Source organism: Mycolicibacterium novocastrense (assembly GCF_001570485.1).
Classification (GTDB): Bacteria; Actinomycetota; Actinomycetes; order Mycobacteriales; family Mycobacteriaceae; genus Mycobacterium; species Mycobacterium novocastrense.
The window spans coordinates 1-328,227 of sequence record NZ_BCTA01000093.1; the positions used below are offsets into that span (position 1 = coordinate 1).

The 328,227-nt window shown below is 67.9% G+C and carries 321 protein-coding genes, 1 tRNA gene, 2 pseudogenes and 2 riboswitches; of the genes and pseudogenes, 123 read left to right on the forward strand and 201 right to left on the reverse strand.

What is annotated here, in order from left to right; translation table 11 throughout:
* Window positions 1-9 precede the first annotated feature (9 nt).
* Window positions 10-780: a tyrosine-type recombinase/integrase gene (locus RMCN_RS26880; RefSeq protein ID WP_234787817.1), complete on the forward strand. Its 771-nt coding sequence runs from the start codon at window positions 10-12 to the stop codon at window positions 778-780.
* 149 nt (window positions 781-929) lie between these two features.
* Here RMCN_RS26880 and RMCN_RS26885 read toward each other — a convergent pair.
* The 3 genes from RMCN_RS26885 to RMCN_RS26895 all read right to left on the reverse strand — a co-directional run bounded on the left by RMCN_RS26885 (window position 930) and on the right by RMCN_RS26895 (window position 5,340).
* Window positions 930-1,006 (reverse strand) — tRNA-Met (locus RMCN_RS26885).
* Window positions 1,007-1,228: 222 nt separating this feature from the next.
* Window positions 1,229-4,240, reverse strand: a complete 3,012-nt coding sequence (locus RMCN_RS26890; RefSeq protein WP_067395782.1) for a UPF0182 family protein — start codon at window positions 4,238-4,240, stop codon at window positions 1,229-1,231.
* 77 nt (window positions 4,241-4,317) lie between these two features.
* A complete protein-coding gene (locus tag RMCN_RS26895) occupies window positions 4,318-5,340 on the reverse strand; it encodes a YlbL family protein (protein ID WP_064412484.1) in 1,023 nt (340 codons plus the stop codon).
* 174 nt (window positions 5,341-5,514) lie between these two features.
* Between RMCN_RS26895 and RMCN_RS26900 the strand changes: the two genes are divergently transcribed.
* The 3 genes from RMCN_RS26900 to RMCN_RS26910 all read left to right on the forward strand — a co-directional run bounded on the left by RMCN_RS26900 (window position 5,515) and on the right by RMCN_RS26910 (window position 9,170).
* On the forward strand, window positions 5,515-6,891 hold the full coding sequence (locus RMCN_RS26900) for a zinc-dependent metalloprotease (RefSeq protein ID WP_064412483.1): 1,377 nt from the start codon (window positions 5,515-5,517) through the stop codon (window positions 6,889-6,891).
* Between the two features lie 65 nt (window positions 6,892-6,956).
* Window positions 6,957-7,787 carry a cyclodehydratase gene (locus RMCN_RS26905; RefSeq protein WP_067395783.1) on the forward strand — a complete coding sequence of 277 codons (831 nt, stop codon included), beginning with the start codon at window positions 6,957-6,959 and terminating at the stop codon, window positions 7,785-7,787.
* Between the two features lie 42 nt (window positions 7,788-7,829).
* A complete protein-coding gene (locus tag RMCN_RS26910; RefSeq protein WP_067395785.1) occupies window positions 7,830-9,170 on the forward strand; it encodes a macrolide-binding ATPase MABP-1 in 1,341 nt (446 codons plus the stop codon).
* Window positions 9,171-9,303: 133 nt separating this feature from the next.
* Here the strand turns inward: RMCN_RS26910 and RMCN_RS26915 are convergent, their stop codons facing one another.
* The 3 genes from RMCN_RS26915 to RMCN_RS26925 all read right to left on the reverse strand — a co-directional run bounded on the left by RMCN_RS26915 (window position 9,304) and on the right by RMCN_RS26925 (window position 12,223).
* Entirely contained in the window at window positions 9,304-9,585 is a 282-nt protein-coding gene (locus RMCN_RS26915) for a WhiB family transcriptional regulator (RefSeq protein ID WP_064412480.1), read from the reverse strand.
* Between the two features lie 139 nt (window positions 9,586-9,724).
* Entirely contained in the window at window positions 9,725-9,913 is a 189-nt protein-coding gene (locus RMCN_RS26920; RefSeq protein ID WP_064345891.1) for a hypothetical protein, read from the reverse strand.
* Between the two features lie 141 nt (window positions 9,914-10,054).
* On the reverse strand, window positions 10,055-12,223 hold the full coding sequence (locus RMCN_RS26925; protein ID WP_201028969.1) for an ATP-dependent DNA helicase UvrD2: 2,169 nt from the start codon (window positions 12,221-12,223) through the stop codon (window positions 10,055-10,057).
* 74 nt (window positions 12,224-12,297) lie between these two features.
* On the opposite strand from RMCN_RS26925, the gene RMCN_RS26930 reads away from it, so the two are divergent.
* Window positions 12,298-12,549, forward strand: coding sequence for a mycoredoxin (locus RMCN_RS26930; protein WP_064345890.1), 252 nt, complete (start codon window positions 12,298-12,300; stop codon window positions 12,547-12,549).
* 7 nt (window positions 12,550-12,556) lie between these two features.
* Here RMCN_RS26930 and nudC read toward each other — a convergent pair whose 3' ends face one another.
* Window positions 12,557-13,483 (reverse strand): NAD(+) diphosphatase, encoded by a 927-nt coding sequence (gene nudC, locus RMCN_RS26935; RefSeq protein WP_067396279.1) that lies wholly within the window; start codon window positions 13,481-13,483, stop codon window positions 12,557-12,559.
* 10 nt (window positions 13,484-13,493) lie between these two features.
* Window positions 13,494-14,570, reverse strand: a complete 1,077-nt coding sequence (locus RMCN_RS26940) for a potassium channel family protein (RefSeq protein ID WP_064345889.1) — start codon at window positions 14,568-14,570, stop codon at window positions 13,494-13,496.
* A gap of 48 nt (window positions 14,571-14,618) precedes the next feature.
* Here RMCN_RS26940 and RMCN_RS26945 point away from each other — a divergent pair, with 48 nt between their 5' ends.
* Window positions 14,619-15,014 carry a DoxX family protein gene (locus tag RMCN_RS26945; protein ID WP_067395787.1) on the forward strand — a complete coding sequence of 132 codons (396 nt, stop codon included), beginning with the start codon at window positions 14,619-14,621 and terminating at the stop codon, window positions 15,012-15,014.
* On the opposite strand, the gene RMCN_RS26950 is transcribed toward RMCN_RS26945, so the two are convergent.
* Together RMCN_RS26950 and RMCN_RS26955 are read right to left on the reverse strand one after the other, a co-directional pair.
* A complete protein-coding gene (locus tag RMCN_RS26950; RefSeq protein WP_084377790.1) occupies window positions 15,011-18,334 on the reverse strand; it encodes an ATP-dependent helicase in 3,324 nt (1,107 codons plus the stop codon). The genes RMCN_RS26945 and RMCN_RS26950 overlap by 4 nt on opposite strands.
* Complete coding sequence (locus tag RMCN_RS26955; RefSeq protein WP_067395793.1) at window positions 18,271-21,390, reverse strand: ATP-dependent helicase; 3,120 nt, start codon at window positions 21,388-21,390, stop codon at window positions 18,271-18,273. Before RMCN_RS26955 ends, RMCN_RS26950 begins: the two co-directional genes overlap by 64 nt.
* A gap of 6 nt (window positions 21,391-21,396) precedes the next feature.
* Here RMCN_RS26955 and RMCN_RS26960 point away from each other — a divergent pair, with 6 nt between their 5' ends.
* On the forward strand, window positions 21,397-22,227 hold the full coding sequence (locus tag RMCN_RS26960; protein ID WP_067396282.1) for an alpha/beta fold hydrolase: 831 nt from the start codon (window positions 21,397-21,399) through the stop codon (window positions 22,225-22,227).
* Window positions 22,228-22,229: 2 nt separating this feature from the next.
* Window positions 22,230-22,526 (forward strand): MGMT family protein, encoded by a 297-nt coding sequence (locus RMCN_RS26965; RefSeq protein WP_067395795.1) that lies wholly within the window; start codon window positions 22,230-22,232, stop codon window positions 22,524-22,526.
* 71 nt (window positions 22,527-22,597) lie between these two features.
* On the opposite strand, the gene RMCN_RS26970 is transcribed toward RMCN_RS26965, so the two are convergent.
* From RMCN_RS26970 to RMCN_RS26980, 3 genes are all read right to left on the reverse strand, one after another.
* A complete protein-coding gene (locus RMCN_RS26970) occupies window positions 22,598-23,452 on the reverse strand; it encodes a TIGR02569 family protein (protein ID WP_064412520.1) in 855 nt (284 codons plus the stop codon).
* 36 nt (window positions 23,453-23,488) lie between these two features.
* Window positions 23,489-24,667 carry an adenylyltransferase/sulfurtransferase MoeZ gene (gene moeZ / locus RMCN_RS26975; protein WP_067395797.1) on the reverse strand — a complete coding sequence of 393 codons (1,179 nt, stop codon included), beginning with the start codon at window positions 24,665-24,667 and terminating at the stop codon, window positions 23,489-23,491.
* Between the two features lie 192 nt (window positions 24,668-24,859).
* On the reverse strand, window positions 24,860-25,681 hold the full coding sequence (locus RMCN_RS26980; RefSeq protein WP_409366077.1) for a DUF3152 domain-containing protein: 822 nt from the start codon (window positions 25,679-25,681) through the stop codon (window positions 24,860-24,862).
* Between the two features lie 391 nt (window positions 25,682-26,072).
* On the opposite strand from RMCN_RS26980, the gene RMCN_RS26985 reads away from it, so the two are divergent.
* Window positions 26,073-26,735 (forward strand): HTH-type transcriptional activator FasR, encoded by a 663-nt coding sequence (locus RMCN_RS26985; protein WP_067396285.1) that lies wholly within the window; start codon window positions 26,073-26,075, stop codon window positions 26,733-26,735.
* On the opposite strand, the gene RMCN_RS26990 is transcribed toward RMCN_RS26985, so the two are convergent.
* The gene (locus tag RMCN_RS26990; RefSeq protein ID WP_064345881.1) at window positions 26,722-26,967 is read right to left on the reverse strand and encodes a DUF3107 domain-containing protein; all 246 of its coding nucleotides are present in this window, start codon (window positions 26,965-26,967) and stop codon (window positions 26,722-26,724) included. The genes RMCN_RS26985 and RMCN_RS26990 overlap by 14 nt on opposite strands.
* 234 nt (window positions 26,968-27,201) lie before the next feature.
* Between RMCN_RS26990 and RMCN_RS26995 the strand changes: the two genes are divergently transcribed.
* Window positions 27,202-27,948: a hypothetical protein gene (locus RMCN_RS26995; protein WP_067395802.1), complete on the forward strand. Its 747-nt coding sequence runs from the start codon at window positions 27,202-27,204 to the stop codon at window positions 27,946-27,948.
* A 14-nt stretch (window positions 27,949-27,962) separates the two neighbouring features.
* Here the strand turns inward: RMCN_RS26995 and RMCN_RS27000 are convergent, their stop codons facing one another.
* Window positions 27,963-28,658 carry a ferritin-like fold-containing protein gene (locus tag RMCN_RS27000; RefSeq protein WP_064412472.1) on the reverse strand — a complete coding sequence of 232 codons (696 nt, stop codon included), beginning with the start codon at window positions 28,656-28,658 and terminating at the stop codon, window positions 27,963-27,965.
* Window positions 28,659-28,912: 254 nt separating this feature from the next.
* Between RMCN_RS27000 and RMCN_RS27005 the strand changes: the two genes are divergently transcribed.
* Entirely contained in the window at window positions 28,913-30,379 is a 1,467-nt protein-coding gene (locus RMCN_RS27005; RefSeq protein WP_067395806.1) for a DEAD/DEAH box helicase, read from the forward strand.
* 18 nt (window positions 30,380-30,397) lie between these two features.
* Complete coding sequence (locus RMCN_RS27010) at window positions 30,398-31,612, forward strand: Rv3212 family protein (protein ID WP_067395809.1); 1,215 nt, start codon at window positions 30,398-30,400, stop codon at window positions 31,610-31,612.
* Window positions 31,613-31,691: 79 nt separating this feature from the next.
* Here RMCN_RS27010 and RMCN_RS27015 read toward each other — a convergent pair whose 3' ends face one another.
* Window positions 31,692-32,546, reverse strand: coding sequence for a ParA family protein (locus tag RMCN_RS27015; protein WP_067395811.1), 855 nt, complete (start codon window positions 32,544-32,546; stop codon window positions 31,692-31,694).
* 6 nt (window positions 32,547-32,552) lie between these two features.
* Between RMCN_RS27015 and RMCN_RS27020 the strand changes: the two genes are divergently transcribed.
* The 3 genes from RMCN_RS27020 to RMCN_RS27030 are packed head-to-tail and all read left to right on the forward strand — an operon-like array spanning window position 32,553 to window position 34,782.
* A complete protein-coding gene (locus RMCN_RS27020; protein ID WP_276018982.1) occupies window positions 32,553-33,209 on the forward strand; it encodes an acid phosphatase in 657 nt (218 codons plus the stop codon).
* Complete coding sequence (locus tag RMCN_RS27025; RefSeq protein ID WP_067395814.1) at window positions 33,206-34,300, forward strand: isochorismate synthase; 1,095 nt, start codon at window positions 33,206-33,208, stop codon at window positions 34,298-34,300. Before RMCN_RS27020 ends, RMCN_RS27025 begins: the two co-directional genes overlap by 4 nt.
* A complete protein-coding gene (locus tag RMCN_RS27030) occupies window positions 34,297-34,782 on the forward strand; it encodes a GNAT family N-acetyltransferase (protein ID WP_067395817.1) in 486 nt (161 codons plus the stop codon). Before RMCN_RS27025 ends, RMCN_RS27030 begins: the two co-directional genes overlap by 4 nt.
* Here RMCN_RS27030 and RMCN_RS27035 read toward each other — a convergent pair.
* Entirely contained in the window at window positions 34,731-35,159 is a 429-nt protein-coding gene (locus RMCN_RS27035) for a hypothetical protein (RefSeq protein ID WP_067395819.1), read from the reverse strand. The two genes, RMCN_RS27030 and RMCN_RS27035, sit on opposite strands and share 52 nt — an antisense overlap.
* 51 nt (window positions 35,160-35,210) lie before the next feature.
* On the opposite strand from RMCN_RS27035, the gene RMCN_RS27040 reads away from it, so the two are divergent.
* The gene (locus tag RMCN_RS27040; protein WP_067395822.1) at window positions 35,211-36,176 is read left to right on the forward strand and encodes a diacylglycerol/lipid kinase family protein; all 966 of its coding nucleotides are present in this window, start codon (window positions 35,211-35,213) and stop codon (window positions 36,174-36,176) included.
* Window positions 36,177-36,424: 248 nt separating this feature from the next.
* Window positions 36,425-36,679: a transcriptional regulator WhiB1 gene (gene whiB1 / locus RMCN_RS27045; protein WP_014208822.1), complete on the forward strand. Its 255-nt coding sequence runs from the start codon at window positions 36,425-36,427 to the stop codon at window positions 36,677-36,679.
* Between the two features lie 116 nt (window positions 36,680-36,795).
* Here whiB1 and RMCN_RS27050 read toward each other — a convergent pair whose 3' ends face one another.
* Both RMCN_RS27050 and RMCN_RS27055 read right to left on the reverse strand, forming a co-directional pair.
* Window positions 36,796-38,283, reverse strand: a complete 1,488-nt coding sequence (locus RMCN_RS27050; protein WP_067395825.1) for a two-component system sensor histidine kinase PdtaS — start codon at window positions 38,281-38,283, stop codon at window positions 36,796-36,798.
* Window positions 38,284-38,320: 37 nt separating this feature from the next.
* A complete protein-coding gene (locus RMCN_RS27055; RefSeq protein WP_043414713.1) occupies window positions 38,321-38,536 on the reverse strand; it encodes a biotin/lipoyl-binding carrier protein in 216 nt (71 codons plus the stop codon).
* A gap of 154 nt (window positions 38,537-38,690) precedes the next feature.
* Between RMCN_RS27055 and RMCN_RS32165 the strand changes: the two genes are divergently transcribed.
* Complete coding sequence (locus RMCN_RS32165; protein WP_090355725.1) at window positions 38,691-38,783, forward strand: 50S ribosomal protein bL37; 93 nt, start codon at window positions 38,691-38,693, stop codon at window positions 38,781-38,783.
* Window positions 38,784-38,807: 24 nt separating this feature from the next.
* Here the strand turns inward: RMCN_RS32165 and rsrA are convergent, their stop codons facing one another.
* Window positions 38,808-39,113 carry a mycothiol system anti-sigma-R factor gene (rsrA, locus tag RMCN_RS27065; RefSeq protein WP_064412463.1) on the reverse strand — a complete coding sequence of 102 codons (306 nt, stop codon included), beginning with the start codon at window positions 39,111-39,113 and terminating at the stop codon, window positions 38,808-38,810.
* Window positions 39,110-39,760 (reverse strand): sigma-70 family RNA polymerase sigma factor, encoded by a 651-nt coding sequence (locus RMCN_RS27070; RefSeq protein WP_174523695.1) that lies wholly within the window; start codon window positions 39,758-39,760, stop codon window positions 39,110-39,112. Before RMCN_RS27070 ends, rsrA begins: the two co-directional genes overlap by 4 nt.
* Before the next feature lie 319 nt (window positions 39,761-40,079).
* On the opposite strand from RMCN_RS27070, the gene RMCN_RS27075 reads away from it, so the two are divergent.
* Entirely contained in the window at window positions 40,080-40,928 is an 849-nt protein-coding gene (locus tag RMCN_RS27075; RefSeq protein ID WP_067395831.1) for an SDR family oxidoreductase, read from the forward strand.
* On the opposite strand, the gene RMCN_RS27080 is transcribed toward RMCN_RS27075, so the two are convergent.
* From RMCN_RS27080 to RMCN_RS27115, 8 genes are all read right to left on the reverse strand, one after another.
* Complete coding sequence (locus RMCN_RS27080; RefSeq protein WP_067395834.1) at window positions 40,929-41,678, reverse strand: YqjF family protein; 750 nt, start codon at window positions 41,676-41,678, stop codon at window positions 40,929-40,931.
* 32 nt (window positions 41,679-41,710) lie between these two features.
* The gene (locus tag RMCN_RS27085) at window positions 41,711-41,959 is read right to left on the reverse strand and encodes a hypothetical protein (RefSeq protein WP_064412459.1); all 249 of its coding nucleotides are present in this window, start codon (window positions 41,957-41,959) and stop codon (window positions 41,711-41,713) included.
* Complete coding sequence (locus RMCN_RS27090) at window positions 41,956-42,819, reverse strand: oxygenase MpaB family protein (protein WP_064412458.1); 864 nt, start codon at window positions 42,817-42,819, stop codon at window positions 41,956-41,958. Before RMCN_RS27090 ends, RMCN_RS27085 begins: the two co-directional genes overlap by 4 nt.
* A complete protein-coding gene (locus tag RMCN_RS27095; RefSeq protein WP_082680674.1) occupies window positions 42,816-43,025 on the reverse strand; it encodes a hypothetical protein in 210 nt (69 codons plus the stop codon). The genes RMCN_RS27090 and RMCN_RS27095 overlap by 4 nt, the downstream gene beginning before the upstream one ends.
* 117 nt (window positions 43,026-43,142) lie before the next feature.
* The gene (locus RMCN_RS27100) at window positions 43,143-43,970 is read right to left on the reverse strand and encodes an enoyl-CoA hydratase/isomerase family protein (protein ID WP_064412456.1); all 828 of its coding nucleotides are present in this window, start codon (window positions 43,968-43,970) and stop codon (window positions 43,143-43,145) included.
* Complete coding sequence (locus tag RMCN_RS27105; protein ID WP_067395839.1) at window positions 43,967-44,560, reverse strand: TetR/AcrR family transcriptional regulator; 594 nt, start codon at window positions 44,558-44,560, stop codon at window positions 43,967-43,969. Before RMCN_RS27105 ends, RMCN_RS27100 begins: the two co-directional genes overlap by 4 nt.
* 41 nt (window positions 44,561-44,601) lie before the next feature.
* The gene (locus RMCN_RS27110; RefSeq protein WP_067395842.1) at window positions 44,602-46,134 is read right to left on the reverse strand and encodes a DUF7782 domain-containing protein; all 1,533 of its coding nucleotides are present in this window, start codon (window positions 46,132-46,134) and stop codon (window positions 44,602-44,604) included.
* Window positions 46,131-46,892: an SOS response-associated peptidase gene (locus tag RMCN_RS27115; protein WP_201028973.1), complete on the reverse strand. Its 762-nt coding sequence runs from the start codon at window positions 46,890-46,892 to the stop codon at window positions 46,131-46,133. The genes RMCN_RS27110 and RMCN_RS27115 overlap by 4 nt, the downstream gene beginning before the upstream one ends.
* 44 nt (window positions 46,893-46,936) lie before the next feature.
* Between RMCN_RS27115 and aroA the strand changes: the two genes are divergently transcribed.
* A complete protein-coding gene (gene aroA / locus RMCN_RS27120; RefSeq protein ID WP_067395845.1) occupies window positions 46,937-48,256 on the forward strand; it encodes a 3-phosphoshikimate 1-carboxyvinyltransferase in 1,320 nt (439 codons plus the stop codon).
* Complete coding sequence (gene rsgA, locus RMCN_RS27125; RefSeq protein ID WP_067395848.1) at window positions 48,253-49,242, forward strand: ribosome small subunit-dependent GTPase A; 990 nt, start codon at window positions 48,253-48,255, stop codon at window positions 49,240-49,242. Before aroA ends, rsgA begins: the two co-directional genes overlap by 4 nt.
* A 278-nt stretch (window positions 49,243-49,520) precedes the next feature.
* On the opposite strand, the gene RMCN_RS27130 is transcribed toward rsgA, so the two are convergent.
* The 5 genes from RMCN_RS27130 to RMCN_RS27150 form a co-directional block, all read right to left on the reverse strand.
* Window positions 49,521-50,774, reverse strand: coding sequence for a fatty acid desaturase family protein (locus tag RMCN_RS27130; RefSeq protein ID WP_067395850.1), 1,254 nt, complete (start codon window positions 50,772-50,774; stop codon window positions 49,521-49,523).
* A gap of 69 nt (window positions 50,775-50,843) precedes the next feature.
* Complete coding sequence (locus tag RMCN_RS27135; protein ID WP_067395853.1) at window positions 50,844-51,977, reverse strand: ferredoxin reductase; 1,134 nt, start codon at window positions 51,975-51,977, stop codon at window positions 50,844-50,846.
* Window positions 51,978-52,038: 61 nt separating this feature from the next.
* On the reverse strand, window positions 52,039-52,536 hold the full coding sequence (locus RMCN_RS27140; RefSeq protein WP_067395855.1) for a DUF6912 family protein: 498 nt from the start codon (window positions 52,534-52,536) through the stop codon (window positions 52,039-52,041).
* A 9-nt stretch (window positions 52,537-52,545) separates the two neighbouring features.
* Window positions 52,546-54,300 carry a BCCT family transporter gene (locus RMCN_RS27145; RefSeq protein ID WP_067395857.1) on the reverse strand — a complete coding sequence of 585 codons (1,755 nt, stop codon included), beginning with the start codon at window positions 54,298-54,300 and terminating at the stop codon, window positions 52,546-52,548.
* A gap of 61 nt (window positions 54,301-54,361) precedes the next feature.
* Window positions 54,362-55,771, reverse strand: a complete 1,410-nt coding sequence (locus tag RMCN_RS27150) for a WS/DGAT/MGAT family O-acyltransferase (protein ID WP_067395861.1) — start codon at window positions 55,769-55,771, stop codon at window positions 54,362-54,364.
* A gap of 200 nt (window positions 55,772-55,971) precedes the next feature.
* Here RMCN_RS27150 and RMCN_RS27155 point away from each other — a divergent pair, with 200 nt between their 5' ends.
* Complete coding sequence (locus RMCN_RS27155) at window positions 55,972-56,481, forward strand: Rv3235 family protein (protein WP_064412445.1); 510 nt, start codon at window positions 55,972-55,974, stop codon at window positions 56,479-56,481.
* Window positions 56,482-56,498: 17 nt separating this feature from the next.
* On the forward strand, window positions 56,499-56,969 hold the full coding sequence (locus RMCN_RS27160) for an SRPBCC family protein (RefSeq protein WP_067396287.1): 471 nt from the start codon (window positions 56,499-56,501) through the stop codon (window positions 56,967-56,969).
* An 8-nt stretch (window positions 56,970-56,977) separates the two neighbouring features.
* Here RMCN_RS27160 and secA read toward each other — a convergent pair whose 3' ends face one another.
* The 3 genes from secA to RMCN_RS27175 form a co-directional block, all read right to left on the reverse strand.
* On the reverse strand, window positions 56,978-59,800 hold the full coding sequence (gene secA / locus RMCN_RS27165) for a preprotein translocase subunit SecA (RefSeq protein ID WP_067395863.1): 2,823 nt from the start codon (window positions 59,798-59,800) through the stop codon (window positions 56,978-56,980).
* A 161-nt stretch (window positions 59,801-59,961) separates the two neighbouring features.
* The gene (gene hpf / locus RMCN_RS27170; RefSeq protein WP_067395865.1) at window positions 59,962-60,627 is read right to left on the reverse strand and encodes a ribosome hibernation-promoting factor, HPF/YfiA family; all 666 of its coding nucleotides are present in this window, start codon (window positions 60,625-60,627) and stop codon (window positions 59,962-59,964) included.
* 297 nt (window positions 60,628-60,924) lie between these two features.
* Complete coding sequence (locus RMCN_RS27175; RefSeq protein WP_067395868.1) at window positions 60,925-61,554, reverse strand: ComF family protein; 630 nt, start codon at window positions 61,552-61,554, stop codon at window positions 60,925-60,927.
* A 50-nt stretch (window positions 61,555-61,604) separates the two neighbouring features.
* Here RMCN_RS27175 and RMCN_RS27180 point away from each other — a divergent pair, with 50 nt between their 5' ends.
* A complete protein-coding gene (locus RMCN_RS27180; protein ID WP_067395870.1) occupies window positions 61,605-62,912 on the forward strand; it encodes a DUF2252 domain-containing protein in 1,308 nt (435 codons plus the stop codon).
* 6 nt (window positions 62,913-62,918) lie between these two features.
* Here RMCN_RS27180 and RMCN_RS27185 read toward each other — a convergent pair whose 3' ends face one another.
* The 8 genes from RMCN_RS27185 to RMCN_RS27220 all read right to left on the reverse strand — a co-directional run bounded on the left by RMCN_RS27185 (window position 62,919) and on the right by RMCN_RS27220 (window position 70,956).
* Window positions 62,919-63,335, reverse strand: a complete 417-nt coding sequence (locus tag RMCN_RS27185) for a QcrA and Rieske domain-containing protein (protein WP_067395873.1) — start codon at window positions 63,333-63,335, stop codon at window positions 62,919-62,921.
* Between the two features lie 14 nt (window positions 63,336-63,349).
* Complete coding sequence (locus RMCN_RS27190; RefSeq protein WP_409366078.1) at window positions 63,350-63,895, reverse strand: DUF6529 family protein; 546 nt, start codon at window positions 63,893-63,895, stop codon at window positions 63,350-63,352.
* A gap of 16 nt (window positions 63,896-63,911) precedes the next feature.
* On the reverse strand, window positions 63,912-64,556 hold the full coding sequence (locus tag RMCN_RS27195; RefSeq protein WP_067396290.1) for a hypothetical protein: 645 nt from the start codon (window positions 64,554-64,556) through the stop codon (window positions 63,912-63,914).
* Between the two features lie 156 nt (window positions 64,557-64,712).
* The gene (lpqB, locus tag RMCN_RS27200; RefSeq protein ID WP_064412438.1) at window positions 64,713-66,470 is read right to left on the reverse strand and encodes an MtrAB system accessory lipoprotein LpqB; all 1,758 of its coding nucleotides are present in this window, start codon (window positions 66,468-66,470) and stop codon (window positions 64,713-64,715) included.
* On the reverse strand, window positions 66,467-68,113 hold the full coding sequence (gene mtrB / locus RMCN_RS27205; protein WP_064412437.1) for an MtrAB system histidine kinase MtrB: 1,647 nt from the start codon (window positions 68,111-68,113) through the stop codon (window positions 66,467-66,469). Before mtrB ends, lpqB begins: the two co-directional genes overlap by 4 nt.
* A 73-nt stretch (window positions 68,114-68,186) precedes the next feature.
* Window positions 68,187-68,873 (reverse strand): two-component system response regulator MtrA, encoded by a 687-nt coding sequence (gene mtrA, locus RMCN_RS27210; RefSeq protein ID WP_064345844.1) that lies wholly within the window; start codon window positions 68,871-68,873, stop codon window positions 68,187-68,189.
* 79 nt (window positions 68,874-68,952) lie between these two features.
* Window positions 68,953-69,585, reverse strand: coding sequence for a dTMP kinase (locus RMCN_RS27215; RefSeq protein ID WP_067395878.1), 633 nt, complete (start codon window positions 69,583-69,585; stop codon window positions 68,953-68,955).
* 39 nt (window positions 69,586-69,624) lie between these two features.
* Complete coding sequence (locus RMCN_RS27220; RefSeq protein ID WP_409366076.1) at window positions 69,625-70,956, reverse strand: DUF2254 domain-containing protein; 1,332 nt, start codon at window positions 70,954-70,956, stop codon at window positions 69,625-69,627.
* A gap of 310 nt (window positions 70,957-71,266) precedes the next feature.
* On the opposite strand from RMCN_RS27220, the gene RMCN_RS31695 reads away from it, so the two are divergent.
* Both RMCN_RS31695 and RMCN_RS31700 read left to right on the forward strand, forming a co-directional pair.
* Window positions 71,267-71,587, forward strand: a complete 321-nt coding sequence (locus tag RMCN_RS31695; protein WP_234787810.1) for a DUF421 domain-containing protein — start codon at window positions 71,267-71,269, stop codon at window positions 71,585-71,587.
* Window positions 71,588-71,681: 94 nt separating this feature from the next.
* The gene (locus tag RMCN_RS31700; RefSeq protein ID WP_234787818.1) at window positions 71,682-71,786 is read left to right on the forward strand and encodes a hypothetical protein; all 105 of its coding nucleotides are present in this window, start codon (window positions 71,682-71,684) and stop codon (window positions 71,784-71,786) included.
* 5 nt (window positions 71,787-71,791) lie between these two features.
* Here the strand turns inward: RMCN_RS31700 and wrbA are convergent, their stop codons facing one another.
* Together wrbA and RMCN_RS27235 are read right to left on the reverse strand one after the other, a co-directional pair.
* Window positions 71,792-72,394, reverse strand: a complete 603-nt coding sequence (gene wrbA, locus RMCN_RS27230) for an NAD(P)H:quinone oxidoreductase (RefSeq protein WP_067395880.1) — start codon at window positions 72,392-72,394, stop codon at window positions 71,792-71,794.
* Window positions 72,395-72,468: 74 nt separating this feature from the next.
* The gene (locus RMCN_RS27235) at window positions 72,469-72,882 is read right to left on the reverse strand and encodes a MarR family winged helix-turn-helix transcriptional regulator (protein ID WP_201028978.1); all 414 of its coding nucleotides are present in this window, start codon (window positions 72,880-72,882) and stop codon (window positions 72,469-72,471) included.
* 206 nt (window positions 72,883-73,088) lie between these two features.
* Between RMCN_RS27235 and RMCN_RS27240 the strand changes: the two genes are divergently transcribed.
* The 3 genes from RMCN_RS27240 to ftsH all read left to right on the forward strand — a co-directional run bounded on the left by RMCN_RS27240 (window position 73,089) and on the right by ftsH (window position 76,626).
* Window positions 73,089-73,841 (forward strand): SPW repeat domain-containing protein, encoded by a 753-nt coding sequence (locus RMCN_RS27240; protein WP_084377792.1) that lies wholly within the window; start codon window positions 73,089-73,091, stop codon window positions 73,839-73,841.
* 114 nt (window positions 73,842-73,955) lie between these two features.
* Window positions 73,956-74,582 (forward strand): trimeric intracellular cation channel family protein, encoded by a 627-nt coding sequence (locus RMCN_RS27245; protein WP_067395883.1) that lies wholly within the window; start codon window positions 73,956-73,958, stop codon window positions 74,580-74,582.
* 61 nt (window positions 74,583-74,643) lie between these two features.
* Window positions 74,644-76,626, forward strand: coding sequence for an ATP-dependent zinc metalloprotease FtsH (gene ftsH, locus RMCN_RS27250; protein WP_067395886.1), 1,983 nt, complete (start codon window positions 74,644-74,646; stop codon window positions 76,624-76,626).
* A gap of 18 nt (window positions 76,627-76,644) precedes the next feature.
* Here ftsH and RMCN_RS27255 read toward each other — a convergent pair whose 3' ends face one another.
* From RMCN_RS27255 to RMCN_RS27290, 8 genes are all read right to left on the reverse strand, one after another.
* Window positions 76,645-76,977, reverse strand: coding sequence for a cation:proton antiporter (locus RMCN_RS27255; RefSeq protein ID WP_067395888.1), 333 nt, complete (start codon window positions 76,975-76,977; stop codon window positions 76,645-76,647).
* Window positions 76,974-77,243 carry a monovalent cation/H+ antiporter complex subunit F gene (locus RMCN_RS27260; RefSeq protein ID WP_067396297.1) on the reverse strand — a complete coding sequence of 90 codons (270 nt, stop codon included), beginning with the start codon at window positions 77,241-77,243 and terminating at the stop codon, window positions 76,974-76,976. The genes RMCN_RS27255 and RMCN_RS27260 overlap by 4 nt, the downstream gene beginning before the upstream one ends.
* Before the next feature lie 5 nt (window positions 77,244-77,248).
* Complete coding sequence (locus RMCN_RS27265; protein WP_201028981.1) at window positions 77,249-77,737, reverse strand: Na+/H+ antiporter subunit E; 489 nt, start codon at window positions 77,735-77,737, stop codon at window positions 77,249-77,251.
* Between the two features lie 8 nt (window positions 77,738-77,745).
* A complete protein-coding gene (locus RMCN_RS27270) occupies window positions 77,746-79,143 on the reverse strand; it encodes a complex I subunit 5 family protein (protein WP_067395896.1) in 1,398 nt (465 codons plus the stop codon).
* 7 nt (window positions 79,144-79,150) lie between these two features.
* Window positions 79,151-79,537, reverse strand: a complete 387-nt coding sequence (locus RMCN_RS27275; RefSeq protein ID WP_064412426.1) for a sodium:proton antiporter — start codon at window positions 79,535-79,537, stop codon at window positions 79,151-79,153.
* Entirely contained in the window at window positions 79,534-80,010 is a 477-nt protein-coding gene (locus tag RMCN_RS27280; protein WP_201028982.1) for an MnhB domain-containing protein, read from the reverse strand. Before RMCN_RS27280 ends, RMCN_RS27275 begins: the two co-directional genes overlap by 4 nt.
* Window positions 80,007-82,313, reverse strand: a complete 2,307-nt coding sequence (gene mbhE / locus RMCN_RS27285) for a hydrogen gas-evolving membrane-bound hydrogenase subunit E (protein WP_067395899.1) — start codon at window positions 82,311-82,313, stop codon at window positions 80,007-80,009. Before mbhE ends, RMCN_RS27280 begins: the two co-directional genes overlap by 4 nt.
* 372 nt (window positions 82,314-82,685) lie before the next feature.
* On the reverse strand, window positions 82,686-84,119 hold the full coding sequence (locus RMCN_RS27290; protein WP_308206355.1) for an amidohydrolase: 1,434 nt from the start codon (window positions 84,117-84,119) through the stop codon (window positions 82,686-82,688).
* Between the two features lie 222 nt (window positions 84,120-84,341).
* Between RMCN_RS27290 and RMCN_RS27295 the strand changes: the two genes are divergently transcribed.
* Window positions 84,342-85,466: a glucose 1-dehydrogenase gene (locus tag RMCN_RS27295; protein WP_234787811.1), complete on the forward strand. Its 1,125-nt coding sequence runs from the start codon at window positions 84,342-84,344 to the stop codon at window positions 85,464-85,466.
* A 3-nt stretch (window positions 85,467-85,469) separates the two neighbouring features.
* A complete protein-coding gene (locus tag RMCN_RS27300) occupies window positions 85,470-87,269 on the forward strand; it encodes a glycoside hydrolase family 15 protein (protein WP_064412423.1) in 1,800 nt (599 codons plus the stop codon).
* Window positions 87,270-87,314: 45 nt separating this feature from the next.
* Here the strand turns inward: RMCN_RS27300 and RMCN_RS27305 are convergent, their stop codons facing one another.
* From RMCN_RS27305 to RMCN_RS27315, 3 genes are read right to left on the reverse strand one after another with little or no spacing between them, the layout of a single operon-like run.
* Window positions 87,315-88,631 (reverse strand): lipase family protein, encoded by a 1,317-nt coding sequence (locus RMCN_RS27305; RefSeq protein ID WP_457920659.1) that lies wholly within the window; start codon window positions 88,629-88,631, stop codon window positions 87,315-87,317.
* 22 nt (window positions 88,632-88,653) lie between these two features.
* Window positions 88,654-89,541 carry an LLM class flavin-dependent oxidoreductase gene (locus tag RMCN_RS27310; RefSeq protein ID WP_067395901.1) on the reverse strand — a complete coding sequence of 296 codons (888 nt, stop codon included), beginning with the start codon at window positions 89,539-89,541 and terminating at the stop codon, window positions 88,654-88,656.
* On the reverse strand, window positions 89,538-90,506 hold the full coding sequence (locus RMCN_RS27315; RefSeq protein WP_067395904.1) for a ring-cleaving dioxygenase: 969 nt from the start codon (window positions 90,504-90,506) through the stop codon (window positions 89,538-89,540). The genes RMCN_RS27310 and RMCN_RS27315 overlap by 4 nt, the downstream gene beginning before the upstream one ends.
* A gap of 145 nt (window positions 90,507-90,651) precedes the next feature.
* On the opposite strand from RMCN_RS27315, the gene RMCN_RS27320 reads away from it, so the two are divergent.
* Entirely contained in the window at window positions 90,652-91,338 is a 687-nt protein-coding gene (locus tag RMCN_RS27320) for a DUF899 domain-containing protein (RefSeq protein ID WP_067395906.1), read from the forward strand.
* Window positions 91,339-91,452: 114 nt separating this feature from the next.
* Window positions 91,453-91,797 (forward strand): heme-binding protein, encoded by a 345-nt coding sequence (locus tag RMCN_RS27325; protein WP_067395909.1) that lies wholly within the window; start codon window positions 91,453-91,455, stop codon window positions 91,795-91,797.
* Window positions 91,798-91,885: 88 nt separating this feature from the next.
* Here RMCN_RS27325 and ahcY read toward each other — a convergent pair whose 3' ends face one another.
* From ahcY to RMCN_RS27355, 6 genes are all read right to left on the reverse strand, one after another.
* Window positions 91,886-93,343: an adenosylhomocysteinase gene (ahcY, locus tag RMCN_RS27330; protein ID WP_067395911.1), complete on the reverse strand. Its 1,458-nt coding sequence runs from the start codon at window positions 93,341-93,343 to the stop codon at window positions 91,886-91,888.
* A gap of 147 nt (window positions 93,344-93,490) precedes the next feature.
* Window positions 93,491-94,087: a TetR/AcrR family transcriptional regulator gene (locus RMCN_RS27335; RefSeq protein WP_165604491.1), complete on the reverse strand. Its 597-nt coding sequence runs from the start codon at window positions 94,085-94,087 to the stop codon at window positions 93,491-93,493.
* A gap of 143 nt (window positions 94,088-94,230) precedes the next feature.
* Window positions 94,231-94,416: a rubredoxin gene (locus RMCN_RS27340; protein ID WP_064412415.1), complete on the reverse strand. Its 186-nt coding sequence runs from the start codon at window positions 94,414-94,416 to the stop codon at window positions 94,231-94,233.
* A 17-nt stretch (window positions 94,417-94,433) separates the two neighbouring features.
* Window positions 94,434-94,595: a rubredoxin gene (locus RMCN_RS27345; RefSeq protein ID WP_064412414.1), complete on the reverse strand. Its 162-nt coding sequence runs from the start codon at window positions 94,593-94,595 to the stop codon at window positions 94,434-94,436.
* Entirely contained in the window at window positions 94,592-95,800 is a 1,209-nt protein-coding gene (locus tag RMCN_RS27350; protein WP_067396304.1) for an alkane 1-monooxygenase, read from the reverse strand. Before RMCN_RS27350 ends, RMCN_RS27345 begins: the two co-directional genes overlap by 4 nt.
* Before the next feature lie 193 nt (window positions 95,801-95,993).
* Window positions 95,994-97,460, reverse strand: coding sequence for an amino acid permease (locus RMCN_RS27355; protein WP_067395916.1), 1,467 nt, complete (start codon window positions 97,458-97,460; stop codon window positions 95,994-95,996).
* Window positions 97,461-97,515: 55 nt separating this feature from the next.
* Here RMCN_RS27355 and RMCN_RS27360 point away from each other — a divergent pair, with 55 nt between their 5' ends.
* Window positions 97,516-98,886: an FAD-dependent oxidoreductase gene (locus RMCN_RS27360; RefSeq protein ID WP_067395918.1), complete on the forward strand. Its 1,371-nt coding sequence runs from the start codon at window positions 97,516-97,518 to the stop codon at window positions 98,884-98,886.
* A gap of 43 nt (window positions 98,887-98,929) precedes the next feature.
* Window positions 98,930-99,880 carry a DUF808 domain-containing protein gene (locus tag RMCN_RS27365; protein ID WP_067395921.1) on the forward strand — a complete coding sequence of 317 codons (951 nt, stop codon included), beginning with the start codon at window positions 98,930-98,932 and terminating at the stop codon, window positions 99,878-99,880.
* 4 nt (window positions 99,881-99,884) lie between these two features.
* On the opposite strand, the gene manA is transcribed toward RMCN_RS27365, so the two are convergent.
* The 4 genes from manA to RMCN_RS27385 form a co-directional block, all read right to left on the reverse strand.
* Window positions 99,885-101,111 (reverse strand): mannose-6-phosphate isomerase, class I, encoded by a 1,227-nt coding sequence (gene manA / locus RMCN_RS27370; RefSeq protein WP_067395923.1) that lies wholly within the window; start codon window positions 101,109-101,111, stop codon window positions 99,885-99,887.
* A gap of 4 nt (window positions 101,112-101,115) precedes the next feature.
* Window positions 101,116-102,225: a TobH protein gene (locus tag RMCN_RS27375; RefSeq protein WP_067395926.1), complete on the reverse strand. Its 1,110-nt coding sequence runs from the start codon at window positions 102,223-102,225 to the stop codon at window positions 101,116-101,118.
* Entirely contained in the window at window positions 102,222-103,619 is a 1,398-nt protein-coding gene (locus RMCN_RS27380) for a phosphomannomutase/phosphoglucomutase (protein WP_067395930.1), read from the reverse strand. Before RMCN_RS27380 ends, RMCN_RS27375 begins: the two co-directional genes overlap by 4 nt.
* 67 nt (window positions 103,620-103,686) lie before the next feature.
* A complete protein-coding gene (locus tag RMCN_RS27385) occupies window positions 103,687-104,118 on the reverse strand; it encodes a DUF3499 domain-containing protein (protein WP_064412407.1) in 432 nt (143 codons plus the stop codon).
* A gap of 157 nt (window positions 104,119-104,275) precedes the next feature.
* Here RMCN_RS27385 and RMCN_RS27390 point away from each other — a divergent pair, with 157 nt between their 5' ends.
* Window positions 104,276-104,698 (forward strand): metallopeptidase family protein, encoded by a 423-nt coding sequence (locus RMCN_RS27390; protein ID WP_064412512.1) that lies wholly within the window; start codon window positions 104,276-104,278, stop codon window positions 104,696-104,698.
* A 9-nt stretch (window positions 104,699-104,707) separates the two neighbouring features.
* Here RMCN_RS27390 and RMCN_RS27395 read toward each other — a convergent pair whose 3' ends face one another.
* Window positions 104,708-104,977, reverse strand: coding sequence for a WhiB family transcriptional regulator (locus RMCN_RS27395; protein ID WP_174523700.1), 270 nt, complete (start codon window positions 104,975-104,977; stop codon window positions 104,708-104,710).
* Window positions 104,978-105,415: 438 nt separating this feature from the next.
* Between RMCN_RS27395 and cofD the strand changes: the two genes are divergently transcribed.
* From cofD to RMCN_RS27410, 3 genes are read left to right on the forward strand one after another with little or no spacing between them, the layout of a single operon-like run.
* Window positions 105,416-106,435: a 2-phospho-L-lactate transferase gene (gene cofD / locus RMCN_RS27400; protein ID WP_064412405.1), complete on the forward strand. Its 1,020-nt coding sequence runs from the start codon at window positions 105,416-105,418 to the stop codon at window positions 106,433-106,435.
* Window positions 106,432-107,781, forward strand: a complete 1,350-nt coding sequence (locus RMCN_RS27405; RefSeq protein WP_067395933.1) for a coenzyme F420-0:L-glutamate ligase — start codon at window positions 106,432-106,434, stop codon at window positions 107,779-107,781. The genes cofD and RMCN_RS27405 overlap by 4 nt, the downstream gene beginning before the upstream one ends.
* Window positions 107,778-108,314, forward strand: a complete 537-nt coding sequence (locus RMCN_RS27410; RefSeq protein ID WP_067395936.1) for an NUDIX hydrolase — start codon at window positions 107,778-107,780, stop codon at window positions 108,312-108,314. The genes RMCN_RS27405 and RMCN_RS27410 overlap by 4 nt, the downstream gene beginning before the upstream one ends.
* A gap of 56 nt (window positions 108,315-108,370) precedes the next feature.
* Here the strand turns inward: RMCN_RS27410 and manB are convergent, their stop codons facing one another.
* The 3 genes from manB to rfbD are packed head-to-tail and all read right to left on the reverse strand — an operon-like array spanning window position 108,371 to window position 111,240.
* Entirely contained in the window at window positions 108,371-109,447 is a 1,077-nt protein-coding gene (manB, locus tag RMCN_RS27415; protein WP_064412402.1) for a mannose-1-phosphate guanylyltransferase ManB, read from the reverse strand.
* A complete protein-coding gene (locus tag RMCN_RS27420; RefSeq protein WP_064412401.1) occupies window positions 109,447-110,331 on the reverse strand; it encodes a glycosyltransferase family 2 protein in 885 nt (294 codons plus the stop codon). The genes manB and RMCN_RS27420 overlap by 1 nt, the downstream gene beginning before the upstream one ends.
* Before the next feature lie 18 nt (window positions 110,332-110,349).
* Window positions 110,350-111,240: a dTDP-4-dehydrorhamnose reductase gene (gene rfbD, locus RMCN_RS27425; RefSeq protein ID WP_067395938.1), complete on the reverse strand. Its 891-nt coding sequence runs from the start codon at window positions 111,238-111,240 to the stop codon at window positions 110,350-110,352.
* A 67-nt stretch (window positions 111,241-111,307) separates the two neighbouring features.
* Here rfbD and RMCN_RS27430 point away from each other — a divergent pair, with 67 nt between their 5' ends.
* The 3 genes from RMCN_RS27430 to RMCN_RS27440 all read left to right on the forward strand — a co-directional run bounded on the left by RMCN_RS27430 (window position 111,308) and on the right by RMCN_RS27440 (window position 115,014).
* Window positions 111,308-112,774 carry an LCP family protein gene (locus tag RMCN_RS27430; RefSeq protein ID WP_064412400.1) on the forward strand — a complete coding sequence of 489 codons (1,467 nt, stop codon included), beginning with the start codon at window positions 111,308-111,310 and terminating at the stop codon, window positions 112,772-112,774.
* Window positions 112,762-113,514 (forward strand): TIGR03089 family protein, encoded by a 753-nt coding sequence (locus RMCN_RS27435; RefSeq protein WP_067395941.1) that lies wholly within the window; start codon window positions 112,762-112,764, stop codon window positions 113,512-113,514. Before RMCN_RS27430 ends, RMCN_RS27435 begins: the two co-directional genes overlap by 13 nt.
* Window positions 113,515-113,580: 66 nt before the next feature.
* Window positions 113,581-115,014, forward strand: a complete 1,434-nt coding sequence (locus tag RMCN_RS27440; protein ID WP_067395943.1) for a multicopper oxidase family protein — start codon at window positions 113,581-113,583, stop codon at window positions 115,012-115,014.
* Between the two features lie 21 nt (window positions 115,015-115,035).
* On the opposite strand, the gene RMCN_RS27445 is transcribed toward RMCN_RS27440, so the two are convergent.
* Genes RMCN_RS27445 through RMCN_RS27455 form a run of 3 tightly spaced genes read right to left on the reverse strand, consistent with a single transcriptional unit; the run spans window position 115,036 to window position 117,977 of the window.
* Window positions 115,036-116,199 (reverse strand): acyl-CoA dehydrogenase, encoded by a 1,164-nt coding sequence (locus tag RMCN_RS27445; protein WP_067395945.1) that lies wholly within the window; start codon window positions 116,197-116,199, stop codon window positions 115,036-115,038.
* Between the two features lie 52 nt (window positions 116,200-116,251).
* On the reverse strand, window positions 116,252-116,764 hold the full coding sequence (purE, locus tag RMCN_RS27450) for a 5-(carboxyamino)imidazole ribonucleotide mutase (RefSeq protein WP_064412396.1): 513 nt from the start codon (window positions 116,762-116,764) through the stop codon (window positions 116,252-116,254).
* Window positions 116,757-117,977, reverse strand: coding sequence for a 5-(carboxyamino)imidazole ribonucleotide synthase (locus RMCN_RS27455; RefSeq protein ID WP_263987633.1), 1,221 nt, complete (start codon window positions 117,975-117,977; stop codon window positions 116,757-116,759). The genes purE and RMCN_RS27455 overlap by 8 nt, the downstream gene beginning before the upstream one ends.
* Before the next feature lie 103 nt (window positions 117,978-118,080).
* Between RMCN_RS27455 and RMCN_RS27460 the strand changes: the two genes are divergently transcribed.
* The gene (locus tag RMCN_RS27460) at window positions 118,081-118,758 is read left to right on the forward strand and encodes a GtrA family protein (protein ID WP_067395948.1); all 678 of its coding nucleotides are present in this window, start codon (window positions 118,081-118,083) and stop codon (window positions 118,756-118,758) included.
* Here the strand turns inward: RMCN_RS27460 and RMCN_RS27465 are convergent.
* Window positions 118,713-119,231 carry a PH domain-containing protein gene (locus RMCN_RS27465; protein WP_064412394.1) on the reverse strand — a complete coding sequence of 173 codons (519 nt, stop codon included), beginning with the start codon at window positions 119,229-119,231 and terminating at the stop codon, window positions 118,713-118,715. The genes RMCN_RS27460 and RMCN_RS27465 overlap by 46 nt on opposite strands.
* A gap of 20 nt (window positions 119,232-119,251) precedes the next feature.
* A complete protein-coding gene (locus RMCN_RS27470; protein ID WP_067395950.1) occupies window positions 119,252-120,058 on the reverse strand; it encodes a biotin--[acetyl-CoA-carboxylase] ligase in 807 nt (268 codons plus the stop codon).
* A gap of 142 nt (window positions 120,059-120,200) precedes the next feature.
* On the opposite strand from RMCN_RS27470, the gene RMCN_RS27475 reads away from it, so the two are divergent.
* The 7 genes from RMCN_RS27475 (at window position 120,201) to RMCN_RS27505 (ending at window position 126,563) form a co-directional block, all read left to right on the forward strand.
* Window positions 120,201-121,841 (forward strand): acyl-CoA carboxylase subunit beta, encoded by a 1,641-nt coding sequence (locus tag RMCN_RS27475; RefSeq protein ID WP_064412392.1) that lies wholly within the window; start codon window positions 120,201-120,203, stop codon window positions 121,839-121,841.
* 119 nt (window positions 121,842-121,960) lie between these two features.
* Complete coding sequence (locus tag RMCN_RS27480) at window positions 121,961-122,200, forward strand: acyl-CoA carboxylase epsilon subunit (RefSeq protein ID WP_234787812.1); 240 nt, start codon at window positions 121,961-121,963, stop codon at window positions 122,198-122,200.
* Complete coding sequence (locus RMCN_RS27485; RefSeq protein WP_067395953.1) at window positions 122,197-122,838, forward strand: Maf family protein; 642 nt, start codon at window positions 122,197-122,199, stop codon at window positions 122,836-122,838. The genes RMCN_RS27480 and RMCN_RS27485 overlap by 4 nt, the downstream gene beginning before the upstream one ends.
* Window positions 122,839-122,875: 37 nt before the next feature.
* Window positions 122,876-123,772: a sulfurtransferase gene (locus RMCN_RS27490; protein ID WP_067395955.1), complete on the forward strand. Its 897-nt coding sequence runs from the start codon at window positions 122,876-122,878 to the stop codon at window positions 123,770-123,772.
* Window positions 123,769-124,182 carry a SufE family protein gene (locus RMCN_RS27495; RefSeq protein WP_064412388.1) on the forward strand — a complete coding sequence of 138 codons (414 nt, stop codon included), beginning with the start codon at window positions 123,769-123,771 and terminating at the stop codon, window positions 124,180-124,182. Before RMCN_RS27490 ends, RMCN_RS27495 begins: the two co-directional genes overlap by 4 nt.
* Before the next feature lie 201 nt (window positions 124,183-124,383).
* Window positions 124,384-126,183: an acetyl-CoA carboxylase biotin carboxylase subunit gene (locus RMCN_RS27500; RefSeq protein WP_067395958.1), complete on the forward strand. Its 1,800-nt coding sequence runs from the start codon at window positions 124,384-124,386 to the stop codon at window positions 126,181-126,183.
* Between the two features lie 50 nt (window positions 126,184-126,233).
* Window positions 126,234-126,563, forward strand: a complete 330-nt coding sequence (locus tag RMCN_RS27505; RefSeq protein WP_067395961.1) for a GNAT family N-acetyltransferase — start codon at window positions 126,234-126,236, stop codon at window positions 126,561-126,563.
* A 2-nt stretch (window positions 126,564-126,565) separates the two neighbouring features.
* On the opposite strand, the gene RMCN_RS27510 is transcribed toward RMCN_RS27505, so the two are convergent.
* Window positions 126,566-127,102, reverse strand: a complete 537-nt coding sequence (locus RMCN_RS27510) for a nucleotidyltransferase family protein (RefSeq protein WP_067395963.1) — start codon at window positions 127,100-127,102, stop codon at window positions 126,566-126,568.
* A 282-nt stretch (window positions 127,103-127,384) separates the two neighbouring features.
* Here RMCN_RS27510 and RMCN_RS27515 point away from each other — a divergent pair, with 282 nt between their 5' ends.
* On the forward strand, window positions 127,385-127,822 hold the full coding sequence (locus RMCN_RS27515; protein WP_064412509.1) for an STAS domain-containing protein: 438 nt from the start codon (window positions 127,385-127,387) through the stop codon (window positions 127,820-127,822).
* On the opposite strand, the gene RMCN_RS27520 is transcribed toward RMCN_RS27515, so the two are convergent.
* Window positions 127,793-128,581, reverse strand: a complete 789-nt coding sequence (locus tag RMCN_RS27520) for an RNA polymerase sigma factor SigF (RefSeq protein ID WP_064394784.1) — start codon at window positions 128,579-128,581, stop codon at window positions 127,793-127,795. The two genes, RMCN_RS27515 and RMCN_RS27520, sit on opposite strands and share 30 nt — an antisense overlap.
* Window positions 128,578-129,021, reverse strand: a complete 444-nt coding sequence (locus RMCN_RS27525) for an ATP-binding protein (protein WP_067395966.1) — start codon at window positions 129,019-129,021, stop codon at window positions 128,578-128,580. The genes RMCN_RS27520 and RMCN_RS27525 overlap by 4 nt, the downstream gene beginning before the upstream one ends.
* Before the next feature lie 265 nt (window positions 129,022-129,286).
* On the opposite strand from RMCN_RS27525, the gene RMCN_RS27530 reads away from it, so the two are divergent.
* Complete coding sequence (locus RMCN_RS27530) at window positions 129,287-130,306, forward strand: DNA topoisomerase IB (protein ID WP_064412383.1); 1,020 nt, start codon at window positions 129,287-129,289, stop codon at window positions 130,304-130,306.
* Here the strand turns inward: RMCN_RS27530 and RMCN_RS27535 are convergent.
* The 9 genes from RMCN_RS27535 to RMCN_RS27575 are packed head-to-tail and all read right to left on the reverse strand — an operon-like array spanning window position 130,300 to window position 140,292.
* Window positions 130,300-131,598: a UDP-glucose dehydrogenase family protein gene (locus RMCN_RS27535; RefSeq protein ID WP_067395968.1), complete on the reverse strand. Its 1,299-nt coding sequence runs from the start codon at window positions 131,596-131,598 to the stop codon at window positions 130,300-130,302. The genes RMCN_RS27530 and RMCN_RS27535 overlap by 7 nt on opposite strands.
* Window positions 131,595-132,536, reverse strand: a complete 942-nt coding sequence (locus RMCN_RS27540) for a glycosyltransferase family 9 protein (protein WP_067395971.1) — start codon at window positions 132,534-132,536, stop codon at window positions 131,595-131,597. The genes RMCN_RS27535 and RMCN_RS27540 overlap by 4 nt, the downstream gene beginning before the upstream one ends.
* On the reverse strand, window positions 132,527-133,213 hold the full coding sequence (locus RMCN_RS27545) for an SDR family oxidoreductase (RefSeq protein ID WP_067395972.1): 687 nt from the start codon (window positions 133,211-133,213) through the stop codon (window positions 132,527-132,529). Before RMCN_RS27545 ends, RMCN_RS27540 begins: the two co-directional genes overlap by 10 nt.
* Window positions 133,214-133,230: 17 nt before the next feature.
* A complete protein-coding gene (locus RMCN_RS27550; protein WP_067395974.1) occupies window positions 133,231-134,586 on the reverse strand; it encodes a PfkB family carbohydrate kinase in 1,356 nt (451 codons plus the stop codon).
* Window positions 134,579-135,148, reverse strand: a complete 570-nt coding sequence (locus RMCN_RS27555) for a D-sedoheptulose-7-phosphate isomerase (RefSeq protein WP_067396313.1) — start codon at window positions 135,146-135,148, stop codon at window positions 134,579-134,581. Before RMCN_RS27555 ends, RMCN_RS27550 begins: the two co-directional genes overlap by 8 nt.
* A gap of 5 nt (window positions 135,149-135,153) precedes the next feature.
* Window positions 135,154-136,173 carry a glycosyltransferase family 9 protein gene (locus RMCN_RS27560; protein WP_067395976.1) on the reverse strand — a complete coding sequence of 340 codons (1,020 nt, stop codon included), beginning with the start codon at window positions 136,171-136,173 and terminating at the stop codon, window positions 135,154-135,156.
* The gene (locus RMCN_RS27565) at window positions 136,170-137,663 is read right to left on the reverse strand and encodes an HAD-IIIA family hydrolase (protein WP_067395977.1); all 1,494 of its coding nucleotides are present in this window, start codon (window positions 137,661-137,663) and stop codon (window positions 136,170-136,172) included. Before RMCN_RS27565 ends, RMCN_RS27560 begins: the two co-directional genes overlap by 4 nt.
* Window positions 137,660-139,315, reverse strand: a complete 1,656-nt coding sequence (locus RMCN_RS27570; RefSeq protein WP_067395979.1) for a carbamoyltransferase family protein — start codon at window positions 139,313-139,315, stop codon at window positions 137,660-137,662. The genes RMCN_RS27565 and RMCN_RS27570 overlap by 4 nt, the downstream gene beginning before the upstream one ends.
* An 8-nt stretch (window positions 139,316-139,323) precedes the next feature.
* Window positions 139,324-140,292, reverse strand: coding sequence for a UDP-glucuronic acid decarboxylase family protein (locus RMCN_RS27575; protein ID WP_067395982.1), 969 nt, complete (start codon window positions 140,290-140,292; stop codon window positions 139,324-139,326).
* Between the two features lie 37 nt (window positions 140,293-140,329).
* Between RMCN_RS27575 and RMCN_RS27580 the strand changes: the two genes are divergently transcribed.
* Window positions 140,330-141,214, forward strand: coding sequence for a glycosyltransferase family 2 protein (locus RMCN_RS27580; RefSeq protein ID WP_067395985.1), 885 nt, complete (start codon window positions 140,330-140,332; stop codon window positions 141,212-141,214).
* Between the two features lie 5 nt (window positions 141,215-141,219).
* Here RMCN_RS27580 and RMCN_RS27585 read toward each other — a convergent pair whose 3' ends face one another.
* A complete protein-coding gene (locus tag RMCN_RS27585; protein ID WP_067395987.1) occupies window positions 141,220-142,446 on the reverse strand; it encodes a glycosyltransferase in 1,227 nt (408 codons plus the stop codon).
* Between the two features lie 20 nt (window positions 142,447-142,466).
* Window positions 142,467-143,441, reverse strand: coding sequence for a glycosyltransferase (locus tag RMCN_RS27590; RefSeq protein WP_067395990.1), 975 nt, complete (start codon window positions 143,439-143,441; stop codon window positions 142,467-142,469).
* 164 nt (window positions 143,442-143,605) lie between these two features.
* On the opposite strand from RMCN_RS27590, the gene RMCN_RS27595 reads away from it, so the two are divergent.
* Together RMCN_RS27595 and mbp1 are read left to right on the forward strand one after the other, a co-directional pair.
* Window positions 143,606-143,809, forward strand: coding sequence for a hypothetical protein (locus RMCN_RS27595; RefSeq protein WP_067395993.1), 204 nt, complete (start codon window positions 143,606-143,608; stop codon window positions 143,807-143,809).
* Between the two features lie 105 nt (window positions 143,810-143,914).
* A complete protein-coding gene (gene mbp1 / locus RMCN_RS27600) occupies window positions 143,915-144,151 on the forward strand; it encodes a microaggregate-binding protein 1 (RefSeq protein WP_064400879.1) in 237 nt (78 codons plus the stop codon).
* Between the two features lie 56 nt (window positions 144,152-144,207).
* On the opposite strand, the gene usfY is transcribed toward mbp1, so the two are convergent.
* The 4 genes from usfY to RMCN_RS27620 form a co-directional block, all read right to left on the reverse strand.
* Window positions 144,208-144,516, reverse strand: coding sequence for a protein UsfY (usfY, locus tag RMCN_RS27605; RefSeq protein ID WP_064412370.1), 309 nt, complete (start codon window positions 144,514-144,516; stop codon window positions 144,208-144,210).
* Between the two features lie 89 nt (window positions 144,517-144,605).
* Window positions 144,606-145,238 (reverse strand): flavodoxin family protein, encoded by a 633-nt coding sequence (locus RMCN_RS27610; RefSeq protein ID WP_067395995.1) that lies wholly within the window; start codon window positions 145,236-145,238, stop codon window positions 144,606-144,608.
* The gene (locus tag RMCN_RS27615; protein WP_067395997.1) at window positions 145,235-145,606 is read right to left on the reverse strand and encodes a hypothetical protein; all 372 of its coding nucleotides are present in this window, start codon (window positions 145,604-145,606) and stop codon (window positions 145,235-145,237) included. Before RMCN_RS27615 ends, RMCN_RS27610 begins: the two co-directional genes overlap by 4 nt.
* Window positions 145,607-145,691: 85 nt before the next feature.
* Window positions 145,692-146,372, reverse strand: a complete 681-nt coding sequence (locus tag RMCN_RS27620) for a PAS and ANTAR domain-containing protein (protein ID WP_067396000.1) — start codon at window positions 146,370-146,372, stop codon at window positions 145,692-145,694.
* Between the two features lie 92 nt (window positions 146,373-146,464).
* On the opposite strand from RMCN_RS27620, the gene RMCN_RS27625 reads away from it, so the two are divergent.
* Together RMCN_RS27625 and RMCN_RS27630 are read left to right on the forward strand one after the other, a co-directional pair.
* Window positions 146,465-147,046 carry a restriction endonuclease gene (locus RMCN_RS27625; RefSeq protein ID WP_067396002.1) on the forward strand — a complete coding sequence of 194 codons (582 nt, stop codon included), beginning with the start codon at window positions 146,465-146,467 and terminating at the stop codon, window positions 147,044-147,046.
* A 144-nt stretch (window positions 147,047-147,190) separates the two neighbouring features.
* The gene (locus RMCN_RS27630; protein WP_067396004.1) at window positions 147,191-148,063 is read left to right on the forward strand and encodes a type IV toxin-antitoxin system AbiEi family antitoxin; all 873 of its coding nucleotides are present in this window, start codon (window positions 147,191-147,193) and stop codon (window positions 148,061-148,063) included.
* 69 nt (window positions 148,064-148,132) lie between these two features.
* Here the strand turns inward: RMCN_RS27630 and RMCN_RS27635 are convergent, their stop codons facing one another.
* Window positions 148,133-148,972, reverse strand: coding sequence for an SDR family oxidoreductase (locus tag RMCN_RS27635; RefSeq protein ID WP_067396007.1), 840 nt, complete (start codon window positions 148,970-148,972; stop codon window positions 148,133-148,135).
* Between the two features lie 105 nt (window positions 148,973-149,077).
* Between RMCN_RS27635 and RMCN_RS27640 the strand changes: the two genes are divergently transcribed.
* The 3 genes from RMCN_RS27640 to nei2 all read left to right on the forward strand — a co-directional run bounded on the left by RMCN_RS27640 (window position 149,078) and on the right by nei2 (window position 155,138).
* The gene (locus RMCN_RS27640) at window positions 149,078-149,728 is read left to right on the forward strand and encodes a TetR/AcrR family transcriptional regulator (RefSeq protein WP_067396315.1); all 651 of its coding nucleotides are present in this window, start codon (window positions 149,078-149,080) and stop codon (window positions 149,726-149,728) included.
* 94 nt (window positions 149,729-149,822) lie between these two features.
* Window positions 149,823-154,361 carry an ATP-dependent helicase gene (locus RMCN_RS27645; protein WP_067396009.1) on the forward strand — a complete coding sequence of 1,513 codons (4,539 nt, stop codon included), beginning with the start codon at window positions 149,823-149,825 and terminating at the stop codon, window positions 154,359-154,361.
* Window positions 154,362-154,364: 3 nt separating this feature from the next.
* Window positions 154,365-155,138, forward strand: coding sequence for an endonuclease VIII Nei2 (nei2, locus tag RMCN_RS27650; RefSeq protein ID WP_067396012.1), 774 nt, complete (start codon window positions 154,365-154,367; stop codon window positions 155,136-155,138).
* Between the two features lie 88 nt (window positions 155,139-155,226).
* Here nei2 and RMCN_RS27655 read toward each other — a convergent pair whose 3' ends face one another.
* The gene (locus RMCN_RS27655) at window positions 155,227-156,333 is read right to left on the reverse strand and encodes a fatty acid desaturase family protein (protein ID WP_067396017.1); all 1,107 of its coding nucleotides are present in this window, start codon (window positions 156,331-156,333) and stop codon (window positions 155,227-155,229) included.
* Between the two features lie 18 nt (window positions 156,334-156,351).
* Entirely contained in the window at window positions 156,352-157,419 is a 1,068-nt protein-coding gene (locus RMCN_RS27660) for a ferredoxin reductase (protein ID WP_067396020.1), read from the reverse strand.
* Window positions 157,420-157,488: 69 nt separating this feature from the next.
* Between RMCN_RS27660 and RMCN_RS27665 the strand changes: the two genes are divergently transcribed.
* Window positions 157,489-158,175 carry a TetR family transcriptional regulator gene (locus RMCN_RS27665; protein ID WP_064412360.1) on the forward strand — a complete coding sequence of 229 codons (687 nt, stop codon included), beginning with the start codon at window positions 157,489-157,491 and terminating at the stop codon, window positions 158,173-158,175.
* Between the two features lie 26 nt (window positions 158,176-158,201).
* Window positions 158,202-158,990 (forward strand): enoyl-CoA hydratase/isomerase family protein, encoded by a 789-nt coding sequence (locus tag RMCN_RS27670; protein ID WP_067396022.1) that lies wholly within the window; start codon window positions 158,202-158,204, stop codon window positions 158,988-158,990.
* On the opposite strand, the gene RMCN_RS27675 is transcribed toward RMCN_RS27670, so the two are convergent.
* Window positions 158,956-159,726, reverse strand: a complete 771-nt coding sequence (locus RMCN_RS27675) for an SDR family NAD(P)-dependent oxidoreductase (RefSeq protein WP_067396025.1) — start codon at window positions 159,724-159,726, stop codon at window positions 158,956-158,958. The two genes, RMCN_RS27670 and RMCN_RS27675, sit on opposite strands and share 35 nt — an antisense overlap.
* Before the next feature lie 29 nt (window positions 159,727-159,755).
* Window positions 159,756-160,088 (reverse strand): RNA-binding protein, encoded by a 333-nt coding sequence (locus tag RMCN_RS30920; protein ID WP_131808617.1) that lies wholly within the window; start codon window positions 160,086-160,088, stop codon window positions 159,756-159,758.
* A 659-nt stretch (window positions 160,089-160,747) separates the two neighbouring features.
* On the opposite strand from RMCN_RS30920, the gene RMCN_RS27685 reads away from it, so the two are divergent.
* Window positions 160,748-162,664: a glycoside hydrolase family 2 protein gene (locus RMCN_RS27685; RefSeq protein WP_067396318.1), complete on the forward strand. Its 1,917-nt coding sequence runs from the start codon at window positions 160,748-160,750 to the stop codon at window positions 162,662-162,664.
* Window position 162,665: 1 nt separating this feature from the next.
* Here RMCN_RS27685 and RMCN_RS27690 read toward each other — a convergent pair whose 3' ends face one another.
* The 3 genes from RMCN_RS27690 to RMCN_RS27700 are packed head-to-tail and all read right to left on the reverse strand — an operon-like array spanning window position 162,666 to window position 166,744.
* Entirely contained in the window at window positions 162,666-163,523 is an 858-nt protein-coding gene (locus tag RMCN_RS27690; protein WP_064415703.1) for a pseudouridine synthase, read from the reverse strand.
* A 10-nt stretch (window positions 163,524-163,533) separates the two neighbouring features.
* Window positions 163,534-165,273 (reverse strand): glycerol-3-phosphate dehydrogenase, encoded by a 1,740-nt coding sequence (glpD, locus tag RMCN_RS27695; RefSeq protein WP_067396027.1) that lies wholly within the window; start codon window positions 165,271-165,273, stop codon window positions 163,534-163,536.
* A gap of 55 nt (window positions 165,274-165,328) precedes the next feature.
* Window positions 165,329-166,744, reverse strand: coding sequence for an NAD(P)H-quinone dehydrogenase (locus RMCN_RS27700; protein ID WP_064415701.1), 1,416 nt, complete (start codon window positions 166,742-166,744; stop codon window positions 165,329-165,331).
* Between the two features lie 65 nt (window positions 166,745-166,809).
* On the opposite strand from RMCN_RS27700, the gene RMCN_RS27705 reads away from it, so the two are divergent.
* Entirely contained in the window at window positions 166,810-167,283 is a 474-nt protein-coding gene (locus RMCN_RS27705) for a gamma-glutamylcyclotransferase family protein (RefSeq protein ID WP_064345760.1), read from the forward strand.
* Between the two features lie 67 nt (window positions 167,284-167,350).
* Here RMCN_RS27705 and RMCN_RS27710 read toward each other — a convergent pair whose 3' ends face one another.
* The 3 genes from RMCN_RS27710 to RMCN_RS27720 form a co-directional block, all read right to left on the reverse strand.
* Window positions 167,351-168,238, reverse strand: a complete 888-nt coding sequence (locus RMCN_RS27710) for a type IV toxin-antitoxin system AbiEi family antitoxin (protein ID WP_067396031.1) — start codon at window positions 168,236-168,238, stop codon at window positions 167,351-167,353.
* A gap of 153 nt (window positions 168,239-168,391) precedes the next feature.
* Window positions 168,392-169,564, reverse strand: a complete 1,173-nt coding sequence (locus RMCN_RS27715) for an amidohydrolase (RefSeq protein WP_067396033.1) — start codon at window positions 169,562-169,564, stop codon at window positions 168,392-168,394.
* Window positions 169,561-170,742 (reverse strand): M20 family metallopeptidase, encoded by a 1,182-nt coding sequence (locus tag RMCN_RS27720; RefSeq protein WP_067396036.1) that lies wholly within the window; start codon window positions 170,740-170,742, stop codon window positions 169,561-169,563. Before RMCN_RS27720 ends, RMCN_RS27715 begins: the two co-directional genes overlap by 4 nt.
* A 70-nt stretch (window positions 170,743-170,812) precedes the next feature.
* On the opposite strand from RMCN_RS27720, the gene RMCN_RS27725 reads away from it, so the two are divergent.
* Together RMCN_RS27725 and RMCN_RS27730 are read left to right on the forward strand one after the other, a co-directional pair.
* Complete coding sequence (locus tag RMCN_RS27725; RefSeq protein ID WP_067396040.1) at window positions 170,813-171,607, forward strand: purine-nucleoside phosphorylase; 795 nt, start codon at window positions 170,813-170,815, stop codon at window positions 171,605-171,607.
* A 49-nt stretch (window positions 171,608-171,656) separates the two neighbouring features.
* The gene (locus RMCN_RS27730) at window positions 171,657-173,285 is read left to right on the forward strand and encodes a phospho-sugar mutase (protein ID WP_067396044.1); all 1,629 of its coding nucleotides are present in this window, start codon (window positions 171,657-171,659) and stop codon (window positions 173,283-173,285) included.
* Here the strand turns inward: RMCN_RS27730 and upp are convergent.
* A complete protein-coding gene (gene upp / locus RMCN_RS27735; protein WP_067396047.1) occupies window positions 173,282-173,905 on the reverse strand; it encodes a uracil phosphoribosyltransferase in 624 nt (207 codons plus the stop codon). The genes RMCN_RS27730 and upp overlap by 4 nt on opposite strands.
* Window positions 173,906-173,955: 50 nt before the next feature.
* Between upp and RMCN_RS27740 the strand changes: the two genes are divergently transcribed.
* From RMCN_RS27740 to satS, 3 genes are read left to right on the forward strand one after another with little or no spacing between them, the layout of a single operon-like run.
* The gene (locus RMCN_RS27740; protein ID WP_067396049.1) at window positions 173,956-174,246 is read left to right on the forward strand and encodes a type VII secretion target; all 291 of its coding nucleotides are present in this window, start codon (window positions 173,956-173,958) and stop codon (window positions 174,244-174,246) included.
* Between the two features lie 3 nt (window positions 174,247-174,249).
* Window positions 174,250-175,341, forward strand: coding sequence for a C40 family peptidase (locus RMCN_RS27745; RefSeq protein WP_067396052.1), 1,092 nt, complete (start codon window positions 174,250-174,252; stop codon window positions 175,339-175,341).
* Between the two features lie 49 nt (window positions 175,342-175,390).
* A complete protein-coding gene (gene satS, locus RMCN_RS27750) occupies window positions 175,391-176,656 on the forward strand; it encodes a protein export chaperone SatS (RefSeq protein WP_067396056.1) in 1,266 nt (421 codons plus the stop codon).
* A 94-nt stretch (window positions 176,657-176,750) separates the two neighbouring features.
* Here the strand turns inward: satS and RMCN_RS27755 are convergent, their stop codons facing one another.
* The 3 genes from RMCN_RS27755 to RMCN_RS27765 are packed head-to-tail and all read right to left on the reverse strand — an operon-like array spanning window position 176,751 to window position 179,580.
* Window positions 176,751-177,839, reverse strand: a complete 1,089-nt coding sequence (locus RMCN_RS27755) for an adenosine deaminase (protein WP_067396060.1) — start codon at window positions 177,837-177,839, stop codon at window positions 176,751-176,753.
* 14 nt (window positions 177,840-177,853) lie between these two features.
* A complete protein-coding gene (locus tag RMCN_RS27760) occupies window positions 177,854-179,161 on the reverse strand; it encodes a thymidine phosphorylase (protein WP_067396063.1) in 1,308 nt (435 codons plus the stop codon).
* The gene (locus tag RMCN_RS27765; protein ID WP_067396067.1) at window positions 179,158-179,580 is read right to left on the reverse strand and encodes a cytidine deaminase; all 423 of its coding nucleotides are present in this window, start codon (window positions 179,578-179,580) and stop codon (window positions 179,158-179,160) included. Before RMCN_RS27765 ends, RMCN_RS27760 begins: the two co-directional genes overlap by 4 nt.
* Before the next feature lie 259 nt (window positions 179,581-179,839).
* On the opposite strand from RMCN_RS27765, the gene sdhC reads away from it, so the two are divergent.
* The 5 genes from sdhC (at window position 179,840) to RMCN_RS27790 (ending at window position 184,297) form a co-directional block, all read left to right on the forward strand.
* Entirely contained in the window at window positions 179,840-180,262 is a 423-nt protein-coding gene (gene sdhC, locus RMCN_RS27770) for a succinate dehydrogenase, cytochrome b556 subunit (RefSeq protein WP_084377806.1), read from the forward strand.
* On the forward strand, window positions 180,259-180,750 hold the full coding sequence (locus RMCN_RS27775; RefSeq protein ID WP_174523737.1) for a succinate dehydrogenase hydrophobic membrane anchor subunit: 492 nt from the start codon (window positions 180,259-180,261) through the stop codon (window positions 180,748-180,750). Before sdhC ends, RMCN_RS27775 begins: the two co-directional genes overlap by 4 nt.
* A 13-nt stretch (window positions 180,751-180,763) precedes the next feature.
* Entirely contained in the window at window positions 180,764-182,518 is a 1,755-nt protein-coding gene (sdhA, locus tag RMCN_RS27780) for a succinate dehydrogenase flavoprotein subunit (protein WP_067396074.1), read from the forward strand.
* Window positions 182,519-182,522: 4 nt separating this feature from the next.
* Entirely contained in the window at window positions 182,523-183,323 is an 801-nt protein-coding gene (locus tag RMCN_RS27785; RefSeq protein WP_064413367.1) for a succinate dehydrogenase iron-sulfur subunit, read from the forward strand.
* 143 nt (window positions 183,324-183,466) lie between these two features.
* Entirely contained in the window at window positions 183,467-184,297 is an 831-nt protein-coding gene (locus tag RMCN_RS27790; RefSeq protein ID WP_067396321.1) for an alpha/beta hydrolase, read from the forward strand.
* Window positions 184,298-184,378: 81 nt separating this feature from the next.
* Here RMCN_RS27790 and RMCN_RS27795 read toward each other — a convergent pair whose 3' ends face one another.
* On the reverse strand, window positions 184,379-187,591 hold the full coding sequence (locus tag RMCN_RS27795) for an ATP-binding protein (RefSeq protein ID WP_234787813.1): 3,213 nt from the start codon (window positions 187,589-187,591) through the stop codon (window positions 184,379-184,381).
* Window positions 187,592-187,638: 47 nt separating this feature from the next.
* Between RMCN_RS27795 and RMCN_RS27800 the strand changes: the two are divergent.
* Window positions 187,639-188,283 (forward strand): annotated as a pseudogene (locus RMCN_RS27800) (carboxymuconolactone decarboxylase family protein); the annotation flags it as partial.
* On the opposite strand, the gene RMCN_RS27805 reads toward RMCN_RS27800, so the two are convergent.
* Window positions 188,252-189,160 carry a sigma-70 family RNA polymerase sigma factor gene (locus RMCN_RS27805; protein ID WP_067396078.1) on the reverse strand — a complete coding sequence of 303 codons (909 nt, stop codon included), beginning with the start codon at window positions 189,158-189,160 and terminating at the stop codon, window positions 188,252-188,254. The pseudogene RMCN_RS27800 and the gene RMCN_RS27805 overlap by 32 nt on opposite strands.
* Window positions 189,161-189,266: 106 nt before the next feature.
* Here RMCN_RS27805 and RMCN_RS30925 point away from each other — a divergent pair, with 106 nt between their 5' ends.
* The 3 genes from RMCN_RS30925 to RMCN_RS27810 are packed head-to-tail and all read left to right on the forward strand — an operon-like array spanning window position 189,267 to window position 190,917.
* A complete protein-coding gene (locus tag RMCN_RS30925; RefSeq protein WP_131808618.1) occupies window positions 189,267-189,788 on the forward strand; it encodes a hypothetical protein in 522 nt (173 codons plus the stop codon).
* Window positions 189,785-190,084, forward strand: coding sequence for a hypothetical protein (locus RMCN_RS31705; protein ID WP_067396084.1), 300 nt, complete (start codon window positions 189,785-189,787; stop codon window positions 190,082-190,084). Before RMCN_RS30925 ends, RMCN_RS31705 begins: the two co-directional genes overlap by 4 nt.
* The gene (locus RMCN_RS27810; RefSeq protein ID WP_234787814.1) at window positions 190,081-190,917 is read left to right on the forward strand and encodes a PrsW family intramembrane metalloprotease; all 837 of its coding nucleotides are present in this window, start codon (window positions 190,081-190,083) and stop codon (window positions 190,915-190,917) included. The genes RMCN_RS31705 and RMCN_RS27810 overlap by 4 nt, the downstream gene beginning before the upstream one ends.
* On the opposite strand, the gene RMCN_RS27815 is transcribed toward RMCN_RS27810, so the two are convergent.
* Window positions 190,914-192,410, reverse strand: a complete 1,497-nt coding sequence (locus RMCN_RS27815) for a gamma-aminobutyraldehyde dehydrogenase (protein WP_067396325.1) — start codon at window positions 192,408-192,410, stop codon at window positions 190,914-190,916. The genes RMCN_RS27810 and RMCN_RS27815 overlap by 4 nt on opposite strands.
* A gap of 110 nt (window positions 192,411-192,520) precedes the next feature.
* Between RMCN_RS27815 and RMCN_RS27820 the strand changes: the two genes are divergently transcribed.
* The 4 genes from RMCN_RS27820 to RMCN_RS27835 all read left to right on the forward strand — a co-directional run bounded on the left by RMCN_RS27820 (window position 192,521) and on the right by RMCN_RS27835 (window position 196,757).
* Window positions 192,521-193,042 carry an Lrp/AsnC family transcriptional regulator gene (locus RMCN_RS27820; RefSeq protein ID WP_064345726.1) on the forward strand — a complete coding sequence of 174 codons (522 nt, stop codon included), beginning with the start codon at window positions 192,521-192,523 and terminating at the stop codon, window positions 193,040-193,042.
* A complete protein-coding gene (locus tag RMCN_RS27825; RefSeq protein WP_067396086.1) occupies window positions 193,039-194,409 on the forward strand; it encodes an aspartate aminotransferase family protein in 1,371 nt (456 codons plus the stop codon). The genes RMCN_RS27820 and RMCN_RS27825 overlap by 4 nt, the downstream gene beginning before the upstream one ends.
* Window positions 194,410-194,429: 20 nt before the next feature.
* On the forward strand, window positions 194,430-195,452 hold the full coding sequence (locus tag RMCN_RS27830; protein ID WP_067396327.1) for an SMP-30/gluconolactonase/LRE family protein: 1,023 nt from the start codon (window positions 194,430-194,432) through the stop codon (window positions 195,450-195,452).
* 81 nt (window positions 195,453-195,533) lie between these two features.
* Window positions 195,534-196,757, forward strand: coding sequence for a D-alanyl-D-alanine carboxypeptidase family protein (locus tag RMCN_RS27835; RefSeq protein WP_067396089.1), 1,224 nt, complete (start codon window positions 195,534-195,536; stop codon window positions 196,755-196,757).
* Here RMCN_RS27835 and RMCN_RS27840 read toward each other — a convergent pair.
* Window positions 196,754-197,704 (reverse strand): NAD(P)H-dependent flavin oxidoreductase, encoded by a 951-nt coding sequence (locus tag RMCN_RS27840; RefSeq protein ID WP_067396091.1) that lies wholly within the window; start codon window positions 197,702-197,704, stop codon window positions 196,754-196,756. The two genes, RMCN_RS27835 and RMCN_RS27840, sit on opposite strands and share 4 nt — an antisense overlap.
* 25 nt (window positions 197,705-197,729) lie before the next feature.
* A riboswitch (guanidine-III (ykkC-III) riboswitch) is annotated at window positions 197,730-197,797 on the forward strand.
* Between the two features lie 14 nt (window positions 197,798-197,811).
* Between RMCN_RS27840 and RMCN_RS27845 the strand changes: the two genes are divergently transcribed.
* The gene (locus tag RMCN_RS27845) at window positions 197,812-198,135 is read left to right on the forward strand and encodes a DMT family transporter (protein ID WP_064413359.1); all 324 of its coding nucleotides are present in this window, start codon (window positions 197,812-197,814) and stop codon (window positions 198,133-198,135) included.
* Here RMCN_RS27845 and yhjD read toward each other — a convergent pair.
* The 3 genes from yhjD to RMCN_RS27860 are packed head-to-tail and all read right to left on the reverse strand — an operon-like array spanning window position 198,129 to window position 201,019.
* Window positions 198,129-199,175, reverse strand: coding sequence for an inner membrane protein YhjD (yhjD, locus tag RMCN_RS27850; protein ID WP_067396094.1), 1,047 nt, complete (start codon window positions 199,173-199,175; stop codon window positions 198,129-198,131). The two genes, RMCN_RS27845 and yhjD, sit on opposite strands and share 7 nt — an antisense overlap.
* Before the next feature lie 15 nt (window positions 199,176-199,190).
* Window positions 199,191-200,207 (reverse strand): tryptophan--tRNA ligase, encoded by a 1,017-nt coding sequence (gene trpS, locus RMCN_RS27855; RefSeq protein ID WP_067396098.1) that lies wholly within the window; start codon window positions 200,205-200,207, stop codon window positions 199,191-199,193.
* Window positions 200,204-201,019, reverse strand: coding sequence for an exodeoxyribonuclease III (locus RMCN_RS27860; protein WP_067396330.1), 816 nt, complete (start codon window positions 201,017-201,019; stop codon window positions 200,204-200,206). The genes trpS and RMCN_RS27860 overlap by 4 nt, the downstream gene beginning before the upstream one ends.
* A gap of 69 nt (window positions 201,020-201,088) precedes the next feature.
* Here RMCN_RS27860 and RMCN_RS27865 point away from each other — a divergent pair, with 69 nt between their 5' ends.
* Window positions 201,089-201,931: an epoxide hydrolase EphH gene (locus RMCN_RS27865; protein ID WP_064413356.1), complete on the forward strand. Its 843-nt coding sequence runs from the start codon at window positions 201,089-201,091 to the stop codon at window positions 201,929-201,931.
* Here RMCN_RS27865 and RMCN_RS27870 read toward each other — a convergent pair.
* Window positions 201,928-204,183 carry an NADP-dependent isocitrate dehydrogenase gene (locus tag RMCN_RS27870; protein ID WP_067396101.1) on the reverse strand — a complete coding sequence of 752 codons (2,256 nt, stop codon included), beginning with the start codon at window positions 204,181-204,183 and terminating at the stop codon, window positions 201,928-201,930. The genes RMCN_RS27865 and RMCN_RS27870 overlap by 4 nt on opposite strands.
* A 187-nt stretch (window positions 204,184-204,370) precedes the next feature.
* Window positions 204,371-204,493: riboswitch (SAM riboswitch) on the forward strand.
* A gap of 102 nt (window positions 204,494-204,595) precedes the next feature.
* Here RMCN_RS27870 and RMCN_RS27875 point away from each other — a divergent pair.
* Genes RMCN_RS27875 through RMCN_RS27885 form a run of 3 tightly spaced genes read left to right on the forward strand, consistent with a single transcriptional unit; the run spans window position 204,596 to window position 207,806 of the window.
* A complete protein-coding gene (locus RMCN_RS27875) occupies window positions 204,596-205,945 on the forward strand; it encodes a bifunctional o-acetylhomoserine/o-acetylserine sulfhydrylase (protein ID WP_067396104.1) in 1,350 nt (449 codons plus the stop codon).
* Window positions 205,945-207,078, forward strand: a complete 1,134-nt coding sequence (gene metX, locus RMCN_RS27880; protein WP_067396106.1) for a homoserine O-acetyltransferase MetX — start codon at window positions 205,945-205,947, stop codon at window positions 207,076-207,078. Before RMCN_RS27875 ends, metX begins: the two co-directional genes overlap by 1 nt.
* Entirely contained in the window at window positions 207,075-207,806 is a 732-nt protein-coding gene (locus tag RMCN_RS27885) for a class I SAM-dependent methyltransferase (RefSeq protein ID WP_064413352.1), read from the forward strand. Before metX ends, RMCN_RS27885 begins: the two co-directional genes overlap by 4 nt.
* Window positions 207,807-207,891: 85 nt before the next feature.
* Here RMCN_RS27885 and RMCN_RS27890 read toward each other — a convergent pair whose 3' ends face one another.
* Together RMCN_RS27890 and RMCN_RS27895 are read right to left on the reverse strand one after the other, a co-directional pair.
* Window positions 207,892-208,185 carry a DUF3017 domain-containing protein gene (locus RMCN_RS27890; RefSeq protein ID WP_064345713.1) on the reverse strand — a complete coding sequence of 98 codons (294 nt, stop codon included), beginning with the start codon at window positions 208,183-208,185 and terminating at the stop codon, window positions 207,892-207,894.
* Entirely contained in the window at window positions 208,182-209,066 is an 885-nt protein-coding gene (locus tag RMCN_RS27895; protein WP_064345712.1) for a bifunctional methylenetetrahydrofolate dehydrogenase/methenyltetrahydrofolate cyclohydrolase, read from the reverse strand. The genes RMCN_RS27890 and RMCN_RS27895 overlap by 4 nt, the downstream gene beginning before the upstream one ends.
* Before the next feature lie 28 nt (window positions 209,067-209,094).
* Between RMCN_RS27895 and RMCN_RS27900 the strand changes: the two genes are divergently transcribed.
* Window positions 209,095-210,318 (forward strand): NADH:flavin oxidoreductase, encoded by a 1,224-nt coding sequence (locus RMCN_RS27900; protein ID WP_067396110.1) that lies wholly within the window; start codon window positions 209,095-209,097, stop codon window positions 210,316-210,318.
* Here RMCN_RS27900 and RMCN_RS27905 read toward each other — a convergent pair.
* The gene (locus tag RMCN_RS27905; protein ID WP_131808619.1) at window positions 210,285-210,701 is read right to left on the reverse strand and encodes a hypothetical protein; all 417 of its coding nucleotides are present in this window, start codon (window positions 210,699-210,701) and stop codon (window positions 210,285-210,287) included. The genes RMCN_RS27900 and RMCN_RS27905 overlap by 34 nt on opposite strands.
* Window positions 210,702-210,816: 115 nt before the next feature.
* Here RMCN_RS27905 and RMCN_RS27910 point away from each other — a divergent pair, with 115 nt between their 5' ends.
* Window positions 210,817-213,426 (forward strand): FHA domain-containing protein, encoded by a 2,610-nt coding sequence (locus RMCN_RS27910; protein ID WP_064413349.1) that lies wholly within the window; start codon window positions 210,817-210,819, stop codon window positions 213,424-213,426.
* 10 nt (window positions 213,427-213,436) lie between these two features.
* Here the strand turns inward: RMCN_RS27910 and RMCN_RS27915 are convergent, their stop codons facing one another.
* From RMCN_RS27915 to RMCN_RS27950, 8 genes are all read right to left on the reverse strand, one after another.
* Window positions 213,437-214,660, reverse strand: a complete 1,224-nt coding sequence (locus tag RMCN_RS27915; protein WP_067396118.1) for a globin domain-containing protein — start codon at window positions 214,658-214,660, stop codon at window positions 213,437-213,439.
* Window positions 214,657-215,142, reverse strand: a complete 486-nt coding sequence (locus tag RMCN_RS27920) for an RrF2 family transcriptional regulator (RefSeq protein ID WP_064413347.1) — start codon at window positions 215,140-215,142, stop codon at window positions 214,657-214,659. The genes RMCN_RS27915 and RMCN_RS27920 overlap by 4 nt, the downstream gene beginning before the upstream one ends.
* 100 nt (window positions 215,143-215,242) lie before the next feature.
* Complete coding sequence (locus tag RMCN_RS27925; protein ID WP_067396119.1) at window positions 215,243-215,806, reverse strand: pentapeptide repeat-containing protein; 564 nt, start codon at window positions 215,804-215,806, stop codon at window positions 215,243-215,245.
* A 4-nt stretch (window positions 215,807-215,810) separates the two neighbouring features.
* Complete coding sequence (locus tag RMCN_RS27930; protein WP_067396122.1) at window positions 215,811-216,377, reverse strand: GTP-binding protein; 567 nt, start codon at window positions 216,375-216,377, stop codon at window positions 215,811-215,813.
* A complete protein-coding gene (locus RMCN_RS27935; RefSeq protein ID WP_067396126.1) occupies window positions 216,358-216,729 on the reverse strand; it encodes a DUF742 domain-containing protein in 372 nt (123 codons plus the stop codon). Before RMCN_RS27935 ends, RMCN_RS27930 begins: the two co-directional genes overlap by 20 nt.
* A 7-nt stretch (window positions 216,730-216,736) precedes the next feature.
* Window positions 216,737-217,156 (reverse strand): roadblock/LC7 domain-containing protein, encoded by a 420-nt coding sequence (locus RMCN_RS27940; protein ID WP_064345702.1) that lies wholly within the window; start codon window positions 217,154-217,156, stop codon window positions 216,737-216,739.
* Window positions 217,153-219,696 carry a HAMP domain-containing sensor histidine kinase gene (locus RMCN_RS27945; protein ID WP_067396128.1) on the reverse strand — a complete coding sequence of 848 codons (2,544 nt, stop codon included), beginning with the start codon at window positions 219,694-219,696 and terminating at the stop codon, window positions 217,153-217,155. The genes RMCN_RS27940 and RMCN_RS27945 overlap by 4 nt, the downstream gene beginning before the upstream one ends.
* Before the next feature lie 224 nt (window positions 219,697-219,920).
* Entirely contained in the window at window positions 219,921-220,526 is a 606-nt protein-coding gene (locus tag RMCN_RS27950) for a class I SAM-dependent methyltransferase (RefSeq protein ID WP_064413343.1), read from the reverse strand.
* A gap of 50 nt (window positions 220,527-220,576) precedes the next feature.
* Here RMCN_RS27950 and RMCN_RS27955 point away from each other — a divergent pair, with 50 nt between their 5' ends.
* Window positions 220,577-221,041, forward strand: coding sequence for a tRNA (cytidine(34)-2'-O)-methyltransferase (locus RMCN_RS27955; RefSeq protein WP_067396130.1), 465 nt, complete (start codon window positions 220,577-220,579; stop codon window positions 221,039-221,041).
* Here the strand turns inward: RMCN_RS27955 and RMCN_RS27960 are convergent, their stop codons facing one another.
* Window positions 221,042-221,689 (reverse strand): nitroreductase family protein, encoded by a 648-nt coding sequence (locus RMCN_RS27960; protein ID WP_064413341.1) that lies wholly within the window; start codon window positions 221,687-221,689, stop codon window positions 221,042-221,044.
* A 22-nt stretch (window positions 221,690-221,711) separates the two neighbouring features.
* On the opposite strand from RMCN_RS27960, the gene RMCN_RS27965 reads away from it, so the two are divergent.
* Window positions 221,712-222,128, forward strand: coding sequence for a TIGR03667 family PPOX class F420-dependent oxidoreductase (locus RMCN_RS27965; RefSeq protein ID WP_067396132.1), 417 nt, complete (start codon window positions 221,712-221,714; stop codon window positions 222,126-222,128).
* On the opposite strand, the gene RMCN_RS27970 is transcribed toward RMCN_RS27965, so the two are convergent.
* Window positions 222,125-223,273, reverse strand: a complete 1,149-nt coding sequence (locus RMCN_RS27970) for a YbfB/YjiJ family MFS transporter (protein WP_067396134.1) — start codon at window positions 223,271-223,273, stop codon at window positions 222,125-222,127. The genes RMCN_RS27965 and RMCN_RS27970 overlap by 4 nt on opposite strands.
* Window positions 223,274-223,290: 17 nt before the next feature.
* Complete coding sequence (locus RMCN_RS27975; protein WP_067396136.1) at window positions 223,291-226,584, reverse strand: error-prone DNA polymerase; 3,294 nt, start codon at window positions 226,582-226,584, stop codon at window positions 223,291-223,293.
* A 155-nt stretch (window positions 226,585-226,739) separates the two neighbouring features.
* On the opposite strand from RMCN_RS27975, the gene RMCN_RS27980 reads away from it, so the two are divergent.
* Window positions 226,740-228,224 carry an HNH endonuclease signature motif containing protein gene (locus RMCN_RS27980; RefSeq protein WP_067396140.1) on the forward strand — a complete coding sequence of 495 codons (1,485 nt, stop codon included), beginning with the start codon at window positions 226,740-226,742 and terminating at the stop codon, window positions 228,222-228,224.
* Here RMCN_RS27980 and RMCN_RS27985 read toward each other — a convergent pair.
* The 3 genes from RMCN_RS27985 to RMCN_RS27995 are packed head-to-tail and all read right to left on the reverse strand — an operon-like array spanning window position 228,221 to window position 231,360.
* Window positions 228,221-229,537, reverse strand: coding sequence for an adenylate/guanylate cyclase domain-containing protein (locus RMCN_RS27985; RefSeq protein WP_067396142.1), 1,317 nt, complete (start codon window positions 229,535-229,537; stop codon window positions 228,221-228,223). The two genes, RMCN_RS27980 and RMCN_RS27985, sit on opposite strands and share 4 nt — an antisense overlap.
* A gap of 11 nt (window positions 229,538-229,548) precedes the next feature.
* Window positions 229,549-230,433: a universal stress protein gene (locus tag RMCN_RS27990; protein ID WP_067396144.1), complete on the reverse strand. Its 885-nt coding sequence runs from the start codon at window positions 230,431-230,433 to the stop codon at window positions 229,549-229,551.
* A 57-nt stretch (window positions 230,434-230,490) separates the two neighbouring features.
* On the reverse strand, window positions 230,491-231,360 hold the full coding sequence (locus tag RMCN_RS27995) for a MaoC family dehydratase (RefSeq protein WP_067396333.1): 870 nt from the start codon (window positions 231,358-231,360) through the stop codon (window positions 230,491-230,493).
* 55 nt (window positions 231,361-231,415) lie between these two features.
* Between RMCN_RS27995 and RMCN_RS28000 the strand changes: the two genes are divergently transcribed.
* Together RMCN_RS28000 and RMCN_RS28005 are read left to right on the forward strand one after the other, a co-directional pair.
* The gene (locus tag RMCN_RS28000; RefSeq protein WP_067396147.1) at window positions 231,416-233,410 is read left to right on the forward strand and encodes an SDR family oxidoreductase; all 1,995 of its coding nucleotides are present in this window, start codon (window positions 231,416-231,418) and stop codon (window positions 233,408-233,410) included.
* 24 nt (window positions 233,411-233,434) lie between these two features.
* The gene (locus RMCN_RS28005) at window positions 233,435-234,475 is read left to right on the forward strand and encodes a nucleoside hydrolase (protein ID WP_110765955.1); all 1,041 of its coding nucleotides are present in this window, start codon (window positions 233,435-233,437) and stop codon (window positions 234,473-234,475) included.
* Here RMCN_RS28005 and RMCN_RS28010 read toward each other — a convergent pair.
* Genes RMCN_RS28010 through RMCN_RS28020 form a run of 3 tightly spaced genes read right to left on the reverse strand, consistent with a single transcriptional unit; the run spans window position 234,472 to window position 237,005 of the window.
* Window positions 234,472-234,699, reverse strand: a complete 228-nt coding sequence (locus RMCN_RS28010; protein ID WP_066849790.1) for a DUF6480 family protein — start codon at window positions 234,697-234,699, stop codon at window positions 234,472-234,474. The genes RMCN_RS28005 and RMCN_RS28010 overlap by 4 nt on opposite strands.
* A gap of 29 nt (window positions 234,700-234,728) precedes the next feature.
* Complete coding sequence (locus RMCN_RS28015) at window positions 234,729-236,294, reverse strand: DNA polymerase Y family protein (protein WP_067396338.1); 1,566 nt, start codon at window positions 236,292-236,294, stop codon at window positions 234,729-234,731.
* Between the two features lie 27 nt (window positions 236,295-236,321).
* Window positions 236,322-237,005, reverse strand: a complete 684-nt coding sequence (locus tag RMCN_RS28020; protein WP_067396149.1) for a DnaE2-dependent mutagenesis accessory factor ImuA' — start codon at window positions 237,003-237,005, stop codon at window positions 236,322-236,324.
* A 176-nt stretch (window positions 237,006-237,181) separates the two neighbouring features.
* Here RMCN_RS28020 and RMCN_RS28025 point away from each other — a divergent pair, with 176 nt between their 5' ends.
* From RMCN_RS28025 to RMCN_RS28045, 5 genes are read left to right on the forward strand one after another with little or no spacing between them, the layout of a single operon-like run.
* Window positions 237,182-238,171, forward strand: a complete 990-nt coding sequence (locus tag RMCN_RS28025; RefSeq protein WP_165604489.1) for an alpha/beta hydrolase — start codon at window positions 237,182-237,184, stop codon at window positions 238,169-238,171.
* Window positions 238,172-238,175: 4 nt separating this feature from the next.
* Window positions 238,176-239,000, forward strand: coding sequence for an SDR family NAD(P)-dependent oxidoreductase (locus tag RMCN_RS28030; protein WP_067396151.1), 825 nt, complete (start codon window positions 238,176-238,178; stop codon window positions 238,998-239,000).
* 9 nt (window positions 239,001-239,009) lie between these two features.
* On the forward strand, window positions 239,010-239,930 hold the full coding sequence (locus RMCN_RS28035) for a hypothetical protein (protein WP_064425225.1): 921 nt from the start codon (window positions 239,010-239,012) through the stop codon (window positions 239,928-239,930).
* The gene (locus RMCN_RS28040; protein ID WP_067396155.1) at window positions 239,914-241,428 is read left to right on the forward strand and encodes a flavin-containing monooxygenase; all 1,515 of its coding nucleotides are present in this window, start codon (window positions 239,914-239,916) and stop codon (window positions 241,426-241,428) included. The genes RMCN_RS28035 and RMCN_RS28040 overlap by 17 nt, the downstream gene beginning before the upstream one ends.
* 34 nt (window positions 241,429-241,462) lie before the next feature.
* Window positions 241,463-242,341 (forward strand): MerR family transcriptional regulator, encoded by an 879-nt coding sequence (locus RMCN_RS28045; RefSeq protein ID WP_234787815.1) that lies wholly within the window; start codon window positions 241,463-241,465, stop codon window positions 242,339-242,341.
* Here RMCN_RS28045 and guaA read toward each other — a convergent pair whose 3' ends face one another.
* The 3 genes from guaA to RMCN_RS31715 are packed head-to-tail and all read right to left on the reverse strand — an operon-like array spanning window position 242,342 to window position 244,657.
* A complete protein-coding gene (guaA, locus tag RMCN_RS28050) occupies window positions 242,342-243,901 on the reverse strand; it encodes a glutamine-hydrolyzing GMP synthase (protein ID WP_067396161.1) in 1,560 nt (519 codons plus the stop codon).
* 28 nt (window positions 243,902-243,929) lie between these two features.
* Window positions 243,930-244,337 carry a DUF2752 domain-containing protein gene (locus RMCN_RS31710; RefSeq protein ID WP_067396344.1) on the reverse strand — a complete coding sequence of 136 codons (408 nt, stop codon included), beginning with the start codon at window positions 244,335-244,337 and terminating at the stop codon, window positions 243,930-243,932.
* The gene (locus RMCN_RS31715) at window positions 244,337-244,657 is read right to left on the reverse strand and encodes a CD225/dispanin family protein (protein WP_067396164.1); all 321 of its coding nucleotides are present in this window, start codon (window positions 244,655-244,657) and stop codon (window positions 244,337-244,339) included. The genes RMCN_RS31710 and RMCN_RS31715 overlap by 1 nt, the downstream gene beginning before the upstream one ends.
* 149 nt (window positions 244,658-244,806) lie before the next feature.
* Between RMCN_RS31715 and RMCN_RS28060 the strand changes: the two genes are divergently transcribed.
* Window positions 244,807-245,574, forward strand: coding sequence for a beta-phosphoglucomutase family hydrolase (locus tag RMCN_RS28060; protein WP_067396168.1), 768 nt, complete (start codon window positions 244,807-244,809; stop codon window positions 245,572-245,574).
* On the forward strand, window positions 245,571-247,928 hold the full coding sequence (locus RMCN_RS28065; RefSeq protein ID WP_067396170.1) for a glycoside hydrolase family 65 protein: 2,358 nt from the start codon (window positions 245,571-245,573) through the stop codon (window positions 247,926-247,928). Before RMCN_RS28060 ends, RMCN_RS28065 begins: the two co-directional genes overlap by 4 nt.
* Window positions 247,929-247,937: 9 nt before the next feature.
* On the opposite strand, the gene phoU is transcribed toward RMCN_RS28065, so the two are convergent.
* From phoU to guaB, 5 genes are read right to left on the reverse strand one after another with little or no spacing between them, the layout of a single operon-like run.
* Window positions 247,938-248,597 carry a phosphate signaling complex protein PhoU gene (gene phoU / locus RMCN_RS28070; RefSeq protein ID WP_064413319.1) on the reverse strand — a complete coding sequence of 220 codons (660 nt, stop codon included), beginning with the start codon at window positions 248,595-248,597 and terminating at the stop codon, window positions 247,938-247,940.
* A gap of 29 nt (window positions 248,598-248,626) precedes the next feature.
* Window positions 248,627-250,363 (reverse strand): GMC oxidoreductase, encoded by a 1,737-nt coding sequence (locus tag RMCN_RS28075; RefSeq protein ID WP_067396173.1) that lies wholly within the window; start codon window positions 250,361-250,363, stop codon window positions 248,627-248,629.
* Window positions 250,364-250,404: 41 nt separating this feature from the next.
* Window positions 250,405-250,611 (reverse strand): zinc-ribbon domain-containing protein, encoded by a 207-nt coding sequence (locus tag RMCN_RS28080; protein ID WP_067396174.1) that lies wholly within the window; start codon window positions 250,609-250,611, stop codon window positions 250,405-250,407.
* Window positions 250,612-250,635: 24 nt separating this feature from the next.
* A complete protein-coding gene (locus RMCN_RS28085) occupies window positions 250,636-251,763 on the reverse strand; it encodes a GuaB3 family IMP dehydrogenase-related protein (protein WP_201028996.1) in 1,128 nt (375 codons plus the stop codon).
* Window positions 251,764-251,819: 56 nt separating this feature from the next.
* Entirely contained in the window at window positions 251,820-253,373 is a 1,554-nt protein-coding gene (guaB, locus tag RMCN_RS28090; RefSeq protein WP_064346000.1) for an IMP dehydrogenase, read from the reverse strand.
* A gap of 177 nt (window positions 253,374-253,550) precedes the next feature.
* Between guaB and RMCN_RS28095 the strand changes: the two genes are divergently transcribed.
* Window positions 253,551-253,955, forward strand: a complete 405-nt coding sequence (locus RMCN_RS28095) for a DUF5319 domain-containing protein (RefSeq protein ID WP_064345682.1) — start codon at window positions 253,551-253,553, stop codon at window positions 253,953-253,955.
* Here RMCN_RS28095 and RMCN_RS28100 read toward each other — a convergent pair whose 3' ends face one another.
* The 3 genes from RMCN_RS28100 to RMCN_RS28110 all read right to left on the reverse strand — a co-directional run bounded on the left by RMCN_RS28100 (window position 253,956) and on the right by RMCN_RS28110 (window position 256,528).
* Window positions 253,956-255,086 (reverse strand): anti-sigma-D factor RsdA, encoded by a 1,131-nt coding sequence (locus RMCN_RS28100; RefSeq protein WP_067396184.1) that lies wholly within the window; start codon window positions 255,084-255,086, stop codon window positions 253,956-253,958. It abuts the gene before it with no gap.
* Window positions 255,079-255,657 carry a sigma-70 family RNA polymerase sigma factor gene (locus RMCN_RS28105; RefSeq protein WP_064413314.1) on the reverse strand — a complete coding sequence of 193 codons (579 nt, stop codon included), beginning with the start codon at window positions 255,655-255,657 and terminating at the stop codon, window positions 255,079-255,081. Before RMCN_RS28105 ends, RMCN_RS28100 begins: the two co-directional genes overlap by 8 nt.
* 88 nt (window positions 255,658-255,745) lie before the next feature.
* On the reverse strand, window positions 255,746-256,528 hold the full coding sequence (locus tag RMCN_RS28110) for a hypothetical protein (RefSeq protein ID WP_064413313.1): 783 nt from the start codon (window positions 256,526-256,528) through the stop codon (window positions 255,746-255,748).
* 368 nt (window positions 256,529-256,896) lie between these two features.
* Here RMCN_RS28110 and RMCN_RS28115 point away from each other — a divergent pair, with 368 nt between their 5' ends.
* Window positions 256,897-257,187 carry a WhiB family transcriptional regulator gene (locus tag RMCN_RS28115; RefSeq protein WP_064400598.1) on the forward strand — a complete coding sequence of 97 codons (291 nt, stop codon included), beginning with the start codon at window positions 256,897-256,899 and terminating at the stop codon, window positions 257,185-257,187.
* 13 nt (window positions 257,188-257,200) lie between these two features.
* Here the strand turns inward: RMCN_RS28115 and RMCN_RS28120 are convergent, their stop codons facing one another.
* Entirely contained in the window at window positions 257,201-258,256 is a 1,056-nt protein-coding gene (locus RMCN_RS28120) for a 3-deoxy-7-phosphoheptulonate synthase (protein ID WP_064413312.1), read from the reverse strand.
* 231 nt (window positions 258,257-258,487) lie between these two features.
* A complete protein-coding gene (locus RMCN_RS28125; RefSeq protein ID WP_064413311.1) occupies window positions 258,488-258,811 on the reverse strand; it encodes an Rv1352/Rv1906c domain-containing protein in 324 nt (107 codons plus the stop codon).
* Between the two features lie 231 nt (window positions 258,812-259,042).
* On the opposite strand from RMCN_RS28125, the gene RMCN_RS32170 reads away from it, so the two are divergent.
* A complete protein-coding gene (locus tag RMCN_RS32170; RefSeq protein ID WP_067396188.1) occupies window positions 259,043-259,246 on the forward strand; it encodes a hypothetical protein in 204 nt (67 codons plus the stop codon).
* Window positions 259,247-259,250: 4 nt separating this feature from the next.
* On the opposite strand, the gene nagA is transcribed toward RMCN_RS32170, so the two are convergent.
* The 15 genes and pseudogenes from nagA to glmS all read right to left on the reverse strand — a co-directional run bounded on the left by nagA (window position 259,251) and on the right by glmS (window position 276,229).
* On the reverse strand, window positions 259,251-260,393 hold the full coding sequence (nagA, locus tag RMCN_RS28135; RefSeq protein ID WP_067396191.1) for an N-acetylglucosamine-6-phosphate deacetylase: 1,143 nt from the start codon (window positions 260,391-260,393) through the stop codon (window positions 259,251-259,253).
* Between the two features lie 43 nt (window positions 260,394-260,436).
* Complete coding sequence (locus tag RMCN_RS28140; RefSeq protein ID WP_067396347.1) at window positions 260,437-261,837, reverse strand: sugar porter family MFS transporter; 1,401 nt, start codon at window positions 261,835-261,837, stop codon at window positions 260,437-260,439.
* Between the two features lie 100 nt (window positions 261,838-261,937).
* A pseudogene (locus RMCN_RS28145) lies at window positions 261,938-263,456 on the reverse strand (adenylate/guanylate cyclase domain-containing protein).
* 53 nt (window positions 263,457-263,509) lie between these two features.
* Window positions 263,510-265,138, reverse strand: a complete 1,629-nt coding sequence (gene groL, locus RMCN_RS28150; protein ID WP_067396194.1) for a chaperonin GroEL — start codon at window positions 265,136-265,138, stop codon at window positions 263,510-263,512.
* Between the two features lie 93 nt (window positions 265,139-265,231).
* Window positions 265,232-265,534, reverse strand: a complete 303-nt coding sequence (groES, locus tag RMCN_RS28155; RefSeq protein ID WP_046754122.1) for a co-chaperone GroES — start codon at window positions 265,532-265,534, stop codon at window positions 265,232-265,234.
* Window positions 265,535-265,715: 181 nt separating this feature from the next.
* Window positions 265,716-266,741: a tRNA (adenosine(37)-N6)-threonylcarbamoyltransferase complex transferase subunit TsaD gene (gene tsaD / locus RMCN_RS28160; protein WP_067396197.1), complete on the reverse strand. Its 1,026-nt coding sequence runs from the start codon at window positions 266,739-266,741 to the stop codon at window positions 265,716-265,718.
* Window positions 266,738-267,190: a ribosomal protein S18-alanine N-acetyltransferase gene (rimI, locus tag RMCN_RS28165; protein ID WP_067396200.1), complete on the reverse strand. Its 453-nt coding sequence runs from the start codon at window positions 267,188-267,190 to the stop codon at window positions 266,738-266,740. Before rimI ends, tsaD begins: the two co-directional genes overlap by 4 nt.
* On the reverse strand, window positions 267,187-267,804 hold the full coding sequence (tsaB, locus tag RMCN_RS28170; protein ID WP_067396203.1) for a tRNA (adenosine(37)-N6)-threonylcarbamoyltransferase complex dimerization subunit type 1 TsaB: 618 nt from the start codon (window positions 267,802-267,804) through the stop codon (window positions 267,187-267,189). The genes rimI and tsaB overlap by 4 nt, the downstream gene beginning before the upstream one ends.
* Window positions 267,801-268,268, reverse strand: a complete 468-nt coding sequence (tsaE, locus tag RMCN_RS28175; RefSeq protein ID WP_064413304.1) for a tRNA (adenosine(37)-N6)-threonylcarbamoyltransferase complex ATPase subunit type 1 TsaE — start codon at window positions 268,266-268,268, stop codon at window positions 267,801-267,803. Before tsaE ends, tsaB begins: the two co-directional genes overlap by 4 nt.
* Window positions 268,261-269,382 carry an alpha/beta fold hydrolase gene (locus tag RMCN_RS28180; protein ID WP_110765956.1) on the reverse strand — a complete coding sequence of 374 codons (1,122 nt, stop codon included), beginning with the start codon at window positions 269,380-269,382 and terminating at the stop codon, window positions 268,261-268,263. Before RMCN_RS28180 ends, tsaE begins: the two co-directional genes overlap by 8 nt.
* Window positions 269,382-270,569, reverse strand: a complete 1,188-nt coding sequence (gene alr / locus RMCN_RS28185; protein WP_409366080.1) for an alanine racemase — start codon at window positions 270,567-270,569, stop codon at window positions 269,382-269,384. Before alr ends, RMCN_RS28180 begins: the two co-directional genes overlap by 1 nt.
* A gap of 30 nt (window positions 270,570-270,599) precedes the next feature.
* Window positions 270,600-271,982: a glutamate decarboxylase gene (locus tag RMCN_RS28190; protein ID WP_067396209.1), complete on the reverse strand. Its 1,383-nt coding sequence runs from the start codon at window positions 271,980-271,982 to the stop codon at window positions 270,600-270,602.
* A 27-nt stretch (window positions 271,983-272,009) separates the two neighbouring features.
* A complete protein-coding gene (locus RMCN_RS28195; RefSeq protein WP_067396212.1) occupies window positions 272,010-273,431 on the reverse strand; it encodes an NAD(P)H-hydrate dehydratase in 1,422 nt (473 codons plus the stop codon).
* Between the two features lie 36 nt (window positions 273,432-273,467).
* Complete coding sequence (locus tag RMCN_RS28200; RefSeq protein ID WP_067396216.1) at window positions 273,468-274,361, reverse strand: alpha/beta fold hydrolase; 894 nt, start codon at window positions 274,359-274,361, stop codon at window positions 273,468-273,470.
* A complete protein-coding gene (gene glmS, locus RMCN_RS28205; protein WP_067396219.1) occupies window positions 274,361-276,229 on the reverse strand; it encodes a glutamine--fructose-6-phosphate transaminase (isomerizing) in 1,869 nt (622 codons plus the stop codon). The genes RMCN_RS28200 and glmS overlap by 1 nt, the downstream gene beginning before the upstream one ends.
* Before the next feature lie 55 nt (window positions 276,230-276,284).
* Between glmS and RMCN_RS28210 the strand changes: the two genes are divergently transcribed.
* The 4 genes from RMCN_RS28210 (at window position 276,285) to RMCN_RS28225 (ending at window position 280,092) form a co-directional block, all read left to right on the forward strand.
* Complete coding sequence (locus tag RMCN_RS28210) at window positions 276,285-277,130, forward strand: dienelactone hydrolase family protein (protein WP_067396222.1); 846 nt, start codon at window positions 276,285-276,287, stop codon at window positions 277,128-277,130.
* A 37-nt stretch (window positions 277,131-277,167) separates the two neighbouring features.
* Window positions 277,168-278,220 carry an LLM class F420-dependent oxidoreductase gene (locus RMCN_RS28215; protein WP_067396225.1) on the forward strand — a complete coding sequence of 351 codons (1,053 nt, stop codon included), beginning with the start codon at window positions 277,168-277,170 and terminating at the stop codon, window positions 278,218-278,220.
* Window positions 278,221-278,420: 200 nt separating this feature from the next.
* Window positions 278,421-279,707, forward strand: a complete 1,287-nt coding sequence (locus RMCN_RS28220) for a DEAD/DEAH box helicase (protein WP_067396228.1) — start codon at window positions 278,421-278,423, stop codon at window positions 279,705-279,707.
* Between the two features lie 175 nt (window positions 279,708-279,882).
* Window positions 279,883-280,092 (forward strand): hypothetical protein, encoded by a 210-nt coding sequence (locus RMCN_RS28225; protein ID WP_064413294.1) that lies wholly within the window; start codon window positions 279,883-279,885, stop codon window positions 280,090-280,092.
* A gap of 7 nt (window positions 280,093-280,099) precedes the next feature.
* On the opposite strand, the gene RMCN_RS28230 is transcribed toward RMCN_RS28225, so the two are convergent.
* From RMCN_RS28230 to rplM, 6 genes are all read right to left on the reverse strand, one after another.
* Window positions 280,100-281,491, reverse strand: a complete 1,392-nt coding sequence (locus RMCN_RS28230) for a hypothetical protein (protein WP_067396231.1) — start codon at window positions 281,489-281,491, stop codon at window positions 280,100-280,102.
* Window position 281,492: 1 nt separating this feature from the next.
* A complete protein-coding gene (locus RMCN_RS28235; protein WP_067396234.1) occupies window positions 281,493-281,789 on the reverse strand; it encodes a DUF7162 family protein in 297 nt (98 codons plus the stop codon).
* 40 nt (window positions 281,790-281,829) lie between these two features.
* Entirely contained in the window at window positions 281,830-283,167 is a 1,338-nt protein-coding gene (gene glmM, locus RMCN_RS28240) for a phosphoglucosamine mutase (protein ID WP_067396237.1), read from the reverse strand.
* A gap of 133 nt (window positions 283,168-283,300) precedes the next feature.
* Window positions 283,301-283,717, reverse strand: coding sequence for a hypothetical protein (locus tag RMCN_RS28245; RefSeq protein ID WP_067396240.1), 417 nt, complete (start codon window positions 283,715-283,717; stop codon window positions 283,301-283,303).
* A 236-nt stretch (window positions 283,718-283,953) separates the two neighbouring features.
* Window positions 283,954-284,433 carry a 30S ribosomal protein S9 gene (gene rpsI / locus RMCN_RS28250; protein ID WP_084377816.1) on the reverse strand — a complete coding sequence of 160 codons (480 nt, stop codon included), beginning with the start codon at window positions 284,431-284,433 and terminating at the stop codon, window positions 283,954-283,956.
* Window positions 284,430-284,873 carry a 50S ribosomal protein L13 gene (rplM, locus tag RMCN_RS28255; RefSeq protein WP_064400572.1) on the reverse strand — a complete coding sequence of 148 codons (444 nt, stop codon included), beginning with the start codon at window positions 284,871-284,873 and terminating at the stop codon, window positions 284,430-284,432. Before rplM ends, rpsI begins: the two co-directional genes overlap by 4 nt.
* A gap of 307 nt (window positions 284,874-285,180) precedes the next feature.
* Between rplM and RMCN_RS28260 the strand changes: the two genes are divergently transcribed.
* Entirely contained in the window at window positions 285,181-285,372 is a 192-nt protein-coding gene (locus RMCN_RS28260; protein ID WP_064345995.1) for an excalibur calcium-binding domain-containing protein, read from the forward strand.
* A gap of 105 nt (window positions 285,373-285,477) precedes the next feature.
* Here RMCN_RS28260 and RMCN_RS28265 read toward each other — a convergent pair whose 3' ends face one another.
* From RMCN_RS28265 to eccCa, 4 genes are all read right to left on the reverse strand, one after another.
* Window positions 285,478-285,774 (reverse strand): WXG100 family type VII secretion target, encoded by a 297-nt coding sequence (locus RMCN_RS28265; RefSeq protein WP_067396243.1) that lies wholly within the window; start codon window positions 285,772-285,774, stop codon window positions 285,478-285,480.
* A 10-nt stretch (window positions 285,775-285,784) separates the two neighbouring features.
* Complete coding sequence (locus RMCN_RS28270; protein ID WP_064345654.1) at window positions 285,785-286,108, reverse strand: WXG100 family type VII secretion target; 324 nt, start codon at window positions 286,106-286,108, stop codon at window positions 285,785-285,787.
* 67 nt (window positions 286,109-286,175) lie between these two features.
* Window positions 286,176-287,306 (reverse strand): type VII secretion-associated protein, encoded by a 1,131-nt coding sequence (locus RMCN_RS28275; RefSeq protein ID WP_067396246.1) that lies wholly within the window; start codon window positions 287,304-287,306, stop codon window positions 286,176-286,178.
* The gene (gene eccCa / locus RMCN_RS28280; protein WP_067396350.1) at window positions 287,303-291,010 is read right to left on the reverse strand and encodes a type VII secretion protein EccCa; all 3,708 of its coding nucleotides are present in this window, start codon (window positions 291,008-291,010) and stop codon (window positions 287,303-287,305) included. The genes RMCN_RS28275 and eccCa overlap by 4 nt, the downstream gene beginning before the upstream one ends.
* Before the next feature lie 116 nt (window positions 291,011-291,126).
* On the opposite strand from eccCa, the gene eccD reads away from it, so the two are divergent.
* Together eccD and mycP are read left to right on the forward strand one after the other, a co-directional pair.
* Window positions 291,127-292,470 carry a type VII secretion integral membrane protein EccD gene (gene eccD / locus RMCN_RS28285; protein ID WP_084377818.1) on the forward strand — a complete coding sequence of 448 codons (1,344 nt, stop codon included), beginning with the start codon at window positions 291,127-291,129 and terminating at the stop codon, window positions 292,468-292,470.
* Complete coding sequence (gene mycP, locus RMCN_RS28290; RefSeq protein WP_082680778.1) at window positions 292,467-293,819, forward strand: type VII secretion-associated serine protease mycosin; 1,353 nt, start codon at window positions 292,467-292,469, stop codon at window positions 293,817-293,819. Before eccD ends, mycP begins: the two co-directional genes overlap by 4 nt.
* On the opposite strand, the gene eccB is transcribed toward mycP, so the two are convergent.
* Window positions 293,787-295,178 carry a type VII secretion protein EccB gene (gene eccB, locus RMCN_RS28295; protein ID WP_067396252.1) on the reverse strand — a complete coding sequence of 464 codons (1,392 nt, stop codon included), beginning with the start codon at window positions 295,176-295,178 and terminating at the stop codon, window positions 293,787-293,789. The genes mycP and eccB overlap by 33 nt on opposite strands.
* Before the next feature lie 44 nt (window positions 295,179-295,222).
* Window positions 295,223-295,780: a CGNR zinc finger domain-containing protein gene (locus RMCN_RS28300; RefSeq protein ID WP_064413284.1), complete on the reverse strand. Its 558-nt coding sequence runs from the start codon at window positions 295,778-295,780 to the stop codon at window positions 295,223-295,225.
* Window positions 295,781-295,857: 77 nt separating this feature from the next.
* Here RMCN_RS28300 and RMCN_RS28305 point away from each other — a divergent pair, with 77 nt between their 5' ends.
* The 4 genes from RMCN_RS28305 to RMCN_RS28320 all read left to right on the forward strand — a co-directional run bounded on the left by RMCN_RS28305 (window position 295,858) and on the right by RMCN_RS28320 (window position 299,111).
* Window positions 295,858-296,874 carry an EamA family transporter gene (locus RMCN_RS28305; protein WP_064413283.1) on the forward strand — a complete coding sequence of 339 codons (1,017 nt, stop codon included), beginning with the start codon at window positions 295,858-295,860 and terminating at the stop codon, window positions 296,872-296,874.
* Between the two features lie 39 nt (window positions 296,875-296,913).
* Entirely contained in the window at window positions 296,914-297,666 is a 753-nt protein-coding gene (locus RMCN_RS28310) for a cutinase family protein (protein WP_067396353.1), read from the forward strand.
* Between the two features lie 26 nt (window positions 297,667-297,692).
* Window positions 297,693-298,352, forward strand: a complete 660-nt coding sequence (locus RMCN_RS28315) for a cutinase family protein (protein WP_064413282.1) — start codon at window positions 297,693-297,695, stop codon at window positions 298,350-298,352.
* A gap of 63 nt (window positions 298,353-298,415) precedes the next feature.
* Window positions 298,416-299,111 (forward strand): cutinase family protein, encoded by a 696-nt coding sequence (locus tag RMCN_RS28320; RefSeq protein ID WP_064413281.1) that lies wholly within the window; start codon window positions 298,416-298,418, stop codon window positions 299,109-299,111.
* On the opposite strand, the gene truA is transcribed toward RMCN_RS28320, so the two are convergent.
* The 9 genes from truA to RMCN_RS28365 all read right to left on the reverse strand — a co-directional run bounded on the left by truA (window position 299,108) and on the right by RMCN_RS28365 (window position 305,193).
* Window positions 299,108-299,977 (reverse strand): tRNA pseudouridine(38-40) synthase TruA, encoded by an 870-nt coding sequence (gene truA, locus RMCN_RS28325; protein ID WP_067396256.1) that lies wholly within the window; start codon window positions 299,975-299,977, stop codon window positions 299,108-299,110. The two genes, RMCN_RS28320 and truA, sit on opposite strands and share 4 nt — an antisense overlap.
* Before the next feature lie 7 nt (window positions 299,978-299,984).
* Window positions 299,985-300,581, reverse strand: a complete 597-nt coding sequence (gene rplQ / locus RMCN_RS28330; RefSeq protein WP_064413279.1) for a 50S ribosomal protein L17 — start codon at window positions 300,579-300,581, stop codon at window positions 299,985-299,987.
* Between the two features lie 63 nt (window positions 300,582-300,644).
* The gene (locus RMCN_RS28335) at window positions 300,645-301,697 is read right to left on the reverse strand and encodes a DNA-directed RNA polymerase subunit alpha (protein ID WP_064399044.1); all 1,053 of its coding nucleotides are present in this window, start codon (window positions 301,695-301,697) and stop codon (window positions 300,645-300,647) included.
* A gap of 75 nt (window positions 301,698-301,772) precedes the next feature.
* Window positions 301,773-302,378, reverse strand: a complete 606-nt coding sequence (gene rpsD / locus RMCN_RS28340) for a 30S ribosomal protein S4 (protein WP_064413278.1) — start codon at window positions 302,376-302,378, stop codon at window positions 301,773-301,775.
* Between the two features lie 21 nt (window positions 302,379-302,399).
* Entirely contained in the window at window positions 302,400-302,816 is a 417-nt protein-coding gene (gene rpsK, locus RMCN_RS28345) for a 30S ribosomal protein S11 (protein WP_064345641.1), read from the reverse strand.
* 6 nt (window positions 302,817-302,822) lie between these two features.
* Window positions 302,823-303,197, reverse strand: a complete 375-nt coding sequence (gene rpsM, locus RMCN_RS28350) for a 30S ribosomal protein S13 (protein ID WP_064345640.1) — start codon at window positions 303,195-303,197, stop codon at window positions 302,823-302,825.
* Between the two features lie 145 nt (window positions 303,198-303,342).
* The gene (gene rpmJ, locus RMCN_RS28355) at window positions 303,343-303,456 is read right to left on the reverse strand and encodes a 50S ribosomal protein L36 (RefSeq protein WP_003879483.1); all 114 of its coding nucleotides are present in this window, start codon (window positions 303,454-303,456) and stop codon (window positions 303,343-303,345) included.
* Between the two features lie 38 nt (window positions 303,457-303,494).
* Complete coding sequence (gene infA, locus RMCN_RS28360) at window positions 303,495-303,716, reverse strand: translation initiation factor IF-1 (RefSeq protein ID WP_003418601.1); 222 nt, start codon at window positions 303,714-303,716, stop codon at window positions 303,495-303,497.
* 247 nt (window positions 303,717-303,963) lie between these two features.
* Window positions 303,964-305,193: an alpha/beta hydrolase family protein gene (locus tag RMCN_RS28365; RefSeq protein ID WP_407937592.1), complete on the reverse strand. Its 1,230-nt coding sequence runs from the start codon at window positions 305,191-305,193 to the stop codon at window positions 303,964-303,966.
* Between the two features lie 320 nt (window positions 305,194-305,513).
* On the opposite strand from RMCN_RS28365, the gene RMCN_RS28370 reads away from it, so the two are divergent.
* From RMCN_RS28370 to RMCN_RS28390, 5 genes are read left to right on the forward strand one after another with little or no spacing between them, the layout of a single operon-like run.
* A complete protein-coding gene (locus RMCN_RS28370) occupies window positions 305,514-306,230 on the forward strand; it encodes a hypothetical protein (RefSeq protein WP_234787816.1) in 717 nt (238 codons plus the stop codon).
* On the forward strand, window positions 306,202-307,869 hold the full coding sequence (locus RMCN_RS28375) for an NAD(P)/FAD-dependent oxidoreductase (protein WP_067396259.1): 1,668 nt from the start codon (window positions 306,202-306,204) through the stop codon (window positions 307,867-307,869). Before RMCN_RS28370 ends, RMCN_RS28375 begins: the two co-directional genes overlap by 29 nt.
* On the forward strand, window positions 307,869-309,362 hold the full coding sequence (locus tag RMCN_RS28380; RefSeq protein WP_064413276.1) for an ATP-binding protein: 1,494 nt from the start codon (window positions 307,869-307,871) through the stop codon (window positions 309,360-309,362). Before RMCN_RS28375 ends, RMCN_RS28380 begins: the two co-directional genes overlap by 1 nt.
* 39 nt (window positions 309,363-309,401) lie before the next feature.
* Window positions 309,402-310,247 carry an LLM class F420-dependent oxidoreductase gene (locus RMCN_RS28385; RefSeq protein WP_064413275.1) on the forward strand — a complete coding sequence of 282 codons (846 nt, stop codon included), beginning with the start codon at window positions 309,402-309,404 and terminating at the stop codon, window positions 310,245-310,247.
* Between the two features lie 22 nt (window positions 310,248-310,269).
* Window positions 310,270-311,112, forward strand: coding sequence for an LLM class F420-dependent oxidoreductase (locus tag RMCN_RS28390; protein ID WP_064413274.1), 843 nt, complete (start codon window positions 310,270-310,272; stop codon window positions 311,110-311,112).
* 12 nt (window positions 311,113-311,124) lie between these two features.
* Here the strand turns inward: RMCN_RS28390 and RMCN_RS28395 are convergent, their stop codons facing one another.
* The 11 genes from RMCN_RS28395 to RMCN_RS28445 all read right to left on the reverse strand — a co-directional run bounded on the left by RMCN_RS28395 (window position 311,125) and on the right by RMCN_RS28445 (window position 322,423).
* Window positions 311,125-312,486 (reverse strand): MCE family protein, encoded by a 1,362-nt coding sequence (locus RMCN_RS28395; protein WP_064413273.1) that lies wholly within the window; start codon window positions 312,484-312,486, stop codon window positions 311,125-311,127.
* A 1-nt stretch (window position 312,487) separates the two neighbouring features.
* Window positions 312,488-313,645 (reverse strand): virulence factor Mce family protein, encoded by a 1,158-nt coding sequence (locus RMCN_RS28400; RefSeq protein ID WP_064413272.1) that lies wholly within the window; start codon window positions 313,643-313,645, stop codon window positions 312,488-312,490.
* On the reverse strand, window positions 313,642-314,958 hold the full coding sequence (locus tag RMCN_RS28405) for an MCE family protein (RefSeq protein WP_064413385.1): 1,317 nt from the start codon (window positions 314,956-314,958) through the stop codon (window positions 313,642-313,644). Before RMCN_RS28405 ends, RMCN_RS28400 begins: the two co-directional genes overlap by 4 nt.
* Window positions 314,958-316,322, reverse strand: coding sequence for a virulence factor Mce family protein (locus RMCN_RS28410; RefSeq protein ID WP_201028985.1), 1,365 nt, complete (start codon window positions 316,320-316,322; stop codon window positions 314,958-314,960). The genes RMCN_RS28405 and RMCN_RS28410 overlap by 1 nt, the downstream gene beginning before the upstream one ends.
* A complete protein-coding gene (locus tag RMCN_RS28415; RefSeq protein WP_201028987.1) occupies window positions 316,307-317,332 on the reverse strand; it encodes a virulence factor Mce family protein in 1,026 nt (341 codons plus the stop codon). The genes RMCN_RS28410 and RMCN_RS28415 overlap by 16 nt, the downstream gene beginning before the upstream one ends.
* A gap of 51 nt (window positions 317,333-317,383) precedes the next feature.
* Entirely contained in the window at window positions 317,384-318,760 is a 1,377-nt protein-coding gene (locus RMCN_RS28420) for an MCE family protein (protein WP_064416770.1), read from the reverse strand.
* Window positions 318,761-318,764: 4 nt separating this feature from the next.
* The gene (locus RMCN_RS28425; RefSeq protein WP_064416708.1) at window positions 318,765-319,619 is read right to left on the reverse strand and encodes an ABC transporter permease; all 855 of its coding nucleotides are present in this window, start codon (window positions 319,617-319,619) and stop codon (window positions 318,765-318,767) included.
* A 4-nt stretch (window positions 319,620-319,623) separates the two neighbouring features.
* The gene (locus RMCN_RS28430) at window positions 319,624-320,397 is read right to left on the reverse strand and encodes an MlaE family ABC transporter permease (protein ID WP_064415600.1); all 774 of its coding nucleotides are present in this window, start codon (window positions 320,395-320,397) and stop codon (window positions 319,624-319,626) included.
* Between the two features lie 189 nt (window positions 320,398-320,586).
* Complete coding sequence (locus RMCN_RS28435) at window positions 320,587-320,781, reverse strand: ferredoxin (protein WP_064415565.1); 195 nt, start codon at window positions 320,779-320,781, stop codon at window positions 320,587-320,589.
* The gene (locus tag RMCN_RS28440) at window positions 320,778-321,191 is read right to left on the reverse strand and encodes a nuclear transport factor 2 family protein (protein ID WP_067396262.1); all 414 of its coding nucleotides are present in this window, start codon (window positions 321,189-321,191) and stop codon (window positions 320,778-320,780) included. The genes RMCN_RS28435 and RMCN_RS28440 overlap by 4 nt, the downstream gene beginning before the upstream one ends.
* Window positions 321,188-322,423, reverse strand: coding sequence for a cytochrome P450 (locus RMCN_RS28445; RefSeq protein WP_067396358.1), 1,236 nt, complete (start codon window positions 322,421-322,423; stop codon window positions 321,188-321,190). The genes RMCN_RS28440 and RMCN_RS28445 overlap by 4 nt, the downstream gene beginning before the upstream one ends.
* 125 nt (window positions 322,424-322,548) lie before the next feature.
* Here RMCN_RS28445 and RMCN_RS28450 point away from each other — a divergent pair, with 125 nt between their 5' ends.
* The 3 genes from RMCN_RS28450 to RMCN_RS28460 all read left to right on the forward strand — a co-directional run bounded on the left by RMCN_RS28450 (window position 322,549) and on the right by RMCN_RS28460 (window position 325,592).
* Window positions 322,549-323,730: a LuxR C-terminal-related transcriptional regulator gene (locus tag RMCN_RS28450; RefSeq protein WP_064415598.1), complete on the forward strand. Its 1,182-nt coding sequence runs from the start codon at window positions 322,549-322,551 to the stop codon at window positions 323,728-323,730.
* A 201-nt stretch (window positions 323,731-323,931) separates the two neighbouring features.
* Window positions 323,932-324,324, forward strand: a complete 393-nt coding sequence (locus RMCN_RS28455; RefSeq protein ID WP_064415563.1) for a limonene-1,2-epoxide hydrolase family protein — start codon at window positions 323,932-323,934, stop codon at window positions 324,322-324,324.
* Window positions 324,325-324,398: 74 nt separating this feature from the next.
* Window positions 324,399-325,592, forward strand: a complete 1,194-nt coding sequence (locus tag RMCN_RS28460) for a TetR/AcrR family transcriptional regulator (protein WP_067396265.1) — start codon at window positions 324,399-324,401, stop codon at window positions 325,590-325,592.
* 144 nt (window positions 325,593-325,736) lie between these two features.
* Here RMCN_RS28460 and RMCN_RS28465 read toward each other — a convergent pair whose 3' ends face one another.
* The 3 genes from RMCN_RS28465 to RMCN_RS28475 are packed head-to-tail and all read right to left on the reverse strand — an operon-like array spanning window position 325,737 to window position 328,134.
* The gene (locus RMCN_RS28465; protein WP_067396268.1) at window positions 325,737-326,507 is read right to left on the reverse strand and encodes a glucose 1-dehydrogenase; all 771 of its coding nucleotides are present in this window, start codon (window positions 326,505-326,507) and stop codon (window positions 325,737-325,739) included.
* Window positions 326,508-326,542: 35 nt separating this feature from the next.
* The gene (locus RMCN_RS28470; protein ID WP_067396270.1) at window positions 326,543-327,625 is read right to left on the reverse strand and encodes a 3,4-dihydroxy-2-butanone-4-phosphate synthase; all 1,083 of its coding nucleotides are present in this window, start codon (window positions 327,623-327,625) and stop codon (window positions 326,543-326,545) included.
* Window positions 327,622-328,134 (reverse strand): flavin reductase family protein, encoded by a 513-nt coding sequence (locus RMCN_RS28475; protein WP_067396273.1) that lies wholly within the window; start codon window positions 328,132-328,134, stop codon window positions 327,622-327,624. The genes RMCN_RS28470 and RMCN_RS28475 overlap by 4 nt, the downstream gene beginning before the upstream one ends.
* Window positions 328,135-328,227: the final 93 nt, after the last annotated feature.

The window sequence follows — 328,227 nt, forward strand, 5'->3', positions numbered from 1 at the left end:
TTCGATGCCATGTCGTCGTTGATTCTTCCTGCCCGAACACTCGGGCAACAGAGTCCCACAACGACTGGACCACCACGAGGGGCTCACCTCACTGCGGCTAATGTAAGGCCGCCCAAACGCTCCCGTGCGCGGCGAACCGTATGGAGCCCCGAGCACATACGGACGTTTCTGCAGACGGCAAGTCACGACCGCTTCGCTGCGCTTTTCCTACTTGAGCTCACCACTGGCATACGACGCGGCCAGATCTGCGGCCTCAGGTGGCACGACGTCGACCTGGACGCGCACGAGATCACTGTGCATGACAATCGGGTCGTGGTTGGCGGCCACGCGCGCGACAAAGCCGGCGGCAAGACGCACAATGCCGATCAAACGATCGCGATAGATCGGACTACTGCTGCGGCACTTCAAAAGTGGCGACAGTTGCAGGACGAAGAACGGGCGTTCTTCGGGAGCGACTACCACCCCGGAAATTACGTATTTACCTTCCAGGATGGTCGACCGCCGCACCCCGATTCTATCCGTCAACGGTTCGATCGCTTGGCGGCCGCCGCCGGCCTGGAGAGAATTACCTTCCACGACTTGCGGCATTCCTACGCGACGGCCGCGTTAAAGGCCGGCGTCAGCCCAAAGACTGTGAGCGAGCGTATCGGGCACGCCGACGTCGGATTCTTCTTGCAGACGTATGCCCACGTACTCAAGAACGACGACAGAGAGGCTGCTGAACAGGCAGCGATGTTCCTGATCGGGGATGGCTACTGGGCGTCAATGGGAGTGGACTAAGGACACCTCGATGCGGGAAGTCGCGGACTGACTCCGCGGACGCTCATCATCAGCCGACCAGCATTTAGTCAGGAGCACTGACGTTCACAATTTCGTTCACAGATCAATTGAAAACGGCCCTCGGAGGGTTCTCCGAGGGCCGTTTTACCTGGTAGCGGGGACAGGATTCGAACCTGCGACCTCTGGGTTATGAGCCCAGCGAGCTACCGAGCTGCTCCACCCCGCGTCGGGTGAACGCCACGTTACCGAAGGCTCTCGCACAGTTCCAAATCGGGCGGTCACCAATGGTGGTGAGACCCGTCACGCCTGCGGTCACGTGGCCGTCCGCCGCCGCGTGAGCGACCGCAAATGCACGCACAGTGGCGGCGTGTCGCCGTGCAAACACGGTCGCTCGGCGCAGTGGGGCCCAGCTCCGCGGCAGTGGGGGCTTAGCTCGCGGCATTGGGCCTCAGCTCGCGGACTGGTACTTCTCCATCGCGTCGTCGAGGCGTTGCAGCGCCTCGCCGTACTCTGCGAAGTTACCGCCCTGCTGGGCCTGACGCAGCCCGTCGAGCGCCGCGTTGACCTCTTGCAGCGCAGCGGCTTTCGGCCCCGACAGCTGCACCGGCCCACCCGGCGGCACCGCTGCGGGCGGCGGCGACGCCGGCGCCCGGCCCTGCTGGTTGGCCGGCGTGCGGGCCGGCGGCTCACCGTCGGCCGGCGGCTGCGCAGCGGGCTGCTGTCCGCCGGTGCCCGCGATCGGCGCGGGGCCGGTGGCGGTGGCGTCGGCGCCGGGTCCGAACAACTCGGTGAGCGCATCGCGCACCGTCGGGCCGTAACCGACCTTGTCGTTGTACATCATCGCCACACGGATCAGGCGCGGGTACGACGACGCGGCATCGCTGGCCCCGGGCGAGGCGTACACCGGTGCGACATAGAGCAATCCGCCCTCGGCGACCGGCAACGTCAGCAGGTTGCCCCACCGGATGCGGTTCTGGTTGTCGCGCCCGATCACACCGAGGTCCTGGGACACCGCGGTATCGGTGCTGATCGCGTTGAACGCCAGCTTGGGACCGTTGACCTGACCCGGAATGGTCAACACGGTGATCTCGCCGTAGGTCTCGGGGTCGGAACTGGCGCTCATGAACGCGGCGAGGAAGTCGCGCCGGAACCGGTTCATCGCACTGGTCAACTGGAACGACGCCGCACGGTCGTTTTCCGCGAGGTCTTTGGCCACGATGTAATACGGCGGCTGATAGCTGCTCGCGGTCGGGTTGGGATCCAACGGGACGTCCCAGAAGTCCGACGTCGAGAAGAACGTCACCGGATCGTCGACGTGATACTTGGCCAGCAGCGCGCGCTGCACCTTGAACAGGTCTTCGGGATAGCGCAGGTGCTGCTGCAGTTCCTCGGAGATCTCGCTCTTGGGCTTGACCGTGCCCGGGAACACCTTCATCCACGCCTGCAGCACCGGATCCTGTTCGTCCTGCGCGTACAGCGACACCGTGCCGTCGTAGGCGTCGACGGTGGCCTTGACCGAGTTGCGGATGTAGGACACCTGCTTGTCGGGCTGCAGCCGGTTCAGCGCAACCTCATTGGAGTCCACGGTGGCCGAGGACAACGTGGTCAACTCCGAGTACGGATAGTTGTCCAGCGTGGTGTAGCCGTCGACGATCCAGACGATCCGCTCGTTGACGATCGCCGGGTAGACGGTGGTGTCGGTGGTCAGCCACGGCGCCACCGCCTCGACCCGCTTGGCCGGGTCGCGGTTGAACAGCAGCTTGCTGTTCTCTCCGATGACGTTGGAGAACAAGAAGTTTCGCTCGGCGAACTTTGCGGCGAAGACGCTGCGCGTCAGCCAGTTGCCGATCGGAACGCCGCCCTCACCGGTGTAGGTGTAGTTGCGGGTCTCGACGTTGTTCTCGTAGTCGTATTCGCGCGGGGCACCGTTTTCGCCGACGATGGCGTAGTCGGCCGGGGTGTTGGCGATGACTGGGCCGTAGTAGATGCGGGGCTGGGCCAGCGGGGCGGGCCCTGGCGAGATCACCTCACCGTTCGCGCCGACCACGCTGGACAGGAACTCCGGGTATCCGCCGTTCTGGTTGGGGTCGTTGGCCACCCCGCGCACGGTATTGGCCGGCGAGGCGATGAACCCGTTGCCGTGGGTGTAGACCGAGTGGCGGTTGATCCAGTCGCGCTGGTTGTCGATCAGCCGGTCGGGATTGAGTTCGCGCGCGGCGACGACATAGTCGCGCAAGTTGCCGTCGTCATCCCGGTACCGGTCCATGTTGAGCTGGTCGGGGAAGTAGTAGAAGTTCTTGCCCTGCTGGAACTGGGTGAATGCCGGGCTGACGATGTTGGGGTCGAGCACGCGGATGTTCGAGGTGGTGGCGCGGTCGGCGGCCACCTGGGCTGCGGTCGCCGCGGCGTTACCCGGATAGTCGCGATAGCTCACCACGTCGTCGGTGAGCCCGTAGGCCTGTCTGGTCGCGGTGATGCTTCGGCTGATGTATTCGCTTTCCTTCTGCGCCGCATTGGGTTTGACGCTGAACTGCTCGACGACCAGCGGCCAGCCCGCGCCGACCACCAGCGACGAGAGCAGCAACAGCACCACGCCGATCGCCGGGATCCGCAGGTCGCGCAGCACGATCGCCGAGAACACCGCGGCCGCGCAGATCACGGCGATCGCCATCAGGATCAGCTTGGCGGGCAGCACCGCGTTGATGTCGGTGTAGCCCGCGCCGGTGAACGGCTTGCCGCCGCGGGTGTGGCTCAGCAGTTCGTAACGGTCCAGCCAGTACGCGATCGCCTTGAGCAGCATCAGGATGCCGACCAGGGTGATCAGCTGGATGCGCGCCGCTCGGCTCAACGCACCGGCGCGCCCGGACAGCCGGATCCCGCCGAACAGGTAGTGGCCCAACAGGTTTCCGATGAAGGCCAGGAACGTCGCGACGAACAGGTAGTTCAGGACGAGCCGGTAGAACGGCAGGTCGAAAGCGTAGAAGCCCAGATCCTTGCCGAACTGCGGGTCGGTGATCCCGAAGCTGTTGCCGTGCAGGAACAACTGGACAGTCTCCCACTGCCCGAGCGCGAACAGCCCGACGAACAAGCCGATGAGCGCAGGGACCCCGAAGCCGACGAGGCGCAGCCGCGCCATCACCGCGGTGCGGTAGGCCGCGACCGGGTCGTTGGGCCCGTTGGTCGGCACGAACACCGGCCGGGTCCGGTAGGCCAGCGCCAACCCCGCGAACAGGATCGAACCGATCAGCAGCGACACGACCAGAAACAGCAGGATCTGGGTGAACAGCACCGTGGTGAAGACCGAGCGGTAGCCGAGTTCGCCGAACCACAGCCAGTCGACGTAGGTGTCGATCAGCCGCGGCCCGATCAACAACAGGAGCACGATCACGGCTCCCAGCGCGATGAGGATTCGGCTACGTCGTGTCAGCTTCGGCATTCGTGCCGCGGGCCGCATACCCACTCGTTGACTCCAGTTTCATTCGGCTACGTCGTGCTCGACGTGGCCCCAACTCTACGCAACGGTTTTTCGCCGGTGACCTAACAATGGGGGCGTTCGCCACCGGCGGACAAGGTCTTCAACGCGTCGACGGCCTGCGGCAGGGTTTCGACCCTGACCAGTTCCATACCGTCCTGCGGCGCCGTCTTGGCTTCTTCGCAGTTGTCGGCGGGCACCAGGAAGATGGTGGCGCCCTCCTCGCGCGCGCTCAGCATCTTGTGGGTGATGCCGCCGATCGAGCCGACCTCACCGTCGCCGCTGATGGTGCCGCTGCCCGCGACGAACTTCCCGCCGTTGAGGTCGCCGGTGGTCAGCTTGTCGACCACGGCCAGCGAGAACATCAGCCCCGCGGACGGCCCGCCGATTTTCTCGAGGTTGAACTCGATCGAGAACGGCGCCCACGGCGCGTCGAGTACGCCGATGCCGAGGAAACCCTGGTCGCGGTCGGGGTGCTTGCCCAGCGTGATGGTGGCGACGCCCGACGGTGCGTCCTTGCGCCGGTAGTCCAACTTCACGGTGTCCCCCGGTTTGGTGTCCTTCAAGAGGGCCTGGAACTCCTCGAGTTTGGTGACCGGCGTGCCGTTGACGGCGTCGATCGCGTCACCCTCGCGCAGCTTTCCCGCCGACGGGCCCGGGTCGTTGACGTTTTCCACCGTCACCGCCATCGGGAACTCCAGGAAATGCAGCGCGGCGTACTCGGCGCTGCGTTCGGAGTTGCGGAAATCGGTGGTGTTGGCCTCGTCGACCTCTTCGCGGGTCTTGTCCGGCGGGTAAACGAGGTCGCGCGGGACCAGCTGCTCGCGGCCCGACAGCCACAGCACCATCGCCTCGCCCAGCCTGAGCTGGTCGCGTTGCGACACCGTCGTCATGTTCAGGTGTCCCGACGTCGGGTAAACGTCGGTGCCCTCGATCTCGACGACCGGCTTACCGTCGAACTCGCCGAGCGTGTTGAACGTCGGGCCCGGGCCCAGGGAGACGAAGGGCACCGTCACCGCCGACACCAGCACGCCGAACACCAGAATCGGCACGAGCGCGACGAGCAACGTCAAAGTCCGCCTGTTCACGCCGCCCAATCTAAAGGTTGCCCCGCGGGCGACCGCGCCCACGACGTCGCTCGCCGGGCGGTCACACCGGCTCGAGCGCTGCCGTCGCGCAGAAAAAGGCGGTCCAGGGTCGGTTCGCTGTCAGCGTGAGACGCCCACCCACGAGACCCCATCCTGGTGAGTACCGTTGAGGGCATGGCTGACGTGCCTTTCGGCTTCTCCGCCGGCGACGACCCCGAGCGCGACAAGCGCAAGAAGGATCCCGACTCCGGATCCGGGGGCCCCGGCGACCCGTTCGGCATGGGCTTTCAGGGCGGCTCCGAGTTCGACATGTCCCAGCTGGGGCAGATCTTTTCCAAGCTCGGCGAGATGTTCAGCGGCGCCGGCAGCGCGATGGCCGGCGGGAAACAGTCGGGGCCGGTGAACTACGACCTGGCCCGCCAGTTGGCGTCGAGCCAGATCGGTTTCGTCGCACCCGTGCCGGAGAAGACGGCTGAGGCGATCGACGGCGCCGTGCGCCTGGCCGAGACGTGGCTCGACGGCGTGACAGCACTGCCCGCGGGAACCAGCAAGGCGGTCGCCTGGACGCCCACGGACTGGATCGACAACACCCTCGAGACGTGGAAGCGGCTGTGCGACCCGGTCGCCGAACAGATCTCGACGGTGTGGGTGTCGGCGCTCCCGGAGGAGGCGCGCACCATGGCCGGTCCACTGCTGTCGATGATGACGCAGATGGGCGGCATGGCGTTCGGCTCGCAGCTCGGCCAGGCGCTGGGCAAACTGTCGCGAGAAGTGTTGACCTCCACCGACATCGGGCTGCCGTTGGGCCCCAAGGGCGTGGCCGCGCTGATGCCCGAGGCGGTCGAGTCGCTGTCGGAGGGCCTCGAGCAACCGCGTAGCGAGATCCTGACCTTCCTGGCCGCCCGGGAGGCCGCTCACCACCGCCTGTTCAGTCACGTGCCGTGGCTTTCGAGCCAGCTGCTCAACGCGGTCGAGGCGTTCGCCCGCGGCATGAAAATCGACATGAGCGGCATCGAGGAACTGGCTTCCGGCCTCAACCCCGCCGCGCTGACCGACCCGGCCCAGATGGAGCAGCTGCTCAACCAGGGCATCTTCGAGCCGAAGGCGACGCCGGAGCAGACCGCGGCGCTCGAGCGGCTGGAAACACTGCTCGCGCTGATCGAGGGTTGGGTGCAGACCGTCGTCTCCGACGCGCTCGGCGACCGAATCCCCGGCACCTCGGCGCTGGCGGAGATGTTGCGCAGGCGCCGCGCCACCGGCGGACCGGCCGAGCAGACGTTCGCCACGCTGGTCGGACTCGAACTGCGTCCGCGCAAGATGCGCGAGGCCGCGGCGCTGTGGGAACGGTTGACCGAGGCCGTGGGCTCCGACCGCCGCGACGCGGTGTGGCAGCACCCCGACCTGCTGCCCAGCGCCAAGGACCTCGACGAACCGGCCGGCTTCATCGACCGGATGATCGGCGGCGACACCAGCGGCATGGACAGTGCCATCGAGGAGGCGATCGCCGATCTCGAGAAGGACATCCAGAAGCCGGACGACGACGACCGGTAACGCTTCAGCCGGCGCCCCTGTGGATAACTGCGGGTGACCGGCGCGCGGCGTGGCACGCTCGATCGATGACGCGCTATGCGTTGAGCGCCGCGACGCCGGTGCTGATGCGACCGGACGGGGCGGTGCAGGTGGGCTGGGACCCGCGGCGCGCGGTCGTAATCCGTCCGCCGGCGGGGCTTTCGGCGGCGACGCTGGCCGACATGCTGCGTCGCCTGCAGACCGGCGCACGACTGGCCGACCTCGCGGCGCTCGCCCCCGACGGCGCGCCCGTCGAGAACCTGCTGACGTCCCTGGTCGACGCCGGGGTGGTCACGACGGCCCCGCGACGGCGTGGCCGGTCGGCTGCGGTGCGCATCCACGGGCGCGGGCCGCTGTCGGATCTGCTCGCCTCGGCGCTGCGCTGTTCGGGTGCGCGCCTGACCCACAGCACCCGTACCGACACCGGTGCGCCGTCGGAGCCGACCGACCTCGTGGTTCTCGCCGACTACCTGGTGGCCGACCCGCGTATGGTCCGCGAGCTGCATGCCGTCGGCGTCGCCCACCTGCCGGTGCGCGTGCGCGACGGTGTCGGCCTGGTCGGGCCGCTGGTCCTGCCGGGGGTGACGAGCTGTTTGGCGTGCGCGGACCTGCACCGCAGCGACCGGGACGCGGCGTGGCCGGCACTTGCGGCGCAACTGCGCCACACCGTGGGCAGCGCAGACCGGGCCACGGTGCTGGCCACCGCGGCGCTGGCCCTCAACCAGGTCGACCGGGTCCTTGGCGCGGTGCGTGGCGACGCCGACGTCGACGGCTCCCCCGAACCGCCGCCGACGCTGGACACCACGTTGGAGTTCGACGTCAACGTGGGCTCGGTGGTGGCGCGGCGATGGTCGCGGCATCCGCGCTGCGCATGTTGACATCGGGCGTTGGCAAGTCGTTGCGCTGCGTTCAGCCGCGTCGTGGATGATGGTCTGGTGAGTGAGATCAAGCGGGGCCGGGCTGCGCGCAACGCCAAGCTGGCGAGCTTGCCAGTCGGGATGGCCGGCCGGGCAGCCTTGGGCTTCGGCAAACGGTTGACCGGACGGTCGAAAGACGAGGTCAACGCCGAACTGATGGACAAGGCCGCTCAGCAGCTCTTCACCGTGCTCGGTGAGCTCAAGGGCGGCGCGATGAAGGTCGGCCAGGCGCTGTCGGTGATGGAAGCCGCGATCCCCGAGCAATACGGCAAGCCGTACCGCGAGGCGCTGACCAAGCTTCAGCGGGAGGCCCCGCCGCTGCCCGCGGACAAGGTGCACCGGGTTCTCAACGCCCAATTGGGTACGAAGTGGCGGGAGCGGTTCGCGTCGTTCGACGACAAGCCCGTGGCGTCGGCCAGCATCGGCCAGGTCCACAAGGCGGTGTGGTCGGACGGCCGCGAGGTCGCGGTCAAGATCCAGTACCCCGGCGCCGACGAGGCGCTGCGCGCCGACCTCAAGACGATGCAGCGCATGGTGGGCGTGCTCAAACAACTGTCCCCCGGCGCCGACGTCGACAGTGTGGTCAAGGAACTCATCGAGCGCACCGAGATGGAACTCGACTACCGGCTGGAGGCCGACAACCAGCGCGCGTTCGCCAAGGCCTACGACGGCCATCCGCGCTTCGTGGTTCCCCGCATCGTGGCCAGCGCGCCCAAGGTGGTGATCCAGGAGTGGATCGAGGGCGTGCCGATGTCGGTGATCATCCGAGAGGGCACTCAGGAACAACGAGACCTGATGGGCACCAGGCTTTTCGAGCTGACCTACGACGCGCCTCGCCGGCTCGAGATGATGCACGGTGACACCCATCCGGGCAACTTCATGCTGCTGCCCGGCGACAAGATGGGTGTCATCGACTTCGGCGCGGTCGCCCCGATGCCCGGCGGTATCCCGATCGAGATCGGTTTGGCGACGCGGTATGCGCTCGACGACGACTACGACAACCTGCTCACCACGATGCAGAACATCGGCTTCATCCAAAAGGGCGAGCAGGTGTCCAAGCGCGAAATGGACGACATGATGCGCCAGTACGTCGAACCGCTCGAGGTCGAGGTCTTCCACTACAACCGCAAGTGGTTGCAGCGGATCACCACCGCGAACATGCGGCCCGAGCGCGCCGCCGGTCAGATCAAGGCCGCCCGGCAGATGGACATTCCGGCCAAGCTCGCCATTCCGATGCGGGTGATCGCGTCCAACGTCGCGATCGCGTGCCAACTCGATGCGCATGTTCCGGCCAGAAGGCTTGCCACCGAGCTGATTCCGGGCTTCGCCGACGAAGCCGCCTGACGCCCCGCCTCCCCGTGCGCGTCGGATGCGCCCACCCCGCCCCTCGGTACGGATCGTGAATCTGACGACGCGTTTCGTGGGTTGAGCGTCGCCAGATTCACAATCGAGCGCGCGCAGGTCGCCCCGTGTGCGTCTACGCGGCTGCCGGGTTCCCGATGCCGTTCTTGCGTGGCCGGCCCCGCGGGCGCTTGCGCGCGATGACGGTGCCCCGCTCGAGGATCTCGCCGCCCCAAACACCCCACGGCTCTTGCCGTTCCAGCGCTGCGGCCAGGCACTCACGCCGGATCGGGCACTGCACGCACAGCGCCTTGGCGCGTTCGAGTTCGACGGGATTCTCGGCGAACCACATATCGGGATCGCCCCTGTGACACGGCACCGCCAGCTTCGTCTTCTCTCGGCATGTCCCGAGTGACATGTCCAGTCCTTCCCTGGTCGTGAGTTTGAAATCTCTTCCCTGTGGATCCGGGACCAGGGCTTTGGAGTGGTGTCCAAAAGACCGAGGCCACGGATCCGACTGCGGGTCCGTGGCCTTTTCGGCGAAATCGTGGGCTTACCTAGGTGGTGCCCCGATCGACGGACGACACAGTCGCGGCGGCGCGGCGCTTGCGCTGCGGGGTGATGGCAGCGGCGGCACCGGCGGCGTGCGCGGCGGCGAACGCGGGATGCGCCGCGGCGGCGGCGACATGGAGGGTCCGCGTCATACCAGCAACGGCTACGCCGGTGAATGCGTAGTTGCTACCCATGATGTCGGTCCCTCCTTTCGCGCAAAAAGACACCCAAACGGTGTGATGTTGAGGCTAAGCGTAACAGCGGCGGCTGACAATTGATTTTTGACCAGCGGGTTTGGCGCGATCTTTACGACGTTTGGCCGTGAGGTCGCCGGCCTAGCGGCTTCGGCTCTTGACCATGGCGAGCACATCGGCGCCGTACTGCTCGAGCTTGCGCGCCCCGATGCCCGGGATCGCGACCAGTGCGGCGTCGTCGGTGGGCAGGGTCTCGGCGATCGCGATCAGCGTGTTGTCGGTGAACACCACATACGCCGGCACGCTCATCTCCTTGGAGGTGCGCAACCGCCAGTCCTTGAGGTCGGCCAGCAGCTGCTCGTCGATGTCGGACGGGCAGGTTTCGCAGCGGCGCAACATGATTGCCGCCGGTGCGGTCAGCGCGCTGTTGCACACGCGGCAGCGGGGGGTCGCGCCGCGGGGACGGCGGGGCTTGGTCGGTGTGTCGCTGGTGTTCGACGACTGCGGCGCGATGCCGTTGAGGAACCGCGACGGTTTGCGGCTCTGCCGTCCGCCCGGAGCGCGGGCGAGCGCCCAGCTGAGCGCCAAATGCACACGCGCCCTGGTGATTCCGACGTAGAGCAACCGCCGTTCCTCTTCGACCGCCTCGCTGTCGGGACCGTGCGCCAGCGCGTGGGAGATGGGCAGCGTGCCGTCGGCGAGGCCGACCAGGAACACCGCGTCCCACTCCAGCCCCTTCGCCGCGTGCAGTGAGGCCAGCGTGACGCCCTGCACGACCGGAGGGTGGCGCGCGTCGGCGCGCTGGCGCAGTTCGACGAGCAGTGCGCGCAGATCGAGGGTGGGACGGATGGCGACTTCCTCGTCGACGAGTTCGGCCAGCGACGTCAGCGCTTCCCACCGTTCCCTGGCCTTGGTGCCCGGCGGCGGCTCAGCGGTCAGCCCGAGTGGCTCCAGCACCGCGCGCACCACCTCGGGCAGTCCCCCGCAAGCGGGAGGTGCCCCCACGCCGTCGGCGTCCGGTTCGGCACTGCGTTCGGCCGCGCGCTGCAACGCCACCAGCGCCTGGCGGATCTCCTGGCGGCTGAAGAAACCCTCGCCGCCGCGCACCTGGAACGGGACGCCGGCTTCGGTGAGCGCCTCCTCGTAGACCTCCGACTGGGCGTTGATGCGGTAGAGCACCGCGATCTCGGCCGGTTCGGTGCCGGATTCGAGAAGCCGTTTGATGTTCTTGGCCACCGCCTTGGCCTCGGCGACCTCGTCGGGGTACTCGGCGAACCGGGGCGCGGGGCCGGGATCGCGCTGCCCGACCAGATGCAGCTTGCTGCCCGCCATCCGGCCGCGCGCACCGGCGATGACCCGGTTGGCCAGCGACACCACCTGCGGGGTCGAGCGGTAGTCGCGTTCCAGGCGGACCACCGCCGCGTCGGGGAAGCGCCGGGAGAAGTCGAGCAAATAGCGGGGGGTGGCTCCGGTGAAGGAGTAGATGGTCTGGTTGGCGTCGCCGACGACGGTGAGGTCGTCGCGCTCCCCGAGCCAGGCGTCGAGCACGCGCTGTTGCAGGGGCGTCACGTCCTGGTATTCGTCGACGACGAAGCAGCGGTAGCGATCCCGGAACTCCTGCCCCACCGCGGCGTCGTTCTCGATCGCCGCGGCGGTGTGCAGCAGCAGATCGTCGAAGTCGAGCAGTGTGGTGCCGTCACTGCGGGCCTTGAGCGCCTCGTAGCCGGTGTAGACGGCCGCGACCTTCGCCGCGTCGAAGGGGATGTCGCGGCCGACCTGTGCGACCGCCGCCGGATAGTCCTCGGGACTGATCAGCGACGCCTTGGCCCACTCGATCTCGCCCGCGAGGTCGCGCACGTCGTCGGTGCTGGTCGACAGGCGGGCCCGGTTGGCGGCCTGGGCCACCACCGCGAATTTGGTGTCGAGAAGTTCCCACGTGGTGTTGCCGACGACGCGGGGCCAGAAGTACGACAGCTGGCGACGCGCGGCGGCGTGAAACGTCATCGCCTGCACCGAACCGGTGCCGACTCCGCCGAACGCCGCGTCGAGCGCACGCAACCGGGCGCGCATCTCACCGGCCGCGCGCTGGGTGAAGGTGACCGCGAGGACCTGCCCGGGCGCGACGTGGCCGGCCGCGACCAGGTGCGCGATCCGGCGGGTGATCGTGCGGGTCTTACCGGTGCCCGCGCCGGCGAGCACGCACACCGGCCCGCGCGGGGCGAGCACCGCCTCGCGCTGCTCGTCGTCGAGGTCGTCGACGGCGTCCGGGCGGCTGCCCACCGAAGCGACCTCTACCGACATGCGGTCCATCTTGGCAGGGGCCGGTGACAAATGACCGGTACGGCGTCCGGCATGTTCGGTCCATCCGATACGTTGAACGCCTTATGAGCGCAGCACAGACTCCCGTGATCATGTACACCACCACCTGGTGTGGCTACTGCGTGCGTCTGAAGAAGGCGCTGCAGGCCGAGGGCATCGAGTTCACCGAGGTCGACATCGAGAAGGATGCCGCGGCCGCGGAGTTCGTCGCCACGGCCAACGGGGGCAACCAGACCGTGCCGACGCTGAAGCTGCCCGACGGTTCGACGTTGACGAATCCGACCGCGCGCGAGGTCAAGGCCAAGCTGGCGGGTTAGTCCGGGGTTAGTCCAGCGCGGCCCAGGACTCGATGATCTCGCGCGCGATCGAGATCGAACCGGGCAGCAGCAGCCGTGACGGCGAGTCGCTGCTCCAGTCGCCGTGGGCGAGGGCCTCGCGGATCTCGGCCCGGGTGAACCAGGCGGCCTCGGCGATCTCGCCGTCGTTGAACGAGAACTGCTGATCGGGATCGCCGATCGCGTGGAAGCCCACCATCAGCGACCGCGGGAACGGCCAGGGCTGGCTGCCCAGGTAGGTGACGTCGGTGACGGTCAGCCCGATCTCCTCGGCGATCTCGCGCACGACGCAACTCTCGAAGGACTCACCGGCCTCGACGAAACCGGCCAGGATCGAGAACAGCCGCTCCGGCCAGACCGTTTGACGGGCCAGCACGGCGCGGTCGTGTCCGTCGTGTACGAGGCAGATGACCGCGGGGTCGATGCGGGGATACTCCTCGTGGCCGTTGAGGGGGTTGACCCTCGCCCACCCGCCCTTGACGGGCTTGGTCGGTGCACCGTCGAGCGGGCTGAACCGGGCACTGTCGTGCCAGTTGAGCAGCGCGGTCGCGGTCGCGACGAGTTGCGCGCTGACGTCGTCGAACACCTGACCGGCCCGGCGCAGGTCGAGCACCTCGGTCTCGGTGTGCGGGTCCTCCGGCCCCTCGAGGGCAGCGCGGATCGCCCACACATGCCGACCGTCGTTGAGCCTGCCCAGGAAGACGGCGTTCTCCGGCGGGCGGTCGCCCAGCTTGGCCGCGTCGCCGAGCACCACGCTGCCCTCGGCGATCAACACCTGGTGGCGGCGGTCGACGCGCAACACCAGCGCGTCGGGCCATCCGGCCAGAGCGGCGTCGATGTCGGTGCGCAGGGCATCGGCGCGGTCGGCGCCGACGCGGGACAGCAGCGGCACGTTGCGGAGGCGAAACGGGGTCATCGTTCGGTTGTCACTCGGCATCCGCATTGCGGATGTAGAGCAGCCGATCGCCGGACTCGACCGTGTCGACCTCCGGTGAGTCGACGCGCAGCAGCTCCCCTCCACGGACCACGCCGAGGACGATGTCGTGTAGGTGGCGCGGGGATCCGCCCACCTCCTTGGGCGTCACCTCCCGTTCGGCGATCGCGAAGCCGGCGTCGGGAGTGAGTAGGTCTTCCATGATCTGCACGACGCTGGGGGTCTGGGTGGCGATGCCGAGCAGTCGGCCCGCGGTCTCGGAGGACACCACGGTCGAGTCGGCGCCCGACTGCCGCAGCAGGTGCTGGTTGTCGGACTCGCGGGCCGCGGCGATGATCTTGGCGTTGGGCGCGAGCTCGCGCGCGGTCAATGTGACGAGCACGGCGCTGGCGTCGTCGTCGGTGGCGACGATGATCGACTTCGCGTGCTGGGCGCTGGCCAGGCGCAGGATGTCGGCCTTGGTGGCGTCGCCGTGGACGGTGACCAGCCCGGCGCTGCGGGCGCGTTCGAGCGCGCCGGCGTTTTCGTCGACGACGACGATGTCGGCGGGGGCGACCTCGTCGCCGACCATCGCGGCGACCGCCGTCCTGCCCTTGGTGCCGTAGCCGATGACGACGGTGTGGTTGCGCACTCTGCTCCTCCATCGCTGGATCTTCAATGCCGCGCGCGACTGGCTGGTCAGCGTCTCGACTGTGGTGCCGATGAGGACGATCAGGAAGGCAACGCGCAGCGGGGTGACCACCAGGACGTTGATCAACCGGGCTTCGGGCGTGAACGGGGTGATGTCGCCGTAGCCGGTGGTCGACAGCGAGACCGTCGCGTAGTACAGGCAGTCCAGAAACGACAGCTGGTTGTCCTGCACGTCGCGGTAGCCGTCGCGGTCCAGGTACACGATGAACACGGCCGCCATCAGCGCCAGCGTCGCGTAGATAACACGGCGGATGATCCGTTGGGTCGGGCTGACGAATGGTTCGGGGATCCGCAGGATGTCGACGAGCCGCGAGTCGGGCTGTGTGGTCAGGTCCTGTTCGATCGCGGCGAGCCGGCGCCGCAGCCTACCTTTTGCCACGAGGACCCGTTACCGGTCCCGCAGGGGTGTGCACGCCACAATGTAATCATGACCTCTCCCCCGCCCGAACTGCAGCAAGTGGCCGGCCCGTCGCGCGCCTACCGGATGGCGGCCGGGCTGCTGGGTATCGGGACGCTGCACTTCGTGGCGCCCAAGCCGTTCGACGGCATCATTCCCGCCGAGCTGCCCGGCAGTCCGCGGTTCTACACCTACGCCTCGGGTGTCGCCGAGCTCGGGGTGGCGGGGCTGCTGTTGGCTCCGAAAACGCGACGTTTGGGCGCGTTGGCCGCGGTGGCGCTGTTTGTCGCGGTGTTCCCCGGCAACGTCAACATGGTGCGGTTGTGGTGGGACAAGCCGTGGCCGATGCGGGCGGTCGCGATCGCCCGCCTGCCGCTGCAGATTCCGATGATCGTCGAGGCCGTGAAGGTGTACCGCGAGTCTTAGGCCGCCTCCAGCAGGTCGGCGAGTTCGTCGACGTCGGGCAGCGACTCGGGGATGACGGTGACGCCGCTGCGCACGTAGTGAAACGCCGCCCGCACCGACTCGACGGGACATCCGTGCAGCGCGGCCCACGCCACCCGGTACACCGCGAGCTGAATCGCATTGTGCTGCAGGGCTTCCGCAGTACTCGGAGGCTCGCCGGTCTTCCAATCGACCACGGTGGCTCCGCCGTCGTCGTCGGCGAACACGGCGTCGATGCGTCCCCGGATCACCCGCCCGCCGATCACCATGTCGAACGGCACCTCGACGTCGATCGGGGTGCGCGCGGCCCACGGCGACACCGCGAACGCCGCCTGCAACTCGGCGAGTTCCTCGGCCACCGCGGTGTGATGGTCGACCGCACCGGGCAGATCGTCCAGGTCGAACAAGCGCTCGGCGTGATAGAAGCGCTGCACCCAGTCGTGAAACGCCGTGCCCAGCAACGCATGTGGATCCGGACGAGTCGGCAGCCTGCGGCGCAGCCGCTGCGAGACGGCTTCGGGGTCCTTGCCGAGCTCGACCAGGGTGCTGACCGATACCTGAAGAAGCAGCGGTGGCGCCGACGATTCGACCTTCCGGGTGCGTTCGGCGATGAGCGCGTCGACGTCGGCCTCCCAGCCTTCTCCGGACTCGACGGGTTCGTCGTCGCGGGCGCCCGACATCGCCGCGGCCACAAGCGTTGCCCCGCGCGCCACATCGCCGCGACGCGCACCAGCAGGATCGGCGGGCCAGACGGCTTCGACCACCTTGTCCCGCAGCGGGTTCGGTTCACCATCGGGTGGAGCGGGTGCCCACTGTTCGATCACGCCGCAGGGCTCGCCCTCTTCGGCGGACTTGTCGATGATGCCTTTGAGCTCACAGAGGAACTCCGATGGCCCGCGGGCCTTGCTTTCCGATGCTCCCCAGTGGTGGCCCGACAAGAACAGGGTGTCCTCGGCGCGGGTGAGCGCCACGTAGAGCAGGCGGCGTTCCTCGTCGATGCGGCGCTGTTCGAGGTTTCTCTTGTGCTCGCCGATCACGTCGGACAACCGCTTGCGGTCGTTGACGTCGCTGGTGTCGAGCACCGGGACACCGTGCTCGGAGAGCGTGGCCCGGTCGCCGCGCAACAGCGGAGGGAGGTCCCCCGCGTCGGTCAGCCAGGTGCGGGTGGTACCGGTCGAGGGGAAGACGCGACCGCTGAGGTGCGGAACGGCGACCACCTGCCATTCGAGTCCCTTTGCCGCGTGGATGGTCATGATCTGCACCCGGTCGGCCGCGACGGACCCCACGGCGGGAGCCAGGCCGTTCTCCACCTCTTCGGCGGCGTCGAGGTAGGCCAGCAGGCTGGTGACACCGGCGCCCGGGCGGCCGGCGAAATCGGCCACCACATCGGCGAACGCGTCGAGATGTTCGGTGCCCGACCAGCCCGCCGAGACGGGGCGGCGCGCGCGCACCTCGGTGTCGATGCCGAGCACGCGTCGCACCTCGGCGACAAGCTCGGGAAGCGGGTGTGACAGATGTGCCCGTAATGCGGTCAGCTCGCGGCCCAGTGCGACGATCCGCGCATATCCCGTCGGCGAATATGCTTCGGGCGCACCGGGGTCGGTCACCGCTTCGGCGATGCACGCGGTGTCGGCGTCGGGGGCCACCTGGGCGGCGATGCGTTCGGCGGTCCCGGCGGGGGCGTCGGCTCGCCCGCTGTCATCGAGCTGAACGGCGCGCCGCCACAGCGCGGTGATATCGCGGCCGCTCAGTCGCCAGCGTGGCCCCGTGAGGACCCGCATGGCCGCGCTGCCCGCGCTCGGGTCGGCCATCATCCGCAACATCGCCACCACGTCGGCGACCTCGGGTACGCCGAGAAGGCCGGCCAGCCCGACGACTTCGACCGGCACACCGCGGGCCGTGAGCGCTTCGGCCATCGGCGCGGCGTCGGCGTTACGGCGCACCAGCACCGCCGTCGTCGGCGCCGGCGCCCCGTCTTCGCGCGACCGCTCATAGATGTCGGCGATATGGCCGGCGAGCCAGTCACGTTCGGCGGCAACGTCATTCAGCAGGGCACAACGGATGGTGCCCGGCGGGGCGTCCGGCCTGGGCAGCAGTGAACGCACCGCCACCGAACGACGCCGCGCCTGTGCCGACACGGCGTTGGCCAGATACAGCGTGCGAGGCGGATTGCGCCAGCTCGTGCGCAGCTCCAAGGTGGGCGCCGGGGTGCCGTCCGAACGGGGAAAGTCGGTGGCAAAGCGCGGCAGGTTGGTGGCCGACGCACCGCGCCACCCGTAGATCGACTGGATGGGATCGCCCACCGCGGTCAGCGCGAGGTCGTCGTCGGCTCCACCGCCGAACAACGACGACAAGGCGACCCGCTGCGCATGCCCGGTGTCCTGGTATTCGTCGAGCAACACCACCCGGTACCGCTGGCGCAGTTGCTCACCGACATGCGGGAAGTTCTCGGCGAGCCGGGCGGCCGAGGCCATCTGCATGCCGAAGTCCATCACTTTCTCGGCCCGCATCCGCTGATGAACGGCGTCGATCAGCGGGACCAGCTCGGTGCGCTCGGTCTGGGTGGCCAGCAGCCGCAGCAGCCACTGGCTGGGGCCGCGGTCGCGTTGGTAGGGGCCGGCGGGCAGCGTGTGCACCAACCGCTCGAGCTCGACATGCGTGTCGCGCAACTGGTCGGTGTCGACGAGGTGCTCGGCGAGTTGACCCGCCAGCCGAAGCACCATCGAGGTGACCGCCGCCGGCGTCTTCTCGGTGTGCAGTTCGGGGTGCTCGCACACGACACGGAAGGCCAACTGCCACAGCTCGGTTTCGCTCAGCAGCCGGGTCTCGGCCTCGACGGGCAGCAGCAGGCCGTACTCGCGCAGTAGGTTGCCGGCGAATGCGTGATACGTGCTGACGGTCGGTGGCTCGTCGATGGTGGCGCCGCCGTCGTGGGGGTATCTCCCGCCGGGGAGGGAGAGGCCGGCGCCCTCGAGTCGGGCGAGGCGGGTGCGGACCCGGCGCAGCAGCTGTCCGGCTGCCTTGCGGGTGAAGGTGAGGCCGAGAACCTCACCGGGGCGGGCGAACCCGTTGGCGACCAGCCACACCACCCGCGCGGCCATCGTCTCGGTCTTGCCGGCACCGGCGCCGGCGATGACCACGAGCGGTCCGGGCGGGGCCGCGATCACGGCGGCCTGCTCCTCGGTCGGCGCGAAAAGGCCGAGGGCCGCGGCGAGTTCGTGCGGGCTGTAGCGCGGGGTCATGGCTGTCCTCCAGTCGCGGCCTGGGCGGGACACATGGCCCGCACCGGGCAGTGTCCGCATCCGTCATTGATCCGCGCGACGAACTCCGGACCCTGGGTGGCTGCCGCCGCCGCGCGCACGGTGTCACGCCACTGGTCGTGCTTCTCGGGTGTCAGCGCGTCCTGTGTGCGCTCGGTCGGACCCGATGCGCAGGTTTTGCCGAGGTAGACCAATCGGCCGCCCCCCGGTGAGTCTCCTTGCGCGAGCAGACCTTCCGCGATGGCCAGCTGATACATCGCCAGCTGGGCGTGGTTTTGCGCATCGTCCTTGGTGACCGGGCTCTTGCCGGTTTTGAGGTCGACCACGACCAGCCGCCCCTCGCTGTCGCGTTCGAGGCGGTCGACACGTCCGCGTACGCGTACGTCGGGCCCGTGTTCGCCGCCGTCGACCACGACACCGTCGACACCGATCTCGCTGCCCACCTCGGTGAGCTGGCCGCGGGTCTGCGCACGCCACCGCTCAAACGTCGCCAACATCTCCCGGTGCCGGCCGAGTTCGTTGTCGGCATACCAGCGCGACTCGAACGGCAGTTTGGGCCAGATCTTCTCGAGCTCGTTGATCATCTGGCTCTCGGTGCGCCCCGGGTCGGCGACGAGCCCATGCACCAGCGTGCCGACCGCCGAGCGCACGTCGCGACCGTCGGCGCCGCCGTGCCGCTCGAGCAGCCAGCGCAACGGACAGTCGGTCAGCATCTGCAGCGTCGACGGCGACAGCGTCACGGTGTGTCCGTCGCCGTTCCACAGCGGGTCCTCACTGGACAGCGGAGTCATCGACTGCCACTGCGTCGGGTCGGCTCCGGGCACGCCTGCCGCCGCCAGTCGCGCCAACAGCGTTGCCGCACATGCCCTTACTGTGTCGTCGACCGCGCCGTCGGACGCGCATACCACCGCGCGCAGCCGTCCGACCAGCGCCGCGGGCGCCAGCACGCGCGGTGCGCTGACCGGCTCGGTCATGTCGGAGCCGTCGTCTTGGGAGCGCGTGCTCAACTCGTAGCAGAACGCCGACGGGAGCAGCGACTCGTCGCCGCTGCTGTCGACCGCCGTCACCAGCAGGCGGCTGCGGGCACGCCCCATCGCGGCGATCAGCAACCGGCGTTCCTCGGCCAACAGCGGCGCCCGGGTCGACACGCTTTCTGCGTCCTGGGTGACGCCGTCGAGCAGGTCGACGAGCTGCTGGGTTGCCAATACGCCGCCACGCGGAACGGTGTTGGGCCACAGTCCTTCCTGCACGCCGGCGATGACGACGAACTCCCACTCGCGGCCCATCGCGGCGTGGGCGCTGAGCACGGCGACCGCGTCGGCGTCGGCGCGCTCGTCGCGGGCGGGTGACCCGAGACTCGCGACGTGGTCGATCAACCCGCGCAGCGTCGCGCCCGCGGTGCGGTTCACGTACTGCTCGGCGACGTCGAAGAGCGCGGTGACCGCGTCGAGGTCCCGGTCGGCCTGCGCACCGGATACGCCGCCGCGTTCGCTCGCGGCCAGCCAACGTCGTTGCAGCCCGGAACGCTGCCAAGCCTGCCACAGCGTGTAGCGCGGATCGCCCCCCGTCTCGACAGTGCGACGGGCGGCCGCCAGCACCTTGCGCACGCGGTCCAGAGGCCGGCCAAGGCTCTCCGGCAGACCGTCGACGCCGTGCTCCAACGCCTCGACCAGCAGATCGCCGAAACCGCGCGGGGGTTGCGAGCCGTCGATGCGTCGTAGCGCGCGCCGCAGTTGGCGCAGCGACACCGGATCGACGCGACCGATCGGTCCCGTCACCAACGACGCCGCCTGCTCGGCGTCGAGACCGTGCGATGTCGCCGCCAGCACGGTGAGAAGGGCCCGCACGCCCGGCTGGTCGCCGAGCGGCGTCGCAGGCGATGGGGTATCCACCGGGACACCGGCCGCGGCCAGCGTGCGCGCCAACGCCGCGCCCAGGCGGGGCACCGAACGCACGATGACAGCCATCTGCGACCACGGGACGCCGTCGACGAGGTGCGCCCGTCGCAGCGCGTCGGTGATCATCGCCGACTCCGCATGCGGCGAGGCGGCGATACGCACGGCCACGGTGCCGTCGGGGCCGGGCGCACCGGTCAGCACGCGCCCCTGCTCGGCGCCGGGCAGTCGTCGGGCCACCTCGGTGATGGCTCCGGCGATCGCCGGTGCGCAGCGGTGTGACTCGGTCAGCGCGATCGCCGGCTCGTCGCCGCGCAGCAGCGCCGGGTCGGCACCGCGGTAGCCGAAGACCGCCTGATTGGGATCACCTGCGAACACCGTGGTTTCGGCGCCCTGAGCCAGCACCCGAACCAGGAGCGCGGCCTGCGGGTCGAGTTGCTGTGCGTCGTCGACAAGGAGGATCTTGATGCGTCCACGTTCGGCGGCCAGCAGCTCACCGTCGGTGGCCAACGCCTCCAGCGCCGCTCCCACCAGTTCGGCCGCGCCCAGTGCCGGGATGGTGGCCTGTGGTGCCGCCATTCCGACGGCTGAACGCAACAGCATGATCTGCTCGTAGGCCTGGGCGAACTGGCCGGCCGCCAGCCACTCCGTCCTGCCCGAACGCCGCCCGATGCGTTGCAGTTCAAGGGGATCGACACCGCGTTCGGCGCACCGGGCCAGCAGGTCTCGCAGCTCGTTGGCGAAGCCGACCGTGCTCAACGCCGGGCGCAGATGGTGCGGCCATGCGGTCGCCGCGCGGTCGCCGTCCTCGACGTCGCCGGCGAGCAGTTCGCGGATGATGCCATCCTGTTCGGCGCTGGTGATCAACCGCGGCGGCGGATCGCCGTTGCGCTGCGCGGCCAGCCGCAGAACCGCGAACGCATACGAGTGCACGGTGCGCACCAGCGGTTCGCGCACGACTGCGCGGGTGCCGGCCTGCAAGAGCGTCGAGGTGATGCGGGCCCGCGCCTGCGCGCCGAGGCGGGCCGAACCGGTCAGCAGCAGAACCGATTCCGGATCCATGCCGGCGGCGATGTGGGCGACCGCGGTCTGGATCAGCAGCGAACTCTTGCCGGTGCCGGGCGCTCCGATCACACGGAAAGCGCCGCGCGTGCCGGGATCGGTGAGCGCGCTCGGCGTGAGGTCGGTGTGCGGTGCGGACATGTGGGCATGACACCACGGGGGTCCGACAAATGGCCGTCACCCGAGGCTGGCAGCATCACAGCCGTGACCGAACCCCTGCACGTTCACCGCTACGGGCCGGCCGGGCCCGCACAGGTGTTGGCGATCCACGGCCTGACCGGACACGGCCAGCGGTGGCAGACGCTGGCGACCCGCCACCTGCCCGAGTACGCGATCGTCGCACCGGACCTCATCGGGCACGGCCGCTCGTCGTGGGCGGCACCGTGGTCCATCGACTCGAACGTCGCGGCGCTGGCCGGGCTGCTCGAGCGTCCCGCGGTGGTGGTCGCACACTCCTTCGGCGGCGCGGTGGCGCTGAATCTGGCTGCCGCCCGGCCAGACCTGGTGTCGCGGATGGTCCTGCTGGACCCGGCCGTCGGCCTGGATGGCGAGTGGATGCGCCAGATCGCCGACGACATGTTCGCCTCCCCCGATTACACCGACCGCGCCGAGGCGCGCGCCGAGAAGGCCAACGGGTCGTGGGGTGAGGTCGAGTCGGCCGAATTGGATCGCGAGCTCGACGAGCATCTGATCGATCTGCCGTCCGGGCGGGTCGGCTGGCGGATCAGCATCCCGGCGATGATGGCGTACTGGAGCGAGCTTGCCCGCCCGGTAACTTTGCCTCCCAAGGGGATTCCCACGACGCTGGTGCGGGCCGCCCGCACCAGGCCGCCGTATGCGACCGACGACATCGTCACCACGCTCGCGCAGCGACTCGGGGCGGACTTCGCGCTTTTGGAGTGGGACTGCGACCACATGGTCGCCCAGGCCAGGCCCGCCGAGACCGCGGCGCTGATCCGCGAGCACCTCGAGTCCTAGCGATGGCGACCGTCACCGACGAGCAGGTGGAGGCCGTGCGCGCGCTGGTCGCCTCGATCCCGCCGGGGCGGGTGTCGACGTACGGCGACATCGCCGATGCCGCGGGGCTTTCCAGTCCCCGCATCGTCGGCTGGATCATGCGCACCGACTCGTCGGACCTGCCGTGGCACCGGGTGATCACGGCGTCGGGGAAACCGGCTGCGCACCTGGCGACGCGCCAGTTGGAGCTGCTTCGCGCCGAAGGGGTTCTCGCGCACGACGGTCGGATCCGGCTCGCCGAGGTGCGACACCGGTTCTAGCGCCGCGAGTGTGGGGTTGATGCACATCTGAGCGCCGAAAATGTGCGGGTAACCCACGTTCGCGCCACAGGCTAGAGCACGAGGCGGACCAGCGCCGCCGTGCGCGCGAGACCGGGGAACGCGGCCGCCGTCGACCGCGGATGTAGCGCGTGCACGGCGATGCGGAACATCAACGCGCGCAACAACATCTGCGACCACTCGGGCAGCGGACTCCAGCGTTCGATCAACCCGTCGTCGGCCTCGCCCCAGGACAGCGCGTCGACCACGACGACACCGGCGGCCCATGACGCCGGCCGCCAGTACGGGATGATGTCGGTGATCCCGGGCGCGGCGGTGCCCGCGAAAAGCACGGTGCCGTACAGGTCGCCGTGGACCAGTTGGCTCGGGCTCTTGGTCGGCTTGCGCAGGGTGGCAAGCTGATTGAGCAACTCGATCGAGCGCTGCCCGTCGGCCGACCCCGGGGACACCTTGGCGCCCGGCGGCAACGAGTGCAGCGGCCGTTCCTCCCAGGCGGCGCGGTCGGCCGCGATGAACACGTCGACATCGGCCCACGGCGCCACCGGTGGCTGCGTCAGGAATCTCGGGCGTTCGAGTTTGGCCGTCGCCTCGTGCAGTCGCACCGCGGCCGAGACCACCTCGTCGTGGCGGGGTTCGGGAGTTCCGGCGACGAAGGTGTCCGCCCGCCACCCGGCGACCACATAGCGCCCATCGGTCGACCGCACCGGGCGCGCCAGGCGCACCCCGTCGACGAACAACGTCTCGCGGACCTTGGCCGACCATGCCGCACGCGCGTGGTCGGCGACCATCGACACCACCACTTCCCCGCAGCGCCAGCCGCCCTCCCAGCCCGGCCCGAGCGCAACGGGCTGCACACCGGACAGGCCGAACGCGGCCAGCACATGATCCGGTGGCCGTTCGACAGTCACCACCTCAGCGTAAGCGGAGTTTCGGCAAACCAGCCGTTAGTACATGACCATGTCGGGTTCGAGTTGTTTACCCCACGCGACGATTCCGCCCTGCACATGCATCGCGTCGGAGAATCCGGCGTTCTTCGCGATCGCCAACACCTCTGCAGAGCGCACACCGGTCTTGCAGTAGAACACCGGTGTCCGGTCGGTCGGCAACTTGGCCAGCGCCTCGCCGGATTCGAAGGCGCCCTTGGGGATCAGCTCGGCGCCCTGGATCCGGTTGATGTCCCACTCGACCTGTTCGCGTACGTCGATCAGGGCCAACGGTTTGCCCGAATCGAGCAACTCCTTGAGCTCGCGGGGGGTGAGGGTCGAGTCGGCCGCGGCCTCGGCGGCGGCGTCGGACACCACGCCGCAGAACTCCTCGTAGTCGATCAGCTCGGTGATCTTCGGGGTCGACGGGTCCTTGCGGATCTTGATCGTGCGGTACGTCATATCGAGTGCGTCGTAGACCATCAGCCGGCCCAGCAGCGTTTCGCCGATGCCCGTTATCAGCTTGATGGCCTCGGTGCCCATCACCGATGCCACCGACGCGCACAGGATCCCGAGCACACCGCCCTCCGCGCACGACGGCACCATTCCCGGTGGCGGCGGTTCGGGGTACAGGTCGCGGTAGTTCAGCCCCAACCCGTCGGGCGCGTCCTCCCAGAACACCGAGATCTGGCCCTCGAAGCGGAAGATCGACCCCCACACGTAGGGCTTGTGGGCCAGCACGGCCGCGTCGTTGACGAGGTAGCGCGTCGCGAAGTTGTCGGTGCCGTCCAGGATCAGGTCGTACTGCTCGAACAGCTCGACCGCATTGTCGGGTTCGAGCCGGAACTGGTGCAGGTTGACCGTCACCAGCGGATTGATGTCGAGAATCGAGTCACGCGCGCTCTCGGCCTTCGACCGGCCGATGTCGGACTGGCCGTGGATGATCTGGCGCTGCAGGTTGGACTCGTCGACCACGTCGAACTCGACGATCCCGATCGTCCCCACGCCTGCGGCGGCCAGGTACAGCAGCGTGGGGGAACCCAGCCCGCCGGCGCCGATGACCAGCACGCGGGCGTTCTTCAGCCGCTTCTGCCCATCCAGGCCGAGGTCGGGAATGATGAGGTGACGGCTGTAGCGCGCCACTTCCTCGCGGGTGAGTTCGGCCGCCGGTTCTACCAGCGGCGGCAACGGTGTCGACACCGTGTTTCTCCTTGATCGACCTGATTCAACGTCTATGACCATCACAGCAGTTACGACATTCAACAGCAACGAGCGACGATCGCTTCCCGCAGGCGCGGTGGTCGGTCAGCGTGTACGAGCGACCGCTCTGGTACGTCCAGGCACGGCGTGTTGCCGCACAAACACGGCCGCTCGCGGAATTGAGGAAGGCACTCAGGCGATCGGGTACGGCCAGGGGTTGGGCTTGCAGGTGTGGTTGTCGGGCTGCACCGATTGCGGGTCGAAGCGCGCGGCGTCGTTGTTGTTGGTCGAAAACGTCTGCTGCATCATGACCGGCGCCAGTTGGTCGTTGCCCCCGCACGGCTCGTGCCGTTGGTAGCCGATCGCGTGGCCGACCTCATGGTTGATCAGGTACTGCCGGTACGACCCGACGTCGCCTTGGAACGGCACCGCACCACGCACCCAGCGCGCCTCGTTGATGAACACGCGCGGCTGCCCGTCGCGGTAGGCCGGGTTGTAGCAGGACGCCTCCAACTGGATGTCGTAGCCGCAGCCCTCGCGCACGGTCATCGGCGTGCTCAGCGACACCCGGAAGTCCGGTTCGATTCCCGACGTCCCGTCGATACGGGTGAAGGCGAACTGCGGGTTGTGCGTCCAGCTCTTGGGGTTGGCCAGCGTTTCGGTGACCATGCGGGCGAACGCCTCGTCGCCGCCGAACGTCGTGGTGTCGATGCCGTCCTCGACCTCGACGGTGTAGGTGAACACTTTCGCGGTGCCCTGGCCGACCTGTGAGGTGGCCCCCGGCACGACGTGCCACGTCTTGGCGCCGGCCTCGGTGAACGGTCCGCCCTGGGGCAGGATTCCGGTCGGCAGGTTCGCGTCGAACTGCGTCAACCCCTTGGGCGGCGCACCGATGATCGCCGTGCTGGCCACGCCGATGGTCGGTGGGCCCTGCACCGGGCCCTCGGCCTGTTTCGGTGCCGGCGCGCCGGTGCCGGTGATGGTCTGGTAGACGACGACCCCGGTCAACACCATGAGGACGGGCAACGCGTAGGCCCGCCAGCCGTAGGTGGACACGAAGCGACCGAGCCACGACTGCTTGCGGAAGCCGCGGTGCTCGTCGCGATTGGACCTCACCCGCCCCGAGTTCTCCGCGAGGGGATCGCGCTGGGCACGCAACGGCTCGCGCCATTCGTTGCGCAGCGCGGGGACGCGAACACCCCCGCCGTGTTCGGGACCCATCTGTCCTCCTCGCGTACGGGAGTCATAGGTCACCGCAACAGGATGACACAGGCCGACGGCCTCTTACTTTCGGCGCGCCATCGACCGCCCCGAGCGCTGTGATCCGCGCCTCACCTGCATGCTTTATCAACGGTAGTAATGTCATTGCGATAACCGGTGCCCGATGACGCAGATGAAGGATGTGATGAACGATCTCGCCAACACCGCCGCGAAGAGACGCGCGCAGCCTGGCGGCGAAGTGTTGAATCGGCGCGGCGGCAGACTGCCGCGCGACGAGCGCCGAGGGCAGCTACTGGTCGCTGCCAGCGAGGTTTTCGTCGACCGCGGCTACCACGCGGCGGGCATGGACGAGATCGCCGAGCGCGCTGGAGTCAGCAAACCCGTTCTCTACCAACATTTCTCGTCCAAGTTGGAGCTTTACCTGGCGGTGCTGGCCAAGCATGTGGAGAACCTCGTCTCCGGTGTGCGTCAGGCGCTGCGCACGACAACCGACAACCGGCAGCGGTTGCGCGCCGCGGTCCAGGCGTTCTTCGACTTCATCGAGCACGACGGCCAGGGTTACCGCTTGATCTTCGAAAACGACTACGTCAACGAACCGCAGGTCGCCGCGCAGGTCAAGGTCGCCACCGAGGCGTGCACCGACGCGGTGTTCGACCTGATCAGCCGCGACTCCGGACTGGAAGCGCACCGCGCCAGGATGATCGCGGTCGGCTTGGTCGCCATCAGCGTCGACTCCGCGCGCTACTGGCTCAACAACGACCGTCCGATCTCCAAGGACGACGCGGTCGAGGGCACGGTCCAGTTCGCTTGGGGCGGACTGTCACACGTGCCGCTTACCCGGTCTTAGACCCGATCCCGACCCCGAAGCCGACGCGCCGGACATCGGCAGCGCCGATCTCCACGTAGGCGATCTTCGACGTCTGCACGAGGAAGCGTCGGCCCTTCTCGTCGGTCAGAGCCAGCACACCCGAATCCTTGGCCAGCGCATCGGTGAACAACTGCTCCACCTCGCTGGGTGTCTGCGCGCTGTTGAAGCTCAGCTCGCGCGGGCTGTCCGTGACACCGATCTTGACCTCCACGCCGTGGGCCCCTTTCGTCTTTGCGAAGAACTTGAGCCAAGGCTAGTGGACGACCCGCCGGTCGCATCGCGCCGGTGAGTTCGCGGTCAGCGAAGGGCCGAGACCAACGGCGACCGAACCGAGTCCGGACCGTAACCAACACACCAGTCGCCGAACCTCTTCTGTCACTTCTGCCTCGATAGCATCAGGCGCGGCAACAACTTCTACGCTCGAGACGACCCCGGGAAAACCCACATGAACAGGTCTTACACCGCGCAGTCACCGTATTCGCTGGCCCCCACGGAGCGGATTCCCAGCTACTCCGACTACCCGGAGCCGCCCGCCGAAGACTTCGACTACGAGTACCCCGGTTCTGCTGAGTTCGACGACTACGACGACTACGAGCAGCAATACGACGAGGAGAGCATCGACCGGCGCTGGATGTGGGTCGCCGGTATCGCCGGGGTGATCCTGTTCATCGCGATCGGCACCACCGGCATCATCCTCGGCGGCGGCGACAGCGGCTCGGTTTCGGCCACCGCGACGTCGGACGCGCCGGCGCCGTCGAGCGCCCCCGCCACCACCGCGCCGCGCGCGGGCACGGCCGCCCCCGTCGTTCCCTCGCTGCCGCCGGAAACCGTCACGACGATCACACCGAGCGCCGAGACGACGCCCCCGCCCGCCCCGAGCACGACAGCGCAGGCAGCCGTTCCACCGCCCGCGCCGCCGTCACCGCGCACCGTCACCTACCGGGTGACCGGTAACCGCCAGCTGCTCGACCTGGTGACCGTCATCTACACCGACGGCCAGGGCGCGCTGCGCACCGACGTCAACGTCGCGCTGCCCTGGGTCAAGCAGGTGGTGCTCGACCCCGGCGTGGAGTTGAAATCGGTCACCGCCACCAGCGTCGCCGGTCAGCTGAACTGCAGCATCCTCGACGCCGCGGGCACGTTGATCGCCGCGCAGAACAACAACTCGATGATCGCCACCTGCACCCAGTAGGTCAGGCGGCCGCGTCAGGCGAGGCCCAGTTCCTCCATCCGGGAGGCGTGCGTCCGCTGCAGCCGGTCGAAGAACTCGGTCATCTGGGTGAGCCCTTCGCCGCTGGCCAGCACCAGGTCGACGAGTTCGTCGTGATCGGCCATGACGAACTGCGCCTGGGTGATGGCCTCACCGAGAAGCCGCCGCGACCACAGCGCGAGCCGGTGGCGCTGCCTGTCGCTGGCTGTCACCGCCGCGCGCACCTCGGCGACGACGAACTGGGAGTGGCCGGTCTCTGACAGCACCGCGCGCACGACGTCGGCGACCTCATCGGGCAGGGTGTGCGCGATCTCGAGGTAGAAGTCGGCAGCCAGTGCGTCGCCGACATAGGTTTTGACCAGTGCCTCGAGCCAGGTGCTCGGGGTGGTCAGCCGGTGGTAATTCTCAAGGGCCGACGCATATTTCGTCATCGCGGGCACGACGTCGACCCCGCGGCGCTCGAGCGCGTCGCGCAGCACCTCGTAGTGGTTCATCTCGGCGGCGGCCATGATCGCCATGTTGATGCGCCCGCGAAGGTTCGGGGCCATGCGCGCTTCGTCGGTGAGGCGGTAGAACGCCGCCACCTCGCCATAGGCCAGCAGCGCGAAAAGTTCGTTGACGCCGGGATGGTCGGCCGACGCACCCGATCTCGCCGAGTCGGTTTGCCCGGGTGCCGGAGGCGTCGTGTTCATGGGCCCAACAATAAACGGCCACGGCGGGTCGCCCGTCGGGCGAGCACCACCAGGTATGATGGGTCCGGGCGGTGGCAGTTTCACGGCTTACGCAAGGCATTTGCAAAGCTTGCCGCGACCCAAAGAAATGTGCGTGCACGCAGTCGGTCCGCCTACCTCAGTGCAGGGCCTTGGTCTTCACAGGCCATCTCTTGTCGAACTCGTGCGCGCGTGGAAGCCATGAGGACGACAATTGAAAGGCCTCGTTTTCGCGTATGACGCATCTCAACCCCACATTTGCTGAACTGGGAGTTCGCGACGAAATCGTCCGCGCCCTCGCCGAGGACGGCAAACAGCATCCATTCGCAATCCAAGAGCTGACCATGCCGATGGCATTGGCCGGCGACGATTTGATCGGCCAGGCCCGTACCGGTATGGGCAAAACGCTGGCGTTCGGTGTGCCCCTGCTCCAGCGGATCACCACCGACCCCGACCGCCCCCTGACGGGCGTCCCACGGGCCTTGGTGGTCGTGCCCACCCGCGAACTGTGCCTGCAGGTGTACGGCGACCTGGCGGCCGCCGCGAAGTACCTCACCGTCGGTGACCGCAAGCTGTCGGTCACGTCGATCTACGGCGGTCGGCCCTACGAGGGGCAGATCGAGGCGCTCGAGAAGGGTGTCGACGTGGTCGTCGGCACGCCGGGGCGACTGCTCGACCTGGCCCAGCAGGGGCACCTGAAGCTGGGCGGACTGTCCATGCTGGTGCTCGACGAGGCCGACGAGATGCTCGACCTGGGCTTTTTGCCCGACATCGAGCGGATCCTGCGCCAGATCCCCGACAGCAGGCAGTCGATGCTGTTCTCGGCGACGATGCCGGACCCGATCATCACGTTGGCCCGTACCTTCATGAACCAGCCGACGCACATCCGGGCCGAGGCCCCGCATTCGGCGGCCACCCACGACACCACCGAGCAGTTCGCGTACCGCGCGCATGCCCTGGACAAGGTGGAAATGGTCGCCCGCATCCTGCAGGCCGAGGGTCGCGGCGCGACGATGATCTTCACCCGCACCAAGCGCACCGCGCAGAAGGTCTCCGACGAACTCGCCGAGCGCGGGTTCAAGGTCGGCGCCGTGCACGGTGACCTCGGGCAGGGCGCACGAGAGAAGGCGCTCAAGGCGTTCCGCACCGGCGAGATCGACGTGCTGGTCGCCACCGACGTCGCCGCGCGCGGCATCGACATCGACGACGTCACCCACGTCATCAACTACCAGATTCCCGAGGACGAGCAGGCCTACGTGCACCGCATCGGTCGCACCGGGCGGGCCGGGAAGACCGGTGTCGCGGTGACCCTCGTCGACTGGGACGAACTGGCACGCTGGACGATGATCGACAAGGCGCTGAACCTCGGCTGCCCCGATCCCGCCGAGACGTATTCCAGCTCGCCGCACCTCTACTCCGAGCTGGGCATCCCCGCCGATGCCACCGGCACCGTCGGCGAGCCCGTGAAGGTGCAGAGCAGCAAGCGGGCCCCCGCCGAGAAGTCGGCCGACCGCCCCGCTCGCAGCCGCAACCGCACGCGTCGGCGCACCCGCGGCGGCAAGCCGGTCACCGGGCATCCGGAGGCGTCCGCGACGTCGTCAGATCAAGACTCGGGCGACACGGGCGAGGGCTCCGGCGATACGCCGCCGGCCAAGCGCAGGCGTCGCCGTCGCCCCCGCAAGGCCGCGGCCGGCACCGGCTAGCCCCGCACCTCCCGCGCGATGGTCAAACCCGAACGCCGCACCCGCACCGATGTGATGGTGGCGCTGGCGATTGGCGCCGTCGTCGTGGTGACGGCCGCGTTGGTGTGGTGGACCAGCGACGCGCGGGCGACGATCAGCAGGCCCGCCGCCGACCCGGTGCCGGCCCTGACCCCGGCCAAGGCGGTTCCGCAGTCGCTGCGGCAGGTGTGGAGCGCACCCAGCGCAGCCACCACTTTGCCGCTGGTCGTCGGCGGTGCGGCGGTGACCGGCGACGGCCGGACCGTACAGGGGCGTGACCCGGCGACGGGGACCACGCTGTGGAGTTATGAACGTGACCTCGACCTGTGCGGGGTCAGCTACGTCTACCAGTACGCGGTCGCCGTCTACCCCGACACTCGCGGATGCGGTCAGGTCAGCACCATCGACGCCAAGACCGGCATGCGCGGTCCGGCGCGCTCGTCCTACGCCGATCCCTCGGTGCATTTGTCGTCGGACGGCACCGCGGTGCTCTCGGCCGGTGAGAACCGGCTGGAGTTGTGGCGTTCCGACATGGTCCGGATGCTCAGCTACGGCGCCCTGGACGCCCGCATCAAGCCGGATGTGCCCTCGCTGCCGCTGTGCCGGTTGGTGTCGGCGCAGGCGAGTTCGAGCGCGGTGTCAGTGCTCGAGGCCTGCCCGCGGCAGCCCGAACTGCGGCTGACCCTGCTGCGACCCTCCGATGAGGAGGACACCCCGGAGTTGAGGTACGTCCCGCAACCGGGCGTCGCGACGGATTCGGGCGCGCGGGTGGTGGCCGTCGCCGACACGATGACCGCGGTCTACGTGCCCACGCCCAAGCCTGTGGTCAACATCGTCGACGAGACGGGCGCGACGATCGCCAGCACCGGGGTGGCAAGTCCGCCGTCGCCGCAGGCCACGATGTCGCGGGCGGGTGACCTGATCACCTGGTGGACCGGTGACAGCGTAATGGTGTTCTCCGCCAGCGGGTTTGACTACCGCTACACCGTCACACCCGAGGGCCGGAACAAGCCGCTGGGGCCGGGGACGATCATGGCGGGGCGGTTGCTGGTCCCGGTCACCGACGGCTACGACGTGTTCGACCCCGCGACGGGGCGGGGCGAACGCCACATCCCCTTGACGCGGCCGCCGAGCGCCGCGCCGGTGGTGCCCGCGGTGGCCGGCTCGATGGTGCTCGAGCAGCGCGGCGACGAGTTGGTGGCGCTCGGCGGCTGAGCCGCCAATCCAACGTGGGCAGCTGACGTTATCTGGGTGTTCTAACAGTCGCTCACCGACTGTTTGAGCACCGAAATCCCTAGATCTCGGGGGCGAAAGTGGGCATCGGCTTGCCGTTCTTCCAGTGCTTGAGCAGCGCCTTGGCCAGATCGCGGTAGGCGCCTGCGCCCTTGTTCTTGCGGCTGGCCAGCACCGACGCGCCCGAGGCGCTGGCCTCGGCGAACCGGACGGTGCGCGGGATCGGCGGCGCCAGCACCGCCAGGTCGTAGCGGTCGGCGACGTCGAGCAGCACATCGCGGCTGTGGGTCGTGCGCGAGTCGTACAACGTCGGCAACGCGCCCAGCAGCTTGAGGTCGGGGTTCGTGATCGCCTGGACATCGGCGATGGTGCGCAGGAACTGCCCGACACCGCGGTGCGCCAACGTCTCGCACTGCAGCGGCACGATCACCTCGTCGGCAGCGGTCAGCCCGTTGAGCGTGAGCACGCCGAGCGACGGCGGACAGTCCACGATCACCACGTCGTAGTCGGCCCTGCCCGCTGACGACGACGCCGCACCGCCGGATGTCGCCGGCGTTCCGACGCCGAGCTTGCCGAGCGCTCTCTTGAGCGCGTACTCACGCCCGGCACGCATCAACAGCATTGCCTCGGCGCCCGCCAGGTCGATGTTGGCGGGCAGCAGTGTCATTCCCTCGGGCGTCTCCAGCAGGGCGGCGTCGGGTTCGACCTCGCCGAGCAGCACCTCGTGGATCGACACCGCCAACTTGTCCGGGTCATGGCCCAGGGAGAACGTCAACGACCCCTGCGGGTCGAGGTCCACCAGCAGGACCCGCTTACCCGACTCCTGGATCGCCGCACCCAACGACGCCACCGTCGTCGTCTTGGCTACCCCACCCTTTTGATTGGCGACCGCAAGTACTCGCGTCACGGTGCCCATCGTTGCATGGCTCGGCACGCCGCGACCGACCGTGCGGCAGAATCAGTGAGCGTGGCCCTTCTGGAGCACCGCCTGATCCTGCTTCGTCACGGCGAGACGGAGTGGTCGAAGAGCGGTCGGCACACCAGCCACACCGACCTCGAACTGACCGCGACCGGCGTGCAACGCGCCAAGATGGCCGCCGAAGCGCTGGCCGAACTCGAACTGGACAACCCGCTGGTGGTGTGCAGCCCACTGCGGCGCGCGGTGCAGACCGCCGAATTGGCCGGACTGACCATCGACGACGTGTCGCCGCTTCTGCGGGAGTGGGATTACGGCCGCTACGAGGGGCTGACGACGCCCGAGATCCGCGAGACGGTGCCCGACTGGCTGATCTGGACGCACGGCGCCGATGGCGGCGAGAGCGTTCAGACCATCGCGCAGCGCGCCGACAGCGCCCTGGAGTTGGCATTGACCCACATGGCGTCGCGCGATGTCGTGTTCGTGGGTCATGCGCACTTCTCCCGCTCGATGATCGCGCGGTGGGTCGAACTGCCGGTGTCGAACGGGATCCGGTTCGCGATGGCGCCCGCGTCCCTGGCCGTCCTCGGCTTCGAGCATGCGATGCGTCAGATCATCGCCCAGGGGCTCACCGGCCATCAGGATCCGTGTAAACCACGGTGACTCGCGAACCCTCCTTCGTCCTGGCCTCCCGCGGCGCCGTCGTCGCGGAGGGAGTGCACACCGCGTTTCCGAAGGTTGCCGACGCCCGGGCCGCGCTGGCATCGCACAGCGCCCCGATCATCGTGGGGGCGTTGCCTTTTGACATGACCAAGCCGGCGGCGCTGATCCGACCGCAGAGCATCCAGTTCCTCGATGCGCTGCCGGACTGGCCGCTGCGTCCGATGCCCGGGGTGCAGATCGCCGAGGCGTTGCCGGATCCCGATGAGCACCGTGCGCGGGTCGCCACCGCCGTCGACCGGCTCACCAGCCCGTCGAGCGGACTGCACAAGGTGGTGCTCGCAAGAGCCCTTCGGCTGGCCGCCGACGGACCGCTGGACGCGCGCACCGTCCTGCACCGGCTCGTCAGCGCCGATCCCGCGGCCAACGGGTACCTCGCCGACCTGACCGCCGCGGGCGGGGGCTACTCGGGGAGCGTGCTGGTGGGCGCGAGCCCGGAGCTGCTGGTGGCCCGCCGCGGCGAGCAGGTGGTGTGCGCACCGTTCGCGGGCTCGGCGCCCCGCTCCCCCGACCCCGAGACCGACGAGGCGAACGGTGCCGCGCTGGCCGCGTCGGCGAAGAACCTCCGCGAGCACCAGTTCGTGGTCGATACGATTCGCGACGCCCTCGACCCGCTGTGCGCCGAGCTCGAGGTGGCCGCCGAACCGGGGCTCCGCAAGACCGACTCGGTGTGGCACCTGGCCACCCGGATCACCGGTAAGCTCCGCGAAAGATCCACCACTGCATTGGATTTGGCCATCGCACTGCACCCGACGCCGGCGGTCGGCGGGGTGCCCACCGCGGATGCGGCCGATTTGATCGCCGAACTCGAAGGCGACCGCGGCTTCTATGCCGGCGCCGTCGGCTGGTGCGACCAACGCGGCGACGGCCGATGGGTGGTGTCGATCCGCTGCGCTCAGCTGTCGGCGGACCGGCGTACGGCCGAGGCGTATTCGGGCGGCGGCATCGTCGCCGAATCGGATCCCAACGACGAAGTCGCCGAGACCACAACGAAATTCACGACGATCCTCACCGCCCTGGGCGTCACGACGTGAGCGAGCTGATCCGCAGGGTGCGCCCGGGCGACGAACGCGAACTGACCGCGATGGTCCACGAACTCGCGGAGTTCGAACACGCCGCGCACGAGTGCACCGTCACCGAAGACCAGATGCGCCAGGCGCTTTTCGCCGAGCCGGCAGTCGTTTTCGGCCACATCGTCGAGGTCGACGGGCAGGCCGCCGCCTGCGCGCTGTGGTTCATCAACTTCTCTACGTGGGACGGTGTCGGCGGGATCTACCTCGAAGACCTGTACGTGCGCCCGCAGTTTCGCAGACGTGGGCTGGCCCGAAAGTTGTTGGCCACCTTGGCCCGCGAGTGTTCGACGCACGGTTACACCCGACTGTCGTGGGCTGTCCTGGACTGGAATGTCAACGCGATCGCGCTCTACGACGCCGTCGGCGGCAAGCCGCAGACAGAATGGATCACCTATCGGGTCTCGGGTCCCGAATTATCGGCGCTGGCCGCGGAGTCGCCGTGAGCCCCGACCCATTCCAGGGTCGAGGGACTGAACAGCAGGATCAGCGTCACCACCGCCACCACGCCGATCGGCGCGGCGTACCACCACTGATGCGAACCGACTCCCATGTAGTAGACGACCGGTAGCAGCAGCAGTTGGGCGAACACGGCGATGCCGCGCCCCCACCGTCTGCCCGTCCATAGCGCCCACGCCGCGGCCAGCACACCCGCACCCATGATCGCGAACCACAGCGCGGTGCCGTACTTGTTCAGCCCGGACTCCTCGGCTCGGCCGAACCCGCTCACCACGTAGACCAGTGCCGCGACCACGGCGGCCGCACCCTCCAGGGCGACGAGGACAGCGGCTTGGCGCACCGTCGTCGGAGATGGAACGATCACGCCCTCGAGCGTAGAGGGGTGCGCAGAACCCGTTCAGTAGGCTCGGACCCCGTGCGCGCCGTGCTGATCGTGAACCCGAATGCGACGTCGACGACCCCGGCCGGCCGTGATCTGTTGGCCCATGCGCTGGAGAGCCGGGTGAAACTGACCGTCGTGCACACCGATCACCGCGGACATGCCATCGAGATCGCCCGCGACGCGGCGCGCGACGGCGTCGACGTGCTGATCGTGCACGGCGGCGACGGCACGGTGAACGAAGTGGTCAACGGCATTCTCGAGGTCGGCGGGCCCGGCGCCGCCGCGCCTGCGGTCGGCGTGGTGCCCGGGGGCTCGGCCAACGTGTTCGCACGGGCCCTCGGCATCAGCCCCGACCCCATCGAGGCGACCAATCAGCTGATCGACCTGCTGTCGGAGTACCGCCGCCGCAAGACGTGGCGCCGCATCGGGTTGATGGACTGCGGTGAGCGCTGGGGCGTGTTCACCGCCGGCATGGGCGTGGACGGCGACGTGGTAGCGGCGGTCGAGGCGCAGCGCGCCAAGGGACGCGCGGTGACGGCATCGCGCTACGTGCGCGTCGCCATCCGCGAGGTGCTGGCGAGCACCCGCAAGGAACCGTCGCTGACGGTGCATCTGCCCGACCGCGAACCGGTCGGCGGCGTCCACTTCGCGTTCGTGTCCAACGCCAGCCCCTGGACGTACGCCAACGCCAGGCCGGTGTGGACCAATCCGATGACGACGTTCGAGACGGGACTCGGACTTTTCGCCACGACCAGCATGAACGTGTGGGCAAACCTGATGCTGGTGCGGCGGATGCTGTCGAAGAAGGCCCGCATCCAGGCCAAGCATCTGGTCCGCGACGACGACCTGCCGTGGCTGCAGGTGACCAGCGAGGCGCCGGTCGCTTGCCAGATCGACGGCGACTACGTCGGATTACGTGATTCGATGATGTTCACCGCGGTTCCCGACGCGCTCGGCGTGTTGGCGCCCGCACCTGTAGAGGTCTCTGACCTGCGATGACAGCCTAACGGCGTAGAATTTCGGGCGCAGTTGGATCGAGTCTAGTACAGACGAGTGGGTGGCGTGCGAAGCCACCCGGCTAGTGACATTGCGCACTTGTTAACTCGCGAGTATTGACATCTGTCCAGCCTGTGAAAGCATCGAAGCAACGTTGCAGAAACATTCAATGTGCACGCGTTAAACAGCCGAAGAATATGCCGTGCGCCGTGCTGCGCACAGGTGACGTATCTGACGAGGAGTTTGATCTAATGGATTGGCGCCACAAGGCGGTCTGTCGCGATGAGGATCCGGAACTGTTCTTCCCGGTGGGGAACAGTGGCCCGGCGCTCGCTCAGATCGCTGACGCGAAGCTCGTCTGCAACCGCTGCCCGGTCACCACTGAGTGCCTGACCTGGGCTTTGGAGTCCGGACAGGATGCCGGTGTCTGGGGCGGTATGAGCGAGGACGAGCGTCGCGCACTCAAGCGTCGCAATGCTCGCACCAAGGCTCGCAGCGGAGTCTGAGCCCGACCCGAACCAAACATTTACGGCCCCGACATACGTCGGGGCCGTATCTTTGTGCAAATGCAATAGCGGCCGATTTGCGACGCGAATAGCCGATTTGCGAATTGCGAAGATTGCTACTGCGCGAGTCGGCGTTGCCGGCCCAGCGGCACCCGCAGCACCACATCAGTTCCGCCGGCCTGTCCCTCACGCATGCCCAGCGACCCGTCCAGTTCGGCCGACACCAGCGTCCGCACGATCTGCAGACCGAGCCGGTCGGACTTCTCCAGGCTGAACCCGTCGGGCAGTCCCCGGCCGTCGTCGTGAACGACCACATCCAGCCACCGGGCCGAGCGCTCGGCCCGGATTGTGACACTGCCCTCGCGCACGCCGGGGTCGAAGGCGTGCTCGATGGCGTTCTGCACCAGCTCGGTGATCACCATGATCAGCGCGGTGGCGCGGTCGGCGTCGAGCACACCGAGATCGCCCACACGATAGATGCGGATCGGGCTGTCAACGGCGGCGACATCGTTCATCATCGGCAGGATCCGGTCGACGACCTCGTCGAGGTTGACCTCCTCGTCCACCGACATCGACAGCGCATCGTGGACCAACGCGATCGATGACACCCGCCGCACCGATTCCATCAGCGCCTCGCGGCCTTCGTCGTTGTTGGTGCGCCGGGCCTGCAGGCGCAGCAGAGCCGCGACGGTCTGCAGGTTGTTCTTCACGCGATGGTGGATCTCGCGGATCGTGGCGTCCTTCGACAGCAGGGCGCGGTCGCGGCGCTTGACCTCGGTGACGTCGCGGATCAGCACCGCTGCCCCCACCGGTTTGCCGTGCACGACCAGCGGCAGCGTGCGCATCAGCACGGCCGCACCGCCCGCGTCGACCTCCATGCGCATACTCGATCCGCCGGCCAGCGAGTCGCGCACGTGGTTGGCCAGTTCCTGCGCCTCGAACGGGTCACCGATGAGCGGGCGCGTGACGGTGACCAGGTTGTGCCCGCCGAGCTCGGCGGCCAGGCCCATCCGGTGATAGGCCGAGATCGCGTTTGGGCTCGCGAAGGTGACCACCCCGGCCTCGTCGAGCCGGATGAACCCGTCGCCGACGCGCGGGCTCGAGCGCGACATCGCGATGTCCCCGACGTTCGGGAAGGTGCCCTCCGAGAGCATGTGCAACAGATCGCCGGCGCAATCGAGGTAGGCGGACTCCAGCGGGCTGGCCTTCCTGGACTCCAACGCGGTCTGGTGCGTCAGCACCGCGACCACCTCGTCCTTGTAGCGCACCGGAACCGCTTCCACGTTGAGTCCTGGCGAAACCTGTTGACCCGCACCGTCTCCCACGACGATTTCACCGGCCGTGAACGCCGTGGTGACGAGTGGCATCGCGTCGGCGTCGGCCAGCGTGGCGACCGCGTCGGCCAGCAGCACCGTCGGCGCGGTGTTCGGCCGCACCTGCGCCACGCAGACCAGGGCGCCGTCGTCGCGGCGTACCCACATCAGGTAGTCGGCGAAGGACAGGTCGGCGAGCAGCTGCCATTCGCCGACCACCGCGTGCAGATGGTCGACCGCGTTGCCGGGCAGCACGGTGTGCTCGGCGAGCAGATCACCGAGAGTGGACATCGGGGGCTACTTGCGGCGGCGGTTCACAACGCGCGGATCAGCTGATCACCGCGATGAGGTCGCCGGCCTGGATCACGTCGCCAACAGAGACGCTGACCTTGCTCACGGTGCCCGCCACCTCGGCCAGCACCGGAATCTCCATCTTCATCGACTCCAGCAGCACCAGGGTGTCCCCCTCGCCGATCTGATCGCCCTCGCTCACCACGACCTCGAGCACACTGGCCACGATCTCAGCGCGAACGTCCTCGGCCATCATCACCCCATTACTCTTCGCTGCTGTATGCGTTTCGGCCTACATCGAACCACACGACCGGCTTGTCAGCGCTGTCGCCGGGCCATGAGACAATGGTTCGAACGCGCCCGCCGAGTACGGGCCGAACAATCCCCAGAGCATTCGGAGGTACATCATGGCCAAGCGTGGCCGTAAGAAGCGTGACCGCAAGCACACCAAAGCCAACCACGGTAAGCGGCCCAACGCCGGTTCGAAGTCGGTGCGCTAACGCGCCCGGGCGTGATCCCCGGCGCTAACCGCGCCGGATGATGGTGGTGCGGCTGATCTCGATGCGCAGCCGCTCACGCAGGCTCTCCGGCGCTCTCTCGCCGCCGCACTTCTTCGCGATCAGCTGCTTGACCCGCTCCTCGACGCCGTAGTGGCGCAGGCATGCGGGGCACTCCTCCAGGTGATGGCGCAACTTGTCGCGCGTTTCGGGCGTGCATTCCCCGTCGAGCAGCGTCCACACCTCGGCGATCACCGCAGCGCATTCGGGATGCTCGGGGTCGATGGGACCGACGGGGGCCTGCCATCGCTCTTCGTCAGAGAACGAGCTCACGACGAGACCTCCTCGGGCGTGTCCATCTGCTGGCCCCGGATGAACCCGCGGTCGCGGGCCACACCGGCCAGCAGCTCGCGCAGCTGGCGCCTGCCCCGGTGCAGCCGGGACATCACCGTGCCTATCGGTGTGTCCATGATCTCGGCGATCTCCTTGTATGGGAAGCCCTCGACGTCGGCGTAGTAGACCGCCATCCGAAAGTCCTCGGGCAGCGCCTGCAGCGCTTCCTTGATTTCGTTGTCCGGCAGCGACTCGAGAGCCTCGACCTCGGCCGAGCGCAGTCCGGTCGAGGAATGCTCGGCGTTGGCCGCGAGCTGCCAGTCGGTGATCTCCTCGGTGGGGTACTCCGCCGGCTGACGCTGCTTCTTGCGGTAGCTGTTGATGTAGGTGTTGGTGAGGATGCGGTACAGCCAGGCCTTGAGGTTGGTGCCCTCCCGGAATGACCGGAAGCCGGCGTACGCCTTGACCATGGTTTCCTGCAACAGGTCCTCGGCGTCGGCGGGGTTGCGCGTCATCCGCAGCGCGCCGCCGTACAGCTGGTCGAGCAGCGGAATCGCGTCACGCTCGAAGCGCGCGGTGAGTTCGGCGTCGGTCTCCTGCGGTTCAGGAGCCGCCGCCGAATCTGTTGACCCGTCGGAGTCGGTCATGGTGGGGAACACCGTCCCTTCTGTCGCGGTGCCAGCGTACAAACCCGGTAGATCGACCGGCAGCACTGGAAAGTCCGTAGCCAGCGTTGGCACCTGACCCCCTTCGCTCATCCTAGAGGTTGAGACCGACAAGTTTTTTGGCCGCGAACTTCCGTCACATAGCGGCCACCGTCAATAACAGCAGCATCGGGCCCGATTGTTCCCGAATCCCGACGTGAGAGCGCCGCTTGCGCCCGTCTGCCGCGAAATGGCCTTCCAGCAGGAAAAGTTCGAGTGCGGACCTGTCGGAATGCCATTTCGCGGCGGTTAGGGTGAGGCCATGTCGCTCAACGGGAAGACCATGTTCATCTCCGGTGCGAGCCGCGGCATCGGCCTGGCGATCGCCAAGCGCGCCGCGGCCGACGGCGCCAACATCGCGTTGATCGCGAAGACTGCCGAACCCCATCCCAAGCTGCCCGGCACGGTGTACACCGCCGCCAAGGAGCTGGAGGGTGCCGGCGGTCAGGCGCTGCCGATCGTCGGCGATGTCCGCGACGGCGACTCGGTGGAGTCGGCGGTCGCCAAGACCGTCGAACAGTTCGGCGGCATCGACATCTGCGTCAACAACGCCTCGGCGATCAACCTCGGCTCGATCGAGGAGGTCCCGCTGAAGCGGTTCGACCTGATGAACGGCATCCAGGTCCGCGGTACGTATGCGGTGTCACAGGCCTGCATCCCGCACATGAAGGGCCGCGACAATCCGCACATCCTGACGCTGTCGCCGCCGATCCGGATGGAGTCGCAATGGCTCAAGCCGACTGCGTACATGATGGCGAAGTTCGGTATGACGTTGTGCGCGTTGGGAATCGCCGAGGAGATGCGAGCCGCTGGCATCGCGTCGAACACGCTGTGGCCCCGCACGATGGTGGCGACCGCGGCCGTGCAGAACCTGTTGGGCGGTGACGAGGCGATGGGGCGCGCGCGGAAGCCCGACGTCTACGCCGACGCGGCGTACGTGATCCTCAACAAGCCCGCCCGCGAGTACACCGGGCAGACCCTGCTGTGCGAGGACGTCCTTCTGGAGTCCGGGGTGAACGACCTGTCGGTGTACGACTGCGTGCCCGGTGCCGAATTGGGCGTCGACCTGTGGGTGGACACCCCCAACCCGCCGGGATACGCGGGCCCCTGATCAGGCGACGACGCATGGGCGGCCGAACCGGGCCTGGACGCCCGTGGTGAACAGCGCCCGCAGCATCGGGCCCGCGGGGGTGACGCCGGCGGCGGTGACGAGATCGTCGCGCAGGTAAGTGATCTCGGCGGCGCACAGCGGCCACGGGTCGTGTTCGTTGGGCACCCACCAGGTGCGGCCGGCCTTGCGGGTGTGCGCACCCCAGCGCGCGGTCAGCCACACCTCCAGCGGTGTCGGCGTCACTTCGTCGCCGACCCGCACGCTGACCACGCTGCGCAATCCGCGGTGCGGCCACCGCCGCTCGCTGGTGTAGGTGATGATGTCCGCCGACCTGTCGATACGCATCTTCGCCCAGGTGTAGGGAATGCCGAGGGTCAGGCGCAGGGTGGGCACGACCGCCAACCGCGCGGTCTCCAACGAACGGAACACCACGCCGTGACGGCCGGACTCGTCGATCGAGTACAGCCGGACGTTCGTCTCGGCGAAGGTGCCGAGGTACGGCAGCGGAATCACCCGCCCGATCGTCGTGTCACGCATCTGAAAGGGCACCAGGCCGACATAGGTGAAGCCGTCGCTGAAGACATCGGGGCGGGTGCCCGCCGGGTACAGCGACGTGACCGCATCGGGTCGCACCGGCCAGTGCACGAAAGTGAGGTCGCACCAACGTTGTTCGGAGAAGACCGGCCGCGGCACCGCTTCGGGCACGACGGGATATCCCGCGAGTGCGTCATCGTCCGGCCAGCCCCTCATCGGCTCATCGTGACATCGCCCTCAACGATGCGTCAGGGAACGCAGAGTTCGATGCCCAACAGGTTCGCCGGCCAGAACACCGCCGTCACCATGAACGCGCCGATGTCGGACCCGGCCGGAATCCGCGTGCGCAGCGCGGCGTCGATCAGCTGCACCTGCTCGGCGTCGAAGAAGGCCCATATCAGCCCGATCACCAGGTACGGGATCGACAGCCACATGCCGGCCTCGATCATCGCCTCGACGCTGACCCGGCGACTGAGCAGGCGGCGCAACCCCGTCATACCAGCGCCTTGCGCGTACGGACCCGGCGGCGCACGTCGGCGAGCAGCACGTAGCTGCCGCCCTGGCGCAGGAACACCGGCATGAACCTGTTGACGAAAGCGACTGTGAGGAAGAGCCATTCGAACAGGAACTGGTGAAACCCGCTCCACCGCAGGCCCATCTGCTCACGGAACACCGGAGCGAGGAATCCGGCTGTCAGAAACTTCAGCAACGGCCGGAACGGCAGGCCCAGTAGCGGGTTGATCATGCGCAGATTGAGCATGTGCATCAGGTGGTCACGGACCCGGTCGTCGATCTTGACCCGCTCGCACGCGGTTCGCCAGTAGTCGTCGAACTCGGCGCGCGTCGGCGGCCACTGATCTTCGGTGACCTGCAGGGTGGTGCCCAGTGGCCATGCGGAGCGGTAGAACTGCTCGGCCTGCTGTGGTGTCATCTCACCGCGCAGTAGCTGATAGGTGTCCTCCAGCCCGACGAAAAGGCAAGCCGCCACCCACATCTGCAGGTCGCGATCGAAGGCGTTGTACCGCACGGGGCTCTCGGCGGTCGACTTGACGTGGCGGTGCGCGGTGTTGACCGCCTCCCGGAAGGCCGCGCGGTCATCGGGAGTCCCCAGCACCGAGACGGCGAGGTACTGGAACGTCGTGCGCGCCCGCTTCCACGGGTGTTTGAGCAGGTTCCCCGAATCGACCTTGCTTTCGGCGACGCCGTAACCGACCTCCGGCCAGGACAGCTGCATGACGACGTTGGCGGCGCCGCCGGCGAACGCCCAGAAGTCCATCGCGTCCCCGGCGGTCACGTCGGCCTCGGGGTCCCATCGGGCGGTGCGTCGTCGAACGGAGATGCGGTAGCGGTCGGTCATCCGACACACACCGCCGAGAAGACCAGCGCCGGCCAGAACGCGACCGAACCGACCACCTGGATCAGCCAGGTCAGCCCACTGCCGTCCAGCCTGTCCAGGCGCAAGGCGGTCCAGCCGATGCCGACGACGACGTAGGGCGCGGCGAGGATGAGCCCGGTGCCGATCCATTCAGCGAGGGTCATCTCGAAGCTCAGAAGCTTCCTCACCGCACTGACCACACTCGACCCCCTCACTCGACCTACCCGCACTATGTTAATGCCCATTCCGAGCTGATCAGGCAAATGCGGTGAAACCGAGCATAGGCCGTGGATACCGAGGCAGCCTCAGGAGAGCATCGAACGCACGCTGTCGGCGAACGCCGCGGTGGTGAAGCACGCGGGCTCGGCGAACTCCTCCAAGGTGAGGGCATCGGACCAGTCGGCGTCGGCGGCCGCCCGCAGCAACGGCTTGCTCATCGCGACGGCGTGCGGCGGGAGCGCGGCAATGCGCGAACACCACTCGTCGGCGACCTCGAGCAGACGGTCGTGTTCGACGACCTCCTGCACCAGGCCGAGCCGCAGCGCTTCGCGGGCGTCGATGTGTTCGCCGCGCAGGTAGTAGGCGAGCGCACCCTGGTAACCCAGGCGCCGGGTCAGGGCCCAACTGGTGCCGACCTCGGGAATCAGCCCCAGGTTGGCGAAGGCGGGCACCACGACGGCACGTTCGCTGGCGATCACGAGGTCGCAGGTCAGCGCCCAGGCCAGCCCGACGCCGGCCGCTGCTCCGTTGAGCGCGGCGACGAAGATCGTGTCGGATCCGGCGATCAGCCGCGCGATGCCGCCGAACTCACGGCGAATCCAGCGCCAGATATCGGCCGCGCCCTCCGGTGCGCCGAGTTGGTCGATCGCGGCGTCCATCATGCGTAGGTCGCCGCCGGCGCTGAAGCCGGGGTCCGCGCCGGTGAGCACCACCGAACGGATATCCGGGTCGGCATCGAGGTCGGTCAGCGCCCGTCGCAGTTGGCGCACCAACGGCGCGGACAGCACGTTGAGCCGTCGCGGCTCGTCGAGCGTGACGACGGCCCTGTCCCCTCGGTGCTCGACGCGCACCCGAGGCGGCGCGTCGGCCTCGTCGCCGCTGGCCACCATGGTCCGGTACAGCGAATCGGTCATGACGGATCCTCCTCGATGTCGTTGGTGCGCAACGCCTTCCACGCAGCGTCGGCAAAGGTCTCGATTGTTTGCGGTGGTATCCGCCTGGCCGCCCCGGCGATCCAGTATCGGCTGTACTCCTGGGCGGGGCCGAGCCACAACGCTGCGGTCACCCCGACCCGCATCGGCTGCAGCGCGCCGTAACCGTGATGCGGACGCCACCAGTCGCGGATGGTCGCGAAAAAGGTCTCGTTGTGTGATCGCAGTTCTGCACTGTCGAGCCTGGGGCCGAGCAGTAGGCCGGCCTCGTTGCGATGCGTCGAAACCCACCGCAGGTGATAGGCGACACCGCCGCGGATGCCGCCCTCGGCGGTGTCGTGTGCGCGCAGCATCGTGAGGAACCCGGCCTGGTACTCGGCGAGCACCTCGGCGAAGACGGCGGTGGCGAGCGAAAGCTTGTCGGGGAAATGGTGATACAGCGCGCCGACACTCACCTCGGCTTCACGGCGAACCTCGTCGAGGGTGGCCGAGAGAGCGCCGTCGGCCGCGAACCGGCGGCGCGCGACGGCGAGCAACCGGCTCCGCGCATCGGGGCGCGTACGCGAGGGCACGAGGATTACTCTAATCGAACCGAGGAATCCTCTGTCAAGGGTCAGTGGGCCTGGAAGAGGATGCCCCGCCCCACCGCCTCCCGCACGACCGGCAGCGCGGCCCCCGCCAGGGCGTCGGCGTCGACACCGTGAACGGTTGCGAGCAGGTCGATCAGCGTTCCCAGCGGCACCTCGCCCCGGCATCCGGCCAACAGCGCTCGGCCGATCTCGTCGACGCCGATGACCGCACCGGGCCCACCGGGGCGACGCACGGCCGCACCGACGATCTGCCAACCGTCGGGCCCCGGCAGCGACTGCTCCTCGAGGAAGACCGGCGCCGTCGACAGCCTCGCGGCAAGCAACTGCTCGTCGGTGGTGTCGTGCAGGTACTCCCGGCGCGCGAAGAACGCGTCGACCTCATCGCCGGTGAGGGCCTCGTCCGCGCCGGTGATCTCCTCGAGGACATGCTCAGGCGCGCGGCGCTCACCGGATCGTGGTGCGCGCAAGGCGATCACACCCATGCCGATGCCGGTGATGCCCTCATCGGCGAACCAGTCGAGCCACTGCCCTCCGCGGCGCGCCGCCCGCTCCGGGTCCTCCCCGGCGTCGGCGGTCCACAACGACACATAGCTGACCGGGTCGGCGAGTTCACGCTGCACCACCCACGCGTGCAACCCGGTGCCCGCCAACCAACTTCGCACCCGGTCGCGCCAGTCGTCCCGACGAACGATCCAGTTGGCCATGATCAGCGCCGTACCCCCGGGCTCCAGATGAGCACCAATGTGCTCGATGAGGTTGTGACACAAGGCGTCCCCGGCGACTCCCGAGTCGCGGTAGAGGTAGTCGCGGTAACCCTGCCCCACCACGAACGGCGGATTGGAGACGACGAGGTCAAAGCGCTCCCCGGCGACCGGCTCAAACAGGCTGCCGCGCCGCAGATCCCAGGACATGTCGTTGAGGCGCGCAGTCACCGCCGCCAGTGCGAGTGCCCGGTCGTTGGTGTCGGTGGCCACGATGTGCGCGCAGTGCCCGTTGAGGTGGAGCGCCTGCACTCCGCAGCCTGTACCGAGGTCGAGCGCGCGGGCGACCGGCTTGCGCACGACCGCGCGGGCCAGCGAGACCGACGCACCGCCGATGCCCAGGACGTGGTCCCGGCGCACGGGCCCCGAACGCATCGAGGCGTCCAGGTCGGAGACGACGAAGAAGTCGTTGGCGCCGTCGCTGTGGGGTCGCAGGTCCAGGGCGGCGCGCACGGTGCCCTCGGCCGCCCATTCCAGAACGCCGTTGGCCACCAACTCGTCGATGTCGACGGATGCGAGCGCGAGGGCGACGTGCTCGGCGGGTTCGGCCGAGCCCAGCAGGAACAGACGCACCAGTACCGCCAGGCGTCGCTGCTGTGCTGTCCCGCTGCGCAGCACGCGGTCGGTGGCCCGCAGCGCCGGCCACCACACTCCCCTGGCGAACGCGGCATCAGCGTCGTGACCGAGCAGAGCGGCCACCCCGTCGATGCTGTAACCCGCGCTGCGCAGGTCGGCGGCCAGCGCGTCGATGACGGCGACGGAGTGCAGCGGCCCGGACGAATCCGGCTGCGTCAAAGCAGGGTGCCTTGTCCGGCCGAGGGTTCGACGGGCTCGATCAACTCCGGGCCGTTGTTACGGACGCTGTTCACCAGCCGGGACACCTCGCGGATCTCGATGCGGTCGAGGTCTCCGTGGCCGCGCAACAGCCCCTCGTCGATCGGCGCGTCGGGGTCCAACCAGCGGTCCCAGTCGCGCTCGCTGACGGTCAGCGGCATCCGGTCGTGGATCTCGGCCAGCGGACCAGCGGCGTCGGTGGTGATGATCGTGCAGCTGAGCAGCGGGTTGGCGTCCTTGGGCGCGTCTTTCGGCCGCCACGTCGACCACAACCCCGCCATGAACAGCGGCTCACCGTCGCCCGCGTACATGAAGAAGGGCGTCTTGGCGCCTCGCTCGCCCTGCCACTCATACCAGCCGTCCATCGGCACCAGGCAGCGCTTGTTCTTGGCCGAGTTACGGAAGGCCGGCGACGTGGTCAGCTTGTCCGAGCGCGCGTTGATCAGCAACGGCCCCTTGGTCTCGGGGCTGCCGTCCTCTTTGGCCTTCACCCACGGCGGCACCAGGCCCCAGCGCATCGACCGCAGCCGCCGGGTGGCTTCGTCGTCGGGTTCGCTGTGGCGCTTGACCACGGTGCTGACGGTCGTGGTCGGGGCGACGTTGTAATTCGGCGCCGACGCATCCTTACCGCCGGCAGAGGCCGCCGTCGTCTCGTCGATCGCCTTGATCTTCTCGGCCAGTAGCGCCGGGTCCGTGGTCACCGCGAAACGTCCACACATGAATCCCATGGTGGCACGGCGAGCCGACAGGGGAAGATGGAGCAGTGAGCGCGTCCGGACACCACCAAGGCAAGGCCTGGCCTGCACCGTCGACGACAACTCCAGTGCATGCCACCGTCACCGTGCCCGGCTCGAAATCGCAGACGAACCGGGCGCTGCTGCTGGCGGCGCTGGCCACGGCCAACGGCGATTCCACGATCAGCGGGGCGTTGCGCAGCCGCGACACCGACCTGATGATCGGGGCGCTGACCGCGCTCGGCGTGACGGTCGAGGGTCACGCCGACGAACTGTCCGTCAGCGGCCGGATCGCACCGAGCGACGGGGCGCGCATCGACTGCGGACTGGCCGGCACGGTGTTGCGGTTCGTGCCGCCGGTGGCCGCCCTGGGCACGGCCACGGTCGTGTTCGACGGTGATGAACAGGCCCGCGCCCGCCCCATCGCGCCCCTACTGGACGCGTTGCGCGGCCTCGGGGTCGACATCGACGGCGAGGGCCTCCCCTTCTCGGTGCGGGGCACCGGATCGGTCACCGGCGGAACGGTGGAGATCGATGCCTCGGCGTCGTCCCAGTTCGTTTCGGGCCTGCTGCTGTCGGGGGCGGGCTTCCGCGACGGGCTGACCGTCGTGCACACCGGCGGCTCGGTGCCCTCCGCACCGCATGTGGCGATGACGGTCGCGATGCTGCGCGACGCCGGAGTCGACGTCGACGACAGCCGCGACAACCGATGGCGGGTGTCTCCGGGGCCGGTGGCTGCCCGGCATTGGGACATCGAGCCCGACCTGTCCAACGCGGTGCCGTTCCTGGCGGCGGCGGTGGTCAGCGGGGGCAGCGTGCGGTTGATGGGCTGGCCGCGGGTGAGCACGCAACCGGCCGACACGATCGTGTCGATCTTGACGAAGCTGGGATCCGTTGTGCAACACGGTGATACATACCTCGAAGTGGGTGGCGCCCAAGTGTACGGCGGTATCGACGTCGATCTGCACGAGGTCGGTGAGCTCACACCCGCCGTCGCTGCGCTGGCCGCCCTGGCCTCCCCCGGCTCGGTGTCGAAGCTGTCGGGCATCGCACATCTGCGTGGACACGAGACGGACCGGCTCGCGGCACTGTCGGCGGAGATCAACGGTCTCGGCGGTCAGTGCGAGGAGACCGAGGACGGACTGGTGATCACCGCCCGACCGCTGCACGGCGGGCTGTGGCGGTCGTATGCCGACCACCGGATGGCCACCGCGGGCGCGATCGTGGGGCTTCGGGTGCCGGACGTCGCGGTCGAGGACATCGACACCACCGCCAAGACGTTGCCCGGTTTCCCGCAGTTGTGGGCCGACATGCTCGCGGGGCAGACGGCGGAGGTCGACCCCGCTTGAGCCGACGCGAGTACGACGAGTCCGATGTCCGGGTGCGGCCCGGCCGAGGCTCGCGGCCGCGGACCAAGATTCGTCCTGAGCACGCCGACGCGCAAGAAGCGATGGTGGTGACGGTCGACCGTGGGCGGTGGGGGTGCGCGCTCGGCGGGGACCCCGGCCGCCGCGTGGTCGCGATGCGCGCCCGTGAGCTGGGCCGCACCCCGATCGTCGTCGGCGACGAGGTCGGCATCGTCGGTGATCTCTCGGGCCGGCCCGACACGCTGGCCCGCATCGTGCGCCGCGGCGATCGACGAACCGTGTTGCGCCGCACCGCCGATGACACCGACCCGACGGAGCGTGTGGTGGTCGCCAATGCCGATCAGCTGTTGATCGTCGTCGCGCTGGCCGATCCGCCGCCGCGCACAGGGTTGGTCGAGCGCGCGCTGATCGCGGCCTACGCCGGTGGGCTGCAGCCGATCCTGTGCCTGACCAAGACGGATCTCGCGCCGCCGCAACCGTTTGCGGCGCAGTTCGCCGATCTCGATCTGACGATCACCACCGCCGGCCGCGACGATCCGCTCGACGCCGTGGCCTCGATGCTGGCGGGACGGGTCACCGTTCTGCTCGGCCATTCGGGGGTCGGGAAGTCGACGTTGGTGAATCGTCTTGTCCCCCAGGCTGAACGGGCCACCGGCGAGGTGACCGATGTTGGGAAGGGCAGACATACGTCGACCCAGTCGGTGGCGCTGCCGCTGGAACTGGGCGGGTGGGTGATCGATACGCCCGGTATCCGGTCGTTCGGATTGGCGCACATCGAACCCGACGATGTGCTGCTGGCCTTTTCGGATCTGGCCGAGGCGATCAAGGACTGCCCCCGCGGATGCGGGCACATGGGTCCGCCCGCCGACCCGGAGTGCGCGCTGGACACATTGAGCGGCGCCGCAGTGGACCGCGTCGCCGCGGCGCGCAGACTGCTGGCCGCGCTGCACGAGTCGGCGGCCTACTGATCACTCTCCGCGCGAGCGTGCGCGTCTACACACGACACGCCGACGATAATCGACACTTTACGCACTCTCGCACTCGACGACAGTGCGCAAAGCAAGTCGCTCCGGCTCACGCCACAACCGAACATGCCACTCTCAGAGGCTTCCGATCGGGCTTCCGAGTCGGCCGCCCGAGTCGGCCTTACCCGCGGGCGCACGTTCACCGCGCCGCGAGCGTGCACAAACTCACGAAAATCAGCGGTGTGTCGTGTGCAGACGCGCACGCTCGCGCCAAATGGAAGTTAGGCCGCGCGCTGAATCCGGGCCTGCTCGCGGTTGGCGCGCTTCTCGAGACGACGTGCGCGCACGGCCGCGATCGACGACTTGAGACCACGCCGCTGGGCCGGCTCCAGTTCGGCGAACATCCGCTCGCTGCGCGTCTCCGGCGCATCGTCGGCGGTGTCGCGCAGATACTTGTCCGGCAGCGACAGCTTGGCGATGGTCCGCCACGTCTTGCCGTACTGCACCAGGAACGAACCGGTCGTGTAGGGCAGGTCGTATTTGTCGCACACCTGCCGCACCCGCACCGAGATCTCGTGCAGCCGGTTACTCGGAAGGTCCGGGTACAGATGGTGCTCGATCTGGTGGCACAGGTTGCCGCTCATGAACCGCAGCACCGGACCATTCTCGAAGTTGGCGCTTCCGAGCATCTGGCGCAGATACCACTGGCCCTTGCTCTCACCGGCCATGTCGGTCTTGGTGAATTTCTCTGCGCCGTCAGGGAAGTGGCCGCAGAAGATGACCGCATTCGACCAGACATTGCGGATCACGTTCGCTACCGCATTGGCCGTCAGCGTCGACCGGAATGTCGCTGCGGGCGACAGCGAGGTCAATGCGGGGTAGGCGACGTAGTCCTTGACCACCTGCGCGCCCGCCTTGGCGGCGAACTCCCGCGCCCGGGTCTTGCTTTCGTCGCGATTGTCCCTGCCCTTGAAGATCTTGCCCAGCTCCACGTGCTGCAGACCGACGCCCCACTCGAAGCCGAGCGCGAGAATCGTGTTGTAGAGCAGGTTTCCGAGGTTGAACGGCTTCCACTTCGTGTCCCGGGTGACCCGCAACAGCCCGTAGCCCACGTCGTCGTCCATGCCCAGGATGTTGGTGTACTTGTGATGCATGAAGTTGTGGGTGAAGCGCCAGTGCTTGGACGAGCCACTCATGTCCCACTCCCACGTCGAGGAGTGAATCTCGGGATCGTTCATCCAATCCCACTGGCCGTGCATGACGTTGTGGCCGATCTCCATGTTCTCGATGATCTTGGCCACGCCCAGGGTGACGGTTCCGGCCCACCAAGCCGAGCGGCGTGAACTCGCGGCCAGCATCAGGCGGCCAGCGACCTCCAGCGCACGCTGGGCCGCGATGGTGCGACGGATATAGCGCGCATCGCGCTCACCGCGGGAGTCTTCGATGTCCTGCCGGATCGCGTCCAGTTCCACAGCCAGACTCTCGATATCCGCATCAGTCAGATGCGCGAATTCGGGAACGTCGGTTATTGCCATCGTCAAGCCTCCTCTCGTGCGCCTACGCTACCGTAACCTACGTACCCGTAGGTTACCAGCCAGTAAACCTCAGACATCGAGCACACAATCGCCCGATGCGGCAGACACACACGTCTGCACCCGGCTGCCCGGCTCGTGCTCGACACCGGTGCGCAGGTCGCGGACGTGTCCCTCGACGAGGCCCACCACACATGACTGGCAGATACCCATCCGGCAGCCGAACGGCATCTGCACACCGACCTGCTCCCCGGCCTCCATCAGCGGCGTCGCGGCGTCCACCGTGGCCGTCTTGCCGCTGCGCGCGAACTCGACGGTGCCGCCCTGCCCGTGCACGGCCGCCTTGGACACCGCGAAGCGCTCGAGGTGCAGGCGTTCAGCGAGCCCGGCGGCCGACCAACAGCGCTGGGCGGCATCGAGCATGCCCTCGGGACCACACGCCCAGGTCTGTCGTTCACGCCAGTCGGGGACCTCGTCGTCGAGACGCGACAGGTCCAGTCGGCCCTGGCTGCGCGTCGCGCGGGTCCGCAGTCGGTAACCGTCGTGCGCACGGGTCAGGTCGGCGAGTTCCGAAGCGAACATGACATCGGATTGCGTTGGCGCAGAATGCAAGTGGACGATATCGGTGATCTGGTCACGCCGAGCCAGCGTCCGCAGCATCGACATCACCGGCGTGACACCGGAGCCGCCGGTGAGGAACAGCACCTTGGGCGGGGCCGGGTCGGGCATCACGAAGTTGCCCTGCGGCGCGGCCAGCCGCACGATCGTGCCCGGCGCCAGTCCGTCCACCAGATGCGTCGACAAGAACCCTTCGGGCATGGCCTTGACAGTGATGGTGATGGTTCGGGCGGTGCGCGACGGTGCCGAGGTCAGGGAATAGGACCGCCAGCGCCAGCGACCGTCGATCTGCACGCCGATCCCGATGTACTGGCCGGGCTGGTAATCGAACGAGAAACCCCATCCCGGCTTGATCACCAGCGTCGCGGAGTCCTCGGTCTCGCGCCGGACGCCGAGCACCCGGCCGCGCAGCTCGCGCGCCGACCACAACGGGTTGGCAAGTTTGAGGTAGTCGTCGGGCAGCAGCGGCGTGGTGATTCGCCCCACGATCGTGCGTAGCGCATGTAAGCCCGGATTCTTGGTCCCGGCGACCGTCGGCCGCACCGTGTCGACGACGTTGGCCGACACCTTGATGGAGTTCTTGGCCATGAACCTACGGTACCGTAACCTACGCTTCCGTATCCAGCCGAGATGACGGCCGATGCGCGGATCAGAGCAGTTCGAGCAGGAACGGCAGTTCCTGCGGCGCGTACCAGGCCAGGTCGTGGTCCTGGGCATCCCCGACGACGAAGTCGGCATCCTCGTCGCCGAGATCCGCCTCGTCGACGGCCTCGATCGCCGCCAACACCGCGGACTCGGCGTCGGCATTGTCGACATACGCGGCGATGACGTCCTCGAAGGCGACCGGACCGGCCAGCCGCACCACCGCGTCGTCGAGATCGGGCCGCGGCGTCACGCCGTCGACCTCGGCCTCCACCACCACGCGCCGCGGCGGCAGCTCCCCCACTCCGTCACCGGCGAGCAGTCGCAGCGATGCCAGCGCGGCCTCCCGGCGCGCGACCTCGGCGAGTTCTTCGTCGTCGCCCTCGGCGTAGGACTCACGCAGGGCCGGCGTCAGCGCGAACGCCGTACCGCTGCGGGCATGCAGCAACCGCTCGGCCACGAGCTGCTGCAGCATGGTCAGGGTCGCGGGGATGTAGACGCGCACCAGGCGAGATTAGTCGTCAGGCGACTTTTCGCTCGCCGGATCCTTTTCCACCGAGATGACGAAGTCGTCACCGTGCTCGGTGACGCCCTGGATGACCGCGGTGTCGACGGCCTCCCTCGCGTATTGCCTGCGGACCATCAGCGGGTCGCGGCGCAGGTCCTTGACCAGCCCCACCGCCATGCCGACCATCACGACCACGAACGGCAGCGCCGCGATGATGGTGATGGTCTGCAACCCGGTCAGGGCGTCCTCCCCGCCGACCAGCAGCATCACCGCGGCCACGGCGCCGGTGGCCACACCCCAGAAGATCACGGTGGCTCTACCGGGTCTGATCGTGCCGCGCTCGGACAGCGATCCCATCACCACCGACGCCGCATCCGCGCCGGAGACGAAGAAGATCGCCACCAGCAGCATCACCAGCACACTGGCGATCGCCGCGATCGGATACTGGTCGAGCAAGCCGAACAGCTGGGCCTCGATGCTGCCTTCACCGGCGAGGTCGGTGCCCTCCTCCTGCACACGGATCGCCGAACCGCCGAACACCGCGAACCACACCAGCGACACCAGGCTGGGCACCAGCAACACGCCGGTGACGAACTGACGGATGGTGCGGCCCCGTGAGATCCGCGCGATGAACATGCCGACGAACGGCGTCCACGACACCCACCACGCCCAGTAGAAGATCGTCCACGACTGCAACCACTCGTTGACGTCGGCGCCTTCGGCGCCGGTGCGCGCGGACATCATCGCAAAGTCGGCCATGTAGCTGCCCAGCGATGTCGGCAACAGGTTGAGTATGAAAACCGTTGGCCCGACGACGAATACGAAGCAGGCGAGCACCATCGCCAGCACCATGTTGATGTTGGACAACCACTGGATGCCGCGCGCAACCCCGGAGACCGCTGACAGCACGAACGCCATCGTCAGCACCGTGATGATGACGATGAGGACGGTGTTGCCGGTTTCTCCGATACCGCCGACGATCTGCAGACCGCTGCGGATCTGCAGCGCACCCAACCCGAGTGAGGCGGCCGAGCCGAACAGCGTGGCGAAGATCGCCAGCATGTCGATGACCTTGCCCCACGGCCCGTTGGCGTGCGCGCCCAGCAGCGGTTCGAACGCCGCGCTGATCAGCTGCAGCCGACCCTTGCGGTAGACGCCGTAGGCGATCGCCAGCCCGACCACCGCGTAGATCGCCCACGGGTGCAGCGACCAGTGGAACAGCGTGGTGGCCATCGCGGTCTGCACGGCCTCCGGATTGCCTGGCTCGCCGGTGCCCGGTGGCGGTGTCGCGAAGTGCGAAAGCGGTTCGGCGACCCCGAAGAACATCAGCCCGATGCCCATGCCGGCGCTGAACATCATCGCGACCCACGACACCCCGTGGAACTCGGGTTCCTCGTCGTCGCGACCCAGCGGGATTGCGCCGAAGCGGCCGATGGCGAGCCACAGAATGAAGACCACGAAACCGGAGGCCGTCAACACGAACAGCCACCCGGTGTTGTCCATCACCCACGTCAGCGCACTGCCCGACGCCGATGCCAGCGATTCGGTGCTGACGAAGCCCCACACCAAAAACGCGATGGCGATGACGGCGGTGACCCCGAAGACGATCCAATCCACCCCGCGCGACCGGGTGATGGCGTCATCTCCTGGCGGCAGATCCAGCGCCGGGTGGGGCACGACGGAATCGGTCGGCGATTCGAGCGCGCGCCGCGTCGCGGTCCTGGAGTTTCCTGGCGTCTCGTTCTCTGCGCTCGTCGTCATGGTGACCCAATTCGACCCCGCCGGCGGCGAGAGAGTCAATCCCGCAAACGCACGGTCGGTGTTAGTGGGCCGCCTCTAGCAGTTCTTCCAGCGATTCGCGCAGCAGACTCGGCAAAACATCGACGTCGCTCATGGCGTCGCGGTCGGCATTGATGCCGAAGTAGACCATGCCGTTGTAGGACGTCACCCCCAGCGCCAGCACCTGGTTGCTCAACAGCGGCGGCACCGCGTAGGTCTCCAGCAGTTTGGTGCCCGCGATGTACATCTGATGCTGCGCGCCCGGCACGTTGGTGATCAGCAGGTTGAACTGGCGCGCCGAGAACGTGGTGGCCACCCGGATGCCCATGGCGTGCAGGGTCGGCGGAGCGAATCCCGACAGGGTCACGATGGTTCTCGCGTCGACCAGGCTCGAGGCGGTGGATGCCGACTCGGTGGCGTGCGCGATCTGCGAGAGCCGCACCACCGGGTTGCCCTCCCCGACGGGAAGGTCGACGAGGAACGGCGTCACCTCGCTGATGGCCTGGCCCGGGCCAGTCGCGTCGAGTTCGGCATCCGGATACACCGACATGGGCGCCATCGCCCGCACCCGCGCCGTGGATGTCACCGGTTCACCGCGCGACATCAGCCAATTACGCAACGCACCGGCCACCACGGCCAGCACCACGTCGTTGACGTCGCAGTCGTAGCGGGCGCGCACGGTGCGGAAGTCCTCGAGTTGCCCGCAGGCGACCGTGAATCGCCGGTTGCGCGACACGGTGGTGTTCAGCGGACTGTTCGGCGCGGTGCCGCGCGCCACGGTGCGGGCCACTTCGAGGGCCCGCCGGCCCATGTCGACCAACTGGCCCGCGTTGGTCGCGACGTCGACGACGGCGGAGCGGACCGCACCGATCTGCTCGGCCGGCCGCATGATCCACTCGCCGAGCGCACCGAGCAGCAACTGTCGATCGCTGGGCTCGCGCAACGGAATCCAGATGTCCTCGCCGAACTCGGGCGGCTTCTGGGTGCGGTCGGCGATGACGTGGCCGATCTCGAGGGCCGTCATTCCGTTCACCAGCGCCTGGTGGGATTTCGTATAGATCGCCAGGCGATTCTTGGCCAGGCCTTCGATCAGGTACATCTCCCACAGCGGCCGCGACCGGTCCAGTGGCCGCGAACCCAGCCGTGCGATGAGTTCGTGCAACTGGGCGTCGCTGCCCGGAGACGGCAGTGCGGAGCGACGGATGTGATAGGTGATGTCGAAGTCGCGGTCGTCCACCCACACCGGGCGCGCCAGGCCCAGCGTCACCTCACGAACCTTCTGCCGGTAGCGGGGTATCTGCGGCAGCCGCTGTTCGACGGTGGCCAGCAGGGCTTCGTAGCTCAGGCCGCCGCGGGGTTTGCGAAGGATCGACAGCGAACCCACGTACATCGGCGTCGACGTGTTCTCCAGGTGGTAGAACGACGCGTCCGCCGTCGACAACCGGGTGACCATCGCGACGTCGTCCCTCCCCTGTACTGCCGCGGCGCGACCGCGTGCGTCGAAGTCCCCGCCACGCTATAGGCAAACCCTGCGGATGCGCATCACGGGCGCCTATCGCTGTCTGTGGGCCACCGCGGGCCGTGCGATCATGGTGGTGTCTGCCACTCTCCAGCAGACGGGTCCTGTCTCGTCGAGTAGCTGGAGAACGCGTTGTGACATCATTTTGCACCCCTGCCGAGGCTGCGCTGGTGGCGCCCGTCATCGACTGTGAACCACCACCTCTCGGTGCCGTCGCCTGTCCACCACCGTCGCCGAAAGCGTTGCGGCGCCGAACATCCGGCAGGCCAGGCACCGGACCGGGCAAGCGGCATCCGCAACGGCCGGTGCCGATCCCCGCGGAGCCGGCCCCGCCGCGCGCCGCGGTCGTATTCGCCGATGCGGCGTTACGCCGCGTGCTCGAGGTGATCGACCGGCGTCGTCCGGTGGCGCAGTTGCGCCCGCTGTTGGCGCCGGGGCCGATCGAAACCGTGCTCGCGATGACCCGGCATCCGCAGTCGACCGTCGCCACCCTGCGCCGGGTGAGGGTGCGCGTCACCGATGACGAGGGTCCGGCCGCGGAGGTATTCGGCACTTACAGTCGCGGACAGCGCATCCGCGCGATCGCGGCGCGCATCGCGTTCGACGGACGACGCTGGCGGGTGGTCGCGCTGCAGATCGGGTGAGCGCTAGCCTGCTCGGCGTGCAGGGAAACTCGATCAGCGTGCAGCGTGTCATCAAGGCGTCCCCGGCCGCGATCTTCGCGTTGCTCGCCGACGCCGGCAGGCACCCGGCATTCGACGGCTCGGGCACTGTCGCTCACACCCCCGGCGAGAAGTCCCAACCTCTTTCCGCCGGTGCGACATTCGGCATGGCGATGCGCGGAAAGCCAGAGTCGCTGTTCGTTCCGTACCGGACCACCAACACCGTCGTCGAATTCGAACCCGACCGCCGCATCGCGTGGAAGACGACGATGGGCCCCCTCGGGCTGATCGGCGGGCGCATCTGGCGCTACGAACTCGAACCGAACCCCGAGGGCACGCTGGTGCGCGAAACCTGGGACATATCCGAGGACCGGCAACGCCTGCTGCTCAAAAGGGGCGGGACACCCAAACAGGCCGAGGACGGGATGCGGGCCACGCTGGGCCGGATCGCCGCCCTCGTCGAGACCTGACACCAGAGCTAACGCCTGCGCATCGCCTTCTGCTCGCGGGCCTGCTGGCGCGCGGCTTCTCGCCGCTGCTTGCGGGTGCCGCCGCTGGGCGCCGCAGGACGTGGCGCACCGCTGCCGTTGCCGGACCGCTGCACCTCGGCCGAGCCGTCCTCCGACGGCCCGGTGTAGGTCAGCGGACGCGACTCGTCGTCGATTCCCTTGGCGCGCAGGCCGGTTCCGGTGGGCCGTTCCTTGGTCGCCACACCACCCTGTGCCTGCGCGGCGGCGGCCTCGGCGAACTCGGTGAGACCCGACGGTGTGGCGATCGGTGCGACGGCGGGCTGCGGCGCGGGTTCGACCGCGACGTTGAACAGGAACCCGACCGACTCCTCCTTGAGTCCCTCGAGCATGCCGATGAACATGTCGTAGCCCTCGCGCTGGTACTCGACGAGCGGATCGCGCTGTGCCATCGCGCGCAGGCCGATGCCCTCCTTGAGGTAGTCCATCTCGTAGAGATGTTCGCGCCACTTGCGGTCGAGCACGTTGAGCAGCACGTTGCGTTCGAGCTGGCGCATCGCGCCCTCGCCCGCGATCTCCTCGATCTGCTTCTCCCGCTCGGCGTAGGCGCGGTCGGCGTCGGCGATCAACGCCTCGAGCAGCTCCTCGCGGGTCAACTCGCCGGGCTCACCGATGGCGTCGGAGTCGATCAGGTCGTGGTGGTCGATGCCGACGGGGTAGAGCTGCCGCAGCGCGGTCCAGAGCTGTTCGAGATCCCAGTCCTCGGAGTAGCCTTCGGCGGTGGCGCCGTCGACGTAGGCGGTGATCACGTCGACGAGCATGTTGCGGGCCTGTTCGGCGAGGTTCTCGCCCTCCAGGATGCGCCTGCGCTCCTCGTAGATGACCACGCGCTGCTTGTTCATCACCTCGTCGTACTTGAGGACGTTCTTGCGGACCTCGAAGTTCTGCTGCTCCACCTGCGTCTGCGCGCTCTTGATGGCGCGGGTGACCATCTTGGCCTCGATCGGCACGTCGTCGGGCAGGTTGAGCCGGGTCAGCAGCGCCTCCAGGGTGGCGCCGTTGAACCGTCGCATCAGCTCGTCGCCCAGCGACAGGTAGAACCGGGATTCGCCGGGGTCACCCTGACGCCCGGAGCGGCCGCGCAGCTGGTTGTCGATACGGCGGGATTCGTGCCGTTCGGTGCCCAGCACGTACAGGCCGCCCGCGGCGATCACGTCTTCGGCCTCGCGCGCGCACTCGGCCTTGACCGCGGACAGCGTCTCGTGCCAGGCCTTCTCGTACTCCTCGGGCGTCTCCACCGGGTCCAGGCCACGTTCGCGCAACCGCTTGTCGGTGAGGAAGTCGGGGTTCCCGCCGAGCACGATGTCGGTACCGCGGCCCGCCATGTTCGTCGCGACGGTGATCGCGCCCAGCCGGCCGGCCTCGGCGATGATCGAGGCCTCCTGCTCGTGGTACTTCGCGTTGAGCACGTTGTGCGGGATACGGCGCTTGGTGAACTGGCGCGACAGGTATTCCGAACGCTCCACGCTGGTGGTGCCGATCAGGACGGGCTGGCCCTTTTCGTAGCGCTCGGCGACGTCGTCGACGACCGCGATGTACTTGGCCTCTTCGGTCTTGTAGATCAGGTCGGACTGATCGGCGCGGATCATCGGCTTGTTGGTCGGGATGGGCACCACGCCGAGCTTGTAGATCTCGTGCAGCTCGGCCGCCTCGGTCTGCGCGGTGCCGGTCATGCCGGCCAGCTTGTCGTAGAGGCGGAAGTAGTTCTGCAGCGTGATCGTGGCCAGCGTCTGGTTCTCGGCCTTGATCTCGACGCGCTCCTTGGCCTCGATGGCCTGGTGCATGCCCTCGTTGTAGCGACGGCCCACCAGCACGCGGCCGGTGAACTCGTCGACGATGAGCACGTCACCGTCGCGCACGATGTAGTCCTTGTCGCGCTGGAACAGCTCCTTGGCCTTCAGCGCGTTGTTCAGGTAGCTGACCAGCGGCGAGTTGGCCGCCTCGTAGAGGTTGTCGATGCCCAGCTGATCCTCGACGAACTCGACGCCGAGTTCGTGCACGCCGACGGTGCGCTTGCGGATGTCGACCTCGTAGTGGACGTCTTTCTCCATCAGCGGCACGATCCGCGCGAACTCGGTGTACCACTGCGACGCGCCGTCGGCGGGGCCGGAGATGATCAGCGGGGTGCGGGCCTCGTCGATGAGGATGGAGTCGACCTCGTCGACGATCGCGAAGTTGTGCCCGCGCTGGACCAGGTCGGCCAGGGAGTGCGCCATGTTGTCGCGCAGGTAGTCGAAGCCGAACTCGTTGTTGGTGCCGTACGTGATGTCGGCGGCGTAGGCGGTGCGGCGCTGGTCCGGGGTCATCTGCGCGAGGATCACGTCGACCTCCAGGCCGAGAAACCGGTGCACACGGCCCATCCACTCGGCGTCGCGCCTGGCCAGGTAGTCGTTCACGGTGACGATGTGCACGCCCTTGCCGGACAGCGCGTTGAGGTAGGCCGGGAGCACACCGGTCAGCGTCTTGCCTTCACCGGTCTTCATCTCCGCGACGTTGCCGAAGTGCAGCGCCGCGCCGCCCATCAACTGCACCTTGAACGGCTTCTGGTCCAGCACCCGCCAGGCCGCCTCGCGCGCGACGGCGAACGCCTCGGGCAGCAGGTCATCGAGGCTTTCGCCGCCCTCCACGCGCTTCTTGAACTCGTCGGTCTTGGCCCGCAGTTCAGCGTCGGTCAGCTTCTCGACATCGCCTGCCAGGGAGTCGACGTAGTCGGCCACCCCCTTGAGGCGTTTGACCATCCGGCCCTCGCCGAGACGCAGCAACTTTTGCAGCACGCTAGTTCCCCTATGGGTTTGGAAGTCTTGAGCTCAACCCATGGTAGGCGACATGCGCCCCGACCCGGCCCCGCTACGTCAGGCCAGGCGAAATAGTGGTCGGCCCGGCTCAGGCGAGCCGAATCAAGCCCCGGCTCAGGCGAGCCGAATCAAGCCCCGGCTCAGGCGAGCCGAATCAAACCGTAGTCGTAGGCGTGCCTGCGGTAGACCACGGAGGGCAGGTCGCTCTCCTTGTCGTGGAAGAGGAAGAAGTCGTGGCCGACCAGTTCCATCTGCGACAGCGCGTCGTCGACGGTCATCGGCGTGGCCGGATGCTCCTTGATCCGCACGATGCGTCCGGGCTCGTGCTCGTCGAGCGTGGCGCCGTCGTGTTCGGTCGGGCTCGTGGTCAGCGGCTCGGGCGGTGCGGTGACCGCGGTGGCCTTGGCGACCGAGACCGGGGTCTTGTCGCCGTAGTGGATCTTGCGCCGGTCGCGCGCGCGGCGCAGGCGTTCGGCGAGCTTGTCCACCGCGGATTCCATCGCGCCGTAGAAGCTGTCGGCACAGGCTTCGGCGCGGACCACCGGGCCGCGTCCGCGTGCGGTGATCTCCACGTGTTGACAGTTCTTGCGTTGACGGCGGTTGCGCTCGTGGTCGAGCTCGACGTCGAACAGATAGATCGTGCGGTCGAATCGTTCCAGGCGTGACAGTTTCTCTGCGACGTACTTGCGGAAGTGGTCGGGGATCTCGACGTTGCGGCCGGTGACCGCGACTTCGGCGCGCGGTCGGGGTTCGGGCGTTTCGTCCTCGATCACCATCGTTCGGGAGTCCAGGGATTGGCTTGACATGCTTGGCAACTCGTTTCTTCGGCGTCCGCACGCGTCAGCGTGCCCGGTTGTCGTGGATCCGCACCGACGGGGCTTGCATGTCTCGCCGCTCGCCGGTGCAAGGTGTCGTCTACTCACCTCCTACCGCGTCGGCGATGCTGGCGCTTCGAATCTTCAGCGCCGGCCGTGAGTCATTCACGGGTGTTGAAGCCGACGGTAGCCGCGTTCACCCGGTAGTGCCAGTGAATCCGGGTACCTGTTTCCAGTTCTTCACCTCGCTCTGATATGTGGGCCTGACACCTGGGCTCACGGCGACGGTCACGCGTTTGCCACAACCAGCACGGCCGCCACGCGCGCCCCAGTGGAGTGCAGCACGCGAACCGACTCGGCGGCTGTGGCGCCGGTGGTGACGATGTCGTCGACGACGAGCACTTCGCCCGCGACGGGCCGCACGAGTCGGAGCCGGCCGCCAATGTTGCGCTGCCGGTCGGCGCTGGACAGCCCGACCGAATCCGCCACGAACGCGCGTGTGCGCAGTGCCGGCACGACGGCCACCGCCGGGAGGCCGGCCGCGGCGGTACGGGCCATCCGGGTCACCGGGTCACCGCCGCGCCGCCGGGCCGACCACCGCCGGGTCGGTGCCGGGACGACCGTCAGCGGGGTGTCCACCAGGCCCCAGGTGAGCAGATGCAGCAGGCCGGCCCGCAGCGCGCCGGCGAGCGGCCCCAGCAGATCGGCTCGGCCGTGTTCTTTGACCGCGATGACGGCGGCCCGCCGCGGTCCCGCGTAACGGCCCAGGGAGTACACCGGCACGCCGGGGTCAACGCGCGGCGAGACGATGTGCGGGTCGTCGGCCCTGACCGTCAGCGTCGTCGCGCACGCCGCGCACCACCGCGTCGACGGCGCGCCGCAACCGCCGCACTGCAGCGGGAGAACGAGATCGAGCACGCCGACAGTGTGGCGGTGATCGGTGACACCGGGACGGGTACTCGGTGTCCATGCAGGACCAACGGGAGTCGTTGATCGTCGATTGCCTGGTGAGTGCGTTCGCCGATCTGATGAAGGCCGATCCGGATGCGTTCCGGACGAAGTTCCGCAAGATGGCGGCCGAACCCTTCGCGTTCTTCCGCGGCAGCGCCTGCGTCTTCTACGGCGACGTCGCCGCGCGTGAGGACCGTTGGGTCGACGAGCGCACCAGCCGGGTGTGGATCCAAGGCGATCTGCACACCGAGAACTTCGGCACCTACATGGACGGTGCCGGCCAGCTGATCTTCGACGTCAACGACTTCGACGAGGCCTACATCGGGCACTTCACCTGGGACCTGCAGCGGTTCGCCGCCAGCGTCGCGCTGATGTGCTGGCAGAAGGCTCTGTCGGATCACGAAATCAGCAGGCTCATCGACACTTTCACGCGCGCCTACGTCGATCAGGTGCGCTGGTTCCTCCACGCCGACGATGACGCGAGCTTTTCGTTGAATCTCGACACGGCACGCGGCGCCGTGCTGTCCGCCTTGCAGAGCGCACGCTTGTCGACGCGGGCCGAGATGTTGGACCGTCTCACCACGGTCGACGATTGGGACAGACGCTTCCGGGACGCCGCGGGCGTGAGACGACTCGAGGACTCCGAACGCGACAAAGTCGAGGCCGCCTTCGCCAAATATCTTGAGACCATTCCGAAAACCAAACGGTTCCAGGGGATCACCTACGACATCAAGGATGTGATCGGCAAGACGGGGCACGGCATCGGCAGCGCAGGTCTGCCGACCTACACCGTGCTGATCGAGGGTTTCAACCAGGCGCTGGACAACGACGCCGTGCTCTCGATGAAGCAGGGCAATATCGCCGCGCCCAGCCGCGTCGTCGACGATGGGACTCTGAGTCGGCATTTCAAGCACCACGGCCACCGAACCGCGGTGTCTCAACGCGCACTGCAGGCGCACGCCGATCCGCTGCTCGGCTACACCGACATCGACGATGTCGGGTTCGTCGTCAGCGAGATATCCCCGTATGCGGCCGATCTCGACTGGAGCGAGTTGACCGAACCGGACGAGTTGGCCGAGGTGATCGAACAGTTGGGCCGGGCCGTGGCAAAGGTGCACTGCGTCGGGGATGCCGACAGTGACCAGAAGGTGGTCGAGTTCCAGACGGAGGAGGCGATCGACGCGGTCATCGGTGACCATGTCGACGAGTTCTCGGCCGATCTCGTGAGGTTCGGGCTCGAGTACGCCGGCATCGTGCGCGACGATCACCGCCATTTCGTTGAAGCGTTTCGCGAAGGCCGCATTCCCGGCGTCACGTCGACCTGACGTGTGTCAGCTCAGGATGATCAAATCGTCTTGCAATTGAACAGGTTTCGACTCCAAAGAACGAGTTGCCGGTCCGTTGGCCACCGTGCCGTCGAGGTTGAACCTGCTGCCGTGGCAGGGACAGTTGATGGTGCCGCCCGCCACGTCGCGCACCGTGCACCCGGCGTGAGTGCAGGTGGCAGAAAATCCCTTGAAATCCCCTGCCGTCGGTTGCGTCAGCACCGTCTGCTCGACGATCACACCTCCGCCGACCGGAACGTCGGCGACCTTTGCGAGGACCGCAGCCGGTGCCGCCACACCACCGGTCGTCGTCACGGCCGGCTCCTCGGCAGCCTGGGGATCCTTGCCATACGTGCTGCAGGCGGCCAACGCGCCGGTCGCGATACCGAGCCCGGCGCCCACCAGAAACTGTTTGCGTTGCATGGCAATTCCTTTCCTCAGAATCTCAGTCCGCTGGTCTGGAAGAACCACAGCGCCGAGGTGAGCCAGACATACACCAGCCCGAAGAACACCAGTCCCCCCGCGATGGGAAGCACCCAGCTGCGGAGCCCACCGCGCGTCAACAGGATCATCTTGGTGACGAAGACCCCGTAAAAGAAGCAGCCGAACAGCGAATGGAACAGCACCCGGCTATCCGTGTCGGCGAAGCCCAGAGCGTAGAGGCAGTGCACGGCCACCGGCACGGTCGCCAGCACCGCCAACCGCCCCGACCATACGTGGGCCGCGGCGATCCACGCCGGTGCACGCCCCCCGGGTGTCAGCCGGTACATCACGAATGCCGAGAACAACTGGAACAGCGCCAACAGAACTGCAAGGGTGCCCAGCCACGACTTCACCGCCGTGCCACTGGAGAAGCCGGCCACGTTGATCGAAAAAAACTGCGGCTCATGGACTCTGCCGAACACTCCGAGCGCCACGGCGACCATTGCGCCCAGACCGACAGCGATCAGCATCCCCGCCGTCCCGGTGTTGCGGGTGGCCATCACCTCAGAAGCAGAATCAGACATCGCCGCCGCCCACGCGAACGGCCCTGACCCGCTGCCCGTCGATGACCGCAGTCTGGTCGGTGGCCAGAACCGGTGCGGGACCGAGGGATCCGTCGCTGCGGCGCAGCACTCCGGTGACATCACCGTCCGCGTCGACGATCCAGCTGCTCCGCACACCCTCCCGCTCGTAGCGGTAGAGACCGGCGGGCGCCTCGGTGGCCGGCGCGGTGAACACCCAGTTCTTTTCGCCGATGGTCAGCGACCCCACCATCGCATTGCCTTCGAGGTGGCCGTCGAGAACGCCGGCCTTGTCCTTGCTCGTCAGGTTCACCACACCGTCTGCGGCGTCACCCCTCAGCCACATCTCCACCGAGTTGCCGTCACAGGCATACGCGATCGCCTGGTCGCCGTCGACCGAGATCTCCAACGTGATCTCGCCGGTCGCCGTCGGCACGGTTCCGAGGTAGTCGGCCCTGGCCGGGAAGCCCGGCGCGGGCGGTTGCGGCGCGCTCGCCGGCGGCGGAGCGCTCGACGTGGCGACCGCTTCGGCCGCCGGGGCGGCCGCGGGCGCTGGTTCCTGAGACACGTTGCCGAGCCACAGCGCGGCCGCCAGCGCGGCGACCGCGCCCAACGTGATCAACGGACCGCGAGTCCTCATCTTCACTCCTTGGCTGTAGCAAACGCCTGCGGGCGTCGTTCTGTCAGCACAACGGGCGATAGCGGAGGTCGGTTCACATCGATTTCTCGCGAACGCAACACCAGGGTCGTGATGAGGGTGGTGTTGCAACCCTGGTGTTGCGTTCGCGAGCCGGCTCTAGCCCGGCAACACGGGTTCGGCGCCCGGCACCAGCAGCGGGCGCACCTCGGCCCACGCCGGGTCGTCCTCGGCCACCGAGCCGGACAGTTGCACGACCCCGCGGGCATCGGCCACGTACACCGTCGACGGGTTGGCCGCCACGGTGGTGACCGGCATCAGCAGGTTGCGGCTCGGTCCGTCGGAGTTGACGCCGTCGAGGTTGACGTAGGAGACCGGATGCTGCGGATCGGTGCGGCTGACCACGATGTCGTCGCCGGTGCGCCATGACAGCGACACCACGGTGTTGCCAAGGCCGTATCCCAGCCGCCGCGGGTAGGTCAGCGCATAGCCGCCGCCGGGGGTCTGCTCGACGCCGGCCAGGACCACCCGGCCATCGATGACCATCGCCGCGCGCGTACCGTCACGCGACAACTGCAATTCGGTGATCACGCCGGGAAACCTGCTCGACACCAGCGTGGAGTCGATCGGTATACGGGCCGGCTGGCCCGACGCGTCCTGGATGACACGCACGACGTTGTTGCCGTCGATCACTACCCAAACGGCGTTGTCGAGCGACCAACTCGGCCGCGACAGGCTTCGCGCATCCAACACCTGCGACGCCGCGCCGCCGAGCGCGCCCACCCACATCGACGACGCCATGTCCGGTGCGCCCGGGCGCACCGTGACGATCGACGCCACCTCCTGCCCCGTGCGGGACACCGCCGCCGACGTCTGGTTCGGCATCTGCCCGAACTGTCCGGGAACCCGCGGCGCCCGCAGGCCGTCGAGCGCGACGAGCGAACCGTCCACCAACGCGTGCAGGCCCGCCGCCACTCCCGAGGCCGCGCCCGGGTCGGTGGCCGCCACGTCGGAGGTCTCCCAACCGTCGGCGAACCGGTCGTCGAGGGCGGCGCCGTCGGCGTTGATCACGTACGGCCCATTGACCCCCGCGCGTGACAGCGTCCAGATCAGTTGTGCCGCAAGCAGTTGCCTGCTGTGCGGATCGGTGGTCGACAGGTTGTCCACATCGATTCTGGCTCCGCCATAACCCCGGCCGACGCCCATCTTGCCGCCGTCGGCGCGCGTCACCGGGCCCCGCAGTTTCAGCGGCGGTTCGAGGAGATTGCGGACGGTCTTGGCCATCTCCGGTCGCGGTCCGGCGATCAGCTTGCTCACCAGTTCGGTGGCCAACTGGTCGGGATCGGACACCGCGACATAGCGCGGATCGGGCACCACTGTGCTGCCGGTGGGGTCGACGAAATACAGGGTGTTGCGCCGATAGGTGGCCTGAAACTGTTGCCAGTCGAGGAAGACCCCGTTGGGCAGCTTGTCGATGCGCCAACCGTCGGCGGTCTTGATCAGTTCGATCGGCCCCGGGTCCGGTAGCGCGCCGTCCCCCGTCTCGAACACACCCATGTCCGACAGCGACCCGAGGATGTCGGCGCGCATGGTCACCGACACCCGGTCGGGGCCGCGCGTCTCGACGAACACCACGTTGTCGATCAGCAACGCGCTGCCCGCATCATCCCAAGCCTGGGAAGCGGACTCGGTGAGGAACTGGCGTGCGGCCAGATGCCGGTTGGCGGGATCGGCGGTGGCCTTGAGGAATTCGCGCAGCAACACGTCCGGGTCCATGCCCGGCGTCGGCTTGGGCAGGCTGGGCGGGGCGGGCCGGTCGACGGTTCCGATGGCTTGCGGCGAGGACGAACTCGGCACACCCGCGCAGCCGGTGAGAACCAACGCCAGCGCACTCAGGACGGCCAGCAGGATTCTCACACGGACTCCTGCGCGGGTTCGCGGTCGCGGCTGCGCGGCGGCACATCGTCGGGCCCAACAGGTTTCAGCGGCAACGGGCTGGTGGTCACCTTGTGCCCGCGCACGAGCGGCAGCGTGAGCCGGAAGCAGGCGCCCTTACCCGGCTCCCCCCACGCCTCCAGCCTGCCCTGGTGCAGGCGGGCGTCCTCGATGCTGATCGCCAAACCGAGACCGGTGCCGCCGGAACGACGCACCCGCGAGGGATCCGACCGCCAGAACCGGCTGAACACCAGTTTCTCCTCACCGGGCCGCAGCCCGACCCCGTGGTCCCGGACGGTGACCGCGACGGTGTCGTCGTCGGCGGCCATCCGGATGCGGACGGGTTTGTGCTCGGCGTGGTCGATGGCGTTGGCGATCAGGTTGCGCAGGATCCGCTCCACGCGCCGCGGATCGACCTCGGCGATGACCTCCTCGGTCGGCATGTCGACAACCAGTTCGACCTCGGCGTCGGCCGCGAGGTGCCCGACGTTGTCCAATGCGCTTTGCACCGTCGACCGCAGATCCAGCGACTCGACCGACAGTTCGGCGACACCGGCGTCGTGCCGGGAGATCTCCAACAGATCGTTGAGCAACGTCTCGAACCGGTCGAGCTCGCTGACCATCAACTCGGTGGACCGGCGCAGCGCGGGATCGAGATCCTCGCTGTGGTCGTAGATCAGGTCGGCGGCCATGCGCACCGTCGTCAGCGGGGTGCGCAGTTCGTGGCTGACGTCGGAGGTGAACCGGCGCTGCAGGTTGCCGAACTCCTCGAGCTGGGTGATCTGGCGGTGCAGGCTCTCGGCCATGTCGTTGAACGAGACGGCCAGGCGGGCCATGTCGTCCTCGCCGCGCACCGGCATGCGTTCGGTGAGGTGGCCTTCGGCGAACCGCTCGGCGATGCGCGACGCGGACCGCACCGGCAGCACGATCTGGCGCGCCACCAGCAAGGCGATCGCGGCGAGCAGACCGAGCAGCACCACGCCGCCGGTGGCCATCGTCCCGCGCACCAACGCGATCGTGGACTCCTCGTTAGTGAGCGGGAAGATCAGATAGAGCTCGAGGTTCGTCACAGACGACGACGTCGGACTGCCCACGATCAGCGCGGGCCCGGAGAAGCCGTCGGTGTGCACGGTCGCGTACTGATAGCTGACCTGGCCGGCCTTGACGAACTCCCGCAGCGTGTTGGGCACCTGCTGGACCGGGCCGGCCGCGGTCGCCGCGCGGGGTCCGTCGCCCGGCACCACCAGAACCGCGTCGTAGGTTCCCGCGAGGCCCGGTTCGGCATCGGCGCTGCGATCGATCAGCGTGTTGCGCGCCAGCTGCAGGCTGCTGTCCAGCGAGCGGGTCTCCTCGCCGCCGACGATTCCGCTGACGGTGGTGCGTGCGCGATCGATCTGCTCGGTCGCCGCGCGTACCTTGACCTCGAGGATGCGGTCGGTGATCTGGCTGGTCAGAACGAACCCGAGCACCAGGATCACGGCCAGCGACAGGCCCAACGTCAACGAGACGACGCGCAGCTGCAACGAGCGCCGCCACGCGAGGCTCAACGCCCGCCCCAGCGCTCCCAGCCCGCGCACCAGCGGCGCCGAGCGCCGATGGATGCGTCGTCTGGAGCTGAAGATCACGGCGCCCGCCGAGCGGTCAACACGGCGACCGTCAAACGGTCGGAATCACGACCACGGCCGAGAGCCGTGCATGTCACGGCGGTCCGGCCTTGTACCCCACTCCTCGAACCGTGAGCACCACCTGCGGGTTCTCGGGATCCTTCTCGACCTTGGCCCGCAACCGTTGGACATGCACGTTCACCAAACGGGTGTCCGCGGGGTGGCGATAACCCCACACCTGTTCGAGCAGCACATCACGAGTAAACACCTGCCGCGGTTTGCGCGCCAACGCCACCAACAGGTCGAACTCCAGAGGGGTCAGGGAGATCTGTTCGCCCTGACGGGTGACCTTGTGCGCGGGCACGTCGATGTCGACGTCGCCGATCGAGAGCATCTCGGCAGGCTCGTCCTCGTTGCGCCGCAGGCGGGCCCGCACCCGCGCGACGAGCTCCTTGGGTTTGAACGGTTTCATCACGTAGTCGTCGGCGCCGGACTCCAGGCCCAGTACGACGTCGACCGTGTCGGTCTTGGCGGTCAGCATGACGATCGGCACGCCGGAGTCCGCGCGGAGCACCCGGCACACGTCGATGCCGTTCATCCCGGGCAGCATCAGGTCGAGCAGGACCAGATCGGGCCGCAGCTCGCGGACCGCGGTCAGCGCTTGGGTGCCGTCACCGATGACCGCGGTGTCGAAGCCTTCGCCCCGCAGCACGATGGTGAGCATCTCGGCGAGCGACGGGTCATCGTCGACAACCAGAATCCTTTGCCTCATGGAGACCATGGTGTCACCGAATTGCGATAAACCCCGGCTACCACACGGCGCGTTTCGCGCTTTGACCGGCGAATCGTGCCGAACGGGGCTACTGAGCGCCCAGTTCGGCGGCGAGTGCGGCCGGATCGACGTCGGGTCCGGCGACCTTCCAGCGTCCGCACCACTGCGATGCGGCCAGTGCGGCGTAGACGTCGGAGGTGCGTTGCTGCAGGCCGCCGTCGCGTTCGTAGGCGTCTTTGGCTCGGTCGACCTCGGTGTTGGCGCGCCGCTCGGCGCGCTGGGCCGCCAGTTCGATCGGGACGGCCAGCAGCACCTGGGCGTCCGGCCGCGGTAGCGCCAGGCGCTCATACTCCAGCGCCCGCACCCACTCGACGACCTCGCCGTCGGCGCCCTGATGAAGGCGCGCGGCGCTGTAGGCGGCGTTCGACGCGACGTAGCGGTCCAGGATGACGACGTCGTAGGCGCCCTGCAGACGTTCGATCTCGGCTCGGGCGCGGGCACGGTCGAGCGCGAACAGCACCGCCATCGCGTACACGGAATCGGCGAGGTCGCCGTGGGATCCGTGCAGCGCCTCGGCGGCCAGGTCGGCCTCCACCGATTGGCCGTAACGCGGAAAGGCCAGGCTCGTCACCGTCCTGCCGTCGGCTTCGAACGCGGTTCGCAGACCGTTGGTCAGCGTGCGCTTACCGGCTCCGTCGACCCCCTCGATGACCATCAGCACGGCTGTGAGACTAGCGATGTCCGATCGCCGGCCGCGGCATCAGACGTCGTGTTCGGCCGGATCGGTGTTCCGCGAGATCGCCTCCAGACGTTCCAGATCGGCCGGGTGAAGGCCGGGTTGCTCCGCCATGGCGTCCATCAACAGTCGGATCTGGCGATCCAGCGCGGGTATCAACTCCCCGCGGCCCTCGCTGCGAGCGTGCTCGATGAGCATGCGGAGCACGCGCAGCACGGTGGCCACCACGTTGGGCTGGCCGACCGAGCTCTGGCGGATCTGGTCGAAGGCGTGCGCGACGTACTCCTCGTGCGACAGATCCCAGGGGCGAACGAGGATCCTGTCGTCGGGGCCGCACACCGACTGCGGCGGCATGTCCGCCGTCAGCAGTTTGCGCATGAGGCTGCCGAGTCGCAGCACCACGTCGGCCGCGGTGGTCGGGTCGTTGATGGCGGGGCTGAGCGCACGCAGCGCGATGTCGACCAGTTGGCGGATCCCGAAGTCGACGTCCTGCTGCATGGTGCGGATGTCGGCCACTTCCACCGTCGACATCAGCCTGCGCTCGACGCGTTCGGCGTCGGGGGGAACCGGCCACAACGTCATGAGCACTTCCCCGCGGTGGATGTAGGCGCCGGTCCGGGTTTCCAGCCGCACCACGGTCGCCGGCGGCACCGCCGCCAGGATGTACCTGCTGGCCGACTGGGTGACCCAGCCGTCGCTGCCGGCGTGGACCGTCAGATGGTGTTCGGAGTCCGGTGTCGGCGGGTGCGGGGCCGCGGTCTCCATGCGCGTCTGCCGTTCCTGTTCCTCGATGACCTCGTCGGCCTCGGCGGCGATGGTCCGCACCACCTCACCCACCTGCAAGCCATAGGCCAATCGGTTGAGGTAGGCGATGATCAGCAACACCGTCGCCACCGCCAGCACGATCGCCGCCGTCATCGAGACCCGTGGCGCATTGGACATCGGGTCCCCGCTGATATGGCGCAACGTCAACACGCAGAACACGAAGGTGGCCACCAGCAGACCGATCACCAGCTGGCTGAGCCGGTCGCGGATGAACGACCGCATCACCCGCGGCGAGAACTGGCTGCTGGCCAGCTGCAAGCTGACCACCGTCAAAGAGAACACCACCCCCGCGGTGGTGATGGTGGCGCCCGCGACGGTGCTCAGCAGCCAGATCGCCGCGTTGCTGTTCATCTCGACCGTCAGCGGCAGTGAGGTGTCGACGCCGACGATGTCATCGAGGTAGGCCGTCCCCTCCGCGACCGCGATGCCGCCCAACAGGACCAGCGCGGGCAGCGCGAAGAGACTTTCACGAAAGTGGTAGAGCGCGGTGGAGATCGGCAGTGCCGAACGCGGAGCGGGACGACGCATCATCCCGATGCTTCCGAGTGACGTTGCGCTGCAACCGGTTCCCGGTTGTCGGCGACGGTGGTTTCGTCCGGCACGGCTAGCTCCGGTGCCCGATGAAGCGGTCGACCAGACGCAATGTGTTCACGTCCGGCTGTTGAGGTGAGGAACTGCTCGGGGTCACCATGAATCCTCCCGGGGTCAAACGCAGTGTTTCACCGGATACCCGGCAGCGGCGGTGGGTACCACGTTTTCGATCATGCTCGGAAGTGTCGACGACCAGGCTGCGGGTAGTCCTCGAAAGCCAGGCCGAAACCGAACGCGAAGGGGATCCGTGATGTCTGACTGGCAGTCGTTTTTCGTTCCCGCCGTCCCCTTGCTCGACGGTGTCCTGCGCGGCACCGTCACCTTTCTCGCGCTGCTCGTCCTGATGCGGATCGTCGGCCAGCGCGAGTCCGGGGGCCTTGGCATCACCGACGTGCTGATCATCGTGCTGGTCGCCGAAGCCGCAGCGCCGGCGCTGTACACAGACGAGACGACGCTCATCGACAGTTCGTCGTCATCGTCACGATCCTGTTCTGGAGCGTGGCGGTCGACGCCATCGCGTACCGGTTTCCGTTGTTCGCCCGCGTCGTCAAGGCGCATCCCAAACCACTGATCCGTGACGGGAAGCTGAACCGCCATACCATGCGTCGCGAGTTCATGAGGCGCGACGAATCGAGTCGCAGCTGCGACTGCATGGGATTTCCGACATCGAAGGCGTACAGCGGGCTTATCTCGAACCCAACGGAATGATCAGCGTGCTGCGGCGGGACGGCGCCGAGAACGGACCCGTCGAAAAGCCCGAGGCGCTCTGATTCCTCTACCGGTCCGCCAGGCGGTCGGCGACGGCGATCACCCGTTGGGTCATGTGCTCGAGTGCGGCGTTGACGGCATCGTTGACGGCAGACTTGTTGTCCGGTCCGGTGATGTGGCTGACGCCGTACGGGTTTCCATCGGCGAACTTGAGCTCGTTGGTGTACCCGGGCGGGACGATGATCCCGCCGAAGTGCATCAGCGTCACGTAGAGGTTGATCAACGTGGTCTCCTGGCCACCGTGCGCGGTCTGCGACGACGTGAAACCGGCGTAGGCCTTGTCGGCGAGCTTGCCCTGTGCCCACAGCCCACCCAGCGTGTCGATGAAGGTGCGGAAAGGCGCTGCGGGAGAACCGAATCGGGTCGGTGAGCCGAAAATCACCGCGTCGGCCCACACGATATCGTCCGCCGTCGCCGACGGAAGGTCCTTGGTGTCTTCGTAGTTGGCCGACCAGGCGGGGTTGTCCGCGAACGACTGGGGATCGCGGGTTTCGGCGACGGGACGGAACCGGACCTCGGCGCCGGCCTTCTCCCCGGCCTCGGCAACGGTGCGCGCCATCGCGGTGCCGTGCCCCGTCGCCGAGTAGTAGATCACTGACAGTTTCACCATGATTGGCTCCTTCCGATCGATGTGTGATTGATGAGGGTTCCTCTTTCACCGCCGTCTAATCCACGGTGCTGCGCTCACGGCGCCGACGCAGTCGCTCGCGGGATCTCGCTCGACGATGTGAGGTCTCGGGCGAACCGGGCCAAAAGCGTGGCGAGGTCCCGCCGGTCGCCTTCGGGCCAGTGCGCGAATGCGCGCGCGACGACATCGGTGCCCGCGACGTCCATGCGTTGACAGGTCCGGCGCCCCTTGGCGGTCGCGGTGAGCAGTGCGGCCCGTTGGTCGGCGGGATCCGGGCGCCGGCGGATCAGATCACGCTGTTCGAGCCTGCGAACCTGCAACGACATCGTGGACTTGTCGACGCCCTGCCAATGAGCGAGGTCGGAGATCCGCACCGGACCGCTGGAGACGATCGCGCGCAACAGATCCACGTCGATCGGCGAGAAATCCTGTCCGGCCCGTCCGAGCAGCATCTCGGGCCTCGTGGCCAAGAGTTACACGGTGCAGGTCGACGCCCCTTACTTCGATGAGGCCGTTCGCATCGCCGACGGGGTCTGATCCCCTCGACGACCGTTTGTGCCGAACCGCCGGGGGTAGCCCTTCCGCGGCGGCACCCCCTGACCTCGAAGCGATCTACAGGAGAAAGGACACCGAATATGACCCGATATGTCCTCGAGGCCACCGGTTGGGTGGTCACGTGAGCAAACCACAGACCTTGATCAGCGCCGTGGCCCTGGCGACGGGCGTGGGTGCGGTGATCGCCTCCCTGGTGGTCACCGACACCGACGTCGGCGCCGGCCTGACATTCGGCTTCGGGGCGTTCATCGCGTTCTTCGCCCTGTTGTCGCTACTGGTGCGCAACCGGGCGCCCGACTACTTCGGACTTCTGGTGGTGGGCGTGATGATGTTCCTGCTGCCGTTCCTCGGCGAGGCGTTCGTCAGCGACCGCGGCGCCGCGTGGACCGCCTGGATCGCGGGCTTCGTCGCGATGGTGCTCGGCGGCGTGGGTTGGCTGCGCTCGACACCACCGGCCGGTCTCGTCGCCCCTGGAGCGCACCCGGCAGGTCCCGGTGGGCGCCGCCGCTTCTCCGGCTGGATCGGCAGGCTCGCCCTGGTCGTCGGTCTTGGGACCGCGGTACTGGCCGCGACGGTCGTACGCTCCTCCACCGTCGGCATCATCGTCGTCATCGGCATGAGCGGCATGGCGGCGGTGATCGGGTTGTGGTCGCTGCTGGCCGTCGACCCGACGCGCGACTATCTGACGCTTGCCGTCGTGGGATTCGCGCTCTTCCTCTCGCCGTGGGCGGTCAAGTTCTCCAGAGAGTCCGCGGGCTGGACGGCTTGGCTGTCCGGTGCACTGCTGACCGCGCTCGGTGTCGCCGGCTACCTCACCGGTGAGTCGTCCGATGCCGCCGCCCCTGCAAGCCGCAACATCACCGAGGCCCGTTGACCGACGCCTCTGCCGCCAGCCCGGCCGGGGACCGCGTCATCAGCGGCCTGCCCGGCCGGCACCGCGTGATCAGCGTCCTGCGATACCGGCGCGGGCTCGGGTATACACCAAGCAATGTCGACCGAAACGCCTCTGCTGCTGGTGCTCGACCTCATCGGCACGTTCGCGTTCGCCCTCAACGGTGCGCTGGTCGCGCTGCGCGCAACGCGTCTGGACATCTTCGGCGTTGTGACGGTCGGCATGCTCACCGGTCTGGGCGGTGGCGTCATCCGCGACATCCTTCTGGATTCGCTTCCGCCGGCGACGTTCGTCGACTGGCGCTACCTGGCCGTGGCAGCGGGCGGCGGCGCGATCGCGTTCGCGCTCAGCCCCGCCCTCGAGCGGTTCACCATGCCCATTACCGTCGCCGATGCCGTGGGGTTGAGCGTGTTCGCGGTGCTCGCCGCGTACAAGGCGCTGAACCTGGAGTTCGGAGTGCTGCAGGCGGTCATCGTCGGCACCATCACCGCCGTGGGCGGCGGGACCATCCGCGATATGGCCATCGGGCAGGTACCCACGGTGTTCCGCAGCGAGCTCTATGCGATTCCGGCGATGATCGGCGCAGCCACTGCTGCGCTCCTCTACGGCCTGGGCGTCCAGAACATCGCGGCGACCCTGGGCGCCGCGGCCGTGTGCTTCGTGATCCGCATGCTCGGGGTGCGGTTCGATCTCAACGCCCCCCGGCCCCCCTGGCAACGTTGAGGCCGCCGCGAAGGAGCCATGCCCCTTATCGACGGCGGGCGATCCGGCTAGCTTGGATACGGTGACAGAGTCAGGGCGCGCGAACGGAACGCGCAGACGCGAATCGTCCGCGGCATCGAAGCCGTCGAAGAACGAGGACCCCAAACCGTGGCGCACGGAGGGGCTACCCAACCAGAACGAGCACGACGGCGCGAACCGTCCGCGGCCGCGCTGGTGGATCGTGCTGATGTACCTGGGTCTCGGTTATCTGGCGGTATTCGGGATGCTGTCATTCCAGGACTCGCTGGGCGGTCCGGTCACGGTGCCGTACACGGAGTTCACCACACAAGTGGAGCAACGCAACGTCGCCGAGGTCTTCTCCCAGGGCGAGTCCATCCAGGGCACCCTGCGTGAGGCGAAACCCATTCCGGGCCAGGATGACTCGACGAAGACCTACGAGCAGTTCACCACCGAACGTCCGACGTACGCCCAGGACGACTTGCTCACCCAGTTGGAGCAGGGCGGCGCCACGGTATCGGCGGAACCGCTGAGCACCGACCGCGGGATCTTCTGGAATCTGCTGCTGTCCTTCGCCCCGATCCTGCTGCTGTTCGGGTTCTGGTTCTGGCTGTTCAGACGCGCCCAGAAGATGGGACCCGGCGGCGGCGGACTGTTCGGCGTGAACTCGCGCAAGCGTGAGCCCGTCGACCCGGAAACGGTCCGGGCCACCTTCGATGACGTCGCAGGCATCGACGAGGTCAAGGCCGAGATCAACGAGATCGTCGACTATCTGCGCCATCCGGAGAAGTACCGCAAGCTCGGCGCCAAGGTGCCCAAAGGGGTGCTGCTGACCGGCCCACCGGGCACCGGTAAGACGCTGCTTGCGCGGGCGACCGCCGGCGAGGCGAACGTCCCGTTCTTCTCCGCCAGTGGCGCCGAGTTCATCGAGATGATCGTCGGCGTCGGCGCCTCCCGGGTGCGGGAACTGTTCGAGGAGGCCCGCAAGGTCGCCCCGTCGATCATCTTCATCGACGAGATCGACACCATCGGCCGGTCGCGCGGCGGCGGCGCCACCGTGGGTGGGCACGATGAACGCGAGCAGACGCTCAACCAGATCCTCACTGAGATGGACGGTTTCAGCGGATCCGAGGGAGTGGTGGTGCTCGCCGCGACGAACCGCCCCGATGTCCTGGATCCGGCGCTGCTGCGGCCGGGGCGGTTCGACCGCACGGTCACCGTCAACCCGCCCGACCGCAAGGGCCGCGTCGCCATTCTGCGGGTGCACACCCGCTCGGTGCCGCTCGCCGACGACGTCGACCTGGACAAGGTGGCCGCCGCGACACCCGGCATGACCGGCGCGGACCTGGCCAACCTCGTCAACGAGGCGGCGTTGGCGGCCGCCCGCGACGGGCTGACCCACGTGACGGACCGCTACCTGTCCGACGCCCTGGAGAAGGTGCAACTCGGGACCGCCCGCAACGTGGTGGTCTCCGAGGAGGAACGTCGTCGAACGGCCTATCACGAGGCCGGACACGCGTTGCTCGGCATGCTCCAACCGGGTGCCGACCCGGTGCGCAAGGTGTCGATCATTCCGCGTGGTCACGCGCTGGGCGTCACCTGGTCCACCCCCGAGGAGGACCGCTACGGATACACCGCCGACTATCTGCGCGGGCGCATCATCGGCGCCCTGGGCGGGATGGCCGCAGAAGAGGAGATCTTCGGGGTGGTGACCACGGGTTCTGAAAGCGACCTCGAGACGGCCACCACGGTCGCCCGCAGCATGGTCGGAAGATGGGGCATGTCCGAGCGGATCGGCCCGGTGTCGGTGCTGCCCAGGGAAGGCGACCCGCGGATGGGTGGCGTCTCGGACTCGATGCTCGGCGCCGTCGACCAGGAAATCCGTCGTCTCATCGACGAGTGCTACGTCGAGGCCCGGCGGTTATTGCGCGACAATCGGCGACGGCTCGAGGGCATCGTCGCGGAGTTGCTTGCCCACGAGACCCTCGACGAGAGCCAGGTGTACGAAGCCGCCGGCATCTCCAGGGCGGCCACCGCAACGGTGTGACCACTCACCCGCGGGCGATCAGACGTCGCGCTCGCCGTCCGGTTCGTCGCGTGGCTTGCGTGCGGGTTGGCTGCGACGGTCGGCGGAGCGGGCGATGGCGTGACCGGCGGCCGGCGAGGAAGCCACCATGAAGGCGATGGCCAGAAACGCGAACGCGATGATCGCGGCGTTCTCGGTGGCGATCGAGGACGCCAGCACCGCGATCACTCCGGGACCGGTGGCCAGGCCCTGAGCGTGCAACTGGCTCAAGGTGTCCGGTATGCGCAGCAATCCGTAGACACTGACCGTCAGCAGCACCAGTCCCGCGCACAGCAGCGCCGCACCGACGATGTCGAGCACCAGTGAGATCACTCGAACGGCCCTCCGAATCCGAGGTAGCGGGCGGTCGCGACGGTCGCGACGAACGCGAGCAACGCGAGCGCCACCGCCGCGTTCAGGTAGTAGGGCACGTCGCGCAGATAGCTGACCAACGCCAGCAGCGCCACCAGGAGCACCGCCAGCAGGTCCAGTGCGATGACGCGCTGGAGCACATCGCGCGCTCGCAGCAGTAACAGTCCTCCCGCCACGGTCAGCAGGGTGGTCCAGATCAGGGCGACGACGAGCAGCGCGGTGGGCATGGCGATCACGGAAAGACGCGGCGCTGCGCGCGCTCGTAGGAAACGGTCTGCTCGCGACGGATGGCGTCGGGGTCGCGGGCGTCCAGGACGTGCAACACCAGCGTGCCCTTCTCGTCGTCGACGTCGACGACGACGGTGTCCGGCGACAGCCCGACGCGTATCGCCCAGGCCGTCGCCGACGCCGGTGAGCCGGGACGGATCGCCATCGTCACCTGACCGGGCGCCATCGGCCGCAGGCCCAGACAGTGCCGCGACACCGTCCAGCTCGCGCGGCACATGTCTAGCACCGTGACGCCGATCAGCGCGGGTATTCCGGCCATCCGGCGCCACGGCGTCGTGCCGGCCGGCCGGTCCGGCTGCCAGCCCTGCTTGCGCATGGCGCTGCCCGCCAGCACGATCAGGGTCGCGAGCAGCGCCCCGATGAGAATGTCGGCGGGCTCGACGCTGCTGAGCACCATCAGGTAGACGGCGGTCAGCAAGACGATCCGGACCATCGCGGCAATCATGTGGACCTCCCGGTGAGGACTTCGGCGGCGGTGTTGCTGAGGATCAGTAACGGCTCGGGCCACAAGCCTGCGACCACGACGAGAAGAGCGAAGGCGGCCACCAGCGTGCGGGCCGAAACAGGGCTCACCGCAACGGGTTCGGCGGGCGTGAGATCGGTGCGCCAGAACCGCCGCTGGTAGCTGGGGAACATGTAGACCAACGACAGCACGCTGCCGATGAGGAGCAGTACGACCAGGGCCGCGCTGTCGGCGGCGATCGCGGTGCGGAACAACTCGAGCTTGCCGACGAATCCGAGCGCCGGTGGCACGCCGGCGACACTGAACGCTCCGATCGCGAACGCGGCGGCCACCATCGGCCCCCGCAGTCCGTCGGCCAGAAACAGCAGTCCCTTGTTCAGCGCGTTGACCACGCTGTAGAGGACGGCCGCGGCGAGCCCGATCGGACCGCCCACGCCGAGCGCGACGAGGACGTAGCCGACCTGTCCGATCGCCGAGTAGGCCAGCGTCTCGCCGATGTCACCGCGCGACACCGACACCACGCCGCCGTAGAGGATGGACGCGACACCGAGCACCACGATTGCGGTCGCCGCGAATCGCACTTCCTCGCTGAAGATTCCGGCGCCGAAGCGCAGCAGACCGTAGCCGCCGATGTTGGCGACCGCGCCGCTGAGGATGGCGGCCACGGCGGGCCGGGTTCCCGCGTACACCGTCGGCAGCCAGAAATGGAACGGGAAGAGCCCGAGTTTGACGCTGAACGCGACGAAGTAGCCGACCGCGACCAGCAGTGTCGCGTTGGCACCGGCGCCGTGGATGCGCTCGGCGACGTCGGCCATCGCCAACGCGCCGGTGATGCGGTAGGTGCCCGCGACCGCGATCAGGAACAGGAACGACCCCAGCAGGTTCACCGAGGCGAAGATCAGCGCCGCGCGCAGCTGGCGGGCGCCGCCGCCGTAGGTGGCCAGCGCGTAGGACGCCATCATCGAGATCTCGAAGAAGACATAGAAATTGAACACGTCGCCGGTGAAGAACAGCCCCGTCAGGCCCGCCGCCAGCAGCACCACCAAGCCGGGAAAGGTGCGGTTCTGCACGCCGACGATGGCTTCGTTGCAGGCCGCGACGAGCAGCACGACGACCGAGATCAGCGCGAACGTGGCCCCGAGCGCGTCGGCGTTCAGCACGATGCCCACTCCGGCCGGCCAGCCGCCGGTCGTCAGCTGCCGTGCGCCGTTGGTCACCACCTGCACGGTGAGGACCGCAAGGACGGCCAATGTCGCCGCCAGTGCGGCCACCGCCGACCAGGCGACCCAGCGGCGCCGACCGTCCGACGCGACGAGGACCGCGCCCGTCGCCCACGGGATGAGCAGGGCCAGCGACAGCGACAGCGAGACCGGCATCAGCGCATCACGTCATCTCACTGCTGTCGCGTCGGCGGTCGCGCTCGAGCACCTCGTCGTGCGCGATCTCCTGGGCGGCCAGTTCGTCGTGATGCGCTGTGCGTGAGGCGATGACCGCGCGGTGCACCAGGGCGAGCAGCAACGCCAGGGTCGCCAACCCGATGACCAGCGCGGTCAGCACCAGCGCCTGGGGCACCGGATCGCTGACCGGTGCGCCGGGCGGGGGGTCGATCGGAGCCCGCCCGCGTGACAGCCCGGCGCCGATGAGCGTCACCACGGCGGACTGCGAGACGAGCGCGACGCCGACGACGATGCGGATCAGGTCACGTTGTAGGAGAAGGTAAGCGCCGCAACCGAAAAGCATGGCCGCGGCGACGGCGAACGCCAGGGTCACGACTCCTTCTCCCTTCCGTCGTCGGCGGTATCGGCGGCGTGGGCATCGGGTTCGGCCATCTGATGCAGCAATACCGTCATCACGCCGACGACGAGAAGGAAGATGCCGAGGTCGAAGATCAGCGGAGTGAACAATTCCAACGATCCGAAGGTGGTGACGCGTTCACCGGGACCGGGTTCATGGCTGAACAACGGCGCGTTGAACAGCATCGGGAAGAACCCGACGGCCAGCGACAACAGCAGCCCGCCGACTGCACAGTGCGGTGAGTAGCGGAGCGGGGGCAACAGGCGCTCGGCGTCGGTGGCCCCGAAAGCCACGTAGCACAAGGCGATTGCGAGCGCGACCACCATGCCGGCGGCGAAGCCGTCGCCGACGTCGGTGTAACCCTTGACGATCAGAGCGGCCGCCACCATGATGCTGGGCCCGAGCAGAAGCCGCGCCACCACCCGCAAGACCACGCTCGTCCGCTTCACCAGAGTCTGCCTCTCCGCAGCAGAGTCGCCACCCCGACGACGGCGACCAGCAGCACGGTAATCTCCCCGAGCGTGTCCAGGCCGCGGAAATCGGTGATGATCACGGTGACGACGTCCTCGCCGTGTGCGCTCGGCGTGCGCCGGATGTACTCCTCGGCCACCCCGGACATTTGCGTCGGCGCGGACAGGAATCCCCAGATGCTGACGAACGCAGCGATTCCCGCGACCCCACCGGCAATCACGTTGCGCCACTGGCGAATCCGCTCCGCACGCTTCGGCGGCGCCGGATCGATTGGGCCGCTGGACGGGACCCGTTTGGGCAGCCGGTTGAACGCGGCGATGAAGACCAGCGTGATCATCGTCTCGACCAGCACCGCCACCAGCGCGATGTCGGGCGCCGCGACCAGGGCATAGACGGCGGCCAGCGCGAAGCCGACCACCGACAGCGCCAGCACCATCCCGACCCGCGTGCCGATCCGGGCGGTCGCCAGGGTGGCGATGGCGACCAGCCCCAGCAGCGGCAGGATCAACCAGTCGCTTCCGCGCACCGCGCCCACCGCGTACTCGCCGGCCGTCGGCGTCACCGCGAACGCCAACGCGGTCAGCACGCCCGCGGGCACGAGCACGGCTGCGACGCTGCTGCGCAGGTCGCGAACCTCCATGTCGTGGATGGCAGCAGAGATACGCCCCAGCGCGCGAAGGCTTCTGGTGTAGATGCGCAGCGACCCCGCGCGCTCACCCGCCCGGGCCAGAGCCCGCGCCAGGCGGTCGCGCACTCGCGGCGTGGCGATCAGCACCGCCGCCAGCGCCCATACGCTCAGCGCCATCAGGTTCGCCGGACGCGCGTCGAGATGGTAGGCCGGCGACAGGTGCACCGGGGCGGCGTTGGTGACCGAGCCGGCGTCCGCGGCCAGTCCGCTGGCCAGCTGCGGCGCCAGCCCTCCGGCCACGCTGACCGCCGCAAGAACGACGACGGGTGCGGTGAGGGCGACAGACACCGCCCGCGGCTGCGCCCGCGTGGGGCCCAGGAACAGCATCATCCAGAAGCGGCCGATGTAGGTCAGCGTCAGTACCGCGGCAAGGACGGCGAGCGCGGTCGGCACCGCTCCGGCCGCACCGGCCGCGTCGAAAAACAGTTCGTCTTTGAAGAACCCGGCCGTCAGGGGCAGCCCCGCCAGGCTGGCGGCCGCGATACCGGCCGCGGCGGCGAGCACCGGTTGGCGCCGGCCCAGCCCGCCGAGCCGGGACAGTCGGTCCTCCCCCGTCGCCATCGTCACCGCGCCCGCGGTCATGAACAGGGCGCTCTTGGCCACACCGTGCGCCAGTACGTAGAACGCGGCCGCGCCCGCCGCGGCCCCGCCGCCGATGCCGTAGAGCATCACGACGTAGCCGTACTGCGAGATCGTCGAGTAGGCCAGCACCTGCTTGAGAACATCCTGGCCCAGCGCGAGCACCCCTCCGACGACGATGGATGCCACGCCGACGACGAGCAGGCCGGTGAGCACGGCGTCGCTGCGGGCCAACAGCGGATGCACCCGGCCGAGCACGAGCACGCCCGCCGCCACCATCGCCGCCGAATGCAGATAGGCCGAGACCGGCGTCGGGGCCGCCATCGCCTTGGGCAACCAGAAGTGCAGCGGCACCTGCGCGCTCTTGGCCAGAACCGCCACCGCGAGCAGCGCCGCGGCGACGGTGGTCGTCGTCCCGGGCTCGACCCGCTCGAGCAACACCGGAATCGAGAAGGTCCCGTGAGTCGCGTACAACAGCACCGCGGCGATCAGCATCGCCACGGCGCTGGCGACCGTGATCACCAGCGCCATCAGCGCCGCTCGACGCGCCTTCTGTTCGCTCCGGTCGAACCCGATCAGAAAGTACGAGCAGATCGCGGTGATGTCGAAGAAGACGAACAGCAGCACGAGATCCTGCGCGGTGGCCAACCCGACCATCGACACCGCGAACAGCACCATCCACGGCCAGAACCGCCACCGCTCCCGCGCCGGCCGGTCTTCGTGCGCCAGGTGCAGTGACAGGTACCCGGTCCCGTACCAGAACACGAGCGCACCGATGCCGCAGGCCAGCATCGAGTACAGGGCGGCAAGACCGTCGAACGAGAAGCTCAGGTGCAGGTCCAGCGACGGTACCCATGGCACCGTGAACTCGCCGCCACCGTTGAGCCACATCCACAGACACAGCACGAACCCGATCAGTGCGAGCGCGGCCGAAGCCCAACCCTGCCAGTCGGCGGGCAACTTCGACGGGCTCGTCGCGGCGCCGGTTACCCCGCTGCTCGAGGCTTTGGCCACGAGGTGCTCCTCGCAGACAGACGGATGAATCTGGCGACACACCGCTTGCACCGCCTGATCCCCAATACCCGCCCCAGACGGGATTATGCCGTCGGCTCGAGCCTGGCCCCCACTTACCGAATCGGACCGCGGATACACCCGGACAAACCAGTAACGGCAATCACCGCTCTAGCGACCTCACGATCGCGTTACGGGCAGTTGGCCTTGGCGACAGCCTCCGAGCCGATCGGCGCGCGCGCCGCGATCGGCGACTCGTACGCCTTGGATCCCGCGAAAGTCAGAGAGCCGCCCAAGGGTTGGCGACCACGCGTTCGCTTCCTCAGGCCCGGGATGATCACCAGCGCCGCCGTGGTGGGCGAGCTATCCAGTGCCTCACCCGAGGTATGCCAGAGTCGCAGCGATCGCGGCTTCGGTTCCGGTGCGCAGGGTCGGCTGAATCGCAGGCGCGAATTCTGGGTTGTGGTTCGCCACGACGTGCTGGCCCGGGAGGAACCCGCCATTGCTCCAGTACGTGTAGGGCACGCCGAAGGCATCGGGGATACGGCTGAAGTCCTCAGATGCGGTGGCCGGCTCCAGTTCATGCACCCTGTCGGGCCCGAAGGCCTGTGTGAAGGCCTGTGTCACAGCGTCTGTCACCTGTGGGTCGTTCACGGTGCGCGGGAACGTGGCAATCGTCTCGAAGGTGGGTTCCTTCGGCGAGCCGGAGGCTTCGCACTCCGCTCGCACGATCCTGTCGATGGAACCCAGGATCGTGTCCCGCACCGCGGGGTCGTAGGTGCGCACATTGAGCAGGAGCTCGGCCCGGTCGGCGATGACGTTCGGGGAGTCACCGATCCGAACCGACCCGACGGTGACCACACCGAAGTCACCGGGCGCGATCTCTCGGGAGACGATGCCCTGCAGCCGCATCACGATGGCCGAGGCCAGCACCGCGGGGTCGACACCCAGATGCGGCATCGAGCCGTGAGAACCCTGCCCGAAGACGGTCACCTTGAGGCTGTCGCCGGCAGACAGCACCGGGCCGGTCCGGGTGGCGACATGGCCGGCTTGGGGCGCCGTCAGGACGTGCTGGCCCAAGCACACGTCGGGTTTGACGTCGGCGAGCTTGTCGACAAGCCCGTCGTCGACCATCGCCTGCGCGCCTTTGCCGGTCTCCTCGCCGGGTTGGAACAACGCCAGATAGGTGCCCGACCACGCGTTCCTGTTCTTGGCCAGCAGTGCAGCGGCACCCAGTGCGGATGCCACATGGGCGTCGTGGCCGCAGGCATGCATCTTTCCCGGTTCCGTGGAGGCGTACTCCAAGCCGGTCGCCTCCGTCACCGGGAGGGCATCCATGTCTGCGCGGAAGAGAACACTGCGGCCTTCGCCGTTGCGGATGACGCCGACGACCCCGCCGCCGATCTGCAGGATCTCCTCGACACCGACCTCCTGGAGCTTGTCGGTCACCTTGCCCGCGGTGCGCGCTTCTTCGCCCCACACGTCGGGGTGGCGGTGGAGGTCCTTGTAGAACTCCTCCTGCCACACCTGCACTTCATCGATTCCATTCATGACGTTTCCCAGTTCGGCCGGAGAGACTGAGGGATTCACCGAGGGCGCGGGCGCCTCGGAGGTGCCGGCACCCTGATCCGACCCGTCGCGCGACCCGCAGGCGGCCAGCAGCGCCGCCGCTGTGAGGACGCCGGCCGCGCCGATCACCTGACGCCGCGACACAGACCGCGCTGCCGCCGGATCTGTCTTCTTCGGCGAGTCGGATATCAGCGCATGACCGCACCCGCACATATGCGCAGCGAAAAACTCGTCGGTCATAGACATCGTCGTCACTTCCCTCGACTACACGTCGTGAGCATCGCTGCGGGCATCGCGTTGGGCGGCTGAAGGAGCGGACGGCTTGGCGTTGTCACAGTTCTCCTCGGTGTGCAGATGGGTGCGCTGAGATGTCTGCGACGCGGATACCCGCCCGAGTGCAGCTCAACCTGGTGCGTGGAATCGCCTCGTCCTTCGCCTCAGTAGCCGGCGCAACCGTGCCGCATGACTAAACCGATTCAAATCGGTTATCCGGAAGTTGATGACCACCAGAGCCTGCTCATGCGCGCGTTGACCGTCATTCCGGGTAAGCCCGGATCCGTCGCGGTGTCCGACGTACCCGACCCCTCGCCGCAGGCGGACGAGCTACTGGTCGAAGGCATCGCCCTCGGAATCTGCGGCACCGACAAGGAGATCGTCGCCGGCGAATACGGCTCGGCCCCTTCGGGGTTCGACCAGCTGATTCTGGGCCATGAATCGCTCGGTCGCGTCAAGCAGACTCCCGACGACAGCCGGTTCACCGTCGGCGACCTCGTCGTCGGTGTGGTACGCCGACCCGATCCCGTGCCCTGCGGTGCCTGTGCGCGCGGCGAGTTCGACATGTGCCGCAACGGCCGCTACACCGAGCGGGGCATCAAAGGATTACCGGGGTACGGCAGTCAACTGTGGTGTGTGTCAATCGATTACGCCGTCCGTCTCACACCGTCGCTGGAGCGAGTCGGAATGCTGCTGGAACCGACGTCAGTGTTGGCCAAGGCGTGGGAACAAATCGACCGCATCGGAAACCGGTCATGGTTCGATCCGCAGAAAGTGTTGGTCACCGGCGCGGGACCGATCGGGTTGCTCGCCGCGCTGATCGGTGTGCAGCGCGGCCTACAGACACACGTACTTGACCAGGTAACCGAGGGTGTCAAGCCGGACCTGGTCAAGGATCTGGGTGCCACCTATCACACCGACGACATCGACACCGTCGCCGGCAAGCTGCAGCCCGACGTCGTCATCGAGGCCACGGGCGCCAAATCTCTGGTGTTCGGGGCGCTGGCCAACACCGCGGGTTACGGCATCACCTGCCTGACCGGGGTGTCACCCGAGGGACGCCATCTCACGGTGGATGCCGGCGCGATCAACCGCGAGATCGTGTTGGAGAACGACGCGGTGGTCGGGTCGGTCAACGCCAATCTGCGGCACTACCAATCGGCAGCTGAGGCGTTGGAGCGCGCCGACAGCGCGTGGTTGGAGCGGCTGATCACGCGCCGGGTTCCCTTGGAGCAGGCGACCGAGGCGTTCGACGACTCAGGCGATGTCGAAGGCGACGTCAAGGTGGTCATCGACCTCGATGGGCCGGCCTAGCCGATGGCCCTGATCGAGGACTACGCGCTGTTGGGCGACCTGCAGACCGCGGCCCTGGTCGGTCGCGACGGGGCGATCGACTGGCTGTGCCTGCCCCGGTTCGACTCGCCGGCATGTTTCGCCGCGCTACTCGGCGGCGAAGAGGCCGGGCTGTGGCGTCTTGGCCCGGCGGCCGGCGGTCCGGCCACCCGTCGCCGTTACCGTGGCGATTCCCTCGTACTGGAAAGTGAGTGGGACACGCCCGACGGAACGGTTCGGGTGCTGGACTGCATGCCGCCGCGCGGTGGGGCCGCCGACGTGGTGCGCGTCGTGGAAGGCGTGAGCGGCCGGGTCCCGATGCGGATGACGTTGAGACTGCGGTTCGATTACGGCCATATCGTGCCGTGGGTTCGGCGCGAGGATGGGGTCCTTGCCGCTGTCGCCGGCCCCGACGCGGTCTGGCTGCATACTCCGGTCGCATACCGCGGTGAAGATCTCACCACCGTCGCCGAGTTCGAAGTGGCTGCCGGACAACGGCTCCCGTTCGTATTGGTGTACACCGAATCACACCTGCCGCGGCCCGAGCCGGTCGATCCCGAACGTGCCCTGGTCGACACCGAGCGGTTCTGGAGCGACTGGATCTCGCGGTGTCGCTACCGGGGCCGCTGGGAAGAGGAGGTGCGACGGTCTCTGGTGCTGTTGAAGGCGTTGACGTACGCGCCGACGGGCGGCATCGCCGCGGCCGCGACCACATCGCTGCCCGAGCAGCTGGGTGGCGAAAGAAACTGGGACTACCGCTATTGCTGGCTGCGCGACGCGACGTTCACCCTGCAGGCGTTGCTCGGTACCGGTTTCGTCGCAGAAGCCCGGGCGTGGCGGGAATGGCTGATTCGCGCGGTCGCCGGCGACCCGGCCGAGCTGCGGATCATGTACGGGCTCGACGGCAGCCGTCGGCTGCCCGAGTACGAATTACCGTGGCTTCCCGGTTACGAGGGTTCGGCGCCGGTACGCATCGGCAACGACGCGGCCGGTCAGTTCCAGCTCGACGTGTGGGGTGAGGTGCTCGACAGCATGCATCTGGCCCGCGTCGCGGGTCTGGAACGGACCGACACGACGTGGGGTGTGCAGCGTGCGTTGCTCGACTACCTCGAAGGCAACTGGGACGAACCTGACAACAGCTTGTGGGAGATGCGCGGGCCGCGGCGCCACTTCGTCCACTCGAAGGTGATGGCGTGGGCCGGAGTCGACCGCGCCGTGCATTCGATCGAGAAGCAGAACCTGGAGGGTCCCGTCGACAAGTGGCGCGAACTGCGTGAGCGTATCCATTCCGACGTCTGCACCAATGGCTATGACGCGCAACGTAATACCTTCACCCAGTACTACGGTTCCAAAGGCTTGGATGCGGCGCTTCTGCTCATTCCCCGGGTCGGGTTTCTGCCGTGGTCCGACCCCCGCGTGCGCGGTACCGTCGACGCGGTGCGAGAGGAATTGAGCGTCGACGGATTCCTGCTTCGCTACAACACCGAGATGGGCGTCGACGGGCTTCCGGGCGAGGAAGGTGCGTTCCTGATGTGCAGCTTCTGGCTCGTGGACGCCCTGCACGGCACCGGTCGCAGCGAGGAGGCGACGTCGTTGTTCACCCGTCTGTTGGGTCTTCGCAACGATGTCGGAATGCTCAGTGAGGAATACGATCCCTACGCCGGCCGGCATCTCGGCAACACCCCTCAGGCGTTCAGTCTGGTCGGACTCATCAATTCGGCGCGAGACCTTTCAGGCATTCGCACCGAAACCGACGCGCTGCGATCCGAACAAGATCTCCGGTGAGCGGGCCCCTTGGCGGTCGACGCATCGGGCGCCGGGGTGGCGCCTCTAGAACCGTCCGCAGTTCGGCGCTGTGGGCACACCCTTGAATCGGTCGGCGATCCACTGCATGGCGGGTTCGCCGTCGACCAGCATGGGCAGGCCGTGGTTGACCATCGCCTTGTTGAGGAACGGTGGCTGCTCGTTGGTGCGCGCCTCGACGTCTGCGCCCTGTGCGCACCAGTCGCGACCCATCTGCATCGCCGGCGCCCACGGGACCAGCGGGTCGTATCGGTTGGCGTTGATGAGTACGGGCGCATTGGGTTTCATGCGGCCCAGCTTCTGTTCCTCGAACAGCGACTTGAACGGCTCCTGCTCGACGAGTTCGAAGATGTCCTGATTGAAGTACGGCTGAAGGTGCCGGAACATGAACTTCGTCAGCGTCTCTGCGACGCACTGGGCCTGTACCTTGAACAGCATGTCGGCGCCGCGCGGTGTCAGCGTCGCCCGGATCGCCGCCTCGTGTTCGGGGTAGGCCCTCATCACCCCGTTCAGCGCGTAACCCACTGCCCCGATCAGCATGCTGCCGTCGATGAACGGGAACAGCGCTTTCAGGTCGGCGGGCGGCGCCCCGGCGTAGGAGCCGACCACGTCGAGTTCGGGGGCGTACGACTCGGCCATCTCCGCGGCGGACGCCGCCGCGCCCCCGCCCTGTGAATAACCCCAGAACGCCAGCGGGCCGTCGGGGGTCAGCGAGGTACCGGGCAGGTTCTTGGCGGCGCGGGCCGCGTCGAGCATCGCGTGGCCCTGCGACACCCGATTCGCGTAGGTGTGCAGGCCCGGGGTACCCAGACCCTCGTAATCGGTCATGACGATCGCGAAACCGCGCGCGACCATCGTCGCGACGAACAACTCCTCGTAGTTGAACGCGAGGTCGAGGTACGGCGACCAGTGGATGCCCTGGTTGAACTGCCGCGACGGCGCGCACTGGTCGCCCTGGCCCTGGGTGCCCGGGCCGTAGACGATCAGCGGCCGCGGCCCGCCGAACGGCCACGGCGCATGCGGTTCGAAGTAGGTACCGGTGACGACGTTCGGGTTACCACGAGCGTCGTTGCTGCGGTACATGATTCGCGTGCCGTCGGCCATGATCATGCCGAGTTCGCCGGACGGTTCGAGCACCAGGCGCGACGGCTCCGTGCGGACCAGGTCGCCGGGCTTGCCCGGCGGCAACGGATCCGGCGGCGTGTAGAACGCCTGGTACTCGTCCTCGTTGAAGTAGGGATGGTGATCGTCGATGGTCGGGTCGTCGGCCGCCGCGGGCACCGGGGTGCCCCACACCAATGCGAACACGAACGCGATGACCAACCCGCGCACGCCGCGACCCACGCGCCGACCCTAACAAGAACCACTACCGCTCGGCGGCAACTAGCTGCCGTACCGCCGGGGCGACCTCCGCGGCGTAACGTTCGGTGGTGGCGGTGTCGTCGGAGGCCAGTACGAAGCCGCTGACGCCGAAGGCCAGCGCGACGTCGGTGAGCTCCTCGGCCCACTGCCGCGGAGGCCCCTGCAGAAAGCCCGATCCGGTGAAGCTGCCACCGATGTTGAGCAGCCGGCGGATCGCGCGCGGTTCGCGTCCGGCGGCCGCCGCCGCATCGTCGATGTGGCGGTTCAGCGCCGCGAGGTCGGCGACGCCGCCGGGAAGGTACTGCAGCGAAGGCAGCCACCCGTCGGCTTCGCGGCCGACCAGCCGCAGCATCCGCGGACGGTAGGCACCCAACCAGATGCCGACATCGTGCGCCGGTGCGGGTCCGCGTTTGGCGCCGCGCACGCGGTAGTGCGCGCCGTCAACGGTCAGCACACCGGTCGCGTCGACGTCCCACATACCGCGGATGATCGCGATGGCCTCCTCCAGCGCCGCCACCGACTCCCCCGCGCCGCGGCGCGGCCCACCCATCGCGGCCACCCCGTCCCAGAACGCGCCCGCACCCAGGCCCAGCTCGACTCGACCGCCGGTGAGCAGATCGAGGCTGGCCACCGAACGGGCCAGCACCGCCGGCGGGCGCAGCGGCAGGTTGATCACGTTGGCGCTGAGCCGGATTCGTTCGGTTTGCGCGGCGACGTAGGACAGCAACGTCCAGGTGTCGTGAAACCTCGCCACGTAGGGGTGGTCCTGGTAGGTGACCAGGTCCAGGCCCGCCCGCTCGGCAACGACGGCCTGGTCGACGGCCTGTCGGGCGGGGCTGTTGTTCGGAGTGACGAACGTGCCGAAGATCAGGTCGTGCCCGTAGTCGGTCATGGCATGACCCGCATGTCCGGGTCGCGCAGTTGCGGCAGTGCGGCCTCGATCGCGGCGCGGTCCGGCTCCAGCCACGGCGGCAGCTTCAGCGCCCGCCCCAGTTCCATCAGCGGTTCGTCGACGGTGAATCCCGGAGTATCGGTGGCCAATTCGAACAGCACGCCGCCGGGTTCGCGAAAGTAGATGGACTGGAAGTAGTTGCGGTCCAGGATCGGTGTGACGTTGAGACCGTTGCCCAGCAGGAGTTCGCGCCAGCGCTGCTGGTCGGTGTCGTCGGGAACCCGCCAGGCGATGTGGTGCACGGTGCCGGCGGCGACGAGTCCTCGTGGCGCCTCCGGTGAGCACACCACATCGAGCCGCGAGCTCGCGCCGCCGTCGCCGGTGCGGAACCGGAACCGGTTGCCCGACTCGTCGACACAGCGGAATCCCATTGTGTCGGTGAGTAGTTCGGCGGTGCTTTCAAAACCGGCCTCGGTCAGCGTGACCGAATGCAGCCCGCGGATCGCGTGCTCAGCAGCGACAGACCCCAGTTCTGACACCGGTTCGTCGGCGGCCTCGGGGTGGGCGGCCAGTTCCAGGCACAACCCGTCGGGGTCGCGCACCGTCATGGCGTCCTCCCCGTTGCGGGTGCCCGGCTCACCGACCGCGACATCCAAGGCCGTCAGCCGGTTCCGCCACCAGCCCAGTGACGCCTGCGGCACCGACAGCGACACTGTGGTGGCCTGCCCGGTGCCGTGCCGCCCGGGCGGGAGGCCGGGCCATGGAAAGAAGGTGATCAGCGTTCCGGGTCGGCCGGACTCGTCGCCGAAGTACAGGTGGTAGCCGTCGGGGGCGTCGAAGTTGACCGTCTTCTTCACCAGCCGCAGGCCCAGCACCTCGCGGTAGAAGTCGACGTTGCGCTGCGGGTTCGCGGCGATCGCCGTGACGTGGTGCAGGCCCGCCGATGATTCGGGTCTGGTCGTCATGGTCTCTCCCTGGGCAGCATTGGGCTGTGACGGCAATGGATACCCACCGCGCCAACGAGTACGCCCCGGCGGGTCGAGCGATGAGTTCACGCGCCGGCGCAAGTCTGCCTAGCCGAATGCAAACGTGACGAGGAGGTGGTTGGGAATGACGACTCATGCGGTCGGAACGCGTGACCAGTGGCGAGCGGCCTACGAGCGACAGTTGGCCAACGAGAAGGAGCTCACCCGAAGGGCCACCGAGCTGGCACAGCAGCGGCAGGCACTGCCGTGGGTGCGGGTCGACAAACCCTACGAGTTCGACACCACGGCGGGACGTCGCACGCTCGCCGAACTGTTCGACGGCCGATCACAGCTGATCGTGCGGCATTTCATGCACGGTCCGAAGACACCGGAGGGCTGTCCCGGCTGCACCTTCGAAACCGACAATCTCGTCGGCGCGGTCCCGCACCTGGCGCGACGCGACGTCACGTTCATTCTCTCGTCGCGTTCGCCGCTACCGGTTCTGAGCGCCTACAAGCAGCGGATGGGCTGGGAGGTGGAGTGGGTGTCCTCCGGCGACAGCGATTTCGACGCCGACTTCTTCGGCTACATGCACGTTCCGACGCCGCGCCGCGACTTCGGGTCGGGCAGCGGCAGCATGCTCGACGTCATGGAGCTGATGGCACTGAGCTGTTTCGCCTTGGAAGACGGCGTCGTCTACCACACCTACTCGACCTACGATCGCGGCACCGAAGCGCTCAACGCCACCTGGCAGCTGTTGGACCGGGCGCCCAAGGGCCGCGGCGAGGACTTCTCCGACTGGCCGCGCAAGCGCGACGAGTATCCGGCGTAGCCGCGCCGCTGGAGGGTTCCTGACCGGCTCCTGTGAACCTGCTTGGGACGCAGAGCATCAACGGTCGGCCGGTTTCACACTGGCACTCACACCCTGACCGAAGGAGTCCGTCCGATGTCCGGAACCCGTAGGGCATACCCGCTCTCGTTGGCCGTCGTCGCCGGCGCCGCGCTGCTCGGCTTGTCCCCGTTGGCCAGCGCCGAACCGGCGAACTGCACCAGCGCCGACCTCGAAGGCGTCCGCGCCGGGGTCGACGCGTCAACGTCGGCCTACTTGTTCACCCACCCTGATCTCAACGGCTTCATGAGCACGCTGCGAGGCATGTCGCGTGAGGGCGTCGCCGAGCAGGTGAAGGGATACATGGCCAGCCATCCGCAGGAGAGCGCCGAGATGGCGGGTATCCGGCAGCCGCTCATGGATCTGAAGAACCACTGCGGAGGCGTGGACCCGACACCCTGAACCCTGCAGCACAACGCCGCCGCGGCCGGTACACGCGGCAACGAAAAGTCCCCGGCACGCGGATGTGCCGGGGACCTCCGGGCGACGATCAGTAGCGGTAGTGCTCGGGCTTGTACGGGCCCTCCACATCGACACCGATGTACTCGGCCTGCTCCTTGGTGAGCTTGGTCAGCTGACCGCCGAGTGCCTCGACGTGGATGCGCGCGACCTTCTCGTCGAGATGCTTGGCCAACCGGTACACCGCGTTGTCGTACTCGTCGTTCTTGGTCCACAGTTCGATCTGGGCGATGACCTGGTTCGAGAAGCTGTTGCTCATCACGAACGACGGGTGTCCCGTCGCGTTGCCCAGGTTGAGCAGCCGGCCCTCGGACAGCAACACGATCGACTTGCCGTCGTCGAAGACCCACTGGTCGACCTGCGGCTTGATGTTGAGCTTCTTGGCCCCCGAGCGCTCCAGGGCGGCGATGTCGATCTCGTTGTCGAAGTGGCCGATGTTGCCCAGGATGGCCTGGTCCTTCATCGCGCGCATGTGCTCGAGGGTGATGATGTCCTTGTTGCCCGTGGCCGTGATGACGATGTCGGCCTGGCCGATCCCGTCCTCGACGGTCACCACGTCGAACCCGTCCATCAGCGCCTGCAGCGCGTTGATCGGGTCGATCTCGGTGACGGCCACGCGCGCGCCCTGGCCGGCCAGCGACTCCGCGCAGCCCTTGCCGACGTCGCCGTAGCCGCAGATCAGTACCTTCTTGCCGCCGATCAGCACGTCCGTGCCGCGGTTGATGCCGTCGATCAGCGAGTGGCGGGTGCCGTACTTGTTGTCGAACTTGCTCTTGGTGACCGAGTCGTTGACGTTGATCGCCGGGAACGGCAGCTCACCCGAGGCCTCGAACTGGTACAGGCGCAGCACGCCGGTCGTGGTCTCCTCGGTGACACCTTTGACCGACTCGGCGATCTTGGTCCACTTGTTCTTGTCGGTCTCGAAGCGCTCCCGCAGGACACTGAGGAAGACCTTCCACTCCGCCGGGTCGTCGTCCTCGGCGGGCGGGACCACGCCCTGCTTCTCGTACTGCGCGCCGCGCAGCACCATCATCGTGGCGTCGCCGCCGTCGTCGAGGATCATGTTCGCCGGCTCGCCCTCCCAGGTGAGCATCTGCTCGGCGGCCCACCAGTACTCCTCGAGCGTCTCGCCCTTCCACGCGAACACCGGGGTGCCCTTCGGCTCCTCCGGGGTGCCGTGCGGGCCGACGACCACGGCCGCGGCGGCGTGATCCTGGGTGGAGAAGATGTTGCAGGAAGCCCATCGAACGTCAGCGCCCAGCGCCGTCAGCGTCTCGATCAGCACCGCCGTCTGCACGGTCATGTGCAGCGAGCCCGAGATCCGCGCGCCCTTGAGCGGCTGCACGTCGTGGTACTCCTCGCGCAACGCCATCAAACCGGGCATCTCGTGCTCGGCCAGGCGGATCTCCTTGCGGCCGAAGTCGGCCAGAGACAGGTCGGCGACCTTGTAGTCGATCCCGTTGCGGGAGTCGGCCTTCAGCTCAGTCATATAGAGCCCCTTTTCCTTCGTCATTGCCTATGAGCATTGCCTATGAGCGCACAGATGTGCGCACGGCGACATCTGAGTAGACATCCATAGCCTGCGGGCTCGCGGGACAGGCGCTGTGCGGTGGAACCAGCCGTGGCGCTCTGACAGCTAAGGAATATCGATAACACCGTAGCGTTCGGCGAAGGGCGTCATCAATCGGGCCAGGTCACGCGCCACGTCGTGCCCTCGACCGGGCGATGCGCTGGGGTCGGCTTCCGGCGGCATCGAGACGTAGCTCATCGCGAGCCGGACGATGGCCCTGGCCAGCACTCCGGCGTCCTCTTCACTGGTCTTGACCCAGCTGTCGACGAACGTTTGCGTCAACCGCCGGCTGCAGTGGGTGATGATCGGGCCGCTGTCGGTGGTGATGAGCTGCAGGAGATCGGGCTTGGCCTCGCCGGTCAGCAACGAGATCACCAGCGGGTCGGCTGCGGATTCGGCGAAGAAGTCACGGAAGCCCTGGCTGAACGCGGCGAAGACGTCGCCGACGTTGCCCTCGATGGCGTAGTCGATCTGGTCGACGAGGCGGTCGGCCAGGCGCATGGCATAGGCCTGCGCCAGCCCTTGGCGCGACCCGAACTCGTTGTAGATGGTCTGCCGGCTGATGCCGGCCGCCTTGGCGACGTCGGCGAGGGTGATCGCCGACCAGTCACGGGTGAGCAGGAGCTCGCGCATCCCGTCCAGGATGGAATCGCGAAGCAGCATCCTCGACGCTTCGGCGTACGGGATGCGCTGCGCGGTCCGGCGCGGGCTGTTCACACGCGCGACCTTAGTCTTTCTTTCCCGTCGCTTCGCTCGCCCACGCGCGACCTTAGCCTTTCCCGTCGCTTCGCTCGCCCAGAGCGTCGTCACGGACGGGCGACCTCGACCATCTCGAAGTCGGACTTGGCCGCCCCGCAGTCCGGGCAACTCCAGTCGTCGGGAATGTCGTCCCACCGGGTGCCCGGGGCGATCCCGTCCTCGGGCCAGCCCTTCTCCTCGTCGTACTCGAATCCGCACTGCACGCAGACGAACAGTTTGTACGGCTCGTTCATGTCATCACCTTTCTCACTCAGACGGTCTCGAAGTCGACCTTCTCGCGCACCGCGCAGTCGGGGCAGCTCCAGTCGTCGGGAATCTCACTCCACCGCGTGCCGGCCGGAAAGCCTTCCCGCGGAGCGCCTTTCGCTTCGTCGTAGACGTAGTCGCAGCCCGGGCAGCGGTGGGCGGTCATGCGGGCACACCGTGGCGGGCCAACACCTTGTCGCGCACGCGCGGGTGCAGGTTCACCCGGGTGATGTCGCCGTCGTAGTGCGCGAGCACCCGGTGATCCATCACCTTGCGCCACAGCGGCGGGAAGTACGTCAACGCGATCATCGACGCATAGCCGCTCGGCAGGTTCGGCGCCCCCTCCATGCTGCGCAGCGTCTGGTAGCGCCGGGTCGGGTTGGCGTGGTGATCGCTGTGGCGCTGCAGGTGATACAGGAACAGGTTGGTCACGATGTGGTCGGAGTTCCAGCTGTGCACCGGCGCGCAGCGCTCGTAGCGGCCGCTGTCGAGTTTCTGGCGCAGCAGCCCATAGTGCTCGAGGTAGTTCACGGTCTCGAGCAGCGTGAAACCGAACACCGCCGAGATGACGATGTAGGGAATCAACGCCCAACCGAACACCGCGATCAACGCGCCGTAGAACACCACCGACATCGCCCACGCGTTGAGCACGTCGTTGGACCAGTGGAACTTACTCTTTCCCGCCCGCTCGAGCCGTTTGGCCTCCAGCTCCCACGCCGACTTCAGCGAGCCGATCACGCTGCGCGGCAGGAACTCCCAGAACGTCTCACCGAAGCGGGCCGATGCCGGGTCCTCGGGGGTGGCGACGCGCACGTGGTGGCCTCGGTTGTGCTCGATGTAGAAGTGGCCGTAGCAGGTCTGCGCCAGCGTGATCTTGGCCAGCCACCTCTCGAGCGAGTCCTTCTTGTGTCCCATCTCGTGGGCGGTGTTGATGCCGACTCCGCCCAGCAGGCCGACCGACAGCGCCAGGCCGATCTTGGCCGGCCAGCCCAGTCCGCCGTCGAAGCCGAGCCAACTGAGGTCCGACGCGGTGAACAGATAGGCGCCGACGATCACGCTGGCGTACTGGAACGGGATGTATGCGTAGGTGCAATAGCGGTAATACTTGTCGTTCTCCAACCGCTCCATCACCTCGTCGGGCGGATTCTGCCCGTCCGGCCCGAACTTGAGGTCCAGCGCCGGCAACAGGACGTACAGCAGGATCGGCCCGATCCAGAACGGCACCTGCGCGGCGGCATGCCAACCCCACTGGTTGAACGCCCACACCAGCGGCAGCATCACGAATAGCGCGGTCGGGGCGATCAAGCCCATCAACCACAGGTAGCGCTTCTTGTCACGCCACTGAGCGGTGTCCGGTTCTTGCGTCTGCATGGCCATTGCCAAGCCTCCTGAAGTGAGTGCCATCACGTCCGAGGTTGACTATAAAGGCATATTTGTCGTCTGTCTAGACATAAAGTCGTAGTTTGTAAACCACCCGGGGCGTGAGTGCGCAGCCGTGTACGGTCTCGAGCGCGAAATAGGTACAAGGCTGCATGTTCGGCAGCGATGGCAAACTCCAGATGGGCTACGCCGAGATCTCCTGGCGTTCGCGGCGGCCGAGCACCGAGTGACGGCGGCCGTACAGGAAGTAGACGGCGACGCCGATCGCCATCCAGACCAGGAAGCGGATCCACGTCAGCGCGGTGAGATTCAGCATCAACCACACGCAGGCGACGATCGAGGCGATCGGCAACCACGGCACGCCCGGCACCCGGAAGCCGCGTTTCAAGTCGGGGCGGGACCGGCGAAGCACGATCACGCCCGCGGAAACCAGCACGAACGCGAACAACGTCCCGATGTTGACCATCTCCTCGAGCCTGCCGATCGGGAACACCGACGCCGTGATGGCCACCAGCACGCCGACGATCAGCGTGATGCGCACCGGCGTGCCGTGGCGTCCGGTCCTGGCCAGCCCACGAGGAATCAACCCGTCGCGCGACATCGCGAAGAACACCCGCGTCTGGCCGAGCACCAGCACGATCACCACTGTCGTCAGGCCTGCGAGTGCACCGATCGAGATCACCTTCGCTGCCCAGTCGATCCCGTTGGCGCTGAACGCCGTTGCGAGGTTGGCCTTCTCCCCCGCCGCACGCAGTTCGGTGTAGTGCACCATGCCGGTCAGCACCAGAGCCACCGCGACGTAGAGCACCGTCACGATCCCGAGCGAGGCCAGGATGCCGCGGGAGACGTCACGCTGCGGGTTCTTGGTCTCCTCCGCGGTGGTGGCCACGACGTCGAACCCGATGAACGCGAAGAACACGATGGAGGCCCCGGCCAGCAGGCCATACCACCCGTAGTTGCTGCCCTCGGCGCCGGTGATCAGCGAGAGCAGCGACTGGTCGGTCCCCCGGCCGCCTTCGCCGGGTTCGGCCGGCGGCACGAAGGGCGAGTAGTTGGCCGCCTTGATGTAGAACGCGCCGACGGCGACCACGAGCAGCACCACCGCCACCTTGACCACGGTGATCGCCAGGCTGACTCCGGCGGAGAGCTTCGTCCCCAGCGCCAGGATGGTGGTGACGAACGCGATGATCAGCAGTGCGCCCCAATCCAGTTGCACCCAACCGAAATCCGCGGTCCCGCCGCCGAACTCGAACACCTCGCCGAGGTAGCTCGACCAACCCTTTGCGACCACCGCCGACGCGACCGCGAACTCGAGGATCAGGTCCCATCCGATGATCCAGGCGACGAACTCTCCGAACGTCGCATAGGAGAACGTGTAGGCGCTGCCCGCAACCGGCACCGTCGAGGCGAACTCCGCGTAGCACAGTGCGGCCAGCCCGCAGGCGATCGCGGCGAGGACGAAGGAGATCGAGATCGCTGGGCCGGTGATGTTGCCGGCGGTCGAGGCGGTGATGGTGAAGATGCCCGCGCCGATCACGACGGACACCCCGAACACGGTGAGGTCCCACCAGTTCAGGTCCTTGCGTAACCGGGTGTCGGGTTCATCGGTGTCGGCGATGGACTGCTCCACCGACTTCGTCCGCCGAGCCATCGCAGGTCCTCCTGGTTGGGTCCGTTCGGGCAATCTACCGAGTACCGTGCACCCAATGGGGCGGAGTTATAAACACGTGGCCGTCGTCGGGGGGAGTCTCGCGGGCATGTGCGCGGCCCGGGTGCTCTCTGACGTCAGCGATCAGATCACCATCTACGAACGCGACGATCTGCCCGACGATCCCGCCAACCGGGCGGCCGTGCCGCAGGGCCGCCACGTCCACCTGCTGATGGCCCGTGGCGCCGAAGAGTTCGAAAGCCACTTCCCCGGCCTGCTCGCGGACATGGTCGCCGACGGTGTCCCGATTCTCGAAAACCGGCCCGACTGCATCCACTTCGGTGCGGCCGGACATGTGCTCGGCACGGCACACCGGCTGCGCGACGAGTTCACCGCCTACGTGCCCAGCAGGCCGCAACTCGAATGGCAGATCCGCAAGCGGGTGAAGGGCATCGACAACGTCGACTTCGTGCACGTCGGCGTCACCGAACCTCTCTACGACGCCGCGCAAGAGCGCGTGACCGGCGTGCTGCTCGATTCGGGTCAGATCGTCGACGCCGATCTGGTGGTGGACGCCGCCGGCCGGGGTACCCGCCTGCCCGCGTGGCTCGAGAAGTGGGGTTACGCGCGTCCGGACGAAGAAACGGTCGACGTCGGTATCTCGTATGCCAGCCACCAGTTTGACGTCCCCGACGGCCTGCTGGCCGAGAAGGTCGTCGTCGCCGGCGCTTCGCGAGAACAACCCCTCGGCATCGGCATGTTGTTCTACGAGGACGGCAACTGGAACGTCACGGCCTTCGGGGTGGGCAAGGTGCCGCCGCCGCAGACCGTCGAGCAGATCCTCGACCTGGCCGATGACATCCTGCCCCCGCACGTCTCGGCCGCGTTGCGGCAGGCCACACCGCTGGGCGAAATGGCATTCCACCGCTATCCGACGAGTCGGTGGCGCCGCTACGACACCCTGGAGCGCTTCCCCGCAGGCATCATCCCGTTCGGGGACGCCGTCGTCAGCTTCAACCCGACGTTCGGCCAGGGTATGACCATGACGGCGATCCAGGCCGGCAACCTGCGCTCGGTGCTGGCATCCGGCGACCCGGACATTGCCGGTGCTCTGGCGAAGGCGACGGCCAAGACGACGTGGCCGGTGTGGGTGATGACGGCCATCGGCGACCTGACGCTGCACAACGCGACCGGCGATGCCAAGTGGTGGTACAAGCCCGTCGGCGGCCTGTTCGACCAGTTCCTCGGCGCCGCGGAGACCGATCCCGTTCTCGCCGAGTGGTTTCTGCGCCGGTTCAGTCTGCTCGACAGCCTCTACATGGTGCCCTCGCCTCGGCTGGTGGGCCGCACCATCCGGCACAACCTGCGGTTGTGGCTGGCCGAGAAGCGGGCGGCCAAACATCCGGCCGCGGTGCCTCAATCGGCGTGAACCGGGCGCGAGCGGGTAATTTCTTGACCATGACGAGGACGCGATGAGCGCAGGACTGTTCGGGCTTCTCGACGACGTCGCGGTGCTGGCGCGCATGGCCGCCGCATCGGTCGACGACATCGGGGCGGCGGCGGGCCGGGCGACCGCCAAGGCCGCGGGCGTCGTCGTCGACGACACCGCCGTGACGCCGCAGTACGTTCACGGGCTGGCCGCAGAGCGCGAACTGCCGATCATCAAGCGCATCGCGATCGGCTCACTGCGCAACAAGCTGCTGTTCATCCTGCCCGCTGCACTACTGCTCAGCCAGTTCCTTCCGTGGCTGCTGACACCGCTGCTGATGCTCGGCGCGACATATCTGTGCTACGAGGGCGCCGAGAAAGTGTGGGGCCGCATTCGGGGCCACGACCACCACTCCGCGCCCGTCGCGACGGTGGGCGAGGACGCCGAGAAGTTCATGGTGACCGGCGCCATCCGCACCGATTTCATCCTGTCGGCGGAGATCATGGTGATCGCGCTGAACGAGGTGGCCGATCAGTCGTTCTGGCCGCGGTTGATCATCCTGGTCGTCGTCGCGATCGTGATCACGATCGCGGTGTACGGCGTCGTGGCAGGCATCGTGAAGATGGACGACATCGGACTGCGCCTCGCGCAGCGCAGTTCGAAGCTCGCGCAGAAGATCGGCCGCGGCCTGGTGGCCGGGATGCCGAAACTTCTTGCCGCACTTTCGGTCATCGGCACCGTGGCGATGCTGTGGGTCGGCGGTCACATCCTGCTGGTCGGAACCGACGAACTGGGCTGGCATCTGCCCTACAGCCTCGTGCACCACCTCGAGGAGATCGTCCACCACGCCGTCGGCGGGGTCGGCGGCGTACTGGCGTGGCTGGTCAACACGGCCGCGTCGGCGGTCATCGGCCTGGTGGTCGGCGCGGTCGTCGTCGCGGTGATGCATGTGTTGCCGTTCGGCCGGGGCGCCAAGGAGAAGACGGCCCACTGAGTCGCTAGATGCCGACCGTGGCGCGGAACAACTTCGTCGGCTCCGTGGCCGCCAGCCTAATCGGCCCCTCGTCGGCGGGCACCCACGCCGCAGATCCCCGGTTCAGCGTGACGGTGCCGCCCTTGGCGTGCACCACCGTCGAACCCTCGGCGCACAGCAGCAGCTGCGGACCGTCGTGGCGCGTGGGTGCGTCGATCTCATAACCGACCCGGTCGGCGTCGATGTCCAGCACCGACAGCGAAAACTCCTGTGCCGGTGTGCGGTACACCCATTCGATACTGTCTTCGACTTTCTCGGGACGGACCACCACGTCCTCGGCGGGCGTGAAGTCGAGCACCCGCAACAACTCCGGGACATCGACGTGCTTGGGTGTCAGCCCCCCACGTAACACGTTGTCGGAGTTGGCCATCACCTCGACACCGACACCGCTGAGATAGGTGTGCAGATTTCCCGCAGGCAGATAGATGCCCTCGCCGGGGCTCAGGGTGATGCGGTTCAGAAGCAGGGACGCCAGCACACCCGCGTCGCCGGGATAGCGCTCGCCGAGTTCGAGCACGGTCTTGGCCTCGGCCGCGAACTCGCCTCTGCCCGAACACACGTAGTGGATGGCCCCGTCGATCACCGCGGGCACCAAGACATCGAGATCGGGTTGCGGCGCGGTGATCCAGGTCGTGAACAGCGCGCGCAGTCCGTCGCCGTCCGGTTGGCCGGAGAGCAGGTTGACGAACGGGTCCAGATCGCCGACCTCCAGCGCACGCATCAACTCGATGGTCCGCCGGACCGGCCGGAAACCGGCGAGCGCCTCGAATGGCCGCACGGCGACGATCAATTCGGGCTTGTGGCTGGGGTCGCGGTAGTTGCGGTCGGGGGCCGAGACGGGGATGCCGAGCCTGTTCTCCCGTTCGTAGCCCTCGACGGCCTGCTCGGCGCTGGGGTGCGCCTGCAGCGACAACGGCTCGTCGGCGGCCAGCACCTTGACCAGAAACGGCAGCGCCTCGCCGAAGCGTGCGCAGACCGCCGCGCCCAACTGCCCCTCGGGATCGTCGCGCAGCGCATCCAGCAGCGAAAGCTCTCCGGCTCCCGTCTCCAGCATGGCCGGATCACCGGGATGGGCTCCGAACCACAGCTCGGCCTCGGGATGCGCTGTGGGACTGGGCCTTCCAGTGAACTCGGCAATGTCTGTGCGGGAACCCCAGGCATAGGTCCGCACCGCTCCCCGTAGCAAGTGCACTTGGCTAACCTCGAACTAACTTCAGGTAGACGGCGGTCATCTCCAAGCGGACGGCGAGCATGGCCAACTGTTGTTCCATGCTGCCCGCCGCCGTCGACGCGTCCGGCACCGCTGCCGCCTCCGGCAGTTCGGGCACGTCCTGGGCGCTGAGCACATCGACGTCGTCCAGATCCCCTGCCCGCGCAGCGACGAACGGCTGCTCCGCGTCGGTGGTGAGCACGAATGTCCGCATACGCCGGGGAAGCGGGCCGTCGATCTGTTCGTCGTGGAACATCGACCGCTCCCGGTCGGCCGCCGACGTGCCACCCATGCCACCGCGCAGCACCACCAGCGCATCGGCGAAGCCGGCCGCGGCGACGACTCGGTGGGCGATGCGCAGCAGGATGGCCGCACAGTGGCGCGCCACCGCCAGCGTCGCCGCGCTGTCGCCGGCCAGCACCACTTCGCGGTCCGACATCCGTTCGGCCAGTGTCTTGGCCGGGTTGGTGAACAGCTCTCGGTTCGCGCTGTTGCGCAGCGCCTCGGCGTCGAGTTCGTCGGCCAGTGCGTCCAGATCGACGTGCATCGTCGGATCGACGACGTCGAGTGTGGCCAGCCCGGCGGCGAGGTAGCGCACGAACCCGAACTCGTCGGGTACCCACACCCTGGGCGGCAACACCGCCGCGCGCCCGGCCGCGACGTCGCGTAGCGGCCCTTCAAACGGCGCAACCACCACCACTCGCGCGCCGCGACGCACGCCGGTGGCGGCCGCGTTCACCAGAGCGGGATCGCCGGGGTCGTCGCCCGCGACGACCAAGACGTCCAGCGGACCGATCCACGGCGGAACCTCGGAGGCCACGACGATGGGCGCGGCCACCGATCCGCCCCATGCCGACGCGAGCAGCGCTCCGGCAGTCTCCGCATTGCCGCGACCGGCGACCCAGATCAACGTGCGCGGTGTCCCGTCGCTGCGCAGCGATTCGAGTTCGCCCTCCGCGAGCGCGGCGGCGGTGGAACGCACCTGGGCGCCGGCCATCGACGCCGCGCGCAGCAGGCCGTCGCGGTCGGCCCCGAGCAGGGCGTCGACGTCGTCGAGGTCGATGGTCGCGGCCGAGGAAGACGGTCCGGTGCTCACGTGACCACCTCGGAGTCGGAAGGGACCCGCCCACGAACGGTTTCGGAGACCTGTCCGACGATCTGGTCGACCTCGTCGGTGGTGCGGGCTTCGACGTTGAGCCGCAGCAGCGGTTCGGTATTGGACATCCGCAGGTTGAACCAGGCGCCCTCACCGAGATCGACGGTCACACCGTCGAGGTGGTCGATCGAGTGGATTCGGTCGCCGAACGCCTTGAGCACCTCGTCCACACACCGCTCGGCCTCGGTGACGGTGAAGTTGATCTCGCCGGACGCCTCGTAGCGCTGATAGTCGGCCATCATCTCCGACAGCGGCCGGTGTTGTTCGCCGAGCGCGGCCAACACGTGCAGGGCGGCCAGCATGCCGGAGTCGGCACCCCAGAAGTCGCGGAAGTAGTAGTGCGCCGAGTGCTCGCCGCCGAAGATCGCACCGGTCTCGGCCATCAGCGCCTTGATATAGGAGTGCCCGACGCGGCTGCGGACCGGCGTACCGCCCCGCTCGGTCACCAGTTCGGGCACCGCCCGCGAGGTGATCAGGTTGTGAATAACCGTGGCGCCGATCTCCCTGCCGAGTTCCCGCGCGGCGACCAACGCGGTCACCGCTGACGGCGAGACCGGATGCCCCTTCTCGTCGACCACGAAACACCGGTCGGCGTCGCCGTCGAACGCCAGGCCGATGTCGGCACCGGTTTGCAGGACGAAAGCCTGCAGATCGGTCAGGTTGGCCGGATCCAGCGGATTGGCTTCGTGATTGGGGAAGGTGCCGTCGAGTTCGAAGTACAGCGGCGCCAGTGTGATCCCCGAGATCGGACCCAACACCGCGGGCGTGGTGTGGCCGGCCATGCCGTTGCCCGCGTCGACGGCGACCTTGAGCGGTCGCATATCGGCCAGGCTCACCAGCGAGCGCAGAAACTCGCCGTAGTCGGCCAACACGTCGCGGTCGCCGACCGTGCCGCGCGCACCGTCGTAGCCGGGAACACCGTCGATCACCTCGTCGGCGATGGTCCCCAGCCCGGTGTCCTTGCCCACCGGTTTGGCGCCGGCACGACAGAGCTTGATGCCGTTGTAGGCGGCCGGGTTGTGGCTGGCGGTGAACATCGCGCCGGGGCAGTCCAGAAGTCCCGACGCGAAGTACAGCTGGTCGGTCGAGGCGAGTCCGATCCGCACCACATCGAGGCCCTGGGCGGTCACGCCGTCGGCGAACGCGTCCGCCAGTGCGGGTGAGCTGGCGCGCATGTCGTAGCCGATGACCATTTGCGACGCGTTGTCCCGCACGAGACGGGCGAAGGCGCCGCCGACGTCGGCGACGAACGGCTCGTCGAGCTCGGTACCGACCAGGCCGCGCACGTCATAGGCCTTGATGACGCGATGAACCGCCGCGGCGGGCCGGGACATTAGGACTCCTTGTGACACGGACTACTACTGGCGCCAGCCTAACGGTCCGGCCAGACGGGCACGTCGTCTAGTCGGTGGGGTCCGGCAGCACCCGCAGATGGCCTCGGCGACGGCCGTTGGACTCGGGCCGCCGCGCGGGCGGTGCCATCAGCGAGCCTCCGGGCGCGCCGGTGACGGGGTCGGAGAATCCCGTGTTGAAGCCCGGCGCCATCCGGTTGAGCGGCGGAGCGACGTCACGCCCCTCCCGGACCGCATCCGCGAGCGCGACGAGATCGTCGTCGTCGGGATGTGAGGGCAGTGGGCCGGCGTGGCGCACCAGTTCCCAGCCGCGGGGCGCGGTGACGCGGCCGGCGTGCACGACGCACAGGTCCCATGAGTGCGGTTCGGCCACCGTCGCGAGGGGGCCGACGACCGCCGTGGAGTCGGCGTAGACGAATGTCAGCGTCGCGACCGCATAGTGCGGACACCCGGGCCGGCAGCAGCGACGGGGAACGTTCACAGCGGAAGGCTATCGTGGCCGCACCCCGCACGCCGCCGGACACGCGCAGCCTGCCGACGGCCGATCTCGAACCGTTACGATCCAGTTCATCGCGCACGAAAGGAGCACCCAAGCGGTGGCCAAGCGTGGACACATGCGCGCGCGCCGGGGCCGCGAGATGCGCGGGCCGTTACTCCCCCCGACGGTGCCGGGCTGGCGCAGTCGCGCCGAGAAGTTCGACATGGCGGTGCTGGAGGCATACGAGCCGATCGAGCGGCGTTGGCAGGACCGGTTGGCGCAACTCGACGTGGCGGTCGACGAGATACCACGGATCGCACCCAAGGATCCCGAGAGTGTGCAGTGGCCGCCGGAGGTGATCGCCGACGGGCCGATCGCACTGGCCCGGCTGATCCCGGCGGGCGTGGACGTCAGGGGGAACGCCACACGCGCACGAATTGTCCTGTTTCGCAAGCCAATCGAGCGGCGGGCCAAGGATTCCGTCGAACTCGAGGAGCTGCTACATGAAATCCTGGTGGCTCAGGTCGCCACATATCTGGGCGTCGAGCCTTCCGTCATCGACCCGACGATCGACGACGATTGAGCGCGCGGCTCAGATGATTCCGCGCTTGAGGCGGCGACGCTCGCGCTCGGACAGGCCGCCCCAGATCCCGAAGCGCTCATCGTGCGCCAGGGCGTACTCCAGGCAGGCGTCGCGCACTTCGCAGCCCTGGCAGATGCGCTTGGCCTCGCGCGTCGAGCCGCCCTTCTCCGGAAAGAACGCCTCGGGGTCGGTTTGGGCGCACAGCGCCTTCTCCTGCCAGAGTTCGTCCTCCGGTGTCAGTGCCGGCGCCACATCGATCGGATCGGGCACCAAACTCAACTGGGGACGCCGCGGCGTCTCGAGCGGTGCCGGTTCCGAATGGGCGTGCGGCGCGCTGTCTACTGAGCCGAAGACTCGGCTGTCGAACCGAACCAGACGATCGAAATCGCCGTACTCAAAAGACATCTTCCGCCTCCTCACCTGGTCTCGTTGATCCCCTATAAGTGGCCCACCGGAACGTGGAACACTTCCAATTCGAACAAGTGATCGAATCTCGGTCTGCGGCACCGGAACCGGATGGCCTACCGGGAAATGACACTGCTGTGATTACACACGCGTCAGTCGCCCTGGTCAAGCTCTAGAACAGGAATTCATACCATTCCGTGATCGAAATACGGCGAGTCGTGACCTCGGCGTGTCCATCACACTCCCGTCCGCCGGGGCCGGCCCCACTCCTGCCCGTACCGGATTCGCTCGGACGGCCTACCCTCGGTCGATGTGAAGGTCACCGTACTGGTCGGCGGCGTCGGGGGCGCCCGCTTCCTGCTCGGCGTGCAACACCTGTTGGGGCTGGGGCAATTTCGTGGCACCGAAGGTACTGCTGGGACTGATGATACTGCTGAGCACCAACTTACTGCAGTGGTCAATGTGGGCGACGACGCATGGATGTTCGGCGTGCGGATCTGCCCGGATCTCGACACCTGCATGTACACCCTCGGCGGCGGCATCGATCCCGAACGCGGCTGGGGACACCGCAATGAAACCTGGCATGCCAAGGAGGAACTCGCGGCCTACGGCGTCCAACCCGACTGGTTCGGACTCGGCGACCGGGATCTGGCGACACATCTCGTGCGCAGCCAGATGTTGCGCGCGGGTTATCCGCTCTCGCAGGTGACCGAGGCGTTGTGCTCGAGGTGGGCGCCCGGGGCCCGGCTGCTGCCGGCCAGTGACGACCGCAGCGAAACACACGTCGTGATCACCGATCCCGGGCCGGGCCAGTATGCCGGCGAGAAGCGCGCCATCCACTTTCAGGAGTGGTGGGTGCGGTACCGCGCGAAAGTACCAACGCACAGCTTCGCTTTCGTCGGCGCGGAGAAGGCCACCGCCGGACCGGGCGTCGCCGAGGCCATCGAATCGGCCGACGTCGTCCTCATCGCGCCCTCGAACCCGGTGGTGAGCATCGGGGCGATCCTCGCCGTACCCGGTATCCGCGGCGCACTGCGATCGACACCGGCGCCGGTCGTCGGCTACTCCCCGATCATCGGCGGAAAGCCGTTGCGGGGCATGGCCGATGAATGCCTGTCGGTGATCGGCGTGCCGAGTACGTCACAAGCCGTCGGCAGGCACTACGGTGCGCGCTCCGGTGTCGGGATCCTCGACGGCTGGCTGGTGCACGAGGGGGACGGCGCACAGATCGACGGTGTCGAAGTCCGCGCGGTGCCGCTGCTCATGACCGATCCCGAGGTGACCGGCGAGATGGTCCGCGCCGGAATGGATTTGGCAGGCATCAAGCCATGAGCGGCGAGCATGGCTCCGCGGCCGCCGTGGAACTCCTGCCCGTTCACGGCCTACCCGAGTTCCGGCCCGGCGACGACCTCGCCGCGGCGATCGCCACGGCCGCACCGTGGCTGCGTGACGACGACATCGTCGTGGTCACGAGCAAGGTGATGTCGAAGTGCGAGGGCCGCATCGTCGATGCGCCGATCGACCCCGACGAACGCGACGTGCTGCGGCGCAGGCTCATCGACGCCGAGGCGGTTCGCGTGCTGGCGCGCAAGGGCCGCACGCTGATCACCGAGAACGCGATCGGCCTGGTCCAGGCCGCCGCGGGCGTCGACGGCTCCAACGTCGACTCCGCTGAACTCGCGCTGTTGCCAACCGATCCCGATGCCAGCGCCGCCGCACTGGCCTCGGGTCTGCGCGAGCGGCTCGGCGTGACGGTCGGCGTCGTCGTCACCGACACCATGGGCCGGGCGTGGCGCAACGGACAGACCGACGTCGCGATCGGCGCGGCGGGCGTGACCGTGCTGCACGGTTACGGCGGTTCGGTCGACCGGCACGGCAACGAACTGATCGTCACCGAGATCGCGGTCGCCGACGAGATCGCCGCGGCCGCGGATCTGGTGAAAGGCAAGCTGACCGACATCCCGGTCGCGGTGGTGCGCGGGCTGCGGTTGCCTGACGACGGTTCCACTGCGCGCCGGCTGGTACGGGCGGGCGAGGAGGACCTGTTCTGGCTCGGCACCGAGGAGGCCATCGCGCTCGGCAGGAGCCAGGCACAGCTGCTGCGCCGGTCGGTGCGCCGCTTCACGGCCGAGCCCGTGGACCCCGCGATCGTGGAATCGGCTGTCGCCGAGGCCCTCACCGCGCCGGCACCGCACCACACCCGACCGGTGCGGTTCGTGTGGTTACAGGACCCCGCCCGACGGTCGGTGCTGCTGGATCGGATGAAAGACAAATGGCGCGCCGACCTGTCCGCCGACGGGCGTCCCGCGGACGCCGTCGAACGTCGCGTCGAGCGCGGCCGAATCCTCTACGACGCGCCGGAAGTGGTCATCCCGTTCCTGGTGCCCGACGGTGCGCACAGCTACCCGGACGCCGACCGTACGGCCGCAGAGCACACGATGTTCACCGTCGCGGTCGGCGCGGCGGTGCAGGCGCTGCTGGTGGCGTTGGCCGTGCGGGGCGTCGGCAGCTGCTGGATCGGGTCGACGATCTTCGCCCCCGACATCGTCCGCGAGGAACTCGACCTGCCCGACGACTGGGAACCGTTGGGCGCGATCGCGATCGGCTACTCGCAGGACGGGACGCCGTCCGGTCCGCGGTCTCCCGTGCCGACCGACGGACTGCTGGTTCGCAAGTGAGCCTGCACGCTTCGGCGGTCGAGATCCTGACCCGTTGGCACGCACCGGATCCCGCACAGGACACCCTGCGGCACGCGGTGTTGGCGTTCCTGGCGGCCCGACCCGACGGTTGCCTGCGCCAATGCGCCCCCGGCCACGTCACCGGGTCGGCGCTCGTGCTCGACCACACCGGCACGCGCGCGCTGCTGACGCTGCACCCCCGATTCGGGCGATGGCTGCAACTCGGCGGGCATTGCGAGCCGACCGATTCCGATGTCGTGGCGGCCGCGCTGCGAGAAGCCACCGAGGAGTCCGGCATCGGGAATCTCACGATCGACCCGACCATGGCCGCGCTGCACGTGCACCCCGTCACGTGTTCGCTCGGGGTGCCGACCCGTCACCTCGACATGCAGTTCGTCGTGCGCGCCCCCGCCGGTGCTGAAATCGCGGTGAGCGACGAGTCTCTGGATCTGCGGTGGTGGCCGCTGGACGCGCTGCCCGAGGATTGCGATTTCGGCCTCACGCAGTTGGCGGCGGCCGCCCGTCATCGGTGATTTCGGTGTCCAAACGCTCGCTCAGCGACTGTGCGAGCACCGAAAACCACTCCGACTTATACGTCGGTGGAGAACCGTATTCCGCCGTCGGGAATCGTCACCCCCGGCCACACGCGGGCACCGCGAAGGAGTTCGCAGCGGGCACCGATGTCGGCGCCGTCGCCGATCACGCCGTCACGGATCAGCGCGCGCGGGCCGATTCGGGCACCGAACCCGACGATCGAGCGTTCGATCACCGCACCGGCGCCCACCCGCGCGCCGTCGAAGATGACCGCGCCGTCCAACCGTGCGCCACCGGCGATCTCGGCGCCGCGACCGACCACCGCGCCACCGATCAACAACGCCCCGGGAGCGACGCTGGCGCCGTCGTGCACCAGCTTTTCACCACGGTGCCCGCCCAGCGCGGGTGACGGCGCGATACCACGCACCAGATCCGCCGACCCCCGTACGAAATCCTCCGGTGTGCCCATGTCGCGCCAGTACGTGGAGTCGACGTAGCCGCACACCCGAAGCCCGTCGGAGAGCAGGCCCGGAAACACCTCGCGTTCGACCGAAAGCGCCCGGCCCTTGGGTATGCGCTCGATCACCTCGCGCTTGAACACATAGCAGCCCGCGTTGATCTGATCGGTCGGCGGGTCCTGCGTCTTCTCGAGGAAGGCGGTGACCATGCCGTCGGAATCGGTTGGCACACAACCGAATGCCCGCGGATCACCGACACGCACCAGGTGCAGCGTCACGTCGGCGGCGTTGCTCTCATGTGAGTCCAGCAGCGCGCGAAGGTCGGCCCCGGACAACACGTCGCCGTTGAACACCAGCGCGGTGTCGTGGCGTAACTTTCCGGTGACGTTCGCGATGCCGCCGCCGGTGCCCAGTGGTTCGGTCTCGACGACGTATTCGATCTGCAGACCGAACTTGGAGCCGTCGCCGAACTCGGATTCGAACACCGCCGCCTTGTACGACGTGCCCAGCACGACGTGTTCGATACCGGCCTCGGCGATGCGCGACAGCAGGTGTGTCAGGAACGGCAGGCCGGCGGTCGGCAGCATCGGCTTGGGCGCGGACAGCGTCAGCGGTCGCAGCCGGGTGCCCAGACCGCCGACGAGGATGACGGCGTCGACGTGTGCGGGGTTCACTAGCGCCGTCCTTTCGCCCGTTTGCGTCGTGAGTTGCGGACCACCAGGCCCGCACGCGCGGCGAGCGAGCTTCGGATCGTCCACCGCAGCGGACCCTGCCACCACCTGGGGTATCGATCCGCGAGGAAAGTGTAGGTGCTGGTGTGATGGGCGGCCAAGTTGCGCGCGGGGTCCTTGCCGGTCGCGTGACCCTTGTCGTGCAAAACCTCGGCGGCCGGGACGTACACGTTCTGCCAACCCGCCCGCGACAGCCGATCACCCAGGTCGACGTCCTCCATGTACATGAAATAGCGCTCGTCGAAGCCCGAGATCTCCTCGAACGCCGACCGGCGCAGCAACAGACACGATCCCGACAGCCAGCCGACCGCGCGTTCGCTGGGCTCCCGGCGCTCCTGACGGTATTCGGCGGTCCACGGATTGGACTTCCAGAACGGCCCCACGACGGCGTGCATGCCGCCGCGCACCAGGCTGGGCTGGTGCCGGGCCGACGGGTACACCGAACCGTCCGGATCGCGGATCAGCGGGCCGAGCGATCCGGCACGCGGCCAGCGTGCGGCGGCCTCCAACAGGATGTCGATGGAGTGTGGGCCCCACTGCACGTCGGGGTTGGCCACGATGAAGAAGTCGTTGTTGTCCGAGTCCTTCAGATACTCGGCGACCGCGCGGTTCACCGCGCTGCCGTACCCGAGATTGCCGCCGGTGGGCAGCAATCGGGCGTTGGGATAGCGCGCGAGCGCCTCTTCGGGTGCGCCGTCGGTGGAGCCGTTGTCGGCCATCACGACTGTCACCGGCCGGTCGGTGGCGTGCGACAGCGACGCCAAGAACCGGTTGAGGTGCGGACCCGGTGAGTACGTCACCGTGACGACGACCAACTCGTCACTCATGTGGCACCGGTTCCGAACTCACGGCGTCGAGGGTATCGGGCCGCCACGCCCGTACCGCGACAGCGCATCGGCCAACGCCTCGCGCCACGGCCGCAGCGGCGCCAGGCCCGCCTCGGCGGACCGTCGGCCCGACAGCGCCGTATACGCCGGGCGCCGCGCGGGCCGCGGCTTGTCGGCGCTGGCGACGGGCCGTACCCGCTCGGGGTCGGCGCCGACGGCCTCGAAGACCGCCCGCGCCTGGTCGTAGCGGCTGGCCTCACCGACGTTGGCGGCGTGCAGCACCGGTGCACGGATTGCGCCGTCGGCGATCTCCAGCAGCGCCGAGGCGAGATCACCGGCGTAGGTCGGAGACGCCATCTGGTCGGCCGCCGCCTCGACCGGGTCCTCACCGGCGGCCTTGCGGCGCATGGCCGCGGCGAAGTCGGTTCCGTCGGCGCCTTCGTACACCCACGATGTCCGCACGACGTGGGCGCTGGGTAGGGCGGCCAACACGGCCCGTTCCCCGGCGAGTTTGGTGCGGCCGTAGACGTTCACCGGCCCCGTCTCGTCGTCGATCTCATACGGGTGGCGCGCTGTGCCGGAGAACACGTAGTCGGTCGAGATGTGGACCAGGCGGGCTCCGACCGAGTTGCATGCCCGCGCGAGATGAGCCGGCCCGTCCGCGTTGACCGCGTGCGCGCGGTCCGGTTCGGCCTGCGCCGCGTCCACATCGGTGACCGCGGCGCAGTTGATCACCACATCTCCGGGCTCGATGACACGCTGGGCGGCCGCCGGGTCGGTGATGTCGAGCTCCGACGACGTCAGCGCCAGTACCTCGCGGCCCTGCTGACGAGCTTGACCTGCAAGAACCCGACCGACCATGCCGCCCGCGCCGGGTATGACGATCCTGCCCGGTCCGCGAGAAGTCATGGTCACGAGTCTGGCACGCCGAGGCGCGCTACCCGCTTAGCGCCCATCTCGCCAGTAGCCTGGGCTGATGCCCGGTCGAATGCTCCGTGTCATCGCCGTGTCCGCGGCCTTGGCGATCGTGGTCGGTACCGGAGTCGCGTGGGGCAAGATCCGCTCGTTCGAATCCGGCATCAACCACATCTCGTCGATCGCGCTCGGAGAGGGCGGCGAAGACGGCGCGATCGACATCCTGCTCGTCGGTATGGACAGCCGCACCGACGCGCACGGCAATCCGCTGTCCCAGGAGGAACTGGCGACGCTGCGGGCGGGCGACGACGAAGCCACCAACACCGACACGATCATCCTGATCCGCGTCCCCAACAACGGGAAGTCCGCCACCGCCATCTCGATCCCCCGCGACTCCTATGTCGAGGCACCGGGTATCGGCAAGATGAAGATCAACGGCGTGTACGGCTCGGAACACCTCGAGAAGATGACCGAGCTCGTCGAGCAGAAGGGCATGGACCCGGCCGAAGCCGAACCGCAGGCGACCGAAGCCGGGCGCGAGGCCCTGATCAAGACCGTGGCCAACCTCACCGGCGTCACCGTCGACCATTACGCCGAGGTGGGCCTGCTGGGCTTCGCGCTGATCACCGATGCCCTCGGCGGCGTCAACGTGTGCTTGAAAGAGCCTGTGTACGAACCGCTCTCGGGAGCCGACTTCCCTGCGGGCTGGCAGAAGCTGAACGGCCCGCAGGCGTTGAGCTTCGTCCGGCAGCGCCACGATCTGCCGCGCGGCGACCTCGACCGGGTGACGCGCCAGCAGGCGGTGATGGCTTCCCTTGCGCACGAGGTGATCTCCGGCAAGACGCTGTCGAGTCCGGCCACCTTGAACCGGCTGCAGGACGCGGTGCAGCGCTCCGTCGTGCTCTCCGACGGTTGGGACGTCATGCAATTCGCCGACCATCTGCAGAAGCTGGCCGCCGGAAACGTCGCGTTCGCCACCATTCCGGTGCTGCAGGAGAACGGCTGGAGCGACGACGGGATGCAAAGCGTCGTGCGGGTCGACGCCACCGAGGTCAAGAGTTGGGTCGAGGGCCTGCTGCACGAGCAGGACGAGGGCAAGACCGAGGAGATCGCCTACTCGCCCGACAAGACCACCGTGGAGGTCGTCAACGCCACCGAGGTCAACGGTCTGGCCGCCGCGGTGTCGCAGGTGCTGGCCAACAAGGGGTTCACCCCCGGCGCGACGGGCAACCACGAAGGCGACCCGGTGGCCAGCAGCCAGGTGCGCGCCAACAAGACCGATGACCTTGGCGCACAGGCCGTCTCGAAGGATCTGGGCGGATTGGCGATCGTCGAGGACCCGTCGGTGGGCCCGGGGCACGTGCGCGTCGTGCTGGCCGACGACTACACCGGCCCGGGTTCCGGTCTGGACGGCAGCAGCGTTCCGACGCTCACGACCGATTCCGTTGCCGTCGGTTCGACCCAGACCGCCCCGCCCCCGTCGCCGATCCTGACCGCCGGATCCGACGATCCGGAATGCGTCAACTAACGTCGAGCAGCGTGACGACAGTCAGCGGGGCAATCCTCGACCCGCTCATGGCCTCCGACCCCGCCGGCCCCCGCATCACCTACTACGACGACGCGAGCGGCGAACGCATCGAGCTGTCCACCGCCACGCTTGCCAACTGGGCGGCCAAGACGGCCAACCTGTTACGCGACGAGTTGGGCGCAGGCCCGTCGTCTCGCATCGCGGTCTTGCTGCCCGCGCACTGGCAGAGCGCCGCCGTGTACTTCGGGATCTGGTGGATCGGCGCCGAGGTGGTGCTCGGGGACGCATCCGCGGATTCGGCCGATGTCGCGCTGTGCACCGCGGACCGGTTGACCGAGGCGGACGAGGCTGTCGGGATGGGTAGCGGAACGGGTGAGGTTGCGGTGCTGTCGTTGGATCCGTTCGGCAAGCCCGCCGCCGATCTGCCGGTCGGCGTCACCGACTACGCCACCGCCGTACGGGTACACGGCGACCAGATCTCACCGGAGCGCATGCCCGGCCCGGCGCTCAACGGCCGCGGCGTCGACGAGGTCCTCGCCGCGGCCCGCCAATCCGCGGCGGCACAGGGTCTCACCGCATCGGACCGCGTGCTGTCCAGCGCCGGATGGGACACCGCCGACGAACTCGTCGACCATATGCTGGCGGTCTTCGCCGTCGGCGCCTCGCTCGTGCAGGTGGCCCATCCCGACGCCACGCTGGCCGACCGCCGGCGGACAACCGAGAAGGTCACCAAGGGTTGAGCAGCCAGCCCGGCGAAATCACGCTTTCGCTGCCGTAGAGGCCCTCCCGGTGCCACGCTGGACGGCGTGATCGACCGGCGCGAATTCTTCGTGCTGTCGGCGGGCGCAACGGCCGCCGTCGTGAGCGGCTGCTCGTCGCGGACACCCGAACCGGCTTCGGCCGATCAAGCCACCGGCCCGGCATTCGACATCACGTTCACGCCCGCGGAGGCGGACGTCGACCTGGGCGGGGTCACCGTGCGCACCTGGGCGTACCGCGACCAGGTGCCCGGCCCGCAGATCCGCATCCGCAAAGGCGACAGAATGCGCGCACAGCTGAACAACGGGCTGCCCGCCCCGACCACCATCCACTGGCACGGCCTGGCCATCCCCAATGCCATGGACGGCGTGCCTGTGCTGACGCAGCCCGCCGTGCCCGCGGGCCAGTCGTTCACCTACGACTTCGTCGTGCCCGACGCCGGGACGTACTGGTATCACTCCCATGAGGGCACCCAACTCGACCGCGGGCTGTACGGCCCCCTGATCATCGAGGACCCCGCCGACGGCGCCGACTACGACGACGAACTGGTCGTGGTGCTCGACGATTGGGTCGACGGCACCGGGCGCACCCCCGACCAGGTCCTGGCGGACCTGAACAACGCGGGCATGCCGGCAATGCCGAACCTGCCGGACGCCGGCATCACCCCGGCCAGGCCGCTCGGCGACGACGGCGGCGACGTCACCTACCCTTACTACCTCATCAACGGGCGCGTGAGCGCCGATCCGCAGGTCGTCGATCACCGTGGCGGACAACGCATCCGGCTGCGGATCATCAACGCCGGCTCGGACACCGCGTTCCAGGTCGGCGTGCCCGGGCACCCGCTGCGGGTGATCGCGACCGACGGGTTCCCGGTCGAGTCCACGCAGACCGATTCGGTCATCCTCGGGATGGGCGAACGGGCCGACGCGATCGTCACCCTGCAGACGTCGGCCCCAATCATCGCCGCGGCGTACCGCAAGGACGGCTACGCGCGACTCGACATGCGCGTCGACAACAAGGCCGCCGCCGGCAACATCGACGACTACGTCGCAGCGCTGCGGACCCGACCCCCGCTCGACACCGCGACGCTTGCGGCCACACCCGAGGTGAACCTGCCAGAGCGCACCGACCAACAGGTCATCGACATGCGGTTGGCCGGTCCGGTCAACGGCTACACCTGGACGATCAACGGACGCCGCTACGACCCGCCCCGCGACGGATACCCGGTCACGCGCGGCCAACGTGTTCGCATCCGCTATGTGAACTCATCGAAGATGTTTCACCCCATGCACTTACACGGGCACACGTTCCAGGTGATGGGAACCGAAGGTCCACGGGCTCGCAAGGACACGGTTCTGGTCGCGCCGCTGCGCACCGTCGACATCGACTTCGACACCGACAACCCGGGGCGCTGGATCACCCACTGCCACAACACGTATCACCTCGAGGCCGGGATGGCCACGTTCATCGAGTACGCCTGAGCTAGCAGGCGAGCCCGGCGACTACTTCAGCAGCGCGCGCGACATCACCACGCGCTGAATCTGGTTGGTGCCCTCGTAGATCTGGGTGATCTTGGCGTCGCGCATGAACCGCTCGACGGGGAAGTCGGTGGTGTAGCCGTAGCCGCCGAACAACTGCACGGCGTTGGTGGTCACCTCCATCGCGACGTCGGACGCGAAACACTTCGACGCCGAGGAGATGAATCCGAGATCGGGCTCGCCGCGTTCGGCGCGAGCGGCCGCGGAGTACACCGTCAGCCGGGCGGCCTCGATCTTCATCGCCATGTCGGCGAGCATGAACTGCACGGCCTGGAAGTCGCCGATCGGCTTGCCGAACTGCTTGCGCTCCTTGACATATGCGATGGACGCGTCGAGTGCGCCCTGCGCGATGCCGACCGCCTGCGCCCCGATCGTCGGGCGGGTGTGGTCCAAGGTCGCCAGCGCGGTCTTGAACCCGGTGCCCTCGTCGCCGATGATTCGGTCGGCCGGAATCCGGCAGTCCTCGAAGTACAACTCGGTGGTGGGCGATCCCTTGATGCCCATCTTCTTCTCCTTGGCGCCGACGGAGAAGCCGGGATCGTCCTTGTGCACCACGAACGCCGAGATGCCGTTGGCCTTCTTGTCCGGATCGGTCACCGCCATCACCGTGTACCACGTCGACTGGCCGCCGTTGGAGATCCAGCACTTGGCGCCGTTGAGCACCCACTCGTCGCCCTCGCGGCGGGCCCTGGTGCGCATCGAAGCGGCGTCGCTGCCCGCCTCGCGCTCCGACAACGCGTACGACGCAACGGCTTCACCGGCGGCGATCGACGGCAGCACCTGCTTCTTGAGTTCCTCGCTGCCGCGCAGCAGCAGCCCCATGGTGCCCAGCTTGTTGCAGATCGGGATCAGCGACGACGACGCGCACACCCGCGCGACCTCTTCGATCACGATGCACGCCGCGATCGAGTCGCCGCCCTGACCGCCGTACTCCTCGGGGATGTGGATGGCGGCCATGCCCGAAGCGGTCAGCGCCTCGAGAGCCTCACTGGTGTAGCGCGCCTTCTCGTCGACGTCGGCCGCGTGCGGGGCGATCTCCTTCTCGCAGAGGTCGCGCAGCACCGCACGCAGTTCGTTGTGCTCGTCGGAGAGCCGAAAGAGGTCGAATGACGGGTTGCCGATGGCCATGAAAACTCCTTGCTACTCGCCGGTAACCCTACTCTCGCGGGTCCCGGTCGACCTATTCACCGAGGAGGCGGTCGCGCAGCGCCGCGTCCTTCTGCAGCACCGTGTCGTGCAGGTCGGCCTGGAACTGTAGGACCCGCTTGCGCAGGCCCGCGTCCGCCGACCCCAGGATCCGCACCGCCAGCAAGCCCGCGTTGCGCGCGCCGCCGATCGACACCGTGGCCACCGGCACCCCGGCGGGCATCTGCACGATCGACAGCAGCGAGTCCAGGCCGTCGAGCTTGGCCAGCGGCACCGGAACGCCGATGACGGGCAGCGGGGTCGCCGACGCCACCATGCCGGGCAGATGGGCCGCCCCGCCGGCCCCGGCGATGATTACTTCGATGCCGCGGTCCGCGGCGCTCTGGGCGTACTCGAGCATGCGGACCGGTGTGCGGTGCGCGGAGACGACGCCGACCTCGAAGGGCACTTCGAACTCGGCCAGCGCGTGGGCGGCGTCCTCCATCACCGACCAGTCGCTGTCGCTGCCCATGATCAGGCCGACCCGCGGCGCAGGAGCACTACTCATGTGGGTCCCATCCGTCCGTCCATTCCGCGTGCGATAACCAGTGTGCCGCCCTGCCCGCGCGTTCGCGCACATCGGCGACGAACGCGTCGTCGTCAAGAGAACCGGTGGCCGCGCCCAGGACGTTGACGTGACCGATCTTTCGCCCGGGGCGCTCGCCCTTGCCGTACAGATGCACCTTCGCGTCGGGCATCCTCGCGAACAGGTGGTGCAGCCGTTCGTCCATCGTCATCGTCGGTGTCTGTTGTGCGCCAAGCACATTGGCCATCACCGTGACTGGGACGATTTGCGCGGTGTCGCCCAGCGGATAGTCGAGCACCGCGCGCAGGTGCTGTTCGAACTGGCTGGTGTGCGCGCCGTCCATGGTCCAGTGACCGGAGTTGTGCGGACGCATCGCGAGCTCGTTGACCAGCAGGGCGCCGTCGACGGTTTCGAACAACTCGACGGCCAGCACCCCGACGACCCCGAGTTCGGAGGCCAGCCGCAATCCCAATTGACCGGCCGTGCAGCGCAATTCGTCATCAAGGCCCGGCGCCGGTGCGATCACCTCGACGCAGATGCCGTCGCGCTGCACGGTTTCCACCACCGGCCACGCCGCGCCCTGCCCGAACGGGGAACGCGCCACCAGCGCCGCCAGTTCGCGCCGCATCGCGACCCTCTCCTCGACCATCACGTCCGCCCCGCTGTCCAGGTAGCGCTGCGCGGCCTCACGCGCCTCGGCGACGTCGCCGGCCAGCGTGACCCCGCGGCCGTCGTAACCGCCGCGCACGGTCTTGACGACGACGGGACCGCCGATGCGTGCGGCGAACGCGTCGACGTCGGACAGGTCGTCGACCGCAGCGAACCGCGGTACCGGCGCGCCGAGCGCCTCCAGCCTGCGGCGCATCACCAGCTTGTCCTGGGCGTGGATCAGCGCCGACGGTGGCGGAGCCACGTTCACACCGTCGGCCAGCAGCTTCTCCAGGAGTTCGGCGGGCACGTGCTCGTGGTCGAAGGTCAGCGCGTCGGCGCCGGAGGCGACACGGCGCAGCGCGTCGAGATCGGTGTGTGTGCCCAACACCACATCCGGGCTGACCTGAGCGGCCGGGTCGCCGGCGTCGACGGCGAGGACACGCAGCGTCTGACCGAGCGCGATCGCGGCCTGATGGGTCATCCTGGCCAGCTGACCACCGCCGACCATGGCCACCACAGGCGGTCCGTTGGGGTTCTGTGACACGTCCTCATGGTGTCATGACCACGCGGTGGGCCTGGTCCCCGTGTATCGGCTGGGACCTGCATGAGTACACGTAGAGTGCGGTATTTCCGTACACTGCCCTGTTGTGTCCTTTACCGATGCGACGATCGCGCGGCTGCCCGGTCCGGTACGGCCGTACTTCGAGCGGCATCACGAACTGATCAAGTTCGCGATCGTCGGCGCGACGACGTTCATCATCGACACGTCGGTCTTTTACACGCTCAAGCTCACCGTTCTCGAGCCCAAGCCGGTGACGGCCAAGATCATCGCCGGCATCGTCGCGGTGATCGCGTCCTACATCCTGAACCGCGAATGGAGCTTCCGGGACCGCGGTGGACGGGAGCGTCATCACGAGGCGCTGCTGTTCTTCGGCGTCAGCGGGGTCGGCGTGCTGCTGAGCATGGCCCCGCTGTGGATCTCCAGCTACGTGTTGATGCTGCGGGTGCCCGAAGTCAGCCTGACGGTGGAGAACATCGCCGACTTCATCTCTGCCTACATCATCGGCAACCTGCTGCAGATGGCGTTCCGGTTCTGGGCGTTTCGGCGCTGGGTGTTTCCCGACGAGTTCGGCCGCAATCCGGACCGGGCGATGGAGTCGCTCACCGCGGGTGGGCTCGCCGAACTCCTCGAGGACCATCACGAGGGCGTCGCCGCCGAGCACGCCGAAGGGAACGTCACCCCGCTGCGCCGCCCCGGCCGCCGCACCGGCCGCGCCGCTCAGCTGGGCGACTCCTCCGAGCCCAGGGTGTCGAAGACCTCGTGATACAGCAGCGAGTGGACCCGTTCCACTCGCGGGATGTCGTGAAACTCGAGCGGGTCCTGCGCCGCTGACTCGATGATCAACGTGCCGGTCCGCAGCATGCGGTCCAGCAGCCCGTGCCGAAACTCGACGCTGTTGATTCGCGCCAGCGGGATGTCGATACCCGAGCGGGTCAGCACCCCGTGCCGGAACATCACCCGCCGGTCGGTGATCACGAAGTGCGTCGTCCACCAATTCAGGAACGGCCAGATCGTCAGCCACCCGACGACCACCAGCCAGATCGCACCGATCACGATCAGCACGACGTTGCGGGCCGTCTGATCCCAATCCATCGTGTTGACGTATCCGGCGCCGAACGCGGCCAGCGCCGTCACCAGCAGCAACACCAGGACCGGCCCGATGAGCCGTTTCCAATGCGGATGGCGGTGAAGCACCACCTGCTCGTCGGAGGCGAGCACATTGTCGGGGTAACCCATGCGATGACCTTAAAGCGAAATCACTGGTCGGGCCGGAGATGGACGATGTCGCCTGCGGAGACCGTCACCGACCGGCCGTCGGCCTCGATGACCAGCCGGCCCTGCTCGTCGACGTCTCGCGCCACGCCGACGACCTCCTGATCCCCGGGCAGCACGGCACGGACCCGCTGCCCCAGCGTGAGGCTGCGGGCGCGGTAATCGGCGGCAAGGCCGGCGTCGGCGCCTGCGGCACGGGCCCAGGATTCGACGCGGTTGCCCAGTTCGTGCAGGAGCCGGACGAGCAGACGTTGCCGGTCGGGCGCCGGGACGCCGAGGTCCACCAGCGATGTAACCCCCTCGACGCCGATGTCCTCGCCGCGCAGCGAGACGTTGAGCCCGACGCCGATCACGACGGCCTGTTGACCGCCGGCGACCTCGGCCAGGATCCCCGCCAGCTTGCCGCCTCCGGCGAGGACGTCGTTGGGCCACTTCAGGCCCGCGGTCACACCCGTGTCGGCCACCGCGTCGACGACGGCGACCCCGGTCGCCAGCGGCAGCCACCCCCACGCGGAGCTGGGCACCCCGGTCGCGTCGAGGCCCACCGACACCGTGATCTGCGCGTACGGCACCGCCGACCAGCTGCGGCCCCGGCGGCCACGGCCCGCGGTCTGGTTCTCGGCGATCAGCACGGCGCCGGCGATGGGCTCGCCGCGCCCGGCGGCCGCGATCAGGTCGGCGTTGGTCGAGCCGGTCTCGGCCACCACGTCGATCCGCCGCCACACGCGCGAACCGGCGAACACCTGCTCCCGCAACGCCTCGACATCAAGGGGAGCCCGGTGCGCGGTCATCGGAATCGGACTCCCATCTTCGGACTCGTTCGGCCCTCACTACTACCACCGACGGCTGCGCGCGCGGTGCGCAAGGCAGCTTAAGGGGACCTTAAGGACGCGCCGTCGGTCGCGCACCGGGCGTTCGTTAGCATCGACCACCATGACCTCCGTTCAGAAGCCGTCGGTCGAGCCGTCAGGCGAACACGAGATCGACATCCACACCACCGCGGGCAAGCTGGCCGATCTGCGCAGGCGCACCGAGGAGACCTTGCACCCGGTCGGCGAGGAAGCTGTCGAGAAGACACACGCCAAAGGCAAGCTCACCGCTCGCGAACGCATCCTGGCGTTGCTCGACGAGGGGTCCTTCGTCGAACTGGACGCGCTGGCCCGTCACCGCAGCACCAACTTCGGGATGGAGGCCAACCGCCCGCTCGGTGACGGCGTGGTGACCGGTTACGGCACCATCGACGGCCGCGAGGTGTGCATCTTCAGCCAGGACGCGACGGTCTTCGGCGGCAGCCTCGGCGAGGTGTACGGCGAGAAGATCGTCAAGGTCCAGGAACTCGCGATCAAGACCGGCAGGCCGTTGATCGGCATCAACGACGGTGCGGGCGCGCGCATCCAAGAGGGCGTCGTCTCACTTGGCTTGTACAGCAACATCTTCCACAACAACATCCTGGCCTCCGGCGTGATCCCGCAGATCTCGCTGATCATGGGCGCCGCGGCGGGCGGCCATGTGTACTCCCCCGCGCTGACCGACTTCGTGATCATGGTCGACCAGACCAGCCAGATGTTCATCACCGGACCCGACGTCATCAAGACCGTCACCGGTGAAGAGGTCACGATGGAGGAACTCGGCGGCGCGCACACCCACATGGCGAAGTCGGGGCTGGCGCACTATGTGGCCTCCGGCGAGCAGGACGCGTTCGACTATGTGCGCGAACTGCTTTCGTACCTGCCGAGCAACAACTACGCCGATCCGCCGCGCTACCCGGAGGCGGTGCCCGAGGGGCCGATCGAGGACAACCTCACCGACGAGGACATCGAGCTGGACACCCTGATTCCGGACTCCCCGAACCAGCCCTACGACATGCACGAGGTCATCACCCGCATCCTCGACGAGGACGAGTTCCTCGAGGTGCAGGCCGGCTACGCGCAGAACATCATCGTCGGGTTCGGCCGCATCGAGGGCCGCCCGGTCGGAATCGTGGCCAACCAGCCGACCCAGTTCGCCGGCTGCCTGGACATCAACGCCTCGGAGAAGGCCGCGCGGTTCATCCGGACCTGTGACTGCTTCAACGTCCCGATCGTGATGCTGGTCGACGTGCCGGGCTTCCTGCCGGGCACCGGCCAGGAGTACAACGGCATCATCCGGCGCGGCGCCAAGCTGCTCTACGCCTACGGCGAGGCCACCGTCGCCAAGATCACCGTGATCACCCGCAAGGCCTACGGCGGCGCCTACTGCGTCATGGGGTCCAAGGAGATGGGCGCCGACGTGAACGTCGCCTGGCCGACCGCGCAGATCGCGGTGATGGGCGCCTCGGGCGCCGTGGGCTTCGTGTACCGCAGCAAGCTCAAGGAAGCGGCCAAGAACGGGGAGGACGTCGACTCGTTGCGCCTGGAGCTGCAGCAGGAGTACGAGGACACGCTGGTCAACCCGTACATCGCGGCCGAACGCGGTTACGTCGACGCGGTCATCCCGCCGTCGCACACGCGCGGCTACGTCGCGAACGCATTGAGGCTGCTGGAACGCAAGATCACGCAGATTCCGCCCAAGAAGCACGGGAACATTCCACTGTGAGCGGTGCGAACGATTCAGCCACTGTGAGCGGTGCGAACAATTCAGCCACTGTGAGCGGGGCGAACAATCCAACTCCTGTGAGCGGGGATTCAGCGAACACGAGCGACGTGGAGGCCGACGTGACGGACAGCGGCGCGCAGCAGGATCACGAGGCGCACATCCAGGTCGTCAGGGGTGAGCCCAGCACCGACGAGCTCGCAGCGCTGATCGCGGTGCTCGCCGCCGCGTCGAGCGCGCCGTCCGAACCGCGCGAGCAGGAAGAGAACCTCTGGGGTCATCCGGTGGACCGGCTGCGGTACACGCCGTTCAGCTGGCAGCGGGTGACGCTCGTGGAACGGGCACACATGCGCCGTCGATGACGCGCGTCGTCCTCGCCTCGGCATCGTCCGGACGCCGAAAGGTGTTGCGGCAGGCCGGAATCGATCCTCTGATCGTGGTGTCCGGTGTCGACGAGGACGCAGTCGTCGCCGGGCTTGACGACGCGGCGACACCCGCGCAGGTGACGGTCGCCCTCGCCACGGCCAAGGCCGACGCGGTGGTCGCCGAACTCGATCCGACGGTCGGTGCCGACTGCGTCGTGATCGGCTGCGATTCCATGCTGTTCCGCGACGGGACGTTGGCCGGCAAGCCCGCGACGGCGGAGGCAGCGCTTGCCGGCTGGCAGCAGATGGCCGGCTCGTCCGGTCAGCTCCACACGGGGCACTGCGTGATCCGCTTGCAGCACAACAGGGTTGTGTGCCGGCTCGCCGAGGCGGAGTTCACCACCGTGCACTTCGCGTCGCCGTCGAGGGCCGATCTGGAGGCCTACGTCGCCAGCGGGGAGCCGACGGCGGTGGCGGGAGGGTTCACCCTCGACGGTCTGGGCGGCTGGTTCATCGACGGCGTGGTTGGTGACCCGTCGTCGGTGATCGGCATCGGGCTGCCCCTGGTCCGTGGCATGTTCGAGCGCGCCGGGCTGTCGTTGGCGGACCTGTGGCGCGATAACCCCCTCACCTGATCCCACGCGGCACGCCCGCCTCGGTAGGCTCGGGTTTGTGCCTCTGCCTGCCGATCCAGACCCCGCCCTGCAGTCATACGCCCATCCCGAGCGCCTGGTCACCGCCGACTGGTTGTCGGCGAACCTGGGCCGGCCGGGACTGGCCATCGTGGAGTCCGACGAGGACGTGCTGCTCTACGACACCGGTCACATACCGGGTGCGGTCAAGATCGACTGGCACACCGACCTGAACGATCCCCACGTGCGCGACTACATCACCGGCAAACAGTTCGCCGACCTGATGAACCGCAAGGGCATCTCCCGCGACGACACGGTGGTGATCTACGGCGACAAGAGCAACTGGTGGGCGGCATACGCGCTCTGGGTGTTCACGCTGTTCGGCCACCCCGACGTCCGGCTGCTCAACGGCGGTCGCGACCTGTGGATCTCCGACGGCCGCGAGACCACGCTCGACGTGCCGAACAAGACAAGCACCGGCTACCCCGTCGTCGAGCGCGACGACGCGCCGATCCGCGCGTTCAAGGAGGACGTGCTCGGCGCGCTCGGGAAAGCGCCCCTGATCGACGTCCGCTCGCCGCAGGAGTACACCGGGGAACGCACCCATATGCCCGACTATCCCGAGGAGGGCGCGCTGCGGGGCGGCCACATACCCACCGCACGTTCGATTCCGTGGGCCAAGGCGGCCGACGACAGCGGCCGGTTCCGCAGCCGTGCCGAACTCGAGGAGCTGTACGGCTTCCTGACTCCGGACGACGAGACGATCGTCTACTGCCGCATCGGTGAGCGTTCGAGCCACACCTGGTTCGTGCTGACCCATCTGCTGGGCCTGCCCGGCGTCCGCAACTACGACGGTTCGTGGACCGAATGGGGCAACGCGGTCCGGGTGCCCGTCACCGCCGGGTCCGAACCAGGGGATGTGCCGGGCTCCTCATGAGTGCAATGCCGGCCGCGCTGGCGGAGGTGGTGTCGGACTTCAAAGAGGTGCAGGGACAGGACAAGCTGCAACTGCTTCTGGAGTTCGCCAACGAGCTGCCTGCGCTGCCCGCCGACCTCGAAGAGGCCGCGATGGAACCGGTGCCCGAATGCCAGTCGCCGTTGTTCCTCCACGTCGACGCCGACAACCGCGAGCATGTCCGGCTGTACTTCAGCGCGCCCGCCGAAGCGCCGACGACACGGGGGTTCGCCGCGATCCTGGCTGCGGGTCTGGACGACCACTCCGCCGACGAGATCCTGGCCGTGCCCGACGACTTCTACTCCGAGTTGGGGCTCGCCGCTTTGATCAGCCCGCTGCGGCTGCGCGGGATGTCGGCGATGCTGGCCCGCATCAAGAAGCGGCTGCGCTGACGCCCACTGCCGAGCGATCACCGGTGTACAGAATGCGGGGCCGAGAACGTACCTGGGTGAGCGCCCGCGGATCCGTGGCAGCAGCTGCCGTTTATTACTCGCGGGTATAGGGACCGGCTCGCCGAGACCTCAGCAGGGCCGCATAAACTCCGTCCGTTAGATTCTTAAAGACGTTTCTTAGACATGCCACCAGGAGGCGCAGTGCCCAGTCACGCCAGCTCGAAGATCTCCAAGGTGCTGGTCGCCAACCGCGGGGAGATCGCGGTCCGGGTGATCAGGGCCGCCAAGGACGCCGGGCTGCAGAGCGTGGCGGTGTACGCCGAACCCGACGCCGACGCCCCACATGTACGGCTCGCCGACGAGGCCTTCGCCCTGGGCGGGCAGACCTCGGCCGAGTCGTACCTGGTGTTCGAGAAGCTGCTCGACGCCGCCGAGAAGTCCGGAGCCAACGCGATTCACCCGGGCTACGGGTTCCTCTCCGAGAACGCCGACTTCGCGCAGGCGGTCCTCGACGCCGGCTTGATCTGGATCGGCCCCAGCCCGCAGTCGATCCGCGACCTCGGTGACAAGGTGACCGCCCGCCACATCGCCGCGCGCGCCAAGGCGCCGCTGGTGCCCGGCACCCCGGAACCGGTGAAGGACGCCGACGAGGTCGTCGCGTTCGCCAAGGAGTACGGCGTGCCGATCGCGATCAAGGCCGCGTTCGGCGGCGGTGGCCGCGGGATGAAGGTGGCCCGCACGATCGAGGAGATCCCCGAGCTCTACGAGTCGGCGGTCCGCGAGGCCGTCGCGGCGTTCGGCCGCGGTGAGTGCTTCGTCGAGCGCTACCTGGACAAGCCGCGCCACGTCGAAGCGCAGGTCATCGCCGACCAGCACGGCAACGTCGTGGTCGCGGGCACCCGCGACTGCTCGCTGCAGCGCCGCTTCCAGAAGCTGGTCGAGGAGGCGCCTGCACCGTTTTTGACCGATGCTCAGCGCAAGGAGATCCACGAGTCGGCCAAGCGCATCTGCAAGGAGGCCGGCTACTACGGCGCCGGCACCGTCGAGTACCTCGTCGGCCAGGACGGGCTGATCAGCTTCCTCGAGGTCAACACCCGCCTGCAGGTCGAGCATCCGGTGACCGAGGAGACCTCGGGCATCGACCTGGTGCGCCAACAGTTCCGCATCGCCAACGGCGAGCCGCTCGACATCACCGAGGATCCGACGCCTCGCGGCCACTCCATCGAGTTCCGCATCAACGGTGAGGACGCCGGTCGCGGCTTCCTGCCCGCTCCCGGCCCGGTCACCAAGTTCGTGCCCCCGACCGGCCCCGGTGTGCGGCTGGATTCCGGCGTGGAGAGCGGTTCGGTGATCGGCGGTCAGTTCGACTCGATGCTGGCCAAGCTGATCGTCACCGGCGCCAACCGCCAAGAGGCCCTCGAGCGGTCCCGGCGCGCGCTCGACGAATTCACCGTCGAGGGCCTGGCCACGGTCATCCCGTTCCACCGGGCGGTCGTGTCGGACCCCGCCTTCATCGGCGACGACTCAGGCTTCACCGTGCACACCCGCTGGATCGAGACCGAGTGGGACAACACGATCGAGCCGTTCACCGGCGGCGATCCGATCGAGGAAGAGGACACCGTGCCGCGGCAGACCGTGGTCGTCGAGGTCGGCGGCCGCCGCCTGGAGGTGTCCCTGCCCGGGGATCTAGCGCTCGGCGGTGGCGGCGCTGCCGCACCGGGGGGCAATGTCGTCCGGAAGAAGCCCAAGGCCCGCAAGCGCGGCGGCGGCGGCGGGGCGGCCGCCTCCGGTGACGCCGTGACCGCACCGATGCAGGGCACCGTGGTCAAGGTCGCCGTCGAGGAGGGCCAGGAAGTCTCCGCCGGTGACCTCGTCGTGGTGCTCGAGGCGATGAAGATGGAGAACCCGGTGACCGCGCACAAGGACGGCACGATCACCGGCCTGGCGGTCGAGCCCGGCGCGGCGATCACCCAGGGCACCGTCCTCGCCGAGATCAAGTGAATTCGGTGCGCAATCGATCGCGCAGCGAGCGTTAGCGCACCGAAATCGCCATGGAGCCCGTCGAGATCAACGCCGGCGCATGGTATCTGCGCGCGCCGCGCGATGACGAGCTGATCGACGACGGCCCCGCGCTCGCTGAGATGGGCGAGACCGATTCCGGCTACATCGCTCGCTGTCGCGCGCAGTGGGCCTCCGACACGGCATACACCTGGGCGGTGTGCGAACCGACGACCGGCGAGATGCTGGGCGAGATCAGGCTCGACCCGCGGGCCGCGCTCCTGCGTACGCGATGCCGCCAGGGGTACGCCGACGCGGCCACCATCGCCGAGCATTCCGTACGCCGCTTCGCGACGGCGATGCTGGGTCTCACGATCCGCTGATGTCAGCTCACGTCGATGTCGCGACCCGTCGCCAGATCCGCACAATCCACCGCGACGACGTCGTCGCGGGCCGCCAGGAACGAGCGTGCGCCCTCGTCCCCATGGACCTCTTCGAGCAGCGCCGCCCAGTGCCTGCGCGCGATCACCACCGGGTGGCCCGGCGATCGCCCGTAGCGGGCCCGCGCGAGACCCGACTCGGCGGTCATCGCCGCGGTGACCACCCGGCGCACCACGTCGGCTCCGACATCGGGCGTGTCGACGGTGTGCAGCACGGCGTAGTCGGCCTCGACCGCCGAGAGCCCGGCCCGCAGCGATGCCGACATACCGTCCGCCCAGGCCTCGGCGAACACGGCGCGCGCAGGCCGCGGGACCTCGACCACCGCCGCACCCAACACCACCACCACGTCGCCACATCCACCGTCACTCAATGCATCCACCGCTGCTCTGAGCCACTCACCTTGAGCAGCAAGCACTTTCGGCATCCCGTAACGGGTACCCGCACCTGCGGCCAGTAGCACACCGGCGACCTTCGGCGTCATCGCACCGGCCCGCGATGTGGCTGGAGTTTCGGCAAATTTGTCATAAATTCGGTGGTCTCGGCCGCCGTGACCAGCGGTTACGACGGTGGTCTTGATAGCGATTGTGCATGATCGTTGAGCAGCGTAGGGTTCAGTTCAGGTTGAGTTGACAGCCGAGCTGAACGTCATCGACGTGCAAGGGTAGAGAACTCCCGCCTCTGCTGCGAAGGCTTTGAATACGCAGGGCCCCAAATTTTGACGTGAGCCACAGTACGAATGACACATTCACTGATGGAGTCACACATGTCCAATCCTGATTTGACTGTCGCTGTTGAAGCGCAATCCGACGACAGCCGCGAATGCCACACCGCGCACTTCGCCACCCGGCGGGTGCACCCCGCCACCGCGATCGTCTCCGCCCACGGTGAGATCGACGCCGCGAACTCCCAGGAGTTCGTCGACTACGCGCTGCGCCACGCCACCGAGCTCGAGCGCATCGTGGTCGACCTGTCGGGGGTCGAATTCTTCGGCACCGCAGGGTTCTCCGCGCTGCACACGCTCAACGTGCGCACCGCGGGCGAGAAGATCGAGTGGGCGCTGTTGCCCAGCGCATCGGTCAGCCGCTTGTTGCGCATCTGCGATCCGGATGCCGCACTACCCGTCTGCGACAGCATCGAGACAGCGCTCGCGGATGGCAAGAACACCAAGCCGCTACTGCAACTGGTCCCGGAGTCGAGTTAGCGACTTCGCGAGCAGACGCGACACGTGCATCTGTGAGATGCCAACGCGCTCAGCGATTTGCGTCTGAGTGAGGGATTCGAAGAAGCGTAGCAACAACACGGTTCGTTCGCGCTCCGGCAGCGCGGCCAGCAAGGGCCGCAACGCTTCCCGGTTCTCGATCTGGTCGAGACCCAGGTCGACGTCGCCGAGCGTGTCGGCGATCGCGGGGGCGTCCTCGGTTCCGCTACCACCGCTGTCGATCGACAGTGTGTTGTAGGAGCTTCCGGCCACCAGGCCCTCGACGACCTCGTCGCGGTCCATGCCCAGCTCCGCCGCGAGCTCCGATGCCGTGGGGGCGCGGCCGAGCCGCTGCGACAACTCCGCGGTGGCGGCGCCGAGTCGCAGATGCAGTTCCTTGAGTCGCCGCGGCACCTTCACCGACCAGCTGTTGTCACGGAAGTGCCGTCGGACCTCCCCCATGATGGTGGGCACCGCGAACGAGACAAAATCCGAGCCGGCCTCGACGTCGAAGCGGATCACCGCATTGACCAACCCGACGCGGGCCACCTGGACGAGATCTTCGCGTGGCTCGCCGCGCCCGTCGAAGCGGCGCGCGATGTGGTCGGCCAGGGGCAGGCAGCGCTCGACGATGCGGTCGCGCTGCCGCTGGAACTTCGGCGAGTCCTCCGGCACGTTCTTCAGCTCGCGGAACATGTCGGCGACATCCGCGTACTCAGAGTTCGAACGCGACGACGAACCCTGTGACGTCGACGGCGTCACTGCAGCGTCGCTCGTCTCGTCGTCATGGAGATCCCGAACACCTGGGCGTTCTCGGGTCCCTGTCCGTTCTCGAAGGTCGTCACTTCGTCGGTCAGTGAACTCAGCACGTGCCAGCTGAAGCTGCCGGGCGCCAGGATGTCGGAACTCTTACACGTGGTGGACGCATCGATGACGACGGCGTCGTCGCGCGGGTCGATGACGAGCAGCAGCACGGAGTCGGGTACGGCGGACCGGATCAGCCTCGTGCAGGCCTCGTCGACCGCAAGACGCAGGTCGGCGACGGCGTCGAAGTCCAGATCCTCGAAGGTCGCCACCGCGGCGACCAGGGTGCGCAGCACCGCAAGATTCTCGAGTTCGGCGGCGACCCGGAGTTCCACCGACCGCGCGCCGTGCCCGTGCCCATTGTTCTTGTTGGCCCTGGTGTTGGCAGTGTCGGCCATTTGACCTCCCGGCAATGTCGAAGCGAGATTACCCCAGGCCGGATCCCACCTAACCACGAGTACTCCGGTGACCCGCGAATGACGACGTGTGCCGCACGCCGACGCGGGTATTTACCCGGTCATGGAGATGTTCCCACCCAGCGCGCAACGGCTCGGGCCGACCAAACAGCGAACACGACTGTGACGAGCGGCATTTTGACGGCGCGACAAAGTAAGACTTCTCCATGGTGGGGGTTCAATACCCCCCTGCGCTCGGGACCCAAACATGCGACTTCGCCGTAGCGTCGTCAGCGGCCCCGGCCTACGCCGGTTGCGCCGCGGCCGCGGATTCTCCTACCAGCATCCCGACGGCAGCCCGGTCACCGACGAGAAGACCCTGCAGCGCATCCAGGAGCTCGTCATCCCGCCGGCATGGAAGAAGGTGTGGATCTGCCCGTATCCGAACGGGCACATCCAGGCGGTCGGTACCGACGCCGCCGGCCGGCGCCAGTACCTGTACCACCAGAGGTGGCAGGAGGAGCGTAACGAGGAGAAGTTCGACCGGGTGCTGGAGATGTCGGCTGCGTTGCCCGAGATGCGCAGGCGCATCGCTGCGGACATGCGTGGCCGCGGCCTGAACCGCGACCGGGTGCTGGCGTTGGCGCTGCACCTGGCCGATCTCGGCTATTTCCGCTCCGGCTCGGAGCAGTACGCCGAGGAGAACAACTCGTACGGCATCGCGACGCTGCGCTGCGAGCATGTGATATTGCAGCGCAACGCGATCGAGTTCGACTTCCCCGCCAAGAGCGGGGTGCGCCGGACACTGCTGATCGACGATCCCGAAGCGGTCCGCTCGGTCCGCGCTCTGTTGCGCCGCCCCGACCGCACCGAGCGGTTGCTGGTGTGCCGCAACGGTTCGGGTTGGATCGACATCCACGCCGACGACCTGAACACGCGGTTCAAGGAACTCGTCGGGGACCGGTACACGGTCAAGGACCTGCGCACCTGGCACGGCACGGTGCTGGCGGCGGCCGCCTTCGTCGACGCCGACCCGCCGGTGAACAAGACCGTCATCAAACGGGTCGAGTCCGCGGTGATGAAGGAGGTCGCCGAGGAACTCGGCAACACACCTGCGGTGGCGCGAGGCTCCTACGTCGACCCGCGCGTCGTGGTGGGCTACGAGTCCGAGCTGACCATCGCCTCAGCCGCGCGGCGTGCCGCGAAGATGAAGACCGTCGCCGAACGCCAAGAGGTGCTCGACCGCGCCACGGCACGCCTCATCCGCAAGGTGGCCAAAGGTCAGTAGCCCGACGGTGTTCCGTTGCCCAGATAGGTCAACCCGAGGTCGGTGAGCAGTGCTGCATCGAGCAGGTTGCGGGTGTCCACGACGACGGCTGTCGGCGCGTGCTCGGCGATCAGACCCCAGTCGAGTTCGCGGAACTCCGGCCACTCGGTGAGCACGACGATCGCGTCGGCATCTTTTGCGGCCAGATATGGATCGTCGACGGCGACGATCGACGAGGCCCGCAACCGCGACCAGTCCATCGCCGAGAGCCTGGGGTCGTATCCCGTGACTTGCGCACCGGTCCGGCCCAGGTCAGCGCAGATCGTCAGCGCCGGTGAATCGCGCAGATCACTGGTGCCCGCCTTGAACGTCAGGCCCAGGGCGGTGATGCGGGCCCGGCCGAGCGGAGTGACCATGGACCGGCCCAGCGTCGACGCGATTCGCGCGGATTGCGTGGCGTTTGTCACACGAGCCGATTCGATCTCCGGCAGATCGAGGCCGGCCGTCCGGCCGGTGTGCAGGATGGCCGCGGTGTCCTTCGGCAGGCACGATCCGCCCCACCCCGGCCCGGGCTGCAGGAAGTGCGGGCCGATGCGCACGTCGGCGCCCATGCAGCGGGTGACGTCGGTGATGTCGGCGCCCATCCGGGCGCACAGCTGGGCCAGCGAGTTGGCGTAGGAGATCTTCACCGCGAGAAAGGCATTGCTGGCGTACTTGGCCAATTCCGCGCTCTCCGGGCTCATCCGGAAGGTCTGCGCGTGGTTTCCGTACACGCGCGAGATCAGGTCGGCGGCGTCGGGGTCGTCGGCGCCGATGACGATGCGGTCCGGGTTGCGGAAGTCGTAGATGGCGTGGCTCTCGCGGAGGAACTCGGGATTGGAGACCGCGCGAATGCCGGCGTGCCGCACCCGCTGTCCGATCCGCCGGGTGGTGCCGACCGGAACCGTCGACTTGAGTACCAGCACCGAACCCGGTCGCAGCACGGCGGCGAGCCGCTCGACCGCCGCGTCGACCGCCGACAGGTCGGCCGAGCCGTCCGATCCGCTCGGCGTCGGCACACAGATGAACACCACGTCGCAATCGGCCAAATCGGGATAGGCGACGCTGAATTCGAGCTTTGCGGTGTCCAGGCCGTGACGAAGCAGCTCGGCCAGGCCCGGCTCGTCCAGCAGGGGGACCCCGCTGCGGAGCTGTTCGACCCGCCGGGTGTCGACGTCGACGCACACCGTGTCATGACCGCGTTCGGCCAGGCACACCGCTGTCGTCAGGCCGACGTAGCCCGCACCGATCACCCCGGCTCGAATGGTGTTCATGCACAGTCCTTCAACAGGTTCTCGGTGGCGTCGAGCACGCGTCCGACCGTGATCAGCAGCAAGCCTCTATGCGGTCGGTCCGCGTGCGGGTCGCCCTTGTCGCCGGCCCACACCGCGATGTGCGGACCCGTTCCCCTGGGACCCCACCGGTTCGGTGGGGTCGGACCGAACAGCAGCACCGAGGGAGTGCCGGTCGCGGTCGCGATGTGTCCGACGCCGGTGTCACCACAGATCAGCAAGCGGCAGTCGTGGATCAGCGCGACGAGTTCGAGCAGTCCGAGAGTGCCTGCGAGCACGCTGGATCGGGGTAGCCCCGCGGCGTCGGCCACCGACCGGGCAAGGTCGACTTCACTGTCGTCGCCGGTGACGACGACGTCGTGACCGCGGCTTCGCAGTGCCGCGGCGACCTGTGCGAAACGCTCCGGCGGCCATCGCCGCGCTGCGTATGCGGCGCCCGGATGGATCACCACCGCCGAGGAACGGTCCGGATAGGCGTCCGGCCGCGGAATCGCCAGATCCTGTGGATCACAGGTGATCCCGGCCCATTCGAGTAGCGCGCACCAGCGGTCGACCTCGTGCACTTCGGCCCGCCACGGCGGACCCTCGACCTCGGGATACGCGGGATGCCGGTGGCTGATCAGGCTTCGGGGCCGCACGGCGAGCAGGTCGGCGATGCTTTCGGGGCCGCTGCCGTGCAGGTTCACCGCGACAGCGGGTGGTTCGCTTCGGCCACGGAGCCGGCCGAGACCGGGGGTCGGGTCGAGCTCATCGACCGCACCGGAGAGCATCACCAGGTCGCGGTACCGTCCGGGCGCGGCGAGCACGATGTGGGCGTCCGGGTGCGCCCGCCCCAGCCCACGCAACGCCGGAATCCCGGTGAGCAGATCGCCGAGGCCCAGCGCGCGCAGGACCACGATGGTCTCCTGGCTCACGGCCACGAAGACTCCGTCGACGCGCAGACCACCAGCTCACGAACCTCGCAGCCCGCCGGCTGGGACAGGGCGAACACGACGGTGTCGGCGACGTGTTCTGGCTGGTTGAGCTTGGCGTCCGGCGGCGGCTTGTACTGCTCGTCGCGGCTGTCGAAGAACGCCGTGTGCATACCGCCGGGGATCAGCGTCGTGACTCCCACCTCCCCCGCCAGTTCGGCCGCCAACGCGCGGGAGAATCCGATGACCCCGAATTTGGAGGCGCAGTAAGCGGTCGCGTCGCTGACGGCCTTGATCCCCAATGTCGATGCGCACGTGACGATCCGGCCGCCCGTGTTCTTCAGGTAGGGCAATGCCGAGCGGATCACCGCCGCGGTGCCCAGCAGGTTGACGTGGATGACGCGTTCCCAGTCCTTGACCGCGACATCGGCGAGCTTGCCGCACATGTCGGTGCCTCCGGCGGTGAACACGCCGTGGATCTGACCGTCGACCTGCTCGGCCAGCTCGCGCACCGCGGCGTCGACCGCCTCGGTGTCGGCGAGGTCGGCCCGCGCGAAGGCGACGCCCGGTTTCGGGTCGTTGCGGTCGATCACCAGCGGCGTACCGCCCTGGCGCGCAACGGCTTCCACGGTAGCCGCGCCGAGTCCAGATGCACCGCCGGTGATGATGATGTTGCCAAGAGCCATTGACGTTTCCTTTCGGTTCACGACCGCGCCGCGGCGATCAGATTTGACGATGAGTAGCCGGCGACGGTTGGCAACAGCACCACTTCACCGCCGTGGCGGCGGACCACGTCGGCCTCGGGAAGGTCGGCCTCGGTGTAGTCACCGCCCTTGACCCAGACGTCGGGTCGCAGTTGCTCGAGCGCCGCTTCGGGTGACAGTTCGTCGAAGACCACCACGGCGTCGACACACGCCAGCGCGCCCAGCACCCGCGCCCTGTCCTGATCCGCCACGACGGGCCGGCGCGGCCCCTTCAGCGCGCGCACCGAGGTGTCGGAGTTCAGCAGCACCACCAACGCGTCACCGAGATCGCGGGCCTGGCGCAGCAGTCGAACATGGCCGGTGTGCAGGAGGTCGAAGCAACCACCGGTGGCGACCAGCCTGCCGCCGCGCCGGCGCAGGCGGTCCCGGACCTCGACGATGCCGCCGGTGATGGCGGTCGATGTTGCGGCCGAATGTGTTCCACCGACTGCGGCCGCGCTCGAAACACCGACGGCACCGCCCGCGGCGACGAACCTGCTGGCGGCGTTGACGGCGTCGGCAACGGCATGGTGAACGTCCTTGCCCGCCGCGAGCGCCATGGTGGCCGCGATCGCGAACCTGTCCCCCGCGCCGCAGGTGTCGCCGTGGTCGGCCCGCGCGGCCGCATCCCGCACCGGGTGGTGCTCGCTACCGGTGTCGCTGGCCACGAGTGCGCCCTTCGAACCCAGGGTCACGCACACCGCTCGTGCCGCCCATTGTTCGCGCAGCGACTCCGCCGAGCGCCCCGCCGCCTCGTCCTGATTCGGCGTGACCAGCCAGCAGCCCGGGACGGGTTCGCTCCCGCGGGGATGCGGGTCCCAGACCGTCGGCACCCGCTGCACGGCCGAGGTGATGAGATTTCGGATCTCACCGTGCGCGGTGATGCCGCGTCCGTAGTCGGCCACGCAGACCGCGGCGGCCCGCCCGACCGCCTCGGCCGCCGAGGCGGGCACCGCGTCGTTCGCGGCCGATCCGTCGCCGTGGTCCAGCCGCAGCATCGATTGCCCGGCGGCACGAATCCTGGTCTTGCACGGCGTGTTACCGGCCATCGGTAATCCGATGATCCGCACGCCGGCGTCGGCCAGTAGTTCGGTCAGCGCCTGGCCTTCTGTGTCGTCGCCGATCGCGGTCACCAGCACCACATCGCAGCCCGTCCGCGCGGCGAGCATAGCAGCCAGTCCCGCGCCGCCCGGGCGTCGCCAGATCCGTTCGGTGTCGACGACCGGGACGGGCGCCTCGGGGCTCAGTCGCGTGGCCGTGCCCTCGATGTCGACGTCGAGCATCGAATCGCCGATGATGACCAAGGTCTCATTCATGTGACGCCCCCAGCAGCACCTCGTCGACGGCGATGCACAGCGCATGCACGAGCAGCAGGTGGACCTCCTGGACTGTCGCGGTGGTCGGCGCTTCGACGCAGACGGCGTCGTCGCACATCGCGGCAAGGGGATTGGGGTCCGGCCCGGTGAACGCCCATGTGGTGAGGCCGGTTTCGTGGGCCGCCTTGACGGCGGCGAGCACATTCGGGCTCGTGCCGCTGGTCGACAGCGAGAACAGTACGTCGCCGGGCCTGCCGTGCGCCCGCACTCCTCTGGCGAATATCTCGTCGATCCCGTAGTCGTTGCCGATCGCGGTGAGGGCCGAGGTGTCGGCGTGTAACGAGATGGCGGACATGGGCATTCGCTCGTCGCGGAAGCGGCCGACCAGTTCAGCGGTCAGATGCTGCGCCTCGGCCGCGCTGCCGCCGTTGCCGCAGGCGAGGAGCCGGCCGCCGGTGGTGAGGACATCGGCGAGCCGCCGCCCCCACGCGGCCAGCTTGGGCGCCTGGGGCGCGAGGTGATCGGCCGCGTATGACAGCGCGGAGAAGTGAGTTTGGATCATCGGGATCATTGCCGTCCTCCAATTCGGTTGACCGCCTCGAGCAGTTCGTCGTCGCCGATGCCGTCCAGGCACGGGTGCCCGGGCACGGGGCAGACGCGGGCCCGGGTGAGCCGGCACGGGGCCTGCTGGTCCCCGAGCCGAATGACACTGGCTCCGTACGGGCTCCATTGCGAAGCGGGTACGACGGGAGCGAACAGCGAGACCACCGGTGTGCCGACCGCCGCCGCCAGGTGGGCGGGTCCGGTGTTGGGTGCGATCACCACCCGCGCCGCGACGTAAACCGCCGCCAAGGTGTCCAGGGTGGTGCGTCCTCCGAGGTCGATGGCCGACTCCCCGGCCACCGCCGTGGTGAGTTCGCGTTCGACGGGGTCGCCGGTGACAACCACTCGATGTCCGGCGGCGACGAGCGCCTCGACCATGCCGGCACTGCGCTGGGCGGTCGGTCGGCGCGCGGGCACGGCGGCTCCGGGATGGAAGACGACAAACGGTGCGTCGCCGAGTGATTCGGCGACATCCGCGGGCAGCGGCGGTGGTTGCCGCACCCGCAGCGTGCCGTCGTCGCCCTCGGGCAGCTCACAACCGGCCGCCCTGGCCAGCGACAACGCGCGCTCGGGTTCGGGTATGCCGTCGGCGACGTGGTGCCGCAGGTCGAGCAGTGTTCCGGGATAGTCCTCGCTGATCGCCCCCACCCACGGCACCGAAGCCATCCGGCAGATCAATGCCAGCGGCAGCGGGGACTGATGGAAAGACGTGAAGATGTAGACCCGCTCGGGAGCGACATCGCGCAACTGTTTGACCAACGCCTCGACGTGTCCTGCGGTCAGTTCGGGTGAGTCGAAGTCCACCCACGGCGCCTGCCACTCGATGGCCTCGTCGACGCCGGGCAGCAACTCGGCGGCCGCCCGCCCGCGCGGGCCCGCGAGAAAGGTGACCGCATCGTGGGTTTGCGCGACGGCGCGCACCGCGGGACCGGTGATCAACACGTCCCCGGCGCTGTCCAACCGCGCAACCACCGCCCGGCTCATCGGCAGTCCCTGAGCACCATGGACACCGCTGCATCGAGGCTCGGTGCGACGCGCGCCTTGATGAGGGCCTCGCTGATCTCGTGGCGCAGCGTGCGGTCGGTGGGCACGAGTATCGCGTCGGCGCCCGCGGCCAGCGCGGCCTCGACGTCTGCACCGGTGTCGCCGATCATCACGCACCGCGAGGGGTGAACACCCAGCGCGGCGGCGGCATCCTCGACCATGCCGGACGCGGGTTTACGGCAGCGGCATTCGTCGTCGGCGTCGTGCACGCACAGGTGCCACGAGTCGAACGGACCCAGCGCCGAGTCGACCTCGGCGTTGACGGATTCGAGTTGTCGCGTGGTGATCAATCCCTTGGCCACCCCGGACTGGTTGCTCACAATAGCCAGCAGTAACCCGTTGCGACGCAGGCGATCCAACGCGTCGTGCGCGCCCGGCAGCGGGCGAACACCCGCCGGATCGTTGAGATAGGGCCCGTCCGCGATGATCGTGTCGTCGCGGTCGAGCAATACCGCCAGCGGCGGGTCGGGCCGGGCCGTGCGGAACGTCCACTCCCCGGCCAACCGGTGCCACACCGCAACCGGTGGGATCAGCGCGCTGGTGAGCGCCATCCGACCGGCCTCACTGCGTGTCCGCGGGCCGCACCGGAACCGGCGGAGCGCGAACTCCCCCGTCAGCAGCGCCCAGGCCGTGGCGGCGGTGCGCGCGAGGCGCCACCGGCCCGCCACCGCGCTCACCACCGCGAGTAGGGCCGCGGCCGTGGTCACCGAGTGCGCCGGGAACCGGCCCCGGCCCTCACCGATCGCCGAGCGCCACCGCCTACCGAACTTGCGGCGAAGCAGGGCGTTGTCCCGGTTGCCGGTCTGGGCACGCACGCTGCTCATCAGCGTGGCGTTCGCGACGGGATGGGTGCACCGGCGGGCCCCGCGCACAATGCCGTTACCGGCCCGGGTGATTCGCAGCGCGATGTCAGAATCCTCGCGGTAGGCCCGTGGGAATCGTTCGTCGAAGCCGCCGATGTCGACGAGGACATCGCGCCGAAACGCCATATCGGCGGTGATCCATTTGGCTTCGGCGAGCCGCTGGGTGCGCTGTTCGTCGTCGGTGGCCTTGCGCCCGCCCACTCGCGGCACCTCGATCACCGCTTGTGAGCCGGCGGCCGACTCCACTTCTGCCTTGGCCAGGTCCTCGGTCAGCGCGGCGAACCAATCAGGTTGCGGGACAACGTCGTCGTCGAGAAAGCAGACCCAGTCGGTTCGGGTCGCACGCCAGCCCTTGTTGCGAGCGGCCGCCGGTCCTCGTCCCCCGCTGCGCAGCACCGTGATTGGAAGACGTGAGTCCACCTCCAGGGGCGGAGCGGGCTGGGACCGGTCGTCGACGACGATCACCGCCGCCGGTGCCGGCCCGGCGGACCCGTCGAGTTCTGCGAGCAGGCGGTGCAGCGACGGCCGCCCGACCGTCGGCACCACGACCGCGAACGACGGCGTCATGTTTGACGCCTCACGATGAACGGACCGATCGCCAACACGTCTATCGGTGCGCTGCCGAAACATTCGAGCGCGTCGCGCGGGCTGTCGACCATGGGCCGCCCGGCGGTGTTGAAGCTGGTGTTGACGATGACCGGGACCCCGGTGCGGGCGGCGAACCTGCTGATCGTGTCGTGCAGCAGCGGTTGGCCGCGGTCCACGGTCTGAATGCGCGCGGTGCCGTCGACGTGGGTGACCGCGGGAATCCGGTCACGCCACTCGGCGGCGACCTCATGCACGAACAGCATGTACGGACTCGGAATCGGTCCGCCGGCGAAGATCTCGGCGGCCCGTTCGGCGAGCACCATCGGGGCGACGGGCCGGAACTGCTCGCGCCCCTTCACGGTGTTGAGTCGCTCCAGGTTCTCGATGCGGCGGGGGTCGGCCAGCAGTGACCGCTGGCCGAGCGCGCGCGGCCCGAATTCGGCGCGGCCCTGAAACCAGCCGACGAGTTTGTTGTCGGCCAACGCGTCTCCGACCGCGACGGCCAGATCCGCGGGCCTCTCATGGGGCACCGCCGCCTCGGTCAGCGCCGCGGCGATCTCGTCCTCGGAGAATCCGCGACCCAACGCCGCCGAGGGCATCGGCGCGATCGGTTCACCGGCGTCTCCCGCCAGAGCCAGTGCCGCACCGAGCGCGGTTCCGGAGTCCCCCGCGGCCGGTTGCACCCACACATTCGAAAACCCCCCGCGGGAGAAGATCTTCGAGTTCGCCACGCAGTTGAGGGCGACTCCACCTGCAAGACAGAGGCTTTCGTGGTCGGTGCGGTCGCGAAGCCAGCCGACGAGGTCGAGCAGCACTTCCTCGACGACCGTCTGGACGCTGCACGCGAGGTCGGCGTGCTCGGGTTCGGGCCGGTCCAGCGCATGCCCCTTCCCGGCGCCGGGTGCGCGGGCGGGTGTGATCGAGTTCCAGTCCACCGGTTCGGTGCGGAAGCCCCCGTCGGCGCATGCGTAGACCGCTTCGCGGAATCTCTCGGCGAACCGCGGTGTCCCGTAAGACGCCATCGCCATCACCTTGTACTCGTCGCTGGAGCGCTTGAATCCGAGGTGCTCGGTGAGGCTTTCGTAGAGCAGACCCAGCGAGTGTGGAAGCGACTGAGTCGCGAGCACGTCGAGCTTGTGGTCGCGATAGCTGCCGGCCAGCATCGAGGACCGCTCGCCGCGGCCGTCCACGACCAGAACCGCGCAGTCGGGGTGGGGGGAGGCCAGCGCGGTGGATGCGGCGTGCGCGACGTGATGGCGGACGTGCCGCACGACGCCCGGGTCGAGACCGGGCAGGGCGGCCTGGAGGAAACGGGGGGCCCGGTCGGCGTAGAGCGTGCGCAGGTACTCCCAGTCCCGGTCCAGGCCTGCGAGCCCGTCGGTGGACTCGTCCATCAGGCGCGGGTCGTAGGAGTACCCGACCAGGTCCAGGTCGGATGGTTTCAGCCCCGCCTGTTCGAGACACCAACGTGCCGATTCCACCGGCAACTCCCACGTCGAGAACGGCACGGCCTGTTTGCCGTGCTTGCGGCGGGTGAACCGCTCCTCCTCGGCGGCCGCGACGATCTGACCGTCCACCACGAGCGCGGCAGCCGGATCGTGGAACACCGCGTTGATCCCGAGAATGCGCATGACTTCCCTCAACTCCCCTGCAGTGCAACGGTTGCCGATTGCCGGCGGAACCAGTCGACGGTCATCGACAGGCCATCGGTGTAGCTGACTCGCGGATGCCACCCCAGCAACTCGCGGGCCAGCGAGATGTCGGGGCACCGGCGTTGCGGGTCGTCCTGCGGCATCGGGCGGAACTCGATCGGTGAGTCGCTTCCGGTCAGATCCCGGATGAGCTCGGCGATGCGCAGCACCGTCAGTTCATCGGGATTGCCGACGTTGACGGGCCCGGTGCAATCGGATTCGCCCAGGGCGATCAGCGCCGCGACGGTGTCGCCGACGAAACACAACGACCGGGTCTGGGTGCCCGTTCCGTTGACCGTGATCGGCTCACCCGCCAATGCCTGGTGGCAGAAGGTCGGCACAACGCGGCCGTCGTCGGGCCGCATGCGTGGTCCGTACGTGTTGAAGATCCGCGCCACGGCGATATCGACAGAGCGCTCGCGCCGATAGGCGAACGTCAACGCCTCGGCGAACCGCTTCGATTCGTCGTACACGCTGCGCGGGCCGATCGGATTGACGTTGCCCCAATATGATTCGCGCTGCGGATGTTCCAGGGGATCGCCGTAGACCTCGCTGGTGGAGGCCAGCACCAGCCGTGCACCGCACCGCTGCGCGAACTCGAGCATGTGCGAGGTGCCGAGTGCCCCGGTGCGAAGCGTCTGGATCGGCAGCTGTAGATAGTCCACCGGTGAGGCCGGCGATGCGAGGTGAAAGACGGTGTCGATTGCCGACGGCAGATCGGGCAGCGGCCGGCTGATGTCGTGCGCGACGAACCGGTATCCGGGTCGGTCCACGAACAGATCGGCGGCGGTCGGCGCGCTGGTGGACAGATCGTCGAGGCAGGTCACTTCCACACCGCTGTCGAGCAATCGCTCGCACAGGTGCCCGCCGAGAAACCCTCCGCCGCCGGTGACCAGCGCGCGTTTGATGTCATGCATCGTTTGCCTTCCCGATCCGCGGGTAGCCGTCAGGGTCATGCAGGGCCCAGCCTCCACCGACGTCTCGTTCGTGATAGCCAGCCAGAATCGCGCCAAGGAGTTGGCTGCCGTGGTGGCCAGGCTGCTCGACACCACGCCGTGCCCGATCGTCGTGGTGGACAACGCCTCCACCGACGACACCGCGACGCTCATCAACGGCATGGCGGCACGGTCGGCCGGCCGCGTCGAGCTCGTCGAGCTTCAGACCAACCTCGGTGCGGTCGGCCGCAACGTCGGGGTGGCGGTGTGCCGCACGCCGTATGTGGCGTTCTGCGATGACGACTCCTGGTGGACGCCCGAATCCCCGGCGATCGGTGCGGAGGCATTCGAACGGCACCCGTCGGTGGGACTGCTTGCCGCGCGCACGATCGTCTGGCCGCAGCGCCGGGAGGATTCGTTCTGCGCTCTGCTCGCCGACAGTGCGCTCGGCCGACGGCCGGAGCTGCCGGGCCCGTCGATCCTCGGCTTCATGAGTTGCGCGGCCATGGTGCGCAAGCGGGCGTTCGAACAGGCGGGTGGCTTCAGCGACATCCTGCACTTCCGCGGGGAAGAGCAACTGCTGGCGCTCGATATGGCCGCGGCGGGCTGGGACCTCTGCTACTACCCTGAACTGCTGGCCATTCACCAGCCGTCCTCGGTGCGCGCCACGTCCGCTGCCCAGGCCGCCAGGGTATTGCGCAACGATGTGCTCACCACCTGGCTGCGACGCCCGATTCGCCATTGCCTCACTGCAAGTGGGCGCCTGGCAGTGGCGGCGCTGCGCGACCGCGACCATGCCAGGGTTGCGGTCGAGGCCGTGGCGCGGATACCCGCAGTGGTCGCCCAGCGCCGACCGCTGCCGCGCGAGATCGAGGAAGCGGTGACCTTGCTGGAGTCGGGCTGAGCCGGTCATCCGGACGACAGGCTCGTCGCCGGCTCCGGTTGCGCGACCCGCAGGGGCACCAACCGGTCGTAGATTCGCTGGCTGTCTGCGGCGACCCGATCCCACGAGTAGCGGGCCCGCGCGCGGTCCCGCCCGGCGGCACCCATGCTCTGCCTCAGGAAGTCGTCACGAAGCAGACCCTTCACCGCCTTGGCCACCTCATCGGGCCGCTGGGGCTTGACCAGGTGTCCGGTCACGTCGTGGACGACGGTGTCGAGCATTCCGCCGACCGCCGACGCCACCACGGGCACGCCGCACGCCATCGCCTCGAGCGGCACTATGCCGAACGGTTCGTACCACGGGGTGCACGCCACCACGTCGGCAGACCGAAGAACGGCCGGCATCTCCGTGCGGGACACCGACCCGTACAGCTTCACACGGTCGGAGACGCCCAATTCGGTTGCCAGAGAAAGCAGCCGACGCGCCTCGGGATCCGACCCGAGTTGCGACCGGTCGGGTCCGCCGACAATCACCAGCTCGGTATCGGGCAGGTGGGGCAACGCGCGCACGACGACGTCGAAACCCTTGCGGGGCACGAACCGACCGACGCTGACGATGCGGTGTCTCTCGGATCGCGGCGCCACGGGTCCCTCCGGGTGGAACAGGTCGAGATCCACCCCACACGGCACCACGGAGATCCGGTTGCGGGACCGACCCATTCGCATCAGCTCGAACACCTCGTCGGTACAGGTGGCCGCGACCCAGGTAGCGGAACGCGCCACCGTCGCCTCCAGTCGCAATCGATCCGGCGGGCTGGTGCCCTGCGCCCCCTGGTGGCGCCGCTTCACCACACCCAATGCGTGAAAGGTCTGGACCGCAGGCAGGTTGAGGTGGCGCGCGGCCAATTGTGTTGCGATACCGGACATCCAGAAGTGGGCATGGGCGACATCGGGTCGGTCCGCCGCCCATTCGGTGTCGAGGAACTGAGCGAAGGGACCCATGTACGAAAGAAGTTCGTCCTTGGGCATCGGCTCGGCCGGGCCGGCCGCGACGTGCACCACGGTGTAGCCCTCGGGTGTGATCACGCGGTCGGGCAGGTCCCGGTTGTCCCTTCTGGTGTAGACGGTCACCTGATGACCGCGTCTGGCCAGTGCGGCCGACAGCTGCGCGACGTGTACGTTCTGCCCACCGGCGTCGACGCCGCCGAGCGCGGCAAGCGGGCTGGCGTGCTCAGACACCATTGCGATCCGCATCGGCGCCCTCCTTCCGGTTGTCATCGACAGCACTCGTCGATGAGGTCGTCCCACTGCGTGAGGAACCGATCGATTCCGAACTGCGCCTTGGCGAAATCCCGCGCCGCCTTACCGGCCGCGGCGGCGGCCGCCCCGTCCGCGACGAACGACGACAGGGCGCGCGAAAGTGTGTCCATGTCCGCGCTCACCACGCCGGCCTCGGGCGGCACCACCAGGGGCGCCATCGTCGAGGCGACGGCGACCACCGGCATCCCGATGAACATCGCCTCGATCAGCGACAGACCCAGCGAGGTCCATCGGGCGGTGTGCAGGAACACGCGGCGGCGGGCCACCTCGGGCAGCAAGGCCGCGGCGGGCACGTCGCCCCGCCCGCAGACCCGCGGGCTCGTGATGCACTCGGAGAGCACGTCGGTGTCGATGCCCCACACGTCGATCGGCACCGTTTCGGAGAACGCGGTCAGCAAATCCGCGCCTACCGTGCGCCAGCGCCGGCACGGTTCGTTGATCATCGTCGCGGCGGCCGCGACGTCACCCGTGTAGAGCAGGCCGGGATCGACGATGCCGTGCGTGATGACGCGCGTGGGCGCGACGCCGTTGTTCCACATGAGCCGGTTGAAGTCGGTCACGTGCACGATCGGGATGTCACTACGGTCGGCAACCGGGTGAACGCTGTCGACCGCGAACGGCCGCGGCGCGTTGTGCTCCACGTAGACGGCGGGAACGTCTCGGCCCGGTTGCCGCCCCAGCCATCGGCTGGTCAGTTCGATCTCTTCGGGCCGCTGCAACACCACCAGGTCGATGTGCTCGTCATATACTTTGTCGAACGAAACCTCTTGGGCACGTGGCCAATTCCGACCACAGCGTCCTCGGCCGTCGGCGTCCCTCGCGGGATTCACAGGCAACACACAGCGATGCCGACCCGCGACGAAGGACTCGGTCCATGACCCGTGCACATGCCAGAGCAGCACCGAACGCGAATTCGAGACGACCGACATGAGGGCCGCCTACCCGAGCACTTCTCAGGCAAAACGGTTCTCCGAACGACTCTTCGCATAGCGGACAAGTACCGATTCGTATTGCGGACTCCCCACTTCGCGCAACGGATCTGGCGTGACGTCGCCCCCGTTTCGCCCTGCAGCTCCGGGGTACCCGGTAGGGCGTGTCAGAGCGCGAAGGATGGCCCGACGAGGTCCCCGTGGCCGACGCGGTGGAACAGCAGCGCGCCGCCAGCGAACCGGTTCTCGACGAGGAGGCCTCCGTCGATTCGGAACCGAATCCGCCTCTGGAGGCGTCGCCCGCCGACTGGCAGGAGCAGCTGGAGGCGGTGGAGATCGATCCCGAGGACGACGCGGCGACACAGTGAGCCCGGTCGGGCGAGCGTTTAGTCGTTCAGGCCCTCGGGAACCCGACACCTGCGCGGGGAAGTTCCTCGTGATTGGACTGAACCACTGCAATGCGGAAGGTGAGCATGACCGAGAAGAACAGTGGCCCTGAAGAAGGCATCAAGGGCGTCGTCGAAGACGTGAAGGGCAAGGCCAAGGAAACCGTCGGCACCGTCACCGGCCGTGACGACATGGTTCGCGAGGGCAAGGCCCAGCAGGACAAGGCCGACGCCCAGCAGGACGCCGCCAAGAAGGAAGCCGAGGCGGAATCCGCACGCGCCGGCGCCGAGGCCGCCGAGAAGCGCCAGGAAAACGAGCAGTAATTCGATTCACATCAGAAAAGCCCAGCCGATTCGGCTGGGCTTTTCTCTTCGGTGCGTCAACTACTCGGTTTTTGCCGTTGTGCGTCGGGATGTTCTGCGTACCAACGCTCTTCGATCTTGCGCACCCGCAGATGCTCGACGAGCAGCCAGCCGCCGCCGATGATGAACAGCGCAGCGGAGCCGCAGCCGAGGCCGATGCCCACCCCGTGGTGGCCGGCGCCGTGAGCCGCCAGCGCAGAGACGAACAGCACCAGGGCCACGCCGATGAGGATCAGCCCCGGCATGTTCTTGGTGTCCTTCATCGACTCCCCGGCATGTGGACGGGTCGTTCTCGCGTGGTCGACGGGATCCTTCGGGCTCTTCATCGGTACTCCTCTCTCGGCATACCTCCACCCGGACATGGGCTACTGACAACGCTAGAACTACCCGACCATCCAGGGACAGAAACCGGCCGTCACTGGTACGGCGGGTACTGGTCGGCCCGCAGGGCTCTGGCCAGATGAGCGGCGTTGCTGGCCAACGCGGCAGTCGTCGACGCGACGGGCTCGGGCACCTCGTCGAGGTCTTTGTAGTCCGTGCTCTGCATCGCTTCGCCGGTCCAGTAGGTGCCGCCCTGGGCCGGAATGGTGTAGCCGATGTCGTTGAGGCCTTGGAAGCAGTCGGCGATCACTTTGTGCGCGCCGTCCTCGTTGCCGACGACGCCGACGACCGCGACCTTGCCGACCATGGTCGGCCGGCCCGCGTCGTCGGTGTTCGACAGTTCCGCATCGAGCCGTTCCAGCACGCGCTGCGTCACGCTGGCCGGGTGCCCCAGCCAGATCGGGGTGGACAACACCAGGATGTCGGCGCGCAGCAGCTTCTCGCGGATGCGGGGCCATTCGTCGCCGTCGCCCATGTCAGCCTCGACACCCGGTGCGATCGCGTAGTCGACGCAGCGCACCACCTCGGTTTCGACACCCGCAGCGCGCAGGTTCTCGCAGATGTGATCGGCCATCAACGCGCTGCTCGACTCGGCGGGGCTGGGCTTGAGGCTGCACACCAACGCCACGGCGGTCAACGGTCGATCAGCGTCTGCGGGCGCACTCATCCGCCGAATACCGCGAAACCGGTGAGTGCGGGCATGCTCGTCATCAGCACCAGCAGCATCGACGTCAGCAGGAACCATCCCGCGCCTTGCCATGCCGACGACATTTCACCCCTGCGCCAGTTCAGATGGGCGCGGAAGAACGCCCGCAGTCCGCCGGCGAACAGGACGGCGGGCGCCGCGAGCGCCAGAAGCGTTCGCTGGGGCGTGCCGCAAGCCAGGCTGTCGGCCGTCGCGCCCTGGCACGTACTCACCCACACCATGGCGCCGATCAGGAAGATCGCGCCGGTGGCGCCGATTCCGAAGGCGAACCGTGCCGCGTCGCGGATGCCGGTGTCGACTTGTCTCAGCTCGCTGGGACTGTGGTACACGCCGAGAGACTCCCGAATTTGCTACCGAATCAGCGGAGTGGGTTTGACGCAGCGCAGGGTTCCCGGTGGAAACGTCCGATAAACCTCAATCTCGGACGCGATGGTGTGCGGTGAGCAGCAACCTGTCGTAGGTGGAGCGCGGTGGCAACTCCTCGTCATAGGTGAGCCCGAGAAAATCCCTGGCGATTTGCTCGGCGAAGATCCGCAGCTTGGTGTTGGTCTCCTGCGAACGCCAGCGGAGCAACTCGAACGCTGAATCGGCCGAGATCCGGTAGATGAGCATCAGCATGCCCTTGGCCTGCTCGATCGGACCGCGCGCCTCCGCCATCTCGGTGACCGCGGCGCTGAACGCCCGGTCGCGCCGCTCCAATGTGGACGGGGTGACGTCGACATAGAACCCGTGGGTGCCCACCACCTGATCGCTGTCGTTGAAGAGTTGATCGCCGACCACGACGACGTGGTGCACCTCGCCGTCGGTGTCGATGATCCGGTGGCGGGTGGAGAACGCGCCCGACGTCCGGCGGATCTCATCCAACGTCGCCGCCACCTGGCGGTAGTCGTCTGGATGTTTGTGTGACAAAACGAGTTCGGTGGTCGGCTCCGTCGTACCCGGCTCGTAGCCGTGCATCCGTTCGACTTGTGGCGACCACTCCCAGCGTTCGTCGGCGAAGTAGAAGCGGAACCAGCCGACCCGGTGGGGGTCGCCGCCCGCGAGGGCCTGCTCGACAGGTGTCTGCCCGTCGGCGTCGGGCAACTCGTCAGTCATGATCGCGGGCCGAATCCGGTGATCGCACAAGTGTATTCCAGCACGTTCGTCGGTTCGTTGATCGGACAAGCAACGGATCGGTCGGCGCGGGGATGTCGGGATCACGTCTTACGATCCGTCGGGTGACCGTAAAGCTGTACCTCGCTGCGGCCGGGGCGGTGGGGGTTGGGGCGTGGCTGCTCGGGGCCGCCCCGCAGTGGAGCCTTGCGCTCGGACTCGTCGCGCCGCTGGTACTCGCGGCGCTCCCCCGCTTCCTCGCCGGCACCCTCGTCGGTGTCAGCACTCCCGGTGCCCGCGAGGACGTCACCGCCGCGATGTCGGGGTCGGAGTTCGAGGATCACGTGGCGCGGGTGGCCCGGTCCTGCGGGGCGCCGGTGATCATGACCGCGATCACGGGAGACTGGGGAGTCGACATCATCGTCGGCAAACGACCGGACCGTCTTGCCATCCAGTGCAAACGCCAGTCGCGCCCCGTCGGCGCGAGCGCCGTGCAGGAAGTGGTGGCGGGTGCGCCGATGCAGGACTGCACCAAGACGATGGTCGTCACGAACCACGAATTCACCGCCGCCGCACGCAAACTCGCCGAGCTTCACGGATGCGAGCTGGTCGGTGGGGCCGACCTTCCCCGGTTGCGGTCGACGATCCGGCGCCTGCTCGAGCCGTCGGCGCCCTGACCGCCCGAATTGCCTCGAACGTGCCGTTTCATCCGCGACACGCCGCGCAAAGCGTATGAGATCGCACAGTCGCGGGGGTGAACCTGTGGATAACGTGGGCTCTCACCCCGAAAGATGTCATGGCGGGGCGCGACCGTTGCGGCCATGGAAGATCTCGACTGGCCGTTTCGAGCAAGCGAGGCGCTCGACGCGGGACTACTGACGTTTCGCGAGCTGCGGCGATTTCACGCCGGCATCTATCCCGGCGTGTGGGCGCCGCGGGGCGTCGAGTTGTCGGCCGTCGACCGGGCCAGGGCCGCCTGGCTGTGGTCACGCCGACAAGGTGTACTGGCAGGCCTATCGGCGTCGGCGTTGCTCGGCGCGAAATGGGTCGAGCCTGACGCCGCCGCCGAACTCGTGCTGTCGAATCGGCGATCGCCGCCAAGAATCACCGTCCACAGCGACACACTGTTGCCCGAGGAGATCGTGACGCGCCACCAGATGCCCGTGACGACGCCGGAGCGCAGCGCGTTCGACCTCGGCCGCCGGCTCCCGCTCGAGGAAGGCGTTCAACGCATCGACGCGCTGATGAATGCGACGGACATCAAGCCCGCCGACATCGACGAGGTGGCGCAGCGGCATCCCGGCGTGCGCGGCTTGCGGCAGCTACGCCAGACACTGGAACTCGTCGACGGCGGCGCGGAGTCGCCGTACGAATCACTGACCCGACTACTGCTGGTGCAGGCCGGATTTCCGCGTCCGGAAACCCAGATACGGGTGCTCGACCGGTCAGGGCGTGTGGTCGCACGCATCGATCTGGGATGGTCGCAGTATCGCGTCGGCGTGGATTTCGAAGGCGCACACCACTGGACTGACCCGCGACAACGTACCGCCGATGCCGAACGCTATTGGTTGCTGCCGCGGCTCGGCTGGAACGACATCAGGCTGACCAGCGGCATGTTGCACAACCAGCCGCGCGTATTTCTCGAGCGAGTCGGCGAGGCACTAATCGCCCGCGGCTGCCCGAAAACATGGTGAACGTGCGGTTTCATCCGCCAAATCGGCGTGTCGCGGATGAAACCGCACGATCGGCGGCCAAGCGCCCCGCTAGAGAATCGGCCTGCCGCCGGTCACCGCGATCCGCGCACCCGTCACGTAGCTCGCCTCGTCGGACGCCAGCATCACGTAGACCGGCGCCAACTCGACCGGTTGACCGGCACGGCCCAACGGCGTGTTCTCGCCGAACTGCTTGACCTTCTCCGGCGGCATCGTCGACGGGATCAACGGTGTCCAGATCGGGCCCGGCGCGACGCTGTTGGCGCGAATACCCTTCTCGCCCAACATCTCCGCCAAGCTGGCGGAGAAGTTGGCGATCGCGGCCTTGGTGGCCGCGTACGGCGCCAGCTTCGGGTTGGGCATGTCGGAGTTCACCGAGGAACTGCCGATGATCGACGCACCGGCGCCCATGTGCGGCAGCGCGGCCTTCACGAGGTAGAAGTACGCCCCGACGTTGAGCCGGAACGTGTAATCCCACTCCTCGTCGCTGATCTCGTCGAGGGTGTCGTGTGTCATCTGGTAGGCGGCGTTGTTGACGAGCACATCGATCCCGCCGAATTCCTGCACGGCGCGGTCCACGACGGCGCGGCAGTGCGCCGGGTCGGAGAGATCGCCGGGCATCAACACACATTTGCGCCCGGCGTCCTCGACATACTTCTGGACCTCCTTGGCGTCGCCGTCCTCGTTCAAGTAGGCGATCAGCACGTCGGCACCCTCGCGCGCGTAGGCGATCGCGACCGCGCGGCCGATTCCGCTATCGCCTCCGGTGATGACCGCGCGCTTACCGGTCAGCCGGCCCGACCCCTGATAACTCGTCTCGCCGCAGTCGGGGGTCGGGGTCATCTCGCTCTGCACACCGGGCGGGGACTGCTGCTGTTCTGGAAAACTCATCGATGGCCTCTCGTGGGATGTCTGTTCTTGCGCGGGGTTACCCCGCAGCCGTCCGAATACTCCGGACGATCCGCTGTTTGACATGTGTTCACTACGATGAAGCTCATGGCCGAGTCCCGACGGCGGCTCTCCCCCGCCGACCGACGCAGCGAACTGCTGACGCTCGGTGCCGAGGTGTTCGGTCAGCGGCCCTACGACGAGGTTCGCATCGACGAGATCGCCGAGCGGGCCGGAGTGTCCCGGGCGTTGATGTACCACTACTTCCCGGACAAGCGGGCGTTCTTCGCCGCGGTGATCCGCGCCGAGGGTGAGCGGCTGTTCGAGGCCACCAACGTGCCACCGCGACCCGGGCAGAGCCTCTTCGACCAGGTGCGTGAGGGGGTGCTCGCCTACCTGCGCTACGACGACGAGCACCCACACGGCGCGTGGGCCGCCTACGTGGGATCGGGCCGCTCCGATCCCGTGCTGCGCGGCATCGAGGACACCGACAACGACCGTCAAGCCAGCCGCATTCTCGGCCGCATCCACGCCGCCGTCGGCGACGACCTGGACGACAAGGTGGAGCGCGACCTGCGCATCACCGTCTACGGCTGGCTGGCCTTCACCTTCGAGATGTGCAGGCAACGGCTGATGGACCCGTCCATCGAGGCCGGTCCCGTGGCCGACGCGTGCGCACACGCCCTGTTCGACGCCGTCGGACGCGTCCCCGGTATCCCTTCTCCCCTGCGCGAAGCGGTGTCACCGAATCGCCGCTGACCTGTGATTTCGGCGCGCCAAGCATCGCTGGGCGATAGCTGAGGCACCGCAACCGCCGAGGACTTGTCGGTGGTGGGGTGCACCATGGACGTCGATGAGCACATCCCCCCTCGCCCGGTTCAGCGACCTGACCCGGGAGTGGTTCACCGGCACGTTCGCCGAGCCGACGCCCGCCCAGGCCCAAGCCTGGTCGGCGATCGCCGATGGGGACAACACGCTCGTCATCGCACCCACCGGATCCGGTAAGACGCTCGCGGCGTTCCTGTGGGCAATCGACCAGTTGGCCTCCGTCCCCGCCGAACCACGAGCCGGCACCAAAGTGCTGTACGTCTCGCCGCTGAAGGCGCTCGCCGTCGACGTGGAGCGCAACCTGCGCACCCCGCTCACCGGTATCGCCCGCATGGCCGAACGGCGCGGTGTGCCCGCCCCGCAGATCAGCGTCGGGGTGCGCTCCGGCGACACCTCCCCCGCGCAGCGGCGCGAACTGATCGCCCGACCGCCCGACATTCTGATCACCACGCCCGAATCGTTGTTCCTGATGTTGACCTCGGCGGCGCGCGACACGCTGGCCGACGTCCGGACCGTCATCGTCGACGAGGTGCACGCCGTCGCGGCCACCAAACGCGGCGCCCACCTCGCGCTGTCGCTCGAGCGGTTGGATCAACTTCTCGACGCGCCCGCGCAGCGGATCGGCTTGTCGGCCACCGTCCGTCCCCCCGAGGAGGTGGCGCGGTTCCTGTCCGGTCAGGCCCGCACCACGATCGTGGCCCCACCGGCCGCCAAGACATTCGACCTGTCCGTCCAGGTGCCGGTGCCGGATATGGCCAACCTCGAGAACAACACCATCTGGCCCGACGTCGAAGAGAAGATCGTCGACCTGATCGAGGGTCACAATTCGTCGATCGTGTTCGCCAACTCGCGCCGCCTCGCCGAACGACTCACGTCGCGGCTCAACGAGATCCACGCTGAGCGCACCGGCCAGGAGCTCGAGACGGGACCCAACACCGGAGTCGCAGGCGGCTCACCCGCCCACATCATGGGCAGCGGGCAGGCGTCGGGCGCGCCCACATTGCTGGCCCGCGCGCATCACGGCTCGGTCAGCAAGGAACAGCGCGCGCTCGTCGAGGACGACCTCAAGAGCGGCCGGCTCAAGGCCGTCGTCGCGACCTCGAGTCTGGAGCTCGGGATCGACATGGGCGCAGTCGATCTGGTGATCCAGGTGGAGGCCCCGCCCTCGGTGGCCAGCGGGCTGCAGCGCATCGGCCGCGCCGGCCACCAGGTCGGCGAGATCTCCCAGGGTGTGTTGTTCCCCAAGCACCGCACCGACCTGATCGGCTGCGCGGTGACGGTCAAGCGGATGCTCTCCGGTGAGATCGAGACCATGCGGGTGCCGACCAACCCGCTCGACGTGCTGGCCCAGCACACGGTCGCCGCGTGTGCGCTCGAACCGCTCGACGCCGACCGCTGGTTCGACGCGGTGCGGCGCAGCGCCCCGTTCGCGACCCTGCCGCGCAGCGCGTTCGAGGCGACGCTGGATCTGCTGTCGGGTAAGTATCCGTCGACCGAGTTCGCCGAGCTGCGGCCCCGCCTGGTGTACGACCGCGACACCGGCACGATGACGGCTCGGCCCGGAGCGCAGCGGCTGGCGGTCACCAGCGGCGGCGCGATCCCTGACCGCGGCCTGTTCACGGTCTATCTGGCCACTGATTCCGAAAAGCCTTCCCGCGTTGGGGAACTCGACGAGGAGATGGTGTACGAGTCGCGGCCGGGCGACGTCATCTCCCTAGGCGCGACGAGCTGGCGGATCACGGAGATCACCCATGACCGGGTCCTGGTGATCCCGGCGCCCGGTCAGCCGGCGCGACTTCCGTTCTGGCGCGGCGACGGCGTCGGCCGCCCGGCCGAACTGGGCGCCGCGGTCGGGGCGTACACCGGCGAACTGGCCCGCCTCGGTCGCGACGAGTTCGATCAGCGCTGCCGGTCAATGGGTTTCGACCAGTTCGCCACCGACAACCTGTGGCAGCTGATCGACGACCAGCGCCAGGCGACCGGCGTCGTGCCCTCGGACACCACATTCGTCGTCGAACGGTTCCGCGACGAACTCGGCGACTGGCGCGTCATCCTGCACTCCCCCTACGGCTTGCGCGTGCACGGGCCACTCGCGCTGGCGGTGTCACGACGGCTGCGGGAGCGGTACGGCATCGACGAGAAGCCCACCGCCTCCGACGACGGCATCATCGTGCGCTTACCCGACACCGAGGACGCCCCCCCGGGTGCCGACCTGTTTGTGTTCGACGCCGACGAGATCGAGCCGATCGTCACCGCCGAGGTGGGCGGTTCGGCGTTGTTCGCCTCCCGTTTCCGTGAGTGTGCGGCCCGCGCATTGCTGCTGCCGCGCCGCCATCCGGGCAAGCGCTCCCCGCTGTGGCATCAGCGCCAGCGCGCCGCGCAATTGCTTGACGTCGCGCGCAAGTACCCCGACTTCCCGATCGTGTTGGAGGCCGTGCGGGAATGCCTGCAGGACGTCTACGACGTGCCCGCGTTGACCGAGCTGATGCACCGGGTCGCCCAACGCCGGCTGCGCATCGTCGAGGTGGAGACCACCACGCCGTCGCCGTTCGCCGCGTCGCTGCTGTTCGGCTATGTCGGCGCATTCATGTACGAGGGCGACAGCCCCCTGGCCGAACGCCGCGCCGCCGCACTGTCTTTGGACAGTGTGCTGCTCGCCGAGCTGTTGGGCCGTGTCGAGCTGCGCGAGCTGCTCGACCCGCAGGTGATCACGAGTACGACCCGACAGCTGCAGCATCTGAGCGACGACCGCAAGGCACGCGACGCCGAGGGCATCGCCGACCTGCTGCGGCTGCTGGGCCCGCTGACCGAGGCCGAGATCGCCGACCGCGCCACGACGTCCGACATCGGCGGCTGGCTCGACGGCTTGCGCGCCGCCAAACGGGCGTTGACCGTGTCCTTCGCCGACGAGACCTGGTGGATCGCCATCGAGGACATCGGCCTGTTGCGCGACGGCGTCGGTGTGGCCGTACCGGTCGGGGTGCCGACGGCGTTCACCGAATCGGTCGACGACCCGCTGGGTGAGCTGCTGGGCCGCTACGCGCGCACGCGAGGCCCGTTCACCACACACGACGCGGCGGCCCGGTTCGGTCTGGGTCTGCGCGTCACCGCCGACGTGCTGGGCCGGATGGCCATCGACGGCAAGCTGATTCGCGGTGAGTTCACCGATCTGCCGGTCGCCGACCCGACCGCCGCCGAGCAGTGGTGTGACTCCGATGTGCTCAAGATTCTGCGGCGCCGGTCGCTGGCGGCGCTGCGGGCGCAGATCGAGCCGGTCAGCACGGCGGCCTACGGGCGTTTCCTGCCGGCGTGGCAGTCGGTCGGCTCGGCGCACAACAGCGGCGTCGACGGACTCGCCACCGTGATCGATCAGCTTGCCGGCGTGCCGATTTCGGCTTCGGCCGTCGAGCCGCTGGTGTTCGGTCAGCGCGTCCGCGACTATCAGCCGGCGATGCTCGACGAACTGCTGGCCTCCGGTGAGGTCACGTGGTCGGGGGCCGGCCAGATCGGTGGCGGCGACGGGTGGATCGCCTTCCACTCCGCGGAGTCGGCGCCGCTGACGTTGAGCGCCCCCACCGAGATCGAGTTCACCGACAGCCACCGGGCGATCCTCGAAACGCTCGATCGCGGCGGCGCGTTCTTTTTCCGTCAGCTCACCGACAATCCGAACGAAGACCACAAGAATGCGCTGTGGGATCTGATCTGGGCGGGCTGGGTCACCGGCGACACGTTCGCGCCGGTGCGCGCGAAGTTGATGGGTACCCGCGGGGCATCGGGACGCCGGAGCGCCCCCGCGCACCGGCAGCGGCGACGGGCGCCGCGGTTGAGCAGCTACAGCGTCGCGCACGCCCAGACCCGTAACGCCGATCCCACGGTGGCGGGCCGGTGGTCGGCGCTGCCGGCCGCAGAACCGGAATCGACTGTGCGCGCACACTTTCAAGCCGAACTGCTGCTCGGGCGCCACGGGGTGCTGACCAAGGGTGCCGTTGGCGCCGAAGGCGTGCCGGGCGGCTTCGCCATGCTCTACAAGGTGCTGACGGCGTTCGAGGACGCCGGCCGGTGCCAGCGCGGCTATTTCGTTGAGTCACTCGGCGGCGCCCAGTTCGCCGTCGCGTCCACGGTGGACCGCCTGCGCTCCTATTTGGACAGCGTCGACTCTGACCACCGCGACTACCACGCGATCGTCCTCGCGGCCGCCGATCCGGCCAACCCCTACGGCGCCGCACTCCCGTGGCCGACAAAGCGATCCGATGACGACTCCACGCACCGCCCGGGCCGCAAGGCCGGTGCACTGGTCGCGATGGTCGACGGCGAACTGGTGTGGTTCCTCGAACGCGGCGGGCGGTCACTGCTGAGCTTCACCGGCGACACCGACGCGCATATCGCCGCCGCTGCTGCCCTGGCCGATCTGGTCAGCAACGGCCGGGCCGGATCGTTCCTCGTCGAGAAGGTCAACGGTGTTCCCGTGCTCGAACCGGGCGCCGAGGGTGAGCGCGCTGCGGTCCACGATGCGCTGCTCGGCGCCGGGTTCGCCCGGACGCCGCGCGGCCTGCGGTTGCGCTGACGCATGCCCGAAGGCGACACGGTCTACCGCACCGCCACCAAACTGCGCGAGGCACTGGCGGGCAAGCAGCTCACGCGCTGCGACGTGCGGGTGCCCAAGTTCGCGACGGTCGACCTGACGGGTTGTGTCGTCGACGAGGTGATCAGCCGCGGTAAGCATCTGTTCATCCGCGCCGGTGACGCCAGCATCCACTCCCATCTGAAGATGGAGGGCGCCTGGCTGATCGGCGGGCAGATTCGGCGGGTGCCCGAGTACAAGATCCGGATCCTGTTGTACACCAGCGACTCCCGCGCCGCCGGTGTCGACCTCGGCGTGCTGGAGATTCTGCCACGCGATCGCGATATGGAAGCCGTCGCCCACCTCGGCCCTGACCTGCTCGGCGACGACTGGGACCCGGCCGTCGCCAGGGCCAACCTCGTCGAGGATCCGCAGCGACCACTGGCCGAGGCGCTACTGGACCAGCGGGTGATGGCGGGCGTCGGCAACGTTTACGCCAACGAGCTCTGCTTCGTCACCGGCTACCTGCCCACCACTCCGGTCGGCAGGGTCAAGGACCCGCTGCGAATGGTGCAACGAGCCCGAGACATGCTGTGGCTGAACAGGTCCCGCGTCAACCGGACCACGACCGGCGACACCCGCGGCGGCCGCGACCTGTGGGTCTACGGCCGGCGTGGCCGACCGTGCCGCCGGTGCGGCACGCCCATCGAGTCGGACTCCCCGCGCCCCGGTAACCCGGGCGAACGCGTCTCCTACTGGTGTCCGGTCTGCCAGACCTGACCCGCGCCGAAGCGCGCCGAGACTGCGGTTTGTGACGGATTTCGGCCGATTCTCGTCAGATACCGCAGTCTCGCCGCGCCCGGGGTCGCTACGGCAGCGCCAACCGGACGATCTTGCGCACCACCGTCGCGAACTGCCGCGGCAGCGACCCCGCGTTGTACGGGATCCCGTAGCGGGTGCAGATGTCCTTGACCTCTTCGGAGATCTCGGCCAGGCGGTGCGCCGGGATGTCGGGGAACAGATGGTGCTCGATCTGGAACGACAGGTTTCCGCTCAGAATGTGGAACAGCCTTCCGCCAGTCAGGTTCGCCGAGCCCAGCACCTGCCGGAAGTACCACTGGCCCCGCGTTTCGGCCTTGGTCTCCTCCACGGAGAACTCCTGCACGTCGTCGGGGAAGTGACCGCAGAAGATGATCATGTACGCCCACACGTTGCGCATCAGGTTCGCGGTCAGGTTCCCCGCGAGCACCCACGGCGCGAACGGCCCGGCCAGCAGCGGGAACGCGACGTAATCCTTGAGTGCCTGGCGTTTGGTCTTGCGCCAGATGCCCTCGAGGATTTCGCGCTTGTCCGCGATCGTGATCTCCCCGGCGCGGATGCGCTCAGTCTCGAGTTCGTGCAGCGCGACGCCGTACTGGAACAGCACCATCAGAAGGAAGGCATAGACGGGGTTGCCGAGGAAGTACGGGGTCCACTTCTGGTCCTTGCTCATTCGCAGGATGCCGTAACCGACGTCGCGGTCCATGCCGACGATGTTGGTGTAGGTGTGGTGCATGTAGTTGTGCGAGTGGCGCCACTGCTCGCCCGGGCACGCGGTGTCCCATTCGAAACCCCGGCTGGAGATGTTCGGGTCGCCCATCCAGTCGTATTGACCGTGCATGACGTTGTGGCCGATCTCCATGTTGTCGAGGATCTTCGACAGTCCCAGCAGCGCGGTGCCCGCCAGCCAGAACGGCGGGAACACCCCGCCGAACAGCAGGGCCCGCCCGCCGATCTCGAAAGCGCGCTGGGTCTTGATGATTCGACGGATGTAGGTGGCGTCGCGCTCGCCGAGGTCGGCGATCACGCGCTCCTTGAGTGCGTCGAGTTCGCGGCCGAACGCCTCGGCCTGCTCGGCGGTCAAACTGATCTTCTTGCCCGCCACCGTCTTTTCCAGGGGGGGCGGTTTCGAAGTGATGTCGGTGATGACGGTCATGTCGAACTCCTTTCGGTTCTACAGCGCGAGGTCGACGTCGCCGACGGGGGCCGAGACGCAGATCTGCACGTCTTCCTCCTCCGCGGCGGACATCGCGCCGGTGACCATGTTCTTCACCACGCCGCGCGTCTTGCGGCGGGTGCAGCTGTGGCAGATGCCCATTCGGCATCCGCTTTCGGGGGCCAGGCCCGCGTCTTCGGCCTGCTCCAACAGCGGTCGACCGTCGTCGGTCACCGCCACCCCGCTGTCGGCGAACGTGATCGTGCCGCCGGAAGGTTCGGCGGGCACGGTGTACGTCGGGGGGACAAAGCTTTCCGAGCGCACGTTCGTGCAGTGCTCACGCACGGCGGAGGCCAGTTCGGGCGGCCCGCAGACGAACACCGCGTCCGGGTCTGGCATTGCCGCCTCCAGATGCGCGGGGCCGAAGCGACCGGTCAGGTCGGAGCCGGCCGCCGACCGCGTGTAGCCGTGCAGCACCCGCACGCCCGTCATCGCGTCGAGCTCGGCGCGGTAGCAGGCCTCCTCGGCGGAGCGGGCGTAGTGGATGAACGCGGTCTCGCCGCGGAACCCGCGGGCGCGCAGCGTGCGCAGCATCGACATCACCGGGGTGATGCCGCTACCGCCGGACACGAACAGGATGCGTCGCGGAGGGTCGTCGGGAACCACGAAGTCGCCGCCGACCGAGTCCAGACCCACCACCATGCCGGGGCGGGCGTGGTCGCACAGGTAGCCGGAGACCAGGCCCCCGTCGTGGCGGCCCACCGTCAGCTCGAGGTAGCGGTCCCCCTCGGCGCTGGCCGGCGAGTACGGCCGGGTGCGACGGCGACCGTCGATCTCGACCGTGAGGTTGACGTGCTGCCCGGCGCGGAAACCGGTGAACGCCTGATTCGGCTCCAGGGTGAGGGTGACGCTGCGCGGGGTCTGCCGCCGCACCGCGACGACTTCGGCTCGAGCGTCGCCCCGCGTCCAGGTGGGCGCGACGAGCTCGGTGTATCGGTCCACCCCGTGGGGCCCGGTGAGCAGGTCGATCAGCGGCGACCCGAGCACCCTTTCCCGCAGGCCACGGGTCAAAGTTTGAGTGAACATATGTACACCGTGCAGGGGTGTGCAGCACCTCGTCAACCCATTCACCCAGGTTGTGGTAGGTTTCACACAGTGAACAGTCGTACGCCTGGCTCACGGTCGAGCCGGTCGGGACGGTCACGTTCGCGCGAGCACCCGCGGGCGACCATGTCCCGCGAGGAGCGCAAGGAGGCCACCCGGCAGGCGATCGTCGCGGCCGCCCTCAAACTGCTCGAGGAGCGCAGTTTCTCCGCGCTGAGCCTGCGCGAGGTCACGCGAGAAGCCGGCATCGTGCCCGCGGCGTTCTACCGGCATTTCGAGTCGATGGAAGCCCTCGGCCTCGTCCTCATCGACGAGTCGTTCCGCAGCCTGCGCGACATGCTGCGCGGGGCCCGCGCGGGCAGGCTCGACCCCAAGCGGGTCATCGAGTCCAGCGTCGACATCCTCATCGACGGCGTGAACGAACGCCGCGAACACTGGCGCTTCATCGGCCGCGAACGAAACAGCGGCGTCACTGTTCTGCGCTACGCCATCCGCACCGAGATCCGGCTTATCACCTCCGAGCTCGCGATCGACCTGGCCCGCTTCCCGAACCTCAACACGTGGAGCAGCGAGGATCTCAACATCCTGGCGAGCCTGTTCGTCAACGCGATGATCGTGATCGCCGAAGCCATCGAGGACGCCCACGACCAGGCCGCCCTCAACGAGATCAAACGGGTGGCCGTCAAACAGCTGCGGATGATCGCGGTCGGAGTCGCGGGATGGCGCAGCACCGTGTGAAACCGGGTGCGGGTTAGCGTGTGCGCATGCCGCACCTCGAAGTTGCCTACCCCCGGCCCGACATCGCCGTGCTCACGCTGAACCGGCCCGAGAAGCTCAACGCGCTGTCCTACGAACTCGTCGAGGACCTCCACGCGACGCTGGAGCAGATCGGTGCCAACAACGACTGCCGCGTCGTCGTGCTCACCGGCGCCGGACGCGGCTTCTGCTCGGGGCTCGACCTGACCGATCCGAATCCGCAGAAGACAGGCCAGGGCACGGAATTTCCGCGTTCGGGTATGCGCTGGCAGGAGCGCATCGCCGACCTGACCGCCCGCATCCACCGGCTGCGCCAACCCGTGATCGCCGCGGTCAACGGGGTCGCGTACGGCGGCGGAATGGGCATCGCGCTGGCCTGCGACATCCGGATCGCCTCGGAGTCGGCACGCTTTTGCACCCAGTTCATCAAGCTGGGTCTCGGCGGCTGCGACATCGGGGTCAGCTATACGCTTCCCCGGATCATCGGCGCCGGTCCCGCATTCGATCTGATCCTCACGGCACGGGCGGTCGACGCGCCGGAGGCCTTACGGCTCGGGCTGGTGTCGCGGGTGTCGACAGACGAAGCGGTCGTCTTCGATGCCATGGCGATCGCCGAGACGCTCTGCGGCTACGGCAAGTTCGGCCTCGAGTCGACGAAGCAGGTGCTGTGGGCCAATCTCGAGGCGTCGAGCCTGGAAGCGGCCCTGCACCTGGAGAACCGCAGCCAGATCCTGGCCTCGACCAGCGGCGAGATGCGCGAAGCTAGCGAGGCGTTCCGCCGCCGTCCACGATCATGACCGTACCGGTGATGTAGCTGCCGGCATCCGACGCCAAGAGCAGAGCGGTGCCGACCATTTCGTCGGGTGATGCGAGCCGTTTGAGGAACGTGCTGCGCGCCATCCCGTCGACGACCTCCTGCGGGTTGTTGCGCATCATGTCGGTGTCCACCGGCCCGGGAGCGATCGCGTTCACCCGGATGCCCGAGGGAGCGAACTCGGCGGCCATCGACCGGGTGAACGACATCAGCGCGGCCTTGTTGGCGGAGTAGATCGAGGTCAACGCCGAGAAGTTGAACGCACCGACCGAAACCATGTTGATCACACTGGCTTTCGCGCTGGCTTTGAGATGAGGCAGGGCCGCCTGTACCAGGAACACCGGCCCGCGCAGGTTGACCTCGAAAGACTTCGTCAGGGCGTCGGGCGTCATCTCACCCAGCGGTTGCGCCAGGGCATTGGCGGCGTTGTTGACCACCACGTCGATCCCGCCGTACTCGTCGACGGTGCGCTGCACCAGCGCCTCGAGGGCGTCGACCTCACCCAAATGGGTGGGCACGCCGATTGCCTGGCCCCCCAGGCCGCGCAGATGCTGCACGGCCTGTTCGCAGGCCTCGGGTTTGCGGCTGGCCACCACGACGCGCGCGCCGGCCAGGACGAAGCCCTCGGCCAGCGCAAGGCCGATGCCCCTGGTGCCGCCCGTGACGATCACGGTGCGGCCGGTCATATCGAAGAGACGGTCGAACGAAGCGCGGTCCACGGCCGTCAGTCAAGCAGATGGACCAGGTCTCAGATGCAACCGCTCACGCTCACCCGACGCCCGACGTTGACGCACGCGCTGACGTTCGGCGCCGGCGGCGGCGGAACGTACACCGGCGGGGGCGGCGGGGGTGGAGGCGGAGGCGGCGCATCCGAGGGCGGTGGTGGCGGTGGCGGAGGTGGTGGTGGCGGTGGAGGTGGCGGCAACTCGTTGAGATACGAGAGCGGGTCGGCACACCCGGTCACGTCGACGAACCTGCCGCCGACCGAACCGCAGAGCGTCGCCTCGGCGCTCGGCGGGTTCACGGTCACCAATCCCCCGGCGAACAAGGCCGCAGCAGCGCACAGCACTACCTTGCGCACATCTCCTCCCTCCGGCGACGTACCGAGCGCCGTCGCCCGACCCGATTGTGGCAGTGACGCACGCGTCAGGGGGCCGAATGCGCGATCGGCGAGTCGCCGTAACGAACCCCGTAACGAACCCCTCAGCGTCTTCGATGTCCACTGCGATGCCCGAACCATTCCTTCCTGTATGGTGGCCGCATCCGGCGCCAACAGGATCCTCAGCCGTACCTCTAGTTCCTCTACCCACCGTTTGCTCAAGCGCGGCTTCTCCGCTGGGCGCAGCGCGATGACGGCGGTGTCCGAGAACGCCGTTCACGACCGCGCGTATCCGCGACGGCTATGGCGACGGCAACCGGGCAATGCTAAGCTGGACGAGCGTACAGAATTTGCACATACGCTGCGGCACAACAGCTCTCGCGCATCCACGCGTCCTTGATCGACTTCTTGGTCAATGCGCCGATGCCTGAAACAACGCATTCGTTCCGCATGCCGATGCAAAGCATAGGGAAACACCTGATTCCTCGCGACCTACCGCTGGCTAGGTTTGCCATGGCGTCCGGTGCGCCGCACCCGAACCGCATTTCGTCGATGGTTTCCAGCAGGGGGGACTAGCAGTCGTGGCCGTGAACACCGAGCTGTCGAACAACCGGCACCGTGTGCGCAAGATACTCAGCCGGATGACGGCCCTACCCCTCGCCCTGGCGGCGGGCTTCGCGATCTGTGCGGCCCCGGCGAACGCGGCCGAGGCGTGGCAGCGGGAGAGCCCGCCGCTGTCGACGCCGTGGACGCATCTCGTGGGGCCCAACAACGCCCTGCCGGAGTATCCCCGTCCGCAGATGACGCGGGCGCGGTGGCTGAACCTGAACGGGGTGTGGGCCTACACGGGCCGTTCGCAGGACACCGCGGTGACGACGCCGCCGTTCGCCAAGGAGTTCGACGAGAAGATCCTGGTCCCCTACCCCACGGAGTCGGCGCTGTCGGGGATCAAGCGTCATGACGACCAGATGTGGTACCGCAAGAATTTTCAGCTGCCCGGCACCTGGCGCGGACAGCGGGTGCTGCTGCACTTCGGCGCGGTCGATCAGACCGCGACGGTGTGGGTCAACAACAAACGCGTCGCCCACCACGAGGGCGGTTTCACCGCGTTCAGCGCGGATATCACCGATGCGCTGCGCTGGACGGGCACCCAGGAGATCGTCGTGCGCGCCGAGGACCGCAACGAAGCCGCACCGTTCGCCGTCGGCAAGCAACGCAACGATCCCGGGGGTCTCTTCTACACCGGTGCGTCCGGTATCTGGCAGACCGTGTGGATGGAACCCGTGCGCGCCGCACACGTCGAGAAGCTCGACGTCACGGCGGATTTGACGGGTTTCACCGTCACCACGCGCTCCACCGGGACAACCGACGAACGTGCCGAGGTGATCGTGTCGGCGCCCGACGGTCCGACGCTGGCCCGCAACCACGGGGAACCGGGCAAGCCGGTGCGTGTGCGGGTTCCCGACCCGCGCCTGTGGACACCGGACGACCCGTACCTCTACGACCTGACGGTGCGGCTGGTCACGCCCGAGGGCAAGGTCGTCGACGAGGTTGCCAGCTACGGCGGTCTGCGCACCATCAGCACGGTCACCGACCCGCAGGGCCGGCCGCGAATCGCGTTGAACGACAAGATCACGTTCCTGCACGGCCCGCTGGACCAGGGTTACTGGCCCGACGGCATCTTCACCGCTCCCACCGACGATGCGCTGAAGTTCGACCTGGAACGAACCAAGGCGCTCGGCATGAACTTCGTGCGCAAGCACGCCAAGGTCGAACCGGCGCGCTGGTATTACTGGGCGGACAAGCTCGGGTTGATGGTGTGGCAGGACATGCCGTCGCTGGATGTGTCCCTCGACATTCCGGTCGGCCCGGCGCCGGACCCGTCGCCGCAGGCGAAGGCCAACTTCGAACGCGAACTCGTCGAGATGATCGACCAGTTGCGAAGCGTCACTTCGATCGTCGGCTGGGTTCCGTTCAACGAGGGGTGGGGCGAGTTCGACACCGCGCGGATCGCGGGAGTGGCCAAGGCCGCCGACCCGACCCGGATGGTGAACGCCAACAGCGGGGTCAACTGCTGCAAGTCCAGGCCGGACAGCAGGGCCGGCGACGTCTACGACGACCACACCTACGTCGGTCCGGGCCGCCCGGTCCTTCACGACAATCCGGCGACCCCGCGCGACGAGCGAACGATGCTCGGCAACCGTCCGATTCCGCTCGAACACCGGGTGGTGGTGAACGGCGAGTACGGCGGGCTCGGGTTGATACCCCACGGCAACCGCTGGCCGGGCAGACCGCAGGCCTACGAAATGACCGACAGCCGAGCACGATTGACCGAACGCTACGTCCAGGTGAGCCGCGCGCTGGAAGACGAGGTCCGAAAGGGCGGCCTGTCCGGGGCGATCTACACCCAGACCACCGACGTCGAAAACGAGGTCAACGGGTACATGACGTACGACCGCTGGCTGGTCAAGATGTCGCTGCGAACGGTCGCCGAACGCAACCGCGCCGTGATCGCCGCGGGCGCCAAGGTGAACGAGCCGGTGGAGCAGCGTCGCTGAGTCACAGGCAACGGGTGCTCATGAAGGCGCGTCGACGTCTGCTGAGCGGGTCGGTGAACTCGAGGCGTTGCGCCAGCAGCTGCAGCGGCCGCGAGAAGTCGTCGGGTGCAACGTCGGTCACCGCCGGGTACAGCGGGTCGTTGACGATGGGCAGGCCCAGCGATGCCATGTGCACCCGCAGCTGATGCGTGCGCCCCGTATGCGGCGTCAGCCGGTACAGCCCGTCACCGTGGTGCTCGACCACAGTCTCGGCGTTCGGCTCGCCCGGCTCGTCGACCGCCTGTAGTTGCCCGCGCCGCTTGACAATTCGACTCCACACCACCCGCGGAAACCGCAGTGTCGGATCAAGCCCAGCCCGCGCCAGATACGTCTTGCGCACCTCGCCGCGCGCGAACATGGTCTGGTACGCGCCGCGCAACTCGCGGCGGGTCGTGAACAACAGCACGCCTGCGGTCAGCCGGTCCAACCGATGTGCGGGTGACAACTCCGGCAGGTCCAGTTCGCGGCGCAGCCGCACCAGCGCCGTCTGCGCGACGTGGCGGCCGCGCGGCATCGTCGCCAGGAAGTGCGGTTTGTCGACCACCACGATGTCGTCGTCGCGGTGCAGCACAGGAATGTCGAACGGCACCGCAACCTCGTCGCGCAGTTCGCGGTACAGGTACACGAACGCGCCGGGCGGCAGCACGGTCCCCGCGGTCACGACGTCGCCGTCGGCGGTCACCACCTCGCCCGCAAGCACTTTGGCCGCGGCCGCCTCGCCGAACCGGTCCGCCAGCTCGACCAGCACCGCACCGCCACGCAGCCGCACCCGCGCCGGGCCCAGCCCGTCGCGAACGGGCAGCGGCGCCGGGCGCCTCAAGGCCGGCACCTCAAGTGAGGGGGACGGGTTCGAGGATCTCGGCGCGTGCTTCGGGCGCTGCCGCCCGCAATGCGTCGGCCGACTCGTCATCGGGTTCCTGCTGCGAGCGGATCTCCGCGTCCACCCGGGCCAGATAGGTCTTGACCTCGCGGTCGACGTCCTCGTCGCTCCAACCCAGAACCGGCGCAACCACTTCGGCGACCTCACGCGCGCAGTCCACCCCGCGGTGCGGATACTCGATCGAGATCCTCATCCGCCGGGCCAGGATGTCCTCCAGATGCAACGCACCTTCGGCGGCCGCAGCGTAGAAGGCCTCGACCTTCAGGTAGACGGGCGCCTCGGTGATGGGGGTCAGCAGTTCGGGATCACCCTCGGCCATCTGCAGCACCTCGCCGATCAGCGAGCCGTACCGGTCCAGCAGGTGGCGCACCCGGTACGGATGCAGGTCGTAATGCTTTCCGACGCTTTGAGTCTGGTTGATCAGCGCGAAGTAGCCGTCGGCGCCCATCAGGGGAACCTTCTCGGTGATCGACCGCGCCACCCGCGCCGGGATGTACTCGGCGGCAGCGTCGATGGCGTCCTCGGCCATCACCCGGTAGGTCGTGTACTTGCCCCCCGCGATGGCGACCAGTCCCGGAGCGGGCACCGCGACGGCATGCTCACGCGACAGCTTCGAGGTCTCCTCGCTCTCGCCGGCCAGCAGCGGTCGCAGCCCGGCGTATACGCCGTCGATGTCGTCGTGGGTCAGCGGCGTCGCCAACACCGTGTTGACGGTTTCGAGCAGGTAGTCGATGTCGACCTTGGTGGCCGCCGGGTGCGCAAGGTCCAGATTCCAGTCGGTGTCGGTGGTCCCGATGATCCAGTGCGTGCCCCACGGAATCACGAACAGCACCGACTTCTCGGTGCGCAGGATGATCGCCACCTCGCTGACGATCCGATCGCGCGGCACCACGATGTGCACACCCTTGGACGCGCGCACCCGAAAGCGCCCGCGCTGCTTGGACAACGCCTGGATCTCGTCGGTCCAGACACCGGTGGCGTTCACGACGACGTGCCCGTGCACCTCGGTCACTGCGCCGTTCTCGGAGTCGCGGACCTCGACCCCGGTGACGCGGTCGCCTTCCCGGAGCAACGCGACCACCTGCGTCGACGTGCGCACCACGGCGCCGTAGTGCGCGGCCGTGCGGGCCACGGTCATCGTGTGGCGCGCGTCGTCGACCACGGTGTCGTAATAGCGGATGCCGCCGATCAATGACGACCGCTTGAGTCCCGGCGCCAGCCGCAACGCTGAAGACTTGGTCAGATGCTTCTGCGCCGGGACCGATTTCGCGCCGCCGAGCCGGTCGTAGAGGAAGATGCCCGCGGCGATGTACGGACGCTCCCACCACCGATTGGTCAGCGGAAACAGAAACGGCAACGGCTTGACCAGATGCGGCGCCAACGTCGTCAGCGACAGCTCGCGTTCGTGCAACGCCTCGCGCACCAACCCGAACTCCAACTGCTCGAGATAGCGCAGCCCGCCGTGGAACATCTTCGACGACCGGCTCGATGTGCCCGAGGCGAAGTCGCGCGCCTCCACGAGCGCGACCTTCAGACCCCGCGTGGCCGCATCCAGTGCCGCGCCCGCGCCGACGACTCCCCCGCCGATCACGACGACGTCGAACTGCTCGCTGCCGAGCCGTTCCCAGGCCTCGGCCCGCTGCTGGGGACCCAGAAGCGTCTGCCCGTTCGCCGGGATCGGGTCGGTCACCGGAACGGCTCCTCGTTACTCGTCGGTACGTGCGCGCATCCCAGGCTACGTGGAACTAGTCCAGATCGTCGTGCGCCATCAGGCGGCGGCCCGCTTCGGTGATCGAACCCGACAGCGACGGGTAGACCGAGAACGTCTGCGCCAGATCCTCGACGTCGTTGCCGTTCTGCACGGCCAGCGCGATCGGCATGATCAGCTCCGACGCGATCGGGGCGACCACCACACCGCCGATCACCACTCCCGTCGCCGGGCGGCAGAAGATCTTGACGAAACCGCGCCGCAGGCTCGACATCTTGGCGCGGGCGTTGGTGTGGAGCGGCAGCGTGATCGTTCGCGCGGCCACCGACCCGTCGTCGATCTTGGACTGCGGCACCCCCACCGCGGCGATCTCGGGCCGGGTGAACACCGCCGCGGCGACCGTCCGCAACCGGATCGGTTCGAGCCCCTCGCCCAGCACGTGGTACATCGCGATGCGGCCCTGCATGGCGGCCACCGAGGCCAGCAGCATCAGGCCGGTGCAGTCACCGGCGGCGTAAATGCCGGGCACCCCGGTGCGCGACACCCGGTCGACCTTCAGATAGTCGCCCTGACCGAGTTCGATGCCGACCCGTTCGAGGCCCAAGCCGCTGGTGTTGGGCACCGACCCGACCGTCATCAGCGCGTGGCTGCCCTCCACGGTGCGGCCGTCGGTCATCGTGACCAGCACGCCGGAGCCGTTACGCGTGACCGACTTGGCACGCGCGTTCTTGACCAAGGTCACCCCGCGGTCGCTCAGCGCGTCCTCGAGCACCGCGGCGGCGTCGGAGTCCTCGTGCGGCAGGATCTGGTCGCGGCTGGCCACCACCGTCACCTTGACCCCGAGTTCGGTGTAGGCGTTGACGAACTCCGCGCCGGTGACACCGGAGCCGACGACGACGAGGTGCTCGGGCAGGTCTTCGAGGTCGTAGAGCTGGCGCCAGTTGAGGATGCGTTCGCCGTCGGGTTCGGCGCCGGACAGCACGCGGGGGCTGGCGCCGGTCGCGATCAGCACGACGTCGGCCCTGATCGTGCTGACGGCGCCGTCGGGCTCGGTCACCTTGACCGTGTGCGTGGCCATCCCGGGCATGTCGTCGACGAGTTCACCGCGGCCGGCGATCAACGTGACGCCGTCGTTGCGCAGCCGTTCGGCGATGTCGGCCGACTGCGCGGCGGCCAGCCTCTTGACCCGCTGGTTGATCTTGGACAGCGAGATCTCGGCGTCGGAGAACTCCAGCGCATAGCCGAGATCGGGCGCGCGACGCAGTTCGGTGCGCACACCCGTAGACGCGATGAACGTCTTGGACGGGACGCAGTCCCACAGCACGCAGGCCCCGCCGATGCCGTCGGAGTCGACGACGGTGACCTCGGCAACCTCGGGTCCACGGGCCGCGGCGACCAGTGCCGCCTCATAGCCGGCGGGCCCGCCGCCGATGATCACGATGCGGGTTGCCACGCCCCCAACCTAACGAAGCGGGAGGTCGATCGCCCACGCGGCGCGCGAACGCTTAGTCTTTCTGGGTGCCGCTCTACGCCGCCTACGGATCGAACATGCATCCGGAGCAGATGTTGCAGCGCGCACCTCATTCTCCGATGGCGGGAACGGGCTGGCTGTACGGCTGGCGTCTGACGTTCGGCGGGGAGGACATCGGCTGGGAGGGTGCGCTGGCCACCGTCGTCGAGGATCCGACGTCGAAGGTCTTCGTCGTGCTCTACGACATGACCAAGGACGACGAGGCCAACCTGGATCGCTGGGAGGGCTCGGAACTCGGTTTCCACAAGAAGATCCGCTGCCGGGTGCACCGTATCTCGTCGGACACCGACTTCGAGCCCGTGCTCGCCTGGCTGTACGTGGTCGACGCGTGGGAGGGCGGCCTGCCGTCGGCGCGCTATCTCGGGGTGATGGCCGACGCCGCCGAAATCGCGGGTGCGCCAGCCGAGTACGTGCACCATCTGCGCACCCGACCCGCACTCAACATCGGACCGGGCTCCTAGCTCTCTTGCCGCGAGCGACCGTGTCTGTCCGCCGACACGCCGTATCTCGCGGACAATTTGCGGTCGCTCACGCCGCGCGAGCGCGACGAAGCTGTCGGTCGATGCGGTCGACGAACTGCCACTGCCGATGACGGACGTCGTCGTAGACGATCGCAATCACCGTCCAGCCGACATCCAGCAGTGCGGCTGTACGCCTGCGGTCACGCCGCATGGCCTCGGGGTCGCTGTGCCAGTCGACGCCGTCGTACTCGACGGCCACGTGCACGTCGGGCCACGCGAAGTCCAGGCGACGCACCTCCCCGTTTCCGTCGACGACCGCATACTGCAACTCCGGTATCGGCAGGCCACCGTCGATCATCGCCAGCCGGGCTTCGCTCTCCATCGGCGATTCCGAGCGGGCGTCGGCCAGGGCGATCAACTCCCGCACGGCGACGATTCCGCGCCGTCCGGCCTGGGCGACGGCGGCACGCCACAACTCGGTCCGATTGCACGAGCCGCTTCGGAGCGCGGCATCCAAGGTGGCCAGCGCCCTGGGCCGGCGTTGCGAGCGGGCCACCTCTACGGCGGTCCAGGCCGGCGCGGTGGCTGGCCTGCCATTGACGACGGTCAGCGGCGCGCCCTCACGACGGTGTACCACCAGCCCGTCGGTTGACCGCAACCGTGAACCCAGTGGGCTCAGCACATGGAGATCGGTCGGCTCCGCCGTATCGAAGCCGTACATCGCCGCCGCGGTGTGCAGACACGCAGCGACCGGCCGTCCGCAGCGCAAGTCCAGTCCCCGCAACCGCAGGATGTCGTCGGGTTCCTCCAAGCAGTAGACGCCCGGCCAGAGTCGTTGCAGTGGGCCGGTTTTGAGCGCCGCCTCGAAGCCCCGTCTCGTCATGTGTTGCAGAATCTGGCCGCTGGTCGCCAGTCCTGCCTGGGCGCTGAAGAGTCGCAACAACTCTGGGTTCACACGCCGATCGTCGACGACCGAGGAGCACCGGCCGCGGGTGTCGCACGCGAATGTGGATGAAGTGCGGCTTGGGGACGATCAATGGGCGCGAGCGACCGTCGACTGCCCGGTCACCGCGGCGTGTTGCGGGGCAAACACGGTCGCTCGCGGCAGTTAGAACGCGGCGGCCTGGTCGATGATGTTGACTAGGACCCGCACTCCGACCGCGAGCGCCCGCTCGTCGAGGTCGAACGTCGGCTGATGCAAATCCAACTGGGGGCCCCGACCCGTCCACACGCCCAACCGGGCCATGGCGCCGGGCACCTCCTCCAGGTACCACGAGAAGTCCTCGCCACCACCGGACTGCCGGGTGTCGGCCAGCACGTCGGAGCCGATCGCTTCGATCGCGTGGGTGAGGATGCGTGTCGAGATCTCCTCGTTGACCACCGGCGGCACACCGCGACGGTACTGCACCGTGTATTCGATGTGCAGCGGCGCCAATAGCGACGAAATGATCTCCCGCACAATCGTTTCGAGTGTTTCCCAGGTGTCGCGGCTCGCGGTCCGGATGGTGCCCGCCAACGTCCCGGTCTGCGGGATCGCGTTCGCTGCGACGCCCGCGTTCACCGCGCCCCACACCATCACGGTGCTGTTGCGCGGGTCGATGCGACGCGACAGCACGCCCGGCACCCCCGTGATCAACGTGCCGAGCCCGTAGACGAGGTCACCGGTGAGATGGGGCCGCGAGGTGTGACCGCCGGGCGAATGCAGCGTCACCTCCAGCTGATCGGCGGCCGACGTGATGGGCCCGGGCCGCATCGCCACCTTCCCGACCGCCAACCGCGGGTCGCAGTGCAGCGCGAAGATCCGCGAGACCCCCGACAGTGCGCCGGCAGCGATCGCGTCGATCGCGCCGCCTGGCATCAGCTCCTCGGCGGCCTGAAAGATCAGCCGCACCCCGACGGGAAGTTCCGGCACCGACGCCAACGCCAGCGCGGCGCCCAGCAGGATCGCGGTGTGCGCATCATGCCCGCAGGCGTGTGAGACGCCCGGCACCAACGACGCGTACGGCGCGCCGGTGCGGTCGGCCATCGGCAATGCGTCCATATCGGCGCGCAGCGCGATCCGCGGCCCGTGCTCGGGCCCGAAGTCGCACGTCAGGCCGGTGCCGCCGGGCAGCACCTTCGGGTTCAGGCCCGCGTCGGCCAGCCGCGATGCGACGAACTGCGTGGTGGCGAACTCCTGTCGCCCCAGCTCCGGATGCATGTGAATGTGGCGACGCCACTTGACGAGGTCATCGAAGTGGGCCGACAGCCACCGGGCGGCGGCGTGGGGCAGCACGCTCATGACGCCCGCCTCGTCTGCAGTTCCAGCACCCGGTCGCGTTCGCCGGGAGTCTCTGCCAACCGCACCACCGTGCGGGCCAGCATCACCGCGCCCTCGACCACCGCTCTGTCGGCGCTCGGGCTCGCGGCGGCCTCGGCGAACGCGGGTTGGTGGACCGACGCCCCGCCCGCGTCGATGCCGACGATCGGATGGATCCCGGGCATCACCTGCGTGACATTGCCCATGTCGGTGCTGCCCAGCGGCAACGCCGCCTCCAGTTCGGGAGCGACCGGCTCGCGGCCCATCCGCTGCATCTCCGCGCGGAACGTCTCGGCCAGCCAGGTGTCCGGGGTCAGTTCGTGGTAGCTGGGTTCGGTCTCGGTGACGTCGTGCCCGCAACCGGTGGCCACTGCCCCGGCCAAGAAGCAGTCCGCCATCCGCTGTTCGAGTTCGCGCAGCGAGGCCGCGTCGTTGGCCCGCATCGTGTACTGCATCTCGGCGCGTGCCGGGATGACGTTGGTGGCCTGGCCGCCGTCGGTGACGATGCCGTGCGCCATCTGGCCCGGCGCCATCTGTTGGCGCAGCAGCCCGATCGCCACCTGCGCGACGGTGATCGCGTCGACGGCGTTGATGCCGAGGTACGGCGCGACGGCGGCGTGGGCTTCCCTGCCCTCGTACCGGACGGCGACCTGCGACAACGCCAACGATCGCGCGGCCGCGATGTCGAGCGGGCCGGGATGCAGCATCACCGAGGCGGTGATGTCGTCGAACGTGCCCGCGTTCAGCAGCAGCACCTTCCCGCCGCCGGCCTCCTCGGCAGGCGTACCGAGAAGCACCACCGTCAATCCCAGTCGGTCGGCCACCTCCGCCAGGGCCAAGGCGGTGCCGACGGCCGACGCAGCGATGATGTTGTGTCCACAGGCGTGCCCGATACCGGGCAGCGCGTCGTACTCGGCGCAGATGCCCACGACCAGCGGCCCGCTTCCGTATTCGGCCCGAAACGCCGTCTCGAGCCCCGCGGGCGCCTGCGTGACGTCGAATCCGTACTCGGCGACCAACGCCTGCGTCTTGGCGCAGCTGCGGTGTTCGGCGAACGCGAGTTCGGGCTCGGCGTGGATGGAATGCGAAAGTTCGACCAGATCGTCACGGCGTCGGCGGACGGCGTCCTCAACGGCGTCCGACGCGGTGAGTGCTGGCATCTTGGCAGTATCTCACTGCGCCATCTCATCGGGGCCGGGCGTCGGGGTCCGACAGATAAGCTCGCCCACTGTGACCGATGTCCAGGCGGTGGCCGCCGAGGCGGCCGAAGCGCTCGCCGAGCGCACCGGCGTCGAGCGCCACGACGTCGCCGTCGTGCTCGGTTCGGGCTGGGCGCCGGCGGTGCAACGGCTGGGTGATCCGGTCGCCGTGGTTCCGGTCGCGGAGTTGCCGGGTTTCACGCCACCGACCGCCGAAGGGCACGGCGGCCAGGTGTTGTCGATGCGCATCGCCGAGCATCGTGTGCTGGTCTTCGTGGGCCGCATCCATCCCTACGAGGGGCACGACCTGCGTCATGTCGTGCATCCGGTCCGCGCCGCCTGCGCCTGCGGTGTGCACACGGTCGTGTTGACCAACGCCGCGGGTGGGCTGCGCGAGGACTTCACCGTCGGACAGCCCGTGCTGATCAGCGACCACCTCAACCTGACCGGCCGGTCACCGCTGGTGGGTGCGCAGTTCGTCAACATGGTCGACGCGTACTCACCGCGCCTGCGTGAGCTCGCCCGCGAGATCGACCCGACGCTCGTCGACGGCGTCTACGCCGGCCTGCCGGGGCCGCAGTACGAGACGCCCGCCGAGATCCGGATGCTGCGCACGGTGGGCGCCGACCTCGTCGGCATGTCGACCGTGCACGAGACCATCGCCGCCCGCGCGGCCGGCGCCCGGGTACTGGGGATTTCGCTGGTGACCAACCTCGCGGCGGGCATGACGGGTCAGCCGCTGAACCACGAAGAGGTGCTGGAGGCCGGACGTCAGTCCGCGACGCGGATGGGCACCCTGCTCGCCGCGGTCATCGCCCGGCTGTGAGGTCGAAGTCGCCGGAATATGCGGCCGAGAAACTGGGCACACTAACCGCATGACTGCGTCGCCGGCCACAAGTACTGCGCAGGAGTGGATCTCTCACGACCCCGATCCCAAGACCGCCGCCGAGCTCTCGGAGTGTTCCGAGGAAGAACTCGAGCAGCTGTTCGCACACCCCTTGACGTTCGGCACCGCAGGCCTGCGCGGGCCGTTACGCGCCGGCCCCGGCGGGATGAACCTCGCCGTGGTGCTGCGGGCCTCCTGGGCGGTGGCCAAGGTGCTCAAGGATCGAGGACTGGGCGGGCAGGACGTGATCGTCGGCCGTGACGCCCGGCACGGATCCGACGACTTCGCGCTGGCCGCCGCTGAAGTGCTTGCCGCACAGGGCTTTCCCGTGACCTTGTTCCTCACCGCCGTACCCACGCCCACCCTCGCGTTCGCCGTACGCCATCGCCCCGCGGCGGCCGGCATCCAGATCACCGCCTCGCACAACCCGCCGTCCGACAACGGCTTCAAGGTGTTCTTCGGAGGCGGCTTCCCGATCAACTCGCCCACCGATCACGAGATCGAGGCGGCCATGACCGAGGCGCCGCACGCCGACGAGATCCCCCGGCAGGAGGTCAGCCCCGGTGGCGTCGACGAAATCCAGCGCTACGTCGAACGCGCCGCCACTCTCCGGCACACCCACGGCGCGGTCCGGATTGCGTTCACTCCTCTGCACGGTGTGGGCGGGGAGTTCGCGCTCGACGCGTTCGTGCGCGCCGGCCTTCCCGATGTGCACGTCGTCGACGAGCAGTTCGCGCCCGACCCCGACTTCCCCACCGTCTCCACGGCCAACCCCGAGGAACCCAAGGCGGTCGAAGCCGTCCTGAGACTGGCCGCCGACGTCGACGCCGACGTCGCAATCGCACTGGATCCCGACGCCGACCGATGTGCGGTCGGCGTTCCCACGCCCGACGGGTGGCGCATGCTGTCCGGCGATGAAACAGGTTGGCTGCTCGGCGATTTCATCCTCTCGCAGATAGAGCCGGGACCGGTGATGGAGACGACTGTCGTGGCCAGCACCCTGGTGTCGTCGCGCATGCTCTCGGCGATCGCGCGTGAGCACGGAGCGCGGCACGTCGAGACACCCACCGGCTTCAAGTGGTTGTCACGCGCCGACGTCGACCTACCCGGCTGCACGCTGGTGTACGCCTACGAGGAGGCGATCGGGCACTGCGTCGATCCGTCTGCGGTCCGCGACAAGGACGGCATCAGCGCGGCGGTGTTGATCTGCGATCTGATCGTCGCGCTGCGCGACCGCGGGCACACACTGCTCGATGCGCTCGACGACCTGGCCCGCCGCCATGGTGTGCACACCACGACCGCGGTGTCGCGACTCGTCGAGGACGCTCACGAGGCCGCCGCGGTGATGAAACGCCTGCGGGAGACACCACCCGAACGCCTCGCCGGCTACGAGGTGACCGTCACCGATCTGCTGCCCGACGAGGGCACCGACGCAGTGGTCATGACCGGAGGCGACGACGACGTCTCGGTGCGCATGGTCGTGCGACCCTCCGGCACCGAGCCGAAGGTGAAGTCCTACATCGAGGTTCGCTGTAGCGAGGTCAACGATCTGGCGGCCGCCCGGGAGCGGGCACAGCGCGTGCAGGACGAGCTACGCGAGGTCGCCGGGCGCCTTTAACGCGGGCCGAATTGGCGGTCCCCGGCGTCGCCGAGGCCCGGCACGATGTAAGCGATGTCGTTGAGGCATTCGTCGATGGTCGCGGTGACCAGCCGGATGTTCGGTGCCGCCTTCTCAAGTGCGGCAAGGCCTTCGGGGGCCACAACGACGCAGACCGCCGTGATGTCAACGGCACCCCGGGAATACAGCAGTTCGACGGTGTGCACCATCGAACCGCCCGTCGCCAGCATCGGGTCGAGCACGATCACCGGCTGCGTGCTCAAGTCCGCAGGCAGCGACTCCAGATACGGTGTCGGCTGGTGCGTTTCCTCGTTGCGTGCGACGCCGACGAAGCCCACGCGCGCCTCGGGTATCAACGCGTGTGCCTGGTCCACCATCCCGAGGCCGGCGCGTAACACCGGTACGAGCAACGGCGGGTTGGCCAGCCGGCAGCCGGTCGTCTCGGTGAGCGGGGTGCGCACGGGCACGGTATCGACCGCGGCGTCGCGGGTGGCCTCGTACACCAGCATCAGCGTCAGATCGCGAAGTGCCGCCCGGAAGGCGGCGTTGTCGGTGTTCTCGTCGCGCAGAGTGGTCAGTCGTGCGGCCGCCAGCGGGTGATCGACCACGCGCACATCCATGGGGCGACCATAGCGGGAACCGAGGGTCGCTGCGCCGCGTCCTACTCCATATGCACGCTGACACCGACGCGGTCCGGGCGCTGGCCACGACCACCGCCGCCCATGCCGACGAACTGGCCTCGATCGCTTCGAAGCTGGCCGCGGTCACCACATCCGCGGCCGCGTTCGGTCCCGTCGGCCGGCCGTTCCTCGCGGCGCTGGCCGACGCCATCCAGGGCGAGGCCCGCGGGGTGGCCGCGCTGGGCGATGATGCCTCGGCGAGCGGTGACGCCGCTTACCGGACGGCGCTCGCCTACGACGACGCCGACGAACGCGCGGGCGCACGGGTGTTCGGCCTGTAGCCGATGCCGAGTGGGTTGATCGCCGGGCTGACGGCGCCGCTGCGGGAGGTCCAGTCGCTGGTCGGGTCAGGTTCGGCGGCCGAGCTCGCGACCGCCCTGCGCGATGCGCACCATGCGCTGCGCGAGGTGTCGGCGTCGGTGGGCCAGGCGTGGGGCCGCGCGGCGCAGCACTGGGCAGGCGCGGGTGCCGACGCAGCTGCGGGCGTGTTCACCGCGGCCGTCACGCGGACCGATGAGCTCGCGGAGCGGGTGGGGCGGCTCGGTGCGGCGGCTGAGACGGCAGACGCCGCGGTGGCGCGCGCTCGGGAGCGGCTGAGCGACATCGTGGACACCTTCGAGGCGCGGGCGGCAGCGCTCGAGCCGTTCCTCGACTCGCCGGGGGTGACGGAGGAGTTGGTCGCCGAGGCGCGGCGTTCACTCGCGGAGGCCGTCGCGGTGGTCGACGAGTTGCGCGCCGAACTGGACGGGCACGCCGACGGCTTTCCCACCGCACCGTCGGCGCCGGTGACCGGGCCGGCGCCGACCTCGCCCGCGGGGTTCAGTGCCCCCGGATTCGGCGGCGGAGGTGTGCCGGCCGGCGGAGCGGGTTCCGGTGCGAGTGGACTGGCATCCGGTGCGAGCACGGGCGGTCTCGGCTCGCTCGTGCGCGACATCGCCGAGTGGTCGCGCCCCGAGCCGCCTGATGCCGCGAGGTTCGGCGACGGCGTGGCGGTGCGGCTGCCGGACGGCAGCACGGCAACCGCACCGAACGCGGTGGCCGCGAGCGCCGTTCGGTATGCCCTGACCCAGCTGGGAGTGCCGTACGACTGGGGCGGCACCACGCCGGGTGTCGGCCTCGACTGCAGCGGGCTCACCCAGTGGGCCTATTCGGAAGCCGGATTGACCCTCCCGCGGCTGGCCCAGGAACAGGACGTCGGCGCCCCCGTGGGGGCCGGCGACCTGCGGCCGGGCGACCTCGCGATATGGGACGGTCACGTGGCGATGGTCGTCGGGAACGGCCAGATGATCGAGGCCGGCGACCCGGTGCAACTCTCGCCGATCCGCACGACCAACGCCGGGCAAGGTTTCCAGGGGTTCTGGCGCCCGACGGCGTGAGGGCACTGTGCCAGCTTCGCCGGCAGTTCCGATCGTTAGGCTGTCCGCCATGGCTGCTGACATCGTGCCGATCCGGCTCGGCTTGACCAAGGGCGACCTGTACACGTTATGGGCTCCACGCTGGCGTGACGGCGGCGACGAGTGGGAGGCCTTCCTCGGCAAGGACGAGGATCTGTACGGGTTCGAGTCGGTGGCCGACCTGGTCGCGTTCGTCAGGACCGACAAGGACAACGACCTGGTCGATCACCCCGCATGGGCCAAGCTCACCGAGGCCAACGCCCACCGCCTTGACCCGGCCGAAGAGCATCAGTACGACGTCATCGGCGTGCCCGAGATCGTCGCCGAGAAGGTCAACGAGGATGCGGTTCGACAACTGCACCGCACACTGGTGGTCGTCTCATCGCTCGGCTCGGTGTGTGAACTGCCCGTCGTCACAAGGTTTTTCAACGGCAACCCGGTGCTAGGCACGCTCGGCGGCGGGATCGACGCCTTCTCCGGCCGAAGCGGACGTAAGAAGTGGGGCGAGATCGAGGCGGTCATCGGCCGGGCCTGGGACAACGTCGTCGACGCGCTCGACGAGGTGATCACGACGCCCGACGTCGACAGCTCCGCCTCGCAGAAGGCGGAAGCCGAACTGGCCGAGCCTGCGCCGGAACCCGAAGACGACGAGCTGGTCGATGAGGTGTCCGAGGCCGACGACACCGAGGATGCCGAGGAGGACTCCGACGCGCTGACCACTCAGGCGCAGAGCCAGGTGCTCGGCAGCGACGAGGACTTCTGGCTCAAGGTCGGCATCGACCCGGTCCGGTTGATGACGAGCGCGGGCACCTACTACACGCTGCGCTGCTACCTCGACGACCAGCCGGTCTTCCTCGGCCGCAACGGGCGCATCAGCGTGTTCGGCTCCGAGCGGGCGCTGGCACGTTATCTGGCCGACGAACACGATCACGACCTGTCGGGCCTGGCCACCTACGACGACATCCGCACGGCGGCCACCGACGGCTCGCTGCAGGTGGAGATCACCGACGACAACGTCTACGTGTTGACCGGCATCGTCGACGACCTCGCCGACGGGCCCGACGCGCTCGACCGCGACCAGTTGGAGCTCGCCGTCGAACTGCTCCGCGATGTCGGTGACTACTCCGAAGACACGACCGTCGATCAGGCCCTCGATCCCGACCAACCGCTCGGCAGGCTGATCGCCCACGTCCTGGAACCCGACACCGTCCGCGCACCGAGCCCGCCGTACGCCAAGGCCGTCGAGCAGTGGGAGGCGTTGGAGGCGTTCGTCGAGTCCCGACTCCGCCCCGAATAGGGGCACGCCTTCGCCGCGAGCGACCGCAAACTGTCACGCGCACGCGGCGTGTCGGGGGACAGACGCGGTCGCTCGCGCGGAAAAAGAAGGAGACTCAGCCGATCAGGACGGCGTAGCGCGGCTTGATCACGTCGTCGATGATGGACAGGCGCTCGTCGAAGGAGATGAACGCCGACTTCATCGCGTTGATCGTGAACCGCTGCAGATCGCTCCAGCCGTAGCCGAAGGTCTCGACCAGCCGCAGCATCTCCTGGCTCATCGTCGTGTCGCTCATCAGCCGGTTGTCGGTGTTGACGGTGACGCGGAAGCGCAGCCGGGCCAGCAGGTCGAACGGATGCTCGGCGATGCTGGCCACGGCCCCGGTCTGCACATTCGACGAGGGGCACATTTCGAACGGGATTCGCTTGTCGCGCAACAGCGCCGCAAGCCGGCCCAGCTGCGCGGTGCCGTCGGGCGCGACGGTGATGTCGTCGGCGATCCGCACGCCGTGGCCGAGGCGGTCGGCACCGCAGTATGCGATCGCCTCGTGGATCGACGGCAGACCGAACGCCTCCCCCGCGTGAATCGTGAAGCGCGCGTTGTTCCCTCGCATGTACTCGAACGCGTCGAGGTGGCGTGTGGGCGGGTGGCCGGCTTCTGCGCCCGCGATGTCGAAACCGACCACGCCCTTGTCGCGGCACCGGATCGCCAGTTCGGCGATCTCCAGAGAGCGTGCCGCGTGCCGCATCGCGGTCACCAGACAGCGCACGGTGATGGTCCGCCCTTCGGCGCTGGCCGCCTTCTCACCGTCGGCGAATCCGGCCATCACCGCGTCGACGACGGCGTCCAGCGACAGTCCGCCGTCGATGTGCAGTTCGGGCGCGAAGCGGATCTCGGCGTAGACCACGTTGTCGGCGGCCAGGTCCTCGACGCACTCGTAGGCCACCCGGTGCAGGGCCTCGGGTGTCTGCATGACGCCGACGGTGTGGGCGAACGGCTCCAGATAGCGCACCAGCGAACCGCTGTGCGCGGCGGTGCGGAAGAACGTCGCCAGCTCGTCGACATCGGAGGCCGGAAGGTCGTCGTATCCGGTCGCCTCGGCCAGCTCGAGGACGGTCGCCGGGCGCAGCCCGCCGTCCAGGTGGTCGTGCAGCAGCGCCTTGGGCGCTTGTCTGATCGAGTCCAGCGTCAGCGGCGTCGTCATCTCGCTCTCCGGTTCTAGTCTCCGCTCGTGATTCGGTCGATGATCAGTGGACGCGGCGGCGGTGCGGCGTCGCCGACGGCCCAGTTGCCGTCCAGTTCGGCGATCGCCCGCTCGAAACGGTCGGGGGTCTCGGTGTAGAGCGTGAACAGCGGCTCCCCGGCGCTCACAGCTTCACCCACCCGCCGGTGGATGTACATCCCGGCGCCCGGCTGGACCCGCTCACCAGGAGCGGAGCGGCCCGCTCCGAGCCGCCACACCGCCAGACCCACCGCCATCGCGTCGATGCTCTCCATCCTGCCATCGCGCGGCGCCGTGATGGTCTCGGCGTGGGGGCCGACGGGCAAGTCCCCTGCCAGATCACCGCCCTGCGCGGCGACGAGTTCGCGGAACCGGTCCATCGCCGAGCCGTCCTGAAGGGTCTGGGCCGGGTCCACACCGTCGAGGCCCGCGGCGTCCAGCATCTCGGCGGCCAGCGTCAGCGTGAGCTCCACCACGTCCGGCGGGCCGCCGCCAGCGAGCACCTCCAGCGATTCGGCCACCTCCACCGCATTGCCCACGGCGCGGCCCAGCGGCGTGGACATGTCGGTCAGCACCGCCCGGCTGGCCACGCCGTGCGCGGTACCCAGTTCGACCATCGTGCGGGCCAGTTCCCGCGATTCGTCCTCCGTCTTCAGAAACGCGCCCGAACCGACCTTGGTGTCGAGTACCAGGGCATCAACGCCCTCGGCGATCTTCTTGCTCATCACCGAGCTCGCGATCAGCGGCAGCGACTCCGTGGTCGCCGTGATGTCGCGCAGCGCGTAGATCTTCCGGTCGGCGGGAGCCAGCTCACCCGCGGCGAATATCGCAGCGCCTAAGTCGCAAAGCTGTTGACGGATATGATGTTTCGAGATCTCTGCGGTGAACCCCGCAATGGACTCGAGCTTGTCGAGCGTGCCGCCGGTGTGGCCGAGTCCGCGGCCGGCGGCCTGCGGCACCGCGCCGCCGCAGGCCATCACCACGGGCACCAGCGGGATGGTGATCTTGTCCCCCACACCACCGGTGGAGTGCTTGTCCACCAACGCCAGAGGCTTACCGCCCCGGCGAAGATCGCTGAAGTCCAGCCGCTCGCCGGAGTCGACCATGGCCGCCGTCCAACGGGCGATCTCGGCCGGCGACATACCGCGCAGGAAAATCGCCATCAGCAACGCCGACATCTGCTCGTCGGCCACGTGGCCGTGGGTGTAGGCGTCGACCACCCAGTCGATCGCCGCGTCCGAGAGTGCCCCGCCGTCGCGCTTGGTCCGGATCACCGACGGTGCATCAAATGTGAACTGCGTCACGGAGTTTCCCCGCCTCCCGACCGGCCACGCCGGGCGAGGTCCTGCGGCCCGAACGCGTCGGGCAACAGATCGGCCAGCGGCCGCGGTCCGCTCGGATGGTCGATCACCATCTCGGGCCCGCCGTGTTCGAGTAGCACCTGACGGCACCGGCCGCACGGCATGAGCAACTCTCCGGCCGCGTCGACGCACGACAGCGCGATCAGGCGTCCACCGCCGCTCGAATGCAGGTCGCAGACCACCGCGCACTCCGCGCAGAGACCAAGACCATATGAGACATTTTCCACATTGCAACCAGTCACCACACGCCCGTCGTCGACCAGGGCGGCCGCGCCCACCGCGAAGCCCGAATATGGGGCGTAAGCGTTCTCAGATACTTCTGTTGCCTTGCGGCGCAACGCTTTCCAGTTGATCTCCGACATCGTCCCACCCTCGCCCGGCCGGTTCTGAATGCATTCCGATGCCGCCTCCGCGGAGCCGGAAACCGGAATAGGCAACCCTAACTTCGGCGTTTTTCAAGACATCGACGGCTAAACCGTAGTTCGTTTAGCAGTACAACTGGGTTTAGAGTCGCCCCGAGGTTTGGGTGAAGTGCGCGAACCGGAACCGACCGCCAGGAAGGAACCTGCCGCCCGGTGCAGCTCCGAAGCCCAATCGTCCACCGAAGGCGTTGGAGGCCAGATGAGTACTGCGACACCCGAGAGCCCAGCTGCTCCACGATCGCAACCGTCGCGCAGACGGACCCTCTACCGCGGCGATCCCGGGATGTGGTCATGGGTCCTGCACCGCATCACCGGTGCGACGATCTTCTTCTTCTTGTTCGTCCACGTGCTCGACACGGCGCTGGTGCGGGTCAGCCCGCAGGCCTATAACGAGGTCATCGAGACCTACAAGACTCCGCTGATCGGGCTGATGGAGATCGGGCTGGTCGTCGCCGTGCTCTACCACGCACTCAACGGCGTTCGGGTGATTCTCATCGACTTCTGGCAGCACGGCGCGCGCTATCAGCGGGTGATGCTCTGGGTCGTGGTCGGCGTCTTCCTGGCGATCTTCATCCCGTCGCTGGGCGTCATCGGCATGCACATGGCGGAGCGTTTCCTGTGAGCGCGCCAGCGGGCGGGCCGTCGGGAGCCTGGACGCCGCACCACCGCGAGGGCCGTATCGCCCCGGTGATGCAGAAAGAGCACGACAGGCCGGCCGGCCTGGACCACCCGCGAGCACCACGGCGCCCGCGCGGCATCCCCTACTTCGAGAAGTACGCATGGCTGTTCATGCGGTTCTCGGGCGTCGCGCTGGTCTTTTTGGCGCTCGGCCACCTTTTCGTGATGTTGATGTGGGAGGACGGGGTCTACCGCATCGACTTCAACTACGTCGCCCAGCGCTGGGCGTCGCCGTTCTGGCAGATCTGGGACATGGCGCTGCTGTGGTTGGCCCAGCTGCACGGAGCCAACGGCCTGCGGACCATCATCGGTGACTACGCGCGCAAGAACACCACGAAATTCTGGCTGAACTCGCTGTTGCTGCTGGCGACGGGATTCACGCTGGTGCTGGGCAGCTACGTGCTGGTGACCTTCGACGCGAACATCTCATGAGGGTGAGCTTCACATGATTCAGGAACATCGCTACGACGTCGTGATCGTCGGTGCGGGCGGCGCCGGGATGCGCGCAGCAGTGGAGGCGGGCCCGCGGGCCCGCACCGCGGTGCTGACGAAGCTGTACCCGACGCGCAGCCACACCGGCGCGGCGCAGGGCGGTATGTGTGCCGCGCTGGCCAACGTCGAAGAGGACAACTGGGAGTGGCACACCTTCGACACGGTCAAGGGCGGCGACTACCTCGCCGACCAGGACGCGGTCGAGATCATGTGCAGGGAAGCCATCGACGCGGTGCTGGACCTCGAGAAGATGGGGATGCCGTTCAACCGCACCCCCGAGGGCCGCATCGACCAGCGCCGCTTCGGCGGGCACACCCGCGACCATGGCAAGGCTCCGGTCCGCCGGGCCTGTTACGCCGCCGACCGCACCGGCCACATGATCCTGCAGACGCTGTATCAGAACTGCGTCAAGCACGACGTCGAGTTCTTCAACGAGTTCTACGCGCTCGACATCGCGATCACCGAAACGCAGTCCGGCCCGGTGGCCACCGGCGTCATCGCCTATGAGCTGGCCACCGGCGACATCCACGTCTTCCACGCCAAGGCCATCGTGTTCGCCACCGGCGGGTCGGGCCGGATGTACAAGACGACTTCCAATGCGCACACGCTGACCGGGGACGGCCTCGGCATCGTTTTCCGCAAGGGACTTCCACTGGAGGACATGGAGTTTCACCAGTTCCATCCGACCGGTCTGGCCGGCCTCGGCATCCTGATCTCCGAGGCGGTGCGCGGCGAGGGTGGCCGGTTGTTGAACGGTGACGGCGAGCGCTTCATGGAGCGCTACGCGCCGACGATCGTCGACCTGGCACCGCGCGACATCGTCGCCAGGTCGATGGTGCTCGAGGTGCTCGAGGGCCGTGGCGCGGGGCCCAACAAGGACTACGTCTACATCGACGTGCGCCACCTCGGCGAGGACGTGCTCGAGGCCAAGCTGCCCGACATCACCGAATTCGCCCGCACCTACCTGGGCGTCGACCCGGTCAAGGAGCTGGTGCCGGTCTACCCGACGTGTCACTACGTGATGGGCGGCATCCCGACCAACGTCAACGGCCAGGTGCTGCGCGACAACACGACCATCGTCCCCGGGCTGTACGCCGCGGGTGAATGCGCGTGCGTGTCCGTCCACGGCGCCAACCGGCTGGGTACCAACTCGCTGCTGGACATCAACGTGTTCGGCCGTCGCGCGGGCATCGCCGCGGCCAACTACGCACTGGGACATGACCATGTCCCCCTTCCGCAGAATCCGGCGGGCATGGTGGTCGACTGGGTCGGCGACATTCTCTCCGAGCACGGCAACGAGCGCGTCGCCGACATCCGCGGGGCTCTGCAGCAGTCGATGGACAACAATGCGGCGGTGTTCCGCACCGAGGAGACACTCAAACAGGCGCTCACCGACATCCACGCGCTCAAGGAGCGGTACTCGCGAATCACGGTGCACGACAAGGGCAAGCGCTACAACAGCGATCTGCTCGAGGCGATCGAGCTCGGCTTCCTGCTCGAGCTCGCCGAGGTCACCGTCGTTGGGGCGTTGAACCGCAAGGAGTCTCGCGGCGGCCACGCCCGCGAGGACTACCCCAACCGCGACGACACGAACTACATGCGCCACACCATGGCCTACAAGGAGGGCGCGGACCTTCTGTCCGACATCCGGCTGGACTACAAGCCCGTGGTCCAGACGCGCTATGAGCCGATGGAACGGAAGTACTGATCAAATGACCCTAGCGCCTGACGTAAAAGGCCCGGCCACCAAAGACCCCGAGCTGCCGCCCGTGCCCGAGGGCGCGGTGATGGTGACGCTGAAGATCGCGCGGTTCAATCCGGAGGACCCCGACGCCTACGCCGATTCGGGCGGCTGGCAGAGCTTCCGGGTTCCGTGCCTGCCCACCGACCGGCTACTGAACCTGCTGCACTACGTGAAGTGGTACCTGGACGGCACGCTGACGTTCCGTCGGTCGTGCGCGCACGGGGTGTGCGGCTCGGATGCGATGCGGATCAACGGCGTCAACCGGTTGGCCTGCAAGGTGCTGATGCGCGACATGCTGCCGAAGAACCCGAAAAAGCAGCTCACCATCACCATCGAGCCGATCCGCGGGCTACCCGTCGAGAAGGACCTCGTCGTGGACATGGAGCCGTTCTTCGACGCCTACCGCGCGATCAAGCCGTACCTGGTCACCAGCGGCAATCCGCCTACGCGCGAACGGATTCAGAGCCAGACCGACCGGGCCCGCTACGACGACACCACCAAGTGCATCCTGTGCGCCTGCTGCACGACGAGCTGCCCGATCTACTGGAGCGAGGGGTCGTACTTCGGTCCCGCAGCGATCGTCAACGCGCACCGGTTCATCTTCGACAGCCGCGACGAAGCCGCCGCCGAGCGGCTCGACATCCTCAACGAGGTCGACGGGGTGTGGCGCTGCCGCACGACGTTCAACTGCACCGAGTCCTGCCCGCGCGGCATCCAGGTCACCCAGGCCATCCAGGAGGTCAAGCGCGCGCTGATGTTCGCGCGCTGATAGCGAACCGAAGAGCTCCTTTCGCCGTTGTATCCACTACAACCCCCGAGAGGAGCGCAGTGTCGATACTGTCCTGGCAGCCCGTCGCCGACGGCGTGGCGCGCCTGTTCGCCCGAACCTTCAACACCGAACCGAAGCCGGGCGTGCGATTCGGAGACATCGAGGGCGATACGAGCACCGACGTCGTCGCGACCCGGCACGGACCCACCGCGGTGACGATCTACCGGCCACCGCCCTCGGCAACACCGGGCCCCGGCGTCTACGTCAACATCCACGGCGGTGGTTTCGTCGCCGGCCATCCGGAGCAGGACGACCCGTGGTGTCGCTACCTGGCCGCGCACGCCGGGGTGGTCGTCGTCAACACCGACTATGTACTCGCACCCGGCCACCGGTTCCCCACCGCGGCGCAACAATTGCTCGACGTGGTGCGGTGGGCGGCCGCCGAGGAACGAGACTGGGATGGCAGCCGGTTGTGCGTCGGCGGACAGAGCGCCGGCGGCAACCTGTCGGCCGCGGTCAGCCGGATGGCCCTCGAAGAAGGGGGCCCGGCGATCGCGCTGCAGGTGCTGCACTATGCGCCGCTGGACCTGGTGACACCGGCTGCGGAGAAGCGCTCTCCGCTGGGTCGTGACGCCATGCTCAAACCGTGGATGGCTGAGGTCTTCGACACGGCCTACATTCCGCGGCGCGAGGACCGCACTCACCGGTTCGCCTCGCCGGCGTGGGGGTCCAACGCCGACGACCTCGCCGGGATCGCCCCCGCGGTCGTCATCACCACCGAGTTCGACATCCTCCGCGACGAAGGCGTCCGGTACGCGGCCAAGCTGGACGCCGCGGGCGCGCTGGTGCGCCATCACGATGTCGTCGGCGTCGACCACGGCTACAACGTCCGAAGCGACAACACCGACGTGACGCGGCGCATGTACGACGTGCTCGTGGACCACGTGCGCAACGCGACCGCTCCGCGGACCTGACCGCGAATCGGAACGCACAGAAACCCGTATCGCACCCCTCCCCGCCATCCAGGAGTTCAAGCGCGCGTTGATGTTCGCGCGCTAGGAGCGAGGCATCGCGTCGGCCAGCTGGATGTGTCCCCGGAAGCCGAATTCGACCGCCAGGGCGCGATAGCGCTCGACGAGGTCGCGAAAGCCGCTGTCGTCGCCTTGCGCGCGGGCCAGTCGGGCACGCATGCGCAGCAGCTGGATCTCGTTGACAACCACGCCGGGTTCGGTGGCCATGTCCGCGAACCGGTCGATGTGCTCGGCCGCCTCCCGGATGTCATCGGGTCCGCCGCGCCGAAGCAGCGACTCCACCAGAACCGCGAAGGCCTCTACAGAGAAGAGCTTCTCTTCGTTTCGCACTAGCGTGTTGACAATCGATCTCAGGTCCTCGATGGCGTCGTCGAGGTCGCCTGAAGCGGCGGCGATCTCGGCGATGCGCACTCTGGCGCCGACCGCGGGCGAGAAAATGGAACTGCCCTCGTACAGGTCGCACGACTCGCGGAGAGCCTCCAATCCGCGTCGCCGCTCGGCTTCCGTCGGCTGCGAAGTGAGAACCAGTCCCAGGGCCGAACAAGCGGTGGCCAGCGCGAGAACGTCGCCGATCTCCCGTCCCTTCCGGACCGCTTCCTCCGTGTCCGCAAGGACGCGATCGTCGGCAACGATGGCCTTTGTGTGCATGCCGAACGAGTAGCCGATTCCGATAATGAACACCAGGAGTGTCCCGACCGGGTGAACTTCACGTTCCAGCGTGGCACTTCGGCGTGCGCTCTGCAACCAATCAGGTTCGCCAAGAACACATTTGGCGACCGAACCCCAGATCAACGCCGTCGCCAGCGCCGAGCTGACCTGCTCGCCGCTCATGTCCGCGCCTGTGTAACCCTCGAGCAGTCCGGCCGCCCAATCCGCGATGTGATGCGCCTCTCGCACCTCCCCGGCGAGTATCTTCGCCATCACGCCCGCATGGATGTACGCGAGCGCCCTCACCGCACCCTCGCATCTCTGAAGCAATTCGAATTGCTCGGACGCCAGCGTGGAAGCTTCGCGGTGGCGATGCTGGAAACTCAGCAAAGCGATCTGGCCGTACATGCCGATCGCCAGCGACAGGTAGTCACCGCAACCCTCACACAGTTCCCTGAGTTCTTCGAAGCCGGTGTCGGCCAGGCCACCGCCGACTCGCCAGGTCGACATGCACAGCATCGTCTTCGGCACGATGCGCAGGGCCGTGCGGTTCGGGTCGCCCTCGGGCAACGCGTCGGCGGCTTTCGCGGCGCGCTCCCAACCCGCCCGCGCGCCTCGGATGTCGCGCTGTACCGACCAGGAGGCCGCCCGCAGGTGCCAGTTGTACGCCGCCGCCAGATCGCCTGCCGCTTCCAGGTGTTCGGCGATCAATGCCGCGTTCTCACCCGCCGGGCTACCCTCTTCGATTGCGGCCGCCAGGCGCCGATGCAGTTCGGCGCGTTCGGATTTCAGCTGCGACTCGAGTGCCACCGTGCGGATCAGCGGATTGCGGAAGACGAACTCAGGCCGACTACCGAACCTGATCTGCTCGATGAGCTGCGCATCGAGCAGATCCTCCACGGCGGGTTCGACCCCGAGCGCACTCACGAGATCCAAACCGAATTCCGCGCCGACGACCGCCCCGGCGCAGAGCGTGCGCTTCGCTTTCGAGTCCAGACGGTCGATGCGCGCCGCGATCGTCGTCTGCAGAGTCGCGGGCACGCTCACACCGGCGTCGTCTGCCGCGTTGCGAAACCGCCCGGGCTCGCCGTCGAGCACGCCGCGCTCGGCGAGTTCGCGCACCATCTCCTCGGCGAACAGCGGATTGCCCGCTGCCCGTTCGCGAATCGTTTCGCGCAGCTCCCCGACCGAATCGGCGGCGCCGAGCAGTGCGTCGACGATCGCGCACACGTCCGCGTCGCGAAGCGGCGCCAGCGCGATGGTGTGCCCGCCCCGGATCCGCGTCAAAATCCCTTGGTACTCGGGTCGATACGTGATCACCGTCAAAAGGTGCGTCTGAGGGACCACCGTCAGGAAGTCCGCCAGCATCGACTCGCTGACCTCGTCCATCCAATGCACATCCTCGATGACGTACACCGCAGGAATCTTGCGAGCGAGGCAGTAGGTGTTGACCATCGCGGTCAACCGCCGCCGCCTGGCCTCCGGGGTGATGGTCGCCGACGCGGCATGGGGCTCGCCGATGCCCAACAGATCCTCGAACAGCAGCACGTCCTCGGCGTCGACATCGGGGAGGGCAGCGCGGAGCCGGGCACGCGCGGAGGCACCGTCGAGACGCTCCACGCCGGTAGCCGTCCGGAGTAACGCGGCCAGCGCATGGAACGGGACCTGCTTGGTGTGCGACTCGCAGAAGGAGCGGACCACCTCGATGCCCCGCCGATCGGCCAGCGCCGCGACCTCGCGCGCGAGCCGGCTTTTGCCGATACCCGGCGGTCCGACCAACCCGACCACGGCGCCGTGGCCGTCGATCGCGCCCTCCAGCAGCCCCGCGGCAGCCGCCAGCTCCCACCGTCGGCCGACCAACGGCGATTCGTCGCGCCGATCGGGGCGGTGGAGCCTACTGATGCTGATCAGTCGGTGAGCCGCAACCGGTTCCTCGGCGCCCTTGATCCGTACCCGCTCGGGCTCACCGAGGACGGCCACACCGTCGACCAGCCGCGCCGTCGACTCGCTGAGCATCACCGCACCGGGCGCGGCGACCGCCTCCATGCGTTGCGCGATGCCGACCTGCTCGCCGATCGCGGTGTAACCGAATGCACCGGAACCCATGTCGCCGGTGATGACCCGGCCGGAGTTCAGCCCGACGCGCAACCGGAGCTCGACACCGTCGCGTCGTGCGACGTCGGCCGCGAGGCGCTCGGCCTCCTCCTGCAGCCCCAGGGCCGCCAGGCAGGCGCTCGCGGCGTGGTCCTCCAACGCTACGGGCGCGCCGAACACCGCCATCAGCCCGTCGCCGGTGAACTTGTCCACGGTGCCGTCGTAACGCCGGATGACCGCGGCGCAGCGTTCGACGAGGTCGGTGATGATCTCGCGCAACCGTTCGGCACCGAGCGCCGCCGCGATGTCCATGGACCGCACCACGTCGGCGAACAACACGGTCACGTGCTTGTACTCGGCGGATCGGGCGGATTGCACGACCGCGGCGCCACACTCACTGCAGAACTTGGCGGTCGCCGCCAGCGGCGCTTCGCAGCCGGCGCAATGAAGATCCGCGGCGGTCGCTGTGCCGCCCGGACCCCGCCCTGCGTCCACCTGGACATCGTGTCACCAGCGCGGACGCCATGTCGCACATTCGGCTGTCACACATCGGCGGGCTGTCTCGTCTAACCGGTATGACCGAGAACGCACAGAAAACGCGGATCGAACCCCTGCCCCCGCAGCGCGCGACGCTGCTGACCAAGCTCCTGTACCGGGTGGCCAAGCGCCGGTTCGGCGAGGTCCCCGAGCCCTTCGCCGTGGCGGCGCATCACCCCCGGTTGATGATCGCCAACGTCGTGCACGAAGGCATGCTGCAGTCGGGGTCGAAGAAGCTACCCAAGAGCGTCCGCGAGCTGGCGGTGTTCTGGGCCGCCCGGACGGTCGGATGCTCGTGGTGCGTCGACTTCGGCGCGATGCTGCAACGCCTCGACGGCCTCGATGTCGACCGCCTCAAGCACATCGACGAGTACGCGACATCGCCGCTGTTCTCCGAGGACGAACGCGCCGCGATCGCCTACGCCGACGCGATGACCGGCGATCCGCACACCATCACCGACGAACAGGTCGACGACCTTCGCCGACGGTTCGGCGACGACGGTGTCATCGAGTTGACGTATCAGATCGGTCTCGAGAACATGCGGGCACGGATGTACTCGGCGCTGGGCATCACCGAGCAGGGCTTCGGCTCCGGCGACGCGTGCCGGGTTCCGTGGGCTACCGACGAGCCCTCAGCGGCGAACCGGTGAACTTGTCCGGGTTGGCGATATCCCATATCGCGCAGACCTTGCCGTCGCGCACGGTCATCGCGGTGAACCGCGGCGTCATCTCCGGATAGCCGTCGCGGGCCGGCGATCCCGGTGTCCAGCTGCCGAACTGGCCGTTGATCAGCGCAGGCACACCCGCCTCGAGCCAGGACGGTCCATAGCGGCGGGCCAGCCCGAACAGGAACCGAGCCACTTTCTCCGGTCCGCGGATGACGCGCGGCGCGGTCGGCGCTCTGCGGTTCGAGTCCCCGGTGAAGGTGACATCGGGATGAAGCAGTGCCACAACGGCTTCCATGTCACCGTCGGCGAGCGCCGCCATCAGCGCACCCGCCACCTCGTTGTGGGCGTCATCGGGTACTGGCGGCGGAGCGTCCGCGACGGCACGCCGGGCCCGCGAGGCCAGCTTCCGCGCCGCCGCCTCGCTGACACCGAGCACGTCGGCGACCTCGCCGAACGGCACCGAGAAGCCGTCGTGCAGCACGAACGCCACCCGCTGATCCGGGTTGAGCCGTTCGAGCACCACCATGGCGGCGAACCGGGCGTCCTCGCCGGCGACCACCGACGCCAACGGGTCATCGCCGTCCAGCGCAGTGACGACCGGCTCCGGAAGCCATTCCCCGACATAGGTTTCGCGCCGATGCGCCGCCGAACGAAGCCGGTCCAGGCCCAACCGGCTGACCACCGTCGTCAGCCATGCCCGCAGGTCCTTGATCGACTCGTGGTGGGCGCCGTTCCAGCGCAACCAGGCATCCTGCACGATGTCCTCGGCGTCGGCCACCGTGCCCGTGAGCCGGTAGGCGACGGACAACAGGTGCGGCCGCAGCTCCTCGAACTCGTCGACCCGCGCGCTGGCGGTCATTCGGTCAGCCTAGTGCGCCAACACTTCCAGCGTGGCGTGCCCGCCGCGGTGCATGTCGCTTGCTAGGTTCGACCCCGTCATAGCCGGACTTATCGAGGGGACGCCGTTGATCGAGATGCGGGCAGCGCTGCTGCTGGCGACGGGACTGATTGCGGTACCGGGGATCCCGATGGCCGCCGCGGCAATGGTCGAAGACGACGCCTGGCAGCCGAGTTCCGAAACGACGGTGCTGACCAGCGAGGACGGCAACGAGATCTCCGTCGCCGGCCCTGCGGGCTGGGATGCCCGCGAATTCGGCAACGGGGTCGGCTACCGCTCCGGTGACGAGCTGGTCATCGTGCAGGTCTTCGACCGTGGAGGCCGAGACGTCGACGCGGTTGCGCGGCGGCTCATGCGGGCCGACCGCATCACCGGTTCCAGCGCCGCGATGACAGGCGAAATCGTCACGACCGCCGACGGCACCCTCACCGGTGTGGGATGTGAGCTCGTCGCGGATGACCGGCTGGGCGAATGCGCCTTCCTGGCCGACGACGACGTGATCGTGTGGGTTCAGACCCTGGGGACGGCCGACCAGCCCGCACCGCCGCTGGACCTCGTGGTGGCACCGATCGGAAGGGAACTGCCGTGAGCGACCAGACGGTGCCGCAACGGCGTCCTGTGGTGTACCGACCCGAGTCCGCGGTGTTCTGGGTGTTCGTGGTGGCGCTGATTCTCGGAACGCTCGCGCTGCTCGACGATTCCGGCCCGGTCATCCGCGCGACGCTCGACGCCAACATCGCCCTGTCGTGGCTATGGCTGCTGTTCATCGCGTTCATGGTGTGGCTGATCTTCCGGTTCGACCCGTTTCGTAGTGGGCGGCGTTATCCGCAGGCCCTCGTGGCGGTTTCGCACTGGGCGGCACCGCAGCGGTGGCGATGGCGATGAGCGGCAACGGTGGACTCGGCCAATTGTGGAGCATGGTGCTGACGCCGGAGACGTTCACCGACTGGGAGGCCGCGCTCACCGCACCCATCATCGAGGAAGCGTCCAAGGCGTTGTGCGCGGCGGTGGTGCTGGTGCTGGGTGCCCATGTGTTGAACCGCATTTCGCATGCGCTGATGGTCGGGATGTTCGTCGGTTTCGGTTTCGACCTGATGGAGGACCTGTCGTACGCGGCGAACAGCGCGCTCCAGGACCTCGACTCGGATATGGCCGGTGCGGGTGGAAACCTCGTCGTGCGGTTCTTCACCGCCGTGCCGGCGCACTGGACCTATACGGCGCTGACATCGGTGGGCGTGCTGCTGTTGCTGCCGTCGTTCCGCGACCGCGAGCGATGGTCGACCGGGCGGCGGCTGGCCATCGCGTGCGGACTGCTTCTGAGCGGCCCGCTGCTGCACTTCACCTGGAACGCACCGGGTCCGGTGGCGGCGATGCCGCTCAAGATGCTCGGCAGCCTGGCGTTCTTTCTCGTCGTCGCGGCCTTGTTGCTACGTGACGAGCGGCGCTGGGTGATCGCCCGCATCGAGGCCGGCCGTGCCAGCGGCGAACTCGCCACCATCGGCGAAGACGTTCTGGATTCGCTGCCGACGCGACGCCGCCGCCGCGCCCTGCGCAAGTCGGCCAAACGGTCCGGCGGCCGCGCCGCGGCCAAAGCGGTCAAGGCCCAGCAGCGCGCCGCCCTCGACCGTATCCAGCGCTACGGCGAGACTACGGTTTCTGACGAATTCGGCTCGGATTCCGTCAGAAACAGCACTCTCGGCGCAGCGCGAAACGGTTAGCGCTTGCCGAAAACCGTGCGGTGCCACTCTTTTTCGGCAACCCCGGTGATGTCACTCATCACGTGCTTGACGGTGAGGTACTCCTCGAGCGAGTAATCGCTCATGTCCTTGCCGAACCCGGAGGCCCCGACGCCGCCGTGCGGCATCTCGCTGATGATCGGGATGTGGTCGTTGATCCACACGCAGCCGGCCTTGATCTGCCGCGACGCCCGTTGCGCGCGGTAGACGTCGCGGGTCCACGCTGAGGCGGCCAAGCCATACGCGGTGTCGTTGGCCTGCCGCAGCGCGTCGTCGTCGTCAGTGAACGAGCGCACCGTGAGGACCGGTCCGAAGATCTCGTCGCGATACACCTCGGACCGCTCATCGACGTCAGCGATCACGGTCGGTAGATAGAACGAACCCGGCCGGTCGGGGGCCGACCCGCCGCAGACGATCCGTCCGCCCTGTCCCGGCGCCCGCTCGACCATGCCGGCCACCTTCGCCCGGTGCGCCATTGAGATCAGCGGTCCGAGGTCGGTGTCCGGGTCCTGTGGGTCGCCGACGACGACCTTGGAGAACACCTCGGCGACGCCCGCGACGAAATCGTCGTAGAGCTCGCGCGCGACGATCGCCCGCGTCGCCGCCGTGCAGTCCTGACCGGTGTTGATCAGCGCGCCGGCCGCAGCGCCCTGGACGGCGGCGTCGAGATCTGCGTCGTCGAACACCACGAACGGCGCCTTGCCGCCGAGCTCGAGCTGCACCCGGTGGCCGTGCACCGCCGCCGCCGCCATCACCTTGCGGCCCACGGGCGTCGACCCGGTGAAGGTCACGACGTCGACGTCGCGGTGGCCGGCCAGCGCCGTGCCGACCTCGCCGCCGAGTCCTGTGACCACATTGAAGACGCCGTCCGGCAGGCCCGCCTCCTTGGCGAGGCGCGCGAGCGTCAACGTGGTCAACGGTGTCAACTCACACGGTTTGATCACCACCGAACAGCCGGCGGCCAACGCGGGCAATACTTTCCACACCGCCATCTGCAACGGATAGTTCCACGGCGTGATGGTGGCGACCACACCGACCGCCTCACGCCGGATGCTCGACGTGTGATCCGCGGAATACTCGGCGCTCGCCTTGCCTTCCAGGTGGCGCGCCGCGCCGGCGAAGAAATCGATGTTGTCGACGCTGCCGGGGACGTCGAATTCGGCGGCCAGCCGCACCGGCTTACCGGTCTGGCTGACCTCCTCGGCGACCAATGCCTCCGCGCTCTCGCCCGCCAGGTGCGCCAGCTTGAACAGGACAGCCGAGCGGTCCGCTGGCGTGGCGGTGGACCATTCGGTCAACGCCGCGCGGGCCGAGGCCACCGCGGTGTTCACGTCGGCGGGCGTGCCCAACGCGTATTCGGCGACGGCCTGCCCCGTCGCGGGGTCGGTGACCCGGTGGGCGGGTCCGCCGGTCGCCACCGCGGCGCCGTCGATCCAGCTGCCCGCCACACTGGCGGAAACGGATGTCGCAGTCATGGCCATACGCTAACGGACCCCTACGCTTTCCCATAGCCGAGCCGGGTCCGAACGAGTGATTTCATGGCTGTGGTTGCCTCTGACGACGAATTCCGTGCACAATCACTGGCATGCCTACTCCGGGTGCGACGCACGGCCTCGGCCCCGTTTCGTTCCGACTCAACCAGTCCCGTCCCGGCGCCGCGTTTCCCCTCGACGACTTGAGCAAGCAGATCATCGAGAAGCTGCAGCAGGACGGCCGCCGCTCGTATGCGGGCATCGGCAAGTCGGTCGGGTTGTCCGAGGCCGCCGTCCGGCAGCGGGTGCAACGCATGGTCGACGCCGGTGTCATGCAGATCGTCGCCGTCACCGATCCCATGCAACTGGGTTTCGCCCGCCAGGCGATGATCGGGATCCGCTGCACCGGCGACACCACCAAGGTGGCCGAAAAGCTGGCCGCCATCGAGTCCGTCGACTACGTGGTGCTCACCGCCGGATCCTTCGACGCCATCGTCGAGGTGGTCTGCGAGGACGACGACGACCTGCTCGACCTGCTCAACACCCAGATCCGAGCGCTGCCGGGAGTGATCTCCACCGAGACACTCGTTTACCTGAAACTCGTCAAGCAGCAATACAATTGGGGCACTCGATGACTTCAACCCTTTCGGCCGACCTCGGCGCGAAAGCCAACCGTCACCTGTGGGGTCACTTCGCCCGGCACGGCGCCGGCATCACTCCGCCGATCATCACACGCGGTGAGGGTGTCACGATCTGGGACAGCAACGGCAAGAGCTACATCGACGGGCTGTCAGGGCTTTTCGTGGTCCAGGTCGGGCACGGCCGCCAGGAATTGGCCGAGGCCGCCGCCAAACAGGCCGAGCAGTTGGCATTCTTCCCGCTGTGGTCTTACGCCACGCCGACCGCGATCGAACTCGCCGAACGCGTCGCCGGTTACGCACCCGGTGATCTGAACCGGGTGTTCTTCACCACCGGTGGCGGCGAAGCCGTCGAGTCGGCGTGGAAGCTGGCCAAGAACTATTTCAAGCTGACCGGCAAACCCGGTAAGCACAAGGTGGTTTCGCGTTCCATCGCCTATCACGGCACACCGCAGGGGGCGCTGGCGATCACCGGGTTGCCGGTGTTCAAGGCGCCGTTCGAGCCGCTGACACCGGGCGGCTTCCGGGTGCCCAACACGAACTTCTACCGCGCCCCCGCGCCGTACCAGGGCGACGAGAAGGCGTTCGGACAGTACTGCGCCGACCGTATCGCCGAAGCCATCGAATTCGAGGGCCCCGACACCGTCGCGGCCGTCTTCCTCGAACCGGTGCAGAACGCGGGCGGCTGCTTCCCGCCGCCGCCAGGGTATTTCGAGCGGGTCCGGGAGATCTGCGACGAGTACGACGTGCTGCTGGTGTCCGACGAGGTCATCTGCGCATACGGCCGGATCGGGTCGATGTTCGCCTGTGACGACTTCGGCTACGTCCCCGACATCATCACCTGCGCAAAGGGTTTGACGTCCGGCTACTCGCCGATCGGTGCGATGGTCGCCAGCGACCGGTTGTTCGAGCCGTTCAACGACGGCAAGACCATGTTCGCGCACGGCTACACCTTCGGCGGGCATCCGGTGTCGTCGGCGGTGGCGCTGGCCAATCTCGACATCTTCGAACGCGAGGGGCTCAACGACCACGTCAAGGAGAACGCACCGAGATTCCGGGCCACCCTCGAGCAGTTGTACGACCTGCCGATCGTCGGCGACGTTCGCGGCGAGGGCTACTTCTACGGCATCGAACTGGTCAAGGACAAAGCCACCAAGGAGACCTTCAACGATGAGGAGTCCGAGCGGATGCTGCGCGGGTTCCTGACCCCCGCACTCTTCGAGGCCGGCCTGTACTGCCGCGCTGATGATCGCGGCGATCCGGTCGTCCAGTTGGCCCCGCCTCTGATCAGCGGCCAGAAGGAATTCGACGCGATCTACCAGATCATGCGCGACGTGCTCGCCGAAGCCGGCCGCCGCATCTGAGTTTGCGCGAGACTGGCGGCGTGTCCACCGAGCCGAAGTCCACGAAGCCGCCGATCGATCCCGTCCGCTGGCAGCCGCCGCCCGTCGATCCGCTTCCAGATCTGCCGTCGGCCGACCTGACCGTCGTCAAAGTGCCCGGCAACGCGCCCGAGGACGTGGTGGTCGACGCCGAGGGTGCCATCTGGGCAGGCCTCGACGACGGCCGCATCGTTCGCATCGCGCCCGGTGGTGGCGACCCGGTCGTCGTCGCCACCACCGAGGGCCGGCCGCTGGGCCTGCACGTCGCGCATGACGGCCGCATCCTGGTCTGCACCAGCCCCGGCGGCCTGCTGGCACTCGATCCATCAAGCGGTACGGTGCAGACGCTCGTGGCTGAAGTCGACGACCGGCGGCTGATGTTCTGCTCGAACGTCACCCAATCACCGGATGACACAATCTATTTCACCGAGTCGACGAGCGCGTTCGACTACGCCCACTTCAAGGGCGCGGTGATGGAGGCGCGCCCGCGCGGCAGCCTGTTCCGCCGCGACGCCGACGGCACCGTGCTCACCGCGGTGGCGGGGCTGTATTTCGCCAACGGTGTCACCCCGACCGCCGACGGGTCGGCGTTGGTGTTCGCCGAGACGATGGGGCGCCGGCTGTCGAAGTTCTGGCTCACCGGCGAGCGCGCCGGGTCGGTGACCCCGCTTCGGGAGAACCTGCCCGGCCATCCCGACAACCTGTCCACCGGCGCCGACGGCCGCATCTGGTGTGCGATGGTCTCACCGCTCAACACCGCCGCCGAATGGCTCGCACCGCGCTGGCCCGCCCTGCGCAAGTTGTTGTGGAAGCTGCCCGACAACCTGCAACCCCAGATCAAGCCCGAGGTGTGGGCGGTGGCGTTCGATCCCGACACCGGTGACGTCGTCGCGGGCATCCGCTGCGAGCATCCGCACTTCGGCATGGTGACCGGTCTGGTCGAATCCGATGGCCGGCTGTGGATGGGCAGCATCGGGTTCCCCGCCGTCGCGCACGTCGACGTCGCGTCGCTGTCGATCCGCTAAGTCACAAATGAAACTCAAGTAACACCAGTCACAGCGCGCCTACGCGCGATCCGCCCTTTCGCGGCTTAATGTGCGGTCACGATGGCGAAGTTTCGAAATCCGCTGCACCGCGCCGCCGTACTGGCCACGGCCTTGTTCGTGGCCGCGGGACCGGCCGTGGCAAGCGCGCAGCCGCCGGCCGCCCCCGAGGCGAGCGCATGCCCGTACCGCGAGGTGACGCCGCCCGCGGTCGACGCATCCGAGGTGCCCAAACCGGGTCAGGCACCGCCCGCGCCGCTGCCGGTGCCGGCCACGCCGATGGGTGGCGAGAAGCTCTCCGGCTGCGGAGTCATCACCGCGCCGGGCACCCCGCCACTGCCCAACGACATCTCGGCCGAGGCGTGGCTGGTGGCCGACCTCGACTCCGGCGACGTCATCGCCGCCAAGGATCCGCACGGCAGGCACCGGCCCGCCAGCATCGTCAAGGTGCTGACCGCCATGGCGGCGATCAAGGAGCTGCCGCTGCACAAGGTCGTTCCCGGCACCGCCGAAGACGCCGCCCAGGAGGGCACCAAGGTCGGGGTCGGCGAGGGCGGCCACTATTCGATCAACGACCTGCTGCACGGGCTGCTGATGTACTCGGGCAACGACGCCGCGTTCGCACTGGCCCGCCAGATGGGCGGCTGGGACGCCACGCTGCACAAACTCAACGACCTGGCCCGCAAGCTGGGCGGCCTCGACACCCGGGTCGCCACGCCGTCCGGGCTCGACGGTCCCGGCATGAGCACCTCGGCCTACGACATGGCGCTGTTCTACCGGTATGCCTGGCGCAACCCGGTTTTCAGCGACATCGTGTTGACCCGCGCATTCGACTTCCCCGGCCGCGGCGATGTCGGCTACCCCATCGAGAACGACAACAAGCTCCTGCTCAACTACCCCGGCGCGATGGGCGGTAAGACCGGCTATACCGACGACGCCGGCCAGACGTTCGTCGGCGCGGCCGACCGCGACGGCCGCCGACTGGTCGCCGTGCTCCTCAAAGGCACCCGCCAGCCGATCGCACCCTGGGAACAGGCCGCGCATCTGCTCGACTACGGCTTCGCCACGGCGCCGGGCACCAGCGTCGGCACACTGATCGAGCCCGACCCGTCGTTGCTCGGAACCAAGCCGGGCGCCGACGGCACCAACCCCGCGGTCAACGCCGCCCCGATGATGTCGGACATCGACGCGATGCCGGTGCGGGTCGGGGTCGCGGTGGTCGGCAGCGTGATCGTGTTCTCGTTGATCATGGGCGCGCGGTCGCTGAACCGGCGCCCGCAGCACTAACCCCAGCGGCGCAACAGCGACTCGGCCTCGGTGCAGAGCCGTTCGACCACGTCGGCCGCGGAGCGCGTTTCGCGGACCATACCGACGCCCTGGCCGGCGTTGACGGGCGCCACCGAGTAGTCCTCGGCGGCTGCGGCAGCGGCCAGGACGGCGCGCGAATCGGCATCGATGAGGTCCTCGCGCCCGTCGAAGCGGTCGACGAACTGGTTGCGTAGCACCCGCTCGGGAAACGTTGTCGGCCAAGGGTAGTCGAGAGCAATGTCGAAGACGCGCGTCGTCACAGTATCCTCGCCCGATGCGCGCAGCAGGTGCTCGCGGGCGCCATCGGACGTCGTCGCTTCGGTGCAGGTTGTGAACGCCGTACCCAGCCAGGCGCCCGAGGCTCCAGCGGCCAGCACCGCCGCAAGCCCGCGGCCCGTGCCGATACCGCCGGCGGCCAGCACGGGCACCGTCACCGCGTCGAGCACCTCCGCGAGCAACGGCAGGGTGCCGATGCGCGCCTCGCCGTGCCCGCCGCCCTCCGCCCCGCGCGCGACGATCACGTCGACGCCCGCGTCGGCCGCCCGCCGCGCACCGGTCACATCGGCGACCTGGGCGGCCACCGACACGCCGGCGTCGTGGGCCCGCTGAACCCAGGACCATTCGTCGCCGAAGCTGACGGCCAGCAGCGCGGGCTTCGCGGCGAGCGCCACCTCCAACAGTTCCGGCTCTGCCGCCGTCACCCAGTGCACGAGCCCGATACCGAACGGACGCCCGAGCCCCGACACGTGCGGCAGTTCGGCCGCCAACTTCGCGGCGGTGGCCGAACTTCCCATCCCGACCATGCCGAGGCCGCCCGCCCGGGATACCGCGGCGGCCAGGACCCCGCCCGCGGTGCCGCCCATCGGCGCGTTGACGATCGGCACCTCGAGGCCGATGCGGCGGGACCACGGCGTCGCAAGGGGCACGGATGCGACGTTACCGCTTTGTTACGGTGGGGCTGTCAGCAGTCGACACCGGACGAGCGGCGCCGTACCCGGACAGCGACAAGACGGCGTTTCGGAGGTGTTGTTTCATGCCCTGGGTCATCCTCATAGCTTCGGGTGCGTTCGAAGCCGTGTGGGCGGTCGCCCTGAGCAAGTCGGAAGGTTTCACCCGCCCGGTTCCGATCACCGTTTTCGTTGTGGCACTGATCATCTCGATGGGCGGCTTGGGTATCGCCCTGCGAGATCTACCCGTCGGCACCGGGTATGCGGTGTGGGTGGGCGTGGGCGCCGCGCTCACCGTCGCCTATGCGCTGGCCACCGGCGAGGAGAGCGCGTCACCGATCAAGGTGGCACTGCTGCTCGGCATCATCGGCTGCGTGGTCGGCCTGCAGCTGGTCAGCCAGAATCAATGACGCCGTCGGAGCTTCGAAATCCCTAGCGCGCCAAGCGCTCCCGCCGCCGCCGCGGTCAGCACACCGCCAACCCCGACACCCTCGTGCACCTGCACCCGGGGGGCGATCTGCACGAGCCCGGGCGGCGGGAGCGGTGCGGCCTCCATGTTCTCGATCGACGTGGCCGCCCACGCCGTGGCGAAGAGGATGAGCCGAGCGGTGATGTAGGCGAACACCATCAGGCCGAGAACCGGGCCGAACGTCGCCCCGGCCGGGCCGGTCACCACCGAGCGCAGGTAGATCGACGCCACCTGTTTGAAGACCTCGAACGCGACCGCCGCGAGCAGCCCGGCCCGCATCGCCGAGTGAAAGCTGATCGATTCGCGGGGCAGCCGCGCGATGATCCAGGTGAACAGCAGCCAGCTGATCAACACCGAGAACGCCAGCGAGATCACCCGCAGCAGGATGCTCATGCCCGGGACATCGCCCAGCCCAACCCATTCGACGGCCTTGCGGGCCACTCCAGAGCTGCTCACCACGGTCAGCGCGATGGTGGCCGCGATCGCCAGAAACAGGCCGGCGATGGCCGTCAAATCCGACAACTTCGTGCGCACGAAGCCGGGGGTTTCGCGTCGCATCAGGCCCCACATCTGGCTCAGCGCCTCGCGCAGGTTGGCCATCCAGCCCAGCCCGGCCCATGCCGCGGTGGCCAGCCCGATGATCCCGACCGAGGTGCGGGACTCGATCGCGGAGTCCATCAGTTCGACGAGCTGCGTGGCGACGTCGCCGGATACCGACGCCCGGATCCGGTCCTGAATGTCGGCGAGCAGTTCGGGTTGGCTGACCAGGATGAAACCCCCGATCGCGAATCCGACCATCAACAGCGGGAACATCGCGAAGACCGTGAAGTACGTGATGCCCGCCGCGTAGAAGTCGCCCTTGCTGTCGTTGTAGCGCTCCTGCGCCCGCATGACGTGGTCGAACCATTCGTGCCGCGCGCGCAGCCGGTCGACGAACCCCTTCTTCTCGTCGGGCGCTTCCGGCTCACCCGGAGGTTTCACAACAGCCTCCCCACGTCAGCCCCCCGGCCGCAGAAACCCCAACCGGTCGTATACCCGGCGCAGTGTCGTCGCAGACACGTCGCGGGCCCGTTCGGCGCCCACCGCCAGAATCGATTCCAACTCGGCGGGATCGGCGAGCAGTTCGTCGACCCGTTCCTTGATGGGTGTCACGAACTCGACGACGGCCTCCGCGGTGTCCGCCTTGAGGTCGCCGTATCCGCGACCCGCGTAACCCTCGACGAGCTTGTCGATGTCGGAGCCGGTGACCGCCGACTGGATGGTCAGCAGGTTCGAGACGCCGGGTTTGGCGTCGGGGTCGTATCGCACCTCGCGGTCGCTGTCGGTGACGGCCGAGCGGATCTTTTTGGCCGACGCCTTCGGATCGTCGAGCAGGCCGATCAGGCCGGCCTCGGTGCCCGCGGATTTGCTCATCTTCGACGTCGGGTCCTGCAGGTCGTAGATCTTGGCCGTCGCCTTCGGGATCATCGGCTCGGGGATGACGAAGGTGTCAGGGAAGCGCGAGTTGACCCGTTGCGCCACATCGCGTGCCAACTCCAGGTGTTGGCGTTGGTCCTCCCCGACCGGGACGAGCTCGGTGTCGTACAGCAGCACATCGGCGGCCATCAGCACCGGATAGGTGAACAAGCCCACGGTGGTGGCTTCGCTGCCTTCCTTCTGCGACTTGTCCTTGAACTGCGTCATCCGCGACGCCTGCCCGAAACCGGTGAAACAGCCGAGCACCCAGGCCAATTCGGCGTGCGCCGGAACGTGGCTCTGCACGAAGATCGTGCTGCGGCCCGGGTCGATACCCAGCGCCAGGTACTGCGCTGCGGTGACCAGCGTGCGCCGCCGCAGCCGTTCGGGGTCCTGCGGGATCGTGATCGCATGCAGGTCCACCACACAGAAGAACGCGTCGTGGTCGTCTTGAAGCCCGACCCACTGCTGGATCGCTCCCAGCGCGTTGCCGAGATGCAGCGAGTCGGAGGTCGGTTGGACACCGGAGAAGACGACGGGATTGCGCGAACTGCTCATGATCGTCCGATCATTTCACGCGAGCCGTATTCGACGGTCACCGGCGCGTGGTCCGACCAGCGCAACGCATACGCCTCGGCGCGCTCCACGCGGGCGGCAACGGCCCGTTCCGCCAGGGCTTTCGTGGCCAACTGGTAGTCGATGCGCCAGCCGGCGTCGTTGTCGAAGGCGCGGCCCCGCCACGACCACCACGCGTACGGACCCGGCTGGTCGGGGTGCAACTCGCGGACCACGTCGACCCAACCCGAGGCGAGCAGGTCGGTGAGCCACTGCCGCTCGCCGGGCAGGAACCCGGACTTCTTGAGGTTGCCCTTCCAGTTCTTGATGTCGTTCTCGGTGTGGGCGATGTTCCAGTCGCCGCACACGACGGCCTCGGAGTCGACCAGCTTCGCCATCCGCGCCGCGAGCTCGGCCATGAACCGTTCCTTCTCGAGCTGGCGGTCGGTCTCCGCCTCGCCGGTCTGGACGTAGACGCTCGCGACCGTCACCCCTGCGGTGTCGACCTCCAGATAGCGACCGTGCGCGCCGAACTCGTCGGACTCGAGCAGCCGGGACGCCGAGATCGGGTGGCGCGACAGCACGGCCACGCCGCTGCGGCCCTTGATGTGCGGTTCGGCCGAGGCGAGGCGCCAACCGTCGGCCAGGGCGGGCGCCAACGCGGCCGCGAGCTGGGCATCGTCGGCGCGGGTTTCCTGCAGGCAGATCACATCGGCGGTGGTCGATGCCAGCCACGGCAGCAGGCCTCGGTTCTGCGCAGAACGCTCTTTGACCGCGGCGCGGATGCCGTTGACGTTGATGGTGCTGACGATCAGCGAGGTCACAGCGGCAGACCATACCGACGCACTTGCGGTACCGGCGGTATCGCCTTTACTGTCGGGCGGATGGCTAGAAACTTGCCGCGCGACCCGCTCCACGTCGGCTCAGGTGAGCCCATCGTGTTGCTACACCCGTTCATGATGTCGCAGAACGTGTGGAAAAAAGTCGCCCCGCTCATCGCCGACACCGGCCGTTACGAGGTACTGGCCCCGACGATGCCCGGGCACAACGGCGGGGTGAAGGGGCACCGTTTCCTGGACACCAAAGAGCTCGCCGACGACGTCGAACGCCGAATGGACGCGCTGGGCTGGGATACCGCGCACATCGTCGGCAATTCGCTGGGCGGCTGGGTGGCCTTCGAGTTGGAGCGCCGCGGCCGGGCCCGCACGCTGACCGGGATCGCACCGGCGGGCGGATGGCGCAAGTTCACCCCCGCCAAGTTCGAGATCGTCGGCAAGTTCCTGGCCGGCTTCCCGGTGTGGGTGTTCACGCTGGTGTTCCGGCAACGTGTCCTGAAGCTTCCCTTCACGCGCTGGCTGGCGCACTTCCCGATCAGCGCCACGCCGGACCGATTGTCCGACGACGACCTCCTCGACATCATCGACGACGTCACCCACTGCCCGGCCTACTACCAGCTGCTGGTGAAGTCGCTGCTGACCCCGGGGCTGATGGAACTGGCCGAGAGCGCCTGCCCCACCCACCTGGTGATCTGCGAGAAGGACCGGGTGCTGCCGCATCCGCGGTTCACCCGGCACTTCACCGCGCAGCTGCCGTCGAGTACGCAGGTCACGCACCTCGACGACGTCGGCCACATCCCGATGTACGAGGCGCCGCAGCGCGTGGCCGATCTGATCGTCGAGTTCGTCGACCGCCACGCCGCCCCGCCGCGGGAGGCGCTCGGCGGTTAGAGCTGGGTCACCGGCTCGCTCGTCGCGCCCTCCAGCACCGAGTTCAACGTCTTACTGGGCCGCATCACCGCGGTGGTCTTCTCCGGGTCCGGGTAGTAGTACCCGCCGATGTCGACCGAGTCGCCCTGCACCTCGATGAGCTCGTTGACGATCGCATCTTCGTTGTGGGCCAACGACTTCGCGAGGTCGGCGAAGTGGTCGGCGAGCTCCTTGTCGTCGGTCTGCTCGGCGAGCTCCTGCGCCCAGTACATCGCGAGATAGAACTGGCTGCCCCGGTTGTCGAGCTCGCCGGTCTTGCGTGACGGGCTCTTGTTGTTGTCCAACAGCTTTCCGATGGCCGAGTCCAGCGTCTTGCCCAGCAGAACGGCCCGCTTGTTGTCGGTCTTGCGCCCGATGTCCTCGAAACAGGCTCCCAGAGCAAGGAACTCGCCGAGCGAATCCCAGCGCAGGTGGTTCTCCTCGACCAGCTGGTGGACGTGCTTGGGCGCCGAACCACCCGCACCGGTCTCGTACATGCCGCCTCCGGCCATCAGCGGCACGATCGACAGCATCTTTGCGCTGGTGCCCAGCTCCAGGATCGGGAAGAGGTCGGTCAGGTAGTCGCGCAGGATGTTCCCGGTCACGGCGATGGTGTCCTGGCCGCGGATCAACCGTTCCAGCGTGTACCGCATGGCCCACACCTGCGGCATGATCTGGATGTGTAGGCCCTCGGTGTCGTGCTCCTTGAGGTACTCCTTGACCTTCTTGCGCAGCTCCACCTCGTGCGGACGCTCGGTGTCGAGCCAGAACAGCGCGGTCATGTCCGAGGCCCGCGCCCGCGTCACGGCGAGCTTCACCCAGTCGCGGATCGCGGCGTCCTTGACCACCGGCATGCGCCAGATGTCGCCGGTCTCGACGTTCTGGGTCATCAGCACCTCGCCGGTGTCGACGTCGACGATGTCCGCGACGCCGTCCTCGGGGATCTCGAACGTCTTGTCGTGGCTGCCGTACTCCTCGGCCTTCTGCGCCATCAGCCCCACATTGGGCACGGTGCCGATGGTCGTCGGATCGAACTGGCCGTGGGTCTTACAGAAGTTGACCATCTCCTGATAGATCCGGCTGAACGTGGACTCGGGGTTCACCGCCTTGGTGTCCTTGGTGCGCCCGTCGGCGCCGTACATCTTGCCGCCGAGCCGGATCATGGCCGGCATCGACGCGTCGACGATCACGTCGCTGGGCGAGTGGAAGTTCGTGATGCCGCGGGCCGAATCCACCATCGCCAGTTCCGGCCGGTGCTCGTGCACGGCGTGGATGTCCTGGACGATCTCCTCGCGCTGGGAGGCCGGCAGCGCCTGAATCTTGTCGTACAGGTCGGACATGCCGTTGTTGACGTTCACGCCGAGTTCGTCGAGCACCTTCTGATGCTTGGCGAACGCATCCTTGTAGAACACCTTCACCGCGTGCCCGAACACGATCGGGTGCGACACCTTCATCATCGTGGCCTTGACGTGCAGCGAGAACATCACGCCGGTCTTGTAGGCGTCCTCGATCTGTTCTTCGAAGAACTCGCAGAGCGCCTTGCGGCTCATGAACATGCTGTCGATGATGTCGCCCTCGTCGAGGGCCACCTCCGGCTTGAGCACCAGGGTTTCACCGCTCTTGGTGGTGAGCACCATTTTGACCTTGCGGTCCTTGTCGAGCGTCATCGACTTCTCGCCGTGGTAGAAGTCGCCCGTCTTCATGGTCGCCACATGCGTGCGCGACGCCATCGACCACTCACCCATGCTGTGCGGATGCTTGCGCGCGTACTCCTTGACCGCCTTGGGGGCGCGCCGGTCCGAGTTACCCTGGCGCAGAACGGGATTGACCGCGCTGCCGAGAATCTTGGCGTAGCGATCCTTGATCGCTTTTTCTTCGTCGTTCTTCGGTTCACCCGGGTAGTCGGGCAGGTCGTAACCCTTGGCCTTGAGCTCCTTGATCGCGGCCAGCAGCTGCGGCACCGAGGCGCTGATATTGGGCAGCTTGATGATGTTGGTGTCCGGTTTCTCGGTGAGCTCACCCAGCCGCGCCAGGTTGTCGGGGACACGCTGCTCATCGGTGAGGCGGTCGGAGAACTCCGCGAGAATGCGTGCGGCCACCGAGATGTCACTGGTCTCGACGTTGATGCCCGCCGGTTCGGTGAAGGTCCGAATGATCGGCAGGAACGCGTAGGTCGCCAGCAGCGGCGCCTCGTCGGTCAGCGTGTAGATGATGGTCGGCTGCTCGGCAGTCATGGTGGGGTTCTCCCGGCTCGCTAATCGGTCAGGCCTCGGTCAGTCGACTACCAGTATTGCGCCGTACCCGACCCTCTGTGTGAGCCAGGGGGTCCGGCGGGAGGACTGTGATCGGCTACTGACGGGTAGCCGGCCGACGGCATCCCTCGCTGGCACGACGCGGCTGACGTGCGATAAGCTTCTCAGCGGTCATGAGTGCCAGCGACAAGCCCCGGCTTGCTGGTCGGCAACCCTCCAACCGCGGTGGGGTGCCCCGGGTGATGACCAGGTTGAGTACCCGCTGACAAGCGGTTACCGGCAAGCGCGGGTCCGTTGTGACGGGCCCCCAGAGAAGACAGCGGAGGTCCGGCGTGCGCAGTTACCGCTGAGTGCGTGAAATGCCCCTTTACGGCCCCTCACAACAGGAGAAGCTATGAGCACCGAACACGACGACCCGAGCGCTCGCTGGACCTTCGAAACCAAACAGGTCCACGCCGGACAGAGCCCCGACAGCGCGACCAACGCCCGCGCCCTGCCCATCTACCAGACCACGTCGTACACGTTCGACAGCACGGATCACGCCGCCGCGCTGTTCGGCCTCGCCGAGCCCGGCAACATCTACACGCGGATCATGAACCCGACGACCGACGTCGTCGAACAGCGCATCGCCGCGCTCGAAGGCGGCGTCGCCGCGCTGTTCCTGGCGTCCGGACAGGCCGCATCGACGTTCGCGATCCTGAACCTGGCCGACACCGGCGACCACATCGTGTCCAGCCCCCGGCTCTATGGCGGCACCTACAACCTGTTCCACTACTCGCTTCCGAAGCTCGGTATCGAGGTCAGCTTCGTGGACGATCCCGACGACCTCGACTCCTGGCGGTCCGCGGTGCGCCCGAACACCAAGGCCTTCTTCGCCGAGACGATCTCCAACCCGAAGATCGACGTGCTCGACATCCCCAACGTCGCCGCGGCCGCCCACGACGCCGGAGTTCCGCTGATCGTCGACAACACGATCGCCACGCCGTATCTGATCCAACCGTTGAGCCACGGCGCCGACATCGTCGTGCACTCGGCCACCAAGTACCTCGGCGGCCACGGCAACGCGATCGCGGGCGTGATCGTCGACGGCGGCGCGTTCGACTGGACCAACGGGAAGTTCCCCGGCTTCACCGAACCCGACCCCAGCTACCACGGCGTGGTGTTCGCGGAGCTGGGCCCGCCGGCCTATGCCCTCAAGGCGCGCGTGCAGCTGCTGCGCGACCTCGGTTCGGCGGCGTCGCCGTTCAACGCGTTCCTGGTGGCCCAGGGACTGGAGACGTTGAGCCTGCGCGTCGAGCGGCACGTCGAGAACGCACAGAAGGTCGCCGAGTATCTGGCGGGACACCAGGACGTCATCTCGGTCAACTACGCCGGGTTGCCGTCGTCTCCGTGGCACGAGCTCGGAAAGAAGCTGGCGCCCAAGGGGACCGGTGCCGTGCTCGCGTTCGAGCTGGCCGGTGGGGTCGACGCCGGAAAGGCGTTCGTCAACGCGCTGACCCTGCACAGCCATGTCGCCAACATCGGCGACGTGCGGTCGCTGGTGATCCATCCGGCGTCCACCACACATGCGCAGCTGGCGCCGGAGGAGCAGTTGGCCACCGGCGTCACACCCGGGCTGGTGCGCCTTGCCGTCGGCATCGAGGGCATCGACGACATCCTGGCCGATCTGGAGCAGGGCTTCGCGGCCGCCAAGCCGCTGCGCTCCGCAGGCAAGTCCGATCCGAACACCACGGCGGCGTTCTGATGACCCTCTCCGACCTGGAAGTCGAGGTGCCACTCCTGAATCTGCCCGCGGAAGGCGAGATCGGCGTGGTCGACATCGGCCCGCTGACGCTGGAGAACGGCGCGGTCATCGACGACGTGTCGATCGCCGTGCAGCGCTGGGGTGAGCTGTCGCCCGAGCGCGACAACGTCGTCGTGGTGCTGCACGCGCTGACCGGCGACTCCCACATCACCGGTCCCGCGGGACCCGACCATCCGACCCCCGGTTGGTGGGACGGCGTGGCCGGTCCCGGCGGACCCATCGACACCGACCGTTGGTGCGCGGTGGCGACCAACGTGCTCGGCGGGTGCCGCGGCTCGACCGGCCCGAGCTCACCACACCCCGACGGCAAGCCGTGGGGCTCGCGTTTCCCGGTCGTCTCCGTGCGCGATCAGGTGCGCGCCGACATCGCCGCGCTGGAGGCGTTCGGCATCACCGAGGTCGCCGCGGTCATGGGCGGCTCGCTGGGTGGCGCCCGCGCGCTGGAGTGGATGGTCGGCCATCCGGACCGGGTGCGCGCGGGGCTGGTGCTGGCCGTCGGCGCGCGTGCCACCGCGGACCAGATCGGCACCCAGAGTTCTCAGGTCGCCGCGATCAAGGCCGACCCGAACTGGCAGAACGGCGACTACTACGGCACGGGCCTGTCCCCCGATCTCGGCATGGAGATCGCCCGGCGGTTCGCCCATCTGACCTACCGCGGGGAACTCGAGCTCGACACGCGGTTCGCCAACGATCCGCAGGACGACGAGGACCCCGGCGTCGGCGGCCGCTACGCCGTGCAGAGCTATCTGGAGCATCAGGGCCGAAAGCTGGTGTCGCGGTTCGATGCCGGCACGTATGTGGCCCTGACCGAGGCGCTGTCCGGCCACGACGTCGGACGCGGACGCGGGGGTGTCGAGGCCGCGCTGCGCGGCTGTCCGGTGCCCGCGGTGGTCGGCGGCATCACCTCCGACCGGCTCTACCCGCTTCGGCTGCAGGAGGAGCTGGCCGAATTGCTGCCGGGCTGCGCCGGTCTCGATGTCGTGGAGTCGATCTACGGGCATGACGGCTTCCTGGTGGAGAGCGACGCGGTCTACAAGCTGATCCGGCGGGCGTTGGAGCTGGCAGCGCGGTGAGCCGACCGGAACAGGACCGCTCGCTGTCCTTCGGCGCCGAAGCCGCGGCCTACGAACGCGGTCGGCCGTCGTATCCGCCCGAGGCGATCGACTGGCTGCTGCCGTCGGCCGCCGCCAAGGTGCTCGACCTCGGGGCGGGCACGGGCAAACTGACCACGCGCCTGGTGGAGCGCGGCCTCGACGTCGTCGCCGTCGATCCGATTCCCGAAATGCTTGAGCTGCTGAGCCGTTCGCTTCCCGAGACGCCCGCTCTGCTCGGCACCGCCGAGGAGATCCCGCTGCCCGACGACAGCGTGGACGCCGTGCTGGTGGCCCAGGCCTGGCACTGGTTCGATCCCGACATCGCGGTCAAGGAGGTGGCGCGCGTGCTGCGCCCCGGCGGCCGGCTGGGCCTGGTGTGGAACACTCGCGACGAGCGGCTCGGCTGGGTCAAAGACCTCGGCCGCATCATCGGCCACGAGCACGATCCGTTCAGCAACACCGTGTCGCTGCCCGAGCCGTTCACCGGCGTCGAACGTCATCAGGTGGAGTGGACGAGTTACCTGACGCCCCAAGCGCTCATCGACCTCGTCGCGTCGCGCAGCTACTGCATCACCTCACCGGAGCAGGTGCGCACCAGGACGCTGGACCGCGTGCGCGAGCTGCTGGCGACCCATCCGGCGCTGGCCAACGCCACCGGGCTGGCGCTGCCGTACGTCACGGTGTGCATCCGGGCCACGCTGGCCTGACCGCCGCGCCGAACGTGGGTTACCCGCACGCCCTTTTCGAAAAAGCGTGCATCAAGCCCACACTCGGCGACTGAAGACTGAAGTGCTAGCTGGTGCCCAGCGGGTCGATGGTCCACGCGATGTAGAGCATCGTCGCGCTGACGGTCGCGGTGGTGACGAAATCGACGCCCCGGCTGCGCACCGCCAGCAGCCCCGCGCGGTCGTCGCTCAACAGCAGCCGCAGCGCGGCCGCCACCCCGACCCCGATCGCCATCACCAGCGCGCCGCGTCGCCAATAGCCCGCGACCACCAGGACGAACGCGGCGGCGAAGATCAGCCCGACCGACCAGAACGGCCATTGACCGGTGAAGACCTTGCGCGCGAACTCCTTTGGCGTCACGTCGCGGCCAGTACCTCCGCGCGCTCGACCACGTTCGTCAGCAGGAACGCCCGCGTCAGCGGGCCCACGCCACCCGGATTGGGCGAGACGTGCCCGGCGACGTCCCAGACGTCGGGGTGGACGTCACCGACGAGCTTGCCGTTCTCGTCGCGGCTGACCCCGACGTCGACGACCGCCGCGCCGGGCCGCACCATCTCGGCGGTCACCATGTGCGGCATCCCCGCCGCGGCGATGATGATGTCGGCCTCTCGCGCCAACTCCGGCAGATGACGAGTCGCGGTGTGGCACAACGTCACCGTCGCGTTCTCCGAACGACGGGTCAGCAGCAGCCCCAGCGGGCGCCCGACCGTCACACCGCGGCCGATGACGACGACATGCGCGCCGGCGATCTCCACCTCGTAGCGCCGCAGCAGGTGCACGATCCCGCGCGGGGTGCACGGCAGCGGGGCGGGTTCGTTGAGAACCAGCCGCCCGAGGTTGGTCGGATGCAGACCGTCGGCGTCCTTACCCGGATCGACGCGCTCCAGCGCGGCGTTCTCGTTGAGGTGCTTGGGCAGCGGCAACTGCACGATGTAGCCGGTGCACTCGGGGTTGGCGTTGAGCTCGTCGATCGTCTCGTCGAGCGTGGCCTGGTCGATGTCGGCGGGCAGGTCGCGGCGGATCGAGTTGATGCCGACCTTCGCGCAGTCGGAGTGCTTGCCGCGCACGTAGGCATGAGAGCCGGGGTCGTCGCCGACGAGCACGGTCCCCAGCCCCGGCGTGCGCCCCGCCACCGCGGCCGAGCCGCGAAGACGGCCCTGTGTCAGCGCCGCGACGCGTTCGGTGAGGTCGACGAAGATCTCGTCGCGCGTGGCCTTGCCGTCCAGTGTGATCGCACCCACGGGTCACAGTCTGGCATGCTCCTTGTCTATGAACACTGCGCCCAATGTGTTCACCCCGGCCAAGCTCGGCCCGGTGACGCTGCGCAACCGGATCATCAAGGCGGCGACGTTCGAGGCGTCGACGCCGAACGCGCTCGTCACCGACGATCTGATCAACTACCACCGGCTGCCCGCCGCCGGCGGAGTCGGGATGACGACGGTCGCCTACTGCGCGGTCGCCCCCGGCGGGCGCACCGACGGCTGGCAAATCTGGATGCGCCCGGAGGCGGTGCCGGGACTCAAGCGGCTGACGGATGCGATTCACGCCGAGGGCGCCGCGATCAGCGCGCAGATCGGCCACGCCGGACCGGTGGCGAACGCGCGGACCAACAAGGCCAAGGCGCTGGCGCCGATCCGGTTCTTCAACCCGCTGTCGATGCGGTTCGCCAAGAAGGCCACCCGTGAAGACATCCGCGAGGTCACCGAGGCGCACGCCAACGCCGCGCGCCTGGCCATCGAATCCGGTTTCGACGCCGTCGAAATCCACCTCGGCCACAACTATCTCGCCAGCTCGTTCCTGTCCCCGCTGCTCAACCGCCGCACCGACGAGTTCGGCGGCTCGCTGGAGAACCGCGCGAAGGTGGCCCGCGGCGTCGTCATGGCGGTGCGGCGCGCGGTGGAAAAGGAAGGCACCCCGATCGCGGTCACCGCGAAGCTGACCATGACCGACGGTGTGCGCGGCGGCATTCCGATCGAGGAGTCGCTGCAGACCGCGAAATGGCTCGAAGAGGACGGCGGCCTGGACGCCATCGAACTCACCGCCGGCAGTTCGCTGGTCAACCCGATGTACCTGTTCCACGGCGACGCGCCGATCAAGGAGTTCGCCGGCGCGTTCAAGCCGCCGATCCGGTGGGGTATCCGGATGACCGGCAAGAAATTCCTACGCGAGTACCCCTACCGCGAGGCGTTTCTGCTACGGCACGCCCAGAAGTTCCGCGCCGAGCTCAAGATCCCGCTGATCCTGTTGGGCGGCATCACCAACCGCGAGTCGATGGACCTCGCGATGGCCGAAGGCTTCGAGTTCGTCGCGATGGGGCGTGCGCTGCTGGCCGAACCGGACCTGATCAACCGCATCCAGGCCGACAGTTCGGTGCGCTCGATCTGCGATCACTGCAACAAGTGCATGCCGACGATCTACAGCCACACCCACTGCGTGCTGACCGGGGCGCCGGACAACTATCAGCCGTCGACGGCGGGCCGCGGCTCGACGTAGGCGACCATCGGTTCGGTCACCAACACGCGGTCGTCGGCGGTCACGACGAGTTCCTTGGCCGAGAACGTGTACGTGGCGCCCTCGTTCTCGACGGTGAAGACGCCGTCACTGTTTGCGACCGCGGGCGCGGTCAGCACCAGACCGTCGCTCATCCGCACCCCGCGGTACTCGTAGTTGCCGCCCCGTTCGCAGATCGCGACGAGCGCGAACTGAGTGCGGCCCAAAGCCGCTGGCTGCCATGGCGCCTCGCACCGGGCCTTGGAGTCGACGAACCCGCGGGCGTCGATCGCGATGGCGCTCTGCGCATCGACCGTCGGCGCCAGGAACGCCGCAACGACACAAAGCCCGCCAATGCCGACGACCAGGAACGGCGCCCGAGACACCATGACCTATGGTGACCACGTTTCGTCGCCATCTGCGAGCGACTCGCCGGACGACCGGCAAACTTTCACGGTCGGACCACCGTGCCCTCCGTGCCTACCGTTAGAGTTGGCGTCGATGAGCCGACCCGCCCCGCCCGCGCTGACCGTTCGGTACGACGGATCGACCCGAACCTTCGCGGCGGGGAACGACGTCGTCATCGGCCGCGATCTCCGCGCCGACGTTCGCATTGCCCACCCCCTGATCTCCCGTGCGCATCTGGTGGTGCGCTTCGATCAGGGCCGCTGGGTCGCGATCGACAACGGCAGCCTCAACGGGATGTTCGTCAACAACCGCAGGGTTCCCGCGGTCGACATCCACGACGGGCAGACCGTCAACATCGGCAATCCGGACGGTCCACGCCTGACTTTCGAGATCGGGCGCCACCAGGGCGCGGTGGGCCGCACACCGACCGTGGCGGTACCGATCGCCAACCAGCGGCCGACGGGCAACTACCCGTCGGGTCCGCCCTCGGGTCCGCACACCGCGCGGCCGTACGGGCCGCCGCCGGGGCAATCGCGTCCACAACCGACCTACCCGAGCGCGCCTGCGCCACCCCGGTATCCCAGCACGCCGCAGCCCGCGGCCTATACGACCCCGCAGCAGCCGGTGCGCCAGCCGATATCGTCACCGGCGCTCGAGTCGGCGACGATGATGGGGCCGACGGCGGCTCCGCGCTCCAGCGAGGGCAACCTCGCCACGAGCATGCTCAAGATCCTGCGACCGGGGAGCAGACCCGCCGACAACGCTCCCGGCGCGGTCAAGATCGGTCGAGCCACCGACAACGACATCGTCGTACCCGACGTGCTGGCGTCGCGCCACCACGCCACGCTGGTGCCGACACCTGCCGGTACCGAGATCGTCGACAACCGCAGCATCAACGGCACGTTCGTCAACGGTGCGCGGGTGGACTCGGCGCTGCTTCGCGACGGCGACAGGGTCACGATCGGCAACATCGACCTCGTCTTCTCCGGCGGGACGCTGGTCCGCGGCACCGAGACCGAGGCCGCGACCCGCACCGGCGGGCTGGAGGTGCACGGCGTCACGTGGACCATCGAGAACAACAAGACCCTGCTGGACAACATCTCGATCGCCGCGCGGCCGGGGACACTGACCGCCGTCATCGGCCCGTCGGGCGCCGGTAAGTCGACGTTCGCGCGGTTGGTCGCCGGCTACACCCATCCGACGACGGGCACGGTGACCTTCGAGGGACACAACGTGCACGCCGAATACGCGTCGCTGCGCTCCCGGATCGGGATGGTTCCGCAGGACGACGTCGTCCATGGTCAGTTGACCGTGCGTCAGGCGCTGATGTACGCCGCGGAACTGCGTCTGCCGCCCGACACCACGAAGGCCGACCGGGAACAGGTCGTCATGCAGGTGCTCGAGGAACTCGAGATGACCAAGCATCTGGAGACCCGCGTCGACAAGCTCTCCGGCGGCCAGCGCAAACGCGCCTCGGTGGCACTGGAACTGTTGACCGGCCCGTCGCTGCTGATCCTCGACGAGCCGACCTCGGGCCTGGATCCCGCACTGGACCGCCAGGTCATGACGATGCTGCGGCAACTGGCCGACGCCGGGCGTGTCGTGCTGGTGGTCACGCACTCGCTGACCTATCTCGACGTCTGCGATCAGGTGCTGCTGCTGGCGCCGGGCGGAAAGACCGCGTTCTACGGCCCGCCCAGCCAGATCGGTCCGTCGATGGGCACGACCAACTGGGCCGACATCTTCAGCTCGGTGGCCAGCGACCCCGAAGCGGCCAACGAGCGGTTCCGTTCCCAGCACGGGCCGCCGCCACCGCCACCGCCGACCGAACAGCCGTCCGATCTGGGCAGCCCGACGAGTACGAGCGTGCGGCGGCAGTTCTCGACGATCGCGCGCCGTCAGGTGCGGTTGGTGATCTCCGACCGCGGTTACTTCGCGTTCCTGATGCTGCTGCCGTTCATCATGGGCGTGCTGTCGCTGTCGGTTCCCGGCGACGTCGGGTTCGGGGTGCCGGTGCCCGCTATGCAGGGCGGCCCGGCACCCAACGAGCCGGGCCAGATCCTGGTCATGCTCAACGTCGGCGCCATCTTCATGGGCACCGCGCTGACCATCCGGGCGCTGATCGGTGAGCGGGCGATCTTCCGCCGCGAGCAGGCCGTCGGATTGTCCACGACCGCATACCTTTTGGCGAAGGTGTTCGTGTTCACGCTGTTCGCGATCGTGCAGTCGGCGATCGTGACGGCGATCGCGATCATCGGCAAGGGCTGGGGTCCGGGCGCCGTGGACAGCGGTGCGCTGATCGGTAACCGCAGTATCGAATTGTTCGTCGACATCGCGGTGACGACGGTGGCCGCGGCGATGGTGGGCCTGGCGCTGTCGGCGTTGGCCAGGTCCAACGAGCAGATCATGCCGCTGCTGGTGGTGGCGATCATGTCGCAGCTGGTGTTCTCGGGCGGCATGATCCCGGTGACGGACCGCATCGTGCTCGATCAGATGTCGTGGTTCACGCCTGCCCGTTGGGGTTTCGCGGCTTCGGCCTCGACGATCGACCTGATCCGGCTGGTGCCCGGCCCGTTGACGCCCAACGACCGCCACTGGGAACACAGCGCTGGCACATGGCTGTTCGACATGGCCATGCTGGCACTGATCTGCATCGGCTACACGGCGTTCGTGCGCTGGCGGATCCGGCTGAGCAGCAGCTAGCGCAAGCCGCTCACGACAGCAGCCAGTCGTTGGGCGAGAACAGCTCGCTGTGCACTCGCGCCGCGGTCACGCCCCGCGCCAACAATTGGGTGCGCACCGCCTGCACGAATCCGTTGTTGCCGCACAGATAGACCTCCGCGGTCGGGGGCAACTCGATGCCATCGAGCGTGAGCAGCCCCGGATGCACGCCGGTCTGCCCACCGGTCAGGCCGTCCTCGTACCAGACGTCCAGCGAGCCGTTCGTCAGCTGGGCCATCAGTTCGTGCTGTCGCTCCCGCAGCGGGTGGCTGCCGTCGCTGCGGTCGGCGTGCAACACCTGCACTAAAGTGTTGGGCGCCTCGGCCGCGAGGTACTCGAGGATGCCGACCATCGGAGTGATGCCGATTCCGGCCGAGATGAGCACCAGTGGTTGGTCGCCGGTGGGGGCGGGCAGATCACCGAACGGCACGGTGACGTCGAGGATGTCGCCGACGCAGACGTTCGCCGCGATCCAGGTGGAGACCTCACCGGCGGGCTGATCGCCGTTCGCGCCGACCGGCCTGACCGCGAACGTCAGCTCCTCTCCCGGCGCATTGACGAGGCTGTACTGGCGCAGTTGACGCGCACCGTCGGGCAGCGTGACACCGACCGAAACGTACTGTCCGGGACGGAATTCCGGGAACTTTCCGCCGTCCGGGCGGATTGTCAGCAGCACCGCGCCCGACGGGTCGTCGACCCGGGAGACGACACGGGCGCGTCGGTAGACGTCACCGTCGGCGACTTCCACCTCCGAGTAGAGCTCGTGCTCGATCTCGATCAAGGTCTGCGCCATGATCCAGTAGACCCGATCCCAGGCGGCGGCCACCTCCTCGGTCACCGTGTCGGCGCCCAGGACCGCGACGATCGCGGCGAAGAGGTGCTCGTGCACGATCGGGTACTGCTCTGCGGTGATGCCCAGTGACGCGTGCTTGTGCCCGATGCGGGACAGCAGTTCGGCCGGGTGCGGAAGCTCCGGGTCGACGAGGTGGGCGGCGAAGGTCGCGATGGACGCCGCCAGGGCCCGCTGCTGGGCACCCTGGGCCTGATTGCCGCGGTTGAACAAATTGCGCAACAGTTCGGGGTGGTTGGCGAACAGACCGCGGTAGAACTCGGTGGTGATCTCGTCGATGTGCGCACCGATCAGAGGGAGCGTGGCCGACACGATCTCGGCGTGCTGCGGGTCGAGGTCGGCGGCTGCGGGGGCAAAGGCGGTCATCGGGGGGCCCTTTCGGCGGGTTGGGTTGGAGGTTGCGAGTCGACGCCTCTGAGCGGCGGCCCGTGAATCAGGAGAAGCCCTGCGTCCCTTGTCAAGTCGGCGATGGTGTGGCGGTCGAGCTCGCGGTAGAACGCTTCCTTGGCGTCGGCGAGCGCGCGGCGCAACCGGCATGCCGACACCAGCGGACACGGATGGGTGCCGTCGCAATCGATGACCTCCCGGTCACCCTCGAGGCGACGGATCAACCAGCCCAGTGACGCCTCGCGCCCGGCCGCGGTCAGGGTCAGTCCGCCGACCCTGCCGCGCTGAGTGCTCACCACACCGAGTTCGGCCAACCGGGCGACCGCCTTGGCGACGTGGTTCTCCGAGGCGTGCGCACCGACTGCGATGGAGCGTGTGGTGACCCGTCGCTCCTCTGCTTCGCCGGCGGCGAGCAGCATCATCGTCCGAAGACCGAGGTCGGTGAACCGGGTGAGCTGCATACGACAGAACGTAGTAATTCGGTATCGCAGATGCGAGTTTTCCCGATGTGGGCTTAAACACCACATACGCTGCGGTTTTTTGATCAGGCGATTCCTGAGCTCATTCCCCGTGAATGTTCAGTCCGTGCGCGGCGGCGAAGGCCAGAGCCTGATCGACGTCGATCCTCACGCCGGTGAGGCTGGCGGTGGTCCACAGTGACGCGTCGGTCCGGGCGCCGCGGAGGTCGGCCCTGTCCAGTCGCAGGTTCTGCACCCGCGCCCCGCTCAGATCCGCGCCGCGCAACACCGCCTTCCGTAGGTCGGCGTCGACCAGGCCTGCTTCGCGCAACCGGCACCCGGTCAGATCGACACCGCGAAGATCGCATCCGCCGAGGACGGCCAGCGTCAGGTCGACGTCCACCAGTGTGATCGGCCGCAGGCGGCTCCCGGTGAATACCGATCCGAGCATGCTGCACTGCCGGAATATGCTGTGGTGCAGGGTCGCCCGCTCGAACCTGCAGTTCCGGAACGCCGAACCGGCATGCTCGGATTCGGTGAGGTCGACGCCGCGGAAATCGCACTCGTCGAAGACGACGCGTTCGGTGCGCAGCCTGCTGAGGTCGTCATCGCGAAAGTCGCGACCACTGTATTGCTCGTCGCACCACAGTCTTTCGTCGGGACGCACTCGGTCAACCAGGCAGGCTCGCCAGGGCGTACTCGGTGATCGCGATCAACGCCGCCTTGGCCGACTGCCGGTCACGCGCATCGACCGTGATCACCGGAACGTGCTCGCCCAGCGCCAACGCCTTGCGCACCGCGGCTACGGGATGGCTTGGTGCGCCGTCGAATTGATTGATCGCGACGAGGAAGGGCAGGTTGCGCGCCTCGAAGAAATCGACCGCGGCGAAGCTGTCCTGCAGACGCCGCACGTCGACGAGGACGATGGCGCCGATCGCGCCGCGGACGAGGTCGTCCCACATGAACCAGAACCGCCGCTGCCCGGGGGTGCCGAACAGGTACAACACCAGGTCGTCGGCCAGGGTGATGCGACCGAAGTCCATGGCTACTGTCGTGGTGTTCTTCTGCGGGGTGGCTTCCAGACCGTCGACACCCGCCGATGCGGTGGTCACCAGAGCCTCCGTCCGCAGCGGCATGATCTCGGAGACCGCGCCGACGAACGTCGTCTTCCCGGCGCCGAAGCCACCGGAGATGACAATCTTCGTGGAGGCGGTCTCCTCAAAGTGCCTTGAGGCCACGCAGTGTCCTTCCTATCAGCTCACGTCTTTCGTCGACGTCGGCCGACTCGCCCAGGGTGCTGCCGACCGCCACATAACCCTGCGTCACGAGATCCCCGATGAGCACCCGCGCCACGCCGAGCGGCAACGATAACTTCACCGCGATCTCGGCAACCGACGGGTGCTCGACGCACATCGCCACGATCTGCCCGCGCACGTCGTTACCCGGCCAGCGCGGCGGCTTGGCCGCGTCGACCGTCTCGATCGGTGCTTCCAGCGGTAGCGAGACGCGGGAGTCTGTGCGTCCCGCGGTCAGGATGTAGGGCCGGACCAGGCTCGGCTCGGCCGTAACGTCGCCCTCCCACTGGTCCATCGGCGGCTCACGAATGCTGGGGTGCGCGCCGTCGCGCGGACTGCACGACGGTGCCCACCCGCTCGACCAATACCGCCATCTCGTAACCGATCTGGCCGATGTCGCAGTTGCGCGCGGCCAGGGTGGCCAGGTTCGAGCCGTCACCGACCCGCATCAGGAGCAGGTAGCCGTTCTCCATCTCGACGACCGACTGCAGCACGTGGCCCCCGTCGAAGAGTTGCGCCGCACCCGTGGACAGGCTCGCCAGTCCGGAGGCCACCGCCGCGAGTTGGTCGGCCCGCTCGGTCGGGATGTGCTCGCTGGCCGCCATCAACAGCCCGTCGGCCGAGACCAGCACCGCGTGGGTCACCCCCGACACTTCGCGCGCGAATTTGGAGACCAGCCAGTCCAGCGAGTCGCGCTGCGTCGAACGAGCCGGATAAGTCATTCGGTATCGGTCCCTCTGGTCTCTCGTGCGTGCGAGCGCCCGGCGTGCACCCCGCCGAAGTGGCTGCTGATGCTGGCGCGAACGGCTTCCGGATCGCGTTGCGAGGCTCCCGGTGGCGCGTCGAACTCAGCCGCCGATGCTACCTCGCCGGTCTGCGCGGCACCCGGCACGAGGCGGGCACCCGGCGTGCGCACCGGAAGACCTTCGTCGGTGACGTCGGTGACGGGGGCCTCGTCGGCGGCGGCCGCGACCGACCAGCCGTGGTCCCACACCGACTCCCAGTTCAGGTCCTCGCTGTTGGCGAGTTCGGTCGGGTCGACCAGCCACTCCGACAGCATGCTCTGGTAAATCGAGTCGTCAGCATCGGCATCGGCCGTCTGCGCCGTCTGCGTCCGCGCCGCAAAGAAACTCGACGTGTCCGTCGGCCGGCCGGCCGGTTCCGGCTCTTGGTCCTCCTCCGCCGGCGGGGTCGGCACGGCCGAGATTCCGCTGGCGCCGGGATCGCGCTGCGGCAGCACCGACGTGTCGCGGTACTCGGGTTCGGCGTGATCCTCGTCGAGCGCCAGCGCCGTCGCGATCCCCGCATGGGCGTCGGCGGGTGTGGCGTACTCGGGCGCGCTGAACTGGTGCGGCTCGCCCGGTCGCCTCAACAACTCCGCCGGCACGTACACGCCCGCTGTCGTGCCCGAATCGGGTTCGCCGCCGATGGTGGACCGCAGCCGAACCACGAGCCCGTGTTGCGTGGCCAGCCGACCGACCACGAACAACCCCATGTGCCGCGCGGTGTACGGGTCGACCTGTCCGCCCGATTGCAAGCGGGTGTTGGCCACCCGCAGATCCGACTCGGTCATCCCGAGCCCGATGTCGCTCACCTCGATGACCAGTCCGCCGTTGGCGGTGTGTACGGCCGACACCCGAACCTGCGAGACCGGCGGCGAGTAGCGCAGCGCGTTGTCGAGCAGTTCGGCCAATAGATGCACCAGATCGCCGGCGACCGCGCCGACGACCTCACTGTCGGGCACGGTCGCGGTGACGACCCGGGTGTAGTCCTCGACCTCGGAGGCCGCGGCGTTGATCACCGCGGCGACCGGCACCGGCTCGGCCTGCTCACGGGGCACTCTCGCGCCGGACAGCACCAGCAGGTTGGCACCGTTACGTCGCATCCGGGCGGCCAGGTGGTCCAGCCGGAACAAGCTCTCCAGCCGTTCGGGGTCCTCTTCGTTGCGCTCCAGCCGGTCGATCAATGCCAGTTGCTGGTCGACCAGCGAGCGGCTGCGCCGCGAGAGCGTTTCGAACATGTCGGAGATCTGCAACTGCAACCGGGACTGTTCGGCGGCGAGGAATACCGCCTGCTCGTGCAGCTCGTCGACGGCATGCGCGACCTGGCCGACCTCCTCGGTCGTGTGCACCGGGATCGGCGTGATCTGCGGGGCGTCACCGCCGGCACGCACCCGTTCGATCTCCGCGCCGAGGTCTTCGTGGGCGACCTTGAGTGCACCGTCACGCAGCCGCCGCAGCGGTCGCACGAGCGTGCGCGCCACCAGGACCACGATGATCAGCGCGAGCAGCATCGACACACCGACGATGACCGCATCGCGGATCAGGGTGCTGCGCTGGGCATCGGCTCGATCCCGCACCGCCGATGTGACGGCCTCGCTGGTTCGGTCGATGATCTGGCGGGCGATCTGGTCGGTCGCGGCCACCGACCCCAGCAGTTCGGGGTTGTTGACCAGCGGCACCGCCGGGTCGGTCATCAGCGCCATCCGCTTGACGAACTCGGCCTGCAGCTTCTTGGCGTCGGGCGATCCGACACCGAGCACCTGGTTCATGCCGAACAGCGTCGACGGCTCGGTGCCGGCAAGTGCGATGACCGCTGTCCGCAACTCGGGCTCGGGTAGTTCCGCGCCGCGGGTCAGGGCGAGCGTCTGCATCGTCATCTGGCCGCGCGCCCCGATCGCCCGGGCCAGACCAACCGTCTGCGCGCGGATGCGTTCGTCGTCGACGCGGACGGATCCGGTCACCGCATCCTCGGCGGGCAACAGCAGCAGCGCGTACGCCTGGATGCCCTCGCGTAACCCGATGCTGTTCGAGGTGACCCTGTCCATCAAGGCCTGACCGTCGTTGATCATCGTGGTGATGCCCTGGCGGACGTCCGGGGCCACGTCGGTGGCCTCCATCCGCAGCTCGAGCTCACGACGGCTGGTGTCGAAGCGGCTCAGCGCAGTCTGCATGTCACCCTCGGTCGAGGTGGCCAGCATCGCCGCTTCCAACGACTCCATGTAGCCCTCGATCGCCGGCACCATTTCGGCGCGATCGGCGGCGCGGCGCAGATCGGCTTCGGCGGTCACGTCGCCGTAGATGCGTAAGCCGCCGAACGTCGCGGCCACGATCAACGGCACCACGACGATCGCGAGCACTTTCCAGCGGACCGGCCAATTGGACAGGACCCACCGCGACGGCCGTTTGACCGGCGGCTGCGGTTCGCGTTCGAAGTCGATCAGCGTGCCGTCGGACTGCTTGAGTTGGGAGAACACGCTCATCGGCATACGTCCGTTCGGATACTTCCCACTGATCTTCTACTGATATGCCCACCCGGCGGGCGCGTTCCGGCCCTGGCAATTGGACGAGTATGCCAGCGATATGCGGCCGAATCCACCATTCTTACTGAACAGACAGAGTTCATTACCGCAGGTGAAAGGCGGTGTGAGGATACCGAGCAAATACCGGGACCCGATCGTGATACGGCCCCGGCTGCAGCAGCCGCCTACGCCGGGCGCAGGATCGCGACGAGGAAGTCGGAGTCGTCGGTGAACGGCCGCAGGTCCCACGTGGACAACAGCAGATCGGGCGCGAGACCAGCGTTCGAGGCGTCGTCGAAGAAGTCGGCGAACGCGTAGTCGCGGCCGGCGCCGAAGCCGATCACCGCCCGCCCGTCGTCCTTCAGATGAGCGCGCAGCCGGGTGAGCACCTCGCCCCTGGTGCTCGGCGCCAGGAAGGTCATGACGTTGCCCGCCGACACGATGACGTCGAACTTCTCGGTGATACCCCGCGCGGGCAGGTCGAGTTCGGCGAGGTCGCCGACGAGCCACTGGGGGCCGGGATGGTCCTGTTCGGCCGCCCCGATCAACGCGGGGTCGACGTCGACGCCGACGACGCGGTGACCGGCGGCCGCCAGGTAGCCACCCAGCCGGCCGGGTCCGCAGCCCGCATCAAGGATGTGGGCGCCGCGGGGAACCATCGCGTCGACCAGGCGCGCCTCGCCCACCAGATCGTCACCGGCTCGCGCCATCGCGCGGAATCGTTCGATATACCAGTGGGAATGGCCGGGGTCGGCCGCCACCTTCTGCATCCAGAGGCTTTCCGCGACCATGCGAGCATTATCCCAACGCCCCGAAGCGCGCTGCCACCGAGAGGTCGTCGTTGTTCAATCTCTTGTTTTTCTCGCCGCGGATCGCGCCCAATACGGGCAACGCGATCCGGATGGTGGCGGCCACCGGCTGCGAACTGCACCTGGTGGAACCGATGGGCTTCGACCTGTCCGAGCCGAAGTTGCGGCGGGCCGGCCTGGACTACCACGACCTGGCGTCGGTGACCGTCCACCAAGATCTGCCCACGGCGTGGGCCGCGATGGCGTCCGAGCGGGTCTACGCGTTCACCGCGCACGCGTCGACGTCGTTCACCGATATCGAGTACCGGCCGGGTGACGTGCTGATGTTCGGTCCAGAACCGACCGGCCTCGACGAGGCGACGCTGGCCGACCCGCACATCACCGCGCAGGTACGGATCCCGATGCTGGCCGGAAGGCGCTCACTGAACCTGTCGAACGCGGCCGCGGTCGCGGTGTACGAGGCGTGGCGGCAGCACGGGTTCAGCGGCGCGACCTGATCACCAGGAGTTGAAGTGGGCGACTTGCTCGACGGGTAGCCGCTTGGCCGGGCGGAAGTCGGTGCCTTTGGTGTAGGCGATCGGGAACAACCCGCCCTGGCTGTACTGGTCGTGCGGAATGCCAAGGATGTCGGCGGCCTGCTTCTCGCCCTCACCCAGCAGGTGCAGCGTGGTCCACGCCGAACCGAGACCGCGCGAGCGCAACGCCAGCATGTAGCTCCACGCCGCGGGCAGCAACGACCCCCAGAAGCTGGCGCTGACGGCGCCGGGGACGCCGTCGACCCGCCCCTCGAGGCACGGAATCAACAGCCAGGGCGCCTTTTCCATGTTCTCGGCGAGGTACTCGGCCGACGACACCACGGCCTGGCGCCGCTCGCCTCGGCTGTCCCCCTCGGCGTACTCGGGTTCAGGCATGGTGCGGTACAGCTTCCAGCTGGTGCGATAGATGTCGGCGAGCGCCTTCTTCTTCTCGGCGTCGTCAACGAACATCCACTGCCAGGCCTGCGCGTTCGACCCCGTCGGTGCCTGTATCGCGATCTCCAGACACTCCAGCAGCACCTCACGGGGCACCGGCTTGTCGAAATCGAGCCGCTTGCGCACCGAACGGGTGGTGGTCAGGACTTCGTCGACGGACAGGTTCAAAGTCATTTTTCGAGACTACATTCGCACCATGGCAGTCAATTTCACCCAGGAGGTAGCCGACAGGCTTTCGTCGGACAAGCACGGCTGGTTGACCACCGTGGCCAAGTCGGGACAGCCCGTGCCGCGCTTGGTGTGGTTCTACTTCGACGGCACCGACGTGCTCGTCTATACCGAACCGAACGCCGCCAAGGTCAGGCATATCAGAGCGCATCCGCGGGTCAGCCTCAACCTGGACTCCGATGGAAACGGCAGCGGGATCATCGCCGTCGGCGGAACCGCGAGCGTCGACGCCGAGGACGCGAATCCGCTGGAGGACGAGCGGTATCGCGCCAAGTACGGCGAGTTCGCGGCAAGCCTCGGTTTCAGCGACGAGTTTCTCGCCGCCTACAACATGCGGCTGAAGATCAGCGTCGACAAGGTCTGGACCACGCCGACCGAGGGTTAGGGCTGGGTCGCCGCCGGCACCGTCGCGGTCCGAATCGGCCGCACCGCAAGCGCACACAGGCCGACCGCGGCGATCGCACCGAACGCGGTCCGTCCACCGGCCAGGTCGATGAGCGCACCGGCCGCCGGCGCGCCCAGGGCTTGACCGGCCGCGAGCGTGAAGAACGACAGCCCGACACCCGTGGAGGTGCTGTCGGGGTACAGCCGTGCGCCCCACAGCAACGCCAGTCCCGTCAACGCGATGTACGACCCGCCGAACAGCGTGGCGGCCACGATCATCACGACAAGGCTGGACGGGGCGACCGCCAGCAGCGCCGTCGCGGAGGCCATCGTGACGGTCGCGGCCACCCAGGCCCACTGCAATCCGATCCGCTGCACCGCATCACCTGCGAGCGCCCCGGCGATACCCGCTGCGCCGATGACGAGCCACAGCAACAACGAGCGGGTGGCGCCGGCCCCGCCGACCGTGGTGATCAGGTCGCGGCCGAACGTCCACACCGCGACGCTGCCGACGCCCGTCAGCAGGGATGCCAGCAACAAGCCGAAAGTGCCTGGGCGCCATAGGCGATCAACCCGTTTCGCGGCGCGCCGCGTTGAGGCGGGGACGGCATGGAACACCCAGAGCGTCACCGCCGCCGACACCAGCGCGTACACCACCCACGCGGCGCGCCAGTGGCTCAACAACAGCAGCGCGATCGGTGCCGACAGCAGCACACCGATTCCCGTGCCGCCGTTGACCACGGTTTGGGCGCGGTCGGCCGTGCTCGGTGGCACGTGCTGGGCGACGGCGGCGGCCAGTGGAGGTGAGACGATGCCGGTGCTACAGCCCGCGACCAGCACACCCACCGCGAGCACCCACGCCGAGGGCGCCAGCGCGATGAGGGAGATCCCCAGTGTGGCAACGACTCCGGCGGCAACCGCGACTCGTCGCGGGCCGATGCGGTCGGTCAGCAACAGGCTGGCGGTGATCGCCGCGCAGTAACCGATGTAGCTGCCGGCGCCGATCACGCCGGTGATGGTGGGGCTCAGACGAAAGGTTTCGCCGAACACCGGGCCGAACAGGCCGTAGGAGAACCGCCCGAAGCCGTAGCAGCAGGCGATGAGTGCGGTACCCGCACCGACGAGAAAATAGACGGGTCGCCGCACTGCTCAACCGTAGCGGGCTAGCGGAAGTCGCGAGATTTGGAGCCGATCGCCAAGGTGAGCTTGCCCATCCGCTCGGCGACGACGGTGACGGCGCCGGTGGCGTTCTGCACCTGACCGCGGATCAGCAGTGCCGGAGCCGTCTGCGCCAGCTTGCGGTACCGCGCCCACACCCCGCGCGAACAGATGACGTTGACCATTCCGGTCTCGTCCTCGAGGTTGAGGAAGGTCGCCCCCTGCGCGGTCGCCGGCCGCTGTCGGTGCGTCACCGCCCCGGCCACCAACACCCTCGAGCCGTCGGGCACGTCCAGTAGCTTGTCGGCCGGGATGACACCGAGGTCGTCGAGATCTCCACGGAGGAACTGCGTCGGATAGCTGTCGGGAGACACACCGGTCGCCCACACGTCGGCGGCGGCCAGCTCGAGTTCGGTCATCCCCGGCAGTGAGGGAACGTGCGACGAGGCGCCCACACCCGGCAGTCGGTCGGGCCGTTGGCTGGCGGCCGCACCGGCCGCCCACAACCCTTCGCGCCGGGTGATGCCGAAGCAGCCCAGCGCTCCCGCGGTGGCCAGCGCCTCGGTCTGCGGCACCGACAGCTGCACCCGCTGCGTCAGATCCAACAGGGAATCGAACGCGCCGTTGGTCTTTCGCTCCTCGACGAGCTGCTCGGCCAGTTCGTCGCCGATGTGCCGGACCGCCCCCAGCCCCAACCGCACCTCGGTGCCCGCGTTCTCCAGGGTCGCGTGCGCCAGGCTGGCGTTGACGTCCGGCCCGTGCACGGTGACACCGTGCCGGCGGGCATCGGCCACCAGCGTCTGCGGGGAGTAGAAGCCCATCGGCTGGGCCCGCAGCAACGCGGCGCAGAACGCGGCGGGATGGTGCAATTTGAACCACGAGGAGTAGAACACCAGCGACGCGAAGCTCAGCGAATGACTCTCGGGGAAACCGAAATTCGCGAAAGCCTCGAGCTTCTCGTAGATGCGGTCGGCGACTTCGCCGGTGATGCCGTGACGCTGGCGCATACCGTCGTAGAACCTGCTCCGCAGCCGGCGCATCCGTTCGGTCGACCGTTTGGATCCCATCGCGCGGCGCAGCTGGTCGGCTTCGGCGGCGGAGAAACCGGCGCAGTCCACCGCGAGCTGCATGAGCTGTTCCTGGAACAGCGGCACCCCCAGCGTCTTGTGCAACGCGGGCTCCATCGACGGGTGGTCGTAGGTGACGGGTTCTTCCCCGTTGCGTCGCTTGATGTAGGGATGCACCGACCCGCCCTGGATGGGGCCGGGCCGGATCAGCGCCACCTCGACGACCAGGTCGTAGAACACGCGGGGTTTGAGCCGCGGCAAGGTCGCCATCTGGGCGCGCGACTCCACCTGGAACACCCCGACGGAGTCCGCTTTCTGCAGCATCTCGTACACGGCGGGCTCGGACAGGTCCAGTTTCGCCAGGTCGACGTCGATGCCCTTGTGCTCGCGCACCAGGTCGATGCAGTAGTGCAGCGCCGAGAGCATGCCGAGGCCGAGCATGTCGAACTTCACCAAACCGATTGCCGCGCAATCGTCTTTGTCCCACTGCAATACGCTGCGGTTCTCCATCCGGGCCCATTCGACCGGGCACACGTCGGCGATGGGCCGATCGCAGATGACCATGCCGCCGGAGTGGATGCCCATGTGCCGGGGCAGGTTGGAGATCTGCTTGGCCAGGTCGACAACCTGCTCGGGAATGTCCTCGGTGTGTGGCGCGTCGGCGAGGTTGCCCCACTGACCGAGTTGTTTGCTCCAGGCGTCTTGCTGGCCTTGTGAGAAGCCGAGCGCGCGGGCCATATCGCGCACCGCGCTGCGGCCGCGGTAGGTGATGACGTTGGCGACCTGCGCGGCGTAGTCGCGGCCGTAGCGGTCGTAGACGTACTGAATGGCCTTCTCCCGCAGGTCCGATTCGATGTCGATGTCGATGTCGGGTGGGCCGTCGCGCGCCGGGGACAGAAACCGTTCGAACAGCAACTCGTTGGCGACCGGGTCGACGTTGGTGACACCGAGCGCGTAGCAGACCGCCGAATTGGCCGCCGATCCCCTGCCCTGGGCCAGGATGCCGTTCTCCTTACAGAAGCGGGTGATGTCGTGGACCACCAGGAAGTACCCGGGGAAGGTCAGCTGTTCAATGACTTTCAGCTCATGTTCGATCTGAGCGTATGCCCGCGGTGCCCGCTGCGGTGGGCCGTACCTGTTTCGGGCCCCCGCCATGACCAGGTGGCGCAGCCAACTGTCCTCGGTGTGGCCCTCGGGGACGTCGAACGGCGGCAACTGGGGTGCGATCAGGGCGAGCCCGAATGCGCACTGCTCACCGAGCTCGGCCGCGGCGGTCACGACCTCGGGTCGGTCGGCGAACAGTCGCGCCATCTCCGCACCCGACCGCAGATGTGAACCACCCAGCGGCGCAAGGTAACCGGCGGCCTCGTCCATCGAGTGGCGGGCGCGGATCGCCCCCATCGCCATGGCCAGCCGACCCCGCGAGGGTTCGGCGAAATGGGCGGCGGTGGTCGCGACCACGCTCAGACCGAACCGGGGCGCCAGCTCAGCAAGGATGGCGTTGCGTTCGTCGTCGCAGGGGTGCCCGTGGTGAGTGAGTTCGACGCTGACCCGGTCGCGGCCGAAGCGGTCGACCAGGTCGGCGAGCGCACAGCTCGCCGCCTCGGGGCCTTTGGAAAGCGCCTGCCGGACATGGCCTTTGCGGCAACCGGTGAGGATGTGCCAGTGTCCGCCCGCGGCCTCGGTCAACGCGTCGTAGTCGTAGTGCAGCTTGCCCTTCTCGCCGCCGGCGAGGTGCGCCTTGGCGAGTTCGCGCGACAGCCGCCGGTAGCCCTCGGGGCCGCGCGCAAGCACCAGTAGGTGCGGGCCGGGCGGGTCGGGGTCTTCGGTCCGGTTGCCCCCGCCCAGCGACAGTTCGGCGCCGAACACCGTCGACATGTCCAGTTCCTTGGCGGCCTCGGCGAAGCGCACCACCCCGTAGAGGCCGTCGTGGTCGGTCAGCGCGATCGCCCGCAGGTCGAGGCGGGCCGCCTCCTCGACCAGTTCCTCCGGTGTGCTGGCGCCGTCGAGGAAGCTGTACGCCGAATGCGCGTGCAGTTCGGCGTACGGGACCGAGGACCTGGGCCGCTGGAGGTCGAGCGGTTGGTACTCGCCGCGCTTGCTCGACCAGGCGGGGCTGTCGCCGCCGTCGCCGATCTGCTCGTCGATGGGCCAAGCGCCGGCGCGGCGCGGTTTCCCGTTGAGCACGCGCTCCATTTCCACCCAGCTCGGCGGCCCGGTATGCCAGCCCATGCCTGCAGTCTATCGAATATGTGTTCGATAGCCAGATTGGCGGTGTTAGGCGACAAAATTCCTGGTTATCCCCAAGGCGAGGTTCATCCACAGCCGGTGCGACGGAGTGCGCCAGCGGCCGATACGCGTCTGTCCGCGGTACTAAATTCGCTTGTATGTTCGATCAGTTGGTACAGGCGGCCGACGGGGCGCGCGGCGCTGGGGCGGCCGGCGCGTGGGCGCGCATCGAGAACGCCGCCTGCGCGCGACGGCTCTCGGCGGCGGCCGATGTCTTGGATCGGATGTACGCCGCCGACGGTTCGGCCGAGCGCGACCAATGGATCCTCGACAACTACGCCGCGGTCGCCGCCGAGATCGCCCCCGCCCAGCAGGTGTCGCTGGGAATCGCGGCGTCCCAGTTGGAGATCGCGATCGCCCTGCGCGACCGGTTACCTCGAACGAACGCGGTGTTCCTGACCGGTGCAATCACCTACCGCACTGTCGCTGCCATCGTGTTCCGCACCCACCTGATCCAGGATGGCGACGCGCTGGCCGGCGTCGATTCCGCTATCGCCGCGCACGTCCAGGGATGGACCGCGCTGTCATTGAACAAGTTGCACAGCGCGATCGACTACTGGGTCGACCGCTTCGACCCCGCTGCTGTGCGCCGCGCCGAGAACAGTTCGCGCAGCCGCTATATCGAGATCAAGGACAGCGGAGACGGCTCCGGTGTCGCCCATATCGAAGCTACGGTGTTCGCCCACCACGGCGAGTTCATCGACCAAAGACTTGACGCCTTGGCCGCCACGGTGTGCGAAAACGACCCTCGCACCCACGAGCAGCGTCGGGCGGACGCCGCCGCTGCCGCGTTCGACGGCGCCCAGTCACTGCCGTGCGAGTGCGGATCAGACGAGTGCCCCGCCGCGGGCATCCCCGCCGACGATGTGATGGTGCACGTAGTGGCCAGCGAGGACACGCTCGACGATGCAACCCCCGCCGAATTGGACGGCGACAAGCCCGTTGAGCCGATCGAGGCCGGCGATTCCACGCTCGGTGGCCCGGCCGCGGCGGGGCCGGGCTATGTGATCGGTCGCGGAGTGGTGCCGGCACCGATCGTGGCCGCCAAGCTCGCCGTCGCCAAGCGTCGACCCGTGAGGCATCCCGGGGACGCGCCTCCGGAGAAGCGGCGTACTCCCTCGGCGGCGCTGGCGTGGTTCATTCGCTGCCGCGATCTGTCGTGCCGCTTCCCGAATTGCGACAAGCCCGCCACTCAGTGCGACCTCGACCACACGGTCCCCTACCCACGAGGCGCCACGCAGGCATCAAACCTCAAGTGTCTGTGTCGAACTCACCATCTCTGCAAGACGTTTCTTGGTTGGCGTGATCGACAACATCCGGACGGCACCGTGGATTGGCTCTCACCGACCGGGCAGAAGTACACGACCCATCCGGGTAGCAGGCTGCTGTTCCCGTCGCTGTGCCGACCGACAGCGCCCGCGGTCATCGATCCGAGCGTCGATCTTCTCGATGACGCGGTTCGATGCTTGAAGATGCCGCGGCGCAGGCGAACCCGCGAACAGAACCGCGCGGCGGCCATCGAAGCCGAGCGTCAACGCAACCAGCCCTACGCCGACGAGCGCAATAAGCCACCGCCCTTCTAATCGGTGACGGCGAGCAGGCGCCAATCGCCTGGCACACCCTTCAATTGGTGTGTCCCACGGTCCGCGAACTCGAGCCCTGAGCCAATCACCAGGTCGCGCAGAGTACTTGACACCAGCACGTCGTTGGGCCCGGCCAGGGCGGCGACGCGTGCACCGATATGCACGGCAATCCCGCCGATGTCATTACCACGCATCTCGCACTCGCCGGTGTGCAAGCCCGCGCGCACTTCGACGTCAAGTGCCTGCACGGCGTCGCGGATCGCCATGGCGCAGCGGATCGCTCGCTGCGGACCGTCGAACATCGCGACAAATCCATCGCCTGTGGTGTTCACCTCGCGACCGCGAAAACGCGCCAACTGCGCACGGATGACGGCATCGTGCGCATCAAGCAGGGCGCGCCAGTCGCGGTCACCCATCTCCGAGGCGCGGCGCGTCGAGTCCACGATGTCGGTGAACAACACCGTCGCCAGCACGCGATCGTCCACCATCTCGGGCTGATGTCCGGTGAGGAACTGCGCAATCTCCTCGAAGGAATCTCGCCAGGGTTCGACGATGTGCAGTAGATTGCGTCCGGGTAGCTCGGCATACTTGGCACCTGGAATGCAATCCGCGATGTACTTGCCCCAATCCCGCGGTATGACAGCGTCATCCAGGTGTTGGATGACGAGGGTGGGTACCCGGATCGCCGGTAGCAGTGCACGCACGTCCATTTCGGACATGAACCGCATCATCGAGGCGGCGGTGCTTGGGCTGGCCGACAGGCGTTCCACGCGAGCCCAGCTTGCCCGGACCTCTTCGTTCCACGGCATGTCCGGGTTCAAGAAGTGCTGCGACTCTCCGGTGCCCCACTTGCCGACCATTGCGGCTAGGACCTCCTCGGGAGTGGGTCCACCAACGCGCGCAGCGTTCGGATCGGCATAGCCCTCCAGCACGACCAGCCCGATTGTGCGTGAAGGATGCGTTGCCGCGAAAAGCGCTCCCGCCGCGAACGCGCCGACACCGGCGATCAGGATGGCTTCGCTACTGCCCAGTTCGTCGAGAACCGCGCTGATGCTGTCGACCCATGTTTCCAAGGTCGCCGGCGCATCTCCCGGGACCGGATCAGAGGCCCCCATGCCTGGCTGATCAAAGAAGATCAGCCGACCGAGCGATGTCATCGCCTCCACCCATCCGCGTGTGGCCGGAAGCTCTGGAGCGAGTTCGCAGTTTGAGAACCAGTTCGGGACCACAACGATGTCGCGCTCACCCTCGGGCGACGCGCGATAGGCGACCCGCAAGTCACCGTTCAATGCATAACGCGTCTCCGCGAACATCGCCCGAAGGTTTAGGGCAAGTCGTCGGGACCGAGTTGTTCGCGCGGCACCACCACCATCGGCACGTCGAGCACCCGCAGCATCTTGGCGGCCTTAGACCCGAGGAACAATCGCCGCGGCACGCTGAGCCGACTCGACCCGACCATGATCAGGTCTCCGTCGCGCCACTCCAACTTGCCCACCGCCTCCTCGATCGTCGCACCCTCGACAATCATCGACGTCACCGGAAAGTCATCCGGCAGCTCTGATTTCGCCAACTCGAGTACATGATGCGCATGGGCGAGGGCACGCTCCCGCACGGCATCGCCGTCGCCGCGGAGCACACCGAAGGTCGGGTCCAGTGCCACCAGCGACACCAATCGCAGCGGCGATCCCGCTGCCCGGCTGAAGCGAACAGCTATGTCCAACAACACATCTGCGCCTTCACGCTCACCGATCGCACACGTCGTCTCCCGAACACGGTCGACGGGTGAATTCCTGGTGCCCCGAGGCGCGACGGCTACCGGCAACGGCGCCGAGTGCAACAGCCCGTTGACCGTCGATCCCAGTGAGTAACTGCCGACCAGGCCGCCCGATCCGCCGACGACGATCATGTCGGCCTCCACGCGCGCCGCTTCCTGGATCAGCCCGTCAGCGGGCGAGTCGTCGATGCGGACGTGGCTGCGCAGCACGATCTCGTCCGGCACCGACGCGCGGGCCTCCTCCAACCACTGCTCGGCCTGCGCCACGAGATGCTTCTCGAAATCCCCGACCGGCTTGATGGACGGCACCACCCGGTCCGGCGGCAGCACCATGCAGAGATCGAGCTCGGCGCCCAGCGTGCGCGCAAGCCGCACACCGAGCGCCAGCGCATCTGCGCCGCCGGGAGTGGCCAGATATCCAACGACGAGCCTCATGGTCGATCATCCTTTCAACCTGAAGCGATCAACGCCCGTGGATCGACCAAATGCGCGTCAGTCGCGATACTCGGCGGCACCATCCTCGAGGACGAGCCGTGAGTTCGACCCGTCGGGTTCGGCCGCTTCCGTACGGAACACCGCGCGGCCCGCCTCGGTCCGCCAGATCGAGGTGGTCAGTGTCTCCCCCGGGAACACCGGCGAGGTGAACCTGGCGTCGATCGCGCTGACCTTCGTCGCGTCACCGCCACCGAGTTCGGCCACCAGCGCGCGACCCGCCACGCCATAGCTGCACAGACCGTGCAGGATCGGCTTCGGGAAGCCGGCCAGCTCCCGCGCGAACCACGGATCGCTGTGCAGCGGGTTCCGATCGCCCGACAGCCGGTAGATCAACGCCTGATCTTCGCGCGTGGGCAAGGCAATTCGCGCGTCGGGCTCGCGGTCGGGGATCTCCGGAGCGGCAGGGCGCTGCCCCGGTTGCCCGCCGAATCCGCCCTCACCGCGGATGACCGCGGTGGTGAAGGTCTCGGCGACGACCTTCGATGTGTCGGGGTCGGTGCCCGTCGCCTTGAGCATGATGATCGCGTTCTTGCCCTCACCCTTGTCCTGGATGTCGGCGACCTCGGCCACGACGCTGAGCTTGCCCGCTGGTTTGAGCGGCTCATACAGCCGGATCCCCTGCGACCCGTGCAGCAGCATCGCGAAGTTGAACGAGCCGATCAGGCCGGCCGCCGCGAACGGCAGGCAGGCGATCACCGCGTAGGTCGGCAGCACCTGCTGCTCGATACCGTGACTGTTCTCGGTGGTGAACGCCAGGTCAGCGGTGCCCGCGCCGACGCCCAGCGCGTACAGCAGCGTGTCGCGGTCGGTCCATTCGAACAGCTGTGGGTCGGTTTTGGCGCCGATGGCGTTGGGGTCGAGAGGCATACCCCGCACGATATCCGCATTGACGTCTTGCCCGCGGGGGTCCACGATTGCTCGCATGCGCTATGTCGTTACCGGCGGTACCGGGTTTATCGGCCGACGGGTCGTGACGCGGTTGTTGGCCCACAGCAGCGACGTCGAGGTGCTGGTGCTCGTCAGGCGCACTTCGCTGTCGCGGTTCGAGCGATTGGCCACGACCTGGGGTGAACGCGTGAAACCCCTGATCGGCGACCTCGGCGAACCGCACCTTGGACTCACGCCCGACGACCTCACCGACATCGGCGCCGTCGATCACGTCGTGCACTGCGGCGCGGTCTACGACATCACCGCCTCCGACGCCGATCAACGTGCGGCCAACGTCGACGGCACCCGCGCGGTGGTCGACCTGACCTTGCGGCTCGACGCGACGCTGCACCATGTGTCGTCGATCGCGGTCGCAGGCACGTTCCGCGGCGAGTTCACCGAGGACGACTTCGACGTCGGCCAGGACCTGCCCACGCCGTACCACCGCACCAAGTTCGAGGCCGAGCAGATTGTCCGCACGACCCCCGGTTTGCGGTACCGCGTGTACCGGCCTGCCGTCGTCGTGGGCGATTCGAACACCGGCGAGATGGACAAGGTCGACGGCCCCTACTACCTCTTCCCGGTGCTCGCGAAATTGGCCAAGCTACCGTCGATCGCGCCGATCGCCCTGCCCGACGCCGGCCGCACCAACCTCGTCCCGGTCGACTACGTCGCCGACGCGCTCGTCGCGCTGATGCACGTGCCCGACCGACACGACGAGACGTTCCATCTGACCGCACCGAAATCCGTTGGGTTGCACGGAATCTACCGCAGTGTGGCGAAGACGGCAGGGCTTCCGCCGCTGCGGGCGTCCCTGCCCCGCTCCACCGCGACACCGTTCCTGAGGGCCTCCGGCCGCGCCAAGGTGATCCGCAATATGGCGCTCACCCAGATCGGCCTGCCCGCCGAGATCCTCGACGTGGTCGGGCTGATGCCGACGTTCACTGCCGACCGAGCCTCGGAAGGGTTGCGCGGCACGGGAATCACGGTTCCCGACTTCGCCGACTACGCGCCTGCCCTGTGGCGCTACTGGGCCGAACATCTCGATCCCGACCGGGCGCGTCGCGACGATCCCCACGGCCCGCTGGTCGGCAGGCACGTGATCGTCACCGGCGCATCGAGCGGGATCGGTCGGGCTTCGTCCTTGGCGATCGCCGAACGTGGCGCGACAGTATTCGCGTTGGCGCGCAACGCCGATGCCCTCGACGACCTCGTGGCCGAAATCCGGGCCGACGGCGGTCAGGCGCATGCGTTCACCTGCGACGTCACCGACTCGACCTCGGTAGAGAGCACCGTCAAGGACATCCTGGGCCGGTTCGACCACGTCGATTACTTGGTGAACAACGCGGGCCGATCGATTCGCCGCTCGGTGATCGCCTCCACCGACCGCCTGCACGACTATGAGCGGGTGATGGCCGTCAACTACTTCGGCGCGGTGCGGATGGTCCTTGCGCTGCTCCCGCATTGGCGCGAGCGGCGATTCGGCCACGTCGTCAACGTGTCCAGCGCCGGTGTGCAGGCGCGCAATCCGAAATACAGTTCCTACCTCCCGACGAAGGCCGCGCTCGACGCGTTCGCCGATGTTGTCGCGACCGAGACGCTATCCGACCACATCACATTCACCACCATCCACATGCCGTTGGTGCGTACGCCGATGATCGTGCCGTCGCGCCGGCTCAATCCGGTTCCGGCGATCAGCGACGAGCACGCCGCGGCGATGGTGGTGCGCGCGCTGATCGACAAGCCGGCCAGGATCGACACCCCGCTGGGCACTCTTGCCGACTTCGGCAACTACTTCACGCCGAAACTCTCGCGGCGGATCCTTCACCAGCTCTACCTCGGGTATCCGGATTCGGCTGCGGCCCGCGGCGTGCCGACAGCCCCGTCGGCCTCGTTCACCACGCGTCGCCCAAAGCGACCCGTCCGCACCGTGCGAGTTCCGCGGCCGGTGAAGTCCGCGGTGCGCCTGGTACCGGGTGTGCACTGGTAACCGCCTGTCCCTATCGTTGGCCAGGTGAAACAGCCAGTCTTCGTCGACGTCGACACCGGCGTTGACGACGCGATGGCGTTGGCATACCTGTTCGCCAGTGACGACGCCCAGGTGGTCGGTATCGCATCGACAGCGGGAAATGTTCCGGTACAACAGGTTTGTCTCAACAACCTCGGTCTGTTGGACCTGTGCCGAATGCCGGACATCCCCGTGTCGAAAGGGTCCGAGCAGCCCGTCAGCTCGCCGCTGCGCACCGCCGAGGACACCCACGGTCCTGAGGGGATGGGGTACGCGCAGTTACCCGCCTCCGAGCGCCGGCTCACCGAGTACGACGCCGCCGAGGCGTGGGTGCGTGCCGCTCACGCCCATCCCGGCGATCTGATCGCGATCGCCGTCGGCCCGCTGACCAATCTCGCGCTGGCGCTTCGCGCCCAACCCGCCCTTCCCACGCTGCTGCGCCGGCTGGTCATCATGGGCGGCGCGTTCGACTACCGCGGTAACACGACCCCGGTCGCCGAATGGAACATCAGCGTGGACCCGGAAGCAGCCGCCGAGGTGTTCACCGGGTGGTCGGCCGCGTGGGGAGCCGAGAAACCCTCGCACCACCCAATCGTGTTGGGGCTGAACCTGACCGAACACATCGCGCTGACACCCGCCCTGTTGAACCGGCTCGCAGACGAGGCCGGAGCGGAGTCGGTGACGATGAGCGTGTCCGACGACCGCGGCACCCGGTCGGCGTCGGCCAACCCGCTGATCGCGGTGCTGGAGGACGCGATGCGCTTCTACTTCGAGTTCCATTTCGACCAGGGCGAGGGCTATCTGGCTCATCTGCACGACCCGCTGGCCGCGGCGGTGGCGCTGGACCCCGACCTCGTCACCTACCGGCCGACCACCGTCGACGTCGAGTTGACGGGCACACTGACCCGCGGCATGACCATCGCCGACTGGAGCAACCGGTGGAGCCGGGAACCCAACGCGCTCATCGGTGTTGACGTCGACCCGGGAGCGTTCTTCGCCCGGTTCATCGCGCGCGTCGGCGCGCTCGCGCGAGCGCTGAACGGTTAGAGGATCACCGAGACCACGACCGCCAGGAACAACAGCAGAAAGATCGCGAGCGCGATGACGCTGACGACGGCTGTCGGTGTCCACCGGTGCCGCGGCCGGGACTCGACGGCGCCCACACCGGAGACCTGGTCGGAGTCGGGCGGCGTCGACCCCGGCGGCACTCCACCACCGGGTTCGAGGTCCGGCGTGTTGGACGGTTCTGGGTCGGGCGGTATGGCGGTCATCGACGCACGGGTACCCCATCGCGCGGTCGTCATTCATAAATCCCTTCGACGTACCACCGTCGCTGCCGGTAGCACAGCAGCAAGGCCTGCCCCGGTCGGGCTTCGCGTGAGGACTCGTCGTCGAGCAACACCTGTGCGCGGGCGGTGCGGCCGGCTTTGCGGCCTTCCGGATCCCACCATCGTTCGTCGACCGGCCATGGTCCTGCCCACCAGGTCAATCTGCCCGCCTTGACGGCCTTGCCCGGCGCGTCCAACCGCGCGGGGTCGGTGGAGAACAGGCCCCGGGCGGTCACCCGCACCGGACGGCCGTCGGCGTCGAACAACTCGACCGGATCGTCGAGCAGCACGGTCGGCGACGGTTCGGGTAGCTGGCCGGGCCACGGCTGATGCGGATCGGCCCGCGGCACCTGCTCATCCCCCAGCGGGGTGAACGTGATGCGCTCGGCCGGGCCCCGACCACCGCTGAGCACCGGAACCTGCACCGCCTCCGGTCCGAGCAGACCCTGCACGCGCACCAGCGCGCGGCGGGCGCGCAGGCGATCCTCTTCACCCACCCCGCCCCACAGCGGCAGCTGCAGCGCCTCGGCCGAGACCACCTCCACCGGGCGCAACCGGATCACCGTGATGGGCGCGGTGGGCCGGTCGTTGGGGTTGCGCCTGTTCAGCCAGCCGTCGAGCTGCCAACGCACCCGGTCGGCGGTGGCGTCCTCGCTCAGCGGTTCGGCGCAACGCCAAACGCGTTCCAGCTCTTCACCATTGGCGGTGCGCGCGCGGATGGCCAGCCGGGTGCACCCCACCCCGGACGCTGCCAGGGTGCGGTGCAGGTCGGCGGCCAGCGACCGGCCGGCGAAGGCGGCGGCGTCCACCCGGTCGATCGGCGGATCACAGTCCATGACGGCGTCGAGTTCGGGTTCGGGTTCCCGGCCGGACGGACCGCGGGTGGGCTCACCGCACGCGAACTGGTGCGCGGCCACCGCGTCGGCCCCGAACCGCGAGGCCACATCGCTGCGGGACAGCGCGGCGAACTGCCCGATGTTGCGAATCCCCATGCGCCACAGCAGGTCCGCCAGGTCATCCCGGCCAGGGCCGGCCAGGCTGGGCTCGGTGGCCAACTGGCGGATCGACAGCGCCGACAGGAACAGCGCATCTTGTCCGGGCTCGACGATCCGCCCCGCCCGCGCGGCGAAGACCGCAGTCGGCAACTGGTCGGCGACCCCCACCTGACATTCGGCGCCGGCGGCGGCCACCGCGTCGACCAACCGCTCAGCGGCGGTTAGTTCGGATCCGAAGTAGCGGGCCGCGCCCCGGACCGGCAGCACCAGTAGACCCGGCCGCAACACCTCGGCACGCGGCACCAAGTCGTCCACCGCGATCGTGACGTTTTCGAAGTGGCGGGCATCGCGCGCCGGATCGGCGGTGACCACATGCAGTTCCGGGCACCGCGCCTGGGCTTCCCGGCGACGCAACCCGCGTCGCACCCCCGCCGATCGGGCCGAGGCCGAACAGGCGATGACCCGGTTGGCCAGCGTGACCGCGATCGGGGCGGTCGGCGGCAGGTCGGCCGCGGCCGCGGCGGCGACGGCCGGCCAGTCCATGCACCAGATGGCCAGAACGCGCGACACTCATCCGCCTACCGCGCGGACGGAACCGAACGACCGCCCCCAGACCCGGGTGGCCAGCCGCACCCGACTGATGCGGCCGAATCCCGGGCGGCCCCGCCCGGTGATCTCATAGCCGCACACCGAGGCCTCCAACCGGGCCGACGCACCCTGCCAGTCGCCACCGGTGACCAGCAGCGTGCAGCCCTTCTGGCGGGCCCGGGCCACCACCGCCCGCGCGCGGGTGGCCGGCACCGCCCGCCCGCCCAGGCCGAGCACCACCAGATCCATACCGTCCATCAGTACGGCGGCGACCTCGACCGGATCGGCGCCCGGTTCGGGGATGACCGCGATCCGGCTCAGGTCGGCGCCCATCTCCACGGCCGCCAGCAGGCCGACGTCGGGTTGGCCCACGATGGCGGCATGCCCGCCCTCCGCCGTCACCGCCGCGACCACGCTCAGTGGCAGCGACCGGGCACCCGCGACCACCGCCACCGTCCCGCGCGGCAACGGCGCCGGAAGCAGCCCATCCAGCGATTCGGGCATCGGCAGCAAAGTTTCCGAGTCCGGAAGCGGCTCACTCGTCGCCGCCGTTCCACGACGGCTACCGCCCACCTTGCTGGATACCGCCGCAATCTTGCGACGCAGGTGTTCTACCTGTTCAGCGCGGGTAAGCTGACGCTGATCCAGGCTCACGGCGGCTGTCACAACAGCACCTCCCGCATCGTCTGCCTCACCAGTTTTTCGAACGTGTGTTCGATATGCCGAGTAAACACCCACCCACCGACAGCGTCAAGCGGGTTCAGTCGGTTGACGTCCTGGCATCCGGCCATTACCAATTGTTGACATTGACAAATGTCACCAATTGATGTTGCACTTACGCAGTGCTCAACGAAGAGCCCGTCTTGCCTTTGCGCGGTTCGCTGCGCTCCCGCGGCGCGTCCACAATCAGCAGCCTGACCCTCCGCAAGATCAGCGCCGTGCTCCCAGCCGACCAACCATGGGGGCTGTGGCTCTCGCGCCAGATCGTGGCCCGAATCATGGACGTCTTCGGACCGTCACTGGCCGGCACCCGGGTTGATCCGATCGACACCACGACCTTCGAAGGCCGCCGCATCGTCGGCGAGATGGTCTATGGCGCAGGGGTGCACCGCAGGCCCACCGACACCGTGGTCTACTTCGTCCACGGCAGCGGATACGCCCTGTGCTCACCGCGCACCCACCGCCGCCTCACCGCATGGCTGTCCCGGCTGACAGGGATGCCCGTCTTCTGCGTCGACTATCGACTCGCGCCGCGGCACCGCTTCCCCACTGCCGCAGAGGATGTCCGGACCGGGTGGGACTGGCTGATCCGCGACCGGGGTTTCGCACCCGATCGCACAGTCATCGCCGGCGACTCCGCGGGCGGGCACCTGGCCGTCGACCTGATGTTGCAGCCCGACACCACCCACCCGGCCGCCCTGGTGTTGCTCTCGCCCGTGCTCGACCTGACGTTCACGCTCGCCCGTACTCGGGAGCGCCTTCAGCGCGATCCCGCCATCCGCTCCCGTGACGCTCTGCGGCTTGTCGACTTGTACTGCGCGGACGTCGACTCGGCTCACCCTCGGCTACGACTGGACGTTGCCTCCGGCCGCACCCTGCCACCGACGCTGATCCAGGCGGGCGGCGCCGAGATGCTGGCGGCCGACGCCATCGCACTCGCCGACGGTCTGCGCGCCGCGGGCGGTGCCTGCCGGCTAGAGGTGTGGCCGGACCAGGTGCACGTATTCCAGGCACTGCCCCGCCTGACTCCAGAGGCAACTTCTGCCGTCCGGCGAATCGCCGAGTTCATCTCACATGCGTTGCAACACGAATACATCGACCAGGCGGGATAGCCACATGTCGCTTTTCGGCACCAAGCGCACGCGCAACGCGGCCGCGGTCATCACCGGCGCGGGCAGTGGCATCGGCGCTGCCTTCGCCGTCGAACTCGCCAAGCGCGGCGGTCGAGTGGTGTGCAGCGATATCGACGAGGTGTCTGCCCGCGCCACGGCCGACGCCATCATCGCCCATGGCGGGCAAGCCATGTCGACGCGCGGTGATGTCTCGACCATCGACGACGTTGCGGCACTGGCTGACACGGCGCAGTCCTGGTTCGACGGCCCTCCAACGGTGGTGATCAACAACGCAGGGGTCGGCGCCGGTGGTCTGCCGATCGGTGACATCAGCCTCGAGGACTGGCGCTGGGTGCTCAACATCAACCTGTGGGGACCCGTCCACGGCTGTCATGTGTTCGCACCTATCCTGCGGGACGCCGGCTTTGGCGGAATCATCAACGTCGCATCGGCCGCCGCCTTCGGCGCGGCTCCCGGAATGGCGGCTTACAACGTGAGCAAGGCGGGTGTGCTGTCGTTGACGGAGACGCTCGCCGCCGAGATGACCGGAACCGGTGTGCATGTGACAGCGCTGTGCCCGACATTCGTCAAAACCAACATCGTGGGAGCAGGCAGGATCTCGCCCAAGTCCACCGAGCTGGCCGATCGCTTGATGCGGTGGACCGGCTTCTCCCCGCAGCGGGTGGCCCGCACTTGCCTTGAGACCCTCGACCGAGGCGGCCTCTACTGCATGCCGCAACCTGACGCTCGGATCAGCTGGGGCATAAGACGTTTCACTCCGACGGTGTACACCCGCGCCGCCGGCCTGACCAACCGTGTCACAACTTAGGAGGATCCGATGGCGATCGACATGGATGCGATGCTGGCCAAGGTCAAGGACCGCCAGTGGGCCCTGGCCGACATCGACTGGGACGCACCGGGGGCCGACCTCATCACCGATGAGCAGCGGCCGCAACTTAAGGCCTTCATGGCCGACCTGTGCTGGATCGAGAACATCGGCGCGCGCGGTTTCGCGGCGCTGGCCAAGAAAGCGCCGACACCAACGATCGCCGAGATCTACCGGTACTTCCACGCCGAGGAACAGCGGCACGCCAATGCCGAACTGGCGCTGATGAACCGGTGGGGCATGCTAGAGGACGGCGAAGTGCCCGAACCCAATGTCAACATCCGGCTGGCCATCGACTGGTTGGATCGCTGGGCGGACGACATGCCGTTGTCGCTGCTGGGCACGGTTATCCCCATGCTCGAGGTCGCCCTTGACGGCGCGCTGCTCAAGTTCCTACTGGACGAGGTGCACGACCCCGTCTGCCACCAGGTGTTCGAGAAGATCAACAACGACGAATCCCGCCACCTCGTGGTCGACTTCGAGGTGCTGGACATGATCGGACACGCCACGATCCGGCGCCTGCTCATCGACTTCGTGGGGCACAACGCGACGCCCGGTCTCATCATCGGCGCGATCACGGGCGCTCCGCTGATCAACAGGATCCGGAATGAGATCACCGCGATGGGCATGGAACCCGAGCGGCTCTACCGAGCCGTGAAGCGATTCAAGGAACTCGGCGACCGTGGCGGGCACACCAAACGCGTACCGACCTATCTGTTTCTGCGGCGCTACGCCGGCGTCGTCACCAACCCGCGCCACCCCTACCACCTGCTCGCCAACTCCATGGTGTGGCTCTCCGACCGGTATCCACGGCCGCTGTTGCCGTCGGTACCGAGTTGGGTCAAAGAAGTGACTCATGATCCCGCGGCATGAGGGTTCCGTGCAGACCCACGACACGCTGATCGTCGGCGCCGGCTTCACCGGTATCGGTGCCGCGATCAAACTGACCGAGGCCGGAGTCGACGACGTAATCATCCTGGAGCGCAGCGATCGCGTCGGCGGCACCTGGCGCGACAACACCTATCCCGGTGTAGCCTGCGATATCCCGTCGTTGCTGTACTCCTTTTCGTTCGTGAAGAACCCGAACTGGTCGCGGTCCTACTCCCCCGGCAGCGAGATTCGCAGTCACATCGAGCAGCTGGTCGACGACTTCGACCTACGCCGGCGCATCCGGTTCGGGGTGGACGTCAACGGCCTGCATTTCGACGCAGACGAGGGCAAGTGGACCGTGAAGACCAAGGGCGGCAAGAGTTTCAACGCCCGCACCGTGGTGCTGGCTTCGGGGCCGCTGCCCGATCACGGCTGGCCCGACATCCGTGGCCTTGACACCTACCAGGGACACCGAATCCACAGCGCGCGCTGGGATCATGACTATGACTTCAACGGCAAGCGGGTGGCCGTCATCGGCACCGGGGCCAGCGCGGTGCAGATCGTGCCCGAACTGGTGAGGCAGGCCGAGTTCGTCAAAGTGTTCCAGCGGACGCCGGGCTGGGTCATGCCTCGACTTGACATCGGCACCCCGGCGGCCGCCAAGGCGTTGTTCGCGAAAGTGCCTGTCGCACAGGAGATCATCCGTCAGGCGCTGTTCTGGGGCCACGAGCTCACCGCCACCGCCCTGGTGTGGGATACCCCGCTCACCGGGCTGGTGGCGCAGCTGGGCAAGGCGCATCTACGGCTGCAGGTCAAGGACCCGTGGCTGCGCCGCCAACTCACTCCCGACTTCACCCCGGGCTGCAAACGGATGTTGATGTCCAGCGACTATTACCCCGCACTGCAACGCGACAACTGCAAGCTCATCGACTGGCCGATCGCCACCATGAGCCCGGCCGGCATCCGAACCAGCGACGGTGTGGAGCACCACCTCGACTGCGTGGTGTTTGCCACCGGCTACGACGTCCACCTGACCGGTCCGCCCTACCCGGTCACCGGAATCGGCGGTCGCTCATTGAGCGATGAATGGGTAGGTGGAGCGCAGGCGTACAAAAGCGTCAACGCCCACGGCTATCCGAACCTGTTCTTCATGACCGGGCCGAACTCGGGCCCCGGGCACAACTCGCTCCTGGTGTACGTCGAGGGCCAACTCGACTACACGGTGCGAGCGATCACGACAATCCTCGACGAGAACCTGCGCTACCTGGACGTACGCCGCGAGATCCAACAGCGCTACAACGAACGCCTGCAGAAACGCCTGACCAGAACCACCTGGATGTCGGGCTGCACTAGCTGGTATCTCACCGCCGACAGGTTCAACGCGTCGATGTACCCGGGTTTCGCGACGCAGTATCTTCGACAGATGCGGGACTTCCGGCTCGACGACTATGTCGCGGTGACGCGAGACGCTCACCTGTGCGCGGTGACGACATCGGCATGACATGACGTCGCGGGAACCGCGGCCGGCGGGGCCGATGTCAGCGATTCTCAACGGGCTCCGGCGGGCACCCAAACGGGTGCGCCGGGGATCGCGTGACGTTGTCGAGACGGCGGTGTCGCAGCTGTTCCACGCCGCCGTCCAACCCCACGGGGTCGGCGAGTCCGGCGAGTACCGCACCGAGGAACTCGCACGGCTGGCGGGTACCACCACCCGCAACATCCGGGTTTACCGAGACCGCGGCCTGTTGCACCCGCCGCTGCGGGTGGGTCGGATCGCGCTGTTCAACGACACGCACCTGACGCGGCTGCGGCTGATCACCTCGCTGCTCGACCGCGGCTACAACATCGCGCACGTGCGCGAGATGCTGTCGGCCTGGGAAGAGGGTAAGGACGTCGGCGACCTGCTAGGGCTGGAGTCCGCGATCGCCGGGACCTGGGCAACGGAGAAACCCGAACGCATGAGCGTCGTCGACGCCAAGCGGTTCGTGAACGACGACCCGGGCTTCAACCGCATGGTCGATCTCGGCTTGATCAAGCTCGAAGACGGTGAGGCCGTGATCGTGCGACCCAAGCTGCTCGAGGCGTTCAACGACATCCGCCAGTTCGGGGTGGCGACCGACAAACTGATCGACCTGCACGTCAGCATCGCGCCGCTCATCGACCAGATCAGCGGGATTCTGGTGCAGGCAGGCGTCGACGAGGTGCTGCACCGGATCAATCCGGGTGCCCCGCTGCCCCCGGACACCGAGATCGCCGAGTTGATCACCATGCTGGTGCGGTTCCGCACCCAGGCCGTCTCCGCGGTGTCGGCGACCCTGGCGTTCTCCATCGAGTCCACGATCGAGTCGGTGGTGGGTCAGATCCTCGGTGACATCATCGAAAAAGAACCCGGCGATAAAGAGGCCGAAGCCTAGCTACTCCCACTCGATGGTGCCGGGCGGCTTGCTCGTCACGTCGAGCACCACCCGGTTGACCTCGGCCACCTCGTTGGTGATGCGGGTCGAGATGCGTTCGAGAACTTCGTACGGCACGCGGGTCCAGTCAGCGGTCATCGCGTCCTCACTGGAAACCGGGCGCAGCACAATCGGGTGTCCGTAGGTCCGGCCATCACCCTGCACCCCCACCGAACGGATGTCGGCGAGCAGGACGACAGGGCACTGCCATATCTGGTTGTCAAGCCCGGCGGAGGTCAGTTCCTCACGAGCGATCGCATCGGCGCGACGCAGCGTCTCCAGCCGCGCGGCAGTGACCTCGCCGACGATCCGAATGCCCAGGCCCGGCCCCGGAAAAGGTTGGCGCGCAACGATTTCCTCGGGAAGACCGAGCTCGCGACCCACCGCGCGGACCTCGTCCTTGAACAACAGCCTCAGCGGCTCGACCAGTGTGAACTTCAGGTCGTCGGGCAGGCCCCCGACGTTGTGGTGGCTCTTGATGTTCGCGGTGCCCGACCCTCCGCCGGACTCCACGACGTCGGGATACAGCGTGCCCTGCACCAGGAATTCGACGTCAGGCCCACCCCCCTCGACAAGCCCCCGCACCGCCCCTTCGAACGCCCGGATGAACTCCCGTCCGATGATCTTGCGCTTGCCTTCGGGGTTCGTCACCCCGGTCAACGCCTCGAGGAAGCGGTCGGCGACGTCGACGGTGACCAGGTTGGCGTGCGTGGCGGCGACGAAGTCGCGCTGCACCTGGGCCCGCTCCCCCGCCCGCAGCAGGCCGTGGTCGACGAACACGCACGTCAACCGGTCGCCGATGGCCCGCTGCACCAGTGCCGCGGCGACCGCGGAGTCCACACCGCCCGACAGCCCGCAAATGGCCCGCCCCTCACCGATCTGCTCGCGGACCTGTTCGACGAGCGCATCGGCGATGTTGGCCGGCGTCCAGGTCGAGTCGATCCCCGCGAACTCGTGCAGGAAACGGCTCAGCACCTGCTGGCCGTGCGGGGTGTGCATCACCTCCGGGTGGTACTGCACGCCTGCCAGCCGACGGCCGCGATGCTCGAATGCCGCGACCGGCGCACCGGTGCTGGCGGCAACCACCTCGAAGCCGTCGGGCGCCTCGGTCACCGCGTCACCGTGGCTCATCCACACCGGCTGGGTGGACGGCAGGTCCGAATGAAGCTCTCCGCCAGTAACTTTCAGCTCCGTGCGACCGTACTCCCGCGTTCCGGTACGCGCGACGGTACCGCCGAGCACCTGCGCCATCGCCTGAAAGCCATAGCAGATTCCGAACACCGGTACGTCGAGGTCGAACAGTTGCGGGTTCAGTTGCGGGGCGCCGTCCTCGTAGACGCTGGCCGGCCCTCCGGAGAGCACGATGGCCTGCGGGTCGCGCGCCTTGATCGCCTCGACACTGGCGGTGTGCGGGATCACCTCCGAGTACACCCGCGCCTCGCGGACCCGTCGGGCGATCAACTGCGCATACTGCGCTCCGAAATCGACAACCAGTACAGGCCGGGGAGATCCTGATGTCACTCGGTCAGTCTAGTTGGCTGCGACGACGTCACACGTGCAGCGCGGTGAACGGCTCAAACGGCAAGTTGCGCAGAGCGAACCACGCCAAGGTCAGCACCACTGCCACCGGCGCCGACCACCGCAGGTGCTGCCAACTGCGCACCCGCCTGCCCGCCAGGGACCCGTAGAGCCAGGTCCCGTACGCCCACAGCAGGAAGACCAACGCGAGCACGCCGAGCGCGTTGAACCGGACCGCCGCGGCGACGTCGAGATGCAGCAGCGAGTAGATCATCCGCAGGCTCCCGCACCCGGGGCAGTCGATGCCGAGCAGCGCCTTGGTCGGGCAAACCGGCAGTATCCCGTCGGGCACGGTCGGATCCGCCAACCAGATCGCCGCGCACCCGCCCACCGCGGCGGTGGCGACCGCCAACGGCGCGGCGAGCGAGCGCACGTGGATCACATGTAGGCCAGTCCGCCGCCCGCCACCCCGATGATGAGATAGATGACGATGACGACCGCGCCGGCGATCGCGCCCCAGATCGCCCACTTCTTCGCGTCGTCGGACGCCTTCTGGGCCTGGGCGTACTGGCCCTGCGCCCACAACCCGTTCACCTTGGCGGCGTTGATGATCGACACGATGCCAAACGGTAAGCAGCACAACACTGTAACGAGGATGCCCCATACGAGGTTGCTGTCGGGCTGCTGTGCCGGGTAACCACCGGGAGGTGGTCCATAACCCTGCGGCGGTGGCGGCGGAGGCTGAGGCGGATAGGTCATGGGGTCCCTTTTCTCGAGTAGCACCCTGTCGAACAACAAGCTCGCTCAATATAAGGCAATTGTTTGCTGGGTGCGTCAATTTCGATTCGCTGCAGTAGGTTCATCGATGCGCAGGTATGTCTGCGCGAAATAACGGGAATGGGTGATGTGTGCCTGAAACCGAAAGACCTGAAACCGAAAGACTGGGTCTACCCGCTGGAATCCGCGCCGCGTTGTTCGACCTCGACGGCGTGTTGACAGACACCGCGAGCGTGCACAAGAAAGCATGGAAGGCGATGTTCGACGACTTTCTCCGGCGACGCGCCGAGCAGACCGGGGAGACGTTCACCCCGTTCGACGTGCAAAGCGACTACCTGACCTATGTCGACGGCAAGAAGCGCGAGGACGGCGTCCGGTCGTTTCTGGCGAGTCGGGGCATCGAGATTCCCGACGGTGCTCCCGACGACACGCCGCCGCTGGAAACGGTCCACGCACTGGGCAACGCCAAGAACGAGGTGTTCCAACAGATCCTGCGGACCGACGGCGTCGAGGTGTTCGAGGGTTCGCGCCGCTATCTCGAAGCGGCGGCTAACGCGGGGTTGGGCATCGCGGTGGTGTCGTCCAGCGCCAACACCCGCGAGGTGCTCGAAATGACTGGGCTTGCGCGATTTGTCCGACACCGGGTGGACGGCGTCGTGCTGCGTGAGGAGAACATCGCGGGAAAACCCGCACCCGATTCGTTTCTGCGCGCGGCCCAGCTCCTCGGCGTGAAGCCGGAAGAGGGCGCCGTGTACGAAGACGCGCTTTCTGGGGTGGCCGCAGGACGGGCCGGAGGATTCGGCCTGGTGATCGGCGTCGATCGGGTAGGCCACGCAGAAGCGTTGCGGCGCAACGGGGCTGACATCGTGGTTAGCGACCTTGCGGAAATGCTCACATGAGCCTGCACGACGACATCTACCCCGTGGAACCGTGGCAGGTGCGGGAGCGATCCCTCGATCTCGACGTGCTCGCACAATCGGAGTCGTTGTTCGCGCTGTCGAACGGCCACATCGGCATGCGTGGAAATCTCGACGAAGGCGAACCGCACGCTTTCCCCGGCACCTACCTCAATTCGTTCTACGAGGTTCGCCCCCTTCCGTACGCCGAGGCGGGATACGGCTGGCCCGAGGACGGGCAGACAATCGTCAACGTCACCAACGGCAAGTTGATGCGCCTGCTGGTCGACGACGAACCGTTCGACGTGCGTTACGGCGAGCTGCTCGACCACGAACGCATTCTGGATTTTCGGACCGGCACGCTCAAGCGCGCCGCGTGCTGGCGTTCTCCGGCAGGCAAGAAGATCAAAGTCGCTTCCACGCGAATCGTTTCGCTTACGCAGCGCAGTGTCGCGGCCATCGAGTACATCGTCGAGGCGCATGACGAATTCGCCCGTGTCACGGTGCAGTCGGAACTGGTGGCCAACGAGGAGCTGCCACCGTCGACGAAGGACCCGCGGGTATCGGCCGTCCTGGAAAAGCCGTTGGAGCCGGTGCAGCACGAGAACTCCGAACACGGCGCGATCCTGTTACACCGCACCCGTGGGAGCAACCTGATGATGGCCGCGGCCATGGACCACGACATCGAGGTTCCCGGTCGTGTCGAGGTGGACACCGGCGCGGGGCACGACTGGGCCAACACGACGGTCATCTGCGGCCTTCGCCCCGGACAGCAGCTCCGCATCGTCAAGTACCTCGCCTACGGATGGTCCAGCCTGCGGTCGCGACCGGCACTGCGCGACCAGGCGGCGGCCGCGCTCAGCAGCGCGCGCTACACCGGCTGGCAGGGGTTGCTGGATGCCCAACGGGCCTACCTCGACGATTTCTGGGACGGTGCGGACGTCGAGGTGGAGGGCGACCCCGACTGTCAGCAGGCGGTGCGGTTCGCCCTCTTCCACATCCTGCAGGCCAGCGCGCGCGCCGAGCGCCGGGCGATTCCCGGTAAGGGTCTGACCGGGACGGGCTATGACGGCCACGCCTTTTGGGACACCGAGGGTTTCGTCCTGCCGGTGCTGACCTACACCCAGCCCTCAGCGGCCGCCGACGCGTTGCGGTGGCGCGCCTCCATTCTCCCGCTGGCCAAAGAGCGGGCGTCGGTGCTGGATCTCGATGGCGCCGCGTACCCGTGGCGCACCATCCGCGGTGAGGAATGCTCGGCCTACTGGCCGGCAGGGACCGCGGCCTTCCACGTCAACGCCACCATCGCCATGGCGTTCGAGCGCTACCGCATTGTCACAGGCGACCATTCGCTGGAAGAGGAGTGCGGGCTCGAGGTCCTGATCGAGACCGCGCGGCTGTGGGCATCGCTCGGTCACCACGATCGTCATGGGGTGTGGCACGTCGACGGGGTGACGGGACCGGACGAGTACACGGCCATTGTGCGCGACAACGTGTTCACGAACCTGATGGCTGCGGCCAATCTTCGGGCAGCCGCCGACGCGTGTGCGCGCAACGTCGACGCCGCCCAGGCGTCCGGCGTCTCCACCGAGGAGATGGCCGCATGGCGTCACGCCGCCGACGCCGCCCACATCCCGTTCGACGAGGAGCTGGGTGTGCACCCGCAATGTGACGGTTTCACGACGCTGCGCGAGTGGGATTTCAACGCCAACACGATCTACCCGCTGTTGATGCACGAGCCGTATGTTCGGCTCTATCCGGCGCAGGTGATCAAACAGGCGGACCTGGTGTTGGCGATGCACTGGCAGGGCCACGCGTTCACCGCAGAACAGAAGGCCCGCAACGTCGACTACTACGAACGACGCACCACCCGGGATTCGTCGCTGTCGGCGTGTACCCAGGCGGTGATGTGTGCCGACGTCGGTCATCTCGAACTGGCCCATGACTATGCCTACGAGGCGGCGATGATCGACCTTCGCGATCTCCACCACAACACCCGCGACGGCCTGCACATGGCATCGCTCGGCGGTGCGTGGGCGGCGATGGTGGCGGGATTCGGCGGGCTACGTGACGACGAAGGTGTGCTCGAACTCAACCCGCGGCTACCCGACGGGATCTCTCGACTCCGATTCCGGTTGCGGTGGAGGAACTTTCGCCTCACCGTTGATGCCGATCACGACGAGGTCACCTACACGCTGCGCGACGGCCCGCGGGGCGAGCTGCTGATCCGCCACGGCGGCGAGGATCTTCAACTGCAATCGCGACAGCCCACGACCGTTCCGGTCAACCACTGCCGACCGCTGCTGCCGACTCCCGCGCAGCCGCCCGGGCGGGAGCCGTTGCGCCGGCGTCCGACTTAGCCGGTGACGTCAGGCCATCTGCTTGTGACCGGGCAGCCCGCCGGTCGCCTCGAACACCACGCGCTTGCCGATCTCGACGGCGTGGTCGGCGAACCGTTCGTAGTAGCGGCCGAGCAGCGCGACGTCGACTGCCGAACAAACCCCGTCCTGCCACTTGTGGTCGATCAGCAGCGTGAACAGGTGCCGGTGCTCGGCGTCGACGGCGTCGTCCTCGTCGCGCAGCCGCGCGGCCTTCTCCGGATCCCGCGACAGCAGCACCTCCTGCGCCGTCTTCGCCAGTTGCACCGCGCGCGCACCCATTTCGGCGAAGCTCGCGCGCACGTCGGTTGGCAGCGCGCAATCGGGGTGGCGCAACCGCGAGATGCCGGCCACGTGAGCCGCCAACGCACCCATCCGGTCGATGTCCGCGGCGATGTGAATGGAGCCGACCACGGTGCGCAGGTCACTGGCGACGGGCTGCTGCAGCGCCAGGATCCGCAGCGCGGCCTCCTCGGCGCGCCGGTTCAGCGCGATGATGTGCTCATGGTCGGCGATCACCTGCTCCGCGAGCGAGAGATCGGCATCGAGCAGGGCCTGCGTAGCGCGTTCGAGCGCGCTGACCGCCAGCCCGCACATGTCGCCGAGCTGGGCACTCAGCGCGGCCAGTTGCTCCTGATACGCGGTCCGCACCGGCTTTAGTTACCCGGATCGGTCGATTCTCAACCGGCCGAGGTGACCGGTTGGATCGGCAACCAGCGCAGCGCCGCCGGTGCGTGGGCCGGAACGACCGGGTTCTGCGGCGCAACCGGTTCCAACCGACGGTACGGCTGCCCCTGCTCCGGTCGCAGGTCCTGCTCCCCCTTGTTCGGCCACAGCGACGCCGCGCGCTCGGCCTGGGCGGTGATCGAAAGTGACGGATTGACACCGAGATTCGCCGAGATCGACGCACCGTCGTGCACCGAGAGCGTCGGATAGCCGTACACCCGGTGATACGGGTCGATGACGCCGTGCTGCGGATCGTCGCCGATGGCGGCGCCGCCGAGGAAGTGCGCGGTGAGGGGGATGTTGAACAACTCGCCCCAGGTGCCGCCCGCGACGCCGTCGATCTTCTCGGCGATTCGGCGGGTGACCCGATTGCCGACCGGGATCCACGTGGGATTGGGCGCCCCGTGGCCCTGCTTGCTCAGATAGCGCCTGATCCCCAGTTTGTTCCTTTTGGTGAACGTGGTGATCGAATTGTCGAGGTGCTGCATGACCAGAGCGATCAACGTGCGCTCGCTCCACCGCCGGACGTTGAGCAGCCGAAGCGTGCCGCGAGGGTCCTTGCGCGCGTTGATGAACAGCTGCTTCCACCGCGGCGTGTCCGAGCCTTCAGGGCCGTCGCCGTCGGTCATCAGCGTCTGCAACAGGCCCATGGCGTTGGAGCCCTTGCCGTAGCGCACGGGCTCGATGTGGGTGTCCGAGGTGGGGTGGAACGACGAGGTGATCGCCACGCCGTGTGTCAGGTTGAGGTCGTCGGACACCTCGAAACGTCCAGCGCCGACGATGGATTCGGAGTTGGTGCGGGTCAGCACGCCGAGCTTGTCGGACAGCTTGGGCAGCTTGCCCTTGTCACGCATCTTGAACAGTAGCCGCTGCGTGCCCCAGGTGCCGGCCGCCAGCACGACGTGCGATGCGGTGAAGGTGCGTTTCTGCTTGCGGACCCAGCGACCGGTCCGGACGGTGTGCACATTCCACAGCCCGTCGGGGCGCTGCTCGAAACCGGTGACCGTGGTCATCGGGTGAATCTCTGTCCCGAACTTCTCGGCCAGGTAGAGATAGTTCTTGACCAGCGTGTTCTTCGCGTTGTGCCGGCAGCCGGTCATACATTCGCCCACCTCGATGCATCCCCTGCGCGCGGGCCCGGCACCGCCGAAGTACGGATCGGGCACGGTTTCGCCGGGCGCCTTGGTGCCGTCGGGGCCGAAGAAGACGCCCACCGGCGTCGGCACGAACGTATCGCCGACGCCCATCTCCTCGGCGACCTGCTTGACGACGCGGTCGGCGTCGGTGAACGTCGGGTTGGTGACGACGCCGAGCATGCGCTGCGCCTGGTCGTAGTGCGGCATCAACTCCGCGCGCCAGTCGGTGATGTTCTTCCACTGCGGGTCGTTGAAGAACGGGTCCGGCGGTACGTAAAGCGTGTTGGCGTAGTTCAGCGATCCGCCGCCCACCCCCGCACCGGCCAGGATCATCACGTTGCGCAGCAGGTGGATCCGCTGGATGCCGTACATGCCGAGTTGCGGCGCCCACAGGAACTTGCGCAGATTCCACGAGGTCTTGGCGAAGTCCTCGTCGGCAAAGCGCCTGCCGGCTTCGAGCACCCCGACGCGGTAGCCCTTTTCGGTGAGCCGCAGCGCCGTGACGCTGCCGCCGAATCCCGAACCGATCACCAGGACGTCGTAGTCAGGTTTCATGCGTCCAGTATGGCGTTACCGAGGGGTAACTTCCTAGCCGATCAGATCGCGACGGCCGTACCGCAGATGCCGCAGACCTCGAACTGGCGACGGTTCCACCGTGCGACCGGGATGAAGAACAGCGAGAACTGTTTGAACTCGCGGATTCGCGACCATTGCGTGGTGTTGTGGCAGCGTGGGCAGGTTCGGACCTCTCCCGCACCGAGGTGCTTCTGCTTGGTGCCGTAACTGAAGAGGAAGAAGAACACCTCGTCCAGCGTAGGCGCAAAAACTCAGCTCCCGACGGTCAGGCCGACCTTCTGGAATTCCTTGAGGTCGCAGTAACCGGCCTTGGCCATCGAGCGTCGCAGCCCGCCGACCAGGTTCAGCGAGCCGAACGGATCGTCCGACGGTCCGGTCAGCACCTGTTCCAGCGACGGGCGCTCGCCCATCGCGATTTGCAGGAACGCGCCGCGGGGCAGCGACGGATGCGCGGCGGCGGCCGGCCAGTACCAGCCCTCGCCCAGAGCTTCGGCCGACGTGGCCAGCGGTGTTCCGAGCACCACCGCGTCGGCGCCGCAGGCGATGGCTTTGGCCAGATCACCGGAGGTGTGCATGTCGCCGTCGGCCAGGACGTGGACGTAGCGCCCGCCGGTCTCGTCGAGGTATTCGCGGCGCGCGGCGGCGGCGTCGGCGATCGCGGTGGCCATCGGAACGCTGATCCCGAGCACCTCGTCGCTGGTGGTGACCCCGCTGGTCGAGCCGTACCCGACGATGACGCCGGCCGCACCGGTCCGCATCAGGTGCAGCGCGGTGCGGTGGTCGAGGACGCCGCCCGCGACGACGGGCACGTCGAGTTCGGAGATGAAGGTCTTGAGGTTCAGCGGTTCCCCGTTGGAGGCCACCCGCTCGGCGGAGATGATCGTGCCCTGGATGACCAGCAGGTCGATCCCCGCGGCGAGCAGTGTCGGCGTCAACGCGCGGGCGTTCTGCGGGCTGACCCGCACCGCCGTCGTCACCCCGGCCTCGCGGATGCGCGCCACGGAGGCGCCCAGCAGATCCGGGTCCAGCGGGGCGGCGTGGAACTGCTGCAGCAGCCGGATCGCGGCCGAGGGTTCCGGCTCTTTTTCGGCCGCCTCGATCACCTGCGCGATCTTGGCTGCGACGTCAGCGTGCCGACCGATCAGCCCCTCGCCGTTGAGCACACCGAGCCCGCCGAGCCGACCCATCTCGATGGCGAACTCCGGCGACACCAGCGCATCGGTGGGGTGGGCCACCACGGGGATCTCGAACCGGTAGGCGTCCAGCTGCCAGGCCGTGGAAACGTCCTGCGACGACCGGGTGCGCCGCGACGGCACGATGTTGACGTCGTCGAGTTCGTAGGTGCGGCGGGCGGTTCTGCCCATGCCGAGCTCAACCATGTCTCGCATGGCCAGTTTCTCCTGTCAGTACGTTCTGTTCTTCGCGCAAGCGCTCGTCAGCGGGTGTAGTAGTTCGGCGCCTCGACCGTCATCGTGATGTCGTGCGGGTGGCTCTCCTTGAGACCCGCCGCAGTGATCTGCACGAACTGGGCCAGCTGCAACTGCTCGATAGTCGCCGACCCGGTGTAGCCCATCGCCGCGCGCAGCCCGCCGGTGAGTTGGTGGATCACCGTCGCGAGCGGACCGCGGAACGGCACCCGGCCCTCGATCCCCTCGGGCACGAGCTTGTCCTCGCTGAGCACGTCGTCCTGGAAGTAGCGGTCCTTGGAGTAGGACCCGCGCAACGCCCCCGCAGCACCGCGGCCCTGCATCGCGCCGAGCGACCCCATACCGCGATAGCTCTTGAACTGCTTGCCGTTGACGAAGATCAACTCGCCGGGCGACTCGGCGGTGCCCGCGAGCAGCGAACCCAGCATCGTCGTCGACGCGCCGGCGGCCAGGGCCTTGGCGATGTCGCCGGAATACTGCAGTCCACCGTCCGCGATGACCGGCACACCCGACGGTGCGCAGGCCGCGACGGCTTCCATGATCGCGGTGATCTGCGGCGCGCCGACGCCGGCCACCACGCGGGTGGTGCAGATCGAACCGGGCCCCACGCCGACCTTCACCGCGTCGGCACCGGCCTGCACCAGCGCGGCCGCGGCGGCACGTGTGGCGACGTTGCCGCCGATCACCTCGACCCGGTCGCCGACGGCGGCCTTGACCCGGCTGACCATGTCCAGCACACCGCGGTTGTGCGCGTGCGCGGTGTCCACGACCAGCACGTCGACACCCGCGTCCACCAGCGTCATCGCCCGCGTCCAGGCGTCGTCGCCGACACCGACGGCCGCCCCGACGAGCAGCCGGCCGTCCTTGTCCTTGGTCGACAACGGGAACTGTTCGGTCTTGACGAAGTCTTTGACCGTGATCAACCCGGTGAGCTTGCCGTGTCCGTCGACGATGGGGAGCTTCTCAATCTTGTTGCGGCGCAACAGGCCTAGCGCCGCCTCCGCCGAAACGCCCTCGCGGGCGGTGATGAGCGGGGCCTTGGTCATGACCTCGGAGACCGGCTTGGACTGGTCCACCTCGAAGCGCATGTCGCGGTTGGTGATGATGCCGACCAGCTCGCCGGTGTCGTCGACGACGGGCAACCCGGAGATCCGGAACCGCGCGCACATCGCGTCGACCTCGGCAAGCGTGTTGTCCGGCGAGCAGGTGACCGGGTCGGTGACCATGCCCGCCTCGGACCGTTTGACCGTCTCGACCTGGCCGGCCTGCTCGGCCACCGGGAGGTTGCGGTGCAGCACGCCCATCCCGCCGGCACGGGCCATCGCGATCGCCATGCGCGACTCGGTGACGGTGTCCATCGCGGAACTCACCAGCGGCACCTTGAGGCGGATCTTCCTCGTCAACTGGCTCGAGGTGTCGGCGGTCGCGGGCACCACGTCGGAGGCGGCGGGCAGCAGAAGCACGTCGTCGAAGGTCAGGCCGAGCATGGCGACTTTCGTCGGGTCATCCCCGCCGGTGGGCACCGGCACCGCGATGGGGATGCTGCTTTCGGCGATCGACATGGCGGGGGCCTCCAGATACAAACGCAGCCGAACACTGTCGTCGAGCTGAGAAACCATCCTATCGGCTGCGGGCCCGCATCCCCGTCTCACGTGCCATGACGCACACAACTATTCATACGTCGACGACGTGGGCGTGACGGCTAGCGTTATCCCCGCCCCGCTGCGTAGTGTGGACTCGTGCGTGACCACCTGCCCCCGGGTTTGCCACCAGACCCGTTCGCCGATGACCCGTGCGACCCTTCGGCTGCCCTCGACGCGCTCGAGCCCGGCCAGCCGCTGGACCCGCAGGAGCGGACGGCGGTCGAGGCCGATCTCGCCGATCTGGCGGTGTACGAGGCGCTTCTGGCACACAGGGGCATCCGCGGGCTGGTCGTGTGCTGCGACGAATGCCAGCAGGACCACTATCACGACTGGGACATGCTGCGCGCCAACCTGCTGCAACTGCTGGTCGACGGCACGGTGCGGCCCCACGAGCCCGCATATGATCCCGAACCCGATGCCTACGTGACGTGGGATTACTGCCGCGGCTACGCCGATGCCTCGCTCAACGAGGCGACGTCGGAGTCCGACGGCTACCGCTGACTAGCTGGGCTCCTCGACCGCGTCCGGGACGGTCACCGTCGTGACGGCCATCCTCGGTGCCGGTGCCTCCACTGTCGGTTGCTGCGTCGTCGGCGCGGCCGACGGTTGCTCAACCTCCTGCTGCTCGACCACCGAGGGTGCAGACGTCGGTGTCGGAACCTGAACTCGCGTGCTCGGAGTCGGTAGCGGTGCGCTCGCCGACGGGGTCGGCTGTTGCGTGGCCGATGGTGTGGGCAGCGCCGTCGGCGAGTCCGGAACCGTCGTCGGCTGCGGCGTGGCGCTCACCGTGGGCGGCGGGGCGCCCGGCAGAGCGGTAGGCGACGTCGATGGTGTCGGCGAGTCCGACGGCGAGGGCGTCCCGGACGGCGACGTCGACGGTGTAGATGTAGTCGGCGCCGACGTCGACGGTGTGGTCGGCGCGGATGTCTCAGAGGTGTCCGTCGGCGCAGTGGTCTCCGTTGAGGTCGCGCCGTCACTCGGAATCACGACGACCTCGGGGAAGGTCGGCGGCGGCGCGTTCGGCGGCAGCGTCGCCGCCGGGTCCTGGGCCTCGACCTTGACCGTCAGCTCCTGCCACTGCGTGACCAACTCTTCTTTGCGCACAGTGTCGTTCACGGTCGCCACGGTCGTCGTCAATGTCTCGAGCTTGTCCTGGGCGGCTTGCCACTGACCCTGATCGATCAGCTGCTGCACCTCGGCCATCTGCGTCTGCGCGGCCAGCACGACGGCGTCGTCGCGGGTGTCCTGTTGCTCGCCGAAGAGCATGGTGCGCAGGCCGTAGAGCGAGTCGCCCGGCCCGGCGCCGGCGACCACAGCACCGAACCCGCCGATGCACAACACCGCGGCCGCGGCGGACCCCACGACCGCCAGGGACGTGCGCGTGCGGCGGCGCGATGCCGCGGCCCGGTCAAGCGCGAGCACCGCGTCGCGCGGTGTGACCGTTGCGGTCAGAGGTGCACCACGGACCTCGTCGCGCCAGCCCGCCAGCAGCTGAGCCAGTTCGGCCTCACTGGGGTCGGTCGAATACACCGACTGCTGTGTGGCCAGCGCATCGAGGAACCGATCGGTGCGGTTGATCTCGTTGAGCGAGGGGTCTCCCCCGTTGGAAGTCCAGCGTCCGAAGTCAGGCATAGTCACGCCCCGTCGCCACGATCTCGGACTTCAGTCGCGCCAGCGCACGGTGCTGAGCGACGCGGACGGCGCCCGGGGTGCTGCCGACCGCCTCTGCGGTCTCCTCGGCGCTCATTCCGACGACGATGCGCAGGATCAGGATCTCGCGCTGCTTCTCGGGGAGCACCGCCAAAAGCTTCTTCATGCGCGCCGACGCCTCGGCATCGAGTGCCATCTGCTCGGGCCCGGCGTCCAGCGAGAACCGCTCCGGCACGACATCGGTCGGGTCGGATCGGTTCCTGGCCGCTGCGCGATGCGCGTCAGCAACCTTGTGGGCGGCAATGCCGTACACGAAGGCCAAGAACGGTCGTCCCTGATCCTTGTAACGCGGCAGCGCCGTGATGGCGGCCAAGCAAACCTCCTGCGCAACGTCGTCGGCTGAGAGGCCACTGCGCTCTGTCGCCCCGACCCTCGCCCGGCAGTACCGAACAACGATCGGACGAATGGTCTCCAGCACCTCCCGGAGCGCGTCCCGGTTCCCTGCCACGGCCTCAGCAACGACAGCATCGAGACGTTCTCCCGAAAATGTCATCGTGGGCGATCTCTCCAACGTTACGAACAGGACCGGATCCGGTAGGCCGGTCAGCTAAACAATAACTTTCACTTCCGTGTGGACCCGGTTACCGCACCGACCACACGCCGCCCCGCCGACGCACTGTATCGGCACAATGGTCGCGGATCTTCACCATGTCGAGTGTCGGATGCGCGGCGCTGCCGATGTCGGCCAGCAAGCAGGCCAACGCCCATTGCAGCGGAACCATTCCGAAGCGCTGTGTGTCGTCGAGCGCCGCGTCGGCCACCGACCGGGCGGCCGCCAGATCACCCGCGCTGCACAGGGCGGCGGCGAGCACGACCGACGACTTCACCTCGTGGCGGACCGAACCGAAGTCCGCGGCGGCGTCGACGGCGCGTTTCGCGTGCCCGACCGCGGCCTCGCCGCGGCCGCGGACCATCGCCAATTCGGCCGACACCCAACCCAGCCGAACCCACAGCCTCGGCGACGCCGTATCAGCCATCCGCTCGGCGGCACGGCCCAGCGCGCGGGTCGACGCGTCGAACCGGCCGACTCCCAACGCGTCGGCGGCCAGACCGATCAAGGCGTCCGCAGCCGCTTCGGTGTCCGATCCGGCCAGCGCCAGTGCCCGACCGTCCCATCGCCGCGCCTTGGCGTGCCACCCGAGCTGACGCAGAAACGACGCCTCGGTGCTGTGGGCCAACGCCCGCTCGGGTCCGGCGCCCCGGACCAGTGCCGCCAGGTCGACGCGAGCGCTGGCGTAGCGGCCCTGTCCGCCGGCGGCGACGGCGCGCAACCACAACTCGTGTGGGGTGGCGGCGACGGGCAACGGCCAACGGCCGGGATCGTCACCGAATGCGGCTCTGGCCAGAGCGGTCTCTGTGGACATCGAGTGGCGACCGTATCAATTGCGGCGCGGCATTGGTTAACAGTTGGTGGTCGCAATGTTACTTGCATGTAAGTGGGCCGAGTTTGCCCGCGAACGGGAAATTGACGCGAACTGGAAAAATGGTTTCCGCGGTCCACCGCGTTCGGTTCGTTTAGCACCGTTCTGTTGCCTGTGCGTCGCAATGATGAACGTGAGGTAAATTCTTGGCCTGCGGTTATGTCAATAAGCACATAGGCAGGCTATTGACGAGATTTCGTGAGCGCCCATACTTTGTCTCCACGAGTGGTCATCGGCGACTTGAGCTCGAATCGGTTTTGAACTCACTCATCCGTTCGTTTCCGAAATGGGTGTGCAGAGAGGGGTTTCCAATGCCACAACCGCAGCAACTGCCCGGACCCAACGCCGACATTTGGGATTGGCAGATGGCCGGGCTCTGTCGAGGCGTCGATTCCTCCATGTTCTTTCACCCCGACGGTGAACGCGGCCGCGCCCGCGCGCAACGCGAGATGCGCGCCAAGGAAATGTGCCGCAAGTGCCCGGTGATCGCCCAGTGCCGCGCACACGCCCTCGCCGTCGGCGAGCCCTACGGCATCTGGGGCGGGCTGTCGGAGTCCGAGCGCGAGCTTTTGCTCAAACGCGGCATCCGGCGCGCCTCCTGACGGCCGCGGGCACCTACCCGCGGTCGGCAAGTGTGTGCAGCACCGAATCGGTTGTCGGCCAGTCCATGCACTTGTCGGTCACCGACTGCCCGTAGGTCAGGGGACGGGATTCGGGGGCCTGCGCACCGGCGACGAGGAAGCTCTCGAGCATCACCCCGCTGACCGGTAAGCCGTCGCGCACCAGCTGCGCCACCTCCGCGGCAACCTGCGCCTGACGGACGTGATCCTTCCCGGAATTGGCGTGGCTGCAGTCGATTACGACGCGCCCGGGCAGCCCAGCGGCGGTCAGCTTGGCTGCGGTCGCCTGGATGGCTTCGGCGTCGCAGTTCGGCCCGTGGGTGCCGCCACGCAGGATGACGTGGCAGTCCTCGTTACCCGCGGTGTTGACCAACGCGCCGCGGCCGAGATCGTCCATGCCGAAGAAGACGTGGGGCGCGGCGGCGGCCTTGACCCCGTCGACCGCGACCTGGATGTTGCCGTCGGTGCCGTTCTTGAAGCCGACGGGCATCGACAACCCGGATGCCAGCTGGCGGTGCACCTGGGATTCGGTGGTCCTGGCACCGATCGCACCCCACGCAACGGCGTCGGCGATGTATTGCGGGCTGGTCGGTTCGAGGAACTCGCATCCGACCGGCAAGCCGATGTCGACGATGTCGAGCAGCAGGTGGCGCGCGATGCGCAGCCCGCGCGCGACGTCGAAGGTGCCGTCCATGCCCGGATCGTTGATCAGGCCCTTCCACCCGATCGTGGTTCGCGGCTTCTCGAAGTAGACCCGCATCACGATCTTGAGGCGATCGCTGAGTTCGTCGGCCACCTTGGCCAGGCGGCTGGCGTAGTCGAGCGCCGCCGACGGGTCGTGCACCGAGCACGGTCCCACGACCACCAACAGCCGATCGTCGCGGCCCGCGAGAATGTCGGCGATCTCCTCCCGGTCACGCACCACTCGCTCTGCACGCCGGGCGCCCAGCGGGAATTCGGTGAGCACCTCGTGCGGGCTGGGGATCTCGCTGAAACCGCGGACCCGCCGGTCCGAGGTGGCGGGCGGGGTGGCGGTCTGCGCCAGGTTCATGTTCGGGTGCCTTTCTCAGATTTTGTCGGCGCCCGGTGAAAGCCCCGGGCCCTTGAATGACGAAAGGCAGCGACCTGGTGGTCACTGCCTGGGCTCCGGGTGGATGCGTCGCTTAGCGCTGCGCTTTATCGGCTCCGCCCGGAGCCTCGATAAAGCGCCAATAGCCGGCGCGCGTCGCGATGTTCACGCCGACCAGGTTATACCGGGCCCGGAGGTTTGCCAAAAGTCGGGTCAGGTCAGCCGTCTCCAGGGCTGGCAGTTCCTCGATTCAAAGGCCTTCACCGACGAGTTGATGTTGGCGTTCATCGGGCCGATCGACATGTTCGTCGCGACGACGTTGTCCTTGTTGGCATCCGGTGTGCTGTTTGTGAACCACTCGCCCCAGGTCGACGCGGAGCCGGCCGTGTTGTAGACGCCGGGCGCGATGTCGGGTCCGACGAGGAAGAACCCGTTGCCCGGAATTGGGTTCATCGGGTCGGCCGCGACCGGTGGCGCAGTCGCGATCGCGGTCATGCCGGCGATCACCGCGGCCGCCGCGCGGAACAGATGTGGCATACGTCCTCACCACCTCGTGTCGGCTTCTCGGAGCGTAAGCCCCAGGATCGCGATGCACGCGGAATTCTGCCGGCCCAGCGCGCACCCTTGTACGAAATTTCGAGTTCACACCGTACAAGGGTGTGCCCTCGCGTCGGGTCGTCGAAGGTTGGCCCACCCGTGGTGTTTCGTTTTGTTACTCAGCGATAGTCGTGATGCCCGCACCCGTGTCCATGCCCATGGTCCTCCGGCATGTCGGCGACGGCGGTCTCGGTGGTCAGCACCACGGGCCGAGTCGACGACTCCGTCGGTCGCCAATTCACCGAAGGCGAGCGTCGCGGCGTTGAAGCGTTGTCCCGCAGGTGGTTCCGCGATCCCATTCACCGCGACCACGACATCCGGGCCGGCGTTGGTGGCGATCCCCTACAGCTCGAACCGAGCGCGGCGAGCACCTGAACTGCTAACAGTGAAGTAGCCACGAACCGTTACGCATCACCTGCTGAACACGTAGATCCTCCTCTAGCACAACACAATTGGCATCCATACCGACGCGTAGGCTGCCGACACGGTCGAGCTTCAACGCGTGGGCCGGGGTGGTCGCCGTCATCCGCGCCGCCTTCACCAGCGCCTCATCCGAGCCACCGAGTTGGCCGACCGCTGTCCGGAAAAGCTTATCCATGGTCGTCGTGCTGCCGGCTATCGTCGACGTCCCGCGCACGCGCGCGACGCGCTCGGTGACCTCCACCTCGACGGCCCCCATTCGAAATGAGCCGTCCGGCAGTCCGGCTGCCGCCATCGCGTCGGTGACCAGCGCGACGCGATCGGGCCCGACCGTCTCGATGACCTGCCGCACGAGCGCGGGATGAAGGTGCACGCCGTCGGCAATGAGCTCCACTGTGATCCGCGGGTCTTCCAGCAGCGCCAACGCCGGACCCGGTTCGCGATGGTGTAGTGGCCGCATCGCGTTGAACACGTGGGTACCGACGGTCGCGCCCGATTCGATCGCACGCTGCGCGTCGTCGTAGCCGGCATCGGTATGACCGATGGCGACGACCACATCCGCGTCCGCAAGGCGGGTGATGGCGTCCTGACTGCCCGGCAGTTCGGGCGCCAGCGTGACCATCCGGATGGTGCCGTCCGCGGCAGTGAGCAAAGCGTCGATCTCGGCGGGGTCCGGGTTCCGCATCAGGCTTGCGTCGTGTGCACCGCAGCGGACCGCACTCAGCCAGGGGCCTTCCAAGTGCACTCCGGCGACGGTTTTTTGCCGAGTCATCTCGGTGAGCACGCGCACTTGGCGCAAGAGGTCCTCGGGTGATGCGGTGACCAGGCTGGCCACTGTCGTGGTGGTGCCGTGGCGCAGGTGGAACTCGGCTGCCTGTTCGATCTGTGAGCCGATGCCGTCGGCGTAGGACGCACCGCCGCCTCCGTGCACGTGCATATCGACGAAACCGGGCACCACTACGTGATTCGCGAAGTCATAGTCAGGCGGCCGCGGCGGCGGGCCGGGCGCGCAGTCGATGATTCGACCGGCAGAGATGGCCAGCCAACCCGGCTTGCAGACCCGGTCCTCCAGGACGATGGTCCCCGCGGCGACGAGCGTCACCGCATCTCCATGAACCTGTGCAGCCCGCGCGGCTTGTCCGCCGTCATTGTTTCAATGCGTTGAGATCCTCGGCCGCGCCGTCGGCTTCATCCGGCCACCGCCCGCCGTTTTCCCAAAAGTGGCGGATCTCCTCGAGCTGGCGGCCCTTGGTTTCCGGCGCGAATCGGTAGACGAATACAAGCGCGGCCAGCGCGAAGGCACCGAACAGCGCAAATGTCCCGCCACCGCCCAGCGAATTGAGCATCGTCAGGAAGAAGGCAGCGATGATGGCATTGGCCACCAGATCGGAGGTGAGCATCGCACTTGAGCCCATCGACCGGAGCCGAGTGGGAAAGCTCTCACCGGCGTAAACCCAAACCAACGCGCCGAAGCCGAAGGTAAACCCGATCGTGAACAGCAGCACTCCGAGGAACCCGATCGTGGTGAGCGCACCACCGAACTCCGTTCCGGCCACGAAGACGCCGATCAGCACGGCGTTGGCGGCGACCATCATCGCGATGCCGCCCAGCAGAATCGGCCGTCGACCTACACGGTCGACCAGGATCAGTGAAACGAACACCGCTGCCAGGGCCGCTACCTGAATCAGCGCTGGAAGTATCAGCAGTGCGAAGTTTCCCTCGAAGCCCATGGCCTCGAACAGTCGGGGGCTGTAATAGACGATCGCGTTGATGCCGGTGATCTGGATGAAGAAACCGAGCACCACCACGAATACCGTGGCGCGAAGGTAGGGCCGCCGGAGCATCTCGCGCACGGCACCCCCGGTTTCCTCCTTGAGCGCGCGGCTGATTTCGGCGAGTTCGGCCTCGACGTCGGCGCTCGCCTCGACCCGGCGCAGCGTTTGGCGGGCTTCGTCGACCCGACCCTTGAGCATGTACCACCGCGCGGTGTCTGGCATCCACACCAGCAGCAACGTGACGAGCACCGCCGGTATCGCTGCCAGGCCGAGCATCCACCGCCAGCTGCCCGAGCCGGCCAGGAAGTAAGCGGCCAGGTAGCCGATGATGATGCCGACGACCGTGGCCACCTGATAGGCGACCAACAGCGAACCGCGGGACTTCGCCGGTGCTGATTCGGCGACGAACACCGGCACGACCACCACCGACACACCGATGGTGAGGCCCAGCAGAAAGCGCGACACCAGCAGCATGGGCACCGACACCGACAACGCGCTGAGAAGCGCGAAGGCCGCGTACGCGACGGCGACGAGCACCATCGACTTCTTGCGCCCAATGGCGTTGGCGAGCATCCCGCCGCCGACCGCCCCGGCGATCTGGCCGATGACTATCGCTGTGGTCACCAATTCCTGCTGCCGGGTGGTCAACCCGAACTCGTCGGTGATGAACAGAAGCGCACCGGCAATGTTGGAGAGGTCGTAGCCGTAGATGACGCCGACACTGGCCGCCGCGATGGCCACCAGCAGTCCCAGGCGGGGGGACCGCCGGATAGCGGTGTTGCCCACGGTTGATCCTTTCGCCGGTGAACGAAAAGTTTAAGGAAATGGCCGGATCGGCACTGACAGACGCGCCGCCGTACTCGGGTCGAACTCACCCGTCAGGCGCTCTCACCGCGGGGTCGAGCCCGAACACCTTTACAGCGGCGGCCTTACCCTTCACCGCCTGCGATCCCCGGTCGGTCAGTCCGAGTGGTAGAGATTCCAGCGCTTCGACAGTCTGCTGAGTCAGCAGGATCGCGTCACCGGTGGTCTTGGTGAGTTGCTCGATGCGGGCAGCGACGTTGACGGTGTCACCGATGAGCGTGAACTCCAGCTTGCTTCCGCCACCGATGGTTCCGGCGATAACCACACCCGTGTTGATCCCGATCCCGATTCGAAGCTCCCCGCCGAACCGATCCGCGACGAGGCGGTGAATTAGCAACGCGGCGGTCAAGGCAGCGTCGCCGTGACCGGTCAATTCGTTGGGTGCGCCGAACACGGCCAGGGCGCCGTCGCCGAGAAACTTGTTGACGTGTCCACCGGCATCCACGACGGCAGGCACGACGATCTCGAACAACGCATTGAGACGCGCGACGACGTCCTCGGCGGGGTTGGTTTCTGCGAACGGTGTGAAGTCGCGAATGTCGATAAACATCACCGTCACCTCGCGGCGCTCACCGGTGAACACGTCGTCGCCCTGCTCGAGGAGACGGCCGGCAAGCGCGGGGTCGACGTAGGTGCCGAAGGCCGCCTGGAGTCGTTGCCGCTCAGCCAGTCCCGTCTGCATGCGATTGAACGACGCCGCAAGCGCTCCCAAGTCGTCATCCTGGACTACGGGAAGGCGCTGACTGTAGTCCCCGGCGGCGACCCGCTCGGTGCCGCTGGCGAGGTCGCGAATCGGTCGCAAAGACGGTAGAACGATGCCGCTGACGGTGATCGGCCAGTAGAGTCCGATTGCCACACAACCGATTAAGACGAGAAGCGCCGGGAACTTTGCGGCAGCATCCCACACGATGCCCAGCATCGCGCCTATGACTGTGGAAGCGAACAGAGAGCCCAGCATCGCGACGTTGAGCCACGCCGCGAAGGTCGGATGTGAGCGGGGCAGCTCGTCACCGACTACGGTCGGCGGCAAGTGCGGCTCGAACCGGCCGCATAGCTCCTTGCACAGAGGTGTGCATACCGAGCAGCGCCATGGCAATGCCCAATGCGGCACCCAAGACTCCGTACTGGGTCAGCCGCCATCCCCTCGCTTCCGCCATCGCGCCGACGGACACCGTGAAGAGTGCGGTCCAAACAGGCAGGAACCAGATCGCTCGGGCCGTAGCAGCACGGGCCCAGGCGTAGGTGTCTGTCAGCGCCTGCATCCGGTCGACCTCGCGACCGGCCGCCCACTGATGCGCTCGACGAAACATCCGGCTGGCGGGAAGTATCGACACCGACGCATTCACCAGAACGGCGATTCCTGTGACCACCGCCGCCGCGAGGTAGCGATCCGAGTTCTCGAAGGCGACGAGAAGCTGCGACCACAGGATGTAGACCACGAGCATCGCGGCGAACGTCAATCCCCAGATCATCCACGAGTACCTCGCTCCATACCCGTTCCACGCCCACTGCCAAATACGGTCCATGTCAGAACGAAACACCCCCGGCCATGTGACCGGGGGTGCTTCGTTCAATTCGCTCAGTGATGGTGGTGATGGCCGTGCCCGTGGCCGTGGCCGTCGTCCTCCGGCTCCTCGGGCTTGTCGACGACAGCCGTCTCGGTCGTCAGCACCATGCGGGCTACCGACGCCGCGTTCAGCACCGCCAGACGCGTGACCTTGACCGGGTCGACGACACCGTCGGCCGCCAGATCACCGTAGGAGAGCGTCGCCGCGTTGAAGCCTTGTCCGGCAGGCAACTCGGCGACCTTGTTCACCACGACCGCGCCGTCGAGCCCGGCATTGGTGGCGATCCAGTACAGCGGGGAACTGATCGCGGCGGCGAACAACTCGACACCGAGGCGCTCGTCGCCCGACAGGCTGTCGCGCAGCTTCTCCAGCGCGCCGCGGGTCTGGAGCAGAGCCGCGCCGCCACCGGCGATGACACCCTCTTCGACCGCGGCCTTGGCCGCCGCGACGGCGTCCTCGACTGCTTCCTTGCGCTTCTTCAGATCGGTCTCGGTCGCGGCGCCCACCTGAATGACGGCAACGCCGCCGGCCAGCTTGGCCAGCCGCTCCTCGAGCTTCTCGCGGTCCCATTCGGAATCGGAGACCTCGATCTCGGACCGCAGCTGCGCCTTTCGCGCCTCGATGGCCTCCTTGGTGCCGCCACCTTCAACGATGGTGGTGCTGTCCTTGTCCACCACGACGCGCCGGGCGGTGCCCAGCACCTCGAGGCCCACCTCGCGCAGCACCAGGCCGACATCCGGGTTGACGACCTGGCCGCCGGTGACGACGGCGAGGTCGTCGAGGAACGCCTTGCGGCGGTCGCCGAAGAACGGAGCCTTGACCGCCACCGCCTTCAGCGTCTTACGGATGGCGTTGACCACCAGCGTCGAGAGTGCTTCGCCCTCAACATCTTCGGCGATGATCAGCAGCGGCTTACCGGCCTCGGCAACCTTTTCCAGGAGCGGAAGCAGGTCGGGCAGCGAGCTGATCTTCTCCCGGTGCAGCAGCACCAGCGCGTCCTCGAGCACCGCCTCCTGGGCGTCGAAGTCGGTGACGAAATACGCCGAGAGATAGCCCTTGTCGAAGCCGACGCCGTCGGTCATCTCTAGGTAGGTCTCCAGCGTCGAGGACTCTTCGACGGAGACGACGCCGTCGGCGCCGACCTTCGTCATCGCCTCACCGACCAGCTCGCCGACCTTCTCGTCGCGAGACGAGACAGTGGCGACCTGGGCGATGGCGTTCTTATCCGACACCGGCGTCGCCGCGGCCAGCAAGGCCTCCGACACCGCGTCGGCGGCCTTGGCGATGCCCGCGCCGAGCGCGATCGGGTTGGCGCCGGCCGCGACGTTGCGCAGCCCGCCCTTGACCAATGCCTGCGCCAGCACCGTCGCGGTGGTGGTGCCGTCGCCGGTGACGTCGTTGGTCTTGGTGGCCACCGACTTGAGCAACTGCGCCCCGAGGTTCTCGAACGGATCCTCCAGGTCGATCTCACGGGCGATCGTCACACCGTCGTTGGTGATGGTCGGCCCGCCCCATGACTTGGCCAGCACGACGTTCTTGCCGCGCGGGCCAAGGGTCACCCGCACCGCGTCGGCCAGCTTGTCCACGCCGGCTTCCATTGCGCGGCGCGCGGTTTCGTTGAACTCAATCTGCTTACTCATAAGTGTCTTTCTTGAGTCGCAATTCGCTATATACGCATGCCGCCCCGGAAATCACCCGTGTGGACGGGGATTCCCGGGGCGGAACACGGGTGCTTACTTGTTGACGACGGCCAGCACGTCGCGTGCCGAGAGGATCAGGTACTCCTCGCCGTTGTACTTGATCTCGGTGCCGCCGTACTTGCTGTAGATGACGGTGTCGCCCTCGGAGACGTCCAGCGGGATGCGCTTCTCGCCGTCCTCGTCCCAGCGGCCGGGGCCAACTGCGACGACGGTGCCTTCCTGCGGCTTTTCCTTGGCGGTGTCGGGGATGACCAGACCGGATGCGGTCGTGGTCTCGGCCTCGTTGGCCTGAACGAGGATCTTGTCCTCGAGTGGCTTGATGTTCACGCTCGCCACGATGGAGCCCTCCACTAGTTCGGGTGTCGATCCGGGTTCCCGGATCTCTCAGTTACCAGGTGTTCGGCATGCGTCCGTGCCCACGCACCGTCGTCGCGGGTGCCGGCGCAGGGGTTGGCCGCGTGCCACCTAGCACTCTATACACGAGAGTGCTAGCACTCAAGGCCGGGTATCGACAAGATCAGGCCACTTGTGCCTGTACGACGGGCAGACCCGGATCGCTGACGGCATCCAGCGGGGACGGCGCGGCCCCGGCCGCAATCAGGTGCGCCGCGAACGAGGCGATCATCGCGCCGTTGTCGGTGCACAGGCGTGGTCGCGGCACCCGCAGCGTCAGCCCGTTGGCGGCGCACCGCTCCTCGGCCAGCTCACGCAGCCGCGAGTTCGCCGCCACTCCCCCGGCGATCAGCAGCGTCGAGACGTCGAGCGCCTTGGCGGCCCGCACCGCCTTGAGCGTCAGCACGTCGGCAACCGCCTCCTGGAATCCGGCCGCCACATCCGCCGTCGACGCCTCCGGGTGGCTTTCGACGTACCGGGCGACCGCCGTTTTGAGCCCCGAGAAGCTGAACGCGTACGGATCGTCGCGCGGGCCGGTCATGCCCCTCGGGAACACGATCGCGTCCCTGTCCCCCTCGCGGGCCAGCTCGTCGAGCACCCTGCCGCCGGGATAGCCCAGGCCCAACAGGCGCGCCACCTTGTCGTAGGCCTCTCCTGCGGCGTCGTCGACGGTGCTGCCGAGTTCGACGATCGGCTCGCCCAGCGACCGCACCTGCAGCAGGTTGGTGTGCCCGCCCGAGACCAACAGACCGATGCTCTCCGGCAGCGGGCCGTGGTCGTAGACGTCGGCGGCCAGGTGCCCACCCAAGTGGTTGACGGCGTAGAACGGCACCTGCCATGCCGCCGAATAGGCCTTGGCCGCGGCCACTCCCACCAGCAGCGCACCTGCCAGGCCCGGCCCGATCGTCGCGGCGACGACATCGGGTTTGGCCACCCCGGCCGCCTGTAGTGCGCGGCGCATCGTCGGACCCAACGCCTCCAGGTGCGCGCGGGACGCGATCTCGGGAACCACCCCACCGAACCGGGCATGTTCATCGACACTGGAGGCCACCTCGTCGGCGAGCAGCCGCACCGAACCGTCGGCACCCAATTCGGCGATGCCGACGCCGGTCTCGTCGCAGGAGCTCTCGATGGCCAGGATGATCGTCATGTCGGGTCTCGCCGCATCGTATAGGCGTCGGCGCCGCTGGCCCGGTAATACCGTTTGCGCAGCCCCACATTCGTGAAGCCGAAGCTTTCGTACATCTTGATCGCCGCTTCGTTGTCGGTGCGAACCTCGAGGAACACGCAGCCACCCGAGGCGTGGTCGAGCAACTCGGCCAGCATGCGCTTGCCGATCCCCTGGCCCTGATAGGCGGGGTCGACGCCGATGGTGTGGATCTCGTACTCGTAGGGCTTCTTCCGGCCCAGCCGGGCGATGCCCGCGTAGCCGACGAGCTTGTCGTGATCGCGTGCGGCGACGTAGCGGATGTGCTTGGCGGCGAGTTCGGCGAGGAAGGCGCGCTCGAGCCACGGATCGTCGCCGTCGAACAGCTGGGCCTCCAGCTCAGCGCACCTGGCCGCGTCGGACGGCTTCAGCGGCCCGTACTGGATGCTCATCGCCTGGCCACCGAGGGTTTGGCGTCGGGCCGGCGCAGGTAGAGCGGGACCAGCGGCGCCGGCTCAGCGTCCCAGTCCGCCACCGCGCGCACCAGCCCCGAAGCGGTCGGATACACCGGAGCCTGGCGGGGCAGGTCGAACAGCGCCGCGTGCTCGGGCGAGCCGGCGACCGCTGTGGCACCTGCGGGCACGTCCGCGGCTGCGCAGACGCCGGGTCCGTCGGTGCGCATCCCGTCGAGGTAACGCGCCCAGTAGACCTCGCGACGACGCGCATCCGTCACCACGAGCACGTCGCCGACGGTGTCCACCCCGATGGCATCGAGGCTGCAGACGCCGTGGACCGGGATGCCCAGCGCGTGCCCGTAGGCCGCGGCGGTGGCCATTCCGACGCGCAGGCCGGTGAACGGTCCCGGGCCACAGCCGACCACGACCGCGGCCAGCTCGTCGACGCCGATTCCCGCGTCCGCCAGCGCCTGCACCGCGTTCGGGGTGAGCTGCTCGGCGTGCGCCCGCGCGTCGACCGTCACCCGCTCGGCGAGCACCTGCAGTCCGTGGAGGCGAACGACGCCCGCCGTCACCGCGGGCGTCGCGGTGTCGATGGCCAGTACGTTCACGCCTTGCTCCACTCCCACACCGCGGTGCGCACCTCGGTGTCGCGGGCACGCTCGAGCCGCACGTCGAGGTGGCTGTCGGAGAGCCGTTCGGCCAGCCCCTCGCCCCATTCGACGACCACGACGGCGTCGTCGAGATCGGTGTCCAGGTCCAGCGAGTCGAGTTCGGCGAGCAGGTCGACCGACGGGTGGTCGAGGAGGCGATACATGTCGACGTGAATCATGGCCGGCGCATCCGATCGGCGGGCCCGGTGTACGCGCGCCAGTACGAAGGTCGGCGAGATCACCGGCCCCTGGACATCCATCGCTTGCGCAATACCCTTGGCGAGCACGGTCTTTCCCGCGCCGAGCGGTCCGGACAGCACGACGACGTCACCGGCGTGCAGTTGTCCACCGAGTTCGGCGCCGAGCGCGACGGTGTCCTCTGCGGTCGGCAGTTCGGCCGTGCCCGAGCGGCGTTCACCCATTGTTGCGGACCTTCTCGCGCACCCGCCTCGTCAACGCGACGAGCTTGGACGGTGTCGCACGTTCGACGAGTCGGACCAGCGCCTCGTTGATCGCCTCGGGTTGTTCGAGTTGAACGAGATGTCCTGCGCCACCGACGATCACCAGCTGCGCCTTCGGGAGAACCGCGGCCATGGCTTGCGAGTACTCCATCGGGGTCAGCAGGTCGCGGTCACCGCACGCGATCAGGGTCGGCACCTTGGCCAGCGTGGTCAGCCCGTCGATCTCGTTGTGCACCTCGAGCGCATGCAGGAACTCGACGAGCGTCGCGATCGGTGTGCCGTGCATCATCCTCTCGGAGAACGCCACGACACTCGGACTGATCTTTTCGTCGCCGTAGGAGCCCGCGCGCAGGATCGGCGCGATCACCGACTTCGCTGCGCCGCGGGTGCGGTGCACCATCTTGGGTGCGTACCGCACCGCGAAGCGGACCGCCTCCAGTGCGGGGTTCTTCAAGATCTCCCCCACCGGCGATCGCGAAACGCCTTCGGCCGCGGAGGCGATGATCGCGGCACCGACGATTCGCTTCGGATAGTGCTGCGGGAACTGTCGCGCGTGTGACAGCACGGTCATCCCGCCCATCGAGTGCCCGACCAGCACCACGGGACCGCGCGGGACCACCACCGTCAACACGGCTTCCAGATCCTGTCCGAGTTGGGTGACGGTATAGGTCTCGGGCGGCGCTTCGTCGGACTGGCCGTGTCCGCGCTGATCGTAGAACACCATCCGGACCTGGGGCCCCCACTGCTCGGTCAGCCTGACGCGCTGAAAGTAGAAGGCGCCCATGCGTAGACAGAATCCGTGCGCGAACACCACGGTCAGCGGCGCGTCCTGCGGGCCGACCTCGCGGACGGCCAGCGAGACGCCGTCGGGCGTGGTGACGACGGAACTGCGGTCGGCGTCGAGTAGCTCGAAATCCTCGTCCTTGTAGTGGTCCACGGTGTCGAGTCGACGCCGCAGCGAGCGCGCGGCCGACATTCCCGCTGCACTACCGACCGCGGTCAGGCCTGCCGCACCCGCGAGCCAACGCCCGTTCGAGTTGCGGCGGCGGCCCGGGCCCGGAATTTCGTCGTCCATCAAGGCGTCTCGTCCATCGTTGCCGTATAGGTCCGCACGAAGCGGCCACGCGGAGTGGTCACGATCTCGTAGTTGATGGTGCCCAGCAGGTCGGCCCACTCCTGAGTCGTCGGCTCGCCGTGCGTGCCCGGCCCGAACAGGATCGCCTCGTCACCCTCTGTGACTCCGCTCGCCGGTCCGAGGTCCACGACGAACTGGTCCATGCAGATCCGGCCGACGTTGCGGCACCGTCGGCCGTTGATCAGCACATCGAAGCGGTTGCTCAACGGACGGAACACCCCGTCGGCGTAACCGACCGGCAACAGCGCCACGGTGGTGTCGCGATCGGCGACCCAGGTGTGCCCGTAGGACACCCCGTCGCCCGCCCGTATCGACCGCACCAGTGCCACAGGGCATTTCAGAGTCATCGCCGGACGCAGGCCCATGTTACCGCGCTCGGGAATCGGGGTCTGACCGTACACCGCGATACCGGCGCGCACGAGGTCGAAGGCCAGGTCTGGCCGCGTCATCGCGGCCGGGCTGTTACTCAGGTGGGTGATCTCGAACTGCACGCCCTGTTCGGCCGCATAGGTCCGCATCTCGCTGAGTCGCTGCGCCTGTAGGTCGTTGAGCGGATCGTCGGGCTGGTCGCCGTGCACGAGGTGCGACATCAGCCCCCGCACGCTGATCGCGTCGTCGGCCTGCGCCCGCTTGAGCGCGGCGACCATCGCCGGGTAGTCGGCACGACCGACGCCGTTGCGGCTCAGCCCGGTGTCGACCTTCACGGTCACCAAGGCGCCGCGCCCGGCCCGTGCGACGCCGTCGAGCAGTTCATCGAGCTGGCGCACCGACGACACCGCGATCTGGACGTCGGCGGCCACGGCCGGCGCGAAATCGGTACCCGGCGGGTGCAGCCAGGCCAGCAGCGGAGCCGTGATGCCGTCGCCGCGCAGCGCCAACGCCTCGGCGACGGTCGCCACCCCGAGTTCGGACGCTCCCGCGGCGAGCGCGACCCGGCTGACCTGCGTGGCGCCGTGTCCGTATCCGTCGGCCTTGACGACGGCCATCACCTGCGCGGTGCCCGCGAGGTCACGCAGCAACCGCACGTTGTGGGCGATCGCGTCGAGGTCGACCACCGCCTGGGGGGCCGCGGTCGCGGTCGGGGTCGTCAGCTCGGTCGCGTGCATCGTCGTTTCACCACGGCCGATTGTCCCAGACGGGCGAGCAGCGGCCCGACGCTAGTGCGCGAAGGGCTGCAACTGGTTGAAGTGGCCGCGGGGTTTGAGCTCGTCGAGGTGGGAGAGCACGGTGACCATGTCGTCGTGCAGCGCTCGGGCCAGGTCCGCGGAGAATCCCTCCCGCACGACGATGCGCAACATCGTGACGTCGGTGGCGCCCTCCGGCATGGTGTAGGCGGGCACCTGCCAGCCGAACGCGCGCAGAGCCTGCGAGATGTCGAACTCCGTATAACCGAAATCGCCGGCGAGCTTGAAACTCACCACCGGGATCGCCGACCCGTCGGCGACGACCTCGAAGTGTTCGCTTTCGCGCAATTGGTCACCCAGCCACCGCGCGGTCTGCGAAAGAGACTGCATCACTTGTAAATAGCCCCCACGCCCCAGCCGGAGGAAGTTGTAGTACTGCCCGACGACCTGGTTGCCGGGTCGGGAGAAGTTCAATGTGAAGGTCGGCATGTCGCCGCCGAGATAGTTGACGTGAAAGACCAGGCCCTCGGGCAGGTACTCCGCGCTGCGCCAGACCACGAAGCCGATTCCGGGGTAGGTCAGGCCGTACTTGTGCCCGCTGACGTTGATGGACACCACGCGCGGGAGCCGGAAGTCCCATTCCAGGTCCGGATGCAGGAACGGCACCACGAAGCCACCACTGGCCGCATCGACGTGGACCGGGATGTCGAGGCCACCACCGTCCGCGAGTTTGTCGAGCGCGGCACAGATCTCACCGATGGGTTCCAGTTCCCCGGTGTAGGTGGTGCCCAGGATCGCCACCACTCCGATGGTGTCCTCGTCGATGTTGTCGAGCACCTGTTCGGGCGTGATGACGTAGCGGTCCTCCGCCATCGGCAGGTACCGCGCCTCGACGTCGAAGTAGCGGCAGAACTTCTCCCAGACCACCTGAACGTTGGCGCCCATCACCAGGTTCGGTGTGCGGCCCTTCCATTTGTCGCCGACGCGTTCGCGCCACCGCCACTTCATGGCGAGCCCGGCCAGCATCACAGCCTCGCTGGAACCGATCGTCGAGACACCGATCGCGCTCGACGGGTCGTCGTCGCGCAGGTCTTCGGCGTGGAACAGATCGGCCACCATGCACACGCAGCGCTGCTCGATCGCGGCGGTCGCCGGATACTCGTCCTTGTCGATCATGTTCTTGTCGAATGTCTCGGCCATCAGCCGTTCGGCCTGCGGGTCCATCCATGTCGTGACGAACGTGGCCAGGTTCAGCCGGGAACTGCCGTCGAGCATCAGTTCGTCGTGGATGAACCGGTACGCGGCGTCGGGGTCCATCGCATCGTCGGGCAACCGTAGCGACGGCACCGGCGCCATCGCCAGTCGTCCGGTGTAGGCGGGGGCGACCTGGGGTGCGTGAGGACGCGTGGGCGACATGAGATTTCCTCTCGTTGCTGACTTGGCTTACAAGCTGGCTATGGCGGTTCGGACGTGCGCGAGGATGCGGGACGCCGAAGTCGGGACGGGATGCGGCCCTGGATCGGAGGCGGCCAGGTTCGCGGCGCGGGCGTGGACGAACGCCGCCGCCGCGGCGGCCTCGCCGGCGGGCAGGCCCGCGGCAAGCAAGGCGCCGATGACGCCGGTGAGCACGTCACCGGAACCCGCTGTGGCGGCCCAGGATTGGCCCGCCGGGTTGAGGTACACCGGGCCGCCCGGTTCGGCGATGACCGTCACGTTGCCCTTCAGCAGCACGGTGACGCCGAGCCGGTCGGCCAGCCTGCGGGTGGCACCGACGCGATCGTCGCCGGGCGCGGAACCGGCCAGGCGGGCGAACTCGCCGGCGTGTGGCGTCAGCACCGTCGGCGCATTCCGGCTGTCGACCAGATCGGGGTGGGCGGCCAGGATCGTCAACCCGTCGGCGTCGACGACCACCGGCAGTCCGCTTTCCAACGCGAACCACAGTGCCGCCGCGCCCGTGTCGTCGGTTCCCAGCCCGGGACCCACGGCCCAGGCCTGCACCCGTCCCGATGCGCCGGCACTGGGTGCGGCGATCACCTCAGGCCACTGCGAGAGAACCTGCTGTCCGGCGGTTCCGGCGTACCGGACCATGCCCGAGGTCGCCGCGACCGCCGCACCGGTGCACAGCACCGCGGCACCGGGGTAGGTCGCCGAGCCGGCGAGGATGCCGGTCACCCCCTGCGTGTACTTGTCGTCGGTCGGTCCGGGCACCGGCCAGCGAGCGGCCACGTCGGCGGCGTCGAACGACACCATGTCGGACACCGGCAGGTCCAGCCCGATGTCGATCAACTCGACGTGACCACATTCCCCCAGGGCGTGAACGGGTTTGAGGCCGCCGAACGTCACGGTCAACGCGGCCCGGACATGGGGCCCGTCGGCGACCCCGGTCTGCACGTCGGCCCCGCTGGGGATGTCAACGGCCACCACCGGAATACCCGCCGCGTCGACGGCGGCGAACACGTCGGCGGCATTCGGCCGAAGCGGCCCGGAGCCCGAGATCCCCACCACGCCGTCGATCACGAGATCGGTGCCGGCCGGAACCGATCCGACGACCCGTCCACCGGCAGCGGTGAACGCCGCAAGCGCCTTGCGGTGTGTGCGCTCCGGGTTGAGCAGGATGGCGGCGGCCCCGGCTCCGCGCCGGCGCAGGAACGTCGCGGCCCACAGCGCATCACCGCCGTTGTCACCCGAACCGACCACGGCGCAGATGCGGCGCCCGGAGATTCCGCCGGTGCGCAGCACCAGTTCCCGCGCGATCACGACGGCAAGACCGTTGGCGGCGCGGCGCATCAGGACACCGTCGGGCAGGGACGCCAATAGCGGCGCTTCAGCCTCGCGAATCTGGTCCGCGGTGTAGTAGTGCCGCATCGTTGCCCAGGTTAGTGGTAAACGGTGCCGAGAGGCTCAGTTTCGACCGTCTGCCTCCGCCCAGAAATCGACTGCCCGTTCGGCTATCTCGACTGCGTACTCACCGTTGATCGCATGCGAGGCGCCGGGCCGCACTTCGACCCGACCCCACCGAAGCAGACGGCGCGCCCGCTCCGCCGCCCTGGTGGCGTCGTGCATCACGCTGCGCCCCCCGATCAGGGCCAGCACCGGTATGTCCAGTGAGCGCAGCTGGTCGTCGGTGATCATCTTCGGAATCGCCTTGCGAACGGTGTAATCGGTTGCACCCGAGGAGATCAGCGCCGCTTCGGTTGCCGCCCGGTCGATGTCGGCGCCACCGGAGATCCAGCGGAGCACACGCTTGCGCAGTTTCTCGGGTACGCCGGGGACGATCAACGCGGGCGAGGCCAGGACCGCCTTGAGCGCGACCGGAGCGAAGGTGAACACGGGGTCGAGCAGCACCAGCGAGGCGACGCGACCAGGGCGGCGGGCGGCGTAGTTGACCGCCGTCCACCCGCCGATCGACACCCCCATCAGATGCGCCCGGTCCAGCCCGGCACCCGCGAGGGCCTCGTCGAGCCATTGCGCCTCGTCGTCGGGGCCGGTGATCGGCTTGTCCTGCACCGACAGCCCCGCCTCGCCGAGCAGGTCGATTCCGATCACCGTTCGGTGCCGTTGCAGGAGCGGGATGTTGCCGCGCCACATGGGGACCGAAGCGTTGCGACCGGGAAGCAGTACGACGGGCGTCAGATCGGGTGGCCCGGCGAACCGGTACATGCGAACCGAGCCGAATGATGTTGCGACATCGTGTGTTTCGGCGACTTCGGGAAGCTGTGCCATCGCGGTTCGGTAGACCTCGAGGAAGTGGCTGCGAGCCCGACCCCCCTTGAAGTCCCCGACCCGGCCCGGCACTACTCGACGGTGACGGACTTGGCCAGGTTGCGGGGCTTGTCGACGTCATAGCCGCGAGCCTGCGCCACGCCCGCGGCGAACACCTGCAGCGGGATCGTCGACAGCAGCGGCTGGAAAAGCGTTGACACCGCTGGGATCTCGATCAGGTGGTCGGCGTAGGGGCGGACCGTCTCGTCGCCCTCCTCGGCGATCACGATGGTGACCGCACCACGCGCCTGGATCTCGCGGATGTTCGAGAGCAGCTTGGCGTGCAGCATCGGCGCGTTCTTCGGTGACGGCATCACGACGATGACGGGGAGGTCGTCCTCGATCAGCGCGATCGGACCGTGTTTGAGCTCACCCGCCGCGAAGCCCTCGGCGTGCATGTACGCCAGCTCCTTGAGCTTGAGCGCACCTTCGAGCGCGACGGGGTAGCCGACGTGCCTGCCGAGGAAGAGCACCGTCTGCGATTGGGCGAAGCGGTGCGCCAGCGCCCTGACCGGTTCGACGATTTCGAGCACCCGGGCGACAAGCTCGGGCATGGCCTCCAGCTCGCGGTATTCGCGCTCCACCTCGTCGGGGTACTTCGTGCCGCGAGCCTGCGCGAGCGCAAGGCCCACAAGGTAATTGGCCGCGATCTGGGCGAGGAAGGTCTTCGTCGACGCCACCCCGATCTCGGGTCCGGCGCGGGTGTAGAGCACCGCATCGCATTCACGCGGGATCTGGCTGCCGTTGGTGTTGCAGATCGCCAGCACCTTGGCCTTCTGCTCCTTGGCGTGGCGCACCGCCTCGAGGGTGTCGGCGGTCTCGCCGGACTGCGAGATCGCCACCACCAGGGTGTGGCTGTCCAGAACCGGGTCGCGGTAACGGAATTCGCTGGCCAGCTCCGCCTCGACGGGCAGCCTCGTCCAGTGCTCGATCGCATACTTGGCCAGCAGCCCGGAGTGGTAGGCGGTGCCGCATGCCACCACGAAGACCTTGTCGACCTCACGCAGCTCCTGATCGGACAGCCGCTGTTCGTCGAGCACGATGCGGTTGCCGACGAAGTGGCCCAGCAGCGTGTCGGAAACCGCGGCGGGCTGCTCGGCGATCTCTTTGAGCATGAAGTACTCGTAGCCGCCCTTTTCGGCAGCCGACATGTCCCAGTCGATATGGAACGACCGGGCGCTCGCGCCGTCGTCCACGCCGTTGAAGTCGGTGATGCGGTATCCGTCGGCGGTCACCACCACCGCCTGATCCTGGCCGAGCTCCACCGCGTCGCGGGTGTGCTCGATGAACGCGGCCACGTCCGAGCCGACGAACATCTCGCCGTCACCGACGCCGACCACCAGGGGCGTGGAGCGGCGCGCCGCCACGATCGTGCCCGGGTCGTCGGCGTTGGCGAACACCAGCGTGAAGTGCCCTTCGAGGCGCCGCAGCACCGCGAGCACGGACGCGGGGAAATCTCCGGCGGTGGGACCGTGGTGGAACTGCCAGGAGACCAGGTGCACCGCGACCTCGGTGTCGGTGTCGCTGGCGAACTCCACGCCGGTCTTCTCGAGTTCGGCCCGCAACGCGGCGTAGTTCTCGATGATCCCGTTGTGGACGACGGCGATCTTGCCGGCGGCGTCGCGGTGCGGATGGGCGTTGCGGTCGGTGGGTCTGCCGTGGGTGGCCCATCGGGTGTGGCCGAGGCCGGTGTTGCCCGCGAGGCTGGACGCCTCGGTGTCGGCCAGCGCGGCTTCCAGGTTGGCCAGCCGCCCGGCCCGGCGCCGGACCGTGAGCCCACCGTGTCCGTCGAGCAGAGCGACGCCCGACGAGTCGTAGCCTCGGTACTCCATCCGGCGCAGCGCGTCGACGACAATGTCGCAGGCAGGACGCTGCCCGACGTAGCCGACGATTCCGCACATAGGCATTCAGGGTAGTGCAAGAGCGGCTCAGAACCCCGTCGGCTACGGTCGTCTGGTGGCCAGCACGAAGAAGCTCTTCAAGGCCCTGACCCGCCGCGGCCCGCACCGCGTTTTGCGAGGTGACCTGGCCTTCGCCGGGCTTCCCGGTGTCGTGTTCACCCCTGATTCCGGCTTCAGCCTGCCCGGCGTGGCGTTCGGCCACGATTGGCTTGCGGCGGCCGACCGCTATTCCGGCACGCTGGAGCATCTGGCGTCGTGGGGCATCGTCGCCGCGGCGCCGGCGACCGAGACGGGATTGGCTCCGTCGGCGCTCAACTTCGCCTATGACCTGGGCACGACGCTCGACATCATCACCGGTGTCCGGCTGGGACCGGGAGAGATCAGCGTGCATCCCAACAAGCTCGGCGTCATCGGCCACGGGTTCGGCGGGTCCGCTGCGGTGTTCACCGCGGCGGGAATGCCGGTCAAGCCGAAATCCGTCGTTGCGATCTTCCCCACAGTCACTGCGCCGCCCGCCGAGGAGCCCGCGGCGACGCTGCAGGTACCCGGCCTGGTTCTCAGCGGGCCGGGCGATCCGATGACGCTGCGGTCCAACGCGGTCGAGTTGGCCAGGGCGTGGGACAAAGCCACGCTGCGCACGGTCAACGGGGCCAAGCCGGGCGGGCTGATCGAGGGCCGTCGGCTGGCCCGCGCCGTCGGACTGCCGGGAGCCGACCGCAGCACCCAGAAGGTGGTGCGGGCGCTGATCACCGGCTACCTGCTGCACACCCTGACCGGCGACAAGACCTACCGCGACTTCGCCGATCCCGACATCGCCCTGCCCAAGGCCCCGAACGTCGACCCGTTCGCCGACGACCCGGTGGCCCTGGAGAACAAGGTTGTCGCACTGCTGAAGCCCTGAGCGTAATCAACCAACCGGTTGGGTGTATAACTCGTTGATGCGCACCGGGATCTTCCTCAACTACACCGACGGCTTTTTGCAGGCCGTCGATCAGGTCGTCGAGCTCGAGAAGGTCGGCGTCGACCTCGCCCTGGTGGCCGAGGCGTACTCCTACGACGCGATCAGCCAGCTCGGTTTCCTCGCGGCCAAGACGACGCGCATGGAACTCGGGACCGGCGTCGTGCCGATCTACATCCGTACGCCGACGTTGTTGGGGATGACGGCCGCGGGCCTCGACTACGTCTCGGGCGGCCGGTTCCGGCTCGGCATCGGCACGTCCGGCCCTCAGGTGATGGAGGGTTTTCATGGCGTGCCGTTCGACGCGCCGCTGGGACGCACCCGGGAAGTGGTCGAGATCTGTAGGCAGGTGTGGCGCCGCGAGCGCGTGCAGTTCGACGGCAAGCACTATCAGATTCCGCTGCCCAGCGAGGGACCCGGGGCCCGGGGCACGGGCCTGGGTAAGCCGTTGCAGTTGATCAATCACCCTGTGCGCGACCGTATTCCGATCACAATCGCCGCGTTGGGGCCCAAGAACGTCGAACTCACCGCGGAGATCGCCGAGGGTTGGCAGCCGGTGTTCTTCCTCCCCGAGCAGGCCGACGCCGTGTGGGGTGAGGCGCTGCGTGGCGGGTTCGCCAAACGCGACCCCTCGTTGGGGCCACTCGATGTCATGGTCAGCGCTCCCCTGGCCATCGGCGAGGACGTCGACGACCGGTTGTCGTGGGTGAAGCCGCAATTGGCGTTGTACATCGGCGGCATGGGTGCGCGCGGCCGCAACTTCTACCACGACCTGGCCACCCGCTACGGGTACGGCGAGATCGCCGACACCATCCAGGACCTCTACCTCGCCGGCAAGAAGGCTGAGGCGATCGCGGCGGTACCGGATGACCTGGTCCGCAGCGTGTCGCTGGTCGGGCCGCGCGGGTTCGTCAAGGAGCGACTGGCCGCGTTCGCCGAAGCCGGTGCGACGACGCTTCTGCTGCAGCCACTTTCCGTCGACCGGCGTGAAATCCTCAATTTCGTCGAGGAACTGCACGGCTTGCTGCCTTAGCCGATTACGCCGAACGGCGCTGCCCCTGTACAGTGGGCACAGCGGCATCTTCTGTTCTGCCTTTTGCCGCATCGCCGAAGGCGATAATCGACCCAGTTCGATCGTCACACCGAGCGCCGCGGATCATCCGCGCCGGGCAGGACGACCACCCTGAACTTTCGGAGTTTTACTTGTCTGTGCAAATCCCCTGTGGCACAACCGTGCCCACTTTCGCCGACCTCGGCCTGCCGAAGGCCGTCGTCGCCACTCTTGCCGCCGACGGCGTCGAGTCACCCTTCCCGATCCAGGCGGCGACGCTGCCCGACTCGCTGGCCGGTCGCGATGTCCTCGGCCGCGGTCGCACCGGATCCGGGAAGACATACGCCTTCCTGCTGCCCGTGGTGACGAGACTCACTGCGAACCCGGTCAAACGCGTCCCCGGCCGCCCGCGCGCACTCATCCTCGCGCCGACGCGCGAACTGGCCGCCCAGATCAGCGCGTCGCTCGCACCGCTGGCCGCGGCCACCGACCTGCGCACGGTGACGATCATCGGCGGCGTCGGACCCAACCCCCAGATCCAGGCGCTGCGTCAAGGCGTCGACATCGTCATCGCCTGCCCGGGCAGGCTCGAAGATCACGTCAAATCACGCCATGCCGACCTGTCGGGTGTCGAGATCACCGTGCTGGACGAGGCCGACCACATGGCCGACCTCGGCTTCCTTCCTCCGGTGAAGCGCCTGCTGGACAAGACCCCTCGCAACGGGCAGCGCATGCTGTTCTCCGCCACCCTCGACGGCGGCGTCGACGTGCTCGTGAAGCGATACCTGACCGATCCCGTTGTGCACAGCGTGGATTCGGAGCAGTCACCGGTGACGGCGATGGAACACCACGTGCTGCATGTCGACAAGGGGGCCCGCCTCGGCGTGCTGGCCGACCTGGCCGCGTCACCGGGCCGGACCATCGTGTTCGCGCGCACTAAGCACGGCGCCAAGAACCTTGCCCGACAGCTGAACTCGCGCGGTGTGTCGACAGTGGAGCTGCACGGCAACCTGTCCCAGAACGCACGCACCCGCAACCTTGCCGCGTTCTCCGATGGCTCGGCGACCGTACTGGTCGCGACCGACATCGCCGCGCGAGGCATCCACGTCGACGACGTGAGCCTCGTCGTGCATGCTGACCCGCCCGTCGAGCACAAGGCCTACCTGCATCGGTCCGGACGCACGGCGCGCGCCGGGGCCGACGGCACGGTGGTGACGCTGATGCTCGACGAGCAGGTGTCCGACGTGCGACAGCTGACCCGTAAGGCCGGCGTGAAGCCGACGATCACCCGATTCAGCGGCCCGTCGCATCCGGTTCTGGTGCAGATCGCCCCGGGCGAGCGAACGTTCGGTGATCCGATCGTCGCCAGCAGGCCCGAACCCGCGCGGCCACACCAGCCGTCGTCGGCCAGGGGTCGCCAGCAACGGCGGCGGCGCCCCACGCGGTCGCGGCGGCCGGCGAGGGCTTAGCGCGGGCCGCACTGGAAGTTGCTCGGCGCAGCAAACTTTCAGTAGTAGCTGACCCGCATTTCCATTGCGGCAACGCCGATTTGTCATCAATTTGGTTACTCAAACGTGACCACAGATGTGGTGATAATCGGGCAGCCTTGGGTATCCGGGTTTCACTCCTGAAGGGGGTGCGGCAATGGGAACGATCACCTACCCACCGCGCATCACGTCCGAGCGCAGTGTGCGAACCTCCGTGTCGCCCCGGGGCGACGTGCGTCACGAGATCGACAGCGGGGCCGTCCATTTCTGGTGCGACCACTGCGGTACTAACCACCGGAGCCGGTTGATTGCCGCCGAGTGCGTCCGGCTGCTGGTCAACGGCCCCGATCCGGGTTTCGGTTCGTAGCCCTCGCTCATTCGCCGACCTGCGGTAGCTCATCGGCGGCGATCTCGCACGGCGTACCGGCGTCCGGTGGCTCCGGCGACACCGCCAGCGGCTCCGGCGACACCGCCGGCGGCTCGGCAGGCACCCCCGGTGGTTCTGGAGGCACCGTCGCCGCCGCGTGTGGTTCGGGTTGACACATCGGCTCGGCGATCGCGGGATCGGTGGCCTCGTCGGGCCCAGCCGCCTCATCGGTGATAGCCTCGCCGGCATCAGTTGCCTCTGAAGCCTCCTCAGCCTCTGCCGTTTCACTGTCGGCGCGTTCGTCGAGATCGGGCTCGGGCAGGACATTCGGCTCACCATCGTCGATGGCGGCGTCGAGCGCACCGTCGCCCAGCAATCCGCCGAGCATGTCACCCAGTTGCTGACCGAAACTCGTAAGGCCGCCTCCGAAGTCGGGCATTCCTCCGCCGAGCGAAGGCAACGACGCAGCGGCCGCTGGCTGTGGGACCGGAGGTTCGGTCGGGAGCGACGGCGCGGGTGGCGGCGGCGCCGCAACTGGTACGGCAGGCGGTGCGAGCGGAGGCGGGGCCGCTGATCCGCCCCATCCGGCCGGTATGACGGAAGCCGGTACAGCCGGGTTTACCGCGACGCCTGAGGTCGGGATTGCGGGGGGACCCGCCGCCGGGGATGCGGGGGCACCCGCCGCCGACGACGGCGTCCATGCCGGTCCGAGCTCGCCGGGAATGTCGAACGCGGCTTCGGACTCGGACGCGAGCTCGGTGGTCGCCGCCTCATAGGCCGCGTTGATCGCGTCGGCGGCCTCCCTCATCGCCGAAAGCCACTCACCGCCGATCACCGTGTCCACGAACGGCTTCACTTCGTGGTCCACCAACTCACTGGCGACCGCCCGGTCGCCGGCGCCCGTGGTGACGGTGTTGGCGGCCGCCAACCAGTCCGCGCGTCTGGCCTGCACACCGTCGCCGATGGCCAGCACCTTCGCCACTTTCTCGTCCACCGCCCGCCACAGCCGCTCGCGCAGATCGGTCAGCGCGGATGCGGCGGTCCGGACCGCCTCCGCAGCGATGGTCGCCGCCTCGTCGTGGCGGCGCAGAAACTCCCGAGATGCGTTCGCGCCCAGGCCCTGCCACGCATCTGTCAGCGCGGCCAGCTGAGCTTCCTGGCGCGCGAGTGCATCCTCGGCCGCCGTCGCGGCCGCTTGCAGTGCAGCACAGTCGGCTTCGAGAGCGGCCAAGTCCAAACCGTTCTCGGCGGCGTACCAGTCGTGTATCTGGCCGGGGTGTGCCGTCAGATCCGGATGCCGGTAGCCCAGGCTCTGGCACGCCAGCACGTACTGAGCGACATCGCCGACGCCGGGCACCCCGTCGGCCAACCGCGCTGCCGCATCCAAGGTTTCGCTCATCTCAAGCCAACCGGTCGGCAGCGCGCGCGTCGGCCTCGGCGTACCGGTCGACGGACGCGCGAAGCGTGACGGCGATCTCGGCCGAGGCACGTGACCATCGTCGCAACTGATTCACCACGTCGTCGACCGTCGACCGCACCGCGTCACCTCCTGCGGCATAGGACCGCCCCGCGCACGCCCCGTCGAACGCCAAACCGTTGAGATGCGTTCGTACGGCGGCGTCGACGGCGTCGGCCACACCCTGGTATTGCCGCGCGACACTCGACAAGGCGGCGACATCGACACGTGATGCGTCCATATAGGAGTTGGACGCGCGGCGACCCCGACCGGTTCCACCCTCAGCGTTGCGCGCTGACCTGCTCGGCCACCCGAACGGCCAACTGCCGCGCGGTGTCCTCGTCGGCCGCCTCCACCATCACCCGCACGACCTGTTCGGTTCCCGACGGGCGCAGCAGGATTCGACCGGTGTCGCCGAGTTCGGCCTCCACCTCGGCGACCGCGGTGCGGACCGATGGCGCGTCGGCGACGGTCGCCTTGTCCGCCACCTCGACGTTGATCAGAACCTGAGGCAGCGTTTGCATCGGCGCGGCGAGCGCGGCGAGCGGGGTGCGCGTGTGCGCCATGCGCGACATCAACCGCAACCCGGTGACGATGCCATCGCCCGTCGTGCCCCACGCCGGCATCACGATGTGGCCCGACTGCTCACCACCGAGCGAGTACCCGCCGGCGCGCAGCTCCTCGAGGACGTAACGATCCCCCACGCTCGTCGTGCAGACGTCGATCCCGGCCGCCCGCATGGCCAGGTGCAGGCCGAGGTTGCTCATCACGGTCGTCACCAAGGTGTTCGACGCCAGTTCGCCACTCTCCTGCATCGCCAGGGCGAGAATGACCATGATCGCGTCTCCGTCGACCACGCGCCCATGGGCGTCGACAGCGAGGCAACGGTCAGCGTCGCCGTCGTGCGCGAGGCCCAGGTCAGCTCCGTACGACACCACCGCGGACCGCAGGGTCTCCATGTGCGTCGAGCCGCAGCGCTCGTTGATGTTCAACCCGTCGGGCTGAGCATTGATCGTGATGACGTTGGCGCCCGCGGCCCGGTAGGCCTGCGGCGCGGCAGCCCAGGCCGCGCCGTTGGCGCAGTCGACGACGACGGTGAGTTGGTCCAGCCTGGTCGTGACGGCCTTGCCGACGTGTCGCAGATACCGGTCAAGCGCGTCCGCGGCGTCCACCACCCGGCCGATCCGGGCGCCGGTGGGCCGGCTTCCGGGACCCTGATGGACCAGTTCTTCGATCCGGTTCTCGGTGGCGTCGTCGAGTTTGTGGCCGCCGGGACCGAAGATCTTGATGCCGTTGTCGGGCATCGGGTTGTGCGAGGCGCTGATCATCACGCCGAAGTCCGCGTCATACGCGCTGGTCAAGTAGGCGACGGCCGGGGTCGGCAGTATCCCCACGCGCAACGCGTCGACGCCTTCGCTGGTCAGCCCGGCGATGACCGCTGCCTCGAGCATTTCGCCGCTGGCCCGGGGATCGCGGCCGACGACGGCCACCCGCCTGGCGTGGCCACCGGCGGAGGCCAACCGACGCGCCGCGGCCGAACCGAGGGCCAACGCCAGCTCGGCGGTCAGATCCTGGTTGGCGACGCCGCGCACTCCGTCGGTGCCGAACAGTCGAGCCATGCCGACAAATTTCTCATAGATGGCGGCCGGAGAGCCAACCGCGTGTGTCGGGGGCCGTGCCGTCGCCGAATCGGTACCCGGACGCGACCCACCGCCCGCATCCGGACCGGATGCGGGCGGTGAGGTTGTTCTGTTAGCTGGCGCCGTTCTCGGCGGTCGGGGCCGTCGGCGAGGTAGTGGGCGCCTCGGACGTCGGCGTCGCCTCACGCTGCTCGGCCTGGCCCGGTGCGTTCTCCGAGTGGCCGGGGCCGTTCTGCTGGATCGCGACGGTGCCGAGGTTGTTGGTGCAGACGGTCTTCTCGGTGCCCTCGGTGTCGGCGGCCTGCGCCAACGCGGTCACCGAGCTCACGTCGGTGTGGCACACGTCGGCGGCGATCTGCGCAGCGGCGGTCACGTCGACGTCCTGCAGGACACCGGCGTTACCGATCGAGACGTTGACGCGGTTGTCCGCAGCCGTGTCCGGCTGTGCCATGGCCATGCCCAGACCGGCGGTGAAGAGCAGCGAGCCGCCCAACACGGCGCCCGCGGTCAGTGTCTTCGCGTTCTTCATCAATTGCTCCTTCTCAGTCAGGAGACGACGATCCGATCCCCCCACGAGGTGACTGGCTCGTACCGGTGGCAGTTGCGGTCTGCCGCGCGTGCAGCGCCGCCGCCTCCAACCCCGGTGCATTCACGTCGGGCCGCTCGACGAAACCGGGACCGCGCGATTGTGAGAAAGACCGCAGCGCCACGTTGAATGCAAAAACCGCCGGTGTGCGGTGCACATCGGCGGTTTTCGCGGATCGATCAGCGCTTGCTGTACTGAGGCGCCTTGCGGGCCTTCTTCAGGCCGTACTTCTTGCGCTCGATGGCCCGCGGGTCGCGGGTCAGGAAGCCGGCCTTCTTCAGTGCGGGCCGGTCCTCGGGCTGCACCAGGATCAGGGCCCTGGCGATGGCCAGACGCAGCGCACCCGCCTGGCCGGACGGGCCGCCACCGTCGAGGTGGGCGTAGATGTCGAAGCTCTCCACTCGATCGACGGTGACCAGCGGAGCCTTGATGAGCTGCTGGTGGACCTTGTTCGGGAAGTAGTCCTCGAGGCTACGGCCGTCGAGGTTGAACTGGCCCGTTCCAGGAACCAGGCGAACCCGCACGACGGCCTCTTTGCGCCGGCCGACGGTCTGGATGGGGCGGTCGATGAAGACCGGCTCACGGGGCGTCGCCTCGGCGGCGGCCTCGGTCACGGCATCAGTGTTGTCAACGGTCTCGGTCCCAGTCGCCTCTGTCATTGCGCCACCTGCTTGATCTCGTACGGAATCGGCTGCTGGGCGGTGTGCGGATGATCCGGCCCGACATAGACGCGCAGCTTCTTCTTCACCTGACGGCCCAGTTTGGTGTGGGGAATCATGCCGAGGATCGCCCTCTCGACGACCCGGTCGGCGTGCTTCTCCATCTCCTCGCCGAGGGAGCGCTTGCGCAGACCACCGGGGTAACCCGAGTGGCGGTAGAAAAACGTGCGGTCCGCCTTGTTACCGGCGATCGCGATCTTCTCGGCGTTGACGATGATGACGAAATCGCCACCGTCGACGTTCGGCGTGTATGTCGGCTTGTGCTTGCCGCGCAGCAGATTGGCTGCTGCCACGGCGAGCCGGCCGAGCACCACGTCGGTGGCGTCGATGACGTACCACGAACGTGTGGTGTCACCCGCCTTCGGCGTGTACGTAGGCACAGCGCTACCTCTCCTCTATCGGGTTTCCTGTCCCGGTGGTCCGGGTGCCGGTCAGGCGTATCCGGTGGGGTGATCTCGGCGACCGACGTTGACCCGAGGACCCGTGCTTACCGCACGCCAACGAGGCAGCTTACCTGGGCGCGTCGCCGCAGGTCAAAACGGTGCATCGGCCCGAAGCCCGAGGGGTGAGACCAAAGCATAGGGAAATCCCTGATTCATTTTCGATTCCGTCCGCTTAGCGTCGTCGCGGGGGTGCAGCAAACCGGCCGTCTCGCATCCGAAAGTTCAAGATCCCAATGGAGTGAAAATGATTCGTGGCTTGATCGTTGCCGCATTCGTCGTCGCGGCAACCGCCGCCGGGGCCGCCACCGCGTCGGCGGACACGTACTACAAGAACTGCTCCGCTGCCCGCGAGGCCGGCGTGGCGCCGATCATGCAGGGCGAGGACGGGTACGCAGAGCACCTGGACCGCGACGGCGACGGCATCGCCTGCGAGTAGTCGACGGTGATGCGCCACCGTGGCCGCTCTCCTCGACCACGGTGGCGCTTACCGTGCGGCCCCTTTGGCTCCCCTCCAGTTGGGACCGCACAAGCCTCTTCCCGGTCAGGCACCCCATGCGCCTGCGGCGCTGCGGTCGGTCGCGGCCACATCGTCGGCGCCGTCGCGAACCGCGTTGCCCAGGCTGAAGAGGATCTCGTTGAGGGCGCCGGCCGCCTGTTCCCATCGCGCCTGCTCGAGCCGGTACGCCTCGGCCGCCTGGCGGGTCCACACCTGTTGGAGCGGCGCGATCTGTACACGCAACTCTTCGAGGGCGCCGTTCAGCCGGGCCGAGGTGGCGTGGATCTCCTGCCTTACGGTGTATTCGATCTCGTCGAAGTTGTACGACAACACGTGGTCCATCACGACTCCTCTACAGGTTGTTGGCAACCGCGCCGATGCGGTGCGAATGGCTCTCGTTGGCTTCCCGAAGCGTCTGCTGGTTGAGCCGGATGGTCTCGGCGATCCGCTGCAGTGACGCATGCAGTTTCAGCGACTCCGCGTTCCATCGGTCGACGACGTCGCGGAAGCGCGTCGCCGCGACGCCGCCCCAGACCGACGGCGGCACGGCGGTCATGCGCCCGATGAACGACTGCAGCATCGCGCGAATCTCCTCGTTGCGCGCGTCGGTCTGGCCGGCGACCGCGGTCATCAGGTCGAAATCGGTGTTGAGCGAACCGCCTTGCGGTGTCGTCATGGGGATCCTCTCCTCTAGGTCTTGACTGGTACGACGCAGCGCACGCCGGTCCGGTTCCACCCGATTTCTAAGAAATCGCCTGTGCCGACCTGATCGCCTGATCGCAGACCTCGCGGACGGTGGATTCGCGACCCGGTGCGCTCTGGCAGCCGATGGCGATGCGCACACCGTGATCGACGAGAACGGTCCATGCGACGTGATGGTGCGGGCGCAATTCCCGGTACGTGACACCGGTCCTGCCCGCCGGGGTGTCGGCGGCGTTGAAGTCGACGAAGACATCACCGGGCTCACCGGCCAGGGCGCTTCGCAACGCGGCGGCAGTCTCGGCAAGGTCCGCCCGCGGCGCGCCCACCGACTGGGTCAGGTGCAGCGCTACGTCGGTGTCCGACGGCGAGGTGATCTGCGCGCGGGCCGAGCCCGGCCCTGACGTGATGTGCTCGACCGGCCACGACGCAGGCACCATCACCTGAACTCGCCCCTCCACCAACAGGTTTGACGCGATGTTCGGTTGCCGGTCACCACCGCGCAGGACGAACCCACCGCACACCGCCACCATCGTCGCGAGAACGGCCGTCAGCACCGCCGCCCGTCGCGGCTGGTTCGAAACACACACGGCGGTACCGCCATCGGGCACGGGAGGTTCGGCTTCTGGGCGACGGACGGCGCCCTCGTCGGCGAAGCGCACCCCTATGCCCCTCTCGCGCAACCCGTCAGCGATCGCCTCGCCCAGCGACCCGAGGACACCTGGCGCATCGATCAACACCGGCCCCGCCAACCCGACCGCTGCGGCCACCCTGTTCGCCACTTCGTCGTCGACGTTGGCGATGACGACGGGGCGGGCTCCGAGACGAGTGACAAGGACCAGCTCCGTGGCGATCTCGACGACGGTTGCGCGCGCCTGCCGCTGGAGCAGCGCGGTACGCTCGATCACCTCGACGGTCGTCGCCGTCGTCGCTTCGCGGACGCGGTCGATCCGTGCGCCCGGCCACCACGTCGGGCAGACGAGGAGGACGTCCTCGGCGCCGCCCACCGCGACTTCCATCAGCCGGGACCACAGTTCGGACACCGGCGCGGGGTCCTCGCCGACCAGTACGAGGTCCTCGTCGATGGCATCCAGTGCCAACGAGACCAGTTCGGGGTCAGGCGGATTGGGTCCGCGCACCGTAACCGGCCCGACCTCGACGACGGCGTGTCTCACGGCGGCTCCACCCAGCCGACCTGGACGAGGCGCTCGCCCTCGCCGCGGGTGATCAGCGTGGCGCGCCCCGGCGGCATCGACGAAGGCCGCACCGAGCCCATCAGGACACCGTCGTCGGCGCTTGCGCTCATCATCGCGCCGAGGCAACCGATCTCCCGCATTCCGGCGAGAAGTGGGTCGAACATCGCCCGCGCGGCGCCTCCCGATCGGCGGGCGACGATTACGTGCAGACCGAGGTCGGCGGCGTGGGGCAGGAAGTCGGCAAGCGGGGCAAACGGGTTGCCCGTCGATCCGGCCACCAAGTCGTAATCGTCAACCACGAGGAAGATCTCGGGGCCGGACCACCACGATCGCTCGCGCAACTGCTGTTGTGTCACGTCCTCGCCGGGCATGCGGGCCTCGAGCATCGCGAGAAGTTTGGGAAGTCTCGCTGCCAAGGCCACCGGTGACGCCGCGTATCCGGCGAGGTGTTCGGATTCCACGACGCCCAGCAGGGAGCGCCGGAAATCCACGATCTCCAGACGCGCCTGCTCGACGCGATGAGTCCGGACGATCTCGTGACACATCACGCGCAGCAATGAGGTCTTGCCGCAACCGCCCTCCCCGAGGGCCAGCATGTGCATCTGCTCGGTGAAATCGACAGTCACAGGCGCCAACTCGCGCTCTTCGAGGCCGAGCACCATCGCCCCGGCCGATCCCAGGCTGCACCCGACCAACTCGGGATACCGCACGAGCGCCGGAAGCAGTTCGATGCGCGGGGCGCAGCACCCGCGCCAGCGCTGTCGATGCCGCTCGACGGTTGCGGCCAACGCCTCGCCGAGTCCCTCGGTGCTGGGCACGCCGTCAAAGCGCGGCAGCGCGATCACCATCTCGCGCCCCTCGGCGGTGATACCCCGGCCCGGTGGGCAGTTGGTCAGCGAGCGTGCGCGGCGACGGTCCATCTCCGACTCGGCCGGGTCGCCGAGGCGCAGTTCTATCCGGGTCGCGATCTGGTCCTTCAACGCTGGCCGCAGTTCGGGCCACCGCGAGGCGGTGATCACCACGTGCACGCCGAACGCGAGACCCTGCGCAGCGATGGCGCTGATCGGCGCTTCCAACTGCTCGAGTTCGCGACGCAGGTGAGCCCACCCGTCGACGACGAGGAACACGTCGCCGTGCGGGTCGCCGGCCGCGGCGGGATCCTGCGCGGCGCGGCGCGCGCGATACTCGGCCATCGACCCGATTCCCATTGTCCGGAACAGCTTTTCCCGCGACCGGATCAGTGATTCGATGACAGCGACCGTGCGACGGCACAGGTCCGTATCGGCTCGACCCGATACGGCGCCGATGTGCGGTAGTTGCGCGAGGCGCGTGAGCGCACCACCGCCGAAATCCAGGACGTACAGGGAGATCTCGTCGGGGCCGTGCGCTTCTGCGAGGGCCAGCATCAGTGTTTGCACGGCCGTCGACTTCCCCGACTGAGGGGCGCCGACGATGGCGGCGTTCCCCGCGGCCATCTGCGCGACGAGTAGGTCGCGGCGTTGCTCGAACGGACTGTCCACCAGACCGATCGGGGCACTGAACGGGTCTCGGGTACCTGTCGACGTGATCGAGTCGAGCGTCGGTGGTGCGCCGAGCGGCGGCAGCCACACGGGGTGCGCGGCCGTCCCTCGTCCCCCGACGCGGTCCAGCACCGCGTCGAGAACGGCCGGTCCAGCTTCCTCGTGCTCATCGGGTTGGACCGACGCGGACGTGGCGGTGAAGATCATCGGCGCCCGAACTTCGCTGCTGTCTTCGGGGTCCGGTCGAGGACAGGGGCCGGAGACGAACGCGGTCTGGAATCGGATCAGGTCCCCGGTGGCCGTCTTCAGCAGGGCCGCGCCTGGGGTGCCGGGCAGAGCGTACGCGTCGGGCACACCCAGGACGGCCCGGGATTCACCGGCGGAGAACGTCTTGAGGCAGATCCGATACGACAGGTGGGTGTCCAATCCGCGGAGCCTGCCCTCGTCGAGTCGTTGACTGGCCAACAACAGGTGGATTCCCAGCGACCGGCCCAGCCTGCCGATCGCGACGAACAGCTCGGCGAAGTCGGGGTGCTGGGCGAGCAGCTCGGAGAACTCGTCGACGACGATGAACAACGCGGGCAGCGGCGGCAGCAGAGCGCCGGCTGACCGAGCCCTGGCGTAGTCCGCGGCGTTGACGAAATTGCCTGCCGCCCGCAGCAACTCCTGCCTGCGGTGGACCTCTCCGGCCAGCGCGTCGCTCATCCTGGCCACGAGGTGGGCTTCGCCCGCCAGGTTGGTGATCACGGCCGCCACGTGCCGCGACCGCTCCAAGCCGTGAAATGTCGCTCCGCCTTTGAAGTCGACGAGGACGAGGTTGAGGACGTCCGGTGGATGGGTCGTGATCATGCCCAGCACCAGTGTGCGCAGCAGCTCGGACTTGCCGGATCCCGTGGCGCCGACACACAGCCCGTGCGGGCCGATGCCGTTGCGGGCAGCCTCGTTGATGTCGATCCAGACCGGCGTTCCGTCGTCCGCTACGCCGACGGGTACCGGTCGCATCTGTTTGCTTTGCGTCCACAGCTTTTCGGGCGTCAGCCGACCCGGTCGGTCGATGCCCATCAGGTCGAGCCAGCCGCGCACCGTCGAAATGCCACCGGCGGTCGCGGCGTCGAACCTGTGACCCGCCAGCTGCCGCGCACACATCGTGGCCTGCGTCAGGGTCAGCGAGTCGCGCTCGCAATCCGCCTCGGGGCGCTCACCGATGCGCACGGTCAGGCGCTCGCCGTCAACACGCAGACACGACACCGGTTCGACCGGGTCGGCTCCGATCGTGACGATCGAGGCACCGTTCGCCTCCGTCAGCATCTCACCGGCTACCGGGCTCTCATCCGCGACGACCACGAGGTGCCGGCCGAGCCTGCCGCTCAGGGTATGAGCTGAATGTTCGTAGTGGGGTAGCCATTTGAGCCACTCCCACTCGTGAGACGTCTCACGGCTGGCGACCACCGCGATCGCCACCTGGTGGGGTTCGTGATGCGCCGCCAGTTGGCACACCATCGCACGCACCAATCCGCGCGCGGGCTCGTCATCGCCACACACCGCGATGACGCCGGGTTGCCGGAGCGAGACCGCGACCGGTGATCGCGGCACCACCGACCGCTGCCGAATCAGAGCGTGCATCGCGGACACCGTCACCGGATCGCGGTCCTCGGGAACCCCGAGGTCGGGTGCCGCCAACGGTGTGCACGGCGTCTGATCACCTACACCCACCCGGACGCAGCAGAAGTCGTCGTGGTCGGGACCGAGTCGCACGATTCGCCGGGTGCCCACGAGCGCCCACAATGACTCGGGTGCCGGGTGGCGCGAATACTGTTGGCGGCGTTGTTCAGCGGCCGTCGCCACGGTCTCGTCGTCGAGTTCATCGAGATAGCGCAGATAGCTGCGCCGGTCGCGATCGATCTCGGCAAATCGGTCCGCCCCGCCGCGCGCTCCGTACAGCATCGTGCCGAGCACCGACACGGCCATCATCACCGGGAAGAATGCGAACATCGGTGTGCGGTTGGTGCCGGCGCCGGAGGTGAAGTACACGGCCATCATGCCGACCGCTGCGACGAGCACCGCCAGCGGTAGTAGGCGCGCGACAGGATTGGTGGAAGCCGCTTTGGGCAGCGCCGGTGGTGATTTCACCACGACGCCGCATGCTGGCCGGGAGGACTCCATCGAGAGATGAGACGCGGCGGGGACCGATTCGGTTCCATCCACAGCCGACGAAAGAAGTGTCTTCTCCCCGTCGTCGGCGGCGTTACGGTGATCCCACGGCGTCATAGGGGGAGGCGATGGCTGGTTCAGGCTGCCGAGTCAGCATTCACGTCGACGGGGCGAACGCGACCCAGAGTGTGGATCTGGCGTTGCCACGCCGGGCATGCCTGGGCGACATGCTCCCGTCGATCCTCGAGCTGGTTCATCCCGACCACCACGAGGTGGTAACCGGTGCGCGGTGGCGGCTTCACCGAATCGACGGTTCGTCGCTGGACGAGTCACTCACATTGCCGGACAACCAGGTTCGCGACGGCGACGTCCTGTGGCTCAGCACCGATGACGTCTGCGAACCCGTCTTCGCCCCCTGGGATGCCACCCGCACGGTGGTCAGGTGGCAACCTGCGCCCGGCGGGATTCCGCGCATGCTGTGCGTCGCCGCCAGCGTGGTCTGCGCGGCCATCGGCGGTATCACGCTGCTGTGGTCCACAGGCTCGACTGGTCGCACGGTTCTCATCGGCGGTGCGCTGACCTGCGCCGCTTTGGCCGCCGCCGTCGTCAGCGGGCGTACGCACTCAGAACCGTTGATGTGCACCACCTTCAGCGTGATGTCTGTGATGATGGCGGCGGTGACGGCTGCCGCAGCGGTACCCGGCGGTCCCCTCGCCGCGCATCTGCTGCTTGCCTCATCGGCGGGGCTGGCCACCGCGGTGGTGTCCCTGCGCCTCACCGGCCGCGGTCTTGTGCCGCTGGTCGCCATCGCCACGACATCGGTGCTGTGCACCGCTTCCTGCGCGGCATCGGTCGCATGGCACCTCGGTGGGCCGGCGGCCGGCTCACTGCTCGCGGCGATGGCACTGGCGACGTTGAGTTCGGCTCCACGGCTGGCCATTGCGCTCACCCGCATCGGCCCCAGGCCGCTGGACGACGACATGCACCGTCCTCCCGACTCCATCGAGGACAGCGAGGCGGCGCGCGCCCACGAGCTGCTGACAGCGATGATCGCCGGCGCGTCGATCGCCGCGGCCATCGCGGCCGTGTCCGCCGGTTATGGTTCCATCGCGCGCGAGTTCTCCATCCTCGCAGCGGTGTTCGACGGCGCCGTCGGAGCCGCGCTGTTACTGCGCATCCGTACTCATATCGGGACTGTTCGTCGCACCACGTTGGCGGTGAGCGGCTTCGTCGCGCTCACAGCAGCATTCGTGATCCTCGCCGCAGCATTACGTCAGCACGCCCACTGGTTCGCAGCTCTGGCCGCTGTCGCCGGGACCGGATTCCTGATACCGCTCCTGCGCTTCACGCCCGGCCTGGCCGCGCGCCGCGCAGCCGAACTGGCCGAGTACGCGGCCTTGGCCGCGGTCATACCGCTGGGCTGCTGGATCGCCGGGCTGTTCGGTCTCGTCCGCAACTTGGCGCTGACGTGACGCGCCTGCTTCGCGTCGTACTGGCCGTCGCGTTCGCATCGGCTCCGGTGACCGGTATCCCTACGGCAGCCGCGGTGGTGCCGCCGGGTGTCGACGATTCGCTGCTCCCCCACCCGCACTCGCCGGCGCCGCCACAGCCCACAAAGCAGACAGGGCAGTGCACGACCGCTCAGAAGGTCACCCTGGGCGGGGACGTCGGCGGCCAACTGCGCGACCTGGACCTGCGGTCGGTCTGGCCGCTCACCCGCGGAGGTGGTCAGACCGTCGCGGTGATCGACACCGGTGTGTCACGCCATCGCCTGCTGCCTCGCCTGGTTCCCGGCGGCGATTACGTGTCCGGCGGGGACGGCACCGACGACTGCGACGGCCACGGCACGATCGTCGCCGGCATCGTCGCCGCCACAGCGGATTCCGACGCCCCCGATGCGTTCAGCGGTATCGCACCCGAGGCCACGATCATCGGCATCCGGCAGTCGAGCACGAAGTTCAGCGCCGAAGATGGCCGCGGCGGATCCGGTTTCGGAGATGTCGACACTCTCGCCCGCGCGGTGCGCACCGCGGCCGACATGGGCGCAACCGTGATCAACATCTCCACTGTCGCCTGCGTCGCCGCCGGCACGGAGATGGACGACGGACCTTTGGGCGCCGCCTTGGCGTATGCGGTCGACGCGAAGAACGTCGTCGTGGTCGCCGCCGCGGGCAATGCCGGTGCACCGGGCCAGTGCGAGCATCAGAACCCCGCAAGTTCTGGGCGACCGGACTGGGACGGCGTCAAAGCGGTGGTGAGCCCGGCCTGGTACGACGACTATGTCTTGACGGTCGGATCGATCGGCCCGGATGGTGGCCCCTCGGAGTTCACGTTGGCGGGGCCCTGGGTCGACGTCGCCGCTCCCGGCGAGCAGGTGGTGTCGTTGGACCGCGACGGCGACGGGTTCGTCGCCGCGCTGCCCACCCCTACCGGCGAGAAGCCGCTCGCGGGAACCAGTTACGCCGCGCCCGTGGTCACCGGCATCGTCGCGTTGTTGCGGTCACGCTCGCCGCAGTTGACCGCCCGCCAGGTCATGCGCCGAATCGAAGACACCGCGCGGCACCCGGGGGGCGGCTGGAATCCGCGTGTCGGTCATGGCGTTGTCGACGTCCTGGCCGCGGTCACCGGTGGCGCGACAGCTCCCGCGGATCCGGGCCACCCGACGGTGGTGTCACCGTCGCGGCAGCAACCACCCGACGGCCACGCAGCGCGTATCGCCACCCGCGGAGCCGCTATCTGCTTGGCCGTGGCCGGGGTTGTCGTCGCAATGACGGTATCGCTCAGCCGGTTACGGCGTTCCCGTCCCGTCGTGCGCGACTGACGCGGCCTCGACACTCAGCTCCGGCCCGTGTGGCAGCCGCGCCAACAGGGGCCACGGTGCGGGCAGCGGATCACCGGTCAGCCCGAGCCGCTCGGCCGTTTCCCGATCCCGGATGCCGAAGGCCACCCCGACATCGTTCACCAGGAACAGCGTTCCGGTTCGTGCACCGTCACCACTGGCCCCCGCCGCTCGCACGTAGGCGCTGCGACCCCCGCTCATCGCGAAGGCATCGATTCGGGCGCCTGCGGCGTCGGCGTGCGCCAGCCCCACCGGTCGCAACTCGGCGTTGCCGGGTATGGCGTCGCCGGTGACGGTCCCCGTGCTGACGGACTTCGAGTCAGGCGCCCACTGCCACCGTGCGCAGACGACCGGATCGACTGCGGTACCGGCACGTTCGGGGAACTCCCCGACCGGGAGTTCGTCAACCACCGGGACCGCGCCGATCGCACCGGGCTCGACGGTGACGATGTCGTGCGCGTCCTGCGGCTGGGTGAACCGGATGAGATCGGCCGCCACCACGCCGATTCGCTGCACTCCCGTCCTCAGCACCGCGTAGTGCTGCGACGACTCGGTTTGCGGCACGCGGATCACGGCGCCAACCCGCAACCCGTGCAGCGGCGCTGGTGCGGGCGCCCCGGCGTCGCGGATGGCGGGCGCCGCGAGCTCGGGCACCTCGGGCACGGTGTCCAGCAATGCACGCGTAACGGGCCGTGGCGCAACGCCGTCGAGCGCGAGCGCACGCACCACGGCCGGATTGCGCAGATCCACCTTCGCGCGCCGCCCGTCAAAGAGCAGATACGTTGTCGCCGCACCTTCGCCCGCCGCACTCACCAGGATGCCGGCTGCTGCGGCGTGCGTCCGGCCGACAGGTCCCGCCAGGACGGTCGATACAGACGAATCATCTTCGCACACATGCCATTCCGACTCATCGTGCGTCAGCGGCGCGCCGATCATGTCAGGGGCGCCGGGGATGCCGAGCATCGCGCCCCTTGGCGCCCGGTCGACGGCCGAGGAGCTGACGAGCCGAGGTTTGGCCGCCGAAGCGGTGATCAGCCGGGCCGATGCGAGGTTCGCCACCGGGTGCAGATTCTGGTCGATCCGCACATAGAGGGCGCCGGTGTCGCGCACCATCACGATCGGGGCGTCGCCGAGCGCACCTCGGGGCTGCAGAAACGCCAGGACCGCGGCCACTCCGAGTCCGATGACCGCCAGAACCGAGCCGACCGACAACGCAAGTGCCTGCGCGCGCATCGGATCGTCGAGCATCTGCGCGTCGCCGCGCACGAGGGCGTGCCGCATGCGCCGTAACCCGAAGCGGTGTCCGCTGATCTGCAGTTTGGTGGTCGATCGCCCCGTCATCACTCCCCCGCCGAAAGCCTAAGGCCTGCGGACAGTCCCGAGTGTCACCGCTTTCCCCTGGCCCGACGTTCCCGGTAGGCCGCCACGTGCTGGCGGTTGCCGCAGTTGCCGGTGTCGCAGAACTTTCCCGACCGGTTTCGCGACAAGTCGACCAGCACCGCCTCGCAGTCCGATGCCGCGCACGTCTTGAGGCGGCGCAGCTCGCCGATGCGGATCAAGTCGGCCAGCGCCATCGCCATCTCCGCGCCCATCCGCTGCCACAGCGGGTCGTCCACCGACGCCAGGTGCAGATGCCACTCGGGCATCTCCGGATGCCGGGTCAGCCACGGCGAGGCGTTGGTATCGCGAAGCAAGGCGTTGACCCGATCCACCGTGCGTTGCTCATCGTCAGCGACGGCCCAGATCCGGCCCAGCCGGTCGCGGAGCCGGTGCACCGATGCGAGTTCCTCGGCGTCGCGGTCACGGCGCCCCGTCCAGCCGAAGCTGTCGAGGTAGGTGTTCAACGCCGCCATGTCGCCCAGCCGCTCTCCGTCGACGCGGTCGCTGTTGATGAGTTCACACGCGGCCCGCAAGGTGAGTTCGGTGTCATGACTGAAAAGCATTTGACCCATGACGCCTCTCGTCGCTACTGTCAGGAGCGTAGTTCATTTTACTCATTACACTTTCTCGGAGGTCGACCATGGTCGTGACGGCATCCGGCACGCGGCCCGCCGCCGACCACTTCCGGCTCGGGCTGATGCTGGCGGTCGGTTCGGCGGTCGCGTTCGGCTCCTCGGGCCCGTTCGCGAAGGCACTGATGACAGCGGGCTGGAGCCCGACCGCCGCGGTCGTCGCCCGGCTGGCGGGCGGCGCGCTGGTGATGGCGATCTTCGCCACCATCGTCAGGCGCGGGTGGATTCGCGAGGCCCTGCGCCACCCCACGACCGTGCTTGCCTACGGGGTGGTCCCGATCGCGGGCGCGCAGCTGTTCTACTACAACGCCGTCGCGCACCTGTCGATCGGCGTCGCGCTGCTGCTGGAGTACACCGCACCGATCATCGTCGTCGCCTGGGTCTGGGCCACCACACGGCGACGCCCGACCACCTTGACCCTGGCCGGTGTCGGGCTGGCGATCGCCGGGATCATGCTGGTGCTCGACGTGTTCTCGGGCGCGCACATCAACCTGGTCGGCGTGGGCTGGGGGCTGGCGGCCGCCCTCTGCGCCGCCGGGTACTTCCTGATGTCGGCCCACGCAGGCTATACGGCCGAAGGGGACGGGATCAGTCCCGTCACGCTGGCCGCAGCGGGGCTGATCGTCGGCTCGGGTGCGGTCACGCTCCTGGGCCTGACCGGAATCATGCCGCTGACCTTCACCACCGCCGACACCGTCATCGCCGGTCACACCGCCTCGTGGATCGTGCCGGTCATCGCTCTGGGCGTCATCGCCACCGCGGTGGCCTACACGCTGGGCATCATGGGCATCGCCCGGCTGCGGCCACGCTTCGCGTCGCTGGTCGGCCTGTCCGAGGTGATGTTCGCGGTGCTAGCGGCCTGGATTCTGCTGGGTGAAGCGATCACGCCCACGCAGGCTGTCGGCGGCGCCATCGTCTTGGCCGGTCTCGCGCTGGCCCGCGCAGGCGACCGTTCTGAAGCGGTTGCCGAGGCGACGTGGCCGGACGGCCCGCTCGAGGAGTCGTCCGTGCGAGCGAAGCGTTAGCCCCCAGACCCCTCGGTGTGTGAATATGTCCGCGTGACTTTGCTGCGCGAGACGGCCCGACTGGCGGCCGCGACGGCCGCAGTCGCCGCACTCGTCGGCGGCGTGGCCCCGCTGGCGGTGGCCCAGCCCGGCCCACCCCCCGGACCCGTCAGTCCCGGATATGGTTCGGGCACCGCGCCCGGACCGGCGGCGACCTCCCCCGGATACCCCGGATACGGGTCCTCGACATCCGCGTGCAGCGATATCGAGGTGATCTTCGCTCGCGGCACCGACGACACCCCGGGCCTCGGCACGCCGGGCACCGCATTCGTCAACGCGCTGCGCGGCCTGACCGGAGGGCGCACCATCAGCACATACGCCGTCGACTATCCCGCCTCGTACGACTTCCTGGCCGCCGCCGACGGCGCGACCGACGCCACCAACCGCATCGCGATGCTGGCGCAGCAATGCCCGAACACCCGCATCGTGCTCGGCGGGTACTCGCAGGGAGCCGCGGTCGTCGACATGCTGGCCGGTGTGCCGCCGCTCGGCAACAAGATCGGATCGATCGGCTCGGCTCCCCCGCTGCCGGGCAGCCTGGTACCCAACGTCGCCGCCGTGGCGGTGTTCGGCAACCCGGCCACCAAATTCAGCAACCCGATCACCAAATCGGTGTTCGCCGGCCGCGCGATCGACCTGTGCAAGGACGGCGACCCGATCTGCTCGAAGGGCCGTAACCCGTTCGCGCACAACGACTACGTGAGCGCCGGACTGGTCCAGGAGGCGGCGAACTTCGTCGCTGGCCTGGTCTGACGCCACGCGGGATATCATCTCGTCCCGTGGATTTCGCTCGCCTTCGTCGTCGGGTCGCCGGCACCGCCGTCATCGCGGCCATCGGACTGACCTTCTCGCTCCTGGCGCCAACGGTTGCCTCGGCACAAGGCTGCTCCGATGTGACAGTGGTGTTCGCCCGCGGCACCGGTGAACCCCCGGGCATCGGCCGCGTCGGCCAGGCGTTCGTCGAGGCCCTGCGCCCGCAACTCGGGGACCGCACCCTGTCGGCTTACGGGGTGGCCTACCCGGCCACCTACGACTTCATGATGGCGGCCGACGGCGCCGCCGACGCGGCGGCCTTCGTCACCAACACCGCACAGTCGTGTCCGAACTCGCGCATCGTGCTGGGTGGGTTCTCTCAGGGCGCGGCCGTCGTCGACATGCTCGCCGGCATCCCGCCGCTGGGCAACCGGATCGGCGCGCTGGGCCCGGTGCTGCCTCCGAACGTCGCACCCAATGTCGCCGCCGTGGCCGTCTTCGGCAACCCGGCGACCAAGTTCGGAAACCCGATCACCACGGCGCCGATCTTCGGTGGGCGGGCGATCGACCTCTGCACCGACGGGGACCCGATCTGTTCCCGCGGCCGCAATCCGTTCGCCCACAGCGATTACGTCGGACGCGGAATGGCGAATCAGGCTGCGAATTTCGTGGCGCGGCTGGTCTGAGGTCGCGGCGACCGCTGTCGATTACCTTCGTCGGCGTTGATTAGTTCCTATAGGATCGGCGGAGTGCAAAACGATCTTGTTCGCTGCTTGGGGCGCCGGGGGACGCTGCTCATCGGGGCGGTCGTACTCGCGGTAGCAGGGCTGATCGCGCCCGTCACCCAGGCAACCCCGGGCCTTCTGTCCGTCGCCGCCGCGCAGTCATGCCCACAGGCGGAGCTCATCTTCGCGCGCGGTCGCACCGAGTCGCCCGGTGCCGGCGTGATCGGCAACGCGCTCATCAGTGCGCTGCGCAGCAAGAGCGGAAAGAACATCAACCTCTACTCCGTGAGCTATCCGGCCGATTACGAGATCGACATCGGCGCCAACGACATGAGCTCACGGATCCAGGACATGGCGGCACGGTGCCCCGACACCCGACTGGTGCTGGGCGGATACTCGTTGGGCGCCGCGGTGACCGACGTCGTGCTGGCCGCACCCATCGCCGCATTCGGGTTCGACAAGCCGCTGCCTCCCGGGATGGATCGCCACATCGCCGCCGTCGCGCTGTTCGGCAACGGCATCGCATGGGCCGGTCCGATCACCAACTTCAGCCCGCTGTACGGCGAGCGCACCATCGAGCTGTGCCACGGCGCCGACCCGATCTGCAACCCCGCCGAGCCGAAGACCTGGGAGGGCAACTGGCCCGACCATGCGGCGCGCGCGTATGTCAATGCGGGGATGGTCAACCAGGCGGCCGACTTCATCGCCGCACGGATCTAGTCGACCACCCGCAGGTCGCGGGTGACCTTGGTCCGTGCTTCGAGCTGATCGTCGGGCGGATAGTCGACGCCCACGAGGGTCAACCCCTGCGGCGGTGCGGCCGCGAACTCGCTGGACCTTCGATCGGCCGCCAACAAGCTTGCGCACCAATCGGGTTCGCGACGGTGTTCACCGACGGCCAGCAGCGCGCCGACCAGCGAGCGGACCATCGACCAGCAGAAGGCGTCGGCGCTGACATGGGCGGTGACCCGCGTCCCCTCACGCGACCAGTCCAGGCGCTGAAGGTCACGGATGGTGGTCGCACCCTCACGGTACCGGCAGAAGGCCGCGAAGTCGTGCAGTCCGAGCAGCTTTCGTGACGCCTCGGCCATCGCGTCCACGTCGAGCGGGCGGGGCCAGGCGGTCACATAGCGCGCCTCGTGCGGTTCGACACCGTATGGCGCCGTCGACAGTCGATAGACGTAGTGTCGGCGCAGCGCAGAGAAGCGGGCGTCGAAGCCCGGGGCGGCACGCTCGACGTCGAGCACGCGGACGTCTCGGGGCAGGAACCGGCCGAGCCGCCGCACCAGCGGCAGGAACTCGCTGTCGCCGGGGCGCGTCGTACGCGGATAGGCGTGCGCCAGAGCCTCTTCGGGCACGTCGACATGAGCGACCTGACCGGTGGCGTGCACACCGGCGTCGGTGCGACCCGCCGCCCGCGCCACCACCGCGGTGCGGAACACCGTCGACAACGCCTCTTCGAGGACACCGGCCACGGTGCGCTGTCCTGCCTGGACCGCCCAGCCTGCGAACTCGGTTCCGTCGTAGGCGATGTCGAGCCGGAGACGAACGAGCCCGCCACCGGATTCGATGGCGGGCTCGCTCATGACGTCCTCAGGACTTGTCGTCATCCTTGTCGGCCTCGTCAGCCGGGGCCTCGTCAGCCGGGGCCTCGTCAGCCGGAGCCTCGACCTCGCTCGACTCGGCCTTGGCCTCTTCGACCGATTCCTCCTCGGTGGGACCTTCGGCCGCTTCCGGCTCGACCGCGGCCTGCGGAGCGGACGCGGCGGCGACGGGCTGCTCGGTCTTGGAGCCCGCGGCCCTGCGAGCACGGTTGGCCTCCGAGGTCACCGTCTTCTCCCGCACCAGCTCGATGACCGCCATCGGGGCGTTGTCGCCCTTGCGGTTCTCGACCTTGATGATGCGGGTGTAGCCGCCCTCGCGGTCGGCGTAGAACGGGCCGATCTCGGCGAACAGCGTGTGCACGATGTCCTTGTCGCGGATCTTCTTCATCACCTCACGCCGGTTGTGCAGCGTGCCCTTCTTGGCGTGCGTGATGAGCTTTTCCGCATAGGGCCGCAACGCCCGCGCCTTCGGCTCGGTCGTCTTGATCCGGCCGTGCTCGAAGAGCGACGTGGCCAGGTTGGCCAGCAGCGCCTTCTGGTGGGCGGACCCGCCGCCGAGACGAGGTCCCTTGGTGGGCTTGGGCATTGCGACTATCTCCTATGTGGGGCCGACCCCCGTATCAGGTAGGGCCGGGACGGACTGGCTTCTTTAGAGCTGTTCGGTTTCGGCGTAGTCCTGGTTGTCGTCCAGGTCGTAGCCCGCATCGCTGTTCCAGGTGCCGGTGGCGACGTCGTAGCCGGCGACCTCGGACGGATCGAAGCTGGCCGGGCTGTCCTTGAGCGACAGACCCAGCTGATGCAGCTTGATCTTCACCTCGTCGATGGACTTCTGACCGAAGTTGCGGATGTCCAGCAGGTCGGACTCCGTGCGGGCGACCAATTCGCCCACCGTGTGCACACCCTCGCGCTTGAGGCAGTTGTACGACCGCACCGTCAGGTCCAGATCGTCGATCGGCAGCGCGAAGCTGGCGATGTGATCGGCCTCGGCCGGCGACGGACCGATTTCGATGCCCTCGGCCTCGACGTTGAGTTCACGTGCCAGACCGAACAACTCGACCAGCGTCTTGCCCGCCGAAGCGAGCGCGTCACGCGGCGTGATCGAGTTCTTGGTCTCCACGTCGAGAATCAGCTTGTCGAAGTCGGTGCGCTGCTCGACACGGGTGGCCTCCACCTTGTAGGTGACCTTGAGCACCGGCGAGTAGATCGAATCGACCGGGATGCGGCCGATTTCGGCGCCCGAGGCCTTGTTCTGAACGGCGGGGACGTAACCGCGGCCGCGCTCGACGACGAGCTCGACCTCGAGCTTGCCCTTGTCGTTGAGGGTGGCGATGTGCATCTCGGGGTTGTGCACCGTCACACCGGCGGGCGGAACGATGTCCCCCGCGGTGACCTCACCCGGACCCTGCTTGCGCAGGTACATGGTGACCGGCTCGTCCTCTTCCGACGAGACGACCAGGCCCTTGAGGTTCAGGATGATGTCGGTGACGTCTTCCTTGACTCCAGGCACCGTGGTGAACTCGTGCAGCACGCCGTCGATGCGGATGCTGGTGACCGCCGCGCCCGGGATGGACGACAGCAGTGTGCGCCGAAGCGAATTGCCAAGGGTATAACCGAAACCGGGCTCCAGCGGCTCGATGACGAACTGGGAGCGGTTCTCGGCCTTGACGTCTTCGGACAGTGTAGGGCGCTGAGAAATCAGCATGTGTTTCTTTCCTCCTTCACGGCACCCGCTATTTGATGCCGCGTACTCCAGCCGCCATCCGGGCGGCGGGAAGCCTTACTTCGAGTACAGCTCGACGATCAGCTGCTCGGACAGCGGTACGTCGATCTGCGCACGCTCCGGAAGCTGATGCACCAGGATGCGTTGGCGCTCACCGACGACCTGAAGCCACGACGGGATCGGCCGCTCACCCGCGGTCTCCCGGGCGATCACGAACGGATCGGTGTTCAGCGACTTTTCCTTCACGTCGATGATGTCGTACTGCGACACCCGGTAGCTCGGAATGTCGACCTTGACGCCGTTGACCAGGAAGTGGCCGTGGCTGACCAGCTGCCGCGCCATCCGGCGGGTGCGGGCCAGGCCTGCGCGGTAGATGACGTTGTCCAGCCGGCTCTCCAGGATGCGCAGCAGGTTGTCACCGGTCTTGCCGGGCAGCCGGTTGGCCTCCTCGTAGTAGCGACGGAACTGCTTTTCCATCACGCCGTAGGAGAAGCGGGCCTTCTGCTTCTCCTGCAGCTGCAGGCGGTATTCGCTCTCCTTGATCCGCGCGCGACCGTGCTGGCCGGGCGGGTAGGGGCGCTTCTCGAACGACTGATCGCCGCCGACCAGGTCCACGCCGAGGCGGCGTGACTTGCGGGTCGCGGGTCCGGTGTAACGAGCCATAGTCTGTTTCTCCTCGTCCTACTAGACCCGGCGCCGCTTCGGCGGACGGCAGCCGTTGTGCGGCTGCGGCGTGACATCGGCGATCGCGCCGACCTCGAGGCCGGCGGCCTGCAGCGACCGGATCGCGGTCTCGCGGCCCGAGCCCGGGCCCTTGACGAACACGTCGACCTTCTTCACGCCGTGTTCCTGCGCCTTGCGGGCGGCGTTCTCGGCGGCCAGCTGCGCGGCGAACGGCGTGGACTTACGCGAGCCCTTGAAGCCCACGTGCCCCGACGACGCCCAGGCGATGACGTTGCCCTGCGGGTCGGTGATCGTCACGATCGTGTTGTTGAACGTGCTCTTGATGTGCGCGGCACCGTGCGGGACGTTCTTCTTTTCCCGGCGACGGGTCTTCTGCCCCTTCTTGGGGCCGGCCGCGGTCTTTTTGGCGGGTGGCATCGTCGATTACCTGGCCTTCTTCTTGCCGGCGATGGTGCGCTTGGGGCCCTTGCGGGTGCGCGCGTTGGTCTTGGTCCGCTGGCCGCGCACCGGAAGCCCACGGCGGTGCCGCAGACCCTGGTAGCAGCCGATCTCGATCTTGCGGCGGATGTCGGCCTGCACCTCGCGGCGCAGATCGCCCTCCACCTTGAGGTTGGCTTCGATGTAGTCGCGCAGCTGGGTGACCTGATCATCGGTCAGGTCCTTCGTGCGCAGATCCCGGCTGATGCCGGTGGCGTCCAGGATCTCCTGGGAGCGGGTACGGCCGACGCCGTAGATATAGGTCAGGGCGATCTCCATGCGCTTATCGCGCGGGAGGTCGACGCCCACGAGACGTGCCATCAGGCGGTGTTCCTTCTTCTATGCGGAGGTCTTGTCCCAGTCCGTTCCCTCAAATGGGGTCCGGCCTCCGTGCCGGACGTTGGTGAGCGGCGCATCCGCTCAGTGGTACTGGGAGTTCGTCATTCAGTTGTGTTGCGCGGGGGTTCTAACCCTGGCGCTGCTTGTGGCGCGGATCAGAGCAGATCACCATGACCCGCCCATGCCGGCGGATCACCCTGCACTTATCGCAAATGGGCTTGACGCTCGGGTTCACCTTCACGGCTCGTTCGATCCTGTTCTTCTGAAGTGTCTGTTTTTTTACTTGTACCGGTAAACGATGCGGCCCCGGGACAAGTCATAGGGAGACAGCTCCACCACGACGCGGTCCTCGGGCAGGATGCGGATGTAGTGCTGCCGCATCTTGCCGCTGATGTGGGCAAGGACCTTGTGTCCGTTCTCCAGCTCAATGCGGAACATCGCATTGGGCAGGGGTTCGACCACGCGACCCTCGACCTCTATGGCACCGTCTTTCTTGGCCATTGTCTTTCGGAGATCCTCCGTGTCCTGATCGTTGGCGCCTTCCCGCCGCGGGCGGCGGATACTGCTGCGGCGCAGCAAACGCTTCCGACCACAGAACGTGAGCCAGTAGCCAGAAATTCCTGAACAGGGCACGCAAAGAGTCGGCGCGATCGTCGCACCGTTGATCCATGGTACTCGCCCACGGGCCGGGCCCAAAATCGCGACGGAACGGCCGCCGTCACCCCGTTGCCGTCGCGGGCCGGTCGCCTTATGCGTCGATCCCGCGGACGAGACCTGATTGCACCAACGCGGCCGTGAGGAACCGGTGCACCGGCCGGGACCGGAAGAAGCCGGTGTGCCCGCCGCGGTACCACTGGATGTCGGGTTGTCCCCAGTGATCCCACAGCCGGTCAATCTGCTCGCGAGGGTGGACCACCTGGTCGGCGATGCCCGCGTAGATGAAGCGGCCGGCCATCGGGACCTGCGGCGGTAAGGAGAGCGGCGAGATCATCCGGCCGAGCGGGGCGGCCAGCCTGATCGTCTCCATCCGCGGATCGTCGCTGCCCATGCCGGAGTGGCGCGCCAAAAGGCCGACCAGGTCGGCGACCGGCACGCCCAGCACCGCGCATTCCAGGGCGTCGTCGAGGCTGGCCACCAACGCCGCGATGAAGCCGCCCAGCGACAGGCCGTACACGCCGATCGGCGCTCCCGGCTGCTGGCGGCGGATCCACGACAGCAGGCTGCGAACGTCCCACACCGCCTGCGCGGTGGCGTGGATGTCGTCGAGGACGTCCTCACCGGGGAACACCGCACCCTTGGGCAGCCCCTTGGCCCGCGGACCGTGCATCGGCAGCACCGGCATCACGACGTTGAGACCCAACTCGTCGTGCAGGTACCACGCCCGGAAGATCGCCAGGTCGATTGCCGCGCGGCCCATCTCGGTGCCGTGGACGCACACCAGCCACGGCCGCGGCTCGGGGTGGCGCAGCAGCAAACCGTAGCCGCGGGAAACGGCGTCGTAGCCCAGCCAGCGGTCGGCACCGGGTTCATCGGGGTCCGGCCGGTACCCGCTGGTCCAGCGCAACCGGTGATAGGAGCGGTTGCGGCGACGCACCGGCGAGATGTCCAGGTCGCTCGGCGGCCCCGGCGCAGCGAAGAACGCCGCCGGATCGTCGAGGCTGCCACGTTGTCCGTAGAAGTCCAGCGCCGCCACCACTTCCCCATGGATTCGGTCGAAGGCCCGCGGATCGCTGAGCGGACGCCGGGCTCGCAGCCCGAGCAGCACCACCTCGTCGCGGAACGCCTCGGCGGCCAACGCGACCGTCGGTCGCACGGTCGGCGTCTGGTCACGGCCGTCGTGGAGGTAATCACGCCATGATCGCGCGTAGTAGCCGCCGGTTCTCGTCAGCGGTTGCACCACGTTGCGCAGCGGCGCCTGTATCCGCGGCACGGTGGAGCGGTGCGGAGTCCGTGCGCCGTCGTCGGCGCCGATACCGATGTCGTCTGTTCCCACACCTCCGACAGTAGCCACGCAGCCGTCGTCCCTTTAGAGCCATTGGTCACCTGTCCGTGCACGGATCCGGCCGACACAGGGCCCCTGAGGCGGGTAATCGTGCTAGTGCTCAGCCGGTTTCGGCACCGACTGTTTGGCGCAAAGTGGCGCCCACCACTCTGCACGGCCAATGTGGCGGCCCCGATAACATGGCCTACGTCGTTTTGCTGCTGCGAGGTGACTTCGGTCCCTAGTCACCGCCGGCGGCCGGTGGTCCGATGAGAAGTGGCAATCCCGCCGCGCACACCACCCGCTAGGAGCAAACGATGGGTAAGCAAAGACCAATCCTGGCAGATGTGATGGCCGCGGTCGGTATCGCCGCCCTCTACAAAGCCCACGTACAGCCGTGGATATACACCTGGGGCGCCCGTGAAGACGAGATCACCGCAACACTGCCGGGTGACGATTTGGTCGATCCCGACACGCCACGGACCACCCGGGCGGTGTCCATCGCCGCCACACGCGACGACGTGTGGCCCTGGCTGGCTCAGATCGGCGAGGACCGCGGAGGCTTCTACAGCTATTCGGTGCTGGAGCGTGCCGTCGGGGCGGATGTACACAACGCCGCGGTCATCCATCCCGAGTGGCAGGAGCTGCAGGTCGGCGACACGATCTGGCTGGCCCGCCGGTACGGTCCCGGGGCCCGGCAGATCGTGGCGGACGTGAAACCCCGATCACATCTCGTGCTGGTGTCGCCAGCCGACTTCGAGCGCCTGCAGCGGGGCGAAAAAGCCTCGGGCTGCTGGTCTTTCGTGCTCCGCCCGGAAGTGGGACGGACCCGCCTGATTGTGCGCGGCAGCGGGGGCGCGGTGGGCCATTCCTGGTTCGACATACCGCATTTCGTGATGGAGCAGAAGATGATGCGGGGCATAGCGCAGCGGACCCAGCGGACCCGTCGGCTGTCGCGGCCGTCACCCGGGTATCGGTGGGACGATGGGCGCATACTTGTACGCGATGACCGGCCCCTCGCCCCAGCCCCGTAAACCCGTCATTTTGAGCGTCGATGACGATCCGGCGGTGTCGCGCGCGGTCGCCCGCGATCTGCGGCGCCACTACGGCGAAGGATTTCGCATCGTGCGCGCCGAGAACGGCCCCGATGCGCTCGAGACGCTCAACGAACTGAAACTGCGCGGTGAGACCGTCGCGGTGTTCGTCGCCGACTACCGGATGCCGCAGATGAGCGGGATCGAGTTCCTCGAAGAGGCGATGGACATCTTCCCGATGGCCCGCCGCGTGCTGCTGACCGCGTATGCCGACACGCACGCCGCGATCGACGCGATCAACGTCGTCGACCTCGATCATTACCTGCTCAAACCGTGGGACCCGCCGCAGGAGAAGCTCTATCCGGTGATCGACGCGCTGATCGAGGCCTGGCGCGAGACCGGCGACCGTGCGATCCCACACACCAAGATCATCGGGCACCCGTGGAACGCGCGATCCTCGGAGGTTCGCGAGTTCCTCGCGCGCAACCGGCTCTACTACACGTGGTTCCGCGCCGACGAACCCAAGGGCAGGCAGCTGCTGGACGCCGCGGGTCTCGACGGGCTGACGCTTCCGGTGGTGGTCACCGAACAGGGCGAGACGCTGGTCGCGCCGGACGACGCCGAACTCGGCGCGACGCTCGGTCTGTCGATCACACCCTCGGAGGACTTCTACGATCTGGTCGTCATCGGCGGCGGCCCGGCGGGTCTGGCCGCGGCGGTCTACGGCGCCTCCGAGGGCCTCAAGACGGTGCTCATCGAGCGCACGGCCACGGGTGGGCAGGCCGGGCAGAGCTCGCGGATCGAGAACTACCTCGGCTTTCCCGACGGCGTCTCGGGCTCTCAACTCGCCGAGCGGGCCCGCAGACAAGCCGAGAAGTTCGAGGCCGAGCTCATCACGGCGGCCGAGGTCACCGCGCTCGAGATCGACGGCAACGCCCGCACCGTCCATCTGCCCGACGGCCGATCGATCGGGACGCGGGCCGTGATCCTGGCGATGGGTGTGGAGTACCGCCAGTTGCCTGCCGAGGGCTGCGCGGATCTCACCGGCGCGGGCGTCTACTACGGAGCCACCTCGTCGGTCGCCGCCGAATGCGAGGACGAGGAGGTCTTCGTCATCGGCGGCGCCAACTCCGCGGGACAGGCCGCGATGTTCCTGTCGCGAACCGCGAAGAAGGTGAGCATCGTCTGCCGCCGCACGCTCGAGGACTCGATGTCCTACTACCTGATCCAGCAGATCAGGGCGACCGACAACATCCGCGAACTGCCGCACACCGCCGTGCACAAGGTCGAAGGCAACGGCCACCTGGAACGCATCTGCCTGGAGAATCTGCAGACCGGGGTGCGCGAGGACCACACCTGTGGGCGCATGTTCATCTTCATCGGGGCCCAACCACGCACGGACTGGGTGGAACAGGCCGGCATCGCCCGCGATGACCACGGTTTCATCCTGGCCGGGCCCGATCTGCGCGACGTCGCCGGTTGGACGTTGGACCGTCCGCCGCACCACCTGGAAACAAGCGTGCCCGGTGTGTTTGTTGCAGGAGATGTGCGTTCCGAATCCGCCAAGAGGGTGGCGGCCGCCGTCGGCGAAGGGTCGATGGCGGTGATGTTGGTGCACCGATATCTGGCGGAGGCGTGATGGGCGACAACGAACCCCGGTGCCTACCGGACGAGCTGCGGACGCTGTTCCTGTTCGAGGCGCTCTCTGACCGCCAATTGCAGGTTCTGTGCGACAACGGGCATATTGCCACGTTCGAACCCGGTCCGGTGTGCACCGAAGGCGACCCGGCGACCTGCTTCTACGTCCTGCTCGACGGTGAACTGGTGATGTCCAAACGCTCGGGCGGGGTGGACATCGAGACGGGCCGCACCTCGCAGCGCGGGGTGTACTGCGGCGCCTGGTCGGCCTACGTGCCCGGCGAGGAGCACCTCTACGAGGCGTCGGTCCGCGTGACGAGGCCGTCCCGGTTCTTCGTGCTCGACGCCGACGCGTTCGCGAAGTTCATGCAGTCGGAGTTCCCGATGGCCGTGCACCTGCTCGAGGGCCACCGCGTCGGCGGCCGTCGCCAGAGCCAGATCCTCGGTCAGCGCGAGAAGCTGCTGGCTCTGGGCACCATCACCGCGGGCCTGACCCATCAGCTCAACAATCCCGCGGCTGCCGCGGCCCGTGCTGTCGCCGACCTGCGCGAGGGCGTCGGCAAGATGCGGCACAAGCTCGCGATGTTGGCCGACGGCCAGTTCACCCCCGAAGCGCTGCGGGTGTTGGTGCGGATCCAGGAAGAGGTCGCCGAGCAGGTCGCCAAGTCGAAGGCGCAGGAGCTCACTGCGCTGGAGCTGTCCGACTCCGAAGAGCAGATCGGCGACTGGCTCGAGAGCCGCGGCATCGCCAGCGCGTGGGATTACGCACCGACGTTCGTGGAGGCGGGCCTCGACCTGGACTGGCTCGAACGCGTGCAGGCCTCGATCGACGACGTCGACTGCTCCGCCACGCTGCAGAGCGCGCTGGGCTGGTTGAAGTACACGATCGACGCCGAGTTGCGGATGAACGAGATCGCCGACGCCAGCAAGCGGATCTCGGCGCTGCTGGCCGGCGCCAAGCAGTACTCCCAGATGGACCGCAGCGAGTATCAGGCCGCCAACGTCCACGAGCTGATCCACAGCACGATCAAGACCATCTTCGGCGACAAGGTGGGCAAGGACAGGCCGGTTGCACTGGTGTGGGAAAAGGACACCACGCTGCCTCAATTGTTGTGCTACCCAGGCGAACTCAACGAGGTCTGGACGAACATCATCGACAACGCGATCCAGGCGATGAACTACGAGGGCACGCTGACGATCCGCACCTCGCGCGTGAACGACGAGATGATCCGCGTCGAGATCTGCGACGACGGCCAGGGCATCGCCGAAGACAACATCGACCGCATCTTCACCCCGTTCTTCACCACCAAACCGTTCGGCCAGGGCACCGGCCTGGGCCTCGACCTCGCCCGGCGCATCATCGTCGAGAAGCACCACGGCGACATCCGGGTCAGGTCCGCACCGGGCGACACCCGGTTCGCCATCGACCTGCCGCTGGTCGCTCCCGCCCCCGAGGCACCGACGCCGACGGAGCTTCCGGTCACGGCCGGATAAGCAGGAATATCCCGTCGACACCGAGAAGTTGGAGCGAATATGACGAAACCCGATCTCGGTAGGTACGGCGCATTCGGCCACTACTCCATGTGGCAGCGGCTGAGTTCGGAGCAGTTGCGGGCCATCGAAGACCTCGGCTACGGCGCGATCTGGGCGGGGGGTTCTCCCGCGGCCGAATTGGACTGGGTGGAACCGATTCTCGAGGCGACGAACACACTGAAGCTGGCGACCGGCATCGTCAACATCTGGACCGCGGACGCCGAGCCGGTCAGCGAGTCCTTTCACCGCATCGAAAAGGCCCATCCGGGACGCTTTGTGCTGGGTATCGGCGTCGGCCACCCCGAAGCCCACACCGAATACCAGAAGCCGTATGACGCGCTCGTCGCCTACCTCGACAAGCTCGATGAGTACGGGGTGCCGAAGGATCGACGGGTGGTCGCCGCGCTGGGTCCGCGCGTGCTCAAGCTGTCCGCCGAACGCTCCGCCGGCGCGCATCCCTACCTGACGACGCCCGAACACACCGCCGAGGCGCGCAAGCTCATCGGGCCGGATGCGTTCCTCGCTCCCGAGCACAAGGTGGTGCCGACCACGGATGCCGACAAGGCCCGCGCGGTCGGCCGCCAGGCGCTCGACATCTACCTCAACCTCACGAACTATCTGAACAGCTGGAAGCGACTCGGCTTCACCGACGACGAGGTCGCGAAGCCGGGCAGCGACCGGCTTGTCGATGCCGTGGTGGCGTATGGCACCGTCGACGCCATAGCAGCACGCCTCGAAGAGCATCACGCTGCGGGCGCCGACCACGTGCCCGTACAGGTGCTCACCAAACCGGACAAGCTGGTGGACGCGTTGGCTCAACTGGCGGGTCCGCTCGGCCTGAAGTGACGTCACCACCGAAGGGATCCGCATGACTGAGCTCAAGCCCGACCTCGGCCGCTACGGCGTATGGACGTTCGGCGTTCCGAAGCCCGAACAGGCCGTGGAGATCGAAAAGCTCGGCTACGGCGCGGTGTGGATCGGCGGATCGCCGGCCGGCAACCTCGAGTACGTCGAGCCCATCCTCGAGCGCACGGAGAACCTTGTGGTCGCCACCGGCATCATCAACGTGTGGACGGCGCCCGCCGACGAGGTCGCCGACGCGTATCACCGCGTGGAGGACGCCTATCCGGGCCGCTTCCTGCTGGGCATCGGTATCGGTCATCCCGAACACACCGAGGAGTACCGCAAACCGTACGACGTGCTCGTCGAGTACCTCGACGCGCTGGATGCCAAGAAGGTGCCGACGAGCCGGCGGGTGATCGCGGCGCTCGGGCCCAAAGTGCTCAAGCTGTCGGCGCAGCGCAGCGCCGGGGCCCATCCCTACCTGACCACCCCGCAGCACACCGGTGAAGCGCGAAACCTGCTGGGGCCCACGGTGTTCATCGCGCCCGAACACAAGGTCGTATTGGCCAGGGACGCCGAGGCGTCACGCGAGATCGGCAGGCAGACAGTCGATTTCTACCTCAACCTGTCGAACTACCTGAACAACTGGAAGCGCCTGGGCTTCACCGAGGACGACGTCGCCAAGCCCGGCAGCGACCGGCTGATCGACGCACTCGTCGCCCACGGCACGCCCGATGCGATCGCCGCGCGGCTCAACGAGCACCTGGATGCGGGTGCCGATCACGTCGCGATCCAGGTGCTCGGCGGATGGGACGTCTTGATCCCCACGCTGACCGAATTGGCTGGGCCGCTCGGGTTGAAGGGCTGACGGGGCCGACCGTCAACCGGTCGGCGGCAGCAGCATCGTCTGCCAGGTCTTGTTCTGCGGCGCACCGGGTTCCGGTCGAGCGGTGGCGGGGTTCGCAGATCCGGGCGGAAGGTGGGGGACCGCCTGGCCCGACAAGGTGGCATTCGGGTCGCCCTTCCAGTTGAAACCGTCGTTGAGGGGCACATACTGCTCGTCGCTCTCGCACAACGCCACCGTGGGCGCACGCTTGCCGGGCACGGTCTCGCACGGAATGTTACGTGCCCCACGCACATTGAACTGGGAGTCCTGGGGCACTCGGCAGTACAGGTCACCGGGGGGTCGCGGTGGAGAATCTTCGAAGGTGGCGACGCGCTGTTGTTGGGCAGGCAGGAAGCCGGTGGTGCAGGGGGGTGGGAGATTGAGGTTGAGGTTGAAGCTCAGGTATTGGCCTTTGTAGTCCTGTTTCGTGTTCAGGTTGGCCAGGATGCCGGCTTGGTTGTTCTCGATGACCCGCGGGAAGACGACCAGCAGTTGTTCGATGTCGTTCTGATAGGTCAGCGCGACCTGGCCGACGGAGACCAGGTTGGCCATCAGGATCGGCAGGGCGGGTTGTAGCCGCTCGACGAGGTGACGTGTTTGGGCGGCCGCCGGGCCGCCGGCGTCGATGACACCGGCGACGGCCTGGTCGTGATCGCGCACTTCTTCGGTCACCGTGGCCAGCTGTGTTGCCCACGCCTCGATCGCCTCGGAAGTGGCGGTCTGGGAATCCAGCACAGGTTGGGCATCATCGATCAGCGTGGTCAGCGCGTCGAGGTTGGTGCGGGCGTCGATGGCCAGCGTGGAGGTGCCCTTGACCAGCCGCGACAGTTCCGGGCCCAGTCCGCCCACGGCGGTGTAGGACTCGTCGATCACCGTCTTGAGATTGTCGCGCGGGATGGCCGCCAGACCAGAGTTGGCGGTGGCCAGCAGGGCGTTGATGTCGGGTGGAACCCAGGTGTCGGCCAGTTTGATCACGTCGCCGTTGCGCAGCGGCCGCGACGTGGCGTTACGCGGCAGCAGCAGCACGTAGGATTCGCCGATCGCCGACTGGCTGTGCACTTCCGCCTGCAGGTCTGAGGGAATGTCGATACCCGATTTCAGCGATAGCACCGCCTCGACGCCGGTGTCGGTCAGCTGCACCGATTCCACCCGGCCGACCTTGGTGCCGCGATAGGTGACGTTGCCTGATTCGTAGAGCCCGCCGGATTTGGGCAGCTCGACCGTCACCGTGTAGCGCCCGACACCGAACAGCGTTGCGGGCAGGCTGACGAATTGCAGCATCAGCAATGCGACCGCGCCAACCGCGACCACGGCGAAGATGGTCAGCTGGATCCAGATCTTTCGGTTCAGGTGCATGCTAAGGCCCCTGGTCCCACCGGTACGCGACGGTCAGCGGATTCCCGAGACTGTTGGGTCCGCCCGCCGTGCAGGGGCTGGGGAACTGGCCGATGGTTCGCCCCCACTGCAGCTCGAGTTCGGTCAGATCACACTCCCACCTGGTGCCGGTGAACAAGCTTTGGTCGATGCGACTGAGCGTGAGATCGATGATGGCCGTCAGATTCGCGTAGTCGCCGCGTTGGAAGTTCTGGAAGGTTTCGTTGGGAAACGGAAACGTCAGAAGCAGGCTGAGGGCTCGCGTCATGCTGGTACCGGCGTTGGCCAGCGACTCGAATACCGGTCCGACCTCGCGCAACTCCTTGACCAGGTTGTCTCTGGTCTGATTGACGGTGTCCACGGTCAGGGCGCTGAACTCGCCGAGGCGATCAGCGGCTTCCACCAGGTTGTCGCGCTCGGCGTTGAGCACCTCGAGGGCGTCGGGAATGGTGGCCAGCGCACGGTCCAGCACGGGCTGCTGGTCAGCGAAGGTGCCGACCAGCCGGTTGAGGCTGTCGGTGGCCGCGACGATGTCGCCGGTCTGCTCGTTGAGGTGGGCGCTGAATTCGTCGAGTTGGCCGATCAAGCTGCGCACGTCGTGCTCGCGACCCCGCATCGCGGTGGTGAACGCCTCGGTGATGTCCTGAACCTGGCCCACCCCGCCACCGTTGAGCACCATCGCCAACGCGGCCAGCGTCTGCTCGGTGCTCGGATAGGCGCCGGCTTGGGTCAGCGGAATCAGCGAACCCTCGTGCAGTTTGCCCTCGGGGGGTTCGGTTGCGGGAGGCGCAAGCTCGATGTGCAAGGAACCCAGCAGGCTGGTGGTACCGATCTTGGCCGTCGAGTTGGCCGGCAGGTCGACGTCGGCATTGAGTCGCATGGTCAGCAACGCATGCCAGCCCTGGCGTTCGATCTTGGTGACATGCCCGACCGTCACGTCGGAGACACGCACCCGCGAGTTCGGCTGAATGTTGTTGACATCGGGCAGCTGCGCCTGGACCACGAACGAGTCCGGCCCCTTGCCCTGCACACCAGGCAGCGGCAACGAATTGGGCCCCTGCCAACCACAACTTGCCGACATCGACACGATCGCCACCAGCAGCAGGCCGGCCGGCCCGCGACCCCGCCACCGCGATGTCATGAGCCGCCCCCGGGCGGGGTCATCATGCCGGGCAGGCCGTCGGTCGGATCGGTGGCAATCGCCGCCACGGGCCCCATCTCGGCGGGCAGGGCCGGGTCTGACGACGGAGCCGCAGGCGGCATCTCGGCGGCGGGCGGAACGAAGTCGGGCCGCATCCAGTCCTCGCTGTAGGTGATCTCGTTGGGCCGTGCCTGGGTGCCGACGAAAAGGTTCTCGCCGATCGGCGGGAAGTTGTACTGGCGGTTCTTGATGATGGGCGCCATATATTGCACGCACAGTTTGGCCGACTGCTCGCCGCCCAGCCGGGAGGCCGATTGGATCGCGCCGCACAGAAACGAAATCGGGTCGGCGAAGTTGTTGACGGCAAGCGCACCGGTGAGTGAACCGTTGGCGGGCTCGTAGAGGTTCGCGAAGTTCTGCAACACCGTCGGGGCGATGTGCAGCGTCTGCTTGATGTCATAGATGCTGTCGACCAGCGTGCCGGTGATCGACGCCATCTGGTCTGAGGCGGTGCCGATCGCCTCGGTGTGCTCGGCGGCGAACGCTCCGACATCGGCGACCACCGCGTTGAGATCCTCGGCGGCCTGGCCCACCTTGTCGGGGTCGTCGGCCAGCAGCGCGGTGACCGCGGCCAGGTTGTGGTTGAGCGCTTCGAGCAGATCGGCGCTGTCTCGCAGCGCCGACACCAGCGTCGAGAGGTTCTTGACGGTGGCGAACACGTCGGTGCTGTGATCGGCCAGCACCGACACCGTCTGGGACAGTTTGAGTATCGCGTCACGAATGGACGGTCCCTGCCCACGCACATTGTCCGCGGCGGTGTTGATCAACGCACCCAGCGTGCTCACGCCGCCGGGCTGATCGGGTTTGAGCAGTTCGGTCACCCGCTCGAGTTGGACCCGCAGGTCATCCCATTCCACCGGGACCGCTGTGCGATCCAGACCGATGACCGCACCGTCGGCCATTGTCGGCCCGCCGCTGTAGGGCGGTGTCAGCTGAATGGCACGGGCCGTGACCAGCTGCGGCGACAGGATCACTGCCTTGGCGTCGGCGGGCACCCGGTACTTGGCGTTGACCCACATCGTGACCTTGGCCCGCTGCGGCTCAGGTTCGATCTTTTCGACCTTGCCCACCGACACCCCCCGGATACGCACATGATCACCGGCGAACACCCCGGTGCTGTTCTCGAAGTAGGCCACCACGGTCATGCGGTCGGTCTGGATGGGCTGGCGAACCGCGACGAACAGGCCCGCACCCAACAGCACGACCAGCACGCCGGCCACCACCACGCGCGTGTTCGACAGTCGCCGGATCATCATTGGCCTCCGGGCTGCTGGGATGACGGTGCCTCACCCGGTGCCGGCAGGTAGACCGGCGCGGGGGTCGGCTCGGGCGCGGCGGCCAACTCGGGCGGGGCAAGCGCGGGCGGGCCCGGCGGCGGGCCACCGGGGGCAGGTGCCGGCGGCGGTGGGCGGTGCGGGTAGCAGCCCGGGCCGGGCAACGCGATGCCCGCCGGCCCGCACGCTTGATCGCCGGGATTGCCGGTGATCGCGTCGGGCAGCTGCAACCTCGGTTCGCCGCCCTGGCCGGTGCGCGGGTAGGGCATCGGCAACGCCGGGGTGCCGGGCTGGCCGGTTTGCGGATCGGTGCGCTGCGAGGGCAGCAAGGTCGCCGGGTCCAGCCCGAGGTCGGAGAACGCGGCATCGACGAACGGTTGCACAAACTGGCCGGGAAACAGGTTGGCGACATAGGCCTTGAAGAACGGGCCGGACGAAATCGACTCACCCAGCGACATCGCGTAGGTGTTGACCAGCTTTATGGCTTGGGCCACCCGCTCTTTGCGGTCGTCGACGATCGCCAGCACCCCGTTGAGCTTGTCGAGCGCCGGCCGCAGCTGTGCGCGGTTCTCGGCGATGAACCCACCCAGCTGCTGGGAGACCGCCGAGATGTTGGCCCAGAGTTGATCCAACGCCGCGCTCTGTGTCCGCAGTTGTGCCAGCAGCGCATTGGTGTCACCCACCAAGCTAACGATTTGGTCGGTGCGGTTGGCCAGTACCCCGGTCGCTTGGGCCGCGTTGTCGAGCAGACCGCGCAGTTGGTCATCGCGGGTGTTGAGCGTTTCGGCGAGCCGCGCCACCCCCGCCACCGCATCCTTGAGGTCTGCGGGCGTGTCGGAGAAGGTATGGGCCAACGTGGCCAGCGAGGCCGACAGCTGGTTGGTGTTCAGCCCGCTGATGGTGGTGGCCAAATCCCCCAGTGCATCGGGCAATTGATACGGCGAGACCGTACGCGTCAACGGAATGGTGCCGCGGAGCCGGTCGTCCCCGCGGGGAGTCACGTCGACGATCTTGGCGCCCAGCAGGCTCTTGGTCTTGATCGCGGCCTCGGTGCGGTCGCCGAGGCGAACATCCTCACCGATCTTGAAGGTGACCAGCACGCCGGCCTCCTCCAGTTCGATTCCGGTGACGCTGCCCACCGGATAGCCCGAGACCTCAACGGCGGCACCGGTGTTCAACCCCCCAGCGTCGGCGAAATACGCCGAGTAATCAGTGCCCGGATTGAGGAAGGGCAACTTCTGGTACTGCAGCGCCGCCAGCACCATCGCGCCGACGGTCACCATGCCGATGGTCCCGATCAGGATCGGGCTGCGTTCTGCAAAGGACTTCACTTGGGCGCGCACCGCCCGGTGCTCTGACCGGCCACCTTGACATACACCGGCTGTCCGCCTTTGCCGTTGAGCTTGAGCACCACATCACAGAAATAGAAGCTGAAGTAGTCGCCATACATCCCTTGGCGCACCAGTGCCTGGTACTTGTCGGGCAGCGTGTTGAGCAAGTTGTCCAGATAGTCGCGGTCCGCCACGGCGATCTCGGCCACCCGGTCGGTCTCATGAACCACCTTGCGGAACGGGGCCCGCGACTGGGCCAACAGCTCGGCCAGTGACCCGGTCGCGGCGTTGGTGTAGGCCACCGCGTTGGAAACGTCGGTACGGCGTTGGGCCAGCCCGTCGATCAGCTCCGACAGCGATGACACCGCGGTGTCGAGCCGCTCGCTTTGTCCGCCCAGCGAGCCCAGCACGACATTGAGGTTGTCGATGACCTGCCCGATCAACACATCCCGGTCGGCCAACGTGTTGGTCACCACCGCGGCCTGAGTCAGAAACGAGCCGAGGGCGGGTCCCTGCCCCTGGAACGCCTCGATCAACTGCGCACTGAGTGTGTTGACCTGGTCAGCGTCGAGCGCCCGAAACAGCGGCTTGAAACCGCCGATCACCGCATCAAGATCCAGCGCGGGTTCGGTGCGGGTCGGCGGGATCGTCTGTCCGGGATGCAGCGTCTTGACCCCGCCGGTGCCTTCCTCCAGTGCCAGGTAGCGGTCGCCGACCAGATTGTCATAGCGGATCACGGCCCGAGAACCCTCGGTCAGCACCACCGACTTGTCCGCCGAAAACGCCACCCGCACCGTCGCATCCGGGTTGATGGAGATGTCGCCGACCTTGCCGACCTCCACCCCGGCGATCCGCACGATCGTGCCTTCCCGCATGTTGGAGACATTGGTGAACTCGGCGTAATAGGTGTTGCCCGCATCAAAGCGGAACTGCCCGAATGTCACCACGAGCAGGAATGCGACGAATGCACACGCGGTCAAAAAGATGGCCAGCCGCCAGATGACGCCCTTGAGGTCAGCCACGACTTTCGTCCTGTTCTTGTCGGGTATCAACGGTCACGGTCGCGGTGGTGATCACGGTGGACCCTGTCCATTCCCATGCGGCTGTGCCGGGCCCGGCGCGGGCCCGGCCGGGGCCAGGCCCGGCCACAACGGCGTTCCCCCCGGCCCATACAGCGGCGCGCCGTAGGGCGGGGCTCCCGGGTAGGGCACCGGCCCGATCGCCGGGCCCGGAATGCATTGGCGGATGCTCGGCGCCTCGGGCATCGCGCGGGTCACCGGCAAGTAATTCGCCCAGCACGGATGCCCGATACCGGGATTGGGGCGAATGTCCACACCGGTGCCCCACCCGGTGTTGGTGACAAGGTGGCGCACCGGGAAGTTCTTGGTGACATCCGGAAGCGACCCGCAACTCGGCTTGCCACCGGGTCCGCCCTTGGCCGCGACGACGGGCAGGTGCTGCGGGTACGCGTAGGGGTCATTACCCAATAACAGTGCGACGTCGAGTTGCAGCGTGCGCCCGTCACCACCCCACGCGGCATAGCCGCCGTTTTCCAGATACCACGTGGTGCCTTTCAGAAAGCATGTGTACACCGGGTTGTGGTGCAGCAGCAGACCGGTCGTCGGCTCCAGCACCTCGACGGCCTCGACGAGATCATCCTTGCTCGAGCCGAGCAGGGTGGTACCCGCGTCCGACAAGCCGATCACGTTCAACAACAACGCATCCAATGCGCCGGCGTGCTCGGTGATCGTGGTGCTGGTGGTACTGACCGCGTCCAGCACCGCCACGATGTCCTCGGCGGCAGCACCATAGGTGTCGGTTAAGTCCTTCAACGAAACCCAGTTCTGCCCGATGGTGTTACTGCGCGCGTTGAGTGCCAGCAACACCTGGTTCAGACCGGTGATCCCTTGACCCATCCGCTCGCCCTGTCCGCGTACGCCCTCGGCAACCGCGGTCAGCACCGCGTTCAGCTTCAGCGGATCGACCATCTTGAGCAGCTCGACGACGTTCTCGAACACGGTGTTGATCTCGGTGCTGACCCGCTCCGCATGCAACACCGCCCCGGCAGCGAGCCGTTTTGGGCTCGGATCCGACGGCATCGTCAGCTCAACGAACTTCGTGCCGAACGCGGTGGTCGCACTGATCTGCGCCTCCACGTTGGCGGGGATGTAGCGGATCTGGTCGGGATCAATCTCCAGCCGCAGCCTGGTCGCGTCCGCGTCGCCGCCGAGTTGGCCGACCCGGCCCACCCGCACCCCACGCAACATCACATCCGCGCCGGTCTCCATCACCAGCCCCGCCCGCTCCGAGGCCAACGTCACGGGCACGTACGACCGGAACGTGCCCCAGAACGCCGCCGCGGACCCGAACAAGAACAACGCGATCGCCGACAGCAAGATCAGCGTCCACCACCCGGTGGAGATGCGGTGTGTCCCTGCCCTGCGGTTCATGCCGCTAAGCCGCCAGGTGGAAGTCGCCGGACTGGCCGTAGATCGCCAGCGTCATGACCAGGATCGCTAACGACGCCACGACCATTGACGCCCGCACGGCCCGGCCCACCGCCTCCCCCACCCCGGCCGGCCCGCCGCTGGCCGTATAGCCGTAGTAGGTGCACATCAGCATGATCATCAGTGCCACCGCGGCCACCTCGGCCAACGACCACAACACATCGGTGGGGCTGAGGTAGGTGTAGAAGTAATGGTCATAGACACCGGATCCCTGCCCATAGACGGCGGTGGTGCCCAGCCGAGCGGCGAGGAAGGCCGTCATCAGCCCCACACAGAACAGCGGGACCGCCACGATCACTCCGGCCACCACCCGCGTCGACGCCAGGTAACTCACGGTGCGGATACCGATCGCCTCGAGCGCGTCGATCTCCTCGTTGATCCGCATCGCGCCCAACTGGGCCGTAGCGCCGGCACCGATGGTCGCCGCCAGCGCCACCATCACCGTGCCCGGCTGGATTTCGCGGGTATTGAAGAAGGCCGACGCGAACCCGGTCAGCGCCTCCACCCCCACCGATGCCAACTGGTTGTAACCCTGCACCGCCACGATCGCCCCCGTGGTGATCGTCAAGAACGCGATGATCACGACCGTTCCGCCGATCACCGCCAAAGCCCCACTGCCCAAACCCATCTGGGCGATCACCCGCAACAGCTCACTGCGGTATTTGACCACCGCATCGGGAATCCCGGCTAGCGTGGTGGCATAGAACCGCGTCTGCGCTCCGATTCGGTGCCACCCGCCCACCGCAGAGCTCGCAGTGCGCTGTACCCGCGGATGAAGCGTGCTCGGAACACTCACTGCCATGACTTCACCTCACCATGAACGGAACACCGACAGCGGTGACGATGATGTTGATCAGGAACAAGACGATGAACGCGAACACCACCGTTTCGTTCACCGCGCGACCCACACCGGCCGGACCACCGCCCACCGACATGCCCTGATAGCAAGCGATCAGCCCGGCCATCAGCCCGAAAAGGGTCGCCTTGATCATCGAGATGATGACGTCGGCCAAGCCGGTCAACGTGGTCAGGCCCGCCACCCACGCGCCCGCCGAGACGTCCATGAGATAAACCGAACACAGAAACGCGCCAACAAGACCCGTCACGATCAGCACCGAGTTCAGTGCCAGCGACACCGTGGTGGCCGCCAGCACTCGCGGAACAACCAAGGCCTGAATGGGGTCGATGCCCATCACCCGCAGCGCGTCGAGTTCCTCCCGAATGGTCCGCGCCCCCAGATCGGCGCACATGGCGGTGGCACCGGCGCCAGCGACGACCAACACCGTCACGATCGGACCGCTTTGGGACACAGTGAAAATCGCGGCACCCGTGCCGGAGAAATCGGCGGCACCGATGTCGGACAACAGAACGTTGAAAAGAAACCCTGAGATCACCGCCCACGGGATCGTCATCAGCAGTCCCGGAAGGGTCGACACCCGCGCTACGAACCAGCACTGGATCAGATATTCGCGCCACGCGAACGGCGGCCGGAACATCATCACGAAGGTGTCAATGGACATGGCGACGAATCCACCGACCGCGCGCACGGGCCTGGCCATCGTCTGCGCGTCGATCACCATGGCGCCGTGCACCTCCCTCCGGGCAGGTCGATGTGGACGTGTGACATTCGCGAGGGTACGCGGTCCGTCACAGCTATGTCCATAGTCAATACGCTCTCAGCGCGTACTAAGAAACACTAATTGACGCTCTAACAGTCACTTATCTCAAGTCAAGTATCTTATCGATATCGAAGAATATGGATAGCGCAGTCAAGACGGCAACACCTGGATGGCGCCCGACGGGCACAGTCCGACGGCGAGCCGGACCCGTGCTTGCTCGTCGTCGGGCACTGCCGCGCAAGCGAGTACGACGACACCGTCTTCGTCCTGATCGAAGAACTCGCCGGCGGTCATCACGCACATCCCGGCGGACATGCAGATTTCCCGGTCGGCGGTGATTCTCATCGGCTGAACGCCTCCTGGGTCAGGGCGGAATTCATGAAGTCGCGGAAATGCAGCCAGCGCCCGCGACGGAGCGTGATGATGTGCGCGAACTCCGACTGCCATTCGTACCCGATGTCGATCCTGCGGAAGCGCTGCCGGCCCCACACCGCGAGGTCGTCACCCTGCGCGATGAACTTCCACGGTTCCATCTCGACGATCTCGATGCTCTGCCCGACCCTGGTGAAGAACGTCATCGCTTCCGCGATGCCGTGGTAATCACCGGCATACGGGATCGCCTCGGTGCCGTAGTAGGTAATGCGGACATCTGGATCGAGGTGCCGCAGCGCCGTGTTCAGGTCCCCCGCGAGCACTGCGGCGTAGATGGCCTTCGTCGCCGCGATGTTACGTGCCTCTTCGGTGATGGCGGTCATGACAGGCAAAGGGGCAGACGGACATACGCGTGGGTCAGCAGGCTGGCGGTCTGCTTGGTGCCCGGGTCGTCGCTCAACGCGATGTGCTGATAACGGTCGAGCACCCCGTTGAGCATCGCCGTCACCTCCAGCCGGGCCAGCGAGGAACCGAGGCAGAAATGCAACCCGTGACCGAACGAGAGCTGTCTGCGCAGATTCGGGCGATCGATGTCCAGCCGCGACGGATCGGGAAATACCGCTGGATCGCGATTGGCCGAACCGAAGAACAGCGCCACCCATTCCCCCGCGCGGATCAGCTTGCCCCCCACCTCCACATCGCGGGTGGCGATCCGAAACAGGCGTTGCGGCGGCCCGTCGAGCCGCATCGTCTCCTCGATGAAAACCGTCAACAGTGACCGGTCTGCGCGGATGCGCGCGGCGATCTCGGGTTCGCGCGCCAGGGCATGCAACAGGTTGCCTATCAGAAACGTCGTGGTCTCACTGCCGGCGACCACCAAGGTGACACAGAACCGGACGATCTCCTCCGGAGTCAGCCGCTGACCGTCCACCTCGGCGCGCAACAACGCCGATATCAGATCTTCGGCGTCCTCGACCTCCTCGCTCGTCTCTTGCTGAGCAACCCGGGCGGTGTGGTCGGCGAGCCGTGCGGCGAACGTGGCGACCATCTCCTCGTTGCTCGCGATGCGCTCCTCCGGAGTCAGTGACGACGACAACATGAAAGCGTTGGCCCACCGCCTGAACCGGACATGGTCGCCTTCGGGCAGACCGAGCAGGCGCACCATGGCCCGGGTGGGAATCTCGGCGGCGAACGTCATCACGTCCACTTCACCCTCACCGAGATCGTCGAGCAGTTGCGGTATCAACCCGTTGAGCCAGCCTTCCAGCCGCCTGACCCGACGCGGAGAGAACGCCTGCCCCACCAACTTCCGTTCCACTTCGTGTTTGGGCGGATCCGTGTTGACCAGCATCAGGCTGGGCGCGGAGGAGGCCTCTTGCAAGGGATCGCGCGACGAGAACGTGGCACTGTCACGCGCCGCCTCGAAGATCTGGTCGTAGCGGAAAAGCGCCCAGGCGGTGACGGGTTCGTCGGCGCCCGGCACGGTGCCCGGCGGCCAGTCCCGGTAGCCCGGGACCGGGGAGTGGGTCCGCAGCTGGTCGTACAGCGGATATGGGTCGGCGATGCCCTGCGGCGTGGTCAGCAGCTCGAGCGCCGAAACGGTGGTTGATGACATGTCCATCAGCCTCGGCCAGCCGCGGCAGCAAAGCGATCCCCCGTTGGGGAGTACTCCCGCCCCCGTACGAGGGCAATTTGCGGTTCTGACCGCAACGCAGCCGCCGCCGGAGGACAGTGGGCACCATGATCATCGCCGGCGGCGCACCCGAGTCCGACTCGGCCGAGTCGTTGACCGGCCATCCCGGCTGGGCGTCACGCCCGGCAAGGGAAAGCGAGGCCGCTCGCCGTTACCGGGAGACATTCCAGGGCTGGGGCGTCGACCCCACCGATGATCCGATGGCCGTGGTGTCGGAGGCCATCGACAGCAAGGCCACCGAGGTGCGAAATGCGTTGGAGGCGTGCGGTGACGACGAGGCGCTCCTCGCGCTCGAATCGGTGCTCGATCTGTGCGCACTCGAACGAGAGTTGATCGAGGACGGTGCGAGACGGCGCACCTTCGCGCTGTTGCAGGTGCAGGAGGGTTTGAGCAAGCTGCGCGTGGTCGACGACGTCGCGACGATCGTCGACCGGGCGCCACGGGAATTGGTGGAGTCGTGCGGGTTCGATCGGGCGGTGCTCTTCCGCGTGCACGAGGGCCGGATGTTCATGGAATCGGCGTACTTCGGCGAGGACCGCGAGGGCGCCGAGAAGATGGTTGCGTTCGCCCAGTCAGTGGCGCCTCCGCTGAATCACATGCTGTTGGAAACGCAGATGATCCGCCGCCACGCACCGGCGATCGTGCGGGATGCCCGCAACGACGCGCGAGTCAACAGGCCGATCGTGGACTTCTCGATGACCCATTCCTACGTTGCGGCCCCGGTGATGCCGACGGGGAAGGTGATCGGTTTCCTGCACGCCGACCGGCTGTATTCGGGCCGCCTGGTCGACGAGATCGACCGTGACACGGTGTGGGCGTTCGCGGAGGGCTTCGGCTATGCCTACGAGCGCACGGTGCTATTGGAAAGGATGCGCCGCCAGCACGCGGAGGTACGCAACGCATTGGCGTCGGCGGACGAAGCGGCACGTGCGTTACAGGACGCGGATTTGGACTTGCGCAAGATCGAGCCGCTGGAGCGCAGCCCCGCGGCGCGATCGTTGGCCGAAGTCCAGACGAGGGTGATGGCGATGCTTACGCGCCGCGAGGTCGAGGTGCTTCGGCTGATGGCCGCAGGTCGCACGAATCAACAGATTGCCGATGAGCTGGTGATTTCGGCCGGCACGGTGAAGTCCCACGTGAAGAGGGTGCTGCGAAAGCTGCACGCGACCAACCGTGCCGAGGCGGCATCGGCCTATGTGCGTCTGGCCAGCGTGCCCGAAGTCGGCTGACGCGAGGCCTTTCGGTAATCCGGTGCGTCCGGGGTCGATGCACTACGCAAACCGCTTGGCATCTATGTCTATCACCGGTATCACTTCGCATGACCATTTCACGCCCAAAACACTTGTGATGACTTGCTTTGTAAATTAGTAAGTCTTCTGATGATACTGCTAATATGCGGTAGACGCGGGGCGGGCTCTAAGGAGGTCTCGATGACCGACACTGCACAGGCAACGGAAACGCTTGTTCGCGACTTTCTCGACGCATGGACGACAAGGGATCTCGACACGATCTGTTCGGCCTTCGCCGACGATGCCGTCTACCACAACGTGCCGGTGGACCCGGTTGCCGGCATCACCGACATCCGGGCGATCTTTCAGGCGTTCCTTGACGCCTTCGCCGAGGCCAAGCTGGACATCGTCTCGCTCGCCGCCGCGCCCGGTCTGGCACTCGTCGAACGGGTCGACTACTTCACGCTCAACGACGGCGGCAAGGTCGAATTGCCCGTGACGGGTGTGTTCGAGACGGCGAACGGCAAGATCACCCGCTTCAGCGACTACTTCGACCTCGCGGACTTCGAGCGCCAAAGCGGATTCAAGTTGTAGGAGATTTCGCGGTCGGCGCTTCTGGCAGGATTCGAGGTGCTCCTCGGTCGCGGAGCGAGGAAGGGGGGTCGGACATGGAGCCCGTCGTGGGCGCGGTCAAACGCCGCCCGAAGGATCGTAAGAAGCAGATCCTGCAGCAAGCCGTGCGGCTCTTCACCGAGCGCGGTTTCCACTCGGTGCGCTTGGAGGAGATCGCAGAGGCGGCGGGTGTCACCGCCCGTGCCCTGTACCGCCACTACGAGAACAAGCAGGCGCTGCTCGCCGCCGCGATCATCACCGCGCAGGACGAGTACCAGAGCGTGCGCCGGCCGATGGGCCGGAAATCGGACTCGACCGATCAGCCGCTGCGCGACGAGCTACCGGATCTCATCGCCGCCGCCGTAGCCACCCGCGCGCTGACGGTGCTGTGGCAGCGCGAGGCGCGCTATCTCAACGACGGCGACCGCGCACAGGTACGCAGCAGGATCAACGCCATCGTGGCGGGCATGCAGGCCGGTGTCCGCCTCGAAGTGCCCGAATTGAGCGGCCGGCACTCCGAACTGCGCGCTTGGGCGGTGTCCAGCACGCTGACCAGCCTTGGCAGGCACTCACTGACGTTGCCACGGGAGGAGCTGAAAGACGTTCTCTATCAGGCCTGTATGGCTGCGGCGAAGACGCCTCCGGTCAGCGACCTTTCGCCCACCACGGTGCAGCGGCATGATGAACGCGCCTTGTTCTCCCGACACGAGACGCTGTTGGCCGCGGGCGCGCGGCTGTTTCGGGCTCAGGGCTACCAAGCCGTCAGCACGAGCGAGATCGGGAAGTCGGTCGGCATCGCGGGACCGGGTCTGTACCGGTCGTTCCCCTCGAAACAGGCCATCCTGGACACCCTGATCCACCGTCTCGAAGAATGGTGGACCCTCGAATGCGTCCGCGCGCTGCGGGCCGACGGTGACGACGCCGAGAGCCTGCACCGACTCGTCGCGGGGCGGGTCCGCATCAGCCTGGACGATCCGAATCTGGTGGCGGTCTCGATCACCGAGCTGGCCCACGCCTCCGATGAGGTTCGGGACGGCTATTCCAGGAGCCAGGCGGATCGAGAGGCGGTGTGGAGTGAACTCATCCGCAAACTGGTACCCGAAACCACCGTCGCACAGGCACGCCTACTGGTGGCGGCCGCCGACAGCTTCGTCGACGACGTTTCTCGCACATGGCATCTCACGCGCTATTCCGGCGTGGCCGAGGAGATCACCGCGCTCGCACTGTCGATTCTGACCAGCAGGCGCTGACGCCGTCAGCACTGCCTCATGCACGGACCGGCCGAGTCTGGTGGGCGGCCGCGGGCGCCGGCATGAGGGGTCTGAACGAATCGGCTGTTGCTTGCGTTTCTCGTTCAATTATTCACCGCCGCAGCATGAGTGAGTGCACCGGCGTCACCAGAGCGCGGCGACGGTGCCACCGTCGACGAGCTGTGCCGTGCCGTTGACCATCGACGCGTCATCCGACAATAGGAACGCAACCACGCCGGCCATCTCCTGCGGTCCGGCCATCCGGCCCTGCAGCCGGCCGATCATGGTGTCCGCCCCGCCTTCGCCGAGCACCTCGTCGAACGTCGTCATCGCGGTCCGCTGCATCGGAGTGTCGACGAACGCCGGCAGCACCGCGTTGGATCGGACTCCGACCGACCGTAATTCGGCCGCCGTGATGCGGCTCAGATGGATGATTCCCGCCTTCGACATGCCGTATGCCGCCGTGCCCGCCGCAGCGACCACGCCACCCAGCGACGACATGTTGACGATGGCTCCCCCGCCGCGTTCGATCATCTTCGGCGCGGCGTGCTTGGTGCACAACCACGCACCGCGCAGGTTGATCCGGACGACGCGGTCAAAATCCTCGACCGTGGTGTCGAGCACTGACGCGAAGTGCACCACGCCGGCATTGGCGACCAGCTTGTCGACGCCTCCGAACGCAGCCGTGCAGGCGGCGACCATGGCGATCACCTGCCGCTCGTCGCTGACATCGGCAGTATGCGCGACCGCGCCGCACCCGATCGTCGCCGCTGCCCTCTCGGCGGATGAGCCGTCGATGTCAGCGCACAGCACGCGAGCGCCCTCGGCGGCGAGTCGTTCGGCGATGCCGAGGCCGATGCCCGCGCCCGCACCGGTCACGATCGCGGCCTTTCCGGCGAGGTCTGGATGTGTCATCGAATCACCTCGGGTCGTTGCGGCACCCTGCTATTTCACCCCGCGACCCGTAGCCCGTGCTCGCGAATCGCGCCGAAGATCACCAGGCCGAATCCCGGTGCGTCGTCGGACAGCCGGACGGTGTAGACGCCCAGATCGCGCAGAATCCATGCCACCGTCTGTGAGATCGCTTCCGAATCGAACTCTTCGGTGTTCGTCAGGCCGCAGGCGCGCATCGGACCGGGCGGGCGCAAATAGATGACGACCCCGCCGGCTTGCGCCCTCATATCGCTGCGCGCGCGGTCCAGATCGGTACCGCATCGGCAAGCGGTCGACCCGAAGACATCTGCCGTCAGACACTCGACGTGGACGTGCAGCGGTACCGGCACCCCGGCGCCGACATCACCGATGATGATCGCCAGGTGCTCACCGTCGCCGTGCGCGTCACGGAACCCGATGGCACGGAACGCGCTGCCCCCGTTCGGCAGCACTGTCTCGGCGATTCGCACGACCTGGGGCTCGACGCGCCGTCGATAGCTGACGAGCTCCGCCACGGAGACGACGGCCAACCCGTGCTCGAGGGCGAATTCGAGCAGTTCGCCACCTCGCGCCATCGCGGTGGGCCGGTGGCGGGACACGATGTCGCACATCCCCGCGGCCTCTGGCCGGCCTGCGAGGCGGGCGAGGTCGAGGGCTGTCTCGGCAGGACCCGGCCGTCCCAGCACGCCGTCCGGAGCCACCTCGACCGGAACCACGTGCCCGGGCCGGCGAAAGTCCGATGCCTCAGAGCTTTTCGCCGCCAGCGCGGTGATTGTCGCCGCCCGGTCGGTCGCCGATATCCCGGTGCCGGTACCTCGCCAGTCGACCGCCACCCGATGGGCGCCCGTATCGGAGTGGGTGTCGCCGCGGTGGCAGATCGGCGGCAGGTTCAGCCGCTCGCATTCGGCGGTCGGCAGCGCGACCCTGACATAGCCCGAGGAATGCCGGACCGTGAAGGCCAGTAACTGGGACGTGGCCGCTTCGGCGGCGAAAGCGAGATATCCCTCATGGTCGTTCTCCGGGCCCATCGTGATGACCACGGGGCGCCCGGCGCCCACCGCTGTGATTGCGCGACGGACCCTGGTGTCGGTCGTCTTCATATCTGCTCCTGTAAGTCCGCACGGGCGATCCGGTGAAACCGGCTGCCGTGAAACACAAGTGGCGGCATGGCGGCATCCGCGTCCAAGGCACAGACCTCGAGGACCGCGATCGTGTGATCACCTGTCCGTACCTCGCTGCGTAGTCGGCAGTCCAGCCAGGCACTGGCCCTCGACACGACCACCGCTCCGGTCGCCAGCTCCGTCCAGGGCACACCGGCGAACCGGTCACCGTCTTTGCGCGAGAGACTGCGGCATGCATCGCCGTGGTCCTCGGCCAGCACACTGAGGCCCAGCCGCGCGGCCTTTTTCAACCGTAGCCACGTCCTGGAGTCGTTTTGGATACAGATCGAGACGAGCGGCGGTTCGACCGAAACCGACGTGAATGAACTCGCCGCCATCCCCACCGGCTCTCCGTCGACCATCGCGCACACGGCGGTCACCCCCGACGGGTAGCAGCCGTATACCCGTCGCAGTTCGGCGCCGTCAATGGGTGGGGGGCGCAGTTCCACTAGCCTCGATCTTTCGTGATGATCGGTTGATGACGGGCGTGTAATGCACGGAAGTGCCTGTCCTGCTTGAGAAAATCGGCTTGTCTAGGTCCA

What these genes read in the sequence shown, in the direction of transcription:
- RMCN_RS26880 (WP_234787817.1), top strand. Translation starts at nt 10, where the DNA reads ATGTCGTCGTTGATTCTTCCTGCCCGAACACTCGGGCAACAGAGTCCC.
- RMCN_RS26900 (WP_064412483.1), top strand. Translation starts at nt 5,515, where the DNA reads ATGGCTGACGTGCCTTTCGGCTTCTCCGCCGGCGACGACCCCGAGCGC.
- RMCN_RS26905 (WP_067395783.1), top strand. Translation starts at nt 6,957, where the DNA reads ATGACGCGCTATGCGTTGAGCGCCGCGACGCCGGTGCTGATGCGACCG.
- RMCN_RS26915 (WP_064412480.1), bottom strand. Translation starts at nt 9,585, where the DNA reads ATGTCACTCGGGACATGCCGAGAGAAGACGAAGCTGGCGGTGCCGTGT.
- RMCN_RS26920 (WP_064345891.1), bottom strand. Translation starts at nt 9,913, where the DNA reads ATGGGTAGCAACTACGCATTCACCGGCGTAGCCGTTGCTGGTATGACG.
- RMCN_RS26925 (WP_201028969.1), bottom strand. Translation starts at nt 12,223, where the DNA reads ATGGACCGCATGTCGGTAGAGGTCGCTTCGGTGGGCAGCCGCCCGGAC.
- RMCN_RS26930 (WP_064345890.1), top strand. Translation starts at nt 12,298, where the DNA reads ATGAGCGCAGCACAGACTCCCGTGATCATGTACACCACCACCTGGTGT.
- nudC (WP_067396279.1), bottom strand. Translation starts at nt 13,483, where the DNA reads ATGACCCCGTTTCGCCTCCGCAACGTGCCGCTGCTGTCCCGCGTCGGC.
- RMCN_RS26945 (WP_067395787.1), top strand. Translation starts at nt 14,619, where the DNA reads ATGACCTCTCCCCCGCCCGAACTGCAGCAAGTGGCCGGCCCGTCGCGC.
- RMCN_RS26950 (WP_084377790.1), bottom strand. Translation starts at nt 18,334, where the DNA reads ATGCGGACACTGCCCGGTGCGGGCCATGTGTCCCGCCCAGGCCGCGAC.
- RMCN_RS26955 (WP_067395793.1), bottom strand. Translation starts at nt 21,390, where the DNA reads ATGTCCGCACCGCACACCGACCTCACGCCGAGCGCGCTCACCGATCCC.
- RMCN_RS26960 (WP_067396282.1), top strand. Translation starts at nt 21,397, where the DNA reads ATGACACCACGGGGGTCCGACAAATGGCCGTCACCCGAGGCTGGCAGC.
- RMCN_RS26965 (WP_067395795.1), top strand. Translation starts at nt 22,230, where the DNA reads ATGGCGACCGTCACCGACGAGCAGGTGGAGGCCGTGCGCGCGCTGGTC.
- RMCN_RS26980 (WP_409366077.1), bottom strand. Translation starts at nt 25,681, where the DNA reads ATGGTGTTGACCGGGGTCGTCGTCTACCAGACCATCACCGGCACCGGC.
- RMCN_RS26985 (WP_067396285.1), top strand. Translation starts at nt 26,073, where the DNA reads ATGAACGATCTCGCCAACACCGCCGCGAAGAGACGCGCGCAGCCTGGC.
- RMCN_RS26995 (WP_067395802.1), top strand. Translation starts at nt 27,202, where the DNA reads ATGAACAGGTCTTACACCGCGCAGTCACCGTATTCGCTGGCCCCCACG.
- RMCN_RS27000 (WP_064412472.1), bottom strand. Translation starts at nt 28,658, where the DNA reads ATGAACACGACGCCTCCGGCACCCGGGCAAACCGACTCGGCGAGATCG.
- RMCN_RS27005 (WP_067395806.1), top strand. Translation starts at nt 28,913, where the DNA reads ATGACGCATCTCAACCCCACATTTGCTGAACTGGGAGTTCGCGACGAA.
- RMCN_RS27010 (WP_067395809.1), top strand. Translation starts at nt 30,398, where the DNA reads ATGGTCAAACCCGAACGCCGCACCCGCACCGATGTGATGGTGGCGCTG.
- RMCN_RS27015 (WP_067395811.1), bottom strand. Translation starts at nt 32,546, where the DNA reads ATGGGCACCGTGACGCGAGTACTTGCGGTCGCCAATCAAAAGGGTGGG.
- RMCN_RS27020 (WP_276018982.1), top strand. Translation starts at nt 32,553, where the DNA reads ATGGCTCGGCACGCCGCGACCGACCGTGCGGCAGAATCAGTGAGCGTG.
- whiB1 (WP_014208822.1), top strand. Translation starts at nt 36,425, where the DNA reads ATGGATTGGCGCCACAAGGCGGTCTGTCGCGATGAGGATCCGGAACTG.
- RMCN_RS27050 (WP_067395825.1), bottom strand. Translation starts at nt 38,283, where the DNA reads ATGTCCACTCTCGGTGATCTGCTCGCCGAGCACACCGTGCTGCCCGGC.
- RMCN_RS27055 (WP_043414713.1), bottom strand. Translation starts at nt 38,536, where the DNA reads ATGGCCGAGGACGTTCGCGCTGAGATCGTGGCCAGTGTGCTCGAGGTC.
- RMCN_RS32165 (WP_090355725.1), top strand. Translation starts at nt 38,691, where the DNA reads ATGGCCAAGCGTGGCCGTAAGAAGCGTGACCGCAAGCACACCAAAGCC.
- RMCN_RS27070 (WP_174523695.1), bottom strand. Translation starts at nt 39,760, where the DNA reads ATGACCGACTCCGACGGGTCAACAGATTCGGCGGCGGCTCCTGAACCG.
- RMCN_RS27075 (WP_067395831.1), top strand. Translation starts at nt 40,080, where the DNA reads ATGTCGCTCAACGGGAAGACCATGTTCATCTCCGGTGCGAGCCGCGGC.
- RMCN_RS27080 (WP_067395834.1), bottom strand. Translation starts at nt 41,678, where the DNA reads ATGAGGGGCTGGCCGGACGATGACGCACTCGCGGGATATCCCGTCGTG.
- RMCN_RS27085 (WP_064412459.1), bottom strand. Translation starts at nt 41,959, where the DNA reads ATGACGGGGTTGCGCCGCCTGCTCAGTCGCCGGGTCAGCGTCGAGGCG.
- RMCN_RS27090 (WP_064412458.1), bottom strand. Translation starts at nt 42,819, where the DNA reads ATGACCGACCGCTACCGCATCTCCGTTCGACGACGCACCGCCCGATGG.
- RMCN_RS27100 (WP_064412456.1), bottom strand. Translation starts at nt 43,970, where the DNA reads ATGACCGATTCGCTGTACCGGACCATGGTGGCCAGCGGCGACGAGGCC.
- RMCN_RS27115 (WP_201028973.1), bottom strand. Translation starts at nt 46,892, where the DNA reads ATGTGTGGACGTTTCGCGGTGACCACGGACCCGGCGCTACTGGCCGAG.
- RMCN_RS27130 (WP_067395850.1), bottom strand. Translation starts at nt 50,774, where the DNA reads ATGGCAATAACCGACGTTCCCGAATTCGCGCATCTGACTGATGCGGAT.
- RMCN_RS27135 (WP_067395853.1), bottom strand. Translation starts at nt 51,977, where the DNA reads ATGGCCAAGAACTCCATCAAGGTGTCGGCCAACGTCGTCGACACGGTG.
- RMCN_RS27145 (WP_067395857.1), bottom strand. Translation starts at nt 54,300, where the DNA reads ATGACGACGAGCGCAGAGAACGAGACGCCAGGAAACTCCAGGACCGCG.
- RMCN_RS27150 (WP_067395861.1), bottom strand. Translation starts at nt 55,771, where the DNA reads ATGGTCACCCGGTTGTCGACGGCGGACGCGTCGTTCTACCACCTGGAG.
- hpf (WP_067395865.1), bottom strand. Translation starts at nt 60,627, where the DNA reads ATGTCAAGCCAATCCCTGGACTCCCGAACGATGGTGATCGAGGACGAA.
- RMCN_RS27180 (WP_067395870.1), top strand. Translation starts at nt 61,605, where the DNA reads ATGCAGGACCAACGGGAGTCGTTGATCGTCGATTGCCTGGTGAGTGCG.
- RMCN_RS27185 (WP_067395873.1), bottom strand. Translation starts at nt 63,335, where the DNA reads ATGCAACGCAAACAGTTTCTGGTGGGCGCCGGGCTCGGTATCGCGACC.
- RMCN_RS27190 (WP_409366078.1), bottom strand. Translation starts at nt 63,895, where the DNA reads ATGGCCACCCGCAACACCGGGACGGCGGGGATGCTGATCGCTGTCGGT.
- RMCN_RS27195 (WP_067396290.1), bottom strand. Translation starts at nt 64,556, where the DNA reads ATGAGGACTCGCGGTCCGTTGATCACGTTGGGCGCGGTCGCCGCGCTG.
- mtrA (WP_064345844.1), bottom strand. Translation starts at nt 68,873, where the DNA reads ATGGTCTCCATGAGGCAAAGGATTCTGGTTGTCGACGATGACCCGTCG.
- RMCN_RS27220 (WP_409366076.1), bottom strand. Translation starts at nt 70,956, where the DNA reads ATGATGCGTCGTCCCGCTCCGCGTTCGGCACTGCCGATCTCCACCGCG.
- RMCN_RS31695 (WP_234787810.1), top strand. Translation starts at nt 71,267, where the DNA reads ATGTCTGACTGGCAGTCGTTTTTCGTTCCCGCCGTCCCCTTGCTCGAC.
- wrbA (WP_067395880.1), bottom strand. Translation starts at nt 72,394, where the DNA reads ATGGTGAAACTGTCAGTGATCTACTACTCGGCGACGGGGCACGGCACC.
- RMCN_RS27245 (WP_067395883.1), top strand. Translation starts at nt 73,956, where the DNA reads ATGTCGACCGAAACGCCTCTGCTGCTGGTGCTCGACCTCATCGGCACG.
- RMCN_RS27260 (WP_067396297.1), bottom strand. Translation starts at nt 77,243, where the DNA reads ATGCCCACCGCGCTGCTCGTCGTCGCCCTGATCTGGACCACCCTGCTG.
- RMCN_RS27265 (WP_201028981.1), bottom strand. Translation starts at nt 77,737, where the DNA reads ATGGTCCGGATCGTCTTGCTGACCGCCGTCTACCTGATGGTGCTCAGC.
- RMCN_RS27270 (WP_067395896.1), bottom strand. Translation starts at nt 79,143, where the DNA reads ATGCCGGTCTCGCTGTCGCTGTCGCTGGCCCTGCTCATCCCGTGGGCG.
- RMCN_RS27290 (WP_308206355.1), bottom strand. Translation starts at nt 84,119, where the DNA reads ATGACCGACGAGTTTTTCGCTGCGCATATGTGCGGGTGCGGTCATGCG.
- RMCN_RS27295 (WP_234787811.1), top strand. Translation starts at nt 84,342, where the DNA reads ATGACTAAACCGATTCAAATCGGTTATCCGGAAGTTGATGACCACCAG.
- RMCN_RS27300 (WP_064412423.1), top strand. Translation starts at nt 85,470, where the DNA reads ATGGCCCTGATCGAGGACTACGCGCTGTTGGGCGACCTGCAGACCGCG.
- RMCN_RS27310 (WP_067395901.1), bottom strand. Translation starts at nt 89,541, where the DNA reads ATGACCGACTACGGGCACGACCTGATCTTCGGCACGTTCGTCACTCCG.
- RMCN_RS27315 (WP_067395904.1), bottom strand. Translation starts at nt 90,506, where the DNA reads ATGACGACCAGACCCGAATCATCGGCGGGCCTGCACCACGTCACGGCG.
- RMCN_RS27320 (WP_067395906.1), top strand. Translation starts at nt 90,652, where the DNA reads ATGACGACTCATGCGGTCGGAACGCGTGACCAGTGGCGAGCGGCCTAC.
- RMCN_RS27325 (WP_067395909.1), top strand. Translation starts at nt 91,453, where the DNA reads ATGTCCGGAACCCGTAGGGCATACCCGCTCTCGTTGGCCGTCGTCGCC.
- ahcY (WP_067395911.1), bottom strand. Translation starts at nt 93,343, where the DNA reads ATGACTGAGCTGAAGGCCGACTCCCGCAACGGGATCGACTACAAGGTC.
- RMCN_RS27335 (WP_165604491.1), bottom strand. Translation starts at nt 94,087, where the DNA reads ATGCTGCTTCGCGATTCCATCCTGGACGGGATGCGCGAGCTCCTGCTC.
- RMCN_RS27340 (WP_064412415.1), bottom strand. Translation starts at nt 94,416, where the DNA reads ATGAACGAGCCGTACAAACTGTTCGTCTGCGTGCAGTGCGGATTCGAG.
- RMCN_RS27345 (WP_064412414.1), bottom strand. Translation starts at nt 94,595, where the DNA reads ATGACCGCCCACCGCTGCCCGGGCTGCGACTACGTCTACGACGAAGCG.
- RMCN_RS27350 (WP_067396304.1), bottom strand. Translation starts at nt 95,800, where the DNA reads ATGCAGACGCAAGAACCGGACACCGCTCAGTGGCGTGACAAGAAGCGC.
- RMCN_RS27355 (WP_067395916.1), bottom strand. Translation starts at nt 97,460, where the DNA reads ATGGCTCGGCGGACGAAGTCGGTGGAGCAGTCCATCGCCGACACCGAT.
- RMCN_RS27360 (WP_067395918.1), top strand. Translation starts at nt 97,516, where the DNA reads ATGGGGCGGAGTTATAAACACGTGGCCGTCGTCGGGGGGAGTCTCGCG.
- RMCN_RS27365 (WP_067395921.1), top strand. Translation starts at nt 98,930, where the DNA reads ATGAGCGCAGGACTGTTCGGGCTTCTCGACGACGTCGCGGTGCTGGCG.
- RMCN_RS27380 (WP_067395930.1), bottom strand. Translation starts at nt 103,619, where the DNA reads ATGTCCCGGCCCGCCGCGGCGGTTCATCGCGTCATCAAGGCCTATGAC.
- RMCN_RS27390 (WP_064412512.1), top strand. Translation starts at nt 104,276, where the DNA reads ATGCGCGGGCCGTTACTCCCCCCGACGGTGCCGGGCTGGCGCAGTCGC.
- RMCN_RS27405 (WP_067395933.1), top strand. Translation starts at nt 106,432, where the DNA reads ATGAGCGGCGAGCATGGCTCCGCGGCCGCCGTGGAACTCCTGCCCGTT.
- RMCN_RS27420 (WP_064412401.1), bottom strand. Translation starts at nt 110,331, where the DNA reads ATGAGTGACGAGTTGGTCGTCGTCACGGTGACGTACTCACCGGGTCCG.
- rfbD (WP_067395938.1), bottom strand. Translation starts at nt 111,240, where the DNA reads ATGACTTCTCGCGGACCGGGCAGGATCGTCATACCCGGCGCGGGCGGC.
- RMCN_RS27430 (WP_064412400.1), top strand. Translation starts at nt 111,308, where the DNA reads ATGCCCGGTCGAATGCTCCGTGTCATCGCCGTGTCCGCGGCCTTGGCG.
- RMCN_RS27435 (WP_067395941.1), top strand. Translation starts at nt 112,762, where the DNA reads ATGCGTCAACTAACGTCGAGCAGCGTGACGACAGTCAGCGGGGCAATC.
- RMCN_RS27445 (WP_067395945.1), bottom strand. Translation starts at nt 116,199, where the DNA reads ATGGCCATCGGCAACCCGTCATTCGACCTCTTTCGGCTCTCCGACGAG.
- purE (WP_064412396.1), bottom strand. Translation starts at nt 116,764, where the DNA reads ATGAGTAGTGCTCCTGCGCCGCGGGTCGGCCTGATCATGGGCAGCGAC.
- RMCN_RS27465 (WP_064412394.1), bottom strand. Translation starts at nt 119,231, where the DNA reads ATGGGTTACCCCGACAATGTGCTCGCCTCCGACGAGCAGGTGGTGCTT.
- RMCN_RS27470 (WP_067395950.1), bottom strand. Translation starts at nt 120,058, where the DNA reads ATGACCGCGCACCGGGCTCCCCTTGATGTCGAGGCGTTGCGGGAGCAG.
- RMCN_RS27475 (WP_064412392.1), top strand. Translation starts at nt 120,201, where the DNA reads ATGACCTCCGTTCAGAAGCCGTCGGTCGAGCCGTCAGGCGAACACGAG.
- RMCN_RS27485 (WP_067395953.1), top strand. Translation starts at nt 122,197, where the DNA reads ATGACGCGCGTCGTCCTCGCCTCGGCATCGTCCGGACGCCGAAAGGTG.
- RMCN_RS27495 (WP_064412388.1), top strand. Translation starts at nt 123,769, where the DNA reads ATGAGTGCAATGCCGGCCGCGCTGGCGGAGGTGGTGTCGGACTTCAAA.
- RMCN_RS27505 (WP_067395961.1), top strand. Translation starts at nt 126,234, where the DNA reads ATGGAGCCCGTCGAGATCAACGCCGGCGCATGGTATCTGCGCGCGCCG.
- RMCN_RS27510 (WP_067395963.1), bottom strand. Translation starts at nt 127,102, where the DNA reads ATGACGCCGAAGGTCGCCGGTGTGCTACTGGCCGCAGGTGCGGGTACC.
- RMCN_RS27515 (WP_064412509.1), top strand. Translation starts at nt 127,385, where the DNA reads ATGTCCAATCCTGATTTGACTGTCGCTGTTGAAGCGCAATCCGACGAC.
- RMCN_RS27525 (WP_067395966.1), bottom strand. Translation starts at nt 129,021, where the DNA reads ATGGCCGACACTGCCAACACCAGGGCCAACAAGAACAATGGGCACGGG.
- RMCN_RS27530 (WP_064412383.1), top strand. Translation starts at nt 129,287, where the DNA reads ATGCGACTTCGCCGTAGCGTCGTCAGCGGCCCCGGCCTACGCCGGTTG.
- RMCN_RS27535 (WP_067395968.1), bottom strand. Translation starts at nt 131,598, where the DNA reads ATGAACACCATTCGAGCCGGGGTGATCGGTGCGGGCTACGTCGGCCTG.
- RMCN_RS27545 (WP_067395972.1), bottom strand. Translation starts at nt 133,213, where the DNA reads ATGGCTCTTGGCAACATCATCATCACCGGCGGTGCATCTGGACTCGGC.
- RMCN_RS27550 (WP_067395974.1), bottom strand. Translation starts at nt 134,586, where the DNA reads ATGAATGAGACCTTGGTCATCATCGGCGATTCGATGCTCGACGTCGAC.
- RMCN_RS27555 (WP_067396313.1), bottom strand. Translation starts at nt 135,148, where the DNA reads ATGATCCAAACTCACTTCTCCGCGCTGTCATACGCGGCCGATCACCTC.
- RMCN_RS27560 (WP_067395976.1), bottom strand. Translation starts at nt 136,173, where the DNA reads ATGAGCCGGGCGGTGGTTGCGCGGTTGGACAGCGCCGGGGACGTGTTG.
- RMCN_RS27565 (WP_067395977.1), bottom strand. Translation starts at nt 137,663, where the DNA reads ATGACGCCGTCGTTCGCGGTCGTGGTGCCGACGGTCGGGCGGCCGTCG.
- RMCN_RS27570 (WP_067395979.1), bottom strand. Translation starts at nt 139,315, where the DNA reads ATGCGCATTCTCGGGATCAACGCGGTGTTCCACGATCCGGCTGCCGCG.
- RMCN_RS27575 (WP_067395982.1), bottom strand. Translation starts at nt 140,292, where the DNA reads ATGCATGACATCAAACGCGCGCTGGTCACCGGCGGCGGAGGGTTTCTC.
- RMCN_RS27580 (WP_067395985.1), top strand. Translation starts at nt 140,330, where the DNA reads ATGCAGGGCCCAGCCTCCACCGACGTCTCGTTCGTGATAGCCAGCCAG.
- RMCN_RS27585 (WP_067395987.1), bottom strand. Translation starts at nt 142,446, where the DNA reads ATGCGGATCGCAATGGTGTCTGAGCACGCCAGCCCGCTTGCCGCGCTC.
- RMCN_RS27590 (WP_067395990.1), bottom strand. Translation starts at nt 143,441, where the DNA reads ATGTCGGTCGTCTCGAATTCGCGTTCGGTGCTGCTCTGGCATGTGCAC.
- mbp1 (WP_064400879.1), top strand. Translation starts at nt 143,915, where the DNA reads ATGACCGAGAAGAACAGTGGCCCTGAAGAAGGCATCAAGGGCGTCGTC.
- usfY (WP_064412370.1), bottom strand. Translation starts at nt 144,516, where the DNA reads ATGAAGAGCCCGAAGGATCCCGTCGACCACGCGAGAACGACCCGTCCA.
- RMCN_RS27610 (WP_067395995.1), bottom strand. Translation starts at nt 145,238, where the DNA reads ATGAGTGCGCCCGCAGACGCTGATCGACCGTTGACCGCCGTGGCGTTG.
- RMCN_RS27620 (WP_067396000.1), bottom strand. Translation starts at nt 146,372, where the DNA reads ATGACTGACGAGTTGCCCGACGCCGACGGGCAGACACCTGTCGAGCAG.
- RMCN_RS27625 (WP_067396002.1), top strand. Translation starts at nt 146,465, where the DNA reads ATGTCGGGATCACGTCTTACGATCCGTCGGGTGACCGTAAAGCTGTAC.
- RMCN_RS27630 (WP_067396004.1), top strand. Translation starts at nt 147,191, where the DNA reads ATGGAAGATCTCGACTGGCCGTTTCGAGCAAGCGAGGCGCTCGACGCG.
- RMCN_RS27635 (WP_067396007.1), bottom strand. Translation starts at nt 148,972, where the DNA reads ATGAGTTTTCCAGAACAGCAGCAGTCCCCGCCCGGTGTGCAGAGCGAG.
- RMCN_RS27640 (WP_067396315.1), top strand. Translation starts at nt 149,078, where the DNA reads ATGGCCGAGTCCCGACGGCGGCTCTCCCCCGCCGACCGACGCAGCGAA.
- RMCN_RS27645 (WP_067396009.1), top strand. Translation starts at nt 149,823, where the DNA reads ATGAGCACATCCCCCCTCGCCCGGTTCAGCGACCTGACCCGGGAGTGG.
- nei2 (WP_067396012.1), top strand. Translation starts at nt 154,365, where the DNA reads ATGCCCGAAGGCGACACGGTCTACCGCACCGCCACCAAACTGCGCGAG.
- RMCN_RS27655 (WP_067396017.1), bottom strand. Translation starts at nt 156,333, where the DNA reads ATGACCGTCATCACCGACATCACTTCGAAACCGCCCCCCCTGGAAAAG.
- RMCN_RS27660 (WP_067396020.1), bottom strand. Translation starts at nt 157,419, where the DNA reads ATGTTCACTCAAACTTTGACCCGTGGCCTGCGGGAAAGGGTGCTCGGG.
- RMCN_RS27670 (WP_067396022.1), top strand. Translation starts at nt 158,202, where the DNA reads ATGCCGCACCTCGAAGTTGCCTACCCCCGGCCCGACATCGCCGTGCTC.
- RMCN_RS27685 (WP_067396318.1), top strand. Translation starts at nt 160,748, where the DNA reads ATGACGGCCCTACCCCTCGCCCTGGCGGCGGGCTTCGCGATCTGTGCG.
- RMCN_RS27715 (WP_067396033.1), bottom strand. Translation starts at nt 169,564, where the DNA reads ATGAGCGTGCTGCCCCACGCCGCCGCCCGGTGGCTGTCGGCCCACTTC.
- RMCN_RS27720 (WP_067396036.1), bottom strand. Translation starts at nt 170,742, where the DNA reads ATGCCAGCACTCACCGCGTCGGACGCCGTTGAGGACGCCGTCCGCCGA.
- RMCN_RS27730 (WP_067396044.1), top strand. Translation starts at nt 171,657, where the DNA reads ATGACTGCGTCGCCGGCCACAAGTACTGCGCAGGAGTGGATCTCTCAC.
- upp (WP_067396047.1), bottom strand. Translation starts at nt 173,905, where the DNA reads ATGGATGTGCGCGTGGTCGATCACCCGCTGGCGGCCGCACGACTGACC.
- RMCN_RS27740 (WP_067396049.1), top strand. Translation starts at nt 173,956, where the DNA reads ATGCACGCTGACACCGACGCGGTCCGGGCGCTGGCCACGACCACCGCC.
- RMCN_RS27745 (WP_067396052.1), top strand. Translation starts at nt 174,250, where the DNA reads ATGCCGAGTGGGTTGATCGCCGGGCTGACGGCGCCGCTGCGGGAGGTC.
- satS (WP_067396056.1), top strand. Translation starts at nt 175,391, where the DNA reads ATGGCTGCTGACATCGTGCCGATCCGGCTCGGCTTGACCAAGGGCGAC.
- RMCN_RS27755 (WP_067396060.1), bottom strand. Translation starts at nt 177,839, where the DNA reads ATGACGACGCCGCTGACGCTGGACTCGATCAGACAAGCGCCCAAGGCG.
- RMCN_RS27765 (WP_067396067.1), bottom strand. Translation starts at nt 179,580, where the DNA reads ATGTCGGAGATCAACTGGAAAGCGTTGCGCCGCAAGGCAACAGAAGTA.
- sdhC (WP_084377806.1), top strand. Translation starts at nt 179,840, where the DNA reads ATGAGTACTGCGACACCCGAGAGCCCAGCTGCTCCACGATCGCAACCG.
- sdhA (WP_067396074.1), top strand. Translation starts at nt 180,764, where the DNA reads ATGATTCAGGAACATCGCTACGACGTCGTGATCGTCGGTGCGGGCGGC.
- RMCN_RS27785 (WP_064413367.1), top strand. Translation starts at nt 182,523, where the DNA reads ATGACCCTAGCGCCTGACGTAAAAGGCCCGGCCACCAAAGACCCCGAG.
- RMCN_RS27805 (WP_067396078.1), bottom strand. Translation starts at nt 189,160, where the DNA reads ATGACCGCCAGCGCGCGGGTCGACGAGTTCGAGGAGCTGCGGCCGCAC.
- RMCN_RS27810 (WP_234787814.1), top strand. Translation starts at nt 190,081, where the DNA reads ATGAGCGGCAACGGTGGACTCGGCCAATTGTGGAGCATGGTGCTGACG.
- RMCN_RS27815 (WP_067396325.1), bottom strand. Translation starts at nt 192,410, where the DNA reads ATGACTGCGACATCCGTTTCCGCCAGTGTGGCGGGCAGCTGGATCGAC.
- RMCN_RS27820 (WP_064345726.1), top strand. Translation starts at nt 192,521, where the DNA reads ATGCCTACTCCGGGTGCGACGCACGGCCTCGGCCCCGTTTCGTTCCGA.
- RMCN_RS27825 (WP_067396086.1), top strand. Translation starts at nt 193,039, where the DNA reads ATGACTTCAACCCTTTCGGCCGACCTCGGCGCGAAAGCCAACCGTCAC.
- RMCN_RS27835 (WP_067396089.1), top strand. Translation starts at nt 195,534, where the DNA reads ATGGCGAAGTTTCGAAATCCGCTGCACCGCGCCGCCGTACTGGCCACG.
- RMCN_RS27845 (WP_064413359.1), top strand. Translation starts at nt 197,812, where the DNA reads ATGCCCTGGGTCATCCTCATAGCTTCGGGTGCGTTCGAAGCCGTGTGG.
- trpS (WP_067396098.1), bottom strand. Translation starts at nt 200,207, where the DNA reads ATGAGCAGTTCGCGCAATCCCGTCGTCTTCTCCGGTGTCCAACCGACC.
- RMCN_RS27865 (WP_064413356.1), top strand. Translation starts at nt 201,089, where the DNA reads ATGGCTAGAAACTTGCCGCGCGACCCGCTCCACGTCGGCTCAGGTGAG.
- RMCN_RS27870 (WP_067396101.1), bottom strand. Translation starts at nt 204,183, where the DNA reads ATGACTGCCGAGCAGCCGACCATCATCTACACGCTGACCGACGAGGCG.
- RMCN_RS27875 (WP_067396104.1), top strand. Translation starts at nt 204,596, where the DNA reads ATGAGCACCGAACACGACGACCCGAGCGCTCGCTGGACCTTCGAAACC.
- metX (WP_067396106.1), top strand. Translation starts at nt 205,945, where the DNA reads ATGACCCTCTCCGACCTGGAAGTCGAGGTGCCACTCCTGAATCTGCCC.
- RMCN_RS27900 (WP_067396110.1), top strand. Translation starts at nt 209,095, where the DNA reads ATGAACACTGCGCCCAATGTGTTCACCCCGGCCAAGCTCGGCCCGGTG.
- RMCN_RS27910 (WP_064413349.1), top strand. Translation starts at nt 210,817, where the DNA reads ATGAGCCGACCCGCCCCGCCCGCGCTGACCGTTCGGTACGACGGATCG.
- RMCN_RS27915 (WP_067396118.1), bottom strand. Translation starts at nt 214,660, where the DNA reads ATGACCGCCTTTGCCCCCGCAGCCGCCGACCTCGACCCGCAGCACGCC.
- RMCN_RS27920 (WP_064413347.1), bottom strand. Translation starts at nt 215,142, where the DNA reads ATGCAGCTCACCCGGTTCACCGACCTCGGTCTTCGGACGATGATGCTG.
- RMCN_RS27935 (WP_067396126.1), bottom strand. Translation starts at nt 216,729, where the DNA reads ATGGACCAGTGGGAGGGCGACGTTACGGCCGAGCCGAGCCTGGTCCGG.
- RMCN_RS27940 (WP_064345702.1), bottom strand. Translation starts at nt 217,156, where the DNA reads ATGACTTATCCGGCTCGTTCGACGCAGCGCGACTCGCTGGACTGGCTG.
- RMCN_RS27945 (WP_067396128.1), bottom strand. Translation starts at nt 219,696, where the DNA reads ATGAGCGTGTTCTCCCAACTCAAGCAGTCCGACGGCACGCTGATCGAC.
- RMCN_RS27950 (WP_064413343.1), bottom strand. Translation starts at nt 220,526, where the DNA reads ATGGTCGCGGAAAGCCTCTGGATGCAGAAGGTGGCGGCCGACCCCGGC.
- RMCN_RS27960 (WP_064413341.1), bottom strand. Translation starts at nt 221,689, where the DNA reads ATGACTTTGAACCTGTCCGTCGACGAAGTCCTGACCACCACCCGTTCG.
- RMCN_RS27965 (WP_067396132.1), top strand. Translation starts at nt 221,712, where the DNA reads ATGGCAGTCAATTTCACCCAGGAGGTAGCCGACAGGCTTTCGTCGGAC.
- RMCN_RS27975 (WP_067396136.1), bottom strand. Translation starts at nt 226,584, where the DNA reads ATGGGCTGGCATACCGGGCCGCCGAGCTGGGTGGAAATGGAGCGCGTG.
- RMCN_RS27980 (WP_067396140.1), top strand. Translation starts at nt 226,740, where the DNA reads ATGTTCGATCAGTTGGTACAGGCGGCCGACGGGGCGCGCGGCGCTGGG.
- RMCN_RS27985 (WP_067396142.1), bottom strand. Translation starts at nt 229,537, where the DNA reads ATGTTCGCGGAGACGCGTTATGCATTGAACGGTGACTTGCGGGTCGCC.
- RMCN_RS27990 (WP_067396144.1), bottom strand. Translation starts at nt 230,433, where the DNA reads ATGAGGCTCGTCGTTGGATATCTGGCCACTCCCGGCGGCGCAGATGCG.
- RMCN_RS27995 (WP_067396333.1), bottom strand. Translation starts at nt 231,360, where the DNA reads ATGCCTCTCGACCCCAACGCCATCGGCGCCAAAACCGACCCACAGCTG.
- RMCN_RS28000 (WP_067396147.1), top strand. Translation starts at nt 231,416, where the DNA reads ATGCGCTATGTCGTTACCGGCGGTACCGGGTTTATCGGCCGACGGGTC.
- RMCN_RS28010 (WP_066849790.1), bottom strand. Translation starts at nt 234,699, where the DNA reads ATGACCGCCATACCGCCCGACCCAGAACCGTCCAACACGCCGGACCTC.
- RMCN_RS28015 (WP_067396338.1), bottom strand. Translation starts at nt 236,294, where the DNA reads ATGGACTGGCCGGCCGTCGCCGCCGCGGCCGCGGCCGACCTGCCGCCG.
- RMCN_RS28030 (WP_067396151.1), top strand. Translation starts at nt 238,176, where the DNA reads ATGTCGCTTTTCGGCACCAAGCGCACGCGCAACGCGGCCGCGGTCATC.
- RMCN_RS28035 (WP_064425225.1), top strand. Translation starts at nt 239,010, where the DNA reads ATGGCGATCGACATGGATGCGATGCTGGCCAAGGTCAAGGACCGCCAG.
- RMCN_RS28040 (WP_067396155.1), top strand. Translation starts at nt 239,914, where the DNA reads ATGATCCCGCGGCATGAGGGTTCCGTGCAGACCCACGACACGCTGATC.
- RMCN_RS28045 (WP_234787815.1), top strand. Translation starts at nt 241,463, where the DNA reads ATGTCAGCGATTCTCAACGGGCTCCGGCGGGCACCCAAACGGGTGCGC.
- RMCN_RS31715 (WP_067396164.1), bottom strand. Translation starts at nt 244,657, where the DNA reads ATGACCTATCCGCCTCAGCCTCCGCCGCCACCGCCGCAGGGTTATGGA.
- RMCN_RS28065 (WP_067396170.1), top strand. Translation starts at nt 245,571, where the DNA reads ATGAGCCTGCACGACGACATCTACCCCGTGGAACCGTGGCAGGTGCGG.
- RMCN_RS28075 (WP_067396173.1), bottom strand. Translation starts at nt 250,363, where the DNA reads ATGAAACCTGACTACGACGTCCTGGTGATCGGTTCGGGATTCGGCGGC.
- RMCN_RS28085 (WP_201028996.1), bottom strand. Translation starts at nt 251,763, where the DNA reads ATGGTTGAGCTCGGCATGGGCAGAACCGCCCGCCGCACCTACGAACTC.
- guaB (WP_064346000.1), bottom strand. Translation starts at nt 253,373, where the DNA reads ATGTCGATCGCCGAAAGCAGCATCCCCATCGCGGTGCCGGTGCCCACC.
- RMCN_RS28100 (WP_067396184.1), bottom strand. Translation starts at nt 255,086, where the DNA reads ATGCCTGACTTCGGACGCTGGACTTCCAACGGGGGAGACCCCTCGCTC.
- RMCN_RS28105 (WP_064413314.1), bottom strand. Translation starts at nt 255,657, where the DNA reads ATGACATTTTCGGGAGAACGTCTCGATGCTGTCGTTGCTGAGGCCGTG.
- RMCN_RS28110 (WP_064413313.1), bottom strand. Translation starts at nt 256,528, where the DNA reads ATGTCCACAGAGACCGCTCTGGCCAGAGCCGCATTCGGTGACGATCCC.
- RMCN_RS28115 (WP_064400598.1), top strand. Translation starts at nt 256,897, where the DNA reads ATGCCACAACCGCAGCAACTGCCCGGACCCAACGCCGACATTTGGGAT.
- RMCN_RS28120 (WP_064413312.1), bottom strand. Translation starts at nt 258,256, where the DNA reads ATGAACCTGGCGCAGACCGCCACCCCGCCCGCCACCTCGGACCGGCGG.
- RMCN_RS28125 (WP_064413311.1), bottom strand. Translation starts at nt 258,811, where the DNA reads ATGCCACATCTGTTCCGCGCGGCGGCCGCGGTGATCGCCGGCATGACC.
- RMCN_RS32170 (WP_067396188.1), top strand. Translation starts at nt 259,043, where the DNA reads ATGTCGGCGACGGCGGTCTCGGTGGTCAGCACCACGGGCCGAGTCGAC.
- groL (WP_067396194.1), bottom strand. Translation starts at nt 265,138, where the DNA reads ATGAGTAAGCAGATTGAGTTCAACGAAACCGCGCGCCGCGCAATGGAA.
- tsaD (WP_067396197.1), bottom strand. Translation starts at nt 266,741, where the DNA reads ATGACGATCATCCTGGCCATCGAGAGCTCCTGCGACGAGACCGGCGTC.
- rimI (WP_067396200.1), bottom strand. Translation starts at nt 267,190, where the DNA reads ATGAGCATCCAGTACGGGCCGCTGAAGCCGTCCGACGCGGCCAGGTGC.
- tsaE (WP_064413304.1), bottom strand. Translation starts at nt 268,268, where the DNA reads ATGGGTGAACGCCGCTCGGGCACGGCCGAACTGCCGACCGCAGAGGAC.
- RMCN_RS28180 (WP_110765956.1), bottom strand. Translation starts at nt 269,382, where the DNA reads ATGGACGACGAAATTCCGGGCCCGGGCCGCCGCCGCAACTCGAACGGG.
- RMCN_RS28190 (WP_067396209.1), bottom strand. Translation starts at nt 271,982, where the DNA reads ATGTCGCCCACGCGTCCTCACGCACCCCAGGTCGCCCCCGCCTACACC.
- RMCN_RS28195 (WP_067396212.1), bottom strand. Translation starts at nt 273,431, where the DNA reads ATGCGGCACTACTACACCGCGGACCAGATTCGCGAGGCTGAAGCGCCG.
- glmS (WP_067396219.1), bottom strand. Translation starts at nt 276,229, where the DNA reads ATGTGCGGAATCGTCGGCTACGTCGGGCAGCGTCCTGCCTGCGACATT.
- RMCN_RS28215 (WP_067396225.1), top strand. Translation starts at nt 277,168, where the DNA reads ATGCGCACCGGGATCTTCCTCAACTACACCGACGGCTTTTTGCAGGCC.
- RMCN_RS28225 (WP_064413294.1), top strand. Translation starts at nt 279,883, where the DNA reads ATGGGAACGATCACCTACCCACCGCGCATCACGTCCGAGCGCAGTGTG.
- RMCN_RS28230 (WP_067396231.1), bottom strand. Translation starts at nt 281,491, where the DNA reads ATGAGCGAAACCTTGGATGCGGCAGCGCGGTTGGCCGACGGGGTGCCC.
- RMCN_RS28235 (WP_067396234.1), bottom strand. Translation starts at nt 281,789, where the DNA reads ATGGACGCATCACGTGTCGATGTCGCCGCCTTGTCGAGTGTCGCGCGG.
- glmM (WP_067396237.1), bottom strand. Translation starts at nt 283,167, where the DNA reads ATGGCTCGACTGTTCGGCACCGACGGAGTGCGCGGCGTCGCCAACCAG.
- RMCN_RS28245 (WP_067396240.1), bottom strand. Translation starts at nt 283,717, where the DNA reads ATGAAGAACGCGAAGACACTGACCGCGGGCGCCGTGTTGGGCGGCTCG.
- rpsI (WP_084377816.1), bottom strand. Translation starts at nt 284,433, where the DNA reads ATGACAGAGGCGACTGGGACCGAGACCGTTGACAACACTGATGCCGTG.
- RMCN_RS28260 (WP_064345995.1), top strand. Translation starts at nt 285,181, where the DNA reads ATGATTCGTGGCTTGATCGTTGCCGCATTCGTCGTCGCGGCAACCGCC.
- RMCN_RS28265 (WP_067396243.1), bottom strand. Translation starts at nt 285,774, where the DNA reads ATGGACCACGTGTTGTCGTACAACTTCGACGAGATCGAATACACCGTA.
- RMCN_RS28270 (WP_064345654.1), bottom strand. Translation starts at nt 286,108, where the DNA reads ATGACGACACCGCAAGGCGGTTCGCTCAACACCGATTTCGACCTGATG.
- eccCa (WP_067396350.1), bottom strand. Translation starts at nt 291,010, where the DNA reads ATGGAGTCCTCCCGGCCAGCATGCGGCGTCGTGGTGAAATCACCACCG.
- eccD (WP_084377818.1), top strand. Translation starts at nt 291,127, where the DNA reads ATGGCTGGTTCAGGCTGCCGAGTCAGCATTCACGTCGACGGGGCGAAC.
- eccB (WP_067396252.1), bottom strand. Translation starts at nt 295,178, where the DNA reads ATGACGGGGCGATCGACCACCAAACTGCAGATCAGCGGACACCGCTTC.
- RMCN_RS28300 (WP_064413284.1), bottom strand. Translation starts at nt 295,780, where the DNA reads ATGCTTTTCAGTCATGACACCGAACTCACCTTGCGGGCCGCGTGTGAA.
- RMCN_RS28305 (WP_064413283.1), top strand. Translation starts at nt 295,858, where the DNA reads ATGGTCGTGACGGCATCCGGCACGCGGCCCGCCGCCGACCACTTCCGG.
- truA (WP_067396256.1), bottom strand. Translation starts at nt 299,977, where the DNA reads ATGAGCGAGCCCGCCATCGAATCCGGTGGCGGGCTCGTTCGTCTCCGG.
- rplQ (WP_064413279.1), bottom strand. Translation starts at nt 300,581, where the DNA reads ATGCCCAAGCCCACCAAGGGACCTCGTCTCGGCGGCGGGTCCGCCCAC.
- RMCN_RS28335 (WP_064399044.1), bottom strand. Translation starts at nt 301,697, where the DNA reads ATGCTGATTTCTCAGCGCCCTACACTGTCCGAAGACGTCAAGGCCGAG.
- rpsD (WP_064413278.1), bottom strand. Translation starts at nt 302,378, where the DNA reads ATGGCTCGTTACACCGGACCCGCGACCCGCAAGTCACGCCGCCTCGGC.
- rpsK (WP_064345641.1), bottom strand. Translation starts at nt 302,816, where the DNA reads ATGCCACCCGCCAAAAAGACCGCGGCCGGCCCCAAGAAGGGGCAGAAG.
- rpsM (WP_064345640.1), bottom strand. Translation starts at nt 303,197, where the DNA reads ATGGCACGTCTCGTGGGCGTCGACCTCCCGCGCGATAAGCGCATGGAG.
- infA (WP_003418601.1), bottom strand. Translation starts at nt 303,716, where the DNA reads ATGGCCAAGAAAGACGGTGCCATAGAGGTCGAGGGTCGCGTGGTCGAA.
- RMCN_RS28370 (WP_234787816.1), top strand. Translation starts at nt 305,514, where the DNA reads ATGGGTAAGCAAAGACCAATCCTGGCAGATGTGATGGCCGCGGTCGGT.
- RMCN_RS28375 (WP_067396259.1), top strand. Translation starts at nt 306,202, where the DNA reads ATGACCGGCCCCTCGCCCCAGCCCCGTAAACCCGTCATTTTGAGCGTC.
- RMCN_RS28380 (WP_064413276.1), top strand. Translation starts at nt 307,869, where the DNA reads ATGGGCGACAACGAACCCCGGTGCCTACCGGACGAGCTGCGGACGCTG.
- RMCN_RS28385 (WP_064413275.1), top strand. Translation starts at nt 309,402, where the DNA reads ATGACGAAACCCGATCTCGGTAGGTACGGCGCATTCGGCCACTACTCC.
- RMCN_RS28390 (WP_064413274.1), top strand. Translation starts at nt 310,270, where the DNA reads ATGACTGAGCTCAAGCCCGACCTCGGCCGCTACGGCGTATGGACGTTC.
- RMCN_RS28395 (WP_064413273.1), bottom strand. Translation starts at nt 312,486, where the DNA reads ATGCACCTGAACCGAAAGATCTGGATCCAGCTGACCATCTTCGCCGTG.
- RMCN_RS28400 (WP_064413272.1), bottom strand. Translation starts at nt 313,645, where the DNA reads ATGACATCGCGGTGGCGGGGTCGCGGGCCGGCCGGCCTGCTGCTGGTG.
- RMCN_RS28405 (WP_064413385.1), bottom strand. Translation starts at nt 314,958, where the DNA reads ATGATCCGGCGACTGTCGAACACGCGCGTGGTGGTGGCCGGCGTGCTG.
- RMCN_RS28420 (WP_064416770.1), bottom strand. Translation starts at nt 318,760, where the DNA reads ATGAACCGCAGGGCAGGGACACACCGCATCTCCACCGGGTGGTGGACG.
- RMCN_RS28425 (WP_064416708.1), bottom strand. Translation starts at nt 319,619, where the DNA reads ATGGCAGTGAGTGTTCCGAGCACGCTTCATCCGCGGGTACAGCGCACT.
- RMCN_RS28430 (WP_064415600.1), bottom strand. Translation starts at nt 320,397, where the DNA reads ATGGTGATCGACGCGCAGACGATGGCCAGGCCCGTGCGCGCGGTCGGT.
- RMCN_RS28435 (WP_064415565.1), bottom strand. Translation starts at nt 320,781, where the DNA reads ATGAGAATCACCGCCGACCGGGAAATCTGCATGTCCGCCGGGATGTGC.
- RMCN_RS28440 (WP_067396262.1), bottom strand. Translation starts at nt 321,191, where the DNA reads ATGACCGCCATCACCGAAGAGGCACGTAACATCGCGGCGACGAAGGCC.
- RMCN_RS28445 (WP_067396358.1), bottom strand. Translation starts at nt 322,423, where the DNA reads ATGTCATCAACCACCGTTTCGGCGCTCGAGCTGCTGACCACGCCGCAG.
- RMCN_RS28450 (WP_064415598.1), top strand. Translation starts at nt 322,549, where the DNA reads ATGATCATCGCCGGCGGCGCACCCGAGTCCGACTCGGCCGAGTCGTTG.
- RMCN_RS28455 (WP_064415563.1), top strand. Translation starts at nt 323,932, where the DNA reads ATGACCGACACTGCACAGGCAACGGAAACGCTTGTTCGCGACTTTCTC.
- RMCN_RS28460 (WP_067396265.1), top strand. Translation starts at nt 324,399, where the DNA reads ATGGAGCCCGTCGTGGGCGCGGTCAAACGCCGCCCGAAGGATCGTAAG.
- RMCN_RS28465 (WP_067396268.1), bottom strand. Translation starts at nt 326,507, where the DNA reads ATGACACATCCAGACCTCGCCGGAAAGGCCGCGATCGTGACCGGTGCG.
- RMCN_RS28470 (WP_067396270.1), bottom strand. Translation starts at nt 327,625, where the DNA reads ATGAAGACGACCGACACCAGGGTCCGTCGCGCAATCACAGCGGTGGGC.